This window comes from Flagellimonas spongiicola (assembly GCF_023502425.1).
Taxonomy (GTDB): Bacteria; Bacteroidota; Bacteroidia; order Flavobacteriales; family Flavobacteriaceae; genus Flagellimonas; species Flagellimonas spongiicola.
The window spans coordinates 980,416-1,353,346 of the sequence record NZ_JAMFMA010000001.1; the positions used below are offsets into that span (position 1 = coordinate 980,416).

Genomic DNA, 372,931 nt, shown 5'->3' on the forward strand with positions numbered 1-372,931 from the left:
CTATTCCAATATGATTCAATGCATTGAGACAATTGGAAAGGGGCGAAAATTCTATTACAACTCACTACGTGTTTATGGAACTCCAATGGAGCGCGACGTTCAGAATGCAAGATATATTTTGCACTTTGAGGATGAGCCAGCTTCCTTGGATATGGAGAAAGTCTATACTGCTGAAGAAGCGCGAGACTATTTTGAAGACTACGCAAAGCATTACGATTTTCCGCTGAACATAAAATTCTCAACACATATAGCTGCAGAGGCTATGGTCAGTAATAGTTCACAGTCGCTGCTGATCAAAAAGCATATAAAGTTCAGTAAGAATCAACTGTTAACCCTTGCAAACCATGAGATAGGCATTCATTTGGTTACTACATTCAATGGCCAGTTACAGCCTTTAAAAATATTTTCAAATGGATTACCCAAGAATGTGGAAACCCAAGAAGGCTTGGCGGTTTTTAGCGAATACATGGGTGGAGCATTGACCCTTAAACGATTAAAGGAATTGGCCTATCGTGTGTTGGCCGCAGACAGTTTGATCAAAGGTTACTCTTTCGCTGATACTTTTGATTTGATTCACGGGCAATATAAATTGAATAGGGATGAAGCTTTTAGTATCACATTAAGGGCGCATCGTGGGGGTGGATTTACCAAGGACCGATTATACCTAAGCGGATTACGCAAGATCTACAAGCGGTATCAAAACGAAGAAAGCTTGGATATGCTCTTGTCTGGTAAGGTTGCTCTAGCAGATGAGGAAATGATTCGCTATTTAAGAACCAAAGGGTTGGCAGCACCCATAGCCCATAAAAGTTTGTCTTTCCAGCAGAAACTAAATACCAATCCCACATTGGATTTTATTCTGAATAATTTAAAGTAGTAGCTTTTACTTTCCCTTTCACAAGTTTACCTCAATTTATTGAAAGCCGGAATACGCATTACTTTGCATTTTAACACATAAATCCACAAATTCTTCAATATCGGGCAATTTTAGTATCGATTCATGCAAATTCTTAGGTGTTTTCTGGAATACCGATATTTTAATTTTGTGTAAAACCCTTTCCAAATGTTATTGGAAAGCGTAACCACCAAACTTCATCATAAAGAACAATAACGCATGAGCGACAAAAAATTGGTAATTCAAGCAACTATTGGCACACTATTGTTGCTGGTTGCACCAATGATTCCAATTCCTAGTGTAAATTTCTGGCTATTGGACTTATTTGGCAAATTCCACCCATTAGTGGTTCATTTACCAATTGGTTCGCTCTTGTGTTTGTTCATTCTGGAATTTTTAATTCCAAAATCCCAGATGGCCCAAATTCGCGGTGTAATCTTAAAGTTCATCATCGGCTCTGCATTTCTTGCTGTAATAGCCGGTGTCCTATTAGCCGGTTCGGGATCATATGGTAGTGATGCCTTTGTGCTGCATAAATGGTTTGGTGTAGCCACAGCAATACTATGTGTTTGGTTGTATGTGCTTGATAGGCTGGGAAATAATCAATCTATTGGGAAATTTTCACTTTATCAATGCACCTTAACAATAAATGTTATCGTGTTAAGTATAGCCGGGCATTATGGAGGGTCTTTGACCCATGGCACGGATTATCTTACCAAAAGCCTTCCGGAAAGCGTACGCACTTTTTTTGGGGATGACCCATATGAACTTAAAGGTCTGGTGGCCATGAACAATTCAAAGGTCAACAAAACCCTTGAAAGTTATAGTTATACCGATAACATACAACCGGTCTTAAAAAAATACTGTGTTGAATGTCATGGGCCAGAGGAGCAAAAAGCGGGATTGCGTATAGATGAGCTCAACCCGGATTTGATCAAAGGGCCGGATGCTTTTGCGTGGCGGGCTATGTTGGATATGATCAACAGTGGCGAGATGCCTCCGGAAGAGGAAGAACAACTATCAGATGAGGAACGCCGGTTATTAGTGGATTGGATTACAGCGACGGTGCAACATGCCATCAAAATAAAAAAATCAAGTCAGGCGGCCGTAATTCGAAGGTTGACCAAAAAGCAATACACCAATTCGCTTCAGGAGCTGTTGCAAATTAAAATGGATTTTGGTGATGTTCTACCCGATGACGAAAAATCTGAAATGGGATTTAGTAACAACGGACATGAGCTACAGATTTCACCATTGCATATCGACTACTATAAAAAAATAGCCAGGGAAGCGTTGGACAAGGCCATCGTAACAACTGAAAAACCTAAATCCACCCATTATCGGGTTCAATTTGGATTGGGAATCGGGGAGGAATTGCCTTCTGCCATGATTGGGGGATATCAAAGTGCACCTATCAATTCCAATGATTTTATTGTGGACATTCTAGATGCTGATGGTTTACCTATGCAACCAAAAGACAGTTTGGAAGAGGCTTATTATACAGAAGTAAAAAAGAATATAGGCGTTGGCATGCGCGGTTCACATTCAGATCGGTATGAAGTGGTAGAAGATGGTGTTATCCTTTACTCCGCCTTGCCTCATAAAGAAGTTAGTCCAAAATCGTGGCAGGGACCTTCACCCAACTTGAAACTTTTAGTCAAGGATTATTTTCCCATGGATGGTGATTTTGAGTTTCGGGTGAAGGCTTCCAAGGGCTACCACGAGCATGTGAAAAAAGAAGGACTTATTAGTTTAAGACGGACAGTACCTGCTGAAAACATGCAATCCACCATTCACCTGCAAGCTCGGAAATTTACGAATCGACAAAATATGGTTTACCGTGGTAAATACCTTGCCTCGGAGGATTTGACCAATTACAGTTACGCGAAAGCTACATTTACTGCGCCTAAAACCGGCTATTACCAAATCGATTTCACACATCCGTATGCCGCGCAAGACGGGATGCCTTCCATTAATATGCGTTTGGATCAATTCCAAATTCAGGAACGACTGCATTTACAGCAACCTGAAGATGGGTCTTTGGATATGATAACACCCTTGACCATGGCTTATTTGGAAGAAGGGGAACATGCTATTGAGATTGGCGGGCGCTTTTTTGTTGGCCTGGGTGAGTTAATCATTACCCCTTTTCCTGATGACCATCCCGTAGCACTTCAATTGGATAATGAAGAAGCGGAAAGCAAAAAGAAATACGATTTGGCTGCTCCCATAATGCGCGTGTTCGCGGGAACGCGAACCGATGATGGTATCGACTACAAAAACTTTGACGACTACAGGAATGTTGTCAATACCGACCAACCAAAACAATATATATTCAGCGGTAGATTGGAAGATTTGCCTATTCCGGTAATTGACACCTTAGAAACCGAAATTTTGGCCAATATAATGGGCATGGGCGTCTGGAACGATTATTTGGTGAAAGATAATCGGGATTCTGGCCCTCCATTACTGGTACATGAGATTGAATTTGAGGCACCTTATCATCCCGTTTGGCCACCGACAAGTCATAGCGCTATTTTCATAGCATCGGAGGAAAAATCCAACAAGGAAGTATATACGCAACAAGTTCTTGCCAATTTTATGGAAAAGGCTTTTCGTAGACCACTGGATAAAGGTGAAGTGGAAACGTACATGGAATTTTGGCGCGCTATACGGAATGAGTACGTTTCCTATGAGGCTGGTGTAAAAGAGGTCTTGGTTGCCATTTTATGCTCCCCTAACTTTCTTTATTTGGCAGAACCAGAAGAAGGAACTTCAGATGATGAACGCGAGTATTTTTTAGCATCGCGCTTATCCTATTTTTTATGGGATTCACCACCGGATGAGGAACTCTTAACACTTGCTGATCGTGGCAAACTACATCGAAAAAAGGAGCTGAAGAGACAGTTGCAACGCATGTTGCAAGATGATAAGGTATGGGCCATGGTCCGTAACTTTTCAAAAGAATGGTTACGTATGGATCGTCATGAGACGATGAGTGCCAACGTAAACGAATATGAGGCATATACACGTTTTGTAAAGCGTGATATGACCGAAGAAACCTATCAATTTGTACATTATGTACTCAATTGCAATATGTACTTAGGAAATCTGATAGAGTCGGATTTTGCAATGTTAAACCAAAACTTGGCCGAATTCTACGGCATCGAAGGGGTAAAAGGCAACCATTTTAGACCAGTGGCACTACCACCAAACTCCAAACGAGGCGGACTATTGTCCCAAGGTTCGTTTTTGAGTGGGCATTCTGATGGTACCCAAGCACATGCCATAAAACGTGCCGTATGGTTGCGTTCCAAAATACTGGGAGATCGCCCGCCAGACCCTCCGCCAAATGTTCCGGAATTGGATCCTGAGACCCCGGGATTTGAAAAACTGACCTTAAAAGAACAATTGTTCCTGCATCGAAATAAGGTGTCCTGCATGGACTGTCATGCCAAAATAGATCCTTATGGGATTGTCTTTGAGAATTACAATGCTGTAGGACTTTATCAGACAGTCGCACATAACGGAAACCCTATCGATACCAAAACAGAACTTCCAGACGGTCAGGTAGTTGATGGTGTTGACGAAATAAAAGCGTATATTCTAAATGAAAAACTTGATGACTTTACAAGATCATTGGTAAAACATTTATTCTCATATGCTATGGGCCGGGATGTCACCTTTGTGGATGAACCCGAAATTGAATCGATAGTTGCTGATATCAGAGCGGATGGTTATCGATTTCAATCTGTATTTGAACATATCATTACCAGCAAATCATTTATTGGAGATCTTTAAAACATAAGTTATGGCTAGAAAATCATGGCACCTGGACCGAAGAACCTTTTTAAAAGGTTTGGGCGTTACCTGCACCATTCCGTACATGGAAGCAATGGGTATGGGAACTGTATTCAAACCCAGTAGTCCGGAATCTGCAATGAAGCGTCTGTGTTTTGTGTACTTTCCTAATGGGGTAGGGTTACCTCCAGAAGAAAGTCACTACCATAAAAAATGGAGCTGGTTTCCAATTGGTGAAGGCAAGGACTACCAATTTACCCAAACTTTGAAACCACTGGAGTCCCATCGGGAAGACTTATCAATCCTTGGCGGATTGAGCCACCCGAAAAGTCGTGCATTACTAGGGCATTTAGCTGGAGATACTTGGCTTACTGGCGGAGATGTACGCGGTGCAGAGTATATGAACAGTATTTCTCTAGATCAAGTGGTCGCCCAGAAGTTTGGCAAACACACACGCTATCCCTATTTGGCCTTATCCACGGACGGTGGAATTGGATACAAATCCAGGGTTTCAACCTTGTCTTTTGATCTCTCGGGTAAACCCATCCCAACCGAGCATCGGCACCGTGAGATATTTGAACGCTATTTTGCTCCAGGAGCAGGGGGAACTACAGAAGCCAGACGTAAGAGTATCCAACAAGATAAAAAAATCGTAGACCTGATTTTGGAGGATAGTAAACGCCTGCACCGCAGGTTAGGGCAACACGACAAAGCTAAGATGGATGAGTACCTGACTTCATTGAGTTCTGTAGAAGACCAAGTTAAGCGTAATGAACAATGGCTGAATATCCCAATGAAGGATTTTGATGCAAGTCACTTGAATTTCAATGCTGATGTAAAGGTAGACCCAGAGGCCTATATAAGAACCACTTTTGATTTGATGGTATTGGGAATGCAGGTTGACCTTACTCGTGTAATGACTTATATGATTGCTAGGGAAGATGGTTTAGGATTAGGGGAGAACTTCCCAAAACTGGCCTTGGGACTGAGCAAAGGACACCATACGATTAGTCATGATTTGACCACCGGTCACTGGGAGGAGTGGGGTAGGTACGACCAATGGCTGTCCAAGCAGTATTCATACTTCTTAGATCGAATGAAAAACACGCATGATGAGCATGGTTCATTGTTGGAAAACACTATGGTGCTCTATGGAAGTGCATGCAGTACCACACATAATGCCATCAATTATCCGTTGGTGTTAGCGGGTGGTTCCAAGATGGGCATAAATCATGGTTCGTATCAAAAATTTGATGAAGAGCCTATGTGCAATCTTTTTGTCAATATGTTGAATCGTCTTGGAATAGAATCTGAAAGTTTCTCGGATAGTACGGGTACCTTGAATACGAATATTCTTTAAGGAATCAACCCAAAAACTTGGCTTGTAATTCTGGTGTTGGAATCATGCAGGCATCTTTTCGCCCAAACCAACGGTAACGGTTTTTGGCAACAAGATCATAAATGACATCACGGAAGACTTTTGGGATCCAAGTGAACAGCGCCAACCCCTTCCATAAACCACCAAAACTTTGTCCAATTTTCAAGGCAGCATCGGATTTTACAAAGTAAGCAACACCTGGTTCTATTAGGATTATGGAATCGACTTTGGAAGTGTCAATACCACGTTCTGCAATAAGTTTTTCGCCGATTTCGCTCTGCAATGCTGCATAGCGAAATAGATCCTTTTTATCTTTCTTAATGATAAACTGTACAGCACCATTACAGAGGTTACATACCCCGTCAAAAAGAATGATACGCTTTCCTATTTCCACAGTGCAAAGATACGGCTCAAAACGTTGATTACCTATCGAACTTCCCAGGGCTAATCACTTAAGCATAAGGACTCCCCAGTACATGAAATACCAAGTCAAATGTAATATGAGTGAGAATTGCAACTAATAATCCTCTTTTCCAATAAATCCATCCAAAAATAGTTCCGGTAATTAAATTACCGATCATGGTAACCGCAATGGTAAAAGGCGCCGGATTCACAAAGTTCTTTGATAGCGGAAGGTGAATTAACCCAAAAAATACTCCAGATAGTAAAATAGCGATCCAAATGGTGCTGTTGGTTGGGCTTATATGGTTCTTAGCGGTTTGTATAAGAACAACTATCAAACTCATAAGACCAAGTCGAAACATAATTTCCTCTGTGATTCCCGCGGAAAATGCAACTACAGCGTAAAACGGTTTATCAGGTCGAGGTAAAATATGTTCCACGGGATATAGCCATTTTTGCAATTCAAACAATGCCAATAGTATAAGTGCGGCACCTGCGCCCAATACCATACTTTGGAATATCACTTTCCATGAAATCATTCCTTTTACTGAGGTACTGGAATACATACGGGAGATAAGGGGAGCGCCCAAATTTGCTCTTGCCGAAATCCAAAGACCCACGAACACAAGAATAACACCTAGAATGGTGCTACTGATCAAATAGTTGGGTAAATCATCCCAAATAGACGGACTCAATATAACATCTGGTATACCAGCCTCGATTTTTAGCCTTCTTAATTCCCGACTAAACGGAATATTAAGTATGGAACCTATAATAAATAGAACGAGAATGGAAATGGCTGTTGGCCAACGTGTTGATTTTTTCTCATCTAGGTCTTGTGTAATGGCAAATGCAAATAGCTTTTTCAATGTTAGGTTTTTTGATTATCCGTTGGACGAGAATCAATGTTACTTGTTACGCATTTGAGCAACCATATTTATAATTATTTGAAAAGAGGTGATTTAACTGAAATCTGCTAATTCCGTTTCCAATTCCTCAACTAGACTATTGTATTCCGCTAGCAATTTCTGTCCTTTTTTGATGACCTCACCCATCTTATACAACAATAAGATATACATGTTCTTTACGGTAGTAGAGCTGAATACTTTGCCATAAAACTCTCGGTCCTTCTTTGTTTCTTCCGGTGTTCGATCACGTAATTGGACCAGTACCGCAGGTTCTATAAAATAGTTGTCAATAAAATAGGGTTCCAGATGCGCTTTGGTATAATCGGTGATTTCATCTTCACTTTCCTGATAATCCCTTACTTGGTCATAGAGTTTTGAAATGCGGTTTTTAATGGTCTCGTTGGAAATCAATTCAATTTTGCCGGAGTTGATCATGGCGTTGTATATCCCCGTGGAAGGATCAAAGGTATGATTCCCCACATTGGCGGTAATCAAGGAATCCAATTGCCTCACGGGCCGATTTTTGATTTCTGAAAATAGAACTTCTTGTAAACTTTGGTTCCGATCAATTTGGGCGTTTAGGGTGGTAGCCAGCTCACCTTTATTGATTTTAATAGATTCCTGCAGACTTTTCAGGGTTTTGAGTTCTTCCTGTTTCAATTGCTTATCCTCATTCCAGTTATTGATCTGTAACGCGATAAGAATACCAATAACAACAAGAATGATTTCACCTAAGGCATATTTTAGGTATTTGAGGGTTTTTCCTTTAAAAAGGAATTCCTGTCTAATTTTTCGAAAGAATTTCATCTGTGGTCAATGTTTAGTGTGAAGTGGCTTGTAACTAAACTACAATTTCCATTTATAATAATGGAAATCAAGGAAAAAAACTTTGGTTTACGTTCAATCCGAAAACCAATTGGAGCAGGCAGCGTAAAACTCCCAACCACTTGGTGTCTTTTGCAGAATTCTAAATTCAGAACTAGAGTTATCTGCTAAATAATAAATAGCATATTGGTTGTTTCGCAGTAAAACCGGTTTGGACACAAATAAGGTACTTGAATCCTTTTTATTCCGTGTTAATCTATGGCTGTTTTTAAGGTTCAATTTCGCAAGCTTGATGACAACCTGTTGTTGAAACTCTTTCTTAAGGTGTCTTAATTCTTCTGATCTTAAGTTGAAGTTATCGTAGGTTTGACCAAAACACTCCCCTAATATGCCGTTTTCTAGATTGATATAGTTGGATAACTGTGGTTCATATGCATCCTTCACCGTGGTTTTGAGGTAGATCCTATTCTGCGCATGATGTTGTAGTATCCAATCGAATAGCGCTATGGTTTCTTGATCCAACTCCTGTGCTTTTTTGGCGGAAGCACAACTATGTATCACAAAACCAAGAATGATCAAGGAGATAAGAATGTAGCGTCTCATTAGGGCAATTCTTTTTTCTGTTGTTTCCCGTTTATATATTCAAATTCCAGTTTTTCACCTTCATCTGTAAAGCAATACTCTTTTCCGTGTTTCTTTTTACCATTGTACTCACCGTAGTAACTCAATTCACCGTTCTCAAAACGTTTGACCAGTTTTTTAATACCATATTCATCGTAATCCACTGTTTCAATGACTTCGCCCTTTAGGTTGTATTGAATTTCCTTGGACAACACCCATGGCTTATACCTTTGGTAAATGGTCTGGTCGGAGATGATTTTTTCCTTACCGTTAAAATAAAGGTTGCTGGAGCGTACCACGCCATCATTATAGATTTCTTCATAAACAAGGTGGCCGTTTTTACGTATACTTTGTGCCACTCCGGTAAGCCGCTCACCGTTCATTTTATAAACAAGGTCATTGTCTATGTAGACCTCTTTCATAGCTAATGTATCCTGACCGAAAGTAGCGAAACCGATTAGTACGCAAATGATGATGTTGAGGTTCTTAAAAGCCATGATAAAGCATTTATTGCTGTAATAATACTTTAAGTTTCGTTGCAAATCTTGTTCCTAATTCTAGTTGTCCTTTTGAGGAGTAATGCACCTTATCTTCCCACTTCTCCAACCCATCGGTGTGTATGAGATAGGTATTGGGTAGTTCTTGACTAATTCGTAATTGCGCAGTGACAACGGTATCCAATGCGGGATAGCGGTCTGCTGGCGGATTTACCTTTCCAAATAAAAAGGGCACTTCCGGACGGTTTACGTCTTTTCTCAGGGATGTAATCAGCGTCTTGAAATTAGTATAATAATCATTGCCCGCTTCTGGGATTCGAGCATCACGTTCTCCTTGCATCCAAAGTACGGCCTCAATTTTCACCTGATTCCCACCGGTTAAGCTATCCGTGAGCTTTAGAAATCGCTTATACATATTTCCAAATTCTGGATGACCAGTGACTTTCGCTTTTTCTGGATCGTAATTAGGTGACCAGTCCAATAGCGAAGACCCGCCTATGGCATACTTGATGAGTATGAATTTTTTATTCGGAAAGTCTTCTTGTAGTATTTTAGAAAGTCCTACTTCAGGGCCGAATTTTTTGGGTTCCTGCTGTAAACCGGCACTTAGCCCAAAGTCATAGTAGATAACATTGGGGAAATTCAAGCTGTCCAAGTCCGCTACTTTTCCTTGCCCCACCATATTGGACTGCCCGCCCATTAAAATGACACTGTACCTATCTACTGTCGTTTTCGTCTTGACCTCAACATTGGCAGTTCGGTTTTGACGATTGCAGGCTACGAGGCAAAACAGTAGTAAAACCAAGGTCCAAATGTAACCGATGTTGTTCATACGCTTTCTTTCTGAAATTTAAGGATTAATTGCAGAAGACGATGCAAACGCATTTATCAAAGAAATGACTACTTATTAGTGCTGGGAGTATTGAAATTACATGAATTGGAATAAAAGCAGTATGACTTAATTTTTAGTGTTTAATATTTCGGTTACATGCTTTATCCATTCATGTTCGGGAATTCTTTGATCCATATAAAAATCAGGTTGAATGCCATTACCATCAATTGCCATTTCTGGTATTCTCATGCTTCTTGTTAAACTGTATCCCAGCTGAAATTCATTACATGGAGAGTTGACATAATACATATTTGAAATATCAAGTACACCGGCAGTATTGGTTCCAAATAATTTCACCTTTGTACTCTGCTTGGCGGCCAATAAAAATTCTTCCGCTGTACTTCCATTGTACTCGTGAATTAAAATCCCAATATTTTTGGGGTAGTTCTCTATTGCATCAAATGTTGTTTCTGTTGTTGCATGTTCATCCAGCAAAACAAATTCACCAAGATGTTCTGATAACTTAGTGTATGAATTCTGGGCCCACTTCTTTTGTTCATCCGTAAAACCATACTCTTTGTTATTTATGAAGTCCAACATTCTCTGATTATTTAGGGGTGTTGATAGGTATTCCATTTGAACCGTGCTAATAGGATTGGTGTATAAAATGGGCAGTAATTCATAAAAACTCGAATCACTTCCACCTCCGTTGTTTCTTATGTCAATAATCAAATTTGGAGTATTGATAATATGTTCAAGGTTCGCATTTAGTACATTATCAATTTTGCTTTTTTCAGAACCCAAGAAACTTGGTATCCGCAACAGAGAAGTCTTTTGGTCAATCAACTCAAAATAAGGGTCCTGTGCTGTTATTGCCTTGAAATGCCGTTTTAATATGGGGTCAGATTCTACTATGGGAAAGTCTCTTTTTAAGTTTACAAAACCCATTTGAAGGTAGTTTTTGCCCAAAAAGTCAACCTGATCAAAGTGCCGTGCTGAATGGTCTCGCATATAATATACAGCAGAGCCATCTTCTTTGATTTTAAACTTTACTTGACCCTTAGTCCAATAAGCACCATCTCCTTGAATAATAAAGCCTATATATTCTTTGCCCACTTTTTTTATTCCAAATTTGTAATAGGCCGCACTCCAAATACCCTCAAGGTCAATGGCAGGCTTGGCTTCTAATCGTGACTTAAAGGCATCCAAGTTAATAGCCAGTTTTTCCCAAGTATTGAATTGCTCAATGATTTTTTGATTATCCTCGGATTGCCCAGATGGTTGACGAACAATTTGAAGTCCGATATGTCCAGACCGAAAGAAACCAAACCACTCGTTAATTAATTGGGCACAATCATTTAAATTATCTGAGGCATTTATTTGACCAATGAACTTTTCATTATGATTTTCGTACGCAGTAAGTCCTTTTTGGTCTATGACCAATTGATAACCTGCATCATTTTCTTCAATGGTTTTTTTCACCCATTCAAAGTTGGACTTGCAATCACAAACTTGTGAAATCGAAATAAGGGGTGTCAGTAGCAGTAAAAAGACAATTTTGTGCATAGGTCTCTATAAATTTTCAATAGAGACATATGAATTTGGAATTGGTTACACTTTTTAATGAAATAATTTTTTGGTGCATGTCGAAAGCATGTTTAAACTCATACGGAATTGTCATTTCGTAGTTGGGAGCTTTAGTTTATGAGTATTAAAAAGCAATTTTTATACTGTCAATATGAGTGACAAAGAAAGATAACGACTTACTCACACAGCTGTTTTAATCCTTCATAATCCTCATCTGCTTTAAAGTGATCGTTGCTTAGAAGATTAAGTTTAAGGGCTTTATTAAAATCCTTACAGGCATTTTTGGTGTCACCTAGATCCATATATACCCTAGCTCGTGTATAATGCCCAATGTCATAGTTTTTTTTATGTTTTAAGGCTTGGTTGATCTTGACCAAGGCGTTTTTGGGTTGTTTCATTTCTTGATATAGACTTGCCCAATTATTGTAAAGGATATGCTTATTAGGCGCATTTGGAAATTCCCTGACGATTTGCTCATAATCTGCTGAGGCCTCATCATAGCGTTCTAATTTGGTTTTTACATTGATCAAATTGGCCAATGACTTAAAATCTTTCGGGGCCCATTCCAATTGCGATTCCAAATCCATTCTGGCATTTTCATAACGCTCCAAACGAATATTGGCATAAGCACGATCAAAGTAAATGTTGGAATATGAGGGTTCGTTAGCTATAACAGTTGAATAGTCCGTTATCGCTTTTTCAAATTCCTCAAGTTCCATATAAGTATTTGCGCGGGAATACACGATGCCCATGTTGTCTGGATACAAATCCAGGGATTTGGTATAATCCGCTATTGCCAGGTCATAATTTTTTCGCATACGATGAATGTTTCCTCTATTGGAATACGGTCCCGGGGCATTGGGATATTGTTGTATGGCCTTTTCAAAAACGGCGAAGGCTTTGTCTACTTTTCCTTTTTTGGCCAATGCAATGCCCTTTGAATTCATTTCATCTGAAGCTTGCGCAAAAAGTGTTTGGGCGCAAAAAAAGAGTAGGGTAAGTGCTAAGAGGTTTTTCATTCTTTTTTTGGTTTGGGTTTAATTATAGTTGCAATTATCATGCATTATTTAATTATTATTCCATCAGTCTTTGTCCAGGTAATCTTCATTCTTACTTAGTCGCAAATATTCATCAGCTGCTGTTTGCTTCTTTTTTTTTAATTGTTTTTCAGAGGATTTTTCCTGCTGTTCTGTTTCTCGATATTTGCGTAATTCATTACGACCCATTGCTTTCGTTTTCCTTTGCGATGGAGAGTCTGGAATTCTTACTAAGACATTTGTATCTGGATCGACATAGAATTCTTTAAAAACATGTGTTTTCCAATTATAGGGCTCTTTTGAATTCAACAACAAGAATTTTTGCTCCCTTTTGTCCCAATACCCATCTTTTCTTTTTTCAATTAAATCGGCAACAAACCATTTTAAGCAATCTTTATATTCACTTAAGTTGGTAGGTATTCGTTCTTCAACTTCCTTTTGCACATCATTCCAATTGTAGCCAGTTTTGCCTCTCAAAAACCGGATAAGCAAGCCATAATTTATTTTATTATTGAAAAATTTAAATGGTTGACCCATACCTTCAAAGGTTGGCAAGTCATCCCAATTTTTGTTCTTTTTGCTATTGCGGGTATCTGAATAATCACCATCGTTTACATTAATTCTCTTACTGCCTGACGTCTTAAGTCTAGAGATTAACCACTTTTTATTATGTCTTTTGCCTTTATTACTCATTTAAAGGTATGTTATCAATAATGTTTGATCATAATTCGTTTAATCGAAATTACCCTTCGATTAGCACAGGTACGAAGCTTTATCCATTAATTCAATTTGGCAAGCTGCTCGTCAATTTCTTTGTGAATGCGTTCCAACTGTGATGAGTAGCCATAGGTATCTTCTTCAATGGCCTTTTTAAACAGTTCAAAAGCTTCTAATCTTAGTTCGGAATATTTTAAGAGTATCGCATTCTGTTGCGCCAATTCATATGGGAGGTCTTCCCATTGGTTAGTGCTTTGTATTATGGCAATGTTCGCTTTCCATTTGGGTATGGCACTGTTTTCCAGCTCTTGGATAAGGGCGTAATTGGATACCGTTTCCAAATGGTCATAGAAAACCAAAGTATCATCTTCGTTTTTTTGAAATACTGTGATTTCTGCATCGTATTGGTCATAAACCGTATCGTCCATCACAAAAAACACATACCCGAATATACCGATGGATAAAACGATCAGCGAAACAAACCCGATTCCCGCCGCTCTCCAACCTGAAAAGAAAGTGTCGCCATTTTCTTTATGTGCTTTTAGAACATCACCTTGTTTCCATTCCACGATTCCCCAAATAATGAAGGTGTAGAAGAGGGGAATCAGCTGATTTGGAATTTTATCCATTAGGTGCTCCGGTATCATGAATATTATTGTAAATAGTGCGATGGTCACCACAATTCCAAGGATCAAGGCATTTCGTCCTTCCTCGGGCTTGTCCAAGGCCTTGTAGTTTTCACCAATCATATAACCCGCAGCAAGTGGCCCTCCTAAAAACGTAGCGCACCAAATGGATTTGGACGTGTACAGCTTTATGTTTTCCGTAGGATTTTCAGATTTGTTTTCTATTTCGGTCATTCTTTGAGTTGGTATTCCGTTGTAAAATTGAGTATTGATTTATTCACCTAAATTTAAGCTCTATATTCCAGTTGGCGGCATTAAATCGATGTAAGGACCATATGGCAGTTTTGAAATCTACTCTTTGGGATAGCAATAGCAGCCATTTTGCCAATGTCTATTCCAATTGGTGTTTTGCTATGTGATTAAACTAACTCAGATACTCCATGGCGACTAAGCTCAACACTATAAGTGCAATAATGACCCTAAAGTATTTTTGCTGTTTGGCTTTTCGGTCAAAGCCATCCTTCTTCAATTCCCAGGAAAATATGATCTCAAATAGCGTTGGAATTGGCCTAAAAATGAAATCGCAGATATGGTAACTTTCATCGGCCAGACGCTTCTTTTCAATGCGATCTCTCTTTTTAGAAAGGTATTGCGCTGTCTCAATCTTTTTGGGCGGAACATCCCTAAGTGCCAATTCATTGGTGGCAAGGCGTACCGCCAAAGGATTCCACTTGTCCGGAGCGCCTAGGATTTCCAGCAACTCATCTGTTGTTCGTGATTTGATTGGGGGCGTAAAATCATCTTTCATTAGCAGCGCTCCATTTGTTTTTGGTGTCTTATTACTTTAAAAATGGGAACCTCAGTTTACGCAAATTACATCCAAACCGTATAAATTCCATCTTTTGCAGGTTACACAGTTAATTATTCACGATAGCCGCAACTGCTTTTTTGGCAGATTGAGCTGCTGTATGAACTGAAACCCAATCCGTTCCATCTGTATAGGCACCACCTGCAAAGTACAGTTTGTCCGCCACAGATTCTCCAAGTGTGCGTACCTTTTTCCAATCGGCGTAATCTGTCATATACCCACCTTTGATAAAGGGCTCTTCATTCCAATTTTGAACAATATGGTCCATGTAATTCGGGCTGGCCTGGTTGTCATAGAGGTTGTCCAATTCTCTTAAAATATAGTCTTTTAAGGCGTCCCCAGATCGTGAAATAAACGCTTTGGCTGGTTTGCCTACCACAAACAAACCCAGAACATTTGTGTCCGTGTTTTGACCATATGCAGCATTGTAATAGATTTTCTGACCATCTTGCTTTGGGCTGATTCTAAATGCATATTCATCATCATAAAATTGGGTTGAAAATTTTATAAACGCCTTAAAGCCATCCCATACCACAGTTTCACCTATCGCTTTTACTTTTTCATTGGACAGGTTGGGAGTAAAGCGGATGTAATTTTCCTTTAGTATTTTCAAGGGTACAGCAATAATAATCTTGTCCGCCAAATAGTTACCCTTTTGGGTGCTGACCACAATTTGTTCATTAGCGTAATCAATACCGTTTACTATGGTATTGTACGAGATATTATTGGAAATGGAAGGAAGGATATATTCTTCAAAAAAATTGAACCACGAATAATTTACAAACTTTCTATCAGGAGCATCACGAATGGTTTTAACCGCTACGTTAACTGAGTCATCATTTACGATTTCCTGGAAAATGCTTGTTTTTGTCTCTAACCATTCCGCGCCCAAGGGTATAGGAAAATCAGTGAATTCCGTATTGATTTTTGTCCTGCCCCCGTAATTTGATGTTGCTTCCAGGATTTCAAAATCCATACCCAATTGATGCAGTAGATAGCCAGATGAAAGTCCTCCTGCCCCCGCGCCAATGATCAATGTCTTACCGTTAAATACAGGCTTTGTTTTATCTGTTGGTGAAAAAGCATTCAAAGGAAATTGGAGTGGAAGTCCCACACCAAGAATACCGCACATCTTAACAAACGCTTCTCTTGTCATTCGTTTTTAATTTTTAAAAGGATAGAAGACATCGGAATTTGTTACAGTCTATTTTAAAATGTGCTGAAAACGTTTAAATACACTTTTTACCCACTGACGCCCCTTACCACATATTTTAACCAGCTGATTGGTTTATATCTTGTTGTAGCTAGTTTTCATCTCTGATGATTTTTACAATTCGGTTAATTGTTATTTCCGATAAGTTCCATTCATAACCATTAAAGTCTGTGGTATTGATGAATTGAACCACTACCGCGTCTATATCTTTGTGGTATTCTGCTAGGCTTTGATAACCAATCACCAAGCCGCCATGATCATATTCGTAGGGATAGATTTGCTTTTCGCCCTCACCGAACACCGAACCATCATTTAAGGCGCGCAAAAATAGACCCACATCTTCTGCGGTGGCCAACATGCCATATTCACGAGCTTTAAAATCCTCTTCGTATCCCACATAATAGCCACACATTACAGCATCCAAGTTGACTTCGGTAATCGAAAAAAAGGTGTTTTTCAGTTCTAGTGGAATCAATATTTTTTCTTTGATATACACATTATGGCTATGCCCTAAAACAGCATCCATAATCTTACGAAGCAATAAATAATTCGTGTTTGAATATTCGTAGTCTCCATCTGGTTTAAATCGAGCTGGTAGGTCGAGCGCAAAATCCAAAGCATTCTTGCCATTTTCCTCTTCGTTTTGCCAATACTCCGGATTATCGGTAAAATTTGGAATCCCAGAACGATGCTGAATCATCATCCTCAGGCTTATTGCTTCAGCATTTTCTATCCTACCTTTAAGTTCAGGAAGGTAATCCGCGAGTGTTTTGTCAAAAGATAAAAGCCCTTCTTTGACCATCTTGGTTGCGGCTACAGCAGTATACAACTTGCTAATGCTGGCGATCTTGAACAACGATTTTGGGTCGGCCGGTATTTTCTTTGCTCTATCTTTCCAGCCACCGGTATAAAATGCTGGTGGTTTCCCTGCCACATCCACATATACGATCATGCCATCAAACCCATGACCAATGGCTTCGTCTACTTGTTCTTGAACGGTATCGGGTAGTGGTAAGATCCAAGCTTTCACCAAAATCCATGGTACAAAGAACAAGGAGATTGCGGTTCCGCCTAACAAAAGGATTCTAAAAATCAAGATCTTTTTTTTATTGCTCATAAAATTCTAGTATGATACTAATTAGTTATCCACAATGGTCTCTGTTGCCAGTAGTTGCCTGGATTAGCTGTTAGCGTTACGTACAGGTATTGCCTATAATTTATAAAATTAAAATTTTAAGCATGAGATAAAACTGGAAACATCCAATGTTTCTTGGTGAAAAAATCAAACGTATCCTTTAGCATAAAAAGCGTATCTGGACCTTTTAACAAATGTTGCTCAAAGCCCGAAACGTCCAAAGGTGTAAACCCCAAAACCACCCGCTTAATCCTTTTGTCAGCTATGCTATGGATCACACTATTGACCTCTATCGGATTCTTTGCGAATAGATCATCCAAATACATGGTATCTCCTTCAAAATCTGCGATTACAATTGCATCAAGTTCTTTGATATAGTAAATGCTGTTTTTCTTAAAAGAATTGCAGTAAAACAGGAGTAACGAAGTATTGTTGCGCATGGAAATCTTTGCCAGTGGTGCTGAATCTTGGATTCGCTCCGTTAAAAAATCGGCATCAGACGGGTTGTCCATGTTGAGTTTTTTCCAGGAAGAAGAACCCTTGTGCGCGTCTGTTATTTTTGTGTGTTGGTATTCCGCTACGACCTCAAAGTTGAACTTCGGATAGAAATCAAGCACAGTATCGTTAGCGAAGAGGTAGACAAAATCGGCCTGATCTTTACAATCGTGCATTACCTGTTCCATTAAGTACCTGTTAAGTCCTCTATTACGGTATGCTTCAGCTGTCATTACCGTACCGATTTGAATTCCTGTCTTTCTCTCGCCATTAATCTCAAATTCAATCCTATTAATCGAAACATTAGACACAACCTCGTTGTCATGGAGTAGCGCATAGGGCACATAATAGTCGCCCCAAAGGCCACTTTGGTACCAATTTTCTAAACTGAAGCCATAAACGGATGCTGTTAATCTATTAAAGCTTTCCCTTGTCTTTTGGTCATGCTTAAAGTTTTTGGCAAAAGCATAAGTAATACTATTTAGTTCTATAAGCTTCATCAATTTTTAATCTTTTTTCCTAAACTTTCTTTTACCGATGCGTTAGGTAGCGCGATAGATTCCGTTTTAATAAAACCTATTGTGCTATAGCTAAGTTCATTGGAATTGCCGTGATATTCAAGTTTGCTACTAAGGTAATTTAAAGGTCTTGTAGCTACTACTCCAAAATAAACATCACACCAAGTTCAAACCGTATATCTTCAAAAACATGCAGTATTAGGCAGTTTTGCAAAAGGTTTTAGTGTCGGTCTGGATTATGACCGTTTTAATGGCTTAGTATGTAGCTGTGCGTAGTTTTTAGTTTACTTTTTCAAAATATAAGTTTCGCACTCGACCATTGGAGACTTTACAACCTTTAATTGTATTGTTTTCATCCCTGATAAACTCGACCTGCCCAAAAAACCAAGCTTCACCATTAAAAATATCTTTTTTTACTGGATTCAAATTGAAATCACTTAATCTACTATGTTTGGCAATAAGCTTATCGCCGACAACGGTGAAGTTGTATGTGGTAGCTAATTCTTCACTATAAAAATCACCTGAAAAATCCGAAAGAACGACAGCAGTCTTATCAAATTCTTTTATCCGCGGTGCATCCATTATTTGACCGCCTTGATGAAGTTTTATAAGCTGTATATTCTGACCTTCATTTGGAATAAACTCAATTTTAGCATCAACACCGTCGACATTGAATTCAGTAGCAGATATGGGTTTCAATGATACCATGGGTTGTCCGGTTGCCTCGGCAGAAAGCTGGGATTCATTCTCACTAATCGTAATAACGAACCCCGGCTGAAGTTCAAAGGCACCAACATATGTTGCCAATACATTCTTATCGATAGTAATGTCATCCGAATTGGTTTCTTCGCTTACCTCATTACTGCTGTCATCCGTTTTAATTTTGTCTTTTAGATAAATATCAACAACCTTATGTGCCATTCTACCCGAATTGAATTCAGCTGAATTGCTAAATACAATAACTGCAAGGTTTTCCTCAGGAAAACGCGTTAAATAGGAACGATAACCAGCGTCTGCTCCTCCATGTTGGATTTCGTTCAATCCTTTGTATTCGCCAACGAATTGACCAAGGGCTCCTCCAAAAGTTTTTCCATTGTTTAGTACCGCAGGAGTGTTCATGGTATTGATCATAGCCGAATCTCCTACAGTTAGGTCAGAAAAATTCATTGCCCACAGGCTTAAATCTTCAACCGTGGTAAATAAACTCGTAGCACCAACATTTGCATAGTTTAACACACTTTTTTTATAGCCATTAGAACCTGAGCTATAGGAGTAAGCTCGATCTTTTACTATTTTCTCATGATCATCATAAAAAAGGGTGTTGTCCATTTTTAATGGGTCAAAAATGTTGGCCTTGGTAAATTCGGCAAAGGACATTTCGGAAATTCTAGAAACCACTTCAGCCAAAAGTGTAAATCCAGTATTGCAATAGGCATATTCATCTCCAGGATTAAAGTTTAATTCTTTTTGCTTAGCCACAAGCTTTAAAATATGTTCTTTGGTGATGACATCATCCATTCGCCAACCAGCCATAGACAATAAATTCCATTGATCTCTCAGTCCACTTGTGTGAGAAGCTAAATGCCTTAGTGTAATTGTCTTGCCAAAGTCCGGTACTTCGGGTATATATTTTCTTATATCATCATCTAAACTTAACTTACCCTGTTTTTCCAACAACAAAATTGAGAAAACGGTAAACTGTTTTGATACCGAGGCAATATGAAATATTGAAGTAGGTGTTATTGGGATGTTGTATTCCAAATTAGAAATACCATAGCCTTTTTTATATAGTATTTCCCCATCTTTAACGATTGCAACTGCTGCTCCCGGAGCATTATTAGTATCCCATACCGTAAAAAGTTCGTCAACTTCTTCGTTTTGTGTGACTGCCTTTGGTTTTATACTTTGCACAAACAATTCGTATTCACCTGAATGATCTTTATCGTCAATGGATTCCACTTCAATCAGGTACTCACCTTTTTTATCTGAAGCTATTGTGAATAATTCATATCCATTTCTATGATTAGGACTATCAAACTCTTCCAATTTTTCATTTAACGTGTTATACGTTGTGACCTTTAAATCAATACCATCTTGCATTAACTTAAAAAATGCAAATTGGTCATTCTCTAAGTTAACGGTGTAGTGATGCTTTTCACCAGTGTTGAAATTAGACGAAATTGGTTTGTCTTGAGGAAGTACTCCTTTTTGAATTTGGGCTTGAATAAGGCTTATTGGAGCAAGTAATAGTAGAAGAAATGATAATTTAAGCATTGATTGACTCATAGTATGGTTTTTTAATTGTACACAACGTCCGGTAACGAAGTTCAACGACACTTCTGTCATTTTCAAGTATTGTTCTTCGGTAAATTTTGGGTCTTGCCACTATACCTCCAAATTATACTTCAACTAACCTTAGACCACATGAATATCTATATGATTAGAATGACATGATTTTTACTCCCTCGCAAATTAGATGGTATGTTGTTTAAGGAATTCTTTGGCTTCTAATATTTCTTTTCTATCAGAATTAATGTCCTTGGTTTGATTTAGCAATATTTCAAAATAATATTTGGCCTTTTTTATATCACCAAGTTGTTTAGCAGAAGCAGCAGCGCCATAAAGACCATTGAACCTATTTGGACGTTTTTCCAAATTGAGTTCATACACTTCCATGGCTTCACTCGGTTTGTTCAAGGCTAATAACATATCTCCAAGAAGTTCATCTGCCGGTAAAATTTCACCAGGTGTTACAGGATGTTTGGATGTTTTACTTTCCATATCGGCTGCAGAGGTCATCAATAATAAGGCTTCTTCATTATTGCCTTCTTTTAGCTGAATCCATGCTTCAATAGTTTTTATTTGAATAGCTACTTGGTTTGCTTTATAGGAATCATTGAGAGTCATCAACTCCTTTTCGAAAGAACGAAGTAAATTAAGTTCTTCTTGAGCAGTTTCTAATTCATTTATATGAATGTTTCCTAATGCTCTCGAAAAATGTAGCAATGCCTTTTGCCAAGGAAATTCTTGCCATTCTAATTCAGGTATCTCAGGTAATTCTATTTTAGCAGCTTCCTTCCAATTTTTATTCTCAACAGCGATTCGAGAAGGAATTGCAGCTGCGGTGTATGCAATTTTAAAATTTGGTGGAAATATTTTTTCAAATGACTTAAGATAATTGAATTGCGCAATGGCCGACGAATTATCGCTTGTTTGCAAATAGGCATAAACCAAATATCCCATAGCGTGTACCTCTTCATCCCAATGGGCACCAGGAGCAATACTTTCTGCATAGCAAATTGCAGATTCAGCAGAATTGAGATTTGTGTTTATGGATTCTTTCCAAAGCCCCAACCTTGTAAATATATGTGATGGCATATGTTGCGCATGTGCAGAATTTGGAGCAATATCGGCATAACGTCTAGCCGTATTCAAACCCAATTCTGCCAATTCAGGGTAATCATAAGAATGGATAATGTAATGGGCAATTCCAGGATGATTTGGTTCTTTGACGAACAACTGTTCTAAAATTTTTCCTGCATCACGTTGTATGGCGTATGTTTTATCAGAAGGTAGTGCAGAAGCACGTAGTGCCAAAGCATAAAAAATAGCAACTTCTGAATCATCAGGATAGGCCTCATACATTAATTTCATTTTTTGGGCATAGCGCTGCTTCCTTGTTTGATTATCTATGGTTTCCCAATCTTTGTAGAAAGCCCCAATAGCGTCTAAATACTGTTGGGCTTTTTTTGATTTTGGCAGTTCTTTGGCAACTGAAAGAAGTTTTATTCCTTTTTCTAAGACAGACTGCTCTGGAGGGGCCCATAAACCATGATAAATACTCATGGCAACTCCCCAATACGCCATAGCACATGTAGGGTCTTTATCAATTACTTCGACGAATGCTTTTTCCGATTCTATGTACTCAAAGGAATGCAGTAATGAAATTGCCAGATTGAAGGTTCCCCTAGTTTCATAGCTACAAGATTCGGAAAAACTAACTTCTCCAAACTCGCCATTGCCACACAATAATAATTCACCTCTTTTAAGGTCTAAACTTGCTAAATTTGGCGCCGATTGTTTCTTCTTACAAGAAGAGATGAGCAACAAGGAAATAAGCAAAAGGGGAGCGGATAGTCGTATAACTTTCTTCATTCTAGTAAGATACAAAGTTTAGATTGGTTTATAGAAAATTAAATTCAACGTATTAAACCATGCTTCGTTTCAGCCAATATTGGGGGTTCTTTTTTTGTCAATAATGATAAACCCGACAAGTCCTATACTCACAAGTACCATTGCTATTGTTCCTAATTTGATTCCTAAAGTCGGATTGTCATAAAGTCTCTCATTGAACAAGCCAAAAAACAGTGCAAATAATTTTGGTGGAACAAAAGCCAGACTAATTAATATGGCAAGGTATTTTGGGTTAGAATACTTCGTCAGTATTGAATGAATTATTGGGGCAATATGTATCTCGGAAATTGCTAAGAACAGTAGTGCAAGAAAAAAGTAAATTGTATGGTTTGCTGCAGGTACTTCTGGGATAAATAAAATAATTCCAAAAGCGATTGCACCAGAAATAAAGCCTACTAGCAATTTGAAAAACTGAGAGCTATAAAAATACGTCCATATTATGATAGCGATCAAACATATTGGAACAACGAAAATAGAACTCATGGATTGCCACGCACTTTTGGAGATCTCCAATAATGAAATCTCACTAAATTTAAGTTGTAAATCAACTATTCGGAAGCTTGAAATTTCGTAGATACCCCAAAAAAGCCCAACTATTAATAATGCGATTACTATGTTTAATATTCGCCGTTCAAATGGTACATTGTCTCTTTGATGAAATTCATTCTCTTTAGTTTTTAATATCGGAATTAGCGAAAGTAATGTCAGCAAACCACTAATGATAAAGCCAATAGTATAACCAAATTTTTCGCCTGAATAGCCGATTAGCAAAATTCCAATAAAGGATCCTATATTAATTACGAGAAAAAAAAGTGTAAAACCTGCATCTAGTAATTGGGTGCTTTTTAAATAAGATTTGCCATAATTAGCTATGATATTAGGGGTGAAAAGACCAGTTCCAAGGACAATAAGAAATAACCCAATATAAAGACCGTAGCTAGAGGGTAAGCATAGTATAAATGCGCCAGCAGATTGTACTAATCCACCAATTATAATCGACTTCTTGTTTCCAATTAAAAGGTCTCCTAGAGTAGCACCTAATACCTGTGAGAAAATAATTGAACCTGAAAACCAACCATATACTAGAATTGCTTGTGTGTCATCCATTTTCAAAACCCCCGCTATCATATATAAGACCAATAGAGCGCGAAGACCATAGAAAGATGCACTTTCTAACATTCTGGACAAACTAAAATATAAAGTCTCTTTTGGAAGTTTCTGGTTTTTAATTATTCCCATTTAGTCTATTTGGCGGTTATGGTTTTCCTTTTTTTCTGAAGTTTTACTTCTATTACTTGGTTTGATTAAATCGTAAGCTGTTTCTTTTATCCCTTTATAATCCTGTTTTGATTTTCGTTGTTGGATTATTCCCTGGTTCTTTAAGTTAATTAGAATGTTTTTTATTTTTTTGATTTTAGGTTTGTTGCCTAAAACTTCAGTTTGATTAGCAATTGGAAATCCTGTGACTCCTAAAACGCTCAGCGGAGTTATCACAAGTTCTTTGTTATCAGTTACAGACTTGATAATTTTCAAAATCAGCACTTCATTAATTTCCTCAAGTGGAATGTTGTAAAGTTTAGGGAGGTTTTTCATTTTCAGCTTTTGTATAGAATCAAGCTATGCTTCTTTATATTTTATCTGCCCTCAAACTCCCAAAAAAAACATATTTGATAACTTACAGGGTGGTTGCTTTTAGCAATTACTGGCCTACATCATCTTTCGTGTCAGAATAATTCTTTTTTATGTTCTCCAGCAATTCATCGTACTTCTTTCCCTTTTTAACATGGTTTTTCACTCTTTTGATGTTGTCCAGCTCCTTAATTTCCAAATCAATGTCCATGCGTAAGGCAAAAACGAAAGAAAACAGTCCCATACCTAGAAAGGTCAGTGCTTTTTGGTTGAAAATATTTAGAAATGAAGTAGCAGCATAGTTTAAAGAGAAAAAGAAAAGGATAAAAAATGTTAAAGATGACATTGCGAAAAAATGAATAGAAGATGCCTTAAGTCTTATGTTGTTGGTGTAATAAGATTTTGCTAAACCTTTGGACAAGGAATAGTAAAAATTCATACACTCTTCTTTTCTTAATTGCTCTTCTCTTTCAAAAAAGTTCCGATAATTGTCAACTTTAGTATTCTTAAAAAGGCTTCTCCATATTTTAATTATAATGTCTAGAACGAACATGAAGAACTTGTCGTAATAGGTTGGTCTGTAAATCCAATAAAAAACAATTCCTACGGCGATAAAGAAAAAGAGTCCCTTACTTATATCAACTTCTAGTGCAATCTTCCCCGTATTATAATATTCAATGCTCTTCATAAGCATTACTGCAGCTAACAAATACCTTATGATGTTAGCATAAGTTATCTTTTCAAAGATTACTTCAACAGCATTTTTTTTACTTTCGTTTATGTCCATAATTAGATTGTTTTTTAATTAATGCTACCAAACAGTCTTGGTTATCTGTAGGGGGGTGGCAAACGGGCTGTTTGCTAGTAGTCTTGTTATAGGCTCTATGATTGGAGCGTATTCCATAGGTATGCACTATACACTTTGTAAGCGACCATAATTATTTAATTTTTGTAATTGCTTCATTCAACTCTGTTAAGTCCCAAGCTCGTTGGCCATAATTGCCATACATTTGTATTAAGTCGCACAAATGACTAATTCCGCCACCATATTGTTTCATTACTCCTGTACTTGTTCTTTCATTAATATGTTCGGTAAAATTCGCACGCCATATCAAATTGAATGACTCCACCTTTGTCTTAAAATCCTCCGTCCTTTCAAGTTTTAGCTCTCCTTTGTTTCTTTGACGTGGTTGAAGAGCTAACCAAGGAATGTCTACAACATTGTCATGGGACAAATATTTGTTTTCAACATCATTTTTCCACATTTTGTATAGAGAGTTTGTTTTAATTTTACTTGAGCCACTACTAACTTTTTTAAATTCTTCTATATAATTGGGGTCGACTGAAATTAATCCACCGGTAGTATTTTTCTCTAAATAGTATGCTCTAACAATTCCTTCACCTGCTAGAAACTCATTCGGTGAGATTCCGGAATATTTCTCAATAGATTCAATTTCCTTAGCACTTTTAATTTCGAGAACACTCCCTTTTGTAATAGCAATTTTTGGAACTATCATATGAAAAAACAATGGATGAGGGACTTTTTCAATCTGGACATGGTTATGAATAAGACATTCATTTTGAATGTTGGTAGCAACAATTAATGCTGATTTTACATTTTTAGTAACGATAAAGCAGGCGTCGGTAAACTGATATTTGACAATGTCATCAATACCTTCGAGCGCATCTGAAATAGCTCTATGAAATCTAACAAGATTATTTACCGTAATGCCCGAACTTAAAATACACCGGTTCGCGAAGGCTATTAAATCAGCGAAAATCACATAATGATCATCCCAATGGTCTGACCATTCACTGGCGTTAACTATACTTAATCCTTCACTTTTTACAGATTCTGCAGCTTCTTTGAAATTCATTGTTGTTAATTGTTCCTAACACTTTAAGCTATACCTCATTTCATTATATCTACCGCCCAAAAATCCCAAGCCAAATATTTTCAATAGCAGGTGGGTGGGGAGTTGTTTATCATTGCAAGTGATTTCGTTATTGGATCGTGTATAGTTCGCACCGAGAAGAGTATACATTTATCACCTTGTTACAAGGCGTTTTTATTCTTTCCATCTCTTTGTTATCCATGTAGATATTATTTCTGCACGTTCTTTAATCGTTTGTTCGTTCCACTCTTCCCATTTCTCTGCCAAGTCTCTTGGTGTAATGAACATTGATTCCTTTTTAAATCTGGTTCTCTTTTTCGAATAGATGTCTCTTTGAACATTCTTGTTGAGTTCGCCAGAAAGCGGTATTAAATTGGACAAAGTATCTTTTAATTCGGAGTGCTTTTCTTTACTGATAATTTTAGACCATTTATCTCCTTCTATCCAGGAGTTCGGCATTATATGTTCCATTGTAAATTCATCTGAGGGAGTATCTCCTTCGATTGATTTGTCATACTCTCTTAACAGATATGGTGTAATACGAGCTTTATAAAGGGCCCTAGTTTTAACTGCATTTATTACCTCCCTATTATTTGGGTATTGAATAGTAGAACGATTCAGTATTTCTGACTTTAAATTATCTACTGATGGATTAGATTCAATTTCATTCCAAACTCCTTTGAATATTGCATGTAAGCCAGTTGGTTCGTATCCAAGGATTGCTCTTCTAACTAAAAACGATTCCAAAAATTCAAGAAGTTTAATTCCTTTTTTCAAGCTAAGATTACTTGCCTGAATCTCATATGTTATTTTCATAACGAAAGGATAGGTTGCCGAGGGGACTCTAATTGCATGTAGGTTCTTTATTTGTTGGTTTAGTTTAATTGATTCGTATGACGGATTACCTAAAACTATATCCAAATAAGTCTTTTGATATGGTTTCATTTGGCCAATAATTTCACCTGGGGTCAAGTCTTTCCATATTACCCTTAATTCAGAAAAAAGCTCTGATTTTTTTACTGTTGAGTTGTAGATAAGAGTGTAAGGGAAAAAGAATCCGTCTTCCCTTTCTTCAAACTGCGCTTCAAACGGTCTCCATTCCGTTTCGTAGGTATTTAGTGATTCTTCAGGGTTTTGACTGATTCTTGAAAATATTTCATTTCTAACTAAGTCTACTATTCCAACCTTAACACCTCTAAAATTTAATCTTTCAAAAATTTTGGTAGCAACAACCGCATCAGTCAATTTCAGATGTACAAATGTTAAGTCACGAGTAATTATGCTCAATGTTTCTTGGAGATAATCAATAACAGCTTGAGGCTCCGAAGGGGACGTCCTTTTCAACCATGCTATTATTCGTGAATATTGTTTAGTGAGATTACCAGAGCTATTACCAGAAGGCAGTGGAGGTATTGGGGGATTTTCTTTTAATGTGTCTTTTAAGTGTTCAGGTGTGTTTATTCTATCCCAAATAGCTCTAAACTGACTTCTATCTTTAAATGAAGGTACTAGCCTCGTGTTTACATTCAAACCTCTTCGTTGCGGAAGTAAAAGGAATTCTTGAATTATTTCGGAGGCAGCTTCCTTATCGTAAAAATGAATTCGCTCTGCAATGGCCAGCATGAAAATGTATAATGTTAGCAATCTTTGTTGTCCATCAACTATGTCTAAAGACCGCAGTCTACCGGTGATTTTAGAATCTCTTGGCCTTTCGTAAGCCACAACCGCTCCTAAAAACTGAGAGTTTTCAATAGAATCTTTAATTAACTGAAGATCATGTATTAAGAAATCAAATTCTTTCTGTTTCCAAACGTAAGGGCGCTGAAATATCGGAATATGTATTTGGTCAGCATCTCGGAATAAATCCTCTATGCATTGTTCGTCTTGACTATCTGTGATCCAATTATTCATTTTAGTTTTTTATGACTAGTAACGTATTCAGATATAAATCACATTAACGCACCATATCCTAGCTTACTAATTTCAAAGAAAATTCCTGCACATCAAAGTCGATTTATCAGTAGTTATCAACGTACCTAATTCTCCCTGTTAATTCAGAAACTGTATCTTTAAAGCGCGAAACGTATTATTCTAGATGCCTACAACCTCTGTATGTCTTAAAAAGTAGATATAGGATAGGCAAATGGGTGCAAGTCCCTAGACCATTCAAGGCATCGCTTTGATACGTTTCGCGGTGACCTATCCTCATTTTTAATCTTTTTAACCATACTCTTATGCGAAACGAAAATGGTCAGCGATGCCCGCAATGCAATGCGGTACTTCCTGCAACGGGTGCGCCAAACGTACCTCCAATCCCACAGCTTACCCCAGCACAAATCCAACTCCTAGATTTTGTCAATGCCCTAGATGCCCCAGATATGGTACGGGCCTTAAAACTAATCCATGACCTGGCACTCTACCACTCAGACGGTCCCTTGGATGATCCTGAGAAAGTGGCCCTCTATTGGATGAAAGGCCTTTGGGAGTGTTTGGAGCAAATGAATCCATCAGATGTCAATGATAAGAACCAAGACGGGTAGAATCAAGACAAAAGACTTTTAGAGCAAAGACAGCTGGCGCAAAGCGCCAGCGCTGTGCTTTATAAAACCGGACTTGGTGCTAGTATTTGTTGTTCTTCCGCACTTTTTTGACCTGTTTGATCATTTTGCCAAAATCCTTGTCCTGTTTGCGTCGTTCGGCAACGGAGGCTTCAAAGTGCATGCGTTCACGGTTCATTTTCTGGTAATTATCGTAAGATGCCTTAGCAATGAGTCCTGAGGCTACACCTTCCAATACCGCGCAATCCTTTTCCACGGTATGGGTGCAATCCGCAAACCGGCAGTCAAGCGCTAGTTTATGGATGGTATCAAAAGTGCGTTCCACACCATCCGTGGCATTTGCAATTCCCACTTCCCGCATTCCTGGGTTGTCCACAAGAATGCCGCCCTTGTTCAAAAGGATCAATTGGCGGTATGTGGTGGTATGTTGCCCTCGGTTAGACTGTCTGCCCAAATCCTTGGTTGGCATTAACGCCTCTTGCGATAAGCAGTTCACCAAACTAGACTTGCCAACACCTGAAGAACCCAATAGGGCATAGGTTTTCTCTTTCTGAATCATGGATTCCACCTCGGCAATACCTAGTTGCTGCGTAATGCTTATGGGGAATACGGGCACTTCCGGAACCCTGCTTTTTAAATCGTCCAATAGAACGTCAAGCTCCTCGCCACTGATCATATCTATTTTATTGAGCAGTAGGATGGGCGTAATGCTGGAAGTATGGCAAAGCGTAAGGTACCGTTCAATGCGGTTCACATTAAAATCCCGATCTACCGCTTGAATGATCAAGGCATAATCAATATTGGCCCCAATAAGTTGAATATTGCTATCGGTTCCAATGGCTTTTCGGCTTAGCAAAGCGTATCGCGGAAGCAATTTATGGATGATGGCATGGTCGCCCTCATAAACCTGCAAGGCAACCCAGTCTCCCACGGTGGGGAAATCCAGTTTGCTAGTGGCGGTATACCTAAGATTACCTGTTATTTCGGCAGTCAATTCGCCACCTTCTGTGATCACGGAATAGCGGTCTTTATGCGCGGCAATGATCCTTCCCAACTCAAGACCATTTAGGTTGGTGGTGTCAACTGATTTTTCAATTAGGGTTGAATACCCATAGTGTACTAGTGTCATTATTTAAATAGTATGGGAATGCAGGCCAAAGCCAGAGAACTTAGCCCATGGGCCGCATTCCAATGTTTGTAAAATGTGTATAGAAATTCTGGCTTCAGAAGAAACTCCGAAGCATAGGAGGGCGATAGTCAATCAAGAAGCTGACTATCTATTTTACAATATCCAAATATGATACTAAAGTTGTCGTTGACATAAAATGTTATGGACTTCAAAATTAGGAATTAAATTTTATTTAAACCCAAATCCTAAAACGGACTTGGCGCTTGCGCAATGACCAAACGGTAGCCGTCCAAATCCTCAAAGGTGGTGCCGTGGGTATCCCAATACGGATTAAAGGCAGTTACTTGTTTAAACTGCGAGCGTTTTAGCCGTTGCATGGCATTTTGGTAGTCCTTCTCATCCGGCAGATAGAAAATCAGCAGGTGTTCTGGGCTAGGGGCACGACCTGCTTTTTCCTTGGGATGGGTGGTAAACTCCAAATGGTAATGGTGTTTGGGGTGCCCCACCATTCGTCCGCTAAATCCTTCGTGGTCGTCAAAGGCCCCGATCACTTCAAAACCAAGGCCCTCCATGTACATCTTGGTAATTTCGGCAAGCTTGTCGGTGGGCCTTCCTATACGTATGTTGGCATGTCTTGGTATCATCTGCAGCGGGGATTAAGCGGTGTATTTATTACGTTCCTCGGGCTTGTCGCTCAGGTATTGCACAAACTCAAATTGGTTGCCATCAGCATCGGCAAAGTAATCCCGAATCCGAAATTCCTCTACCTGCTTGGGATAGTCCCGTTTATAGCCTTTGGCCATTAGGTTATTTGCTATTTCCGCAACATCGGTCACCACAAAACCAATATGGTTGATGCCTATTTTATCGTAGTTCTTCGCTGCGCGCTTGTCCGTTTCGTTTGCTTGATTGATGGCAATATAGGTATGATCGTCGCCCAGATGCACCCATTCCCGCATGCCGTTTCCGCTGCCGCGAACCTTAAAATGGGGAAAGGCCACTTGAAAGAAATCGATGGTGTCTTGAATGTTGTTTACCGTGATATTGGCATGTTCCAAATAGATCTGTTGCTTTTTCATATGTCTTGATTTTTATGTTATGACAAAGTTGCAACACAGGCCCACGCCATAAAACGAACTTAGGTACAGAAGATGACCTGTACTAAAGTACAGGTGATGAAGGCAAAGTGATCTAAGAATTCAGCAAGCCCCGTTTCAAGGCGATGTCCACCGCTTCGGTACGGGTCTTTGCGTTGAGCTTGGATAGGATGGAGGTTACATGGAACTTCACCGTGCGTTCGGTGATATAGAGTTGTTCTCCAATCGTATTGTTGGTTCGCCCATTTTTGATGCGTTGAAGCACTTCCAATTCCCTTTTGGTCAGGGGCGTATTGGGATATTGCAGTTCCTTGGTTACCGTGCCAGTGGTTTCTTGTTTTTTGGTTTCAGCAGTAAGCTGTGAAAGTTGTTTTTGTACGTCCTTTGCTTTCTGAAGCGCGCTTTTTACTGCTGCATCTTCGGATTTTGAGGAATTCAATAAACTTACCAGACTTTCCAATTGAGGTTGCAGTACCTCGTCCATAACACGGGCCATGGTGGATTTAGACGGGCTGTTTGAAGGTTGATAGGATTGGTTCAAGCGCGTGCGATGGATGGCAGTTCCCACCAATTCACTGATCGTATTCAACAAGGTCAATTCCTTTTCCTGAAGCTCTCGGGTTTCCTTGCTCAACAGATTCATGAGTCCCACTTTCTGCTGGTTGCTAAAAATGGGGATCACGGCATGGAATTTCAATCCCTTGGTTCCAGTGTTGATATCCTTTAAGCGCGAACAGGTGATTTCGCTAATGTTCATGGCCTCATCAATATCATCATCCAAATATTGTTTGATGCAATAGCACCAACCGGATAATCGCTCCGGATGATTGCTCAAGGCAGGGGGAAGGTTATAGGAGGCCGCCAAATAGACCGAAGACTGGTCCGGTTCCGTAAGCCAAATCCAACCTGTTTCCAACCCCAGGATTTCCGCGGTTTTTTCTAGGGATTTATGCAAGGCCGAATGCAAGGAAAACTCCTTGTTCAGATGACTGGCAATCTCATACAGCTGTAAAAAGTAGTTGGTATCGTCCATTCAAAAGCATTGGTCGCTACAAACGAAGTTCCTCGATTTTTATGGAATACGCAAACCAGCCGTGGTCCCAAATGGGTTTGGAAGAATTAGTTCAGCTTTTGGTAGCGCTGGGAATACCCTTCGTTGGAGATAAAATGCAACACCAAAAACCGGCCTTGAAACTCAAAATCGATTTGTTGGACTGTAGGATTTTCGCAATCCGTGAAAATGATATGGTTATCAATATCATAGCTCCCAGAACTGATGATTTCGGGGGAATTGGGTTCGCAAAGCGAGGTATTGGTAGTTACGGTACCATCCGCACGGAATTCAATGATCTTTTCACTTTCCACGGAACGAAACGAACCACTCCCATCACCAGGGTCGGCCAAGATCTGAACCAACTGCCAATTGCCCACCAAATCAGAATCGTCCACTGCATCGGTACTACAGGCGGATAGGGCAACAATTACAAAAACAAGAAGGGCTAACTTTTTCATAGGTTGATTTTTTGGTAAGACGTTTATTGGGAATTTGGTTGCGTGGTACTAGCTTACCAAAGGTCATTTTGTGATTTATACATCTTCCAATGGGGTAGTGCCATCCATCCAGCTCCATTCCACCTTTTCCATAAACCACATATACGCCTGGTGGTCCGTGACACCCCAATCGTGGTAGTTTCTAAGGTTTTGGAAAAACGTATTGGCATTTTCGGCATTGGGCGTTTGAAGTAGGGTGTCCATTTGTGTTAGAAACCCTTCGGGTTTGTTTGGACACTTTTCCAGATAGTGCAGAAACCATTTATGGTAAGGGTAGAGCACCTTGTTGTGGGCCAAAATCAACCTTCCGGCAAATAAGGCCAATTGGTTGGCGGCCCGGGTTTTGGTATAACGGTTGTCATGCCTATTGGCTTCACCCATCAACCAATTTTGGATAAAGGCCATGGCGTAGAAAGCGCGCATCCGTTCTTGCAGCCCAATTTCTGGATAGCTGCGAATTTTTTGCATGAGCTGATCCAGGTCATCCCGGTGCGAAAATGCCAAAAAGGCACCATCAAATGCTGCACGGGAAGGTTCATTGCCCTTTAGGGCAACAGCTTCCAGATAATCCAAATTGATGATTTTTCCATCCACAAAACCACTGGGATAATCACATAGGTCGGTGCGGTTGATAAAGAGATCTTCTTTTGCCTTACAGTCTTGATAGGCTTCGGCTGTGGCCACGATCATAAAATCCACATCGGAATCCTCACGCGCACAGCCTTTGGCCACCGAACCGCCTATGATCAAGGCCAAAAAGCGAGGGTCATTTTCGTATTCCACGCGCAACCGTTCAATAGCACGTTGGTGGTGCTCCCTAATTTTCATAGCAATACCTTTTAAGTTTGGTTTCCTTGAAGTTCGGGCAATTCCATGACAAAGTCAAATAACAGTCTTAGGGTAAGTAACTAGCGGCTATGGTTATTTTGGAAACTGTTGTTGAATCGCTTCCACAATGCCTTTGTTCACTTTAAAAACGGTCCCATGCCTGGTTCCTTCAGGAAACTGGATGCTATCGGAAATATCCGTCCAATCGGTGAGATCTGTGGAACTTATAGCACCCATTTTTCCTTGTGTATATTGGTCAAAGTAGATGATCCAAGCATCATTGACTTTGCAGATGGTTGGACCTTCTACCCAATTATGACTGATAGGTTCGGTCGCTTTGCTCCATGGACCCAGTACATGGTCACTTTTAGCGATTTTGATGTTCTTTTCTGCATTTGGCAATAAGGTTTCATCTTTTAGAAACATCCAATAACTGCCTTCGTGTTGTAAGAGGGTGGCATCAATCACATTGAAACCTTGGTCAAAAAGCACCGTTGTTGGACTGAATTCCTGAAAATCCGAAGTAATGGTAGCATACATTCGGTGATTGTATCCATTATCCCCCAGACTATCCGTTTCGGGGTATCGGCCCGGTATGGTTGAAGCCCATAGAATTACATAGTTTGAGATGGCTTCGTCATAAAAGAGCTCTGGTGCCCAGGCATTTCGGGCATCTGCCTCGTGGTGCATCACGGGAATATACCGCTGTTCCGACCAATGGATCAAATCTTCAGAATTGGAATACCCAATACCGCGTTCATTCCAACTCACGGTCCAAACCATATGGAATTTTCCATCAGGACCTTTAATGATACAGGGGTCTCGCATCAATTTATCACCTCCAACCGATGGGGTAAGGAAGGACCTGTTATTTCCAAGTGCCTCCCAATGCATTCCATCTTCACTATAGGCTAAATGCAATCCATCTTCTCCGTTTCCTTGGAAAAAAGAAAACAAATAGACTTCAGCTTCTTTTTCAGCACAATTGACCAAAGTAATAGCCAAAAATGCAATAAGAAGCTTTCTCACCAAGGTATTTACCTTTGGTACTGCCACTTAATTGGAAGTCTGGTCGATAAACTCATCCACATCCTTCTTGAACTTAGCCATGGAAGGAATATGAGTGTACATCATATGCCCGGCTTCATAATACTTCATGATGATGTTCTTCTTCAACTCTGGATCAAGCCCCATATGATTGATGGAACGTTCCACACCGTAAAAGACGGTCGCCAAGTCATAATAGCCGTTTAGGATCAGGATTTTCAAATCAGGATTTCGTTTCATGGCGGAAGTCATGTCAGGCAATGTCGTGGTAACTACCTGCATATTCCAAATGACGTTACCGGCATGTTTCCAATCCCAAGCAAAACCTTCGCGTGTACTGGCACTGGTGGTATAGGTCAAATCTTTTCTAACCTTTAGATCGTTGTAAAGATAATCCTTGAATGCGGCGATGTAGGGAGGGGAAATGGCATCGCTTTGCGGGTCGGTCAGCGAAAACTGGGAGAGTAAATCTTCATTGATACCTGTAAACCTTGAGTCCAAACGACCTACCGTAAGTCCCTTATCCCTAAGTAGTTCCTGAAAATACTCGCCATTGGTCACCCTAAGATCTGCCTTAAGGTAAAAGTCTTGGCTTAGACCGGAATAATCGGCCAGTTTTTGTGCGACTGCATTTTTTTCCGCAGTACTCAATTGGTCTCCTTTTAATAAGGCCGGGGCATATTCGTTTTGTGTAAAGGCACGGACTTCATCCAAGAAGGTTTCCAAACTTTCACCTTTGTTTTTTACTTTGTTATGGTACCATGCTGTTGCCGCATAGGTGGGATAATGCACCAAATAGGCCACATCGTCGCCCGGACCGAACAAGAGGTGTTGCAAATCGAAAATTGCCGATACCATAATCACACCGTTCATGGCAATGCCCTTGTCTTGTAGGTGTTTTACCAATCCAGCGTTCCTAAACGTTCCGTAGCTCTCACCCAGTAAATACTTTGGGGAATTCATTTTGTTGGCCCTGATGATAAATTGTTCAATAAACAGCCCAATACTTCGAATATCTTGGTCCACGCCCCAGAAGTCCTTCCATTTGGCGTCGCCAATAGGCTTACTAAATCCAACACCCACAGGATCGATCATGACCAAATCTGCCTTGTCCAAAATGGAAAATTCGTTGTTCACTACTTTGTAGGGAGCAGGTTTGGTATAGGCCGGGTCATTGATTTCGATTCGTTTTGGACCTAAAACCCCAAAATGCAACCAAAAGGATGCCGATAATGGTCCGCCGTTAAAAGCAAAAACAATTGGACGGTCTTTTGCGCCATTGGTTTTGCGATAATGGGTAAACCCGAATAGGGCAATGGGTTTGTCGTTTTCATCACGTAGCTGCACCGTTCCGGTTTCAGCTGCCAAGGTGATGGTTCTTCCATTGATGGTCACTGATTGGGTGGATGTGAAGATTTCACCCTCGGGAATTTCTTTTGCGGCCGCTTTTTCTTGGGCCATAGCTTGAAATGTGAGTAATACGAAGACTAGGAGGTAAGCCAGTTTTTTCATCGGTCTGAATGTGTTTTGAGTTGAATTCTAGTAGCGTTTTCAAAATAAGGCTAAAAATCGACTTGGTCGAATTCTACTTATAAAAATATGGAGGTTACAAAGTGTTTAGAAAACTGGTAAGGTCGGTTTCCTTATCCAGGCCCAATTTCTTCTTGAGGCGGTATTTTGATTTGAGAATACTATCGGGCAAAACATTTAAAGTGGCTGCGATTTCCTTGGTGGTCAGGTTCATTCTTAGAAATGCTGCTAATCTGACTTCTTTTTCCGAAATATCTGGGTAAAGGGTTTTGAGCTTTTGGTCAAAGTCGTTATGCACTTCGGAGAAATAGGATTTGAACACTTCCCAATCTTTATCGGAGGCATTCTGTTTTTTGAGCAGCATCACAATGCGTCGGAATTCCACTTTGAACTTTTCCGGGGAGTTTTTTAGGTTTTCCAGATTTTCTTTAAGCTCCTGGATAAAGGTGTTTTTCTGAACTAGGTGTAAGGTTTGACTGGTGAGCTCTTTTTTCTTATGCTCGATTTCTTGTTTATAGATTTCTTCCTGCTTTTCGCGTGCTATTCGATTCTTTTTAATGCGTTGTCGATACCCAAAAACGGAAAGTCCAAACAAGGCTAGGGCAGAGGCCATACCTCCTGCATAGAGTCCTTTGCGCAAATTGCTGATCTCCACCTCTTGGTTCAGTGTCTCAATCTCTTTTTCTTGAAGAGCAATTTCGGCTTCTTTTTTTTCGGTTTCGTAGATGGTGGTCAATTCTTCAATTTGTTGCAGCTTTTTTTCACTATAGATTGAGTCATTTACCGTTATTAGGTTTTCATAGTCATTAGAGGCCAATAAGTAGTTGCCAAGTTTTGAATGATTTTTGGCTCTAAGGCTCAGAGCAGTTTTTAATTGGTCTTTGGCTCCAATACTGTCCGCCAATGTGACGGATTTGTCTAAATATGAAATGGCCTTTTGATATTTTTGTTGCTTCAAATTTACTTCACCCTTCTGATTAAGACCTTCAACAATTTTAAGCTTCAAATTTAAATCGTTGGCGATCGCTAGACTTTTGTCACCCAGTTTTTCAGCCTCAACATAATTTTCTTGTGCAATTCTAACCTTCCCTAACGCTCCGAGTGATGAACATTCAATCCATTTAGCATCGACTTCCCTTGCCAGTTCAATTGCTTGAATCAAATTTTCCTCAGCCATCTCAAAATCATCCAGATAATAATAATTGTTGCCTAAATCATTGTAAGCCTGAGCTAACCACCAAGTTTCATTTAGATCCTCATAGATTTCAAGAGCTCTCAAATTGTAATTGATACTTTCTTTATGATTTTTATTAAAAAATTCTACGTATCCCATATTGTATAAGGAGTTGGCATAATGAAGACCATCATCTACTTTTTCTAATATTCTTAAACAATTCAATGCGTTTTGCAATGCAAGTTTGTAGTTGCCTTTAGATACGTAAACTTTGCTTTTCGTCTCATAGGAAATACCTAGTCCTATAGAATCGTTTAGTTTATTTTTAAACAACAGGATGCTCTTATCTAGAATTCCAATGGCCTTGTCATAATTTCCGTTTTCATATTCTATGATTGAATAGTTTCTGAGGGTGGTTGCCATCAAAAAATGATCATCGATTTGGTTGAATATTTGCATTGCTTTGTCAAATCTAGATCTAGTAGAATCCATATTTTCGAGAAAGTAGTATGCCATACCAGTATGCAAATATCCTTTACCAGTTCCTTGTTGGTAATCTACATTTTGCGATAGCTCAAGTTCTTTTTGAGCATATTCCAAAGCTTTTTTCCAGTCCACATACATGTATTGATCAAACAGCTTATGTAATGTTTTTATCTTCAGGGTATCTTGTTGATGACTTTCAAAAGCATTCAATAAGCTATCAACTTTTTCTTGACCCTGTAGCTGCCCAGAGACATACACTGGGATAAAAAGAATGCCCAGCAATAGAGATTGTAGTTTTTTCATGAGAGGTTGATTACACCTCCAAGATACCTATTAAATCTCTTGCTCTAACATGCCTTATTCCGCCTCTAATAGGGTTTGTCCATGCGAAGTCCATACTCATACAAGTTGCAGGGTGGGTCAATAAAATCCATAAAGCATTGATTTTATTGCTGTTGAAGGATTTTTGGCTTACTGCCTAAATTACCCTTGTCCATGTGTGACTTGAGGTCAATCCCACGATGTTGTCCATACTTTGTCCATGCCCAAAATTAGGGATGGGCGTTTTTCTCCTCTAGGTTTGGAGTGTTGAATCCTAAAAACCAAAAAGTTATGAAAGCAAAACACCAAACCTTAAGCATATTTATGATCATGCTGATATGCGTATCATTATTAGGTGTAATTTCTTGCGGTAGCGAAATTGAGCCCGTAGAACCACCAGTTGAAACCGGTGGAGGAGAAAATCCTGAGACTGAGACTCCGGAAGAGGAAACATCCGAACCAGAAAACAATCCAGATCTTGATGCAATCAATGAGGCGATAGCCAACTTGAGCTATGATCCCGAACAAATCTTAAATGTTCAAAGCACAACCGGTACAGTGCCGACCAATGACCGAACAAATAAAAATACCGATTTGGGTTGGACTACAGAATGCAGGACTATTGACTATAACATCCGCTCCAATTTTGAGGACGTAGTGGTCTTTGATCCAACCATAGGTGTAATTTATCCCGGAGCTTTGGTTGTTGTAAATGGAGAACTATTGAATGGAGCTCCATTGCCCTTGCAAGTTTCCAAGGCGCCAACAAATCTTAGGGTGGATTTACCAGGGATAGGCGACGGAGGTAATATCACAGTTGATAACCCTACCTTTCAGAATACCCAAGCGAGTATTGATGAGGCACTGGAATATTGGAATGCGCAAATCCAACCCCAGGGATATGAAATAGATGCGGACACGTATTTTGAAAAAACTACCGCATATAGCCGGGAACAAATGAGCCTTGATCTGGGTGTAAGTGCGGAATGGTCCAAGGGGTCATCTTTTGAATCACAATTTGACTACACCAAGACCACAGAGAAAAGAGTAGCAACCTTATTGTATAGACAGGTTTTTTATGATGTGGTTATGGAAACCCCAGAAAGTCCTGCGGCCGTTTTTGGTAATGATGTAGATCTGGTAACGACACAGCCCATTCTTTCTAATGAAAATCCACCGGCCTATGTTAGTTCAGTCCAGTATGGAAGAATTATAATGATGCGTATGGAAACAACGGATACCGAAACCGATGTAAACCTAGAAGCAGTTTTGGAATATAAAACTGCTAAAAAAGGCGCTACTGTTGAAATCAATGCCGAATATGAGAAAATCATCAAAGAATCAACCATCAACGTGGTGACTATCGGTGGAAACGCACAAGTCGCCACTGAAGTAATCACTGGAAGTGAAATAGAAGAAGGCAAAGGAGGTCTTAACTATGTTATTTCAGAAGGAGCACTTTACAGTCGTGATAACCCCGGCGCACCAATTGGTTATACTGTTAAGTATTTAAAGGATAATAGAATTGCGAAAATGGGGTACAATACCGACTATCGCGTTGAAAAATGCACCACATTTGAGTATATCCATAAGAATGCGAAGCTTAGAAAAGAGATTTTAGTTGATGTACGATTCCGATTCTCTTATAAAGTAAAGGGCACGCAGACGGTAAAAGAGACCGAATGGGAAAAAGTGGATAAACAGAACATATTCTTTAGCATGGCCCCACCCAAGGGTGCACATGATGTCAAGATTCAATTCCAGTACTGGGATTTGGTCTGGAGGACCCTTGGAGAAACAACCCTTGGATATTTGGATAAGGAATACTGTTATGAGGCCTATTGTTCTAAACGCGTTTTAGGTGTTTGTACGCAGTACACCTTCCGGAGTGCAAGCTGTAACTAACAACAGAGAATCTAAGCAGCTGGCCGCTCAGGTTGGGTTCAACGACCTGATGCCGGCTGTTACTTTTTTGCCTCGACCAATTCCAATTGATCTACACTTACATTCGTGGTAAACATGCCGTAGTTGACTACGGCTTTGTTTTTTTCCAAAGTGTCTATGCTGCCGACGGCTTTGCCATCTTGTAAACGTACGCGGTCACCTACTTTGAATACTGGTCTCGGCTTGTTCTTTTCTTTTTGTATTGCCTTTTTCTTTTCAACCTTCTTCTCCTGTCTTACCTTGACAATTTTCTTTTCCAATTCCTGTGCCACCTGTTTTTTCTGGGCTTGTTTTGCTTTGGCTTGTTTTGCAGTCGTCTTTTTACGTTTGCTGTTTTCTGTTTCAACAATACGCAGCAGTTCTGAAATCAGTGGTCTTTTCTTGTTGTCAATAAAATAACGCTCAGCAGCCGAGTTGACCTTATCGCCCAATTGGATCATCCGCTGGTTATGGTCGTAGAGCTCCTGATAGTTCTCCAATTTCGACTTGATTTTGGCATTCAGTTTTTCTAAGCGTTCGGCTTCATCCCTTGCTTTGATTTCCTCTTCCTGAAGTCTTGAACCTGTTTGAGCCATCTTACTGCGTTCTTTCTGTAATTTGGCTATGGTTGCATCAAAACGGACTTTTCCCCGTTCAATTTTCTTTTTGGCCTTGTTGATCAGTCCGTAGGGTATGCCGTTCTTTTGTGCAACTTCAAATGTGAATGAACTACCAGCCTCACCCATAATCAACTGAAAGGTAGGTTCCAAGGTCTTGGAATTGAACATCATATTGGCATTGGTGGCATGTGGCAGCTCATTGGCCAAGGCTTTAAGATTGGCATAGTGCGTGGTAATCACCCCATAAGCTTCCCGTTCGTAGAATACTTCCAAGAAGGCCTCTGCCAAGGCACCACCCAATTCGGGATCACTTCCGGTACCGAATTCGTCAATAAGAAATAAGGTTTTGGCGTTGCACCGCTTTAAAAACTGATTCATGTTTTTTAGACGATAACTATACGTACTAAGATGGTTTTCTATGGATTGATTGTCACCTATATCGGTTAATATCTTATCAAAAAAACACACTGAACTTCGCTCGTGAACCGGAATCAAAAGACCCGATTGTAACATCACCTGTAATAAGCCAATAGTCTTTAAGGTGATGCTTTTACCACCTGCATTGGGTCCAGAAATCACAATGATCCGATTCTCTTGTCCTAATTCAATGGTCTGCGGCCAAGTTTTTTCTCTTTTGGCTTTGTTGGATAAGTATAACAAGGGGTGGTAAGCATCTCTCAAGAACAACGCCCTTTCTTCATTGATCTCAGGTAACAACCCGTCCATTTCTGATGCATATTTTGCCTTTGCAGCAGTAATGTCAATATGCGATAAGTAGGATTGATAGCTGCTTAGCAATTCACGATTTGGCCGTAATTCATTGGTCAACCGATTCAGGATACGTTGAATTTCTTCCTTTTCTTCAATTTCCAGATTATTCAACTCCCGGGAATAGGTCAATGTAGTTTCAGGAACAATGTAAACGATGCTTCCCGTTTTGGAAGTACCCATTACCGTACCTTTCACTTTCTTGCGATGCATGGCCTTAACGGCCAGCACCCTTCTGTTCTCAACCACTGATTCACGGATTTCATCCAAAAAATCCAATCCTTGATATCGGCCAAGTGCCGCACCAAAACTTTGGTTGATCTTGGCACGCACTTCATTGATTTGATAACGAATTGCCTGTAAGTCACTTGAAGCAGAATCGCGAATTTCCCCAAATTTGTCGATTACAACATCTACAGCTGAAGGTATTTCCGTGTTCACTTCAAACTTGCTTATAAACGCTTGTAAAAGAGGATAGTACTCCTTGAATTTCTTGAAAAATTTATGGTGTAGCTCTACGGTCTTGCATATACTGGCCACCTTCCGGAAACCTGAAATCTCCAGTGTGGTGTTCTCTATGCCCAATAGCTTCAATTCATTGTTGATTTGATCAAAGCCATGATTGGGTATCCGGTTGTCATTGGAAAATGATGCTAGGTATTCAGATGTTTGTCCAAGAACGGCCAACAAATATTCCTTTTCAGTATAAGGACTTATCTCCAAGGCATCCGCTTTTCCCAATTCTGTGTTACAGCGCAGGGCAATCTGTTCGAGCACCGTGGGGAACTCTAAATCTTGAAGTGTTTTGGTATGGATTTTTTGCATTTTCCGTTTCTAGCCAGGCAAAGATAGGGGATTAGGGATGGTCTTAGTGTCCTTTAGTTATAAATGCGAATGATTTGGCCATTTGCCTTACCCTTAACACTTTTAACGTAGGCATTCACTGCTTTTTCCATGGAAATAGGGGTATGTCCGGGAAAGTAATCCTTGTACTTCTCATAGGCATCTATCACCAACCCTAGAGAAACCACGTTTAAACGAATCTGATTTTGCATTTCCAATGCCACCGCCTGCACAAAACTATGGATGCCGCCATTTACCATCGCGGCGCTGGCAGTTTTAAGGACAGGGTCATCCGCCAGAATACCAGTTGATAAAGTAATCGAACCCCCTTCTGTTAAATGATGTTGACCTATGCGTGCCAGATTGACTTGCCCCATAAGCTTGCTTCGAATACCGATATAGTAATCATCTTCGGTCAAATTTTCAAAATCGTCCCATTTGGCTTCACCAGCTATACATAAAATGGCATCTACTTTACCTGTGGTAGCAAACAAGTTTTCTATAGATTCCGTATTGGCAATATCAACCTGCAGCGTACCAGATTTTCGCCCCGCAATGAGTACTTCATCTGAATTGGAAAAGTGTTTTGAAACTTTATTACCTATAGTTCCATTACCCCCTATGATTAGAATTTTCATATCTCTCTTTTGTTGTCGAAATTATTAAAAATAAACACCAATGGTAAGGATTGTCATAGATAAAATAGCAAGTAGCAATACCAACGGCATTACAAATTTCAACCATTTGTTATAACCCACATTTACTATGGCCAAAGAGGCCAAAAGAATACCTGTTGGATTGATGATTTTAAATAGGCCAACGCCATATTGATATGCACTCACCATAATTTCGCGACCTATTCCAAATCCATCTGATAAAGGCGCCATAATCGGCATGGTCAATACCGCCATTCCAGAGGAGGAGGGGATAAAAAATGTAAGTCCAGTATATAAAAGATATGCCACATTGATAAACAATCCCTTAGGCATAGCTGCCGTCAATTCCGAAGCGTAAAACAAAAGTGTATCGCTTACTTGTCCATCTTCCATAAGTACTGTAACACCTCTGGCAATACCGATAATAAAAGCAACACTCAATAAATCTTTGGCTCCATTCATAAAGGCGTCAACAAACTTCTTTTCATTCATTCGAGTAAGAACCCCTATAAGTAGAGCTGCGGTAAGAAATACAGCTGTCATCTCAATAAATTGCCATCCCAAACGGGAGACTCCATAGACCATAATAACAAAAGCTAATGCGAATACTACTAATACCAACTTGAGTTTGAAATCTAATTTGGCCATAGTTGAAGAATCTGCCATAGGAAACAAGCTACGGATTTCCTCGTACTGATCATAAATGATGGATTTGGTGGCATCTTTTTGAATTTTTTGTGCATATCGAATGATATAAATAATACATAAGGTCAAGCCTAATCCTAGCATGATTAATCTACCTGTTAATCCTTCCGTCCAATTTATACCTGCTGCATCGGATGCAATCATTGTGGAAAAAGGATTGATAGTTGAAGCTAAAGTGCCAATGGATGACCCTATGTAAATACTGCCAACGCAAACCAATGCATCGTATTTGGCTGCCAGAAATATGGGGATTAGTATAGGGTAAAATGCTATGGTTTCTTCTTCCAAGCCAAAGGTGGTGCCTCCCAAAGCGATTAAGGACGTTACAAGAATAATTAGAATGAACTCTTTACCCTTTAATTTGTCCGACAACCAGGCAATGCCAGCTTCAAACGCCTTACTTTCATTAATAATACTAATAAGGCCACCGATGATAAGCACCAATAAAATAATTTCAGCAGAATCCATGATTCCTCGCAGTGGTGCTTTTATAAAGCCTACAAAACCTTGTGGATTTCCCTCCAATTTTTGATAAGTTCCTGGAATACTAATAGGTTTGGAAATGGCACCTTGTTTGAATTTTTCAATACCGATCTTAATATCCAGTTCATCCAAAGTGGATTGGGTGGCAGGTAGCTCTAGTTGTTTGGTTTCATTTGATTGTACAAGTGTATCGTTGTCAGGATCATAGCTCAACCGATCATATTGGCCGGCGGGAATTATCCAGGTAAGCAATGCAACAAAAGCTGCGATAATGAATAGTACGGTATGCGCGGTTGGAAACTTGACATTTTTTAAGCTGGCCATATATGAAGGTTCTTTTGGTATATGGAAAGATATTATTTTTAGTTTTATCCGCAGAAAATCCTAAGCGATGAATGTTGACATAGATCCAAGTTGGGCTAAAAAACTACAAGAGGAATTTGACCAGCCCTATTTTAAACAATTGGTCCAATTTGTAAAGCAAGAATATAAAAGCAATACTTGTTACCCAAAGGGTAAGGATATATTTGCGGCTTTTGACCATTCTCCATTCTACGAAACCAAGGTTGTTATTATAGGTCAAGACCCCTATCATGGTCCTGGGCAGGCTAATGGATTATGCTTTTCGGTGAGTGATGGTATTCCCCATCCACCATCATTGGTCAATATTTTTAAGGAAATCAAAACCGATATGGAGAAACCGTACCCAGATAGCGGTAATCTGGAGCGTTGGGCACAACAAGGAGTCTTATTGCTCAATGCAACACTAACAGTCCGCGCACATCAGGCAGGTAGTCATCAAAAAAAAGGCTGGGAGCAATTTACGGATGCGGTCATCAAAACAATCTCCCAGGAGCATGAAGGCATCGTTTTTTTACTGTGGGGAGGTTTTGCCAAAAAGAAGATTTCACTAATAGACCGGACCAAACATCATGTACTCACATCCGGACATCCATCGCCTTTGAGTGCCAATAGAGGGTTATGGTTTGGGAATCAGCATTTTAGTAAAACCAATGAGCTGTTGGCAAAAATGGGAAAACCGTTAATAAGTTGGTGAATTACTTTTGAAAGTAAATTCTTATCAGATTTTGGAAATTCTTACGTTTGTCTTAGTAAGTAACCCCCATACGAAAATTCTGATACGTGCGCAGATTAAAATCGGTTCTACTTGTTGACGATGACGAGACCACCAATTTTCTGAATAGATTTTTTTTGAAGCAAGTGAATAGCGAACTTACTGTCTACACGGCAGAAAATGGTAAGGAGGCTATTAATATGTTGAAAGAAGGTCTAACAGAAGATGAGCTTCCCTGTTTGATAATTTTAGACACCAACATGCCTGTAATGAACGGATGGGAATTTCTGGATAGTTATGACCAAAAGTTTGAGCAGACTTTTAAGGAAAAGGTAGTAATAGTGATGCTGACTGCTTTGGATGTTGAAGAAAGTACTCGCCTAGCTATGGCAAATCCCAATGTTCGTGATACTGCTCAAAAGCCTTTATCGGATATTACATTTAAGGCCTTGATTAAAAAACACTTCTCTTAATCAACTTGGTGCAAAAAAGTTGTGTTGGGCTTGATTTCGTCCAACAAACCCAACTGGTGCAGTTGTTCTTGGACGGTGTTGAGTGTTTCTGGTGAAAGCTGGGATTGCCCCCAGTTAGTTAGCGAAAGCCATTCTTGGATGTCTTCCAATTTTTGATGGTAACGGTTTGCTAACGTTCGGTCAATACTTGGAATTTTCTTGAACTCTTGTGTATAAACATTGATGATTTCAAGAATATGCTTGAGCAAGCCTGGTTGTTCAGTAATGAAGCTATTTGTGGCGGCAATCACAAAACAAGGCCATGGCGTAGGACAATTGCCCAAGTGCTTGAAAGTTCCTTCATCGACCAATGGTTTTGTTGTAAAACGTTCCCACATGAAATAGGCATCAGTACTTGATTTCAAATACGAAACTGCACCGTCCAAGTTATCTATGATTTTGAATTGAAGTGAATTTGTATCCCAGCCTTGTTGCTGTGCATGAACATAAGCCATCAAATGGCTACCGCTACCCATTCGACTAACGGCCACGGTATCTTCTTTTAATTCTGCAACTGAGGATTTAGTGCTGGAGCTGTTAACGTGTATGCCCCATAAAAGGGGAGAGGATACATATTCCTGAACAATCTTCACAGGATTCCCTTGGGAGATGCTTTTTACCAATCCTTCGGTTAAAATGATACCCATATCCGCTTTTCCTTCCTGCAATAGTTGGGTCATCCTGCCTGTTCCTTCAGGTACATCGGTCCATATCAATTCGATGCCCCGTTCGGCAAAAGCACCATCTTCCAAAGCAAGATGCCAAGGCAGGTTGAAATGTTCAGGTACACCTATTATTTTAACTTGTTTCATGTGTTGACTTCTAGAATGTTCTATCAAAAGAAAAATGTGAATTCCAAACGGTATCAGGTTATTTTTTTAAGCACATACTGGATGAGCGTATCCACTGTTTTGTTTGGCGTATTGGAAAATTGACCTGTTGCTCGGTTTGCAAGAATTGCATTTAATGAAATAGCACGATGTCCATGTAACTTGGCAAGTCCATAGATACCGGCAGTTTCCATTTCCAAGTTGGTAATACGGGTTTCCTGAAAGGCAAAAGCAGCTAATTTTTCATTAAAGTCACTTATTTTAGGCTTAAGACGAATGCTTCGTCCTTGTGGTCCGTAAAACCCAGAATTAGTGGCAGTTATGCCATATCGTATATGATTCCCGTGTAATTTCCCTGCTAAATTTTCATCAAAATCAAAAGCATAGGCGGTAATGTTATGCTTCGACCAATCCAGATAGTCGTTCAATGTGGATTCCAACAAATGATTCCGACCTTGTCCAGAACCATAGAAATGCAATAAACCTTCAAATCCTATGGCAGCCGAGCTTAGTAAAAAGGAGTCAACAGGGATATCTGCTTGGATTGTTCCTGATGTACCAATCCGTATAAAATCCAATTGTGTAAGCTTACTTTTTACTTCCCTTTTTTGAAAATCTACATTTACCAGCGCATCAAGTTCATTGAATACTATATCAATATTATCGGTGCCTATGCCTGTGGAAATCACCGTCAATCGTTTTCCATTTAGTGTTCCTGTATGAGCAAGAAATTCCCGCTTTCCTTTTTGAACCTCTATACGGTCAAAATACTTGGAAACGCTTTTAACACGATCGGGATCACCCACAGTGATAATGGTCTGGGCTATATCCTCCGGTAATAGGTTTAGATGGTAAATACTGCCATCAGGATTCAGAATCAGTTCTGAGTGGCCTAATGCCATTTGTTACAATTTTAGAATACGGTCTGTACCTGAATTATATAAGAAGTTATACTTTAAAGAACCACCTAAATACAATTGATTATCACGTATTTGTGAATAATAATTTGCCCTACTGTTTAGTACATCTTTACCCATTTTGGATAATCGAACAGGGTTGAAACTACTGAACAATGGTTTTAAGGATGATATGATTCGGCTATGTTGTGTATCCCCAAATCCGTAAAAGCCTTGATTGCTTAGCATATGGCCTAAAAGCTCTCTCTTGGATTTAGGCTTATGTTCTAAGGAAGCTGCAAGTACTTGATTCTCCAATTCGTTCAAACCGTTCTTAATCGTAGGGAAACGTCGTAAATGGGCTTTTAGAGCATCTGACAGATACTCAAATTGGAAATTGTTGTGCGCGATGAGGTTTTCTAATCTAATCGGGTTGTCACTGCAATACAATTGCCATACATAATCAGCGAATTCTATATCATCTTGGGAAAGTACGGTCCTGTTGTCATAAAGTTCAAGTAATTTTTCATCACTTAGTTCGCTAAGGCCGTATAATTTGTCGGTTTCATCTTCTTTGCCACTGCAGATCAAAGAAATTTCTGCATGTCTGCGGTGTGTTTTAAGCCAACTGAGTACAGCAAGCATGTTTATTTGACAGAATAGGTCGTACTCGAACCAAAGCACAATTTGATCTTGCTGCTTGTGGTTGCAAAGGGAACGATACTCCTTTAGGGTCTTTTCAACAAACCAAGATTTACTGACTTTGTAATTCTTGTTCAAAAATTCAAAACGTGTTTTCCAGAAAGACTCACTACCTACTGCACAAAGAGTTTTGCCCTCGCAAAGCATTTCCCTCCATGTAATAATGTCCCCCTTAAGCTTGAGTGTTTGAAGTTTTGATGTGAAAGAGTCCCCGTTGGTAATATGCAACAGTGATTTCATTTTCAACTTAGTTTTCGTCGGTTAGGAACTTTAAATGTAATATTTAAACCATGAACTCAAAAACTTTTTTTACAAAACCTTTTCCCTAAGACGGTAATTTTAACATGAATACCAGCTGGATAATCAAGTAGTTAGCTATTTGTGCTTAGCCTCCAACACGCTTAACCTTAAATCCATTCTTTGTGAGAAACTCCATGATCTTATCCCTGTAATCCCCCTGGATAATAATGATTTCATTCTTGTAACTACCTCCAACCCCAAGCCAAGTCTTTAAATCCTTGGTCAATTGTTTAAAATCGGAATCAGCGCCATTGTATCCTTCCAAGATGGTAATCGGTTTACCCTTTCTTTTTTCGTATTTGCAAAGAATGGGTTCTTGCTGCAACCAATATTTTGGCTTGTTGCCTTGGTCAGGAGTCTCGCTTTCTTCACTTACATGATCCGGAAAAAGATGCTTAAGTTGATCTTGTAAATCCATGGTTACTTTTTGACCAATCCCAATTCAATTAAACGCTCATGAAGGTATTCTCCGGCCGTGATATCCTCAAATGCTTTTGGATTGGCCTCATCTATGCAATGTTCCAAACAATTAAGAGGCATTTCGCTTTTTGGGTGCATAAAGAATGGGATGGAGTATCGCGAAGAACCCCAAAGCTCCTTTGGAGGGTTTACAACTTGATGGATTGTTGATTTAAGTTTCTTATTGCTTAATCTAGAAAGCATATCGCCAACATTGATCATCAATTGGTCGGGCCTGGCAATAGCATCAACCCAGTCACCTTCGTGATTTTGTACCTGAAGTCCTTTACCATGTGCTCCCATTAACAAAGTAATCAAGTTAATATCACCATGGGCCGCAGCACGGACCGCATTTTTTGGTTCTTGAGTTATCGGGGGATAATGGATAGGGCGGAGAATGGAGTTTCCGTTTTTAATCCATTCGTCAAAGTATTTTTCTTCCAATCCCAAATGAAGTGCTAGAGCGCGCAGCACATATCTTGCGGTTTTCTCCAGCATTTGATAGGTTTCCTTACCGGTTTCATTAAAGCTTGGTAGTTCCTTTACATCAACATTTGCCGGATATTCAGCTTCTAACTTCTCGTCTCCAACTACATATTGTCCAAAATGCCAGAATTCTTTAAGGTCGCCTTCTTTCTTGCCTTTAGCATGTTCTTTACCAAAGGACGTATATCCACGTTGGCCACCTATACCTTCAATTTCATAACTATCCTTAACCTCCTGTGGTAGCAGGAAAAATTCTTTAATATCCGAATATAAACGGTCTACCAATTCATCGGACAGGAAATGACCACTAAGTGCCACAAATCCAATATCCTCGAAGGCAGCACCTATTTCGGTTACAAATTTCTGTTTTCTTGAAGGATCTCCGGAAACGAAATCCGATAAATCTACACTAGGGATTGCACTCATGACATCTTGTTTTAAGTACTTCAAAAGTACGGAATATTGCCAACAGTATTGTCAACACTGTATGTCATCGCAACCATTTTCACTACATTTAGCCTGACTGAAAATGAACTTATGAGATACCATATTGGTGATTTGAACCCAGAAGAATTACTGGACCTATATCGGGCCATGCTGAAGCCCAGAATGATAGAAGAAAAGATGTTGGTTTTACTGCGACAAGGGAAAATCTCAAAATGGTTCAGCGGTATCGGGCAAGAAGCAATATCCGTAGGTGTAACCCAGGCACTTAGGGAGGAAGAATATATTCTGCCGATGCATCGAAATTTAGGGGTGTTCACTACTAGGAATGTCCCATTAAACCGATTGTTCTCGCAATGGCAAGGTAAAAAAAGCGGATTTACCCAAGGAAGGGACCGTAGCTTTCATTTTGGCACCCAAGAGCACAGGATTGTAGGCATGATTTCGCATTTAGGTCCCCAGCTAGGTGTGGCGGATGGAATCGCGCTAGCGGATTTGCTTCGGAGAAAACGAAGGGTAACGGCTGTATTTACTGGAGAAGGAGCTACAAGTGAGGGTGATTTTCATGAAGCATTAAATGTAGCCTCAGTATGGAACCTTCCAGTTCTTTTCTGTATTGAAAACAATGGCTATGGATTATCCACGCCTACGAAGGAGCAATACAACTGCAAGGATTTAGTGGATCGCGCAAAAGGATATGGAATGGAATCGAGGATTATTGATGGAAACAATATCCTGGAGGTGTATACCAAAGTAAATGAATTGTGTAATGCAATGCGCAAAAGACCGCGACCTATTTTATTGGAGTTTAAAACCTTCCGTATGCGAGGGCACGAAGAAGCAAGCGGCACTAAATATGTTCCCGAAAAATTAATGAAGAAATGGGCGAAAAAAGACCCAATAGCCAATTATGAAGAATTCCTTTTGGAAAAAGGAATTCTCACGGAAGCTATCATTGATGGCTATAAGAATGAGATTTCTACGGAAATCAATTCCAATTTAAAACTTGCATTTGATGAACCAGCGATTGATTCTAATGAAACTAAAGAATTAAATGAGGTTTATCAAAAATTTGATTATGAGTATTTTGAAAAATCAGAAGATGTAGAAAATATACGATTGGTTGATGCTGTTTCCCAAGGATTGGAGCAATCCATGGAACGTTATAACGAATTAATTATAATGGGGCAGGATATTGCAGACTACGGCGGTGTCTTTAAGATTACTGAGGGATTTACAGCCAAATTTGGAAGAAGTCGGGTACGAAACACACCTATATGCGAATCGGCCATTGTATCTGCTGCTATGGGCTTATCCATTAATGGAATGAAAGCGGTTGTGGAAATGCAATTTGCTGATTTTGTGAGTTCTGGTTTCAATCCTATAGTGAACTATTTGGCCAAAGTGCATTACCGCTGGGGGCAAAATGCCGACGTTGTAATACGGATGCCCTGTGGTGCTGGGGTGGGAGCGGGACCATTCCATTCCCAAACTAACGAAGCTTGGTTTACAAAGACACCTGGGTTAAAGGTGGTTTACCCTGCATTCCCGGACGATGCAAAAGGATTGTTAACAACTGCCATAAATGAACCAAATCCAGTTCTGGTCTTTGAACATAAAGGATTGTATCGAAGTGTATATGGTGACGTGCCTAAAAACTATTACACCATACCTTTTGGAGAAGCCAATTTACTGCGAAGTGGTGAATCTCTTTCCATTGTCACCTATGGTGCAGCTGTTCACTGGGCACTGGAAATATTGGATAAACATCCTGAAATTGATGCAGATGTCTTAGATTTGCGTACACTTCAACCTCTTGACGTCGAGTCCGTTTTCCGAACGGTCAAAAAGACGGGCAAATTGATCATAGTACAAGAAGACACATTGTTTGGTGGTATCGCAAGCGATATTTCTGCAATGGTGATGGAAAACTGTTTTGAATTTTTGGATGCCCCTGTTCAACGGGTAGCAAGTTTGGAAACTCCTGTCCCGTTCGCAAAGAACTTAGAGGCCAAATACCTACCTAAACAACGATTTGAAGCAGCATTATTGGAATTATATGCCTACTAGTCATATATGGTTTTAACTTTTTTTTAACTACTTAAAAGAGTCAATATGGTGTCTCAACCGTATATACTCAGAATTAAACTCCTAATCTTATGGTAAAAAAATCATTAATTTTTGTTGCAGTGATGGGATTAATGCTCTCATCATGCTCCGTTTCCAAGTCCGCAAGGACACAGCGTAATCTTTTCAGTGGTTCCTGGACATTGGACAATATCAGATACGAGAACAACACAGGAAACTTTAAATCCACCATTTTTAACGATGCTGAAGATATTTGCTTTGAAGGAAGCGATTGGTTTTTTAGAGACAACAACAGCACCGGTAGGTACACCATTTCCCAAAGTACACTTTGTAGTGGGGGAGACCGTTTTTTTAGATGGTCTGTGGTTGAACCATCTCAAAACTATAGCAGTCAATTACAATTCAAGTTTATCGATTCAAACCGAAAGGACATTTCTGGAGGCGTAGGTTATCGCTTGAATATTGCCAGTTTGTCAGAACAAGCTATGGTTTTGAAATCCAACGTTTCCGTAGATGGCGAATTGGTTACAATTGTTTATGAATTCTCAAAAAAATAATAAGATGAAAAAGAAAATATATAAAAGCACTGCAATGGTGTTGGCCTTAGGACTAGTGCTAAGTTGCAACACCGTAAAAAATGCCAACAACACCCAAAAAGGAGCTGCAATAGGGGCTGCCGGTGGAGCGGTAATTGGTGGTATCATAGGTAACAATGTGGGTAAAAAAGGAAATACGGCCCTTGGAGCTATTATTGGCGCCGTAGTTGGCGGTGCTGCTGGTGGTTATATTGGAAATCGAATGGACCGGCAGGCAGAGCGCATTGAGGAGGAAATTCCTGGTGCGGAAGTGAAACGTGTAGGTGAGGGCATCAATGTAACTTTTAATGAAGATGCTGGTGTTTATTTCGACACCAATAAATCGGATGTAAAAGGAACTTCCGCAACTACGCTGGATAAACTGGCTGGAATTTTCAAGGAATATCCTAAGTCAATCATTTTGGTGGAAGGTCACACGGATAGTGCAGGAAGTGATGAATACAACCTAAACCTTTCTAAGCAACGCGCTGAGTCAGTGACAAAATATTTAGTAAGCCAAGGTATTTCCTCTGGCAGGTTCACGACCAAATGGTATGGTGAGGCACAACCTAGGGAAAGTAATGAGACGGCAGAAGGTAAAGCGAAAAACAGACGTGTAGAGCTAGCAATTATGGCTTCTGATGAGCTTAAAGAAGAAGCCCAGCAAAATACTAAGAACTAAAATTCTTTGAATTTCAATAGATAAACCCGGCCATTGGCTGGGTTTTTTGTTTTCAAATAAGCTATCTTCATAAGGTGAAGTGTGCTGATGTACTAATCATTGGGGGAGGTTTGGCAGGTTTAACTGCCGCAATTGAATTGTCTACTAAAGGCTATCGGGTGGTCGTAGTGGAAAAAAAGCCCTACCCGCGACATAAAGTATGCGGAGAGTACATTTCGCAGGAGATAGTTCCATATATGCAGGGAATTGGCGTGAATCTTATTGCCAATGATTTTCCCCAAATCGATACGTTGCAATTGAGTGCTCAAAATGGACCAGCGGTTTCGGTTAAATTACCTTTGGGAGGTATTGGAATTAGTAGGTATGAGTTGGATAACCTGCTTTACGAAAAATGTATCTACAACAATGTGAAGTTTATATTTTCAACGGTAACCAATGTCCAATTTAACTCTGATGATTTTAAAGTTACCATTGAATCCAATCCGAAAATAAAAGCTGGATTGGTGTTTGGCGCTTTTGGGAAACGCTCAAATCTCGATGTTTCACTAAAACGCAGAACACCAAGGCAAAAATCGCCATGGTTGGCTGTGAAGTGCCATTATGAATATGGCAAACATCCGTCCAACGTAGTGGGTCTGCATAATTTTGAAGGCGGGTATGCGGGGATTTCTCAGGTTGAAAAAGGGAAGATCAATTTATGCTATTTGGCTTCTTTTGAAAGCTTTAAATCTTATGGGAATATAGAGGCCTTTAATGCAGAGGTCGTATCAAAAAATCCCTTTTTAGCTGAATTTTTATCAAATGCGATTCCTGTATTTCAAAATCCTTTGAGTATCGCGCAGATATCATTTGGGAAACGGCCATTAGTATCAAATCATATACTGATGTGTGGAGACACAGCTGGTATCATCCATCCGCTTTGTGGCAATGGTATGGCAATGGCCATACACGGTGCATATATTGCTGCTTCGGTTGCGCATAAATTTTTATCGGGTTACGAACTATCGAGGACTTCAATGGAAAAACAGTACGAAAAGGAATGGAATGCCCATTTTAAAAATCGTATACGTTTAGGTGAGTGGTTGCAATCGGTAATGTTGCATACCAAGTGGTTTAATTTGGGATTACGGACCATAGCGAAGTCTGATTACCTATTGCAATCAATTATTCGTCAAACACACGGAACTCCAATTTTGAATTAATGGATTTAGCATTTCGAAATAGAGCGGAAGAAATGATGGATGACCCCAATATGGAGTTAGAGGTATTGCAAAAAGCATACGATGATATCAATTTATGCAATAGAATCCTTGGCGGCGAATCAATTACGATAAAAGCGGTTTGGAAAATCATACAAAACAGCAAACAAGAATCGTATACGATTTTGGATATGGGCTGCGGTGACGGAACAATGTTACTTAAATTGTCCGATTTTCTTAGTAAAAATGGTGTCTTTCACAAGATGAGAGGTATAGACCAAAGAGCAGATGTATTGGCTATTGCTAAAAGGAAAAGTAGGAATCACCCCAATATTGAATTCACTAAAATGGATATTTTAAAGGCGGATGATACCCTAAAATCTGACATTGTGATCAATACACTTACCATGCATCATTTTGAGGAGGAACGCATCGAAGCATTCCTCTCTAAATTTATACAATTGGCGAAACTGGGAATTGTTATCAATGATTTGGAACGAAGTCGAATTTCGTATGTTCTATTCAAATTGTTCAGCGCAGTTTTTATCAAAACCGATGTTGCTAAAAATGATGGTCTAGTGTCCATCAGCAAAGGATTTAAGAAGCGAGAATTACAGGAGTTGTCCGAAAAAATACCAAACGTTACCCACCAGATTCGATGGAAATGGGCATTTAGATATGTATGGGTAATGAAAATCAATCGACAATTTAATTGATGGGAAAAGTTCGAATTGTCAATGTGTCTAAACAACTTCCAGCCTATAGCAGGGACACCATGGATATTATTCCCTATGTGAAATTATGGTTGTCTACTCAAGACGAGCGTTATCGGAGAAAAGTTGTTAAGATATTTGAAGGAGCTGGAGTGGACCGCCGCTATGGAATTATGCCAATTGAAGATGTTTTCACTGCCACCTCCTTTGAAGCAAAAAATGCGATTTACAGTAAAGAGGTGAAGTTCTTGGGTGAAAGCGTATTGCGAAAATCCTTGGCAGCAGTCGACTGGAAACCTGATTCACTGGATTATATTATTACTGTAAGCTGCACAGGTATTATGATACCTTCCTTAGATGCCTATTTGGTAAATCAATTAGGCCTGCGAAATGATATTGTTCGCTTGCCAGTGACGGAAATGGGTTGTGCTGCAGGGGTTTCGGGCCTGATTTATGCAACGAATTTCTTGAGGTCCAATCCGGGGAAAAGAGCAGCAGTGGTTGCTGTGGAAAGTCCTACCGCCACATTTCAGTTGGATGACTTTTCCATGGCAAATATGGTAAGTGCGGCAATATTTGGAGATGGAGCGGCTTGTATGTTATTGTCTTCGGAAGTAGATTCGAGTGGCCCTAGAGTTATTGGGGAAGAGATGTACCATTTTAATGATGCAACGCATTTAATGGGGTTTGATTTGACCAATTCAGGGCTGAAAATGATATTAGACGCTTCAGTTCCAGAGGTTATTGCGGAACATTTCCCCAAAATTGTTCACCCTTTTCTTGAAAAGTACGATTCGGATATCGATAGTATAGATCATTTGATTTTTCATCCTGGAGGTAAGAAGATTATTAACACTGTGGAAGCATTGTTCGGAGAAATGGGGAAGAATATCTCGGATACACGGGAAGTGCTTAAAAATTATGGAAACATGAGTAGTGTTACGGTACTCTATGTATTAGAGCGATTTATGGATAAGGAGATTCAGCTAGGGGAGCAGGGACTAATGCTGAGTTTTGGCCCAGGATTTTCAGCGCAGCGGGTACTTTTGGAATGGTAATTTGGTAAGATGGAGAAAACAAGGAAATGGGCATTGATTTTAGGGGGTAGTAGCGGATTAGGCTGGGCTACTGCCTGTAAACTAGCCAAACATAACTTCAATTTGGTCATTATCCACAGAACCAGAAAAAGTGAAATGCCGGGCGTTGAGCAAAAATTCGGGGAATTGAAATCCTTTGGAGCCGAATTGATTTCCTTTAATAAAGATGCCATCAACAAGGAAGTAAGGCAAACACTGATTTCTGAACTGAAATCCAATTTAAAAGCTACTGGAATATCGGTTTTGGTGCACAGTATTGCCAAGGGAAACTTAAAACCTATGCTCGGTGATGCTAATGAGTCCTTGGCTGGTATGGATTTTCAAATTACCATAGAAGCGATGGGTATTAGTCTGTATGACTGGGTGAAGGAATTGTCAATCCAAGGATTGTTTGCCAAGGATGCCCGGGTCATTTCGTTTACCAGTGAAGGGAATTCAAAGGCATGGCCGTATTATGCCGCTGTAAGTGCGGCTAAAGTAACCTTGGAGGCCATAACGAGAGGAATCGCTTTGGAATTTGCTCCACACGGAATTAAAGCCAATTGCATACAAGCAGGTGTGACCGATACTAAATCCTTGCGGTATATCCCTAATAGCGATTTGATCATCAAAGAAGCTTTACGTAGAAATCCAAATCGTCGTCTAACAACCCCTGAAGACGTAGCAAATGCAGCATTTTTGCTTACTCAGGACGAAGCGAACTGGATAACAGGAACAATTATAAAAGTAGATGGAGGGGAAAGTCTACAATAACTATGGATTTGGATACTATTATTAAGCGACTACCGTACCAAGACCCCTTCTTGTTTGTAGATGAATTAATGGACATAAGCGAAACTGGTGCTCAAGGTACATTTCAGTTTAAGTCTGATTCAGCTTTTTATCGAGGGCACTTTAAGGAATATCCTATCACTCCAGGGGTTATCCTAACCGAATGTTGTGCACAGATAGGGCTGGTGTGTCTTGGGATTCATCTAATGGATAAATTGGATGTTGAACAAAACAAGGGTCAACATCAAATTGCCATGTCCAGTACCCAAATGGAATTTCTCAAAGCGGTTTTTCCCAATGAAACCGTAAGGGTTGTTTCCGAAAAGGAGTATTTCCGATTTAATAAGCTAAAATGTAGGGTGAAAATGTACAATGCCAAAGATGAGTTGGTGTGCAGGGGTGTATTGTCTGGAATGATCATTTTAAAAAGTGATGGAAAATAGGGTGGTGATAACAGGAATGGGTGTTTGTGCTCCAAACGGAATTGGTCTTGATGCGTTTGGGCAATCCCTATTGAATGGCACAAGTGGGATACGCCATCAAGCTGATCTGGAAGCACTTAAATTTTCATGTCAAATTGCTGGAAAACCGTCTCTTAAAAATGTTAATTTAAATAATTACTTCAGTAATGTTCAACTAAAAGATTTAGATTCTACTGGCGTTGTTTATGGTGTTATTGCGGGCAAGGATGCCTGGAAAGACGCAGGTTTATATGAAAACATGGAATCTTTGGATTGGGACAGCGGTGTCGTCTTTGGTACCGGAATACTTGGAGTCGATAAATTTAGGGAAGCCATTTATAAGGTAGATGCTGGAAACGTAAGACGATTGGGGAGTACTGCAGTTATCCAGACCATGGCAAGCGGAATTAGCGCGTATTTAGGTGGAATGTTAGGTTTAGGTAATCAGGTGACCACGAATTCCTCTGCTTGTAGTACTGGAACCGAGGCTATTTTGATGGGCTTTGAAAGAATTAAATCAAAAAAGGCAAAACGAATGTTGGTAGGAAGCTGCAGTGATAGCGGTCCTTATGTTTGGGGCGGCTTTGATGCCATGAGAATCCTTCCAAGACGCTACAACGATAAACCTTCTGAGGCAAGTAGACCCATGAGTGCTTCGGCAATGGGATTTGTACCCGGTAGTGGGGCAGGAGCTTTGGTATTGGAAAGTCTTGAAAGTGCGAAGGCAAGGGGCGTCAAAATTTATGGTGAAATTCTTGGGGGAGCCGTAAACAGCGGTGGTCAGCGAAATGGAGGTAGTATGACGGCTTCAAATAACAATGCTGTAATCAAGTGCATCCAAAACGCAATTAGCGATTCGGGAATCCAAGCTGATGCCATAGATAGTATTAACGGACATTTGACCGCCACCACAAAAGATGCCATTGAAATTACCAACTGGGGTGAAGCCTTAAAACGAAAAGGCAAAGATTTTCCCTACATTAATTCCTTTAAGTCCATTTTTGGTCATTGTTTAGCTGCTTCTGGAAGCATTGAATGTGTTGGAACAGTATTGCAATTTCAACATAAAAAGGTATTTGGTAACCTCAATTGTGAAGATTTGCATCCAGACATCCAAAAACAAGTGTCCCGAGAGCGGGTGCCATTGCATACCATTGACTTTGAGTCAAAAATTATTGCAAAGGCTAGTTTTGGTTTTGGAGATGTAAATGCCTGTGTTATTTTTAAGTCCTATTCTGAATAATTTGCTATGAACGAGACCCATTTTACCAAACTGAAGGAAATCGTAGGGCTATATTTACCTGATGATGTATCCTCAGATGCCATTCAATTGGATAGTAAGTTTATTGACGAACTCAATATTAATTCTGCAAATCTGGTCGATATTGTTTTGGATGTAGAGGATGCGTTTGATATTATATTGGAGAATGAAGATATGGACGGTATGCAAACCATTTCCGACGCCTTAAAGATTATCGAGGTCAAACTAAACGATAAGTAGTATGAAAGAATTCTGGAATTTTGTTTTGCATAAGGTCAATGTTGATAAACGCTTGCTCTTAGTCTATTGTGTTATCTATTTTACTTGGGGAATGGGTATGGACTGGTTCGGGGAGTATGTGCAAATTGCTAAATTCACATATTGGTGGCAGGTTATTACTTGTTATATCCTTTTTATGGTGCCAATTTCATTGTTATTAAGAGGACTTCCTTTTCACATGCAATATGCATATGGTCTTGTGGCCATGGGGCTTCTTGAGTTTGGAGGATATGCCTTACAGACTTCCTTTGCCTACCCGGATAATATAGTAGATCAATTTTTCAATATTCGAAACTTCAGCTTGGGGATGGCATTGTTTTTTGCGTTGTACTTTCCTTTAGGGAATTGGTTGGTGGGAAAGATTTATGCCGCAATTTTTAAATAGGGATTGTTCACTCGTGTAACTCTAGTTTTAAACGCACCTTGACCAAATTGTCAGCCCGGTTCTTTTTTATTTTGATTCCATAATCCATGGAATTGATGTCAAAACTGCCATTGAGCTCCTTGCCATTGCGATTAAACGTGATTAGTACCGGCTTTGTAACTTCCTTTATGGTGAGCATTCCCTTAACCAAAATAACATTGGTTTCCATGTTGACTTCGGTGCTGTGAAAGGAGATATATGGATACTCATCGACATTAAAGTATTTACGACTTCGTAAGGACCAGTTGCGAAGTCCGTTGTTTGTATCCAATGTTTTGGATTCTACCTGTCCTTTAAAAATGGAATTTTCCATTTGCGTAGGGTGAAATTCTGAGGATGATGAAAATCCTGAAAGTGTCCCTTTAACACCTTTGGAAACAAACTCGAAGTGTACCTCTGCTACAACAATTTTTTGTACTTGTCCAACCAAGGACAAAGCATTGATCAAGAGTAGGAAAGTAACAAGTGATGATCCAAATTTATTCATAGTACGTTGGTCAAAATTTTGGCTTAAAACTGACAAATGTTTTGGATTAATACATACTTAAAAGTACTAACGCTCTGTAAAGCATGAGGAAAATCAGGAAAAATTAATCCTAATGTTAAATTATAAATAATTAAAGTTTAATACGTAGAATGATGTAAGATTATTACTAACTTAATGGTGGAATTGGGCCGAACCAGTCCGGTGTAACCTGAGCCATATGAACGATATAGCCGAACACAATGCACAGACCATTGACGAAATGATGCTTCGAATGCAACGTAATCATAATATCATTCAACGCTTGCGTAAAAAGCTAAATTCCTACACTTGTGAGCCACGAGATTCTGTTTGTTTTGATAAGTTATATGATTTGCGTCAAAGCTTCAAGTCATTTACAATCCATCAGATACGCATTATGGACCTGATGGATAAAAACAAAATTGAATCAAAGCAACTCCGTCCTGAAATCCAAAAACATCTTGATCGATTCAAGCTTCTGGAACAAGAAATTGCGTCTTATTTATTGGCCAACAATCCTTACTCTTAGACCAAATATGAAAGGTTCACTGATTGTATTCTAAACTTGTGTTCAAATTAGTTTTTTCCCGCTATTAATAGCTGTAATATTGTATGGACTAATCCGACCTAGCAGCCATGGGTAAAACATCCAAAACCACATTGGTGGTTCTCGCTTTTTTTGCCATTTACGTGATTTGGGGCTCCACCTATATGCTCAACAAAATGGCTGTAATGGAGATACCTCCGTTCATGTTGGCAGGTTATCGTTTTGTCACCGCGGGTATCTTAATCTTGATCATTGCTAAGATCCTGGGTATTCCTATCGCAATCACCAAGAAGCAATTGCGAAATGCAGTTTTGGCAGGTTTCCTCTTTCTAAGTTTTGGAAATGGTGTTGTGGTTTGGGCGCTTCGCTTTGTGGATTCCGGATTTGCAGCTTTGGAAATTTCAGCGCAACCTTTGGTTGTTTTGATATTGATGCGTTTGCTTCAAGGAAAAAAAATTCAGCCAATGTCCGTGGTCGGAGTGGTTCTTGGCATCATTGGTATTTATTTATTGGTGAGTCAAAAAGAAATAATTACCAAGGAAGGCACAATTACAGGAATCGTAGTTATTTTTCTTGCCATGGTCAGCTGGGCCTACGGAAGTTTGTTTGTGGGCAAGGCTGATTTACCTTCAAATTATTTTGTGAATACAGGGTATCAAATGCTTACGGGAGGAATCCTATTGGCCCTTATCAGTCTTGGGTTAGGTGAGGATTGGTCATCACCCCTTGAATGGAGTGGAAAGGTGCAACTTTCCGTGGTTCTTTTGGTGCTATTTGGAAGCATTGTGGCTTTTACTTCCTTTAACTATCTACTAAAGTCCGTTTCTCCAGAAAAAGTGGCCACTTCAACTTACGTCAACCCGATTGTTGCACTAGCCTTGGGTTGGTATTTTTTGGAAGAGCAAATTACCACCCAATCCATAATTGCTGCCGTAATCTTGCTTACAGGTGTATATTTCATCAATACCAAAAAGACTTTGGCCATTTTTGAACGGTTTAAAAGATAATTAGAACAACGCTGACTTTGCTTTTAGTTCTTTCAGAGCCCGATTTAAACTTCTACCGGTAATACCAATATAGTTAGCGATATCTTTTTTGGGAATGACAGAAATGAACTCAGGAAAAGTTTCCTTAAGGCGTATTAAATTGGCCTCTATAGGATAGCCATGTTGGTACGAATGACGCGGAGCTTTGAATCGGATTTTATCCGATAGTGCTTTTATAACCAATTTATTGAACGTTTTATCAGCATCTAATAATTTTTGATAATTGGAATGTGAAATGGTAACAGTATGTAATGCCGTTATGGATTCAACGGAGCAAATAGTGGTCAGTCGATCAAAAACTTCGAGTTCGCCGAATTCCATACCCTGACCCAAAAATTCTTGAATGAATTCTTTCCCATTTTCGTCTGAAATATAGCATTTAGCTATTCCATCACGAATCAGATGCACTTTGGAATAACGACTGTCTTGCTTAATGATGAGTGTTTTGGCCGGATAGGTTTCCTTTGACCAAATCGAATTCCTTGCATTTATTAAGGTTGAGACATAGTCGGCTAATTCTTCATTTACTCTGATCATAATGGAACTGGGACAAATGTCCTTTTTTCAAAAATGGTTGTCCGTTTACTTTGTCCTTAAAAATAATCATATCTCCCTAGCGTGTCAAAATCAAGTCCAACTTCAATGGCAAAAAAAGATCAAGTATTTACTTCCAAATTCATTCTGGTCTGTATCGCATCACTTTTTTTCTCGGCCAGTTATAACATGCTGATTCCAGAATTACCTTCTTATTTGGCAGAACTGGGAGGAGCAGAATATATAGGACTGATAATTGCTCTATTCACCCTTACAGCTGGCCTTTCAAGACCTTTTAGTGGAAAGTTGACAGATACGATCGGCAGAAAACCGGTACTGTTATTTGGCGCCTTGGTTTGTGTTGTCTGTGGCGGATTGTATCCAATACTCACAACCGTAAATGGATTTCTGCTATTACGATTACTCCATGGATTTTCAACGGGATTTACACCAACGGCAGCATCTACCTATGTTTCTGATGTGGTTCCTGCCCACAGACTTGGAGAGGCCATGGGGATTCAAGGGATAGCCTTCGGAACTGGACTGGCTTTAGGCCCTGCCATTGGAAGTTGGATCAAGCTTTCCTTTTCTTATGATGTATTGTTCTACAGCTCTTCTGGAATGGCTTTATTGGCCGCAATCTTGATGTGGAATTTGTCTGAAACTTTAACTAGTCGTGAACGATTTAAGTTGGAATTACTGAAAGTGTCCAAATCTGACATATTAGCCAAGGAAGCGATGCCGGCAGCAAAGGTCACCTTTCTGACCTACGTGGCCTTTGGTGTTATCTTAACATTGATTCCCGATTGGACAGAGGCCATTGGTTATCGTAACAAAGGTATTTTCTTTGTGGTATTTACCTTGTCGTCTCTAGCAGTGCGAATTGTGGCTGGCAAACTTTCCGATCGTATTGGAAGGATAAAAATCATTCTTGCTGGTATGGTACTTATCGTAGGTGCCTTAATATTATTAGGGCAGATGCCGACATTCGACGGCTTGTTATACGGTGCTGGAATTTATGGTTTAGGTATGGGTATAGTTTCGCCAGGAATCAACGCTTGGACCGTGGACCTAAGTAACCCAGTACAGAAAGGTAAGGCGATTGCCACCATGTTCATTGCTTTGGAGACAGGAATAGGATTGGGTGCATTGGTCTCGGGTTGGTATTACAATCAACAACTGCTTCGAATACCCACTATCTTTTATTCCTGTGCTTTATTAGCGGTAGTTGGTGTATGCTACCTCTTGTTCCGATTAAAGGAAAATAACCGAACATCAGTTTAAAATATCGAATCGATGGGTGTATTTTATGGTTACCACCTGATTGTTCAATAAATCCATATCATTATCATCCTTAACAATATTGAATACCACAAACAAGCCGGTATTGGCATTTTGTAACCAGCCAAATCGGGCATTTACGGAAGTAATCTCGGATACATTGTTACGCTGGATCAAACTCTGTACAAACATTCTAGGAGTAAAAGAGTAGGAGAGACGTAATCCGCCCACCAAAGCTGTAAAATCCCCAGTTTCCAACTGAATATCACTATGACTGAAAGTCAATGAAGAAATAAAACGGTCTCCAATACGGTAGTTTGCAGTTCCGCTATTGGTGATACGGTCACCATTAAAATATCCACCAATGAAAGTTCTAGTACTTAGCGAAAAAGCATTATTTGGATTGGTTATCATTACAAACTGCAATTCTTGATTCCGATAATTGCCTACTGGAACGGTAACATTGGAAAGTGTAAACTCTTCTAACACCCTTTCGGTTGTAAAGTTGATTCCGGTGTGTATTTCAAAACCACTTTTAAACTCCCAGTGATTATCCACATGCAAAAAGCCGGTAATCAATTCATCATCAAAATTCCAATAGCCTCGATAGGAGACGTGCGGCCTGATTTCTAATAGATTCCCCATGTTTTTTAGTCTATGGGCTTTCCATATCAAGAACTCAGGTTTTTTAAATGCAGTTCTTTGTAAAAAACCAACTTCAGGATTGAATCCTTCTCCAACTTCGGTATAGCCTGCCCTTAAATCCCATCCGTTCCAATTGTAATTGGCCAGTAATTTAAAAGCATGATCGTTTTCTTCAATTCCGGGAGTGGTACTTTTTGCAACGAAACCGGTAACCTCAGCTTTGTTTCCAATGCCCCATTTCCCATCCATGGCAAATACCCGATTGTAATCATCATCAACATCACCTAAACCTGCACGATTGATGAATATGCCGCCCAGTGAAGAACGAGTTCCTTGGAAATCGTGGTTAACGCGACCGACTGTGAAATTGTTCTTATCAATACCCGCTGATTCAACATCATCCGTAAACATGCTTAAAAATCCAACATTAGTCTGTCCTACCTTTCCGGATAAGCGAGCACCGCCAATAATCGGAACGAGACTACCGTCATCGCCAATTCCAATTCGTCTACTAAAAAAAAGATCTACTTCACCCGGACTTCCAACACTGAATTGACCTGCATTTTCCAAAAAGAACGCCCGTTTTTCTGGGAAGAACAAGTTAAACCTATCCAAATTAACCTGCTGATCATCAACCTCTACTTGAGCAAAATCGGTATTGTAGGTAAGGTCCAACGTAAGGCTGGGTGTGACACTGTATTTTATGTCAGCACCTACCTCAAAATTTGTATCGGTTTCATTGGGGTCCACGGCCTTATTGTTGGATACTTGTGCAAGTGCATAGGGGATAAGTTTAAGATTACCTGGGTTTTTAAGATTTAATCCATTTAAGGTGCCAGCCAGCGATAGTCGTTTCATGTCAAAACCCAAAGGTAAACTCGTCCAATAAGCAGTTTCTGTATTCTTGCTTATGTTCCTCCTAAAATTTAGACCCCATGTTTTGTTATTCCCTGAAGCAAAACGTAGAGATCGAAAAGGGATGGCGAATTCAGCGCTCCAACCATAATCACCCATTTGGGTTTTTACTGTCCAGGAGGCATCCCAATTTATGTTGGTTCCACCAATAACACCACCTTGTTGCCTATTTGCATTGAAGTTGCCTTTTCCTTCATTATCAATTTGGGCATCATACTCCATACCCTGCGCATTGGTTCCAAATAAAAATCCATTTTGGCGGTCGTGATACGTATCGATAATAAAAAGAAAACTATCCTCATCATTTAAATCTGCATCGCGTCTAGAATCAGAAACAACAATCTTATCAGGTTCAGAATCATGACATACTACGGCAACATAAAAAGTTGTCCTACTGTAGGCTACGCGAATAACCGTTTTCTCAGATACTGGACTTCCGTAATTAGGTCGTATCTGAACGAGGTTTTCTATTGGAGGAACTAGCTGCCATATTGGATCATTGATGATTTCTCCATCAATTGTTGGATCTTGACTTAACTCAAATGCTTGTAGTTCTGGACGACTTCCTAAAGAATCTAGAAGTTGGGAATTTTGACCAAAAAGGCTTGTGCTTACTAAAAGAGTTGAAAAGAAAACAACTCTTAAAAAAGAATTATTCATAAATAGAGGTTGGTAGAGAATAAATATAAAGCTAATCTTGGAAATGGGATTTCAATGTTGTGAACTAACAAAATGTATTTGTATCTTATTGAAAAATAAAAAGTTATAATATGAAAACGATATTCAAATCAAGTTTGGCGGTTTGCGTCCTCCTTTTTATGGCATGTGGATCCACCAACAAAGTCGCTGTAGTAGATGAAGTTGAAAAACAAGCTTTAGACAATTTAGTTGCCTCGGGCAATATTGAAATGAAGATACAATGGGCAATGCCGTCATTGACCAACAGTATGGCAAGTATTGCAAATTCTGGATTGTTGGCACCAGGAAATTCCGCAAATAGAATAGATCTTACTGGCAGCAATGCCTATTTAAAAGTAGAAGGGGATAACGTCTCAGCTTATTTACCTTATTACGGGGAAAGACAGATGGTTACAGGTTACGGTAATACTGATAATGCGATTCAGTTTGATGGTGTACCCAAGAAATTTGAAATCAAGGAAGATGCCAAAAGTCAAGGATATCAAATCAACTTTGATATCAATAATGATAAAGAAACCTATTCCATTTTTGCCAAAGTTTTCCCGGGAATGAAATCAAGTATTAACATTAATGGAACGCACCGGCAGGCCATTAGTTATGGTGGAAATGCTACAGCTGTGAAATCAGATTGAATTGGCGGTGTTTACCATTGGACAGGTTTAAAAGAAGGGCCTACTTTTAACTTTTTTCCGTTTTTTAATATGATATATTCGTCACGTTTGTTTTTTTCAACAGCGGTTATTTCGCTTCGGTTGACTAAATATTTGCGATGGATACGTACAAAATCGGTTGAAAGTTTTTTCGCCATGACGGAGATACCTTCACGCTTGACATAAGTGTCCGAAATGGTATGAAGATTCAAATAATGACCTTCTACTTCCATCCATTGCACCAAATTCAAGTCCAAAGTAATTCGTTTCCTTCCTTTAAAAGCGGTAATTGTATGCTTCCTCAATGTGGCATATTGAACAAAAATGGCAGCGGCTCCAATCAATAGCAAATGATAAAGGGCCTCACGTCCAAAATAATACCGGGCATATTCGGAATCGATGTAAGCATCAAAATAACCTAAACTATGGAGTACGAAATTTGATATTACATAGTAAATCACTAATGTGATTAAGCCTAAGCCCAAATTAATTAGCCAATAATGGGCGCTCCACCTGCTTTTAACTTCCTTAAACAAATGAACTATCCCGATAATTACGGGTAAAAAACAAAGTATGGAAACAAGGAGGTAGACAATCGACGTCCAAATGCTGTAACTGCTATGATGTTGATAACGTATGTAATTTTGTACAAGCGTCAAGAAAAAAAGAACAATCAATGCGGTTATAGCAAACCCATAAAAGCGTTTATCATCCCAAACGAACCTCATTCCTGTTTTTTAATTCTATCAAAGATACGTAATACCTGTGCCTGATGCCGTTACAAGGTGTGATTGGTGATTTAAAAGAGTTTTTCAAACCTGCTTTCAGTCAACCCTTTAGATTGTAACCATGCTACAAGATTTTCGTGTTTACCTACCTTGGCATGATGCAATAAATTAAATCCATGGGGTCCTGAGGATTTTAATACGTTAGGATGATCAGTTACCATCTTAATTACAAAATCATCGTAACCCAAAAACGCATAATTGAAAATATCCAATCGCGCACCTTTTGATAACAAGTAGGAGGCAATGTCCTTGCGTCCCATATGACTGGCTCCACCAACAGCTGTTTCAAAATCACCTTTGACAAATTGGTTGGTACAGTTCAGAAGTAAGGGCTGGTCTTCCAACAGCAGTTTTACAGCGTTTAAATCTTTATGTGCTGCAAAAACGAATTCTTCAATTAAGGGCGCTTCGATTAACTCTTTATCTTTTTTTACTTGAGCAGCTATCAAATTCGGACTTAATACAGATGCTCCACCCAATAGGAAACTTCTTTGAATAAATTTTTTTCTGTTCATGATTTCTTAATTGACGGTTAGTTACAAAGCACATGGAATTTTATGGAATATACCCCTAGCGAATGCCTGTTTGTCATGAAAGTGCTCGCATTTGTCGTGAAAACGCACTATCGAAAAGTTGTATCCGGATTCAAAATGTGCTTCAGACGCCAAAGAGGTAAGCCATTAATTTTATGTAAATTCGGAATGAAGAAATAGAATGATAAACAGCAAAGCGTTTTAGCCTATTGCCAATGATGTGAAAATTGAAGAAAATGATGAAAATCATCAGTTGGGCGTAAACTTTTTCAAAAAAAGCTATAAAACATTTATAATAATAGTTATCATCTAGACTAAACCAAACAAATGATCAAGAAAATTAGTTTCGTATTTGCATTTACAATGCTAATTGCATCCTGTAACGAGAAAAAGAAGGAAACAAAAGAAGAAGTTGTAAAAGAAACAATGGAACGGGTGCATGAAACCAGCTTACCCTTAGATAGTTTACAGCTACCTGAAGGTTTTAAAATCGAAGTGTTTGCGGAAGGAGTTGATGGCGCTAGATCCATGGCGATGGGAGATGACGGAACATTGTTTGTAGGAACAAGAAATGACAAAACAGTATATGCGCTTCGGGATGAAGATGGTGATTTTTGGGCAGAAAAGGTTATGGTGCTGGATTCGACCTTAGAAGTGCCAAATGGAATAGCCTACAAGGATGGTGACTTATATGTTGCAGAAGTAAATCGATTATTGAAGTATTCCAATATAGAGGCAAACCTTGCCAATCTTCCTGAACCTGAAGTGATTTATGACGATTATCCTACCGAGTTCCATCATGGTTGGAAGTATATTGCCTTTGGTCCAGATGGTAAACTTTATGTTCCAGTGGGTGCGCCTTGTAATATCTGTGACCGTACGGATGAAGATGAGCGTTTCAATACCATTACACGCATGGACCCAGATGGTAGCAATAGGGAGATTTATGCAAGAGGCGTGAGAAACACCGTAGGTTTCACTTGGCATCCAGAAACAGATGAGCTTTGGTTCACAGATAATGGTCGGGATATGTTGGGGGATGACATTCCTCCATGTGAATTGAATAGAGTGGCTGAAATGGGGCAACATTTTGGTTACCCACATTGCCATGGCTCAAATGTAAGTGACCCGGAGTTTGGAAAAGATAATCCTTGTGCCAATTTTGTGCCTCCAGTACAAGATTTAGGAGCGCACGTTGCACCTTTGGGGGTGAAATTTTACACGGGTACCATGTTTCCATCCCAATACAAGAATCAGATTTTTTTGGCAGAACATGGATCTTGGAACCGTTCATCTAAAGTAGGTTACCGTGTTATGATGGTGACTCTTGACGGAAATAAAGCGGTAAGCTATGAACCCTTTATTGATGGTTGGTTGAATGAGGAAACACAGGATCAGTTCGGTAGACCAGTGGATTTACTATTTATGGAGGATGGTTCCATGTTGTTATCTGATGACTTTGGGGATGCCATATATCGTGTATCGTATGTAGGTGTTTAAAATGGTAAAAGACCTATACAATTATAGATTCGAACTTTTTTTGGTCACGCAATTGGCCATTCTCTTCGGTTCTTTGTTCTTTCCCATGGATTTTTATGAGGAGGTATTGTTGCCGTTACTTTATCTCATTGGAATTTTGGCGGGTATGCTCATGATTTCCAAACACAAAAAAATGATGTGGTTTTTTGTGTTATTGTTTGTTACCTCGGCATTTATTTTTGGGAGTTCCATGATTAGTAGACGAGAGGAGGAAAATAGTATTCTGATTCGATTGTTGATTTACTTCATCTTTTATTTTGTGGTTTCCGTAAATGTTATCAAACAAGTTTGGAAGGCCAAAATGGTTAATCGTAAAGTAATTGTTGGGTTGATGAGTGGTTATATTTCCTTAGGATTTTTAGCGTTCTTTCTGTTTATGGCGATTGAATTGATCTTCCCAGGAGCGTTCCAAGGTACTTTAATGGAAAGTCAAAGTATAGACGTAAAAAGTGAATCCTTGCTGTATTATTCCTATATAACCTTATTGACAATAGGATATGGGGAAATAATTCCAGTTATTCCAATCGCCCAAAAAGCTGCTGTTTTGGTCGGACTAATGGGACAATTCTATTTGGTAATCGTCACCGCAGTTGTAGTTGAAAAGTACATTAAGCATTCAAGTTCTTGAACAATTCATTAATCCATGGATGGCATGTCATTCAATTTGGAATAGAATTTAGCTTTGCTACGATCAAAGATTTCAAGGAATACCTGTTTTCTAGTGCGATCTTTTCTAATCGGAATTACTTCAACGGCATAAGTCAAGGAGTCTTGAACAAACTGATACTTGGTTACACCCCTAGTCTTTGGTTTTATGACCTCCGCATTAAAAGAAAGGATATCCGGAAGGTCAAAGTTGTTTTTGGGTTGTTTCCAAGCCACAAAGCGTAATTTTCCATCTTTGGTCTTATCTACGCGAATCGTATAGTTTTCACCATAGGTGAATACAAGATTCTCACGGGTTTCCTCATACATCTTTAGTAAATCGTATTGGACCGCGTTTAGGTTGTTTGAAGCTAAAAGATCTTGTTCAGTTTCAGTCAATTTGGCTTCAGTCTGCATTAATTTTTCCTCCAGCTGTTGGGTATTGCAAGAGTAGAATATGCACAATCCCACGGCGATTAGAATGATTTTTTTCATTTTACTTACAGTTTTGTTCCAGATCAAACCTATACACCAATGGTACAAGTGATGACATTGAATTGATGAATGCCCTTTTTGAATTGATGAATAAAGACAATTGCCAATTTTCATAATTCTTAGTTAAAAGTAGTATATGCAACATATAATTTTATATCTTTGATGCATGAAATATGATTACAGTCAGTGTGTTGGAAGTAGGTTGCGAAAGCTATCTCGAATGGTGGACAACCAATTTCGTATGCATTTAGGAGCATTTGATATTACAGAAAACCAAATGACAATACTATTTGCCATGAGTAAAATGAAGAAGGTGGAGCAGGGGAGAATAGGGAAATATCTTTTTCTTGAAAAATCAACAGTAAGCCGAAATATCAAACTCTTGGAAAAAAGAGGATTGGTAGAACGAAGTGCGGACTACAGGCCTATGATAGAGTTAACGAAAGAAGGTTATGAAATGGTGGATACTTTAACACCAATATGGGAAGGAATTATGGATAATCTTACACACCAGCTTGGGGATGCCGGGTTAGATGGACTTAAAACAATAGAGCATAAACTGAATATCTAAATTTTTTACAATTAAAGTTGTATCTACAACATAAATCAAATGAAATGAAAACAACAAAGGCACACAAATTTTTTAATTGGGTTACATCGTATTCCAAACCCATACTGATTTTAAGTTTCTTGGTTTTCGTAGCATCGGTGATTTCCTTGCCAAAGTTGACTAAGGACACCCGTTACGAGGCATTCTTACCACCACAGGACTCCGTTTTAATTCAAAGAAATCAACTTAAAGAAACTTTTGGATTGAAAGACCCCATGGTCATCGCCATAAAAAATGAGCGAGGAATATTTAATGAACAATCCTTGCACATTGTACATGATCTTAGTGAAAAACTAAAGGCAATCCCAGGAATTGACCCGGACCAAGTACGAAGTTTATCCACGGAGAACAATGTGGTAGGTACCGACTTTGGACTTTTGGTACAACCTTTCTTTGAAGTAGAGGAGTTAAATGCAGACCAAGCACGTTCGGTATCGGAGGCGATTGACAATTTTGAACTTTATCGCGGTAGCTTGGTGTCTGAGGACAAGACCACAACTCTGGTTATTGCCGAAATGCTGGATTCTTATAATCTAAAACAGCATGAGGTATACAATAGCATACAAGACTTTCTAGAGGACTTTAAGCATGAAGGTCATGACTTTTACCTTGCAGGAGAAGGTGCGGTTAGCGGTTATTTGATAAAATACATTGACGAGGATGCCATGCGAACCAACCCATTTGCTGGATTGGTGATTGCTTTGATTCTGATTTTTGCCTATCGAACAGTTAGGGGAGTGGTGATTCCTAACCTTATGGTATTGGCTTCAGTGGGGATAGCTCTTGGGCTTATGGCATTCTTTGGCGTTGATTTTTATGTAATCACAAATGGTTTGCCCGTAGTGTTGATCGCAATTGCTGTTGCGGATGGAATCCACATCATGGGAGAATACTATGAACTGGCCGCAAAATACCCCAGGTTAAACCAAAAAGAGCTTGTGATAAAGACCATGTTGAGTATGTGGAGACCCATAACCATCACTTCCATAACCACAATAGCAGGATTTCTTTCCATTGCATTTTCATCCTATATGCCACCTATGGCCTTCTTTGGGATTTTTGGAGGAATTGGAGTAGCAACGGCATTGGTTTATGCGCTGTTCATGATACCATCGGCATTGATGCTATTGAAGCCTCAACGTAGCAAGGCATTTAAATCGGCGGATACCTTGGATGTTTTTGGTAGACTGATGGTGCGATTGGGTAATGCGGTCTACAAAAAACCAAAAACTATAATCGCTTTGGCAATTGCGATCATTGTGCTAGGAATATTCGGAGCATTGAAACTGCAAGTAAATGAGGATCGTATTGCCAATTTCCAAAAAGATGAACCCATTGTTCAGGCAGACGCTATCATCAATAACAGAACAGAAGGTACAAGTTATCTGGATATATTGATTGAAACCCCAAATAATGAAGACATCTTCAAACCAGAGAATCTTAGGAAAATTGAAGCGCTACAGCGCCACGTGGAAACGCTTCCCAAAGTACAGGGAAGTACTTCAATTGTTGATTTCGTTAAAAAGATGAATCAATCTGTTAATGAAGATGATAAAGATTTTTATTCAATCCCTGACAATGAAGCCTTGATTAGCCAATTTTTCCTACTGTATTCCGCAAGTGGCGACCCCACCGATTTTGATAATTATGTGGACTACGATTACCGATTGGCCAATGTAAGGTTTCGTTCAAATTCAGGCGAATACCTTGACGAAAGAGTCATAGTGGAACAAACCCAAAGGTATCTGGATAAAAACTTTAACACATCAGAAATAAAGGCTACGCAAAGTGGAAAGTTGGCGTTGGACGTTCATTGGATTGGTAAACTTGGGCAGAGCCATTTTGTTGGTGCGGCTATTGCACTATTGGTCGTCTTGATCGTTGCAGCATTGAGCTTTAGGTCCATGGCCGGAGGTGTACTTACCATTGTGCCTGTATTGATTTCGGTATTGTTCATCTATACGGTCATGGGCGTGCTCAACATCTGGTTGGCCGTTGGAACATCCATGTTCGCAGCTATTGCCATTGGTGTAGGAGTGGATTTTGCCGTACATACCGTAGACCGTTTCAAACACCTTTTGGCAGAAAAAGGACTTTCATTACAACAAGCCTTTCAGGAGTTCTTTAAATCTGCTGGACGTGCGTTGCTCTTTAACTTTTTGGCTTTGGCACTAGGCTTTGGAGTTTTGATGACTAGTTCAGTACCCCCGTTGAATCAATTTGGATTTTTGGTTGCCGTTGCCGTAATGGTAAGTTTCATAGGCAGCATGACCTTGCTTCCCGCATTGATTCTGGTAACAAAGCCAAAATTATTCTTCACATCTAAAAAATAGAAAACATGAAAACAATTTTTAAAATGATGGCCCTGCTTATGGCTGTCGGAACAATGAATGCACAGGATTTACCGGATGGGCAGACCATTGCGGAGAAGACCTATGAACGGAATGAAGGGAATTCCGTAAAACGAACGCTGATCATGGAACTTACCGATAAAAGAGGTAAAACCCGGGTACGTGAAACAACGGCATTGCGCAAGTATTTTGGGGAAGAACGTAGATTGATCATTTTCTACAATACCCCAACTAGTGTAAAAGGCACAGCCTTTCTTACCTATGATTATCCGAGCGCCGAGGTGGATGATGATCAATGGCTCTACTTACCGGCCCTGCGCAAAACTAGGCGCATATCAGCTTCCAATCGTGGCGATTATTTCTTGGGAACGGATTTAACTTATGAGGACATCAAACTTGAAACCAAGATAAGTAGGGACGATTACAACTATAAAACCATCGGGAAAGAAACCATAGACGGGCATGAATGTTATGTAATTGAAGCCACTCCAAAAGATGACGACATTGCAAAGGAATTGGGGTATAGCAAAGCTAAATTTTGGGTAGATGCCAAGGTTTGGATGATGCGTAAGTCCGAAAGCTGGGATATTGCAGGCAATCCGCTTAAAACTGTAAACGTAAGCGACATCAGGGAAATCCAGGGTATTTGGACCTTGCATCGCATTGATGTGCAAAATCACAAGACCAAACACAAAACCGTGTTCCGTTTTGAGGATATTGACTACAGTACGGCCTTGAGCGACGATTATTTTACGGAAGAAGCATTGGTTGATGGGCTGTAGTTATGAAAAATTCAATTCTATTTCTAAAGTTGTTCCTGTTGTTCAGCCTGTTGGGTTGGGCACAGGAGCAACCTAAGAAAACATTTTGGGAAAAACTGGACCCCAGTTTGGTGGTCGCCACTGAAACCTCCTATGAGTTTGACTCAGGAAAACTACAGAAGTCCGAATGGATTATTAAACCAGAATTCACTTATAAGTTCAATAGACGATCCAAACTGGTATTTAGGGGTCAGATATATAGTGAGTTTCAGGACAATCTTGAAGCGGATATACCCAATCAGCAAACGGTGACTGGCTATAATAAACGCTTGTTTTTGGACCGACACACCAATCTGGAACTTCGGGAATTGTATTATTATACCCGCTTGAATGGTTTGAACTTGACTTTGGGTAAACAACAGATCGTTTGGGGAGAAACAGATGGGCTTAAATTATTGGATGTGGTAAATCCACAAAACTTCCGGGAATTTATTTTGGATGATTTTGAGGATAGCCGAATTCCTTTATGGTCGATAAAGGCAGAATTTGATGTTAAGGATATTGGAGTGCAATTGCTATGGATTCCAGATAATACCTACCATATCACTCAGGATTTTAATGCTCCCTACTTCACCAGAAGTTTGTTTCCAACACCACCCGAAGGCGTTTCCGCCCAATTGAACAAACCCAAAAAGCCAAATCGTTTTTTTGCGGATTCTGATTTTGGGGTAAAACTAACCACTTTTACAAAGGGATGGGATGTGTCCTTGAATTACCTTTATTATTATGATGACCTACCTGCTTTTTATTCGCAATTGGAAATTGTGGACAACAATCCTGTCGTTTCCATTGACCCGGAATATGAGCGACAACAGCTCTTGGGTGGTACCTTTAATAAGGTTTTTGGTTCCTCAACCTTTCGAGGAGAACTGGCTTATGTGTTGGGACAGCATTTTATCTCAGATAACCTAAATGCGACCAGAGGCGTGGAAACTTCCGATTTTTTTAGAACTGCATTGGGTATTGATTTTATAAAAGGGGAATATGTGCTCAGTGGACAAATCTTTAATGAATGGGTTATGGAAACCATAAGCCCGTTTAATCGAGAACGGTGGGAAACCAATTACAGTCTTTTGGCAAGTAGGGAATTACTAAACGACAGTCTCAAGGCAGAAGTCTTGTGGGTGCATAGCAGCAATCATGGTGACGGATATATTACCCCAAGTCTTAGTTATTGGGTGAATACAAATACCCAACTCCTTTTAAATGCCCATCTTTTTTATGGAAAAGAAACCCAATTGTTTGGGCAGTTTAAAGACCGCAGCCGAATATCAATTGGTTTTAAATGGGGAATATAGACTAGAACCCTGAATTCAGTTATAAGATACCAGATATAAGGTACCAGAGATCGGATATAATAAGTCAGATTACAGAAGTCAGATTACAGAAGTCAGAAATCTGAAGTCAGCTAACAGACTGCTATACTCTGAAACCTGAACCCTGACAACTGCCAACTTCTATCTGGGAAACAGTAATTTATATACATCAATCTGTAAAATGTATACATAGCCTCGTTTTACTGCCAATATTTTTGTCATGTATTTAAACGTAAACCATTTACAACAAAATAAGAATCATGAAAAAAGTAATAATCGTAACCAGAGCTTCTTCTGGCATTGGAAAGGCCACGGCACTACAATTGATCCAAGAGGGCCATACAGTGTACGGCTTGGCCCGTAGAGTAGAAAACATGCAAGATTTGATCAAGGCTGGGGGTAATGCCATGTCCATGGACGTTACCCAACACGACCAGGTCAAAGCGGTAATAGCTGAGATTATCAAAAGGGAAAACCGCATTGATGTTTTGGTGAACAATGCTGGATTTGCCATTTGGGGAGCCGTAGAGGATGTTTCCTATGAAGATGCAAAACGCCAGTTTGAGGTGAACATCTTCGGTTTGGCCAAAGTTACCAAAGCGGTACTTCCAAGCATGCGTAATCAAGAAAGCGGCACTATTATCAATATCAGTTCAATTGGTGGGAAGATTTATACACCACTAGGCGCGTGGTATCATGCTACCAAGCATGCTTTGGAAGGCTGGAGCGATTGCTTGCGTATGGAAGTGAATGACCTCGGAATCAATGTTGTTATAGTCGAGCCTGGAGCCATCCGTACAGAATTTGGGGAAGTGTTGAATGACAATTTTTCCAAATCAATAGATGGCCATTATGCAGAATTGGGTACAGTGATAGATAAAGTCATGAAATCAGTTAATGATCCAGGCCAAAGTTCCCCGCCATCAGTTATCGCAGATGTAATCTCAAAGGCCATAGCTGCAAGCAGACCAAAAACCCGTTATGCCGCTGGTAATATGGCTGCACAGACTTTGTTTTTCAGAAAGTGGTTCAGTGACCGTTTCTTTGATAAAACAATGTTGAACATGATGACAAACATGGCAAAAAAAGCTTGACAGATTGATGTTTGATGAATGGTTGGTTGATACTGTCGTCCATGGTCAAGCTGGGCTACAGTTTTTAAACCAGCGGAATTGTGTAAATTGAAATGAGTATGGATGAAATTGTACATATAGCAAGTATTGAGAAGATCCATAAGACCATGGGATTGCCAAAACCAAAACATCCATTGGTATCCTTGGTCTATATGCGGGATTTTCCGCCAAATCTGGATTTTGAGGGCGTACGCTTTACCTCGGACCTCTATATGATATCCCTGAAGGATGGAGTTGAAGGATCTATTCAATACGGCAAGAGTTCTTATGACTTTTCAGATGGAACGATGGTTTTTATGAAACCACAACAAGTTATTCATGGTACTTCCGAAAATATTTGTGCGAATTCAAAGGGATGGATGTTGTTGGTGCATCCGGACCTTATTCGTAAATCGGAATTGGGACGATCCATGAGCCAGTACACCTATTTTGATTATGAAGTGAATGAAGCGTTGCATTTGTCTGAAGAAGAACAAATGATGGTGAGTGATCTGGTGCAAAAAATTGAATTGGAATACCAGCAGAACATTGATCAGCATAGCCAAAAATTGATTATCTCAAATTTGGAGCTCTTATTGAATTATTGCACACGCTATTATGATCGACAGTTTTATGTGCGCACGAATTTAAACCAAGACCATGTAAGCCAATTTGAAACTTTGTTGAAGGCGTATTTTAATTCAGGAAAGGCAGCAGAATTTGGTATTCCATCTGTAAAATATTGTGGTGAAGAATTGCATATGTCACCCAATTATTTAAGCGATTTGCTTAAAAAAGAAACCGGGAAAAGTGCGAAAGACCACATACATACCTATGTAGTGAATAGGGCTAAAAACAACTTATTGGGAACAACGGATTCTATTAGTGAAATAGCGTATGATCTAGGTTTTGAATACCCACAACACTTTAGCAAGCTATTCAAGTCCAAAACCGGAATGAGTCCGGCCCAATACCGAACGCAGAATTAAAATGAAAAAAGTACTGATAACCGGTGCCACCGGTATGGTTGGAAAAGGTGTGTTGTTGGAATGTCTCGACCATGAGGCCATTTCAGAGGTTTTGGTCATTAACCGTAGTTCCGTGAACATCAAACATCCTAAACTTAAGGAGATACTTCTTTCCAATTTTATGGATTTGGAAGCAATACAAGATGCCTTGACCAATTTGGACGCTTGCTTTTTCTGCATGGGAGTTTCCGTTGTTGGCTTGAACGAAGAAAAGTACACGCAAATCACTTATGGGATAACTAAAAAGTTCGTGGATGTATTGCACAAGCTAAATCCAGAATTGGTATTCAATTATGTTTCGGGTACGGGCACGGATAGTTCAGAAAAAGGACGTTCAATGTGGGCACGTGTAAAAGGGAAAACGGAAAATTATGTATTAAACAAAGGTTTCAGGGATGCCTATGCCTTTAGACCTGGGGGAATCATTCCGGAGCGTGGTATAAAATCGAAAACGGGATGGTATAATGCCTTTTATGCAATTACCAGACCATTGTTCCCGCTTATGAAGAAATCCAAAAATATTACAACCACTACCAAGATTGGTCTTGCCATGATCAATAGTCTGTTGTTTCCGCTTGAAAATAAACACCTTGAAAACAAGGATATCAATCAATTAGCGGATAAACCATAACTCAGTCAAATTGAAAACAATCCTAAAATTTTTAAAAAGAATGTTATTGACCATAGTTTCAATTAGTGTACTTGTGGTGCTTGCCTATTTGGCCTTTGTGAAATTCTATCCATCTTTCGGAGGCGATGTGACAACAGAACGTCAAAAAATATATGTAACTTCAGCGCAATTCCAAGATGGCAAATTCAAGAATACCAAAAACGTACCCAAGGACCCAAGTTTTTCCGAAACATTATCCATAGCCCGCAAATTCTTTTTCACCAAAGTTGAAAATGGAAAACCACAAGCAGAACTGCCAGTTCATGCTGTGGATTCTTTGTCCATTGCGGAATATAAAGGCGGTACGCGTATGATGTGGTTTGGGCACTCTGCTTTCTTATTGCAAATGAAGGGACAAAACATACTGATTGATCCGATGTTGGGAGAGGTACCAGCACCGCATAAAATGATGGGTTCAACTCGATTTAATCTTGAACTACCAATTGAAATTGAGAAACTCCCCAAAATTGACGCTGTTTTGATTTCCCATGATCATTATGACCATTTGGATTATGGTTCCATTGTAAAATTGAAGGATAAAGTAGGTCAGTTTTATGTGCCATTGGGTGTGGGTGTACATTTGGAGGCCTGGGGCGTTCAAGATGCTAAAATCAAGGAAATGGATTGGTGGCAAGGAACTACCTTCAACGGGCTGCAGTTTATTTGTACTCCAGCACAGCATTTTTCAGGTCGTAAATTAAACAATGGGCAAAGTACACTGTGGAGTTCTTGGGTGATCCAATCCGAAACGGAAAAGATTTTTTTCAGTGGAGATAGTGGCTATTCAAGTCATTTCAAGGAAATAGGGGAGGCCTATGGCCCATTTGATTTTGCGCTTATGGAATGTGGGCAATACAATAAACTGTGGCCAGACATCCATATGTTTCCAGAAGAGACTGCACAAGCGGGTGTGGATTTAAAAGCCAAAACCATAATGCCAATACATTGGGGAGCATTTAAATTAGCCCTTCATTCATGGACGGATCCCATTGAGCGTGTCACCAAAAAAGCCAAAGATCTAAACCAGCATTGGATTGCTCCAGAAATAGGAACGTTTATTCATCTGGAAGCCCTGGAAGGTAATTCCACAGAACCATGGTGGTAAACAGTTTTTTGTAAAAGAAATAAAATTTTGATGTTGCAATCCAAACCTAGTTGACATTGCGTATATAGGGCATCGCACTTTATACTTCGTAAATTGCGAGAACACTGAACATCAAAATACGCGAACACGTGAAACCAACCTTACGACCACGGCCTTCAAAATGGCTGTTCTTAGGGCTGATGCTTATATCAATTTCCCTTTATGGGCAAGAGACCATAAGATATACAGGCCCCTTCCAACTTGGCAATTACGTTGGCGAAGTGGATTTTTCTTATCGACTTGTTGATGGGGATACACTACTTACTGGCCCATTTAGCATGAAACGTTCCAATTTGGATGCGTTGTTGGATCAAAAAGACAAAACCTTTTCATTTACAGGTTCCTTTACAGATGGATTCCCAAATGGTGGATGGAATTTTCAATTCGGGGAATTTGAGTCTGACCAAAAAACGGAAGTTGTTGGATACCAATATCGGGTTAATGTAAACGGTATACAAAAAGCTGCCACGGGAAATATAAAAATGGGCAAACCAGATGGAAGTTGGTCCATTTCGGAAGAGCTGATAGAAAACTCGGAAGTAAAGGAAACAATTTTCAATAGTCAGATTACCTACGCCGACGGTATTCCACAACAAAGTTTCAGGATTGAAGGAAGGCAAGGTACTTTGGTAGGTCGGTTTTTAAGAAATGGACATGCCCATGATGATTGGACGTTGTACGGCGATGACCATACCGAGACTTGGTCATTTTCTGATGGGATATTAAATACGATCAGTAAGAAAAACAGCAACTTTCCAATATTCCAATCCAATAACAGGGATTTCCGAACAATTAATCTGGATGAACGGTTTGTGAAGATATTGAAGTTGCAATTAACCGAGGAGCATTTCCAAAATGTCCAACCCGGAATCAATGAGCTGTTGACCGAGAATGCTGTACGATACAAACAACTGAACACAATATTATCACAGTTGGGTGAGTCCCAATTTATGCCAGTATTTAAGGTTCGTGTGCCCTATTATCCAATGAGTTCATTGGAACAAGTCCAAGCAAATAGTATGTCAGAAGATTATCTTCAAGCTGACAAGATTGCACAAGGTCTTTTGGATAACTCCCAGTTGAATTTATTGCGGAGATCGGATAGTGAAGCACAATTCTTGTATTCGGTAGTACAAAATATCCATAATACTTTTTTAGCGCCACTTAAAAAAGCGGCTCAATATCAAAAGCACGAAGTATTGGATTATGTGGAAGGAGATGTTTTAATGAAGCGTTTATTCCCCGCCGGAAGACCCACTACCACAATTCAATCGGATGAAGCTAATCGTACATTTCAAGCTTCCAATGCCTCAGATTTCAATTTTTATGTAAAACCAATGGAATCTCTTGCCAACATATCGGCATATGCCAAGCAGTGTTTGGATGAAATTGCTGCGGTGCTTTATGATAAAGTGGAGAATGAACAACGCCAACAGGAAATTATCGCTTTGGAGGAACAAATGATAAAAGATGTGACGCGATTGAATCAATTGGTGGATACTGTGGGAACTACCAATTTTACAATCGATGCATTGAGGCATATTACATCGACCGCAGAATCGCAGTTAAACACCTATTCAAAAAAGGAACAGTCAAATGAAAAGTTGACGGAAGCTAAACAGTTAGTTGATTGCATAGCCATTTATGAGAAGCTGGCACTCCATATTAGTGAACTGCCCATGAAAGATGAAGAAATCAAAAAGGTATTCACGGATGCGGTTTGGAATCCGTTTATGGCCAATGTCATGGATGAAGAAATCAAAAAAAGGATTACCTCGGCTTACCGTACTATTCTTATTCCTTTTTTGCTGGAACAAAGCCAAACGGATTTAGACTGTGAGAAGGCAATAAAGCTTAATCAACTGTTACCGGATTTGCATAAGCGTATGTTGGAGCTACGTGAAGAGGATACTTCCAAGTTGGAACGAAAACTTCGAAAAGAAAAGAATCCCAACGCCATCTTGGAACTGTTTAACCTTCAACCCTTGGATATAAACTAATGAAACGTTTAGCAAAAAATAGTTGTTGGGTTATAGCTTTGATGTTGTTTTCGTTCATCGGCACTGCACAAGACGAAGAAGTGCTTCCTTCTGAATCCAAATTCAAAGATCCAAAAACCAAAATTTGGTTTAACACCTATGGAAATATCCGAATCTCCAAAAGACTTTTTTGGGATGCGCAGACCCATTTCAGATTCGAAGAAACAGAGGACACCCCATTTATTGGTCAAATTGCTCAGATTTACAATCGGCATGCCATCGGCTACATCTATTCCAAGAAGGTCAATTTTAGTCTGGGTGGCGTACTTAGGGTAAACTTTAATACAGACGAAGATTCGGATGACAGACCAGTAGTCCCAGAATTTCGTATTTGGCATCAATATCAATTTGCCATGCCTTTGTATAATTCAATGATTTATCATAGACTTCGGATTGAACACCGATGGACAAAGGATTTTGCTGATGATAGTGAATACATTTTCAGAAATCGCTGGCGGTATATGTTTCGAGCAAAAGTGCCATTGAACAATCATAAATTGGTTCCTAAAACACTCTATGTTTCGCCAGAAGCAGAACTTATAATGCAGAGTGGAAAAGCGGTAGTGGCTAGCCCAATGGAGGATTTACGTTTAACTACAACACTGGGGTACATTTTAACTCCCCGCTTAACAGTTGCTGGAGGATTGATGTATTCTCAAGGGCAAACCTTGGAAAACGGTGGGATTTACAAACAAAGTTGGACGATGCGGTTCCATGTATATTTCTCGCCAGATATAAGAAAGGTAAAAAATAAGCTTCCCGAGATCCATTTTGATGATTAGAAACGTATATGAATCGTAGTCATTCATAACCATCATGAAAAAACAGCATCTGACCAAATCAATTTATTTCCTTTTTGCCCTGTCAATAGGCTTTGCCGGATACTTTTATTTTAAAACAAAGAGCCTACAAGAACAATTGCTTGTTCAGGAAAAACTACAAGAGGAATTGTCCACAATTGATATAGTTGACACTAAGGAATTGATGGAGATTGATGCGATGATCATTGATGGTGACGATTATTCGCAAGCACTGAAAGCATATCAAGACAAATACGAAGAACATGTTTTGGCTGAAGAAGCTGCATTGGAACTTCGAATTTCCTTGACCCAAAAGTTATTGCAGTTGCATTCCAAACCTAAACAAGATTCTGCAGCTTTGGCCATGCAACAACGATTGGACTCCATTACTTCTCAAATGGCGTCCGCACCAAAAGAAATCCAACAATACGATTCATTGAATTTTGCTTTGGAAAAAGCCAAGGTTCAAATTGCCCGTATGAAAAAGCAGCTTAAGCAAAAATCCTTTGGGGAATACCTTGCCTTTACCAATACCAAAGGAAGCCAAATGCATTACGTTGGACAGGTTAAAAATGGTAAGGCACATGGCTTTGGTGTTGCCATCCTTAATACAGGTAGCCGATACATAGGGGAGTGGAAAGACAACAAGCGTCATGGTGAAGGTACTTTTTACTGGGCGGACGGACAATATTATGCTGGCAACTACGTAGATGACAAGCGTTCTGGTAAAGGAACCTACCATTGGCCAAATGGAGAAAAATTTGTTGGGCAGTGGAAAGATGATGAACGTATGGGAGAAGGTGCATTCTACGGCAAAAAGGGAGATGTTGTGGCTAGCGGTGTCTGGGAAAATGACGAGTTGGTGGTAACCAATTAACCCGAATCAAGCACTTTTCTTTCTTTTTTTTTCTTTTGATTAGAATCGAAACCAATAAAATTGAGGTTCTGTTCCATTGGTTTTGGTGACGACTTTTTCAAACCATTCTTGAGTAATTGATTTATCATTTAATCTGACGGAATTATCATTTCGACAGCTTTTATGGGGGCTTAGCAGTTATTTAGCCTCATAATCGTAAATGAAGAATCATGCTTAAAAAATTTCCAGTCCTTAAATGGACTTTGATCGTACTCTCAAGTATAATTGTTTTATTGGTATTGTTTGGCTTTTGGTTTATGAGCTTATTGCCAGACCGGGATCCAAATATTGATCATTCCAAAACACGGGTTAATGATTTGGCCTATGTGGTAGAAAACCCTGTCCCAAATCGCGGCAAAGTGTTGGCCGTGGTTACCAGTGTGGATAAAATGGGCAATACAGAAAAAAACACCGGATATGAGCTTACAGAAATATCACGCGCATATTATGTATTTAAGGCCAACGGTTTTGAGGTTGACATTGCAAGTCCAAAAGGAGGCGAACCGCCAGTGGTAATCGATGATGAAGACATGGGGCCATATGACTATGCATTTTTGAACGACAATAACGCTCAGCAAAAAATCAAAAATTCAATCGCAGTAGCTGATATTGATCCATCTGAATATGAGGCGGTGTATTTTGCTGGAGGTAAAGGGGCCATGTTTGACTTTCCTAACAACAAAGCAATCCAGTATATCGTAAAAGAACTATATCAATCCAATAAAGTGGTGGGAGCAGTTTGTCATGGTCCCGCGGCATTGGTTAATGTTACGTTAGACAATGGGATGCCGTTGGTAAAAAACAAAACCGTCAGTGGTTTTACGAATGAGGAAGAATTACTCTTGATTCCTGATGCCGAAGAGATTTTCCCTTTTCTATTGCAAGATGGTTTGGAATCAAAAGGGGCCAAATTCAATGCTGGTGCTATGTATCTGGAACAAATAAGTCACGACAATAATTTGATTACAGGGCAAAATCCATGGTCTACTTGGAAAATGGCCGAAACCATGGTTTCCCAAATGGGTTATACGCCAAAAACCAGGGATATCACTGCAATTGAAAATGCCATGCAAGTTATGATCACCTACGAAAACCATGGAAAACAAGCTGCCAAAGATATGATCTTGTACATGTCCAATACTAGTGATAAACCAATGGCAAGACAGCTTTTAGCTGCACATAGTGTGGTCTCTGTAATGCGTGGAAAGCTAGGCAGGTTTGCCAATTTGGTAAGCTTGACTTCTTATGCCAAAAGCGTGGCGAATGAGTAATAAGATTTGTTAAGGAAAGAATGATTTGGGAAATAGCATAGGTCAAGACAACCTATGCTTTCCCATTGCCTGAATATTCCCTACATTTCGAAAAAATCAGAATTTGCAATTTTTAGATATCGCATTGATAATAATTAGTAGTGCCGGACTTTTACATGGAGTCCTGTTTGCCTTTTATTTGATGGTATTTAAGAAGAAGCGCACGTTGCCAAACTTACTTCTAGGTTTAATCCTAATATTTATGGCATTCCGAATTGGGAAGTCAGTAATGTTGAATTTTGGAGATGATCTTGAAGCGGTATTCATATTTGTAGGGTTGGCTATGTTGCTTTTAATTGGTCCTTTGTTTCGATGGTATTATATGGCGATGACCAAACCAGATTTCAAACTGGAACAAAAGTCACTTTTCGAATTACTGCCTTTTGTCTTGATTTTTGTTTCAAGTCTCTTTGTTACCCAAGAATGGTATGAGAACAGCGAACTGGTAATCATTGTTTTTGCCAGCGGTTTGTTGTTTATCTATTTGCACCTGGCTTTCTATATAGGTTGGGTATGGCATAGTTTACATAAGAAAAAGCGAACCTTGGGAAAAGGTACATTGACCAAATCCCAAAAAGCGATCATAACATGGTTGCAATATCTTGCTATTGGTCTTTCGGTGATATGGTTGACCTATGTGATGAATATATTGGACGGTGCAATACCTTACATCATTGGGCCTATTGTTTATTCCATTGTTATATATTTTCTCAGCTTTAAAGCATTCCAACTAAAAACCCCAGAATTGGATGGAGCTGCATTTGGCGAAAACAATGATCAAGCCTTGTTCGGGCAATTGGTAGAACAGGTCGTAAAGGGCAAATTATATTTAGAGTCTGACTTGACCTTGAGCAAGCTAGGTGGGTTAATCGGGAAACCTCCACAAATCACTTCTGGATTGATCAATCAATATGCAAACCGTAATTTCAATGATTTTGTGAATTATTACCGGATTCAGGAAGCAAAGCAATTGTTGTCGCAAATGGAGAATCAAAAATTTACCATTTCTTCCATAGCATTTGATACTGGTTTTAGCAGTTTATCTTCGTTTAATAGTGCCTTTAAGAAGTTTGAGGGGATGACACCATCAGTGTATCGGAAATCCATTGGACAGTAAATATCCAATTAGGTACTAACAAACATTTCGCTTCAAAAGCAAATACTCCCCTTGCTGTTTGAATTCCCGGATTGAACTTCCGGTGTATTTTTTAAAGGTTTTGGATAGATGGCTAACATCGGTAAAGCCTAAATCATCTGCAATCTCCGTTAAGGTATAATCAGAATTTAGCAATCGAATTTCCACAAGCTTTAGCTTGGCTTTGATTATGTATTCACGCAGGGGTATTTGAACCTGCTTTCGGAAATACTCGCTTACATAGGTAGGGGACATGGAGAATACTTCGGCCAAATGACCAATTTTAAGTCGTTCTGGTTGGTCAATGTTTTCTGCGATGTAAGAAAGTATCCTAGTAATGCGTTCATCTTTATTTTCAATAGTGTTGCCCAACAATGTCGTTTTCTTAATATTACGAATAAGGATTTCCAAAACACTGGTCATCAAACTAGTTATTAGGGAAACTGAATCATTCCCGTAGTTTCGCGATTCCTGCAATATAATCTGCACCAATCCAAAAAGGTGATTTCGATCTAGTTCATCTTGGATGATATCTCCCGGTAACTGATTGTAATTAGATAGAATGTATGATGCCTCCTTGAACCAAACATTTCGATCTACCGAAAGGCGATTGGAATTTTTGAAAAAAGAATCTGTGAATTTTAAGAATACAAAATTCGTGGTATCTGCAATATTGAAGGAATGGCATTTGAGTGGGGGCAACAAGAAAATACTGTTTTTACTATAGGGGTATTCATTGTAATTGATACACTGTACGCCGTTGCCTTCTTGAATAAGCACCAATTCAAAAAAGTTGTTTTTAACAGGTCGCTGCCGCCAATCCGATAACTTCAATTCTTGTATTTCAAAAGGTTTATATGCCTCTAATACTTCCATATTCATCAATATTACCCTCAAAAATACCGTAATTCAATCGAATGATTAGTAAAAATACCTAAACAACCTTTTTTTTTACAATAATCACCAATAGTTATACTAAAAAGGGTGGCGTGTTGTACTATAATTTTGTCCTGAAAAGATTTGAAAACGATGAATACAACAACTATTTCAAAAGAAGACATTTTAAGTGCATTTCAATTTAGACATGCTACTAAGGAATTTGATCCAGGTAAAAAATTAAGCCAGGAAGAAATTGAATTTATACTGGAAACCGCCCACTTATCACCAAGTTCTTTTGGTTTTGAACCTTGGCATTTTATTGTGGTTCAGGATAAGGAATTGCGTGAAATGCTTAAGCCAGTAGCTTGGGGTGCACCGGTAAAACTTGATACCGCTAGTCACTTTGTACTAGGTTTAAGTATGAAAGCACCTATGACCAAATGGGACGCCCCATATATTGACCATATGATGAAGGAAGTAAAGCAATTTCCTGATGATGTTGTAGAGGTCTATTCCAAATTCTATAGGGAATTTCAAGAACGCGATTTTGCATTGGATACGGATAAAAAACTATTCGATTGGGCATCAAAACAAACTTATATTGCCCTTGGGAATATGATGACATCCGCTGCGCTAATGGGTATAGATAGCTGTCCTATAGAAGGATTCCATCAAGAAAAAGTTGAACAACTATTAGCTGAAAAATTTGATGTGGACACCTCAAAGTATGGACTGTCCTATATGGTTGCTTTTGGACATAGAAAGGCTGCACCTGCACATCCAAAATCACGAAGGGAATTTAAAGACATTGTAAGCTGGAAGTAATTTTTAACCACAACATCATGACGTATTATTCAGTTTTGGACGTAACACCGACCTCAGAGGAATGGATTGCCAACTACCTGCCTGCAGCCAATGAATTGGTTATAAAGCATGGAGGAAAATACCTAGCTAGAACTACTAGCCATGAACAACTAGAAGGAGATAATCGGACTGCGAGTTTGCGTATTCTGCTGGAATGGCCTAGCAAGGAGGCAGCCATTGCTTTTATGCAAGATCCTGAATACCTGCCACATCTAGAGGCTAGGACCAAAGGTTCCATAAGCCATCATTATGTGATTGCAGGAAAAGACGATTTGGCTTAAAATAGCTAGTTGATTAACTGGTTTGGAATGGCAAGAATCTCGTTTTGCCCTTCCAAATCGGTTATTTTAAATTGATGAACATTACCTGCACCTAAAAACCGAAATCGAATCCCTACAAGACGGCCAACAGTTTCATTGTAAGACCCAGTGAACATGGTTTCCCCATTATGGGAAACCGTAAGATTTTTATCTTCAACCCTTATTTCAATCTCTTTAGGTTCAGTGAAGTCAATTCCCAATCCTGAAAGGTTGTGTTCCTTGCCATTTTTATAGACATCATTCATCATCATACCAAGATCGGACACACAACCAGGAATTGAAAAGGAAACAAAATGAGCACCTTTGGTACCTAGAATAACAATTCCAGTATTTTGACAAACGGCCCACTTTTCTCTATAGCTGTTTTGTAGGGTAGCATTTAACTTGAAATTATCTCCTGATATGTGTTCTAGGTCATCTACAAAATGAAAGGAGGTGCGTAAAGGTTCATCGCTTTGGTCAAGTTCCTTGATTATTTCATTTGGCATTGCTAAAGAACCATTATATACTAGATTTGAGTTCAAATATTTTGGAATGGGCTGATAATCCACCGTTCCAAGCCAGCCTTCTGATTTAATAAAAAGGTCATGCTGCTTGATTGCTTTGCCATCCACTAACAACTTTGCCCTGAAGTAGCCTGGTCGATAGTATTGTCCGGTGGCTTGCGTTTGTCCCTTGGTCAAAGCAATGGTTTTTGTTGGATCCCAATACTGTTGGATATGGATGCTATCAGAGCTGATATTGTCCAAATCCAATTCGAACACCACAGAGTTGGGCATGCCTTTAGCCAAAGGTTTACTGCTGAACAAAATTTGATCAGGATCTATTACTTGGGTATTGTCATTGCTTCCTTTTAAAGAAAAGAATGAAATAAAAATTACAGTCATAACCGAAGCACTCAGCATGATTACACCTAAGTTTGCCGTTGCAATCTTTTTAAACGCGTTGGGTTTTTTCTTTGAAATGGAATTACCCTTAAAATCGCGCCAATTGGCGTAGCCCGCAAATTGTGCTAGGGTGTTCAGTGTGGTTTTGGAAGGCGCACTCTGGTATTCAATTCGTCCCCAAACCCTTTTTAAGGTGACCGGACTCAATAATACTTTGGTTTTCTGCTGTACCCGTTCACTTAATTCTGAAAACACATCATTATGCCAAGACTGGGAGTCTCCCCAACCAAGACTATCTTCTATTTGCTTCAAGCATTTTTGAACCAATTTATAATCGGAATACATCAAATAGCATTTAGATGGTAAAGATCACAAAAAAATGTATCCTGAACCACATTGAATGAACTTGAACCAACTTGTTTTTGGATTTAAACCGGCTTGAAAGAGCTTAGCGGTATCAATAAAAACAGCAGTCATGATAAAATCATTAATTTTTAGTTTCATAGCACTGGCATTTACCGCTACAAATTATGCTCAGAAGACAATCCCTTTGGATACCATTAATTGGGACATAGAAGCGGATGGCTATCTTTTTGAAACTTATAAAGGACAACCATCCATTTATTTACAAGGCGGTTCCATGACCTTGAAAGATGTAACCTTTTTAAATGGCACAATAGAATATGACATCCAGTTAAAGGATGAAAGAGGGTTTCCTGGAATCTATTTCAGGTTAAATGGTTCCAACGGTGAACAATTTTATGTACGCCCGCATCAACGGGGTAACCCTGATGCAAACCAAGCTACTGGCCTTATCAATGGCATTAGTCCGTGGCAGTTCTATTTTGGCAAAAAATATTCTTTTCCATATAAGTACAACTTTAAGGATTGGACCCATGTTAAACTTGTGATCAAAAATCGTAAGGCCCAGGTATTCTTAGATCATGCCAAAGAGCCTAACAATTCATGGGAACTGTTCCATGAACCCAAAAGCGGAAAGATTCGCTTAACGGGTGGTATGAATCATGGGGTTCATATTGCCAATATTAAGATCGATCACTCCGAACCTGTTCTCGAGAATTTTAACCCTGGAGAGCGAAAACCATTGGAAAATCTAATCCCTGAATGGGAAATATCAGACAAGTTTGAAGAAAGCAATTTGTCCGATCCTGTAAACCTATCATCAATATTGGCGAAAAGAAAATGGGGAAAATCCATAAGTGTTGAAGAAGGGGTCGCGGCCAATATCTCAAGAGAAGTTGAGCTTCGTAACAATGTGCCAGGAAATACGGTGTTTGCACGGATAACAATTACTTCAGATAAGGATCAAACCAAATTATTTGAATTTGGTTACAGCGATAGGGTGGTAGCCTATTTAAACAGTCAACCCATTTATAAAGGGAACAATCGATTCCAGTCTAGAGATTATCGTTATCTCGGTACCATTGGTTTGTTTGATGCGATTTATTTGAATTTAAAGAAAGGAAAGAACACACTCCTACTTGCGGTATCCGAGGATTTTGGAGGCTGGTTGGTCACAGGTAGATTTTCAGATTCTAGTGGATTGAAAATCAAATAAAAACGAACAGTAACAGTACATTTTCTAGTGGTCATATCTGTGCTTGTATCGGCGTGTTCGGTGCAGGCACATGATATGCGTTTTTCCCTAAGGCTCCAAAACCAGTAAGGAGGGTAGTAGGTCTTTTTACTTGTGATCAGTGTATTTTCTTCAATAACCTTGGCCCAAATCCGCCTATTCTACTGTTTTTTCATAATTTCAAGGAACGGTAGAATGGTTTGGTTATGATTGAATATCGCAATGAGATCTTAGGGACGGTGATTGTAATGGTAGCATTGATGCTACTGAATTTTATTGCCAGTAGGATAATAAGTAGGTTTGGTAAAGCACGCTTGATAAATCCAACACGAAAAAAGATAATCAGTAAAATCAACAATCTGATTATTTACGGCATTAGTCTTATCGTTTTGGCGGCCATTTGGGGTGTTGAATCCAAACAACTCATAGTTTTTATATCATCTATCCTGACTATTTTAGGAATTGGCTTTTTTGCACAATGGTCCATATTGTCCAATCTCACGGCTGGGCTCATTTTGTTCTTTAATCATCCCATTCGAATTGGCAATAAGATTCGAATTTTGGACAAGGACATGGACTATAAAGGTGAGGTGACCGACATTACTGGTTTTTTTCTACATATGAAGACTGAAAAGGGTGAAAATCTTATTTGGCCCAATTCCCGCATCCTGGAAAAAGGTGTTGAAATCCTTGAAGACAGTCAATAACCCAACGCCATTTCTTAGTTGGCTGGCCGGACAGCTGGTCATGCTGCCAAAAGGGCAGAAGTACTAATCCACTCAAAATTAACGGTTAAGATTTCACCACCGCTTGGGCATGGATTTTGCTATGACCCTCTTTCATTTATTCAATCAAAAACAATCAAAAAACGATGATTAAAATTACCCAAGCCTCTATTCTGGCAGTATTAGCCTTTGCATTAACTTCTTGTTCCGAAGACATTAAAGACAGCTTAAATTCAGAATTTGTTTCAATTCCAGATGAACAGTTTGAAAGCAAATTAATTGCATTGGGTATAGATTCAGATGGACGGATCAATCAGCAATTATTGAAATCTGACGCGGAAGGCGTCGCATCACTTGATATTTCGAGTGAAAATTCCAGTGACGAGATCAATTCGATTAATGGAATTGAAGCTTTCATTAACCTTAAAAAGTTAATTGCCACAGGAAACAGGATATCCGAGGTTGATTTAAGTAAAAATATCGAATTGGACACCCTTAATTTGTCAGGTAACGACATTACCAGTATTGATGTCTCAAAGAACATCAATCTTATCATGTTGGATTTAAAAGTAAACGATTTAACTGCTATTGATGGCTTGGAACAAGTCACCAAACTGAAATGGTTAAACCTTTCATTTAACTATTTAACTGCGTTTACAACGGCTAATGCAAGTATTGAACATGTATTGGCAAGCCACAATGAACTTGCAAATTTTAATGCCAATAGCCTGCCTAATCTGAAAACCCTTTATCTCTTAACCAACCATTTAAGTGCATTGGACTTATCCGGCAATGCATCTCTAGAATCATTGAATGTTGGGGACAACCGATTGACTACTCTGGAACTTGGCAACAATCAGGTACTTAATTACCTGTCTTGTTTCAGTAATGAATTGACCAGTTTGGATGTGAGTAAGTATCCGCGACTTTCCTATTTGAGTGCCAACAGAAATCCGGAGTTAAACTGTATCAAGATTGATTCTGACCAGAACATTGGAAACATAAAACTATCCGATTATCAAGAACTGAATGTTAATTGTGAATAATGACTGTTAATAGCTGATTGTCATTTCAGTATGATCATTTTCTAGCAGAGGCTGTAATTCTTATTTTACGTGAAGGTTTCTGTTCCAATTGGTTTTCAATGCCTATTTTTAATTGATGAGGGAATCTTGGGTTCCTGTCTTTTTGTACTTGAAAATAACCAAAACCAAACATAACACATGAATCAGCTTAGTAAATTGTGCATTTGCATTTTATGCTCCTTTGTATTCACAACCGAAGGTATCAAGGCACAACAACAATTGATGCCATTGGATGGGTCCAGTTTAACAGATCGCTGGCTGATTCAGAACGATACAGCAAAAACCTTTAGGATATTGCCCTATAAGCCAGTTTATGTATTGGGAATCAACTATACAAACGATATCAACAAATTACCTCAGAGTGATAATCCTTTAAACACAGTAACCACTCCAACGGAGTTTAACAAAGCCGAGCTTACATTTCAATTAAGCTTTAAGACTAGAATGGTCCGGCTGTTCAAAAACAAAAAACAGAAAGTTGATCTATGGGTGGCATACACTCAATTGTCCAAATGGCAGTTTTATAATGGACTTATCTCTAGACCTTTTAGAGAGACCAATTATGAACCGGAAGCCCTCATGGTTTTGCCCATGTCCTATAAATTTCTTGGATTGGATGGCGTTTATTTGGGAATTGGATTTAACCATCAAAGCAATGGTCGTTCCAACCCATATTCCCGCAGTTGGAACAGGGTGATGTTCCAAGCAGGTTGGGAAACTGAGCATTGGAGTTTTGTCTTGAATCCTTGGATTCGTATTCAAGAAGAAGCAATAGAAGACAACAATCCCGATATTGAAAATTATGTAGGTCAAGCAGAGTTTTTAACTGCTTTTTCCCAAAACAACCACAATATCAGTCTTGCATTACGTCATTCGTTAAAAGGAGGTGATGAGAGTAGGGGAAGTCTACGCTTGGATTATGCCATCCGCCTGTTGGATTATTTGCATTTGCATGCCCAGATTTTTCATGGCTACGGAGAGAATCTTATTGATTACAACCATAAACAAACGACCTTTGGGCTTGGTTTTTCGCTAATACGGTGGCGTTAAATATCGCCACTTAATTCTACTTGGTTTATAGTTCGTTAAATCCAAAATCTATTATCGCCATTTCCATAATTTTGGCTATTTTGTTACTGATTTTCAACTGACTAATTCTTTTCCACTATGAAACATTCCACGCTTCTCCATATAGTTGGGGCATTCCTGTTCTCAGCAGTTATGCTTGCCCAACAAAACAATTATGCTGATGCTTTAAAATCCTATGAATGGAGGGCAATTGGTCCAGCCAATATGGGTGGAAGGGTAACAGATATCGATGGAATTCCTGGTGACCCGAGTACTTTTTATATATCTGGCGCTGATGGAGGTATTTTTAAAACCACCAATGGCGGAGTCGATTTTTCTCCCATTTTTGAAGGGCAGCGTGCCTATTCCATTGGGGCATTGACTATAGCGCCGTCGGATCACAATGTGCTATGGGTTGGAACCGGTGAAGGTGACCCAAGAAACAGTGTAGGATATGGCTGGGGTGTTTATCGTTCTGTAGATGCTGGTAAAAACTGGGAACATTTGGGATTAAAAGAGACGGAGCGCATCAAACGAATTGTTGTGGACCCAAATAACCCTGATGTAGCCTGCGTATGTGCATTAGGTAAGGAGTGGGGTGCTAATCCCGAACGAGGCGTGTTTAAAACCATGGATGGCGGTAAAACATGGGATAAAATCTTGTATATCGATGAAGACACGGGATGCGCCGATATTGCAATGGACAGGAGCAATCCCAGAATAATGTATGCAGGAATGTGGACGTTTCGAAGAAGACCTTGGCGTTTTGATGACGGAGGAAAAGAAACAGCAATTTACCGCACTATGGATGGCGGTAAGACATGGAAAAAGATAATGAACGGACTCCCAAAAACGCCTATGGCAAGACCGGGAATCCATATAGCGCAAAGCGAACCAAACATTATTTATCTGATGACTGAATTTGAGGGTGGGGGAACGGCTTTCCGCTCCAACGATAGAGGTGATAATTGGTTTATGGTAAATGATGACCCAAATATTAACTTTAGACCTTTTTATTATAGCGATGTTAGGGTGGACCCAAACAATCCTGACATTCTCTTTTCCATTTCAGGAAGGCTAAGTCGATCCGTGGATGGCGGTAAATCTTGGAAACGAATAGCAACAACAGTACACGGAGATCATCAAGCACTTTGGATTGACCCTACTAACTCAAATCGCGTACTTAATGGAAGTGATGGTGGATACCATATTTCCCATGATGGCGGCGATAGCTGGGAAATCATAAACAATGTTGAATTATCGCAGTTCTATCAGATATTCATTGACAACAAAGATCCCTATAATATTTATGGGGGGCTACAGGATAATGGTACATGGGTAGGGCCAAGTAATTCCTTGTATTCGGCCGGAATTCTAAAGAGACATTGGAAAGGACTTGCCTTTGGAGATGGCTACTATGCCGTACCCGTTCCGGGAAGTGAACATGAAGTATATGCAAACTTGCAAGGAGGTGTTATTTTCCATGTCGATTCCCGCTATGGAAACGTGCGAACCATACATCCCTATCCTAAAATTATTGGTTCAGCTGGTGATGCCATTGAAAACCACAAGTATCGTTTTAATTGGGATGCCCCAATAGTGATTTCCCCACATGATTCAAATACAGTCTACACCGCCGGGAATGTAGTTTTTAAATCTACAGATCGCGGACATTCTTGGGAAGAAATCAGCGGTGATTTAACAACCAATGATAAATCCAAACAAAGAACTTCTGGGGGAGCGATTTATCAGGACAACACGGCAGCTGAATTTCATTGCACCATACTCTATTTGGATGAATCCCCAGTGGAAAAAGGTGTGATTTGGGCTGGTACTGACGATGGCAATGTACAACTAACTCGAGATGGAGGTGCAACTTGGAAGAACCTTAAGGATCGTATCAAAGGACTTCCGCCATTTGCATGGGTGTCTAAAATCCATGCATCAGAACATGATGCCGGAACGGCTTTCGTGACCGTGGACCAACATAGAATGGATGATTTTAGACCCTATGCCTTCATGACCACTGACTATGGAAAAACGTGGTCTAAAATCACAAATGGTTTACCTCAGGATGACTATGTAAAAGTCATCCGGCAGGATCCTATAAATCCAAATCTTTTATATGCTGGAATGGAACATGGAATTTATGCCAGTTGGAATAAAGGACAATCTTGGTCTAAAATCAATAATAATTTACCAAATGTTTCTGTACGTGATCTACGAATACAACCAAGAGACCGCGATTTGATTGTAGGTACACATGGCAGGGGAGCTTGGATTTTAGATGATATAAGACCGTTGCAGGAAATGGCCGATACGAAAGGTAAATCTGCGCATATTTTCCCGGTACGTAGATCAACCTTATGGCATATGTTCTGGCGAATAGAAAATCTAGGTGACCGTCACTATAGTGCAAAAAATCCTGATTACGGGGCTAATATCAATTTTTATGTCTCGGATGAAAGCACAAATACTGCGGAAGTGGAGATTTTGGATTCCGACAATACTATCATTCGGACTTTAAAAGACACCACACTTCAAATTGGAGTAAATCGAATCGTCTGGGATTTAGGACATGAAGCCGCCACAAAGATGGATAATGACACTGGGGGAGGATTTTTCTCTGGTCCAATGCATCCATTTGTTGCCCCAGGAAATTATACCGCCCGTTTAAAAGTAAATGGGGAAGTTCTAGAAACACCCATTGAAGTACGTGCAGATCCTAGAATGGAACTTACACAAGAGGATTACGAATCCAAAACCAAAACGTTGTTGGAACTTCGGGAATTATTATCTCGTACACATGTGATGATCAATAACACCAATACGTATTTGACGCAACTAAAGGCGTTAAAGGCCAAATTGGAACAAAACAAAGAACAGAATATTGAGCAATCACTAGTTGACGAAATTACAAGCGCGATACGAAAAATTACAGATTTACAAGATGATATCTTAAAAAGACCTCCGCCATCAATGACGTATCGTCAAAGACCACGAATACGAGAGGAAATCCGCTCCGTGATGCGAGCGGTAAACAGCGCAACAGCCAAACCAACACAACCGCAATTGGCAAGGTTGACGGAATTAAAAGGCGAGGTTAACGCCGCCAAAAGTACATTGAATAGCATCATAAATACTGAGATTAAGGGAATCAACACCAAATCGGCCAATATTCCACAAATTTCGGTAGGTGGCACTAATTGATTTGTGATAAAAGTGCCATCTTTAAACGCGATAATAAAATCACAATAGAGGAGATGACTGCTTTAAACAAACCTATCTCATCAAAAATTGTAATAGCAGTTTATGGCACAGCGCTTTTAATTGCTGTGCTACTGCAATTGAGTCATTACGTTTTTTATTATGGTCAAAACGTGGGACGTTCCTTTGTTTGGTCCCTAGTGGATTGGAGTATATGGTTTTTGATTTTCACGCTCATATTCCAAATCAAAAACAATCATCAGGGGTTTATAAGCAAAATCCCTAGGGGCTTGGAATTGACTATTTGCTGTTTTAGCGTACCAATTTTACATGTTTTGATTTCCAACCTGTCCTTCCTTGTCATTTTTGAACCTAGCAGACCTTTCATTGATGACGTTTTGCATCAATTATCCAAGAAATGGTTTCAAAACCTTTATATCACTATTGGTCTCTATTTTTTATTCGATTATGTATACGGCACCTTTCTGAAAAGCAATACAAAGACACCAACTGAAGCGAGAAAGAAAAAACTAGTCGTTAAGGATGGTAAATCCAAATATCAATTAAATCCTGCGGAGATAGAGTGGGTAGAGTCTGCAAAGAACTACCTCACGATAAGTATGATAAACGGAGAGCAAATCGTTGTGCGTAATACGTTGCAATCGGTTTTCGACAGTTTAAAAGAGTATGATTTCATTCGAGTAAGTCGGTCAACAATTATCAATATAAGTGTAATTTATGCTGTAAAAAAGCGGTCAAAGTACTCTTATTCAGTTCAAACCAAGTCCAATAAGACCTTCCCTATAGGCAAAACCTTTGTTAAATCCACCCTGTCCCAAATTCAGCATTGAGACATACTTCCCATATACATTGACGTATATCCCAAACCTAGTTTCTAGTAGTCTCTAGTCCAGAAAGGCAATCTAATTTTAACTGAAGGAGGAATAAAACAATAGAAACTTCAGTATGAACAAGAGAGATTTTTTAAAGGCATTTTCAGGGTCGGTATTGTTGGCTGCAACATCCCCGATGCTATATGGGAAAACCAAACGCAGCAATAAGAATGTATTGGTTCTTGGCGGAACTAACTTTGTTGGCCCTAGTATTGTAGAGGCATTTCTTGACAATGGTTGGTCCGTGACACTGCTAAATAGAGGCATAACCAATCCAGACCTTTTTCCAGAGCTACCATTGATCAAATGTGATCGTGAAAAGGAGGATCGCTTGGATTTGAAAGCTAATGCGGAGACCATTAGAAATACATATTGGAACTGTGTTGTTGATACATGGCAAAAATCGCCTAAGGCTGTACAGGATTTTATTGATGAATTCAAAGAAGACTTTGGTCATTACCACTATATTTCATCAGTTTCAGTATATCATGATTGGAATGAAATGGGAATCAAGGAAACAGCCAACCTAAATCCTGTACCTGAATTTCCCAACCGAATTGAAACCAATTTCAGGTACGCCATCCGTAAGACATTAGCGGAAAATACAATTGCCGAAACGCTATCTAGATACACGGTCTACCGCTCTCATGGGATGCGGGATTTTAGAAGGCCAGACCATACAAATCCCAACGAAGAAAACTATTGGCCAATACGATTTGCACGAGGTGGTGATATATTGGTTCCTGATGCCAAAAAGCACTTTTACCAAATGACTGATGTGAAAAGTCTTTGCAAGTTTATCGTCACCTGTGCAGAGAATAATAATTACGGACCATTTAATGTGGCCTATAAATCCATTCCTTTCAGGGATTATATCAAAAATCTGATCAAGGTAACGGGCAAGCCTAAAAAACTGGTATGGGTTGATGGTGATTTTTTGATCGAACAGGGGCTTATTCCGTACAAGATTGTTTCAGCTTGGAAACCCAATCCAAAAGGCTCCTATCATTTCGACATTAACAAGGCATTGAAAAATGGTTTAAAGAATAGGTCTTTGAAAAAGTTGATTGTGGATCAGATAAGGGGGTATAAAAGTAGATACCCCAATGATGAGTTGCGGTTTGGGGAAGTCAATAAGGGTATTAAAGTAGGCGGATTTTCCATGGAAAAAGAACGGGAGATCATTCAGAAATGGGAAAAATTAAAGAAGAAGTAGCAGTAGGGCGTTTGGTTGTTTCGCTTTGAAATAATACATAGAATACATTTTCAAAAACAATTTATTTAGATGTCTGGATTATATAATGTTGTTCTTTAGACCCAAAACAATGTCGTTCAGATAAAAAGCGATTAAGTTAAGCGTCGAAATCCCTAATTTCCTGTTCATTAGGCATGGGATTCAAACGCACTATTTACATTCCACAGCATTTAGGCTTGTTAGTTTTTTTCTTAGGTTTTGGACCATTCGTATCCAATGCCCAAAAAAAGAATGCCGATTTTCGATATCATATTCAAAAAACCATCAATCCCATTGTAATAGATGGGGTCGTGGATGAACAAGCGTGGCAGGTAACTGATGTGGCGAAGGATTTCTTTATGGTGCTGCCCATGGATGAGGGAAAGGCCAATGAAACCTCTGAAATCCGAATGACTTACGATGACAAGAATATATACCTCGCAGCTACTTTTTTCAATAGTGTGCATGGCCAATATTTTGTGGAATCCCTTAGACGGGACTTTTCTTTTGGAAAAAACGACAACTTCTTACTTTTCATGGATCCCTTCAACAACCAAACCACAGGTTTTTCATTTGGTTCCAATGCGGCAGGTGCCCAATGGGATGGCACGATGTTCAATGGTGGTAGAGTAGATCTGAATTGGGATACTAAATGGATTTCCAAGGTAAAACAGGATCCCGATAAATGGGTTGTGGAAATGGCGATTCCCTTTAAATCCATTAGATATGAAGATGGAGTAACCGAGTGGGGCATAAATTTTAGTCGGTTAGACCTGAAATCCAGTGAAAAATCCAGTTGGACGCCTATTCCTCGACAATTTCCAACTGCTTCCTTGGCGTATACCGGTGTTTTGGTATGGGACAAACCACCACCGGCACCAAAGACAAACTTTTCAGTGATTCCCTATGTACTGGGCGAATTGAACCAAGATTTTGATACTCCGGAAGTATTTGATAAAAGGGTAGGAGGCGACGTAAAGATCAGTCTGAGTTCTTCGCTAAACTTGGATTTAACGGTGAACCCGGATTTTTCTCAAGTTGAAGTAGACCGTCAAGTCACCAATTTAGACCGTTTTGAACTGTTTTTTCCAGAGCGAAGACAATTCTTTCTTGAAAATGCCGATCTCTTTGCGAATTTTGGTTATTCCACCATCCGTCCGTTCTTTTCCAGACGGATTGGATTGGGTGTACCGATAAGGGCAGGAGTAAGACTAAGCGGTAATTTAAACGAGAATTGGCGCTTGGGGGTAATGGATATGCAAACTGCCCAAATTGAAGAAACAGGGCTGCCCAGCCAGAACTTTGCGGTACTATCGCTACAGCGTAAAGTGTTTAGTCGTTCCAGTATTGGACTGTTAATGGTGAATAAGGAATCGCTGCGTTATCCGCAGGAAACGGACTCCTTGCGAACGGTATTTCCAAAATTCAATCGGAATCTGGGTGTGGAATACAACCTGGCTTCTTCCAATAATCTATGGACAGGAAAAGCTTTTGTATTGAAATCTTTTGCTCCCGGACGAATCAACGGAAATGGCATTACCCAGGCTGCCAATTTGGAGTATCGCAGTCGAATTTGGAATTGGGGTGTACAGCAGCAATCGGTTGGAGCAAATTATTCAGCCGAGGTTGGTTTTGTTCCACGCAAGGATTTTATTAACCTTAATGCGTTTGCAGGTCATACCTTTTTCCCAAAAAAAGAAGAGGGTAAATTGGTCAGTCATGGTCCAAGGATAAATAGCAGCTATTTTCTAAATCAAAAATGGGAGCGTACAGATAATTTTACGGAATTGGAATACTTACTCAGTTTTAGAAACCGTAGTAGTTTTGAAGTGGGTTATGTGGATGAATACGTAGAGTTGTTGGAACCTTTTGACCCTACTCGTTCAGGAAAGGATTCCTTGGCAACCGGAACCAAACATCGATGGAAAGGTGTACGGATGGATTATGCCTCTAAACCACAAAGTATGTTTACCTACACTGCTGGGGGGTATTATGGGGGCTATTATTTGGATGGTCGCCGTCTCAATATTAATGGTAACCTAGGATACCGCTTTCAACCTTATGTAAGCCTCAACGCCAACCTTAGCTACAATCATATAAGTTTACCTTCACCTTGGAACGATACTGAATTTTGGTTGATTGGTTCCGAGGTAGATATCACTTTCACAAATACCCTGTTTTTTGCTACCCTGTTCCAGTATAACGAGCAATCGCGTAATTTTAACTTAAACTCACGTTTTCAGTGGCGTTACAAACCTGCTTCGGATTTGTTTTTGGTCTATACAAACACCCAATTATTGGACCCCAATGTAGGAAAGAGTTGGTCGTTGACACTTAAATTCACCCATTGGTTTAATTGGTAATGTTCCCGAAGTTTATTGTTATTTTAGATTTCTGAAAATTAAGCGCTAGTTAGTTGCCCATTAAATTCTATTATACACCTTACAAAATGCTACGAACTTCCCTTTTACCTGCCTTGCTGTTATTGTTTATCACTACTTCTTGCAAAAAGGAAGAAAAAAAGAAATTTGAAGTTGAACGCAGTAAGGAATTGGCGATTCAAAACCAAGTACACAATCAATTGCTGGATATTGAAAAGGAAGAAGGATGGGAACTGCTTTTTGATGGCGAAACACTTGATGGATGGCACCTTTACAATAAACCTGATTCCACTCAATTTTCAGCTTGGGAGGTACGGGAAGGCACTCTATTTTGCAATGCTACGGATGAATCAAAAGTTTTTGGGGATTTGGTAACCGACAAGGCCTATGAAAACTATGAACTGGTTTTTGAATGGCAGATGGGCTTACGTGGAAATGGTGGTGTTTTCGTGAATGTACAGGAAACACCGGATTATACCGCTACCTATCAGACGGGGCCAGAATACCAATTGTTGGAACCCGCACATATGGATACAAAAACACCTTTGAAAAGACCGGGATGTCTTTGGGGGTTATCACCACAGGTCAATACTGTAGAGGCCAATCCTACAGGACAATGGAATACCGCACGAATTGTGCAAAAAGAAGGGAAATTGCAGTTCTACCTTAATGGCAAGCAGACAGCCGAAGAAGATTTAACTTCCGTGGTTTGGAGAAACAAAGTCAACGGTTCTGGCTTTAAAGATGCGCCAGGTTTTGGAAAGGCTACCCAGGGTAAAATTGCGCTTCAAAACTGGTATTTCGAATCCTGGTTCAGAAATATGAAGATTCGGGAACTTTAATACTTGTCCTTAAATTACATTCAAGAGGGTCTTTACCCATACTTTAAGGGAAAATAAGACGTTACATATAATGTAACGTTAGCACTCTAATTACTTGGACACTTCACAATTGCCTTGTCTTTGGTTAGTAAAGCTATAGCATTTCATCCCCATTAAATGAACACGTATGGCCCCACAAACCTCAAATTCACCTACGCATCCTATCATATTAGATAATCGATTGAAACCCCTGGATAAACTTGTGTTTCTGTTTTTCCTATCCCTGACATTCAGCTGTAACACGACAGAGGAACCCAGCACCCCAGATGAAGGGACTGATCCTAATGATGATACCGTGGAATTGAGCGATGTAGCCCTGACATACAGGAATCAATGTGGCGGATGCCATGGACAGGACTTGGCCTCTTTTGTGGAACGGGATTGGGCTTATGGAAATACCAACGAAAATATTATCGAGTCCATAACCGATGGATACTCAGCCAATGGCATGCCAGCTTACGGAACTAGTTTGAGCGCGCAGGAAATCGAAGATCTGACCGCTTACATTCTTACGGAAATTGACGGAATGACCAAAGCAATGTTAGAAGACGAAAACCCTGACCTTTCAGGCTTGATCACTTCCACTGATTTAAATTTCAGACTGGAAACCATGACTAATGGAATTCCTGGTATTCCTTGGGGTATTGCACAATTACCCAATGGTGAGTTATTGGTCACTGAACGAGGAGGTAGATTGTTTTTGGTTCGAACCAATAAACAATTGGAAGAAATTGATGGTGTTCCAGATGTTGTTGCCCAAGGGCAAGGGGGACTTTTGGACGTGGTATTGCATCCAGATTTTGCGAACAACGCATTGATATATCTATCCTATTCCCGTGCCAACCCCAGTAACGCTTCTCAAAATACTACCGCAGTTGTTCGAGCGCGATTGGAAGGAACCAATTTAGAACAGGTGGAGAACATCTTTACTGCACTACCTTACCTCAATAGTGGTCACCATTACGGCTCAAGACTTGTTTTTGATGCTAATGGGTATCTCTATGTCTCTATAGGTGATCGCGGCTATCGTGATGTGTACCCACAAGAGTTGGACAACGCTATTGGAAAAATTCACCGAATCCATGATGATGGGGAGGTGCCCGCAGACAACCCATTTTACAATACCTCAGGAGCGACACCTACAATTTTCACTTACGGTACCCGTAACCCACAAGGGATGGACCTTCATCCACAAAGCGGGGTTGTGTGGGAAGGGGAACATGGCCCACAGGGTGGCGACGAGATCAATCTCTTGGAAGCTGGAGATAACAACGGTTGGCCGGTAATTTCACATGGTATCAACTACGATGGGACTACGTTCACCAACCTCACCGCTTTAGACGGCATGGAGCAACCTATTCATTACTGGACCCCATCCATTGCCCCATGTGGAATGAGTTTTGTATCGGGTGACTTTTATGGGGATTGGAGAAACGACCTCTTTGTTGGCTCCTTAAAATTTGAGTACCTACACCGTGTAAGGATGAATGGTGACCAAGTTATAGGTCACGAAAACTTATTGGAAGGTATTGGCAGAGTACGCGATGTCCATATGGGTAGTGACGGATATCTATATATTGCAGTAGAAGGTCCAGGCAGGGTAATACGTTTGGTGCCAGAGCAGTAGTTATTTTAACTATTGTGTGCATTCGACCCCATTAACAACAATGTATTCTTGTTAAAATTAGAAGAAATGAATTAAGCCAATTGGAAAAGTCAGAACAGTTGTTTGGTTTTTTTAATGTCAAAAGGTATTATTTAATCAATGGCTAACCTTATAATATTTTCAAAACACCTTAAATAGTGCCGAAATTGTTCGATTTAGAAAATTCGTAATATTCGAACAAAAAAGTAAAGAATTTCAGATAAATTACTGTATACTGGATTATTAGCCCCACCTTTGCACTTTAATTTTTAAACAATAGTAATGAGTAAAGGAACAGTAAAGTTCTTCAACGATACCAAAGGTTTTGGTTTCATTAACGAAGAAGGTGCAGACAAAGAGCACTTTGTACATGTTTCTGGATTAATCGACGAAATTCGCGAAGGTGACCAAGTTGAGTTTGATTTAGAGCAAGGAAAAAAAGGATTGAATGCAGTAAACGTAAAGGTCATCTAAATTCATAATATCTAGATTTTTTGAAGCCTATCTGTTACGGATGGGCTTTTTTATTTTTAAAAATTGCCCAAATGCTAATTAAATCAATTAATTTAAGGGTTTAAACCTATATATGGCAAAATCTCAACAAACATTCAGTAAGCGGGAAAAGGAAAAGAAACGGCAAAAAAAGCGAGAAGAAAAGCAAAAGAAGAAGGAAGCTCGAAAAACCGAATCTAAAGATAGCGAAGGAGGGATTCCGTTTGCCTACGTAGATCAATATGGCAATCTTACTGATACACCAACTGAGCCTTCTGAAAAAGAGGAAATCAATGCAGAAGATATTGTGTTGGGTATACCGCAAAAAGAGGAATCAGAAGAAGAATTTGATCCAGTTCGTAAAGGTAAAGTGGCTTTTTTTGATTATTCCAAAGGCTTTGGATTTATAATGGACTCCGAAACCCAAGAAAAACATTTCGTGCACATTTCTGGCTTAATTGATGAAATCAATGAAAACGACAAGGTTACTTTTGAGCTGGAAAAAGGGCAAAAAGGAATGAATGCGGTACGCGTTAGCTTGCAATCCTAGGCTATAACGATTTATTCCACCAAATTGGTCAATTTTAAATAAGTAGAATTTTGTAATAAAAATTAATTATACCTGCTGTCTAATTTAGTCGGTGAGTGATTTCCAATCTACCACCAGATAACATTACTGGAGGGTATTTACCAATCACACGCTTTTATTCAAATCTTCCAATTTTGTAGAAACAGCTATTTTGTACATTGCACTTACAGGAACCTTATGCTCTTCAATTAACAAATAGGTCCGTGTTGCCTTTGTAACTCTTCCCAAATTGGCGATATACGATTTATGCGTACGATGGAAATTGTCAGACAATAGGGTGGTGATATTGATCAGCGTTTCAGAGATCAAGTACATTCTTGAATCGGTAAAGATTTTTAAATAATTCCCAAAACTCTGAATGTACAGAATAGAAGTAAATGGAATGTTTATAGGAACCCCGTCGTGCTTTATTTGAAGTTCTTCGTTGGAGTTGTTCGTTTTAGTCTCCTTTAATTTTGAAGGCTCTACCTTATTTATCGCCTTTAAAAACCGCTCAATTTTTATGGGTTTCAAAAGATAATCCACAACCCCATAATTATAACTTTCCAATGCATACTCAGAATAGGCAGTGGTCAATATGACTTTAGGCGGATTTATCATTGAGCGTAAGATTTCCATGCCGTTAAGTTCTGGCATTTCAATGTCAAGAAAAATGAGGTCTACTTCGTTTTGCTGGAGAAAATTGATAAACTCCAATGGATTACCAGTACTCAATACCAGCTGAAAGTTGTTGATTTTGGAACAATATTCTTCCAACACCTTTCGGGCCAGTTCTTCGTCATCTATGATTCCAATTTTAATCATTCGGTATTACTGGTCGTTTTTTAGTTGAAGGGATAAATTTACGTGATATGCTTTTTCCGCATCCCTAATTTCCAAAGTGTGGGAGTTGGGGTATAACAAATTTAAACGCCGCTTTACATTTTCCAGACCCAGACCTTTTCTTTTGGATGCGTCCTGCATATGCGGCTTTGAATTCGTGATTTGAAAATAAAGCGTGTTGGTTTTGATTACGGCGGAAACAGCAATCATACTTTGCTCATTCGTGCTCTGAGCACCATGTTTAATGGCGTTTTCAACAAATGGGATAAGTAGCATTGGCGCTATCTTCAACCCCAATACATCCCCATCAATAGAAAACTCAATGGTACAGCGTTTACTCAGTCTTTTTTCTTCAAGCAGTAAATAGTTCTCTATAAATTCAAGTTCTTCTTTTAGTAGGACGGTGTCTTTTTTAGCACTCTCCAATTGATATCGCATTAATTCTGAAAGCTGCATGACCACCTCAGGAGTTTCGGTGGATTGTTGCCTGGAAAGTGCGTAAATGCTATTCAAGGAATTAAATAAAAAATGTGGATTCACCTGTTCCTTTAAATAGGTGAGTTCCATGTCTTTTTGTAATTTTTCCTTTTCTTCCTTTTGTCTTTGCATGAGCACACTACGCCTTAAAAAGAAAGCGGCCATGCCAGTGCCTGTAGTGTAAATTAGAAAAGAAGACATTTTGGTAATCCCAATCCAATTAAACTCCGGATAAATTTTTAGACTGACCCCAAGAAATATGGCTCCAATAAGCAGGAGTCCGTATAAAAGATATTTTTTCTTATCAAAAAAATAGGGGATAAGAATAAAATGATTTATCCAGATAACTGTCATAATACTGATGGTAAAACCAAGTCCCCATAAATAAAAGGAATAAAACGTGTCATACCTATCTATGAGCATCCAGCCACCTAGTAGCTCCAAGGAGAGTACCAATACAAAGGCACCGATGTTAATCAGTAGGGTATTCCGCAAAGACTTTTTCATTACTATCCTTTTGGCAGTCATATAATAACGGAATAAAGATACGCTCTTGAAACCCAAGCATACATGAATTCTGTATAAATGCCGCATATCAATGACGAAATTATTTCATCATTTAATTGATCCGTTGATACAATTCTTAAAAACGAAAATGAGTGAAGACCTAATTTTAAAGGCGATTTAGCAATATGCTAAAGGTCAATTTACATCATCAACAAAAAGAATTTCAAAATGAAAGTCATTAGATTATTTGCCCTCACGGCAGCAATACTTATTAATACTGCTACTGCCCAGGAGAATGGCAAAAAAGCAAACACAGCAACAAACAGTGCTTCCTTCGTATCGCCTCAGATACAGGTAGTCCCTATAAAAGATAGTAACTCAGAAAAGAACTATGAACTTTATATAGAATTGCCAGAAGATTATGCGGAGCACCCTTCTAAAACTTATCCTGTTCTTTATTATACCGATGCCATTTGGCATCTTGAAATGGTATCTGGGGCCGCAGAGTTTCTGTTAGAAGACGTTATTCTGGTCGGAATTTCTTGGCAGAAGGACGCGCCAGAAGACTTACGGGAACAGTATGGCGCACACGTCAGCCGATTTACCGATTATTCCTTTTGGGAAACCACAAATCCCAATCACCCCAAACTAGTATTTGGCCAAGCCGAAAATCATTTGGCATTTATACAGAACGATGTAATCAAGTATGTGGATAAAAACTATCGTACCAACCCCAACAGTCGCAGCTACTTTGGGTATTCATTGAGTGGCGGATTTGGAGCATATATACTCCTTACACAGCCCAATACTTTTGACAACTACGTTCTTGGCAGTCCATTGAGTAAAAGTACCATGTCCCATTTAGCTGAGATCAATGCAGAACTAATAGCTGCTGAGGCCGATAAAAGCGAAAAATCGCATGCCAACGTATTTATAGCCCACGGTACTTTAGAAGATGAAAGAGAAGTAACTACGAAGGAATTTAAGGCCTTATTGGATGAACGAAAGCAATTGGTGGTAGAATTTGATAGTAGAACCATTGAAGGGAATCACCAAACCGCATTCCCTAGGATTGCCGTGGAAAGTGTTGCTTGGTTGGCTTCGGCGATGACACATATTGCAGTTGATGACTATAAGGTAGGCTTCTGGGACATTCCACAGCTTAACAATCCTTATGTTAGTACCACACCAGAGAATAGAAATGACGGGATAGCTGTGGGTGAATTGGCATTGACCGCTGATAAAAAGAATGCCATCCTAAACGTGGCTCAAGAAATTTTTAACGATGACTATGGCAACTACGATGCTTTGCTCATTTCGCACAAAGACCAACTTGTTTTTGAATCCTATTACAAAAAAGGGCGTATCAATTTGGCGCACGGACAAGCGTCAGCCGTAAAAGGATACACCAGCTTGATTTTGGGAAGAGCAATGCAGCTAGGGTATTTGACCATGGAAGACCTGGACAAACCTTTGGTTCATTTCTTAAAAGACCTAGATCCTACTAAATTCACAAAAGGAGCGGAGAAGATCACGCTTCATAAGGCGTTGACCATGCATGGCGGACTGACCATTGACGATGAAAAATGGGAAGAAGTTGAACAGGATTCGATACAACTAAAAGGGCAGGGGTTGGTACAGACACTGCTGGAACGTAGCGCCCCCATTACGGATGAAACCCAAACCTATTTATATGGCAATTTCAACCCCATGATGGTGATGACCGTTATTGATGCTGTGGTGCCGGGAACCGCTGAGGACTTTATCAAAAATGAATTTTTGGACAAGCTCGGGATTACCAATTATGAATGGTCCAATCATGTCAGTGGTTTGCCACAAGCAGGTTGGCAAGCCCGAATTATGCCTCGCGACATGCTCAAATTTGGACACCTGGTGCAGCATAAAGGGAAATTGAACGGGGAGCAGTTTATTTCTGAAGCGTATTTGGAAAAAGCCACCAGCGGTATTGTAGCCCCGGCAATAGATTGGATGCCCAAGAATTACCGTTATGGCTATTTTTGGTATCACACTCCGGTAAAGGTGGGTAACAAAAACTATGATATGACCTTGGCCTGGGGTGGCGGGGGACAACGTGTTATGGTGGTGGAAGAACTGGATTTGACCATGGTCATCTCCGGTTTTGATGGGGATGATGACAAAATCATGCAACCCATATTTGACACCGTAGTACCTGCATTTGCCAAAGAGTAAATGGTACACTAGACCTATAATCCGATAAGATGCTATGACCCCAGACTTGTTCTGGGGTCTTTTTATAGTAGTACCCCCAAGGTTTCAAAGTTTGAAAGCGAAGTAGCAAAGTAGGGGAGATGAAGGGGAATTGAATGGCAGATTGGTCATAATGCAATGGAAAGCGTCCTATATTTACTTGGAAATCACCTAAATATTAGCTGATTTTTTGATAGAAAGTAAGATATTGTAACTACGGAAATAAAATCAAGTCTTTACAGGTGTAACGCTAAACACGCAGAATGAAAATATTGGCCAAAGGCAACTATTATGGTAGCAAAGATTTAGAGGTTTCATTCAATGGCATTTTGCTCTCACAATACAATTATAATACAGACAAGCGTACAGATTGGCACTATCATGAAAATCCGTATTTCATGTATGTATTGCACGGAAACATGATGGACACCAATAAAAAAGTAAACTCTCTATGTCCTGCCGGAAGCCTAATGTTCAATAATTGGCAAGAGGCCCATTATGGTTCTAAACACTCTGCGGAAGCCGGAGGTTTTCATTTGGAGTTTGAACGAGAATGGCTCAAGGAAAATGGCATAGGAATACATTTATTGGAAGGCAGTCAACGCATTGAAAACCCAAAACTGCATTTACTTTTTGCAAAACTGTACCATGAATTTTTAATTTCAGATTCCTATAGCGACTTGTCTGTGGAAGTTTTGGTGCTTCAAATCTGTGAGTCGTTATCGGACTTAAAGGAAATAAACGCGAAGACAAGCCCACACTGGGTAGAAGATTTAAAAGAATTGCTACACTATGAAACGTCCAATCTTAGCCTTGATCATTTATCAAAGGAGTTGAACATCCATCCCGTACACATCTCACGAGCAGCTTCAAAATACCTTTCCATGAGTCTAGGCGAATATATTCGGCTTCATAAAATAAAAAAAGCCCTGCCATTGCTTCTAGATCCAAACAATTCATTGACAGCGATTGCGCACCAGACAGGTTTTTCAGACCAGAGTCATTTTAACCGTGTATTTAAAGCCTTCTTCAATACGAGTCCCAGCGCATATCGAAAAAAATAAGCCAAAATTCACAATGTTAATTTCATTCTATTATGGAAGTATCGCATGCGCTATGTTTGATGAATCATTACTAAAAAATGCGATAATGAAATATACACTTGTAGCCGTAGTTTCCCTTTTATGTGGTATTCACGGTAACGCCCAGCTTAAATTTTCCAACTCCAATAAAACGCTATTCCATGAAATGGATAGTACGGTCGCTTCTGGTAAGTTTGAACGGATTACCAGCATATTGGTAGCCAAAGATGGCAATGTCTTATTTGAAAACTATTACAATAACAATCATGTCAATTCCAAGCATAACACACGTTCTGTAACCAAAACCATGGCCACTTTATTAACGGGTATCGCCATAGATAAAGGGCACATTTCTTCTGAAACCGATAAGATATTTGATTATTTGCAACACAGACTTCCTGTAGAAAACCCAGACAAACGCAAAGAAGCAATCACTATTGAAGACCTCCTGACCATGAGTTCCATTGTGGAATGTAATGATAGCAATCGCTTTTCCAGGGGTCATGAAGAACGCATGTACATCATAGAAGATTGGGCTAAATTTTACCTGGACCTTCCTGTGTATTCGTATCCGTGGGGGCCTAAGCCCAAAGACCGACCCTATGGACGCGCGTTTAGTTACTGTAGTGCTGGATCTGCTTTAGTCGCTGAGATTTTGCAAAGTGCCCTAAAAAGTGATTTGGCTGATTTTGCAGTGGAAAACCTTTTCCAACCTTTGGATATTACCGATTATAACTTGCATTATACCCCATTGGGCGTATTAAATACCGCTGGAGGCAGCGAATATAGGAGTCGGGATTTATTGAAATTGGCCCAACTATGCCTAAACAAAGGACAATGGAATGGGAAGCAAATCATTTCTTCGGCCTGGGTGGAAAAAGCAACCACCACCAAACTGGAAGCCTATGATGCCGAATATGGGTACCTATTCTGGATAAAGAACTTTGGAAAAGACAAAAAATACAAATCCTATTTTATGTCCGGGAATGGGGGAAACAGGGTTTTGGTGAACCCAGAGTTGGGATTGACTGTGGTTATAACCTCCACGAACTACGGGAATAGAAATGCCCATGATTATTCCGATGAAATCCTAAACGAGTTTATAGTTCCGGCAATTGAAACGTTAGAAGAATAAGCGCAACTACCACTTTATCGAACCCCAAACGAATCCTTTGAAGCTTTTTGAGCGAAGATGTTTTTTTTATTTTATTATTAAAAACCGAACAAACACGATTACAGCATCCCTAACTATCTGTTGTACGCTGTTGTCCGAAGAAAATGCGGGCCAGCGATGGGGTGAATTTATTCATGTGCTTGCTAATTGTTTTTTAAAGGAATTCATGAATGCTTCGCATTTGTGGCATATCTATCTCCTTTGCATAGCCACATTGGCGGAGCGGGGTCAAGGAAAAAGGATAGTAATTGGCAATTAAATTTTTGTACAGGTAAAGCGAAATGAACTACCCTTTAAAATTGGAAACCTTAGGAATAAGTAAGACGATAAATATTGATTTTTAACTATTGTTAAACCAGATTCTGGAGTCCTGTTATCATTGGATAGGAACTTTGTAATATTTCCAGAACTAGTATTGATTTTTTTGATATTCAATTTTGAGTCAACAAATAAATTGATTTCTGCATCCGTGACATCTTTGAAAAAACGGGAATTAACATCAAAAGAACTATCATCGCCAATAATTTTTAGTACACTAAAACCAATTGTCAAATCAATTTCTTTATTTCTTTTTGATTGGGGCACATCAAATTTATAAATAATAGCCTCTCCGCCTGGGATGGCTTTCCGAATCGTAGTCGGTTGATTTTTAGAATTTAAAGAGGTGCCGTCCAGTCTTAGTTTTGGAATTGAGAAAAAATCCGTATCATCAGGCTTTATGTTATAGTTGACCGATTGAGCAATACCCCAGCGTAAGACGTATTTCTTGTCATCATAAAACTCCTGCATAGAACGATCATTATCAGAAACACCGTAAACAATACAAATTTCGTTAGGACATTTAGGAAGAGTATATGAAATAATCATATTTTGTCTAACTGCTCCTTGGATTTTACGGATATCAGATTCGGTTAAATGACAAGTCCATCTATAATTTTTCAAAAAATCATTATAGGTTTTATTCAATATAGGGTTAAATATTTCACCCATGGAATAAGAAATAACTTCACGGACATAAGTCAAATTTTGTTGCTCTTGTAGTCGACTAAATATTAAACCTATTAAAGCAGCTCCAAACAGTATCTCTGCAATTCTTTGCACATAAGAATAGGGTAAAGCTTTCGATTGTAGATGTATACTCAGAAAATATAAAGCAACACTTAAAACTAGACTGGCAGACCAAATAGCTATCGTGAGCGTTCTACTTTTAGAGATTAATTCTCTGGTTTTTTTATCAAATAAAGAATCTTTCATTAGTTGGTTTTGAGCAGTACTTCAAAATAGTACATTCTGATAGATTGTAAAAACCGGCAGCTAATTTGTCTTCAAAAAATTAAGTGTTTAGAAATTTATGCCCTGCTAAACTTTTAGCTCTTGTGATAAGCTGTAAAGAAACAAACCAATCTGTAAAACTGCTATGACATAATTGTTACCGATATAAAACACTCAAGTGTTGTTATATCTACAATTATATCAAATACGCTGGTATTGGGCAGTTTTACACATATAAACACCTGTACTATAATGTTCTTTTGCTTTGGAAAAGCAAAGGTTACTCCCGAAGACTTTCTGAAAAGTTGTGCAATAATTTCCTTTAAAAATTTAATGGAATGCTATTTTGCCGAACCGCAAACGAATCCTTCGGAGCTGGCATAGTGAAGAAGGGGAGTGGGGGAGGCGGGTGTATTTCTTCATTTTTATATAGACTTCTCCTAAAACATCCTCAAATAGTAGAAAATCCCCAGAATTTCTAAGGTTTTCCTGCAACCAAGTTTAATGGTCAGTTTTTATATTTAACAACTCCAAAGCATTGACTACCTGCAATTTGATTTCTCAATCAAAACTTACTTTGTCTATTTACCAAGTATTACAAAACAATGTTGTTAATCAAAATCGGCCAAATTATGAACCACCAATTATTTTCTTTATCTATTATCAATGCATTTTGGTACTATGTTGTAATCGTAGTATTGCTTCTCCTTCTCACTTTTTTTATTTATCGTGTAATAAAGGATAACCTCCAGTTGTTCAAAAATATTGGTGCAATGAGCAATTTTTCAAAAATCCTATTTAGCACCTTTCTTTTTTGGAGTCCTTTATTAGTGCCAATAATATTGGCGTTTATGGCCGAGGCAAAAATTAAAGATAGCATTGAATCAGAAGTCTATGATGAAGGCTATGTTCTCCAACTAGATCCAAAAAGAAAAAATTTCCTAGTAGATGCCAATTATACCTTAGAACAAAATCAAATTCAACTGGACCAGCATTACCAACGAAAAATAGATAGTTTAGGAACTTTTACTGAAAATGCTAAAAAAGAAATTCCTAAAAAGGTCGGAGACGCCATTAGAAGTTCCTTTACCGCTGTCCAAGCAAATTTGATGAATCGGCCAAGCTATAAGTGGTATCAATTTAAAAAAAGAGCAAAAAACAAAGCAATTAAAAGGCTCAATGAGTTAAATGTGAGGATGACTAATCAAACAAATGCCGCATTGAAGGAATCCAATGAAAAATTTGCCTCAAATATAGAAAACCAGCTTCAAGAAGCACTGGATAGGTCAGATATGAAAGTTGACACTATTGGCTTGAAGTCAAAAAAGCTAGTTTCTAGCACCTTGGTGAATTTGCGAAAAGAAGCATATAAATATGTTTCTGGCACTTACTACACCTTGAAAACGGCAGAACATATTTTAAATTTTTTATTAATAATCGCAATTATAAAAAGCTTGTTATATGTGTTCACCAGAGTATTATACAAAAAGGACTCGGGAGTAGCTTTTTCCATAGATTATGAACCTTTTTATAGAAAAGGAGAATTGACTAAATATAAAGACAGATTCGTAATTCCAAAACAAACAAAGAAGACATATTATTTTAAAAGAAGTATTGGGCCAAGCGGTGGAAGTCAAAGTTTGAGTTTTCCCCAAATCACAAGGTGTACATTAACCAGATTGTTTTCTTTTTGCTTGCCAATGGATAAAATTGAAATGAAGGAAAATGATTATAGAATTCAACTTGATTTAATGGAAAATCAACGTATAGTTAAATACAAATTACTAAAGGATGAGCAATGTATTTTCAATTTCAAAAATTTTGTGGCCATCGAAAAAGGGGTTAAGTTAAAGACGATATTTCGTTTTGAATTAGCATGTTTTCTATTTCAAAAAATTAGGTATTCTGTAGCAGAAGGTCCTGGGGAGTTAATTCTTTCTACAAAGGGATCTTGTATAATTTCTCCGGAGCAAGGGTCGAAAATTAGTCAACCATTATATCGAATTATTGCATTTCAAAAGAAGGCTAAATTCCATGTGGCATCCACGCTTAAATTAAAAGATGTTTTCTTTAGCGACTTTAACATTGTAAAAGAAAATAACGCTAACATTATAATTGATTCCAGTGGGAACAGAAAAAAGTACATTGGTGTGATAAAGTTTTTTTGGAGATTTCTAATTCCTTTTTCATGATTAAATTCAGGTTTGGTTATTCGTAGCATAAATCTCCATAGCCGCTTCTTTAAGCTCCATAAGCGTACCTTTCGCTACCTGAACATCCCCGCCTGAGCACAAACCAAAATAGAAATCTCCCTTTCAAATTTTTACGGTAATAGCGTATCTTTATTCTATGGAAATGTTACGCGAATATTTTAAGGGTTTTGGGGAACTTTCCGAACCTAATATGGATCTTTTGTTGAGTTCTTGTCAAGAACGGCAACTTTTCAAAAGGGATATGCTCATCCAGGCAAACCAAACCGTGGGGTCTATCTATTTTGTAACCGATGGGTTCCTGCACTACTATACGCATAACGATTTCGGGAATCAGATTACCCTAAAGATCATAAGTCCCAATTACTGCTGGACGATAATGGACAGTTTTTTCCATCAAACACCAACCTTGGATGAATGCAAGGCGCTTACCGATGTACGTTTCTGCGAACTTAAAAAACCGGACTACCTAAAGATCAAGTCGGAAAATGTGGAGCTTAGCAATTTTATCCAAAATATTACGGAACAGATTCTATCAGCCAAAACGGTAGAAGCCAAAAAGCAATCAAGCTTATCTGTGGAAGAGCGGTATCTTGAGCTGCTTCAGACCCAACCCAAAATGGTGCAAGAAGTGCCGGTGAACATCATAGCTTCCCTGCTAGGAACCTCCAGGGAGACCCTACATCGAATTCGCAGGCGACTTGCTGCGGCCTAATTCCATAAAATTCTGTTAGTGTGTCATCTGACACAGTTTTTTCCAGAAGGCTTCATGAAATTTATCCATAAGTACAAAAACAAACGTGGATAAATTCAAGAAAACATGAAAAAACTACTGCAAATCCTATTTATAATGGGGCCTTTATTGGTTCTGGGACAAGACAAGGCCAAAAAGAAATTTACACAGACCCTACAACTGGAAACACTTCAGGAAAATACGTGGAGCATATTGACCGATTTTACCACCCCAGCGCTATGGGATGAAAATGTGATTGATGCTAGATGTGGCGGGGAACTGAAGAAAAGGGAAACCTGTAAGGTAATTGTAAAAGGAGGGAAGATCTTTGAAGTGGAACTAACGGATTTCGTTCAAGACCAAAGCTATACAGTACGGTATAAATTGTCTTCTGGGAACGTGTACATCCAAAGAACCTTGGACATGAATAACAAGACGGTTACCGAGACGCTGTGGTATACGGGAATTTCAAAAAAGACCTTTGAAAAATACATGGGCGCGGACTACCAAGCAACACAGGAGAAACGGATGCAGTTGCTTAAAACGGCCTTGGAGGCCAAGTAGGCAAACACGAATATGATTTTGTGCTTATGGTGCCTTCTCGGAAGTTAAATACACCTGCGTTACCGCTTCTTTAAGCTCCATAAGCACATGGCAAACGTTTTGCCGCTCCAAATCTGAAAAGGTATCCATGGGTACAAAGTGCAACATAAAAATGGTTTTGCTCAAACTTTGGATCAAGGAAAGAAGATCGCCCTCATGGCAATCTACAAGGTAGGTGAGTAGGGGGGATAGGTCAAGTTTTTGGGAGCTCATGGTTTGTGTTTTGGATTAAATTAAAGAAATTAGGGGTGTAATATACACTTACGAATATATAAGTAAAGTTAAACTATATTTAAGTTAAACTTATGGAATTTGTGTTGAAAATGCAAGTTGTTCTTACGTAAATTAAACCTATAGTTATATTTTAAGGGTTTGAAATTATATATTGTGTTTTCTAAGCTAGTTTATGGCAGAAAGAATTAATAGAATAAAAGAAGTGTTGGTTATTCAAGGAAAGACGCAAGTATGGCTTGCGGAACAATTGGGTAAAAGCACCACGGCCATTACGGCGATCTGCACCAACCGTTCCCAACCGCACCTTAAAGACCTAAAACGTATGGCCCATATCCTGGATGTGGATATCCGGGAGCTTTTGGTGTCTACAAAAGGGTAGGGGAGGTCGATCATCAAAATGTACTCCCCCCCCCATGTACTTCGAAATTCAGGCGGGTTCTACCTGCGAACAATAGGTGATTTAAGTTAAGATTAAAGCAAGACTATCTTGGTGAACGAGGTCCTAAAAATACAGCACACGTTTTGAAAAACTGTGGGAATAATTTTAAACTTAACTGTCCGTGTTCTTTCATATGTACTAAGATTATCTCTTTAAAAGTAAATTTTTACTTGTTAAATATTTAACTTTGATATCAACCTCATTTGTGTTTTTTGATATTATGAATTAATCAAAAAATCAGTTTTTAAAGCATATATCTGCATTGTTTACACGTATTAACAGATTAAAAGATTTAGGAGTCTTCAAGGATTATCAGAGACGTGGTGACATTCCTGATTTTAAGCAATTAAACTTGTTTTATGGATGGAATTATTCAGGAAAAACAACACTTTCCAGAGTTTTTCAATTTTTTGAGAGAAATATTATTGATCCTTACTATGACGAAACTAGTTTTGAATTATTAGATGATGATGCGCAGAGATATAATCGGGATAATTTAAATATTAGAGGAATAGATATAAGGGTTTTCAATTCTGACTTTGTCAAGAAAAACCTAAAATGGGATGGAGAATCTTTCTCTCCAATATTGTTACTTGGAGAAGATTCGATAGATGCGCAAAAAAGAATTACCACATTGTTAGAAAAGGTTGAACAATGCGAAGAGTTAATAGTAAAATGCGATGATATTAGTGAGAAAACAGACGATAAAATTAAACAATCACTTACTGGTAAAGCCGCCCAAATTAGAAGCACCCTTCAATTAGTTGAAGCCTTTAATAGATCGCATTTAAACAATAGTTATATACGTGTAATCAGAGACAATCATTCAGAACATAAAATAGTTCCTGAAGACTTAAATAACAAAATTAGGTCGGCTACAGCTTCTGAGGATGATAAGCTTGATAGTATCGATGATCAAGTTTTAGACTTGCAGCTGTCTGATATTATTTCACAAAGTTCAGAAGTGTTAAAGGAAAAACCTGAATTCTCTAGTACTATAAAATATTTTATTGATAACCCAAATGTCGCCAGCTGGGTGGAGTCTGGTATTACAATACACGAGGATAAAGAAAATTGCGAATTCTGTGGTAGTCCTTTGAGTGATGAAAGAAGAAACGAACTCATTTCTCACTTCTCCGAGGATCTAAAAAATCATAAGAAAGCACTTTCGGATTTAAGTGAAGAGTTAATTGGCATTAAGCTTTCGAATCTGACAATAGTAAAGAGAGATTTTTACAAAGAGTTTCAAGGAGAATTTAGCACTTGTTTATCTTCTCTAAAGAAAGAAATAAGATTTTACAACAAACAAATTGATGCTCTAAACGAAGTTTTAAAAGAAAAAGCAAGTAAGCCTTTCGAGCCAATTGAGGATATTTCGTTTATTGAAGATAACACCACTAAGATTGAAACTGAAATTGATAATTTGAATGTGATTATCTCCAAAAATAATAGCAAGACTAATCAATTTGATGAAATTAAAAGCGCAGCCATTGAAGAGTTAAAGGGACATTATGCTGCAGAATGTATTGATGAAATTGACTTGTTCAAATTGGAAGAGAAGATTAGCATATACGAAAATAGATCGGAAAACCTGAAATCCCATAAGGGAAGATTAAATGAAGAAATAGCTATTACTCAGGCTTCCATAAGCAAAGCACAAAAGGGTAGGGAGCAGATGAATTCCTACATAGAAAAGTTTTTAGGACGAGATGAAATAAAGATTGATGTGGTAGATGAGGAAGATGAGGAAAAGTTTATCCTTCTGCGAAATGAGGATTTAGCCATAAATTTAAGTGAGGGTGAAAAAACTGCGATTGCTTTTTCATTTTATCTAACTAAGTTATCAGAACTTGAAGATTTTGAAAAGGCCATACTTTACATTGACGATCCTATTTCAAGCCTTGACAACAATCATATTTTTCAGATTAACGCACTGATTAAGGAGTTTTGCTTTGAAAACATATCGACTGATGCAAATAATGAACAATTTGTTCCGAAGTTTCATCAGTTGTTTTTTTCTACTCATAATTTTGAGTTTTTTAATCTATTACGAGAGCTGCCTTTTAAAGGAAGCAATAAAAGGTCGATGTACTTTATTAAAAGAATATCAGATAGCGAATCTACAATCGAAGAATTACCGAAGTCTTATGAAAATTATATATCGGAATACCAATATTTGTTTTCAAGATTACATCAATTCCATGAGTCAGATAACAAACAGGACTACGAGACACTTATGGGAATACCAAATGCTGTTAGAAGGTTTGTTGAGTTATATACTTATTCTAGAATACCTGGTCACCGGATAAATTCAACTGTTGACAAAAGGGCCAGCAAACTATGGGGAACCGATAAGTCCAAAAGAATATTGAAAGTGTTTCATTACTTCAGTCATTCAAATAACATCGAGAGAATAATGAGAAACAGCGATCTACTTTGTGATGTTGAAAATGCCGTAAGCGATCTGATGACTTTGCTTGAAGAAGATAGATTACACTTCGAAGAACTTAAAAGATCTATAAATTAAAAAATAACGTCATCACTAAGGAGGAGAAAGTTTTTTGCATAATTAAGTTCGGTAAAAAGAATCATCTTGAATCTCTTCTACAAAAAGGCGAACTTTGTTTTAATCCCACTCAATTGTATAATGGAATTGAAAAAGAAAACCCTGAAAAGGGGGATACCTATGAGGGGGCTGAATGGATTGAAAATGCTTATATAAAAAAAGTAAATGTTAAGCATCCTACATTAGGAGAATTCAATTTTCTCCCGCACAAAGAATCTCCATTTAAGTTCATACAGTATAATCATAATTACTTGACCTGTAGTTTTTACATTTTGACCACTAGAAATTTTGGTGAATCTGGTGTACAGAAAATTGATGAAAGAATGCACAAACTAGGTGATAATGCGATAATAATAAAACAACCTGACTTCTTCTTAAATCAACTAAAAAAAACTTTAGAGAATACGAATTACTCGTTCCAATATGGTATTGTCAACTACATGGATTTATCTGGCATTAGGAAATATGACATGAATCCATTTATCAAAAAAATCGAACACAGCTATCAAAGAGAGTTTAGAATAGTAATAAAAAATCAGTTAAATCGTAAGTACATTCGAATCGGCTCAATAAAAGAATATGCGGAAATGGTGAGCTCGAATTTATTAATTGAGGCGGATTGGGAGGTGAATCGGCATTAATTTTTAATATTGGTTATGAATTGGATAAATACTCTTATTCCAGTAGTTACACTAATTATCGGCTGGGCACTATCTGAATTTGGAAAGTTATCTTCTGAAAGAAAAAATGATAGAAAAAACCTTAAGAAATTGTTGTTCAATTTATTGGAAATAAGGTGGTTACTTAAAAGAGACTTTGAATTTAAAGAAGAATTAACAACATATATTGAGAAATTCGAAATAAAAGTAGAACAAAAGTTTGGTCAAGATGCGGCCCAAGGTGCACATTTGATTGAGCCCATCATCACCCAAATCCTGAAAGAAAAACTTATTAGACCAAATCGAATTGAAGAAATAGAAAATAGAATAGGCTCTATTGTTGACAATCTTTCTGAGATATACCCAATTTTTGCATATGAACTTACTGATGTCTACAGAATTAGAGAGCGTATCGAGGGAATTGAATGTTACTTTGAGGAAATTTCAGAAAGAATTGAATATGTTACTCCGGAAATGAAGGAATGGGCAAAACCAAGAATTTCGAATGAGTTAATTAAGCGACTTGAGGAATATATTCTTGATATTTCTGGAAAAATAAACAGGAAAACGCAAAAAGGAATAGAAAGAATCTTAAAAGAATCTAATGATCGAGTTGATGATGAAGAAATTGATTTGTTCATTGATGAATATATTCAAAATTTCAGTTAGTAATTACTGCATAAAGTTGGCTGTAATTGTTAAAGTATCAACGTATTTTAAATAATTGATTTCCATTAAATATATGTACCATAATATATATTATGTAAAATAGGAGTTTTCAATACCAAAGCCTTCTATCAAATTTCACCCTCTCTAAGAATTTTATAAAAACTATTTAAATTGCGTCTGTACCAAGGCCACATACTCTTTACGGTATGCCTGTGGCGTTAGCTTGGTGTGTTCTTTAAACGCTTTGTACAAGGATGATGTGCTACTAAATCCAACTTCCTTGGCAATCACTTCAATCTTGTCGTTGGCTTCCAAATCTTCCAGCTTGGTTTTTACCTCAGTAACGCGGTATGAATTTACAAAGGCATTAAACTGTACACCCTGGTGTTCTTTTATGGCCTGGGAAATCAAATACACCGGATGGTCCAATTCTTGGGACAGATCGGCCAAGGTCAACCCTTTTTTACGGTACAGCTTCTCCTCCTCAAATAAAACGGTGATTTTCTGGTAAATCGTATCCAGTTCCTTTGTGGGTCCTTTTTTATGCTTTCCGTTGGTTTGTAGCATTTTACGGTCTTTCAACAGCATAAAATTGATCACATAAAGGATGACCAATGTCAATATCGTTCCTATCGTATATCCTTGAATATTAGCAAGATACGACTGAAAAACAAAGATAAGTCCCACTGCCCCAATACTACTGCCAAACAGCAGGAATCGGCTATGGTTGCCGTTCCAATTCCCGTATTTATAGAAGACAAAACTGCCAGCCACATAGGCCGTCACCACCAACGCCCCTATTTTGTACAACTGCACCACCTGCCATTCGGGGTTGGCCACAATACTGCTCAATAACAACAAAACCGAGGGTGCATAATGCAGGTAATCCGCCTTCCGCAGTTTACTGGGTTTGCTGCTCAAGGTATACAACCAAAACGAGGGTCCTATCGCCCACAGTCCGGCCAAGGCCACCATAACGGCCCAAAACGGAACGGCATCAAACAAATAGTAATAATAGGATTTGGAGATACGCAAGGTCAAGGCCAACAACATCAGGCTTAAAAAGACCGCAGGCGTAAACTTTTTGGCGCTCTTGGCTAAGATATACACACTTAGGAACAACCCTTGACAAATGGCTATTCCGCAAACAACGGCAATTACAATTCTCCAGACATCCATGCTTTGGCGGTTGTGCCCAGGGGCTTCAAAACTTATTTCAGATTCGAGGAATCCGAAAAAACTAGCGGGACCAAAAAATCCGTTGAGGCCGCTAATCCATTTACTTTGTGAAGGACCTTGGGTGGTTTAGGCACTCAATTTAGAGTATCAATCAGAAACGTTCAATCACTTCTATATTTTTTATGAAAAATTTAATGATCAATGGCGAATTGCTGGAGGTAGATGCACATGACAATATGCCCCTCCTCTGGGCGCTTCGCGATGTTTTGGATATGACCGGAACCAAATACGGTTGCGGTAAAGGACTTTGTGGTGCCTGTACGGTACATGTAGATGGCGAAGCGGTGCGTTCCTGCACCATTCCCATCAGTGCTTTGGAAGGCAAGGAGATCACCACCATTGAAGGTTCGGCGGTGAATCCCATTTTGGAAAAGGTACAGGATGCCTGGTATGTTACGGATGTACCCCAATGCGGGTATTGCCAGAGCGGACAGATGATGAGCGCCGCTGCCCTACTCGCCAAGAACAGCAATCCCAGTCAGGACGCCATACATTCGGCCATGAACGGGAACCTGTGCCGGTGTGGCACCTATGTACGTATACGCAAGGCCATTAGGGCCGCTGCAGATAATTTAGATCAAAACGCTAACTAAGGAAAACGCAGTATGGAACGGAGAAATTTTTTCAAGATCACATCCTTGGCCGGCGGCGGTCTATTATTGAGCACTTACCTCCCATTGGCATGCACCAGCACGGAGGTACCCAATATAGATTGGGAACCCAACTTCTTTATCCGAATCAATTCGGACAATACGGTCACCTTTATTTGTAGCCAATCCGAGTTGGGACAAGGTACATCCACAGGACTTGCAATGGTTGCTGCGGATGAGTTAGGGGTTTCCATGGATAAATTAAAGGTGGAATTTGGTCAAGGTAGTACCGAACGGTATGGCGATGTGCAGGACACCGGGGGCAGTAACGGTCTTCGGATAGTTTGGCCTTCCCTTCGGGAAGCCATGGCCACCACCCGGGCATTATTGGTAGCCGCTGCAGCCCAAAAGTGGCAAATAGATGTGGATGAATGCTACTGTGAGGACGGACACATCCATCGTAAGGATCAAGAAGGGCAAAAACTGGCTTTTGGGGAGGTGTTGGAAATTGCTTCCACCCTACCTGCGCCTCGGGAAATCAAATTAAAGGAACCGAGTGAATTCAGATACATTGGGAAATCAGTTTTGGGACCAAAAACCAAGATGGCCGCAAAGGGCACTACCCCCTATTCCATCAATAAAAAACTACCCAATATGCTGTATGCTGCAATAGCGCGTTGTCCGGTCTGGGAAGGGTCCTTAACATCGTTTGATGCTACCGAAGCCTTGAAAGTTCCAGGTGTGGTAGAGGTTTTGGAAGTGGAACCCACGGAATTGCAGACCACGGATTACAAAGGTGGTGTACGACCGGGTGTTGCCGTTTTGGCCAACAGTACCTGGGCCGCTTTTGAAGGTAAAAAAGCCTTGAAAATCGAGTGGGAAATGGGTAAAAACGGCTTGAAGTCAAGTGCAACCATTCAACAAGAGCTAGCGGATAATTATAAAACGCCGAGTAAGGCCAACATTAACCTGAACGATGCCACTACCCTTTTTGGGCGCAGCAGCAAGGTGTTTTCCGCAGTATACGATGCACCGTTTCAGGCCAACGCCTGTATGGAACCCTTAAATGCCACAGCTTATCATCGAGGGCATAAGGTAGAAGTTTGGTCAGGAACACAGGCACCCCAATTAACTCGGGATCGCGTGGCAGAGTTGACTGGACTGCCAGTTGCGGCAGTGACGGTAAACAATCCGCCATCTGGTGGGGGTTTTGGACGGCGATATTTCTGTGATTTTGTGGAAGAGGCCGTGATTCTATCCGAAAAAGTACGGGTTCCCGTAAAAGTGACCTGGAGTCGAGAGGATACGTTTTTGACTTCCAAATACCATCCCATTACCAAGGATTATTGGCAGGCTTCGTTGGATGCAAACAACTACCCTATCGCCATTAAATACAGAGGTTCCATTGGAAGGCCTGGAGCTTACCGTTGTTATCCGTACAGCATTCCCATTGCGTTTTATGACTATTTGAAGTACAAGGACGGTTGGCTATTGCCGCGGGCTTCGTGGCGTAGTGTTTATGCACATCCGTGGGGCTTGGGATTGGAAAGTTTTATGGATGAATTGGCACAAAATGCCAATGAGGACCCATTGCAGTTCCGAATCAAGATGCTGGAAAATGCAGAAGTGGTGGAACAGAAGGAATTGCCCTGGGTTGGCGACGACCTTTATCCTGCAAAACTGAAAAACACCTTGGAAATGGTGGCGGAGAAAGCCAATTGGGACACTACAAATGATGGAATATACCAAGGCGTATCCGCAATGGGCTACAATACCAGTTATGTGGCCATGGTTGCTGATATTTCTGTGGAAAACAACCAAGTTAAAGTCCATAAAGTAACCGCGGTGATCGATTGTGGCTTGGCGGTAAACCCAAGTCAGGTAAAAGCACAGATTGAAGGAAGTATCATGTGGGGATTATCCGCCACGCTAAAAGATGGCATAACCGTGGAACAGGGTCATGTACAGCAAAGCAATTATGACACCTATGATTTGATGCGAATCACGGATGCGCCGGATATTGAGGTGCATATTGTGGAAAGCAATGATACCCCAAGTGGAACGGGTGAAGTTGGTGTGCCGGGTGTTGCACCTGCCATTCTCAATGCGGTATACGCCGCTACGGGCAAACGCATTAGGCAACTGCCAATTACGGCTTCTTTATTGGAGTCGGCAGTGTCTTAACAAATGATGATTGATGATACCCTTTAGGGTAACGCTTGTTTTTTCATTTAACCTCGGGTAGTCAAGTCTTATGGGTATGTTATGCTTGGCTACCCTTTTTTTGGGTTTATTTAAGTTCCAACATGAGCTCCATTAGTTTTAAGGCGCTCACCTCCCCTTTTTTCTTAATGAATTCGCGGTCTGTGTTGTCGCCAATCTCAAATACCAGTGCTTCTGCACCATGGGCTTCATAAAAGTAGTTGCGGGAAACCATGGTAGGAATGGTTTTTTCGCTCGGACGGATGTTTGGATCATATCCGGGTAATTCCGATTTAAGGGCTTCTAGCCACTTAGGGACCAAACCAGGCATATTCCCCTTGAATTTATCGGCCAGTGTGTAGTAAATGTCATCCCACGTAGAATGAAAATCTATGGCGAAGTAAAATTTACCGTCTGTTGCTGCTACACGTTCTTTCATAAACTCGCGTACAGCTGTAGTTTCTGGCTGTTCAAAAGCTTCCCAATCCCGGTTTAAGTCAATTCCCCCATTGTTATGCCGCCAATGGCCATTGTCTACCCCATCAGGATTCATAAGCGGTACTACATAAGTGGTAAATTTCTTTCGGAACTTTTTGGCTGTCTGGCTGTTACCTGCAATAGTTTCAACAAACGGTTGCATTGCCAAATAGCCTGTCACCTCCGGTGGATGCTGCCTAGAAATGACCATGACCATACGCTTGGTTTTGGCTTTTCCAATGGTCAAGGCTTCCAAAGGGCGCCCTTCCCTACTCGTTCCAATGGTTTGATGGTTGACATAATCGTTTTTGGAGATTTCGGTAATCCATTCATTGACATCTTGCGAGGTCTGCAACTCCTGTCCAGCTACCCAAAGCTTCTGTGGACCAACCTTCAATCTTAGTTTTACGCTGACCGCTAGTGACCCAGCCCCAAAGTCATCGGTGCCTTTGTCATACTCGGTATAGTTGATGGAGTCCAAGGGCTTCCAATTATTTCGGTCATAACTTATTTTCGGGTAATAGCGGTGTTTTGCTGTTTCCTGATAGGTCAACACCACATCAATTTCTCGTTCTTTTTTGCTCTCAACGGTGAAAGCATACCACGGACTGATGTTTATTGGCGTATTTTCCGAAGTAATCAGCACCGTGTAGGTACTGTCATTGCTTTGGACCACCCCATTGAGTCGCCCACCTTCAAAATCGTTCGAAAAAATCACGGAATCCTCCATAAATCCATAGTCACCCTTCCATTGTTTTTGGATGGGTTTACTTACCGTGGACACTATAGGTGTTGGTCCCTGGCCTTGAAAACGCTTGGATTGCGCGGGTAAAAGGCTTATCAATCCAATAAGCGCTACGAGTAAGGAAATCTTGGTTTTGGTATGGAGTTGGCGTTGCATCGTGCTAAAAATTTCCTCCTAAAATACTGCTTAATCCTAGGAACACCATAAAAAAAACACCCCCAAATTGGAGGTGTTCAAATCAATATTGTATTGTTGGGAAAGCCTAAAGGGTAATTTCCTCTACGGTTCCATCAGGATAGGTCAAGGTAGCGGCGTCATCACACTCACCATCACCAAAATCCACTACAATAGCCAAACCATTTTTACTGATGTTCATGGTGCCTGAACTTAAATATTCGCAACCCAAGGAACCAGTTAGTTCGTTTGGCGTGCTCACAATGTAGGTATTGCCATCTACTTCAACCTGCCAGTTTCCAGAAAGGCTGAAGGTGCTGGTAGACAAGTCCTCACCAAAGGTGAAACCAAATGTTTTGGTTCCTGATTCGGATATTACCTCACCATCTTCCATTTCCACGGTCATCTCGCTGGTAACTGTAAAAGCGATATTTCCTTGTTCAAGGTCGCTGCTTAAAGCGTAGTTGCGCGTTCCGTTGATTTTGATGTTTCCTACATAAAAATCTTCATAGGTAGCCGTGTAGGCCGCAGTCTCATTACCCACTTGGTAGGTAACGGTAACGGTTCCATTTACGTTGTCCGTGCCGTTGAGCACACAATTGTTGAACGTGGCCACAAAACCGGTATCTGAATATTCAGCAGTATAACATTCGTCTGTTGATGCCTTACCTGTCACGCCGTTATTGGCAAACAGCTCGGCTATGGCATTATCGGCCGTTCCGGCAATTTCATCCGTTGTCAAGATGGTTTGAAGTTCAGCTGTAGTCAAGGCCTCTTGTTCCCCAGAAGGGATGGCATCTTCGCTACACGACTGAAATGTAATAAGGGTTAAACCAAATAGGAATAGTGCTCTTAGGGTGTTGAAATGTTTTTCCATATGCTTTAGTTTTTGGTTAAGTGTATGGTCAATTGGGGATTATGTTGCATGGGAACGCAAAAAATAGTTCCATAGTGCACAAAATTCACCAATTTCGATGAATTACCTTCCCTATTTCTTAAAATTGAAGGTATTTGCGCTTAGCGTTTAAATTATTTCAGGAATTGTCTTAATTTTCAGATAGCTAATAAAAAATGTTATGGGAAAAGTAAATAAATTGTTCGGTCTGATTTTCGGATGCGCTGTTCTATGCTTTGTCAGTTGTAGTGATGACGATGGTGGAGGCGGAACGCCAATGGCAGATGTGGTTGGTCAATGGGATTTGATCCAAATCAATATCAGTGCTGCCCAAGATATCGACCAAGACGATACGTCATCTACCAATCTTCTGGACGAATTGAGTTGTATTTCCGGAACCTTGACCATAAATGCGGATGAGTCCTGGCGTTTGCAACAGTCCAATGTGGTAATCACTTCCTTGACCAATGATGAATTTTTTGCTGAATGCTCCGGCACCATCAATGGTGTTGGTACATGGGTTGCCAATGCGGTTCAGGTGATCTTCAACGGAGATTCCTTTCTTAGTTCCATGCAGGTCGGCGCCAATGATACTTTGGTCCTTACTGTGGATGAAGATTTGCCAGGTGTATTGAGTTATGTCTATCAAAGAAGGTAATTCCTAAAAACCTTTGTTTATGCGGTTTGTGTATCTGTTTTTGTTGTTGATTTCGAGCAATCTGGTATTGGCGCAAGCTGGTCCCATAAAGATTACGGAGACCAAGTCCAAGAATCGGATTGCATTTTTTGCCGAAAACAGAACGTTTACCCCCTATGATGTTCTTTTTGATGTAAAGGGTAGTAATTTCAGGCAAAGTGCGACCAAACCTAGATGGATACATGTGCCATCCGCGGCCAAAGTTCATTTAAAGACCATCATCTTGTTTCGGGATAAGCAACCGGTATACACCAAAAATCTTAAGGTTAACGATAGTCTTTCCAAAAGGGCATTGAAAAAGGAATATGAAGTGTTGGACATTCCACCACCGAAAATCACTCCTAAAAAACAGATAACGGTTTATACCAAAACCGGATGTTCACAATGTGACAGCATTGTTTCCAAATTGGATGCAAAGCATTACATCTACCGGGCGGTATCCTTGGATGAAAAACCAGAAGTAAAACAACAATTAGGGAGGTTCCTAGCTAAATCTGAAATGGAAATGGACACATTGACACAACCCATAATTAGTTTGGGCGGTCGTTTGTATACTTGGATTGGTTCTTATGAGCAATTGTTGGAAGAACTGGAAAAGGACTAGGACCTTTTCTCCGCTAAAATCAACCACATCTGTTTGCTGGAATCCCGTTCCCAATCACCGTGATCCTCTATTTCAGAAATAATGGTAAATCCCGCTTCTTGCAATTCTTTGCGCACATAACCTGGACTTAAAGAATGTGCATACACTTGATCAGCTCTAGATTTGCCTCGCACACGATCCTTCAGCTTTTCCATAAGAATGATTTTGCCCCCAACTTTTAAGGACTTTTTCACCAAACGAAGCATCTTTTCATGGGCATCCATTTCATGATAGGTATCAAAGATGAAAACGATATCCAATTCATCTTCAGGTAGCTTAGGGTCATCGTAATCCCCAAGAATGGTTATGATATTTTTTCGGTTGCGATCTGCAGCATTTTCACGTAAGGTTTCCAGTCGGTCAGAGCGTACATCTACGGCATAGACTCTGCCGTTTTCACCTACCTGTTGGGAAAGATGCATCGTAAGGTAACCTTCATGGCAACCAATATCTGCCACCCGGTTACCCGATGCAATTCCCGAATACTCCATTAGTTTCGAAGTATTCATCCAAATATCACGCTCTGCCCAGTCTTCTTCGGAATACTGCGCTTGACAGATGAAAATTCCGAGGAAAAACAGACAGAGCGTGTGAATTTGTTTTGTCATATAGTGACTTAGTCCTGAATTAAGTCTTGACCTTCAATCCATGGTGCACCAGCAGCTTTCAGCTGTGCCTCCAAAGATGGAATGGTGTTATTGACAAGTACTGTAAGCTCTCTTTTAACTCTCGTCAATTGATTGCTAGCTCTCTGCAGTGCAGCCTTATGATTGCCTGTAGGACCATAGGTATTGCCAAGTGCTACCTGTCCGATAAAGGCTCCATCTCCAGGTGCAGGAGGATTTCTCTCCCCTATCTCGTTTTTGGCAGGGCTTCCATTCATCATTTTTTGAATGGCCAATAATTGAGTTCTTGCCGCATGTAAACTAGAAGATAAGGCCGCTGTAGGATTCGTAGCTTCATTTAAAGCGCGTTGCATGGCATCCACCTTGGTCAAACTTCTAGACAGGTGATTGCTAGTAGCTGCCAAATTCTGTTGGAATGCTTGGAATTGACTTCTGAAGGCATCGATATCACTGGCTGGTTTAGCTGGCAATGCACCTTCGCGCAAAGGAACTACATCAAAATTCTGAGGACCAGAAAGTTCTTTTAATTCCCCATCTACACGTTGGTACAAGGTAACGGAATATTTTCCAGGAGTAGCCATATAAGGAGAACCAAGGAAGTCATCACCGCCACCGCTTGGTCTTTGTAGGCTAACACCATTTCTATCGGCATGGGTAAGATTCCAAGCTACTCTATTGAACCCTTTTTGGTTGGTTCCAGCTACGGTATTTACCACATTACCATCACTATCACGTACCATTAAAACCAATGCAGGAGCTGTCTGATTTGATTCACTGTCCAATGCGTCCCATCCCGGGAAATTAACATTGGATTTTTGCTTGATCAAATCCTTCTCCTTTTTAACGCGATCTTCTCGGATTGTGTTTAGTTTTTCTGGAAGGTAATAGGTGAACGTAGCTCCAAATGGAGGGTTATCTGCCATGTAACGGTTACTCCCTTGTGCATACATTCCAGATTTTTGCACATACCAATAGGCTGGCTTTACTTTAAACAGTGTAGCCTCTCCCATTTTGGAAGCATCAAAATCACGGATTGGCGAAATATCATCCAATACATAGAAACCACGACCAAAGGAAGCTGCAACCAAGTCATCTTCCCTTCTTTGGATGGTCAAATCCCTAAATGAAATAGTAGGAAGACCGCCTTTCAACTCAAACCATTTACCGCCACTGTTATTTGAGAAGTAAATACCGAATTCCGTTGCTAAAAACAAAAGGTCTTTTTTCTTGTGGTCTTGTACAATTCTCCATGTAACCAAACGCTTTGGAAGATTGCTGTTGATAATGGACCAGCTTACACCCTTGTCCGTACTTTTCAATACATAAGGTTTGAAATCACCTTCTTTATGATTGTCCAATACTAAATACACGGTATTGGCATCATGTAAATCCGCTCTTACATCATTTACAAAAGCTCTGTTAGGTATACCTTTTATAGAGCCTAAATTGAATCTTCTCCAGCTGTCGCCTCCATTTTCAGAAACTTGGACAATACCGTCATCAGTACCGGCATATAACAATCCTTCTTGAAGGGGAGATTCTGCCAGGGAGGTAATGGTATTGTAATTGGACATGGCTAAGACATCCCATGCATTGTCCCAACTTTGCTGTTTCCCCATTAATGGTAGGGTTACCCGCTCTTCATTTCGAGTTAGATCACTGGAAATTGCAGTCCAATCATCTCCTCTGTTTTCAGATTTCCAAACACGATATGATGCGAAATACAAACGTGCCGGATTATGCGGACTTACCAAAATTGGCGCATCCCAGTTGAAACGTTCGTGGGGATCACCTTCTGCAGGTTGCGGTTGAATAAATACGGTTTCACCGGTTGTTTGATCTATTCTCCACAACCATCCTTGTTGGAATTCACCATAAGTAATATTTGGATTTCCTGGCTCTGTTGCAGACTGGTGTCCGTCTGCTCCTAAGGTAATCCACCAGTCAGAGTTTAAGATACCATCCGCATTGGCGGTTCTTGAGGGTCCGCCTTGGGAACCATTGTCTTGTGAACCTCCATAAATATTATAGAAGGGTGCTGCATCATCAACTGCTACCTTATAATATTGTGTTAGTGGCAAATTGGCAAAGTATCTCCAGGTTGCCGTTAAATCATAGGATTCGTACAAGCCACCATCCGTTCCAAATAACACATAGTCAGGGTCAGACTTTTTAAATGCCATAGCATGGGTGTCTACATGTTTCCCTTCCTCATTCATAAATCGGAAATTACGTCCGTGATCATCAGAAATCTGTACTACGTTACTCATGAAGAACAATTGTCCTTCGCGATGCGGTGATGCATAAAGTTCTTGATAGTAATGTGGTCCAGTAGCTCCAGAAATCGCATTGGATTGTCTGGTCCATGATGCTCCTCCATTACTTGTCATGTAGGCACCTCCTGTTCTGCGGTCCAATTCAATAACCGCATAAACAGTCTCATTGTTGAAAGGTGAAATGGCAAGACCAATTTTACCCATATTGGATGTTGGGAGTCCTGTGTTAAGTTTTGTCCAAGTTTCACCGCCGTCTGTACTCTTATGTATGCCAGAACCTGGTCCGCCACCCATTAAAGCGGCTACCGTACGATGTCTATCCCAGGTTGCAGCATAAAGTACATCTGGGTTTGTAGGGTCAATTACAATATCCGTTACCCCTGTCCATTCGTTGTCACCAAGGGTACGACGCCAGTTTTTACCGCCATCGGTTGACTTGTAAAATCCACGTTGACCACCTTTGCTCCAAAGTGGACCTTGGGAAGCGACCATAATGATGTCGGAATTGTCTGGATGAACAATAATCTTGGAAAGGTGTTCAGAGGATTTTAGTCCCATGTTTTTCCAGGTATTACCTTCGTCATGACTTACATAAATACCATCACCAAAACCAACGTGACGGCCACCGACATTTTCACCGGTTCCTACCCAAACGGTGCTTGGATTGCGTGGGTCCACAGTGACACAACCAATGGAATAGCTCCCTTGTTGGTCAAAAATAGGACGCCAAGTAGTCCCGTTGTTAATGGTTTTCCAAACGCCACCTGAACCTGTAGCCACATACCATACACTTTCATCCTTTGGATGGATGGCTATATCCGCAATTCGTCCAGAGGTAAGGGCCGGGCCCAAGCTTCGGAATTGCAGTCCATTAAATGTTGTTGAATCGGGTTGTTGTGCTGTTAATTGTAGGGAAAAAAGTAGAAGAAATAGGATTGTTGAATAAACTCGTGAGAAGTGCTTCATTTTCAAATATATTTGGTCGAATTAGTTCCGTAAGATAACCAAATACATAGGGGGCAATTCTAAAAAAAATGTGAAAAAAAACGCCTTGTTGAAAATTTTTTAAAGTTGTGTTTTAGGCTTTTAGTGAGGCGTTTTTAGATTCGATATATTCCAACAAACTGACCAAGCCTTTTTCGGAACTTTTCTTTACCGCATTTTTTCCAATCAAAGCGCCAACTAGTTTCTTTAATGGCGATTTGGAAGACCAGTAGAACTCAACTATTGCTTCACTAAGCCCTTCTCCTTTTGGAACAAAAGTGTAGAATTGATAAAAATCGTCAAACAAGGGATGGCTATGTGTAAGTTCTCCGTAGGTGAGATTATTGACCTCATTTTCTTTTGAAATGGTTACAAAATCCAGATGCTTGCCATTGATAACACAGGTATGTTCGCTTCCAATTCGAGTCACTTCGTTCTCACTGTACTTTAAATCATCAACTCCTTTTTGCCAATATGGACGCAGTGAATAGTTTGTAATCTGTTCCATGAGCTCTTCTGCCGATATAGGAAACTCTTGCGAAATTGTCAGTTGGGGTTTAGTATCGAAATGATAGTTTTTGGGTTGTACAAAACTCTGCAATTTCAGTTCATTGGGATCTATCAAGGAATAGATGTATTCCACTTCTTTGTCATCATAAGAATCTGAACCTTGTCTAAACCGAAAAATCTTGCTTGAATAGTAAGGCGACAATTGAATGTCCAAAGCCAATTTTCTACTGATTAGGGCATAATTATCGCTGTCCACGGAATTCTTCAGCAATCGATGCGCTTCAATCACTTGTTCCCCAAAAGGTTTTCTTGTGCCTTGCACCTCAATATGTTGCAGGTGTCCACTATGCGCTATAATCTTTAATTCAAGATTTGGTGCTGTGGCACAAGCATTGCACGGACAAATCCTGTTCTTTTCCAGCATTTTCAAATGACTGTAAAATGCGGTGAACATGGATACAATCTGCGCCAATAGATTCTCTTGCGATGGAATGTCATTTTCTTTGTAAAAAAACAGGGCATCGCCTTCAATTTCCGCTAATTTCAATCCTGATGTATTGGCATTCACCAAAACCTCCAACAATTCAGAAATTACGTGCTGGCTATGTTCAATTTCCGTTGTTTGTATGAATTTGGTGTATCCAGAAATATCCGGTATGAATAAGAGGGATTTAGACATGTTTTTGATTGAAGGTTGCCTTTAGTAGTCCAGATAAAATTGTAAAACTTACGTTAGAATGTGCCTAGTTTTCAATTTCCATTTGATCTAGGATTTGTTTGAAGCCAAGCGCAACGCCATTCGTCCATCCAAACCCATCTTGGGTTTCATATTCCCCACCGCCGGAAAGCAATGTAAGATCCTCTACATTGTATTTTTCCATCATTTTGCCGGTATTCTTATATACTTTTTCATTTAATGCCAACCAGCGTTGCATAATTTCTTGGGCCTCTTTATTGTATCCGTAATTCAAAAGTCCCTTAACTGCAATCCATTGTAAAGGCGCCCATCCGTTTGGGGCATCCCACTGTTGTCCGGAATGTTCAAGTGTGGTTACCAGTCCCCCATCTTTTAAAAATTTATCCAACAGAAGTTCTTTTACCTGTTCCGCTTGCTCTTGGGACGCTAATTGAAAATATAAGGGGAACATTGCGGCCAAGGTGAGATGCTGGGTACTTTCTGCATTGCTCCAATTGTAATCCATGTAATAACCCTTAGAATCGTTCCAAAGGTATTTTTGGATTAAGGCCTTTCGTTTCTCGGCAGCTGTCTTGAATTCATTGGCTGTTTCTTGGTCATTAGCCAACTCAGAACTTTTGGCAATTAAATCCTCTAGGTAATACAATAGGCAATTCAAATCTATCGGAAGGATTTTGGATGTTTCGGTACTTGAGAACTCACCATTAACCCCATACCATCTAGAACTGAAATCCCAGCCAGATGCAGCTGCGGTTCTAAGATCCTTATAAAGTGCCTGCTTTGCACCCATATCGGTTAGTTCACTTGCCAAATGCATATCCTCTTTGTAGGCTTCGGGTCTAGGAGTTATGCCTGTATCCCAATATCGATTTAGAATTTCACCAGTATTTAGTTTGATAACATGACGATAAATACTTACATCGGCTTTATCAGCTCCATTCATCCAAAACTTGTATTCCTTTTTCAATTGTGGTAAATAGTTGATCAATACTTGCTCATTTTCTCGAGCTATTGCACCTACCATGAGCGCATAAAAAGGTGGTTGTGATCGTGATCTGTAATAATCTCTGGTACCATTTGGTATAAAACCTATGGAATCAATCAAATGGCTAAAATTATCCACCATACTTACCGCCAAATCAGTTCTATTTGCTGCTAATAATCCTTCTAACGTAAAATAACTGTCCCAATAATAAATTTCTTGGAATCTTCCACCTGGTACCACATATTTATAGGGCAACGCCAGTCGTGATGAATTGGGAACTACGGCATCTGGTCCTCTTGTGAGTTTGTCCCACATCAACCCAATGTGCTCATACATGGTTTTGGTGGTATCTGTTTCAAATTCCAGCGCTTGCATGGAATGATCTTCAAAATTTTCAGAAACAAACACAGAAAGATCAAAATCATCTTTTCTTTTTTCGGCAAGATAAATTTCCTCCAAGGTCAAGAAATCATGTCTGGGAACCAAATCAACGAAGGTCTTGGAATCTTTGAAGATAGCTGCCAACTGGATATCCTTAAAAAATTGGGTTTCATAAATATTTTCTGGCAACGCTGCCGTTTCTTTTTTACAAGCGGCAAAAAGTGATAGAAGTAGTAGAAATAGGGAAAGCTTAAGTTTCATAAAAGGATGTGGTGTTTTTAGATTTCAAATGGTCCTGAAAATTAGTCAATTAATATATTTTTTGTTCAGAAATGCCCGTATTTCTTTGTTTTCGGTAGTTCACCGAGGATACTGTTAAAATCGTATACGATGTTTTACCTTTGGATTTATGCAACCTCAAATACTAAGAAATCAGGTAAAATCCCATTTACTTGGTCAAATTCAACGTGGTGAACTAAAGGTTGGTAAAACCATAAATCTGGCTTTACTGGCTCGTACTATTGGTGTTAGTGTCACCCCTATTAGAGAGGCTTTAAGTCAATTGGAACAATCAAGAGTGATCAGTGCTGTGCCCAACAGGGGTTTTATAGTACCGCAATTAAGTCGACAGGAGGCTAAAAACCTTTATGAGACCATTGCACAGTTGGAAATCACTGCTGTTGAAAGCTCTGTTTACACTGAATACGACATTGAAGCTCTGCGTAATCAACAGTTATTATTGCAACAGTCCCATACACCCATGCGTAGGTTGGAAGCGCGATTGTTTTTTCATCAACTACTTGTTCGAAATTGTCCGAATTCAGTCCTACTCCAAATTTTAGATGATTTGAAGACACGATTACGTTTTTATGAACAGATGCACGTTCGAGATGCAAGCTTCTATGAAAATGTGGATAATCAAAATGAGGCTATTATACGAGCAATAGAAGAAAACAATGTTCCGACGGCCGCTTTAATACTTAAAATGAACTGGATGGTGGTATTGGAGTATTTAGAAAAACAATTGGCGGCCTAATTACAAAACAATTTTGTAGTACCGACTACGTTTAGTTTACAAAGCTTAAACTCATGCAGTTTTTAAATAAGGAAATCGCATCTTTGGTGAAACGGAAATCATCTAAATCTTTAATCAAAACGCAAATCAGCTGTGGAATTTTCCAGGATTTGGAAAACAACAAGCAAGCATCCGTTAATTCACAAAACCGGATTAATCATTAAAAAGGCTGGCGTCCAAGCCAGGGACCAATTTCAGCGCATTCTTGAAATAGACTTTTTGTAAAACTTCATCAGGAAGGTCTAGTCCATACATGGCCCAAAAGGCATGGTATTTCTTGTAATATGGAAAGTACTCGTCATCAGTTTCCAAAACCCTAAAATATGTTGGGAATTCTTCTGGTTTGTAGCTGTCTTTACCAAAAAGGATACGGTCTTGATACTTTACGAAAAACTTGTGTGCTTGCCTTGGTTGTCGGCCTAATTCCGCTATAACTGCTGCTATTCCAACATACATATTGGGTATTTCATCCAACAACTCCCCTAGCCTTTTTAAATCATTGGCGTACCAACCCATATGTGCATTGACGAATTTTGTGTTGGGGTGTTTTTTGAACATCCTGTGTTGCTCATCAATTATCTGTTGCCAAGGCGCCGGATTCGTATCTGATCTTTTCCTTCGCGGTCTGGTTTTTAGTTCTAACCAGCGCTCATTGTTTTTATCCATTGGGTCCCAAAAAGATTTTGGGTCAGCAGCATGGATCAAAACTGGAATTCCAAGGGTCGCGCATTTTTCCCAAATAGGGTCCAGTCTTGGGTCATCTATTGGAATTCTCTTTCCTTGTGTATCCTTATAACGTAACCCCAGACTTTTATAGATTTTTAGACCTTTAGCCCCACTTTTTACATCCAATTCCAATTGAGCGGCTGCTAATTCTCCCCAATTTGGATTGCCTACGCCACTAAAATCAACATTGGCAAATATGACAAAGCGATTTGGATAGTTGTCATTTACATTTTTAAGTTTAGCGCGTAAGCCAGTTCCTGAACCACCGCTTAAGTTTACCATGACACCCATATTCATCGCATCCATTTCCCGAATGAGTTGGGACAAGTCTTGCGATTCCATATTAAAGTGATGGCTGTGAATATCCACAAATTTGAACTTAGCCCTCTGAATTGGGTTTTCAGGTACTATCAAGGTTGATTTCGGATTATACTCTTCAAAACCCATTTCTTGCGCATAGGTCAACGCTGAAAATGTAACAATTAGCATTAAAGAAACACTATAAATTTTACTATCCATAATTTTGTTTATCAATGAGTTGATTATACTTTTCAATTGTATCTACATCAACCTCTCTTCCTTTTGGTCGAATGGCGTAACATTGGCTTTTATGCTTTTGAATAAGCTTTTTTGCCCCGATTTTATCATCCAATTTAAGTAGTTCTGAAAGTAGGGATTTATGAAAAATAGCAGGTACACCATAACCCTTGTCATAGGCGGTGGCCACAATTGCATGGTTCTCTTGGTTAAACACTTTGATCATTTCTTGCAAAAAAGTAGTGTCCATAAAAGGTTGGTCCGCTAAAAAGAAAAGTACACCATCTGGCATCGGTTTATCTTCCATTATTCCTTGGATACCGCTAACTATTGAGCTTCCCATGCCCGTTCTCCAATTTGGATTGATTATCCGCTGAATATCCTGGGGCAGTTTTGCTTCGATTTCTTCAGCATAAGCGCCTAAGACGACCATTACTTTTATTGAGACCGGCTGAACAACTGAAATAGCATGTCCGAGAAGGGTACGAGATCCCCAAGGCAATAGCTGTTTGATCTTACCGGGCATTCGACTGGATTCTCCAGCAGCTAGAATCACGGTATATATTTCGCAAGACATAAATCAAGAATGAATACTACCCATTCGATGTTTTAAAAGGGAGGGCTCCCGTTTTCTAACAACGGCCAATATTTCTGAAATTATGGAATTGGCAATTTCTTCTGGAGTTTCGGCCCCGATATCAACACCAGCAGGACCATGCACCAATTCCAAGAAATCTTCACGTACATCAGGACATCTTTCCATTAACTCATCAAACAACTTTTCCCTTCTGCGATAAGGCCCCAGCAGCCCAAAATAGGCGGCATTTGTATCCTTTAGTTTCAATAGAAACTGTAAATCCTTAACATAACTGTGCGTCATAAGCACCACAGCAGTTTGGGCGTCAAATTCCGGCAGGTACATCTCTGGTTCAACATGGACCATTTTTTGGCTTCCTGGAAAATCCAACTCAGATTTTTCCTCACGCGGATTTACCACTATCGTGACTTCCCATCCCGTTAATGCCGCATATTTACATAATTGAACTGCATCATGTTCCGCCCCAATGATTATGAGTTGAAAACAGGGTTGCATTACTTGGCTGAATTCCAGTTGCGTTTCCTCCAAAATTGAACTATTGGAGTTCACTGCAAAGGAATTGCCGTCAAATTGGAAAATAGTCCTAAATCCATTGCCTGTTGCAGGTTCTTTAAGATAAGTTGATGTAATTTCGAAGGATTTCCGTTGTGCTATGGTCTTCCAAAACGCCTTGCAAAAGGCTTCTGTAGGTTTGAATTCTTCCAGTAAAATGTACAATATGCCTTCGCATCCCAGTCGGTATCGACCATCGTAAATCATAATCTTGGAGATCCCTGTTTCGAAAACACTGTTCGCCTGTCTGAAAACTTCTTTTTCCACGCAACCTCCACTTACTGCGCCAACCATTTTACCGTCATCAAATAACAGCATTCTAACACCAGGTCTTCTATAAGAAGACCCGTCCAAGTCTACAACTGTTGCTAATACAGCTTTTCGACCTTCCTTATGTCTGTTCTCAAATTGTTGGACAATATATTTTAACTCGTGCGTCATTAAATGATTCTTCTTGTTGGAATGAAAATTACCGAATTACCTTCGTCTAACCGCTCACCTGGAGCCAACCGAACAAAGCCATCGGATTTGGTCAATGCCAATAAATCTCCAGAACCAGTAGTATTGATTCTATTGGCGGTTGGCACACTGTTTGTCAATTTCACTTTAACGCCTATAAATACAGTGAGGTCAGTGGTGTTTTCCATTGATTCGCCTAAATGTACATTATATTGCTCTTGGTGTACTCCCAAAGTTTTGTTAAGCCACGGAACAAAATACATATGATAGCTGACAAAGGTGGATACCGGATTTCCAGGGAATGAGAAAATCATGGAATTAGAAGCTTTATAACGGCCAAACCAAAAAGGTTTGCCCGGTCGCTGCCTTACCTTATGAAAGATTTTCTCCACGCCTAATGCATTGAATGTTTCAGGCAAGTAATCAAATTTTCCTTTTGACACTCCACCGCTTAAAAGAAGCACATCGTATTCCAGCAGCAATCCCTGGATTTTCTTTTGAAGTGCTACAGGTTCATCCAATAAATGGTAAAGTCCAAGGTCAATCTGTTGATTTTGAAGCAAAGCCCTAAGGGTTATACTATTTGATTTCCGGATTTGGTGTGGTTCTGGGGTCTCATCTACATCCACAAGCTCATTTCCTGTAGAGATTACAGCGACTCTCGGGAGCTTTTTAACCTTGATTTTTGATTTACCCACAGAAGCCATTATCCCAATTTCCGCAGCAGTAATAAGTGTGCCTGCATGTAACAATATTTCTCCTGCTGCAATATCACTTGCCTTATAATGAATATTCTGCCCTTTTTTCACCGGCATATTCAACTCAAAGCTAGTTGGGCTTTCCTTTAAGTGTTCGTACATGACCACGGTATCCGCATTTTTGGGTACTATGGCGCCTGTCATGATCTCTATACAAGTTTGTTCGTCTATGAGTTCTAGTTGTGGGCTTCCAGCAGGAGCCATACCGGCAATTAGCAAAGTTTGATGTCCGGATTTTATGCCGGTATACTTTAGCGCTATTCCGTCTTTGGTCGCTCGGTCAAATGGCGGAAAATCCCTGTCCGCAAGAATATCCTCATCCAAAATACGGTTGTTACTCTCCTCCAGCGTAACCTCTTCTGTCCCATAATCCAATGTGTGATTTAGGACTTTTTCAATTGCTTCTTCGTATGGAATCATTAAGATTGTGTGATTAAGGAAGTCATTTTATTCATACCACCGACCACGGAATAAAATGAAATTTGCGGATACTTCTTCTGCAATTGCGCTACTGCCTTGGCACTTCGCTTCCCTGATTGGCAAATAACATATACTACTTTGTTTTGTTCATCTAAGTTAATTTCAGTCTTCAGGTCTTTTAAGGGGTAGTTGCGAGCTTCCGCTAAATGATGGTTTGCAAATTCTTTTGTGGTGCGTACATCTATCAAACAAATGGCTTGATCGCTGTTTCGTTTTGCTTGGTAAGCCTGAGCGCTAATTTCTGGCACCAATAAACATTCCATGCTTTCGTAGCTGCCTTGCAATTCTTTAATATTGAGATTATTGGGATTAAGCTTGAATTTAATTTTAGTTGAGTTCTGACTTAATCCATCGAACAGTAACAGTTTGCCTGACAATGGTTCGCCGATACCTGTCATTGCTTTTACAACTTCCAGTGCTTGTAATGTGCCAATAATACCTGGAACAACTCCGAGCACGCCATTTTCGTTACAATCTGGCACCTCTTCAGCATTGGGCATAGTTGGATAAAGACAGCGGTAGGTTGGCCCATTTTGGTAATTAAATAGACTTACATGTCCTTCAAAAGCATGTAAAGCGCCATAGACAAAGGGTTTGTTTAAAATTACACAGGCATCGTTTATCAGATAGCGTGTAGGGAAATTATCGGTAGCATCAACAACGATATCATAGTTGGAAATGATTTCCAGGGCATTGTCCCTCGTCAAAAAGGTGTCATATAAATTGAGTTGGGTATTGGAATTCTGTTGATTCAATTTTTCTTCAGCAACGCTAATTTTTGACTTACCCAAATCCTTTTCGGAATACAAAACCTGCCGTTGTAAATTATGGAGTTCAACTTTATCGTGATCTACCAAACCCAATACGCCAACGCCCATCGCGTTTAAGTATTGAACTACCGGTATTCCTAATCCTCCCAGGCCAACCACCAAAACCTTGCTTGCGGCAAGTGCTGCTTGACCGCCTGGGCCAAATTGACTTAATCTTGTTTGTCTGTCATACCTTAAATCCATGATTATTGGATTTTAGATTTAGCAAATTGATAATCTTCTAAGGAATTGGCATTATAAAGCAGCTCGTCGCGTTCAGGTGTTACCAACTTAATATCCGAATTAATTAGAAATTTTCTAGGACAAGTACTTTCTGCACTTGAGAGATGCTCAATTGCTTTTTGCAGTCCCTTAGGCTCCCATATTGTGATCAAAGGCTCTGGAAGTCCGCTTTGGTTTGTTGCAAAAGAAGTTGCTAGCTGTCTTGCGTTTCTACTTTTTACCAAAGTTTTTATGCTTTGTAGGTCTAATAAGGGTAAATCACATGCCAAAACAAGCCATGCGACTTCTGGGTGCATTTTATGCGCACTCAATATGCCGTTAAAAGGCCCTCGATATTCATTATTGTCTACAACTACTTTAAAATCGTTTAAAATCGATTGATTTTGATCTTCACGTAGACTTAGAAATGCCTGATCACATACTTTATCCAATAATTCATAAAGAAATTCTTGTTGCGGTTTTCCATGATAATTGAGCAATCCTTTGTCTGTGCCCATTCGTGTACTTTTGCCACCGGCAAGAACCAACCCATATAATTTTGGCACTTCGTTCTGCATGTCAGCTACTTTTTTAACCCCCGATAGAGGTCATGGAATTATCGAAGACAGTGGTGGAATGTTCCTTTTGGGCCTCAAAACCTGTTTTTGCACGAGAACCAATGACTTTCAAAAGTGCGTTTTCCACATCCACCTTGGCGTTGGATTCACGAACAATATCCCTGAGATTTATTTTTGGCTTACCATAAAGACAGGTTATCACATCTCCTGTGGCCGTTATCCTTAAACGGTTGCAACTACCGCAAAATGTTCTGCTGAAAGAAGGGATTATACCAAATGTCCCTGTATGGCCTTTAATTTTGTAATTAACTGATGTTGAAGTCTCTGGGGATTCTAATTTAATGTATTCCGTGAAGGTTTGTGTTATGTGTTCAAGAATTGCCTTATGGTGCCATTTAATTCCTGAAAAATTCTTGGACCCACCATTAAATGGCATTTCTTCCAAAAAGCGGATAGAAACATTATGGTGTTTCATAACATCCAAAATTGGAATCATGTCTTGTTCATTCTGACCTTCCAATACTATAAAATTGATACGAACATTGAAACCCTCAGTGATCAAACGTATGAGGTTGTTATGCACCGTGTCAAATTGTTTTCTTCTTGTGATTCGCTCAAAAGTCTCACGATTAATGGAATCCAAGCTGACATTGATATTTTTTATCCCCAGTTGCTTAAGTTCATCAATATAAGGACCAATCAAAGTTGCATTGGTTGTAACTGAAATATCCTTTAAATCTGGCATTTTAGCTAATGCCCGGAGCAGCACCATCAAGTCTTTTCGAACAAATGGTTCGCCGCCTGTAATTCGGATTTTATCAATCCCCTGCCCCACTACAATTTCACTTATTCGTATAAGCTCATCAATAGTCAGCAGTTTATCGTTTTTGACAAAATCAATTCCTTCAGAGGGCATGCAATAATTACACCTTAGATTGCAGCGATCTGTGACCGCTAATCTTAAATAATTGATTTTTCGATTGTGATTGTCAATCAGCATATTCTATTCCTTCAACATAGTTGCAAAATACGAGAAAATACCCATTAACCCCCACTAACTGGGGGTATCAGGGCTATTTCATCAAAAGCATTTATTAATTGGTCATCCTCCGCATAAGCATTATTAACTGCTACCGCCAAAGAAGAGAGTTTATTGAGTTCTGGGTAAGTGTCTCCCAAGCACTTTTTCAACTCACTGACCGTTTTTGGAATTGTTCTATTTGTTATACTCGAAGTTGGAACAGACAAAGTAGAACTACCTACGATATCTTTGGTTATTCCAAATAACAATATTGTCATAAATTATCCTATAACCTCTTTTTCAGGAACCTTCAATAGTTCCGGATTCTTCATTAATGGTTGTTGATAGTATCGATTACCCGTTGCCGCGCTGAAGGCATTGGCAATGGCACCACCTGCTGGTGGTAATGTAGGCTCACCTAATCCTGTTGGTGATAATTCATTTTGAATGAAATGTGTTTCTACCTCAGGCACTTCTTTCATACGAATCAATCGATATCTGTCAAAATTCTGAGCATGGCCTTGACCACCTTCAAAAGCAAAGTCACCGTACATAGTATGTCCAACACCATCTATTACACCGCCTTCAGCCTGATTTTCGGCTCCGCTAGGATTCACCACGATACCACAATCCACAACACAAGTTATTTTCTTTACTACGGGATCACCGTCTACGATTTCAACATCCGCAACTTGTGCCACATGGGAATTGTGACAATAATAATTTACAAAGCCTTGGTAAACCGAACTAGGTTTGGTTCCCCAACCCGATTTATCAACAGCTACTTTGATGACTTCTTTCATTCGTTCTGGTGAATATTGGATACGTTCATCTGCAGCTGCGTCTACTTTATCCAACAAATCCAATCGAAGTTGGATTTTATCGACTTCCATCAATTCCGCTAATTCATCAAAAAAACTTTGCTCGGCAGAGGCTAAGAAATTGGTGTATGGCGCTCTCCATGCACCGGTAGTAACATTACTATCGTGTGCACCAGAATCAACTTGATAATTGTCAATGGCTCCCGCAGGAAAGAAATTCGGTATCAAACCGTACATACCATCGTTGATGGCCGCTTCTTTCAAATGATAGGCTGTAATCTGTCCATCCTTGATACCTGCTTTGATTCGATATTTTATTGCAGGACGATAGATGCCAATGCCCATATCGTCTTCTCTTGTGAATACCACTTTTACAGGTTTGTTGATGGTCGCTGCAAGTTCAGCGGCTTCAATTACGAAATCGCCGTAGAGACGTCTACCAAATCCACCACCCATGCGTGTCATTTCCAAAAGGATATCTTTTTCTTCCCTATCCAACATATTTGCAACCAATCCTGCTTTCCAAGCCGGTGTCTGAATCGGCCCGACTAAATGAACTTTTTCATCGGTTACATTGGCATAGAAATTCATAGGTTCCATGCAGTTATGTGGTAGGAAAGGGGATTCGTATGTCCTTTCCAAAATTTCATCAGCTTCAGCGAAGGCTTTATTTACATCGCCATCCGACCGCATGGTGTTGAAATTGTTACCGTCCAAAATTTTGTTCAGTTCCTTGTCATGATCCGCTGTACTTTCAATTGTGGTATCATCTTCCCAAACAGTTTCAATGGCTTCTTTGGCTTTAAATGCTTGCCAAGTAGATTCTGCAATTACCGCAATCTTATCACTGGAGGAAATCTTACTACCAAAACTTGGATCCTTTTCTAAAAGCGCTCTAACCTTCTCTCCAATTTTGACAATGTCAATCACGCCAGACATCGTTCTTGCTTTGGAATCGTCATAGGACACCAACTTTTTCCCAAAAGCGGGAGGTCTGACCAGTGCAGCATAGACCATACCATCTGCTTTGTAATCCAAACCAAACAATGGCTTTCCAGTTGTTATTTTATCAATATCGACATTAACCTTACTCTGCCCCATGATTTTATAGTCCTTCGGGTCTTTTAAGGCTACATCTTCCGGGACTTCGAGCTGTGTCGCTTCGTTTACCACATCGCCATAACCCAAGGTTTCTCCGGCAGCATTTGTGATTACACCTTCACTTACGGTACATTCAGAGGCATCTACACCCCATCTTGCTGCTGCAGCATTGACCAACATTTGCTTGGCCGTAGCCCCAGTTTGGCGCAAAGCATCCCATCCAAACCGGATGGACTGACTCCCTCCTGCTACCTGTCGCTGATAATTTTCTGTATCCAAGATGCCTTGTTCAACGTACACATCCTGCCATGCAACGTCTAGCTCTTCTGCGATGATCATTGGCATTGACGTCTTAACTCCTTGGCCAATCTCCGGATTTGGAGAGAAAATGGTTACCGCACCGTTGTCCGCTATTTTTATAAACGCATTGAAATCATTGTAGTTCAATTGCGAAAGATCTACCGGTGGTTCTGCTTTGGGCTTGCAGGCTTGAAATAGGTTGAAGCCAATGAGCATTCCACCTCCAGCTAACGACGATGTGCGCATAAACGCCCTCCTGCTAAATGTTATATTTGTTTTTGATGACATTTCTTTTGTTTTAGTGATGATAAGAAGGGTTAATCCATATTTTCAGCTGCAGTGAGTACAGCCTTTTTAATACGGGTGTAGGATGCACAACGACAAATATTTCCGTGCATCGCATTTTTCACTTCCTCTTCTGTAGGATTCGGATTGTTTTCCAAGAAAGCCGAGGCCGTCATTATTTGCCCAGCTTGGCAGTAACCACACTGAGGTACATCCACTTCATTCCAAGCTTGTTGAACAGGATGCGAACCATCTTCAGAAAGTCCTTCAATTGTAGTAATGGATTTACCATCAACTTGAGCCAGGGTAAGTGAGCAACTTCTCATGGCCGTACCGTCTACATGAATGGTACAAGCACCACATTGGCCTATTCCACATCCATATTTGGTGCCCACAAGGTCCAAGTGGTCCCTTAACACCCACAATACTGGAGTGTCTTCAGATACATCGACTGTTTGAGACGCCCCATTTACTTTAATTTGATACGTTGGCATAGTTTATTAGTAATTGATTGATATTAGCGAGTTTCCTGTTGAAGTTACCAAAATTTGATCGGACTGACCCTTTTTTAACAAGGGTCAGTTGTTTTTAACTTTTCTTTAATGGTTCTAAGGATTCCATGAATACTATTCAATTGATTTGAGCGTTTTGCAAAAAGAACCACAATCTTTAGAAAATGAAAAATGTATTCAACCTCCTTTTTATATCGGCTTTATTTTTATTGGTATCCTGCGGTAACGCGGATGATGATGTGAGCTTTGATATTAATCAACGAGAACTGGGCCAAGGGGAAGAGCCAGACAACTGTCTTGGTTTTGAGGATAATGACCTTTTACTTTCCATTCAGGATCAATTTACGACTCTACCCGGCAAAGTTTCCATTCTTTTCAAGGTTTCCGATTTACTAGGGAATCCAATTTCAGGATTGACGGCGAGTCAATTCACGATTTATGAACAAGGACGGAATGACGATTGTTTCAACACTATTTCAGCTTCAGAATCCTTAGCGCGAATCTCTTCAAATTCTCAAGTATTCAATAACAATACGATATTGATCTTGGACCTTAGTAACAGTGTTTTGGAGAATAGTTTGGATGAGTTGAAATCCGCCACTGCAAGTTTTATCGATAACGTCATGCCCAATCCAGAAAACCCCTCTTTTAAGATGGCGATTTATTGGTTTGACGGGGAAGATGAATTGCACCTGCTAAACGAGCTTAGCTCTTCTTCCACGGAATTAATTGCGGCAGTGGAAGGCATTACTTCTGATATTAGTAACGACCCGTCTACGGATTTATATGGTGCAGTTATAAAAGCAACTGACATCGCAGAAGATTTAATAAATGCAAGTAATCAGGAAAATATCATTGGCGCATCTTCGGTAGTGCTATTTACGGATGGTACAGATCAGGCTTCAAGATATACGGAAGATGCTGCTTTAAATGCAGTAGAAAATGCCAACAGGAATGTATCGTTTTTCACTATTGGCCTTGGTGCTGAAATTGACGCAGATGTATTGAACAGCATTGGAACCACTTCCAGCGTATTTGCTGGAAACAAAGAACAATTAGAATCCACATTCAATCAAATTTCCCAACGCGTATCAGAGCAAGCTAACAGTTTTTACTTGTTTGAATATTGCACTCCAAAGCGTGATGGAAGCGGTACCAATAATTTAGTAATTCAACTTACACACGATGGGCTCCAAGGTGCTGTTCAAACAGAATTCAGTGCTAATGGATTTACTGGAGGATGCGAGTAACGACTTCAATTTCCTATAATTTTCGATTATTAGTTAACTTGCGTGTTTCATTAACACCAGCTTTATAACATATGAAGACTTTTTCTTTTGCCCTTGTTACCATATTCCTTTTAATCAATACCCAGTTGCATGCCCAAAAATCCAATCCATTGGAAGGTAGATGGGATTTAGAGGTAGAATTCAAGGGGAAAACGGTTCCATCTTGGCTGGAAATCCGTAAGTCTGGACATGCTACATTATTTGGCCGCTATGTCTCCTATAATGGTAGCGCAAGACCCATAGCTGAAGTGAAATTGACAGCTAATGGTTTTGAATTTAGTATTCCAAGACAATGGGAACCTGAGGGTCAACATATGATCATAAAAGGGATGCTCGATCAAGATATTTTAAAAGGAACCATGACCTACACCGATGGTTCTGTCCATTCTTGGGTAGGTTCAAAATCTCCTGAATTGGACCATGTAAGTAATCCTACTTGGGATACACCGATTGATTTGTTCAATGGGTCAGATTTAAAGGGTTGGCATATGGATGGTGAGAACCAGTGGCTGGTGGAAAATGGAATATTAACTAGTCCGAAATCGGGAGCAAATTTGATTTCCGATGCTAAATTCATGGATTTTAAATTGGAGACTACCTTTAGATACCCTGAAGGAAGCAATAGCGGCATTTATTTAAGGGGACGCTACGAAGTCCAAATTGCTGACAATGCTGGATTGACACCATCTGATATTTATTTTGGGGGGATTTATGGATTTATAGAACCCAATGAAAATGCTGCTGGACAACCAGGTGAGTGGCAAACGTATGAAATCACATTAATTGGAAGAAGAGTGACCATAATTGCGAATGGTAAGCCAATAATCACTGATCAGACCATTCCTGGGATTACGGGTGGGGCGTTGGACAGTAAAGAAGGAACTCCTGGACCATTAATGATCCAAGGAGACCATGGACCAATTGAGTTCAAAAAACTGGTCTTGACACCACTCAAAAAATAAGGTTATTGTATTTGTGGAGGTTAATCCAAGGATTTAATCTGGATATTTCTCCATTTTACCTTGATTCCGCCACCATCATGGATTTGTAGCGCAATAGCTCCTTCACCTTTTCCAATCTTTTCGTCTTCGATATGGACCATCTCAACCCCATTTAGCCAAGAGGTAACTTTGTTGCCGTTAGCCACAATTTTTAAGGTATTCCACTCCCCCATCTTTAGTGCCTTTTCTTTTTCGGGAGCAGGTTTAATTAGCCATCCACGTCCATAAGACTCATATATGCCACCTGTGTGTTTATTAGGGGGAGCAACTTCAACCTGCCATCCGGAAACTTTAGTGCCTTCAAAGGTAGATCGTATAAATACTCCACTATTCCCATCATTCTCTTGTTTGAATTCCAAAGTCAATTCAAAATTCTTATAGAATTTTTCGGTGCTTAAATATCCATATTCCGCTTTTGGACCACTTTCACAAATCAACAATCCATCTTCAACGTACCATTTTTCTTCCCCGTGATTCACCCAACCATCTAAATCCTTTCCATTGAACAGTGCCTCAGTAGACTGGGCGTGCATTGTAGCTATTGATAATAAGAGTAGACAAATTGTAAAAAGATGTTTCATTTTAATGGGTTTTGAGGGATTGAAGTTAGTAAAACCAATACCTCCAAAGCTTTGAAAGTAGGGTTTTTAGACCAACAGTTGTTCTAGTTATACGGACAACAACTAATTACATCCCAATAACTAAAAAATGTGTTTAACTCAAACTAAACCCCATGGATGTAGTAAAAGAAATTATCAGAAATAGTGCAATTGGACCATTTTCAAGAAGGTTTCAAGGAATGGTACTGTCTTTATTTGGATCAATCGTTTGTACTTTGTTCATTATGTTGGTCTTGTTATTGATCAACGGCACCACAATGAACATACAATTTGGATATTAACGATAAATCAAAGCATTCCCAAAGTTTTGTCTTTCTAAGGGTTGGGAAAGATCTAAAAGAAATCCATTAATTACCGCATGAGTCAGTTTACCTTCCTTTTCAAGGAAGAATGTCGGATTTTGACCAACAGCCAGTTTAAAATCCGGTAATTGATAACCTGATTTGATTTTATGCAATGGTTCTTCGGTAAACGCTTTATTTCCAGTTTGCTTGGATACAATAAAAGCAACACCTTGTTCCAATGCTGTTTTCACTCCCCCGATTTTTTTAAGTTCTCCTTGGAAAATATTTGGTGGCACTATTTTATATCCAGAGGCATCAAAGGTTTCATAGCCGTAATGGGTAGATAAATCACCTTGGTCTACAATTATACTCTTGTTGTAGAAATCATCATGCGCATTTACATCAATTTCCTGTCTATAAATTCCAAGATCCAAGACATAATCATTGCCCATTAATTCATAAGTGACGTTTTTGATTTTCAAATCAAACAATTTACGGTCATTCCTTGGGATTTTTTCATATGCTTCAATGCGAATATTGTTATAACTTCCATTGGCAATAGTGTATAATGCGGATAAAATGGATACGTAATTCAATTTTCGTATTTCCTGTTTTTCAAGATCATTCCTATACCCGCCGGATTCGATTAGAATCAAGCTTGTACCCCACTTCGCTATATTATCCCCAAATGCACGTGGTTCAAATTCATCACTGTACCGACCAACTTGGCCCGGCGCGTATTTTTGGATTATGTTATTCATGTAAACAATGACTTTCATAGCATTGGCACGAACCTCATTGATGTCTTTTTCGTAATTATAAGCCGTAGCCAAATATGAAATGGTTGCTGGTTTATCGGTCAAATAAGCATTGTAATAGGTACTTTGATCATGTAGATTAAACCCAAAATCGGCATTTAAGCTATCGCGTATTCGTTTCAATGTTCGTCCTTCAGGTGATTGTAGGCGTAATGCGTCTCGATTAATATCAATACCTAAGGCGTTTCTTCGTTGATAGACTTCCGCGCCATCTGGATTCAACATAGGTAGAAAATACAGTTTGAGCTTGGATAGAATCTCTTCCTTTTCTGATTTGAACTCAGGAGCATCAAAAAAATTGAGAATATCAAAAATAGCCTGTGTCGCTGTGGGCTCGTCACCATGCATTTGGGACCACAAAAAGATATTCTGTTCACCTGTACCAATGCTAACCAAGGTCAAATCACGACCTTCAATTGATGTTCCTACTTTTTGGACCTCAAATTTTGGGTTTACATCAAAATTCTTGAGGAGTGGTTGTAACTGCGCATATTTTATTCTCCTCTTGTCCAGTGAAACTTCTTTATAACTTTCATAGGTGTCATAAAGATTGTTGGTGAATGTCTCCTGTGCTAGGCCTCCAAAGAGAATGAAACCAAAAACTGATGTGAGTAGTATTTTCTGCATTCTAGGATTTTGAGGGTAAAGATTTAAAGTTATTTTTTTTGGTCGCTTTGCGAACTTTTTCCATGAATTCTTCACCAGGATCGGTCTTGGTGGTTCTATATCCGTCATCCACTTCCAGCCATAATGGATGTCCCTCAAACTGGATATATTCATGATGTCCGATTACATATTCTATTTTGTATTTAGATGCCAAATAATCCACTAGGTAAATATTTGCCTTTAATTGTGCTCTGGTCAACGGCAAATTTTCCGTACCTCCTACATTTTCAATACCAATTGCACAATGATTAAGTCCGATAACATGTCTCGCCATTGTAGTTTCATCCATCAACCTATATATGGCCCCATCTTGATCTACCAAAAAATGAGCGGACACATTGAGTCCACTTACCCCCTTGATATCTGGTCGCCAATCTGGCAAAGTAGGATTTTCAAATGCCTCAAAGGATTTTTGTAAATCGGGTATGGCCGTCCAATGAAGCACAATCATTTTGGGTGTTATTTCAATACTTTCCTGATTCAGATTGTAACGTTCTGATAAGTATTCCAGTGTCAGTGTGGTACGTTGTTCATTAAACACAATTGGCCTTTCCACAATTTCTTTTTTAATGGCACAGGAACCAATAATCGAAATTAGGCTAATGAGAACAAGACATTTTCTACTATTCATGGATTATTGTTTTGTTTGGGTTTCACGGGAATTGCATAACAAATTTGTAATTTTTTTCGCCCCCAGTCCCTAGCTTTCTGCACATCATTGCCCATATATATGTCAATTTTGTTTCGCCATCTTCTATGCATTTTATCTTTCACATAAAATGTGTCTGGAAAAGTATCAATGCGTACCATGGTGTTATGTGTTAATCCGAGTTTAAGTAAATCCCTGGACACAGCAATGGTTTTCATTCCAGGTTTCAAAGTGTCTCCCCATGCCGCAATGTTTGGATGATCAATTTTAGTTTGCCAAGTTACTGAGTTGTAAGCCGTGGCCGTAACTTCCAATCCAAACCATTCATGACTTGCCATTTTAGGCGGTTCCTGTGATGTTGTACAGGAAATTAAAAGAATGAATATCATCAATCCAAGTCGCTTCAAATTTGGCAGTTCTAAATTGAGTTACTTTTTACGAAACCCATGATTTGGTAAAGGCACATATGTTGTATCGCTTGCCATCATAGGGAAGGTCCTATTCAGCCAAGCTTCTTTGGCTTTTTCAATCGTTTCCTTTTCCGAGGCTACAAAATTCCAATAAATGTGGCGCTCTTCAGGGAATGCCTCTCCACCAAACAATAATAGGTGTGAATTGGCATGCACCGTAATATTGCAGGTATCCTCAACTTTGCTCACTAGGATATTTCCCTTTTCTATGGTTTGATCACAAGCAGTTATACTCCCTTTATCAATACAAATCCCAATTTCCCCTTTTAGATGTCCATTTACACTAAGATTGTAATCCTCGGAGGTTTTTATTTCGACCATAAATAAAGGGGAATATGTTGGGACAGGCGATTTTCTATTATAGCCTTCCCCTGCAACCAAGGTAAAAACGGCCCCATCGTCCCCCCATCTTGGTAAATCATCTTTTGGAATATGATGAAAGACAGGTTCCATATGCTCTAATTCCTTTGGCAATGCCACCCAGATTTGATAGCCTTGTGCTTTGAACGTTTTTCCGTTTCGCAAATGCTCAGGAGTACGCTCTGTATGGGAAACACCCTTACCCGCAGTCATCCAGTTCACAGAGCCTGGTTGTATCAATTGCTCCGTTCCTATGCTATCACGGTGCATAATTTCTCCATCAAAAAGATAAGTCAGCGTAGAAAGACCAATATGCGGATGCTGATCTACATCCATATATTTATTGGGACCTAAGGTAATCGGGGCCATATGATCAATAAATATGAAAGGTCCGATCATGCGTTTTTTACGAAAAGGAATCAATCGACCAACAAGAAAATCCCCGATATCCCTGGTTCTTTCTTCTATGATCATTCCGATGTTTGACATGGGCTAAATGTTTATATTTAGTTCCATTAAATTACAACAAATACTTGACCATGAAATTATTTAAACGAATCCTACTATTATTACTTATTGCCATAGGCATTATCGTCTATCTGAATTATCCCAAATTGAACATTATTTCTGGATATGCTGCAAAAAACATGGCATCCGGTGTGTTTGTAGCTGAGCGTTCTGCAGCATCAATTACCCAAAATGACAACAATGTTCCGCTTATTGAATTAGCGGATACAGAAGTTGACCAAACAGAAAAAACTGCAACTTCCAGGGTGTATGGCTTAATGAATAGAACCGCTATTTATCGTGATGGATTGGGAACAGTATTGGTTAACGATGATTACGACTCCGACGCCACTGATTTGCGACCCAAAAGAATCCAGAATACCGATACTATCGCCTATCCTTTTGGACAAGCAGCACCATTGGACACTGTATTACCGGAAATTGACCAAGACCAGTTAGATAAGGCTATGGCTATTGCCTTTGGTAATGCCGATGTTCAAAAAACTCGAACTGCATTGGTTTTGTACAAAGGTCATTTAGTTGCAGAAAAGTATGTTGATGGTTTTGATAAAGACACGCCTATTCTAGGATGGTCTATGACCAAAAGTGTTTTAGCTACCTGTTATAGCGTTCTTGAGCAACAAGGTAAACTGGAAATGGACTGGCCAGCCCCCATAACTTCTTGGGAAAATGATGAAAGAAAAAACATCACCTTAAATCACTTGTTGCGAATGCAAAGTGGGTTGGAGTGGGATGAAGACTATTCTAAAATTTCTGATGTGACCCAAATGCTATTCTTGGATAGCGATATGACTAAGTCGCCAAGAATGAAACCCATGATAGCCAAACCGACTGAGATATGGAATTATTCCTCAGGAACTACGAACCTGTTATCAGGAATTTTACGACAACAATTCCGTTCGCATCAAGAGTATTTGGATTTCCCTTATTCCGCCTTTATTGACAAAATTGGAATGTATTCCATGCTAATGGAAGCAGATATTGCCGGGAATTACGTAGGCTCTTCTTACTCTTGGGCGAGTACGAGGGATTGGGCACGTTTTGGACAATTGTACTTAAATCGTGGCAATTGGAATGGCGAGCAAATTTTTAAACCGGAATGGGTGGATTATATCACAACACCTACCTTGAATTCCGAAGGCCAATATGGGGCACATTTTTGGTTAAACGCAGCCGGTAAATATCCTGATGTACCAAAAGATTTGTTCTCGTGTAACGGCTATCAAGGACAATATGTATTTGTGATTCCCTCCAAGGATTTGGTGGTTGTGCGGACTGGTTTGGCAGAAAATCCAGAATTTGACGTCAATGCATTCTTGTCAGCTGTCGTGAAAAGTGTACCATAAATCGACTAAAACACCATAAAACAGTACCTAACCACAACAATAAGGTACTTCACAACAATAATTTCATTTACGGGAACACTGGTGGTACTTTTACCATGTAATAATTAAGAAAGTAAATTTTTTCATTTTCATATAGTGTTCTCGTAAAAGAGTCTTGACCCAAGTGGCAAGGCTCTTTTTAGTTTTAAGAACATTGCAATTGCCAGCCCGCTCGGACCTATTTTATCACCAATCTAAGGTATCCAATTGTTTTTACCGAAATTGGGTTTGCGCTTTTCCAGAAATGCATTTCTTCCTTCAATGGCTTCATCTGTCATATAAGCCAAACGAGTAGCTTCCCCAGCAAAAACTTGTTGTCCGACCATTCCATCATCAGTTAAGTTCATTGCGAACTTCAACATTTTTATGGATGTAGGTGATTTTTCAAGGACCTCTTGTGCCCATTGATAGGCTGTGGCTTCCAACGCATCATGCGGAATAACCGCATTGACCATGCCCATCTCAAATGCTTCCTGTGCTGAGTAATTTCTACCCAAAAAGAAAATTTCGCGAGCCTTTTTCTGTCCTACCATTTTTGCTAGATAGGCGGAGCCATAACCGCCATCAAAACTTGTTACATCGGCATCTGTTTGTTTGAAAATTGCGTGCTCCTTGCTAGCTAAAGTCATATCACAAACTACATGTAAACTATGCCCACCTCCTACGGCCCAGCCAGGTACCACAGCAATCACTACCTTAGGCATAAAACGTATCAAACGTTGTACTTCTAGAATGTTCAAACGGTGATAGCCATCGTCTCCCACATAACCTTGATGTCCTCTTGCTTTTTGATCACCACCACTACAGAATGCCCATTTACCATCTTTAGTGGATGGACCTTCACCAGATAATAGAATCACACCAATTGAGGTATCCTCTTGTGCGTCGTAAAATGCTCGATAGAGCTCACTTGTGGTTTTTGGTCTAAATGCATTCCGGACATTAGGCCGATTGAAAGCGATACGAGCAACGCCATCACATTTTTTATAGGTAATATCTTCAAATTCGATGGCGGTTTCCCAGTTTGGTGTTTTCATAAATACGATTCTATTGGATGCAAAATAAAGGAATTTTAGTGACCCAACTCAATACCGGCTTATCATTGTTTTTTAGGATTCGAAATCAATAAAACAACATGCCATTTGCAGTTATGTTCATCACTTTGTACTTCACATTTCTTTGACGGAGTGTAATCAACTTAATTTCTTCTTTGCCTGTTTGGTTGTTTTTCAGTGTGAACTTTAAGTATGTCGGTAGATTCGCTTGATTACCCATATAGGTCATGTTGATCAGCCAATCTCCTTGAGCTGCGTTTTCAATATCGAAAATTTCAGATAAATTACCTGCTTCTGCTTCCTTTTTTGAAAGCCCAGTCGTGTTGTTCCAATTAAAAAATCGTTGATTAGGCCCAACAAATTGCAATTCAAACTGTGTATTTGGGTCATTCCATTCTACAATCAGACTTAAATCACCCAAAACTTCGCTTGGAAACTTAGTACGGTCTACACCAATAATTTCTCCATGGGTTTTAACCAATTCCAAAATTTCCCGCTTAACTATTATATCCAAACCTTTATCATTAAGGGTTTCACGGTTATTGATGTAAGACTTGTAGCGTTGCCATGCCTCTTTGGGTTGATCTAACACCACATTCACTCTCGCCAAATCACGAATTGCTTGTGGAGAGGGATTCAATTGATGTATATGTTCATAAACAAGTTTGGCTTCAACATTATTTCCTTCTGATTCATAGGCATAGGCCAAAATTTTAAGCGCATCTTCATTTTCCGGAAAGACCTCCATTAAGTTAGACTGTACGCGATTTGCCAATTGGAGGTTTTTCCAGTATTCAAGAAATCCTACACATGCTTCGCGATAAAAACTAGGTATGGAACCATATTTTTTTTGTTCCACTATGTATGTGTCGTAGGCATTTTCCAAAGAGTTCGCGGCAACAATTCGCTGTACATAAGCGGGTTTACTGGATATGCCTGTGGCCAATTCAATGGCATCATCCTGATATTGATTGCTTGGTTGAACATTTGAAGGCTTAATTTCTTCATCAAAGGTATTACTGATGGTCCGAACCAATATGACACCCCCTGGAGCAAGGCGACCATATTTTGCAGTACTCCAGCCCAAAGGCATTATGGTAATATCCTTGATATCGTGTAAATCAATATGGTTTGGCGGATTTGTTGGCGGATACACATGACCGTCAATGTCCCAGGCCAAAGCCCTGCCACGTAACAGTACCATTTCGTAATCTTCTGGGTATTTTCGAACTACATCCACCCCAGGAAATTTACCTTCTAACGCATCCATAAGTGTTTGGGCTGATCTACTTATTGCCGAACCTTCCATTTGTTTCACACTGAAACCCATCTTTTCCATGTCCAAGGTTCCAAACCGGGTTGAAATGTTCTTCTTTAATGGTTTCTCCAGTTCTTTACTCATTTTATCTTCTGAAACCACTACCTCTTCCAAGGCGGTAATTCCAATTGGCATAATGACTTTTAGCATTCGAGAACCCGTATTTACTACTGAAAATGCATTTTCCCTACCTGGATAAGAAAATTCTAAGATCTCCCCATCAAAAGCCTGAATCACAAAGTTGCCATCAGCATCTGTTCGCGATTGCCTATTGGAATTCCGTACTTGGACCAAAACGTTTTGTAAAGGTTCTTCCAAATCACCAACACTGCCCTTGACCAGAGATGCTTTTTTAACATCCAGCCTAGTGGTATAATCCAAATTATCCTTAATGTTATATTGAGTGTACGAAACTGCTTGAGCGGCATCACCCAATTTCTCAAGGTTTAAATAGTTGCCACCATGATCTTCCGCCAACGTTTTTAAGTATTTGTGATTGGCATTATGTTGCCCATTGATGATGAACAATTCGCCCGTCCAGTCAATACCAAGATCATCAGGAAAATACTTTCCATCTGTAAATAATAAGGTATGTGGGCCAATAACCATGGTTTCCCAAAGTTTTTGACTTGGACCACCGTCATAACTACTCGCTAGTAATTCGGTTTTGAGTTCGTCCCAATTCCCTTTTCTAATTTGAAAGATTTTTTTCGGGAACCATTCGTTGCTAAATTGCTGTAATTCCACAGTAACATCGCCTAATCGCTGTAAATAGGCATTAAGAAAATCCAATTCCTTGGCGATGTTTCTTTCCTTCATGGATCTTGACTGATCCCACAGTAATGACACAACTGTTGGCTTTTTTCTTTCGGCTATAGCCGTTTTATTGGATTTTAATTCTGTTTCTTCTACTTCTGATGTGTTCAAGTGATATGCTATGGTTACGCCTTTTCTCATGCGTTTCCATTTACCTTGGCTAACCACCCTAGTATAAGATCGAGCGCCATCATCAAATGCAGATATACCAATACCTACTCTACCTCCATAAATTTTAAGGAGCTCCAGACTAATAACAAAATGATTCTTTACTACAATATTATAGGGTGAGAGGTCTATGGTTATGGTTCCTTGCCGTTGTTTAATGGTGTGAAGAATGTTCGCTTTGGTTCTATTTTTTCTTGGAAGACCTTTATGTAAGTCGTAAATATTGACACGTACCAAAATACTATCCGAAATATTGGCTGCTACATTGAATGATACATCCTCTAATTTCAAGGGACCTTTTCTTACCATGATTTTTGAGGCATGCTCTCCTCCTAAGGCCAGACTATCGTTCCAAAATCCAAAGAGTCTGCGTGAACTACTCTCATAACCGATTCGCCGGTTATCTGCATCACTTTTTTTGACCACCACGCCATCAAGTTCATACGCTGCAGCCTGGAGCAATATGATAGGACTTTCATTTAATTGTTCTGAGAAATCTGCAATAGAAAATTTCAAAGTTTCATATCCGATTCTTGATATTTGGATGGAATCATAGGATTTCACAGCTTTGGAATTCGCTTCAATTTTAAAACTGCCATCAAAATCGGAAACCGTTCCAATGTTTTTAGTCAATACTCCGATGTTCGCAAAGTCTACTGGCTTACCAGATTCCACATCAACCAAACGTCCTTCAAGATGCGTCTGACTTGATGCAAAAAAAGGGATTAACCCACATAAAATAAACACAGAGAAATTCAATGTTCGCATTGTTTCCAGTTTTAAAAGATCTACCGCAAAACACTAGTAGCATCTTACCTTCCAAGTCATAAATTACGGTAAGTTTGTGAAACCTATAAATTAATAGCGATAAATACGCTTCCACTTATTAAAATTCTAGAACTTTAGTACCGAAAAGAGCAAAATATTCATGAAAGTTTTTACCGTAAAGAATTATGGAACTCCAGTTGACGCCCTTCAAATTGAAGAATGTCAAATCCCTAAACCAGGAAAGGACGAGATTACATTAGCGGTCAAAGCCACCACCATAAACGATTATGATTGGGCAATGATTACCGGAAAGCCGTTTATTTATCGTTTGATGTTCGGATTACTAAAGCCTAAAAACGCCATTCCAGGAATGGAATTATCTGGAATAGTTACATCAATAGGTGACGAAGTTGGCACTTTTAGCGTTGGTGATAAGGTCTATGGTGATATTTCTGACCATGGTTTTGGCACTTATGCGGAATATGTTTGCATAAATGCCAATGCTGTGCAAAAGATGCCGGAACAAATGGACTTTGTTCAAGCGACTGCCCTACCCCATGCATCACTTCTGGCTTTTCAAGCATTTAAAAAAGTTGGGTTATCCAAAGGGCAGCGCGTATTGATAAATGGTGCTGGAGGAGGGGTTGGCACGATAGGTCTTCAATTGGCCAAACTCAAAGAGTGTCATGTCACTGGTGTGGATTCAGAAATGAAATTGGAAAAGATGGCATCACTTGGATTTGATAATGTGTTGGATTACAGAAAAATTGACTTCACTAAAATGGATGACCAGTATGATGTCATCTTAGACTGCAAATCTACTCGCTCCATATCTAGTTTGAACAAAGTGTTAAATCCAACTGGAAAATACATAACAGTTGGCGGTAGCATTGGAAAATTGCTTCATCTTGCCGTGTGGGGGAAGTTGGCCAATTGGATTACTGGAAAACATTTCGGAATTCTGGCCCTTAAACCCAATCGAGAATTACATCGAATTGCAGCGTTATTTCAACAACAAAAACTAACTGCATGTATTGATGGGCCACATTCATTTGATGCTATTCCCAATTTGGTCAACTACTTTGGAAAAGGCAATCATTTCGGAAAGGTTGTCATAATTTTGGATTGATAAGTTTCAAAACATGTCAGAACTTAAGATTATAACGGACCAAGCTTTCGAAAACAAATTAAATGGATATCCAAATGATGTATCCGTCTTAATGGACAATCTGCGATCTTTGATAATCCAAACGGCTAGGGATATTGATGGACTTACTGAAATCAAAGAAACACTCAAGTGGGGAGAACCAAGTTTCATCACACCAATCGGTAGCACATTGCGAATGGATTGGAAAAGTAAGACCCCGAACCATTATGCACTTTATTTCCAATGTTCAAGTCGTCTGGTGGTGACCTTTAAATCCATTTTTGGCAACCAACTTAAATTTGAGGGGAATAGAGCTATTATCTTATCAATAGGCACTGAAATTCCTGAAGAAATCTTAGTTGATTGTATCAAGGCAACACTTATGTATCATACAGTCAAGCACTTACCAACTCTCGGAATTTGATTGATTATCGATAAAAATTGGGATTTGTTGCCTCCAAAACATAAAAATAATCCGATTTTTCTTACCTTGTAGTTTACTGAAAAGTTCCCTTTAAGATTTTATTCATTCTCAATGTTCGACTACGGTCAAGAATCAATTGTTAATCATGAATAGACAATTATATACATCAGGGAAATTTGTCTTACGTATACTGCTTTTAGTGGTTTGCCTGTCATTTAGTTCTTGCAAGAATCAAAAAAAGCAAGAGAATTCAGTGTCTCCAATTCTTAAAGCCAATGTAATAGAAATAGTCACGGATAATATGGATTTCCAAATGATGGATACCATTAAGTCCGGGTGGAACACTTTTAGGTATATCAATAATTCCACACAAACGCACTTTGTTCTTATAAACAGTTACCCTCCAGGGAAATCCTCCAAGGATGCAGAGGATATCATTGCCCCTATTTTTGAAGCTGCACTTGCATTAATCAACGAAGGTAAACAAGATGAGGCCTTGTCAGTTTTTGAACAATTACCGGAATGGTTCAAAGAGGTGCAATTCATAGGTGGAACTGGGCTACTATCGCCAAATTCCATCTGTGAAACTACTTTGTATCTCGAACCTGGCGATTATATGTTGGAGTGTTATTTAAAGATGCAAAATGGGATGTTTCATACCACAATGGGGATGACCAAAGACCTTGTAGTATCTTCTACTAAATCTGGAAATGAAGAATTGAAAGCTACTATTAACTTGAGCATATCAAGCACAGAAGGGATCTTCACCAAAGATTCCATAGTTGGTGGTCTACAAACCTTTTCCGTTCACTTTGTTGATCAAATCAAACACGAAAATTTCGTTGGTCACGACCTTAATCTTGTAAAGATTGATGAAGGTTCCGACTTGTTGGCATTGGAACAATGGATGAACTGGGCTACACCAAATGGTCTTATTGAACCTTCGCCAACGGGCTTTACTTTTTTGGGAGGTGTTAATGATATGCCAGCAGGTGGAACAGGTTATTTTACCGCGCAATTGGACCCTGGTAGTTATGCCTTAATCTCAGAAGTTCCAAATGCAACTTCTAAAGGGCTGTTGCGAACCTTTGAGATTAGGAAATAGTTACTTCAGGATGTCAGATGTTAAAACATAAGTCTTAATTTCTGTTCTTCTCCTCAATCCACTTACCCATGTATTTTGTTGCAGCTAATCCCTGTTGTAGAAGCATTCGTCCAATAATATTATCGTTACGAAAAGTTGTCAGACTGGTATGTAACTCCTTAATCCGCTCTTTTAACGCTGTTCGATGTTTGTCTTTTGAATATACTCTAGATACAATGTTAAATCCATTGGCCTGTGCTTCCTTCCAAACCATTTCATTTTGATACAAGCGGACCGCATTATGTACAAATTCCTCCCAATTATGAGATATTGCACCCGACCATGGCATGTCATCATACATTCCTTCTGCTCCAATGGCTGTGGTGATGTTTGGAGTTCCATTACACATTGCATCGGTCAATTTGCCCTTAATCCCCGCCCCAAATTCTATCGGCGCCAAAAGTAAACGGGCATTTTGTAGGACTTGGTCCAAGTTTAATATCCAACCCATAATTTCAAATCCTTCTTTGGGTTTATGCATTTCCAATACTTGTTGGGGTAAATAGGCGCCGATAATTTTCAGTTTTGCATCTGGGATTTCGTTCCGAATCAACGGCCATATTTCTTGTTTTAGCGTTTTTATAGCGTGGATATTCGGAGCATGTTTTCCATTTCCAATGCATACAAAATCCGTTCTATCCTTGTAAGACGGCCATTTTTTTATTTCATCCTCAGTTGGAATATCCAACATAAATGGAAGGTGCATTAACAAGGATTCAGGAACAGCTGCTTCCTTGACAAGTAGTTCTACTTCTACCATTGAAATCATCAATGTTAGATCCGAGCGAAAAATAGAAGCAAGTTCCCGCAATGTCATGGGATGTTGTTTCCATCCGCCTAGGTTTTTTTCTTCTCTTGATTTACGTAAGGAGTGTAAATCTTCAGTATTCAATATGCGAAGTGTATTTGGAAGAATATCCGATACACGCCATCCAAATTGCTCTTCAGTCATAAAACGGTCAAACACAACAATTTCAGGATGCAGTTCCATTAGAAACTCATCAAAACTTGAATTGTTCAATTGTAATTCAACACAATCTACCCCTTTTGAAAGAAAATTGTAACTAAATTCTGTTTTACTGGACGTGGACCCAAATGTAATTTTGTATCCAAAATCTAGAAAGGCATCCACCAATTGAAGCATGCGTTTTCCGGCAGCAGTTGTGCTAGGTTCCGGCCATACATGCCCAATAATGAGGATATTCATATGATCATCAATGATTTAACTAGACAATCCTAGTAATTGCTTTCCCTGAAAACGGCAAAAGTTACATCAACGCGGCAAATTTCTTGGAGATGCTAGAACGTAATTTACGCTCATAATCCTCTTCCAGCCACTCCTTGTAGTTTTTGGTGTTGTTCATAATGCAATAGGAATATTGGCGGACACGATAAGCAATTTCTTCTTTAAGTTCTTTGGCCAAAATTCTTGCATCAAAGACATCTTCACTGTTTTCCACACAAATTTGGGCATGTTGCTCAATGCTTCTTTCAAGAACTTCTTTCGATTTTCTTCCCTGCGCGAACACTTTCTTGTATTCTTCCTTGATGTCAAAAGTGATGTTTTCCGACTTGCTGAATTTGGCTTTTAAGTCATCTGGCATCTCATAGACGAATTCTCGTTCTATGTCCTCATCATTCTTGATATTCTCCAAATAAAAGTCGGGGAAATGAAAGATTTCTTGCCAATCCACAGGAGAATCCCAGGGGCCGAACCTCGCAATATTGTTTCCTAGATCTATTACTGAAAAATCATTCTTGCCTGGAATAATTCGCGAGCCACGACCAATCATTTGGAAATAAAGTGTCAGCGATCTGGTTGCCCTATTTAAAATAATGGATTGAACTGTTGGTTCATCAAAACCAGTGGTTAAGATACTCACCGAAGTCAAAATAGCTTCCGGGGTGTTCGCAAACCATTCAAGGATTTCCTTTCGCTCAGATGCGGTATTTTTATTATCTAAATGCCGGATATTGTATCCTGCTTTTTTAAAAGTCTCATACACGTAAAGCGAAGTACTGATCCCGTTGTTGAAAATCAGTGTTTTGGTGCCTTTGGCCACATCTTCATAGGCAGCTAACAACTTACCCAGCATGCTATGATTACCGTAGAATTCATCCGAAGATTTTACGGTATAATCTCCATTTATACCCAGTTTTAAAGTTCTTAGGCTAACATCATAATTATAGAGGTTAGCTTTGGCCAAAAACTGTTTACTTATAAGCGATTTGATAGATTCCCCAATAATCAAATGCTTATAGTTATCCTTCATTGGAAGCTTGATATTGGAACTTAGCGGCGTAGCGGTTACCCCTAATATCGTAGAATCTTCAAAGTACTTGAAAAGTTTCCGGAATGAATTGTAATGTGCCTCATCAATGATGACCAATCCAATATTATTGAGTTTGATCTTTTCTTCCTGCAATCGGTTATTAAGTGTTTCTACCATTGCAACAAAGCACATATACTCATCTTGATCGTAGAGTTCTTTTACTTCGCTGTTGATGATCTTATTTGCAACTCCAAAACCATGTAGCATCTTAGAGGTTTGGCCACTTAACTCAATGCGGTGTGTGAGAACCATTACCTTTTTTCCCGTGTCTTGAATGTATTTACGTGTGATCTCAGAAAACACCACGGTTTTACCTCCCCCGGTAGGCAATTGATACAGAATATTGGTGCCTTTAGGTAGCTCGTTAATATGCTGGAAAATCTTCGTGAGATCCTCCTGTTGATAATCGTATAAGTTCTTTTTGCTTACAGCTCTTTCTATCTCCAACTAATAAATGGATTAAATGTTCCAAAATATCAAACCTTACAAAATTAGCGGTTTTTTATATGTTGCTATTGATTTGTGGTCGCAATTCTATCAAGATACTATCAACAATTTCTTAGACCTCTGATAATGAATCACTTTCCGTTTTTCTAATAACATTTTGATAACAAAAACAAATCCTGTTTGGAAATTTGTCTTTTATGGTGTATTATGAATGCTTAAAATCACCGCATTCCTAACACAGCAATTTAGTACACCACATGAGGCAGTTAAAAATCATTAAGCAGGTTACCAACCGTGAATCCAAATCCCTCGATAAATACCTTCAGGATATCAGTAAAATTGAACTGATCACTGCACAGGAAGAAGTGGAATTGGCTCAGAAGATTCGCACTGGAGATCAGGCTGCCCTTGAAAAGTTGACCAATGCCAACCTCAGATTTGTAGTTTCGGTGGCTAAACAATACCAAAACCAAGGTCTAACTTTACCAGATTTAATCAATGAAGGAAATTTGGGCTTGGTTAAGGCGGCACAACGTTTTGATGAAACCCGCGGATTTAAGTTTATTTCCTATGCGGTCTGGTGGATTAGACAATCAATTTTACAAGCCTTGGCTGAACAATCACGTGTGGTACGATTGCCTTTGAACAAAATTGGTTCCATTAACAAAATCAAGAAGACTTTCTCGTATTTAGAGCAAGCGCATGAGCGCCCACCGTCTGCGGAGGAAATTGCAAAGGAGCTCGATATGACAGTATCCGAAGTGAAGCAGTCCTTAAAAAATACGGGGCGTCACGTTTCTATGGATGCACCATTGAAGGAAGGTGAGACGTCTAGCTTATATGATGTATTGAATTCTAGTGAATCACCGAAGCCGGATAAAGATTTAATGCATCAATCCCTGTATACTGAAATCAATAGAGCACTGGAAACGCTATCACCTAGAGAGGCCGATGTTGTTCGGCTTTACTATGGAATTGGCGACCAGCAATCCATGACTTTGGAAGAGATCGGGAGTACTTTCGATTTGACTAGAGAACGTGTACGTCAAATTCGGGAAAAGGCAATTCGAAAACTTAGACATACCTCCAAGAGCAAGATTCTTAAATCCTATCTAGGCTAATTAACTACTATAAACAAAAAGAAAAGGGTCGCTCATTGCGACCCTTTTTAATGCTTTATACCCTTTAGGGTGCTATGGACGACTTAGTTGACTGATGTTGAAATCCGTCAACATTTGATTTAAATCCTGAATAAAACTCAAGTAAGCCGTATTTTCCTGGTTTTGATTTTTCATGAACTAAGGTTTTGGGGTGTTTGTTCTATAAATAATCCAACTCTGCGAGTTCGTTTACGCTCAATATTTCATTTAATTCTTGAAGAAATGCCAAATATTCTTCACCGTAGGTATCGTATAACATAATTATTAAGTGGTTTTTGTTTGGGGTTATACTTATAACGTGAACTTACTGTAAACATTATGAGTCTACAATATTTTGTGGTAAAACAGGTGATTTTAGTGGTGTAAAATGTTAAAGAAAAAAGGGCCTAAACATCAAAGATATCCAAGGGTACCCCAAAATCCATATCCAAATCTGGATCCAGTTTGGATGGCTCAATATTGAACTCGTCATAAATAAAACAGAGATCCATGGGAAGCAGTGTTTTTTCTGAAGGATCCGTAATTCCCAGCTTTTCCAGGAGTGCATTCCTTACTTCAAAGGCTTTGCCACTGATCATATGATTGGAGTGGGTTTCCAATTCTTCCAATAACGCCAGGTCTTTTTTATCTCCAATTTCCAGCATCTGATCAATCAATATCAGTTTGCATTCCAAATCGGAGGCATGCTCCATTAAGGGGTAAAAAATACTCTGATGATATTCAGGAAGGTTTTTAACCATCTTATAATTTACATATTTCTCAGGACATCTATTTCAAAATCAACCAATTCCTCCACTTTTGGGTACTCCACTAGGAATTGTTGATATAGAAAATTCAAGTATTTAATGTCATTGTCTGTCTTGCAAACGGTACTCATTTGTTCCGTGATTTCAAGAAGACTTACCGTTTTCATCATTTTCAGGCAAGCTTGGATTTTTTGACAAGCAAAATCGACACCTCGGAAATTCTCAGTTTGAAGATGAACCTTGATTTTGCCAATGAATTCTAGAATATTCTGTTTGTAAACCCGCACCAATTCTTCCAATAGCTCCATTTGCCCCATACATTCATCTAAAACAGGTCTTAGATTTACTTTTTGGGTTGTCAATAGAGATTCTAAATTTTGTTCTACGGTCGTAGTACATGCTATGCCCTGCTCTACTTCTTCTGTAGGGGCATTATCCTTTAATCGCTTGGAGACTTTATACAAGCTCATTACTATTTCACGTTGACGTTGGTCCAAATTGGTTTTGTCCAGCATTGCGATTAGCGCCAAGAGCTGTGTGATATTATTTTCTTTTTCCAGCTGTTTATCTTCAATTGCGCTGGAAGCTGCTTTAATTCCCACTTGATCGTAGATCACTTCCAACTGATGCATTTCTGGTACGCCAAAGACTTTGTCCTCCAATCCATTTTTAAAAACATCAAATGACTTTTTAAGCTTTCCAGCCTCTTCGGCCCCCAATTCATCGTAGGAAAAACTACTCAATCCAATTTCCAATTTTTCTAAATAGGTCAATAATTCTCTAGTTCCCAAACTATCCAAGATTTATGGTTCTTAACTGATTGAATATGCCATAAACCCATGGATAGGACAACAAAATGTTCTATACCGCCTTCAAATTGTTGTCAAAGTGCTTTATTTGTAGGTGTGCATATCAACAACAACTTAAAATCTGAACATTGGAGGAAATAGTGCGTAAAATCCATGACAACATAATCACCATAGATTCCCATATTGATATCAAAGTACACAACTTTACCGATAGCAATAATTACACCCAAAACTTAGACACACAATTGAATTTGCCCAAGATGATAAAGGGGGAACTTGATGTGGCTTGGTTGATTGTATATTCCGCCCAGGGAACATTAGACGATGAAGGTTATTCAGAGGCCTCGGACAATGCTGTTTCCAAGTTTGATGCCATTCACCGATTGTGTGAGTCTTATGCTCCAAACCATATTGAAGTTGCACTGAATTCCAACGATGTCCGAAGAATAATAGACGACGGTAAGAAGGTCGCAATGATCGGGGTTGAAAACGCATTTCCGATTGGTGAGGATTTGAGTCTTTTCCAAAATTATTTTAATCGCGGAGCTAGATATGTTTCTTTATGCCACAACGGACATAATCAATTCTGTGATTCCCACACTGGGGAAAAAGATAACGATTGGCTGCACAATGGTTTAAGTGACATAGGTAAAGTAGCTGTAATTGAGATGAATAGACTAGGTATCATGGTCGATGTCTCCCATCTATCCAAAGCATCCATGATGCAAATTTTGGATATCAGTAAAGCACCTATTATTGCTTCGCATTCTTCTGCCAGGGCACTTTGCGATCATAGCCGCAATTTGGATGATGAACAATTACTGGCCCTAAAACAAAATGGAGGTGTAGTACAAGCCGTTGCCTTCAATTCGTATTTGAACGAGTCCAAGCATGAAAGTTATAAGGCATATCTGGAACGAAAAGACAAAGATTCCGGTCTTGCAAGTGAAAAAACCCCGGAACCTGTTAACGTTGGGGACTTGGTGGATCATATCGACTATATGGTGAATCGTATTGGCATAGACCATGTGGGCATTAGCTCAGATTTTGATGGTGGCGGCGGTATAGATGGCTGGTCTGATGTTTCTGAAACACCGAATGTAACCCTTGAATTGGTAAGGCGAGGTTATTCTGAAAGGGAAATCGCCAAACTTTGGGGTGAAAATCTGTTACGCGTTTTGGATAGCGTCCAAGAAATAGCAGCTAAATTGACTTAGCAGCCCTTTCCTGTTCTTCCTTTTCCTTTTTAGCCAATCGGTCCTTAACGTATTCTACCTTGGTCTTACCATGAGCGGTTGGGTTACCTTTATCATCCAGGTTGACCATAATAATATTGTCCACAGTCACGATGCTTTCATGGGTCATTTTATTCCGCACTTCGCAGTTCAAGGAGATGGATGTATGGCCAAACTTTATAACTTCAATACCGATTTCCACAATATCACCGACTACTGCAGTGCTCATGAAATTGATTTCAGACATATACTTTGTTACCACTTTCTTACTCTCCAATTGCACAATACTATAGAGGGCGGCTTCTTCATCAATCCATGCCAAAACCTTGCCACCAAATAGCGTCCCATTGGCATTTAAATCTTCGGGTTTAACCCATTTTCTGGTGTGAAATCTCATAGCAATTCAATTTTAATAATTGGAATACGCTGCAAAGCTTTAACATTTGTGGTGAAGCATAAATAATTTATTGTGTTTTAACAAAAAGTTTCATTAATTCTAAATTATGTTAATCAAAAAATAAACTTTTCTTAATTCTCTAGGGCGAATGAATGCATAACCATAATTTGAAGCATCAATCCATACGAACAATCATTCATGCAAGCTTCATTCCCGTATTATTCCGACCCCAGCTTTACTGTATTCAAGGTGCCAAAATGGCGAGCTGATTTATACAAATTTCTATCCGTAAACATTTGGGGGAATATCCCAAGTAATCTTCAAAGAGCATTTTCAACATGGTATAGTTCGTTGTATAACAAGCCTTTTTCCAAGACTATAATCGCACCTTATATTCGTTTGAATTATTCCGACAAAAACTATTTAGAAAAGTTTAAACCGCCTCATGGCAAAACAGATTTTGAATGCTTTCAAGATTTTTTCATAAGAGAGTTCAAGCATTTACCCAAAACTGATAGTCCATATGTTTGGCCCTGCGAAGGACTTCTTTGTGATGAGGAAAGACTTGAAAATTTACGACTTGTCTGTATAAAATCAGATATCAGGACAATTTCAACCGTATTTGGTGTTGAAGAGAGGCAAATTCCGAAACACTATACATTCACCAACGTTTTTTTACACAATAAAAATTACCATCGTATTCATTCCCCTGTTGATGGTACCATTACTAGAATTCAGCATGTACCAGGTGACCTAGTTGTGCTCCGTCCATGGATTTATAAAGGAAATCCCTCCTTACCTGCCTTTAGAAACGAGCGTTATAATATTGATATTCAGGATACATTGGGAAGAACATGGTATCTGTCTATTGTTGGCGGACCTGCCGTGGGAACAATTGCCTTAGGTGAAAATATAGCTCCAGGAAACACGGTTTCAAAACTTCAAGAGATTTCGCTTTTTTACTTGGGTTCTACCTGCTGTATGGCTGCACCTATCTCACCTAGATTTCATGCCAAAGATACTTTTGTGGAAGTTGGAGTACCCTATTAATAGTCGGTTTTCGGCTTTATTTTTTAGAGTGTATTGGGTATTACAAGTTGAGCATCCAATTTTCGGTTCAATTTTTCTATGAGGTAAGCAGATAATAAGGGAGACTCAAGTTCTAGATTTTGATGCACGAAAAAGTGAATGTTGGTCAACCCTTTACTTTTCCATTGTTGAAGACGAGTAATCCAATCATCCAATCGATCGTAGTCCGTAGGGTGATTGGCCCCAACATATCTTACAAAAGCCTCATTATTTGATAATCGCATATGCATTAAATCCCGCCTTCCTGCGGTATCTACCAATACATGGGCAATGTTGTTTTCCTTTAATAAATAATACAAATCTCCTGCTATGGAATTATCCGCATACCAATCTTTGTGTCTGAATTCCATTGCTAATGGAATTTCTTTTGGCCAATAGTTCACGTACCGCTCTACCCTATCCCAATTTTTTGGACCAAAATTACCATGCAGTTGCAAAAAAATAGTTCCCATTTTCTCTCGCAATAGTGTGGTAACTTCCAAATACCGATCTGTTATTTCATAAACCTTATCATTCAACCTTCTTAAATGACTTACTCGATTTATCATTTTAGGAAAAAATCGAAAATTTGCTGGAGTTCTGTCATACCATTTCTGGTATTGATCTGGAGGAAATATTCGGTAGAAAGTTGCATTAAGTTCTATACTATTGAATTGCGAAGCGTAATAAACCAACTCGTCCTTTGTACCTCTGGGATAGAAATTTTTTAAGTCCTGACGGTTCCATTTGGCGCAACCTATATAAAAGTTTGAATCGTTCACCAAATTACTTCTGGAAAGAATCCGTTCCGTATCAGGATGGTCCAAAGGCATAGTAAAATCAATAAGTTCGGGATGTTCTACTTTACCGAATTTCATTTGACTCAGGGATTTAAAGACGTGAATTTAAGTAAAAATGTGACTGTTTATAACATGGTTAAAAACTAAAACCAATTCGCAATTTGTGCAATTTTTGATTATGTAATTTTAATAAAACTCTCAAAATGGATTCACGATCAGAAGACCTGTTGGCCATGCGGCCTGAGATTCCACAAGTTAATTTTCACGAGGAAATGGGTTCAGAAGAGCGGTTTCAAAATCAAACGCTACGTCCCATAATAAAGCTCCAAAACGATTTAATCATTGAAGTTTTCAAGAATTACATTCGAAAGCATAAAGGTGCTTTTTATGAACTAACCTTGGAAAAACGAATGCAATTCATAGACAATTCCATTCAAAAAGATATTAAGTTTAGAAATAGCTTAAAGGGCATGATTATTGGCCACTTCACGGTTCAAGAATATAGGACTTACATTTTGAATTCTTCTGCTTTGAATAAGCGAATGATGAACATGGTCATTCGAAGATTGAAAGATCAAATACAATTATTGGAACTTCCTGTTTTAGTCCAATAGTGATTCTCCGTTCAGGTTGGTGGTAAGGATATCACTCATTAAATCAAAATAGGGCCTAATTGCTTGAAAAGACTTATCCACATCATCTATAAAATCCTTTGATAGTGCTTCCTTGTCCGAGAAATTGCGAACAAAGATGAATTGTTTTCTTTTTATCAAATCTATATTCTGATGTTCCTTATCAAAACCTTTTGGAGCGGTTTTTACCCCATCACCTTGTAATTCTCCCCAGATGGCTTTAAAATTTTTATCCTCAATAATTTTTCTAAAGTCCGTGGCATCCATTTCAAATTCCTTTCGGATACGAAACAAGTCTTCCTTGTTGGGGTCCCAAAATCCAGTAGCAATGAATGTTCCTCCTGGTTTTAAGTGTAAGTAATATCCACCGCGCAATCGTGCACCCAATCTTGAAAATGACCCTGCAAAATGTGCTTTATATGGTGTTTTATCCTTGGAAAATCGTACGTCCCGATAGATCCGGAACATTTTTATCTTTTCAATTTCATCATGATCGTTTAACCTTTCCTTTAAATTTTCATAGAAAGATTTCACGTCAGCCTCATGCTTTTTGAAAGTACTCTTGTTGGCGTTGAACCAATCTTTGGTATTATTGTTGGCCAGATCTTTTAAAAAACCGAATGCCTCTTTGGAAATTAGGGAATTGTTCACACTTGACTATTGAGATGTTATAATTAAGCTAAAGTTATACATTTCTTTAACCGTGTGGTCTTCATTTAGCTATTTTTAACCATTATTTCTAAGCATGGATAAGCAAACCATTATCGAAGAATTGAATAGGCATAAGAATTTACCCTATTTAGACTATAGACTTAAAGAAGAAACTGAAAAATTTACCAATCTATTGTTTCACACGCTATTTGATGTGAACACACCTGTTGCCGAAAATTTAGATGTGCTCGAAACAAAGTTCAGTTATTTGGTAGAGCTGGCTTGTTGGGATTTGGAGCGACCTTGTGTTAAAGTTTGGGATCATTATGTGCGATCGCTTCCAAGTATTTTGGAAAAATTGAATTTGGACGCCGAGGCAATTGTAAACGGTGACCCAGCTTCATTGTCGTTGCAAGAAGTTTATATGGCGTATCCAGGGTTTTATGCCATTGCAATTTACAGATTGGCACATGAACTTTATAATCAAGGGTTCCCGCTTGTACCTCGATTAATGACCGAGTATGCACATCGACAGACGGGTGTGGATATCAACCCAGGTGCGCAAATAGGAAAGTCGTTTTTCATAGATCATGCCACCGGTGTGGTAATAGGTGAAACCGCTGTGATTCATGACAACGTGAAGATATATCAAGGGGTAACTCTTGGTGCGCTTTACGTATCCAAGAACTTGCAAAAAACCAAAAGGCATCCCACAATTATGTCTAATGTAACCATCTATGCGAATGCTACAATTTTAGGCGGAAAAACTGTGATTGGTGAAAATTCCACCATAGGGGGCAACGCTTGGTTGACAGTATCTGTACCCCCAAACTCAACCGTATTCCATACCTCCGAAGTTAAAATCAAGACAGTTACCAATGTCTAATTCCATACTTGATCTAATAGGAAATACGCCTTTGGTGGAATCCAAGGTGTTGAATACCAATCCAAATGTGCAGTTGTTGTTTAAATTGGAAGGTCAGAATCCAGGGGGAAGTGTAAAGGACAGACCTGCCTTAAACATGATTAAAAGTGGTATGGAACGCGGTGAAATTACGCGCCAAACCAAATTAATAGAAGCCACCAGCGGCAACACCGGTATTGCTTTAGCCATGATTGCAGGTATTGTAGGAATGGACATAGAATTGGTAATGCCTGAAAATTCCACAAAAGAGCGTGTACAGACCATGCGTGCTTATGGCGCAAAGGTAACTTTGACTTCTGCTGATATTGGTATTGAGGGAGCTAGGGACTATGCGGAGGCCAAAGTGGCCAACGATGGCTATAAAATGCTAAATCAATTTGCCAATGACGATAATTGGAGGGCCCATTACAAAACCACAGGACCTGAAATTTGGAACGATACGAATCAGGCAATCACGCATTTTGTTTCAAGCATGGGAACAACCGGAACCATTATGGGAACTTCTACTTTTCTAAAGGAGCAAAATCCGGCCATACAAATAATAGGGGTGCAACCCACTGACAATTCCAGAATTCCAGGTATCCGCAAATGGCCTGAAGCTTATCTGCCAAAGATATTTGACCGTACAAAAGTTGACACCATCATGGAAGTTAGTCAAGATGAGGCTGAAAAAACTGCGCGATTGTTGGCTTCTGAGGAGGGTATATTTGCTGGAGTAAGTAGTGGTGGAGCAACTGCAGTAGCTTTAAGGTTGGCTAATTCCTTAGAAAGTGGCACTATTGTATCCATTGTATGTGATCGTGGGGATAGGTACTTGTCTTCCGAGCTATTTGGCTAATTCCCTAATTCCGATTGAATGCCATTCTGGTAAATTTCATACTGGTCTAAATCATTATGTCGACCGTTGGGAATTGTGTAGAGCTTTCTATCAGCATTTTCTATGGATTCATATAACTTAACACCAGATTCATAGGGCACTACCCTATCTTCTGTACCATGGAAAATTCGAATAGGTACATTTGTATCTGCCAGATACTTATGGGAAGGAATTGTATACTTGATCAACTGTTTTACCGGCAATAAGGGAAATCTATCTTTAGCAACTTCCAACAAGCTATAGTAGGGTGTTTCCAAAATTAATTTACCTGGTTGATTAATGGAAGTGAGATAACTAGCCAATCCAGTTCCTAATGAACGACCATAGAGGATGATTTGCTGCTCTTCAAAGCGTTCTTTGGCATAATCATAGAATAATTGGGCATCCTGGTTTAAAACTGACTCACTCCGCTCACCTGTACTTTTACCATAACCTCTATAATCCATAACAATCACATCGTATCCAAAATCCGTGAATTTGGAAGTAATCTCTCCCCAACGGCTTAAATCACCAGCGTTTCCATGAAAATATAGTATCAAACCTTTAGGATTATCCACTTCAAAGTGAAGTGCATTAAGCCTTGCACCATCATTGGCGGTAAGAAACAATTCCTGGAATGGTTTGTCAAAGGAATAGGCAAAGTCATTAGGCAATTGTGTGGGCAGGAATATTAACTTGTCTTGAAATGTATGAAACATGAGTAGGAGTAGTAAAAATAAACCAAGGCAGACGAGGACGACCTTCTTAAGCTTTCGCATTGGCGCGTTTTGAACTGTGTTTTACATTAAAACTTGAACCTTCAAGATTGACTTTTCTAAGTTTCGAGGTCATTATTTCCGTCAACATCTTGTGGTACGATTCAAAGTTGTTCAGGTTTTTATGACCACCCCCGATAACCGTATACAACTTGGTTGTTTTGGGTTTTATTTTTGATAGTCGAACACTAGTTTTATAAGGTATTAAGCGATCATCCGTACCATGTATAATATGGATAGGACAATTCACATATTTCAACCATTTGTAGGTAGGCATTGGAAACTTTATCAATATGGATAATGGCATAAATGGAATGTACTTTTTAGCCACCTTGCTCAAGCTGTAGTATGGAGCGTCCAAAATCAACATTCTAGGATTGTTCATTGATGCTAGTTTAGCAGCAAACCCAGACCCCATTGATCTACCATAAAGAATGATATATTTTTCAGGCACCTTTTCCTTTATCTTATTATAGATAACCTGCATATCACGTTTTACCGCTTTTTGAGTTCTACGGCCTGTACTTTTCCCAAAGCCTCGATAGTCTACCATAATGACATCATACCCATGTCTTGTAAAATCAACCGCAAACTTTCCCCATCCTTTAATGCTTTTGGAATTACCCTTTAGGTAGAAAACCACACCTTTTGGATTATCCGTTTTAAAGCGAAGTCCATTTATAGTTGCACCATCCCTAGTTTCAATATTGTATTCGTCTATTTCTTGGTTATTGTAATAAAACTGGAAATCATCCGGTAACTTTTCAGGTTTAAAAAGAAAATAATCCTGAAGAAAATACAATAGTACACTGATGAGCACATAAATTGCCAGAACGGTAAGTAGAACAGTCAACCAGTTTGCCATTCACATAAGTATTTGTTCCAAAATACAAAAAATTCAATTGTTGATGTAAGAAGCTTTAAAAACGGCGCTTCTTGAACAAAATGAATCTTGTCTACTTGAATTATAAGTCATTCGATAAACGGTTGTGACGCGCTTAATGGGCACAATTTCACCACAGGATATTCTACTTACCCAACATTACATGTGATTCATCGATTTATTCAGAATATTCCAAAGCCAATCTCGTTCTTAGAGTGAACTTTTGAGTTCCCCAAATCCTAAATTGAAATGAACTTAGTCAAGAATTTCTTAAGTTGGCGTGTTAATAACATCCTGATTTTCATTATCCTTTTACTTTTGTCCGTGTCCAATTTCTATGGATTGTTTACAAACAAATTCTATTTTCTAAAACCGGACAATTATATATTTCCACTGTTCTCCATTATTCATTTTATCTACCTCTATGTAGTTTGGTTTAAGATTACAGAAAAAGAAATGCCAGATCCTAAAATGCGGAATTTGGAGTACATATTATACGCCGTAATGATTGTTTATGTCTTCAAAATTTATGACTCTTTTTTAATTTTGGGTTCAACTTCAGACTATGTAAACTCAGTAATTCCGGCTACTTTTATGCCCATGGCAATTTCTATACTAATCTTGTATTGTTTACTGGCCCTATTGACTTTGGTGTCCTTTTGGTATCGTAAACAACTCATTGGCAGTTATAATTTTGAAAACTACAATGACAATTTAAATCTATGGATGTAGCAAGTTACTAGAGTCCTCGAATGTAACTGCCGTAAAGGTCCTTAAATTGATATCCCTGGGTGAATCGTTTTTTGCTAAGCTTATTGTGTGCTACCAATCCCCATAATAAGAGTTCTTTCAAAAAATAAGAATCTTCTTTTTTGACATTGGGGTGGTATTCTTTGATTAGTTTTTGAAGCGGCACAATGGAATCCAATTTTGATTGATAGTCTATGTCATTGTCTTCATCCAATAAATCAAATCCTTCACCTTCAAAAAACCACAATACCAAATCATCATAAACCGTTTCTTCCTCCTTACGTTCCAATTTTGCAATTTTTGGAAAGAAATTTGGAAACAAGGTTTTGATGGCTTCATCCACTAAAGATTCTGCAACGGAGCCAGCTCCCTCCTGTTCTCCTTCGTAGACTAACTCTATTTTTCCAGTAATTGAAGGGATTACGCCCATAAAATCACTTAGTCTAACAGTAGTGCTGTCAATTCCAGACCTTGCTATTCGCCTTTCAGCGGTACTCAGAAGATTTTCAAATGCAGTGATGCTCATCCGCGCACTTACACCACTTTTAGCATCAACATACTCGCTGTTTCGAGCCTCAAAACTAATTTGCTCCAATACATCCATGGCCAATTCCGGGACATGGACCTGTTCTTTTTGCCGGCTATCCAATTTTGCTTCTTGAAGGGTGATTTTTTTGGCAATTTCCAGATCTTCTGGATAATGCGTCAATATTTGCGAGCCAATTCTGTCCTTCAGTGGTGTTACAATACTACCTCGATTGGTATAATCTTCAGGATTCGCAGTAAAAACAAATTGTAAATCCAAGGATAACCTTAGTTTAAAACCTCTAATCTGAATATCGCCTTCTTGAAGGATATTGAATAAGGCAACTTGGATGCGCGCCTGAAGGTCGGGAAGTTCATTAATTACAAAAATACTTCTGTTTGCCCTGGGAATCATGCCAAAATGTATGACACGATCATCTGCATAGGACAGTTTTAGGTTTGCCGCCTTAATCGGGTCTATATCACCTATTAAATCAGCTACTGTTACATCTGGTGTTGCCAATTTTTCATAAAACCGCTCATCTCGATGTAACCATTCAATTGGAGTATCATCGCCTTTTTCTGTAATCAACTCCTTGGCATATCGTGAAATTGGCGCAAATGGATCATCGTTGATTTCGGAACCGGCAACAATTGGAATCCACTCGTCCAACAACTGGACCATGAGCCTGGCCAAACGCGTTTTTGCCTGACCTCTAAGTCCTAACAAATTGATGTTATGTCTTGAAAGAATCGCGCGTTCCAATTCAGGTATTACAGAATTTTCATAGCCCCAAACACCATGAAAGGTTTCTTCACCTTTCTTTATACTTTCTAAAAGATTCTCCCTAAGCTCATCTTTAATGCTTTTATGGGAATACCCAGCCTTAATCAACTGGCCAAGGGTCTTTATTTTTTCATGCGTTGTAATCGCCATCTTCACTGTTATCCTTTAATTCTTTTTCTTCTGTTTTGTTCGTAATCCTCGAAAATCATTTCACCTAAACCTTTAAGGCCTGTATAAAATGCTTTTCCTTTGTTTGCTTTGGTAAACTCACGCACAAATTTCATCAGGTACGGGTCCTCTGCAATCATAAATGTGGTAATCGGAATATGCAATTTTCTTGCTTGCTGTGCCATGTTGTAGCATTTTTCAACGATATACTCATCCAATCCAACACTGTTTTTGTAGTAATCCCCATTTGGTAGCCGTAAACAGGAAGGCTTACCATCTGTTATCATGAAAATTTGCTTATTGGTATTCCGTTTCCTTCTTAGCATGTCCATTGCAAGTTGCAATCCCGCTACGGTATTGGTATGATAAGGTCCTACTTTAAGATAGGGCAATTCCTTAATGGAAATAGGCCAAGCATCATTCCCAAAGACCAAAATGTCCAAAGTATCCTTCGGGTATCGTGTAGTTATCAACTCGGCAAGAGCCATGGCCACCTTCTTTGCAGGGGTTATGCGATCTTCGCCGTATAGAATCATACTATGGCTGATATCTATCATCAAAACCGTACTCATCTGCGCTTTATACTGAGTATCTTCTACCACCAAGTCCTCTTCACGCAATGAAAAATTATCCAGACCATGATTCACCTGTGCGTTCTTCAGGCTTTCTGTCATTGAAATATGTTCCAAGGCATCGCCAAAACGGTATTCCCTGAACTCACCAGTATGCTCATCTCCCCTACCAGATTTACCCGTTTTATGGTTACCGGAGCCGCTTCGTTTTAATTTCCCAAAAATTTGGTCAAGTGCGCGTTGCCGCAACATGCGTTCTAGTTTCGCGGTTATGGAAAATCCACTATTCCCCTCACCCTCATCCCCTTCGTCACCCTCAGTTCCTGCTTCATTGTTGTCCAAATCAATTTCTTCTCGAATAAACCCCTTTGCCTTTAGCTCTTCGATAAAATCATCAATAGTATAGTCATCGTCGGTTAACTCATACTCCTTGTCCAACTCGCGCAGCCAATCCAAGGCTTCTTCCACATCCCCAGAGGTATGGGTAATCAGTTCTTGAAAAATCTCGAATAGTTTTTCAAAAGGAGTTTGATGAGGTGCTTCGTAAGTAGTAAAGCGAAATCCCTTTCTAGTGTTCATAGCCATTACATAAAAATACGCTATTTAGCTGTAAACCTTACAGGATTAGAAAAACCTTAACGCTAGTGTTTAAGCTTACTGATGCCTACCTTGTAGTGTTTTTACAATGTCGTTGAGACTGTATCCTTTGGCCTGAAGAAGAATCAAATAATGAAACAATAGGTCGGCACTTTCATTAAGAAATAGCTCGTCGTTATCGTCTTTTGCTTCTATTACGGTTTCAACCGCTTCCTCTCCTACTTTTTGAGCTATCTTGTTAATACCTTTTCGGAACAACGATGCGACATAACTATTAGGGTCTTCTGAATTATCTTTTCTTGATGCGATAATCATTTCCAACTTAGACAAAAAACCATATTCTTGGTCGTTAGTACCACCCCAGCAGGTAGCGGTTCCTTTGTGACAAGTCGGACCTTGAGGATGCACAAAAACCAAAAGCGTATCCTTATCACAATCATTTTGGATATCCACTAACTGCAAATAATTACCACTCTCCTCTCCTTTTGTCCACAATCGGTTCTTACTTCTGCTGTAAAATGTAACTTTTTTGGTTTTTAAGGTGACGTCTAAGGCTTCTTGGTTCATGTAGCCCAACATCAGCACATTTTTAGTTTGTGCATCTTGAATTATCGCTGGTACCAAACCTTCACCACTTTTTGAAAAATCTACATTCATTACTATGTTTTTAAATCGGTCCGAATAGCTTACAAACGAACTGCTATTCCATTTTCCCGTAATTCTGTTTTTAATTCCTTTATCCCGATTTCCTTAAAATGAAATATACTAGCTGCCAAAGCGGCATCTGCTTTTCCATTTTGAAAGGTATCTGTAAAATGGGACATGTTGCCTGCCCCTCCTGATGCAATTATCGGAATGTTCACCAATTCAGACAATTTTCGAAGTGCCTGATTGGCAAATCCATTCTTTGTGCCATCATGATCCATTGATGTGAACAGTATTTCTCCAGCTCCTCGTTGTTCAACCTCCTTTGCCCATTCAAACAAATCAATTTCCGTTGGTACTTTACCTCCAACCAAATGTACTTTCCATTGGTTGTCTTTTCTTTTGGCATCAATTGCAACAACTATGCATTGGGAACCGAATTTGGCAACCAATTCATTGATCAATTCCGGACGTTTGACTGCGGAGGAATTTATGGATACTTTGTCTGCGCCATTCTTTAAGAGTATATCCACATCTTCCACGGAGGAAATACCACCGCCAACAGTAAAGGGGATGTTCACCTTTTCCCCAACATGATATACCAATTCTGCCAGTGTTTTCCGTTTTTCCTCCGTTGCTGAAATATCCAAAAAAACCAATTCATCAGCACCTTCTTGTGCATAAATTGCTGCGAGCTCGACAGGGTCACCCGCATCACGTAAATCAACAAAATTTACACCTTTAACCGTGCGTCCGTCTTTGATGTCCAAACAAGGAATTATTCGTTTTGTGAGCATAACTACTAGGTTTAGTTCTATGGACTAATTGTTCTTCTCATTTTTGGCGTTTAAATCCATTCCATCATAAAACCCTAGGTCTGAATCAAGAAACAGTTTAGTCAATAGTGCAATTTGACCCGTATGATAGGACAAATGTTCCACGACATGAACAACAGTACCAATCCCAGAGAAATCAAAGCCCTGTACGGTTCTCACCCGTACATATTCGGATGTTGGAGTGGATTTAAAAGTTACTTTGGCCTGACCCACTGTTTGTGTAATTTTTGATAACAATTCGTCTTTGGTATAGCCACCTTTCTTGGTAAATTCTTCATCTCTAAATCGGTTATCGGGTTGATTACCCAGGGAGGAGATGGCATACTGGGTTATGTTTCCACATAAATGCAATATGAGATTGCCAATACTGTTTGACGAATCATTGGGCCTTTTCCAAATCAATTCTTCGGATAATTTGTCGAAACAAATTTCAATCATACGAAGACTTTCATCCATACGGAATGCTGCATTTTGTAGAAATTCCTTTTGAAATTGCTCAAGTGCTTCCATTATCCAAAATGTAATTTTCCAATTGTTTTAAACTTATCTTGTTCTCATAAATCGCTTTACCGATAATGGTTCCTTCGCAGCCTAATTCTTGAAGATGATATAGTTCTTTAAAAGCTGAAATTCCCCCGCTGGCTATCAAATTCACTCCAAGGACTTCTTTATCCTCTACTCCACTTCCTGTAATACGTGTGGTTGTTTTTTTTGTCTTATCAAGGATTTTATGGTACAAATCAAATGAAGGGCCTTCCAGCATGCCGTCCTTGCTGATATCCGTACAAATCACATAGGCTATCCCTTTTTTCAAATAGTCTTGGATAAATGGAATCAATGATAAGTTGGATTCTTCTTGCCATCCTGAAACTGCTATCTTTTCGTTGTTTGCATCAGCGCCAAGAATAATCTTATCGGCTCCATAGGTTTCCAACCATCCCAAAAACACTTGGCTGTCTTTCACTGCAATACTACCTCCTGTTATTTGATGTGCTCCTGATTCAAATGCGATATGCAAATCTTCATTTGATTTCAAACCGCCACCAAAATCAATTTTCAAATTTGTTTTGGAGGCAATTCCGTCCAATATCTTATAATTGACAATATGTTTTGATTTAGCGCCATCCAAATCTACCAAGTGCAAGTATTCAATACCATGTGCCTCAAATTGCTTGGCAACCTCAAGTGGATTTTCGTTGTAGATGACTTTGGTGTCATAGTCACCTTTAGAAAGCCGTACACATTTACCGTCAATAATATCTATCGCAGGAATAATTCTCATATTCAGTCGTATTTAGCGTTATCCATGGCCATCCACATTTCAGAATCCCCTACGGTCTTAAATCCATATGATTCGTATAGACTGTGTGCATCCTTTGTCTTTAATGCCACTGTATGGACTGCTTTGATTTCTGGGAGATTCAATATATGCTTGATCAATATTTTTCCTAGACCTTTACCTTGATGCACTGGTGCAATGATCACATCCATTAGGTAAGCGAATACCACTTCATCAGTTAATAATCTAGCAAACCCAATTAACTCATCATTTTCATTAAAAATCCCGAAGCAACGCGAATTTGCTATTGTTTTTTTGGTCATTTCCAATGTACGATAGCCACCCCAATACGAGTCTTTTATTAACCCGTGGATTAAGGAAACGTCCATTTTGGAGGTGTCTGTTGAAATATAGTATCCCTTCATGATATTCGTTCTAGGAAGTTTTGTAAAATCACGCTTCCAATAGTGCTACTCTTTTCTGGATGAAATTGAACTCCGTAAAAATTGTCCTTGTTCAATGCTGCGCTATATTTCAAATCATAATCGCTGGTTGCAATCGTCTCATCACACAAAGAGGCATAAAAACTGTGCACTAAATAGATATATGAATTATTGGGTGTGTTAAGGAAAAGATCGGTCTTTAACCCCTCAATTTGATTCCACCCAATTTGCGGAACTTTTACCGAATTGGAAAAGCGTCTGACATCAATGTCAAATATGCCCAAACCTTTTGTGTTTCCCTCTTCTGACGAATTGCACATCAATTGCATTCCTAAGCAAATACCAAGTACGGGTTGTTTAAGTTGCGGTATGATTTTATCCAATCCGCTTGATTTCAATTTTGTCATGGCAGAACTTGCCTCCCCCACCCCGGGGAAAATAACCTTATCCGCTGCAAGAATTTCTGAAACATTATCGGTAAGTACCGCCTTATAACCTAATCGTTCTACCGCAAAAATGATACTTTGTATGTTTCCTGCCCCGTAATCGAGTATTACCAGTTTCATCGCTACTTTTCTTTGTTAATTTAAACGTGGATGGTTAAAGCATTCCTTTGGTTGACGGAAGCACCATTTTTTCAACATCCCTTTTGACAGCCATTTTAATGGATTTCGCAAATGCCTTGAAAATGGCCTCAATTTTATGGTGCTCGTTTTTTCCCTCTGCCTTTACATTTAAATTGGCCTTAGCTCCATCCGTGAAGGATTTAAAAAAGTGGTGAAACATTTCCGTAGGCATATCGCCAACCATTTCTCTTTTAAAATCTGCTTCCCAAACGAGCCAATTTCTACCGCCAAAATCAATAGCTACTTGCGCTAGGCAGTCATCCATGGGTAAACAAAAACCATAGCGCTCTATGCCCAATTTATCACCCAATGCTTGATAGAAAACTTCACCCAGTGCGATCCCAGTATCTTCAATAGTATGGTGTTCATCTACATGCAGGTCTCCATTCACCTTAATAGTAAGATCCATTTGTCCATGTCTTGCAAGTTGGTCCAACATATGATCAAAAAAAGCGAGCCCTGTTTCTATTTTACATTTACCCGTGCCATCAAGATTTAATTCGATGTGAATGTCAGTTTCATTGGTCTTTCTCGTGATTTGGGCAGTACGATTATCCAGTTTTAGGAACTCATATATTTTTTCCCAGTCGTTACTTTCCAAAGCAATAAAAGGAGCCAACTCGCTCTTATTTACGGTAATTTCACCTGAGCCAAGATTTGTCTCGTCATTAATGAATATTCCTTTAGCGCCAAGGTTTTTTGCCAATTCAACATCAGTCAAACGGTCTCCAATTACAAACGAATTTTCGAGATCATATTCTTTTGTAAAATAGTCCTTCAGTAGTCCTGTTCCAGGTTTTCGTGTATCGGCATTTTCATCTGGAAATGTCCTATCTATAAATACCTTGTCGAATTTCACACCTTCATTTTCAAAAGCCTTTAGAATGAAATTGTGTACGGGCCAAAAGGTTTCTTCCGGAAATACCTTGGTACCCAAACCATCTTGATTGGTAATCATCACCAATTCAAAATCCAGTTCTTTGGCGATTTTTCCCAAGTATGTGAACGATTTGGGGTAGAAAATCATCTTTTCGAAAGCATCAATTTGCTCATCAACTGTTTCTTTGATGATCGTTCCATCCCTGTCAATGAAAAGTACTTTTTTAGCCATTATCCTAGTGCCTTTAAGGTTGCTATTAATTTTTGATTCTCTGATGGTGTACCTATTGTAAACCGTAAAGTATTCGCGCACAGCGGTTGTGTACTTCTATTCCGTATTACGATTTTCTCGCGTAAAAGTTCATTATATCGTTTATTCGCGTCATCCACTTTCACTAGAAGAAAATTGGTATCCGTTGGGTACACAATTTTCACAAAATCCAATTCAATCATGGCTTTGGCTAGTTTACCTCTTTCTTCCAGTATCTGTTGAACTTCTTGCTTGGTTTTATTTCCTGCCAACAGATGATCTAATGCCTTGCCCTGAGTCAACTGATTTACATTATAAGGTGGCTTGATCTTATTCAGAATTTCTATGATAGCACTTGATGCATAGCATGTTCCAAGGCGGATGCCAGCCATACCATAGGCTTTTGAGAGCGTTTGTGTGACGATCAAATTTGGAAATTGCTCCAAAGATTCAATCCAAGATGGTGTTTTGGCAAAATCGATATAGGCTTCATCAATTACGACAATACCGGAAAAATTTTCCAATATTTTGATCACCGCCTCTTTATCAAAAATGTTAGCTGTTGGATTATTAGGTGAGCAAATAAAAATTAATTTACTCTTTGAATCTATGGCTTTAAAAATTCTTTCAGCATCCAATTCAAAATCAGAAGTCAATAGAACTTCCTTGTTTTCAACTGCATTTATTCCTGCCAGCACCTTATACATGCCGTACGTTGGAGGCATTGTAATTATGTTATCTACATTGGGTTCGCAAAAGGCCCTAAAAATCAAATCCAAGACTTCGTCGCTGCCATTACCCAATAAAATTTGATCTTCCAAAACATTTTTCTGTTCTGCCAAAACAGTTTTTAGAGATCGTTGTTGCGGGTCCGGATAGCGATTGACCCCATTTTCAAATGGGTTTTCATTCGCATCCAAAAAAACCATCTGTGACCCATCTGAAACATATTCGTCCCTTGCTGATGAATAGGGTTTTAATCCCTTCACGCTGTCACGTACAAGCTTGTTCAAATCAAAATTGGAACTCATAGCAAACTATTTAATCGTACTGTTACCGCGTTTTTATGTGCTTGCAAACCTTCAGCCTCTGCCATTAATTCAATGGCATTTCCGATGCGCTTCATGCCATCTTCACTGATTTTCTGGAAGGTCATACTTTTCATAAAACTGTCAAGATTTACCCCGCTGTATTGCTTTGCATATCCATTAGTTGGTAAAGTGTGGTTGGTTCCTGAAGCATAATCCCCGGCACTTTCGGGAGTATAGTTACCCACAAAAACGGAACCGGCATTTGCTATATTATTCACGTAAAACTCATCTTCGGCAGTGCAAACAATGAAATGTTCAGGTCCATACGCATTAATAAGTTCTAAGGCTTCTTCCTTATTTTCCATAAGAATCAACCGGCTATTAGCTATTGATTTTTTGGCAATATCCTTCCTTGGTAACACAGCTATTTGCAACTCCAATTCGGTTGCGACACTATCCAACATGGTTGAAGAAGTTGATACGAATAGCACCTGACTATCCACACCATGTTCTGCCTGACTTAGTAAATCTGCAGCCACAAATTTGGGATTGGCAGTATCATCAGCTACCACCAACAACTCACTCGGACCAGCTGGCATATCAATGGCTACTCCGTATTTTGTGGCCAACTGTTTTGCTACTGTAACATATTGGTTTCCTGGGCCAAATATTTTGTAAACTTGAGGAATTGTTGCCGTTCCAAATGTCAATGCAGCAATAGCTTGAATGCCACCCACCTTACAAATATTAGTAATCCCGCAGAGTTGTGCCGTATAAAGTATTGCAGGATTAATGGCACCTGATGTATCTGGCGGGGTACAAAGAACAATTTCTTTACAGCCAGCTATTTTAGCAGGAACTGCCAGCATTAAAATTGTTGAAAATAACGGAGCAGTTCCTCCTGGGATGTACAAGCCAACTTTTTGAATAGGACGTTTTTCTTGCCAACACTTTACGCCTGGCATGGTTTCCAAGCTTACCGTAGCGGTCTGTTGGGCTGAATGAAACTTCTCAATATTCGATTTGGCCAGTTTTATGGCATTCTTAAGCTGGTCTGGAACTTGATTTATTGCTTCTTCTATTTCTTCTGAGCCAACCAGCATATTTTCTAATTTGACCCCATCAAATTTGGCGGTATAGGAATTCACTGCGACATCCCCATCACGTTCAACATCCTTAAAAACTCCTGTTACCGTCGACTCAATATCGGATACGGTAGCCGTTGGACGTTGCAATATGTTTTTCCAATCTGCTTTTTCTGGATATTCGAATTGTTTCATCAGAGCACCATTTTTTCAATTGGACAAACCAAAATACCTTCTGCGCCAGCAGCTTTCAATTCATCCAGAACATCCCAAAACGTATCCCTGTTAATAACAGTATGTACTGAACTCCATCCTTCTTCAGCCAAGGGCAATACCGTTGGGCTGCGCATACCTGGTAGTATGGCAATGATTTCGTCAAGTTTCTCGTTAGGCGCATTTAAGAGTACGTATTTATTCTGTCTTGCTTGTAAAACGGAATTGATTCGAAATCGCAGTCTCGTCAATATCTCTTCTCTTTCTTCAGAGATTTTAGGTGACACTGCAAGAACTGCTTCACTTTTAAGAATAACTTCAACTTCTTTCAAGTTGTTTTTAAAAAGTGTACTGCCACTGGATACTATATCGCATATCCCATTAGCCAAACCAATATTGGGCGCAATTTCAACAGATCCATTGATAATATGTAATTCTGCCTTTACCCCTTTGGATTCCAAGTATTTTTTTACCGTATTGGGATATGAGGTTGCAATACGCCTGCCTTCAAAGTCTTGTACGGAATTGTATTCCATGCTATTAGGCACGGCCAAGGAAACACGGCATTTGGAAAAATTGAGCCGCTCCATTACCAAAATGTCCTCCCCTTTTTCAACTAGAACATTCTCCCCAATAATGGCTATATCCACAACACCATCCCTTAGATATTGTGGAATGTCCCCATTTCGTAAATAGAATACCTCCAACGGAAAGTTACGTGCAGTAGCCTTCAACTGATCTTTACCATTATCTATTGAAACACCGCAATCTTTTAAGATTTTCAGGGAGTCCTCATTTAATCTTCCACTTTTTTGGACCGCGATTCTAATCTTTGTCATTTTAAGTCAATTTATGTCTGAGTATCAAATGGCCTTAAAAACAAAACCCGTTTGATTTCTCAAACGGGTTAGAATATATTTTACAAACAGCAATACATTTCTATCTCGCTTGAGGGCAAGGATAAAAATGATGATGTGTGTTTCTGTTTCTCATTATGCTGTCAAAAGTAGTATATAATTTTTTATCAAAAAAGACAGAATTAGTTATTTCCCAAAATTAATGGTAAACCATCACCACTGGAACCTACCACTACAACTTTTGAGTTTGGTGATTGAGAAAGTTTTAAAGTGGCTTCAATCCCCTTGTCTTGAAGAATTTTATCGGTTAATGACGCGCTTAGAATTTTGTTCGCATCAGCTTTACCCTGTGCTTCAATTCGTTGGCGTTCTGCTTCTTTTTGTGCAGTGACCAGTCTAAATTCATACTCTAAAGATTCTTGCTCTTGCTTCAATTTACGTTCAATTGCTTCTTTAATAGTTGGTGGTAACGTAACGTCCCTTACAAGAATATCATCTAAGACTATATGCTGCGTTTCAACGATTTTCTTTGTTTCCTCAAATATTTCAGCTTGAATGGCGTCTCTTTTACTGGAATACAATTGTTCTGGGGTATATCGTCCTACCACACTTCTTGCAGCTGAACGAATAGTCGGTAGAATAATCCTTTGAAGGTAATTTTCACCAATTTCCTGGTGTAATTTGCCTAATTCATTGTAATTAGGTTGGTACCACGCTGAAGCATCTAATTGAATGTCCAATCCGTTCGAGGACAACACTTTCATTTTCTCAAAAATCTCTTGTCTTCGCACTTCATAGACATAAACCCTGTTCCAAGGTGCAACTAAGTGGAATCCTTCTCCTAGGGGTGGTTTATCCGTTACTACACCATCCCCAAACGTCTTGTATAATACGCCTGCTTCACCAGAACCTATGGTTACCGCAGATTTTGATATCAAAATGATGACAAAAATAATAGCTGCAACAGCTGGTAAAGCAATTTTTGGTAATCTTTCCATTCTAATTTATGTTTAAATTAATCCGTTGTATTTTCTAATAAACCACTCAAAAGCCAAAGCCAGGGCTATAATCCCCAAGAGTACACTAAAATCTATTAAAGATACTACATTTTGCCTGCTCTTTTGGATAGGGGTATACTTTTGGCCATTGGCCAGTTCGGCAACCAAGTCTTCCAATTGATTTGTAAAGAATACATTGCCTCCATTATTTTCACTTAATTGTTTTAGTCTTCCAAAATCAGCGGAAAACTGCTGCTTCTCTGGATTGTGGTCTATGATCTTAAAACTGCCGTTAGCAGAAATTCCTTCTATACTTTCAGTAACGGTGAATCTATATTCTCCAGCCTTTAAATCGCTAAGATCTATTTCATAAAACGGGCCTTTTAAAAGCATCGGGGCATTGCGCGTAAAATCATTTGAAACGCCTTCAATGCTTATGGTTAGATTGGCATCTGGATCAAAGGCATAGCTTTTGTCATAAAATGATGTGCGAACTTTTGCATTACGGCCAATATCATAGACTTTATCATAATCCAACTCAAGACGGTTACGTCGGTTATTCGTGGATAAAAACACCATAATTTTGGAAATCAAACCATCAAAATCCTCAAAACTCTGTGTATCTCTATAGTTTTGAGCTCTCCATCGCCATACATTCTCGCCAAATAGGACTGCTTCTTTTTTACTCCCCTCGGTTAAGAAGCAAAACAATGGAGCATCCAAATCCACTCCCCGAATGCGTTGTGTTATCAAAATATCCAAGGCGCCATTAAGTTCAATATCCCCTAGCTGCCCAATTAAAGGAGGATAACCTGTCATGCTTAATTCTCCAATACCAAATGTGCTAAACCCTTGGTTTAAAACAGGAAGTAATTCTTCGGTTTGGTTGAGTCCTTCTTTAAAAAAAGAACGCTGAATCTGGTTCAAGAAAAACCAATCTGTTTTAGAACCCGTAATCGTAAATCGATTAACACCAGTTTGATCCAAATAGTCATAAACTCTTTTAAAGCTACGATTTGGCTGGTAAAGAATAAATAGATTTATGTCTTCAAAGTTTTCAGCGGAATCATTGGGCCTTAATAGAACAACCTCCCTTTGTTCATTTTTTTCAATAGCTCTTTTCAAAGCGCCGATATCTGGGTGCAACAGTTCTGATACAATACCTATCTTGGATTTCTCATCGATAACTTCAATTGCTGATTCTTTGGTATTGTTGAACTGATTTCGCTCGTTATCCAGCACACGAGTTTGAACAACGATAGACTTATTTCCAACGCTCGTGGCCTCTATCAAAGCATTTACCGTATGACTTTTCTTTTGCCTATGAAAGTTTAAATTTTCCTGATAAACAATTCGACCATCCATTTGAATGGTTAAAGATGAAGTTACCGCACGTTTTCCATTGTAAACCAATTGCACTTCTAGCGGAAATTGATTTTCTAGAAATGCGTATTTGTTTACATTGACGGAAGTAATCACCAAATCTTCAAATTGCGTGGTATCCCCTACTATAACTGAATGTATACTAGAGTTAGATGGAGCATTATAATAGGAATAATCTTGACCCAAGGTTTGATTCCCATCCGAAAAAAGTATTACAGTTCTAGGTCCTTTCCCAAAAATTTCGTCAATACCCTTAAGTGATTTGGCAATATCAGTGTTGTTTTCTTGCATGCTGATAGAGTCCATCTGATACAAATCACTACCAAAACCATATTGATGAAAATCAAAGCGTTGTTGCAACGCAGCATTGGAAAGAACAAATTGGTGAAACTTGTTTAGAGAATCCGAATCGGTATGTTCCTGCATTGAAGAAGACCCATCTGTTAGAAGAATGAGCTTGCTTTTTTCAATGAAATAATCATTCTTGACGAACTGGGGGTTTATCAATAAAAGGAAAACACAGAAAATGGTAATAAACCTCAAAGCACCCAAAACATACTTTTGGGTGCCTTGTTTTTTTTTCTTGAAAAAATATTGAAAATACACGATACCAAGTGCAGCTAGAGCTGCAAGTATTACAAAAAGTACCGTAAGTATATCCATGTATTATTAAGTTAGCATACCCCCGTCTACGTTGAGAACCTGACCCGTAACGTATGCCGATAGGTCCGATGCCAAGAACAGGCAGGCATTGGCAACATCTTCAGGACTTCCTCCACGTTTCAATGGTATAGCATCTCTCCAGCCTTGCACGGTTTTTTCATCCAATTTATCGGTCATCTCCGTTTCAATAAAACCTGGTGCAATTGCATTACATCTAATATTTCTGCTACCTAATTCAAGTGCCACCGATTTGGTGAATCCTATCATTCCGGCTTTTGAAGCAGCATAATTGGTTTGACCAGCATTTCCTTTAACGCCAACTACACTACTCATATTAATTATGGAACCCTTACGTTGTTTCAACATCGTACGTTGAACCGCCTTGGTCATATTAAAAACGGACTTCAAATTGATTTCTATTACTGAGTCAAAATCTTCTTCTCCCATTCGCATCAAAAGATTGTCTTTGGTAATTCCCGCATTATTGATCAGTACATCGATAGTACCTCCAAAATCTTCCAATACTTTCGCCACTAATTCTTCTGATTCGGTAAAACTTGCTGCATTACTCTTGTACGCTTTTGCTTTTACGCCCATGGCACTAAGTTCATTTTCCAATTCCAAAGCTGGGGCTTCACTGGAGCTGTATGTAAATGCGACATTAGCACCCGCATTTCCGAATACCTGTGCAATTCCTTTACCGATTCCTCTACTAGCTCCTGTTATAATTACATTTTTGCCTTCCAAAAGTTTCATAGTTTCCAAGTTTGATTGGTTGAATATCAAATATAGTTTTTGTTTTATGTTTTAGCGAAAAAAAATCCCGTTGAAAACGGGATTTACAATAGTTTTAACGGTTGTGTTATCCAACTACTTCCTTGACTTTTAGGCCAATTTCTGCAGGGGAATCAACTACATGGATTCCACATTCCCGCATAATTCTTTTTTTAGCCTGCGCAGTATCATCACTACCGCCTACTATGGCTCCAGCATGTCCCATTGTTCTACCTGCGGGTGCAGTTTCACCGGCTATAAATCCAACGATAGGCTTGTTACTTCCGCTTTCCTTGTACCATTTGGCTGCGTCAGCCTCTAGTTGACCGCCAATTTCACCGATCATAACAACACATTCGGTTTCTGGATCATTGATAAGCAATTCCACAGCTTTTTTGGTAGTAGTACCAATTATTGGGTCACCGCCAATACCGATAGCAGTGGTAATACCCAATCCTTGTCGTACAACTTGATCAGCAGCTTCATAGGTTAAGGTACCAGATTTGGATACAATACCTACATTCCCTTTTTTGAAGACAAATCCAGGCATAATACCCACCTTGGCCTCTTCAGGTGTTATAACTCCTGGGCAATTTGGCCCAACTAAGGTGCAGTCAAAATCTTTTATATAATCATTGGCTTTCACCATATCTGCAACTGGGATACCTTCAGTAATGGTTATAATCACCTTGATTCCAGCACTTGCCGCCTCCATAATGGCATCTGCAGCAAATGCAGGGGGCACAAATATGATCGTAGTGTCCGCACCTACTTCCTTCACAGCCTCTTCAACTGTATTGAAAACAGGTTTGCCCAAATGTTCCTGGCCTCCTTTTCCTGGTGTAACACCACCAACTACATTAGTTCCGTATTCAATCATTTGACCCGCATGGAAAGTACCTTCACTTCCAGTAAATCCTTGGACGATTATTTTAGAATCTTTGTTAACTAGAACACTCATATTCTTGATTTAATTACAGGACAAAAGTAGCCTTTTGCACCTAAACTATAAAGTAAATTTTATGCTATTTATCTTTGATTTTTTCCATTAGAAATGGGATGTTTTTGATCATCGCCAATTCCTTCATTTTGGAACGTGCTTCTCCCGCTGGGCTGCCAAAATAGGCCTTCCCACCTTCTAGACTGCCACCTACTCCAGATTGCGCGTACACCGTGGCACCTTTGCCTATTGTAATTCCACTTATTACACCCACTTGCCCCCAAAGTGTCACTTCATCTTCAATGACCACACAACCTGCAATTCCGGTATGGGATGCAATCAAACACTTTTTACCAATGGCAGTATCATGACCTATTTGGATTTGGTTGTCCAATTTGGTTCCCTCCCCAATGGTAGTGTCACCAGTCACCCCACGATCTACAGAACAAGAAGCGCCAATGTCAACATTATCCTCTATAATCACCCTACCTCCGGAAATCAATTTGTCAAAACCAGTAGGTCTATTTTTATAGTAAAAGGCATCGGAACCCAAAACCGTTCCACTGTGAATGATAACATTATCACCAATAATACAATCATCATAAATGGAAACATTAGCATGTATAAGGCAATTTTTACCGATGACCACATTATTCCCAATAAACACGTTGGGTTGAATTATGGTATCCTTTCCTATTTTGGCAGTAGACGAAATCGCAGAATTTGTCGATTGGAACGGACGAAAGTGTTTAGTCAATGTATTAAAATCCCGAAAAGGATCATCCGAAATCAACAAGGCTTTTCCTTCTGGACATTCTACATCTTTGTTTATCAGAACAATTGTCGCCTTTGATTGCAAAGCTTTATCGTAGTATTTTGGATGATCAACAAATACGATATCACCAGGTTCCACAACATGGATTTCATTCATTCCCAAAACAGGAAAATCCTCGGCTCCTACATATTTGGTGCCCAGGATTTCCGCAATTTCCTTTAAGGTATGGGTCCTTGGAAATTTCATTTGTGTTATTCTTTTACACGTTCTAAATAATTTCCTTTTTCCGTGTCAACTTTAACCTTATCTCCCTCATTTATAAATAAGGGAACGTTTATTCGGGCACCGGTCTCCACAGTAGCAGGTTTGGTTGCATTTGTTGCAGTATTACCTTTAACTCCTGGTTCTGTATGGGTTACTTCCAGAATGACACTTGCTGGCATTTCCACTGACAAAGGCATGCTATCTTCCGTATTGAACAAAATGGTCACAACCTCACCTTCTTTCAACAAATCTGGAGCATCCAAAGAGCTTTTTTGCAATGAAATTTGGTTGTAATCACTGGTATTCATAAAATGAAAAGTATCTCCTTCAGCATACAAATATTGGTATGATCTGGTCTCAACACGTACATCTTCAATTTTATGACCTGAAGAGAAGGTGTTGTCAATTACCTTACCCGTAGTAACACTTTTCAGTTTGGTTCTTACAAATGCTGGTCCTTTACCGGGCTTTACGTGTAAAAATTCAACAATTTTATAAATATCGTGGTTGTATCGGATGCACAATCCTTTTCTAATATCTGAAGTATTCGCCATAAATTTAATTTGAACTAAAGTAACCTTTCATGATTCCACGCTGGGAATCCCTTATAAACTGAAGAATTTCGTCACGTTCAGGAGTTGCTACCATTTCGGCTTCTATTATGGAAGCTGCCTGAGTGTTGTTGTAATTCTTTTGGTATAAAATCCTATATACATTCTGTATTTCACGAATTTTTTCTGAAGTAAAACCACGCCTTCTAAGCCCAATGGAGTTGATGCCAACGTACGACAGGGGTTCACGTGCTGCTTTTACATATGGAGGTACATCTTTACGAACCAAAGAACCCCCTGTAACAAATGCATGATTGCCAATGGAAACAAATTGATGGACAGCTACCATACCTGCCAATACCACATTGGTGCCAATAGTCACGTGTCCTGCGAGCGTTGAGTTATTGCTGAAAATGCAATTATCCCCTATAAAACAGTCGTGGGCCACGTGGCAATATGCCATGATCAAACAATTGTTCCCAATAACCGTTTTCATTCGGTCAGAAGTTCCTTTATTTATTGTTGCACACTCCCTGATGGTTGTATTATCTCCAATATGAACGGTAGTTTCTTCTCCTTGATATTTTAAATCTTGAGGAGTTGCTGAAATCACCGACCCTGGAAAAATATTACAGTTCTTACCAATACGAGCACCTTCCATAATTGTAACGTTGGAACCAATCCAGGTTCCTTCTCCAATTGTTACATTATTATGGATAGTTGAGAAGGGTTCAATCACCACATTCTTGGCAATTTTTGCACCCGGGTGGACATAAGCCAAAGGTTGATTCATCTAGTGCTAGTTGTTTTTTGTTTTGACGATTTGAGCCATCAGTTCTGCCTCAGAAGCTAATTTTCCGTTGGCATAGGCATAGGCTTGCATATGGCAAATTCCTCTCCGAATAGGTGAGATCAAGTCACATTTAAATATTAAAGTATCCCCAGGGGAAACCTGTTGTTTGAATTTCACATTATCCATTTTCATGAAAAATGTGAGGTAGTTCTCTGGATCGGGCACGGTACTTAAAACCAAAATCCCTCCAGTTTGAGCCATAGCTTCTACCTGAAGAACACCAGGCATTACTGGAGCTCCCGGAAAATGTCCAACAAAGAAGGGTTCATTCATAGTTACATTCTTGACCCCTACTACATGTGTTTCTGAAAGTTCCAAAATCTTATCTACCAATAAAAAAGGAGGTCTATGTGGTAATATATCCATGATTTGGGTTACATCCATCAATGGAGGTTGATTCAAATCATAATTTGGCACCTTGTTCCGCTTTTCTATTTTAATGATCTTGGATAGTTTTTTTGCAAACTGCGTATTTACGTAGTGCCCAGGTTTATTTGCAATTACCTTTCCTCGTATACGCGTACCAGCTAGCGCCAAATCCCCAACAACATCCAACAACTTGTGTCTTGCCGCTTCATTCGGATAATGCAAAGTCAAATTGTCTAAAATACCATTGGGTTTAACCGACAATTTTTCTTTTTTGAAGGCCTTTTCCAATTTTTTCATTGTGGGTTCGGAGATTTCCTTGTCCACGTAGACTATGGCATTGTTCAAATCACCTCCCTTGATCAAACCGTGTTCCAATAGCATCTCCAATTCATGAAGAAAACTAAAGGTACGTGCATCAGCAATCTCGGATTTGAAGTTGCTCATATGGTCAAGTGTGGCATTTTGTGTGCCAAGGACCTTTGTACCAAAATCAACCATCGTTGTAATCTGATATTCTTCAGAAGGAATTACGGTAATCTCGCTACCGGTGGCTTCATCCTTATAAGAAATGACATCCTTGACTATATACTCCTCGCGGTCTTGTTCTTGATCCACAATTCCAGCATTCTCCAAGGCTTCTACAAAGAACTTGGAAGAACCGTCCATAATTGGAGGCTCTGGGGCATCCAATTCTATGAGAACATTATCAATGTCCAATCCCACAAGTGCTGCAAGTACATGTTCCGAAGTTTGGATTTTAACTCCATTCTTTTCAAGATTTGTACCGCGCTGGGTATTCACCACATAGTTGGCATCCGCCTCTATTATGGGTTCTCCTTCTAAATCTACTCTCTTAAATGCAAAACCGTGGTTTTCTTTGGCAGGAACGAAAGTCATGGTAACGTTCTCACCAGTATGCAACCCTACTCCTTTTAGAGTTACTTTATTTTGGATAGTGCGCTGTTTAACGCTAGTTGTGCTCACTGTCTATCTTTTTTTCTAAATTGGAAATTTGATTTACCAACTTGGGTAAATTTTTAAAGTGTACGTAAGATTTATTGTAATCACCATAATTCAATGCTGGTGAACCTTGAAGCACTTCATCATCTTTTACATTGCGGCCTATTCCAGATTGCGCTTGAATTTTTACGCGATCTCCGATTGTAATATGTCCTACAATTCCGACCTGCCCTCCTATCAAACAATTTTTGCCAATTTTGGTAGACCCTGCCACACCAGTTTGAGCTGCAATAGCAGTATGCTCACCGATTTCTACGTTATGCGCAATCTGAATTTGATTATCCAGTTTTACACCTCTACGCAAAATTGTTGAGCCCAAGGTGGCGCGATCTATCGTGGTACCAGCACCTACATCCACATTATCCTCAAGAATTACATTTCCGGTTTGAGGTACTTTACTGTATTCACCATTTGAATTGGGTGTGAACCCAAAGCCATCAGCACCAATAATAGCTCCACTATGGATAACGCAGTTATTACCGATAATGGATTCAGAATATATTTTAGCTCCGGCGAATACCATAACATTATCCCCAATAGCCACATTATCACCGATATAAACATTAGGATAGATTTTTACATTCTTCCCAATATTGACGTTGTCACCTAAATATGAAAATGCGCCAAAGTAAAAACCTTCAGCATAATTTGCACTTTCAGAAATGTATGATGGATTTTCAATTCCTATTTTGTTGTTTTTCACTTGATTGTAATACTCCAACAACTTTGAAAAGGACTTATAAGCGTCATCCACTTTAATTAATGTCGTAGAGATATCCTGTTCTGGGATGAAATCTTTATTGACAATAGTAATTGAGGCTTTAGTGGAATAGATGTAAGAAGTGTACTTGGGGTTAGCCAAAAATGTTAACGAACCCTTTTCACCCTCTTCAATTTTTGATAATTTATGTACCGCAATCTGAGGATTTCCCTCAACTTCTCCCTCTAAAATTCCGGCAATTTGGGTGGCTGTAAATTTCATTTCTGCAAAAGTAACAAAATTTGTTAAACAGCTTCTTTAGGGTAGCAGCAGTAATATTTGGTCACCGTCTTGGACAACGCCTTTAAATTAAGTTGGTCTGATTCCTTTAAAACATCGGTGACTTTACCATTCTGTTTCAGTATGCGGATTGCTTGATGATCTTGACTGTATGCCTTGTTTGAAATTTCACCTGTGAATACAAAATAAGGTATATCTTGAGCATTTATGTGAGTCTTTGCAATAATCGCACTTACAATTGCTTCCATCCTATCCTCTGCAATTGGTTTCTTTTTGATTTTAACCTGAAGTAAATTCCTATTCAAAAGCATTGCACACAACTTGGACAATACAGTATCTGAATGGTTCTGCCACGATTTGATCGCTCCTATTATATCAACATCATCCAGTAGTGCGAATTTCTCCAAGGTTCCTTGATCAAAAACGTTGGACTGGATCCCCTTCAGAAAGAAAATAAATGAGCTACTGCCCTCCAACTCCACGCCCTTATTCACAAGTTCACGGGCTCTTGTCATTATTCGTATCAACATTTGCTCTGCGCATAACCCGGTTTTATGTAAGTACACCTGCCAGTACATAAATCTTCGGGCCATCAGAAATTTTTCCACTGCATAAATCCCTTTTTCTTCTACAACCAAGTTGCCATCAACAACATTCAGCATGGAAATTAAGCGCTCTGAATTAATATTCCCTTCTGTTACCCCAGAGTAAAAACTATCACGTTTAAGGTAATCCAATCGGTCCATATCCAATTGACTGGATACCAATTGATTCATAAAAGGTCTTGGATATTCTCCTTTGAAAATTGCTATGGCCGTGGTTATTTGGCCTTGAAATTCATGATTTAAACTATTCATAAATTCAAGGGACAAACGCTCATGACTCCATCCACTAACCACGAAACCCTCCAATGCATGTGAAAATGGACCATGTCCAATATCATGCAGTAATATGGCGCAGAGCAGACCGGTTTCCTCTTCCTCGTTGATTTCTACACCCTTCACTCTTAGGGTGTTAATGGCCCTGGTCATAAGGTGCATGCTACCTAAAGCATGATGAAATCTCGTATGATGGGCACCGGGATATACAAGGTAGGACATTCCCATTTGTGAAATTCTCCTCAAACGTTGAAAATAGGGATGCCCTATTAGCTTAAAAATAAGTTCGTTTGGAGTTCCAATAAAACCGTAAATTGGATCGTTAAATACTTTGAGCTTATTGGTCTGTACCAAGGGCTTTGTGTTTAATTCCGCAAAGATAACCACTATATGAACAAGATCACAATTCTGTGGGTCGATGATGAAATCGACCTATTAAAACCCCATATTCTTTTTCTTGAGAAAAAAGGTTACAAAGTGGTGACCAGTCAAAGCGGGCAAGATGCCTTAGAGGAAATACGCAGTACTTTTTTTGATATTGTTTTCTTGGATGAGAACATGCCCGGTATTTCTGGACTGGAAACTTTGAACGAACTTAAAAAATATGACGCTTCCATCCCTGTGGTAATGATTACCAAAAGTGAAGAAGAATATATAATGGATGAGGCCATTGGTTCAAAAATTGCAGATTACCTTATTAAACCTGTAAATCCGAACCAGATTCTTCTATCACTTAAAAAGAGTTTGGACAATTCCAGATTGGTGTCAGAAAAAACCACTGCCAATTATCAGCAGGAATTCAGAAAAATTGCAATGGATCTTTCGATGGTGAATAGCTGTGAGGAATGGACCGAGTTATACAAAAAACTTATCTACTGGGAATTGCAACTGGAAGAAATTGAGGATTCCGGAATGTTCGAAATATTGGAATCCCAGAAGGTGGAGGCCAATGCCCAATTCAGCAAGTTCGTTGACAAAAATTATCAAGATTGGTTTTCTGACGGAAACGGTCCAATTATGTCTCACACCTTGTTTCGAAATAAAGTGCAACCTGAACTCGAGGGCAACAAAACGCTCTTAGTTGTAATTGACAATTTAAGGTACGACCAATGGTTGGCCTTTGAGGAAACTTTGGCCGTTCACTACAAGAAGAAGCTGGAAAGTTCCTATTACAGTATCTTGCCTACGGCAACCCAATATGCCCGAAATGCCATCTTCTCAGGATTAATGCCAGCTGATATGGAGAAACGCCATCCTGATTGGTGGAAGAATGACACCGATGAAGGCGGCAAAAACCTTTATGAAGCTGAATTTTTAGGCGCTCAGCTTAAAAGACTGGGGCTGGATATTAAATGGGACTATCATAAAATAAGTAATCTACGACAGGGCAAGCAACTGGCACAGAACTTCAAATCTCAAAAGAACAATGACCTCACCGTGGTAGTATACAACTTTGTTGACATGTTATCGCATTCCAAAACAGAAATGGAGGTCATAAAAGAACTGGCTGCAAATGATAAGGCATATCGCTCGCTTACATTGAGTTGGTTTAAGAATTCCCCCCTTCTGGATATAATCCAAAGTGCGCAATCATTGGGAATGAAGTTGATTTTAACCACGGACCATGGCACCATTAATGTGAAACAACCTTCAAAGGTTATTGGTGATAGGGATACTAGCTTAAACTTGAGATATAAAACAGGAAGAAGCCTTACTTATAATGATAAAGAAGTTTTGGCAACTAAGAATCCACAAAGCATTCATTTACCAAATATCAACTTAAGTAGCTGCTTTATTTTTGCAAAAAATGATATGTTTTTCGCTTACCCTAACAATTACAATCATTACGTCAGTTATTATCGAAATACTTATCAACACGGAGGGCTTTCTTTAGAAGAAATGATTGTACCTTTTGTAGTTTTGGAGCCTAAATGATTTACGTTGAAAAAGGAGTTCCAACTTTCAGAAATTGATACCATTGCGCGGCAACTTGTAAAAGATTTACCATCGAAGTCCATCTGCTTTTATGGTGAAATGGGTGCTGGCAAGACTACTTTGATCAAAGCATTGGTAAAACAGCTAAATGGTATTGATGAAGCCAATAGCCCAACCTTTGGACTTGTGAATGAATATCATGATACTTCTGAAAATTTGTTGGGGTATCACTTTGATTTTTACCGACTTGAAAGCGAGGAAGAAGCTTTAGACTTGGGGCTCGAGGATTATCTGAATTCAAATGCTTGGTTATTTATGGAATGGCCAGAGAAAGTTTCATCGCTATTACCTACCGATTCAGTATCCATTTACTTACACTTTATCGATGAAAACACTCGTTCAATCGAGTATAGTCTTGATTGAGCACTTTAACTTCTATCTTTTTTACACTTTTCGATAAACGGCATTATTGTCGATTAAAAGAAGTGTTTTTTAGATTAAATGCAATTTTTATCGATGAAATGCATTGTGGGTAAGGAAATTTTCCTACATTTGTTATTGAAATGAATTCATTTATTAACCAAAAACTCTTTTACGATGAACACTAAAAGATTATTTTTTGGAATGTTGGCTATTGCTTTCTTGGCGATGACTGCTATGTCTGCTGACGTTGTTACTCTTGAAGAAGATCAAACAACAAATATTGACAAAAGCAAGTTGAAAAGAGAACATTAGTCAGATTTACTGAATTAATTTAAAAGCTCTTTCTAGGAAAGGGCTTTTTTTATTGCAATAATTTCATGGTTTTGCAGTTATGCTTATATCATGAAGGAAAGAAGTACGATTAGGAATAAGCTTATTTTTGAAGGATTATTGGCATTGATAATAGCATTTACGCCAATAATTTTTTACTCCCACAAATACTTCTCGGATGGTCAACAAGAGCTTGACTTTATTCTCTTTACTGTAACAGCAAATGGATTTGTTGATGCAGTCACTGCCTATTGGTATTATCTTATCAAGATTGTTCCTTTAGTATTACTCGTAATTTGGTTTGTCACCTGTAAAAATTGGTGGTATTATGCAATTCTAATTCCCATATCCATGTATAGTTTTCAACTATACTCCTCCATATGGGGTACTGCTCACAAGGTAGATGAAAATGAAGTGTTGTATGTCGTTGCTGTTTCCATGGTAGTCATACCAGTGGTTTATTTCGTAAGGGTAAAATTGGTGGACAAGCATGTTCATGGAATTGATTTGGACGCTATGGATACCGAACTTCAAATTTTGAAAGAAAAAGAAGAGCTTAGAAAGGAACGGGAGAAACTGGAACAACGACAACACACCCTTTCAAAAAAAATGTAAATTTGCGCTAGGCCTTAGAGCCACAGCCAGATTTACATTCTATGGACCAACCCTCTTCACCTTTTAGTAAACAACAGCTTTTACCTCAAGAAGAAACACTTGAAATCCTAAAACAAAAGGGGGAATTGTTCATTGGGATACCCAAGGAAAATCAATATCAAGAAAAAAGAATTTGCCTAACTCCAGATGCAGTAAATGCAATTACTGCTCATGGTCATCGCGTACTTATTGAATCCGGTGCAGGCGAAGGTGCAAGTTTTTCTGATGCGGATTACACCAATGCTGGCGCAGAAATTAGCCGGGATACCAAAAAAGTTTTCTCTTGTCCTATTATTCTTAAGGTAGAACCTCCTACCCTTTCGGAAATTGATTTAATCAATCCACAGACCATAATCATATCCGCATTACAAATTAAAACACAATCCAAGGACTACTTTGAAACGTTAGCCAAAAAACGTTTAACTGCAATTGCTTTCGAATACATTCGTGATGAGGACGGAAAATATCCAGCTGTACGATCTTTAAGCGAAATCGCTGGTATTTCTTCCATCCTAGTTGCTTCTGAATTAATGGCCACTACCAATAAAGGTAACGGACTTATGTTTGGAAATATTAGTGGTGTTCCTCCAGTGGAAGTTGTAATCATAGGTGCTGGTACTGTAGGAGAATTTGCAGCCCGTTCTGCTTTGGGCCTAGGAGCCAATATTAAGGTATTTGATAATTCGATTACGAAACTCAGGAACATTCAAACCAACCTAAATAGAACCATCTATACTTCAACCATACAACCTAAGAATTTACTTAAGGCATTAAAACGATGTGATGTGGCCATTGGCGCAACGCGTGGGAAGGACAGATCTCCTATTGTGGTGTCCAGTTCTATGGTGGAAAACATGAAAAAAGGAGCGGTGATCATAGATGTTAGCATTGATATGGGCGGCTGTTTCGAAACATCTGAAGTAACAACGCACGACAAGCCTACCATTGAAAAGTTTGATGTGACACATTATGGGGTTCCTAATATCCCATCTCGATATCCACGAACATCCAGTATTTCCATCAGTAATATTTTTACCCCTTATTTACTTAAGATAGGAGAAGATGGAGGTTTGGAACATTCTTTACGCTTTGACAAGGGGCTACGCAATGGTTTATACATGTATCACGGCATATTGACCAACAAGTCAGTTGGTGATTGGTTTGGGCTCACTTATAATGATATTAATTTTCTGATTTTTTAAAACTATTCATGGCATTTTTAAGACGATTGGGATGGTACTTGGTAGGGCTGTCCATTGGAATTATATTCTTGGTGTTTTTCCTAAAGAAAAAATCCGGCGAAAATGGAATCGAATTTTGCTACTTTCCAAATTGCCGTGTTTTGAAGGATATGCGTTCTAAGCCCCTGAGCTTTGATGAACAGCTCCCTGTTCAATTTAAGGACACCACATTTATAGCATCTTTTTTGAACGATGGTGATATAGATTTTGGTAAAAGTGACACCAAAACTGAACCTTGTAAAACGTATTACATTTCACTTGATACAGAAAAGGGTAGTCAAGAAATCAAAGCGCAGAACTGCCCCGATGGCTTGACCATATTACCGATTAAATAAGTACTCGTTTTACAAATCCAACTTACGTCGTTTCTTTTCTTTTTGAAGAAGCGCTAGTTCCCTTGTAGTTTGGCCGGCTACAGAAGTGTTCTCTTCTGCTCGTCTAATTAAGTACGGCATTACGTCCTTAACGGGTCCATAAGGAACATACTTGGCTACATTGTATCCTGCTTCAGAGAGATTAAATGAGATGTGGTCACTCATTCCATACAATTGTCCAAACCAAATGCTATCATTGTTAGGGTTCAACCCTTGTGCATTCATAGCATCGATTAATTTTAAACTGCTTGCTTCATTATGCGTTCCAGCGAATACTGAAATATGGTCTAGGTGTTCCATAATATAGGTAATCGCCGCATCAAAGTTGGCGTCCGTAGCTTGCTTTGAATCACAGATAGGCGTTTTATATCCTTTTTCTTCCGCTCTATCATTCTCTTTTTCCATATAGGCCCCTCGCACTACTTTCAATCCAATTTTAAATCCGTTTTCAATGGCTATACCTGATAGCTTTTTAAGATATTCCATTCTATCCCAACGGTACATTTGTAGGGTATTGAAAATCACAGCTTTCTCCTTATTATATTCGCGCATCATTTCCAACGCCAAATCATCTGCAGCAACTTGCATCCAACTTTCCTCTGCATCTATCAACAATTTGACATCCAAATCGTATGCTTTTTTGCACACCTTGTGATACCTGTCAACCAAACGGTCCCAAGCCTTGGATTCTTCCTCATCCAGTTGAATACCTTCACTTACTTTCTCATATAATTCAAATCGCCCAAAACCCGTAGGTTTGAATACAGCAAATGGAATAGCGTCTTTCTCCTTGACAAAATCAAGAACTTCAAGAGTTTTTTGTAGTGCAAAATCAAATTGATCTTCAACTTCTTTGCCTTCCACAGAGTAATCCAAAATGGAAGAGACCCCTTTGCTGTACATTTTGTCAATTATCGGAATACAATCCTCTTCATTAACCCCGCCACAAAAATGGTCAAACACGGTAGCTCGAATAAGGCCTTCAATTGGTAAATGCGCCTTTATGGCAAAATTGGTAACAGCGGTACCGATCTTAACTAGAGGTTCATTTGCGATAAGTTTAAAAAGAAAATAAGCGCGTTCCAATTCGGAATCCGTTTTCATTTGAAACGCTATTGCGGTATTCTCAAAATTCGGGTGCATTATTATGAATTTATTAAAGATTCAAATATAAGTAGCCCTTTTGGAACACTATCTATAAAAATAGTCTTTATTTAGCACGACAAATCATGTTGCATGGAGTCGATAAAATCACATTCCTACGAAGTACATTTAGAAGAGTTGGCGGAAGCTGCTCTAAGACAGCATGTTGCTAAAAACAATTACTCCAAGATATTTCTATTGGTTGATTCCAATACCCATAAACACTGTTTGCCACTGTTGCAAAAAAAAATGCAGGGGAAGGTCCAGTTTGATGCCATTTATGAAATTAAACCTGGAGAAGAACATAAGCACATAAATACCTGCATGTTGGTTTGGCAATGGTTGTCAGATGAAGGTGCCGACAGGAAAAGTCTTTTGATCAACCTTGGTGGAGGTGTACTCACGGATTTAGGAGGCTTTGTAGCTTCTACATTTAAAAGAGGAATTGATTTTATAAATATCCCGACTACCTTACTTGCAATGGTAGATGCCTCAGTTGGTGGTAAAACAGGCGTTGACCTTGGTGCACTTAAAAATCAGATTGGTGTTATTAACCAGCCACAAATGGTATTGGTTATTCCTGATTTTTTAGCTACACTTGAATCGAGACAGCTTACCAGTGGATTTGCCGAAATGCTAAAGCATGGATTAATTACAGATCAATCGTACTGGCAATCACTTCGCGAGACCAAGGATTATGCAAATGCTACCACCATTCAAAAATCCATTGCTATAAAAAACACGGTGGTTGCCGAAGATCCTACTGAGCAAGGTATCCGGAAAATTTTGAATTTCGGTCATACTTTGGGGCATGCCATCGAATCCTATTTTTTGGAAAATCCTGAAAAACAGAGTTTGCTACATGGAGAGGCCATTGCCGTTGGAATGATTTTAGAAGGATACCTTTCGCATAAACTGCAAGGGCTTTCTGCACTATCTCTACAGGAAATAAAGGAAACCTTTCTGACACATTTTGATCATGTTATGTTTTCATTAGAAGACATCCATTCCATTGTGGAGTTGCTCAAATATGACAAGAAAAACGCTTACGGTGACATCAATTTTGTCTTACTCCAAGCTATTGGTAAGGCAGTTACGGACATTCAAGTCCCGCCAGAAATGTTCACGGATGCGTTCGCTTACTACAAAGAAGCTTAGATACGTATACTAAATTCATCGGTTGACAACTCTTTGAACTTGTCGATTTTAAAAATTTATAGCTTAGGATAGGAATCAATAACCTATCAACCATGAAACGTATTCTTATCGATTACAAAAAATTGGACCACAAAGTAGCGGCTAATTTAATTGACTCTTATCCATATGGTTATGGAGATGAAGACATTATCACACTGAAAAAACCTAACGGCGACATTATTGAAGCTGTGGAGGTTAGAACGGATGACACCATTTATTTGGTTAAAATCAGTAAGAGTCTTTCCAATTTTATTTCAAATTTTGAGGAAAACATTGAAAAAGAATTAGGAAACCAAGCTCAGGCTGAAGCCGTAATTGGGCAAAGTGATGAAACCAGTCCTTCCGATTTAGAGTCAGACCAAGAAAACGAAAAAGAAAAGTTATAGGGAACAATTACTTTAACCCAGATAACGTTCTCGGATAATTTTCAGATGATGTGCCTGATGACCACAAATGACAAAGCCCAGGGCACGCACACTCATATCCGAACCACTAGCGGAACCTAACCTCTTTAACTCATCGTCAGTAAACGATTTAAAAAGGTTGATACTAGATTCCCTTACAGACGCATATTCAGACACGATTGCATCTTTTGACCTGTTGTTTGCGTTGGATTCTGGAACATAAATGTCTTGATCAAATCCAGGTAATGGTGTGGAATCCTTTCTAGCAAAGCGTAAAGCCCTATATTGAAATACCCTTTCAGCATCTATGAGGTGCATCAGTATTTCAGACAAGGTCCATTTCCCATCAGCATAGGAAAAATTTAATTTTTCAGAAGGAATATCTCTAAGGAAAGAAATAAAGATATCCTTTCCATTAATCAATTGATCCATCAATTTAACCTCCTCTCCTAGTACATCCATATAGGGTTGGTAATATGGATTGTATTCAGAAACGGTTAATTCTGAATTTAACATGGCGGTTTAAATTATTTTGAATATTACAATTCGTTGAAAATCGTATGCATCAATCGTTTTTTATCATTGATGCTTTCTTCCAAGGAAATCATGGTCTCCGTTCTACTAATTCCATCAATATCATCTATTTTGAATATGATGTTTTTAGCATGGGTGGTGTCTCTAGCCCTAATTTTACAAAAGATATTGAATTTACCCGTTGTGATATGGGCAACGGTTACATAGGGTATTTGATTTAGACGCTCAAGTACAAACTTGGTCTGATGGGTTTTCTCCAAAAATATACCGACATAAGCAATGAAGGAATATCCAAGTTTTACATAATCCAAGGTCAATGAAGATCCTTTGATAATTCCGGACTCTTCCATTTTCTTGACCCTTACGTGCACCGTACCGGCAGAAATAAGCAATTTTTTGGCAATATCTGTAAAAGGAGTACGGGTATTGTCAATAAGCATGTCTAATATCTGGTGGTCAATTTCGTCTAATTTTACTTTACTCATAGTATGAATATTTTAACCAAAAGTAGTTAATTAAGAAAATATATGTAAAAAAAATGCTGTTTTTTTGAACAAAATGTAACAAATTCCTGACTAATGGCAATTTAGCCTCTAAATTGTTGAATTAAAGAAAGTAGATTCTTACGGTCAAGTTCACCATAATCCTTTTCAATCTTGCAATCCAATATTTTGTGACCGTAAAATCCCTTCTGGATGCCAACTTCCACAATTTCTGGGATGAAGTTGATACATCCCTCGTTCAATGTTTCTTTAAACCGAATTCCTACTACCTCCATCGAATCTATTGAAGTAGTGTTAATTGAATGTGCGTTCCTTATAAGAATGTCATAGAATCGTTTTTCGTTCTCTGGAATCAGAAGATAATCGGATACTTCATAATCTTGAACCCGCTCATGTGCAATTGTATCTAAGGCTTTTACCAGAGAAATGAAGATATGGCCTCTTGTAATTTCCCGTTGGTAATCATTTGAAAAGTGTCCAGCTTCAAAAAGCACCGTCGGTACCTCTTGCATTTGAAATTGATCTCCAACACAATTGTCGTTGAAACCGTCATCATACCGACCTACTTGCCCAGGAATATACTTTTGTAGTTCCATGTTCATGGCAACAATGAGTTGCATGGCTTTAGCTCTTACACTGTCAATTGATCGCTCAGGGTCTTTTGAGGGCGATAAAAAAGATACCGTTGCAGGTTTGTCCGTCTTGCTAACGCTAAATAATGTTCGCTGATCATGAAGATTAAAACAATAGTCGGGTTTAAATGATTCAAATAAATTCCGAAGTGCGATGCTCTCCGGCTGTGTTCGGTTTTTTGCATCCCTATTTAGATCTACGTCATTAGCATTGCTACGTGTGTAAGCTCTTGCTCCATCAGGATTAAGAATCGGAACAATACATAGGGTACAACTTTTTAATACATCTGCAGCTGTCTCATGATCGCTATTAAGAAAATTAATTAGGTCCAAAACCGCCTTTGTGGTGGTCGACTCATTACCATGCATCTGAGACCACATCAAAATCTTGGTTTTACCTTTCCCAAGTTGTAATGCTATTATTGGTTCACCTAGAACCGAAGACCCAATAGTTTCCAAAGTGGTGGAATTTTGTTTTTTCAACCATTTATTCGCTATGGTATACATGGTGACATAACGACCACTTACCGAATTCTCTTTAAACTTTTCATGAAGGTTTGGTGTCACAAAAACAACATTTGATTGCACAAAAATAGTGTTAGTTTTTGTTACAATTGTATCTATTAAACCGAGTTATGTATACAATTATATCATTAATCTAGCGCCTCATCATACAATTGTGCCTGACAAATAAACATAATTTATAATAAATCATTATTTCTCTGTATAACAATACTTTAAGCACTTAGATATAAACTTTATATTTAAGTTTTGGGATGAAATGACCAGTTGTATTTGACCGCGATTACATCATTTCACCCTACCTTTGTAGAATAGCTGTTAGAATTGTGAATGACGATATAACAAATCGAATTAAAATTGTAATTAGCCATTATGGCCTTAGTGTTACATCCTTGGCTGAATCCATTGGTGTGCAACGCTCGAGTATTTCCCATATTCTAAATGGCAGAAATAGACCCAGCCTTGATTTTGTTATGAAATTGGTCAAGACCTATCCGGAAGTAAATCTATATTGGTTATTAATTGGCAAAGGCCATTTTCCTTCTACATCAGAGTTCAGTAGCTCCCCTAGCCTTCCCAAAGGAACCATGGGAGAATCTTACAGCAGTAGTGAATCAAAAAAAGACTCAGAGCCCATTCGCATGGTGGTTTTTTATTCAGATGGTACTTTTGAGTCATTTGATGCAAAAAAAACCTAATCACTTCTATCGTTACAGTTCTTTACACTTAATTTGCAACATGAATTGTAGATTGATTTTTATTTTCACCATTATAGGGCTGGTTTCATGTCAAAGCCCACATGAACGCAATTGCCTTGATTACAAAAACGGCACATTCACTTTTTCCACAGAAATCAATGGCGAGCTTAAAACCACAAAATTTGAACGACATGAGGATTTGGAGGTTGATTACTTTGAAGGCAAACAAGATTCTTCGTCAGTTCGTTGGATCAATGAATGCGAGTATGTGCTCAGAAACTTGAATCCAAAAAGCAAGGCTGAAGAAAAATCCATCCATATAAAAATATTGACTACCACTGATTCTTCTTATACTTTTGAATATAACGCCATAGGCGAAAAACGAAAATTCAAGGGAACAGCAATTAAAACACACTAACCATGTTCGAAATATTTACAAGTCCGGATGCCTGGATGGCATTGCTCACATTGACCTTTTTGGAAATTATACTCGGTATTGACAATATTATATTTATTTCAATTGCCGCAGGAAAACTAGAGCAAAAGGACCGCAGGAAAGCTACTAATATTGGGCTGGTATTGGCCATGGGAATGCGAATTGTATTGCTTTTTGGGATTACCTGGTTGACCAGTATGAAAAAACCGTTTTGGGTCATAGATGAATCGTGGATTCATGGCGGAATTAGCTGGCAAGCCCTAATTCTCTTTGCTGGTGGTTTGTTTTTGTTATACAAAAGCACCAAGGAGATTCATGAAAAAATTGAAGATAGAGGCCATGATGAAAGGGAAGTGACAAAGTCCAGGTCGTCCTCATTAACTAATGCCATTGTTCAGATTACAATAATCAATATTGTATTTTCATTCGACTCCATTTTAACCGCAATTGGTATGACCAATGGAATTTCACCAAACCCAAACGATGCACTGGTGCTTATGGTCGTTGCGGTGGTAATTTCCGTCTTGATTATGATGTTGTTTGCTAATCCAGTAGGTGAATTTGTAAACAGACATCCCTCTATTCAAGTATTGGGTCTATCTTTTTTAATTCTTATTGGATTCATGTTAATCGCGGAAGCTGCCCACCTCTCACACCTTGTAGTATTTGACAATGAAGTCGGCGCTATTCCAAAAGGCTACTTGTATTTTGCGATCGCCTTCTCATTGATGGTTGAGTTCTTCGATTTGCGGATGAATAAGAACAAGAAGAAATCTGAAGCCGCTAAAAGCAAATAGTGACGTTAATTTGGTCTTTGATAGGCTAGTCCGGGATTCAATTGCTTGTATTCCTTAAACTTTCGCTGTTGTTGTTTTACCGTTAATGTACTGCCATCATGGCTCCATCCGGGAGGGCCAAAAATATACATTAACTTATGGGATAGCTTTTTGGACTTCTTTACGTCATTCCAAATATCCTTGAATTCATGGGTCAAGATTACTACGGGATTGTATGATTCTGGAGAGTGGATCACACCATATTTGACATCGACATCATCATCCAATTCCTTCCAAGTTCCGAACATCTTATCAAAAATATTCAAAAAGCCACCGTGGTTTTTATCTAAATATTCCACATTCTGCGCATGGTGCACTTGATGCATAGTGTGCGTGTTGAATATTTTCTCTATAAAGCCCAACTTAGGAACATACACGGAATGCAATTGAAATTGCCATAGCGCTTCAATACCCAGGCATACCACTACCATTTCTGGTGGAAATCCTATAGCTGGCATCCACATATAAAAAAGAGGTTTATAAAGTATCGTGAACCAGCCGTTTCTTACCGCCGTACCTAGGTTAAAATTATCTGAAGAATGGTGTACAATATGTGCGGCCCAAAGAATCCTTATTTCATGATTGGCTCTATGAAACCAATAATAAGTGAAATCATCAGCAAGCTGACAAAGCAACCAAACATACCATGCATATCCGAAAGAAGCATAGCCTAATACGTTTCTACGTACACCATCAATCTCAGGGTTACACAATTCATATACCCCTTCAAAGAGCACAATAGCAAAGGCCACTTTGAACAATGGACCCAAAATTGCTGATCCAACACCCATGAAACCACTTGCTGCTAAATCCTTCCAGTGGTATAATTCGTCGTGCCCGTGGGTTTTGCTATAAGTAAGTTCAACTAAAATAAAGGCAATAAAAACGGGTACGCCGTAAACCAGCGGGTTGGTAAAATCCATAGAATGTGTTAAGCTTTGGTCTGGTGTGTGTCTAAAGTGCCAAAATAGGCAGAAAAAGCATCAAAACAAAGTAGTTTGATCAGAACCGTCTTTATTTTCATTGGTTTCATCTCCTTCTTTACTGCTGATAGATTCCTCATCCACCACTTCCATCTCCTCGGGTTTTGTTTCCTCTGGTTCCGCATAAGGTAAAGACTCCAACGCATTAATATTCTTAACTTTTTCGGCGGTTAACTGGTTTCCAGTGGCTTTAATTCCCTTTACTGAAATAAACTCTTCAATTTCGACCTGTTGGTTGGGCTTTGCATCTTTCCCTCTTGGTTTTGAAAACTCGATTTCTATGACAGGACGCCAATCCGTTGAAACCAATTCCATAAAGGATTTTGGATGTTCGGATATTACAAGTTCTTCTTTGTTTGGATTCTCTATGACAAACCTTTTGATGTAGTAGCGTTCTTTTTCTCCCTCATAATGAACCACGGAAATGGGTTTTTTTGGATTCCATTTCTCCAAAACCACCATATCGTCATTGAATCTGGTCAATAAATCTGGTGGTATGGTCTTCACTTTCCCTTTTTGATCGATAATAAGTAAAAGGTCATCTCCTTTGAAATCACCCAACAGTTCGCCCCTACCATCCACGTTTAAACGACTGACCACATCATCAAACCAAATTTTTCTTGGTTTTAAGGTGGACACCCCTTTCTCTTTTAATTCGATACGTTTAACAGGGTACTTAGTGACCAAATTTCCTTTGGAAGCCCTTCCTTTGATGAGCAAGTCGGCAAAATCTAAATCCCATTTAAGCTTTTTAATACTCCCGGATTGTCTTAAAAGTACAGTGATCACTTCTGCCTCTCCGTTTGGATTGGCAGTGAAATAGAGTACATCGGCTGAAGCTTTACCGCCAGCCAATTGATACATCTTATCCCGGGTAACACCGGTTACATTGAACCGCTTGATATAGCTAGGACCACCTCTACCATCCTTATAGATCATATTATAGGTCGTACGATTATCCTTTTTCTTGAATACCCCAACATGAACAATATTTTTACCTACAAAGGTCTTGGAGTCTACCTTGGTGACCATCATTTCACCTTTTTGGGTAAATACAATGATGTCATCTATATCGCTACAGTCGGTAACATACTCATCCTTCCGTAAGGACGTTCCAATAAATCCTTCCTCACGATTAACGTAGAGTTTGGTATTTCGGATAACGACCTTAGTCGCTTCAATATCATCAAAGATTTTGATTTCAGATTTGCGTTCTCGACCTTTTCCGTATTTCTTTTTAAGTTCCTTGAAGTAATCAATAGCATAGTCCACCAAATGAGCCAAATGGTATTTGGTCTGGGCTATGCGCTCATCCAAACTATCAATTAACTGCTGAGCCTTTTCAAGATCAAACTTTGAAATACGTTTAATACGGATTTCGGTAAGGCGAACAATATCATCCTCGGTCACTGCCCGTTTGAGATTTTTAGTATGTGGTTTTAGCCCTTTATCAATAGCAGCTATAACCCCTTCCCAGGTCTCCTCTTCTTCTATATCCCGATATATTCTATTTTCAATGAAAATACGTTCCAAAGAAGCAAAATGCCACTGTTCCTCAAGTTCACCTAACTGGATTTCAAGTTCTGCTTTAAGTAATTCAACAGTGTAATCCGTAGATCGAATCAACATTTCCCTTACCCCAATAAACAAGGGCTTGTTATCCTCAATGATACAACCCAATGGAGAAATAGATGTTTCACAAGATGTGAAAGCGTATAAGGCGTCAATAGTCTTGTCAGGAGAAATCCCGCTTGGAAGATGGACAAGAATTTCCACCTCTGCCGCAGTGTTGTCCTCAATCTTCTTGATTTTTATTTTCCCCTTATCGTTAGCCTTTAAGATGGAGTCAATTAAAGAAGAGGTATTGGTTCCGAACGGAATCTCATTGATTACAAGGGTGTTCTTATCGTAGGTTGAAATTTTAGCCCGAACCCTGATTTTACCACCACGTAGTCCCTCATTATAATTGGTGACGTCTATTATTCCCGCAGTTGGGAAATCCGGGAACAATTTAAAACGTTGACCTTTAAGGTGTTTAATAGAAGCATCTATAAGCTCATTGAAATTATGGGGCAATATTTTTGTAGATAGACCGACGGCTATACCTTCTGCGCCTTGAGCAAGTAATAGCGGGAATTTTACCGGTAAATTTACAGGTTCCTTTTTACGGCCATCATAAGACAATTGCCAATCCGTGATTTTAGGACTATAAACCACATCCAAGGCAAACTTTGATAATCGAGCTTCTATATATCGAGATGCAGCAGCACTGTCTCCAGTAAGAATGTTACCCCAGTTCCCTTGTGTATCAATCAATAAATCTTTTTGACCAATTTGGACCATGGCGTCAGCAATACTAGCATCACCATGTGGATGGTATTGCATTGTATGCCCTACTACATTGGCTACTTTATTGTAGCGGCCATCATCCAATTCTTTTAGCGCATGCATTATCCTGCGCTGAACTGGCTTAAATCCATCTTCAATAGCAGGTACGGCACGCTCTAGAATTACATAGGAGGCATAATCCAAGAACCAGTCTTTGTACATACCGGTTACACGGGTAAGACTTTCTTGCGAACTGTCCTGGTTTTCTAAACCTTCATCGTTCAGTGCTTCATTCTCTTCCATTTAGAACGAGGTCATTTATCTGGTTTATAGTTGGTTTTCTTCTATTAAATCAAGCTCCACTTTAAGGTTTTTGATGATGAATTCCTGCCGGTCCGGGGTATTCTTGCCCATATAGAACTTCAGAAGTGTATCTATACTCATTGCCTTATCCAACATTACAGGTTCCAGTCGAATATCATCTCCAATAAAGTGTTGGAATTCATCTGGTGAAATTTCCCCTAACCCTTTGAAACGTGTAATCTCTGGTTTGCCTGTTAATTTTTGGATGGCATTTCTCCTTTCCTCTTCACTGTAGCAATAGATAGTTTCTTTTTTATTTCGTACTCTAAACAAAGGTGTTTGTAAAATATATAGGTGGTTTTCTTTAATTAATTCAGGGAAAAATTGCAAAAAGAATGTAATCAGCAACAAACGAATATGCATTCCATCAACATCAGCATCCGTTGCGATTACAATATTGTTGTAACGCAAATCCTCCATGGATTCTTCGATATTCAGTGCTGCTTGTAGAAGATTAAATTCCTCATTTTCGTATACAATCTTCTTGGACATTCCATAGGAGTTCAGAGGTTTTCCCCTAAGGCTAAAAACTGCTTGTGTATTTACATCCCTTGATTTGGTAATAGATCCAGATGCTGAATCTCCTTCTGTGATAAAAAGGGTTGACTCCAGTCTACGGTCCTTTTTCATATCCTGCAAATGTACCCTGCAATCTCTAAGTTTTTTGTTATGCAAACTGGCCTTTTTTGCCCTATCCCTCGCAAGTTTCCGAATTCCGGAAAGTTCTTTGCGTTCTTTTTCTGCCTGAACGATTTTCCGTTGCAAGGCCTCCGCGGTCTGCTGATTTTTATGCAAGAAATTATCCAAATACTTACCTATAAAATCATTGATGTAGGTACGTACTGTTGGAAGGTTCCCGCCCATGTCTGTAGAGCCCAATTTGGTCTTTGTCTGACTCTCAAAAACAGGTTCCATGACCTTAATGGAAACTGCGGATATTATGGATTTCCGAATATCTGAAGCATCGTAATTCTTTCCGTAGAAATCACGAACCGTTTTTACAATGGCTTCCCTAAATGCTGCTTGGTGTGTTCCTCCTTGGGTGGTATGTTGGCCATTTACAAAAGAATGATATTCTTCGCTATATTGTGTTTTACTATGTGTGATAGCCACCTCAATGTCATTCCCTTTTAGGTGAATGATAGGATAAAGAAAATCTTCTTGATTATTGTTATCTTCCAGTAAGTCCTTCAAACCGTTTTCCGAATGGAATTTCTCTCCATTGAAAACAATGGTAAGACCAGGATTTAGGTATACATAGTTTTTGAGCATGCGTTCTACATACTCATTGCGGTATTTATACTTTTTAAAAATGGTTTCATCGGGCACGAAACTTACTTTGGTTCCTCTTCGCCTTGAAGTTTCTTCCAACATTTCCTCATTGACCAAGTTCCCCGCTTCAAATTCCGCAGTCTTGGATTTTCCATCTCTAGTAGATTCTACCTTAAAGGATGTAGAAAGTGCGTTTACGGCCTTGGTACCTACCCCGTTCAATCCAACTGACTTCTTAAAGGCACGAGTATCATACTTACCCCCGGTGTTCATCTTGGACACTACATCCACGACTTTACCCAATGGAATTCCACGACCATAATCACGGACATGTACCGTATTTTCCTTGATATTGATTTCGATGGTTTTCCCTGCCCCCATTACAAATTCATCGATACAGTTATCGATGACTTCTTTTAACAGAATATAGATACCATCATCTGCGGAAGAACCGTCACCCAATTTTCCAATATACATACCAGGGCGCATTCGGATATGCTCCTTCCAGTCCAGTGAGCGGATATTATCCTCTGTATATTGGGTTTGTGCCATATGATAGGGGTTAATCCTTGCTAATATAAAATTTAGGTACAAAAATTAAAGGAAAGCGGACAGAAAGTAATCAACAAGGGGTGTTAATAGGGTTCTGCAATAAAGTAATGGAAAAATTTTGCCGAGCATATAAACTAATCCGAACAGATGCCGTTAGCGATATCTTCACATGTTGGGTTATGTTTATTGCCTTCAATTGTACAAGTTTCTACTAAGTTTTCATTAAAGACATTAACAAGTGAGCAAAAGTTTGTCAGCATTTGGTTCCCTCTTATTTCAACATCCCCTGTTATTGTAGAAATGTTCTGAAAATTGGATAAGTCCTCAACCAAATAGTTGCTATTAAAAATAAATGAACCGTTGATTTTATTAAGATTCATAAATGCCTCCAATTTATTTAATCCAAAATTTGTGCGGATATTTAGTGATCCGGTAATTTCTATTAAAGAATTAAAGGCATTAATTTCCATCAGATTACTATTGAAAACAATAAGGATATCTTTTAATTGAGTGATGTTTTCGAATCCTAATACTGTTTCAAGTTGTGGATTGCCCGTTATAAACACCCCTTCAATTTGGTTCAAGTCTGGAAAATTCGAAAGTACAAAGAATGAGTCATTATTTTGTATAATCAAATGTCTACAAACTTCAAGTTTTGCAAATCCATTGAACGATTCCAATTTGTCGTTGTTTTCAATGGTTAAATTATCATCCATGGAAACTAAATTGGCAAATCCATTTAAGGAAATCAAAGAGCTATTGTTAATAATTCTAATTTCTCCTTTAAGGTATTCATTGTCAGAAGACATATGCTCCAAACCATTAAAACCATCAATAGTTAGCAATGATGAATTGGCATCGATAATTATAAGACGAACTGTTTTCACCTTATTGAAACCGCTAATATTTTCTAATGATCCGTTAAATCCAATGGCAATTTGACCATTGACTTTTTCTAGCGCTGTTAAAAAATCAACATCTTCTAATGAGGTATTAGCTCCTATCCCTACATGACCCACGTCAGTTAATTTAGGGAAGTTCTCTACTCGCTTTAGATTGTCGTTATAATCAAAACCTATCAAGCCTCCAATCATTTCCAAATTATCAAAACCGCCTACATCTGTCAATAACGGAATTCTATTTATAATCAAATCCCCACCAACGGTATTTAGGTTTTTTAATCCTGTAATTTTTTCTAAATTATATAAATGAATAAAGCGTAGGTTTCCATCAACTGAAATCAACGATTCCATACTGGATAAATCAACGATTCCTTCGGAAGTTGGGGAGGTTGCATCAGAGACAATTAATGTTCCTTTTACTCGCGTATACTTTTGAGCACCAAACTCATCAACTTCCTTTTGTGTTGATAAGATAACATCTCCCTCGAATACTTTTTGTTCAGTAACTATGTTTAAGGTGATAAACTGTTGCTGATTACCATATGTCGTCCCTTGACTATTCGTAGCAAAAGCTCTAACATAATACGTTTTATTGGGCTCCAGGTTTTGAATTTCTGTTGAAAACAATCCTGTTCCAACCGGTACTTCTATAGTGTTATCAGATACTTCAGGATTAGGTTCCAAGGACCAAACGAATCCCCTTTTCAAAATAGCACCACCTCCATCTGAACTTATATTCCCTGTAGCTGTAACTGAATTTTCAGAAATATCTGCAACTGAAGACGTAGAAACTGTAGGTAACACTATCACTGGGGTTGGATCTTGCAACGGGTCTGTTTCGGAAGAGCATGATAGAACAAAAAGACAAAGTATGAGGCTATAAAATCTCGACATCGTATCAAATTAATAAGTGGCGAAATTAGAATTTCATGATGTTATACCAAGAAATTCATCGACAAATTGAAGTATTTTTCGATGTTTTTTGTAGCAAAAAAATACTACAACTGATAATCAATGACTTAGATTTTTAAAACAAAAAACGACCCAATTTTTGGGTCGTTAATTTTTACAAGATTTGTTGATAATATATTTATTTTTTCTGTACAAGTATCTTTAATTCTACATACTTATAATCATCTGCTCCATTCACTTCAACCACCTCAATATATCCTTTAACACCAGCCGCATTTATAAAACTATAAACTTTATCCCCGGCAATTGAAATTTTGGTTAGTCCAGTTCCTCCGCTATGATCCACATTGAATTCCAAGTCATCAGGCGTTACTAATTCTAAATCCAAATCAGGGTCTTCTTCCTTAAAGGTTGTTTCCGTGGCATTAATACCAAGATCATTATCAAAACCTAGAGCAACACGAAGCTTTGGAGAGATAAAATTCGGGTAGACATTCCCAGCTTGGGCATTGTCGTTATCTAATACCCCAAACGATATATCCACCTGTTGTTGTTCTTCCGCAGAAGGGCCTTCGAACAAATTATTTACATAGGTGGTTTGAAGGGTTGAATTGTAGAAACTACTGGATTCATTATCCGCTAAATTATAGAGGTAAACTGTTTGGATTTCATTTAATTGACTTATTTCAATTACTTCAAAATCGTCCTCACTTGCCCAAGTTTCACCATCCACTGTTACACTTAACTTTGAAGTTATAGCATTTTCTGGAACGATAACTTTTAATTCCTTTTCATTGGATTTTAAAACTTTGGCTTGAACTTCACCGAACATTACGGTGTTTTCTGAAGGTTCCTCGCTAAAGTTTGTACCTTCGATTGTTACTCCTGAACCGATTGGACCTTTTTCAGGATGAAACAATGAAATCGAAGGGCCATTGTAAATCAAATTGAATGTATTGATACTTTTAACAGTGGTGCCCTTAACTGTCACACTGATTTTAGCACTGGTTGCACCTTTTGGGACCTCAACTTTTAGTTGATTGGTTGATGCACTTTTGACATCCGCTTCAGCTTCGCCAAATTTCACTGAATTTCCCGTCTCACTTGAACTGAAGTTTTCTCCATTAATAGTTACAATGGCTCCTACTTCCGCGGAAGGTGGATAAAATTCATTGATTTTAGTGTAGACCTCAGTTGCCGATTCATCTTCGGAACAAGCTGCAAAAAACAAGATTGCAACTACTGGCAAAACTGCGCTAATCGTTTTTCTTAATCTGGGGTAATTTGAAAATTTCATTTTGGACATTTTATATTCAGTCCAAAACTCAATCAATTAAATAGTAAGCGGAGTACTCAATTTATGGATGCAGCATTTCAATTGACGAATACCTAATTTGAATTGATATGGTTTTCTAAAAACCAAAAAAAAGACTTAAACGTTGAATCTAAAATGCATAACATCGCCATCCTTAACGATGTATTCTTTACCTTCCACACGCATTTTACCGGCTTCTTTTACTTTAGATTCACTACCGTAATCAACGTAATCAGCATACGAAATAACTTCAGCCCGTATAAATCCTTTTTCAAAATCGGTATGGATCACCCCGGCAGCTTGAGGGGCTGTGGCGCCAATGGGTATGGTCCAGGCACGTACTTCTTTTTGCCCAGCAGTGAAGTAAGTTTCTAAATTCAACAATTTGTAGGCACCACGAATTAGTTTTGCGGAACCTGGTTCAGATAACCCAAGGTCTTCCAAGAACATTTGGCGTTCTTCGTAAGTCTCCAGTTCTGTTATGTCCGCTTCGGTACCAACTGCAAGAAAAATAACTTCAGCTTGTTCATTGGCCACTGCAGCCTTTACCTTCTCTGCATAGGCATTTCCTTCAACCGCAGCACCTTCATCCACATTGCAGACATATAGCACAGGTTTGTCGGTAATCAATTGTAATGGCTTCACATACTCCCAGTGATCATCTTCAGCAATATCCACTGCACGAACAGATGTTCCAGCTTCCAAAGCATCTTTTAACTGATGAAGTACATCAGCTTCTTTCTGTGCCTCTTTATTTCCCGTCTTTGCAGCACGTTTGACTTTATCCAGCTTTTTTTCTACACTTTCCAAGTCGCGTAGTTGTAATTCCATATCAATGGTTTCCTTATCCCGTATTGGATCAACCGAACCATCAACATGAACAATATTATCATTGTCAAAACAACGAAGAACATGCAGAATCGCATCTGTTTCACGGATATTACCCAAAAACTGATTGCCTAAACCTTCGCCCTTGCTAGCTCCTTTTACCAGCCCGGCAATGTCCACAATCTCAACCGTAGCGGGAATCACTTTTTCTGGATCTACCAGCTCCTCCAATTTTTCCAATCTTGGGTCAGGTACATTCACCACGCCAATATTAGGCTCAATGGTACAAAAAGGAAAATTGGCACTCTGGGCCTTTGCATTGGACAAACAGTTGAACAAGGTCGATTTTCCAACATTAGGTAGTCCTACGATTCCAGCTTTCATTTAGAAATTAGTTTCAATTTATAATTCGGGTATCAAACGCTTTTCTGCTACTATGCATTAAGAGCGTGCAAATATACATCGAAGTTTTAGATGGGCTAGGTTAATATCCATTGATTAGAAGATACCCGCCTATAACGAAAACGGCAAGGATTGCCAATATGGCCAGAAAGGAAAGCAAACATCCAAATTGTTTCCAAAAACCACTATATTCTTTTTCCTTTTCCATGGGTGTACAAATATTGTGCAGCAAATGTATGAAGATTTAAATCTTGCATTTGAACAGACATTGGGTTTACTTTGGGAAATGACAAAAATTACACTTCAGGGCATTTTATTCGATGAAAAATCCTCTTATTTGAGAGGGCCTGCACTTGCCCCAGCATTGATTCGTAAAGCCTACCATAGCAACTCCGCCAACTATTATGCTGAAGATGGCACCGAAATACTACCTGACTTATTTGAAGACAAAGGGGACTATAAAATAGATTCCTATTTTGATATTACCGATATCACAAAAAGCAATTTGGCTTTAGAAAATCCGATATTGACCATTGGTGGTGATCATTCTATAACATATCCAGTGATCAAAGCCATCCACTCAAGGTTTGGTAAATTAGATATCCTGCATATAGATGCGCATGGTGATTTGTATTCCAATTTTGAGGGGGATCCGTATTCCCATGCCTGTCCTTTCTATAATATTATGAAAGATGGACTAGCAGAAAACCTTTATCAGGTTGGTATTCGCACCCTGAACAAGGAACAACGAAGCAATGCGAAAAAATTTGGCGTTCATATAAATGAAATGAAGGATTTCCAATCCTTTAAAATGCCCGAATTCAGAAACCCGCTATATCTTTCCTTGGATATGGATGCTCTAGATCCGGCATTTGCTCCAGGGGTATCACATCATGAGCCAGGTGGATTAACCACACGCGAGGTAATACGAATCATTCAAAACATCAATGTTCCGCTTATTGGGGCAGATATTGTAGAATATAATCCAGAACGGGATATAAATGGTATGACCGCAATGGTAAGTGCTAAACTATTTAGGGAGATAATTTCAAAAATGTTGGCTAACCATCAGGGTGCATAAATCGCTGTTTGCCCAATAAGTCATCTTCACTTTCAACCCTATCATCATCGGGTACGCAGCAATCTACGGGACATACCGCGGCACACTGTGGCTCCTCATGAAAGCCCATGCATTCGGTACATTTATCAGGAGCTATATAGTAGATTTCATCGCTAATAGGGTCTTGAACATCATCAGCGTTTACCGCTTTGCCATCAGGCAGGACAATATCACCCGCAAGCGAGGTACCATCACTGTAACGCCATTCATCCGCTCCTTCATAAATAGCTGTATTTGGGCATTCTGGCTCACAAGCGCCACAATTGATACATTCATCGGTTATGATAATAGCCATAATTTTCTTTTTCAGATGTGCTGATATTGATTCAGCATGCTTACTTTTGGGCAAAAATAAACCCTACCAATTTAGTGTACAAATATAATGATGGCGTATAACGCAATAGTGCAAGCTTTTGTTAAACTTGGTGGTTATCTCCAAGATTTTTGTGAAAACGGCAATCCGGAACTTCAGGAACAGTTATTGCGAGCTGAACAACAAAACTCATGGTTTGCACAGGATAATTTACATTTCTGTTTAAAGCATTGGGCCACTCAATTAACTGCGGACAATCTCAACAGTTGGCTGGAGCCTTATGCCATAAGTCAGAATGACAATGCCAAGAATATTGGTGTTGTTATGGCAGGAAATATTCCGTTAGTGGGATTCCACGACTTTATCTGCGCGCTATGTGCCGGACATAAAATCCAAGCCAAACTATCGTCCAACGATACAGTACTACTACCCTACTTGACCACTAAATTGATTGAGTTTGAACCATCCTTAAAAAATCAAATCCAATTTGTAGATGGGAAAATGGAAGGATTTGATGCCGTTATCGCCACGGGAAGCAATAATACAAGTCGATATTTTGAATATTACTTCGGAAAGAAGCCGAACATTATCAGAAAAAACCGGAATGCAATCGCTGTTTTAACTGGTAAGGAAACGGCTGAGGAGTTGTTTTCACTTGGCAATGACATTTTTAGGTATTTTGGCCTTGGATGTCGCAATGTATCTAAGCTATATGTACCGGAAGACTATAATTTTGACGTTTTCTTTACTGCGATTTTTGATCATAAGGACATTGTAAATCAACATAAATACGCCAACAACTACGATTACAACAAGACCGTTTACTTGATGAGTGAGTTTAAGATACTGGATAATGGCTTTTTGATTCTCAAGGAAGATGAAAGTTTTGCATCTCCAATAGCTTCCTTGTTTTTTGAGCGTTATTCAGATTTGGATGCTTTAAAATCGAATGTTACAGAAAAACAAGACGAAATCCAGTGTATAGTTTCCAAAGATTTTGATCCTAATGAGGTACCATTTGGCCAAACCCAATTACCCAACTTAAAGGATTATGCAGATGGAGTGGACACTATGGATTTCTTACTACAACTTTGAGTTCTTGATTCTTCGCATAGATCCAAGATTTTTTTAGACCTTTGCGGCTAAATTTATTGTATCCGCATTCGAATTATTAGTCAACCTATCCTCAAATACACGTAAATGAAAAAACACAATTTTAGCGCCGGTCCATGTATTTTACCTCAAGAAGTAATGCAAAAAGCTGCAGAAGCGGTAATTGAATTGGATGGCATTGGACTCTCGCTGATCGAAATATCACACCGTAGCAAGGAATTTGTTGCCATTATGGAGAAGGCTAGATCTCTAGCACTTGAGTTATTGGGATTGGAGGGTAAAGGTTATCAAGCTCTATTTTTACAAGGTGGAGCAAGTTCTCAATTTTTGATGACAGCTTATAACCTTTTGGAAAAAAAGGCTGGCTATGTCAACACTGGAACTTGGAGTTTAAAAGCCATCAAAGAAGCACGTTTGTTTGGAGATATTGTTGAAGTCGCTTCTTCCCAAGACCAAAACTTCAATTATATTCCAAAAGGATATGATATTCCATCCGATTTGGATTACTTGCACCTTACTTCCAACAACACCATTTTTGGTACACAAATCAAGGAGTTTCCAACTACGGATGTTCCGTTGGTTTGTGACATGAGTTCCGATATATTTTCACGCCAAATGGATTTCTCCAAATTTGATTTGATTTATGCTGGCGCCCAAAAAAATATGGGTCCTGCGGGAACAACATTGGTTGTGGTCAAGGAGGACATTCTGGGTAAAGTATCCCGTAAAATCCCATCCATGCTTGATTATGCTGTGCATGCAGCTAAGGATAGTATGTTCAATACACCTCCAGTTTTTCCGGTATACGTTTCCATGCTTACCATGCAATGGTTGAAGGAACTTGGTGGGATAGAAGCAATTGAGGAAATCAACGAACGTAAGGCCAATCTTATCTATTCAGAGATAGAGCTTAACCCAGTTTTTTCTGGTTTTGCTGCTAAAGAAGACCGTTCCAACATGAATGCAACCTTTAACATAACGGATGAAACCCTTAAGGAACTTTTTGATGAAAAATGCAAAGAAGCAGGTATTAGCGGTATCAATGGACATCGTTCTGTAGGGGGGTATCGTGCTTCCATGTACAACGCCATGTCTTTGGAAAGCGTTGGGGTTTTGGTCGATATAATGAGTGAATTGGAAAAGAAGGGTTAATCGCAAATCAGAAGCGTAGAAAATCTATGAAAACAATATTGGCCAATGATGGCTTATCACAAGCTGGAATCGAACTTTTAGAGAAATCGGGTTTTAAGGTATTGACTACAAAAGTTGCCCAAGAGCAACTTACAAAGTTCATTAATGAAAATAAGATAAGTGCTTTATTGGTGAGAAGTGCCACACAAGTAGACAAAATAGTAATTGACGAATGTCCTGATTTAGAGCTTATTGGACGCGGTGGCGTAGGAATGGATAATATTGATGTTGCGCACGCAAAATCAAAAGGCATTCATGTTATCAATACACCTGCAGCTTCTTCAGCATCAGTAGCTGAATTGGTTTTTGCACATTTGTTCAGCGGCGTTAGGTTTCTTCATGATGCCAACAGGAATATGCCATTGGATGGGGATAGCAAGTTCAAACAATTGAAGAAAAGCTACGGCAATGGATTGGAACTACGGGGAAAAACATTGGGCATTATTGGATTTGGACGCATTGGTCAGGCAACAGCTAAGTTAGCTTTGGGATTGGGGATGAAAGTAATCTTCAATGATCACCATATAAATGAAGCCGAGATCAATGTATCATTTTTCGATGGTCAATCCTTAACTTTTCCAATTAAAGGGAGGGCCATGGATGAGTTACTCTCACAATCAGACTTCATCACCGTTCATGTTCCAGCTCAGAATGGGTATGTTCTTGGGAAAAAGGAATTTGGGATGATGAAAAAAGGAGCCGGGGTTGTCAATGCTTCCCGCGGTGGAGTTTTGGATGAAGTTGCATTGATTGAAGCATTGGATTCCGGTCAGTTGTCTTTTGCTGGTTTGGATGTATATGAATCCGAACCAAAGCCAGAAATTAGAGTCCTGATGCAACCAAAGATTTCCTTGACACCTCATATTGGAGCAGCTACTATTGAGGCCCAGGGAAGAATTGGCTTGGAATTGGGTCAGCAAATCATTGAATTGATCGGTTAAGAACTTTTTGTTTTAATCTTTCATTCCCGTATCTACATTTTTGTACATTGTAAGTCTAAACTAAACACTATTAACATGTCAGGATTATTAGATTTACTGAACAGCCCAATGGGCAAACAATTAATAAGCGGTGTTGCTGGGCAAACCGGTCAATCCGAAGGCAAAACAGCCGATGTCCTCAGCATGGCCATGCCTTTACTTATGGGTGCAATGAAAAGAAACGCTTCTACGCAATCTGGCGCTGAAGGTTTAATGAATGCGCTATCATCCAAACATGATGGCAGTATTTTGGACGACCTTGGTGGACTATTCGGTGGAGGTGTTGATCAAAGCGTCATGGACGATGGAGCGGGTATTCTAGGACACATTTTAGGCGCCAAGCAACCTCAGGTTGAAAATGCATTGAGCAGTAAATCCGGCATTGATGCAGGTTCTATAGCTCAAATTTTGAAAATTGCCGCGCCTATATTACTTGGATTTTTAGGAAAGCAATCACGTCAACAAAGTGTAGGCAGTCCTGATGCCCTTGGCGGGCTTTTGGGTGGCCTAATGGGCGGCGGTAGCTCTGCTACTAAACAACAATCGCTGATTGAAACATTTTTGGATTCGGATGGTGACGGCAGTGTCATTGATGATTTGGCTGGTATGGTATTGAATAGTGGCGGACAAAAGAAAGGTGGACTTGGTGGACTACTAGGTGGTTTATTCGGAAAATAAAATCTTCTTAACTTTATTTAACAATGCCATTTGGAATCCCAAATGGCATTTTTTGTACCTTATTGCTATGGAAAGGAACATTTTGAAACGTATTGCACTACTACTTATTACTGCAGGAATCATTTTCTCCTGTGGTGCTCAAAAGGAATCATTGGAAATATCTGAGCAGGAAAAAGTAGTGTTCAACTCGGATGACGAGCAACAAGTAGAAATAGCGGATGAAAAAACCGAGTATGAGATAATTATTATTGAACCTGGGTTTTATGTCTGGTTGCAAAGTATTGCCAGACCGGAAGGTTATTATTCGCAGAGTTTTTTAGAAAATAGGAATAGCCTAATGGTAATGAATTGGAACCAACGTGTTCTACAACCTCGACTATATAATCCCAATCTATACGAGCTTCAAATCAATTACGACCCAAACATTGATTACGGCTACGAGGTGAACTATAAATTGTATAATTACTTCATCTTCTTCCAAAGAAAATACAATCAACGGCTAGGCCCCTTTATTCCGAGGATTTAATATGCTATTTTTGCCATCGAAATAATTACGATGGAAAGAATCAAAAATCGATGGGATATTACCAAAAGTTGGCACTATTTGTTTCCAATTCTAGGTGTTGTTCTATTACTTCTTACAGCATATACCCTATCCAGGCGAACCTTACATCTTATTGGTTTTAACAATACGGTTTGGGAGTGGCCATATACATTAGTAACCATTGGGGTTCTTTACTACCTGATGTTGAAGTTCTTTTTATGGTGTTTTAAGAAGCTTTCGAACAAATGGATTGTTGACCAAAGATGGGAAATGATTGCCATTTTTATCGTATTTGCCATTACCGGTAGTTTGGCAGGTAAATTAGCGGGACCACTTACCGACTTTGTTGGTTTAGGAAAGGAATCTGTCAATGGATGGATATACTGGTCTGCTCGTATTTTATTGATCTTTCCTATTTATCAAATCTTTTTGGTGTTTATTGGTTGGCTTTTTGGTCAGTTTCAGTTTTTCTGGTCCTTCGAGAAGAAAATGCTCAAACGCATGGGATTGGGCTTCTTGATCCCTTAGTTTAAGGTTTCATTAACATATAACTACAGTTTTAATTGGTTAGATTTGTGACTTCATGGATAAAACCAGAAAAATCATAGTGTTCTTACTCTTCACTTGCCTAATGCTAGTGAAGGTTTCAGCGCTCCATGTGTATTCGCATCAAGACGATGAAATGGATGCCATTGAACATTGCGACCAATGTGAGATTGCAATGGAAGCCCAGAACGCTGATTTTGAAGTTTTAGCTAATATTGTTGTTTGCGAACCATTACATGTGGCGATTTCTAAACGAATGGTTCTAACTGATTCTGATGCAACAATAGATACATCCACCTACATTCTTTTTTCGAGGCCTCCTCCATCAGCCTAAGTTACCACGGATGTCCCAAATGGACTAGTAAAGAGTCCAAAACTCACGATTACACATTTTAATTTATTTAAAAATGAAAACATGGATTTTCATTTCAATGTTTGCGCTATTGCCTCTAGCTGGTTTTGGGCAAACATGTGAAAGTACTTTAACCGGACGCGTTACAGATTACCATAGCAGAACACCTCTAAAAGATGCTACGCTCTTGCTTATCGGTCCCAACATAGAAGTAAACACCAATGCGAAAGGCGATTACAGTATTTCCAAAATCTGCAATGGTTCTTACCAATTAGAGGTATCTCACCCTGAGTGTAGTACTGTTATAGTAGATATTGTAGTCTCCGGGAATCAAAATTTTGATGTAACGCTTGAGCACCATTTGGAGGAATTGGAAGAAGTCAATGTAGTAGGTCAGACTGTACGGGATAAAACGAATTCTGCTTTAGAGGAACAGCTGAAATTGGAGACAATTGAAACTTACAGTGCCGGTACGCTAGGTGATGCCTTAAAAGAACTTTCTGGTGTTTCGTCCATAAACACAGGAGCCAATATCGTTAAACCCTCAATTCACGGATTAAACGGAAGTAGAGTACTGATATTAAATGACGGGGTTCGCATGCAGGATATGGAATGGGGTGATGAGCATGCACCAAACATCGATATCAACAGTGCGGGAGCAATATCCGTGGTCAAAGGTGCTGCGGCATTGCAATATGGAGGTGATGCCATTGGTGGAACCATAGTAATGGAACAAGCCAGGATTCCTCAAAACGATACCATTTATGGTAAAACCCTGATAAATGGAGTATCAAATGGACGCGGCGGAAACATAACCAGTGAATTGACCAAATCCTTTGGCGAGGGATGGTTTGTAAAAGCACAGGCCTCGTTCAAACGTCTCGGTGACCATGAAGCACCTGACTATATTCTGTCGAACACTGGAGTTCAGGAAATAGGCGCAACGATACAGGGCGGACGTCATCAATTTACATCAGGATGGGACATTCGCTATTCTTATTTCACTTCAGAAATAGCGATTCTTAGAGCTTCCCATATTGGAAATGTCGATGATCTGATTCGAAGCATTAACAATGGGCAACCTGAAGTAATCAGACCATTTACTTACGATTTGCAAAACCCTCGACAAGACGTCACGCACCATTTGGCCAAATTCAAATACTATAAGCGATTTGAAGGCTTGGGAAAATGGAATTTACAATATGACTTTCAAAACAACAGACGCTTCGAGTTTGATGTACGACGCGGTGAACTGGATGGTACAGCTTCCATTGATTTAGAGCTTACAACACATACGTTAAGCACGGATTTTAAATGGGACGCAAAGGAAGATTATCAACTGCATGTTGGTTTAATGGGTCGCTACCAAGAAAACTTCCCGAATCCGGCTACAGGAGTACGTAGATTGATTCCGGACTATGAAAAATTTGATTTTGGCGTATTTGCTTTAGGTGAATACCAACTAAGTGACATGTTGTTACTTGAAGCAGGACTTCGCTATGACTTTAACCGAATTGATGCCCAAAAGTTTTATCAAACCTCCCGCTGGGAAGAACGCGGTTACGACGAAGATTTTCAAGATTTAATCGTTGAGGACAGGGGCACCTCTTTATTAGTGAATCCTGTATTTAATTATCATAATATTTCGGCAACTATTGGGGGTAACTTTCAATTTGAATCAGGAGCGCAACTGAAATTCAATTATGCCCTCGCACAGCGTGCTCCCAACCCATCTGAATTGTTCAGTGATGGACTGCATCATTCAGCGGCTCGAATAGAACTGGGCGATTTGCGTAACGAAAGTGAAACATCCCATAAAATTTCCGCGGCGTTTTCAAAGGATTTTGATCATTGGGGGTTTGCATTCGAACCCTATGCAAATTGGATTCAAAATTTCATCCTTTTAGAACCTACTGGTGTTGAATTTACCATTCGCGGAGCCTTTCCAGTATGGGAATATCGGCAAACGGATGCCCGTTTGTTCGGTTCTGATGTTTCGGCATATGTGAATTGGTCGGATAAATGGAAAACAGACCATCAGTTTTCAATTGTCAAGGGAAAAGACCTTGATGCCAATTCAGCATTGATCAATATTCCAGCCGCAAACACAAGAAATAGCATCAACTATAGCGTTCCGGAATGGAAAAATTTCCAGGTTTCTTTGGAAAGCCAATATGTTTTCAGGCAAAATGAAGTGCCAGACAACATCACGGTTTTTTCCCCAGAGCAACAACAGGATGTGCTATTGGAAATAAATACTGCACCAGACGCATATCACCTACTTGGACTTCACACGCAAATGGAGTTCCCATTAGGCAAAAACAAAACACTGACCACCTCATTGGCAATCAATAATTTATTGGATACCAACTACAGGGAATACCTGAATCGTCAACGCTTTTTCGCCGATGATTTGGGTCGAAACATTTTATTACAACTAAAATTCAATTATTAAATCCTTATTTACATGAAAACAATCAAATTTTTATCAATGGCAGTTCTTGCGGGAAGTATTTTGGCATCTTGCTCAAGTGATGATGAAGCTCCGGAAGAAATCAACGAAGAAGAGACCATAACAACCATGACGGTCACCTTAATACCCGATGGTGGCGGAACTACAATCACCCTGCAGTCACAAGATTTAGATGGTGATGGGCCCAACGCGCCTGAAGTAACCGTATCGGGGGATTTGGCTGCTAGCACAACTTACAATGGTTCAATTGTATTATTGAACGAAACAGAAACTCCAGCGGAAGATATTACTGAAGAAGTTGCTGAAGAAGATGATGAGCATCAGTTCTTCTTTGTTACAACAGGTAATATTGCAAGCGTTACTTATTCTGACGAAGATGGAGATGGAAATCCTGTTGGAATTACGTTTGCTTTGACCACAGGTGATGCCGGTAATGCGACTATCGCAGTAACTTTGCGTCATGAACCGAAAAAGCCAAATGATGGCACATTAGGTGATGCTGGGGGCGAAACAGATATCACACAGACATTTAACCTAACCGTTAATTAACAACGAGTCCAGACAACTCTAAACAAGTGAATAGCAGGATTAAAAATATTGGATATAGTGCGCTAATGGTTGCTGTACTTTTTGTACAGCAGCTCTTTGGTGCATACCATATACTCTATTCACATTTAGATGAATGTGTACATGAAATCAGTGATGGTCAAGCATTGGTTTCTCAAATGGACACACAATGTGATGTTTGTGCCAAATTAAATGGGGCAACAGCACTATTTGAAATTGACCAGTACCTAGATCTACCTACCGACCATTACGCTATAATTCATCAATCAAGCGAGCAACGTCTCATAAATAACCGCTTTGCGACTACGCAACAGAGAGGCCCTCCTATTCTAGTTTAAATAAATTTCCATAGGACCTAATCATCAAGGGGACCGTAAGATGTTTACTCCACAGCTGAACTGTATTGGAGACAGAACTAGTACACGCTAAACCAAATAACGAACACATGATATCAACCGATAATCTCACCATGAAATATGGTGAAACAACAGTATTGGACAAGTTAAACCTTACCATAAAACCGGGCGAATTGTATTGCCTTCTTGGAGCCAATGGAGCAGGTAAAACAACAACCATTAATCTTCTTTTGGGCTTTATAAAGCCTTCTTCGGGCAGTGCCATTATAAATGGACTTGTTGTTGCGGAAAATGTCCACAAATCAAAAAAGAATTTAGCCTATATCCCGGAGAACCTTATGCTCTACCCTAACCTTACGGCGGTAGAGAATTTGGACTACTTTTCAGGTATAGGTGGTAAAAGTTTCAAAAGGCAAGAATTGGAAGCATTTCTTGAAGAGGCTGGATTACAAGCCGATGCTTTTCACAATAGAATTTCAACCTTTTCCAAAGGAATGCGTCAAAAAGTAGGCATAGCATTGGCATTGGCCAAAAATGCCAGCGTTCTACTTCTAGATGAACCTACCTCTGGACTGGACCCAAAGGCCAGTAATGAATTTGGAATTTTGCTTCAAAAATTGAGATCCAATGGGGTGGCCATATTAATGGCAACCCACGACCTATTCAGGGCCAAGGAAATTGCCACGCACATAGGAATTATGAAAAATGGGCAATTAAAACAAGAGTTCGTGGCCAGTGAAATAACCTTATCTGATCTTGAAAATGCCTATTTGTCAACCATGGGTTTTAAAGAAATGGCGGTATGATACGAGGTACATTTCTAAAAGAACTCAAAGAACTAACGCGTGATGGACGTGTTAGAATCAGTTTTATTATTGTGTTGCTGCTATTGTTGGCTGCAACATGGATAAGTAAAAATCAGTACGAACAAACCAATGAACAGCACCATCAAGCAGAAACCTCTGAACGTGATATCTGGGAAGGACAAGGGAGTAAAAACCCCCACTCTGCCGCCCATTATGGCACATATGCCTTCAAACCAAAGTACCCACTTTCTTTGATTGATCATGGTGTGGATAAGTTCACAGGGACTTCAATCTTTTTAGAGGCCCACACTAGAAATGAAGCGCAATTCAGTAAGGCCACCGATCAAACCGGCCTGGCACGTTTCGGTGAGTTGACTCCAGATTTTGTATTGCTTTTCATCATTCCATTGCTTATCGTTTTCCTAGGATATAATGCCTTTACGAAAGAACGAGAAATGGGAACGTTGTTATTATTACGAAGTCAAGGCACCCCTGTTTGGAAGCTTATTCTAGGGAAATGGCTATCTATATTTTTACCGATAGGTGGAACCGTTCTGGTTCTATTTGTAATTACAGGGTTAGTACTTTCTAATTTGAAGGATTTTGGTGTATTCCAATGGGATTCCTTGGGCATGATGTCCTTGGTTTATATGGCCTATTACATCGTATTCATCAATTTAATTCTCTTGGTATCCTCCAAGGTTAAGAAATCAGGAATTTCTTTGGTTATATCTCTTTCAATATGGATTATGGCATGCTTGGTGGTACCCAAGGCGGCGAGCAATATTGCCGAATCAACGCATCCTTATCCAACAAGACAAGAATTTGTAGCCAATATCACCAAAGATCAGCAAAATGGCCTAGATGGGCACGACCCATGGAATAAGCAAGCCCGTGAATTAGAACAACAGGTTTTAAAAGAACATGGTGTGGACAGTTTGGAACAATTGCCATTCAACTTTGATGCGTACAGAATGCAAAAAGGTGAGGAACATACTGCTGAAATCTACTTCAAACATTACAATTACCTCAAAACACAATTTGAAGAACAAACCGGTCTATACCGCAATTTGGCTGTTTTATCACCTTTTCTACCGGCACGTTTTATGAGTATGGCTATTGCCAATACCGATTACGCCACACATTGGGATTTTGCCGATTCTGCTGAAAAGTACCGTGTGGAGTTACAAGCATTTTTAAATGGGGATTTTGCTGAAAACTCTTCTTTTGGTGAATGGTCTTATAGAGCAGATGCTTCCAAATGGAAAGAATTACCTGCCTTTGAATATGATCCTCCTGAGTTGAATGAAACCGTGGGAAGAAATGGTTCCAATCTTATGATACTCAGTGCTTGGGTGCTAATTTCTTTCAGTTTGCTCTTCTTTACAACCAAAAAACTATAGTCATGTACAAGTACAATTTTGCATATGAATTCAAAAGTCTATTTAGAAACGGTTGGATTCAATTGCTCACTATATTATTATTTGCCCTTTTCTGGTTTGCTTTTTCCAACGGACATGAAAAAGTAGCGAAAAGACAAGCTGACATACAAGCTGCATTTGACGAAGTCAAAGAAAGCGATCAGGTAATGCTAAAGTTATTGGATTCCGTAGAAAATGGATTATCAGTTTCGGCATCACCATGGACGATTCCATCAAGACCGATGGCCGTAGGGAATTATCATCCACGTGTTGCCGCCATGGACCCTGGTCAACTGGCATATATTGCCACGGGACAAAGTGATCTTTTTTCACATAATGTTAAACCAACGACTTCAGGAGATGATGCCGCCTTGAACTTTACGGAAATCATTAACCCTGTACAGCAGTTGTTCGGTAGTTTTGATCCATCATTTGTGATTATTTATTTGTTACCGTTGATCATTATAGCATTCACGTACAACGTGCTCTCAGCGGAAAAGGAAAGCGGTACAATTCGCTTATTGGCGTCACAACCGATTTCCATTCATTCTTGGGTTCTGCAAAAAATGGCCATACGCTTATTTTGGGTCACCTTGTTGTTAACGTTGATTCTAGTGCTAGTCTTATTTCTGACCAATACCGCTGGGAATCTTATGGAACTACTTCCAATTTGGGGTATATGTATTGCCTATTCCTTATTTTGGTTTGCGCTTTCATTTGCAATCAACCTTTGGGTGGGAAGTTCTTCTAAAAATGCAATTTCACTCATTGGGCTTTGGCTATTGTTTGTCCTGTTGATTCCTTCGGTTATGAACCAAATGGGAAGCACCTTATATCCAATGCCCTCAAGAACATTGATGGTCAATAAACTTAGAACCATTAAAGCGGAAGCGACTGAAAAACAGGACGAAATTTTAGACAACTTCCTTCGGGACCATCCAGAATATGCCATAAACGACCCCAACCAAGGAAGAAGTTTTTACCACAGATATATGGCTTCGCAACAATTGGTTAGAGAAGAATTAAGACCTGTGGTTATGGAATTTGAAGATCAGCTTCAGAAACAACAGGCGTGGATTTCACAACTAAAATGGGCTTCTCCTTCCATAATGGTACAACAAGAACTAAATGCACTATCTGGTACTTCAACGAAGGATTACGAGAATTTCAGAAAACAAGCAACCGGTTTTGCCAATGTTTGGCGGGAGCATCTTTTACCATTTTTATACAATAATGAACCGTTTTCCAGTGCTGATTATGAAAATTTACCTGCATTTAAATATCAGCCATTGGAATCAAAAGGAACTTCCAAAACCATTGTAATCTTAATGGTCATGGGGATTCTTGTAATAGGTATTGGATATCTCAGAGGATTTGGATTACAGCAAAAGAACAATTTGATTATCCAATAGTATGAAATTACAATGGTTCGTAGTTGCCATATTGTTAGTCAATATACAACTGGTTCGAGGTCAGGAAGAAAATTCAGAGAATTTTCCACCACCTGATACGCCTCTGGAAATCGCGGTTGCAAAAGCAAGTTCTCCCATTCAAGTTGATGGTAATTTGGATGAGTCCGCTTGGAAAGATATACAAATCATTAATGATTTCTTCCGGATTGAACCACGTCAAGGGGGTAAAATCAGGTATAAGACCAACGTAAAATTTCTTTACGATGACAAGAATCTTTATGTAGCTGCTTTTTGTGAAGATTCATTAGGTATCCAAGGAATTCGAATCCAAGATTTGAGAAGAGATTTCCAATGGGGTGAAAATGACATTTTTGGTGTTGCTCTGGACCCTCAAAATCTTAAACAATACGCACAAGGATTTCAAACAACACCCTATGGGAACCAGCGTGATTTTCAGAATTTCAATGGGAATAATTTTGACACTGGGTGGAACACTTTATGGCGCGTACGCACCCAACGTACAGATCAAGGGTATACCGTGGAAATGGCCATTCCGTTTAAATCACTACGCTATAATTTACCAACAGAAGGCAGCACCATTAGCCTGGGCATGACCATGGTGCGCTATGCAAGAAGAGAAGTTGAAGTATCCACGTTTCCAGCGATACCACAATCTTTTACGCCGTACAGAATGACCTATGCTGCCAAACTCACAGGTATTGAGGCACCTCCTCCTTCTGCAAATGTTAGGGTAGAACCCTACACCTTGTATCAATATGATGAAAACAAAGCAGGGGACGTTCTCACAGCCAAGGAAAGTGATCCAAAAATCGGGTTTGACGCCAAATGGGCCATCAATCCCAAAACAGTGCTGGATTTAACGGTTAATACTGATTTTGCGCAAGCCGATGTGGACAGGGCGGTAAACAACCTGGAACGTTTTAATATCTTTTTTCCAGAGCGTAGACAGTTTTTCTTGGAAAACTCTGGAATCTGGGCTGGTGGTTTACAACAAGCTATACGCCCCTTTTTCAGTAGACGTATTGGATTGCAGGGAAATTTCAACGCCATACCGGCACCAATTGATGTTGGTGCTCGATTTACGCAACGAACGGAAAAGAATGCATTGGCCGGGCTATTTGTTCGTCAACGTGAAACCGATGGTTCTGCAGCTGCCAATTTTGGTGTCATAAGGTATTTGAAAAATTATGGGAGAGAGAATAACATTGGTGTGATGGTAACGCATCGAATGGATGATAGTCATAGTGGGTTGAATTTGGAAAGCAACAACAACACAACTATTACTGTTGATGGGCAAATTAGGCCGAAAAGTCAATGGGATATCCAATATCTATTATCTACTTCTATTGACGAGCAAACCGGTGAAACAGGATTTGCGGGTCGTTTCTTCGTTGGAAATGACACTAACAAATACTACTACGGATGGGTTACGGAATATACCGATGCCAACTATAATCCAAGAATGGGATTTGTTCGTCAGACCAACGTTATACGCCATAATCCCGGTGGTTACTTCGTTGTCCGACCAAAAAAAATGGATTGGATTCGTAGATGGGACCCAGGAATGTTCGTGAATTATTTACATGATGCTACAGATCCTACGCAATTTCAGCAAGCCAGTCTTTACATTTTCCCCGTATTCATGTGGTTTAAGGATAACAGCTTTTTTGAAATCTCCACTACTCCAACTTGGCAGAACATCAATTTTGATTTCTCGCCATTAGGGTTGGATATTGAACAGGACAATTACTATTATACCCGTTTTCAAGTACAATACAACACCGACCTTTCGAAAAAATGGTCTGGGGATATTGGTTACAATTTTGGTAGTTTTTACAATGGTACACGAAATACCATCAATGCCGCAGCTAGATTTGCGCCTATACCACACGCTGCATTGTCCTTACAGTATGAACATAATGATCTTAAAGGCGTGGGCAGTGCCGAATCTGAATTGAAAACCGACCTGTATTCGGCAAATTTGAGGCTTGCCTTGAATCCCAGGTTACAACTGTCCACTTTCTATCAATACAATAGCTTTGACGAACAAGGAAGATGGAATGTAAGGCTAAGTTGGGAATATATGCCTTTGTCTTTTGTTTATCTGGTATTCAATGATACACAAACTGACATATTCGATCCAGTGCAAAGCACCAGACAATTCATCGGTAAGGTAACTTTATTAAAACAGTTTTAATCAGACTGAAAAACAAAAATTCATCAACAAAACGACAGTATGAAATCAAGAAGAAACTTCCTTAGGAATTCCACGTTTGGAATAATTGGTGCTGGGCTTTCCAGTTTTAAAGCCTTCGAGAATGAAGCCGAAGATATCAAGCCCATCCTAAATAAAGCATCAAATCCTTGGCTTGAAATCTCTAAAAAAGCCTATTTATCGAACGTAGAGAGCATCTATAAATTCAGTGGCAACACGCCAGTATTAGCTGTATTGAAAAATAATGCCTATGGCATTGGTGATATTCAGGTGGCGACAATACTGGATGAAAGTCCTTTTTTAAGTGGTATTGCATTGGTAAAGGATACCAGATGTCTTGCATTGCGGAAACATGGTGTAAAAAAACCAATTTTGCTCATGGGAGATTTTGATTTGGGACTTGGATCGGAATTGGTGGCAAACAATATCACGCTTAGTGCGTTTTCCCACGAATCCTGTAGAAAAATAAAAGAACTGGCATCAAAAACGCAACATCGAGTAAGCGTTGAACTTTATTTTGACACTGGCTTAGGGCGCATGGGGATGCCCTATCAGAACAATTTGGATTGGGTTGCCGATTTAGCTTCAATACCCAATGTGAAAATTGAAGGTTTGTTTTCCACATTAACTACGCCAACTGATTTTGCGAAAGAACAAATGGAACGGTTCAATGGTTTGATTTCCAAACTGAATGAAAAGGGAATCAAACCCAATCGACAACATATGGCCCCTTCCCTATCTTTAATGGAACTTCCGCAATCGCATTTTAATGCGGTGCGACCGGGAATTCTTGTACATGGTTCATATCCTTTGGGAGGAATGGATTTCAAGGATAAAATGCCACTTCAGCCCACATATCGACTCAAAGCACCGGTTATTCGAATCGAAAAACTAAAAAAAGGAGACACCATTGGTTTCTCTAGATTCTATAAGGTAGAAAAGGACGAATGGATCGCCACCTTGCCAGTTGGATGGGCTGACGGTTATTATAGTGGAGCGGAAAACGGAGCGAAAGTTCTCTTGAATAATAAGCTTTTTAAGGTGGTGAATGTTAACGCCAGTCACTGTAATCTTTCTATCGGTAATGAGAAACTTGTAGACGTGGGTGATGTTGCAACTCTTATTGGTCCCGACCACGAGGAGATTACACCAGAAGGCTTTAGTAGGGCAGCTTCTGGGCACAATTACTTGCAAATCCAATACAAAGAATCCTTGCCTAAATCCGTAGTAAATGATTTCTAGAAGACGCATCCTTATATTAGTGGTATTTCTATTGCCGATTGCTTTGATTTCTCAAGGTAGAATGATTCAATTGAACGACACAGATATAGAATTGTATGTGGAAGTGCAAGGAAATGGACAACCTATACTTTTTATCCCTGGCTGGACAATGACCTCCCAATTCTTTAACAAACAAACAGATTTCTTTAAAGAAAATTATCAGGTAATCACTTATGATCCAAGAAGTCACGGAAAATCCACAAAAACGGAAATTGGCAATACCTACAAAGTTCATGCACAGGATTTAGCAGTCCTAATCCAAAAATTGAATTTGGATGAGCTAATTTTAGTGGGGTGGTCCAGCGGTTGCGCTACCATTTATGAATATGTCAAACAATTTGGTACGTCCAATCTCAGTAAACTGGTTTTTATTGACGAACCTCCTAAATGGGTTGGGGATACAAAAACAGAATGGGTATATGGCTCTTTTGAAGATTATCGTGGGGGGCTCTATGATTTAATCGAAGATCCTGAGGGTTATGCCAATGGGATTGTCCAATGGATGTTAAAAAAGGAAGTGGATATAGAAACAGAAACTTGGATGCTTAATGAAATTTCCCAAACACCAAAATATGCGGCCTTAAGTCTATACATAGATGGGTTGGTGAGTGATTATCAAAACACACTTAAATCTATAAATAGTAAGCTACCTGCACTTTATATGGTTCGGGAAAACGTGCTTGATTCTTCCAATGATTGGTTAAAACAACACGCTCCTAAGATAAAATGCGTACCAATCTCGAGTCATGCCATGTTTTGGGAAAGTCCTCTTGAATTCAATGCTATACTAGGCGATTTTCTACAATCAGACTAAAGAAACCTTGAGATAGGGAATAAGTTATTTCTTGCGCTTGGCAATCACATACGTATAGAACCACATGATCGTGAAAGACGGAATCACATCCAAACCAGGAACCAATTCCTCTACAAAGGTGACAAGACCGGCAGCCTGTCCAATCTTTCCTTTGTACATGCGTGTCATAAGCCAACCAGCAACTGGTGCCCAGATTACATCAGAAAACTCGCCAATACCGGGTATGGCGAAGGAAAGCATTCCTATACCATCCAGTAACAAACCAATAAGTAACAATTGGATTTTATTTTCTTTTACTTCCGTCATGTTCGAAAAATAGGAATTACAATCGAAAAGCGGAAACGATCTAGGATAAATCCGAACTAATGAGTTTCAAGAATTCATTTCTGGTTTCAATTTTTTCAAATTGACCACGGAATCCTGAAGTCGTCGTCACCGAATTTTGTTTTTGGACACCCCGCATCATCATACACATGTGGGATGCTTCAATAACCACAGCAACACCTTTTGGTTTCAATGTATCATTCATGCATTCCAAAATATCATGGGTCAATCGCTCTTGAACCTGCAGACGACGTGCAAAGACATCTACAATTCTCGGAATCTTACTGAGTCCAACAATATGCCCATTTGGAATGTAAGCAACATGTGCTTTACCAAAAAAAGGTAACATGTGATGTTCACAAAGGGAGTAAACCTCAATATCCTTTATAATTACCATATCATCATAATCCTCTTTGAACATGGCACTTTTTAAAATCTGTGCCGCATCCTGTCGGTAGCCCTGGGTAAGAAAAAGCATTGCTTTAGCAGCACGTTCCGGCGTTTTCTTTAAACCATCACGATGTACGTCCTCCCCTATTTCATCAATGATTTTTGAAAAGCGATCTTTCACTTCGTTGGTAATACTTATATTGTACTCTTCCAAATTCTGATATGGTGCCATGGGCTATTTTGTGGTATTTAGTTTTTTTGAATAATAGGTTTTGAGTTTTTTGATTTTAGGATCGATGATAAATTGGCAATACGGTTGATTTGTATGATCGTTGTAATAATTCTGATGCTCTTCCTCGGCCACATAAAATGGTTTCTCCTCGGTAATTGCCGTTACAATAGGTGAAGAAAATATATTCTCCTTAACCAACAAATCAATGAATTCTTCTGCCTGCGCCTTTTGTTCTTCGTTGGTATAAAAAATTTCACTTCTATACTGTGTTCCCACATCATTACCTTGCCTATTCAATGTTGTGGGATCATGCGTTGCAAAAAATATTTCCAATAAATCCGTATATGAAACTTGTGCGGGATCAAAATGTATACGGATGCCTTCAGCATGTCCTGTGCGACCCGTGCAAATTTCACGGTACGCTGGATTTTTTATGTGTCCCCCAGTATACCCGGACTCTACCTTTTCAACTCCATTTAGCCTTTGAAAAACGGCTTCCGTACACCAAAAACAACCCCCTGCGAAAATTGCTGTTTCCAACTGTCTTTCTTCTTGATTACTCATGTGAAATTCCAAATTAACGATTAAAACCCAGTTCCCGGGTCATTCCTATTCAATATTCCAATAATTGTCGGAATTAAGGCAAAAAACTTTATTTAATTATCCGATTTTTGTCGCCTCAGTACTATTCGTTACTTTCACCTTGCCAAGAAATTTATCCATGATCAAAGCCACAAATATCAAAAAATCCTTTGGTGAACTCGAAGTTCTAAAAGGAGTGGACCTTACCATTGAAAAAGGAGAGGTTGTATCTGTCGTTGGGGCCTCAGGAGCGGGAAAAACCACTCTGCTTCAAATTTTGGGGACTTTGGACGAACCCTCTAACAAACAGGACAGTTCCTTGATCATCAATGGCACCGATGTGAACAATTTGAACGACAAATTATTAGCCCGATTTAGAAATGAGCAAATTGGGTTTATATTTCAATTCCATCAACTCTTACCAGAATTCTCAGCGTTGGAAAACGTCTGCATCCCAGCCTTCATCAAAAAGACACCCAAAGATGAAGCCGAAAAACGCGCCAAGGAACTTTTGGCTTTCCTCGGACTCTCACATCGTCAGGATCATAAACCTAATGCGCTCTCTGGAGGAGAACAACAGCGTGTTGCCGTAGCAAGATCCTTAATCAATAATCCTGCAATTATATTAGCAGACGAACCGAGTGGGAATTTGGATTCTGAAAGTGCTGATAACTTACATCAACTGTTTTTCAAACTTAGGGATGAGTTTGGACAAACCTTTGTTTTGGTTACGCATAACTCGGAATTGGCGAATATGGCAGACCGCAAACTTACCATGGTCGATGGCTTAATAGTTTCCCGATAAGATGAATTTCAATGAATTGAAGGAGTTTTTGGACACCAAGGTGGAATCCTATAACCATCCTAGATTCCTTGAAGAAGATCCGCTGCAAATTCCACATCGTTATTCTCGTAAAGAGGATATTGAAATAAGCGGTTTTTTAACGGCTACCATCGCTTGGGGTAACCGTAAGAGTATTATCAACAATGCCACAAAAATGATGGCACTATTAGATAATGAACCGCACAGTTTCGTGATGAATCACTCCAACGATGAGTTGGTGAAGTTGGAACCTTTTGTGCATCGCACTTTCAATGGATTGGATTTTCACTATTTCATCAAAAGTCTCCGAAATATCTATTTGAAACATGGTGGCCTTGAAAAAGTGTTTGCCAAAAATCAAAGTTCGGACTCGCTGCAAACTTCTATTTCTGAGTTTAAAAAAGTGTTTTTTGAATTACCCCATGAAATTCGGACTACAAAACATGTTTCCGATCCTTTGAAAGGTTCCGCAGCCAAACGTATCAATATGTTTTTACGTTGGATGGTACGTGATAATAGTACCGGAGTTGATTTTGGAATATGGAACTCGTTACAACCTTCACAATTGTCCTGCCCTTTGGATGTGCATTCTGGAAATGTGGCCCGAAAACTGAAATTACTGACCCGAAAACAGAACGACGCCAAGGCACTCCTTGAATTGGACCAAAACTTAAGAAAACTGGATCCATTGGATCCAGTTAAATATGATTTTGCACTGTTTGGATTAGGGGTGTTTGAAAAGTTCTAAATACCCTTTCTACCATTAGTTTAGGTCTTAATGGGATTTATGTATTTTCCAGTCAATGGTCAGATCATTTGGCAAAAAGACAACATCTTTCCATAGTTTAATTACGGATAACTTATAAGCCCCAGCCCGTTGCGTTATATTATTTGTAATCCGGAATGATAATGTTAAGCGCAGACAAAAAAATAAGTTAAAGTCAAAAAACACGACTTTGAAATAGGCAAAAGTGATACATTTAAACCAACAACTGATAAATCCCAATCATGCAAATCAACGACTCTTCTGGAATTAAATCCTATCTACCGAGTACTTCGCGCTACGATCAAATGAAATATCGAAGATGTGGTAATAGCGGATTACTTCTTCCGCTTATATCGCTTGGGTTATGGCATAACTTTGGACATACCGATGATTTCAATAACGCCAGAAACCTTTTGCGAACGGCATTTGACCATGGAATCACACACTTTGACCTTGCCAATAATTATGGGCCACCTTATGGTGCTGCAGAGGACAATTTTGGTCGGATATTCCAGAAAGACTTCAAACATCTACGAGATGAATTGGTAATTTCCAGCAAAGCAGGATGGGATATGTGGCCTGGACCTTACGGGAACTATGGTTCGAGAAAATACTTGATCGCAAGTCTGGATCAAAGTCTTAAACGGATGGGATTGGATTATGTAGACATTTTTTACCACCATCGACCTGACCCAGATACGCCGTTGGAAGAAACCATGGGTGCTTTACATCATATTGTACAACAAGGAAAAGCACTATATGTGGGTATCTCGCAATACAATGCTGAGGATACCGCTAAGGCCTACGATATATTGAAGCAAATGGGCACGCCGTTATTGATTCATCAACCACGTTATAACATGTTTGACCGTTGGATTGAAGATGGTCTGTTGGATGTGTTAGGGCAAAAAGGAATTGGCTCCATTGCTTTTTCACCCTTGGAACAAGGTATTTTAACCAACAAATACCTCAATGGCATGCCAGCAGATTCAAGAGCGGTGAAGGATGCACGATATTTAAAATCTGACCAGATTACTCCAGAAATACTGAAAAAAGTACAGTCCTTAAATGAAATTGCATCCAATAGAAATCAAAGCTTGGCACAAATGGCACTGGCATGGGTTTTACGTGATCAGAAAATCACCACGGTGTTAGTAGGTGTGAGTAAACAAAAGCAATTGCTCGACAATATTTCGGCTCTTGCTAACTTGGAATTTACCGCTGAGGAGTTAAATCAAATTGAAACCATTTTAAAATCTAACTGACTAAAATCCACACTTGATTTAAAGCCCATAACCATTAGGAAATTTTAAAGGGATTTTCTGTCCGCCAAGGGCTATGGATTCGTAGATGGCTTCTACAATTACCATATCTCGTCTACCCATTTCTCCAGGAGCTATGTTGGGTGCGTCAAATAATACATGTTTGGCGAAGTCATCCATTTGTAATTTTTGTTGGCTTTCCTGTGGGAAATTCAGAGTTCCTCTGGATGTTCTTCCTGCCAATGGAATATATGTACTTGCAGGATCCAGTTCGAACCATCCGTTTTCGCAGGAGGCGAATAATCTGTTGGCCCGAATGTTATGAGAGGTCATTATGTTACCAACAGTTCCGCTTTCAAATTCAAATTGAGCTGTAATAGTTTCATCAGTCTGTTTAAAATATGTTGGCCTTGTACTGTATTCCTGGGCAGCAACCGAAATCGGGTTTTCCCCAGTTCCATAAATTATACTCTGTATGGCATAGACCCCCATATTCATTAAAGCACCTCCACCAGACAAGGCTTTATTCAATCGCCATTGGTTGGGATACGAACCAGAATGGTAACCGGCATCTGCAGCTATATAACGGATATGACCAAAGGTCTTTTCCTTGGCATATTTTTTAACCTCCTTCGTGTAAGGTTCAGAATGCAGTCTATAGCCCATACCCAGTTTCACGCCTGCATCCTTACAAGCTTTGATGATGGCATCACATTCTTCCACGGAAATTGCCATCGGTTTTTCACAAATAACATGTTTACCCGCCTTTGCTGCTCTAATCGAAAAATCCGCATGCATACTATTGGGAAGTACCACATAAACAACGTCAATAGAAGGGTTTTCAGCTATAGTATCAAAATTTTGATAATTGTAGATGTTTTCGGCCGGTATGTTATAGCGTGATGCCCATATCCTTTCCTTTTCCGGAGTCCCGGTCACTATACCTGCCAAATAACAATGTTCTGTCTCTTCCAAAGCAGGAGCCAGTTGATGTGTGCTGTACCCCCCAAGTCCAACTAAGGCAATGCCCAATTTTCCTTCTTTTCGTTTTTTGTTTTTTGATAAGGCAAAAGCAGTGGCACCCATCAAAGTTGCCCCTCCTGCTCCCAAGGCCAAAGAGGAATTGAATTTTCTTCTACTAATATTCATGATGTCCGATTTTGATGTGTTTTAAAGTTAGCCATTATCTGGAAGGAAAGTTTCTGATTCCCAAAAATTAACGTAACTGTTAAAATTGAATCCTTGGCATCCTGATATCCTACCAAAATCCCTACTTTTAGAATTCGACTAATTCAATTTCAAATGAAACACAAATTACTTCTTGCATGCATTGTTTTATGCACTTCATTGGCGCATTCCCAAAACAGAAAAATTCCAGTAGATACAACAATTACCACCCAACATAGTGTCACTATTAATGGCACTAGTATCAACTATACGGCTACTACTGGCACACAACCTGTTTGGGATGAAATGGGAAAACCAATAGCGGCTTTGCATTATACCTATTATACTCGAAACAATGTTCGCAATCGTGCGGAACGTCCCCTATTGATTTCCTTCAATGGTGGGCCTGGTTCTGGATCGGTTTGGATGCACCTGGCCTACACCGGACCACGTGTGCTTAAAATAGATGATGAAGGGTATCCAGTTCAACCTTATGGTGTGAAATCAAATCCGTTCTCCGTTTTGGACGTCACGGATATTGTGTATGTAAACCCTGCTAATACAGGTTATTCCCGCACAATTCCGGAGACTGGTGAAGACGTAAACCGTGATCATTTTTTCGGCATCAACGCTGATGTAGAATATTTGGCTGAATGGTTAAATACCTTTGTGACCAGGAACAATCGCTGGCGCTCTCCAAAATACATAATTGGTGAAAGTTATGGCGGCACGCGTGTTATGGGATTATCCTTAGCCTTGCAAAATCAGCAATGGATGTACTTAAATGGAGTAATCATGGTATCCCCTGCAGACTATAGAGTGCTTCGAGTGGGTGGTCCAGTCTCAAGTGCGTTGAATTTACCTTATTACACGGCAGCTGCTTGGCATCATAAGGCCTTACCAGCCGAATTGCAAGCTAAAGACCTATTGGATGTTTTGCCAGAGTCCGAAGAATATACGGTAAACACATTGATTCCGGCGATTGCCAAGGGTGGGTTCATTTCTGATGCGGAACGAAATGCCGTTGCGAAGAAAATGGCCTTTTATTCCGGACTTAATGAAAAGGATATCCTAGATCATAATTTAGATGTACCCACACAATTTTTCTGGAAAAATTTGCTGAAGGAAAACGGAGGCTACAATGTTGGACGTTTGGATAGTCGCTATTTAGGAATAGACCGCCAATTGTTTGGCGACAGTCCAGACTATTCAGCGGAATTAACTTCTTGGTTACACAGCTTTACCCCGGCAATCAACTATTATCTTCAAGAGGAATTGAATTTCAAAACGGATATCAAATACAACATGTTCGGACCGGTTCATCCATGGAACAATGAAGATGACAATACACGCGAAAATTTGCGTCAGGCCATGGCCCAAAATCCGTACCTTAACGTTTTGGTTCAATCTGGTTATTACGATGGTGCAACCACATATTTCAATGCGAAATATACCATGTGGCAAGTGGACCCAAGTGGGCGAATGAAAGATCGTTTTGAATTCAAAGGCTACCGTTCAGGTCATATGATGTATCTGCGACGTGAAGATTTAAAGAAGGCCAATGATGACCTAAGAAATTTTATTACTAGAACAGCTGCCAACGACAAGAGCGCTAAATATTAGAGTATCATGAAAAAAATCGTAATCCTTTCCCTGATGCTAACAGGGATAGTCATTGTAACTAAAGCACAGGATATTCCTCCAAAGGAATGGCAAATCAAAACCGCCTTATTGGCCGTACCTTCTGATTTTAAAGAGGGTGCCAAAGTATATGGTTATGATGAATCCGGAAACTTTGTTACCCTTAGGGAAGGGAGTAACGTTTACATTGCCCTAGCACATGACCCAAAAAAACAAAAGTTTTCCACGGCCGCCTACCATAAGAGTTTAGATACATTTATGGCTAGAGGCAGGGAACTTAGGGCTCAAGGAAAAACAGGGAAGGAAATATTCGATATACGGGAAGAAGAAGTTAAGGCTGGAAAGTTGAAAATGCCAGACAAAGCAACTTTATGTGTTTTCACGGGGGATGTCAATCCAGAAACAAAGGAAATTGAAAATCAATTTGTTCGGTATGTTTTTTACATCCCATTTGCTACCGGTGCTTCTACCGGTCTCCCCACAACGCCTACGCCTCCTGGGCATGCTTGGATCATGGATCCAGGAACGCACAGGGCACATATAATGATCACACCTCCCCGAAACTGATAGCAAATACATGAAGAAGGTAAAATTCGATTCAGAACATCGCAAAAAGCACTTTGCTTTCTTTAATCATATGAACCACCCGCATTTTAACATTACCGCAAATGTGGACGTAACTAACTTGCTTCAGCATATAAAATCTCAACAACTACCCATGACGTTTAGCATAGTTTATGTGCTATCCAGGGTTGCTAATGAGATTCAGGAGTTCCGATGGCGAATACGGGGAAATGACGTAATCGAACATAATGCTGTGCATCCCTCCTTTACTGTTGCTACCGATAAAGCCGATGTATTTAGTTTTTGTACAGTACCCTATCAGCTCGATTCCAAAGGCTTTATTGTAGATGCTTCTCGTATAAATGAAGCCATGAAAACCAACCCATCCATTGAGGATGAACCTGGTAGGGATGATTACCTTTTTATGTCGCCTATTCCTTGGATAAGTTTTACTGGAATTCAACATGCCATGCACTATCATCCACATGATTCGGTGCCGCGAATCACCTGGGGTAAATTCTTTACACAAAACCAGCGTTCGTTAATGCCACTTTCCGTTCAAGCCCATCATGCCCTTGTTGATGGCAGACATATGGGAGCGTATTTCAATTATATTGAAGAAATATGCGTAAATCCTGTATTATTTTTATCATAATCATATTTTTGTTGATTTATATGTAACATTTTACCGTATTTCCATACATATATTTAAAATACATTATTATGGGAGGAGAAGGTAGTATGATGCATGCCATCAAAAGTTTACAAAACAATAGAAGTCTTTTAAAACGTAGAAAGACTAAATCTAAGGACGACGTTTACGGTAAGAAAAATGTAACAATGCTAAATCTGAAGACATCCACAAGAAAGGATATCAATAGAATCCGTAGGCTAATGGAAGTGGAAAAACACAAAAACACTAGGGTCACCTGGTTGGCTATGGGAGCTACAATACTATTTTTTGTGCTATGTTATTTACTGGTTATGCAGTAACTTGGAGCATATATTTTCTAATTTTAGCAAATACCGTAAATGATGCCAAAAAATAGAATTTTAATACTTATTTTGATTTCTTCACTATCATTTAGTAATTACAGCATAGGGCAAGATTGGGCAAATCTTGGGAAATACCAAGAAGAGAACCAAATACTGCTAAAGACCGAGATGGATGCGAATCGAATTGTATTTATGGGTAATTCCATAACAGAAGGCTGGCCTGTTGGTATGCCTTCTTTTTTTGAAAATCCTTCATTTGTAAATCGGGGAATCAGTGGACAGACCACACCACAAATGCTATTGCGTTTTAGACAAGATGTATTAGCCTTGAATCCAAAGGCAGTAATTATTCTTGCTGGCACTAACGATATTGCAGGAAACACCGGTCCCATTACCTTGGAACAAATTACGGGAAACATCAAATCCATGGTAGAACTGGCACTCGCCAATAATATCAAACCGATAATTTGCTCAGTAGTACCAGCCTTCGACTATCCTTGGAAAGCGGGTATGCAACCCAATATCAAAATTCCATTGTTGAACCAAATGCTAAAAAATTTGGCAATAGAAAAAAAAGTACCTTATCTGGATTACTTTTCCAGAATGGCCGACGAACGTAATGGTTTATCCAAGGATTTGGCCGAAGACGGTGTGCATCCAACGCCAAAGGGCTATGAAATTATGGCGAAGGCAGCAATGGAAACCATTAACAAACTGTAATTTCCTAAGGATGGAAAAGCACTATTTGCTCAATGACTCCGAATTTGAAACGCAATTTGTAAATGCTAGCATGAATCCAGTGCTTTTCAGCCATGAAGCCCATTTGAGATTAGCGTGGATTTACATCCGAAACTATGGTTTAGAAACCGCAATTGAAAAAGTCTGCAGCCAAATAAAACAATTTGATAAAACCCATGGTGACGGTACCAAATTCAATACTACTGTTACCGTTGCATCGGTGAAAATGGTAAATCATTTTGTGTTAAAAACAGAATCCTCTGATTTTAAGACCTTTATTTTTCAGAATCCGCGCTTAAAATCCAATTTCAAACAGTTGATAGACCAACATTACGAAGTAGACATTTTTCAGAATGAGTTTGCTCGCCTTCAATTCTTGGAACCTGATTTGCTACCATTTGACTAATCTAAAATTAACAGTAGTATCAAAAATCCGCTGGTAAGTCTTGTCATTCCATTTAAGAACACTGAGGAGTATGTTGAAGACTGCTTAAATTCCATAATTGCACAGACCTATCAAAATTGGGAGGTTTTGGCTGTCAACGACCATTCCACAGACCATAGTTATTCCATTGTTGCCAAGTTTGCGGAAAAAGATTCGCGAATACAATTGATTTCGAACAAAGGTCAGGGTATTATTCCTGCCTTACAAACTGCCTACGCCAATTGTTCTGGCAGTATGATTTCCAGGATGGATTCCGATGATATCATGACAGTCAATAGGATACTTTGTATGGTGGAATCACTCAGACAATCCGGCAAAGGGCACGTAGCCGTTGGACAAGTAAAGTACTTTTCAGATAGAGGAATTAGCAATGGTTACGAGCGATATGAGTTGTGGCTGAACTCCTTAACTGAAAGCGGGTCCAATTATTCTGAAATTTATAAGGAATGCTGTATCCCATCACCATGCTGGATGGTGCACAAGGATGATTTTGACTTATGCGATGCATTCAATCCGAATAGATACCCCGAAGATTATGACCTTACCTTTCGTTTTTACGAACGAGGTTTAAAAATCATTCCCTGTTCACAAGTCCTACACCATTGGCGTGATTATGATTCAAGGACTTCGCGAACCCATGAACACTATGCACAAAACTATTTTTTGGATATCAAGCTGCATTACTTTTTAAAACTGGATTATGATTCCAATCGACCATTGGTGGTCTGGGGAGCCGGATTCAAAGGAAAAACCATCGCAAAAAAACTAATGGCTAAAGGCATTGACATTACTTGGCTTTGTGATAATCCACTTAAAATTGGGAAAAAGATCTATGGGAAAGAGTTGGTTCATTTTAATGCACTAAAGGAATTGGAAAACCCCCAAAGTATAATAACGGTTGCCAATGAAACTGCGCAAGCGGAAATCAAATCCTATTTTAAGGAACTTGAACAATACCCCATGATAGATTATTTCTTTTTTTGTTGATTTCAGAATCTAACAAAGCCTTAACACAGGGGTTAATATACTATGGAGTATATTTGTCCAATCACATTTGGGAATGCAGTTTAAACATCCAGAAATTCTTTGGGCTCTTCTTCTACTACTAATTCCCATATTCATTCACCTTTTTCAACTACGCAGATTTAAAAAGACACCATTTACCAATGTGGCAATGCTACAAAAGGTTATTGCAGAATCGCGAAAAAGCAAGCAACTCAAAAAATGGTTGTTGTTGGCCAATCGTCTTCTATTATTAGCAGCTTTGGTGACTGCTTTTGCGCAACCCTATTTTGCATCCAGGTTGGCCCAAATAGAAAAGCAAACAGTTATATACCTAGATAATTCCTTTAGCATGCAGGCTAAGGATAATGGTCTAAGCATGTTGGAACTAGCAGTTCAGGAATTGGTGAAACATGCACAAGAGGATGAAGTTTTCAGTTTATTCACCAATGAAAACACGTATAAAAATGTGACCATTAAAGAAATACAAAACGACCTATTGTCCTTACGGTATAGTCCAAATCAACTCAACCTTGAAACTATAGGCTTAAAAGCAAAAAGCTTGTTTGAAAGTTCATCGGAAACCATTAAAAACACCATTGTCATCTCTGATTTCCAAAGCTATGATGAAACCGATGTCACGGACTTGGATAGCCTTCTACAGTGGTATTTTGTTCCCTATCAATCCCAACTCAAACGAAACATCTCCATTGATTCTATAGCACTTGAAGATCATCTCACCGAACCATCAGAATTAGTCGTTCGATTATCTGGTGGTGCGTTAGATGAGTCATTGCCTATTTCGCTATTCAACTCCGAGCAATTAATAGCAAAATCTTCAGCCCAATTTTCTGAAAATGGCAGAGCAGAAGTTCTTTTCACAATTCCTTCAAATACAGAGCTTCAAGGTGAGCTAAGTATTCAGGATAATGGGTTGACTTTTGACAACAGCTTTTATTTTAATGTTGATCGCAAGGAAAAAGTAAAGGTTCTTGCTATTAATAATACAGACACCAACTTTTTACAACGTCTATTTAAGTCGGAGGAGTTTGTTTATGAGGAATATAAATTGAATCAACTTGACTATAGCGCAATTGACAACCAAAATACCGTAATACTAAATGGATTGAATTCCATCCCAAATGGATTGCAGCCCATACTTCGAACTTTCCACCAAAGTGGCGGTACGGTTATTGTTATTCCCTCGACTGAAATAGATTTGACCTCATACAATAATTTCATTAGCCGTTTTCGAGCTTCCAGATTGGGTCCTTTACAGGTTCAAACTAAAAACATAAACGAAATTTCATTTGATCATCCTGTTTATCGTGAAGTATTCGAAAAAAGAGTCCAAAATTTCCAATACCCATCCGCCGAATCGTGCTTTAGTTTATCGACTACCTTTCCAAAAGTACTTGGGTTTGATGACAGCTCTTCATTTTTAGCTGGCATTGATGGATTTTACCTTTTCACGGCCAGCTTAAGCGATGACAATTCAAATTTCATTAATTCCCCCCTGATTGTCCCTACCTTTTACAATATGGTATCTTTCAGTTTAAAAGCTCCTAGCGTACAGCATACTTTGGGTTTACCTTATTCCATGGATATTTCAATGAAATTAGAAGGGGACGCCATTCTAAGAGTGGCAAAGGACAACTATGAATTTATACCTAGACAACAATCTTTTCCGAACAAGGTACGTCTGGATTTTGAGGAGAATCCTTTGGAGGATGGTATTTACCGAATTGATAATTCTGGAGAAACCGTTAGAAGAATCAGTTTTAATTACCCAAGGACTGAAAGTTCGTTAAATTATTGGGAGCTAGGGGATTTAAACCGAATAAGCATGAAGGACAATGTTTCGAGTTTATTTGAAGATCTAAAAGCACAAAATTCCATTACGCCTTATTGGAAATGGTTTGTTATTTTAGCATTGTTTTTTGCCCTAGCGGAGATGCTTATACAAAAATTTGTTTCATGAATGTTCTACTGAAGTCTGCAAAAATAGTATGCCAGGACAACAAGGCACTCCATCTAAAAAAACGGGATATTCTCATCAAAAAGGGAATTATCGAGCGTATCGCAGCCAACATTCCTTCCGCCTCAAACATTAAAGAAATCAAGCTTAAGAATCTACATGTTTCGCTAGGTTGGTTTGATAGCAGCGTTAGTTTTGGTGAACCAGGCTATGAAGAACGTGAAACAATTGGCAACGGTCTAAAAGTAGCTGCTGCTTCTGGATTTACGGATGTATTGCTGAATCCAAATACCAAACCAATTCCTGATACCAGCTCGGATATTGTATTTTTAAAAGACCGCGCCAACGGTAGTGCAACAAGCTTGTATCCTATTGGAAGTTTTACCGCCAATGGTGATGGAATTGATTTGGCCGAGTTATATGATATGAAAAATGCCGGTGCTGTGGCATTCTCAGATTTCAAAAAACCCATTACAAATGCCAATCTGTTGAAAATTGGGTTACTGTATACCCAAAACTTCGATGGTGTACTTTGTTCCTTCCCATTAAATTTAGATGTAAAAGGGAAAGGAATTGTTCATGAAGGAGATGTTTCAACGAGTTTGGGGCTAAAAGGTATTCCGTCATTGGCCGAAGAGTTACAAATCAGTAGGGATTTGTTCATTTTGGAATATACTGGAGGTAAGTTGCACATCCCAACTATCTCAACTACCAATTCAGTGAAGTTAATAGCCAATGCCAAGAAGAAAGGATTGGATGTAACTTGCAGCGTAGCAATACACAATCTTAAGTTTACGGATGAATCGTTGCAGGAGTTTGATAGTGACCATAAAGTCCTTCCGCCTTTACGCGAAAAAAACGACACAAAGGCTTTGCTAAAAGGTTTGGTAGAGGGCACTGTGGATTATGTAACCTCGGACCACATGCCGTTGGATATTGAAGAAAAGAGAGTCGAATTTGACAACGCCGCATATGGTACCATTGGATTGGAAACTGTATTTGGAAGTCTTAACCAATTAATGGAATTGGAAAACACCATTACAATTCTAACGAAGGGACGCGAACGATTTGGACTGGAAGAACCGCAATTGAAGGAAGGTGCAAAAGCCTGTTTAACCCTATTTGACCCGGAACCTGAAATGGTTTATACCAAGGAATCCAGTCTTTCCACCTCAAAAAATAGTATGTTCTTTGATTCAGAACTAAAAGGAAAGGTATACGGAATCATCAACAACAATCAAATTACAATTTAGTATTTTGGGAAAGGACACACCAGGAAAGACAACAGCAATAATTAGTTATCTGACTATTATTGGATGTCTAATAGCTGTTACAAGGAATATGGAGCCTAAACATGATTTTGCTAGGTTACATACCAGGCAAGCGTTCGGAATTCACCTAGTTTATCATTCTTTGGCAGTTTACCTTAACCTTACCAATGTTTCCAACATCTTTTTTTGGTCTACACTCTGGATTATTTATGCAATGGCACTACTTTTTGGGTTGTATTGTGCGCTAAATTCCAGAAAGGATTTGCTACCGACCGTGGGAACATATTTTCAAAAATGGTTTACCTTTATTCCTTAAATCACACCCATGTCCCCCACCTCGTTATCCCTTGATTATTTATTAAGGCCACCAAGTATTGAATCAGAAAATCCACCAGCCATATTCATGTTTCATGGGTATGGTAGCAATGAGGAGGATTTATTCTCTTTTGCTTCGGAACTACCAACGGAAGCCATCATATTTTCGGTGCAAGCTCCTTACAAATTGGAACCATTTGGGCATGCGTGGTATGCTATTAATTTTGATGCTGAATATGGTAAATGGAGTGACGATGAGCAAGCAATTACCAGTAGGGATAAGATTGTGGCATTTATTGATGAAGCAAGTAAGGCCTACAACTTTGATGTAAACAATGTGACATTACTTGGGTTTAGTCAAGGAACAATTTTGAGCTATGCCGTTGCCTTATCCTATCCGGAAAAAATCAAAAATGTTATCGCGCTAAGCGGATACATTAATCAGGGTATATTGATTGACGATTACCAAGCAAAGGACCATTCATTGTTGAATATTTATGCGTCACATGGACAAGTAGATCAGGTAATTCCATTGGAATGGGCGCAAAAATCACCACCTATTTTAGAAGAGCTGGGAATCAACTTCAAGTATGAAGAGTTTCCAATTGGACATGGCGTTAGCCAACAAAATTTCTATTCGTTCAGGGATTGGCTGATAAAGCAGCTTTAATTACTCCTTGTATATAATAAATGATCCAGTAAAGTAAAGTCTACCGAAAGATCATCCTGCAGTTCATATTTGATGACCAAATCTCCCCAGTATTTTCCGTCTGAAAAATCAGCAAGTAACCATTTATGGTTGAGCACTTTAATTTTGTTTATTTTAAAGTCACTTTCCATACCATCGTAGGGAACTAATGGGTTGTTTCCTTTTTGTTCGTTGGTTTCCAACAATTTATCTTCAATGTATCTAACTGGGTCTTGTAAATTCAAATGATCGTAATAGGCCAAGGCATCATCATTGTTTTCCAATGAGAAGTATTGGATATCCAATATCCGAAGTTGGGACTTTTGCACGGAATCCTCCAATTTCTCAACCTTTGCTTCCAATGACGAAATGTCTTTGTTTAGCGCTTTTTGTAGGTTATTGGTGCTAACGAATTGATACAGGGCAATTAATGCCGCAAATACAAAAAGGTAAAGGAAAATTTTATTTTTCATATGATTTAAACGTTCAATTTTAGGTTGTCATATGCCAAATGTACATTGGCAGGTAATTTCTTTTCTACTTCTTCATGGAAACCCAGCAAATGGCTAATATGTGTAAAGTAGGTCTGCTCTGCTCCCACTTCTTCCGCGAATTCCAGTGCTTCTTCTAAATTGAAATGGGAATGATGTGCCTCTTCGCGTAAAGCATTCACTACTAAAACCTTGGACCCTTTTATTTTGTCTATTTCCTCCTTTTCCACTCGTTTTACATCCGTTAAATAGGTAAAATCACCAAACCGATAGCCTAAAACCTCCAAACGATTATGGAATACTTTGATTGGTATAATCTCCAAATTCCCTAGGCGGAAATTCTGGGAAGACTCCACTTCAAAGACCTTAACGGCCGGAGCCCCTGGGTAGCGGTTCTCATCCGCGAAAATGTAGTCAAAACGTCTTTTCAAGGACTCTATTACACGTTTATGCGCATAAATTGGAATGTCTCCTTGTCTAAAAAAAAAGGGGCGAATATCATCAATACCTGCTGTATGATCCGCGTGTTCGTGGGTAAAAAGTATGCCATCAATTTGGTCAATGGAATTCTTCAGCATTTGTTGCCGAAAATCAGGACCACAGTCTACCACATAATTATAGTTTTTCCAAGAGACCAACACGGAAACCCGAAGTCTTTTGTCCTTAGGGTCAGTGCTTAAACAAACCGGATGCTTGCTACCAATTACAGGAATTCCCTGAGAGGTGCCGGTACCTAAAAAAGTAATGGTCATCTGCTCATCCATTAAAATCAAAATTATAACTTATTTATTTAATAGATTTGAGGAAGAGTGTAACTTTGTTACCCATAAAACATCGGTTATGTCCACTGTAAAATCCACTGAAAACGCTTTCGAAAACATTCCTTCGATAAAAGCAAAAACGCTTAGGATTAACCTCAATCCAAATATTTACGGAACATTTGCTGAAATTGGCGCTGGTCAGGAAACTGCACGTCAATTTTTTAGGGCCGGGGGTGCTTCTGGTACCATTGCAAAGGCCATGAGTGCCTATGACAAATCTTTTAGTGATGCCATTTACGGCGTGGAACAGGACGGAAGATATGTGACCCAACCACGCTTAAAACGAATGTTGGCCCATGAGATGAAATTGGTGGAAGAACGAATCACAAGGGAAAACAATCCTGATTATTTGTTCTTTTCCTTTGCCAATACAGTAGCCACCATTGATTTTTCAAAAAGATATAAGGGTCACGGATGGGTTGGAATCCGATTTCAATTGGATCCAAAGCAGAAGGAATACGACGAAATCGTACTTCATATCCGTTTCAAACAAAACGAAGCAAGGTTGCAACAAGAGACCCTTGGTACTTTGGGTGTGAACTTGATTTACGGTGCTTTTTTCAAGTACCACAAACCCAAGAAACTATTAAAATACCTTTACGATCATATTGATCGAGACACCATTGAAATTGACATGGTCAATTTTACAGGACCACATTTTAAGGATGTAGATAATAGATTGATGAGTTTGCAGCTTATCAGAAATGACATGACGGATGCGGTTATGTTTGGCCCTGATGGACATAATCTACTTCCGGCTGCTGTCCTATATAAGAAGAACATCTTGGCACTTAGAGGAAGTTTCAGACCTGTGACCAAGGTTAATATGGACATGTTCCAAAAATCGTACGATATTTTCGTACGGGAACAAACCGTTGAATATGAAAACACCATTGTCGTATTTGAAATTACGCTTTCAAACTTAAAAGCGTCTGGTGAAATTGATGAACAAGATTTTATGGATCGTGCGGAATTGCTAAGTTCCCTGGGCCATACGGTGTTGATTTCCAATTTCAAGGAGTACTATAAGCTTGTGGAATATTTTAATAATTATACCAAAGCCAAAATTGGTATTACCATGGGCGTAAATAACTTGGTGGATGTATTTGATGAAAAATACTACCGTCATTTAAGTGGTGGAATACTTGAAGCCTTTGGTAAATTGTTCTTCAAAGATTTGAAGGTGTATTTATACCCAATGAAGGATGCAGAAACCGGTCAGGTAATGACAAGTAACAACGTAAAAGTTCATCCTAGAATGAAGGAATTGTACAAGTTTTTCAAGTACAACGGAAAGGTTATGGACATTATAGATTACGACCCAGATATCATGCACATCTTCTCTAGGGAGGTACTACGCAGAATTACTAGTGGTGAAGATGGCTGGGAGGAAATGCTTCCTGAGGGTATTGCTGAAATGATTAAGGAAAAACAGCTTTTCGCAAAGAAAGCATTACCTGAAAAAGAAAAGGAAGAGGCTTAATTAGTCCAAAATCTGGGCAGCGTGCTCCTTTGCTTTTACCTTGTCCACTACCTTGGTAATAACACCATTTTCATCTAGCACAAAGGTTTTGCGGTGAATACCATCAAACTCCCTACCCATGAATTTTTTTGGGCCCCAGACTCCGAAGGTATTTATTACATTATGTTCCGTATCGGCCAACAGCGGATAAGGAAACTCAAATTTGTTCCTAAAATTGGTCTGTTTTTTTTCGGTATCCTCACTAACACCAAGAATTTCATAGCCATTTTCCTGTAAATCAGAATAATGGTCCCTAATATTGCAGGCTTCTACAGTACATGTTGGTGTATTTGCTCTGGGATAGAAGAAAACCACAAGTTTTTTTCCGGCATAATCGCTAAGTTTTATTGGATTTCCATCTTGGTCATTTGCTGAAAATTCTGGTACTTTATCTCCTACTTTCAATGTATTCATTGGAACGTATAATTTATAATGTTTAATTTATTTTATTCAAAGTTAAACAAAAATGACAAAAAAAGAAAAGATAGATTTTACCATTCGTACACTTGACGAGTTATATCCGAAAATTCCAATACCATTAGATCATAAAGACCCGTATACCCTTTTGATTGCGGTTTTACTATCCGCACAAAGTACGGATGTTCGGGTGAATCAAATAACTCCTTTATTATTTGAAAAAGCAGATAATCCATACGCCATGGTACGATTGTCCGTTGATGAAATCAGAGATATTATCCGACCTGTTGGTCTATCCCCAATGAAATCTAAAGGGATTTATGGTCTATCACAGATCCTTATTGAAAAATACAATGGTGAAGTGCCAAGGGCTATTGAGCTTTTGGAAGAATTACCAGCAGTAGGCCATAAAACCGCAAGTGTAGTGGTTTCACAAGCCTTTGGTATTCCTGCCTTTCCAGTGGATACCCATATTCATCGATTAATGTATCGATGGGGTTTCAGTAATGGCAAAAATGTGGTACAAACAGAAAGAGATGCCAAAAGGTTGTTCCCTGAGGAAATCTGGAATCGTCTTCATTTACAAATTATTTGGTATGGTAGGGAATATTCTCCAGCCCGTGGATGGGACCTGGAAAAAGACATAATTACCAAAACAATAGGTAGAAAAACCGTGTTGAATGAATACTATAAAAGCAAAAAGGGCCGCTAATTGCGGCCCTTTTTGAAACTTTTTTAAGTAATTAATTCAATGTTACTTCAAATTTGTGGTTTTTGTAATCAACTACACGAAGTGATTTTGAATAGTTCAACAGGAAATCAACTTTTTCCCTTCTTGTCTTTACCGTTTTTACGGTTTCTTGTTCTTCAGAGTAAATGTTTTCCATATTCTAGCATAAATGTTACAATTAGATAACGGCGCTAGAATTGAAATATTGTCGCGTTCGACAGAATGCCAATTAATTCGTTAAAACGATATTGTTACGATCTACGATTTTACGAAGGTTGATCAATGCATATCGCATTCTACCAAGGGCTGTATTAATACTAACCCCAGTGTTTTCGGATATTTCCTTAAAACTCATATCCTTATAGATTCGCATCATCAATACCTCTTTCTGATCTTCAGGTAATTCTTCAATCAAAAGTGTAAGATCACTATCAATTTGATCTTTGATGATTTGTTTCTCTGCGTTCAACTTCTCATCCTTGATGACTGAAAAGATATTGAAGTCGTCGCTGCCCTCAAATTTGGGCATTCTTTTATTCTTTCTGAAATGATCAATGATCAGGTTATGTGCAATTCGCATTACCCAAGGAAGAAACTTACCTTCTTCGCTATATGATCCACGTTTTAAAGTTTTGATTACTTTAATGAAAGTATCTTGGAATATGTCTTCAGCCACATCCCTATCCAAAACTTTTGAATAAATAAAACTGGAAATTCTTTGGTTATGCCTGTTGATCAGGACTTCTAGAGATTTTTCATCCCCACCAATGTAGTTCTTAACTAATATCGAGTCATCAATCTGTAGTTCCATACAAATTACTTTTTTGGTTATAATCGCCATCCTTCCTTTACCAAGAAGGGTTTAGCGTATTAGTTTAAATTGTAAAAAAGTAATTATTTCTGTATAGGCCTATCAGCGTTTTAATTACATACCAAATATAGAAAATCAGTATGCTCGCGAAAAAACAATGTTGTGATTTGGGCTTTTTCCGATGTTAACTCATGCAATATACGTATTAACTGTCTTCTACCGTATCTTTGGGTCTCAAATTTTAACATATGACCTCGGTTGACAACGTCGATCCTAAGAAAAATATCATCATAAAGGGTGCCAAACTCCACAACCTCAAAAACATAGATGTTGTAATACCTCGTAACAAACTAGTGGTTATTACCGGTTTATCCGGATCTGGTAAATCCAGTTTGGCTTTTGATACGCTCTATGCTGAAGGTCAACGAAGGTACGTGGAAAGCCTTTCTTCCTATGCAAGACAGTTTTTGGGAAAATTGGACAAACCTAAGGTTGATTATATTAAAGGTATAGCTCCGGCAATCGCAATTGAGCAAAAAGTGAACTCAACCAACCCACGGTCTACTGTGGGGACCACCACGGAGATCTACGACTACCTTAAATTATTATTTGCCAGGATTGGAAAAACCATATCCCCTATTTCTGGGAATGAAGTTAAAAAGAACACCGTTTCTGATGTTATTGATTTGGTTAAATCCATGGATGAAGGAACCAAGCTGCTGCTTTTAGCTCCAATCACCATAAAAGAGGAACGAGATCCTTTGAAATCCTTGGAACTATTCTCCAAACAAGGCTATGCCCGTATAAAACATAAAGGTGAGGTCATTCGAATTGATCAAGTACCTGATGATATCGGTCGAAAATTTGATTTGGTTGTGGATCGTATCATTATAAAAAACGATGAAGACTTTTACAATCGTCTGGGTAACGCTGTGGACAATGCCTACTTTGAAGGCAAAGGACAATGTGCAATTGAGAATCTGGAAACACAGGAAATCCGAACATTCAGTAATCAATTTGAGCTGGATGGGATAAAATTCTTGGAACCGAATGTGCATCTGTTCAGTTTCAACAATCCCTATGGTGCCTGTCCTAAATGTGAAGGCTATGGCGATGTCATTGGAATAGATGAAGATTTAGTTGTTCCCAATACGTCGTTATCCATATTTGAAAACGCGGTTTTTCCTTGGCGAGGGGAAAGCATGTCTTGGTATAGGGATCAGCTGGTAAATTCTGCATACAAATTCGATTTCCCAATTCACAAACCTTGGTTTGAACTCACCGAAGCACAACAGCAATTGGTTTGGGAAGGCAATGCACATTTTACCGGGTTGCATGCATTTTTTCAAATGTTGGAAGAAAAAAGCTATAAAATCCAGAATCGGGTTATGCTTTCGCGCTATCGCGGAAAAACCAAATGTTCCATGTGTAAAGGTAGGCGTTTGCGTAAAGAGGCGGATTATGTGAAAGTTGGAGGACATTCTATTTCTGATTTGATAGAACTCCCGATCAAGAAGTTGGTTCCATTCTTCGAACAATTGGAACTTTCAGAACATGACAGTACCATCGCAAAAAGATTGCTAAAGGAAATCACAACACGTCTGGAGTTTTTGTCCAAGGTCGGTCTCAGCTATCTAACATTAAATCGTAAATCCAATTCGTTATCAGGAGGAGAAAGTCAGCGCATTAATTTGGCAACATCTTTAGGAAGTAGCTTGGTGGGCTCCATGTATATTTTGGACGAGCCAAGTATAGGATTACATCCCAAAGACACTGAAAACCTTATTGATGTATTGAAATCCTTGCGTGATTTGGGTAATACTGTAATTGTGGTAGAACATGATGAGGACATCATGAAGGCAGCGGACGAAGTAATTGACATTGGTCCCGAGGCCGGTACTTTGGGTGGTGAAGTAGTAGCAACGGGTAATTTGGATGAGATTCTTAAGGCAAATTCGCTTACTGCCGACTACTTAAATGGTGAAAAGGAGATTGCGGTGCCCTCGGAACGAAGAAATTCCAAAAATTACATTCAAATCATTGGTGCCCGTGAAAACAACTTAAAAAACATCGATGTAACTTTTCCACTGAACATGTTGACCGTGGTCACTGGGGTATCAGGCAGCGGAAAAAGTACCTTGGTTCGTAAAATTCTCTACCCTTCACTTTTAAAAGAAGTAGGTGGGTATGGTGAAAAAGCGGGACAGTTTACTAAAATTGATGGGAAATACGCACATATCAAGCATGTGGAATTTGTGGACCAGAACCCAATTGGGCGGTCATCAAGATCTAATCCAGTAACCTATATAAAAGCGTACGACGATATCCGAAGCCTATTCGCTTCTCAAAAATTAAGTAAACTCAGAGGATATCAAGCAAAACACTTTTCATTTAATGTAGATGGTGGTCGTTGTGAAAAGTGTAAGGGCGAAGGAGAGATAACCGTAGAGATGCAATTCATGGCCGATGTGCATTTGGAATGCGATGTTTGTGAAGGAAAACGATTCAAGAAAGAAATACTTGAAGTTCAGTTTGAAGGTAAAAACATCGATGATGTCCTCAACTTGACCATTAATGAGGCAATCGACCACTTTAAAACACATGGCCAATCCAAAATAGTGAACAAACTGCAGCCTTTACAGGATGTTGGACTGGGTTATGTTACTTTGGGACAATCTTCTTCCACGCTTTCAGGAGGTGAAGCACAACGTATAAAATTAGCGTCCTTTTTGGTGAAGGGCAATTCCAAGGAAAAAGCCTTGTTCATCTTTGATGAACCCACAACTGGTTTGCATTTCCATGATATAAAAAAGCTACTGAAGTCCTTTACAGAACTTTTGGACAAAGGACATTCCGTCTTGGTCATTGAACACAACATAGAGATGATCAAATGCGCAGATTATATTATTGACTTGGGTCCAGAAGGCGGTGAAAATGGTGGGAATTTAGTTGCGGAAGGCACCCCAGAAGAGCTGCTCAAAATCAATAAATCAGTAACTGCTTCCTATCTTAAGGAGAAGTTATAGCAGTTAAGTTTTTAACACTTCACAGAGGTTCAAACTCAGGAATCTTAAAAAATCCGTCAATTGAAAACGGGCATTCGTCAATTCAAATGCCCCATACATATATTATAGGTAAGTCATAAGCAAGGCTACTAGTAGTTTTAGGTTGTAGTGTACCCCATCACTAGCAGAACACCTATAAATATATGCTTATGAAAAAAATTACGCTATTGCTTTTTAGTTTAACGGTTTGCTTCTCCTATGCCAAAAATTTTGATGGCAGCATGGAGGAAGATGTCGTGGTCATCGAGATATTGGATGAAACGCTGGAAGATATCTACTATAGTTATTACAATTTTGAACAACCTACAAAGTTGGTTTTTCCAAATTTGATATATGTCGAGAACACTTACATCGCTGACGTCCAGAATTTGGTTTCCATTGAATTTCCAAAACTTAAAACAATGGGAGATGTCTACCTAGCTTCAATTGAAAGCTTGGTAAATGTAAAATTACCTGCTTTGGAAATTGTTGAAAAAGACTTCTCATTTCATAAAAACCCAAAATTGGAAATTGTTGACAATCCTTTACTAAGGCACATCGGTGAAGACCTGTATTTTCACCAAAACGGCAAATTAGAATATTATGACGCTAATAGTCTCGAGGAAATTGTAGGTCATCTATATTTTCACCAAAATGTAACAATAAAAGAGATTCATTTCCCAATGTTGTTGTTAACTGGTGACTATTTTTTCATAAATGGGAATAGCCAAATATTGAAAATAGAAGCACCTGAACTACGAAATACCACAAAATATTTATATCTATCCGGACATACTAAACTTAAGGTGCTCAATCTTTGCAAGTTTGAAGCAGTACTGCCCCATCCTGAATATGATGATGAACCCAAGATTTATATTCAAGACAACAATGAGTACATAGATGCAAACGCCTTATGTGCCATAGGTGATGATGCCGAAGAAGGGCAGGAAGAAGAGGAAGAAGAAGAGCCTACAGGTGAAGAAGACCAAGGTGAAGAAAATCCGGAATCCAATGATGAACCAGAAGATACTGACGAAGAGGATCGTACTCCAGATGTCGACAGTGAAGAAACCAGAAACACTGTCTCCCTCTACCCCAACCCAGCTGAAGACCGTATCCATTTGGATTGCGAAGTAAGTATTGACCGAGTCATTATCTATGATTTATCCGGCAATGTAATCAAAGCGTTCACCTCCAATGAAAGTTATGATGTAAGTGATATTCCCCCAGGAATTTACCTTATGATGGCCTTTAAAAAAGACCTTCTTGTGAATACCAAAAAATTGGTGATCAAATAAGCTCAGCTCCTATTCGGGTGAGATTTTCAAATCTCAAAAATCCCTATTTGCGGAGCTCCAAACCTATATGTCATGTTCCTATCCCTACTTAATTCAAAATCCAAAACCAAATATGCCATTGGCGCTACAATTATTTTAGCCGGTGTTCTACTAGGCAATGCCCCAGGCAAAGCCAGTAATGCAACGTCCAATACCGCTCTAGTTGCTGGGTTGCAAGTGGTTCTTCAAGGTGAAACCGTCAACTGGGCTGGTGAGAAGCCTGGTTGCGAATATGTCGAATACAATATTCTTATTATAAACACGGGCACCAACAACGAATCCCTCACCGATTTCATCATAGAAGACCCAGGTGATCCGCAATTTATTGTGGATATGTCCTCTCTTTCCGGTGATCTTAACAATAATGGGATAATGGAGCCAACTGAAAACTGGGATCTAAAAGCGCGAAGGGTTATTGAAGACATTCATATAACAGATCAAGAAATTTCCAACTGGGTTACAGTAACCGCCCAAGTCGTTGGAGCAGCGACAGGGACTACAGTAAGTGACACCTCCCACCCTACTGATTTTAAAGGTGATGAACCTACATTTACATTTGTTCCTTGCCAAGGAGATTCGGGTATTTCATTAATTAAAACATTTGAACTTGAAGGTGCTCTAGGTGATTCTGATGGGTGTGCGTTTATTAAATATCGTTTTGAAGTCAGACATGAAGGAGATCTAGGTGATGCATACGAACCATTTGCACTATATGACCCATCTATACCTGGTTTTTCACCAACACTGGAGTTTGGTGACAATGGAAACGACATATTAGATTCTGGTGAGACTTGGGTCTTTACCGAAACAGTTCCGATTACAGCCAGCGATATTGTAACAGGTCAGGTTGTTAACCAAGCTTTTTTTGAGGCAGTTTTATACGATTCTTCGCCACTTGTTATGGGGTATGACATTTCTGATTATGAAAACACTACTGAAGATAGACCTACGGTTGTTGATCTCACGGGTTGTCAACCGCAATTTGGATTATTAAAAACTGGATCCATAAAAGATTGCAAGGAGATTGAATATTCGTATACCGTCACAAATTTAAGTTCAAATTTAACATACGCCAATGTTACCATAACAGATGATAATATTGAAATAATCCCGGCTGGCCCATTTGGGGATGTTGATAATTTGAATGAGTTAGAGCCCGGAGAAACCTGGACCTTTACGGCAGCTTATCAATTAAAAGAAGCCGATTTAATGGCAGGTAGCATTGGTAATGGATCCGAAGTGGCCTTGGAAGTTCTGGAGTATCCCGGATTCTTTTTTACCGATCGCTCACATCCATCAGATCTTTTTGATGATGGTCCAACAATAAGCGATTTAACCGTATGTGTTCCTGGTATTAGTCTTATAAAAAAAGAGGCGTTAGATGGCAACTGCGAAAACATTAATTATGAGTTTACGGTGGTGAATGAAAGTCAGAACAATCAAGAATTGGAAAACCTTGAAATTACTGATCCACTAATCACAATACCTAATTTACCAGATTCTGGTGACAGCGATTTAGACAATATCCTAGATCCAGATGAAACTTGGGTGTTTACCGCATCTTACGCTATTACGGCCACTGACCTAACCAATGGCCAAGTGGATAATCAAGCCAGCATTAGTGCGAATGTATTGGGGTTCCCAGGTATTATTGTAAATGATCTATCCCACCCTACCGATCCAACATTGGATGGCGACACCACCACAGACCTTTCAGGTTGCGTGCCCAATATCAACATCATCAAGACAGGCACCGTGGACGGGACCTGTACCAACATCGACTACACCTTCACCGTGAACAATAACGGAAACGTGGACCTTAACATCGATTCCATCGAAGATCCGTTGTTGGTTGCACCACCAACATATGTCTCTGGAGATGGTAACATAATAGGCGTGTTGGAAGTCGGTGAGACCTGGGAATACACCGCTTCATACCCGATAACCGCAACCGACCTGAACAATGGACAAGTGAACAACAGGGCCACTGTGGATGCCCACGTGGCCGCTCAGCCCGCCATCACTGTATCCGACGAATCACATCCCTCCGACATCGCGTTGGATGACGACACCACAACCGACCTTTCCGGTTGCGTGCCCAATATCAACATCCTAAAGACGGGCGCCGTGGACGGGACCTGTACCAACATCAACTACACCTTCAACGTGAACAACAACGGGAACGTGGAACTTAACATCGATTCCATCGATGACCTGCTGTTGCCCGTGCCCCCAACATATGTTTCAGGGGACGATGACCTCGATGGACTATTGGATGTGGGCGAGACCTGGGAATACAACGCTTCGTACCCGATAACCGCAACCGACCTGAACAATGGACAAGTGGACAACAGGGCCACCGTGAATGCCCACATGGCAGCCCAGCCCGCGATAACCCTAAGCGACGAATCACATCCTTTCGACATTGCGATGGATGGCGACACCACCACCAGTCTATTAGGCTGTATTCCAAGTATTACCATAGTTAAGTCTGGAGTGATAAGTCAAGATTGTACTACCATAGACTATACGTTTGTAGTTGCTAATCCAGGGAATCAGGACTTAATGGATATCGAAATATTGGATGATAAAGTCACAGTACCCAATACACCAGATTCGGGTGATTTTGACGACGATGGCATATTGGACATGGGTGAAACATGGACCTATACGGCATCCTACCTATTAACCGCAACCGATGTTAATAATGGTGTAGTAAATAACCAAGCTACCGTGGAGGCAGATGCGGTAAGTCTTCCGGATGTTACCGTATTGGATGATTCTCACCCATCGGATCACCTTTTGGATGGGATGACGGTTACAGATGTAACCTCTTGTCAAGTACCAAGAATTGGCCTTATCAAACAAGGGCAACTTAGTGATCTAGATCAAGATGATTGTGATGAAAGTATCTTATACACCTTCACTGTTTTAAACAATGGAAATGCTGATCTTGTTAATCTTGAACTGGTTGATCCCTTGCTTATGGGGATTGTTGCCGGGCCAAAAACAGGTTCCGACGACGGCGATGATGGGGTCTTGAGCATAGGCGAAACTTGGACTTATGAATCGTATTATGCCATTACCGAACAAAATCAGACGGATGGTGACGTTACCAATCAAGCCACGGTTACCGCATGGACGCAGGGCGATGTTGAAGTTTCGGACGATTCAGATGATACTAGTTATGATGAAAATGATGCGACCCAAACCTTGCTAAGCAATACGTGCGTCAACACAGAAGTAGGCATTGCCTTGATTAAACTTGGTTATCTCACGGATTTGAACGACGATGAATGTCCAGAAGCCATCACCTATTCCTTTATTGTTTCCAACCGAGGTAGTGAGCCATTGAACAATATAATACTTGAGGATAATTTACTTGATGCAGAGACTGAATACACCTTATCCGAAGGCGATGACAATTCTAATGGCATACTAGATTTAGGTGAAGAATGGACATTTACAGCTTCCTATGTATTGACTGCAAAAGACTTAGAAACCGGTTATGTGGAAAACCAAGCAGTGGTTGCTGCACAATCCGTAGTTTCCCAGCAATCCGTTCTTGATTTTTCTGATGATAATTCCTTTGACGAAAATGATACAACAAGAACAACAGTAATAGATGGTTGTGATCCTGATAATCCCATTGATCCAGAAGATCCTATCAACCAGGAATTTGAAGTCTTTACTGGAATTACTCCAAATGGAGATGGAATCAATGATTTCTTCCGAATCAATGGGGTTGAGAATTTCCCAGAGAATAGTTTGAAAATATTCAATAGATGGGGCGTGTTGGTATACGAAGCTGAAGGTTACGGTATTGGAAATAATTTATTTACTGGGGTTTCAGAAGGAAGAGCCACCATTTCACAGCAACGCACCCTTCCTAGTGGCACCTATTTCTATACCTTAAAATTTGATGAGGAAAACAACCCTGGACAAGCTACCTACTCAGGGTATTTATACATCAACCGCGATTAAGAACAATCCCATGAACCAACCAACCGCGTACTTGAATAAAGTTTGCAAATTAACTAGTCTTCTGATTTTTTTAGTCCTATGCGCTGTTTACGAAGGCACTGCGCAGCAAGATCCCCAGTATACACAATACATGTACAACACCCAGGTCATCAATCCAGCGTATGTGGGGTCTAGAGAGACCCTAAGCTTTGGAGTCCTAGGTAGATCACAATGGCTCAATCTGGAAGGCGCGCCACAAACAGGTACCTTCACAGTGAATTTACCCGTTGGCTTTTATGACAATATGGGGGTTGGTCTTTCCATTGTGCACGACCAAATTGGGCCAGCATCAGAATCCAATGTGGTTATGGACTTTGCTTATGCCATTCACTTATCTAGAAATGCCGTAAGTAAACTCTCCTTCGGTCTGAAGGCGGGTATCGATTACCTGGACATCAATTATCAAAAACTCAACATTTTTGATCCCAATGACCCTTATTTCGGAAGCAACGTAGATGGTAAAATTCAACCACAGATTGGTTCTGGTTTGTACTTTAATTCCGAGCGTTTTTATGTTGGCCTCTCTGTTCCCAACTTTTTGAATGTTCAAAATTTCGATAAAAATTCACTGCAAGACCAAGATTTGGAAAATGTGGCAATAAACCGTTTACATTACTTTTTGATCTCTGGCTATGTGTTCGAATTGAATCCCAATTTAAAATTCAAGCCAGCTACGATGATGAAAGTAGTGAGCGGAGCACCACTACAATGGGATATGTCCGCAAATTTCATGTTGAACGAAAAGTTTGTATTTGGTGCCTCCTACCGATGGAATGCCTCTATAAGTGGCCTACTGGGCTTTCAAATATCGGACACCGTATTCACTGGCATTGGTTACGATTACCAATCCACGGCCATCGAAGATTACAGCGATGGGTCTTATGAGGCAATGCTAAGAATTGATGTTTTCAATAGAGCCGAACGGATAGTAGCACCGAGATTCTTTTAAACCCCAAGAAATATGTTCAGCCGAATAGTCCATTGTATCGCACTCACTTTATTGTTAGCTGCGAGCACCTATGCCCAAAAAAGTATTGTAAAAAAAGCGAATAAGGAATTTAACTCCTACGATTATATCGATGCAAGGGAAATTTACCTTAAAGTAGCTCAAAATGGCTATGAATCCCCACAATTGTTCGAAAATCTAGGAGACACCTATTATTTCAATAGCAATTATACCGAAGCATTAACGTGGTATAAAAAACTGTTGGATAGGTTTCCCAATGAAACAAAACCAGTCTACTACTATAGAACCGCTCAAAGTCTAAAAAGTACTGGGAACTATCAGGAATCAAAAAAAGTCATGGGGAAGTATGCAGGCTTGTCCGCAAGTTCAAGAATTGCAGAAATATTTATGAATGATTACAATACACTGGATAGTTTGGCCGATTTCGAGTCAAAAAAGTATGAAATCCTGAATGTTACTCAAGCTATGGAAGGTTCGGATTTTGGTCCTGCGTTTATGGGAAATAAACTTGTATATGCCACATCTTCTAATGGAGCTAAGGGCAATAAAGTGCATAATTGGTCGGGGTTACCCTATGTGGACTTGTATGAAGCAGAGATTGATGAAGACTGGAAATTGAAAAATCCAGAACCGCTCAAAGGTGAAATCAATTCTCCCCTACATGAATCTACTGCAACTTTTTCCAAAGATGGAAATGCAGTGTATTTCACTAGGAATAACTATTTAGATGGAAAAAAGAAACGCGGAAAACAGAAATTGGTCAGTTTGAAAGTTTTTAAAGCTACCAAAGATGAGCAGGGTAACTGGGGCAATATACAGGAACTTCCATTCAACAATGATTCTTATTCCGTTGCGCACCCCGCTTTGAGCACAGATGGCAAAAGATTGTATTTCTCTTCAAACATGGCAGGTTCCCTTGGTCTTTCGGATTTATGGTATGTGGATATTTTGGGTGATTCCTCTTATGGCACCCCGGTTAATTTAGGTCCAGAAATAAATACGGAGGCAAGGGAAACCTTTCCATTTATAAGCGATTCCAACAAACTATATTTTTCTAGCGATGGTCATTTGGGACTGGGCGGTTTGGACATTTTTGTAACCGACTTGAACGAAGAAAATACGTCTAAGCAAATCTTAAATCTTAAACAACCTATTAATACCAAAATGGACGATTTTGGTTACATAATGAATGAGGCCAAACAGATTGGTTATTTTTCCTCTAATCGAGAAGGAAAAGCTGGAAGCGCATCAGACGATATCTATCGTGTCTGGGAAACTTGCGGAGAAATTACCGCAGTCGGAACCATAACCGATGCAAATACTTCAAATCCCATCTATGGTGCCACTGTCATATTATTAGATTCCAATAACGCTGTATTGGAAGAAACAATAGCAGATGCCGATGGGAATTACCATTTTACACAAATCTTGGATTGTAGCATGCAGTATACGGTAAGGGCTCAGCATGAAATCCAAGGTTATGACCCTATGGAAAAAATTATAAATACACCTCGCGGTACAGAAGAATTAAGCATTGATCTTGCGCGCTCCTACCCAGATTGCGCAGATAACGATTTAGGATGTAGATTAAATCTTCAGCCCATATATTTTGATTACGGTAGATATACCATTCGTGAAGACGCGGAAGTAGAGCTTGCTAAAATATTGGAAGCCTTAAAACAGTATCCTCAAATCAAAATTCATATAGAATCACATACAGACTCCCGGTCAAGCGATAGTTTCAACATGCGTTTGTCCCAAAAAAGAGCCAACTCCACGCTTGAATGGTTGATTGCCAATGGAATACCAAAAAACAGGTTGAGTTCCGAAGGATATGGTGAAACGCAATTGCTCAATGATTGCAGCAATGGAGTTGATTGTTCAGAAGCCGCACATCAATTGAATAGAAGATCTGTATTTGTGATTACTGAGTAATATCTTCCTGATTATCTTATAGTTACATATAATTCCAAATTTTTGGCACGCTGTTTGGTTATTAGTTTTTGGATGTAAATAATTATATCCAGAATTTAAAACCCTATAGTATGAAAAAGTTAGTACTCATTATAGCAGCAGTGCTCCTGGGTATTCCTAATATCCACGCAGCGGAAGTAGACAAATCCATTATCACCACTTCTTACAGATATGGTAATTCATTCATTTTTGTGGAAAATGGGGTAACTTTTTCAGTGTACCCTGATGGTGAATTTGATTTTTATTTAGATAATCAAGTAAATGTTGGTGTGGGTGCCCGTATTGGTAATGTTGGTGTCACCTTCAATTCAGGTTATAATTATAATCCATTTGTACAGTATGATGATTACGGTGCTGTAATCCAAGTTGAAAACATCCCGATTTTTTATGACTATTATGGACGTGTTTCCCAAATTGGTGGAGTAGATGTTTGGTATAGAAATGGGCGTGTGCGCAGAGTTGGTGGATTGCATGTTTATTACAATGGAGGTGTATTTAGTCACTATACTGGATTCATCAATATTTATAACAGACATTATGTGTACAGACCGTTCCATAGGTATTTTATAAGACCAAATGTTGGATTCTGTAACGTATACACCAGACCATACAGAAGGTATTACAGGCCTATTCGTTACACCTATTATAGACCTTATAGAGACAACTATAGAAGAAGTTACGCAAGAATAGGACGTACCTACAGAAATGACAGACATTATAGAAGAGATAATATCTATAGAAATGATAAACGTGTTACAAGACGCAACAACAACATAAGAAGAAACAATGCGGATTATGGCAGAAGTAACCGAAATGTTGACAGACGTAACTATAGAAATGATGATTACAGAAAAGGCAATGCCGTAAGTAGGTCTAGTAGTAACCTTAGACGAAACTCTAATAACAATAGAACAGTTAGAGAAGGAAATTACAGAAAAGACAAGGTAAGGTCTACAACAAATAGAGAAGTAACAAGGAGATCTAATAGTAGGACAGTTACTAAACGAGAAGTTACCAATACACCAAGGAGTAGGACGGTGACTAGAAGTACAAGTACTACGTATAGAAAACCTCAGAATAGAAATAACAATAGGTCTACAGTAAATAGGCCAAGTACAAACAAAAGAACGGTTACCCGAAGTACAAGTACTACGTATAGAAAGCCTAAGGCTAGTAGTACCAATAGATCAAGTGTTAGCAGAAGTAGCAAACCAAAGCGCACTGTATCTAGAAGCACAACAACAGTAAGAAGAAGCTCAGGTAACAGCAGTTCTAGAAGAAGTAGCAACTCCGGTGTAAGATCAAGGCGCAGCGGAAAGCAGTAAGATAGTTTTTAGGTTGGTTAGTTGTTTACCCCGTAGTTGGATTTATCCGCTACGGGGTTTTTCATTAAGCGATTTACGGCTCACGTTTTCTTAACCATTTGGCAAGGACACCATTTACATCTTCAGAAATTTGAAAACGATAGAGAATCCCCAAATACATCACTACAATAAATGTTGATTTCAGTGTTATATTGATAATAGGATGAAATGGAAATTGCATCGAAGCAAAAAGTGCAATTAATAATAACAAGGTAGCGAATACCTTAAATGTTGCAGCGGTCATAGGGAGCATTCCAAATTTTAACTTCACCAATATCAACTTACTTAGGTTAAATAGCAATATAGAAGCGAAACTAGCCACTGCGGCACCTTCAATGCCATAGATTGGAATAAGCCATAGGTTGAGCAAAATTGTCACAATCGCAAAACAAATTCCCATAACCAACACCCACTTGTAATATGCCGAATAGTATAGGATCGCATTTATATTTCCTAATAAGGAATCTAATACTTTGGCTAAACCTATTAAAAAAACAATATGGAATCCATCGCGATAAGCTTCTGGAATCATTGTGTACAGATCACTTAGATTCAAAAGCACCAACACGAATAAAATTCCTGATGCAATAAAAGATGTCAAAGAGGTTTTCTTGTACAACCGTTCCAGTTCAAAAGAGTTACCCGAATTAAGATAGTTTGCGGTCATTGGATAGGTAATTTGATGCATCGCACGGGTTGGAACAATTATACTTGTAGCAATGTAAATGGCAACGCCATAGTAGGCAACATTGTCCAACGATTTAAACTGATTGATCATTACCTTGTCTATTTCAAGTAAAATCAAAGCCACCGAACCGCCCAACACCATCAGTAAACCATACCCGATTATTTCTTTTGATTGTTTCGGAAAATCAAAACTAATTCGCAGTCGTTGCAAATAATAAGCATAGATTTTCATCAAAAGCGTTCGTATCATATAAACCCCAACCAATGCCATTAGAAACTCATCCACATTTATTGTTTCCCAATAAAGCAACAACAGAAGGACACTAACGCAGACGCGGGCAAACACTTCTTTCAAAAAATTACCAAATACAGATTTCAGATGCACTTTACCCCAGGCATAAAACAACTCAAAATATGCCATGGACATACCCACTAAAAAGAAGTACCAAATATAGTCACGGACCAGAGCATTTTGAACAGAGAGGAAATCCGCAATTTGCTCTTGGAAACCCCAAATAACAATGGCCAATGGTACAATTATGGCAAGAGGAAGTAATAAAATCAGTGTAAGAAAACCATCCTTATCGCCCTCGGATTGAGCACTGAAATATTTTACAAGTGCATTATGTGCACCTGAGCTCATTATGGGCATTAAAATGGCCCCAGTGGCCAAAATAAAAGTTACCAACCCATAATACGTAGGTTCCAGGATATTGGTATAAAGAAAAAGGGTGTTGATAGCACCAAACCCAAAACCAATATAGGTTACAATGGTATTCTTAAATGTCTGTTTTAAAACAATACCCATTAAATGAAATTAGCCAATTCTTTGGTAAGTTCCTTTCTGTGGAATTTTTCAACCCCAACTGCGCCTACTTTCAATGTGTCCTTTTTATAAGCACTATACCAATCTAAAATTACCTGTTTTATTGCCATTGGATTATCCGAGGATACATAGTTCCCTAAACTCATTTCGTTTACCATTTCGCCTGCTTCCCAGTTACTAGGACCCATTGCCAAAATAGGTCTCCTTGCATTCATGTATTCAAACAATTTACCTGGTATGATACCTTGGGTTTCAACAGAATCAATTTCAAGTAGAAGCAATACTAGAGAATTTCGCTGTACTTGTTGCACTTTTTCATGATCTAGGTAGCCCATTTGGGTAGTAAACCGTGTTAGTCCATTTTCGGAAATGCTTTCAAGGACCTCTCCTCCTACTACCCCAGCCAGTTGAATTTTTAAATCATTGGCAAACTCAGCATTTTCAGCAACAATTTCCTTGAGAACATTCCATAAACTTCGCGGATTTCTTCCGGTCAATAGTGATCCTAAATGGGAGATGGTGAACTCTGAATCCAAGTTGGGTTCATTAATTGGTCCATCATATCCATTGGTGATAACTTTAATTGATTTATCAGTGATAGCTCTGAATTCGTTGGCCGTTGTCTTGCTGGTAGTAATAATTTTGTCAGCTTTGGTAAGAATCTCTTTCTCAAGATGCTTATGTTTTTTTTGAGATCCGACGGTCAATCGAAGTTTCTTATGGTATCCTATAGATGTCCAAGGGTCTCGGAAATCGGCAACCCATTGGATTTTCAACATTTTTTTTAAACCTAATCCAATCAAATGCAGACTATGTGGTGGCCCCGTCGTGATAACGGTTTCAATCTGTTCCTGTTTAATGATGGATGTAAGAAATTGAATTGACGGTTTGACCCAAAATTTTCGTGCGTCTGGAATAAACAAATTTCCCCTTATCCATAACATGGCCTTTTCAATTAGGGATTGTTCTTTTTCTTGGATAATTCCTGAGCTTATTTTTTTAGTCCGCTTTTTGGACAAAATTGAAGCCCAAGAATACGGTTCGCTAATCGGTTGTTTTAGTATCTGAACGTCTGTTGGGATTTCCTTTTCAAGTTTTGGATCAATAATTGGATAATGCGGATTCTCGGGTACGTAAACTATGGGTTGAATCCCAAAATCTTGAAGATACTTTACAAACTTAAGCCATCGCTGTACTCCTGGCCCACCTGCTGGCGGCCAATAATACGCTATGACCAATACCTTCCGCATTATTCGTCTTTCTTTTTTCGTGAACGGAAGGAATACCCGATTCCTCCTAGAATTATCAGTCCCAATAGTATGTTGCTGAACATTGCTATTTGACTTCCTGTCTCAACAACTTTTGGTTGAAATTTAAATTCAATGGTATGATTACCGGCTGGCACCTTCATTCCCCGCAATGCATAATTAACCTTATAATGCTGTACAGACTGCCCATCAATCATAGCATTCCAACCTTCCGGATAATGCATTTCAGAGAAAACAGCAAAGCCATCATTTGTATTGGAAGATTTATAGGTAATTACATCAGGTCGATAATCAACCAATTGGATTTGTGCTAATGAGTCTTGATCATAGCTTAAGCGGGTAACCGTGGGGTACGTATCAGTATTTACTACGGCAGTTGTTTTTGAGTTAAAATCAGTAAGCGCTTGAATTTCGTCATTTGCCGAATCCACAGGAATCAAGTTATCCACAAACCAGGCATTCCCATTTGCATCATCATTTACAGCAGGAAAACTATTACCTTCTTCATCTTGTTGAATGATATATTTAACATTCAGCATATTTAACACCTCTAAATTGTTCCGATACAAATGGAATTCAAATAAATCCTGCAGTTGTCTTGGTTTGGCAGCATGATAACCTCCAATGGATTTGTGGAAGTAGGATGTTCTTGCGCCATTTAGTCCTTCTTGTGGATCAAATACTCGAAATACGGAATCATCTTGCTGGATCATCTGATCCAATTGACTTGCTTGAAATGGATTGGTGATTTGACGCTGACGGACAAAATCTTCTTCATTGACGTACCGCTGGTCTACCCCAACTAAATCCATAACAATTAATAATCCCATGACCAAGGCAACCAAGTTTTTGCCAATTTTTTCCTTAATGAAAAACCACAAGGCCAAAGCTGCCAGTGCAACATAAATCAAAGACCTAAAGGTATCGCTGATATATACGGCCTTCCTGTCACTACGAAGCACATCTAGTAAAGGATCACCAAAATATTGTCTGTAAGTATCATCATTGGCTCCTTCAAATGAAAGTATACCGGATAACACAAAAATCAAAATGACTATTCCAAGAGTGACTGCCGAACTCCATTTTAGGGCATCCAGCTTCTTTTTGGCACTAATTTTATTTCTAAAAAGCGCCATAACTCCCAAAATACCCAAAGCAGGGATACATAGCTCCAAGACTACTTGAATACTTGAAACAGCCCTAAATTTATTGTATAAGGGAAAATAATCAATCATGAAATTGGTAAGAGCAGGAAAGTTCTTTCCCCATGATAACAGTAAGGACAATACAACTCCAGCCAATAACCACCATCTTTTCTTTTTGGGAGCAATGAAAAGCCCAAGTATAAATAAGAACAAAACAACGGCTCCTACATATGCAGGGGCTGCAGGTCCTGATGCCGGATGAGGTCCCCAATAAAGATACAGTCCTGAGATTTCCAAGGCCTGGGTTGGACTAAGGCCTTGTTTGGTAAGGTATTCGTAGACTTTTGATTTGTTACCTAAATCTTCCCTTCCAGAACCGCCGAACATTCTTGGCACAAATAAATCCAGTGATTCCGTAATTCCATAACTATAATACGTAATGTAATCACGATCTAGCCCGGTTGAAACTTCCTTTACACTGCCATCTGGATTTATGGTAAGTTCAGATTTACCACGGGTACTCCAGTCGGCATATTCTTTTGTTGCCATCAAGCTTGTGGCATTTGTGGCTATGGATAGTACAACGGCAGCAACTAAAATTCCAACAGAGGAAAAAAAGTGTTTTAATTGTTTATCTCGAATAGCATAAATAAGTTGTACCAATCCCAACAGCAAAACCAATAGCATAAAATAATAGGTCATTTGGTAATGGTTGGCGTTAATCTCCAAGGCCATGGCCAACGCTGTTAGAATAAAACCTGCCAGGTATTTCCGTCGGAACACTAAAACAATTCCAGCCAAGACCATTGGAATGTAGCCCAAGGCATGTGCTTTTGCATTATGGCCAACACCTAAAATGATAATCAAATAGGTTGAAAAGCCAAAAGCAAGCGCGCCCAAAATGGCCAATCGATACTCCACTTTCATACTAAGCATCAGTATGTAAAACCCAATAAGGTATAGAAATAGATAGTCTGCAGGCCTCGGTAAAAAACGAATTAAGCGATCTAATTTCTTAATGTAGTCATGAGGGTAATTTGCGCCTAACTGATAAGTTGGCATGCCTCCAAATGCACTGTTCGTCCAATAAGATTCTTCACCAGTCAAGTCTTTATAATCATTTCTTTCTTTGGCCATGCCGCTATACTGGGCAATGTCAGACTGAAAGATGGCCTTTCCCTGTAGAACTGGATAAAAGTATAACAGGGATGAAAGAATAAAGAAGCCTATGACACATAAATGGGTGCTAAGCGCTTTTACAGAAAGATTCATGGATTGATTTTGAATGACAAATATTAGTCAATTTCTTCAAAATCTATGTATTCTCCAACTTTTTTTGAGGGATTGGATTTTGGGTTTGGTCGTTTAAATATGGAAGTCTCTCCATCTTTGGTTTCTTTTCCAGCGGCTTCATGAAAATTACCAAACTGCTGTCCAAAACGTTGTTCGCTTTTGCGAACCGCATAATTCAAAAGTCTAGGAGCCAGCCACCTTAGCAGTAATTTAACCGCGTAGTATACTAAGATAACTAGTAAAATCGTTTGTAATAAAACCATATAACAATAGCTATTGCATCAAAATTACATTGTTAGTACCGTAATCGTACCTAAAGTTTCATAAAATAGTATTAAAATCAGTTATATGGATTTCCCCTCGTTTAAAAAAGCACTGCTCCTTTTTTGTTTCATTCCAATGTGTGGGATGGCACAATATACCGATGTCATCAACTCAAATAGACCTGGTAGGGCCGTTAGTGCATATGCGGTTGGTAAGAATGTAGTTCAAGCTGAAATTGGGCTGGTTTATGAACAGCAGGATAATGCGGATCTTAATACGGATTCCAATATTTTTGGAACCGACATTGCCCTACGATATGGTTTATTATTTGAAACCTTGGAAGTAGTATATGAAGGATCCTTTATATCACAAAACATCACTTTTACACAGTTAGGTACAGAAGAACGCCGTACCGATTTTTCAAGAAATCGTTTGGGATTAAAATTCTTGATTTTCGATCCATTCAAAGATCCAGAGAAAAATAAACCCAATCTATATAGTTGGAGAGCCAACAATGTTTTTCAATTGAAAAACTTGGTACCCGCTGTTTCCATTTACGGCGGTGCCACTTTTACCTTGGGTGATAATCCTTTCTATCCTGGAGATGGCACCGTAACACCAAGAGTTGGGGTTGCGACCCAAAGTAGATTATCACCGCGATTTGTGTTGATTTCCAATGTAGCTTACGATAGAATCGGTACTGATTTCCCTGAATGGAGCTATGCCATGTCTCTTAGCCATTCTTTCCGTGACCCCAAATGGAGTGTATTTGTTGAAGGGCAAGGGTTTAGTGGGGACCGATATTCGGATATTTTGTTGCGAAGCGGAGTGGCCTATCTAATAAATGAAGATTTTCAAGCCGATTTCCATTTAGGTTCGGGATTCAAAAATGATCCGTCCAGAATATTTGCCGTATTAGGTATGTCATATAGACTAGATTTTCATAAGGACAAATTAATTCCTATTGAAGATCAAAAAGCAGTGCAAGGAGGCAAAATCAAGAAAAATTCAGCAAAGAAGAAGCGTAAAAAAAAGAAAAAAGGAAAGAAAGATAAAGTTGACTTCTAAGTTTAGCGCATTTCATTTTTCTTCTACCAGATTATTCCTAATATTGGCCTTACAAACTCGTTTGCATGGTCACAGTAAAACAGGTACAGTCCAAAGTTGATTTAAAACAATTCGTAAAATTCCCATTTTCCATTTATAAAGGTTCTCCGTACTGGGTTCCGCCTATCATCAAAGATGAAATGGAAACCTTCAATTCAGAAAAAAACCCTGTATTCCAAAATGCAGAAGCTACATTCTTTCTAGCATATAAGAACAATCAAATTGTTGGTCGGGTTGCAGCTATTATAAATTGGCTGGAAGTCAAAGAACAAAAACTACTGAAAATGCGTTTTGGGTGGTTTGATTTTGTTGATGAACTTGAGGTATCAAAGGCTTTATTGGATAAAGTAGCCGAGATTGGCAAAAAGCACCAATTGGATTATATGGAAGGACCGGTTGGTTTTTCAAACCTTGATAAGGTGGGTGTTCTAATAGATGGTTTTGATCACATTGGTACCATGATCACTTGGTATAACCATCCCTATTATCAAAAACATTACGAACAACACGGCTTTGTTAAGGAAAAAGAATACTTGGAAAATAAGTTCCTATTTGCCAATGCGGACCCCAAGATTTTTGAAAAAGCCAATTTGTTGATTAAAAAAAGATATGGCCTTCGAGAACTTAATTTTACCAATAGCAAGGAAATTATGCCTTGGGTGGACAAAATGTTTGATCTCTTCAACAGTAGTTATTCCAGCTTGGCCTCATTTGTAAAAATCACCGATGTCCAAAAAGAATATTTCAAGGAAAAATATATCAGTTTTATCAATCCTGAATACATTAAGTTCATTGTAAATAGCGACGATAACCTGGTGGCATTTGCCATTGTGATGCCTTCCTTTTCCAAAGCGCTCCAAAAAGCGAATGGAAAATTGTTCCCAACCGGTGTCTTCCATCTATTAAAAGCAAAGAAACACAGTAAGGATGTTATTTTTTATTTAATTGGAATTCACCCAGATTTTCAAAATAAGGGAGTTACGGCCATTATTTTCAATGAATACTACAAAACCTTCATGAAGCGTGGTGTGATCAACTGTATTAGAACGCCTGAACTGGAAGAAAACGTGGCGATTCGTCAAATGTGGAAGCATTTTGACCCTGTGACGCATAAAAGACGTAGAACATTCAAAAAGCAACTTTAGTTTAACTCACATTTTATTTATAGCAACAATTTTGTGTATTGATTTTCGTTTTTGGCAGGATAACCTTTAACCAATTCTAACGTCATGATTAATCGTATTGTAGCAGTTATTTTTTTCGCATTACTTGGATTAACAACAAATGCCCAAGACCAAACCTATGAAGGTACACTTCAAAACTTGTTTGAAAAAAATGGTTCTTACGAGACTTTTCAAGTAGTGGTCGTACAGTTGTTTGATATGTATCGACAAAACTATAACGATGTTGATACAGAAACCTGGGATAAACTGGAACAGGAATTCAAAAATACTTCAATGTCCGATTTAGTGAGTCTCTTAACACCTGTCTATGAAAAATATTTGACCCAAGAGGATTTGCAGATTATGATCAACTTCTACGACAGTCCCACGGGTAAGAAATATGCCAAATACACCCCAACAATATCGCAGGAATCAATGGCAATTGGTCAAGAATGGGGCCTTCAAATCGGTCAAAAAGTTTTACAACGCCTTGAGGAAGAAGGGTTCTAACCTAATTCCAATTGGTACTTGATTAGTTTTATAACTAGTACACATTTATAAAAATTAGCACCATAGCTTGGAATTTGCACCGGGCTTATTTTCATATCTTTATAAGAATAAAACCTTGCTTTTCTTATGGAATTGAATAAAAAAGAACGAAAAAAAGCCCATGATTTAATGGAATTATGGGAGGATGATGTGCTAGAGAGATACCCTGAGGAAGGCAAAAAATCAAAGAAGGAATTTCGAAATTATGATAACCCTGCCCGAGATACGGTTCGAGAATTTTATCGCCAAAACCATAAGTACCAAACCTATGATTTTGTGCAAGAAAAGAAAAAGGAATTTCTGGGGCTAGATCGAAAACCCATGAGCTTATGGGATGCTGTTGAATACTTGAATACGCTTATTGACGATTCCGATCCAGACATTGATTTAGATCAAACCCAACATTTATTACAGACATCAGAAGCCATACGAGCAGATGGTCATCCCGATTGGTTTGTTTTGACCGGGTTTCTTCATGATTTAGGTAAAGTATTATGCTTATACGGGGAACCCCAATGGGCAGTGGTTGGCGATACGTTTCCTGTTGGTTGCAAATTCTCAGATAAAATTGTTTACCCAGAATTTTTTGATGCCAATCCTGACAATACCAATGAACGTTTCAACACCAAATTGGGCGTTTATGAGGAAAATTGCGGTTTGAATAATGTAGATATGTCTTGGGGACATGATGAATATTTATATCATGTCATGAAAGATTATTTACCCCAGGAAGGCCTGTATATGATTCGCTATCACAGTTTTTATGCACAACATAGGGAGCAGGCATATAATCATTTGATGGACAAACATGATCATGAAATGTTTAAATGGGTAGACAAATTCAACCCCTATGATTTGTATACTAAAGCTCCAGTGCGTCCCAATGTGGATGAACTGAGGCCCTACTACGAGGATCTAGCCTCAAAATTCTTACCGGATACTATTCGATTCTAGTGAATGGTACAGTTTCTTGGATTTTTGGTTTTCACTGGTTTTGTTGCAGCTTTTTCAAGTTGGAAGCTCCGTAAAGACCGTTTGTCCACAAAAGATGGGTATTTTCTAGGAGGTCGGAGTTTGACGGGAATCGTAATCGCTGGTTCCCTCCTATTGACCAATATTTCCACAGAACATTTGGTTGGAATGAATGGTGATGCCTATAAGCATGGTGCAATTATAATTGCTTGGGAGGTAACGTCAGCATTGGCTTTGGTAGCTGCTGCTTTATATTTCGCGCCACGCTATCTTAAAATGGGATTAACCACAATTCCAGAATTTTTAGAGAAACGGTTCGATGGATTGACGCGAACGATTATCGCATTATTATTGATTGTTTCTTTCGTTTCCACACTTCTTCCCATTGTTCTATATTCTGGCGCAATCAGTATTGAGCAAATCTTCGATATTTCCAACTTATTAGGGATAGCGCAGCGTGAAGGACTATGGTTAACCGTTGTGGTGGTTGGTGGAATTGGAGCAATCTATGCCATTTTTGGTGGATTGAAAATGGTTGTTTATACAGATACCATTAATGGTATAGGTCTATTAATTGCGGGAATTTCAATTCCCATACTAGCATTATGGGATATTGGGGATGGAAACGTTCTTGAAGGTTTTCAATCCGTATACCAAAAGATTCCAGATAAATTCAATGTTATCAGTGATGAAAATTCAATTGGGCAAGGATCCAGAGATGCCATAATGCCTTTTGGTGTGTTGTTTACCGGGTTGATTATCAATCAGCTCTATTTTTGGACCATGCATCAATCCATAATACAAAGAGCCCTTGGTGCCGTGAGCTTAAAAGAAGCACAAAAAGGATTACTCTACACGGGTTTACTTAAAATCTTGATTCCGCTGATCATTGTTCTCCCCGGGATTATCGCATTCTATTATTTTAACGATCAATTTTTCACCCAAAAAGAGTTGGTATACCCGAGTTTGGTTAAAAAAGTACTACCGATCTGGATGACCGGATTTTTTGTGGCGGTTCTCATGGGGGCCATTTTAAGCACATTCAATAGCGCATTGAATAGCGCAGCAACCATATTCAGTCTAGGGATTTACAAACGCTACATCAATACGAACGCTTCTGATGCCTCTTTAGTGAAGATAGGAAAATCCACATCCGCCTTGCTCGCTGTTTTCGCCATTGGTATTGCACCCTTTGTAGCTTTTGCCCCAAGAGGTCTTTATCAATTACTACAGCAACTTAATGGCATATTCTTCATTCCTATGGCCACAGTGATCCTAGCTGGATTTTTTCTTCCAAAAGTTTCGGCAATTGGAGCAAAAGTTGGTTTACTGTTTGGGCTGCTATTTTATGTAAGTGTTAATTTTATTTTTAAAATAGACCTACATTACGTCCATATCTGGGGACTGGAGTTTATTTTGAACATTGGAGTTATGCTATTGGTTTCCAGATGGTACCCGAGAATCAACACTTTTAAAATCACAGATGTTGGGGTTGTGGATATAATCCAATGGAAATATGCCAAAGTCTTCAGTATACTACTCGTAATACTGACCTTGGCCGTCTATATTGGCTTGGGTAAAATTACCTGATTATTCGCCCATAGCTGCTGCTACAGCCGCTGACAATCTTTTATAGGTACCGTTTTGCAATCGCTCGCGGATTCCTGAGAATGCCTCCAAGGTTTCCTGTATATCATCCAAGGTATGTGTAGCAGTGGGTATCAATCGTAATAATATCAATCCTTTCGGAATAACAGGATAAACTACGATAGAACAGAAAATCCCATAGTTTTCTCGAAGGTCTTTTACCAAGGCCATCGCTTCAGGAATACTTCCATTTAAATAAACAGGCGTAACACAACTGGAAGTTGTTCCAATATCGAACCCTCTTTCTCGAAGGCCGTTTTGTAATGCATTTACATTTTCCCAAAGCTTCGCCTTAAGTTCTGGGCGCGTACGAAGCATATCCAATCGCTTCAAGGCACCTTTAACGTAAACCATTGGTAAGGATTTGGCAAACATTTGCGACCTTAGATTGTATTTTAGGTATTCAATAATTTCCTTGTCGGCAGCAACAAATGCACCAATACTGGCCATAGATTTTGCAAATGTGGCCAAGTACACATCAATTTCATCCTGTACACCCTGCTCCTCACCAGCTCCTGCACCTGTCTTTCCAAGCGTACCAAAACCATGGGCATCATCAACCAACAATCGAAACTTGAATTTTTTCTTTAGTTCAACAATTTCCTTCAAGATTCCTTGCTCACCCCGCATTCCAAAAACACCTTCGGAAATCACCAAAATACCACCTCCAGTTTCAGTAGCTAGTTTTGTTGCCCTTTCCAAGTTCTTTTCAAGGCTTTCCGGATCGTTATGTTTGAAGGTAAATCGCTTTCCTACATGCAAACGCACACCATCAATGATACAGGCATGACAATCCACATCGTAAACAATAATATCATCCTTAGCTACCAAGGCGTCTATTACCGACATGAAACCTTGATAACCAAAATTCAATAGATAGGAAGATTCTTTATGCACAAAAGCGGCCAATTCTTGCTCTAATTGCTCGTGGTAATCCGTATGGCCACTCATCATACGAGCTCCCATAGGGTACGCCGAACCGTGCTCAAGGGCAGCATCGCCGTCTACTTTTTTAATTTCTGGTAGGTTTGCCAATCCCAAATAATCATTGATACTCCATGTAATGACATCCTTTCCTTGGAATTTCATTCGGTTAGAGATAGGTCCTTCCAATTTAGGGAATACAAAATACCCTTCAGCCTGCGACGCCCATTTTCCCAAAGGCCCTTTATTCTCAATGATTCTATCAAATAAATCTCTCATCTACCTTAAAATTAATTCAACTGCAAAAATATATATTTTTAGCAAGCCCGCACAATGAAATGCGGACATAAAAAAACAGCAACATTGGAATGTTGCTGTCTTTGATCTATGACAACATCTGTTTTACTTGATGTACTCTACTTTTTCAGGGGTTTCAGCATTCTGTATATCGAAAAAACCTTGGTTTTCCATCCAGTCATTACTGTAAACCTTGCTCATATATCGTGAACCATGATCCGGGAATATTACTACCACATTACTGTCCTTAGTAAATTCACCTTCCATGTTCAATTGATGTAGGGCCTGCATTGCAGCTCCACTTGTATAACCAACGAACATACCTTCTGTATGCGCTATTTTACGCGCCATATGGGCACTTTCACCATCGGTTACCTTAATGTACCTGTCAATACTATTAAAGTCTGTTGCAGCAGGTATCAGGTTCTTGCCCAAACCTTCTATTCGATATGGATATACCTCATTATGGTCAAATTCACCCGTTTCATGGTATTTTTTCAAAACAGAACCATAGGCATCCACACCAAGTACCCTAACTTCTGGGTTTTGCTCTTTTAAATATCTTGCAATACCAGAAATGGTGCCACCTGTTCCACTACAAGCAACTAAGTGCGTTATTGCTCCATTAGTTTGATTCCAGATTTCAGGACCTGTTGTTTTATAATGGGCTTCAATATTCAACGCATTGAAATATTGATTGATGTATATAGAATTTTCAGTTTCGCTGTGTAAACGTTTGGCTACCTCATAATAAGATCTGGGATCATCAGCACTAACATGAGCTGGGCATACATAGACCTTAGCTCCCATTGATCGTAACATATCAATCTTATCTGGTGAGGACTTAGAGCTAACAGCCAAAATACATTTGTATCCTTTAACAATGCTAACCATTGCCAAGCTAAAACCCGTGTTCCCTGAAGTAGTCTCAATGATGGTACTTCCAGGTTTCAGGATGCCTTTACGTTCAGCTTCCTCAATAATATAGGCCGCAATCCTGTCTTTTGAGGAATGCCCTGGGTTGAAAGCTTCAACTTTGGCATAAAAATTACCCGTAAGTGAATCAGTGATTTTGTTAAGTCGAACAAGAGGGGTATTTCCAATTAATTCAAGAATATTGCTATGCGCACTTATCTGTTTTTTCATAACTGGGTTTAGGTAAGGGGATTTGATGTACTTGTCAACAAGAAATCCGCGACAAAAATAACATTTTTTATTTTAAGGTATCTTTCCTTCCAAATCTAGGATAAAGGCATACTCTTTTGCGGTTTCCTTCAAAGCTTCAAACCTTCCGGAAGCCCCACCGTGACCTGCATCCATATTTGTGTCCAGGAAAAGTAGGTTCTCATCCGTTTTTAACTCCCGTAGTTTCGCTACCCATTTTGCTGGTTCCCAATATTGGACTTGTGAATCATGCAACCCTGTTGAAACATATAGATTAGGATAGGCGGCCGGAGCTACGTTGTCGTATGGCGAGTAGGATTTCATATAATCGTAATACTCTTTTTCATTTGGGTTTCCCCATTCGTCATACTCTCCTGTGGTCAATGGGATGGAATCGTCCAACATAGTGGTTACGACATCTACAAAAGGTACAGCGGCTATTACACCCTTGTACAATTCAGGATTAAGATTAACTATCGCGCCCATTAATAGTCCGCCTGCTGAACCGCCGCTTGCATACAAGTGTTGTGGGCTCGTGTAGGATTCTTCAATCAAAAATTTAGAGCAGTCCACAAAATCCGTGAAGGTGTTTTTTTTGTGTAATAGTTTTCCATCTTCATACCATTTTCTTCCCAAATACTCCCCTCCCCTAACATGTGCTATGGCATAAATAAAACCACGATCCAATAAACTCAATCGTATGGAGGAAAAATAGGGATCAATAGTGCTTCCATAAGAACCATAAGCATACTGTAGTACAGGACTACTCCCGTCAAAATCCACATCCTTATGATAAACCATTGAGATAGGAATTTTGGCGCCATCACGTGCTGTGGCCCAAACTCGCTTAGTTCTGTAATTATCCTTATGGAATTTACCTCCTAATACCTCTAGTTCTTTAAGTATTACTTCCTGCTGCGTCTCCATATCGTATTCGATAATGGCATAGGGCGCACCCATTTCATTGTAATAGTATCTGAATTTATCAGTATCAAAGTCCACGTTGATTGAAGGTCCGGCAACATAGGTTTCACTTTCAAAGGGTAAATAATAGGACTCGCCTGACCATTTAGAGATTTTTAAGCGATTCAAACCATTTTCACGTTCTGAAAGCACATAATAATCCTTGAAGATCTCAATGTCCTCCAGAAGTACATCTTCCCTATGTGGAATAAATTCTTGCCAATTTTCCGCCTGTGTCCGCACATCGTAGGTTTGCATCAACTTAAAATTGGTGGCATTGTCCTTGTTTGTAAGGATATAAAACCTGCCGTTGTAATGCGAAATGGAGTATTCCATACCTCTTTCCCGTGGCGAGAACACCTTAAACTCACCTTCTGGATTGTTGGCATCCAAAATTTGATATTCTGATGTCAAGGTGCTGGACGACCCTATTACCAAGTATTTTTTGGATTTGGTTTTATAAACAAAGGTGTTGAATGTAGAGTCCTTTTCATGAAAAACAAGAACATCTTCCTCTGCCTGTGTGCCCAGCCGATGTCTATAAATTTTATCTGCCCTTAATGTAACCGGGTCCTTTTTGGTGTAGAAAAGATGTTTTCCATCGTTGGCCCATACTGAACTACCGGTAGTATTTTCAATTTTATCGGAATAAATCTCTCCAGAACCAAGGTTCTTTATTTGAATGGTGTACTGTCTGCGTGAAACGGTATCTGTAGCAAAGGAAGCCAATTTATTATCCGGACTGACAGAGATACCTCTAAGATTGAAAAACTCATGCTCTTTGGCCATTTGATTGCAATCAAACATCAGTTCTTCTTCTGCCTCCAGTGATTCTTTTTTGCGTAAAAACAAGGGATATTCCTCACCTTTCTGATACTTGGTTATATACCAATATCCATTGTATTTATAGGGAACGGAATTATCATCTTCTTTAATCCTCGACTTCATTTCATTGAAAAGCTCCTCCTGAAAACCTTTGGTGTGCTTGGTCATTTCCTGATAATATGCATTTTCGGCATTCAGGTAGTCCAGCACTTCTTGGTCCTCCCTATTGTTCATCCAATAGTAATCGTCTATTCTGACGTCCCCGTGCTTTTCAAGTTGTTTTGGCTGTTTTTTGGCTACCGGTGGTGCAATATCCATAGGTCTCTTGATTTCTTTTTTACAAGCGGCTGCAAAAATAAGACATATCCAAAGACAAAATAAGGGTAAAGCTGACGGTTTCATTCTTTAAAAAGTTTCACCAAATTATTAATTTTAACGCTTTAAAAGCAGTACAAGTATATGTTTGGAGATATAATGGGCATGATGGGCAAGCTCAAAGAGACCCAAGAAAAGGTAAAACAGACCAAGGAAAGGCTAAATAGTGTATTGATAGATGAGCAATCTTCCGATGGTAAACTGAAAATTACTATCACGGCCAATCGGGAAATTAAATCCATTGAAATGGATGAAACACTTCTTCAGGACAAGGAACAATTAGAGGATTATCTTGTACTTACACTGAACAAAGCCATTGAAAAAGCTACAAATGTCAATGAAACCGAGTTGGCGGCGGTGGCAAAAGATGGAATGCCCAACATACCTGGCATGGATTCCTTTTTTAAGTAATCAATCACCTATACGCTTGATAACTTCAAGGAAATGCCCATGCATTTCCTCTGTATAGTCCAGATGGGTAACTATGCGTAGTTTTCCTTGACCCATACCAATTATGGATATTTTGTTTTCCGTCAATTTTTGAAGAAACACCTCAGAACTCATTTTGGCTTCATCTAGTTCAAAAATGATGATATTGGTTTCTATGGGTTCCACTTTTGCGACAAAATCAAGTGTTTCCAATACTTTGCCGATTTCGGCTGCTTTTCTGTGGTCTTCTGCTAAACGTTCCACATGATGATCCAATGCATAAGAGGCTGCAGCGGCCAAAAATCCAGACTGTCGCATTCCGCCACCTAGAATTTTTCGAATTCTCAGAGCACTATCCATAAGTGCAGAGCTACCTACTAAAACAGAACCTACCGGACAGCCAAGTCCCTTACTGAAACAGACACTTATCGTATCAAAAAGGTTACCATATTTTTTTGGATCTTCTGCTTTGGTAACAAGCGCGTTCCAAAGGCGAGCACCATCCAAATGATACGCTAAGTCATTGCTTGCACAAACTTGCTGGATTTTTTCCAATTCCTTAAAGTCCCAACAAGCACCTCCACCTTTGTTGGTGGTGTTTTCAATACATACCAAAGAGGTTAATGGGCTATGGTAAAAATCCGGTGGATTAATTGAAGCGGCCACTTGTGCAGCTGTCATCATTCCTCTATTACCATCAACCAGTCTGCAGGAAACTCCACTATTGAAACTCGCCCCACCACCTTCATAATTGAAAACATGGGCATATTTGTCACAGATCAATTGCTCTCCTGGCTGTGTATGTAGTTTTATTGCCGTTTGATTTGCCATGGAACCACTTGGAAAAAACAAAGCGGCTTCCATACCGAAGTATGATGCTACTTTTTCTTCTAGGGCATTCACGCTGGGGTCATTTTTAAACACGTCATCGCCTACTTCGGCATGCATCATAACCTCCAACATTTCTGGCGTTGGTTTGGTGACCGTATCACTGATCAAATTGATTTCCATAAATTCCGGATTTTAGTGCATACAGTCCATACCGATAGGAGATCCATCTGGTATTTTTGGTACGGGAATCACTTTAAACTTGTTTGGAGCATTCGTGAAAGCATCAATTCGTCTTACCAATTCCGCTGAAACCGCATTTTTATCCGAACTTAACAAGTCGGAGCGCAAATTCCGCAACGCAGTATTGGCGATGGCATTTACCTGTGGATGCACATTTTTGTGGGCAGCTAGGTTCATCATATGATAAAGCACCCTAAAATTTATGGTTTGTTGCACTTCCTGTAGATAGGTATCCCGATGTGTTTCATCAAATGTGCCTTTAACAAGTGTTTCCAAAACTTCAGCCAATCCAAGTTGATCGGTATCCAAACTTTTTTGTTGGATCAATCTTGAAGCACGTTCCGGATGCAATACTAGTCCTAAAGTCATGTCGGCCGCAGTTTCTGACGCGGACAGGGCATCAAAACTTACTCCAGTTCTTCCTTTAAAGGATTCCCGAGTCTTTCCGTAGCCAATGGCTCTAGGTGGGAACAGTGCCAGTTTTTCTTGGGGTATTGCAATTTCGCTGGCATTTAATGTTCGTAATATTGTTTTCAAAGCGTTTTCTTGGCTAGCAACACTTATTGGGTAAACTGTTCGCTGTCCATCTCCTTTAACTGAATAATTGTAATCCAATCCGCCTATCAATTTGGATACCGCTTCGGTCTGATATCTATGGAAAAAATACAAAGGAGCGAAGACGTCTTCCAAAACAGAATTTGGTTCACCTGTACGTATGTTGTCTATTGAAAAATTGGCTATGGCCGTATTACGAATTGCCATCACATCATTAAGTTCCTGAGACGCATTTCTGCCATTATCCCATAAATGTGCCAATGCATGGGCGCCTCCACGTGGCCTGGCATCTTGATCCGATATATACCTAAGTCCATCGTCCTGCGCTTTCTTCAATATTGCATTAAGTCCCTCTTTCTCGTCGGTTCCATTTGGAAAATGGGAATACGAATAAGCAACCGTTACCTTGTCCCAATCCCCTATTCCAGTGGCATAAGCATTTGAAAAATCAATAACTCCATCGTTTAATTTAAACTGAGGATGGGGATAATCCATCACTGATGCACGATTGTTGGTACTGGCAGCGAAATTATGCGCAAAACCCAAGGTGTGTCCTATTTCATGAGCCGAAAGTTGTCGAATTCTAGCCAAAGCCATTTCCAACATGGGCTCGTAATTATCATCTCGCTCTGCAAAAGGTTTGTTCATTAAAGCTTGCGCTATCAAAAAGTCTTGCCTGATTCTAAGACTGCCTAAACTTACATGCCCCTTAATAATCTCTCCTGTGCGAGGATCGGTCACACTGCTACCGTAGCTCCAACCTCTAGTGGAACGATGCACCCATTGAATCACATTGTATCGCACATCTAACGGATCAGCATCATCAGGCAATATTTTCAATTGAAAGGCATCCTTATACCCTATTGCTTCAAAAGCCTGGTTCCACCATCTACCACCTACCAGAAGCGCTGAGCGTACAGGTTCCGGAGTTCCGTTATCTAGATAATACACAATAGGTTCAACTGCTTCGCTAACAGCTGCGTTAGGATTCTTCTTTTCCAATCTATGACGCGTAACATAACGTTTAAGAATGGATTCCTGAACCGGGGTTGCATAATCATAATAGGAAAAAGGATAGGATCCACTTCGAGGGTCATACACTCTTTTTTCATAATCGTCATCAGGAAGCTCAATCAATGAATGATGTTGTGCTACTGTAACCAATCCAGGGTTTGGAGTAACAGAACGAATATAATCACCCTCAGGATTTCCTTTAAATGTCAAGGTAATATCAAACTCCACATTTTTTGGAAACGCCTTTGTCCTTTCAAAAGCCAATGCACTTTTGGACTTATCTAAAGCATAAGACCCTTGCTTTGTTCTTTTCAGGCGTGTACTAACGCCATGTGCATCACGCATCAAAAAGTCCGTCAAATCAATTAGGTAACTCCCTTTGGATTCCTCTTCTATCTTAAATCCATGAAGCACGGACCTTGCAAATGCCTGTTCCACGGATTTACGCTCCAAATCATTATCCGTAAGCGCCCTAAATGTCATATTGGGCTGTATCAGGAGTAGTTTATTCCCAGCTTTTTCAAAAAAGACTACTTGTTCATTGCCCAATTGACCACGATCCAATCCAATATCATTGCTTCCTATTCCGCTGCTTAGGGAATAGACGTATAGAAACTCCTTGTTCAGTTCATCAACCTGCAGATATATCTTATCCGATGTGTCATCATAATAGAAATTGAAATATCCACTGAATTTTTGAAAATCCTTCGTTTTATCAAAGTCCTGAGCTAAAACGAATGGACTACAAACGAGTGTTGTTAGGAGGGCTAAAAAGTAATTTTTCATATCTAAATATAGTTCTAGCTAAAATTATATAAATTTCGTTGCTTGACTGCACTGAAAGTTTAAATTTGCCTGAAATATTTTCTATGGTTACTACAGATCAGCATAAGGATCTTATTGAACGCCTTGGTGCGTTAAGGAGGTATCTTTGACATTGATGCCAAACTTATTGAAATAGAAAACGAGGAGGAGAAAACTGCAGCTCCCGGCTTCTGGGATAACCCTCAGGAAGCACAAATACAGATGCAAGCCTTAAAATCGAAGAAAAAGTGGGTTGAAGATTACAACACTGCTGATTCTCTAGTTGGGGACTTGGAGGTTTTGATGGAGTTCCAGCAGGCCGGCGAAGTCGAAGAGGGAGAATTGGAATCCCATTTTGAAAAAACACTTGAGCTTATAGAAAACCTGGAGTTCAAAAATATGTTATCCGAGGAAGGAGATGAGCTGACCGCTGTATTGCAGATCACAGCTGGTGCAGGGGGTACAGAAAGCTGTGACTGGGCTTCTATGTTGATGCGGATGTATTTGATGTGGTGTGAAAAAAACGGGTATAAAGTAAAAGAGCTGAATTATCAGGAAGGCGACGTAGCTGGTATTAAAACAGTTACCCTACAAATTGACGGAGAATTTGCCTTTGGTTGGTTAAAAGGTGAAAATGGGGTACATCGCTTGGTTCGCATATCCCCTTTTGACAGTAATGCAAAAAGACACACTTCATTTGCCTCTGTTTATGTGTATCCTTTGGTTGATGATACGATAGAAATAGACGTAAATCCATCGGATATTGAAATCACTACGGCGCGATCTAGTGGAGCAGGCGGGCAAAATGTAAACAAGGTTGAGACCAAGGTTCAGCTGGTACATAAACCAACTGGCATCCAAATATCCTGCTCGGATTCAAGATCCCAGCACGACAACCGTGCCACGGCGATGAAAATGTTGAAATCCCAACTTTATGAAATTGAGCTTCGCAAAAAGCAGGAAGCACGTGCGGAGATAGAATCTTCAAAAATGAAAATTGAATGGGGTTCCCAAATTCGAAATTATGTGATGCATCCCTATAAATTGGTAAAGGATGTACGGACAAGTGAGGAAACAGGTAACGTTGATGCCGTAATGGATGGTGAAATCAATCCGTTTTTAAAAGCCTTTCTAATGATGATGGGACAAAAGGAAGAGCATTAAAATAACCTAGTTTAGGTAACCCTTAAAAGCAATAAAAAAGAAGATGATAAAAATCTATCATAACCCAAGATGTAGAAAATCTAGAGAAGGTCTGGAATATCTGGAAAAATCAGGTGCCGAATTTGAAATGGTACGGTATTTGGAAGAGGTACCAACAAAAGAAGAACTTACCACCTTAATCGGTTATCTAGGAATTTCCCCTGAGGAGTTAGTTCGAAAAAATGAAACTATTTGGAAAGAACAGTATAAAGGCAAAAGCTTGTCTGATGCTGAAATTATTGAAGCCATGGTCCAAAATCCAAAGCTGATAGAACGTCCTATAATTGTAAAGGAGAATAAAGCTGTTGTTGGAAGACCTGCAGATAAAATCAGTATCTTGCTGGATTAGATAAAGAATTGAGGTACAGTACCAAAGAAAAGAACCAATACCCATGAAAAAAACACAAACCATTTATTTACTGGCCACTTTGCTTTGCCTCTTGTGCGTAAATGATCTATTTGCACAATATGGCTATGGTAACCGTTATGGTTACGGCAATAGATATGGTTATGGAAGGCAACGAAGCATAATCCCGCAAGGCCCAGAAGAACCTAAGAAAGCTGAGCCACTTACCGCGGATGAAATTGTGGATTTGGAAATGCCGACGATTACAGAAGAACTGGGTTTAGATCCATTTGAGCAGGCAGTGGTTCGTACTGTCTTGACAAAATCCATACAACAGAGCATAGAGTTGCAAATTTTGGAGTTGGAGCCACAAAAGATGAAGGAGGAGATTGAAAAAATCAGGGAAAGGCAAGATGCTGAATTAAAGGCCGGTTTACCCGAGGAGAAATACCAAGCTTATCTGGTTTTGCAGGAAAACAAGTTCAAGGCTTCCAAAAAGAAGAAAAAGAAAAAGAAGAAAAAGAACAAGGAATAAAAAAGCCCCAATATGGGGCTTTTTCTTTATCTATTCGTTTCGTTTCGCCTTTCTGGCTTCACGTCTTTCTTGAAACATTTCCTTAAGGTTACCTATTAACCAATAAGGGACAACAAAAGTCAATAAAAATATCATCAACCAAAATCCAATGGTCAAGATGGTTAAAAATGCTAGAAATCCTAAATATTGATCAAATTCGAACATGGTTATTGCTTTTGTTTGGCAAAGATACCTTGATTTGCTTAAAAAAAACAAATCTCCATTCAAAAAAAGTTCTAATGTGTAAATGTCATGTAAAATAAACCTACGAACCCCTAAATTTGCATATCATTAAAAATAATACAATGAGTTTCAGAATCGAGAAAGACACAATGGGGGAAGTTAAGGTCCCATCGGATAAATATTGGGGCGCGCAAACCGAGCGTTCCCGCAATAATTTTAAAATTGGAGCACCAGGCTCCATGCCTGTGGAAGTCGTATATGGATTTGCCTATCTAAAAAAGGCCGCCGCATATACCAACCATGAATTAGGTGTTCTTTCCGTTGAAAAAAGAGATTTAATTGCGCAAGTATGTGATGAAATCCTGGAAGGGAAACATGATGATCAATTTCCACTGGTAATTTGGCAAACGGGCTCTGGAACGCAAAGTAACATGAATGTGAATGAGGTTGTGGCCAATCGTGCTCATGAGATTGCTGGTAAAATCATTGGTGAAGGTGAAAAAACCATCCAACCCAATGACGATGTCAATAAAAGTCAGTCTTCCAATGATACCTTCCCAACAGGTATGCATATTGCTGCGTATAAAAAAATTGTTGAAGTTACCATTCCCGGGGTAGAACAACTTCGAAACACTTTAGATAAGAAAGCCAAGGAATTCAAGGACGTGGTAAAAATTGGACGTACCCATTTAATGGATGCTACTCCTTTGACTTTAGGGCAAGAGTTTTCCGGATATGTATCGCAATTGGACCACGGTTTGAAGGCCCTGAAAAATACACTCCCCCATTTAAGTGAATTGGCACTTGGTGGCACTGCCGTTGGTACAGGATTGAACACACCTAATGGTTATGATGTTTTGGTTGCAAAATACATCGCCCAATTTACTGGTCAACCATTTATTACTGCTGAAAATAAATTTGAAGCGTTGGCTGCTCATGACGCTATAGTAGAAAGCCATGGTGCGTTAAAACAATTGGCGGTATCGCTTAATAAAATAGCCAATGACATACGAATGATGGCTTCCGGCCCTCGTTCAGGAATCGGTGAAATCATTATTCCCGCCAATGAGCCAGGAAGTTCAATCATGCCTGGAAAAGTCAATCCTACACAATGTGAGGCGCTGACCATGGTATGTGCCCAAGTAATTGGTAACGATGTTGCCGTTTCTGTTGGAGGAACACAAGGACATTATGAATTAAATGTATTCAAACCAATGATGGCCGCCAACATTCTACAATCAGCCCAATTAATTGGAGATGCTTGTGTTAGTTTTGAAGCGAATTGTGCTGTTGGTATTGAACCTAACCACGATGTGATTAAAACCTTATTGAACAATTCCTTGATGTTAGTTACCGCCTTAAATACTAAAATAGGGTATTACAAGGCCGCTGAAATTGCCAATACCGCACATAAAAATGGTACCACCTTACGTGAAGAAGCGATTAATCTGGGTTATGTAACGGCAGAAGAGTATGATGAATGGGTTAAACCCGAAGATATGGTTGGGAGTTTGAAATAATCAAACTGAGACCAATGAAAAAAGCCCGATCCATTACAGATCGGGCTTTTTTATGAAATGTGGATAGTGTATACTATTTTAAAGTAAACTTGGAAGTACCTAGAAGCTTCAATTTACCGTCATAAACATTTACCATATAATTTCCTTTCTGGAAGTTGGATGCTGGTTTGTTGATGAAGTCACAAACATCCAAGGAACTGTTTTCATAGTAGAAGTTGGTGCCTTTGCTATATGAGATAGAAGCACCATCATCATTTGCTTTAGAGAAGCTATCTCCCAAAACATTTCCTTGAGGATCCAAAACTTCAATAAAGAACTCACGATCTCCAGCTTCTGCAATAACATTGTCGGCAACAGTAAAGCATACTTTAAATTTGTCAGTAGCTTTAGCTCTGGAAGTGGAAACCAATTTCCCGCTGTTTCTTTCTCTTACCGCATCAACAGTAAAGGTAGAAAGACTTAGAGCAGAGCCTCTTTCAACGGCATCAGCCAATTGCGTATTCTGTACAACTAAAGAATCGTTGAATACGGTTTGCTTTTCCAATTCTACAAACGTGCTATCTCTCTGCATAGCCAACAAAGTGTTGGATGTAGTCAAAGAATCCACTTGCTTCATTAGTTTTTCTCTTTCAGCCTTAAGTACGCTTACTTGTCTTCTGTATCTTGATAAAGTAGCAATATCAGCTTTCATAGCAGATACTGAATCAATATACTTAGCAATATTGTCTCTTGCAGCTACCAACTCTTCATTGGTTGCATTGCTTTCCAAAATTGCTTTGTCATATTCTGATTTAAGGTTATTTAAATCCTCAACAACCAATTCCTTTTCCTGTGTAAGTGCATTGGTGGTTTTTTTCTTATCCTGGTAAAGGCTAACTGTATAGATGATGGTTCCTAAAAGAATTACCCCAAGCAATCCTGCTATTACCTTTAATCCGTTGTTACTTTTTGTTTCCGTCATAACTTTTAAATTAATTGATCTTGCTATTAAGTGTATTAATCAATTGTGTTCTGAGTTATATACGCATTAGTTTCCCGTTTGGATTTCTTTAGGACATTTATTGCTAAAAAAATATTTGGGAATCAGACAGATGTGCTAATTTTAAAGGGCTTATTAAATAATAAATCTTGTGAAAAAATTATCAACTATTTCAATTTTCATTCTATTGATTCTGTTTGGCTGTAAGGAAAAGAGTAGAAACCAAGAAAAATCCGATGCTATAGTTGAGCATGCAGAAAACATTAAAATAATTCCAATAGAACATGCGACGGCTGTGTTGGAGTGGAACGATATCACTATTTATATAGATCCCGTAGGTGGTAAACAAGCCTTCATTAATCAAAAAGAGCCAGATTTGATTTTAATAACGGACATCCATGGTGATCATTTTGATGTAAATACACTAAAAGAACTTAATACCGCAAACGCCAAAATAATGGTTCCACAAGCCGTGGCAAATGGTATTCCTTCAGAATTTACACCACAAATTGATGTGTTGAACAATGGCGATTCAAAAGAACGGTATGGTATTACGGTTGAAGCTATTCCAATGTACAATCTACGTGAGGAAGCCTTAAAATTCCATAAAAAAGGAAGAGGAAATGGTTATGTGCTTAATATAGACGGACAACGTCTCTATTTTTCAGGGGACACAGAGGACATTCCAGAGATGCGCGCACTAAAAAACATTGACAAGGCATTTGTATGTATGAACCTGCCTTACACAATGAACGTAGCCAGCGCAGCAGATGCTATACTTGAGTTTGAGCCAAAAGAAATCTACCCGTATCATTACAGAGGCAATCCAAATGTAAGCAACGTAAAGGAATTTAAAGCGTTGGTAAACCAAAAAAATCAGAATATCAAAGTAGTTCAATTGGATTGGTACCCTAATGACAATTTTTAAGTCCATAAAATAACATTGGACTCTTTTCGTTAAACTACAAGTACCAACCCAAATCAGTACTTAACCATGACCAACAAGCACTTCCCCCTGTTTGTTCTGCTATGTTTAGTTATAGCGAACATTTCCTTTGCTAGTCAATGCGATAATTTTTATGCAAAAATCACCTATGGGCTCAGCCATACCAAAAAGGCTTTGACTGCCACGAATTTTGAGCATCAAATGTATTATGCTGAGCGTGCCCTGACTGCACTTGAAAAATCCGAAAGTTTTATGGCCGAATGCGGATGTGAAAAAACGGTGGAAAAACGTTTGGATGCTATGGAAGCATTGAATAGGGCCATTGAACCTGTTGATTGGGATGCTGGCCGTTATTATTCCAAAAGGTCTCAAGGATTAATAAATGAGATTATCACCATGCTGGATGAATGCACCTTAGGTACAACTCCTGATTTTGTCGTAGAAGATAGTGCAGATACTACATTGGAACATGAAGCGTATGCCGATCCCCAGGAAAACAAAGCATCGCTTGAGCAGGAAATGATTACTGTATTTGAAAAACACGCACAAGATAAATTGAGCAACACTGAAAAAGCACTTGCCCAATTAATTGCACTGGCTAAATCCATAAACGCCCAAGATTCAAATGAATCAACTGATCCCAACAGTTTAGCGTTTCATCAAAAGGCATATCTGGAAAAAGCCAAAAAAATACTCAACGAGGGATTAGAATCCCTTGAAGACCGTAAATAATCCGTTGGTCGGTTCTTAACGAATCAACTTTTTGTATTTGATACGCTTAGGCATTATATCCGTGCCTAGGCGTTTCTTTTTATTTTCTTCATAATCGGAAAACGAACCTTCAAAGAAATAAACCTGTGAATCGCCTTCAAAAGCAAGGATATGTGTACAAATCCTATCTAAGAACCATCTGTCGTGGGAAATGATCACCGCGCAGCCCGCAAAATTCTCTAATCCTTCTTCCAAGGCTCTGAGTGTATTCACGTCCAAATCGTTGGTAGGCTCATCCAAAAGCAATACGTTACCTTCTTCCTTGAGCGTCATAGCCAAATGCAAACGGTTCCGTTCACCTCCAGATAGCATGTTCACTTTCTTGTTTTGCTCACTGCCAGAAAAATTGAATCGACTTAAATATGCCCTGGAGTTGACCTGTTTTCCACCCATCATTACCAACTCCTGACCATCACTGAAGTTTTCCCAGATGGTTTTATTTGGGTCAATATCAGAATGACTCTGGTCAACATAGGCTAATTTGGCTGTGTCACCTACACTGAACTCGCCCTTATCCGGCGATTCTTGGCCCATGATCATTCTAAAGATTGTTGTTTTACCGGCACCATTTGGACCAATTATACCTACAATTCCTGCTTGTGGAAGATTGAAGTTCAAATCTTCATACAACAATTTATCGCCATAGGCCTTACTTACACCGGTGGCTTCAATCACATTGGTTCCAAGTCGAGGGCCATTTGGAATATAAATTTCCAATTTCTCCTCCAATTGTTTTTGGTCTTGGCTAAGTAATTTATCGTAGTTTTTTAAACGGGCTTTTTGTTTGGTTTGCCTTCCCTTTGCACCTTGCCGCACCCAATCCAGCTCACGTTCCAGCGTTTTTTGACGCTTGGAGGCTTGTTTGCTTTCTTGTGCCAGGCGTTTTGCCTTTTGGTCCAACCATCCCGAATAATTGCCTTTCCACGGTATACCTTCTCCCCTATCCAATTCCAATATCCATCCCGCAACATTGTCTAAAAAATAACGGTCGTGCGTAACAGCAATTACTGTGCCCTTGTATTGTGCCAAGTGGTGTTCCAACCAATGAACCGATTCCGCATCCAAGTGGTTGGTAGGTTCATCTAATAATAAAACATCCGGTTCACGAAGTAGCAATCTACAAAGCGCTACACGTCTTCGCTCACCGCCTGAAAGCACCCCGATTTTCTTATCTCCCTCAGGAGTCCGCAATGCATCCATCGCAATCTCCAGTTTGGTATCTAACTCCCAAGCATTAGCGGCATCGATTTTATCTTGCAATGCGGCCTGCTTGTCCATAAGTTTTTGCATCTTATCTGCATCCTCATAAACTTCGGGCAAGCCGAACATATCATTGATCTTATTGTACTCATCCAGAATAGCAACAGTTTCTGCCACCCCTTCCTTGACCACCTCAAGGACTGTTTTCTCCTCATCCAACTGTGGTTCCTGCTCCAAATAACCAACAGTATAACCAGGCGAAAACACCACATCTCCTTGAAAGTTCTTATCAACCCCTGCTATTATTTTCAGTAAGGTTGATTTTCCTGAACCATTCAATCCCAAGATGCCTATTTTGGCACCATAGAAAAAGCTCAGATAAATATTTTTAAGGACAGGAGTGTTTGCCGTTTTAAACGTCTTAGTGACGCCGGACATAGAAAAAATAACCTTCTTATCGTCTGACATTAGGTAAATGTTTAATAAAGTGAAATACGGAAATTAGACCCGGCCTTTAAGCGCATTAAAAACCCATGCGATAGCGAAGAAACCTACCCCAACTGAGGCAAATCCATAACCTGCCACTTCATCATATTTAAAAGCCCCTAGTGCGATCATGCCCAAACCTACTAGAATCATAATCCAAGTAGCCCAGGCCAGCACTGTATTTTTGTTCATTCCCATATCATTAGTTCAGTAGAATCTCAAATATCGTAAAAAATGTACGAATGCAAAATGGAATTGCTCAAGTTAGTTCTCAAAAGGAAAGCTGATTCCCGTAGTTTGGCGAATTTTATCCATCAACGCCACCAAATCCATGCTGTTTTTGTGAGACCATAATGGGCTCTCTTTCAAATTATTGAACAAGCAATGGTGCACATGTTCAATTTCATACACAAAGCCATTTCCCTGAGTTGGCAATTCAAAGGAATTCACTTCATCTTTTACTTGAAGAGTAAAACCTTGTGCTTCATGCCATCTTGGCTGGATGAAAACATTCCCATTGGTACAGGAAATTTCTGCTTCCATTTTAGAATTGCTGGTAAGGCCACTATACAATACAGCTTGTGCATTTTTGTATTGAAACAGCATAGAAGTCTGGATTTCGGTACCATTGTCGTGGAATTTTGATTTTGCCAAAATTTCTTCTGGATAACCCATCAGGAGGTAAGCCAAAAAAATAGGATAAATACCGATATCCAAGAGCGAGCCCGATGCTAAATTCAAATTCAAGACCCGCGAATCTTCTCCCCTATCCATTCCGTAAAATGCAAAATCAGCATGCAGATACGAAATAGCGCCTAACTCGCCTTTATCCAGCAGTTCTTTGACCTTTAAAATGGTAGGATTGAACCTGGACCATAAGCCCTCCATGAAAAATACGTCATGGGCCTTGGCAGCTTCAATCATTTCTTGAACTTCCGCTTGATTGATTCCTGCAGGCTTCTCACAAAGTACATGCAAGCCATTGGCCATGGCCTTTATGCTCAAGTCCTTATGAAAATTATGGGGTGTTGCTATATAGACAATGTCCACAGTACCAGATTCAAATAATGCATCATAACTGTCAAACGCATGTTTGGCACCATATTCATCCGCAAATTGCCTTGCTTTTTTAAAGCTTCTACTCGCCACGGCAGTAATTTCGGCATCTGCTATCAACAGTAAATCAGAACTGAATTTACGAGCGATATTCCCGGGACCGATTATGCCCCATTTTATTTTTGACTTCATATGCAATCAAAAGTAATGATTATAACTCCTTATCTTTAGCCATAAGAAGAATTGGCATAAGTACTATGGATTTAAACTTCAATAAAAACGAAGATCACAATAAATTAAAACTCTCTGAATTACGTAAAAAATTGTCCCAAGTTAAGCTTGGGGGCGGTAAAAAACGGATAGAAAAACATCATGCCAAAGGCAAAATGACTGCGCGAGAGCGAATCGATTATTTGTTGGATGATGATTCCGATTCCATTGAAATTGGTGCATTCGCTGGCGATGGAATGTATGAGGAACATGGAGGTTGTCCAAGTGCTGGCGTGGTAGTTAAGATTGGCTATATCCAAGAGAAACAATGCGTTGTTGTTGCTAATGATGCCACTGTAAAGGCTGGGGCCTGGTTCCCAATTACAGGAAAGAAGAACCTACGCGCCCAAGAGATTTCCATAGAAAATAAATTACCAATTATTTATTTGGTGGATAGTGCTGGGGTTTATTTACCAATGCAAGATGAAATATTCCCGGACAAAGAACATTTTGGTAGGATCTTTAGAAACAATGCGGTGATGAGCAGCATGGGCATAACACAAATTTCGGCGGTGATGGGGAGCTGTGTGGCTGGAGGAGCATATTTGCCAATCATGAGCGACGAAGCATTGATTGTGGACAAAACGGGCAGTATCTTCTTAGCAGGTAGCTATTTGGTGAAGGCGGCAATAGGAGAAAGTATTGATAACGAAACCCTGGGCGGTGCAACTACACACTCAGAAATAAGTGGTGTTACGGATTACAAGGCAAAAGATGATAAGGATGCCTTGGATAAAATCAAGAATATCGTTGCTAAAATCGGGGCATTTGAAAAAGCGGGGTACAATCGAGTAGAAAGTACGCCACCCATGGAAAGTGTTGATGATATTTACGGTATTCTTCCAAAATCCAGAAGTGACCAATACGATATGCTTGAAATTATCAAAAGGTTGGTGGACAACTCTGAATTTGAACAATACAAAGAAGGTTATGGCAAGTCCTTATTGACTGGGTATGCCAGAATTGATGGATGGGCCGTAGGTATAGTTGCCAATCAGCGAAAGGTTGTCAAAACCAAAAAGGGGGAAATGCAGTTTGGTGGGGTCATTTATTCCGATTCTGCGGATAAGGCGACCCGCTTTATTGCCAATTGCAATCAAAAGAAAATCCCTTTGGTGTTTCTACAGGATGTGACTGGATTTATGGTTGGTAGTAAAAGTGAACATGGCGGAATCATTAAAGATGGTGCTAAAATGGTCAATGCCGTCAGTAATTCCGTGGTTCCAAAATTTACCGTGGTAATTGGAAATAGTTATGGGGCTGGTAATTATGCCATGTGTGGAAAGGCGTATGATCCAAGATTGATTGTTGCATGGCCAAGTGCTGAATTGGCGGTAATGAGCGGCAATTCTGCTGCTAAAGTATTGCTCCAGATTGAAAAAGCTTCGCTTGAAAAAAATGGAGAAGTATTGGATGGTGAAAAGGAAAAGGCTCTTTTTGATAAAATCAAACAACGATACGATAACCAGATTTCACCTTACTACGCAGCTGCCAGACTATGGACCGATGCAATTATTGATCCAAAGGATACAAGAAAATGGATCTCGATGGGAATTGAGGCTGCAAACCATAATCCATCCAGTAAAAAATTCAATATGGGGGTTCTACAGGTGTAGTCATGAAGCCGTAAACTTGGCAAGTTGCTGTTCTTCGCCCGCCTCATGAAGTCGTACCAAAAACTCCTCACTGCGTTGATTGGGCTTGCCAAAATTATACTGAACAGTGCATTTTAGAAAAGTAGGAATGCTATTCCCTGATGTTCTATTGCCCAAGTAGGTCACATTTAAAATCCATTCACCAACGGTATCCGGTCCTACAATCTCAAATTGTTCGCTACTAAAACCGTGTTGCAATTCATCCAATATTCGCTTTTTGTCACTAGTATCCGTATGCTCCCAATTAAAAAACCGTTTTTGTGGATTTACGAACTGAACGACGAATTCAGAATCTGGATTGCTCCATTCCAAGACCACACGCGCATTGTACGTAAGATTATTTCGATAGGCATTGTCCACCTTGGATAGGTCCAAATTGTTCTTTTGTTGATTCACCAAATTGCGGAGTTCAGTGCCCATTAATTTTTCAACTCCCATAAAATTCAAGGCCGGATTCGCAGACCCATCAACAATGCGATGAGAAAGTGTTAAGGCTTCTTGGTAGTTGCCACTTTCCTTTTGGGCCAACGCCAAATCCATATAGGATTGGATTTTGTTTCCATATTCTGCTACCATCCGTTCGGCTATCAATACTGCCATTTCATAATTGCCATTTTCACGAGATTTTAAATAGGTAGCTCTTAGCTCCTCATAACTCGAATTTGATTTTTCCAATACATTGGATAGAATACGCATACCGAGTTCTGGACTGGAGGTATGGAAAAAGTTGGATACGTCCACAAGGTATTCCGGTAAATTCGAATAGTTATTCCGTTGTTTCAAATAAATCTGATATGCTTCCTTTAAGGATTTGCCATTTTTAAGTTCCTTTAAATACGGCGTAACCAATTCTTTTTTATTGACTTTTAATTTACCATCGTACACATTGTTGGTCAATCGGGCCAAGTCTCTTTTTTCACCATTTGGACCTTTGACTAAAGCTGTTTTTGTGGTTATCAATAACACCCCGTTTGCTCCCATACTACCAAACCGATTAGTGGCTGCAAGTCCTTTTAAAACCGTTATTTCAGCAATGTTTCTTGGATCTATGAAATTAGTATTGGACAGGCTACTGGATCTTGAAGTATCATTGCTTCTTGTTGGTGGGTCATCCAATAATCCTTGCGAACTGGAACTTGCTCTTCTTGTGGGCACACCATCAATGACAATAAGTCCATAATTACTTCCTAAAATGGAGTTGCTTGGCCGCATCACAATTTGGCTCAAATCGTCATTTTGACCTAATCTGACACCCGAAAATTTGCCTTGTATTGCTCTGTTTCCATCGGTAGCTGCATCAGGAATTACCTCTTCGGTAATGGACTGCACGGCATACCCCACTTTGTCCTTGTTTTCCTTTCCAAAAGCTGTCGTAATCTCCTCGGGCTTTACCTCCACTTCTTCAGTCACGACAACTTCATCCAATACAATTCCGGAGTCATCAAACGTGAAGCTTAATGCTTGACTATCGCCCAACAATTGCTCTTTTATGATATTGCCATAGGAAAGTACCAAGGTTTCTCCTTTTTCCGCTTCAATCTGAAAACCACCGTTAGTATTTGTTTTGACCTTGTTCTCTGGGTTTTCTTTGGAATGTACCGATACATCTGCTAAGCCGCTGGTGCCATTGTACACAGTTCCAGAATATGCTACTTTATTTAATGCAGTAGTATCCTTTAATGCTAGGTTAACCAAATTACCATTATTTACAATGGCCAAAAGGTTCAATGTGGCACGATCAAAATCTTTTTTACTATTGATAATATATACTTCGCCTTGAAAACTAGGGGCCGAAGTTCCCAAGTTTTGGTTACCATCCGTAAATATCAAAACTTCATCACCGCTCACATAATTTCCCAATTTAGCATAGGAAGTACCCCCATCATAATCCGCCCTACTTAATCTTTCCTTTAAAGATGACCAATTACCAGAATTCACTGTAAAACCTTCTTTTTCTTGTACATCGTTGCTGAAAGTCAATATATCAACATTGGCATCTTGCAATGTTTTAAAGTAGGCATCCAAAAAGTAAAATTCCTTCTCTAAATTTCTATCCTGCATGGAATGCGAAACATCCCAGCACAATGCCACTTTTTTTGGAGCTTGTGCGGTAATTGTGGACATTCCCGCAAATAGAAATGCCACAAATAAACAAATATTGTTTTTGGTCATTATCTGTTGATTAATTCAGGGCAAAAAGTTGTTGATTTACGTTCTTGGCACGTAACTTAAAAACCTTGATTTCCTTAGACTGGTTGGGTGTGTTGAAGTTTTTGTAGATTGTTGTCTTCAAATAAACCGGGGTAAGTCTTTTATTGCCCAAATATTTGATGTTTACTTTCCAAGTGCCACTCATTGGCTTGTAAATTAGATACTCTTCACTCGAATATCCTATTAATTTTTCCTCTTTAATTCTATCTGGGTTCTTATTTAACGAATGCGCCCAAGTGAACTCACGTTGTTCTGGGTTTACGAATTGGATATCAAATTCAGCTTCTCCGTCATTCCATTCAAAGACCAGTCTTGTGCCATCAAATTCTTCCTTACTAAATGGCATATCCTTCTGATATTTTGCCACCTGATTACCGTTCAATACTAGTAGATTATTGAAATCGTTGTTCATTACATCCATAAATTCATCGGACTTCCCCAACAATGCCTGATCCACCAAGTAACTGTAACGTGCATGCATGGTTGCAGACCTTCCAAAATCCCCAATATTGTAGTAACTACTCGCTAAATTCTTGTACGACTGAACATATGCAGGTCGCAATCGGAAAACGTCTTTGTAGACCTCTAGGGCAGATTTATGCATTCCCTGTGCTTCCATTTTATAAGCCAAGGCCTTTAGTATTGTGGCATCATTTGAGAATCGAGTCCATAACTCATCCCCTATTTTACGCGCCTGTTCATCATCGTTTAGTTCCGATGAAAAGTAGGAGAAACAATCCAAATAAAAATATGGGGAGTTCTTATAATTGGTTTCCAAATTTTCAAAAATCCCCCTAGCCTCTTTTCTATTCTGCGCTTTACCAATTTCCTCTAAATAAACTGGGGTTTCTAAACTTGATCCTAACACCACATGTTGATTTTCCAAGTAATGCTCTCGAAAGGCAACCGGACCAATTTCGTCTTTTTTCGGAGGTCTTTGCGGACTGGTATTGGCTATGGTTGTGTTAATAACCACTAATCCTCCGGCAGCTACGGTGCCATATTTTGCAAGCGCAACTGGTGAATTTATGATACCAATTCGCTCTATAGTTTCGATGGGAATGTAGGTAGGCGCATCAGCGATTATAAAACCATCCAATTCAAAGGCTGCAGGCCGAAATCCTGTTAGGGAATTAAAACGTCTTGGCAAGTAAAGCAGCGGTCTTGTTGGGTCGCTGCGGTCTACGCGCACGCCTGGAATTTTGTTTTCAATCATCGTCACCACATCAATGACAGCCAGATTGAAATCTTTATTGTCTATTATTCGTAATGAGTAACCTACCCGGTTCTTGTCTAGAATACCAAATGCAGTTTTAACCAAGTTCTTGTTCGTGTTGTATTCCAGTAGTAGCTCATTTTGCGTTTTTCGTTTAGTTTGCGTGATGACTACTTCATCCAATTCCTCCACATATTCAGAAAGGACAATATTCAAGAACTGGGTGACATCTTCAATGACGACTTCCACATTATCCTTTCCAGGATAAGAATACACTAATGTTTGTCCAACTTCAGCCTTGATTTTATAAACGCCATTAACATCTGTTTTAGCAGAAGCATCCGTTTCGGCAACTTGCACCGAAACATTGGTAAGTCGTTCGAATCCATCGGTAACAAAACCTTGAATTTGTTTTGATTGCCCAAAGGTCATCGAGACAGAAACCAGAAAGAAAATAAGGATGTACGAAGTGTAGTGATTAGATTTCATTGATTGATGATTTTAAAATTATATTTCAAGTTCGAACCAATACTCCTTAACAAATCAGTATCAGGTCTTGCTTAAATTTAAAAAAAAATCCGCAATTCTCCGTATAACGCCCTGATAGGCATTGCATTAATTTCCTTGATGGTGTTTTGGTCTTGGTATCAACAATAGTTCCGTTTGACGACCATTTACATATCTAAAACCGTCTTCTCCATAAAACCCCGCTTCTTCCAACATAACACGTATATCCCGCTTCCATTCTGGAATATGGACCGTGGTATTCAATTCAATGGCATATACGGTATTAGGATTAAGCGGATAGTTCTCTCCATCGTCCTTCATGACACCATCTTGTGCATCCCACATACCTATTGTTGTTCCTGCCGAATGACCATAGGAACCCAAAGGATGTGTATAAATGGCCGGTTTGAGGCCAACTGCCTTAGCATCCGACAAAGCTTTCGCCAAAATTTCATTTCCAGTTCTACCCGTGATCATATTTTTCGTCAAAAAATCCTGCACTCGATTGCCGTCATAAAGGGCATTTACCAAATATGAAGGGGCCGAGGTTTCATTAGGTCGTAGCACATAGGCCAGTTCCTGGCAATCCGTGTTCAAGCGTAGATAGGTAATCCCAAAATCACAATGCAACAAATCCCCAGGTTGGATTACCAAATCGTCCGGTCTGCCTGAAAACGAATACAAGTGGCTCACTAACTCCTCGCTCGTGCGTTGCACATCAACTGTAGGATGAAACCATGTCTCCAATCCCAAGTCCGTTACTTTCTGTCGCATCCACCACTCTACCTCAGTAGTTGTGGTGATTCCCGGTGTAATCACTTTTTCAGAAAATGCTTCAGCAATGATGTCATGCGTAACCTCCACTAATTGATCATAGATGATCATTTCACGCTCTGTCCTGGTTTCAATCCATCGTACTGCCAATTGCTCTGCCGATTGAATCTTGGAATGATAATTTTTAGGCAAGTTGGCCATAAAACCATCATAATCCGTCTTATCCAAACCATCGGCAATGTTATGATCTTTTGAAAAATTTAAACCAATAGTTGAAGGGTTGCGTTCTTCAATTAGCTGCATCAATCGTTTCCACTGGTCGGGTTCTTTTTCCTTATCCCATGCTGATTTTATGCTCTTACCTACATTGTAACGCGCAACAGCCAATCTATCAATAGTGTCTTTGTCCTTATTTCTGTAGAACAACAAAATGGTTCTCCTGCGTGCATTTAACCATTTGGCCGGTAGCATCGTTTTTAATACAGGGTCTTCGTTGTACTCGCGAGATATCAAAATCCACATGTCTATCCCGGTCTCATCCATAAGTTTTGGCAACAAGACACTAAATCGTTCTTCCAATAGCTCATCCACCACCCTGGCGCGTTCAACTTCAGGAAGGATTTGCTGCGCATTAGCCGTAAATGTGATGAAAATGATCAGTAGGAAGGTGTAGAATTTAGTCATGAATCTAAGTTTGCCTGAAAGTACATTTTTCAGACACAAAAAAAAAGTGCCCGAAGGCACTTTACGATTTGGCGAATTTTAGACCCTAGCATACTTTTTAACTATGCGAACAATTATATCATTTAACTTTTCAACTGAATAATCTTCTTTAGTTGGTTTTAAATGCTTATTTCCAATTCCACTGTCGTCTGTAAGGAAAACGTAAGTTCCGTTCGTAGATACACTAAAAAATCGCATCAAAAACTCTACAGTTTTATCCGCCCCACTTGCCACTACAGGAACTATTTTAACCCCCTTTTCCTGTGCAATTTTAATTTGTTTTTGAATCAACCCAACCGATTGCTCTGTAAGATGGGGAGGTGCATCTAACAAGAAAAACAGGAGTTTTGCTTTAGCGTTTACGTCCCAAGATTTTGACATTGATACCTTTAAAGCTTCATCTACTGCTTCCTGATAATCTCCTCCGCCATTTGCAGATTGTCGATTTAAGTTCCTCTGGACTTTTTCAATATCAGAATCAAAATCAAAATCCCTAGTTAGATATTCATCATTCACATCTCTATAAAAAGTCAATGCAACTCGTTTGCTACCAATATTATCATCTATACGATTAATAATATCACGAAGTTCTTCCTTCAAATAATCCATTTCATCACCCATTGATCCTGTAGCATCTATAGTAAACATAATGTCAACATTTTTGGCAACTGACTTTTCGTTTAATGTGAAATCCACGGTCTTAGCATTAGCATTTATTTTTTTACCATGGATTTTGCTATTATGTTGTACTTGTACATAATAGTATTCGTCCAATTTTCTTGAATGTAAATCTTTGAAAATTATCGCCTTACCAAATGCATCTGTCTTAGTTTTCATAATAGGTGAATTTGATGACGGATTATCATTGAAAACCTTAACACTTATGTTTGCTAAAGGTTCATTTTTGTTGTTTGCTATTGATACCTCTAATTTGTTTTCCAAATAAAAGCCCCAGTCCTCTTGAATTTTTTGATATTCCTTTCGCTTTAAGGTTTTCCTCCATTCTTGGAAATCTTGAATATCGTTGATTTCTCCTGCTGTCAAAATACCCGCACCGTAATTGCTTCCAACATACACACCACCAACTCTGCCACTTAATGCCTTGGATACACTGTACCCAGCAACAACAACTTCTTCCAACATCTCGGAATCCTCACTCATAACGACATTAATTATGGTGTTTTCGGTTACCGTTACGCGTTCAGTTTTCATCCCTAAATAGGTGAAAAATAATATTTCACCAATTTTTGCGGATATCTTATAATTTCCGTCAAAATCAGTATGGGTACTGTTATCAGTATCACCAACAGTAATAATTACGCCAGGTAAAGGAGTCTCTGTTTCATCAACAACTTTTCCAGTGATATTGATTTTTTGGGCTGACAAAGATGACACCGTAAAGAATAGAATAGAAAATAAAACTGAAGTTCTCATAATTGACATAGTTTTGAGGTTACGTTCCAAACCTATTTCCATTTATGAATCCATTCAATCGAAATTGAGTAAGCTATATCAAAATGCGGGTAAAAAGCTATTTAGAGTTAGTTTCATCTAAATGTGCAATTGTTGCTTTACGATCTACTTTCCCTGTTGCCGTCTCAACGAATTGAGTACAAAAAAGTATCGCTTTAGGCACCTCGTATCTATCCAATTCTTGAAAAGCCGTAATCTTTTCTGTAAGCGTTTGCTGCTCATTTGCAACTCCTTCTACCACCAAAATCAATTTTTGTCCCAGTGTTTCGTCTTGGACACCAGCAACAAAGAAACGTTTATGGATAACTGAAGCTAATTTTCGTTCTATGCGTTCCGGAATTAATTTAATACCACCTGAATTTATTATTAAATCGTATCGACCATTCCATTTAAACTGGCTTTCAGATTTCAATTCTACAATATCGTTGGTGGTTATTGCCTGAGTGGAAATTGAGGGAGCATCAATGACCAAACAGTTTCGCTCATCTTGGCTGATATTGACTTTAGGTAAAACCATAAACCAATTCTGGTTTTCAATGAGGCCAAGTAAGTTATTCGCAGGATTATTTAAGGGTTTTGCGGCGATATGGGTGACGGTTTCCGTCATACCATAGGTTTCAAAGGCCATGGTTTTTGAAGGCTGAAGCTTCATTTTCAGTTCTTTAGAAACCGGTGCGCCTCCAATGATCAACTTGGTTATTTTATCCAGTTTATGAACCGATTTTTCCACTTGCAAAGGAACCATCGCTACAAAGTCATAGATTTTATCAGATAATTCCAACGGACTGGACGACGGTTGGACATAGTCCAATTCCAATCCTAATACAAAAGCTCTTACCAGCATCATCTTTCCCGCAATACCGGAACACGGCAAGCATAACAGTGACCTGTTTTTTGATTCCAACTGAAAAAAATCTCCAGTAGCCAATGCTGAATTGACCATGTGCTCCTTAGCTAGACGGATTTCTTTGGGTGTTCCTGTAGAACCTGAAGTATTAACGATACAATAGGGCTGTTCCAAACACCAATCGACAATAAAATCCCCTATTTCCTGTTCAAAGGGAACACCTTCTTTTATCAGACTGTATCCTACCTCCGGCAACTCATTAAATTCATAATGAATGCCGTTAAGTTTAAAATCGGGATGTGTGTTACGCCACTTGGGAGTTTTCATCTGTAAGGGCAACAAATTCTTCTTTACTTGTCACACGACCAAACAATCTATCCTTCCAATTCGTCCATCTATATTTCTTTCCAAAGACAAACAATAGTACCGGATACACCACAAGGATAGGAACTAACACGTCCCAGCCCATTGCAGGTTCTGAAATGTCCTTATAAATGGAATTAGTTTGGAACGCCGTCCATTCTGCTGTAACCAACAATGCGGTTATCAGATTGTTCGCAGCATGGAAGCCAAGTGCAAGCTCCAAGCCTTCATCCATCAAAGTTAGTATGCCAAGAAATAATCCTGTTCCAATGTAATAGACCATTATTCCCATGCCCAACTTCTCCACTTCAGGATTCGCTATATGCATCAACCCAAAAAGCGCAGAGGTGACTACTAAAGGAATCCAACGCGTTTTTGTGGCAATACCAAGACCTTGCATCATATGCCCCCTAAAAAGGTATTCTTCAAAACTGGTCTGCAGTGGAATCAATAAAATTGCAATTACCGCTAAGCTTAGGAATTTACCTAAGTCAAAATTAAGCACATAATCGTCTGGTGATAGGAATATGTCCAACCCTGTCAGTGCTATGGTAATACCACCCCAAAGACTAAAAGCAAATAGCATACGTTTCCAGTCAATCTTTTTTCGTGAAGTGGTCAAAGACGTAATGTTCTGTTGATGTACCAACCAAGTCCAGCCCAATACCACAAACAATCCAAAAGCCAATGGCATCAATGCGGCAATCAATACAAGATTGGAACCCCATTCTTCTATAAGTTGGTGCATGGCATCCTCAACACTCACCGGCGAGTTTATCGTTAGAATATAGTTAACGGCCATTAGGCCAATGAACCCTATGGGAAGAAATAAGTATTTCCAGAGTCCTATTTCTCCTTTGTACCCTTGTTCTATATACATAAATCTTGTATTAATTTAGATTTCCATTCTTTTTGATTCCGGTAAAACAATTTACCATTGGACACCTCCAAAGGAGATTCAAAATTATTGGTGAACAAACTACCCGTACCCAAACCTTGTGGTATAATTGTTTCCAATGTGTATGTCCACTGTGCTATGGCATTAAGACCTATATTGCTTTCCAAAGCGCTTGTAATCCACCAGCCAATTCCATTTGTTTCCGCAATTTCAATCCATTGCTCGCTTCCCATAAATCCTCCAACCAAACTTGGTTTCAATATAATGAAATGCGGTTTTATGGTTTGTAGCAATTGTTCCTTTTCCGTTACATTAAAAATTCCTATCAGTTCTTCGTCCAGTGCTATTGGTAATTTAGAGCGGTTGCAAATATTGGCCATTTCTTGCCATTGTCCTGCTTTTATAGGTTGTTCAATGGAATGCAACTGAAACGAATGAAGCATATCCAGTTTTTGCAGGGCTTCTTTGGGATCAAATGCCCCGTTTGCATCCACTCGTAATTCAATCTGATCTTTGGAAAATTCTTTGCGAATCAACTCCAAAATGGCCATTTCCTTTTTAAATTCAATCGCACCAATTTTCATTTTGATGCAATTAAACCCTTGCTCCAGTTTTTGGTGCAACTGTTCCAACATATAGGTTTCATCACCCATCCAAATCAATCCATTTATGGCTATTGACGCTTCTTCCGAAGTAAACCTTGAGGGGAATAGCTCGAATGTATCCACCGCTTCTAAAGAAATCAAAGCTTGTTCCAAACCGAATTGAAGCGATGGGAATTCCATTAAATGGTGAAGTAACACCGTTTTATCCAAATGGATATTCTGGCAAAGCCATTGCAACTTTTCCTCATAGTCATTGCGGTCATCCACGCTAAGTCCACGTAATATACCGCATTCACCAATGCCCTGTTTCCCTTGGTTTTCCAAAATTAAAAACCAAGTTTCCTTTTCGGTCATAACTCCCCGTGAAGTTCCACTGGGTCTTTTAAAATTGAGGATGTACTTTTTGTAGGTAGCCTTCATGACTTGGTTTCAAATTTAAGCTTTTGAAACCAATTTTGGCTGAAATCGGATTAGCTAAAATTGAACCAGAATCGTACGCCTTCGCTTGCCTTATCTATGTTCAATTTTGACTGTAATTGATTTACCAATCGGTTCATTAATCGAATACCCATTGAAGAATGTGCGCGTTCATCAGCATCATCCGGAAGCCCTACACCATTATCAGTGTACTCAAAGTAACCTTGTTCTCCATTCTTTCGTAAATGAATGTAAATCTTACCATTTTCATCATTTTCCGGAAACGCATATTTGAATGAATTTGAGACCAACTCGTTCAAAATCAACCCAAAAGGGATTGCACGATCAATGTCCAATTCAGTTCCCTCAGCATCAATGGTGATACTTATATTATGCCCACCTTTTTTGTAAACGGATTGTACACTATTGATCAAACTCTCAATGTAACCTTGCATTTCGATCACGGATAGATCATCATTCTGATAAAGTTTTTGATGGATCAAGGCCATGGCCTTTACCCTACTTTTTCCTTCCTCCAGAGCTTCTATTGCGGATTTACTGCGGGTATTTTTAGTTTGTAAACTCAACAAACTGGATACCATCTGCAAATTGTTTTTCACACGGTGATGGATTTCCTTCAATAGGGAATCCTTTTCTACCAAAGCATTTTCAATGATATGCTTTTGTTCTGCAATCAATCTTTGGTTTTTGATACTTTTCAAATAGGCATAGACTAGACCAGCAAACCCAAGTAACGTAAATATGAGCGATATGAATACAAGGTTTATTCGTTCATCCTTTGCTTTCATTTCGCTCCGTGCCAATTCGTTGATTCGTTTTTGCTCATCAATTAGGCGTTGTGAGTTTTCCAAGTCTTCATTTGCAACAATGGTGACCAATTGTTGTTTAATGATTGAGGATTGTTTAACCGCCAATGAGTCCTTTATACGCTCGTTTCGCTTATAGTAGGTAGCTGCACTGCGGAAGTTTTCAATTTTATCATAATAAGCTGCCAATAGACTATTTCTTTTGATACTCTGCAGCATGCTTATATTCTCAAAGTCGATATCCAAACTTCTTTTTGCATCTCTATATCGCTCCAATTGTATGTTGGCATCCGCAAGGTTCAGGGTGTTATCAATTATCTCACCTTTATGCATCTTATTGGATGAAGAATTCAGTATTTCTATACTATTTTCCAAAAGAGGAATCGCTTCTTCATATTGACTGAGCAACACATGGCATTTCCCAATATTTCCTTCTATTTCAGCTTTTAAAAGTTCACTTTCAAAAAGTTGCTCTTCTGTTTTTTCTTTGGAAATATCATTGATAAAGACATCGAGATAGGCTTTTGCCTTTTTAAGCTCGCTCAAAGCAGTGGGTGCAGAATTATCCAATCTTAAATAATTTCCAACCTTGCTGTGGTATTTGGCCAATCCATAGGAATCATTGTCCGCAATGGTTGGCTTAACCTCCATAATGTATTGATTCCGAGCTTTACGATGTAGCCCTAGATTGCTGTAGATATCATAAAACGCAACGTTGTCTGTGTAACCCAGTTCACGTTTTTGTTTTCGAATTTCAATTTGTTTGTCATAGAGTTGAAGGTTGGAATAATTGTCGTCCAATACATCCAAAACCCTTTTTCGGGCACTATTCTGTAAATCGTCCTTTTGCCCATACAATTCCATCGCCAATGCTACACTTTTATCATACTCCCCCAGGTCATTATACAATTGGGTTTCCATGATTTTATAAAGGGCGATTGCCGTTGTATCGCTAGTTTTTTGAGCATTGGACAAATACACTTTCACCGTATCCAACCAATCGTATGCAGAGTTTATATTATATCTGTTTACGGAGTTGAAAAACACCTCAAAACGATTTTGGGAACCGTTCGTATTCTGAAATTCGGTTAAAACACTTACCTCATCAGTGTCTGAGGTTTGAGCAGAAACGTTCAATAACAGTACAAAAAATAAAGCTGTGATTAATTTGAGGTTATGCATCATTGATTGAACGGGTAGTGCTTGTGAAGATTTCGGATTTATACTCTAATTCTGTTATTTGTCGTTTAGTGACTCTACTATTTAAACGTAGGAATCCAAACAAAATTAAATCCATTCCAAAAGACTTGTTCGGTATTGTTGTGAAAGTGCCGTTTTCTGTTGTGAAACCCATCCGAGCGTATGCAAACACACCTTTTACCGATGTTTTGTGCATTTCATGGAGTAAGGTAATGTACTATAAACTGTTCCAAACCAAAAAGGTCCTGCCGAAACCGACAAGACCCTTTTACGAGAACACTATATGAAAATGAAAAAATTACTTTTCTTAATTAATTACACTGCTAAAGTACAGGCAGGGTTTCAATGAACGAAACTATTGTTGTGAACTCATCCAAAGTTGTGGTAATCGGAATATCAGGTAAGGTGATATAAAAAAAGTGCCCTAAGGCACTTTACTTTATTACAATAGTCGCAGGAATCTATTTAGCTGTTCATAGAGGAAATAATAAACTCTTTAAAATCCTTTGATATCGGAATCAAATTGTTATTGATCATTATATCCTTTGAATTGATTGCATCAATATGATCTACATTGACTATGTAAGACTTATGTGCTCTGTAAAATTTATTTTTAGGTAACTTTTCCAGATAGTCCTTTAATGGCGAACGTACCAAGAACTTTTTATCAACCGTATTTACCTCCAAATACACATTATCAGCTTTTATAAATTGAATATCGGTAAACTGAATTCTATAATACAAATGCTGTTTCTTCACAAAAATGGAATCCTTTAAAACAGAATTGGAGGTAAAGGTGTCACCTTCATTTCCGGCAATCTCCTTGCTTTTCTCTTTTCTCGAATAATCGAAATTGGATAATGCTATTTCAATGGAAGTGTACAGGTCTTGTTGCTCAAAGGGTTTTACTAGGTAACCATCAGGTTTTACTGTTTTGGCATTCTCAACTGTGGCCCTATCCGAGTTAGAGGTAACAAAGATGAATGGAATATTGTAAACGTCCCTAATATGTTTTCCTAGGTCTATTCCTGTTTTGTCTGATGCAAGAATAATATCGATCAGAACAAGGTCTACATGATTGTTCTTAAGAACTTCAACTGCCTGTTCGTAAACGATTACATTGTCAACAATTTCATACCCAATTTCCTCGAGCATGGATTGCATATCATCTGCAATTATTACGTTATCCTCTACAATAAGTATTTTAATGGGGTGTTCCAAATTGACTAATGTTTAGTGGGTTGTAAATCAAAATTACAAAAAAAACTTAACTGAAATTAAGAATAGAAGGGATAGCAAAAAGGTACTTAGCGCTAATTTTTTAAGTTCACTATCCAACATTATTGGCTCTTTTGTTCGCATTACTTTTATCAGGTGAATGAAAACAGGAACAAACGCCAAGAGGTAAAACCAATTGAAAGGTCCATCTATTTTTAACCAAGAAAAGACAAGAAAAGATAAAAAAGAAACGATTATCAGGAAGAAATGATAACGTTTACCATTTTCAAATCCCATTTTCACTACCAGCGTGTTTTTACCATGTTTCTTATCAGATACTATGTCTCTTAGGTTATTGAGGTTGAGAACGCCAACACACATCAATCCTATTGCCCCTGCTGGTAAAATAGATTCCCAGTTTAAAAACTTGGTGTATAAAAACAAACTGCCTAATACGCCCAATAGTCCAAAAAAAAAGAAAACAAAAACATCGCCTAAACCTTTGTATCCATAGGGATTGGAACCCATCGTGTATTTTATTGCCGCCCAAATACTGAATATACCAAGTATTGAGAAAAGCAAAATGTATTTCAAATTCTCAATTCCGAACGCCACATAAATCAATGCTAACGCCAAGATCAGGCTAAGAGCTACAGCGATGATTATCCCGGTTTTGAGATCTTTGCGGGATATGGTTCCACTTTGTAGTGCGCGTGCAGGCCCAATTCTATCTTCGTTATCTGTTCCTTTGACACCATCCCCATAATCATTTGCAAAATTGGACGTAATCTGAAATGCAATAGTTGTGAGTAGTGCCAAGATAAAGATGGTGGAATTAAAATACCCATGAAAACTCGCCAAAGCGGTTCCAACTATAATACCCGATAAAGAAAGTGGAAGCGTGCGCAGTCTTGCGGCTTGAATCCAAGCTTTGATGTTGCCCAAGATTAGTAAGGATCTTCTATTTGGACTCTTTTACCATCTTGATAGGACGCTACAAACGCATCTGTGAAACCCATATTCACCAATTGCCGCCTAAAAGTTTGTGCTTCACCCAAGGTTTCGAAATTTCCTAAGGAATAGGCGTAAAAAGGATTGGTTTTTACAAAAAGGGTGTTGGTCAACGCTTCAGAAGCTAAAGTCACATTGTTATCCACAAAGGATTTAACCTGTACAGAATATATCTTTTCCTTTTCCAAGAAAGCTTTTGCGAGGTAAAATTCACTTACCAAGCTCAACTCTTCATTTTGCAGTTTAAGATTGTCGATTCTAGTTTTGATTGCATCCAAGCTATCAATGGATACCAACAGGTTATTTTGATTTTCGAATGAGTTCTTGCTGCTCAATCCAGCCGTGAACGAAGTAATTGCCAAAGTCCCAACTACAAACAAGGCGGTAAAGCCCAAAAGTATATTACGTTGTAGTTTGATTTTACGTAAATCTTTATTCTTATACTTTATTTGATCTAATAGTCTTTCATTGATAATTTGGGCTTTATCAATGTCTTTGTGTAGATCCAATAAATCACTTTCCTCTATAAATGGCATTCAGTAAATTCTAATTTCGTATTCTAGCTAAATATATAGCTGTCAATAAGTTAATACACAGTATTACAAATGTATAATTTTTGGTGAAAGAAAAAAACGCATCGGTATGAAATCCTTCAACAAATTGGCAACATATTTCTTATTGAAAATTTAGGTCAGATAGATACCATCATCCTTAATCACGATTTTTCGTTCTTTATACAAAGTACCTATGGCTTTTTTGAATGCTTTTTTGCTTAAATGCAACGCTTCCTGAATTGCTTCGGGACTAGATTTGTCATGCAGACCCAAAAAACCGTTGCTCGTTATTAATTTTTCCAAGATAATTTGAGCTGTAGGTTCCAACATCTTGGCACCAATTGGCTGTAAGGATAAATCAATTTTATTATCCTCCCTCACATTTTTGATGTAGGCTTTCATGCGGTCGCCAATTGCTATTGGGCGGAACACATCACTGTCAAAAATTAGTCCTTTGTGCGCGTTACCTATTATGGTCTCCCATCCTAAAGGGGATTTCCGCGCAATCAAAATATCAACCTCTGCATTAGTTGTGAAGTCAACTCCATCATTGGAAAGAAATTTATTGATTCTAGTGGAACCAGTCAATCTAAATGATTCTTCATCTAAATAACAATACACCACATAGGATTTACCTTCTTCCATCCGAGTTTGTTGTTCACGAAACGGCACCAATAGATGTTTTTCCAAACCCCAATCCACAAAAGCCCCATATGCACCTACTTCAACTACCTTTAAAAAAGCAAACGAATTACGTGTAATCAATGGAGTCAAGGTTGTAGCTATTGGCCGTTCTGAACTGTCTAAATAGCAGAACACTTGCAAATCCATATCAATTTCAAAATCTTCGGGAACATACTTATTGGGCAGAAGAACTTCTGTTCCTTCCCCATCACCCAAAAAAAGACCAATTCTCGTACTTCTCAGGACTTTTAGTGTATTGTAATTTCCTAGCACTATCATTCGGCAAATGTAGTCCTTAATTTGTGGGTATAAAAAAACCGACTCCATGGATTCCACTAAAGCCGGTTTTACAATTAAATCTTTCTTCTAATTATAGACAGATTGTTTTCCAAATTGTTTACAAAGCATATAGTAAATTACGGCTCTATGCTTGTTTTTGTCTGAACGTCCATACTTGTCAATGACTCCATTTATGGCGTCCATCAATGCGTCACTGTCATCCAATCCCAACTTATTTATAAGATAGTTGTTCTTTACCGTATCCAACTCCTTTTCATCTGATCCCGATACCTTAGAAGCATCCAAATTATAAATGGAAGGTCCCAAGCCTATGGTTACTTTGGTCAATAAATCCATATCCGGATTTTCACCAAATTTATCCTTGATGTCTTGCGCGTACTTAACGATTAATTCATCTCTTTTACTCATGGTCAATGGTTTGTTATTTATGGTTAATCAACAATGAAAACTAAGATATGAAATCGAAATAGTCAAGCAAAATTTTGTTGTTTAATGCCCTTGGGGTTAGCACCTCAAGTATTTTAGGTTGCTCGGATTTTTCGAAGAATTCAGACAGGGCATTTTCCAAGGCATTCTTGGTTGCAACCTTTTTATATTCAAATTGATACATAGCGGCAAGATGTGAGGCCTCTCGACTGTGTTGGGTTTCAAAGAAGGTAGAGAATTCCTCAGTTTCCTCAAACCCAGGCAATATCCTAAAGATACCTCCTCCCGAATTGTTGATTAAAATTATTCTAAAGTCTGATCTGATATACTGGTTCCAAAGTCCATTGCTATCATAAAAAAAACTCAAATCACCCGTTAGTAAAAGTGTTGGATTGTCATGATGAATTGAAGCACCTATTGCGGTGGAAGTACTGCCATCTATACCACTAGTCCCCCGGTTGCAATAAACCGCCAAGGAGGAGTCCATTGGAAACAACTGTGTGTAACGTACTGTTGAACTATTGGCCAAATGTACCTGGTACGATGTAGGTATGGCCTTTTGGATAACATTAAAAGCTGCAAAATCAGAAAATGCTATTTTTCCGAGATATTCTGTTCGCTTACGCTCATAGTCTGACTTGGTTTTCAACCAATCTTTTTGATAACCACTAGCTACAACTTTTGTGTCGGAGTACAACGCTTTGACGAACAGGTTGAAGTCCATTTTCACATGATCAGTCAAACAGAAAAAAGTGTCGTAGGCTTTTTTGGGATTAATGTGCCAATGCTGTTTCGGCTGATACGTTCTTAGAAAAGCCTTAATCTTTTTGGAAACGATCAAGCCGCCAAAAGTAATTAGCACCTCAGGTTGTAATTTTTGGAAAAGCACTTCTTGATTGGTGGACTTTTCAATTGGAGCTATAATGCTATCAATGCTAGGAAAAAAGCGCTCATGGTGAACGTTGGAAGTTGTTTCCGTAAAAACGATAACACTTTCATCAGTAGCAAGCAAGTTCAAGATTTCCTGTTCAATATGGTTGGGCGGATTAACGCCGACCAAAACCATTTTCTGACCGGAACCTTCCCAAATACGTTTGAATTTGTTCCAATCAACTATGGTATCTTCCTTATGTACGTCTTCTTCGTGCAATGGAATATGTACGTCTTGATGATCGGTCAAACCGTAAAGCGGCTCTTCAAAGGGTATGTTGACATGGACAGGTGATGAGGTCTCTATGGCCATCCGCAGCGCCTTACCAAGCTCACGCTCATTGTAGCCTTGAATCGATAATTGAGATTCGGCTATTTTATTTGGTCTACTATGTGCAGCATCCTGCTTTAGGTTTGCAGAATACCCAATATGCTTTTCAAAAATATTTTCTTGGCGAATGGTCTGTCCATCTCCAATATCTATTTTGTCGCCCGGTCGGTCCGCTGAAACCACGATAAGCGGAACATCACTGTAAAACGCCTCAGCTACGGCTGGATAGTAATTCAACATTGCACTACCCGAAGTACATACAACAGCAACAGGCTCTTTTAGCTGTTGCGCCATGCCTAATGCAAAAAAGGCCGCACAACGTTCATCAACTATGCTATACGAATTGAAATACGGATTCTTGGTAAATCCCAAGGTAAGTGGGGCATTTCGTGATCCTGGGGATATTATGATGTTTTTAATCCCCCAAGATTGAAAGAATAAGACCAGCGTTTGAGCGGACGGAATGTTTGAATACATCATGGTTTACAAAAATACGCCCCAATGGGTTTATGACCTAACTAATTTAGATGTCATCCAACAAGATATTGAGCATTGTACGACTTTTGTTTTGTGTCTCAATCCATTCCTTTTCGGGTTCCGAGGCATCCGTGATCCCACCACCAACAAATAAGGTTGCTATACCCCGTTCCAATTTCATACATCTTAAGTTGACATACAGCGCGATATCGCTTGGGCCAGAAATATTTATTTCGCCTAAAAAGCCTGTATAAAATGTGCGATCGTAACCTTCGTTAGCATTGATAAAAGCCTTTGCCTTTGCTGTTGGGATACCGCAAACAGCTGGGGTTGGATGTAGCGCAGAAACTACTTGGTCAATGGTCGTATCTTTGGCCATAACTGCATGTACTGAAGATTTCAAATGCCAGAGATTACCTGCTCTAACTGATTCGACCTTGTCCAGGGTCAAGGAGTCTGTTAAATCGGAAAGTTGTTCTAAAATATACGTACTAACCATTTCCTGTTCCACAATTTCTTTAGTACCCCATTGTGGCGAAATACCAGAAATATGAGGTAAGGTTCCTGCCAATGCCATTGTCTCTATCCTATTGTCAGCAATTTGAACCAATGATTCTGGCGTTGCACCGCACCAAAACCCAAATTGTGGATGATAAATCAAATAACAAAAAGCACTGCCATACGATTTCAACAAGGTTTCAAATACGGTAAAAGCGGATTCATTAAAAGGTTCTTCAATTTTACGTGAGAGCACTACTTTTTCCATGCTCCCTACTTCAATTTCATCAATAGCCTTTTGCACCAGATTTATGTGGGAAACCCTCCCCTTTTCTGACAAAGCTCTGGTGGACTGTTGAACCAGGGAAGCATCCATATATTCGGTACATTCTACCTTATCTGCCTTTATTAAAAGTGCGTTATCGGCCCAATTGAAAGGTGCAAATACAAAGCCTTGGGTATTAAAATCGAGTTCGTACTTGGTACTATCCTTTTGAATTACGGCAATGACCTTTTTTTCATCCGGTTTTCGAAATATGGCAAATGGTTGCCCATTTTCAGCGCATTGGTCTAACTCATCAAGTACGCTTTGAAATTCCCTATTTTCTTGGTAAGGCAATAGTAGTAAGTTTACAATTGGAAATTAAGTCTCCTTCTTCGTTGGTGATTTTTATTTCCCATAATTGGGTAGTTCTGCCCTTATGGATAATTGAGGCCTTTGCAAAAACAAAACCTTCACGAATGGATTTGACATGGTTAGCAGAAATCTCAATGCCTCTCACAAAAAATTCTTGCCCATCCAAGAAAACATAACTAGCCGCACTACCAACACTTTCAGCAAGTGCAACTGATGCTCCACCATGCAAAACACCATCTGGCTGGTGCACTTTTGCGGTCACCGGCATACGAGCCACTAAATAGTTCTCTCCTACATCAACATAGGTGATGTCCAAAGTTTCCATAAGCGTATTCTTGCAGATGCCATTGCATACTTCAAGAATCTTGGCTTTGTGTTCATTCATACCTGTAATTTTCGTAAAATTACGCAAAGGTATCGCATTATAGAAAGTTTATGGGTTCCATTGAGAAGAAGGTCGCTTACACGACCCAAAACACGTATGAAACATTGAATCAACTCAATCCAAAGACCAAAAATGTCTGGTTGATTTTTCATGGAATGGGTTACTTGAGTCGCTATTTCATTCGGTATTTTTCAAAACTTGATGCTAAAGAAAACTATATAATTGTACCCCAAGCTCCTTCTAAATATTATTTGAAAGATGAATTCAAGTATGTGGGAGCAAGTTGGTTGACCAAGGAAAACACTGCTATGGAAACCGCAAATGTTTTGAACTATGTGGATGCTGTGTTTGAATCGGAACAAATACCAGAAAATGCCAATCTAATATTGTTTGGTTTTAGTCAAGGTGTTTCCATCGTGAGTCGATGGATGGTAAGTCGGAAAATAACATGTAGTAGGTTGATTTTATATGCTGGAAGCATTCCTAATGAACTTCGGCAAAAGGACTTTGCTTTTATGGATTTGGGTTCTTCTAAAATCAAACTCGTTTACGGTTCCACCGATATTTATCTTACACCTGAACGAAGGCAAACGGAATTGGATAAAGTAAATGCATTGTTTGATGGAAAAGCAGAGATAATCAATTTTGAAGGCGGCCATGAAGTGAAGCCCGAATTATTGGAAGAAATTATTTTATAAAATGAACGAAATCAAAAGACAGTTGAGCAATGTTTCCCTTGTAGTGAGGGATTATGACGAAGCAATAAAGTACTATGTAGGCGTTTTAAACTTCGAATTGCACCAAGATGTTGATTTGGGGGACGGTAAAAGATGGGTGGTTGTAGGACCTAAAAACGCGGAATGTGGCTTGGTACTTGGAAAAGCTGTTGGTGCAAGACAAGAATCTGCCATTGGTAATCAAACTGGCGGTAGGGTTTTCCTGTTCTTACATACTTCCGATTTCTGGAGTGATTATAAATCAATGAAAACCAAGGGTGTTATCTTTAAGGAAAAACCTAGAGAAGAAGCATATGGCACCGTGGTGGTTTTTGAAGATCTATACGGCAACCTTTGGGATTTACTGGAACTTAATTAGGTTCTTGGCTTTCTTCTATTTCTTCAGGTTTATAATACGCTATCCTTCTGGTTGAATAGGTATTATCCGGGGTGACGATTTTTTTTATCCAGTTCTTTTCCGGATTGCTGTCAAATTGGAAGATAAACTCCTTGACGGCAACAGCATTAGCGGTTTTTGTAGTTACCTTTTCAAGAATTCCCTCTGCATCGTATTCATAGATCAACTTTCGTTCAGACTGAAACTCCTTTTCAGAAACATTATAGGCAAAGTACTCCTCTGAAGCTAAACGCCCATCATCATGAACCGTTTTTTCACAGGCTTTGTTAGGCTCGCCATCAATGAAATCTTTGGTAAGCTCAATTTTAAGGTACCCTTGCACAGTTTTCTTTTCAGAAGTACGAATTGATTTTTCCAATATCCCGTTGTGCAAATAACTCGTGGTAAGTTCATTTTTATACGGTTCATATTGTACGGTGCTTTCATCTACACCCTCTGCGTTGGAAGTCGTTATCTTCACCAATCGATTTTCTTCATCAAATTCATATTCCTGTTGCTCTAGGAACTCTTTATCGTAGGAAACAATCTTTTCATATAGCTTTTGTGGCTGCAAACTATCCCTAGCGTAAAAATTTACCATCGACGTCGAAGCATCCAACATATTGTCCTTGTAACTTTCCATCCTTTTTTCCACAAGATGGTCGTTTTCATACTTAAAGTAGGTAATGTCCTGGTCTGTTTCGTTGTATTGAGTAACCGTTTTAATCAAATAGCCTTGCTTATCAAATTCAAAAAGCTCACGACCATAATCCGTAATCACAAGGCAGGATTTCACAGGACCAACTAAATCAAAATCCTTAACTGTAAGCAATTGGATTTCCTGCCCATTGGTTGGGAAATTCATCAAAAGCAGTAAAACAATTAAGTATCTTCCTATCATACTTCAAAATTAATTCGAAAAGTTACAATAGTAAAACAAAAAGGATGCCACTTATCTAAAATTTACGATGAGGATTGAAGGGATCGATATTCATGGACAATTTTTCTTCGGAAATCAATTCAGTAATCAATTTACCAGTGGCCGGGCCTAAGCTCCAACCCATCATAGCATGTCCTGTGGCAATATGAAGATTTTTGTGCTTCTTGGATGTTCCGATGTAAGGTAAACCATCAGGCGAAACCGGTCTTAGGCCACATTGCGCATTCTGTTTATCGCTATCTGGAATTTTCACACCTTTGTAATATCTAGCTGCACCTTGTGCAATAGCCTCCACCCTTTCTTTACGAATTTTACTGTTGATTCCGGAAAACTCCATGGTTCCTGCAAATCGCGTAAATCCATCCATTGGAGTGACCGCCATCTTAGCTTCCATGAGAATCGCCGGCATTGAAATGTTGGTAGGCGTTTCCACATTTATACGATATCCTTTTCCGGCTTGTAACGGTAAACGAACCCCTAGTTTTTTTGACAAATTAGATGTCCATGACCCAGCTGCAAATACCACATCATCAGCTGCGTACTCAGATTTATTGGTTTGCACACCGGTAAGTTTGCCATCCGTCTGTATTACATCCTCAACGGTTTCATTTTTATGGATTTTTACACCACTTTTTTGAAGGTGCTTGATCATTCGCTCCATAATCTGGTGCGGGGTAGTGTGCCAATCAGATTCGTAGTGAAAAGCTCCTTTTACATTGAGTTCAACATTGGGTTCCAATACGCTTAGGCCGTCCAAGTCCAAATGATTTACCACCAAGCCCATGTCCCTAGCGCGATCTGCAACCTCCTTTTCATGATCACGTTCTTTTTTGGTTTGGTACATCATTAAGAGCCCCTTTCGCTCCATATGAAATTCACCCAAATCGCCAGAATCCCAAATCGCTTTGTACAACTCACGGCTAAGCAAGTTAATGTCCATAATAACAGGCATTGCTTGTTGTACTTTTTCTTTGGTGGATGATTTTTTAAAATACCAAGCCCATTTCATGAAATCTAAGTCCAGCCTCGGTTTCATGTAAAATGGACTTGATGAATTGAACATGTATTTGATTCCTTTGGAAATCATGCCTGGTGAAGCCAAGGGAACAATATGACTGGGAGTAATATATCCCGCATTCACATAGGAGGCCCCAGAATCCATATTGGACATATCCAGAACCGTAACATCATGTCCTTTTTTTTGCAAAAAATAAGCGGTGGACAATCCAACAATGCCACCACCAACAATCAACACACTTTTGTTAGATGCCATATTATATTACTTGAAAACCATGGGCGTAAGGATCGTCTTCAGTGTCAATGGTAATGGTATTTCTTCCATACACTTTTGCCCAACCCTGTATGCTAGGGATTATGGCTTTATGTCCATCCAAAACGGTTTCCTTTTCCACCTTTCCCACAAATGTAGAACCTATATAGCTTTCATGGATATATTCATCACCAATTTTTAATAGATTCTTGGCATAAAGCTGTGCCATACGAGCCGATGTGCCCGTTCCGCAAGGGGAACGGTCAATTGCCTTGTCACCATAGAATACAGCATTTCTTCCCGAAGAATTGGAATTTATAGGTGCTCCCGTCCATAGCATATGGCTTACCTTATTGATGGCAGAATTTTCTGGATGCACAAAATGACCCGGGTATTTTGTATTGATTCTTGAACGAAGTTCTTGGGAAAATTGAATGAGTTCTCCTGCTGAAAAATCCTGTACTCCAGAAAAGTTGGTCTGCGGATCAACAATGGCATAAAAATTACCGCCATAGGCCACATCAAATTGTAGTTCCCCAAGAAAACTGGATTCAATTTTTAGGTTTTGACCTGCCAAATAACTTTTTACATTGGTAATACGAACCCATTTCACCTTATCCTTCTCCTTCAAGTAATCAATTTCAACCAAACCTGCCGGTGTTTCCAAATTGACTTTACCTTCTTTTTTAGGCTTTATCAATCCTTCTTCCAGAGCTATGGTCATAGTTCCTATGGTTCCATGTCCGCACATGGGAAGACAGCCACTGGTTTCTATGAACAAAACAGCAACATCGTTTGCGGGGTCATGTGGTGGATACAATATACTCCCACTCATCATATCATGGCCACGAGGTTCATACATTAACCCAGTACGAACCCAATCATATTCTTTAAGAAAATGCTGACGCTTTTCCTCCATAGAATTACCTTGGAGTTCCGGCCCTCCATCAACAACTAGTCGAACCGGATTACCACACGTATGCGCATCTATGCATTTATATGTATGTACGCTCATTAAATATTAGGAATAATTGGTCTGGTTTTTACACCTTCTTCAATAATCGACAAGACACGGTTACGTTCATCGCCTTGCAATGGTAATCTTGGCAACCGAACATTTTCAGTACCAATACCCGTAGCTACTTCGGCAAGTTTAATATTCTGTACCAATTGTGGATTGATATCCAATTCCAACAACGGCATGAACCAATTATAAATTCTACTGGCTTCTTCAATTCTACCTGCTTTTACCAACTCATAAACGGCAACGGTTTCTCTAGGGAAAGCACATACTAACCCAGCTACCCATCCATCAGCACCCATGACCAAACTCTCCATTGCCAAAGTATCAACACCGCATAAAATGCTTAATCTATCCTCAAAACGATTTCGGATTCGGATCACATTCGTAATATCCCTTGTGGATTCCTTAACGGCTTGAATGTTATCATGTTTCAACAGTTCTTCAAACATATCCAAAGTCACTTCTATTTTATAGTCAACCGGATTATTGTAAATCATTATTGGCAATGAAGTGGAAGAAGCTATGGCCTTAAAATAAGCTACGGTTTCATAATCCGTTGACTTGTATCGCATTGGAGGTAAAACCATTAATCCAGATGCACCTTGGTCTTGGGCACGTTCCGCCGCTTTAATTGCTTCTTTTGTTGATTGCTCCGCGATGTTCATGACCACAGGAACTTTTCCATCAACCAAATTAACTGTATGCTCAACAAGTATTTTCTTTTCTTCAGTGTCAAGCGTACTGGCTTCTCCCAAAGTTCCTCCAAGAATAATCCCGTGCACACCAGCTTCTAGCTGTGCATTGATGTTTGTCGTGAACATATCAAGATCCAACATATCCGCATCTGTAAATTTCGTGGTAACAGCGGGCATTACCCCTTTCCAACTAAAGTTTGTCATCTAAAAAGTTTTTTACAAAAGTAGATGGCATTATGAGTCTAATATTCCTTAAAATTAGCTGATACTTCCATTATATTACCTCATTTTATATTTTTATCCTATATAGAAGGTAATTTATGCGAATATGAAAGTATACTCCTTTAAGATACCTAAAAAACCTGGTGCCAATATTGTGGTGCAAAAAGATGAAGGAAAAGCTTTTTATGATAAGCTGCATCAACATGAGGAAATCCAAATAAGTTATATGCTAAAAGGAAATGGCAAATTGATTGTTGGTGATAGTGTCTATTCATTTAGCAGCGGAAATTACTTTGTAATTGGCAGTCGTATTCCACATTTGTTCAAGAGTGCAATTGATCAAGAAAAAGTTGAAATGCACTCTGTTTTCTTTTCATTGGATTCTTTTGGCGCTTCTTTCTTTGACTTACAGGAAATGGATGAACTCAGACCGTTTTTCAAATTCGCCAATACTGGATTTAAACTAAGGGATGCCAATGCTGCGCTGGCTCAAACCATGGAGCGAATGTTCGGTCAGAGTAACTTTTACCGTTTTGTTTCCCTAATGAGCATACTAAAGGAAATGAGTCAAATGCAAAAAGAGCGGCTCTCCGTATTTGTTCATTCCAAGGATTTATCCTTAGATCACGGAGAACGCCTACGCACGGTCTTTGATTTTGTCATGGCGAATTTTCATCAGACAATCACACTGGATAAAATTGCTAAACTTGTTCATATGACCCCTAATGCATTTTGTAGGTTTTTCAAACAACGCACCAACAAGACCTTTTTTTCATTCCTAAATGAAATTCGTGTAGAGCATGTATGTCAGATTTTAATGGAAAAAAAAGATATATCTATAATTGAAGCAGCAAACAGTTCCGGATTCAATTCCATTTCCAACTTCAACAAAACCTTTAAAGATATCAAGGGAACCAGTCCAACAAAGTATTTAAATGATATCGCATAATTCGATATCTGGACAATTGGATAATTTGAGTTTGTTATTTTTGGCAGACTATTAGACAAAATTCTTAAAATGAGATTTATACTTATTCTACTCGCAGGGTTTTACATTTCCTGTAACAGTTCACAAAAAACGATTGAAAATGTAACTACCGTAACCAAGGACCCTGACCCTGTAACTTATGCCTCCACTATTACACAAGACGATTTAAAGAAGCATCTTTACGTGTACGCATCAGATGAGTTTGAAGGACGGGAAACTGGTAAACCGGGACAGAAAAAGGCAGTAGACTATATAAAATCATATTATGAAAATATAAATGTTCCCGCAGTTAAATCTGATGGGGATTATTTACAAAAAGTTCCATTGGAAATTGCCCAAGTACCTGAAGGAACCATAACCTTAAACGGCTCCGATTATGGTCTAGGCGATGATGTATTGACATTTTCTGAGGCTGTTGGGGATTATGTTGAACTCACTTATGTTGGGTTTGGCATAGAGGAAGGCACCTACTCTGACTACACTACTATTGATGTAAAGGATAAACTTGTATTGATAAAAGCTGGTGAACCAAAGGATGCCGATGGAAACTATGTGCTTTCTGGAACCAAAGAAAAATCTGCATGGGGCAACATGAGCGAAGGTGTAGGTAAAAAATCATCCTTAGCCTATGAAAAAGGTGCAAAAGGAGTGCTTTATTATGACACGGATAATTTTGGACGTTACAAACGTTATTTTACCTACATGAGCAACAACAAAAGTGGACAGATGAGCCTGAAAGACAGTAGTCCGAGTCAAATACTTGTTATGTTGAACAAAAAATCCGTAGCCGACATAAAAGCGGATATTGAAACTGATGATACTCCAAAAACTATCGCTGTCAATATTAAATTTGATGTAAAAAGTTCCAGTACGGAAATTGATTCGGAAAACGTGGCTGCCATAATCAAAGGCTCTGAAAAACCTGATGAATATGTCATTGTATCATCGCATTTAGATCACATTGGAATGACAGCTGACGGTCAAATAAACAACGGGGCAGATGATGATGGTTCAGGTACCGTAGCGCTACTCGAAATTGCGGAAGCTTTCAAAAAGGCATCAGATGCTGGAAATGGCCCAAAACGATCTATTGTATTGCTACACGTTACGGGAGAAGAAAAAGGCTTGTTGGGTTCACAGTACTATACGGATATTGAGCCGTTGCTACCATTAAATCAGACGGTGGCAAATCTTAACATAGATATGATAGGCAGAATTGACCCAGATCGCAATGGTGACAGAAATTATATTTACTTGATTGGGTCTGATAAGTTGAGTACGGAATTGCATAATCTTTCAGAAGAGATCAATTCCAAATATGCACAGCTTGAATTGGATTATAAATACAATGATGAAAATGATCCAAATCGCTTTTATTATCGCAGTGACCATTACAATTTTGCAAAAAACAACATTCCAATCATCTTTTATTTTAATGGGACACATGAGGATTATCACAGACCTGGTGATACCCCTGATAAAATCAACTACGATCTTTTGGAGAATAGAACCCGATTGATTTTCCATACGGCATGGGAAGTCGCCAATAGGGAAAATAAAGTTATTGTGGATAAACCCGCAAAATAAGGCTTCAAAACTAAAAAAGCCCTCCAAATTGGAGGGCTTTTTTTATGGGTGGAAGACCGGGTTCGAACCGGCGACCTCTGGAACCACAATCCAGCGCTCTAACCAACTGAGCTACAACCACCATTTAAGCGGAGGCAAAAATACTTTTTTTATTTCTTTCAACAAAGGAAATTACATTTAACCCTGTAATATTTTAGACCCTAAATTATAAGCTTCATTTGATCAAGCATTTAGTTAATGGTTGTAAATAAAGTCTCTGGTTCAGGATCCAATATGTGTGAGTCTTAAAAGTCAACAAATCTCATATTAAAGCCCAATATTGCCAAATCATCGATGAAATGCACTTTTTGTCGGATAAAACACACAAATATTGGACGTTCACAACAATTAATTTCCTTGCCCCCTACTCCAAGCTATTTTTATATCTAATTAGATTACAGCCTCATGTCCCAAAAATTGCAGAACCCAGGAATCAAAACCTTTGTTGGTAAAATTACCATATTCACCCTGATTTTGCTTTTTTCATTTCCGCTCAAGGCCCAGGTTTCTAAAAGGGACAGCTTGGCATTTCGATACAAACGTCTTCATACCACAAATCGTTTTGATACCAAAGACACTACCCATATCAACTTGATGATTGATTTGGCAAAGTCGTATCGATTTTTCAATAACGACAGCGTTGCCAAACTTTCTAACCGTGCGTTAAAATTTAGTCAATCGGTGGGCTACCAACATGGTGAGATCATGGCTCTGGAAAATCTAGGTAGTTATTATTCAGATCAGGGTAACCGTAAGAAATCAATGCCTCTATTTAAGCAAGCTTTGGAGCTATCCATAAAGACCGGGGACAAGGAGTGTGAATTAAATATCATTAACTCGTTGTCCAATGATTACTATTATGAAGGGAACGTTGCCGAAGCTTTAAATCTCTACCTTAAGGGAATAGATGTAGCAAAACAAGTAGGTAGCAATCAAATGCTCTCCATTCTTAATGAAAACATTGCCACGCTTTATGCGGATCAAAAAGATTTTGCCAACGCAGAAATCTATTATGATACCGTACAGTCCTTAAACAGGGAATTGGGGAACGAAGTAATTCATGCCGAAACACAAAGTAATATGGCATCCATGTATAAAGATGCCAAAAACTTTGATCATGCAATGTTCAATATCAACAAGAGTATTGCAAGTTTTGAAAAGCATAAAATATATGAATGGTTGGCTTACGCCTATCAGGTAAAAGGAAGTATTTACCTAGAGCAAAAGAAGTACCAATGGGCATTGTATTGGTTTGACCAAAGTAATTTGCTCCATTTGGAGTTGGATGACGACCGAGAAAAAATACAGCTACTCAATGGCATGGCCAAAGTCTATCTGGGATTGGGCAAGGATAGTCTTTCAATGGCATATGCCAAGGAAGGGTTGCAACTATCCAAAAACATAAAATCCCTCCAAGGGCAGATGGAATGCTCTGAAACACTTTACAAGCTCTACAAAAACGAGGAAGATACCCAAACGGCGTTGATTCACTTGGAGAATTTCAAATCCCTGTCTGATTCTTTATTCCGTGATAAAAATCGTCAAAGTCTTTCCATGCTCAAGACCAAATTGCAATATGAGCAAGAAAAGGAACAGCTGATCAAGTCAAACAAAATGGCTTTAGCCAAACAGCAGAACTACATTTATTTGGCTATTACCATTCTCTTGGTCCTGAGTGTAATTACTTTTATGGTGCGTAGAAATGCAAGGATTCAAAAGAAACTTAATGTTGAGTTGCATCAAAAATCAGAAGTAGTAAGCCAAAGGGAAACGGAACTGCATGAAATAAACCGCACTAAAACCAAGTTGTTTTCAATAATTGGCCATGATCTTAGGGGACCTATTGGTGCTATGCAGGCCATGCTAAAATTATTTACAGATGGCGAAATTGGAAAAGATGAATTCATGTCGTTTATACCAAAATTCAAATCTGATATTGAAAACATTTCCTTTACTCTAAACAACTTGTTGTCTTGGGGACAAACCCAACTGAATGGTGTTGCCACAAAGCCCAAGCGTATTTCATTGGATAAATTGGTGAACAGTAACATTCAATTGTTATCTGAAGTTGCCTCTGGAAAATCCATAAAAGTCATTAATCAGCTTCCTGAAAACCCTATGGGTTGGGCCGATCAAAACCATATGGATATTGTCATTCGAAATTTGTTAAGCAATGCGATCAAGTTCACCCCAGAAAATGGTTTGATTACCATTGAAGCTGAAGAAAAACGAAATGTTTGGCAAATCATGATACGGGATACCGGTATAGGCATGAACAAAGAAATCCAAAAGAAAATCTTTACGGATTCTACCAATATTACCACTTACGGAACCAATAACGAACGTGGAACCGGATTAGGATTATCCCTTTGCAAAGAGATGATTTTGAAGAACAAGGGTGAAATATGGGTTGAAAGTGTCTTAAGAAAAGGGACTACTTTCTTCTTTACTGTTCCAAAGGCAGAAGACAAATACCAGCGCGCTAGTTAAATCAACGCATCTAGGTTATCAACTGCGGCAAAGCGCTCCACATTAAAACCTTCAGCGTATTCAACGCCAACCATCCTGCCCAAGTCGCGTGCCCTATAAGTAACACTGTCGATAAAATTCTTACTACTGATCGGTGTTTCCGGTTCGTCGCTATTAGGATCAAAAAACTGAGAGCTGTAAGCCAATATTGCTTCGTTCTTCCTTTCGATAAATCCGGTAACATCAACTACAAAGTCGGGTTCTAAATTTTTCCATTGGATAAAATGGTATACCGCTCTTGGTCGCCAAGGATCTTGCCATTGTTCATCACCTTCAGCCTTGGTGTCTATTTTTATCAAACCACTTAAAAAGCAGGAGTCACTTACCAATTGGCTGCCTTTTGGATGATCAATATGACGATCATCAACTGCGTTGCAGAGTACTATATCAGGTTGGTATTTCCTAATCATTTTGATTACTTCCAATTGATGCGATTTGTCGTTCACGAAAAATCCATCCGCAAATTGAAGGTTTTCACGTACCGTTACACCCAATATTTTGGCAGCGGCAGCAGCCTCTGAATCCCTAATATCCGCAGATCCTCTAGTACCCAATTCACCTCTTGTAAGATCAACGATTCCAACTTTTTTTCCTCTGGAAATTTCTTTGGCAATAGTACCCCCGGCACCTAATTCCGCATCATCCGGATGTGCACCAAAAACTAAAATATCTAACTTCATGTAATGTGATTATGCATGTACTTGCAAGGACCTAATCTTGGCAATAGCTTGTTCAATATCCGCTACTAAGTCGTCAATATCTTCAATACCTAAAGAAAAGCGGACCAAAAATTCATTGATTCCTTGTTTTTCCCTATCGTCAGCACTCATTAATGCGTGAGATGTCTGAACCGGGGAAGAAACCGTGCTTTCCACACCAGCAAGACTCATAGAGGGTTTAATCATTTTCAACTGTTTAAAAAATAGCGACACATCAATGTCATGATGCAGTTCAAATGTCAACATTCCGCCAAAGGCATGCATCTGCGATTTTGCCAATTCATGGTCTGGATGTGATGTTAAACCGGGGTAATGTACGTTTACAACATCTGGATTGGTCACCAAATATTCCGCCATTTGCAAGGCGTTTGTACTTTGGGCTTTCACTCTCAATCCCATTGTTTTTAGACTTCGTTCTAAAAGCCAAACCGTATATTCACTCAAGCTTCCGCCAAAACAAATTGCGGTTTCAAAGACTTTTTCCATGTTGGCCTTTGTTGATGCAATCACTCCAGCGCAGATATCTGAATGCCCGCCCATGTATTTAGTCGCACTATGTAAAACCACATCAATTCCAAAATCTATTGGGTTCTGATTGATTGGACTGGCAAAAGTATTGTCGATCATGGTCATGATACCTTCTTTCTTTGCAAGACCTACTATAGCACTTAAATCCGTAATCGTCAATAAAGGATTGGATGGGGTCTCAATGTAAATCAATTTCGTATTAGACTTTATTTCAGCTTGAAAATCTTCTACATTCCATCCTTCAGTAAACGTGTACGCAATACCAAATCGTTCCAATTGCTTAACCGCAAAATTATAGGTTCCTCCATATAAGGTTTGCTGAAACACCACATGATCACCCGCTTGCAAGAAAGTCATAAGCGCTGTACTAATCGCTGCCATTCCGCTTCCAAATATCATGGCTTCCTCTGCGTGCTCAAGGGTTGCCAACTTTTTACTTAAAGCCTCTTGATTTGGGGTATTGTAATATCTTGGGTAACGTTTTACGTCAACATCCTCAAAGGCATAGGACGTACTCATATATAAAGGGGAGGTGGCGCCTTTGAACACAACGTCCTCAACACCACCTTCGTGAATACAAATTGTATTGATTCCTTTTTTATCCGAATTCATAATTGCAAAGAGTTTCCGTTAAAGATACGAAACCCCCTATACTTGAACTCGTTTCCAATTTCCTTTTTTGAACCAGATAATTGCCATTATGGCCAACACCATTTCGGCTGCAGTGATGGCAATAAATACGCCGGAAGCACCCCAATCCAGTACCAATGCCGTAAAATATGCGATGGGTAATTGGAACATCCAAAATGAAAAGAAATTGATTTTGGTTGGGGTTTTAGTGTCGCCTGCCCCATTAAAAGCTTGGGTAACGACCATACCATAGGCATAAAAAACATATCCAATGGCAATAACCTGAAGACACAAGGCACCGCTTTCAACTACACTAAGTGTATCATTGAACAAGGAAATGATGGTTTTGGCGAAAATCAGGTAAATCAATGATACAAATCCCATAAAAAATGCATTATATTTTCCTGTCTTCCAAACGGATACCTCTGCCCTATCTGGTTGTTGCGCTCCTAGGTTTTGTCCTACCAAGGTGGCAGCAGCATTGCTCATACCCCATGCAGGCATCAGTGTGAACATAATTACCCGGATGGCTATCGTGTAACCTGCTAAAACCTCACTTCCAAATTCGGACATGATACGCATTAGGAACACCCAACTGGAGGTGCCAATTAAAAACTGTGCAATACCACCTAGTGAAACCTTAATCAGATTGTACATTACTTTTAGGTTCAGTACCAGATCCTTGGCTGCCAATTTGATTTTACCCCAACCGAAGAACAAAATTCCTAATTGAAACAATACTGCGGAACCTCGACCTATGTTAGTAGCAATGGCCGCACCCATTACACCATATTCCGGAACTGGACCCATCCCAAAAATGAAAATTGGGTCCAATATAATATTAAGTCCATTAGACAATACTAAGGTCCACATTGCAATGGAAGCATTCCCTGCTCCCCTAAAAATTGCATTGATCAAAAACAAAAGCATTATGGTTAAGTTTCCACCAATCAATAAACGGGTATAACCACTTCCTTCTGCAATTAAATCGGGTTCACCTCCCATCAGCTGAAGAATTTCTTCTGCCCAGAGAATACCTACAATACCCAATAAAATGGAAATGATAATACCAAGAGTAATGGCCTGAACAGCAGCAACCCTGGCCCCTGCTACGTTTTTTTCGCCTATTCTACGGGCCACAACAGCTGTTGCCGCCATACTAATACCTATAGCAAGTGCATAAACCAAGGTAATGACAGACTCAGTTAACCCAATAGTTGCTACGGCATTAACACTCACCTGGGAGACATAGGCAATATCCACGATTGCAAAAATGGACTCCATTAACATTTCCAATATCATTGGAATGGAGAGCATAAATATTGCACGGCGAATACTTCCGGTTGTAAATTCAGTTTCCTTACCGGTTACCGCTATCCAGAAATAATTGAAAAATTTTCGTAAAGAGTTTGTATTTGTGTTCGTCATTTTAAAAGAATTATGTGTAAGAAAAGAAAGAGAAATGTCACCTAACCGAAAGCGCTGTTTCGGTTACTTGTTTGGGCAATTCAACCCTGTGACATCTATGGCGTACATAATTCTTATAACTTCATGATGCTGCAAAGATGCAATTTTTTTTGATCCGCAAGTAAAATCGAAAATATTATTTGGCGTAATTGACTTTGTAACGCCAGAGACTTACACCACCTAATATAAAAACGCCTAGAACGGTATACCAGATAAATGTTGGTGTTATCACTTGATCTCCACTAGCATAACTGTGCAATCCAACCAGGTAAAAATTAACGCCAAAATAGGTCATCATAATACTTGCAAAAGCCAATATACTCGCAAAATTAAAGATCCATCGACCTCGCAAACCTGGAACCAAACGCATGTGCAGAACAAATGCATAAATCATTATGGAAATTAAAGCCCAGGTTTCCTTAGGGTCCCATCCCCAGTATCTTCCCCAACTTTCATTGGCCCATTGACCTCCCAAGAAGTTACCTATTGTAAGCATCACAAGACCCGTAGTCAATGCCAACTCATTGATGACTGTTAATTCTTTCAGATTCAAGTCCATGCGCTTTTTGTTCTTTTTGGTCGTAAGAACTATTAGTACCAACGATACTACACCCAAAATCATCCCAACAGACAATGGTCCATAGCTACCAACAATTACGGCTACATGTATCATCAACCAATAACTGTCTAAAACAGGAACCAAATTGGCAATAGCAGGATCAACCCAATTCATATGCGCTACACCTAGAAGCAATGAAGTTCCAAATGCACTTGCTGCTATGGTAAGTTCACTTTTTTTACCTAATGCCAACCCAATGGCCATGGTAGCCCAGGACACATACAATATACTTTCATAAGCATCACTCCAAGGAGCATGGCCTGAAATGTACCAGCGCAAAATCAAACCGGCGGTATGCCATATAAAAAACAAGATTATGGTACCTTTTAAAAAGTAAGCGGCCGCTTTCCATATCTCTCGTTCCTTGAAAATTCTGAAAATCAGGATAAAAAACAGCAACAATCCAACTAATGCATAATATATATAGAGCCTGTTAAAAATGTCCAGCTTATTATAAATAATCTCAGTTTTTATTTTACGCTCGCTTGGCATTATTTCAATACCATGATTCAACTGATTCTGTTTAAATGCCTCTAAAAGCATATCTGGTTGCGAATAATCACCAGAAGTAATTGACGTTTGCAGAGAACCTAAATAGTAAGGCAGTGAATTACTTATGAAATTGGAATACAACGAATCCGCCACCTGATACTGACCTGAACGATATTCAATAGCCGAAATCCATTTATTGTTTTCATCATTCAACAAAGGGAAAATCTTTACAATTTGGCCGCTCAAGGCAATATTCAATAAGCTCAACCGCTCTCCTACCTTTCGAAAATCCGTCTCAAAACTGGATGGATTGTTAGTGGAAGTTGCTTTTTCCAGATAATATTGAAGTTTGTAATTGCCCTTATCGTCAAAAAAGTCCGTGGCTTTTACATATTTGGTTCCTTTGGGAACTCCTATGATTTTTCGAATACTGTCATTCTCCCGTTTAGCAAGTGCCACAAACTCAGTATTGTACCAAACCCCAGGATTCATCATCATGGACAAAAACACCTGATTGGCATTCAATCCGTTATAACCGTCCTTGCCGCTTAATTTGCGTAAAACTTCCGACGCAAATGTATGGATGGGTTTCATCCTACCCCCTTCGTCCTGAATTACCAATTCCCCAAACTTTTCAGCATGTTCCGGGGAAACAATGCTAGTTCGAATTATCGAATCGACTTGTGCTTGGGTTGGCAAATTTGAATGTGCGTGGTTAGGATCGTTTGCTTCCTGACTAAAAGCTACTGTACTGATCAAAAACAGGAAAACCGTAAGTTTCGCTTTCTTCTTTTTGATTTTTTCTAATTGTTTTTCCAATTCCCTGAAACGGGTTTTTCCGAAGAACATAATGCCCATTAGACCAATGTACAATAGAAAATAGCCAATATAGGTTATCCAAGTTCCCCAGAAATCGTGGTTCACAGATAAGACCGTACCCCTTTCATCCGGGTGAAAACTTGACTGGAAAAAACGATAGCCTTTATGATCCAACACGTGATTCATATAGATATCATAATCGAAAGACCGCTCATCATTTACCGTAATTTTACTCATAAATGATGCATAGCCAGTTTCTGTCCCTGGATATTTTTCCGCAATAAAATCATTTAACCGAATTGCAAATGGTAATTCATGTACTTTGGAACCATAACTCAAGGAAAAATCAAGTCCGCCAACATTTACTGCCTCAGAAAAATTAGAGGTGCCTTTGGCGCCTAACAACGTCTTTTCCTTAGTTTCTCCATTACTTGTTATTGCCACAGTCAAGGCATCCAAGGAATTTTCGGTAACCTCAGCTTCTGGTAATTCTACCACCCCATAACTTCCCTTAACCAAAGGTTCTGGGATTACGAATTGCATTCCAGCAACAGAATACAAAGACCTCAATTGAAGAGTTTGAAGACTATCTTTAGCTACCTCTCCTTGGAACTGATCAGCCATTCGCATAAAGCCACCAGCAAAAGGTGAGCTGATCTGATAGGAATCACCATTCGAATAAATATTGATGGCTCCATTGGTCTCATTGTTTAATGAGAAAAGCACGTTATGAATGCTAGCCACTTGCCCATTTTCCAGATAGTGCTCGTGCCGCTGACCATCTCCGGCCTCAACAATTTTCAGAAATTCATTACCATTGTCATCGGGTACAAGTCCTTCTTTAGCTCCATCAATAAAATCCACATAGGTAATTGTAAATGGCTGACCATTGAAATCTGATTTTAAAGGAAGACGAGAGCGCATTCCTTCCTCAGTTACCAACATTGGGAACTCCAATGTCCTTCTTTTGGCTTCTCCATTGATATCACCATCGACATAGGTGGTCAAATAGGTTTTATCTGAATAAAATCTATTTTCCGCCGCGCCTTCCCGGATTGGCATCATTCCCTCATAACTAATGTAGCGCGTCACGAAGGCCCCAAGAATGATTAAAATCCACGACAAGTGTAAAATCAAAACAGGCCATTTTTTCCAACTTAACAATTGGTAACGGAAAATATTCCCTATGAAATTGATCATAAAGAACACCATGATGATTTCAAACCATGTAGCGTTGTAAATGTAAATTCGTGCTGTTTCTATGCTGTACCAGGTTTCCACAAAAGTTGCAATCCCCATTGCTGCAGCAAAGAGAAGAAATAGGACTGCCATAAGTTTAGTGGAAAACAGCGTCTTTTTTAAAAGGTCTATCATCTGGAGGGATGGAATTTGGCTTGCAAAATTAAGCTATTTTCCAATGAATCTGTACCAACATTTTGATAAATCCATTCAACCTTGCCATATCAAAATCATCAAAATTTGATTTAAGCTTTCTCCCCTCGTATTCCTTCTTATTTTTGTGATATGCTTTCAATTGTTTTACTAGGTTCGGGAAATTTGGCCCAGCATTTGGCGAATGCCATTTACTCCTCTGATGGTCTTGAACTGAAACAAGTTTATGGAAGGAATCCAAAAGCGCTCAATTCTTTTGAAACTTTCGCACCAATTACCAATTCCATTTCTGAAATTGTGCAGGCGGACATCTATCTTTTAGCAGTAACCGATGGAAACATAGGTCATCTTGCAGCCCAATTACCTGAAACCGTAGGCACCATAGTGCATACTTCGGGAGCTGTCGGTATGGATGTTATTGGAAATGACAAACGAGGTGTGTTTTATCCCGTTCAAACCTTTACCAAAGGTAAACCTGTGGATTTCTGGGCCATACCTATTTGTATTGAAGCGAATACGGAACAAAGTGAACAGCATTTGGTTAAACTAGCCAATGGTTTAAGCAATCAAGTTTATAAACTGGGTTCGGAACAAAGAAGTCAGCTTCATTTATCCGCAGTATTTGCCAACAATTTTTCAAATTACTTGTTCGGGATAAGTGAAGAAATCTGTCGAAGGAACAATATTCCATTTGAAATACTTAGGCCATTGATTTTGGAAACAGCCCTAAAAGTTCAAACCCTTAGTCCGTTTAATGCACAGACCGGACCTGCTAGACGAGGAGATACGAATAGCATTCAAAAACATTTGGAATTAATTACATCCACAACTGAGCGAGAAATTTATACCTTGCTCAGCAATGCCATAAAAACCAATCATGAAGAAGAATTATAAAGAACTACTCAATCAAATTTCAACTTTTATCCTTGATGTTGATGGTGTACTTACCGACGGGTCAGTTTTGGTAACCACCAAAGGTGAAATGCTACGCAGGATGAATGTAAAGGATGGTTATGCGATGAAAACCGCACTTCAGAAAGGGTATAAAATTTGCATTATCACGGGTGGCACTAATGAAGGTGTGAAAGACCGGCTTAAAGGCCTTGGCATTACCGACATCTATATGGGTGCACACCATAAGCAAGATCCTTTGGAAGAATATTTGGATATCTATAACATTGACCCAAATACCGTTTTGTATATGGGTGATGATATGCCAGATATACCGCCAATGCAAATGGTGGCGCTAGCTACTTCTCCCCAAAATGCGGTCGCGGAAGTAAAAGCAATCAGCGATTATGTATCCCATAAAAATGGAGGCGACGGATGTGTCCGGGATATAATTGAACAGGTTCTTAAAGTCCGTGGGGATTGGAATACAAATTTCAGCGCCAGTAATGATTGAAAATCCGTTAGTTGAGCACCTTAAAAACCACACATTAGTTTTAGGTTCCGGATCTCCTAGACGCAAGAAGTTTTTAGAAGATTTAGGGCTTCGTTTCAAGGTTGAACCCAAATCTGTCGAGGAAGTTTACCCAAGTCATCTAAAAGGTAGTGAAATCTCGGATTTTCTGGCTGAACTTAAAGCCGAACCATTTAAATCAGGGTTAGCTTCCAACGAAATTGTGATTACTTCGGATACTGTAGTTTGGCACAAAGGCGAGTCACTAGCAAAGGCAGCAACCCAGGATGAAGCACTACTAATGCTGCGTACCATGTCTGGAGACTGGCACGAAGTCATTACCTCGGTCTGTTTTACTTCTCTGGAAAAACAACTAACCGTGAACACAACAACACATGTGAAATTTATAGAATTCTCCGAGGAAGAGTTGAACTATTATGTAGACCATTACAGACCATTTGATAAAGCTGGCGCCTACGGTATACAAGAATGGTTGGGAATGATCGGTATTTCTGAAATCAAGGGTTCCTATACCAATGTAGTTGGGCTACCAACGCATTTAGTTTACAAAACGTTAATGGCAATGGTTAGCTAAGGATTGGTTTGTACCTTTAATCAAACTTTTTACCATGATCAAGGTCTTAAAAATCACATTTTTAGTAATCGCAGTAGCAGGAATTGCAACTATATTGGAATCTTGTGTGGATACCACCAATGCTTCTGTGAAGACTAGCAACGATAATTCTGTTTCTCCGGTAGTCAATACTAAAAAACCAAAGAAGAAGCTATCTCAGGAATTTAAATCGTACTGGTATTCTGGTAATGCTGAAATTACATCCTACACCCTTGAACAAGCACGTTATGGCGAATTGCGAGATGGTTCTGCGGTTCTTATTTATGTGACGGAACCTTTCTTGACTCAAAAGCAAGTGAAAGCAGATCGCAGCAATTCTGATAACGTTTCTGTTCTCAAATTGAACGCAACCAAAAACTTTCTTACCGGCATATATCCTTATTCCGTAATGAGCAGTACTTTTTATCCTGTTTATGATAACCAGCATGCCATTAAAACAAGTCTAAGTATGCAGGAATGGTGCGGACATGTATATGCACAACTTAACAATAGGGACCAATTTGAATATACTTCGCATTCTTATTTTGAATCTGAGGCTGACCAAGATTTAACATTGGATAAATCGCTATTGGAAAATGAAATTTGGAACAGAATCCGAATCAATCCATCGGATTTACCTCAAGGTGCAGTTTCTGTAATTCCGTCCTTAGAATATTCGCGATTAAGACATACAGAATTGAAGGCGTACAATGCGAAAGCAGAGCTGCAGACGGGTGAGAATCTATCCATTTACACGCTTACTTATCCAGATTTGGAACGAAGTTTGGCCATTACTTTCACCTCTAAATTCCCCCATACGATAGAAGGTTGGACCGAAACTTTTAAAAGTGGTTATGGTGCCAATGCAAAACAAATGACCACTAAAGCGACCAAGTTAAAATCCATTAATACAGCCTATTGGGGACAGAATAGTAATTCAGACTTGGTGTTGAGGGATAGTTTAGGACTTTAATTAAGCCTTTAATTGTAAGGGTACACCCTGTTAAAGATGTTCTAAATTCCATTTGGTCTGGAACTAATCTTTCTATATTTGAACCAACCACCAAAATATTCAGGTATGCACAAATATTGGGTTGGCGTAGTAAGCTTTTTCTGCTTTTCCCTATCAATTTACTCACAGGCACCAGACAAACCATCATCAACAGAGATTCACCATAAACTTCAAAAATTGAATTTTTTGGGAACTGCACTTTATGTTGCAGCGCATCCAGATGATGAAAATACTCGTTTGATTGCGTATTTATCCAATCATGACAAAGCAAGAACCGCCTATTTGTCATTGACGCGGGGTGATGGTGGTCAGAATCTCATCGGTTCCGAATTGCGAGAATTGTTAGGTGTATTGCGAACACAGGAATTATTGGCCGCAAGACGCGTTGACGGTGGGGAACAATGGTTCACCCGAGCTAATGATTTCGGTTATTCCAAGCACCCAACAGAAACCCATAAGATTTGGGATAAAGATCAAGTATTGGGTGATGTGGTTTGGGCCATTCGTAATATCAAGCCTGACGTGATCATCAATAGGTTTAATCATAGAACTCCAGGAACTACACATGGTCATCATACCTCATCTGCTATGTTAAGTGTGGAGGCATTTGATTTGGCAAACAACACTTCAGCGTATCCAGAACATCTGGAATATACGTCCACTTGGCAACCACGAAGGATATTCTTCAATACATCATGGTGGTTTTATGGTAGTAGGGAAAATTTTGATAAGGCCGATAAATCCAATATGCTGATGTTGGATGTTGGGGTTTATTACCCAGAATTAGGGCTTTCCAACAATGAAATTGCATCATTGGCAAGCAGTTCGCATTTATGCCAGGGTTTTGGACGCATTGCGACCAGAGGTTCGCAAGAAGAGTATGTGGAACTTTTAAAGGGCGACCTACCCACTACCAATGACCTTTTTGATGGTATCAATACAACATGGTCGCGAATTGAAGGAGGAAAGGCTATTGGAGATATTTTGTATAAGGTTGAAGAAAATTTCAATTTTTCCAACCCTTCTGAACATGTTTCAGATTTGGTAAAAGCCTACGGACTTCTACAAACAGTAAAAGATGAACATTGGAAAAAACTTAAATCTGACGCCCTTAAGCAACTGATTTTGGATTGTGCTGGTCTTTATATGGAAGTTAGTGCAGAATCTGGGTCTACAACTGCTGGTGATCAGGCCAAGTTCAATATTGAAGTTCTTAACCGTAGCGCCATACCTGTAGTTTTAAAAGAAATTCAAGTTGATGGTCTAGTAGCAAATCTTAACCCGAATTTAACGCTAAGCAATAATAAAAAAGAAAACCTAAGTCTGGATGTTTCAGTGCCTGCAAATATTTCGAATTCAAGCCCTTATTGGTTGGATGAGGCAGGAAGTTTGGGCATGTACGTGGTTAATGATCCAACAATGATCGGTAAGGCCGAAAATCCAAGTGCCTTCACCACATCGTTCACCTTAACTATTGGTGGAAGAGCTATTGAATTTAAAAAGCCGGTAATCCACCGATATTCAAGACCGGATAAAGGGGAATTGTATGAACCTTTTGCTGTGCTACCTCAGGCTACTGCAAAAATCTCAGAAGATGTTTTGATTTTCTCAAATACGGATACTAGAGAAGTTTTGGTTAACGTAAAAGCCGGGAAAAACAATGTAACAGGAAAGGTTGAATTACAACATCCTGAAGGTTGGGTCGTCACACCACAAAATTTACCGTTTGAAATTGCTCAAAAAGGGCAAGAACAAGCATTAACGTTCAAAGTAACACCACCTCAACAAGATAGCGAAGGTAAACTGAAGGCCGTTACCAATGTGAACGGTAAATCCATTGAAAAAGCGTTGGTAGAAATAACCTATGACCATGTTCCTAAACAGTCCATTTTATTGCCTGCTGAGGCAAAAGTAGTTCGGATGAACATCAACAAAACTGGGGAGCATATTGGTTACATCATGGGAGCTGGAGATAAAGTCCCTGAAAGCTTAAGACAAATAGGTTACCAAGTCCATACTATAGATCCCAAGGATATTCAACGAGGTTCGCTTGAAAAATATGATGCCGTGGTAATGGGTATAAGGGCATATAACGTTGATGAGACCCTTAAATTCAAACAACCGTTGTTATTCGAATATGTGGAAAAAGGCGGGAACATGATTGTGCAATACAATACCTCTGGGCGTTGGGCAAGTCAATTTGAAAACATTGCGCCTTATGATTTAACCTTATCAAGAGATAGGGTTACTGATGAAACTGCAAAGGTTAGCATCATTTCCAAAGATCATTCCTTGGTTAATTTTCCAAACACCATAAAGGAAAGTGATTTTGACGGCTGGGTGCAGGAACGTGGACTATATTTCCCAACGGAATGGAGTCAAGAATTCACTCCTATTCTATCCATGTCGGATGAAGGAGAAGATGCCAAAAATGGAAGTTTATTAGTTGCTCCTTATGGTCAAGGGAATTATATCTATACCGGTTTAAGCTTTTTTAGAGAATTACCTGCTGGGGTATCAGGAGCGTACAAACTTTTTGCAAATATGTTATCTGTGGGCAAAAGTGAAGTAAAACAAGAGAGTAATGTCAAAGGATAACATGGAAAACAAATGGGAATGGAAACGGGAATACTCCATTGTATTACTGTTAAACTTCATATACATTTTGATTTTCTACTTCATAATGATGCTAAATAACTAACCTTAATGGGCATACTAGATTGGATCGTTCTTGGCAGCACGCTGCTATTTATTGTGGTATTCGGGGTTTGGAAAACTCGTGGTAGTAAAAGCGTTGAGGACTATGTACTTGGCGGTAATGATGCAAAATGGTGGACCATTGGTCTTTCCGTTATGGCCACACAAGCCAGTGCCATAACCTTTTTATCCACGCCAGGTCAAGCATTTCATGATGGTATGGGCTTTGTTCAATTTTACTTTGGACTCCCGTTGGCCATGATTGTCATCTGTTTGGTATTTATTCCTATTTACCGCAAACTAAAAGTATATACGGCCTATGAGATGTTAGAAGGCCGATTTGACCTTAAGACGCGAACCCTAACGGCAATATTGTTTTTGGTGCAACGTGGACTTGCTGCGGGAATTACCATTTTTGCACCTTCAATTATTTTATCTGCGGTTCTAGGATGGGATCTTAGAACATTGAACATCATCATCGGTATCTTGGTAATTATTTATACGGTTACCGGAGGAACCAAGGCTGTTAGCGTCACTCAAAAACAGCAAATGTTCATTATTATGGTGGGCATGTTCTTTGCGTTTTTCTTTATCCTTGGATCCTTACCGAATGGGGTTTCATTTGGAGAAGCCTTGAAAATTGCTGGAGCCAATAATAAACTGCAGATATTGGATTTTAGTTTGGACACCAGCAATAGGTATACCTTTTGGAGTGGAATCACGGGTGGATTCTTTCTGGCTTTGGCATACTTTGGTACTGATCAGAGTCAAGTTCAACGCTATTTATCCGGTGAATCTATCCGAGAAAGCCAATTGGGATTGATTTTCAATGGAATTTTCAAGATTCCAATGCAATTCTTCATATTGTTGGTAGGAACCATGGTTTTTGTGTTCTATCAGTATAATGCATCACCTTTAAACTTTAACCCTGCTGCCACTCAGGCCGTAAAGGAATCCCAATATGCCGCGGACTATGAGATTTTGGAAGAAGGGCATTTGGCTTTGGAACAGGAAAAGAAAAAAGCACAAGAAAAATTTTCTTCGGCATTGGCTTTAAAGGAATTCAATGCAATCCAGCAAGCCGAATTGGATATCATGCAAATCAACCAGAGGGAACGTGCCAACAGGGATGCTGCAAAAACTCTAATTTCTCAAGCTGATGGCTCAGTTGAAACCAATGATAAGGACTATGTTTTTATACATTTCATTTTGGATAATTTACCGACTGGTTTAATTGGATTGTTGCTTGCTGTTATTTTATCTGCAGCAATGTCTTCAACCGCTTCTGAATTGAATGCCTTGGGAACAATTACTGCATTGGACCTTTATAAACGAAATAAACAGGAAGAAAAAGACCCAAAACACTATGTCTGGGCTACCAAAGGATTTACATTGTTGTGGGGAATCATCGCCATAGTCATTGCCTGTGTGGCCAATTTGTTCGATAATCTGATACAACTGGTGAATATTATTGGGTCAATATTCTACGGTAATGTATTAGGTATATTCCTATTGGCATTCTTCATAAAATTCGTCAAGGGTAACGCGGTGTTCATAGCGGCAATCGTAACCCAACTGATTGTGATTATTGGTTGGTACATGGATTGGATGTCTTATCTATGGCTTAATGCCTTTGGCTGTGGATTGGTCATTCTTTTGGCTATCACCATAGAAAGCTTTGATCGCTTCTTGGGTAAACCTCCTGTAAAAGCATAAAAAAACCCGCAATAAAGCGGGTTTTCAATTTTCTTGTTAGCCAATATTATTTAGCGCCCCATTCCTTTAAGGAATCTTGGTTCATTTTCACATAGTCAGCATTTCCAGCTGCCTCAGATTTAGCTAATGATTCTTTAGCAATCTCAATAGCTCCTTTTTTATCACCCGCTTTTGCATAGATCAAAGATTGCTGACGTAGTTGCCAGAATTGAGGGTCTTCAGTCATCTCCATGGCTTTGTCCATCCATTCTTTGGCTTTGCTAATATCCTTTCCTTCGCTCAGGTAATAAACCGCAGCAATATAATAATCACGTGCTGCAGGACCTGCCAAGGTAGTTTCAATGGATTTCATTACTGCCGCGTCTGCAGGAACACTAAATGGAACTGCAACATATACATCCTCCCAGATGAAACCTAAATTCGCACCATTGGATTTTACATCGTCAATAGTGATCGTAAAAGTTTCCACCTTCATTGGCATTTTAATAACAGGTACTGTTGTTTTTGCAACAACCTTGCTGTCATCCCAGTCACTAGGAACTCCCCCACCCTGAGTATCGGTGTAAAAGAAAAATTCCCAAGTTTCTGCACCCGGCTTAGAGAAAATGGAATACGTACCAGCCTTAACTTCCTGATTGGCAATTGTAGCATCAGTACTGAACGAAATTTTGGTGTAATAGTTGGCGCCTGTTCTCCATAATTGATCGTAAGGTACCAAGTCTCCAAAAATAGTTCTTCCTCGCATTGAAGGTCTGGAATAATCAACAGTCACATCTGTTAGACCCACCTTTTGATTTAATGTGGAACCCGGGCTTGGAGCCGGTGTATTGATTTGCGCTTCCATAACCAATGAAGCCATGGCAGCCATCATAAATAATCCTAGTTTTTTCATTTGACAGTGTTTTTAGATTTGTTAGTCAACAAAGCTACTTATTAAGCTATGTTCAGTTTGTTAAGAAACACTTAAAAGAAACTACTATCGAATTACAAAGGGCTTAGCGATCCTGCCACCTCGCAGATGAAAGGAAATAAAGTAGGTGGATGGTTTTAAAATAGAGGTGTCTATTGTCCCTATTTTATCGGAATCACTGATTGGAGAAAGTATCCTTCGTCCACTTGCATCAAAAATGGCATAGCCAAAAAGATCATCGTCCACGTTCAATACATAATTTAAAAATAGCATGCCTTCTGGCTGATAAAGAATCAACTGGGAACCATTTTGTTCAGGGTCAGGTTCTGGTTCAGGTCCTGGCTCAGGTTCGGGATTTGGACTGTTCGGTAGCTCAAAAGTGTATAAGGCGGTGGGCAATTGAATAGCCGGCGAAGTCCTTATGAATTCTTCCGAACTAACATAATAAGTATCTGGTCCAAATGCCACACTTTCAATCTGACTTAGGCTTAGGTCAGTTGAAAAATTCGTAACCGTTCCTGAAAATATGGAGTCAATTTGTGGATTTTCTATTTGTACCACGAAGGGTGCCAAAAACTGAGAATACCCTACAAGTACAATCTTATTGCTTTGAATGTCATAAGTAGCTCCAGTCACTAACCCATCAATTTGATAGTCATCCAACCTTGATGCAATATGCGTTCCGGGCTGATTGGAAATTGAATAGGCCACCGTACCCATACTGGTCCATTGTTTCGTGAAAATAATCAGCTCACCATTAGAACTGATTAAAGCCTCCGCGTCCCAGTCGGTGTTCGGGTCTGTGGTAAAATCAGTTTGATCCTCATAAGAAAACGCAATAACCTCTGCATCCACAGTATCCGAATTAGAAAAATCAGATTTCGCAATGCGAAAAATTTTCAAGTCAATTCGGTTTCCATTGTTATTACCGAAATCCCCTATATAAATGTATTGTTCATCTTGGGCTATATCTTCCCAATCCACATTGTTAACGCCATTGACCACTACAGTGCGTTGTATTGTGCCATCTACAGGATTCAAAACATACAGCTCCGCCGCGTTGCCTGAATCATTGTGGGTAATTAAACTATTATCAAGAAAAATCAACCCTGAAGTTTCCTTTACGTTGGATGGCAGTTCAGAAACCAGATTTAATGATAATTGACCTTCAATTCCTTGGGGAATCAAATAGAGCAATAGGATATATGCAAGTTTCTTCATAATTCAGAAAACGAAATTTGATATTGGAAATTACCCAATCACAAGGTCATTTTTGTTTTTCGATATTTTTGTTTAACTATTATTTCTTTTTGTTAAACATTTTTACTAAATTTGAGATATGTCTTTATATCGTATACATAGTAAACAAACACTTCCAATTTCCAAGGATTTAGCTTGGGAATTTTTGTCCAACCCTAGAAATCTTCAAAAGATAACTCCAAAATCAATGGATTTCAAAATCATCGCAGGTGCGGACAGGACTATTTTCCCAGGACAAATCATCGAATATATCGTAAAACCTTTTCCGTTTTACGATGTGACGTGGGTTACCGAAATTACACACGTTGAACACGGGAGTTACTTTGTAGATGAACAGCGCTTTGGACCCTATAGCTTTTGGCATCATAAGCACTTTATTGTAGAAACAAGCAAGGGTGTTGTAATGGAGGATATAGTGGATTATAAGCTTCCTTTCGGTACACTAGGGCGATTGGTGCATCGCCTATTTGTAAAAAAACAACTTGAGCGAATTTTTGAATATAGAAAGGCAAAACTTGAATTGATTTTCGGCCCCACGGATACCATAGCTCCAAATCTGGTATTACAAACTGTTTAGCACACCCACTCCCCCATCAAAAATTAGCTAGACATAACAATAATGAGTATTTACCAATGAGTACGCCCGTGTCCATTTTTTGGTTTAGAAGGGATTTGCGTTTGGAGGACAACGCGGCGCTCTGCTATGCTTTGGAGCGAAGTAAACAGGTCTTACCCATTTTCATATTTGACAATGAAATTCTGGAAAAATTACCAAAATCCGATGCAAGGGTAACTTTTATCCATGATTGTCTTAGGCGATTAAATGCATCATTACAGCAACAGCATAGAAGCGGAATAGCATGCTATAAGGGTACACCCATTGACATCTTCAAAAAACTAATGAAGACGTTAGTCATTGAAGCTGTTTATACCAATCGAGATTATGAACCTTATGCCGTCAAAAGAGATAAAGAAATTCAAAGTTTACTTAATGACAACGGTATAATTTTCAAACACTTTAAAGATCATGTGATTTTTGAAAAAAATGAAATTTTAAAAGATGATGGTACTCCTTATGTAGTTTATACACCTTATAAGAAAAAGTGGTTGCAGCAATTGAATCCTAGCAAACATTTAAAAAATTATGGGATTGATGGATTTACAAATTTCCTAAGTGCCACTCCGCTTCCATTTCTGGAACTTGAGGATATCGGCTTTGAGAGATCAAAACAAGTTGTTCCTGAATATAACATACAAGCCGATTTAATCGACAACTACGAGGAAACACGAAATATCCCATCGTTGGATAATGGCACATCACATCTTGGTCCGCATCTAAGGTTTGGGACTGTTTCTATTAGGCGAATGGTTGAGGTCGCATTAAAATCTGATAATGAAACATTTTTAAGTGAACTGATATGGCGTGAGTTCTTTATTCATATCCTTTGGCATTTTCCGCATACGGTCACCAAAGCCTTTAAACCAAAATATGACCGAATCCAATTGAGAAACAACGAATCGGAATTCAATCTTTGGAAAACAGGAAGAACGGGATATGTGTTGGTGGATGCCGGAATGCGCCAATTGAACAAAACTGGATACATGCACAACCGAGTTCGTATGCTTGTAGCGAGTTTTTTATGCAAACATTTATTGATTGATTGGAGATGGGGCGAAGCCTATTTTGCGCTAAAATTATTGGATTATGAGCTCGCAAGTAATGTTGGTAATTGGCAGTGGGCATGCGGTTCAGGTGTAGATGCAGCTCCTTATTTCCGCATTTTCAATCCAAAGCTTCAAATGGACAAATTTGATGCTCATGGCTCCTATATACAAAAGTGGGTGCCTGAATTTCAAGAACTTACCTATCCCCAGCAAATTGTCGACCATAAATTTGCCAGAGAACGCTGCTTAAAAGTGTATAAAGCAGCGGTCGGTTGATTCATTTTCAGTATTTTTAAAGATGGTTTTATTGCTTTTGCCAAGTTTAATTTAAAATGAGGTGGAAAGCGCAAACCTTCCTGATTTCGGACTAATTCAAAATTCCAAATAATGAAAAGACTATCAACCCTAATGCTACTAGGTTTACTATCGGTAAATCTAGGGGCACAAAAAATGAATTCCACCAAGAAAGCTATTATCGCATCGGTAGAATCGCACAAAGAAAACTTGATTAAAATCAGCGATTCTATTTGGGCTTATGCGGAAACTGCTTTCAATGAATCCAAATCGGCAGAAGTTCTTGCTTCCTACGCTGAAAAAAACGGATTGACCGTTACTAGAGGTGTGGCTGGAATTCCCACTGCATTTACTGCGACTTATGGCTCAGGTAAACCGGTCATTAGTGTGCTAGGTGAGTTTGACGCACTTCCAGGCCTATCGCAAAACACAGTACCCACCAAGGACCCAAGAATAGATGGTGCACCTGGTCACGGTTGTGGACACAATATGTTTGGGGCTGCAAGTTTAGGCTCAGCAATCGCAATAAAAGAACAAATTGAATCTGGAAAACTAAAGGGAACCGTAAAATTCTTAGGAACACCAGCTGAAGAGAAATATTTTGCAAAGGTATGGATGGTGCAAGCTGGGCTTTGGAGCGATGTTGATGTTAATGTTTCTTGGCATCCAGGTGCCAATATTGAAGCAGATGTACAAAGTGGGCTATCGCTTATCGATTTTATCGTTGAGTTTTATGGTCAGGCAGCACATGCATCTGCAGATCCATGGAATGGAAGAAGTGCTTCCGACGCATTAGAGCTTTACACTACTGGTATGAATTATTATAGAGAACATATAAAACCCACTTCCAGAATCCATTATCACATTCAAGATGGAGGTCAGGTAGTGAATGTGGTACCGGATTATTCCAAAATCTGGGTTCGGGTAAGAGATCCAAAGAGAAAGGTTATGCTCCCCACCTATGAAAGAGTAAAGAAAATGGCGGAAGGCGCAGCAATTATGGCTGACGTAGATTATAAAATATCCTTGGTTTCTGGCATCTATGAAACCCTGGTAAATCGAGCAGGTGGAGAAATCATGCAAAACAACCTAGAGTTACTAGGACCTATATCCTACACTGATGAGGAGGTCGCTTTTGGAAAAGGAATTCAAAAGGCCACTGGTAAACCAGAAGTAGGTATGGATAGCAAAATTGAACCACTACGCGAAACAGAAAAGAACCCTGGTGGCGGCTCAACTGATGTTGGCGACGTTAGTTGGAATGTACCAAACATTAATTTGAGCGTTACTGTCGCTCCTAAGGACACACCTTGGCATTCCTGGGCTGTGGTTGCTTGTGGTGGAATGAGCATTGGCCACAAGGGAATGGTATATGCTTCTAAAGCTATGGCAATGACCATGGCGGATCTATTCGAAAACCCAAAATTGGTCGAAAAAGTCAAAGAAGAATACAAAACACGAAAAGGTGATGAAAAATACGAGGCCATGATAGATGGTCCTCCACCAATTGGTAGTAATTAATTGTAATGAAAAACATATTTTTAATAAGCCTGCTTTTTGCAGGCTTATTTCAGCTTAAGGGGCAGGAATCAAAATTATCATTTTTTGAACCCTTGATGGGTAAAACCTGGAGCGCCGAAGGAAACTGGGGTGATGGTTCCAAATTCAAACAGGATATTACATTCCGGTTTGGACTAAACGATCAAGTTGTAATCGCAGAATCCAATGGATACACCAATCAGGAGCAAACCACCTATGGCCCTCGCAATCATGGTGTACGTAAATTTGATACGGCCACTAATTCCGTGAAGTTTTGGGAATTTGATGTTTTTGGAGGTTTAACGGAAGGTACAGTTACGGTAAATGGTAAAGATATCATTTACACCTACCGCTATGGTGAATCCGTTGTAACCGATTATTGGGAATACGTTAATGAAAACACATACAACTATACCGTTGGCGACTATGAAAATGGTACCTGGAATCAAAAATACCTAACAACCAAATTCATTGCACATGTTGCTACGAAACCAGAATAAAATTAGCAAAGTCCCCATGAGCAATTAATTGGAAATAAACACTACAAATCATTAGAAATACCCAATATAAGATATGGCAAATCCTATACTACAGACATTTGCATTAGGTTTTCCCTGGCAAACCCAAGATCCGTTTTTATTCTGTGTCTATCATTTAGATCATTATCCAAAAGGTAATGGCGAATTGGGTCCTGATTCCAAACTTTTGGAAGGACGTAACATTGGTAATGATTTTACCATAAAAGATGGATGGCGCATGTATCATGGTCAAACCATTCCAGGTTTCCCATATCATCCGCACCGTGGATTTGAAACCATTACAATAGTTAACAAAGGGTTCTGTGACCATTCAGATTCCTTAGGTGCCGCTGGTAGATTTGGACAGGGAGATGTACAATGGATGACGGCCGGAAGGGGCGTACAACATTCTGAAATGTTTCCCTTACTCAATACCGAAACTGACAATCCTCTGGAATTATTTCAAATTTGGTTGAATCTACCGAAAGCAGACAAGTTTGTGGAACCGTATTTTAAAATGCTATGGCACGAAGATATCCCTATTATTGATGAAGGTAATGCCCAAATAAAAATAATAGCTGGGAATTACAAAGGCACCCAAGCCAATGATCCTGCTCCAAATTCTTGGGCGGCAAAGGATGAACATCAGGTAGCTGTTTGGAACATACATGTGGACGCCAACAGCGAGTATGTATTGCCAAAAATTGACACTTTAGCCACCCGTACCTTATATTTTTATGAAGGTTCTGAAATATTTATTGGTGACCAAAAGATAAATGCAAATTTTGGAATCGCTTTAGACCCATTTCAAGAAGTGACGATCAGAATTGGCTCAGAAAAAGCTCATTTTCTTATGCTTCAAGGTAAACCTATTGATGAACCTGTGGCAAAATACGGTCCCTTTGTCATGAACACCGAAGAAGAAATCCAGCAAGCCATGGAGGAATATCGTCTGACACAATTTGGTGGATGGCCTTGGCCTTATCCAGACAATGTACATGATGCTGATAGCGGTCGCTTTGCAAAGTATCCTGACGGAACCCTAATCGAAAAATAGCAAAACTTTAAAAGGAGGTATCATATGAACCTGGCCCAAAAACTAGGCTACCCCGCTAATACCAAACTATTGATGATCCATGCGGATGATGCAGGATTATCCCATTCTGAAAACTTGGCCACAATGCAATCATTGGTAAAGGGTGTGGTCAATTCATATAGCATTATGGTGCCGTGTCCCTGGTTTTATGAAATGGCACTCTGGGCAAAAAAACACCCACACTGTGATCATGGAGTGCACCTTACGCTGACTTGTGAATGGGAACGCTATCGATTCGGTCCTACTCTACCCGCCTCGGAAGTTCCTTCCTTGGTTGATGCAAACGGTCATTTTTATAAAAAACGTGAAGAGGTGCAACAATATGCAACGGTTGCTGATGTAAAAAAAGAACTTACCGCCCAGATTGAGACCTTCCTGTCCTATGGCCTTACTCCATCGCATCTGGATTCCCATATGTATAGTGTGGGTTCCCGTCAAGATCTTTTTGAAGTATATAAAGAACTGGGTGAGAGATACAAACTTCCCATACAACGTGGCAGGGATTTAACCGATATGGTTGGTTTGGAGGACAAAGAACCTTTATCGGTAAATGCGATACCTGTGGATAAAGTACATATTGGTGATATGGCCTACTTTGAAAAAGGGAAGCTTTGGGATTATTATGAAAGTGTTTTTGATAATCTGATTGAAGGATTTAATGTAATCCTTATACATACGGCATTTGATGATATGGAAATGCAGGGCATAACAGTAAATCACCCAAATTTTGGGGCTGCCTGGCGACAAATTGATTACGACTTCTTTACCAGTGAGTTAGCTAAAAAATTAGTTGATTCAACAGCTATTCAGTTGGTTAACTGGACAACTATCCAAAAAATATTGGTTTAGTTCGTCATATTCTTACATTAAAGTTTTAGTATTCTCTATCAAGCGACCACTATTGCAATGTTGATGACGGATTGTAATCCTTGGCTTGTTAAAATCTGTAAGTTAATGAGACGTTTACCTTTCTTGCTGGTTTTCGTCATGGGAATTGCCTAAATTTAAGTTTACAGCCTCTCCATAAATCATCTATTCCCTATGAAATTGACGTGTTACGTTACACTGTTTGTATTTGTTTTTAGCTGTAAAATTACGACGCTTGTTGCTCAGACTAAAACCATCGATAGTATTTCCGAATTATTAGTTAAAGCCAAGGACACCAACAGGGTTAAGCTTCTATTGCAAAAAGGTGACTTGGTACGTGATCATGATAAAGACCGCGCCCTTGCCATTTTTGATGAGAGCATTCTTGCAGCAAAAAAAATTGACTACGCAAACGGTGAAATAGACGGTATACATCAAAAGGCAATCACCTATGGGATGGCTGGGGATTATGTGGAATCCCTTAATTATTTAAGCCAGGGAATACAATTGGCCAGGGAACATAATAATTTGGAAAGACTTTCTCAATTGCACAAAACCTCAGGTATTGTTTATAAACGATTAGGTGATTATTCCACCAGTCTTGAAAACTATCTAAACAGCTTGGAAATCATAGATTCCTTGGGAATTAAAAATGCACCATTGCATGTGAATATTGGTATTCTCTACGATTTGCTGGAAAACAAAGAAAAAGCCATTGAACATTTTGAAAAAGCAATTGATGAAGCATCGGATGAAAGCCGGGACGACACGGAAAATTCCGTACTGGCAAATTTAGCTGTTATGGATTTTGCCAGTGGAGATTATGAAGCCGCATTGGAAAAAAATTTACGGAGAGCCGAATACGCAAAAAAAATAAAGAACAACTTAGATTTGTGTAGGACATATGCCAATATAGGAGGATGCTATTTAAAATTAAAGGATTGGAACAAATCCGAATTCTATTTTCAAAAATCATTGAAAATTGCAGAACAACTATCACTAAAACCACAAATAGCATTATACTATTACAATCTCGCGAATTTACGTTTTGAACAAGAACGGTACCAAGACGCTATAACCAGCATTAATGAAAATCTAGATCTTGTTGCGGAGCTTAACGAATATTCGCTTTTCAGAAAATCCCATGATTTAGCATTTCGAATACATCAAAAAGCCAATCGATTACCAACTGCAATCCATCATTTAAATAGGACCATGGCCTATGGTGATAGCTTGATGAACGCGACCAAGGTTAAAGAAATACAGCAACTCCAAATAAGACATGATGTAAGTTTAAAAGACAAGGAACTAAAAGAAAATGCCCTTGAACTGCAACTGTTGAATACTCAAGTCGCATCCAATCAAAAAAGATTGTTGTACTTATTAATTATCACACTTTTATTATTGGTCACCGCAGGATTGATTTACCGCCAGTTCAGAATCAAGAAAAAATCCTATGCGGTTTTGGAGGAGAAAAATGATATGATCTCCAAACAAAATAAAACGATCGAAACCATTAATTCAGAGCTTGAAAAGCGTATGCTGCGAGCGCAAATGAACCCGCATTTCATATTCAATAGCTTGAATTCCATTCAATATTTAATTACTACCAATGACAGAGTCAATGCGCTCAAATATCTGACCAAATTCTCCAAATTATTGCGTCAAGTACTGGAAAGTTCAATAAACATAAGTCTCGTGCTTCGAGAAGAAATGGAGTTACTTAAAATATACTTGGAACTTGAATCCTTGCGCTTTGACAATTCCTTCAAATATGAAATCAAAATAGACGAAAATCTGGATATAGAAGAACATGAATTACCCATGCTATTGGTACAACCGTATATTGAAAACGCCATTATACATGGATTAATGCCAAAAGATGGGGACAAAACCCTTCGTGTAAACTTTAAAGATTCCGATGCTTTTGTTATCTGCGAAATTGAGGATAATGGTGTGGGAATACAGAAATCCATTGCCAGCAAAAGAAAAAAACCTTCACGGGGAATGGCCATTACAGAAAAGCGCATCCAAGCCCTAAAAAAATACACTGACCAGGAACTATTGAAAATCGAAAACCTCAACAGTGGAAAACAAACAGGTACACGTGTGACCATATTAATTCCAAAACAAGGAATACATCAAACGTTTGACTCCAAACAAGCAGTCTAAATTCCAAAATTAAAATACATTTGAAAGCAGAGTTGATTCTCAAAACTTAAAATGCCACTCAACTATGAGCATAGAACAAAACAAAAAAAATGCAATTGCATTTTACAAGACTGCTTATCTAGGTAATCCGCAATTGGCAGTTGAAAAATACGTCGGGAATGAATACATACAGCACAACCCTGATGTAGCGGATGGGACCCAAGGGTTTATACGATATTTTGAACGCATGCAAACCGAGTATCCACAAAAATCCATTGAATTTGTGCGTTGCATTGCTGAAGGAAATTTAGTAGCGCTACATACCCATCAAACCTGGCCAGGAAATGATGAATACGTAACTATGGATTTCTTTAGATTTGATGCAAACGGTAAAATTTGCGAGCATTGGGATGCCATTCAGCAAGTACCAAAAAAATCCGCAAACCCTAATACCATGTACTAGAATGGCTTGGATCAAAACTATTACTTACGAAGAGGCCACACCTGATTTAAAACGAATCTACGACCGGGTAAAAGGACCGAACAATAATGTAGATAATGTGCTGGGCATACACAGTTTACGACCGCACACGCTCGTTGGGCATATGGCCTTGTACAAAAACGTTTTGCATAATTCCAACAACCAACTACCCAAATGGTATTTGGAGGCTCTTGGGGTTTATGTAAGTCATTTGAATCAATGCAGCTATTGTTTTGAACACCATTTTGAAGGTTTCAAACGCTTATTGAATGATGACCAGCGCGCAGAGCAGTTCAAAGTAGGTGTTATGGCGGATAATCTTACTGAGGCTTTATCTGAAGCCTATTTTGCTGGAAGCAGCTATGCTAAAAAGCTCACATTGAATCACTCAAGTATCTGCCGTGAGGACATTGAACATCTTAGAACCGTTGGATTTACGGATGGAGAAATATTGGAAATCAATCAGGTAACCAGCTATTTCAACTATGTGAACAGAAGTGTTGTTGGTTTGGGAGTCGATACCAAAGGAGATATCCTCGGTCTATCACCAAATGACAGTGATGATCCCAATAATTGGAGTCATTCCTGATGCCATGATTCTTCTATTTGTTGTTTTATGAATTGGTTGATGTCCCATTGATCACCCATAATCTCATCGGTTTGTGGATGACGCAAGGCATATGGAACGGGTCCGTATTCTGGCGTAATGGTTATCCACTTTCGACCAGAGGATTTTGCGTTTTCCAACATGGCTTTCCACCAACTTTTAAACACCTCCAATTCCTTAGAATAAATAGCATTGCGTGGGTCGATGACTTGAGGAGATTGACTGGAACCGACACGGGCATGAATGTGAAACGTATGCTTTATGGCCATTGCTACAGCTTTTTGTTGGTTTTCAAGCAATGATTCGGCAACACAGCACCAATGCGATAAATCTGAAGTCAATTTTAAATGTGTCAATTGTTTCAAATACGATTTACAAATATGGGCGGCAAAGGGAAAACGTGATCGGTGCGTCTCGTGTGCAATAGGAATACCGGTTTCCGTTTCAATACTTTGCGCCAATTGAATCAATTCCAAGTTTTGGGCCGTCGTAAAGAAATCACGTCCAGTATGGGAATTTATCAATAAGGGTTTAGCTTCGGCAAGGTTTCTTAAATGAGTTTCGTATTGTTTTTTATGCGCCGTAAAATCATCAGTTTGTGTTTCCCAATGCTGGCCAACAAATTCCAATCCGAACTCCCGTAAAATTGAAATGATCTCGTTTTTACTGTTATTTAGAGGTAAATCTATCTCTACGCCGTGGTAACCATGTGATTTAACTTTGGCCAAAAAGACTTTCCAATCCAATTGTGCGCTTCCCCATCTTGGGTAAATCCATTTTATCTCCATAAGCTATTTGTTTCTTACTTTTCGCTCGCCTGTATGATCCACCCCTTGTTCTCGCTCCAATGAAATCATGTCTTTAGGCCTAAAATTCAAGATTAATGCCCGCCTTTGCGTATTTGTGGAGTTGCCTTTGCTATAATGAAAAGTAAAACCATCATGAAAGGTGCATCCACCTTCATCCAAAGGTATACATTCAGCATTATCAACATTGGTTTCACAACATAATGCACCTCCCTTTGCACTAGGTTTATGTGGCAAAACTTGATCATTTCCTTTCGGAATAAACCACATACAACCATTAGCTTCATAAACGTTGTCCAATGCAATCCAACAACTAACAGATCGCTTATCCGGCATCTTTATCCAATATGCGGCATCTTGATGCCATGGAGTTGGCGTATCTGTATGTGGTGCCTTGTTAATCAACATATCAAAATCCAGTTCCATATCCGGGCCCAATAAATCTTTGACAATAGTCGTAACCAACTCATAGGTATTGGTTTGCAGTAATTTTGGTTCATTCATACTAGGACGCATAATTTGGGTTATCCGCTCGGTATTACTATCCCCGCCTGCCAAGTCACTTCGTAATCCTTCGGTTTTTGTTTCGTCTTCCAGCAGATTATTATAAAGCTCCTGAAGTTGTTTAACCTCATAAGGGTTTATCAGTTTTTGAACTTTAAAATAGCCTTGTTTCAAAAATAAATCCTTCATCCATGGAATATTAATTTGTTTGATTTCAAAGTAACAATGAAAAAGAAGTAAAATCTTCCAATTTTATAGTACCTTACTTTTTTATACAGAATGCCACAAAATCAAACAAATAGACGCGTAGTATTTAAGCTTTCTGATATGGGTTTTTCTGGCTTTAGGGATTTTGGATATTATAACTACAATTCCGTTGAACCAGAACTTGAAGTCCATAGCCATCAGAATGTTATGGAAATATGTTATTGCCTAAGAGGGCAACAATACTATGACCTGAATGGTGAGATGGTAAAATTGAAAGGAAATGACATATTAATAGTTCCTGCAAACACGAATCACAGCACAGGAACGTATCCAGAAGATATTGGGGCACTTTATTGGCTGCAAGTAATAGTAGACCCAAAAACGACACCTTTGTGTCATTTATCAAGGGAACATTCAAAGTACTTGCTCACGGGATTGGATAAACAATCTAAAAGGGTTTTCTCAGGATCTCGCTCCTTAAAGGCAACACTGCTTAAGCTCAAAAATCTATTGGAACAGGAATTGGATACCTTGGGGAAGCTAAATGTAAGTCAGCTATTGATTCAAATACTTTTAGATACGCTGTTACTCGCCAAAAATCCACAATTAATAGTCCCTGCCGAACGCGTTATCGCGTTAGAGAGCTATATCAATGAAAATGTAAACCGCATGATTTATGTAGACGAATTGGCGAATCAAGTAAATCTCTCTACGGCCTACTTTAAATCATGGTTCAAGGAAAAACTAGGTACGTCCCCAAGGGCATACATCAATCGATTAAAAATTGAGCATGCAAAGACTGAATTGCTTCAAGCTAAATCTGTTACGGAAGTTGCTTATTCCTTAGGTTTTAGTTCTTCCCAATATTTTTCGACAACATTTAAGAAGTATGTGGGCAAATCACCAAACACTTATCGTGCCGAAATGTCCAATTGATTATACACGAACAATCTTTGCACCTATCGCCCTTAATCGCTCGTCTATATTTTCATACCCACGGTCAATTTGTTCAATATTGTTGATTGTTGAAGTACCCTTTGCAGATAATGCGGCAATCAATAGAGAGACACCTGCCCGAATATCCGGGGAAACCATTGTAGTTGCCTTCAAAGTAGATTGAAAGTTATGGCCGATAACCGTTGCTCTGTGTGGATCACATAGTATAATCTTAGCGCCCATATCAATCAATTTATCTACAAAGAACAATCGGCTTTCAAACATTTTTTGATGGATTACTACCTCGCCTTTGGCTTGGATGGCAACAACCAAAAGTATGCTCAATAAATCTGGTGTTAATCCTGGCCAAGGTGCATCCGCAATGGTAAGTATAGATCCATCTATATAGTTTTGGACCTCGTAGCCATTTTCATGTTTGGGAATAAAAATATCATCTCCACGACGTTCCAATTGGATTCCTAATTTTTGGAAGGCATTTGGAATCTGACCTAAATCATCCCAGCTCACATCGTTAATGGTCAATTCACTCTTTGTCATTGCAGCCAGACCAATCCAGCTACCAATCTCAATCATATCTGGAAGCATGGTATGCTCAGTACCTCCCAAGGATTCCACACCCTCAATCGTCAACAAATTAGACCCAATACCTGAAATTTTTGCCCCCATGCGATTAAGCATCTTACACAATTGTTGCAAGTAGGGTTCACAGGCAGCATTATAAATGGTGGTTGTCCCTTCAGCAAGCACAGCGGCCATTACAATATTGGCCGTGCCCGTTACCGAAGCTTCATCCAAAAGCATATACGTGCCCTTCAGTTTATCGGCTTCAACACCATAAAAATATTCTTCCCGGTTGTAGCGGAATTTTGCACCAAGCTTTATGAAGCCTTCAAAATGTGTATCTAATCGACGTCTGCCAATCTTATCACCTCCTGGCTTTGGAATGTAACCCTTGCCAAATCTAGCCAACAATGGGCCCACAAGCATTATTGAGCCGCGTAAACCACGACCATCCTGCTTGAATTGATCCGTTTGCAGATAATCCAAATTAATATCATCTGCTTTGAACGTATAGGTTCCCTTACCTTTTTTTTGGATTTTCACCCCTAAATCTTCCAATAGGGATATCAATTTGTTTACATCAACAATATCGGGGATGTTATTGATGGTGATTTTTTCTGCGGATAACAAAACCGCACAAAGAATTTGAAGTGCCTCATTCTTTGCTCCTTGAGGTGTGATTTCACCATGAAGTTGGTGTCCACCTTCTATCCTAAATGTACCCATGGATGACTACGGAATTTAATACCTTTTTTTACCTCTGTTGTTACGCTGACCTTTTTTGTTGCTTCCACCATTTCTGTTGGACTTAGCAAGGCGATTTTTCAAGAACTGTCCACTATCTGTCAAGTTCTCACCGCGTGGTGCCAAATCAATTTGACCGTCACTTAGTTCTTTAAGGTGTGCAAAAATGGCCTGGTCCTCCACTGTATCCTTGTTCCAGTTCAGGTAACATTTTTTCATGTGGTTGGCAATAGCATACTCCAATCCGGAACGCATATCCCCTTCTTCCCATTTAATGGCAACATCAATCATGCGTTTGATGTTATTCCCATAAAATCTATATTTCGGATGATTTTGAGGGTATTCCAATGGTTCAGGACGTTGTTGTAATGTCTCTTTTGAGGTAATTGGGAACGGCGAATCCACATCCAATTTAAAATCGGACATGATAAAAAGTTGGTCCCAAAGTTTGTGCTGAAAATCAGGTACATCCCGTAAATGAGGTTGAAGATTACCCATAACGCTGATAATGGACTTGGCTACCTTGTTCCGTTCCTCACGATCTTCAATGGAAACCGCATGATCTACCATCTTTTGGAAATGGCGCCCGTACTCAGGAATATGAAGTTTAGGACGTTCTGTATTATATTCTAAATTATCTACTGAATTCAAATTAAGTGGGTTTAATGAATTTATCAAAGGGAAGTCTCTCCTATAACGTTCGCAAAATACTAAAAATTATGGCAAATGCAGCTAGAGTGAAATGACACCTTCAATCTTGGAAACTTCCTTATACTTTTCAATAACAGCATCCGGGTTTTCCAAATGCACCGTAATTGAAATACTTGTATATGTGCCCTTCTTTGATTTTTTTGATTCAATTACGGCTCCAGTGTTATCAAAAATTGAATGTATTCGTTCAGTTTTATCTGTATCGGACGGTACAATGAACTTGTATAGATATTTAGAAGGCCATTTGGTGTTTTCCAGCAATTGCTCTTTTAGACGAGCATAAAATTCTTCGGATTTTTCTTTATCCATTACACAAGTTTTTGCAAAGATATGGCTTAGTTGGTAATTTTTTTTCCTTAACCCTATTTCATTACTTTGTGCCTAGAATTATTACGTATTGAAGAACCATAAAGTCGTTATAACGGGAGCACCGGGTACTGGTAAAACATCCATCATCAATGGGCTGGCAGCATATGGGCATCATTGTTTCCATGAAATTATAAGGGATATGACCTCCAAGGCAAAAAAAGAAGGAGAGCCGGATACATTCATATCGAATCCCCTGGTATTTGTTGATGATGCCATGCAGTTCAATAAGGATCTATTAGAAGGAAGAACCAATCATTATATAAACTCCTTGGATCTTAAGGCTCCTATTTCTTTTTTTGATCGTGGTATCCCAGATGTATTGGCCTATATGGATTTCTTTGATCAATCTTATGGCGAAGACTTTATTCAAGCTTGCAAAGATCATCCATATGATTCGGTGTTCATCGTTCCACCGTGGCGCGAAATTTATGTTTCTGACAATGAACGGTTAGAGTCCTTTGAAGAAGCAGAGCAGATACATGATGCCTTAATGAAGACGTATACAAGTTTTGGTTATGATCCCATTCTTGTACCAAAAGATCCAATAGACAAAAGAGTTTCGTTTGTTTTAGATCAAATCAAATCCAATTAGTGCTAAAAGATACCAAGACCATCTTAAAAAAATATTGGGGACACAATTCTTTCAGAGGTTCCCAGGAGGATATCATCAACACGGTGATTTCCGGTCATGATGTTTTAGCCCTAATGCCAACCGGTGGGGGAAAATCGATTTGCTATCAAGTTCCGGGCCTTATGCTTCCAGGAATTTGCATTGTGGTATCACCCCTGGTGGCCTTGATTCAGGATCAAGTCCGTCAATTAAAAGAAAAGGGGATAAAAGCCATTGCATTAACAGGTGGAATTCCGTTTTCAGAACTGAACGACCTATTGGACAATTGTATCTATGGAAATTATCAGTTTTTGTATTTATCCCCAGAACGTCTACAACAAGAAATAGTCCAAAACCGTATCCATGAAATGAACATCAATTTAATTGCGATTGATGAAGCACATTGCATTTCGCAATGGGGAAACGATTTTAGACCAGCCTATTTGGAATGTGCCGTTTTACGCGAACTTGCACCAGGTACTCCCTTTATTGCACTGACCGCAACAGCAACTCCACGTGTGGTTGATGATGTATTGGAGAACCTCCAAATGAATCAACCCCAAATCTATAAAGACTCGTTCTCTAGGGACAATATCAGTTTTCGAGTAAAAAAAACGGAAGACAAAAATTATCAACTGAAACGTATCCTTGAGCAGGTCAGTGGGAGTTCCATTGTTTATGTACGTTCCCGAAAAATGACCATAAACTTATCTACCTTTTTGCACAAGTTTGGCGTGTCATCTACCTTTTACCATGGTGGAATTCCAAAAGAAGAAAAAACAAAGAAACTAAACAAATGGTTATCTGGTGAAGTACAGTGTATTGTGGCAACCAATGCCTTCGGTATGGGCGTGGACAAAGCCAACGTCCGATGTGTTGTACATTATCAAATTCCTGATAGTATTGAGAGTTATTTTCAAGAAGCAGGAAGGGCAGGAAGGGATGGTAAAACTGCTGAAGCTGTATTAATAATAAACCAAGAAGATGCCTCTAAGGCAGAACAACAATTTATCGCCTCACTACCAGATGTACCATTTGTAAAAGATCTCTATTTGAAATTGAACAATTACTTTCAAATTTCATTCGGGGAATCAACTTCTGAACCCTTGGTATTCAAATTCAACAATTTTTGCGATCGTTACGGACTCAATCCTAATTTGACCTATAATGGATTACGAATACTCGACCAAAATTCGATACTATCACTTTCAGAAAATTTTTCAGAGAAAGTCAGCCTACAGTTTGTTGCCTCAAGAAATGGAATTTTCCAATATTTGAGCGCCAATGAAACGGATGCCCCAATTATACAAACCATATTACGAACGTACGGGGGAATAACAGATTACGATACAAAAATCAATTTGGGTTTGATTACCAAAAAAACAGGGAAACCCGAGTTGGTTATCAAAAAGGTTTTAGAGCGGCTTCAATTAGACGGCGTAGCCAACTATGAATGCGTAGAAAGCGACCTGGAAATTCAATTTCTTGTTCCTAGAGAAGACGATAGAGCTATTAACCCCATTGCTACAAACATTCAGGAACTGAACAAGGTAAAACAGGACAACTTGGTTGCAATGCTGGCGTATGTAAACAATACGAAAAGGTGCAGAAGTAACTTTATTTTGAGTTATTTCGGTGAAAGTCCTAAGAATGATTGCGGGACATGCGATATTTGCATCAAGGACCATTCAAATCCTACAAAAAAACTTAAGGAACTAATTCTTGAAGCATTGAGAGCAGAACCCATGAGTTCTCGGCAATTGGAAAATGAACTAGCTACAACGGCTGGTTCACTCTTGACGTCACTAAAAGAGCTTCTCGAAGAAGAAAGAATTAGAATGAACTCGAAAAACGAATATGAAATTGACAACTAGACCTTTACGAATAGTTTTTATGGGCACTCCGGATTTTGCGGTTGCAAGTCTAAAAGCGTTAATAGAGGCCAATTTAGAGGTAGTTGGGGTGATTACTGCTCCGGATAGACCGGCAGGTCGAGGCCGAAAACTCCAAGCATCGGCGGTCAAGGAATTTGCACTATCACAGCAATTAAAGGTTTTACAACCCACTAATTTAAAGGATGAGGGTTTTGTCAACGCGCTTCGTGAACTTAATGCCAATTTACAAGTTGTAGTAGCATTTCGTATGCTTCCAGAGGTAGTTTGGCGTATGCCTGAATATGGCACGTTTAATTTACATGCCTCATTATTACCACAATATCGTGGAGCAGCGCCAATTAACTGGGCGATCATCAATGGTGAAACAGAGACTGGTGTGACTACTTTTTTCATCGATGATAAAATAGATACTGGAGGTATCATCATGCAACGAACAGAACCCATTCACCCAGATGATAATGCAGGCACATTGCATGACCGTCTAATGTTGACCGGTGCCAAGCTAGTAGTGGAAACTTGTAAGCAAATTGAGGGCAGCAACGTAAAAAGTATAGCTCAAAAGGAAGTTCCGACATTGAAACCTGCACATAAAATCCATAGAAACACCTGTCAGATAAATTGGAATGATGACTTGGTCAACATCCATAATCACATACGTGGATTAAGCCCCTACCCTGCTGCATGGTGTTACTTTATGAATGAAGGTAAAGAAGACACTATCAAAATTTTCAAAACTGAGAAGGAATTGGCAAATCACGCATTGGAAACTGGTCAGCTTTTGGTTGAAAACAATCGACTAAAAGTTGCAGTAACAGATGGTTATCTCCATTTGTTGGAAATACAATTACCCGGAAAGCGTAGAATGGAAGTTAAAGCATTGCTCAATGGATTAAATTTGGATAAAGATGCGCATCTTCGCTAAACCCTTATTATTACTAGGCTGACAAAATCTGCTCCTTTTCCATCCACTTTATCAACAAACATTTCAAGTTATCAACAAAAAGCTCACTTTCCCTAGGTTTTACTTGCGTTTGAGGCAAATCCGTATAAATTTGTTCAGCATTAAAATTATTTTAACAACAATTAATTTAATTCCATTATGAACAAAACAGAATTAATCGATGCTATGGCAGCCGATGCTGGCATCACTAAGGCAGCAGCCAAAAAAGCATTGGAATCTTTCTTGGGGAACGTAGAGGGATCACTTAAAAAAGGAAACAGAGTTTCTTTAGTAGGATTTGGATCTTGGTCAGTATCTAAGAGAAATGCAAGAGAAGGTAGAAATCCACAAACTGGACAAACTATCCAAATTGCGGCAAAGAACGTTGTGAAGTTCAAAGCTGGAGCTGAATTGAGCGGCTCTGTAAACTAATCAGATAGGTTATACAATATACAGAAGCACTTCCATTCGGAAGTGCTTTTTTAGTTTAGGCCCTTCCTTAGGTTTTTTGTAGTTAACCAATATTATATTACATTTAATTAACGAGTAGCTATTTAAATGGTAAGCTTAAAACCCATAAAAGGAAGGTTGTTGGTCGCGGAACCGGCTCTTACGGGAGATGTTTCCTTTAACAGGTCCGTGGTCCTTTTGGCAGAACATAATCACGAAGGTTCTGTTGGGTTTATTCTAAACAAACCATTGGATTACAATATTTGTGATCTTATTTCTGAAATCACAATTCCCTTCAAAGTCTTTAATGGGGGTCCTGTTGAGCAGGATAATCTGTATTTTATCCACAAAGTTCCTGAGTTAATTGATGACAGCATCGAAATTTCCGACGGTATCTACTGGGGCGGGAATTTTGAAAAAACCGTTGAACTCATCAACAGTGGAACAATAACCGAACAGGACATCCGGTTTTTCTTGGGCTATTCAGGCTGGGGTACAGATCAATTGGACAATGAATTATCTTCTAAATCTTGGGTAGTGGTTCAAAATGAATACGAAAGTGGTATTCTGGAAAAAAGTTCCAATGCCTTTTGGAAAGAAAAAATGGTAGAACTGGGGGGTGATTATTTATTATGGTCCAATTCTCCTGAAAACCCCTCATTAAACTAAGATTCCAATCGGGCCTTGGCATTGAGTTTACCGAGTAAAGATTTGGCCATTGAATTCCCATATTCTTTTTTACGATATTTTGAGATGGTAACTATTCCTTGGATACTATTGGTAAGGAACATTTCATCCGCTTTTTGAAGTTCAAACGGAGAAATTGATGATTCCGCTAATTCCAATTCTTCACTGGCCTCAATAACGTCCATGACTTTTTTTCTAGCAATCCCATTTAAACAGCCGTCTTGTAAAGGAGGCGTTTTGATGGTTTTCCCATTAACAATAAACAAATTCCCATTGATGCCTTCCACAACTTGTTTGTCGTTGTTGATGAGCAAACAATTATTGTAACCATTTTCTTTGGCAAAAACACTACCCACAACATTCAAAATCTTGTTCGTGGTCTTTAAATTGGACAACATATCCTTGTTCACATAATAATCCTTGAACAGTTCAACTTCGTAAGGGCCATCGTTCAAAAGATAAAATGAAGCATCCATTGAAACGGCTTCAATAAGATAAGAAACGTTGTTGCTCAATGGATTGTATAGTCCACCATCATTTCGGAAAACGGTTATGCGTACTCGCACAGGACCATCCTCCAATCCATTCTTTTGTACTGTTCTTTTAATTTCTGATTCCAAGAACTCCAAGGTGAATTCCATAGGGATTTCCATACGGAGAATCCGCATTGAAGCCATTAACCTAAAGTAATGGTCTTCCCAAAAAAAAATGGTCCCTGCTACAAAGCGAACCGATTCAAATAGCGCATCGCCATACTTAAAGCCTCTATTTTCAGCGCTTAAGATGTCTTCCTGTTTGGCAACGAGTTTGCCATTAAAATTCACCATAAAAAAAGTCCCGATTAAATCGGGACCAAAGATACGTTATACTTCAGAATCCCTATTTGGAACCTAGCACTTGTTTTAAATCCGATACTTGATTTTCCCAAAGCATTTTTGCCTCATCCACTTCATCTTCCTCTGCAAAATCGGTAATAAACAAGCTAACATCTTTGGTTATCTCATCCACGATGATGCGCATTTCAAAAAAACTATCGTCTTCATTGTCTTCCCATGCAAACTTTACAAATTCATCACTTTTGCGCTTCAACATTTTAGCGTCTTCCTCTGCTCCATCCCAAATAAAGGTGAATTTTTCGCTACGCGAATTCACATTGTCCGCATACCATTCGGACAATCCAGAGGGAGTGGATATATATTGGTAAAGCAACTGGGGGGACGCTTGAATTACAAACTCTATTTCAAATTTAACCTTATCGCTCATTTAGTGTTCTATTTTTCCTTTTCAAAAATCATTCTATGGTTTGGGAAGATATAAAAATAAATATCAAATAATAAATTAAAATGAATTTTGATTCAGCAAAAATTAAACTTTATATTTGCACCCGCAAAACCGCATTTTGGCGAGGTAGCTCAGGTGGTTAGAGCGCAGGATTCATAACCCTGAGGTCGGGAGTTCAAGTCTCCCTCTCGCTACTACAAAACCCTATTTTTTACGAAATAGGGTTTTTTTGTGTCTTGACTTTCAGTGATTTGGAATCGCTGTAAATGGGTATAGGAAAAATTCAAGGATATCTGATGCTTGTTTTTGGGGCCGCCGTTTTCGAAATCAAAAAACAATCTATCGCTTTCTATCTCAATATGTCCGCTATGTAAAGGACTAGGGATTTGCTCCATAATCCCGCGATAAAATGGCAATGGTCCAGGTACTTTAAACGAAAAACAAAACCCAAAAACGGTCTCATCTGTTATTTCTAACTGCAAATTTGGACTTTCTGGAATCTTGTGAACAAACAAAATGGAATTGTATTTGAGCGTTCGCTTAAAAAATTCACCTCGATTGTAGAGGCGTATCTCAAGATTGGCAAATAACAGTTCTAGGGAATTTTGGTTGGTATCCTCAGCATAGCATCTGATGCTATCCAAGACATCGGAATTCAACATAACCTATTCTAATTTTAGTTAGGGGTTATGCTGAAATGGGGGTTGCAATTTAGTGAATTCGATTTAATGCTCTTGTAATTCGTTTGCTCCAATAATGCTCAAATAAGTTCCCGGTTGTCCATTATCACTTAAAGCTTCAATATTTATCTGAAGGTTTTTTGCGATATCTGAATTGAAGAATCTTATAGTGGCTTTACCGTGTTCATCCGTTCGCAGCATAGGATTCCAATACAAGGTTGCCCGATAATCGGTAACATCTTTCAAACCACGCTCCGTATCATATCTGGGGTTATAAAACTCTTTCCCTGCTGAATGCAACATCATATCTGTTGCTGTGGATAACGGTCTTCGGTTGGGATTCGGTCCTATTTTGGTATAAATTAAAAAAACACCATTTGAACCATTAAGTCCATAAATACCTGTTGAATTTCTTCTCCGGTCTAAAAATTCCACCCGTTCCACTGATTGTACAGCTATATGGGCAATCGCCCTTGGCACTCCACCAATAACTTCTGGAATGTTTGAGCCTATTATTGAATCCCTTGACCCTATCCTAGGCATTGGCTGACCATCTACAACCCAAAGTGGACCATTGCGTGGACTGGTTATATTATAAATATTTACCCCTGGAATATTGTTTATCAAATCTGTAAGCGTTACAGAATTTGGAAAATCCTTTGCATATACCACCCGATCTGGTTCTATGCCGTAATTTGATGGACGGGTCCATTCTTTTTTTGTAACCCTATCGGCAGAAACACTGACTTCATCCAAGTTTATTATACCCTCCAACGAGGTAATTGAATTTGCTCTGCTCCGAAGGTTCGCCATATCCAAATAATTCAATTCCCGCTTTTCACGTTCAGAGGGAATGAAATCAAATACAGGCGATGGTAACTCTTTAGGGTTTTCATTGAGTTTAATCCTTGAAAACTGGAGTTTTCCCCTTTCATTATAAGCATTAAACACAAATTGCGCCTTTCCGGACACATTTATACCATCAAACGTGAAGCGTCCAAAATTATCCGTTGTGAACGCATATTCCGCAAGATTGGTTTGAGATTGCGCAATTACATTAAATTCAGTATTCCGGAGTAATTGTTTACTATTCCCATATGCTGTTCCGGAAATTGACTCACCTGCAACGAATGTGTATGCCGGTTCTTCTGAAAACCCAGCTTTCATTTTATCCCAATTGTAATTGCGCCAACCATGGGTAAGCATGACCAAATCCAGCTCATATTGGGTGGTCCTCGTTCTGTCTTTGAATAATTTGGCTGGTTGATATATGTGACCTTTCAAATCGGATTGAAGCAATAGATGTGTCAAAATATTGGCTGAACTTTCTTCCTTGGAAACTTGGTTTACATCTGAAACTGCGATTGAAAAATCCGTTTCCACTGGAGTTCCTTGCACATTTTTAATAACCACATCCAATACAATCTCTTCCCTTTCCGAAAAACTCGAGTTATTGGTATAGGAGGAAATTTGAAGCCCTTCATGGTTGTTCACAAAAGTAATCCGCTCACACTGGGGAGTCCACTCATCATCTAACAACGTTAAAGTAAACACACCACTGGGAAGTTGCTCGGTAGGAATTTCCAAGGTGTATTGATTTTCCATTTCAAAGTTAAAAGTACCTTCAAAGTACCGTTTCCCTCTAGATGTTCCTATTAAATGAAATGATTTGTGCAACAACAGGGATGTTGCCTGCACTTGTACCACAATTTTGTCCAAACCTCTTTTGACTACCGCCAGAGTATACCCAGCATTGGAAATTTGTGGAAAATCAAAAACTGCTCCATTGGCCAAAACAGCGCGGTAATTTGTATTGCCATCGGGTTCCAAATAAAAAATTCCTGCTCCTCTGGAAACCGTTGCAAGATTCGCAACAATGGTACCATTTGAATCTTCGAGAACGCCATCAATAATTGCATCATAGCCTTTACTACCTATAGCTTTAAAGGCGACTTTGGATCGTAGGCCATTTATCAGTCTACCGCCTTCAGGAAAAAACTGAAGGTCAACTTTGTGCACTTCCGAACTTACTGCATTGGAATCTTTTCCTCCCAAAACGTAAATGTTCTTTTTAAAAAAGAACTCTTGCGGAGCATTTCGCATCCAATTGGAATAGGAGCGAATTTGATAGGTCCCTGGAGGTAGTTTATGAGAAATATTCAAGGACCCTTGCCCCCTACCATTCATCAACTGTATGGTCTGGGATTTTAATAGTTCATCCTTATCATCAATAAGGTCTATATGGAGTACTGCACTTTTTTGCGAATGGAAATGATTTGATCCCAGCACAGTATAGGCACTAAACCAGATATCTTCCCCCGGTGCCACAATTTCCTTATCCAACTGCAAATACACTTTTTCAATAGGATTATTTTGAAAATAGGTATCAACAGCTTTAATAAAAGAGGATGTTTTGGAATCTTGGGCACTACCGCTCCAAGTGAAACAAATAAGTAGACAAATTGCAAGTGCAGGAAGTAATCGCATATCAACTTAATTTAAAAGTTGATTACGTGGCTTACCAATTGAAAATCAACTTATTTCGTAATTAAAGTTAAGATATTTCTGACTTGATTCCAATACAGTTTCAATAGTATTATGCAGCAGACAAACACAACAACGGCTAAATAAAATAGCAATCCTCCATCTCCTTGGACTTCTATACCCAAGCTGGTCAAATGAAAGAAGATTGCGCCGGAAATGACACCAACGCCCATTAATGCCCCGAGTCCTACGGTTCTTGGCAACAAAAGCAAAATGCTGGCAATCAATTCTGCCACACCACTGCCAAACCGACCCCATGGTTCCATTCCTACTTGCTCAAAAATGTAGATACTTTCAGGTGCCCCTGTGAATTTAAAAAACAAGGTTTGAAGTAAAATTAAGGCTGCTGCAAGTCGCAGAATCCAGGATATAATGTTTTTCATGATGTAATGGTTTGTTGCTATTGGTCAGCAAAAACCCATCATTCCTTACATCACAGGCTTTCTTTCATAATCAAATCAACCACTTCCGGATTCAGTAAAGTGGATATATCCCCTAGATTTCCAGTATCCTTGGATGCAATTTTTCTTAAAATCCGACGCATTATTTTTCCGCTTCGCGTCTTAGGTAATCCAGGCACAAACTGGATTTTGTCCAATTTGGCAATTGGTCCAATATGCTCCGTAATCATCTGATTGACCTCTTTTTTAAGGTTATCACGGTCTCTGGATTCACCCGTTTCCTTCAATATGATGTAGCCATACAACGCATTTCCCTTTATATCGTGAGGAAAGCCCACAATAGCGGATTCAGCAACCGCAGGATGCTCATTGATGGCATCTTCTATAGGCGCAGTACCCAAATTATGTCCAGATACAATAATAACATCATCTACTCTACCAGTTATTCGGTAATAGCCAACTTCATCTCTAAGGGCCCCATCTCCAGTAAAATATTTGCCTTCAAATGCCGAGAAATAGGTGTCTTTATAGCGCTGATGATCACCCCAAATTGTTCTTGCGATAGACGGCCAAGGGAATTTTATACATAATCTTCCATCTACTTGATTGCCTTTGATTTCTTTCCCATTTTCGTCCATTAGTGCAGGCTGCACGCCAGGCATGGGTAAAGTCGCATAGGTGGGTTTTGTTGGTGTGGAGAAGGGAATTGGTGAGACTAAAACTCCGCCAGTTTCCGTTTGCCACCAGGTATCAACAATTGGGCATTTTTTCTCACCTACGTGATCGTTGTACCAATGCCATGCTTCTTCGTTTATGGGTTCGCCAACAGTTCCGAGTACTTTCAAACTTGACAAATCATACTTGGTGACAAAATCAAGATTTTCCTTTGCCAATGCGCGAATGGCAGTTGGTGCTGTATAAAACTGAGTCACCTTATGTTTCTGAACTACTTCCCAAAACCGACCAAAATCGGGATAGGAAGGAACACCTTCGAACATAACAGTAGTAGCACCATTTGCCAATGGACCATAGACGATATAGGAATGCCCCGTAATCCATCCAATATCAGCTGTACACCAATAAATATCATTCTCTCGATATTGGAAAACGTTTTTAAAGGTAAAGGCCGTGTAGACCATATAGCCTGCAGTGGTATGCATCATTCCTTTTGGCCTTCCAGTGGATCCCGATGTATATAAAATGAACAACGGGTCCTCAGCTTCCATGATTTCCGCAGGAAAGTCTGAATATGCTTTTTCCAAAAGAGGTTCCAACCAATGGTCCCTGCCCTCTTCCATATGAATTGTTGCACCCGTCCTCTTAGCAACTAAAACTGTTTCCACTCCAGGGCATTGTGTCAAAGCTTCGTCAACTATCCCTTTTAAATCGATGGTTTTGGCACCACGATAAGATCCGTCTGAAGCTATAACCATTTTGGCCTCGCAGTCATTTATCCTTGTGGCCAATGCCGTACTGGAAAAGCCGGCAAAAACAACGGAATGTACTGCACCTATTCTAGCACATGCTAAAACAGAAATAGCCAATTCTGGAATCATGGGGAGGTAAATAACCACTCGATCTCCCTTTTTTATGCCATTATCTTTTAAAACGTTGGCAAATTTGCACACACGCTCATGTAATTGTCTATATGTAATATGTTCTGCCGCTTCATTTGGGTCATTGGGTTCAAATAAAATAGCGGTTTTGTTTCCTCGAATGTGTAGATGCCTATCAATACAATTTTCGGTAATATTCAATTGTGCACCATCAAACCATTTGATCTCCGGTTTTGAAAAATCCCAATCCAATACAGAGTCCCATTTTTTTCTCCACACAAAATGTTCTTCTGCTACTTCTTCCCAAAATTCTTCTGGATTTCTAACTGATTTTCTGTAAACCTGAAAGTACTCTTCCAAGTTTTTGATATGGTAATTGCTCATGAGGGTGGTTTAGTTAATTCCGAACTTTAAAAATAGCAAAAAAGATGGCGATTGCTTCGTGTACAAGAATTTATCGACCTAGGTGATATGTACAACTTTGAGCTACCAATCAGCGTCGACGAATGACTCAGCTGTTTTTAAGAAAGTTCCTCGAACAAACCCTTTAATGGTTCATAGCCTCACCTGCGCCACTTGGAATACGGATATCTTCCACAATTTGCTGAACACTATCCGGTGGTGCCGCTGTAAATCTTGAAATTAATAGCGCTACGGCAAAATTTACCAGCATACCCACCGTGCCGAATCCTTCAGGTGAAATCCCAAACCACCAGTTTTCGGGTGTGTTTGTCTCTGGGTCTCCGATCCATCCCAATTTAAATCGCGCAATGTAATAAGTTGTGATTCCTAATCCAGCTATCATTCCTGATATGGCTCCCTCCCGGTTCATCCGTTTACTGAAAATACCCATTACGATTGCAGGGAAAAATGATGAGGCAGCCAAACCAAAGGCCAATGCCACAACAGAAGCTACAAAGCCTGGTGGGTTGATACCAAAATAACCAGCAACAATCACGGCCAAAACAGCTGAAAGACGTGCTATTAGAAGCTCCCGTTTATCAGAAATATCTTTAGCAAATTGTTTTTTGATCAAATCATGGGAAATTGAAGTGGAAATTACCAATAATAAACCTGCTGCTGTTGAAAGAGCAGCGGCCAAACCACCAGCGGCAACCAAAGCAATAACCCAATTCGGTAAATTGGCAATTTCCGGATTGGCCAACACTGTAATATCGCGGTCCACATAAAGCTCGTTTGCAGACGCACTGGCATTGGATATCAATCGTTCCCCTGAGGTGCCTTTTCCTTCAACAAATAGTGGCTTTTTGCCCTCTATTGCCGATCCTGGCAAATACTGGATTTTACCATCATTGTTTTTGTCAGACCATGCAATCAAACCCGTGTCCTCCCACTTGGTAAACCAAGCTGGAATTTCAGAATAAGGCGTGTCTTCCACTGTCTCCATCAGATTAGTACGTGCAAAAACTGCAATTGCTGGTGCTGTAGTGTAAAGAATGGCTATGAACAACAAGGCATATCCTGCAGACTGACGCGCATCTTTTACTTTTGGGACCGTAAAAAATCGAATAATAACATGAGGTAATCCCGCTGTACCCAACATTAAGGCCGCAGTAATGAAAAAGACATCCGTCATTGATTTAGAACCATCCGTGTAGGCGGTAAAACCTAAATCAGTCATTAACCCGTCCAGTTTGTCCAACAGATACACACCGTCTTCACCTGCACTTCCAAAACCTAATTGTGGAATAGGGTTTCCTGTAGCCAAAATGGAGATAAATATTGCCGGTACCATAAAGGCAAAAATGAGCACACAATATTGGGCAACTTGTGTATAAGTGATGCCCTTCATGCCTCCAAGAAAGGCGTAAAACAACACCACGGTCATACCAATGTATACCCCAGTATTTACCTCAACGTCCAAAAATCTTGAAAACACAACCCCAACGCCACGCATTTGGCCAGCAACATAGGTGAATGATACAAACAATGCTGCAATCACTGCCACGGTTCGCGCTATATTGGAATAATAACGATCACCTATGAAATCTGGAACCGTAAATTTTCCAAATTTTCTCAAATATGGAGCTAATAACAGCGCTAATAGCACATAGCCGCCTGTCCACCCCATAAGGTACACCGAGCCATCATAACCTGAAAAGGCAATGATTCCAGCCATACCCAAAAAGGATGCCGCAGACATCCAATCAGCTGCGGTTGCCAACCCATTGGCCAAAGGAGATACTCCACCTCCTGCAACGTAAAACTCTTTTGTTGATCCCGCACGTGACCAGATGGCAATACCAATATATAGTGCAAAAGTGATTCCTACGATAATGAAAGTCCAAGTCTGAATACCCATAGCTTATTCGTTTACGTTGTATTTTTTATCCAATTTGTTCATCAATCGGACGTAAACAAAAATGAGCACAACGAACACATAAATGGAGCCTTGCTGCGCAAACCAAAAGCCTAGTTTAAAACCTCCCAGACGAATGGTGTTGAGCTCTTCTACTAACAGAATTCCAAATCCGTATGAGACCAGGAACCATATTGCTAAGAGTATTGAGAGATATTTCAGGTTTTCTTTCCAGTATTTTTTGCGGGCATTTAGGTCCATTAGTTGGTTTTCATGGAAAGATATGAAAAACGAACGTATGCTTAAAATACACTTTGAAACAAGAAGTGAAATCAAAATTACTAAGCCACAAATAAAGATTCAATTCAATCTAATCAATCTTCATTTTTCATACCAAGCCAAAGCAATTTTGGAATTGTTCAATTTGATTAAATGCGATGGAAAATGAGGTATGGGAAAAAATATTGTCAAAATGTGTGCATTTCATCGAATATTTTCGACCAATCGTCGTTTATCAAGAGGAAAAGTATAACCTTTAATAGAGTTACTGTTTCCCACAACTAAAGAAAAACCTCAGCGAAAAAACCAAATGCTATTTAGAAAAATTACCCCTTGCTTATTACTATTTTTTGGTGTCTTTTTTTCGAACGCCCAACAATCAATTGATGGGTTCACCTTGATGAATGCCGATACTGATTCCCCGATTACTGAGTTAACCAACGATATTCAAATAAATTCTCAAGATCTCGCAGGTGTTAACCTTAATATTCGTGCTAACACTAATCCGCAATTGGTTGGTAGTGTGCTATTAACATTAAGCGGACAGGTAGCTGCCTCACGGAATGAAAATGTCGCACCTTATGCTCTATTTGGTGATATCTCCGGTGACTATCTTCCAGGAAATTTACCTTTAGGTTCTTATGTGTTATCTGCAACCCCATTTACCGGTGCCAACCAAACTGGAACAGCAGGAGATTCCCGCACTATTCAATTTTCCATAGTTATACCAAATCCAAACCT

347 protein-coding genes and 2 tRNA genes (1 of these 349 cut by a window edge) are annotated in these 372,931 nt (G+C 39.2%); 170 read left to right on the top strand and 179 right to left on the bottom strand.

Annotated elements, in window-relative coordinates; translation table 11 throughout:
- From M3P19_RS04595 to M3P19_RS04605, 3 genes are all read left to right on the top strand, one after another.
- Positions 1-877 carry the 3' portion of a flavohemoglobin expression-modulating QEGLA motif protein gene (locus tag M3P19_RS04595; RefSeq protein WP_249656451.1) on the top strand. It extends 296 nt beyond the left edge of the window, so the window shows 877 of its 1,173 coding nt (coding positions 297-1,173); its start codon lies off the left edge, out of view; it ends in the stop codon at positions 875-877.
- Between the two features lie 237 nt (positions 878-1,114).
- Positions 1,115-4,696: a DUF1592 domain-containing protein gene (locus M3P19_RS04600; RefSeq protein ID WP_249656452.1), complete on the top strand. Its 3,582-nt coding sequence runs from the start codon at positions 1,115-1,117 to the stop codon at positions 4,694-4,696.
- 10 nt (positions 4,697-4,706) lie between these two features.
- The gene (locus tag M3P19_RS04605) at positions 4,707-6,056 is read left to right on the top strand and encodes a DUF1552 domain-containing protein (protein ID WP_249656453.1); all 1,350 of its coding nucleotides are present in this window, start codon (positions 4,707-4,709) and stop codon (positions 6,054-6,056) included.
- Positions 6,057-6,060: 4 nt separating this feature from the next.
- Here the strand turns inward: M3P19_RS04605 and M3P19_RS04610 are convergent, their stop codons facing one another.
- The 21 genes from M3P19_RS04610 to M3P19_RS04710 all read right to left on the bottom strand — a co-directional run bounded on the left by M3P19_RS04610 (position 6,061) and on the right by M3P19_RS04710 (position 27,984).
- Positions 6,061-6,468, bottom strand: a complete 408-nt coding sequence (locus tag M3P19_RS04610; RefSeq protein WP_249656454.1) for a thiol-disulfide oxidoreductase DCC family protein — start codon at positions 6,466-6,468, stop codon at positions 6,061-6,063.
- 58 nt (positions 6,469-6,526) lie between these two features.
- Positions 6,527-7,345: a CPBP family intramembrane glutamic endopeptidase gene (locus tag M3P19_RS04615; protein ID WP_249656455.1), complete on the bottom strand. Its 819-nt coding sequence runs from the start codon at positions 7,343-7,345 to the stop codon at positions 6,527-6,529.
- A 93-nt stretch (positions 7,346-7,438) separates the two neighbouring features.
- A complete protein-coding gene (locus M3P19_RS04620; RefSeq protein WP_249656456.1) occupies positions 7,439-8,191 on the bottom strand; it encodes a DUF6090 family protein in 753 nt (250 codons plus the stop codon).
- Between the two features lie 93 nt (positions 8,192-8,284).
- On the bottom strand, positions 8,285-8,812 hold the full coding sequence (locus tag M3P19_RS04625) for a hypothetical protein (RefSeq protein ID WP_249656457.1): 528 nt from the start codon (positions 8,810-8,812) through the stop codon (positions 8,285-8,287).
- On the bottom strand, positions 8,812-9,327 hold the full coding sequence (locus tag M3P19_RS04630; RefSeq protein ID WP_249656458.1) for a hypothetical protein: 516 nt from the start codon (positions 9,325-9,327) through the stop codon (positions 8,812-8,814). Before M3P19_RS04630 ends, M3P19_RS04625 begins: the two co-directional genes overlap by 1 nt.
- A gap of 10 nt (positions 9,328-9,337) precedes the next feature.
- Positions 9,338-10,159 (bottom strand): sialate O-acetylesterase, encoded by an 822-nt coding sequence (locus M3P19_RS04635; protein WP_249656459.1) that lies wholly within the window; start codon positions 10,157-10,159, stop codon positions 9,338-9,340.
- Positions 10,160-10,285: 126 nt separating this feature from the next.
- Entirely contained in the window at positions 10,286-11,641 is a 1,356-nt protein-coding gene (locus tag M3P19_RS04640) for a S41 family peptidase (RefSeq protein WP_249656460.1), read from the bottom strand.
- Positions 11,642-11,922: 281 nt separating this feature from the next.
- Entirely contained in the window at positions 11,923-12,765 is an 843-nt protein-coding gene (locus M3P19_RS04645) for a tetratricopeptide repeat protein (protein ID WP_249656461.1), read from the bottom strand.
- Positions 12,766-12,828: 63 nt separating this feature from the next.
- The gene (locus tag M3P19_RS04650) at positions 12,829-13,476 is read right to left on the bottom strand and encodes a hypothetical protein (protein WP_249656462.1); all 648 of its coding nucleotides are present in this window, start codon (positions 13,474-13,476) and stop codon (positions 12,829-12,831) included.
- Positions 13,477-13,562: 86 nt separating this feature from the next.
- Positions 13,563-14,360: a hypothetical protein gene (locus M3P19_RS04655; protein WP_249656463.1), complete on the bottom strand. Its 798-nt coding sequence runs from the start codon at positions 14,358-14,360 to the stop codon at positions 13,563-13,565.
- A gap of 190 nt (positions 14,361-14,550) precedes the next feature.
- Positions 14,551-14,934: a hypothetical protein gene (locus tag M3P19_RS04660; protein ID WP_249656464.1), complete on the bottom strand. Its 384-nt coding sequence runs from the start codon at positions 14,932-14,934 to the stop codon at positions 14,551-14,553.
- A gap of 109 nt (positions 14,935-15,043) precedes the next feature.
- On the bottom strand, positions 15,044-16,150 hold the full coding sequence (locus tag M3P19_RS04665; RefSeq protein WP_249656465.1) for a flavin monoamine oxidase family protein: 1,107 nt from the start codon (positions 16,148-16,150) through the stop codon (positions 15,044-15,046).
- A 148-nt stretch (positions 16,151-16,298) separates the two neighbouring features.
- Positions 16,299-17,324 carry a serine hydrolase domain-containing protein gene (locus M3P19_RS04670; protein WP_249656466.1) on the bottom strand — a complete coding sequence of 342 codons (1,026 nt, stop codon included), beginning with the start codon at positions 17,322-17,324 and terminating at the stop codon, positions 16,299-16,301.
- A gap of 116 nt (positions 17,325-17,440) precedes the next feature.
- Complete coding sequence (locus M3P19_RS04675; protein WP_249656467.1) at positions 17,441-18,337, bottom strand: GNAT family N-acetyltransferase; 897 nt, start codon at positions 18,335-18,337, stop codon at positions 17,441-17,443.
- A 297-nt stretch (positions 18,338-18,634) separates the two neighbouring features.
- Positions 18,635-20,641 (bottom strand): serine hydrolase, encoded by a 2,007-nt coding sequence (locus M3P19_RS04680; RefSeq protein WP_249656468.1) that lies wholly within the window; start codon positions 20,639-20,641, stop codon positions 18,635-18,637.
- A gap of 186 nt (positions 20,642-20,827) precedes the next feature.
- On the bottom strand, positions 20,828-22,510 hold the full coding sequence (locus M3P19_RS04685) for a tetratricopeptide repeat protein (protein WP_249656469.1): 1,683 nt from the start codon (positions 22,508-22,510) through the stop codon (positions 20,828-20,830).
- Between the two features lie 69 nt (positions 22,511-22,579).
- Complete coding sequence (locus tag M3P19_RS04690; RefSeq protein ID WP_249656470.1) at positions 22,580-23,788, bottom strand: MFS transporter; 1,209 nt, start codon at positions 23,786-23,788, stop codon at positions 22,580-22,582.
- Complete coding sequence (locus M3P19_RS04695; protein WP_249656471.1) at positions 23,789-24,142, bottom strand: hypothetical protein; 354 nt, start codon at positions 24,140-24,142, stop codon at positions 23,789-23,791.
- A gap of 106 nt (positions 24,143-24,248) precedes the next feature.
- The gene (locus tag M3P19_RS04700) at positions 24,249-24,965 is read right to left on the bottom strand and encodes a hypothetical protein (RefSeq protein WP_249656472.1); all 717 of its coding nucleotides are present in this window, start codon (positions 24,963-24,965) and stop codon (positions 24,249-24,251) included.
- Positions 24,966-25,116: 151 nt separating this feature from the next.
- Positions 25,117-26,055: a hypothetical protein gene (locus M3P19_RS04705; protein WP_249656473.1), complete on the bottom strand. Its 939-nt coding sequence runs from the start codon at positions 26,053-26,055 to the stop codon at positions 25,117-25,119.
- Positions 26,056-26,247: 192 nt separating this feature from the next.
- A complete protein-coding gene (locus tag M3P19_RS04710) occupies positions 26,248-27,984 on the bottom strand; it encodes a DUF262 domain-containing protein (protein ID WP_249656474.1) in 1,737 nt (578 codons plus the stop codon).
- A gap of 323 nt (positions 27,985-28,307) precedes the next feature.
- Here M3P19_RS04710 and M3P19_RS04715 point away from each other — a divergent pair, with 323 nt between their 5' ends.
- Positions 28,308-28,613, top strand: a complete 306-nt coding sequence (locus M3P19_RS04715) for a hypothetical protein (RefSeq protein ID WP_249656475.1) — start codon at positions 28,308-28,310, stop codon at positions 28,611-28,613.
- Positions 28,614-28,692: 79 nt separating this feature from the next.
- Here M3P19_RS04715 and rsgA read toward each other — a convergent pair whose 3' ends face one another.
- From rsgA to M3P19_RS04760, 9 genes are all read right to left on the bottom strand, one after another.
- Positions 28,693-29,760, bottom strand: coding sequence for a ribosome small subunit-dependent GTPase A (gene rsgA / locus M3P19_RS04720; protein ID WP_249656476.1), 1,068 nt, complete (start codon positions 29,758-29,760; stop codon positions 28,693-28,695).
- Positions 29,761-30,005: 245 nt separating this feature from the next.
- Entirely contained in the window at positions 30,006-30,404 is a 399-nt protein-coding gene (locus M3P19_RS04725; protein WP_249656477.1) for a VOC family protein, read from the bottom strand.
- A 12-nt stretch (positions 30,405-30,416) separates the two neighbouring features.
- On the bottom strand, positions 30,417-30,839 hold the full coding sequence (locus M3P19_RS04730) for a VOC family protein (RefSeq protein ID WP_249656478.1): 423 nt from the start codon (positions 30,837-30,839) through the stop codon (positions 30,417-30,419).
- Between the two features lie 112 nt (positions 30,840-30,951).
- Positions 30,952-31,890, bottom strand: coding sequence for a LuxR C-terminal-related transcriptional regulator (locus M3P19_RS04735; RefSeq protein WP_249656479.1), 939 nt, complete (start codon positions 31,888-31,890; stop codon positions 30,952-30,954).
- An 86-nt stretch (positions 31,891-31,976) separates the two neighbouring features.
- Positions 31,977-32,369: a lipocalin family protein gene (locus M3P19_RS04740; RefSeq protein WP_249656480.1), complete on the bottom strand. Its 393-nt coding sequence runs from the start codon at positions 32,367-32,369 to the stop codon at positions 31,977-31,979.
- A gap of 75 nt (positions 32,370-32,444) precedes the next feature.
- Entirely contained in the window at positions 32,445-33,236 is a 792-nt protein-coding gene (locus tag M3P19_RS04745; protein WP_249656481.1) for a nucleotidyltransferase domain-containing protein, read from the bottom strand.
- 93 nt (positions 33,237-33,329) lie between these two features.
- Positions 33,330-34,292, bottom strand: coding sequence for a glycoside hydrolase family 43 protein (locus M3P19_RS04750; protein ID WP_249656482.1), 963 nt, complete (start codon positions 34,290-34,292; stop codon positions 33,330-33,332).
- Positions 34,293-35,795 carry a S10 family peptidase gene (locus M3P19_RS04755; protein ID WP_249656483.1) on the bottom strand — a complete coding sequence of 501 codons (1,503 nt, stop codon included), beginning with the start codon at positions 35,793-35,795 and terminating at the stop codon, positions 34,293-34,295. It abuts the gene before it with no gap.
- Between the two features lie 94 nt (positions 35,796-35,889).
- Entirely contained in the window at positions 35,890-37,776 is a 1,887-nt protein-coding gene (locus M3P19_RS04760) for a tetratricopeptide repeat protein (protein WP_249656484.1), read from the bottom strand.
- Between the two features lie 309 nt (positions 37,777-38,085).
- Here M3P19_RS04760 and M3P19_RS04765 point away from each other — a divergent pair, with 309 nt between their 5' ends.
- Positions 38,086-39,699 carry a thiol-activated cytolysin family protein gene (locus M3P19_RS04765; RefSeq protein WP_249656485.1) on the top strand — a complete coding sequence of 538 codons (1,614 nt, stop codon included), beginning with the start codon at positions 38,086-38,088 and terminating at the stop codon, positions 39,697-39,699.
- Positions 39,700-39,758: 59 nt separating this feature from the next.
- Here M3P19_RS04765 and M3P19_RS04770 read toward each other — a convergent pair whose 3' ends face one another.
- Genes M3P19_RS04770 through M3P19_RS04780 form a run of 3 tightly spaced genes read right to left on the bottom strand, consistent with a single transcriptional unit; the run spans position 39,759 to position 44,116 of the window.
- Positions 39,759-41,930 carry an endonuclease MutS2 gene (locus M3P19_RS04770; protein WP_249656486.1) on the bottom strand — a complete coding sequence of 724 codons (2,172 nt, stop codon included), beginning with the start codon at positions 41,928-41,930 and terminating at the stop codon, positions 39,759-39,761.
- A gap of 53 nt (positions 41,931-41,983) precedes the next feature.
- Positions 41,984-42,586 carry a short chain dehydrogenase gene (locus M3P19_RS04775; protein ID WP_249656487.1) on the bottom strand — a complete coding sequence of 201 codons (603 nt, stop codon included), beginning with the start codon at positions 42,584-42,586 and terminating at the stop codon, positions 41,984-41,986.
- A gap of 24 nt (positions 42,587-42,610) precedes the next feature.
- Complete coding sequence (locus M3P19_RS04780) at positions 42,611-44,116, bottom strand: YfcC family protein (RefSeq protein ID WP_249656488.1); 1,506 nt, start codon at positions 44,114-44,116, stop codon at positions 42,611-42,613.
- A gap of 67 nt (positions 44,117-44,183) precedes the next feature.
- Between M3P19_RS04780 and M3P19_RS04785 the strand changes: the two genes are divergently transcribed.
- Together M3P19_RS04785 and M3P19_RS04790 are read left to right on the top strand one after the other, a co-directional pair.
- On the top strand, positions 44,184-44,849 hold the full coding sequence (locus tag M3P19_RS04785; RefSeq protein WP_249656489.1) for a uracil-DNA glycosylase: 666 nt from the start codon (positions 44,184-44,186) through the stop codon (positions 44,847-44,849).
- An 86-nt stretch (positions 44,850-44,935) separates the two neighbouring features.
- Positions 44,936-45,340, top strand: a complete 405-nt coding sequence (locus M3P19_RS04790; protein WP_249656490.1) for a response regulator — start codon at positions 44,936-44,938, stop codon at positions 45,338-45,340.
- Here M3P19_RS04790 and M3P19_RS04795 read toward each other — a convergent pair.
- The 5 genes from M3P19_RS04795 to M3P19_RS04815 all read right to left on the bottom strand — a co-directional run bounded on the left by M3P19_RS04795 (position 45,337) and on the right by M3P19_RS04815 (position 49,478).
- On the bottom strand, positions 45,337-46,191 hold the full coding sequence (locus M3P19_RS04795) for a substrate-binding domain-containing protein (protein WP_249656491.1): 855 nt from the start codon (positions 46,189-46,191) through the stop codon (positions 45,337-45,339). The genes M3P19_RS04790 and M3P19_RS04795 overlap by 4 nt on opposite strands.
- Positions 46,192-46,244: 53 nt before the next feature.
- On the bottom strand, positions 46,245-47,111 hold the full coding sequence (locus M3P19_RS04800; protein WP_249656492.1) for a nucleoside phosphorylase: 867 nt from the start codon (positions 47,109-47,111) through the stop codon (positions 46,245-46,247).
- A gap of 3 nt (positions 47,112-47,114) precedes the next feature.
- The gene (locus tag M3P19_RS04805) at positions 47,115-48,047 is read right to left on the bottom strand and encodes a DUF1835 domain-containing protein (protein ID WP_249656493.1); all 933 of its coding nucleotides are present in this window, start codon (positions 48,045-48,047) and stop codon (positions 47,115-47,117) included.
- A gap of 145 nt (positions 48,048-48,192) precedes the next feature.
- Entirely contained in the window at positions 48,193-48,525 is a 333-nt protein-coding gene (locus tag M3P19_RS04810) for a translation initiation factor (protein WP_249656494.1), read from the bottom strand.
- A 2-nt stretch (positions 48,526-48,527) separates the two neighbouring features.
- Positions 48,528-49,478 carry an isopenicillin N synthase family dioxygenase gene (locus M3P19_RS04815; RefSeq protein ID WP_249656495.1) on the bottom strand — a complete coding sequence of 317 codons (951 nt, stop codon included), beginning with the start codon at positions 49,476-49,478 and terminating at the stop codon, positions 48,528-48,530.
- 111 nt (positions 49,479-49,589) lie between these two features.
- Here M3P19_RS04815 and M3P19_RS04820 point away from each other — a divergent pair, with 111 nt between their 5' ends.
- The 11 genes from M3P19_RS04820 to M3P19_RS04870 all read left to right on the top strand — a co-directional run bounded on the left by M3P19_RS04820 (position 49,590) and on the right by M3P19_RS04870 (position 59,007).
- Positions 49,590-51,566: an alpha-ketoacid dehydrogenase subunit alpha/beta gene (locus tag M3P19_RS04820; protein ID WP_249656496.1), complete on the top strand. Its 1,977-nt coding sequence runs from the start codon at positions 49,590-49,592 to the stop codon at positions 51,564-51,566.
- 89 nt (positions 51,567-51,655) lie between these two features.
- Entirely contained in the window at positions 51,656-52,141 is a 486-nt protein-coding gene (locus M3P19_RS04825; protein ID WP_249656497.1) for a lipocalin family protein, read from the top strand.
- A 4-nt stretch (positions 52,142-52,145) separates the two neighbouring features.
- Positions 52,146-52,841 (top strand): YiaD family glycine zipper/OmpA-like lipoprotein, encoded by a 696-nt coding sequence (locus M3P19_RS04830; RefSeq protein ID WP_249656498.1) that lies wholly within the window; start codon positions 52,146-52,148, stop codon positions 52,839-52,841.
- Positions 52,842-52,915: 74 nt separating this feature from the next.
- Positions 52,916-54,043: an NAD(P)/FAD-dependent oxidoreductase gene (locus M3P19_RS04835; protein ID WP_249656499.1), complete on the top strand. Its 1,128-nt coding sequence runs from the start codon at positions 52,916-52,918 to the stop codon at positions 54,041-54,043.
- Positions 54,043-54,756, top strand: coding sequence for a methyltransferase domain-containing protein (locus tag M3P19_RS04840; protein WP_249656500.1), 714 nt, complete (start codon positions 54,043-54,045; stop codon positions 54,754-54,756). The genes M3P19_RS04835 and M3P19_RS04840 overlap by 1 nt, the downstream gene beginning before the upstream one ends.
- Positions 54,756-55,811: a type III polyketide synthase gene (locus M3P19_RS04845; RefSeq protein ID WP_249656501.1), complete on the top strand. Its 1,056-nt coding sequence runs from the start codon at positions 54,756-54,758 to the stop codon at positions 55,809-55,811. Before M3P19_RS04840 ends, M3P19_RS04845 begins: the two co-directional genes overlap by 1 nt.
- A 9-nt stretch (positions 55,812-55,820) precedes the next feature.
- Positions 55,821-56,603 carry an SDR family oxidoreductase gene (locus M3P19_RS04850; RefSeq protein ID WP_249656502.1) on the top strand — a complete coding sequence of 261 codons (783 nt, stop codon included), beginning with the start codon at positions 55,821-55,823 and terminating at the stop codon, positions 56,601-56,603.
- Between the two features lie 2 nt (positions 56,604-56,605).
- Positions 56,606-57,064 (top strand): 3-hydroxyacyl-ACP dehydratase FabZ family protein, encoded by a 459-nt coding sequence (locus M3P19_RS04855; RefSeq protein WP_249656503.1) that lies wholly within the window; start codon positions 56,606-56,608, stop codon positions 57,062-57,064.
- A complete protein-coding gene (locus M3P19_RS04860; RefSeq protein ID WP_249656504.1) occupies positions 57,054-58,325 on the top strand; it encodes a beta-ketoacyl-[acyl-carrier-protein] synthase family protein in 1,272 nt (423 codons plus the stop codon). The genes M3P19_RS04855 and M3P19_RS04860 overlap by 11 nt, the downstream gene beginning before the upstream one ends.
- Before the next feature lie 6 nt (positions 58,326-58,331).
- The gene (locus M3P19_RS04865; RefSeq protein WP_249656505.1) at positions 58,332-58,583 is read left to right on the top strand and encodes a phosphopantetheine-binding protein; all 252 of its coding nucleotides are present in this window, start codon (positions 58,332-58,334) and stop codon (positions 58,581-58,583) included.
- A gap of 1 nt (position 58,584) precedes the next feature.
- Positions 58,585-59,007, top strand: a complete 423-nt coding sequence (locus tag M3P19_RS04870) for a hypothetical protein (RefSeq protein ID WP_249656506.1) — start codon at positions 58,585-58,587, stop codon at positions 59,005-59,007.
- A gap of 7 nt (positions 59,008-59,014) precedes the next feature.
- On the opposite strand, the gene M3P19_RS04875 is transcribed toward M3P19_RS04870, so the two are convergent.
- Positions 59,015-59,533: a YceI family protein gene (locus M3P19_RS04875; RefSeq protein ID WP_249656507.1), complete on the bottom strand. Its 519-nt coding sequence runs from the start codon at positions 59,531-59,533 to the stop codon at positions 59,015-59,017.
- Between the two features lie 217 nt (positions 59,534-59,750).
- Between M3P19_RS04875 and M3P19_RS04880 the strand changes: the two genes are divergently transcribed.
- Positions 59,751-60,080 carry a hypothetical protein gene (locus M3P19_RS04880; RefSeq protein WP_249656508.1) on the top strand — a complete coding sequence of 110 codons (330 nt, stop codon included), beginning with the start codon at positions 59,751-59,753 and terminating at the stop codon, positions 60,078-60,080.
- A gap of 107 nt (positions 60,081-60,187) precedes the next feature.
- Positions 60,188-61,105, top strand: coding sequence for an EamA family transporter (locus M3P19_RS04885; protein WP_249656509.1), 918 nt, complete (start codon positions 60,188-60,190; stop codon positions 61,103-61,105).
- Here the strand turns inward: M3P19_RS04885 and M3P19_RS04890 are convergent, their stop codons facing one another.
- Entirely contained in the window at positions 61,106-61,681 is a 576-nt protein-coding gene (locus tag M3P19_RS04890) for a Crp/Fnr family transcriptional regulator (RefSeq protein ID WP_249656510.1), read from the bottom strand.
- Between the two features lie 105 nt (positions 61,682-61,786).
- On the opposite strand from M3P19_RS04890, the gene M3P19_RS04895 reads away from it, so the two are divergent.
- Complete coding sequence (locus M3P19_RS04895; protein WP_249656511.1) at positions 61,787-62,962, top strand: MFS transporter; 1,176 nt, start codon at positions 61,787-61,789, stop codon at positions 62,960-62,962.
- Here M3P19_RS04895 and M3P19_RS04900 read toward each other — a convergent pair.
- A complete protein-coding gene (locus tag M3P19_RS04900; protein ID WP_249656512.1) occupies positions 62,954-65,179 on the bottom strand; it encodes a carbohydrate binding family 9 domain-containing protein in 2,226 nt (741 codons plus the stop codon). The two genes, M3P19_RS04895 and M3P19_RS04900, sit on opposite strands and share 9 nt — an antisense overlap.
- Positions 65,180-65,289: 110 nt before the next feature.
- Between M3P19_RS04900 and M3P19_RS04905 the strand changes: the two genes are divergently transcribed.
- Positions 65,290-65,850 carry a DUF4251 domain-containing protein gene (locus M3P19_RS04905; RefSeq protein WP_249656513.1) on the top strand — a complete coding sequence of 187 codons (561 nt, stop codon included), beginning with the start codon at positions 65,290-65,292 and terminating at the stop codon, positions 65,848-65,850.
- A gap of 11 nt (positions 65,851-65,861) precedes the next feature.
- On the opposite strand, the gene M3P19_RS16935 is transcribed toward M3P19_RS04905, so the two are convergent.
- Both M3P19_RS16935 and M3P19_RS04915 read right to left on the bottom strand, forming a co-directional pair.
- Positions 65,862-66,329 (bottom strand): LytR/AlgR family response regulator transcription factor, encoded by a 468-nt coding sequence (locus tag M3P19_RS16935; protein WP_249656514.1) that lies wholly within the window; start codon positions 66,327-66,329, stop codon positions 65,862-65,864.
- 338 nt (positions 66,330-66,667) lie between these two features.
- Entirely contained in the window at positions 66,668-67,171 is a 504-nt protein-coding gene (locus M3P19_RS04915; RefSeq protein WP_249656515.1) for a hypothetical protein, read from the bottom strand.
- 345 nt (positions 67,172-67,516) lie between these two features.
- On the opposite strand from M3P19_RS04915, the gene M3P19_RS04920 reads away from it, so the two are divergent.
- Together M3P19_RS04920 and M3P19_RS04925 are read left to right on the top strand one after the other, a co-directional pair.
- Positions 67,517-68,689: a PQQ-dependent sugar dehydrogenase gene (locus tag M3P19_RS04920; protein ID WP_249656516.1), complete on the top strand. Its 1,173-nt coding sequence runs from the start codon at positions 67,517-67,519 to the stop codon at positions 68,687-68,689.
- 1 nt (position 68,690) lies between these two features.
- Complete coding sequence (locus M3P19_RS04925; RefSeq protein ID WP_249656517.1) at positions 68,691-69,356, top strand: ion channel; 666 nt, start codon at positions 68,691-68,693, stop codon at positions 69,354-69,356.
- Positions 69,357-69,364: 8 nt separating this feature from the next.
- On the opposite strand, the gene M3P19_RS04930 is transcribed toward M3P19_RS04925, so the two are convergent.
- Positions 69,365-69,868 (bottom strand): hypothetical protein, encoded by a 504-nt coding sequence (locus tag M3P19_RS04930; protein ID WP_249656518.1) that lies wholly within the window; start codon positions 69,866-69,868, stop codon positions 69,365-69,367.
- Between the two features lie 166 nt (positions 69,869-70,034).
- Between M3P19_RS04930 and M3P19_RS04935 the strand changes: the two genes are divergently transcribed.
- The 13 genes from M3P19_RS04935 (at position 70,035) to M3P19_RS04995 (ending at position 85,102) form a co-directional block, all read left to right on the top strand.
- Complete coding sequence (locus M3P19_RS04935) at positions 70,035-70,439, top strand: MarR family winged helix-turn-helix transcriptional regulator (protein WP_249656519.1); 405 nt, start codon at positions 70,035-70,037, stop codon at positions 70,437-70,439.
- A 44-nt stretch (positions 70,440-70,483) separates the two neighbouring features.
- Complete coding sequence (locus tag M3P19_RS04940; protein ID WP_249656520.1) at positions 70,484-72,811, top strand: efflux RND transporter permease subunit; 2,328 nt, start codon at positions 70,484-70,486, stop codon at positions 72,809-72,811.
- Positions 72,812-72,816: 5 nt separating this feature from the next.
- Positions 72,817-73,611, top strand: coding sequence for an outer membrane lipoprotein-sorting protein (locus M3P19_RS04945; protein WP_249656521.1), 795 nt, complete (start codon positions 72,817-72,819; stop codon positions 73,609-73,611).
- A 2-nt stretch (positions 73,612-73,613) separates the two neighbouring features.
- Positions 73,614-74,948, top strand: a complete 1,335-nt coding sequence (locus tag M3P19_RS04950) for a DUF1302 family protein (protein ID WP_249656522.1) — start codon at positions 73,614-73,616, stop codon at positions 74,946-74,948.
- A 278-nt stretch (positions 74,949-75,226) separates the two neighbouring features.
- Positions 75,227-76,060, top strand: a complete 834-nt coding sequence (locus M3P19_RS04955) for an oxidoreductase (protein WP_249656523.1) — start codon at positions 75,227-75,229, stop codon at positions 76,058-76,060.
- A gap of 98 nt (positions 76,061-76,158) precedes the next feature.
- The gene (locus M3P19_RS04960; protein WP_249656524.1) at positions 76,159-77,067 is read left to right on the top strand and encodes a helix-turn-helix domain-containing protein; all 909 of its coding nucleotides are present in this window, start codon (positions 76,159-76,161) and stop codon (positions 77,065-77,067) included.
- A 1-nt stretch (position 77,068) separates the two neighbouring features.
- On the top strand, positions 77,069-77,737 hold the full coding sequence (locus M3P19_RS04965; RefSeq protein WP_249656525.1) for an NAD-dependent epimerase/dehydratase family protein: 669 nt from the start codon (positions 77,069-77,071) through the stop codon (positions 77,735-77,737).
- Positions 77,738-77,777: 40 nt separating this feature from the next.
- Positions 77,778-78,881, top strand: coding sequence for an MBL fold metallo-hydrolase (locus M3P19_RS04970; RefSeq protein WP_249656526.1), 1,104 nt, complete (start codon positions 77,778-77,780; stop codon positions 78,879-78,881).
- Between the two features lie 128 nt (positions 78,882-79,009).
- Positions 79,010-80,920, top strand: a complete 1,911-nt coding sequence (locus M3P19_RS04975; RefSeq protein ID WP_249656527.1) for a hypothetical protein — start codon at positions 79,010-79,012, stop codon at positions 80,918-80,920.
- A complete protein-coding gene (locus M3P19_RS04980; RefSeq protein ID WP_249656528.1) occupies positions 80,920-81,741 on the top strand; it encodes a DUF2490 domain-containing protein in 822 nt (273 codons plus the stop codon). Before M3P19_RS04975 ends, M3P19_RS04980 begins: the two co-directional genes overlap by 1 nt.
- A 34-nt stretch (positions 81,742-81,775) precedes the next feature.
- Positions 81,776-82,636, top strand: coding sequence for an MORN repeat-containing protein (locus tag M3P19_RS04985; protein WP_249656529.1), 861 nt, complete (start codon positions 81,776-81,778; stop codon positions 82,634-82,636).
- A gap of 209 nt (positions 82,637-82,845) precedes the next feature.
- Positions 82,846-83,946: a type 1 glutamine amidotransferase domain-containing protein gene (locus tag M3P19_RS04990; RefSeq protein ID WP_249656530.1), complete on the top strand. Its 1,101-nt coding sequence runs from the start codon at positions 82,846-82,848 to the stop codon at positions 83,944-83,946.
- 241 nt (positions 83,947-84,187) lie between these two features.
- On the top strand, positions 84,188-85,102 hold the full coding sequence (locus M3P19_RS04995; protein WP_249656531.1) for an AraC family transcriptional regulator: 915 nt from the start codon (positions 84,188-84,190) through the stop codon (positions 85,100-85,102).
- 15 nt (positions 85,103-85,117) lie between these two features.
- Here M3P19_RS04995 and M3P19_RS05000 read toward each other — a convergent pair whose 3' ends face one another.
- Complete coding sequence (locus tag M3P19_RS05000; protein ID WP_249656532.1) at positions 85,118-85,996, bottom strand: AraC family transcriptional regulator; 879 nt, start codon at positions 85,994-85,996, stop codon at positions 85,118-85,120.
- A 153-nt stretch (positions 85,997-86,149) separates the two neighbouring features.
- Between M3P19_RS05000 and M3P19_RS05005 the strand changes: the two genes are divergently transcribed.
- Both M3P19_RS05005 and M3P19_RS05010 read left to right on the top strand, forming a co-directional pair.
- Complete coding sequence (locus tag M3P19_RS05005; RefSeq protein WP_249656533.1) at positions 86,150-86,824, top strand: NAD(P)H-dependent oxidoreductase; 675 nt, start codon at positions 86,150-86,152, stop codon at positions 86,822-86,824.
- 17 nt (positions 86,825-86,841) lie between these two features.
- On the top strand, positions 86,842-87,144 hold the full coding sequence (locus tag M3P19_RS05010) for a DUF1330 domain-containing protein (RefSeq protein ID WP_249656534.1): 303 nt from the start codon (positions 86,842-86,844) through the stop codon (positions 87,142-87,144).
- 5 nt (positions 87,145-87,149) lie between these two features.
- Here M3P19_RS05010 and M3P19_RS05015 read toward each other — a convergent pair whose 3' ends face one another.
- Complete coding sequence (locus tag M3P19_RS05015) at positions 87,150-88,382, bottom strand: hypothetical protein (protein ID WP_249656535.1); 1,233 nt, start codon at positions 88,380-88,382, stop codon at positions 87,150-87,152.
- Positions 88,383-88,545: 163 nt separating this feature from the next.
- Here M3P19_RS05015 and M3P19_RS05020 point away from each other — a divergent pair, with 163 nt between their 5' ends.
- From M3P19_RS05020 to M3P19_RS05075, 12 genes are all read left to right on the top strand, one after another.
- Positions 88,546-89,649, top strand: a complete 1,104-nt coding sequence (locus tag M3P19_RS05020; protein WP_249656536.1) for a LamG domain-containing protein — start codon at positions 88,546-88,548, stop codon at positions 89,647-89,649.
- Between the two features lie 224 nt (positions 89,650-89,873).
- Positions 89,874-90,374 (top strand): mechanosensitive ion channel domain-containing protein, encoded by a 501-nt coding sequence (locus tag M3P19_RS05025; RefSeq protein WP_249656537.1) that lies wholly within the window; start codon positions 89,874-89,876, stop codon positions 90,372-90,374.
- Between the two features lie 164 nt (positions 90,375-90,538).
- Positions 90,539-91,438 (top strand): leucine-rich repeat domain-containing protein, encoded by a 900-nt coding sequence (locus M3P19_RS05030; protein WP_249656538.1) that lies wholly within the window; start codon positions 90,539-90,541, stop codon positions 91,436-91,438.
- Between the two features lie 177 nt (positions 91,439-91,615).
- Positions 91,616-92,527, top strand: a complete 912-nt coding sequence (locus M3P19_RS05035; protein ID WP_249656539.1) for a phospholipase A — start codon at positions 91,616-91,618, stop codon at positions 92,525-92,527.
- Positions 92,528-92,644: 117 nt separating this feature from the next.
- Complete coding sequence (locus tag M3P19_RS05040; RefSeq protein WP_249656540.1) at positions 92,645-95,755, top strand: hypothetical protein; 3,111 nt, start codon at positions 92,645-92,647, stop codon at positions 95,753-95,755.
- A gap of 53 nt (positions 95,756-95,808) precedes the next feature.
- Complete coding sequence (locus M3P19_RS05045; RefSeq protein WP_249656541.1) at positions 95,809-96,603, top strand: LytR/AlgR family response regulator transcription factor; 795 nt, start codon at positions 95,809-95,811, stop codon at positions 96,601-96,603.
- A gap of 115 nt (positions 96,604-96,718) precedes the next feature.
- A complete protein-coding gene (locus tag M3P19_RS05050; protein ID WP_249656542.1) occupies positions 96,719-97,861 on the top strand; it encodes an NAD-dependent epimerase/dehydratase family protein in 1,143 nt (380 codons plus the stop codon).
- Positions 97,862-98,034: 173 nt separating this feature from the next.
- Positions 98,035-100,242 (top strand): carbohydrate binding family 9 domain-containing protein, encoded by a 2,208-nt coding sequence (locus M3P19_RS05055; protein ID WP_249656543.1) that lies wholly within the window; start codon positions 98,035-98,037, stop codon positions 100,240-100,242.
- Between the two features lie 86 nt (positions 100,243-100,328).
- Positions 100,329-101,102 (top strand): 3-keto-disaccharide hydrolase, encoded by a 774-nt coding sequence (locus M3P19_RS05060; protein ID WP_249656544.1) that lies wholly within the window; start codon positions 100,329-100,331, stop codon positions 101,100-101,102.
- Positions 101,103-101,268: 166 nt separating this feature from the next.
- Positions 101,269-102,768 (top strand): PQQ-dependent sugar dehydrogenase, encoded by a 1,500-nt coding sequence (locus M3P19_RS05065; RefSeq protein WP_249656545.1) that lies wholly within the window; start codon positions 101,269-101,271, stop codon positions 102,766-102,768.
- A gap of 300 nt (positions 102,769-103,068) precedes the next feature.
- Entirely contained in the window at positions 103,069-103,260 is a 192-nt protein-coding gene (locus M3P19_RS05070) for a cold-shock protein (protein WP_249656546.1), read from the top strand.
- 112 nt (positions 103,261-103,372) lie between these two features.
- Positions 103,373-103,828, top strand: coding sequence for a cold-shock protein (locus tag M3P19_RS05075; RefSeq protein ID WP_249656547.1), 456 nt, complete (start codon positions 103,373-103,375; stop codon positions 103,826-103,828).
- Positions 103,829-103,972: 144 nt separating this feature from the next.
- Here M3P19_RS05075 and M3P19_RS05080 read toward each other — a convergent pair whose 3' ends face one another.
- Both M3P19_RS05080 and M3P19_RS05085 read right to left on the bottom strand, forming a co-directional pair.
- Entirely contained in the window at positions 103,973-104,671 is a 699-nt protein-coding gene (locus tag M3P19_RS05080) for a LytR/AlgR family response regulator transcription factor (protein ID WP_249656548.1), read from the bottom strand.
- A gap of 6 nt (positions 104,672-104,677) precedes the next feature.
- Entirely contained in the window at positions 104,678-105,673 is a 996-nt protein-coding gene (locus M3P19_RS05085; RefSeq protein ID WP_249656549.1) for a sensor histidine kinase, read from the bottom strand.
- A gap of 228 nt (positions 105,674-105,901) precedes the next feature.
- Between M3P19_RS05085 and M3P19_RS05090 the strand changes: the two genes are divergently transcribed.
- The 3 genes from M3P19_RS05090 to M3P19_RS05100 all read left to right on the top strand — a co-directional run bounded on the left by M3P19_RS05090 (position 105,902) and on the right by M3P19_RS05100 (position 110,119).
- Positions 105,902-107,884: a serine hydrolase gene (locus tag M3P19_RS05090; RefSeq protein WP_249656550.1), complete on the top strand. Its 1,983-nt coding sequence runs from the start codon at positions 105,902-105,904 to the stop codon at positions 107,882-107,884.
- Between the two features lie 281 nt (positions 107,885-108,165).
- The gene (locus M3P19_RS05095; RefSeq protein ID WP_249656551.1) at positions 108,166-108,966 is read left to right on the top strand and encodes a helix-turn-helix domain-containing protein; all 801 of its coding nucleotides are present in this window, start codon (positions 108,166-108,168) and stop codon (positions 108,964-108,966) included.
- A gap of 85 nt (positions 108,967-109,051) precedes the next feature.
- Complete coding sequence (locus M3P19_RS05100; protein ID WP_249656552.1) at positions 109,052-110,119, top strand: serine hydrolase domain-containing protein; 1,068 nt, start codon at positions 109,052-109,054, stop codon at positions 110,117-110,119.
- A 294-nt stretch (positions 110,120-110,413) separates the two neighbouring features.
- Here the strand turns inward: M3P19_RS05100 and M3P19_RS05105 are convergent, their stop codons facing one another.
- Entirely contained in the window at positions 110,414-111,412 is a 999-nt protein-coding gene (locus tag M3P19_RS05105) for a hypothetical protein (protein WP_249656553.1), read from the bottom strand.
- A gap of 650 nt (positions 111,413-112,062) precedes the next feature.
- On the opposite strand from M3P19_RS05105, the gene M3P19_RS05110 reads away from it, so the two are divergent.
- The 3 genes from M3P19_RS05110 to M3P19_RS05120 all read left to right on the top strand — a co-directional run bounded on the left by M3P19_RS05110 (position 112,063) and on the right by M3P19_RS05120 (position 114,937).
- Positions 112,063-113,622, top strand: coding sequence for a hypothetical protein (locus M3P19_RS05110; RefSeq protein WP_249656554.1), 1,560 nt, complete (start codon positions 112,063-112,065; stop codon positions 113,620-113,622).
- Between the two features lie 163 nt (positions 113,623-113,785).
- A complete protein-coding gene (locus tag M3P19_RS05115) occupies positions 113,786-114,355 on the top strand; it encodes a Crp/Fnr family transcriptional regulator (RefSeq protein WP_249656555.1) in 570 nt (189 codons plus the stop codon).
- Positions 114,356-114,460: 105 nt separating this feature from the next.
- The gene (locus tag M3P19_RS05120) at positions 114,461-114,937 is read left to right on the top strand and encodes a hypothetical protein (RefSeq protein ID WP_249656556.1); all 477 of its coding nucleotides are present in this window, start codon (positions 114,461-114,463) and stop codon (positions 114,935-114,937) included.
- 24 nt (positions 114,938-114,961) lie between these two features.
- On the opposite strand, the gene M3P19_RS05125 is transcribed toward M3P19_RS05120, so the two are convergent.
- Entirely contained in the window at positions 114,962-115,189 is a 228-nt protein-coding gene (locus tag M3P19_RS05125) for a hypothetical protein (protein ID WP_249656557.1), read from the bottom strand.
- A gap of 193 nt (positions 115,190-115,382) precedes the next feature.
- Here M3P19_RS05125 and M3P19_RS05130 point away from each other — a divergent pair, with 193 nt between their 5' ends.
- From M3P19_RS05130 to M3P19_RS05145, 4 genes are all read left to right on the top strand, one after another.
- The gene (locus tag M3P19_RS05130) at positions 115,383-115,589 is read left to right on the top strand and encodes a helix-turn-helix transcriptional regulator (protein ID WP_249656558.1); all 207 of its coding nucleotides are present in this window, start codon (positions 115,383-115,385) and stop codon (positions 115,587-115,589) included.
- 322 nt (positions 115,590-115,911) lie between these two features.
- Positions 115,912-118,176, top strand: a complete 2,265-nt coding sequence (locus tag M3P19_RS05135; RefSeq protein WP_249656559.1) for an AAA family ATPase — start codon at positions 115,912-115,914, stop codon at positions 118,174-118,176.
- Positions 118,177-118,289: 113 nt separating this feature from the next.
- Positions 118,290-118,856 carry a hypothetical protein gene (locus tag M3P19_RS05140; protein WP_249656560.1) on the top strand — a complete coding sequence of 189 codons (567 nt, stop codon included), beginning with the start codon at positions 118,290-118,292 and terminating at the stop codon, positions 118,854-118,856.
- Positions 118,857-118,871: 15 nt separating this feature from the next.
- Positions 118,872-119,543, top strand: a complete 672-nt coding sequence (locus M3P19_RS05145) for a hypothetical protein (protein WP_249656561.1) — start codon at positions 118,872-118,874, stop codon at positions 119,541-119,543.
- A gap of 162 nt (positions 119,544-119,705) precedes the next feature.
- On the opposite strand, the gene M3P19_RS05150 is transcribed toward M3P19_RS05145, so the two are convergent.
- Positions 119,706-120,722 (bottom strand): helix-turn-helix domain-containing protein, encoded by a 1,017-nt coding sequence (locus tag M3P19_RS05150; protein WP_249656562.1) that lies wholly within the window; start codon positions 120,720-120,722, stop codon positions 119,706-119,708.
- 182 nt (positions 120,723-120,904) lie between these two features.
- Here M3P19_RS05150 and M3P19_RS05155 point away from each other — a divergent pair, with 182 nt between their 5' ends.
- Both M3P19_RS05155 and M3P19_RS05160 read left to right on the top strand, forming a co-directional pair.
- Entirely contained in the window at positions 120,905-121,375 is a 471-nt protein-coding gene (locus M3P19_RS05155) for a (2Fe-2S)-binding protein (protein WP_249656563.1), read from the top strand.
- 12 nt (positions 121,376-121,387) lie between these two features.
- Positions 121,388-123,556 carry a xanthine dehydrogenase family protein molybdopterin-binding subunit gene (locus M3P19_RS05160; RefSeq protein WP_249656564.1) on the top strand — a complete coding sequence of 723 codons (2,169 nt, stop codon included), beginning with the start codon at positions 121,388-121,390 and terminating at the stop codon, positions 123,554-123,556.
- 106 nt (positions 123,557-123,662) lie between these two features.
- Here M3P19_RS05160 and M3P19_RS05165 read toward each other — a convergent pair whose 3' ends face one another.
- Positions 123,663-124,952 carry a M14 family metallopeptidase gene (locus tag M3P19_RS05165; RefSeq protein ID WP_249656565.1) on the bottom strand — a complete coding sequence of 430 codons (1,290 nt, stop codon included), beginning with the start codon at positions 124,950-124,952 and terminating at the stop codon, positions 123,663-123,665.
- A 106-nt stretch (positions 124,953-125,058) separates the two neighbouring features.
- The gene (locus M3P19_RS05170; RefSeq protein ID WP_249656566.1) at positions 125,059-125,847 is read right to left on the bottom strand and encodes a hypothetical protein; all 789 of its coding nucleotides are present in this window, start codon (positions 125,845-125,847) and stop codon (positions 125,059-125,061) included.
- Positions 125,848-126,046: 199 nt separating this feature from the next.
- On the opposite strand from M3P19_RS05170, the gene M3P19_RS05175 reads away from it, so the two are divergent.
- Together M3P19_RS05175 and M3P19_RS05180 are read left to right on the top strand one after the other, a co-directional pair.
- A complete protein-coding gene (locus tag M3P19_RS05175) occupies positions 126,047-126,523 on the top strand; it encodes a hypothetical protein (RefSeq protein WP_249656567.1) in 477 nt (158 codons plus the stop codon).
- A 19-nt stretch (positions 126,524-126,542) separates the two neighbouring features.
- Positions 126,543-127,166 (top strand): glutaredoxin domain-containing protein, encoded by a 624-nt coding sequence (locus M3P19_RS05180; protein WP_249656568.1) that lies wholly within the window; start codon positions 126,543-126,545, stop codon positions 127,164-127,166.
- On the opposite strand, the gene M3P19_RS05185 is transcribed toward M3P19_RS05180, so the two are convergent.
- The 4 genes from M3P19_RS05185 to treF form a co-directional block, all read right to left on the bottom strand.
- On the bottom strand, positions 127,163-127,813 hold the full coding sequence (locus M3P19_RS05185; protein WP_249656569.1) for a class I SAM-dependent methyltransferase: 651 nt from the start codon (positions 127,811-127,813) through the stop codon (positions 127,163-127,165). The genes M3P19_RS05180 and M3P19_RS05185 overlap by 4 nt on opposite strands.
- 8 nt (positions 127,814-127,821) lie before the next feature.
- Positions 127,822-131,073 (bottom strand): WD40/YVTN/BNR-like repeat-containing protein, encoded by a 3,252-nt coding sequence (locus M3P19_RS05190; protein WP_249656570.1) that lies wholly within the window; start codon positions 131,071-131,073, stop codon positions 127,822-127,824.
- A gap of 112 nt (positions 131,074-131,185) precedes the next feature.
- Positions 131,186-132,280 carry a DUF2652 domain-containing protein gene (locus M3P19_RS05195; protein ID WP_249656571.1) on the bottom strand — a complete coding sequence of 365 codons (1,095 nt, stop codon included), beginning with the start codon at positions 132,278-132,280 and terminating at the stop codon, positions 131,186-131,188.
- A 64-nt stretch (positions 132,281-132,344) separates the two neighbouring features.
- Positions 132,345-133,925: an alpha,alpha-trehalase TreF gene (gene treF / locus M3P19_RS05200; protein ID WP_249656572.1), complete on the bottom strand. Its 1,581-nt coding sequence runs from the start codon at positions 133,923-133,925 to the stop codon at positions 132,345-132,347.
- A gap of 148 nt (positions 133,926-134,073) precedes the next feature.
- Here treF and M3P19_RS05205 point away from each other — a divergent pair, with 148 nt between their 5' ends.
- Entirely contained in the window at positions 134,074-134,700 is a 627-nt protein-coding gene (locus tag M3P19_RS05205; RefSeq protein WP_249656573.1) for a GntR family transcriptional regulator, read from the top strand.
- Positions 134,701-134,892: 192 nt separating this feature from the next.
- Here the strand turns inward: M3P19_RS05205 and M3P19_RS05210 are convergent, their stop codons facing one another.
- The 10 genes from M3P19_RS05210 to M3P19_RS05255 are packed head-to-tail and all read right to left on the bottom strand — an operon-like array spanning position 134,893 to position 144,480.
- On the bottom strand, positions 134,893-135,984 hold the full coding sequence (locus M3P19_RS05210; RefSeq protein ID WP_249656574.1) for an amidohydrolase family protein: 1,092 nt from the start codon (positions 135,982-135,984) through the stop codon (positions 134,893-134,895).
- Positions 135,977-136,579: a nucleotidyltransferase family protein gene (locus M3P19_RS05215; RefSeq protein ID WP_249656575.1), complete on the bottom strand. Its 603-nt coding sequence runs from the start codon at positions 136,577-136,579 to the stop codon at positions 135,977-135,979. Before M3P19_RS05215 ends, M3P19_RS05210 begins: the two co-directional genes overlap by 8 nt.
- A 3-nt stretch (positions 136,580-136,582) precedes the next feature.
- Positions 136,583-137,593: an XdhC family protein gene (locus M3P19_RS05220; protein ID WP_249656576.1), complete on the bottom strand. Its 1,011-nt coding sequence runs from the start codon at positions 137,591-137,593 to the stop codon at positions 136,583-136,585.
- The gene (locus M3P19_RS05225; protein ID WP_249656577.1) at positions 137,593-138,789 is read right to left on the bottom strand and encodes a molybdopterin molybdotransferase MoeA; all 1,197 of its coding nucleotides are present in this window, start codon (positions 138,787-138,789) and stop codon (positions 137,593-137,595) included. Before M3P19_RS05225 ends, M3P19_RS05220 begins: the two co-directional genes overlap by 1 nt.
- The gene (locus tag M3P19_RS05230) at positions 138,789-139,862 is read right to left on the bottom strand and encodes a HesA/MoeB/ThiF family protein (RefSeq protein WP_249656578.1); all 1,074 of its coding nucleotides are present in this window, start codon (positions 139,860-139,862) and stop codon (positions 138,789-138,791) included. The genes M3P19_RS05225 and M3P19_RS05230 overlap by 1 nt, the downstream gene beginning before the upstream one ends.
- A 2-nt stretch (positions 139,863-139,864) precedes the next feature.
- Positions 139,865-140,458: an NTP transferase domain-containing protein gene (locus M3P19_RS05235; protein WP_249656579.1), complete on the bottom strand. Its 594-nt coding sequence runs from the start codon at positions 140,456-140,458 to the stop codon at positions 139,865-139,867.
- A 13-nt stretch (positions 140,459-140,471) separates the two neighbouring features.
- A complete protein-coding gene (moaA, locus tag M3P19_RS05240) occupies positions 140,472-141,458 on the bottom strand; it encodes a GTP 3',8-cyclase MoaA (RefSeq protein ID WP_249656580.1) in 987 nt (328 codons plus the stop codon).
- A gap of 44 nt (positions 141,459-141,502) precedes the next feature.
- Positions 141,503-141,757, bottom strand: coding sequence for a MoaD/ThiS family protein (locus M3P19_RS05245; protein ID WP_249656581.1), 255 nt, complete (start codon positions 141,755-141,757; stop codon positions 141,503-141,505).
- Between the two features lie 3 nt (positions 141,758-141,760).
- Entirely contained in the window at positions 141,761-143,989 is a 2,229-nt protein-coding gene (locus tag M3P19_RS05250; RefSeq protein ID WP_249656582.1) for a xanthine dehydrogenase family protein molybdopterin-binding subunit, read from the bottom strand.
- A gap of 29 nt (positions 143,990-144,018) precedes the next feature.
- Entirely contained in the window at positions 144,019-144,480 is a 462-nt protein-coding gene (locus tag M3P19_RS05255; protein ID WP_249656583.1) for a (2Fe-2S)-binding protein, read from the bottom strand.
- 182 nt (positions 144,481-144,662) lie between these two features.
- Between M3P19_RS05255 and M3P19_RS05260 the strand changes: the two genes are divergently transcribed.
- Positions 144,663-145,748 (top strand): vWA domain-containing protein, encoded by a 1,086-nt coding sequence (locus tag M3P19_RS05260; RefSeq protein WP_249656584.1) that lies wholly within the window; start codon positions 144,663-144,665, stop codon positions 145,746-145,748.
- 71 nt (positions 145,749-145,819) lie between these two features.
- Complete coding sequence (locus M3P19_RS05265; RefSeq protein WP_249656585.1) at positions 145,820-146,749, top strand: 3-keto-disaccharide hydrolase; 930 nt, start codon at positions 145,820-145,822, stop codon at positions 146,747-146,749.
- A 20-nt stretch (positions 146,750-146,769) separates the two neighbouring features.
- Here M3P19_RS05265 and M3P19_RS05270 read toward each other — a convergent pair whose 3' ends face one another.
- The gene (locus M3P19_RS05270; protein WP_249656586.1) at positions 146,770-147,369 is read right to left on the bottom strand and encodes a 3-keto-disaccharide hydrolase; all 600 of its coding nucleotides are present in this window, start codon (positions 147,367-147,369) and stop codon (positions 146,770-146,772) included.
- A gap of 152 nt (positions 147,370-147,521) precedes the next feature.
- Here M3P19_RS05270 and M3P19_RS05275 point away from each other — a divergent pair, with 152 nt between their 5' ends.
- A complete protein-coding gene (locus M3P19_RS05275) occupies positions 147,522-147,689 on the top strand; it encodes a hypothetical protein (protein ID WP_249656587.1) in 168 nt (55 codons plus the stop codon).
- Here the strand turns inward: M3P19_RS05275 and M3P19_RS05280 are convergent.
- The 4 genes from M3P19_RS05280 to M3P19_RS05295 are packed head-to-tail and all read right to left on the bottom strand — an operon-like array spanning position 147,686 to position 151,144.
- On the bottom strand, positions 147,686-149,137 hold the full coding sequence (locus M3P19_RS05280; RefSeq protein WP_249656588.1) for a M14 family zinc carboxypeptidase: 1,452 nt from the start codon (positions 149,135-149,137) through the stop codon (positions 147,686-147,688). The two genes, M3P19_RS05275 and M3P19_RS05280, sit on opposite strands and share 4 nt — an antisense overlap.
- 1 nt (position 149,138) lies before the next feature.
- Complete coding sequence (locus M3P19_RS05285; protein WP_249656589.1) at positions 149,139-149,807, bottom strand: peptidoglycan recognition protein family protein; 669 nt, start codon at positions 149,805-149,807, stop codon at positions 149,139-149,141.
- Positions 149,804-150,232, bottom strand: a complete 429-nt coding sequence (locus tag M3P19_RS05290) for a 3D domain-containing protein (protein ID WP_249656590.1) — start codon at positions 150,230-150,232, stop codon at positions 149,804-149,806. The genes M3P19_RS05285 and M3P19_RS05290 overlap by 4 nt, the downstream gene beginning before the upstream one ends.
- A gap of 21 nt (positions 150,233-150,253) precedes the next feature.
- Positions 150,254-151,144 carry a pirin family protein gene (locus tag M3P19_RS05295; protein WP_249656591.1) on the bottom strand — a complete coding sequence of 297 codons (891 nt, stop codon included), beginning with the start codon at positions 151,142-151,144 and terminating at the stop codon, positions 150,254-150,256.
- 50 nt (positions 151,145-151,194) lie between these two features.
- Between M3P19_RS05295 and M3P19_RS05300 the strand changes: the two genes are divergently transcribed.
- On the top strand, positions 151,195-152,529 hold the full coding sequence (locus tag M3P19_RS05300; protein ID WP_249656592.1) for a serine hydrolase domain-containing protein: 1,335 nt from the start codon (positions 151,195-151,197) through the stop codon (positions 152,527-152,529).
- 233 nt (positions 152,530-152,762) lie between these two features.
- Here M3P19_RS05300 and M3P19_RS05305 read toward each other — a convergent pair whose 3' ends face one another.
- Both M3P19_RS05305 and M3P19_RS05310 read right to left on the bottom strand, forming a co-directional pair.
- Positions 152,763-153,605, bottom strand: a complete 843-nt coding sequence (locus M3P19_RS05305) for a 1,4-dihydroxy-2-naphthoyl-CoA synthase (protein WP_249656593.1) — start codon at positions 153,603-153,605, stop codon at positions 152,763-152,765.
- Positions 153,606-153,690: 85 nt separating this feature from the next.
- Entirely contained in the window at positions 153,691-156,693 is a 3,003-nt protein-coding gene (locus M3P19_RS05310; protein WP_249656594.1) for a carboxypeptidase-like regulatory domain-containing protein, read from the bottom strand.
- Positions 156,694-156,853: 160 nt separating this feature from the next.
- On the opposite strand from M3P19_RS05310, the gene M3P19_RS05315 reads away from it, so the two are divergent.
- The 3 genes from M3P19_RS05315 to M3P19_RS05325 all read left to right on the top strand — a co-directional run bounded on the left by M3P19_RS05315 (position 156,854) and on the right by M3P19_RS05325 (position 159,369).
- Positions 156,854-157,822 (top strand): NAD(P)-dependent alcohol dehydrogenase, encoded by a 969-nt coding sequence (locus tag M3P19_RS05315; protein WP_249656595.1) that lies wholly within the window; start codon positions 156,854-156,856, stop codon positions 157,820-157,822.
- A 13-nt stretch (positions 157,823-157,835) separates the two neighbouring features.
- Complete coding sequence (locus M3P19_RS05320; protein ID WP_249656596.1) at positions 157,836-158,264, top strand: DUF1801 domain-containing protein; 429 nt, start codon at positions 157,836-157,838, stop codon at positions 158,262-158,264.
- A 145-nt stretch (positions 158,265-158,409) separates the two neighbouring features.
- Positions 158,410-159,369: a hypothetical protein gene (locus M3P19_RS05325; RefSeq protein WP_249656597.1), complete on the top strand. Its 960-nt coding sequence runs from the start codon at positions 158,410-158,412 to the stop codon at positions 159,367-159,369.
- A gap of 34 nt (positions 159,370-159,403) precedes the next feature.
- Here M3P19_RS05325 and M3P19_RS05330 read toward each other — a convergent pair whose 3' ends face one another.
- Entirely contained in the window at positions 159,404-160,615 is a 1,212-nt protein-coding gene (locus tag M3P19_RS05330; RefSeq protein ID WP_249656598.1) for a glycosyltransferase, read from the bottom strand.
- Between the two features lie 61 nt (positions 160,616-160,676).
- Positions 160,677-162,188: a DEAD/DEAH box helicase gene (locus tag M3P19_RS05335; protein ID WP_249656599.1), complete on the bottom strand. Its 1,512-nt coding sequence runs from the start codon at positions 162,186-162,188 to the stop codon at positions 160,677-160,679.
- Positions 162,189-162,445: 257 nt separating this feature from the next.
- On the opposite strand from M3P19_RS05335, the gene M3P19_RS05340 reads away from it, so the two are divergent.
- Positions 162,446-163,309, top strand: a complete 864-nt coding sequence (locus tag M3P19_RS05340; protein WP_249656600.1) for a sigma-70 family RNA polymerase sigma factor — start codon at positions 162,446-162,448, stop codon at positions 163,307-163,309.
- Positions 163,310-163,734: 425 nt separating this feature from the next.
- On the opposite strand, the gene M3P19_RS05345 is transcribed toward M3P19_RS05340, so the two are convergent.
- Both M3P19_RS05345 and M3P19_RS05350 read right to left on the bottom strand, forming a co-directional pair.
- Positions 163,735-164,088, bottom strand: a complete 354-nt coding sequence (locus tag M3P19_RS05345) for a hypothetical protein (protein WP_249656601.1) — start codon at positions 164,086-164,088, stop codon at positions 163,735-163,737.
- Positions 164,089-164,096: 8 nt separating this feature from the next.
- Complete coding sequence (locus M3P19_RS05350; RefSeq protein WP_249656602.1) at positions 164,097-164,885, bottom strand: hypothetical protein; 789 nt, start codon at positions 164,883-164,885, stop codon at positions 164,097-164,099.
- Between the two features lie 146 nt (positions 164,886-165,031).
- Here M3P19_RS05350 and M3P19_RS05355 point away from each other — a divergent pair, with 146 nt between their 5' ends.
- Positions 165,032-166,120 carry a dipeptidase gene (locus M3P19_RS05355; RefSeq protein WP_313791612.1) on the top strand — a complete coding sequence of 363 codons (1,089 nt, stop codon included), beginning with the start codon at positions 165,032-165,034 and terminating at the stop codon, positions 166,118-166,120.
- Here M3P19_RS05355 and M3P19_RS05360 read toward each other — a convergent pair.
- Positions 166,107-166,535, bottom strand: coding sequence for an acyl-CoA thioesterase (locus M3P19_RS05360; protein ID WP_249656603.1), 429 nt, complete (start codon positions 166,533-166,535; stop codon positions 166,107-166,109). The two genes, M3P19_RS05355 and M3P19_RS05360, sit on opposite strands and share 14 nt — an antisense overlap.
- Positions 166,536-166,733: 198 nt before the next feature.
- Here M3P19_RS05360 and M3P19_RS05365 point away from each other — a divergent pair, with 198 nt between their 5' ends.
- Complete coding sequence (locus M3P19_RS05365; protein ID WP_249656604.1) at positions 166,734-167,585, top strand: phosphatidylserine decarboxylase; 852 nt, start codon at positions 166,734-166,736, stop codon at positions 167,583-167,585.
- A gap of 23 nt (positions 167,586-167,608) precedes the next feature.
- Here M3P19_RS05365 and M3P19_RS05370 read toward each other — a convergent pair whose 3' ends face one another.
- Positions 167,609-168,481 (bottom strand): DUF72 domain-containing protein, encoded by an 873-nt coding sequence (locus tag M3P19_RS05370; protein WP_249656605.1) that lies wholly within the window; start codon positions 168,479-168,481, stop codon positions 167,609-167,611.
- A gap of 125 nt (positions 168,482-168,606) precedes the next feature.
- On the opposite strand from M3P19_RS05370, the gene M3P19_RS05375 reads away from it, so the two are divergent.
- A complete protein-coding gene (locus M3P19_RS05375; RefSeq protein WP_249656606.1) occupies positions 168,607-169,017 on the top strand; it encodes a glyoxalase in 411 nt (136 codons plus the stop codon).
- Here the strand turns inward: M3P19_RS05375 and M3P19_RS05380 are convergent.
- Positions 169,006-169,686: a DUF2461 domain-containing protein gene (locus M3P19_RS05380; protein ID WP_249656607.1), complete on the bottom strand. Its 681-nt coding sequence runs from the start codon at positions 169,684-169,686 to the stop codon at positions 169,006-169,008. The genes M3P19_RS05375 and M3P19_RS05380 overlap by 12 nt on opposite strands.
- 94 nt (positions 169,687-169,780) lie before the next feature.
- On the opposite strand from M3P19_RS05380, the gene epsC reads away from it, so the two are divergent.
- On the top strand, positions 169,781-170,572 hold the full coding sequence (gene epsC / locus M3P19_RS05385; protein ID WP_249656608.1) for a serine O-acetyltransferase EpsC: 792 nt from the start codon (positions 169,781-169,783) through the stop codon (positions 170,570-170,572).
- A complete protein-coding gene (gene cysM, locus M3P19_RS05390) occupies positions 170,565-171,449 on the top strand; it encodes a cysteine synthase CysM (protein ID WP_249656609.1) in 885 nt (294 codons plus the stop codon). The genes epsC and cysM overlap by 8 nt, the downstream gene beginning before the upstream one ends.
- Here cysM and M3P19_RS05395 read toward each other — a convergent pair.
- On the bottom strand, positions 171,446-172,186 hold the full coding sequence (locus M3P19_RS05395) for an alpha/beta hydrolase (RefSeq protein ID WP_249656610.1): 741 nt from the start codon (positions 172,184-172,186) through the stop codon (positions 171,446-171,448). The genes cysM and M3P19_RS05395 overlap by 4 nt on opposite strands.
- Before the next feature lie 46 nt (positions 172,187-172,232).
- Positions 172,233-173,108 (bottom strand): alpha/beta hydrolase, encoded by an 876-nt coding sequence (locus tag M3P19_RS05400; protein WP_249656611.1) that lies wholly within the window; start codon positions 173,106-173,108, stop codon positions 172,233-172,235.
- Between the two features lie 267 nt (positions 173,109-173,375).
- Here M3P19_RS05400 and M3P19_RS05405 point away from each other — a divergent pair, with 267 nt between their 5' ends.
- Positions 173,376-173,858, top strand: coding sequence for a hypothetical protein (locus M3P19_RS05405; RefSeq protein WP_249656612.1), 483 nt, complete (start codon positions 173,376-173,378; stop codon positions 173,856-173,858).
- A gap of 7 nt (positions 173,859-173,865) precedes the next feature.
- Here the strand turns inward: M3P19_RS05405 and M3P19_RS05410 are convergent, their stop codons facing one another.
- From M3P19_RS05410 to M3P19_RS05515, 22 genes are all read right to left on the bottom strand, one after another.
- Complete coding sequence (locus tag M3P19_RS05410) at positions 173,866-175,338, bottom strand: magnesium chelatase (RefSeq protein WP_249656613.1); 1,473 nt, start codon at positions 175,336-175,338, stop codon at positions 173,866-173,868.
- 8 nt (positions 175,339-175,346) lie between these two features.
- Complete coding sequence (locus tag M3P19_RS05415) at positions 175,347-176,513, bottom strand: vWA domain-containing protein (RefSeq protein ID WP_249656614.1); 1,167 nt, start codon at positions 176,511-176,513, stop codon at positions 175,347-175,349.
- Positions 176,514-176,582: 69 nt separating this feature from the next.
- On the bottom strand, positions 176,583-177,182 hold the full coding sequence (hisIE, locus tag M3P19_RS05420; RefSeq protein WP_249656615.1) for a bifunctional phosphoribosyl-AMP cyclohydrolase/phosphoribosyl-ATP diphosphatase HisIE: 600 nt from the start codon (positions 177,180-177,182) through the stop codon (positions 176,583-176,585).
- A 29-nt stretch (positions 177,183-177,211) separates the two neighbouring features.
- Positions 177,212-177,967, bottom strand: a complete 756-nt coding sequence (gene hisF, locus M3P19_RS05425; RefSeq protein ID WP_249656616.1) for an imidazole glycerol phosphate synthase subunit HisF — start codon at positions 177,965-177,967, stop codon at positions 177,212-177,214.
- Between the two features lie 24 nt (positions 177,968-177,991).
- Positions 177,992-178,516 (bottom strand): DinB family protein, encoded by a 525-nt coding sequence (locus M3P19_RS05430; RefSeq protein WP_249656617.1) that lies wholly within the window; start codon positions 178,514-178,516, stop codon positions 177,992-177,994.
- Positions 178,503-179,288 (bottom strand): 1-(5-phosphoribosyl)-5-[(5-phosphoribosylamino)methylideneamino]imidazole-4-carboxamide isomerase, encoded by a 786-nt coding sequence (locus M3P19_RS05435; protein ID WP_249656618.1) that lies wholly within the window; start codon positions 179,286-179,288, stop codon positions 178,503-178,505. Before M3P19_RS05435 ends, M3P19_RS05430 begins: the two co-directional genes overlap by 14 nt.
- Positions 179,289-179,290: 2 nt before the next feature.
- Positions 179,291-179,710: a GNAT family N-acetyltransferase gene (locus M3P19_RS05440; RefSeq protein WP_249656619.1), complete on the bottom strand. Its 420-nt coding sequence runs from the start codon at positions 179,708-179,710 to the stop codon at positions 179,291-179,293.
- Complete coding sequence (gene hisH / locus M3P19_RS05445) at positions 179,707-180,294, bottom strand: imidazole glycerol phosphate synthase subunit HisH (RefSeq protein WP_249656620.1); 588 nt, start codon at positions 180,292-180,294, stop codon at positions 179,707-179,709. Before hisH ends, M3P19_RS05440 begins: the two co-directional genes overlap by 4 nt.
- A gap of 34 nt (positions 180,295-180,328) precedes the next feature.
- A complete protein-coding gene (gene hisB / locus M3P19_RS05450; protein ID WP_249656621.1) occupies positions 180,329-181,465 on the bottom strand; it encodes a bifunctional histidinol-phosphatase/imidazoleglycerol-phosphate dehydratase HisB in 1,137 nt (378 codons plus the stop codon).
- A complete protein-coding gene (gene hisC / locus M3P19_RS05455) occupies positions 181,465-182,514 on the bottom strand; it encodes a histidinol-phosphate transaminase (RefSeq protein WP_249656622.1) in 1,050 nt (349 codons plus the stop codon). Before hisC ends, hisB begins: the two co-directional genes overlap by 1 nt.
- Complete coding sequence (gene hisD, locus M3P19_RS05460) at positions 182,511-183,794, bottom strand: histidinol dehydrogenase (RefSeq protein WP_249656623.1); 1,284 nt, start codon at positions 183,792-183,794, stop codon at positions 182,511-182,513. Before hisD ends, hisC begins: the two co-directional genes overlap by 4 nt.
- Entirely contained in the window at positions 183,794-184,651 is an 858-nt protein-coding gene (gene hisG, locus M3P19_RS05465; protein WP_249656624.1) for an ATP phosphoribosyltransferase, read from the bottom strand. The genes hisD and hisG overlap by 1 nt, the downstream gene beginning before the upstream one ends.
- Before the next feature lie 200 nt (positions 184,652-184,851).
- Positions 184,852-185,667, bottom strand: coding sequence for a prohibitin family protein (locus tag M3P19_RS05470; RefSeq protein WP_249656625.1), 816 nt, complete (start codon positions 185,665-185,667; stop codon positions 184,852-184,854).
- A 12-nt stretch (positions 185,668-185,679) separates the two neighbouring features.
- Positions 185,680-187,713: a VWA domain-containing protein gene (locus tag M3P19_RS05475; protein WP_249656626.1), complete on the bottom strand. Its 2,034-nt coding sequence runs from the start codon at positions 187,711-187,713 to the stop codon at positions 185,680-185,682.
- A gap of 6 nt (positions 187,714-187,719) precedes the next feature.
- A complete protein-coding gene (gene fabG, locus M3P19_RS05480; protein WP_249656627.1) occupies positions 187,720-188,469 on the bottom strand; it encodes a 3-oxoacyl-[acyl-carrier-protein] reductase in 750 nt (249 codons plus the stop codon).
- A 106-nt stretch (positions 188,470-188,575) separates the two neighbouring features.
- On the bottom strand, positions 188,576-189,448 hold the full coding sequence (sucD, locus tag M3P19_RS05485; RefSeq protein WP_249656628.1) for a succinate--CoA ligase subunit alpha: 873 nt from the start codon (positions 189,446-189,448) through the stop codon (positions 188,576-188,578).
- 64 nt (positions 189,449-189,512) lie between these two features.
- Positions 189,513-190,448 carry a UDP-3-O-(3-hydroxymyristoyl)glucosamine N-acyltransferase gene (locus M3P19_RS05490; RefSeq protein WP_249656629.1) on the bottom strand — a complete coding sequence of 312 codons (936 nt, stop codon included), beginning with the start codon at positions 190,446-190,448 and terminating at the stop codon, positions 189,513-189,515.
- A gap of 5 nt (positions 190,449-190,453) precedes the next feature.
- Positions 190,454-191,020, bottom strand: coding sequence for an elongation factor P (efp, locus tag M3P19_RS05495; RefSeq protein ID WP_249656630.1), 567 nt, complete (start codon positions 191,018-191,020; stop codon positions 190,454-190,456).
- A gap of 4 nt (positions 191,021-191,024) precedes the next feature.
- The gene (lpxA, locus tag M3P19_RS05500; RefSeq protein WP_249656631.1) at positions 191,025-191,810 is read right to left on the bottom strand and encodes an acyl-ACP--UDP-N-acetylglucosamine O-acyltransferase; all 786 of its coding nucleotides are present in this window, start codon (positions 191,808-191,810) and stop codon (positions 191,025-191,027) included.
- Positions 191,811-191,816: 6 nt separating this feature from the next.
- Positions 191,817-193,223 carry a bifunctional UDP-3-O-[3-hydroxymyristoyl] N-acetylglucosamine deacetylase/3-hydroxyacyl-ACP dehydratase gene (locus tag M3P19_RS05505; RefSeq protein WP_249656632.1) on the bottom strand — a complete coding sequence of 469 codons (1,407 nt, stop codon included), beginning with the start codon at positions 193,221-193,223 and terminating at the stop codon, positions 191,817-191,819.
- Positions 193,210-194,241: a UDP-3-O-(3-hydroxymyristoyl)glucosamine N-acyltransferase gene (lpxD, locus tag M3P19_RS05510; protein ID WP_249656633.1), complete on the bottom strand. Its 1,032-nt coding sequence runs from the start codon at positions 194,239-194,241 to the stop codon at positions 193,210-193,212. Before lpxD ends, M3P19_RS05505 begins: the two co-directional genes overlap by 14 nt.
- 23 nt (positions 194,242-194,264) lie before the next feature.
- Complete coding sequence (locus M3P19_RS05515) at positions 194,265-195,491, bottom strand: HD domain-containing protein (RefSeq protein WP_249656634.1); 1,227 nt, start codon at positions 195,489-195,491, stop codon at positions 194,265-194,267.
- A 36-nt stretch (positions 195,492-195,527) separates the two neighbouring features.
- On the opposite strand from M3P19_RS05515, the gene porX reads away from it, so the two are divergent.
- The 6 genes from porX to M3P19_RS05545 all read left to right on the top strand — a co-directional run bounded on the left by porX (position 195,528) and on the right by M3P19_RS05545 (position 200,055).
- A complete protein-coding gene (porX, locus tag M3P19_RS05520) occupies positions 195,528-197,072 on the top strand; it encodes a T9SS response regulator signal transducer PorX (RefSeq protein WP_249656635.1) in 1,545 nt (514 codons plus the stop codon).
- Positions 197,073-197,078: 6 nt separating this feature from the next.
- A complete protein-coding gene (gene tsaE, locus M3P19_RS05525; protein ID WP_249656636.1) occupies positions 197,079-197,495 on the top strand; it encodes a tRNA (adenosine(37)-N6)-threonylcarbamoyltransferase complex ATPase subunit type 1 TsaE in 417 nt (138 codons plus the stop codon).
- A 174-nt stretch (positions 197,496-197,669) separates the two neighbouring features.
- A complete protein-coding gene (locus M3P19_RS05530) occupies positions 197,670-197,807 on the top strand; it encodes a hypothetical protein (RefSeq protein ID WP_249656637.1) in 138 nt (45 codons plus the stop codon).
- A gap of 90 nt (positions 197,808-197,897) precedes the next feature.
- Positions 197,898-198,440, top strand: coding sequence for a hypothetical protein (locus M3P19_RS05535; protein WP_249656638.1), 543 nt, complete (start codon positions 197,898-197,900; stop codon positions 198,438-198,440).
- Positions 198,441-198,481: 41 nt separating this feature from the next.
- Positions 198,482-199,681, top strand: a complete 1,200-nt coding sequence (locus M3P19_RS05540) for an alanine dehydrogenase (protein WP_249656639.1) — start codon at positions 198,482-198,484, stop codon at positions 199,679-199,681.
- A gap of 8 nt (positions 199,682-199,689) precedes the next feature.
- A complete protein-coding gene (locus tag M3P19_RS05545) occupies positions 199,690-200,055 on the top strand; it encodes a DUF4258 domain-containing protein (protein ID WP_249656640.1) in 366 nt (121 codons plus the stop codon).
- 9 nt (positions 200,056-200,064) lie between these two features.
- Here the strand turns inward: M3P19_RS05545 and M3P19_RS05550 are convergent, their stop codons facing one another.
- On the bottom strand, positions 200,065-201,237 hold the full coding sequence (locus M3P19_RS05550; protein WP_249656641.1) for a proline dehydrogenase family protein: 1,173 nt from the start codon (positions 201,235-201,237) through the stop codon (positions 200,065-200,067).
- A 93-nt stretch (positions 201,238-201,330) separates the two neighbouring features.
- Here M3P19_RS05550 and aroB point away from each other — a divergent pair, with 93 nt between their 5' ends.
- A complete protein-coding gene (gene aroB / locus M3P19_RS05555) occupies positions 201,331-202,395 on the top strand; it encodes a 3-dehydroquinate synthase (protein ID WP_249656642.1) in 1,065 nt (354 codons plus the stop codon).
- 92 nt (positions 202,396-202,487) lie between these two features.
- The gene (locus M3P19_RS05560) at positions 202,488-202,820 is read left to right on the top strand and encodes a hypothetical protein (protein ID WP_249656643.1); all 333 of its coding nucleotides are present in this window, start codon (positions 202,488-202,490) and stop codon (positions 202,818-202,820) included.
- Positions 202,821-202,832: 12 nt separating this feature from the next.
- On the opposite strand, the gene M3P19_RS05565 is transcribed toward M3P19_RS05560, so the two are convergent.
- From M3P19_RS05565 to M3P19_RS05575, 3 genes are all read right to left on the bottom strand, one after another.
- On the bottom strand, positions 202,833-203,354 hold the full coding sequence (locus tag M3P19_RS05565) for a DinB family protein (protein WP_249656644.1): 522 nt from the start codon (positions 203,352-203,354) through the stop codon (positions 202,833-202,835).
- A gap of 23 nt (positions 203,355-203,377) precedes the next feature.
- Positions 203,378-203,857, bottom strand: coding sequence for an Lrp/AsnC family transcriptional regulator (locus M3P19_RS05570; RefSeq protein ID WP_073176813.1), 480 nt, complete (start codon positions 203,855-203,857; stop codon positions 203,378-203,380).
- A 101-nt stretch (positions 203,858-203,958) separates the two neighbouring features.
- Positions 203,959-205,074, bottom strand: a complete 1,116-nt coding sequence (locus tag M3P19_RS05575) for a M14 family metallopeptidase (protein ID WP_249656645.1) — start codon at positions 205,072-205,074, stop codon at positions 203,959-203,961.
- Between the two features lie 281 nt (positions 205,075-205,355).
- Between M3P19_RS05575 and M3P19_RS05580 the strand changes: the two genes are divergently transcribed.
- From M3P19_RS05580 to M3P19_RS05590, 3 genes are read left to right on the top strand one after another with little or no spacing between them, the layout of a single operon-like run.
- Positions 205,356-205,727, top strand: a complete 372-nt coding sequence (locus M3P19_RS05580) for a helix-turn-helix transcriptional regulator (protein ID WP_313791613.1) — start codon at positions 205,356-205,358, stop codon at positions 205,725-205,727.
- A 40-nt stretch (positions 205,728-205,767) separates the two neighbouring features.
- Entirely contained in the window at positions 205,768-206,145 is a 378-nt protein-coding gene (locus tag M3P19_RS05585) for a DNA topoisomerase IV (protein WP_249656646.1), read from the top strand.
- A gap of 2 nt (positions 206,146-206,147) precedes the next feature.
- Positions 206,148-206,960: a TerC family protein gene (locus M3P19_RS05590; protein ID WP_249656647.1), complete on the top strand. Its 813-nt coding sequence runs from the start codon at positions 206,148-206,150 to the stop codon at positions 206,958-206,960.
- A 5-nt stretch (positions 206,961-206,965) separates the two neighbouring features.
- Here the strand turns inward: M3P19_RS05590 and M3P19_RS05595 are convergent, their stop codons facing one another.
- From M3P19_RS05595 to ychF, 6 genes are all read right to left on the bottom strand, one after another.
- Positions 206,966-207,922, bottom strand: coding sequence for a sterol desaturase family protein (locus M3P19_RS05595; protein WP_249656648.1), 957 nt, complete (start codon positions 207,920-207,922; stop codon positions 206,966-206,968).
- Positions 207,923-207,982: 60 nt separating this feature from the next.
- Positions 207,983-210,613 carry a DNA gyrase/topoisomerase IV subunit A gene (locus M3P19_RS05600; protein WP_249656649.1) on the bottom strand — a complete coding sequence of 877 codons (2,631 nt, stop codon included), beginning with the start codon at positions 210,611-210,613 and terminating at the stop codon, positions 207,983-207,985.
- Between the two features lie 24 nt (positions 210,614-210,637).
- Positions 210,638-212,497, bottom strand: a complete 1,860-nt coding sequence (locus M3P19_RS05605) for a DNA topoisomerase IV subunit B (RefSeq protein ID WP_249656650.1) — start codon at positions 212,495-212,497, stop codon at positions 210,638-210,640.
- A gap of 134 nt (positions 212,498-212,631) precedes the next feature.
- Positions 212,632-214,227, bottom strand: a complete 1,596-nt coding sequence (locus M3P19_RS05610) for a fibronectin type III domain-containing protein (RefSeq protein ID WP_249656651.1) — start codon at positions 214,225-214,227, stop codon at positions 212,632-212,634.
- 262 nt (positions 214,228-214,489) lie between these two features.
- Entirely contained in the window at positions 214,490-215,608 is a 1,119-nt protein-coding gene (locus tag M3P19_RS05615; RefSeq protein WP_249656652.1) for an IPT/TIG domain-containing protein, read from the bottom strand.
- A 135-nt stretch (positions 215,609-215,743) separates the two neighbouring features.
- Positions 215,744-216,838 carry a redox-regulated ATPase YchF gene (gene ychF / locus M3P19_RS05620; protein ID WP_249656653.1) on the bottom strand — a complete coding sequence of 365 codons (1,095 nt, stop codon included), beginning with the start codon at positions 216,836-216,838 and terminating at the stop codon, positions 215,744-215,746.
- A 250-nt stretch (positions 216,839-217,088) separates the two neighbouring features.
- Between ychF and speB the strand changes: the two genes are divergently transcribed.
- A complete protein-coding gene (speB, locus tag M3P19_RS05625) occupies positions 217,089-217,937 on the top strand; it encodes an agmatinase (RefSeq protein WP_249656654.1) in 849 nt (282 codons plus the stop codon).
- Here the strand turns inward: speB and M3P19_RS05630 are convergent.
- Entirely contained in the window at positions 217,918-218,271 is a 354-nt protein-coding gene (locus M3P19_RS05630) for a 4Fe-4S dicluster domain-containing protein (protein WP_249656655.1), read from the bottom strand. The genes speB and M3P19_RS05630 overlap by 20 nt on opposite strands.
- Before the next feature lie 87 nt (positions 218,272-218,358).
- On the opposite strand from M3P19_RS05630, the gene M3P19_RS05635 reads away from it, so the two are divergent.
- The 16 genes from M3P19_RS05635 to M3P19_RS05710 all read left to right on the top strand — a co-directional run bounded on the left by M3P19_RS05635 (position 218,359) and on the right by M3P19_RS05710 (position 235,059).
- Entirely contained in the window at positions 218,359-219,384 is a 1,026-nt protein-coding gene (locus M3P19_RS05635) for a uroporphyrinogen-III synthase (protein ID WP_417953466.1), read from the top strand.
- 105 nt (positions 219,385-219,489) lie between these two features.
- Entirely contained in the window at positions 219,490-220,554 is a 1,065-nt protein-coding gene (gene serC, locus M3P19_RS05640; protein WP_249656657.1) for a 3-phosphoserine/phosphohydroxythreonine transaminase, read from the top strand.
- A 26-nt stretch (positions 220,555-220,580) separates the two neighbouring features.
- Positions 220,581-221,534, top strand: coding sequence for a D-2-hydroxyacid dehydrogenase (locus M3P19_RS05645; RefSeq protein ID WP_249656658.1), 954 nt, complete (start codon positions 220,581-220,583; stop codon positions 221,532-221,534).
- 75 nt (positions 221,535-221,609) lie between these two features.
- Entirely contained in the window at positions 221,610-222,251 is a 642-nt protein-coding gene (locus M3P19_RS05650) for a DUF937 domain-containing protein (protein WP_249656659.1), read from the top strand.
- Positions 222,252-222,318: 67 nt separating this feature from the next.
- Entirely contained in the window at positions 222,319-222,777 is a 459-nt protein-coding gene (locus tag M3P19_RS05655) for a DUF6146 family protein (protein ID WP_249656660.1), read from the top strand.
- A gap of 30 nt (positions 222,778-222,807) precedes the next feature.
- Positions 222,808-223,323 carry a DUF6787 family protein gene (locus M3P19_RS05660; RefSeq protein WP_249656661.1) on the top strand — a complete coding sequence of 172 codons (516 nt, stop codon included), beginning with the start codon at positions 222,808-222,810 and terminating at the stop codon, positions 223,321-223,323.
- Positions 223,324-223,378: 55 nt separating this feature from the next.
- Positions 223,379-223,675 carry a hypothetical protein gene (locus tag M3P19_RS05665; protein WP_249656662.1) on the top strand — a complete coding sequence of 99 codons (297 nt, stop codon included), beginning with the start codon at positions 223,379-223,381 and terminating at the stop codon, positions 223,673-223,675.
- Between the two features lie 73 nt (positions 223,676-223,748).
- The gene (locus tag M3P19_RS05670; RefSeq protein ID WP_249656663.1) at positions 223,749-226,148 is read left to right on the top strand and encodes a TonB-dependent receptor; all 2,400 of its coding nucleotides are present in this window, start codon (positions 223,749-223,751) and stop codon (positions 226,146-226,148) included.
- 12 nt (positions 226,149-226,160) lie between these two features.
- Positions 226,161-226,715, top strand: a complete 555-nt coding sequence (locus M3P19_RS05675) for a type 1 periplasmic binding fold superfamily protein (RefSeq protein ID WP_249656664.1) — start codon at positions 226,161-226,163, stop codon at positions 226,713-226,715.
- A gap of 26 nt (positions 226,716-226,741) precedes the next feature.
- Complete coding sequence (locus M3P19_RS05680) at positions 226,742-227,071, top strand: hypothetical protein (protein ID WP_249656665.1); 330 nt, start codon at positions 226,742-226,744, stop codon at positions 227,069-227,071.
- Between the two features lie 107 nt (positions 227,072-227,178).
- A complete protein-coding gene (locus tag M3P19_RS05685) occupies positions 227,179-227,895 on the top strand; it encodes an ABC transporter ATP-binding protein (RefSeq protein WP_249656666.1) in 717 nt (238 codons plus the stop codon).
- Complete coding sequence (locus tag M3P19_RS05690) at positions 227,892-229,298, top strand: ABC transporter permease (protein ID WP_249656667.1); 1,407 nt, start codon at positions 227,892-227,894, stop codon at positions 229,296-229,298. The genes M3P19_RS05685 and M3P19_RS05690 overlap by 4 nt, the downstream gene beginning before the upstream one ends.
- A gap of 2 nt (positions 229,299-229,300) precedes the next feature.
- Positions 229,301-230,728 (top strand): DUF3526 domain-containing protein, encoded by a 1,428-nt coding sequence (locus M3P19_RS05695; RefSeq protein ID WP_249656668.1) that lies wholly within the window; start codon positions 229,301-229,303, stop codon positions 230,726-230,728.
- A 1-nt stretch (position 230,729) separates the two neighbouring features.
- Entirely contained in the window at positions 230,730-232,946 is a 2,217-nt protein-coding gene (locus M3P19_RS05700) for a DUF5916 domain-containing protein (RefSeq protein WP_249656669.1), read from the top strand.
- Between the two features lie 39 nt (positions 232,947-232,985).
- Positions 232,986-234,206, top strand: coding sequence for an alanine racemase (gene alr / locus M3P19_RS05705; RefSeq protein WP_249656670.1), 1,221 nt, complete (start codon positions 232,986-232,988; stop codon positions 234,204-234,206).
- Entirely contained in the window at positions 234,196-235,059 is an 864-nt protein-coding gene (locus M3P19_RS05710; RefSeq protein ID WP_249656671.1) for an alpha/beta fold hydrolase, read from the top strand. Before alr ends, M3P19_RS05710 begins: the two co-directional genes overlap by 11 nt.
- Before the next feature lie 24 nt (positions 235,060-235,083).
- On the opposite strand, the gene M3P19_RS05715 is transcribed toward M3P19_RS05710, so the two are convergent.
- Genes M3P19_RS05715 through msrA form a run of 3 tightly spaced genes read right to left on the bottom strand, consistent with a single transcriptional unit; the run spans position 235,084 to position 236,569 of the window.
- Positions 235,084-235,365 (bottom strand): hypothetical protein, encoded by a 282-nt coding sequence (locus M3P19_RS05715; RefSeq protein WP_249656672.1) that lies wholly within the window; start codon positions 235,363-235,365, stop codon positions 235,084-235,086.
- Between the two features lie 40 nt (positions 235,366-235,405).
- Positions 235,406-236,005 carry a GTP cyclohydrolase I FolE gene (gene folE / locus M3P19_RS05720; RefSeq protein WP_249656673.1) on the bottom strand — a complete coding sequence of 200 codons (600 nt, stop codon included), beginning with the start codon at positions 236,003-236,005 and terminating at the stop codon, positions 235,406-235,408.
- A gap of 3 nt (positions 236,006-236,008) precedes the next feature.
- Positions 236,009-236,569 carry a peptide-methionine (S)-S-oxide reductase MsrA gene (gene msrA, locus M3P19_RS05725; RefSeq protein WP_249656674.1) on the bottom strand — a complete coding sequence of 187 codons (561 nt, stop codon included), beginning with the start codon at positions 236,567-236,569 and terminating at the stop codon, positions 236,009-236,011.
- A 157-nt stretch (positions 236,570-236,726) separates the two neighbouring features.
- Between msrA and M3P19_RS05730 the strand changes: the two genes are divergently transcribed.
- The 3 genes from M3P19_RS05730 to mgrA all read left to right on the top strand — a co-directional run bounded on the left by M3P19_RS05730 (position 236,727) and on the right by mgrA (position 239,441).
- Positions 236,727-237,392, top strand: a complete 666-nt coding sequence (locus M3P19_RS05730) for an ABC transporter ATP-binding protein (RefSeq protein ID WP_249656675.1) — start codon at positions 236,727-236,729, stop codon at positions 237,390-237,392.
- Between the two features lies 1 nt (position 237,393).
- A complete protein-coding gene (locus tag M3P19_RS05735; protein ID WP_249656676.1) occupies positions 237,394-238,158 on the top strand; it encodes a TIGR02757 family protein in 765 nt (254 codons plus the stop codon).
- A gap of 260 nt (positions 238,159-238,418) precedes the next feature.
- Positions 238,419-239,441 carry an L-glyceraldehyde 3-phosphate reductase gene (gene mgrA / locus M3P19_RS05740; RefSeq protein ID WP_249656677.1) on the top strand — a complete coding sequence of 341 codons (1,023 nt, stop codon included), beginning with the start codon at positions 238,419-238,421 and terminating at the stop codon, positions 239,439-239,441.
- A gap of 18 nt (positions 239,442-239,459) precedes the next feature.
- Here mgrA and M3P19_RS05745 read toward each other — a convergent pair whose 3' ends face one another.
- Positions 239,460-240,587, bottom strand: coding sequence for a Gfo/Idh/MocA family protein (locus tag M3P19_RS05745; protein WP_249656678.1), 1,128 nt, complete (start codon positions 240,585-240,587; stop codon positions 239,460-239,462).
- A 153-nt stretch (positions 240,588-240,740) separates the two neighbouring features.
- Between M3P19_RS05745 and M3P19_RS05750 the strand changes: the two genes are divergently transcribed.
- From M3P19_RS05750 to M3P19_RS05795, 10 genes are all read left to right on the top strand, one after another.
- Positions 240,741-242,228, top strand: coding sequence for a S10 family peptidase (locus tag M3P19_RS05750; protein WP_249656679.1), 1,488 nt, complete (start codon positions 240,741-240,743; stop codon positions 242,226-242,228).
- A gap of 6 nt (positions 242,229-242,234) precedes the next feature.
- Positions 242,235-242,813 carry a hypothetical protein gene (locus M3P19_RS05755; protein ID WP_249656680.1) on the top strand — a complete coding sequence of 193 codons (579 nt, stop codon included), beginning with the start codon at positions 242,235-242,237 and terminating at the stop codon, positions 242,811-242,813.
- 10 nt (positions 242,814-242,823) lie between these two features.
- A complete protein-coding gene (locus M3P19_RS05760) occupies positions 242,824-243,465 on the top strand; it encodes a chloramphenicol acetyltransferase (RefSeq protein WP_249656681.1) in 642 nt (213 codons plus the stop codon).
- Between the two features lie 68 nt (positions 243,466-243,533).
- Positions 243,534-243,803 (top strand): hypothetical protein, encoded by a 270-nt coding sequence (locus M3P19_RS05765; protein WP_249656682.1) that lies wholly within the window; start codon positions 243,534-243,536, stop codon positions 243,801-243,803.
- Positions 243,804-243,845: 42 nt separating this feature from the next.
- Positions 243,846-244,526: an SGNH/GDSL hydrolase family protein gene (locus M3P19_RS05770; protein ID WP_249656683.1), complete on the top strand. Its 681-nt coding sequence runs from the start codon at positions 243,846-243,848 to the stop codon at positions 244,524-244,526.
- 10 nt (positions 244,527-244,536) lie between these two features.
- Positions 244,537-244,950 (top strand): hypothetical protein, encoded by a 414-nt coding sequence (locus M3P19_RS05775; protein ID WP_249656684.1) that lies wholly within the window; start codon positions 244,537-244,539, stop codon positions 244,948-244,950.
- Between the two features lie 18 nt (positions 244,951-244,968).
- Positions 244,969-245,976 carry a glycosyltransferase gene (locus tag M3P19_RS05780; RefSeq protein WP_249656809.1) on the top strand — a complete coding sequence of 336 codons (1,008 nt, stop codon included), beginning with the start codon at positions 244,969-244,971 and terminating at the stop codon, positions 245,974-245,976.
- Positions 245,977-246,049: 73 nt separating this feature from the next.
- Positions 246,050-247,972, top strand: a complete 1,923-nt coding sequence (locus M3P19_RS05785) for a BatA domain-containing protein (RefSeq protein WP_249656685.1) — start codon at positions 246,050-246,052, stop codon at positions 247,970-247,972.
- Positions 247,969-249,222, top strand: coding sequence for a dihydroorotase (locus M3P19_RS05790; protein ID WP_249656686.1), 1,254 nt, complete (start codon positions 247,969-247,971; stop codon positions 249,220-249,222). Before M3P19_RS05785 ends, M3P19_RS05790 begins: the two co-directional genes overlap by 4 nt.
- A 343-nt stretch (positions 249,223-249,565) precedes the next feature.
- The gene (locus M3P19_RS05795) at positions 249,566-250,225 is read left to right on the top strand and encodes an alpha/beta hydrolase (RefSeq protein WP_249656687.1); all 660 of its coding nucleotides are present in this window, start codon (positions 249,566-249,568) and stop codon (positions 250,223-250,225) included.
- Here the strand turns inward: M3P19_RS05795 and M3P19_RS05800 are convergent.
- Complete coding sequence (locus M3P19_RS05800) at positions 250,222-250,716, bottom strand: hydrolase (RefSeq protein ID WP_249656688.1); 495 nt, start codon at positions 250,714-250,716, stop codon at positions 250,222-250,224. The two genes, M3P19_RS05795 and M3P19_RS05800, sit on opposite strands and share 4 nt — an antisense overlap.
- Positions 250,717-250,721: 5 nt before the next feature.
- Positions 250,722-251,486 (bottom strand): MBL fold metallo-hydrolase, encoded by a 765-nt coding sequence (locus M3P19_RS05805; RefSeq protein WP_249656810.1) that lies wholly within the window; start codon positions 251,484-251,486, stop codon positions 250,722-250,724.
- Between the two features lie 88 nt (positions 251,487-251,574).
- Here M3P19_RS05805 and M3P19_RS05810 point away from each other — a divergent pair, with 88 nt between their 5' ends.
- Positions 251,575-253,038 carry a nucleotidyl transferase family protein gene (locus M3P19_RS05810; RefSeq protein WP_249656689.1) on the top strand — a complete coding sequence of 488 codons (1,464 nt, stop codon included), beginning with the start codon at positions 251,575-251,577 and terminating at the stop codon, positions 253,036-253,038.
- Here the strand turns inward: M3P19_RS05810 and bcp are convergent, their stop codons facing one another.
- Positions 253,039-253,491, bottom strand: a complete 453-nt coding sequence (bcp, locus tag M3P19_RS05815; protein WP_249656690.1) for a thioredoxin-dependent thiol peroxidase — start codon at positions 253,489-253,491, stop codon at positions 253,039-253,041.
- Positions 253,492-253,543: 52 nt separating this feature from the next.
- On the opposite strand from bcp, the gene M3P19_RS05820 reads away from it, so the two are divergent.
- Positions 253,544-254,206 carry an endonuclease III domain-containing protein gene (locus M3P19_RS05820; RefSeq protein ID WP_249656691.1) on the top strand — a complete coding sequence of 221 codons (663 nt, stop codon included), beginning with the start codon at positions 253,544-253,546 and terminating at the stop codon, positions 254,204-254,206.
- A gap of 31 nt (positions 254,207-254,237) precedes the next feature.
- Here the strand turns inward: M3P19_RS05820 and M3P19_RS05825 are convergent, their stop codons facing one another.
- Together M3P19_RS05825 and M3P19_RS05830 are read right to left on the bottom strand one after the other, a co-directional pair.
- On the bottom strand, positions 254,238-254,381 hold the full coding sequence (locus tag M3P19_RS05825) for a hypothetical protein (RefSeq protein WP_249656692.1): 144 nt from the start codon (positions 254,379-254,381) through the stop codon (positions 254,238-254,240).
- A gap of 72 nt (positions 254,382-254,453) precedes the next feature.
- Complete coding sequence (locus M3P19_RS05830) at positions 254,454-255,035, bottom strand: RNA polymerase sigma factor (RefSeq protein WP_249656693.1); 582 nt, start codon at positions 255,033-255,035, stop codon at positions 254,454-254,456.
- A gap of 248 nt (positions 255,036-255,283) precedes the next feature.
- Here M3P19_RS05830 and uvrA point away from each other — a divergent pair, with 248 nt between their 5' ends.
- From uvrA to M3P19_RS05860, 6 genes are all read left to right on the top strand, one after another.
- Positions 255,284-258,061: an excinuclease ABC subunit UvrA gene (uvrA, locus tag M3P19_RS05835; protein ID WP_249656694.1), complete on the top strand. Its 2,778-nt coding sequence runs from the start codon at positions 255,284-255,286 to the stop codon at positions 258,059-258,061.
- A 188-nt stretch (positions 258,062-258,249) separates the two neighbouring features.
- On the top strand, positions 258,250-259,377 hold the full coding sequence (locus M3P19_RS05840; RefSeq protein WP_249656695.1) for a T9SS type A sorting domain-containing protein: 1,128 nt from the start codon (positions 258,250-258,252) through the stop codon (positions 259,375-259,377).
- 72 nt (positions 259,378-259,449) lie between these two features.
- Positions 259,450-263,400, top strand: a complete 3,951-nt coding sequence (locus M3P19_RS05845; protein WP_249656696.1) for a gliding motility-associated C-terminal domain-containing protein — start codon at positions 259,450-259,452, stop codon at positions 263,398-263,400.
- The gene (locus M3P19_RS05850) at positions 263,339-264,388 is read left to right on the top strand and encodes a PorP/SprF family type IX secretion system membrane protein (RefSeq protein ID WP_249656697.1); all 1,050 of its coding nucleotides are present in this window, start codon (positions 263,339-263,341) and stop codon (positions 264,386-264,388) included. Before M3P19_RS05845 ends, M3P19_RS05850 begins: the two co-directional genes overlap by 62 nt.
- Positions 264,389-264,400: 12 nt before the next feature.
- Entirely contained in the window at positions 264,401-266,341 is a 1,941-nt protein-coding gene (locus M3P19_RS05855; protein WP_249656698.1) for an OmpA family protein, read from the top strand.
- Between the two features lie 110 nt (positions 266,342-266,451).
- A complete protein-coding gene (locus M3P19_RS05860) occupies positions 266,452-267,705 on the top strand; it encodes a hypothetical protein (RefSeq protein WP_249656699.1) in 1,254 nt (417 codons plus the stop codon).
- Between the two features lie 73 nt (positions 267,706-267,778).
- Here the strand turns inward: M3P19_RS05860 and M3P19_RS05865 are convergent, their stop codons facing one another.
- From M3P19_RS05865 to M3P19_RS05880, 4 genes are read right to left on the bottom strand one after another with little or no spacing between them, the layout of a single operon-like run.
- Entirely contained in the window at positions 267,779-269,239 is a 1,461-nt protein-coding gene (locus M3P19_RS05865; RefSeq protein WP_249656700.1) for a lipopolysaccharide biosynthesis protein, read from the bottom strand.
- Positions 269,239-270,507, bottom strand: a complete 1,269-nt coding sequence (locus tag M3P19_RS05870; protein WP_249656701.1) for a glycosyltransferase family 4 protein — start codon at positions 270,505-270,507, stop codon at positions 269,239-269,241. The genes M3P19_RS05865 and M3P19_RS05870 overlap by 1 nt, the downstream gene beginning before the upstream one ends.
- Positions 270,507-272,942: a YfhO family protein gene (locus tag M3P19_RS05875; RefSeq protein WP_249656702.1), complete on the bottom strand. Its 2,436-nt coding sequence runs from the start codon at positions 272,940-272,942 to the stop codon at positions 270,507-270,509. Before M3P19_RS05875 ends, M3P19_RS05870 begins: the two co-directional genes overlap by 1 nt.
- A gap of 23 nt (positions 272,943-272,965) precedes the next feature.
- The gene (locus tag M3P19_RS05880; protein ID WP_249656703.1) at positions 272,966-273,226 is read right to left on the bottom strand and encodes a DUF4834 family protein; all 261 of its coding nucleotides are present in this window, start codon (positions 273,224-273,226) and stop codon (positions 272,966-272,968) included.
- Positions 273,227-273,311: 85 nt separating this feature from the next.
- On the opposite strand from M3P19_RS05880, the gene M3P19_RS05885 reads away from it, so the two are divergent.
- The 5 genes from M3P19_RS05885 (at position 273,312) to M3P19_RS05905 (ending at position 278,608) form a co-directional block, all read left to right on the top strand.
- Positions 273,312-274,295, top strand: a complete 984-nt coding sequence (locus M3P19_RS05885; protein ID WP_249656704.1) for a transporter — start codon at positions 273,312-273,314, stop codon at positions 274,293-274,295.
- 65 nt (positions 274,296-274,360) lie between these two features.
- Positions 274,361-275,479: a GTP cyclohydrolase gene (locus M3P19_RS05890; RefSeq protein ID WP_249656705.1), complete on the top strand. Its 1,119-nt coding sequence runs from the start codon at positions 274,361-274,363 to the stop codon at positions 275,477-275,479.
- Between the two features lie 84 nt (positions 275,480-275,563).
- Positions 275,564-276,007, top strand: coding sequence for a DUF2059 domain-containing protein (locus tag M3P19_RS05895; protein ID WP_249656706.1), 444 nt, complete (start codon positions 275,564-275,566; stop codon positions 276,005-276,007).
- Between the two features lie 126 nt (positions 276,008-276,133).
- Positions 276,134-277,000, top strand: coding sequence for an inositol oxygenase (locus M3P19_RS05900; RefSeq protein ID WP_249656707.1), 867 nt, complete (start codon positions 276,134-276,136; stop codon positions 276,998-277,000).
- A 3-nt stretch (positions 277,001-277,003) separates the two neighbouring features.
- On the top strand, positions 277,004-278,608 hold the full coding sequence (locus M3P19_RS05905) for a solute:sodium symporter family transporter (protein WP_249656708.1): 1,605 nt from the start codon (positions 277,004-277,006) through the stop codon (positions 278,606-278,608).
- Here the strand turns inward: M3P19_RS05905 and M3P19_RS05910 are convergent, their stop codons facing one another.
- The 3 genes from M3P19_RS05910 to M3P19_RS05920 form a co-directional block, all read right to left on the bottom strand.
- Entirely contained in the window at positions 278,609-279,868 is a 1,260-nt protein-coding gene (locus tag M3P19_RS05910) for a cysteate-C-fatty acyltransferase (RefSeq protein ID WP_249656709.1), read from the bottom strand.
- 123 nt (positions 279,869-279,991) lie between these two features.
- On the bottom strand, positions 279,992-281,032 hold the full coding sequence (locus tag M3P19_RS05915) for a cysteate synthase (RefSeq protein ID WP_249656710.1): 1,041 nt from the start codon (positions 281,030-281,032) through the stop codon (positions 279,992-279,994).
- A gap of 72 nt (positions 281,033-281,104) precedes the next feature.
- Positions 281,105-283,240: a S9 family peptidase gene (locus M3P19_RS05920; RefSeq protein WP_249656711.1), complete on the bottom strand. Its 2,136-nt coding sequence runs from the start codon at positions 283,238-283,240 to the stop codon at positions 281,105-281,107.
- A gap of 57 nt (positions 283,241-283,297) precedes the next feature.
- Between M3P19_RS05920 and M3P19_RS05925 the strand changes: the two genes are divergently transcribed.
- A complete protein-coding gene (locus M3P19_RS05925; protein ID WP_249656712.1) occupies positions 283,298-283,624 on the top strand; it encodes a YbaB/EbfC family nucleoid-associated protein in 327 nt (108 codons plus the stop codon).
- Here the strand turns inward: M3P19_RS05925 and M3P19_RS05930 are convergent, their stop codons facing one another.
- Entirely contained in the window at positions 283,625-284,653 is a 1,029-nt protein-coding gene (locus M3P19_RS05930) for a threonine aldolase family protein (RefSeq protein WP_249656713.1), read from the bottom strand.
- A gap of 12 nt (positions 284,654-284,665) precedes the next feature.
- Positions 284,666-287,068 (bottom strand): zinc-dependent metalloprotease, encoded by a 2,403-nt coding sequence (locus tag M3P19_RS05935; protein ID WP_249656714.1) that lies wholly within the window; start codon positions 287,066-287,068, stop codon positions 284,666-284,668.
- Positions 287,069-287,151: 83 nt separating this feature from the next.
- On the opposite strand from M3P19_RS05935, the gene prfB reads away from it, so the two are divergent.
- The 3 genes from prfB (at position 287,152) to M3P19_RS05950 (ending at position 289,170) form a co-directional block, all read left to right on the top strand.
- Positions 287,152-288,250, top strand: a protein-coding gene (gene prfB / locus M3P19_RS05940; RefSeq protein ID WP_249656715.1) for a peptide chain release factor 2 whose coding sequence is annotated in 2 segments (ribosomal slippage) — positions 287,152-287,214 and positions 287,216-288,250 — 1,098 coding nt in all. Because the reading frame shifts where the segments join, the coding sequence is not laid out codon by codon here.
- Between the two features lie 43 nt (positions 288,251-288,293).
- Complete coding sequence (gene arsC / locus M3P19_RS05945) at positions 288,294-288,638, top strand: arsenate reductase (glutaredoxin) (protein ID WP_249656716.1); 345 nt, start codon at positions 288,294-288,296, stop codon at positions 288,636-288,638.
- A gap of 43 nt (positions 288,639-288,681) precedes the next feature.
- Complete coding sequence (locus M3P19_RS05950) at positions 288,682-289,170, top strand: hypothetical protein (RefSeq protein WP_249656717.1); 489 nt, start codon at positions 288,682-288,684, stop codon at positions 289,168-289,170.
- A 30-nt stretch (positions 289,171-289,200) separates the two neighbouring features.
- Here M3P19_RS05950 and M3P19_RS05955 read toward each other — a convergent pair whose 3' ends face one another.
- On the bottom strand, positions 289,201-289,374 hold the full coding sequence (locus tag M3P19_RS05955) for a hypothetical protein (RefSeq protein WP_249656718.1): 174 nt from the start codon (positions 289,372-289,374) through the stop codon (positions 289,201-289,203).
- A gap of 140 nt (positions 289,375-289,514) precedes the next feature.
- On the opposite strand from M3P19_RS05955, the gene fumC reads away from it, so the two are divergent.
- Entirely contained in the window at positions 289,515-290,912 is a 1,398-nt protein-coding gene (gene fumC, locus M3P19_RS05960; RefSeq protein WP_249656719.1) for a class II fumarate hydratase, read from the top strand.
- Positions 290,913-290,985: 73 nt separating this feature from the next.
- Here fumC and M3P19_RS05965 read toward each other — a convergent pair whose 3' ends face one another.
- Positions 290,986-291,873, bottom strand: coding sequence for a hypothetical protein (locus M3P19_RS05965; protein WP_249656720.1), 888 nt, complete (start codon positions 291,871-291,873; stop codon positions 290,986-290,988).
- Between the two features lie 169 nt (positions 291,874-292,042).
- On the opposite strand from M3P19_RS05965, the gene M3P19_RS05970 reads away from it, so the two are divergent.
- Both M3P19_RS05970 and M3P19_RS05975 read left to right on the top strand, forming a co-directional pair.
- Complete coding sequence (locus M3P19_RS05970) at positions 292,043-292,819, top strand: MBL fold metallo-hydrolase (protein ID WP_249656721.1); 777 nt, start codon at positions 292,043-292,045, stop codon at positions 292,817-292,819.
- A gap of 66 nt (positions 292,820-292,885) precedes the next feature.
- On the top strand, positions 292,886-293,569 hold the full coding sequence (locus M3P19_RS05975) for a hypothetical protein (RefSeq protein WP_249656722.1): 684 nt from the start codon (positions 292,886-292,888) through the stop codon (positions 293,567-293,569).
- A gap of 15 nt (positions 293,570-293,584) precedes the next feature.
- On the opposite strand, the gene ettA is transcribed toward M3P19_RS05975, so the two are convergent.
- From ettA to M3P19_RS05990, 3 genes are all read right to left on the bottom strand, one after another.
- Complete coding sequence (gene ettA / locus M3P19_RS05980; RefSeq protein WP_249656723.1) at positions 293,585-295,276, bottom strand: energy-dependent translational throttle protein EttA; 1,692 nt, start codon at positions 295,274-295,276, stop codon at positions 293,585-293,587.
- Positions 295,277-295,309: 33 nt separating this feature from the next.
- The gene (locus tag M3P19_RS05985) at positions 295,310-295,486 is read right to left on the bottom strand and encodes a CAL67264 family membrane protein (RefSeq protein WP_249656724.1); all 177 of its coding nucleotides are present in this window, start codon (positions 295,484-295,486) and stop codon (positions 295,310-295,312) included.
- A 72-nt stretch (positions 295,487-295,558) separates the two neighbouring features.
- Positions 295,559-296,542 carry a Gfo/Idh/MocA family protein gene (locus M3P19_RS05990; RefSeq protein ID WP_249656725.1) on the bottom strand — a complete coding sequence of 328 codons (984 nt, stop codon included), beginning with the start codon at positions 296,540-296,542 and terminating at the stop codon, positions 295,559-295,561.
- A gap of 65 nt (positions 296,543-296,607) precedes the next feature.
- Between M3P19_RS05990 and M3P19_RS05995 the strand changes: the two genes are divergently transcribed.
- Positions 296,608-298,236, top strand: coding sequence for an acyl-CoA carboxylase subunit beta (locus tag M3P19_RS05995; RefSeq protein ID WP_249656726.1), 1,629 nt, complete (start codon positions 296,608-296,610; stop codon positions 298,234-298,236).
- On the opposite strand, the gene M3P19_RS06000 is transcribed toward M3P19_RS05995, so the two are convergent.
- From M3P19_RS06000 to M3P19_RS06075, 16 genes are all read right to left on the bottom strand, one after another.
- Positions 298,237-300,447 carry a TonB-dependent receptor plug domain-containing protein gene (locus M3P19_RS06000; RefSeq protein ID WP_249656727.1) on the bottom strand — a complete coding sequence of 737 codons (2,211 nt, stop codon included), beginning with the start codon at positions 300,445-300,447 and terminating at the stop codon, positions 298,237-298,239.
- Between the two features lie 10 nt (positions 300,448-300,457).
- Complete coding sequence (locus tag M3P19_RS16980; RefSeq protein WP_249656728.1) at positions 300,458-302,191, bottom strand: carboxypeptidase-like regulatory domain-containing protein; 1,734 nt, start codon at positions 302,189-302,191, stop codon at positions 300,458-300,460.
- 126 nt (positions 302,192-302,317) lie between these two features.
- Positions 302,318-303,667, bottom strand: a complete 1,350-nt coding sequence (locus M3P19_RS06010) for a M24 family metallopeptidase (RefSeq protein WP_249656729.1) — start codon at positions 303,665-303,667, stop codon at positions 302,318-302,320.
- 78 nt (positions 303,668-303,745) lie between these two features.
- Positions 303,746-305,182: a vWA domain-containing protein gene (locus M3P19_RS06015; protein WP_249656730.1), complete on the bottom strand. Its 1,437-nt coding sequence runs from the start codon at positions 305,180-305,182 to the stop codon at positions 303,746-303,748.
- 55 nt (positions 305,183-305,237) lie between these two features.
- Entirely contained in the window at positions 305,238-306,353 is a 1,116-nt protein-coding gene (locus tag M3P19_RS06020) for an AMP-binding protein (RefSeq protein WP_249656731.1), read from the bottom strand.
- Positions 306,331-307,269, bottom strand: coding sequence for a CPBP family intramembrane glutamic endopeptidase (locus M3P19_RS06025; protein WP_249656732.1), 939 nt, complete (start codon positions 307,267-307,269; stop codon positions 306,331-306,333). The genes M3P19_RS06020 and M3P19_RS06025 overlap by 23 nt, the downstream gene beginning before the upstream one ends.
- Positions 307,260-308,312, bottom strand: coding sequence for an o-succinylbenzoate synthase (locus M3P19_RS06030; RefSeq protein WP_249656733.1), 1,053 nt, complete (start codon positions 308,310-308,312; stop codon positions 307,260-307,262). The genes M3P19_RS06025 and M3P19_RS06030 overlap by 10 nt, the downstream gene beginning before the upstream one ends.
- Positions 308,313-308,362: 50 nt before the next feature.
- A complete protein-coding gene (locus M3P19_RS06035; protein ID WP_249656734.1) occupies positions 308,363-310,321 on the bottom strand; it encodes a histidine kinase dimerization/phosphoacceptor domain -containing protein in 1,959 nt (652 codons plus the stop codon).
- Positions 310,322-310,801: 480 nt separating this feature from the next.
- Positions 310,802-311,557 (bottom strand): LytR/AlgR family response regulator transcription factor, encoded by a 756-nt coding sequence (locus M3P19_RS06040; protein WP_249656735.1) that lies wholly within the window; start codon positions 311,555-311,557, stop codon positions 310,802-310,804.
- Between the two features lie 33 nt (positions 311,558-311,590).
- Positions 311,591-312,499 carry a 1,4-dihydroxy-2-naphthoate polyprenyltransferase gene (locus M3P19_RS06045; RefSeq protein WP_249656736.1) on the bottom strand — a complete coding sequence of 303 codons (909 nt, stop codon included), beginning with the start codon at positions 312,497-312,499 and terminating at the stop codon, positions 311,591-311,593.
- A 2-nt stretch (positions 312,500-312,501) separates the two neighbouring features.
- Entirely contained in the window at positions 312,502-313,101 is a 600-nt protein-coding gene (locus tag M3P19_RS06050) for an SPOR domain-containing protein (RefSeq protein WP_249656737.1), read from the bottom strand.
- A gap of 150 nt (positions 313,102-313,251) precedes the next feature.
- On the bottom strand, positions 313,252-314,082 hold the full coding sequence (locus M3P19_RS06055; protein WP_249656738.1) for a CvfB family protein: 831 nt from the start codon (positions 314,080-314,082) through the stop codon (positions 313,252-313,254).
- Between the two features lie 87 nt (positions 314,083-314,169).
- A complete protein-coding gene (locus M3P19_RS06060; RefSeq protein ID WP_249656739.1) occupies positions 314,170-314,511 on the bottom strand; it encodes a DUF2853 family protein in 342 nt (113 codons plus the stop codon).
- A 40-nt stretch (positions 314,512-314,551) separates the two neighbouring features.
- Positions 314,552-316,270 carry a 2-succinyl-5-enolpyruvyl-6-hydroxy-3-cyclohexene-1-carboxylic-acid synthase gene (gene menD / locus M3P19_RS06065; protein ID WP_249656740.1) on the bottom strand — a complete coding sequence of 573 codons (1,719 nt, stop codon included), beginning with the start codon at positions 316,268-316,270 and terminating at the stop codon, positions 314,552-314,554.
- Positions 316,271-316,313: 43 nt separating this feature from the next.
- Positions 316,314-317,384, bottom strand: a complete 1,071-nt coding sequence (locus tag M3P19_RS06070; RefSeq protein ID WP_249656741.1) for a chorismate-binding protein — start codon at positions 317,382-317,384, stop codon at positions 316,314-316,316.
- Positions 317,365-317,787, bottom strand: coding sequence for a PaaI family thioesterase (locus M3P19_RS06075; protein ID WP_283777906.1), 423 nt, complete (start codon positions 317,785-317,787; stop codon positions 317,365-317,367). Before M3P19_RS06075 ends, M3P19_RS06070 begins: the two co-directional genes overlap by 20 nt.
- Before the next feature lie 50 nt (positions 317,788-317,837).
- Between M3P19_RS06075 and M3P19_RS06080 the strand changes: the two genes are divergently transcribed.
- Positions 317,838-318,485: an alpha/beta hydrolase gene (locus M3P19_RS06080; protein ID WP_249656742.1), complete on the top strand. Its 648-nt coding sequence runs from the start codon at positions 317,838-317,840 to the stop codon at positions 318,483-318,485.
- Between the two features lies 1 nt (position 318,486).
- Positions 318,487-318,882: a VOC family protein gene (locus M3P19_RS06085; RefSeq protein ID WP_249656743.1), complete on the top strand. Its 396-nt coding sequence runs from the start codon at positions 318,487-318,489 to the stop codon at positions 318,880-318,882.
- Here the strand turns inward: M3P19_RS06085 and M3P19_RS06090 are convergent.
- The 4 genes from M3P19_RS06090 to M3P19_RS06105 are packed head-to-tail and all read right to left on the bottom strand — an operon-like array spanning position 318,875 to position 323,033.
- The gene (locus tag M3P19_RS06090) at positions 318,875-319,801 is read right to left on the bottom strand and encodes a hypothetical protein (RefSeq protein WP_249656744.1); all 927 of its coding nucleotides are present in this window, start codon (positions 319,799-319,801) and stop codon (positions 318,875-318,877) included. The genes M3P19_RS06085 and M3P19_RS06090 overlap by 8 nt on opposite strands.
- Before the next feature lie 55 nt (positions 319,802-319,856).
- Complete coding sequence (locus M3P19_RS06095; protein ID WP_249656745.1) at positions 319,857-321,113, bottom strand: NAD(P)/FAD-dependent oxidoreductase; 1,257 nt, start codon at positions 321,111-321,113, stop codon at positions 319,857-319,859.
- Position 321,114: 1 nt separating this feature from the next.
- On the bottom strand, positions 321,115-322,125 hold the full coding sequence (locus M3P19_RS06100; protein ID WP_249656746.1) for a 4-hydroxyproline epimerase: 1,011 nt from the start codon (positions 322,123-322,125) through the stop codon (positions 321,115-321,117).
- On the bottom strand, positions 322,125-323,033 hold the full coding sequence (locus tag M3P19_RS06105) for a dihydrodipicolinate synthase family protein (RefSeq protein ID WP_249656747.1): 909 nt from the start codon (positions 323,031-323,033) through the stop codon (positions 322,125-322,127). Before M3P19_RS06105 ends, M3P19_RS06100 begins: the two co-directional genes overlap by 1 nt.
- 124 nt (positions 323,034-323,157) lie before the next feature.
- Between M3P19_RS06105 and M3P19_RS06110 the strand changes: the two genes are divergently transcribed.
- The gene (locus M3P19_RS06110) at positions 323,158-324,000 is read left to right on the top strand and encodes a helix-turn-helix domain-containing protein (RefSeq protein WP_249656748.1); all 843 of its coding nucleotides are present in this window, start codon (positions 323,158-323,160) and stop codon (positions 323,998-324,000) included.
- 69 nt (positions 324,001-324,069) lie between these two features.
- Complete coding sequence (locus tag M3P19_RS06115) at positions 324,070-325,626, top strand: M28 family peptidase (RefSeq protein WP_249656749.1); 1,557 nt, start codon at positions 324,070-324,072, stop codon at positions 325,624-325,626.
- Between the two features lie 46 nt (positions 325,627-325,672).
- On the opposite strand, the gene M3P19_RS06120 is transcribed toward M3P19_RS06115, so the two are convergent.
- A tRNA-His gene (locus M3P19_RS06120) sits at positions 325,673-325,748 on the bottom strand.
- A gap of 322 nt (positions 325,749-326,070) precedes the next feature.
- On the opposite strand from M3P19_RS06120, the gene M3P19_RS06125 reads away from it, so the two are divergent.
- Positions 326,071-328,155: a tetratricopeptide repeat-containing sensor histidine kinase gene (locus tag M3P19_RS06125; RefSeq protein ID WP_249656750.1), complete on the top strand. Its 2,085-nt coding sequence runs from the start codon at positions 326,071-326,073 to the stop codon at positions 328,153-328,155.
- Here M3P19_RS06125 and bshB1 read toward each other — a convergent pair.
- From bshB1 to M3P19_RS06145, 4 genes are all read right to left on the bottom strand, one after another.
- Positions 328,152-328,874: a bacillithiol biosynthesis deacetylase BshB1 gene (gene bshB1 / locus M3P19_RS06130; protein WP_249656751.1), complete on the bottom strand. Its 723-nt coding sequence runs from the start codon at positions 328,872-328,874 to the stop codon at positions 328,152-328,154. The two genes, M3P19_RS06125 and bshB1, sit on opposite strands and share 4 nt — an antisense overlap.
- A 9-nt stretch (positions 328,875-328,883) precedes the next feature.
- Positions 328,884-330,053, bottom strand: a complete 1,170-nt coding sequence (locus M3P19_RS06135; RefSeq protein WP_249656752.1) for a trans-sulfuration enzyme family protein — start codon at positions 330,051-330,053, stop codon at positions 328,884-328,886.
- Between the two features lie 36 nt (positions 330,054-330,089).
- Entirely contained in the window at positions 330,090-331,499 is a 1,410-nt protein-coding gene (locus M3P19_RS06140) for an MATE family efflux transporter (RefSeq protein WP_249656753.1), read from the bottom strand.
- A gap of 175 nt (positions 331,500-331,674) precedes the next feature.
- Positions 331,675-334,842 (bottom strand): cytochrome c biogenesis protein CcsA, encoded by a 3,168-nt coding sequence (locus tag M3P19_RS06145; protein WP_249656754.1) that lies wholly within the window; start codon positions 334,840-334,842, stop codon positions 331,675-331,677.
- A 150-nt stretch (positions 334,843-334,992) separates the two neighbouring features.
- On the opposite strand from M3P19_RS06145, the gene M3P19_RS06150 reads away from it, so the two are divergent.
- The 6 genes from M3P19_RS06150 (at position 334,993) to M3P19_RS06175 (ending at position 342,300) form a co-directional block, all read left to right on the top strand.
- The gene (locus M3P19_RS06150; RefSeq protein WP_249656755.1) at positions 334,993-335,754 is read left to right on the top strand and encodes a Rossmann-like and DUF2520 domain-containing protein; all 762 of its coding nucleotides are present in this window, start codon (positions 334,993-334,995) and stop codon (positions 335,752-335,754) included.
- On the top strand, positions 335,738-336,265 hold the full coding sequence (locus M3P19_RS06155; RefSeq protein WP_249656756.1) for a KdsC family phosphatase: 528 nt from the start codon (positions 335,738-335,740) through the stop codon (positions 336,263-336,265). Before M3P19_RS06150 ends, M3P19_RS06155 begins: the two co-directional genes overlap by 17 nt.
- Positions 336,258-336,857, top strand: coding sequence for a Maf family nucleotide pyrophosphatase (locus tag M3P19_RS06160; RefSeq protein ID WP_249656757.1), 600 nt, complete (start codon positions 336,258-336,260; stop codon positions 336,855-336,857). The genes M3P19_RS06155 and M3P19_RS06160 overlap by 8 nt, the downstream gene beginning before the upstream one ends.
- Before the next feature lie 34 nt (positions 336,858-336,891).
- Complete coding sequence (locus M3P19_RS06165) at positions 336,892-337,848, top strand: septum formation inhibitor Maf (RefSeq protein WP_249656758.1); 957 nt, start codon at positions 336,892-336,894, stop codon at positions 337,846-337,848.
- 105 nt (positions 337,849-337,953) lie between these two features.
- On the top strand, positions 337,954-340,485 hold the full coding sequence (locus M3P19_RS06170; protein ID WP_249656759.1) for a PIG-L family deacetylase: 2,532 nt from the start codon (positions 337,954-337,956) through the stop codon (positions 340,483-340,485).
- A gap of 108 nt (positions 340,486-340,593) precedes the next feature.
- Positions 340,594-342,300 (top strand): sodium:solute symporter family protein, encoded by a 1,707-nt coding sequence (locus tag M3P19_RS06175; RefSeq protein ID WP_249656760.1) that lies wholly within the window; start codon positions 340,594-340,596, stop codon positions 342,298-342,300.
- A 46-nt stretch (positions 342,301-342,346) separates the two neighbouring features.
- Here the strand turns inward: M3P19_RS06175 and M3P19_RS06180 are convergent, their stop codons facing one another.
- Positions 342,347-343,192 (bottom strand): DUF2911 domain-containing protein, encoded by an 846-nt coding sequence (locus tag M3P19_RS06180; protein WP_249656761.1) that lies wholly within the window; start codon positions 343,190-343,192, stop codon positions 342,347-342,349.
- 84 nt (positions 343,193-343,276) lie between these two features.
- Positions 343,277-344,431, bottom strand: coding sequence for a hypothetical protein (locus M3P19_RS06185; protein WP_249656762.1), 1,155 nt, complete (start codon positions 344,429-344,431; stop codon positions 343,277-343,279).
- A 118-nt stretch (positions 344,432-344,549) separates the two neighbouring features.
- Here M3P19_RS06185 and M3P19_RS06190 point away from each other — a divergent pair, with 118 nt between their 5' ends.
- The 9 genes from M3P19_RS06190 (at position 344,550) to M3P19_RS06230 (ending at position 353,670) form a co-directional block, all read left to right on the top strand.
- Positions 344,550-345,047, top strand: coding sequence for an SRPBCC family protein (locus M3P19_RS06190; RefSeq protein WP_249656763.1), 498 nt, complete (start codon positions 344,550-344,552; stop codon positions 345,045-345,047).
- 56 nt (positions 345,048-345,103) lie between these two features.
- A complete protein-coding gene (locus M3P19_RS06195; RefSeq protein WP_249656764.1) occupies positions 345,104-346,411 on the top strand; it encodes a cryptochrome/photolyase family protein in 1,308 nt (435 codons plus the stop codon).
- Between the two features lie 111 nt (positions 346,412-346,522).
- The gene (locus tag M3P19_RS06200) at positions 346,523-347,950 is read left to right on the top strand and encodes an amidohydrolase (RefSeq protein ID WP_249656765.1); all 1,428 of its coding nucleotides are present in this window, start codon (positions 346,523-346,525) and stop codon (positions 347,948-347,950) included.
- Between the two features lie 5 nt (positions 347,951-347,955).
- Positions 347,956-348,468 (top strand): hypothetical protein, encoded by a 513-nt coding sequence (locus M3P19_RS06205; RefSeq protein ID WP_249656766.1) that lies wholly within the window; start codon positions 347,956-347,958, stop codon positions 348,466-348,468.
- A gap of 73 nt (positions 348,469-348,541) precedes the next feature.
- Positions 348,542-349,543: a pirin family protein gene (locus tag M3P19_RS06210; protein ID WP_249656767.1), complete on the top strand. Its 1,002-nt coding sequence runs from the start codon at positions 348,542-348,544 to the stop codon at positions 349,541-349,543.
- Between the two features lie 24 nt (positions 349,544-349,567).
- The gene (locus M3P19_RS06215; RefSeq protein ID WP_249656768.1) at positions 349,568-350,431 is read left to right on the top strand and encodes a polysaccharide deacetylase family protein; all 864 of its coding nucleotides are present in this window, start codon (positions 349,568-349,570) and stop codon (positions 350,429-350,431) included.
- A gap of 192 nt (positions 350,432-350,623) precedes the next feature.
- Positions 350,624-352,621 carry a tetratricopeptide repeat-containing sensor histidine kinase gene (locus tag M3P19_RS06220; RefSeq protein ID WP_249656769.1) on the top strand — a complete coding sequence of 666 codons (1,998 nt, stop codon included), beginning with the start codon at positions 350,624-350,626 and terminating at the stop codon, positions 352,619-352,621.
- Positions 352,622-352,685: 64 nt separating this feature from the next.
- Positions 352,686-353,063 carry a nuclear transport factor 2 family protein gene (locus tag M3P19_RS06225; protein ID WP_249656770.1) on the top strand — a complete coding sequence of 126 codons (378 nt, stop codon included), beginning with the start codon at positions 352,686-352,688 and terminating at the stop codon, positions 353,061-353,063.
- 1 nt (position 353,064) lies between these two features.
- Complete coding sequence (locus M3P19_RS06230) at positions 353,065-353,670, top strand: carboxymuconolactone decarboxylase family protein (RefSeq protein WP_249656771.1); 606 nt, start codon at positions 353,065-353,067, stop codon at positions 353,668-353,670.
- Here M3P19_RS06230 and M3P19_RS06235 read toward each other — a convergent pair.
- Together M3P19_RS06235 and M3P19_RS06240 are read right to left on the bottom strand one after the other, a co-directional pair.
- On the bottom strand, positions 353,661-354,476 hold the full coding sequence (locus M3P19_RS06235) for a sugar phosphate isomerase/epimerase family protein (protein ID WP_249656772.1): 816 nt from the start codon (positions 354,474-354,476) through the stop codon (positions 353,661-353,663). The genes M3P19_RS06230 and M3P19_RS06235 overlap by 10 nt on opposite strands.
- A gap of 3 nt (positions 354,477-354,479) precedes the next feature.
- Complete coding sequence (locus M3P19_RS06240; RefSeq protein ID WP_249656773.1) at positions 354,480-355,187, bottom strand: phytanoyl-CoA dioxygenase family protein; 708 nt, start codon at positions 355,185-355,187, stop codon at positions 354,480-354,482.
- Between the two features lie 90 nt (positions 355,188-355,277).
- On the opposite strand from M3P19_RS06240, the gene M3P19_RS06245 reads away from it, so the two are divergent.
- On the top strand, positions 355,278-356,141 hold the full coding sequence (locus M3P19_RS06245; RefSeq protein WP_249656774.1) for an AraC family transcriptional regulator: 864 nt from the start codon (positions 355,278-355,280) through the stop codon (positions 356,139-356,141).
- Here M3P19_RS06245 and murA read toward each other — a convergent pair whose 3' ends face one another.
- The 3 genes from murA to M3P19_RS06260 form a co-directional block, all read right to left on the bottom strand.
- A complete protein-coding gene (murA, locus tag M3P19_RS06250) occupies positions 356,142-357,449 on the bottom strand; it encodes a UDP-N-acetylglucosamine 1-carboxyvinyltransferase (protein WP_249656775.1) in 1,308 nt (435 codons plus the stop codon).
- Positions 357,450-357,464: 15 nt separating this feature from the next.
- A complete protein-coding gene (locus M3P19_RS06255) occupies positions 357,465-358,118 on the bottom strand; it encodes a DUF4290 domain-containing protein (RefSeq protein ID WP_249656776.1) in 654 nt (217 codons plus the stop codon).
- Between the two features lie 81 nt (positions 358,119-358,199).
- On the bottom strand, positions 358,200-358,487 hold the full coding sequence (locus tag M3P19_RS06260) for a DUF493 family protein (protein ID WP_249656777.1): 288 nt from the start codon (positions 358,485-358,487) through the stop codon (positions 358,200-358,202).
- A gap of 88 nt (positions 358,488-358,575) precedes the next feature.
- Here M3P19_RS06260 and M3P19_RS06265 point away from each other — a divergent pair, with 88 nt between their 5' ends.
- From M3P19_RS06265 to M3P19_RS06285, 5 genes are all read left to right on the top strand, one after another.
- Positions 358,576-359,139, top strand: coding sequence for an AAA family ATPase (locus M3P19_RS06265; RefSeq protein WP_249656778.1), 564 nt, complete (start codon positions 358,576-358,578; stop codon positions 359,137-359,139).
- Entirely contained in the window at positions 359,139-361,031 is a 1,893-nt protein-coding gene (locus tag M3P19_RS06270; RefSeq protein ID WP_249656779.1) for a RecQ family ATP-dependent DNA helicase, read from the top strand. The genes M3P19_RS06265 and M3P19_RS06270 overlap by 1 nt, the downstream gene beginning before the upstream one ends.
- Positions 361,015-361,974 (top strand): methionyl-tRNA formyltransferase, encoded by a 960-nt coding sequence (gene fmt / locus M3P19_RS06275; protein ID WP_249656780.1) that lies wholly within the window; start codon positions 361,015-361,017, stop codon positions 361,972-361,974. The genes M3P19_RS06270 and fmt overlap by 17 nt, the downstream gene beginning before the upstream one ends.
- Before the next feature lie 177 nt (positions 361,975-362,151).
- The gene (locus M3P19_RS06280; RefSeq protein ID WP_138832494.1) at positions 362,152-362,424 is read left to right on the top strand and encodes an HU family DNA-binding protein; all 273 of its coding nucleotides are present in this window, start codon (positions 362,152-362,154) and stop codon (positions 362,422-362,424) included.
- 126 nt (positions 362,425-362,550) lie between these two features.
- Positions 362,551-363,111: a YqgE/AlgH family protein gene (locus tag M3P19_RS06285; protein WP_249656781.1), complete on the top strand. Its 561-nt coding sequence runs from the start codon at positions 362,551-362,553 to the stop codon at positions 363,109-363,111.
- On the opposite strand, the gene M3P19_RS06290 is transcribed toward M3P19_RS06285, so the two are convergent.
- Complete coding sequence (locus tag M3P19_RS06290; RefSeq protein ID WP_249656782.1) at positions 363,108-363,956, bottom strand: aminotransferase class IV; 849 nt, start codon at positions 363,954-363,956, stop codon at positions 363,108-363,110. The two genes, M3P19_RS06285 and M3P19_RS06290, sit on opposite strands and share 4 nt — an antisense overlap.
- Positions 363,957-364,008: 52 nt before the next feature.
- A complete protein-coding gene (locus M3P19_RS06295; RefSeq protein WP_249656783.1) occupies positions 364,009-364,392 on the bottom strand; it encodes an START-like domain-containing protein in 384 nt (127 codons plus the stop codon).
- Positions 364,393-364,530: 138 nt separating this feature from the next.
- Here M3P19_RS06295 and M3P19_RS06300 point away from each other — a divergent pair.
- A tRNA-Met gene (locus M3P19_RS06300) sits at positions 364,531-364,604 on the top strand.
- On the opposite strand, the gene M3P19_RS06305 is transcribed toward M3P19_RS06300, so the two are convergent.
- The 6 genes from M3P19_RS06305 to M3P19_RS06330 form a co-directional block, all read right to left on the bottom strand.
- On the bottom strand, positions 364,605-365,072 hold the full coding sequence (locus M3P19_RS06305) for a hypothetical protein (protein WP_249656784.1): 468 nt from the start codon (positions 365,070-365,072) through the stop codon (positions 364,605-364,607).
- 63 nt (positions 365,073-365,135) lie between these two features.
- Positions 365,136-367,577 carry a Plug domain-containing protein gene (locus tag M3P19_RS06310; protein ID WP_249656785.1) on the bottom strand — a complete coding sequence of 814 codons (2,442 nt, stop codon included), beginning with the start codon at positions 367,575-367,577 and terminating at the stop codon, positions 365,136-365,138.
- A gap of 50 nt (positions 367,578-367,627) precedes the next feature.
- A complete protein-coding gene (locus tag M3P19_RS06315) occupies positions 367,628-368,017 on the bottom strand; it encodes a DoxX family membrane protein (RefSeq protein WP_249656786.1) in 390 nt (129 codons plus the stop codon).
- Positions 368,018-368,067: 50 nt separating this feature from the next.
- The gene (gene acs / locus M3P19_RS06320; RefSeq protein ID WP_249656787.1) at positions 368,068-369,975 is read right to left on the bottom strand and encodes an acetate--CoA ligase; all 1,908 of its coding nucleotides are present in this window, start codon (positions 369,973-369,975) and stop codon (positions 368,068-368,070) included.
- Between the two features lie 163 nt (positions 369,976-370,138).
- A complete protein-coding gene (locus tag M3P19_RS06325) occupies positions 370,139-371,914 on the bottom strand; it encodes a sodium:solute symporter family protein (protein WP_249656788.1) in 1,776 nt (591 codons plus the stop codon).
- A 3-nt stretch (positions 371,915-371,917) separates the two neighbouring features.
- Positions 371,918-372,172, bottom strand: a complete 255-nt coding sequence (locus M3P19_RS06330; protein WP_249656789.1) for a DUF4212 domain-containing protein — start codon at positions 372,170-372,172, stop codon at positions 371,918-371,920.
- A 328-nt stretch (positions 372,173-372,500) separates the two neighbouring features.
- Here M3P19_RS06330 and M3P19_RS06335 point away from each other — a divergent pair.
- Positions 372,501-372,931: hypothetical protein (locus M3P19_RS06335; RefSeq protein WP_249656790.1), on the top strand; the 431-nt coding region annotated here is incomplete at its 3' end.

What these genes read in the sequence shown, in the direction of transcription:
- M3P19_RS05085 (WP_249656549.1), bottom strand. Translation starts at nt 105,673, where the DNA reads ATGAAAAAGTCTTTGCGGAATACCCTACTGATTAACATCGGTGCCTTT.
- M3P19_RS05660 (WP_249656661.1), top strand. Translation starts at nt 222,808, where the DNA reads ATGGAAAGAATCAAAAATCGATGGGATATTACCAAAAGTTGGCACTAT.
- M3P19_RS05030 (WP_249656538.1), top strand. Translation starts at nt 90,539, where the DNA reads ATGATTAAAATTACCCAAGCCTCTATTCTGGCAGTATTAGCCTTTGCA.
- M3P19_RS04900 (WP_249656512.1), bottom strand. Translation starts at nt 65,179, where the DNA reads ATGAATAATTCTTTTTTAAGAGTTGTTTTCTTTTCAACTCTTTTAGTA.
- arsC (WP_249656716.1), top strand. Translation starts at nt 288,294, where the DNA reads ATGATAAAAATCTATCATAACCCAAGATGTAGAAAATCTAGAGAAGGT.
- M3P19_RS04965 (WP_249656525.1), top strand. Translation starts at nt 77,069, where the DNA reads ATGAAAAAAGTACTGATAACCGGTGCCACCGGTATGGTTGGAAAAGGT.
- M3P19_RS05770 (WP_249656683.1), top strand. Translation starts at nt 243,846, where the DNA reads ATGCCAAAAAATAGAATTTTAATACTTATTTTGATTTCTTCACTATCA.
- M3P19_RS05820 (WP_249656691.1), top strand. Translation starts at nt 253,544, where the DNA reads ATGACAAAAAAAGAAAAGATAGATTTTACCATTCGTACACTTGACGAG.
- M3P19_RS06295 (WP_249656783.1), bottom strand. Translation starts at nt 364,392, where the DNA reads ATGAGCGATAAGGTTAAATTTGAAATAGAGTTTGTAATTCAAGCGTCC.
- M3P19_RS06025 (WP_249656732.1), bottom strand. Translation starts at nt 307,269, where the DNA reads ATGTATATAGAACAAGGGTACAAAGGAGAAATAGGACTCTGGAAATAC.
- M3P19_RS05545 (WP_249656640.1), top strand. Translation starts at nt 199,690, where the DNA reads ATGGCATTTTTAAGACGATTGGGATGGTACTTGGTAGGGCTGTCCATT.
- M3P19_RS06055 (WP_249656738.1), bottom strand. Translation starts at nt 314,082, where the DNA reads ATGATAGTGCTAGGAAATTACAATACACTAAAAGTCCTGAGAAGTACG.
- M3P19_RS05585 (WP_249656646.1), top strand. Translation starts at nt 205,768, where the DNA reads ATGAATTGTAGATTGATTTTTATTTTCACCATTATAGGGCTGGTTTCA.
- moaA (WP_249656580.1), bottom strand. Translation starts at nt 141,458, where the DNA reads ATGCTGATTGACAATCACAATCGAAAAATCAATTATTTAAGATTAGCG.
- M3P19_RS05190 (WP_249656570.1), bottom strand. Translation starts at nt 131,073, where the DNA reads ATGAAGCACTTCTCACGAGTTTATTCAACAATCCTATTTCTTCTACTT.
- M3P19_RS04820 (WP_249656496.1), top strand. Translation starts at nt 49,590, where the DNA reads ATGAGATACCATATTGGTGATTTGAACCCAGAAGAATTACTGGACCTA.
- M3P19_RS05020 (WP_249656536.1), top strand. Translation starts at nt 88,546, where the DNA reads ATGATAAAATCATTAATTTTTAGTTTCATAGCACTGGCATTTACCGCT.
- M3P19_RS05695 (WP_249656668.1), top strand. Translation starts at nt 229,301, where the DNA reads ATGTACAAGTACAATTTTGCATATGAATTCAAAAGTCTATTTAGAAAC.
- M3P19_RS05175 (WP_249656567.1), top strand. Translation starts at nt 126,047, where the DNA reads ATGGGAAAAGTAAATAAATTGTTCGGTCTGATTTTCGGATGCGCTGTT.
- M3P19_RS04770 (WP_249656486.1), bottom strand. Translation starts at nt 41,930, where the DNA reads ATGCAAAAAATCCATACCAAAACACTTCAAGATTTAGAGTTCCCCACG.
- M3P19_RS04600 (WP_249656452.1), top strand. Translation starts at nt 1,115, where the DNA reads ATGAGCGACAAAAAATTGGTAATTCAAGCAACTATTGGCACACTATTG.
- M3P19_RS05560 (WP_249656643.1), top strand. Translation starts at nt 202,488, where the DNA reads ATGAAACGTATTCTTATCGATTACAAAAAATTGGACCACAAAGTAGCG.
- M3P19_RS04850 (WP_249656502.1), top strand. Translation starts at nt 55,821, where the DNA reads ATGGAGAAAACAAGGAAATGGGCATTGATTTTAGGGGGTAGTAGCGGA.
- fabG (WP_249656627.1), bottom strand. Translation starts at nt 188,469, where the DNA reads ATGAAACTTTTGGAAGGCAAAAATGTAATTATAACAGGAGCTAGTAGA.
- M3P19_RS05415 (WP_249656614.1), bottom strand. Translation starts at nt 176,513, where the DNA reads ATGGCTATGAACACTAGAAAGGGATTTCGCTTTACTACTTACGAAGCA.
- M3P19_RS05250 (WP_249656582.1), bottom strand. Translation starts at nt 143,989, where the DNA reads ATGTCATCAAAAACAAATATAACATTTAGCAGGAGGGCGTTTATGCGC.
- M3P19_RS05130 (WP_249656558.1), top strand. Translation starts at nt 115,383, where the DNA reads ATGGCAGAAAGAATTAATAGAATAAAAGAAGTGTTGGTTATTCAAGGA.
- M3P19_RS05910 (WP_249656709.1), bottom strand. Translation starts at nt 279,868, where the DNA reads ATGAGAGATTTATTTGATAGAATCATTGAGAATAAAGGGCCTTTGGGA.
- M3P19_RS04620 (WP_249656456.1), bottom strand. Translation starts at nt 8,191, where the DNA reads ATGAAATTCTTTCGAAAAATTAGACAGGAATTCCTTTTTAAAGGAAAA.
- M3P19_RS05235 (WP_249656579.1), bottom strand. Translation starts at nt 140,458, where the DNA reads ATGCAGAACGAAGTGCCAAAATTATATGGGTTGGTTCTTGCCGGTGGC.
- M3P19_RS04990 (WP_249656530.1), top strand. Translation starts at nt 82,846, where the DNA reads ATGCTTAAAAAATTTCCAGTCCTTAAATGGACTTTGATCGTACTCTCA.
- M3P19_RS06305 (WP_249656784.1), bottom strand. Translation starts at nt 365,072, where the DNA reads ATGTTGAATTCCGATGTCTTGGATAGCATCAGATGCTATGCTGAGGAT.
- mgrA (WP_249656677.1), top strand. Translation starts at nt 238,419, where the DNA reads ATGCAAATCAACGACTCTTCTGGAATTAAATCCTATCTACCGAGTACT.
- murA (WP_249656775.1), bottom strand. Translation starts at nt 357,449, where the DNA reads ATGGGTACATTTAGGATAGAAGGTGGACACCAACTTCATGGTGAAATC.
- M3P19_RS06225 (WP_249656770.1), top strand. Translation starts at nt 352,686, where the DNA reads ATGAGCATAGAACAAAACAAAAAAAATGCAATTGCATTTTACAAGACT.
- M3P19_RS05860 (WP_249656699.1), top strand. Translation starts at nt 266,452, where the DNA reads ATGAAAAAGTTAGTACTCATTATAGCAGCAGTGCTCCTGGGTATTCCT.
- alr (WP_249656670.1), top strand. Translation starts at nt 232,986, where the DNA reads ATGAAATCAAGAAGAAACTTCCTTAGGAATTCCACGTTTGGAATAATT.
- M3P19_RS05070 (WP_249656546.1), top strand. Translation starts at nt 103,069, where the DNA reads ATGAGTAAAGGAACAGTAAAGTTCTTCAACGATACCAAAGGTTTTGGT.
- M3P19_RS06035 (WP_249656734.1), bottom strand. Translation starts at nt 310,321, where the DNA reads ATGATGCATAACCTCAAATTAATCACAGCTTTATTTTTTGTACTGTTA.
- M3P19_RS04775 (WP_249656487.1), bottom strand. Translation starts at nt 42,586, where the DNA reads ATGAAAATTCTAATCATAGGGGGTAATGGAACTATAGGTAATAAAGTT.
- M3P19_RS05900 (WP_249656707.1), top strand. Translation starts at nt 276,134, where the DNA reads ATGGAATTGAATAAAAAAGAACGAAAAAAAGCCCATGATTTAATGGAA.
- M3P19_RS06315 (WP_249656786.1), bottom strand. Translation starts at nt 368,017, where the DNA reads ATGAAAAACATTATATCCTGGATTCTGCGACTTGCAGCAGCCTTAATT.
- M3P19_RS04895 (WP_249656511.1), top strand. Translation starts at nt 61,787, where the DNA reads ATGGCAAAAAAAGATCAAGTATTTACTTCCAAATTCATTCTGGTCTGT.
- M3P19_RS04865 (WP_249656505.1), top strand. Translation starts at nt 58,332, where the DNA reads ATGAACGAGACCCATTTTACCAAACTGAAGGAAATCGTAGGGCTATAT.
- M3P19_RS05360 (WP_249656603.1), bottom strand. Translation starts at nt 166,535, where the DNA reads ATGAGATTTCACACCAGAAAATGGGTTAAACCCGAAGATTTAAATGCC.
- M3P19_RS06030 (WP_249656733.1), bottom strand. Translation starts at nt 308,312, where the DNA reads ATGAAGGCTACCTACAAAAAGTACATCCTCAATTTTAAAAGACCCAGT.
- M3P19_RS04925 (WP_249656517.1), top strand. Translation starts at nt 68,691, where the DNA reads ATGGTAAAAGACCTATACAATTATAGATTCGAACTTTTTTTGGTCACG.
- M3P19_RS05875 (WP_249656702.1), bottom strand. Translation starts at nt 272,942, where the DNA reads ATGAATCTTTCTGTAAAAGCGCTTAGCACCCATTTATGTGTCATAGGC.
- M3P19_RS05825 (WP_249656692.1), bottom strand. Translation starts at nt 254,381, where the DNA reads ATGGAAAACATTTACTCTGAAGAACAAGAAACCGTAAAAACGGTAAAG.
- M3P19_RS04855 (WP_249656503.1), top strand. Translation starts at nt 56,606, where the DNA reads ATGGATTTGGATACTATTATTAAGCGACTACCGTACCAAGACCCCTTC.
- M3P19_RS06015 (WP_249656730.1), bottom strand. Translation starts at nt 305,182, where the DNA reads ATGGAAATAGGTTTGGAACGTAACCTCAAAACTATGTCAATTATGAGA.
- M3P19_RS05340 (WP_249656600.1), top strand. Translation starts at nt 162,446, where the DNA reads ATGAGGCAGTTAAAAATCATTAAGCAGGTTACCAACCGTGAATCCAAA.
- M3P19_RS06210 (WP_249656767.1), top strand. Translation starts at nt 348,542, where the DNA reads ATGGCAAATCCTATACTACAGACATTTGCATTAGGTTTTCCCTGGCAA.
- M3P19_RS05700 (WP_249656669.1), top strand. Translation starts at nt 230,730, where the DNA reads ATGAAATTACAATGGTTCGTAGTTGCCATATTGTTAGTCAATATACAA.
- M3P19_RS05150 (WP_249656562.1), bottom strand. Translation starts at nt 120,722, where the DNA reads ATGGATGTCTGGAGAATTGTAATTGCCGTTGTTTGCGGAATAGCCATT.
- M3P19_RS06090 (WP_249656744.1), bottom strand. Translation starts at nt 319,801, where the DNA reads ATGATAGGAAGATACTTAATTGTTTTACTGCTTTTGATGAATTTCCCA.
- M3P19_RS04705 (WP_249656473.1), bottom strand. Translation starts at nt 26,055, where the DNA reads ATGAATTTCAAAGAAGCTGCAGAATCTGTAAAAAGTGAAGGATTAAGT.
- M3P19_RS06135 (WP_249656752.1), bottom strand. Translation starts at nt 330,053, where the DNA reads ATGAATTCGGATAAAAAAGGAATCAATACAATTTGTATTCACGAAGGT.
- M3P19_RS05025 (WP_249656537.1), top strand. Translation starts at nt 89,874, where the DNA reads ATGATTGAATATCGCAATGAGATCTTAGGGACGGTGATTGTAATGGTA.
- M3P19_RS05635 (WP_417953466.1), top strand. Translation starts at nt 218,359, where the DNA reads ATGATGGCGTATAACGCAATAGTGCAAGCTTTTGTTAAACTTGGTGGT.
- M3P19_RS05845 (WP_249656696.1), top strand. Translation starts at nt 259,450, where the DNA reads ATGTTCCTATCCCTACTTAATTCAAAATCCAAAACCAAATATGCCATT.
- M3P19_RS05260 (WP_249656584.1), top strand. Translation starts at nt 144,663, where the DNA reads ATGAAAAATGTATTCAACCTCCTTTTTATATCGGCTTTATTTTTATTG.
- M3P19_RS05615 (WP_249656652.1), bottom strand. Translation starts at nt 215,608, where the DNA reads ATGAAATTTTCAAATTACCCCAGATTAAGAAAAACGATTAGCGCAGTT.
- M3P19_RS06050 (WP_249656737.1), bottom strand. Translation starts at nt 313,101, where the DNA reads ATGCCATTTATAGAGGAAAGTGATTTATTGGATCTACACAAAGACATT.
- M3P19_RS05145 (WP_249656561.1), top strand. Translation starts at nt 118,872, where the DNA reads ATGAATTGGATAAATACTCTTATTCCAGTAGTTACACTAATTATCGGC.
- M3P19_RS05230 (WP_249656578.1), bottom strand. Translation starts at nt 139,862, where the DNA reads ATGGATTTAAGGTATGACAGACAAACAAGATTAAGTCAATTTGGCCCA.
- M3P19_RS04915 (WP_249656515.1), bottom strand. Translation starts at nt 67,171, where the DNA reads ATGAACAGAAAAAAATTTATTCAAAGAAGTTTCCTATTGGGTGGAGCA.
- M3P19_RS05370 (WP_249656605.1), bottom strand. Translation starts at nt 168,481, where the DNA reads ATGAAATTCGGTAAAGTAGAACATCCCGAACTTATTGATTTTACTATG.
- serC (WP_249656657.1), top strand. Translation starts at nt 219,490, where the DNA reads ATGAAAAAACACAATTTTAGCGCCGGTCCATGTATTTTACCTCAAGAA.
- M3P19_RS06110 (WP_249656748.1), top strand. Translation starts at nt 323,158, where the DNA reads ATGAAAGTATACTCCTTTAAGATACCTAAAAAACCTGGTGCCAATATT.
- M3P19_RS05080 (WP_249656548.1), bottom strand. Translation starts at nt 104,671, where the DNA reads ATGATTAAAATTGGAATCATAGATGACGAAGAACTGGCCCGAAAGGTG.
- M3P19_RS05170 (WP_249656566.1), bottom strand. Translation starts at nt 125,847, where the DNA reads ATGGAAAAACATTTCAACACCCTAAGAGCACTATTCCTATTTGGTTTA.
- M3P19_RS06010 (WP_249656729.1), bottom strand. Translation starts at nt 303,667, where the DNA reads ATGACTAAATTCTACACCTTCCTACTGATCATTTTCATCACATTTACG.
- M3P19_RS05215 (WP_249656575.1), bottom strand. Translation starts at nt 136,579, where the DNA reads ATGTCTTGCGAAATATATACCGTGATTCTAGCTGCTGGAGAATCCAGT.
- M3P19_RS05550 (WP_249656641.1), bottom strand. Translation starts at nt 201,237, where the DNA reads ATGCACCCGAATTTTGAGAATACCGCAATAGCGTTTCAAATGAAAACG.
- M3P19_RS05405 (WP_249656612.1), top strand. Translation starts at nt 173,376, where the DNA reads ATGAACTTAGTCAAGAATTTCTTAAGTTGGCGTGTTAATAACATCCTG.
- M3P19_RS04780 (WP_249656488.1), bottom strand. Translation starts at nt 44,116, where the DNA reads ATGGCCAGCTTAAAAAATGTCAAGTTTCCAACCGCGCATACCGTACTA.
- M3P19_RS05310 (WP_249656594.1), bottom strand. Translation starts at nt 156,693, where the DNA reads ATGCGAACATTGAATTTCTCTGTGTTTATTTTATGTGGGTTAATCCCT.
- M3P19_RS05160 (WP_249656564.1), top strand. Translation starts at nt 121,388, where the DNA reads ATGGAACGGAGAAATTTTTTCAAGATCACATCCTTGGCCGGCGGCGGT.
- M3P19_RS05805 (WP_249656810.1), bottom strand. Translation starts at nt 251,486, where the DNA reads ATGACCATTACTTTTTTAGGTACCGGCACCTCTCAGGGAATTCCTGTA.
- M3P19_RS05850 (WP_249656697.1), top strand. Translation starts at nt 263,339, where the DNA reads ATGAGGAAAACAACCCTGGACAAGCTACCTACTCAGGGTATTTATACA.
- M3P19_RS05955 (WP_249656718.1), bottom strand. Translation starts at nt 289,374, where the DNA reads ATGTTCGAATTTGATCAATATTTAGGATTTCTAGCATTTTTAACCATC.
- M3P19_RS05630 (WP_249656655.1), bottom strand. Translation starts at nt 218,271, where the DNA reads ATGGCTATTATCATAACCGATGAATGTATCAATTGTGGCGCTTGTGAG.
- M3P19_RS04870 (WP_249656506.1), top strand. Translation starts at nt 58,585, where the DNA reads ATGAAAGAATTCTGGAATTTTGTTTTGCATAAGGTCAATGTTGATAAA.
- M3P19_RS04840 (WP_249656500.1), top strand. Translation starts at nt 54,043, where the DNA reads ATGGATTTAGCATTTCGAAATAGAGCGGAAGAAATGATGGATGACCCC.
- M3P19_RS04980 (WP_249656528.1), top strand. Translation starts at nt 80,920, where the DNA reads ATGAAACGTTTAGCAAAAAATAGTTGTTGGGTTATAGCTTTGATGTTG.
- M3P19_RS04805 (WP_249656493.1), bottom strand. Translation starts at nt 48,047, where the DNA reads ATGAAATCACTGTTGCATATTACCAACGGGGACTCTTTCACATCAAAA.
- ychF (WP_249656653.1), bottom strand. Translation starts at nt 216,838, where the DNA reads ATGAAAGCTGGAATCGTAGGACTACCTAATGTTGGAAAATCGACCTTG.
- M3P19_RS04815 (WP_249656495.1), bottom strand. Translation starts at nt 49,478, where the DNA reads ATGAGTGCAATCCCTAGTGTAGATTTATCGGATTTCGTTTCCGGAGAT.
- M3P19_RS06285 (WP_249656781.1), top strand. Translation starts at nt 362,551, where the DNA reads ATGGTAAGCTTAAAACCCATAAAAGGAAGGTTGTTGGTCGCGGAACCG.
- M3P19_RS06105 (WP_249656747.1), bottom strand. Translation starts at nt 323,033, where the DNA reads ATGACAAACTTTAGTTGGAAAGGGGTAATGCCCGCTGTTACCACGAAA.
- M3P19_RS06190 (WP_249656763.1), top strand. Translation starts at nt 344,550, where the DNA reads ATGTCTTTATATCGTATACATAGTAAACAAACACTTCCAATTTCCAAG.
- M3P19_RS04940 (WP_249656520.1), top strand. Translation starts at nt 70,484, where the DNA reads ATGAAAACAACAAAGGCACACAAATTTTTTAATTGGGTTACATCGTAT.
- acs (WP_249656787.1), bottom strand. Translation starts at nt 369,975, where the DNA reads ATGAGCAATTACCATATCAAAAACTTGGAAGAGTACTTTCAGGTTTAC.
- M3P19_RS05590 (WP_249656647.1), top strand. Translation starts at nt 206,148, where the DNA reads ATGTTCGAAATATTTACAAGTCCGGATGCCTGGATGGCATTGCTCACA.
- M3P19_RS05650 (WP_249656659.1), top strand. Translation starts at nt 221,610, where the DNA reads ATGTCAGGATTATTAGATTTACTGAACAGCCCAATGGGCAAACAATTA.
- M3P19_RS05120 (WP_249656556.1), top strand. Translation starts at nt 114,461, where the DNA reads ATGAAAAAACTACTGCAAATCCTATTTATAATGGGGCCTTTATTGGTT.
- M3P19_RS05035 (WP_249656539.1), top strand. Translation starts at nt 91,616, where the DNA reads ATGAATCAGCTTAGTAAATTGTGCATTTGCATTTTATGCTCCTTTGTA.
- M3P19_RS05435 (WP_249656618.1), bottom strand. Translation starts at nt 179,288, where the DNA reads ATGAGAATTATTCCTGCGATAGATATTATTGACGGTAAATGTGTACGG.
- M3P19_RS06170 (WP_249656759.1), top strand. Translation starts at nt 337,954, where the DNA reads ATGCACAAATATTGGGTTGGCGTAGTAAGCTTTTTCTGCTTTTCCCTA.
- M3P19_RS04700 (WP_249656472.1), bottom strand. Translation starts at nt 24,965, where the DNA reads ATGGACATAAACGAAAGTAAAAAAAATGCTGTTGAAGTAATCTTTGAA.
- fmt (WP_249656780.1), top strand. Translation starts at nt 361,015, where the DNA reads ATGAAATTGACAACTAGACCTTTACGAATAGTTTTTATGGGCACTCCG.
- M3P19_RS05105 (WP_249656553.1), bottom strand. Translation starts at nt 111,412, where the DNA reads ATGAAAGATTCTTTATTTGATAAAAAAACCAGAGAATTAATCTCTAAA.
- M3P19_RS04885 (WP_249656509.1), top strand. Translation starts at nt 60,188, where the DNA reads ATGGGTAAAACATCCAAAACCACATTGGTGGTTCTCGCTTTTTTTGCC.
- M3P19_RS04830 (WP_249656498.1), top strand. Translation starts at nt 52,146, where the DNA reads ATGAAAAAGAAAATATATAAAAGCACTGCAATGGTGTTGGCCTTAGGA.
- M3P19_RS04655 (WP_249656463.1), bottom strand. Translation starts at nt 14,360, where the DNA reads ATGACCGAAATAGAAAACAAATCTGAAAATCCTACGGAAAACATAAAG.
- M3P19_RS04950 (WP_249656522.1), top strand. Translation starts at nt 73,614, where the DNA reads ATGAAAAATTCAATTCTATTTCTAAAGTTGTTCCTGTTGTTCAGCCTG.
- M3P19_RS06205 (WP_249656766.1), top strand. Translation starts at nt 347,956, where the DNA reads ATGAAAAACATATTTTTAATAAGCCTGCTTTTTGCAGGCTTATTTCAG.
- M3P19_RS05430 (WP_249656617.1), bottom strand. Translation starts at nt 178,516, where the DNA reads ATGGAAGCACTTGAGCAATTTCAAAAGGAATTTCTACAAAATGCAGCA.
- M3P19_RS04875 (WP_249656507.1), bottom strand. Translation starts at nt 59,533, where the DNA reads ATGAATAAATTTGGATCATCACTTGTTACTTTCCTACTCTTGATCAAT.
- M3P19_RS05155 (WP_249656563.1), top strand. Translation starts at nt 120,905, where the DNA reads ATGAAAAATTTAATGATCAATGGCGAATTGCTGGAGGTAGATGCACAT.
- M3P19_RS06330 (WP_249656789.1), bottom strand. Translation starts at nt 372,172, where the DNA reads ATGGACCTAAATGCCCGCAAAAAATACTGGAAAGAAAACCTGAAATAT.
- M3P19_RS04905 (WP_249656513.1), top strand. Translation starts at nt 65,290, where the DNA reads ATGAAAACGATATTCAAATCAAGTTTGGCGGTTTGCGTCCTCCTTTTT.
- M3P19_RS06075 (WP_283777906.1), bottom strand. Translation starts at nt 317,787, where the DNA reads ATGAATGAACACAAAGCCAAGATTCTTGAAGTATGCAATGGCATCTGC.
- M3P19_RS05755 (WP_249656680.1), top strand. Translation starts at nt 242,235, where the DNA reads ATGAAAAAAATCGTAATCCTTTCCCTGATGCTAACAGGGATAGTCATT.
- M3P19_RS05365 (WP_249656604.1), top strand. Translation starts at nt 166,734, where the DNA reads ATGCAAGCTTCATTCCCGTATTATTCCGACCCCAGCTTTACTGTATTC.
- M3P19_RS04710 (WP_249656474.1), bottom strand. Translation starts at nt 27,984, where the DNA reads ATGAATAATTGGATCACAGATAGTCAAGACGAACAATGCATAGAGGAT.
- M3P19_RS05570 (WP_073176813.1), bottom strand. Translation starts at nt 203,857, where the DNA reads ATGAGTAAAGTAAAATTAGACGAAATTGACCACCAGATATTAGACATG.
- M3P19_RS05690 (WP_249656667.1), top strand. Translation starts at nt 227,892, where the DNA reads ATGATACGAGGTACATTTCTAAAAGAACTCAAAGAACTAACGCGTGAT.
- M3P19_RS05750 (WP_249656679.1), top strand. Translation starts at nt 240,741, where the DNA reads ATGAAACACAAATTACTTCTTGCATGCATTGTTTTATGCACTTCATTG.
- M3P19_RS04745 (WP_249656481.1), bottom strand. Translation starts at nt 33,236, where the DNA reads ATGAAAATTAGGGAGCACCACCAACGTGCTATTGAACGGTTGCGCGTG.
- M3P19_RS05060 (WP_249656544.1), top strand. Translation starts at nt 100,329, where the DNA reads ATGCTACGAACTTCCCTTTTACCTGCCTTGCTGTTATTGTTTATCACT.
- M3P19_RS04665 (WP_249656465.1), bottom strand. Translation starts at nt 16,150, where the DNA reads ATGACAAGAGAAGCGTTTGTTAAGATGTGCGGTATTCTTGGTGTGGGA.
- M3P19_RS04630 (WP_249656458.1), bottom strand. Translation starts at nt 9,327, where the DNA reads ATGGCTTTTAAGAACCTCAACATCATCATTTGCGTACTAATCGGTTTC.
- M3P19_RS06185 (WP_249656762.1), bottom strand. Translation starts at nt 344,431, where the DNA reads ATGAAGAAACTTGCATATATCCTATTGCTCTATTTGATTCCCCAAGGA.
- M3P19_RS06230 (WP_249656771.1), top strand. Translation starts at nt 353,065, where the DNA reads ATGGCTTGGATCAAAACTATTACTTACGAAGAGGCCACACCTGATTTA.
- M3P19_RS06175 (WP_249656760.1), top strand. Translation starts at nt 340,594, where the DNA reads ATGGGCATACTAGATTGGATCGTTCTTGGCAGCACGCTGCTATTTATT.
- M3P19_RS04690 (WP_249656470.1), bottom strand. Translation starts at nt 23,788, where the DNA reads ATGGGAATAATTAAAAACCAGAAACTTCCAAAAGAGACTTTATATTTT.
- M3P19_RS06325 (WP_249656788.1), bottom strand. Translation starts at nt 371,914, where the DNA reads ATGGGTATTCAGACTTGGACTTTCATTATCGTAGGAATCACTTTTGCA.
- M3P19_RS05045 (WP_249656541.1), top strand. Translation starts at nt 95,809, where the DNA reads ATGACTGCTTTAAACAAACCTATCTCATCAAAAATTGTAATAGCAGTT.
- hisB (WP_249656621.1), bottom strand. Translation starts at nt 181,465, where the DNA reads ATGGCTAAAAAAGTACTTTTCATTGACAGGGATGGAACGATCATCAAA.
- M3P19_RS05890 (WP_249656705.1), top strand. Translation starts at nt 274,361, where the DNA reads ATGGTCACAGTAAAACAGGTACAGTCCAAAGTTGATTTAAAACAATTC.
- M3P19_RS05795 (WP_249656687.1), top strand. Translation starts at nt 249,566, where the DNA reads ATGTCCCCCACCTCGTTATCCCTTGATTATTTATTAAGGCCACCAAGT.
- M3P19_RS05810 (WP_249656689.1), top strand. Translation starts at nt 251,575, where the DNA reads ATGTCCACTGTAAAATCCACTGAAAACGCTTTCGAAAACATTCCTTCG.
- hisD (WP_249656623.1), bottom strand. Translation starts at nt 183,794, where the DNA reads ATGAAACAATTCGAATATCCAGAAAAAGCAGATTGGAAAAACATATTG.
- M3P19_RS04650 (WP_249656462.1), bottom strand. Translation starts at nt 13,476, where the DNA reads ATGAGTAATAAAGGCAAAAGACATAATAAAAAGTGGTTAATCTCTAGA.
- M3P19_RS06100 (WP_249656746.1), bottom strand. Translation starts at nt 322,125, where the DNA reads ATGAGCGTACATACATATAAATGCATAGATGCGCATACGTGTGGTAAT.
- hisC (WP_249656622.1), bottom strand. Translation starts at nt 182,514, where the DNA reads ATGAGTTCCAATTTTGATTTGAACAAGCTTGTACGTGACAGCGTGAAG.
- M3P19_RS04735 (WP_249656479.1), bottom strand. Translation starts at nt 31,890, where the DNA reads ATGGACGATACCAACTACTTTTTACAGCTGTATGAGATTGCCAGTCAT.
- M3P19_RS06085 (WP_249656743.1), top strand. Translation starts at nt 318,487, where the DNA reads ATGAACGAAATCAAAAGACAGTTGAGCAATGTTTCCCTTGTAGTGAGG.
- M3P19_RS06200 (WP_249656765.1), top strand. Translation starts at nt 346,523, where the DNA reads ATGAAAAGACTATCAACCCTAATGCTACTAGGTTTACTATCGGTAAAT.
- efp (WP_249656630.1), bottom strand. Translation starts at nt 191,020, where the DNA reads ATGGCGAATACTTCAGATATTAGAAAAGGATTGTGCATCCGATACAAC.
- M3P19_RS05220 (WP_249656576.1), bottom strand. Translation starts at nt 137,593, where the DNA reads ATGACGCACGAGTTAAAATATATTGTCCAACAATTTGAGAACAGACAT.
- fumC (WP_249656719.1), top strand. Translation starts at nt 289,515, where the DNA reads ATGAGTTTCAGAATCGAGAAAGACACAATGGGGGAAGTTAAGGTCCCA.
- M3P19_RS05535 (WP_249656638.1), top strand. Translation starts at nt 197,898, where the DNA reads ATGAAGGAAAGAAGTACGATTAGGAATAAGCTTATTTTTGAAGGATTA.
- M3P19_RS04685 (WP_249656469.1), bottom strand. Translation starts at nt 22,510, where the DNA reads ATGAAGAAAGTTATACGACTATCCGCTCCCCTTTTGCTTATTTCCTTG.
- M3P19_RS05675 (WP_249656664.1), top strand. Translation starts at nt 226,161, where the DNA reads ATGAAAACAATCAAATTTTTATCAATGGCAGTTCTTGCGGGAAGTATT.
- M3P19_RS04730 (WP_249656478.1), bottom strand. Translation starts at nt 30,839, where the DNA reads ATGAAAAAGCAACAGATCTATTTGGAACATGCCAATATCACGGTAAAC.
- M3P19_RS05280 (WP_249656588.1), bottom strand. Translation starts at nt 149,137, where the DNA reads ATGCAGAAAATACTACTCACATCAGTTTTTGGTTTCATTCTCTTTGGA.
- M3P19_RS04755 (WP_249656483.1), bottom strand. Translation starts at nt 35,795, where the DNA reads ATGAAAAAACTGGCTTACCTCCTAGTCTTCGTATTACTCACATTTCAA.
- M3P19_RS06145 (WP_249656754.1), bottom strand. Translation starts at nt 334,842, where the DNA reads ATGATAGACCTTTTAAAAAAGACGCTGTTTTCCACTAAACTTATGGCA.
- M3P19_RS05325 (WP_249656597.1), top strand. Translation starts at nt 158,410, where the DNA reads ATGAATAGACAATTATATACATCAGGGAAATTTGTCTTACGTATACTG.
- M3P19_RS05050 (WP_249656542.1), top strand. Translation starts at nt 96,719, where the DNA reads ATGAACAAGAGAGATTTTTTAAAGGCATTTTCAGGGTCGGTATTGTTG.
- M3P19_RS06080 (WP_249656742.1), top strand. Translation starts at nt 317,838, where the DNA reads ATGGGTTCCATTGAGAAGAAGGTCGCTTACACGACCCAAAACACGTAT.
- M3P19_RS06125 (WP_249656750.1), top strand. Translation starts at nt 326,071, where the DNA reads ATGTCCCAAAAATTGCAGAACCCAGGAATCAAAACCTTTGTTGGTAAA.
- M3P19_RS04920 (WP_249656516.1), top strand. Translation starts at nt 67,517, where the DNA reads ATGATCAAGAAAATTAGTTTCGTATTTGCATTTACAATGCTAATTGCA.
- M3P19_RS06160 (WP_249656757.1), top strand. Translation starts at nt 336,258, where the DNA reads ATGATTGAAAATCCGTTAGTTGAGCACCTTAAAAACCACACATTAGTT.
- M3P19_RS16980 (WP_249656728.1), bottom strand. Translation starts at nt 302,191, where the DNA reads ATGAAATCTAATCACTACACTTCGTACATCCTTATTTTCTTTCTGGTT.
- M3P19_RS06165 (WP_249656758.1), top strand. Translation starts at nt 336,892, where the DNA reads ATGATCAAGGTCTTAAAAATCACATTTTTAGTAATCGCAGTAGCAGGA.
- M3P19_RS05440 (WP_249656619.1), bottom strand. Translation starts at nt 179,710, where the DNA reads ATGAAGGGATACTATATTTCAACAGACACCTCCAAAATGGACGTTTCC.
- M3P19_RS05225 (WP_249656577.1), bottom strand. Translation starts at nt 138,789, where the DNA reads ATGATTCCATACGAAGAAGCAATTGAAAAAGTCCTAAATCACACATTG.
- hisF (WP_249656616.1), bottom strand. Translation starts at nt 177,967, where the DNA reads ATGCTCACAAAACGAATAATTCCTTGTTTGGACATCAAAGACGGACGC.
- M3P19_RS05665 (WP_249656662.1), top strand. Translation starts at nt 223,379, where the DNA reads ATGGATAAAACCAGAAAAATCATAGTGTTCTTACTCTTCACTTGCCTA.
- epsC (WP_249656608.1), top strand. Translation starts at nt 169,781, where the DNA reads ATGGATAAGCAAACCATTATCGAAGAATTGAATAGGCATAAGAATTTA.
- M3P19_RS05645 (WP_249656658.1), top strand. Translation starts at nt 220,581, where the DNA reads ATGAAAACAATATTGGCCAATGATGGCTTATCACAAGCTGGAATCGAA.
- M3P19_RS05925 (WP_249656712.1), top strand. Translation starts at nt 283,298, where the DNA reads ATGTTTGGAGATATAATGGGCATGATGGGCAAGCTCAAAGAGACCCAA.
- M3P19_RS06310 (WP_249656785.1), bottom strand. Translation starts at nt 367,577, where the DNA reads ATGCGATTACTTCCTGCACTTGCAATTTGTCTACTTATTTGTTTCACT.
- M3P19_RS04860 (WP_249656504.1), top strand. Translation starts at nt 57,054, where the DNA reads ATGGAAAATAGGGTGGTGATAACAGGAATGGGTGTTTGTGCTCCAAAC.
- M3P19_RS05315 (WP_249656595.1), top strand. Translation starts at nt 156,854, where the DNA reads ATGAAAGTTTTTACCGTAAAGAATTATGGAACTCCAGTTGACGCCCTT.
- M3P19_RS05885 (WP_249656704.1), top strand. Translation starts at nt 273,312, where the DNA reads ATGGATTTCCCCTCGTTTAAAAAAGCACTGCTCCTTTTTTGTTTCATT.
- M3P19_RS05920 (WP_249656711.1), bottom strand. Translation starts at nt 283,240, where the DNA reads ATGAAACCGTCAGCTTTACCCTTATTTTGTCTTTGGATATGTCTTATT.
- aroB (WP_249656642.1), top strand. Translation starts at nt 201,331, where the DNA reads ATGGAGTCGATAAAATCACATTCCTACGAAGTACATTTAGAAGAGTTG.
- M3P19_RS06280 (WP_138832494.1), top strand. Translation starts at nt 362,152, where the DNA reads ATGAACAAAACAGAATTAATCGATGCTATGGCAGCCGATGCTGGCATC.
- M3P19_RS05995 (WP_249656726.1), top strand. Translation starts at nt 296,608, where the DNA reads ATGGATTTAAACTTCAATAAAAACGAAGATCACAATAAATTAAAACTC.
- M3P19_RS04715 (WP_249656475.1), top strand. Translation starts at nt 28,308, where the DNA reads ATGCGAAACGAAAATGGTCAGCGATGCCCGCAATGCAATGCGGTACTT.
- M3P19_RS04880 (WP_249656508.1), top strand. Translation starts at nt 59,751, where the DNA reads ATGAACGATATAGCCGAACACAATGCACAGACCATTGACGAAATGATG.
- M3P19_RS04985 (WP_249656529.1), top strand. Translation starts at nt 81,776, where the DNA reads ATGAAAAAACAGCATCTGACCAAATCAATTTATTTCCTTTTTGCCCTG.
- M3P19_RS05115 (WP_249656555.1), top strand. Translation starts at nt 113,786, where the DNA reads ATGTTACGCGAATATTTTAAGGGTTTTGGGGAACTTTCCGAACCTAAT.
- M3P19_RS04845 (WP_249656501.1), top strand. Translation starts at nt 54,756, where the DNA reads ATGGGAAAAGTTCGAATTGTCAATGTGTCTAAACAACTTCCAGCCTAT.
- M3P19_RS05185 (WP_249656569.1), bottom strand. Translation starts at nt 127,813, where the DNA reads ATGACAAAACAAATTCACACGCTCTGTCTGTTTTTCCTCGGAATTTTC.
- M3P19_RS05090 (WP_249656550.1), top strand. Translation starts at nt 105,902, where the DNA reads ATGAAAGTCATTAGATTATTTGCCCTCACGGCAGCAATACTTATTAAT.
- M3P19_RS05055 (WP_249656543.1), top strand. Translation starts at nt 98,035, where the DNA reads ATGGGATTCAAACGCACTATTTACATTCCACAGCATTTAGGCTTGTTA.
- M3P19_RS05255 (WP_249656583.1), bottom strand. Translation starts at nt 144,480, where the DNA reads ATGCCAACGTATCAAATTAAAGTAAATGGGGCGTCTCAAACAGTCGAT.
- hisIE (WP_249656615.1), bottom strand. Translation starts at nt 177,182, where the DNA reads ATGAATGTAGATTTTTCAAAAAGTGGTGAAGGTTTGGTACCAGCGATA.
- M3P19_RS05195 (WP_249656571.1), bottom strand. Translation starts at nt 132,280, where the DNA reads ATGTCTAAATCCCTCTTATTCATACCGGATATTTCTGGATACACCAAA.
- M3P19_RS05950 (WP_249656717.1), top strand. Translation starts at nt 288,682, where the DNA reads ATGAAAAAAACACAAACCATTTATTTACTGGCCACTTTGCTTTGCCTC.
- bcp (WP_249656690.1), bottom strand. Translation starts at nt 253,491, where the DNA reads ATGAATACATTGAAAGTAGGAGATAAAGTACCAGAATTTTCAGCAAAT.
- M3P19_RS05985 (WP_249656724.1), bottom strand. Translation starts at nt 295,486, where the DNA reads ATGAACAAAAATACAGTGCTGGCCTGGGCTACTTGGATTATGATTCTA.
- M3P19_RS05865 (WP_249656700.1), bottom strand. Translation starts at nt 269,239, where the DNA reads ATGGGTATTGTTTTAAAACAGACATTTAAGAATACCATTGTAACCTAT.
- M3P19_RS04670 (WP_249656466.1), bottom strand. Translation starts at nt 17,324, where the DNA reads ATGAGCAATAAAAAAAAGATCTTGATTTTTAGAATCCTTTTGTTAGGC.
- M3P19_RS04635 (WP_249656459.1), bottom strand. Translation starts at nt 10,159, where the DNA reads ATGAACAACATCGGTTACATTTGGACCTTGGTTTTACTACTGTTTTGC.
- M3P19_RS04890 (WP_249656510.1), bottom strand. Translation starts at nt 61,681, where the DNA reads ATGATCAGAGTAAATGAAGAATTAGCCGACTATGTCTCAACCTTAATA.
- M3P19_RS05735 (WP_249656676.1), top strand. Translation starts at nt 237,394, where the DNA reads ATGAATTTCAATGAATTGAAGGAGTTTTTGGACACCAAGGTGGAATCC.
- M3P19_RS04760 (WP_249656484.1), bottom strand. Translation starts at nt 37,776, where the DNA reads ATGAAAAAACTACAATCTCTATTGCTGGGCATTCTTTTTATCCCAGTG.
- M3P19_RS06140 (WP_249656753.1), bottom strand. Translation starts at nt 331,499, where the DNA reads ATGACGAACACAAATACAAACTCTTTACGAAAATTTTTCAATTATTTC.
- M3P19_RS04740 (WP_249656480.1), bottom strand. Translation starts at nt 32,369, where the DNA reads ATGAAAAAGTTAGCCCTTCTTGTTTTTGTAATTGTTGCCCTATCCGCC.
- M3P19_RS06155 (WP_249656756.1), top strand. Translation starts at nt 335,738, where the DNA reads ATGAAGAAGAATTATAAAGAACTACTCAATCAAATTTCAACTTTTATC.
- M3P19_RS05715 (WP_249656672.1), bottom strand. Translation starts at nt 235,365, where the DNA reads ATGACGGAAGTAAAAGAAAATAAAATCCAATTGTTACTTATTGGTTTG.
- rsgA (WP_249656476.1), bottom strand. Translation starts at nt 29,760, where the DNA reads ATGACACTAGTACACTATGGGTATTCAACCCTAATTGAAAAATCAGTT.
- M3P19_RS04800 (WP_249656492.1), bottom strand. Translation starts at nt 47,111, where the DNA reads ATGGCATTAGGCCACTCAGAACTGATTCTGAATCCTGATGGCAGTATT.
- M3P19_RS05540 (WP_249656639.1), top strand. Translation starts at nt 198,482, where the DNA reads ATGGACCAACCCTCTTCACCTTTTAGTAAACAACAGCTTTTACCTCAA.
- M3P19_RS04810 (WP_249656494.1), bottom strand. Translation starts at nt 48,525, where the DNA reads ATGGATTTACAAGATCAACTTAAGCATCTTTTTCCGGATCATGTAAGT.
- M3P19_RS04675 (WP_249656467.1), bottom strand. Translation starts at nt 18,337, where the DNA reads ATGAAGCTTATAGAACTAAATAGTATTACTTATGCTTTTGCCAAAAAC.
- M3P19_RS05100 (WP_249656552.1), top strand. Translation starts at nt 109,052, where the DNA reads ATGAAATATACACTTGTAGCCGTAGTTTCCCTTTTATGTGGTATTCAC.
- M3P19_RS04605 (WP_249656453.1), top strand. Translation starts at nt 4,707, where the DNA reads ATGGCTAGAAAATCATGGCACCTGGACCGAAGAACCTTTTTAAAAGGT.
- M3P19_RS05965 (WP_249656720.1), bottom strand. Translation starts at nt 291,873, where the DNA reads ATGACGGAAACAAAAAGTAACAACGGATTAAAGGTAATAGCAGGATTG.
- M3P19_RS04955 (WP_249656523.1), top strand. Translation starts at nt 75,227, where the DNA reads ATGAAAAAAGTAATAATCGTAACCAGAGCTTCTTCTGGCATTGGAAAG.
- M3P19_RS04785 (WP_249656489.1), top strand. Translation starts at nt 44,184, where the DNA reads ATGAATGTTGACATAGATCCAAGTTGGGCTAAAAAACTACAAGAGGAA.
- M3P19_RS05745 (WP_249656678.1), bottom strand. Translation starts at nt 240,587, where the DNA reads ATGAATATTAGTAGAAGAAAATTCAATTCCTCTTTGGCCTTGGGAGCA.
- treF (WP_249656572.1), bottom strand. Translation starts at nt 133,925, where the DNA reads ATGAAACTTAAGCTTTCCCTATTTCTACTACTTCTATCACTTTTTGCC.
- M3P19_RS05710 (WP_249656671.1), top strand. Translation starts at nt 234,196, where the DNA reads ATGATTTCTAGAAGACGCATCCTTATATTAGTGGTATTTCTATTGCCG.
- M3P19_RS05205 (WP_249656573.1), top strand. Translation starts at nt 134,074, where the DNA reads ATGCAACCTCAAATACTAAGAAATCAGGTAAAATCCCATTTACTTGGT.
- M3P19_RS05270 (WP_249656586.1), bottom strand. Translation starts at nt 147,369, where the DNA reads ATGAAACATCTTTTTACAATTTGTCTACTCTTATTATCAATAGCTACA.
- M3P19_RS04695 (WP_249656471.1), bottom strand. Translation starts at nt 24,142, where the DNA reads ATGAAAAACCTCCCTAAACTTTACAACATTCCACTTGAGGAAATTAAT.
- M3P19_RS05855 (WP_249656698.1), top strand. Translation starts at nt 264,401, where the DNA reads ATGTTCAGCCGAATAGTCCATTGTATCGCACTCACTTTATTGTTAGCT.
- M3P19_RS05285 (WP_249656589.1), bottom strand. Translation starts at nt 149,807, where the DNA reads ATGAATAGTAGAAAATGTCTTGTTCTCATTAGCCTAATTTCGATTATT.
- M3P19_RS06150 (WP_249656755.1), top strand. Translation starts at nt 334,993, where the DNA reads ATGCTTTCAATTGTTTTACTAGGTTCGGGAAATTTGGCCCAGCATTTG.
- M3P19_RS04765 (WP_249656485.1), top strand. Translation starts at nt 38,086, where the DNA reads ATGAAAGCAAAACACCAAACCTTAAGCATATTTATGATCATGCTGATA.
- M3P19_RS04825 (WP_249656497.1), top strand. Translation starts at nt 51,656, where the DNA reads ATGGTAAAAAAATCATTAATTTTTGTTGCAGTGATGGGATTAATGCTC.
- M3P19_RS05165 (WP_249656565.1), bottom strand. Translation starts at nt 124,952, where the DNA reads ATGCAACGCCAACTCCATACCAAAACCAAGATTTCCTTACTCGTAGCG.
- lpxA (WP_249656631.1), bottom strand. Translation starts at nt 191,810, where the DNA reads ATGAATCAACCTTTGGCTTATGTCCACCCGGGTGCAAAAATTGCCAAG.
- M3P19_RS05395 (WP_249656610.1), bottom strand. Translation starts at nt 172,186, where the DNA reads ATGTTTCATACATTTCAAGACAAGTTAATATTCCTGCCCACACAATTG.
- M3P19_RS05880 (WP_249656703.1), bottom strand. Translation starts at nt 273,226, where the DNA reads ATGGTTTTATTACAAACGATTTTACTAGTTATCTTAGTATACTACGCG.
- M3P19_RS05800 (WP_249656688.1), bottom strand. Translation starts at nt 250,716, where the DNA reads ATGAAAAATAAAATTTTCCTTTACCTTTTTGTATTTGCGGCATTAATT.
- M3P19_RS04930 (WP_249656518.1), bottom strand. Translation starts at nt 69,868, where the DNA reads ATGAAAAAAATCATTCTAATCGCCGTGGGATTGTGCATATTCTACTCT.
- M3P19_RS05765 (WP_249656682.1), top strand. Translation starts at nt 243,534, where the DNA reads ATGGGAGGAGAAGGTAGTATGATGCATGCCATCAAAAGTTTACAAAAC.
- M3P19_RS05775 (WP_249656684.1), top strand. Translation starts at nt 244,537, where the DNA reads ATGGAAAAGCACTATTTGCTCAATGACTCCGAATTTGAAACGCAATTT.
- M3P19_RS06020 (WP_249656731.1), bottom strand. Translation starts at nt 306,353, where the DNA reads ATGAAAACTCCCAAGTGGCGTAACACACATCCCGATTTTAAACTTAAC.
- M3P19_RS05305 (WP_249656593.1), bottom strand. Translation starts at nt 153,605, where the DNA reads ATGAAAACACCAAACTGGGAAACCGCCATCGAATTTGAAGATATTACC.
- M3P19_RS05245 (WP_249656581.1), bottom strand. Translation starts at nt 141,757, where the DNA reads ATGACAATATTGTTATTTGGAATAACCAAAGATATCGTAGGTAGTTCT.
- M3P19_RS05470 (WP_249656625.1), bottom strand. Translation starts at nt 185,667, where the DNA reads ATGGAAAGATTACCAAAAATTGCTTTACCAGCTGTTGCAGCTATTATT.
- M3P19_RS06260 (WP_249656777.1), bottom strand. Translation starts at nt 358,487, where the DNA reads ATGGATAAAGAAAAATCCGAAGAATTTTATGCTCGTCTAAAAGAGCAA.
- M3P19_RS05990 (WP_249656725.1), bottom strand. Translation starts at nt 296,542, where the DNA reads ATGAAGTCAAAAATAAAATGGGGCATAATCGGTCCCGGGAATATCGCT.
- M3P19_RS04945 (WP_249656521.1), top strand. Translation starts at nt 72,817, where the DNA reads ATGAAAACAATTTTTAAAATGATGGCCCTGCTTATGGCTGTCGGAACA.
- M3P19_RS05075 (WP_249656547.1), top strand. Translation starts at nt 103,373, where the DNA reads ATGGCAAAATCTCAACAAACATTCAGTAAGCGGGAAAAGGAAAAGAAA.
- msrA (WP_249656674.1), bottom strand. Translation starts at nt 236,569, where the DNA reads ATGAGTAATCAAGAAGAAAGACAGTTGGAAACAGCAATTTTCGCAGGG.
- M3P19_RS05830 (WP_249656693.1), bottom strand. Translation starts at nt 255,035, where the DNA reads ATGGAACTACAGATTGATGACTCGATATTAGTTAAGAACTACATTGGT.
- M3P19_RS05730 (WP_249656675.1), top strand. Translation starts at nt 236,727, where the DNA reads ATGATCAAAGCCACAAATATCAAAAAATCCTTTGGTGAACTCGAAGTT.
- M3P19_RS05530 (WP_249656637.1), top strand. Translation starts at nt 197,670, where the DNA reads ATGAACACTAAAAGATTATTTTTTGGAATGTTGGCTATTGCTTTCTTG.
- M3P19_RS05915 (WP_249656710.1), bottom strand. Translation starts at nt 281,032, where the DNA reads ATGAAAAAACAGATAAGTGCGCATAGCAATATTCTTGAATTAATTGGA.
- M3P19_RS05000 (WP_249656532.1), bottom strand. Translation starts at nt 85,996, where the DNA reads ATGGAAGTATTAGAGGCATATAAACCTTTTGAAATACAAGAATTGAAG.
- M3P19_RS04970 (WP_249656526.1), top strand. Translation starts at nt 77,778, where the DNA reads ATGTTATTGACCATAGTTTCAATTAGTGTACTTGTGGTGCTTGCCTAT.
- M3P19_RS06245 (WP_249656774.1), top strand. Translation starts at nt 355,278, where the DNA reads ATGCCACAAAATCAAACAAATAGACGCGTAGTATTTAAGCTTTCTGAT.
- M3P19_RS04625 (WP_249656457.1), bottom strand. Translation starts at nt 8,812, where the DNA reads ATGAGACGCTACATTCTTATCTCCTTGATCATTCTTGGTTTTGTGATA.
- M3P19_RS05605 (WP_249656650.1), bottom strand. Translation starts at nt 212,497, where the DNA reads ATGGCACAAACCCAATATACAGAGGATAATATCCGCTCACTGGACTGG.
- M3P19_RS06235 (WP_249656772.1), bottom strand. Translation starts at nt 354,476, where the DNA reads ATGGAGATAAAATGGATTTACCCAAGATGGGGAAGCGCACAATTGGAT.
- M3P19_RS04660 (WP_249656464.1), bottom strand. Translation starts at nt 14,934, where the DNA reads ATGAAAGATGATTTTACGCCCCCAATCAAATCACGAACAACAGATGAG.
- M3P19_RS05180 (WP_249656568.1), top strand. Translation starts at nt 126,543, where the DNA reads ATGCGGTTTGTGTATCTGTTTTTGTTGTTGATTTCGAGCAATCTGGTA.
- speB (WP_249656654.1), top strand. Translation starts at nt 217,089, where the DNA reads ATGTATGAAGATTTAAATCTTGCATTTGAACAGACATTGGGTTTACTT.
- M3P19_RS05930 (WP_249656713.1), bottom strand. Translation starts at nt 284,653, where the DNA reads ATGGAAATCAATTTGATCAGTGATACGGTCACCAAACCAACGCCAGAA.
- M3P19_RS05210 (WP_249656574.1), bottom strand. Translation starts at nt 135,984, where the DNA reads ATGGATAGTAAAATTTATAGTGTTTCTTTAATGCTAATTGTTACATTT.
- hisH (WP_249656620.1), bottom strand. Translation starts at nt 180,294, where the DNA reads ATGAAACTGGTAATACTCGATTACGGGGCAGGAAACATACAAAGTATC.
- M3P19_RS05095 (WP_249656551.1), top strand. Translation starts at nt 108,166, where the DNA reads ATGAAAATATTGGCCAAAGGCAACTATTATGGTAGCAAAGATTTAGAG.
- M3P19_RS05785 (WP_249656685.1), top strand. Translation starts at nt 246,050, where the DNA reads ATGCAGTTTAAACATCCAGAAATTCTTTGGGCTCTTCTTCTACTACTA.
- M3P19_RS05345 (WP_249656601.1), bottom strand. Translation starts at nt 164,088, where the DNA reads ATGGTTAAAAACCTTCCTGAATATCATCAGAGTATTTTTTACCCCTTA.
- M3P19_RS05010 (WP_249656534.1), top strand. Translation starts at nt 86,842, where the DNA reads ATGACGTATTATTCAGTTTTGGACGTAACACCGACCTCAGAGGAATGG.
- menD (WP_249656740.1), bottom strand. Translation starts at nt 316,270, where the DNA reads ATGATGTATTCAAACATTCCGTCCGCTCAAACGCTGGTCTTATTCTTT.
- M3P19_RS06220 (WP_249656769.1), top strand. Translation starts at nt 350,624, where the DNA reads ATGAAATTGACGTGTTACGTTACACTGTTTGTATTTGTTTTTAGCTGT.
- cysM (WP_249656609.1), top strand. Translation starts at nt 170,565, where the DNA reads ATGTCTAATTCCATACTTGATCTAATAGGAAATACGCCTTTGGTGGAA.
- M3P19_RS05840 (WP_249656695.1), top strand. Translation starts at nt 258,250, where the DNA reads ATGAAAAAAATTACGCTATTGCTTTTTAGTTTAACGGTTTGCTTCTCC.
- M3P19_RS05410 (WP_249656613.1), bottom strand. Translation starts at nt 175,338, where the DNA reads ATGGCGATTACAACGCATGAAAAAATAAAGACCCTTGGCCAGTTGATT.
- M3P19_RS05275 (WP_249656587.1), top strand. Translation starts at nt 147,522, where the DNA reads ATGGATGTAGTAAAAGAAATTATCAGAAATAGTGCAATTGGACCATTT.
- M3P19_RS04645 (WP_249656461.1), bottom strand. Translation starts at nt 12,765, where the DNA reads ATGAAAAACCTCTTAGCACTTACCCTACTCTTTTTTTGCGCCCAAACA.
- lpxD (WP_249656633.1), bottom strand. Translation starts at nt 194,241, where the DNA reads ATGAAATTTACAGCCACCCAAATTGCCGGAATTTTAGAGGGAGAAGTT.
- M3P19_RS06195 (WP_249656764.1), top strand. Translation starts at nt 345,104, where the DNA reads ATGAGTACGCCCGTGTCCATTTTTTGGTTTAGAAGGGATTTGCGTTTG.
- M3P19_RS05265 (WP_249656585.1), top strand. Translation starts at nt 145,820, where the DNA reads ATGAAGACTTTTTCTTTTGCCCTTGTTACCATATTCCTTTTAATCAAT.
- M3P19_RS04935 (WP_249656519.1), top strand. Translation starts at nt 70,035, where the DNA reads ATGAAATATGATTACAGTCAGTGTGTTGGAAGTAGGTTGCGAAAGCTA.
- bshB1 (WP_249656751.1), bottom strand. Translation starts at nt 328,874, where the DNA reads ATGAAGTTAGATATTTTAGTTTTTGGTGCACATCCGGATGATGCGGAA.
- M3P19_RS05870 (WP_249656701.1), bottom strand. Translation starts at nt 270,507, where the DNA reads ATGCGGAAGGTATTGGTCATAGCGTATTATTGGCCGCCAGCAGGTGGG.
- M3P19_RS05005 (WP_249656533.1), top strand. Translation starts at nt 86,150, where the DNA reads ATGAATACAACAACTATTTCAAAAGAAGACATTTTAAGTGCATTTCAA.
- M3P19_RS05110 (WP_249656554.1), top strand. Translation starts at nt 112,063, where the DNA reads ATGAACCACCAATTATTTTCTTTATCTATTATCAATGCATTTTGGTAC.
- M3P19_RS06290 (WP_249656782.1), bottom strand. Translation starts at nt 363,956, where the DNA reads ATGGTGAATTTTAATGGCAAACTCGTTGCCAAACAGGAAGACATCTTA.
- sucD (WP_249656628.1), bottom strand. Translation starts at nt 189,448, where the DNA reads ATGAGTGTTCTAGTTAACAAAGATTCTAAAATAATCGTCCAAGGATTT.
- M3P19_RS05320 (WP_249656596.1), top strand. Translation starts at nt 157,836, where the DNA reads ATGTCAGAACTTAAGATTATAACGGACCAAGCTTTCGAAAACAAATTA.
- porX (WP_249656635.1), top strand. Translation starts at nt 195,528, where the DNA reads ATGAACAAGATCACAATTCTGTGGGTCGATGATGAAATCGACCTATTA.
- M3P19_RS05655 (WP_249656660.1), top strand. Translation starts at nt 222,319, where the DNA reads ATGGAAAGGAACATTTTGAAACGTATTGCACTACTACTTATTACTGCA.
- M3P19_RS04795 (WP_249656491.1), bottom strand. Translation starts at nt 46,191, where the DNA reads ATGAAACAAGTTAAAATAATAGGTGTACCTGAACATTTCAACCTGCCT.
- M3P19_RS06060 (WP_249656739.1), bottom strand. Translation starts at nt 314,511, where the DNA reads ATGAGTAAAAGAGATGAATTAATCGTTAAGTACGCGCAAGACATCAAG.
- M3P19_RS04680 (WP_249656468.1), bottom strand. Translation starts at nt 20,641, where the DNA reads ATGAGTCAATCAATGCTTAAATTATCATTTCTTCTACTATTACTTGCT.
- M3P19_RS05670 (WP_249656663.1), top strand. Translation starts at nt 223,749, where the DNA reads ATGAAAACATGGATTTTCATTTCAATGTTTGCGCTATTGCCTCTAGCT.
- M3P19_RS05040 (WP_249656540.1), top strand. Translation starts at nt 92,645, where the DNA reads ATGAAACATTCCACGCTTCTCCATATAGTTGGGGCATTCCTGTTCTCA.
- M3P19_RS05760 (WP_249656681.1), top strand. Translation starts at nt 242,824, where the DNA reads ATGAAGAAGGTAAAATTCGATTCAGAACATCGCAAAAAGCACTTTGCT.
- M3P19_RS06215 (WP_249656768.1), top strand. Translation starts at nt 349,568, where the DNA reads ATGAACCTGGCCCAAAAACTAGGCTACCCCGCTAATACCAAACTATTG.
- M3P19_RS05330 (WP_249656598.1), bottom strand. Translation starts at nt 160,615, where the DNA reads ATGAATATCCTCATTATTGGGCATGTATGGCCGGAACCTAGCACAACT.
- hisG (WP_249656624.1), bottom strand. Translation starts at nt 184,651, where the DNA reads ATGACAAAGATTAGAATCGCGGTCCAAAAAAGTGGAAGATTAAATGAG.
- M3P19_RS05685 (WP_249656666.1), top strand. Translation starts at nt 227,179, where the DNA reads ATGATATCAACCGATAATCTCACCATGAAATATGGTGAAACAACAGTA.
- M3P19_RS05490 (WP_249656629.1), bottom strand. Translation starts at nt 190,448, where the DNA reads ATGAAATTTCCAAGGACCCATACCTTAAAGGAAATTGCGGAAATCCTG.
- M3P19_RS06000 (WP_249656727.1), bottom strand. Translation starts at nt 300,447, where the DNA reads ATGACCAAAAACAATATTTGTTTATTTGTGGCATTTCTATTTGCGGGA.
- M3P19_RS06240 (WP_249656773.1), bottom strand. Translation starts at nt 355,187, where the DNA reads ATGAAGGATTTATTTTTGAAACAAGGCTATTTTAAAGTTCAAAAACTG.
- M3P19_RS06180 (WP_249656761.1), bottom strand. Translation starts at nt 343,192, where the DNA reads ATGAAAAAACTAGGATTATTTATGATGGCTGCCATGGCTTCATTGGTT.
- M3P19_RS05790 (WP_249656686.1), top strand. Translation starts at nt 247,969, where the DNA reads ATGAATGTTCTACTGAAGTCTGCAAAAATAGTATGCCAGGACAACAAG.
- M3P19_RS05600 (WP_249656649.1), bottom strand. Translation starts at nt 210,613, where the DNA reads ATGGAAGAGAATGAAGCACTGAACGATGAAGGTTTAGAAAACCAGGAC.
- ettA (WP_249656723.1), bottom strand. Translation starts at nt 295,276, where the DNA reads ATGTCAGACGATAAGAAGGTTATTTTTTCTATGTCCGGCGTCACTAAG.
- M3P19_RS05975 (WP_249656722.1), top strand. Translation starts at nt 292,886, where the DNA reads ATGACCAACAAGCACTTCCCCCTGTTTGTTCTGCTATGTTTAGTTATA.
- uvrA (WP_249656694.1), top strand. Translation starts at nt 255,284, where the DNA reads ATGACCTCGGTTGACAACGTCGATCCTAAGAAAAATATCATCATAAAG.
- M3P19_RS05475 (WP_249656626.1), bottom strand. Translation starts at nt 187,713, where the DNA reads ATGGATATACTTACGGTACTTTTTGTAATACTTGCAGCTCTAGCTGCA.
- M3P19_RS05565 (WP_249656644.1), bottom strand. Translation starts at nt 203,354, where the DNA reads ATGTTAAATTCAGAATTAACCGTTTCTGAATACAATCCATATTACCAA.
- M3P19_RS05300 (WP_249656592.1), top strand. Translation starts at nt 151,195, where the DNA reads ATGAAATTATTTAAACGAATCCTACTATTATTACTTATTGCCATAGGC.
- M3P19_RS05905 (WP_249656708.1), top strand. Translation starts at nt 277,004, where the DNA reads ATGGTACAGTTTCTTGGATTTTTGGTTTTCACTGGTTTTGTTGCAGCT.
- M3P19_RS06115 (WP_249656749.1), top strand. Translation starts at nt 324,070, where the DNA reads ATGAGATTTATACTTATTCTACTCGCAGGGTTTTACATTTCCTGTAAC.
- M3P19_RS04960 (WP_249656524.1), top strand. Translation starts at nt 76,159, where the DNA reads ATGGATGAAATTGTACATATAGCAAGTATTGAGAAGATCCATAAGACC.
- M3P19_RS05125 (WP_249656557.1), bottom strand. Translation starts at nt 115,189, where the DNA reads ATGAGCTCCCAAAAACTTGACCTATCCCCCCTACTCACCTACCTTGTA.
- M3P19_RS05895 (WP_249656706.1), top strand. Translation starts at nt 275,564, where the DNA reads ATGATTAATCGTATTGTAGCAGTTATTTTTTTCGCATTACTTGGATTA.
- M3P19_RS05295 (WP_249656591.1), bottom strand. Translation starts at nt 151,144, where the DNA reads ATGTCAAACATCGGAATGATCATAGAAGAAAGAACCAGGGATATCGGG.
- M3P19_RS04725 (WP_249656477.1), bottom strand. Translation starts at nt 30,404, where the DNA reads ATGATACCAAGACATGCCAACATACGTATAGGAAGGCCCACCGACAAG.
- folE (WP_249656673.1), bottom strand. Translation starts at nt 236,005, where the DNA reads ATGGCACCATATCAGAATTTGGAAGAGTACAATATAAGTATTACCAAC.
- M3P19_RS04995 (WP_249656531.1), top strand. Translation starts at nt 84,188, where the DNA reads ATGGCATTCCGAATTGGGAAGTCAGTAATGTTGAATTTTGGAGATGAT.
- M3P19_RS05595 (WP_249656648.1), bottom strand. Translation starts at nt 207,922, where the DNA reads ATGGATTTTACCAACCCGCTGGTTTACGGCGTACCCGTTTTTATTGCC.
- M3P19_RS06095 (WP_249656745.1), bottom strand. Translation starts at nt 321,113, where the DNA reads ATGGCATCTAACAAAAGTGTGTTGATTGTTGGTGGTGGCATTGTTGGA.
- M3P19_RS05935 (WP_249656714.1), bottom strand. Translation starts at nt 287,068, where the DNA reads ATGAAAAATTACTTTTTAGCCCTCCTAACAACACTCGTTTGTAGTCCA.
- M3P19_RS05400 (WP_249656611.1), bottom strand. Translation starts at nt 173,108, where the DNA reads ATGGCAAACTGGTTGACTGTTCTACTTACCGTTCTGGCAATTTATGTG.
- M3P19_RS05375 (WP_249656606.1), top strand. Translation starts at nt 168,607, where the DNA reads ATGGATTCACGATCAGAAGACCTGTTGGCCATGCGGCCTGAGATTCCA.
- M3P19_RS05065 (WP_249656545.1), top strand. Translation starts at nt 101,269, where the DNA reads ATGGCCCCACAAACCTCAAATTCACCTACGCATCCTATCATATTAGAT.